415 protein-coding genes, 12 tRNA genes and 1 pseudogene (2 of these 428 cut by a window edge) are annotated in these 461,373 nt (G+C 65.4%); 218 read left to right on the top strand and 210 right to left on the bottom strand.

Annotation, left to right across the window (positions count from 1 at the left end; translation table 11 throughout):
- The 4 genes in view from AAIO73_RS03010 to AAIO73_RS02995 are tightly spaced (at most 54 nt apart) and all read left to right on the top strand, a layout consistent with a single transcriptional unit that may run on beyond the window.
- Positions 1 to 1,286, top strand: partial view of an alpha-amylase family glycosyl hydrolase gene (locus tag AAIO73_RS03010; protein ID WP_526023758.1) — the 3' portion only. The gene continues 277 nt to the left of window position 1, outside the view; only the last 1,286 of its 1,563 coding nucleotides appear in the window; its start codon lies beyond the left edge, outside the window; it ends in the stop codon at positions 1,284 to 1,286.
- Positions 1,286 to 2,296, top strand: coding sequence for a glycosyltransferase family 4 protein (locus AAIO73_RS03005; protein ID WP_345876137.1), 1,011 nt, complete (start codon positions 1,286 to 1,288; stop codon positions 2,294 to 2,296). The genes AAIO73_RS03010 and AAIO73_RS03005 overlap by 1 nt, the downstream gene beginning before the upstream one ends.
- A 54-nt stretch (positions 2,297 to 2,350) precedes the next feature.
- A complete protein-coding gene (locus AAIO73_RS03000; protein WP_345876135.1) occupies positions 2,351 to 2,644 on the top strand; it encodes a plasmid stabilization protein in 294 nt (97 codons plus the stop codon).
- On the top strand, positions 2,641 to 3,180 hold the full coding sequence (locus tag AAIO73_RS02995; RefSeq protein ID WP_345876134.1) for a CinA family protein: 540 nt from the start codon (positions 2,641 to 2,643) through the stop codon (positions 3,178 to 3,180). The genes AAIO73_RS03000 and AAIO73_RS02995 overlap by 4 nt, the downstream gene beginning before the upstream one ends.
- Here the strand turns inward: AAIO73_RS02995 and bioA are convergent.
- The 3 genes from bioA to bioF are packed head-to-tail and all read right to left on the bottom strand — an operon-like array spanning position 3,144 to position 6,153.
- Positions 3,144 to 4,391, bottom strand: coding sequence for an adenosylmethionine--8-amino-7-oxononanoate transaminase (gene bioA, locus AAIO73_RS02990; RefSeq protein WP_345876133.1), 1,248 nt, complete (start codon positions 4,389 to 4,391; stop codon positions 3,144 to 3,146). The two genes, AAIO73_RS02995 and bioA, sit on opposite strands and share 37 nt — an antisense overlap.
- Complete coding sequence (bioD, locus tag AAIO73_RS02985) at positions 4,388 to 5,017, bottom strand: dethiobiotin synthase (protein WP_526023757.1); 630 nt, start codon at positions 5,015 to 5,017, stop codon at positions 4,388 to 4,390. Before bioD ends, bioA begins: the two co-directional genes overlap by 4 nt.
- Positions 5,008 to 6,153 (bottom strand): 8-amino-7-oxononanoate synthase, encoded by a 1,146-nt coding sequence (gene bioF, locus AAIO73_RS02980; RefSeq protein ID WP_526023748.1) that lies wholly within the window; start codon positions 6,151 to 6,153, stop codon positions 5,008 to 5,010. Before bioF ends, bioD begins: the two co-directional genes overlap by 10 nt.
- A 144-nt stretch (positions 6,154 to 6,297) precedes the next feature.
- Here bioF and AAIO73_RS02975 point away from each other — a divergent pair, with 144 nt between their 5' ends.
- The 5 genes from AAIO73_RS02975 (at position 6,298) to AAIO73_RS02955 (ending at position 9,224) form a co-directional block, all read left to right on the top strand.
- Positions 6,298 to 7,551, top strand: a complete 1,254-nt coding sequence (locus AAIO73_RS02975; protein WP_345876130.1) for an AI-2E family transporter — start codon at positions 6,298 to 6,300, stop codon at positions 7,549 to 7,551.
- A 21-nt stretch (positions 7,552 to 7,572) separates the two neighbouring features.
- Positions 7,573 to 7,649: transfer RNA gene (locus AAIO73_RS02970), tRNA-Asp, on the top strand.
- 205 nt (positions 7,650 to 7,854) lie between these two features.
- A complete protein-coding gene (locus AAIO73_RS02965; RefSeq protein WP_345876129.1) occupies positions 7,855 to 8,295 on the top strand; it encodes a hypothetical protein in 441 nt (146 codons plus the stop codon).
- A gap of 21 nt (positions 8,296 to 8,316) precedes the next feature.
- Positions 8,317 to 9,069, top strand: coding sequence for a carbohydrate porin (locus tag AAIO73_RS02960; protein WP_345876337.1), 753 nt, complete (start codon positions 8,317 to 8,319; stop codon positions 9,067 to 9,069).
- A 78-nt stretch (positions 9,070 to 9,147) separates the two neighbouring features.
- Positions 9,148 to 9,224 (top strand) — tRNA-Asp (locus tag AAIO73_RS02955).
- 20 nt (positions 9,225 to 9,244) lie between these two features.
- Here the strand turns inward: AAIO73_RS02955 and AAIO73_RS02950 are convergent.
- The 4 genes from AAIO73_RS02950 to AAIO73_RS02935 form a co-directional block, all read right to left on the bottom strand.
- Positions 9,245 to 9,460 (bottom strand): DUF2842 domain-containing protein, encoded by a 216-nt coding sequence (locus AAIO73_RS02950; protein ID WP_345876128.1) that lies wholly within the window; start codon positions 9,458 to 9,460, stop codon positions 9,245 to 9,247.
- Positions 9,457 to 10,011, bottom strand: coding sequence for a 5-formyltetrahydrofolate cyclo-ligase (locus AAIO73_RS02945; RefSeq protein ID WP_345876127.1), 555 nt, complete (start codon positions 10,009 to 10,011; stop codon positions 9,457 to 9,459). The genes AAIO73_RS02950 and AAIO73_RS02945 overlap by 4 nt, the downstream gene beginning before the upstream one ends.
- Positions 10,012 to 10,195: 184 nt before the next feature.
- A complete protein-coding gene (locus AAIO73_RS02940; RefSeq protein ID WP_345876126.1) occupies positions 10,196 to 10,495 on the bottom strand; it encodes a cell division protein ZapA in 300 nt (99 codons plus the stop codon).
- Entirely contained in the window at positions 10,495 to 10,686 is a 192-nt protein-coding gene (locus AAIO73_RS02935; RefSeq protein WP_345876125.1) for a hypothetical protein, read from the bottom strand. Before AAIO73_RS02935 ends, AAIO73_RS02940 begins: the two co-directional genes overlap by 1 nt.
- Positions 10,687 to 10,808: 122 nt before the next feature.
- On the opposite strand from AAIO73_RS02935, the gene tkt reads away from it, so the two are divergent.
- From tkt to AAIO73_RS02775, 32 genes are all read left to right on the top strand, one after another.
- Entirely contained in the window at positions 10,809 to 12,788 is a 1,980-nt protein-coding gene (gene tkt, locus AAIO73_RS02930; RefSeq protein ID WP_345876124.1) for a transketolase, read from the top strand.
- 13 nt (positions 12,789 to 12,801) lie between these two features.
- Positions 12,802 to 13,809, top strand: a complete 1,008-nt coding sequence (gap, locus tag AAIO73_RS02925) for a type I glyceraldehyde-3-phosphate dehydrogenase (RefSeq protein WP_110152597.1) — start codon at positions 12,802 to 12,804, stop codon at positions 13,807 to 13,809.
- A 4-nt stretch (positions 13,810 to 13,813) separates the two neighbouring features.
- Positions 13,814 to 14,287, top strand: a complete 474-nt coding sequence (locus AAIO73_RS02920; RefSeq protein ID WP_345876122.1) for an MOSC domain-containing protein — start codon at positions 13,814 to 13,816, stop codon at positions 14,285 to 14,287.
- 103 nt (positions 14,288 to 14,390) lie between these two features.
- Complete coding sequence (locus tag AAIO73_RS02915) at positions 14,391 to 15,581, top strand: phosphoglycerate kinase (protein ID WP_345876121.1); 1,191 nt, start codon at positions 14,391 to 14,393, stop codon at positions 15,579 to 15,581.
- A gap of 373 nt (positions 15,582 to 15,954) precedes the next feature.
- Entirely contained in the window at positions 15,955 to 16,191 is a 237-nt protein-coding gene (locus AAIO73_RS02910) for a ribbon-helix-helix protein, CopG family (protein ID WP_345876120.1), read from the top strand.
- The gene (locus tag AAIO73_RS02905) at positions 16,182 to 16,514 is read left to right on the top strand and encodes a type II toxin-antitoxin system PemK/MazF family toxin (protein ID WP_345876119.1); all 333 of its coding nucleotides are present in this window, start codon (positions 16,182 to 16,184) and stop codon (positions 16,512 to 16,514) included. Before AAIO73_RS02910 ends, AAIO73_RS02905 begins: the two co-directional genes overlap by 10 nt.
- Before the next feature lie 29 nt (positions 16,515 to 16,543).
- The gene (locus AAIO73_RS02900) at positions 16,544 to 17,449 is read left to right on the top strand and encodes a fructose bisphosphate aldolase (protein ID WP_345876118.1); all 906 of its coding nucleotides are present in this window, start codon (positions 16,544 to 16,546) and stop codon (positions 17,447 to 17,449) included.
- Positions 17,450 to 17,679: 230 nt separating this feature from the next.
- Positions 17,680 to 18,363 (top strand): thiamine phosphate synthase, encoded by a 684-nt coding sequence (thiE, locus tag AAIO73_RS02895; protein ID WP_345876117.1) that lies wholly within the window; start codon positions 17,680 to 17,682, stop codon positions 18,361 to 18,363.
- Positions 18,364 to 18,421: 58 nt separating this feature from the next.
- Positions 18,422 to 19,417, top strand: coding sequence for a L,D-transpeptidase family protein (locus AAIO73_RS02890; protein ID WP_345876116.1), 996 nt, complete (start codon positions 18,422 to 18,424; stop codon positions 19,415 to 19,417).
- A gap of 10 nt (positions 19,418 to 19,427) precedes the next feature.
- Positions 19,428 to 20,012, top strand: a complete 585-nt coding sequence (locus AAIO73_RS02885) for a M23 family metallopeptidase (protein WP_345876115.1) — start codon at positions 19,428 to 19,430, stop codon at positions 20,010 to 20,012.
- A gap of 38 nt (positions 20,013 to 20,050) precedes the next feature.
- A complete protein-coding gene (efp, locus tag AAIO73_RS02880; RefSeq protein ID WP_066687286.1) occupies positions 20,051 to 20,614 on the top strand; it encodes an elongation factor P in 564 nt (187 codons plus the stop codon).
- A 132-nt stretch (positions 20,615 to 20,746) separates the two neighbouring features.
- Positions 20,747 to 21,562 carry an inositol monophosphatase family protein gene (locus tag AAIO73_RS02875; RefSeq protein ID WP_345876114.1) on the top strand — a complete coding sequence of 272 codons (816 nt, stop codon included), beginning with the start codon at positions 20,747 to 20,749 and terminating at the stop codon, positions 21,560 to 21,562.
- A gap of 206 nt (positions 21,563 to 21,768) precedes the next feature.
- Positions 21,769 to 22,143, top strand: a complete 375-nt coding sequence (locus AAIO73_RS02870) for an NADH-quinone oxidoreductase subunit A (RefSeq protein ID WP_056400661.1) — start codon at positions 21,769 to 21,771, stop codon at positions 22,141 to 22,143.
- Complete coding sequence (locus tag AAIO73_RS02865; RefSeq protein WP_055755898.1) at positions 22,134 to 22,703, top strand: NuoB/complex I 20 kDa subunit family protein; 570 nt, start codon at positions 22,134 to 22,136, stop codon at positions 22,701 to 22,703. The genes AAIO73_RS02870 and AAIO73_RS02865 overlap by 10 nt, the downstream gene beginning before the upstream one ends.
- Positions 22,700 to 23,557, top strand: coding sequence for an NADH-quinone oxidoreductase subunit C (locus tag AAIO73_RS02860; protein ID WP_345876112.1), 858 nt, complete (start codon positions 22,700 to 22,702; stop codon positions 23,555 to 23,557). The genes AAIO73_RS02865 and AAIO73_RS02860 overlap by 4 nt, the downstream gene beginning before the upstream one ends.
- On the top strand, positions 23,557 to 24,780 hold the full coding sequence (locus AAIO73_RS02855) for an NADH-quinone oxidoreductase subunit D (RefSeq protein ID WP_345876111.1): 1,224 nt from the start codon (positions 23,557 to 23,559) through the stop codon (positions 24,778 to 24,780). Before AAIO73_RS02860 ends, AAIO73_RS02855 begins: the two co-directional genes overlap by 1 nt.
- Before the next feature lie 23 nt (positions 24,781 to 24,803).
- Entirely contained in the window at positions 24,804 to 25,109 is a 306-nt protein-coding gene (locus AAIO73_RS02850) for a nuclear transport factor 2 family protein (protein WP_345876334.1), read from the top strand.
- Complete coding sequence (locus AAIO73_RS02845; protein WP_345876110.1) at positions 25,109 to 25,789, top strand: complex I 24 kDa subunit family protein; 681 nt, start codon at positions 25,109 to 25,111, stop codon at positions 25,787 to 25,789. The genes AAIO73_RS02850 and AAIO73_RS02845 overlap by 1 nt, the downstream gene beginning before the upstream one ends.
- Complete coding sequence (locus AAIO73_RS02840; protein ID WP_345876109.1) at positions 25,786 to 25,956, top strand: hypothetical protein; 171 nt, start codon at positions 25,786 to 25,788, stop codon at positions 25,954 to 25,956. The genes AAIO73_RS02845 and AAIO73_RS02840 overlap by 4 nt, the downstream gene beginning before the upstream one ends.
- A gap of 2 nt (positions 25,957 to 25,958) precedes the next feature.
- Entirely contained in the window at positions 25,959 to 27,263 is a 1,305-nt protein-coding gene (gene nuoF, locus AAIO73_RS02835; RefSeq protein ID WP_345876108.1) for an NADH-quinone oxidoreductase subunit NuoF, read from the top strand.
- Entirely contained in the window at positions 27,263 to 29,278 is a 2,016-nt protein-coding gene (gene nuoG, locus AAIO73_RS02830) for an NADH-quinone oxidoreductase subunit NuoG (RefSeq protein WP_345876107.1), read from the top strand. The genes nuoF and nuoG overlap by 1 nt, the downstream gene beginning before the upstream one ends.
- Positions 29,275 to 30,330, top strand: coding sequence for an NADH-quinone oxidoreductase subunit NuoH (gene nuoH, locus AAIO73_RS02825; protein ID WP_345876106.1), 1,056 nt, complete (start codon positions 29,275 to 29,277; stop codon positions 30,328 to 30,330). Before nuoG ends, nuoH begins: the two co-directional genes overlap by 4 nt.
- Entirely contained in the window at positions 30,327 to 30,812 is a 486-nt protein-coding gene (nuoI, locus tag AAIO73_RS02820; protein WP_056452175.1) for an NADH-quinone oxidoreductase subunit NuoI, read from the top strand. The genes nuoH and nuoI overlap by 4 nt, the downstream gene beginning before the upstream one ends.
- Before the next feature lie 112 nt (positions 30,813 to 30,924).
- Positions 30,925 to 31,536: an NADH-quinone oxidoreductase subunit J gene (locus AAIO73_RS02815; protein ID WP_242115673.1), complete on the top strand. Its 612-nt coding sequence runs from the start codon at positions 30,925 to 30,927 to the stop codon at positions 31,534 to 31,536.
- Positions 31,533 to 31,838 carry an NADH-quinone oxidoreductase subunit NuoK gene (gene nuoK / locus AAIO73_RS02810; RefSeq protein ID WP_055755914.1) on the top strand — a complete coding sequence of 102 codons (306 nt, stop codon included), beginning with the start codon at positions 31,533 to 31,535 and terminating at the stop codon, positions 31,836 to 31,838. Before AAIO73_RS02815 ends, nuoK begins: the two co-directional genes overlap by 4 nt.
- A 34-nt stretch (positions 31,839 to 31,872) precedes the next feature.
- Positions 31,873 to 33,969: an NADH-quinone oxidoreductase subunit L gene (gene nuoL, locus AAIO73_RS02805; RefSeq protein WP_345876095.1), complete on the top strand. Its 2,097-nt coding sequence runs from the start codon at positions 31,873 to 31,875 to the stop codon at positions 33,967 to 33,969.
- A gap of 37 nt (positions 33,970 to 34,006) precedes the next feature.
- A complete protein-coding gene (locus AAIO73_RS02800) occupies positions 34,007 to 35,575 on the top strand; it encodes an NADH-quinone oxidoreductase subunit M (protein ID WP_345876093.1) in 1,569 nt (522 codons plus the stop codon).
- A complete protein-coding gene (gene nuoN, locus AAIO73_RS02795) occupies positions 35,575 to 37,020 on the top strand; it encodes an NADH-quinone oxidoreductase subunit NuoN (protein WP_345876092.1) in 1,446 nt (481 codons plus the stop codon). Before AAIO73_RS02800 ends, nuoN begins: the two co-directional genes overlap by 1 nt.
- Positions 36,987 to 37,715, top strand: a complete 729-nt coding sequence (locus AAIO73_RS02790; RefSeq protein WP_345876090.1) for a biotin--[acetyl-CoA-carboxylase] ligase — start codon at positions 36,987 to 36,989, stop codon at positions 37,713 to 37,715. The genes nuoN and AAIO73_RS02790 overlap by 34 nt, the downstream gene beginning before the upstream one ends.
- Positions 37,716 to 37,813: 98 nt before the next feature.
- Entirely contained in the window at positions 37,814 to 38,605 is a 792-nt protein-coding gene (locus AAIO73_RS02785; RefSeq protein ID WP_345876088.1) for a type III pantothenate kinase, read from the top strand.
- A 45-nt stretch (positions 38,606 to 38,650) separates the two neighbouring features.
- Positions 38,651 to 40,291, top strand: coding sequence for a ribonuclease J (locus tag AAIO73_RS02780; RefSeq protein WP_345876086.1), 1,641 nt, complete (start codon positions 38,651 to 38,653; stop codon positions 40,289 to 40,291).
- 10 nt (positions 40,292 to 40,301) lie between these two features.
- Positions 40,302 to 40,562 (top strand): DUF1467 family protein, encoded by a 261-nt coding sequence (locus tag AAIO73_RS02775; protein WP_345876085.1) that lies wholly within the window; start codon positions 40,302 to 40,304, stop codon positions 40,560 to 40,562.
- Positions 40,563 to 40,569: 7 nt separating this feature from the next.
- Here the strand turns inward: AAIO73_RS02775 and AAIO73_RS02770 are convergent, their stop codons facing one another.
- The 3 genes from AAIO73_RS02770 to AAIO73_RS02760 all read right to left on the bottom strand — a co-directional run bounded on the left by AAIO73_RS02770 (position 40,570) and on the right by AAIO73_RS02760 (position 43,625).
- Positions 40,570 to 40,869, bottom strand: a complete 300-nt coding sequence (locus AAIO73_RS02770; protein ID WP_345876083.1) for an AAA family ATPase — start codon at positions 40,867 to 40,869, stop codon at positions 40,570 to 40,572.
- 168 nt (positions 40,870 to 41,037) lie between these two features.
- Positions 41,038 to 41,256 carry a hypothetical protein gene (locus AAIO73_RS02765; protein WP_345876081.1) on the bottom strand — a complete coding sequence of 73 codons (219 nt, stop codon included), beginning with the start codon at positions 41,254 to 41,256 and terminating at the stop codon, positions 41,038 to 41,040.
- Positions 41,257 to 41,351: 95 nt separating this feature from the next.
- Positions 41,352 to 43,625: a coiled-coil domain-containing protein gene (locus tag AAIO73_RS02760; protein WP_345876079.1), complete on the bottom strand. Its 2,274-nt coding sequence runs from the start codon at positions 43,623 to 43,625 to the stop codon at positions 41,352 to 41,354.
- Between the two features lie 96 nt (positions 43,626 to 43,721).
- Between AAIO73_RS02760 and AAIO73_RS02755 the strand changes: the two genes are divergently transcribed.
- Positions 43,722 to 44,012, top strand: coding sequence for an Hpt domain-containing protein (locus AAIO73_RS02755; protein ID WP_345876077.1), 291 nt, complete (start codon positions 43,722 to 43,724; stop codon positions 44,010 to 44,012).
- Positions 44,013 to 44,015: 3 nt separating this feature from the next.
- On the opposite strand, the gene AAIO73_RS02750 is transcribed toward AAIO73_RS02755, so the two are convergent.
- The 8 genes from AAIO73_RS02750 to AAIO73_RS02715 all read right to left on the bottom strand — a co-directional run bounded on the left by AAIO73_RS02750 (position 44,016) and on the right by AAIO73_RS02715 (position 53,462).
- Positions 44,016 to 45,194 carry a vWA domain-containing protein gene (locus tag AAIO73_RS02750; RefSeq protein WP_345876076.1) on the bottom strand — a complete coding sequence of 393 codons (1,179 nt, stop codon included), beginning with the start codon at positions 45,192 to 45,194 and terminating at the stop codon, positions 44,016 to 44,018.
- Positions 45,195 to 45,204: 10 nt separating this feature from the next.
- Positions 45,205 to 46,590, bottom strand: a complete 1,386-nt coding sequence (locus AAIO73_RS02745) for a glycosyltransferase family protein (RefSeq protein WP_345876075.1) — start codon at positions 46,588 to 46,590, stop codon at positions 45,205 to 45,207.
- Positions 46,590 to 47,132: a CHAP domain-containing protein gene (locus AAIO73_RS02740; protein ID WP_345876073.1), complete on the bottom strand. Its 543-nt coding sequence runs from the start codon at positions 47,130 to 47,132 to the stop codon at positions 46,590 to 46,592. The genes AAIO73_RS02745 and AAIO73_RS02740 overlap by 1 nt, the downstream gene beginning before the upstream one ends.
- Positions 47,133 to 47,217: 85 nt before the next feature.
- Positions 47,218 to 48,063, bottom strand: a complete 846-nt coding sequence (locus AAIO73_RS02735) for an AAA family ATPase (protein WP_345876332.1) — start codon at positions 48,061 to 48,063, stop codon at positions 47,218 to 47,220.
- 50 nt (positions 48,064 to 48,113) lie between these two features.
- Positions 48,114 to 48,773: a DUF6975 family protein gene (locus tag AAIO73_RS02730; RefSeq protein WP_345876071.1), complete on the bottom strand. Its 660-nt coding sequence runs from the start codon at positions 48,771 to 48,773 to the stop codon at positions 48,114 to 48,116.
- Between the two features lie 187 nt (positions 48,774 to 48,960).
- Complete coding sequence (rpoD, locus tag AAIO73_RS02725) at positions 48,961 to 51,000, bottom strand: RNA polymerase sigma factor RpoD (protein WP_345876069.1); 2,040 nt, start codon at positions 50,998 to 51,000, stop codon at positions 48,961 to 48,963.
- A 165-nt stretch (positions 51,001 to 51,165) separates the two neighbouring features.
- Entirely contained in the window at positions 51,166 to 52,971 is a 1,806-nt protein-coding gene (dnaG, locus tag AAIO73_RS02720; protein ID WP_345876067.1) for a DNA primase, read from the bottom strand.
- Positions 52,972 to 53,009: 38 nt separating this feature from the next.
- On the bottom strand, positions 53,010 to 53,462 hold the full coding sequence (locus AAIO73_RS02715; protein WP_345876066.1) for a GatB/YqeY domain-containing protein: 453 nt from the start codon (positions 53,460 to 53,462) through the stop codon (positions 53,010 to 53,012).
- Between the two features lie 145 nt (positions 53,463 to 53,607).
- Between AAIO73_RS02715 and carA the strand changes: the two genes are divergently transcribed.
- The 4 genes from carA to AAIO73_RS02695 all read left to right on the top strand — a co-directional run bounded on the left by carA (position 53,608) and on the right by AAIO73_RS02695 (position 59,657).
- On the top strand, positions 53,608 to 54,804 hold the full coding sequence (gene carA / locus AAIO73_RS02710) for a glutamine-hydrolyzing carbamoyl-phosphate synthase small subunit (protein ID WP_345876065.1): 1,197 nt from the start codon (positions 53,608 to 53,610) through the stop codon (positions 54,802 to 54,804).
- Between the two features lie 284 nt (positions 54,805 to 55,088).
- Positions 55,089 to 58,421 (top strand): carbamoyl-phosphate synthase large subunit, encoded by a 3,333-nt coding sequence (carB, locus tag AAIO73_RS02705; RefSeq protein ID WP_345876062.1) that lies wholly within the window; start codon positions 55,089 to 55,091, stop codon positions 58,419 to 58,421.
- Positions 58,422 to 58,505: 84 nt separating this feature from the next.
- On the top strand, positions 58,506 to 58,982 hold the full coding sequence (gene greA, locus AAIO73_RS02700) for a transcription elongation factor GreA (protein ID WP_242115654.1): 477 nt from the start codon (positions 58,506 to 58,508) through the stop codon (positions 58,980 to 58,982).
- Positions 58,983 to 58,988: 6 nt separating this feature from the next.
- A complete protein-coding gene (locus AAIO73_RS02695; protein ID WP_345876059.1) occupies positions 58,989 to 59,657 on the top strand; it encodes a rhomboid family intramembrane serine protease in 669 nt (222 codons plus the stop codon).
- A 149-nt stretch (positions 59,658 to 59,806) separates the two neighbouring features.
- Here the strand turns inward: AAIO73_RS02695 and AAIO73_RS02690 are convergent, their stop codons facing one another.
- From AAIO73_RS02690 to AAIO73_RS02670, 5 genes are all read right to left on the bottom strand, one after another.
- Positions 59,807 to 60,028 (bottom strand): DUF4170 domain-containing protein, encoded by a 222-nt coding sequence (locus AAIO73_RS02690; protein ID WP_066687371.1) that lies wholly within the window; start codon positions 60,026 to 60,028, stop codon positions 59,807 to 59,809.
- A 92-nt stretch (positions 60,029 to 60,120) separates the two neighbouring features.
- On the bottom strand, positions 60,121 to 60,567 hold the full coding sequence (locus tag AAIO73_RS02685; protein WP_345876054.1) for a hypothetical protein: 447 nt from the start codon (positions 60,565 to 60,567) through the stop codon (positions 60,121 to 60,123).
- 4 nt (positions 60,568 to 60,571) lie between these two features.
- Entirely contained in the window at positions 60,572 to 60,883 is a 312-nt protein-coding gene (locus tag AAIO73_RS02680; protein WP_345876053.1) for a hypothetical protein, read from the bottom strand.
- Positions 60,880 to 61,215, bottom strand: a complete 336-nt coding sequence (locus AAIO73_RS02675) for a phage holin family protein (protein ID WP_345876052.1) — start codon at positions 61,213 to 61,215, stop codon at positions 60,880 to 60,882. Before AAIO73_RS02675 ends, AAIO73_RS02680 begins: the two co-directional genes overlap by 4 nt.
- An 8-nt stretch (positions 61,216 to 61,223) precedes the next feature.
- Positions 61,224 to 61,757 carry a hypothetical protein gene (locus AAIO73_RS02670; protein WP_345876050.1) on the bottom strand — a complete coding sequence of 178 codons (534 nt, stop codon included), beginning with the start codon at positions 61,755 to 61,757 and terminating at the stop codon, positions 61,224 to 61,226.
- A 144-nt stretch (positions 61,758 to 61,901) separates the two neighbouring features.
- Between AAIO73_RS02670 and eno the strand changes: the two genes are divergently transcribed.
- Positions 61,902 to 63,176 carry a phosphopyruvate hydratase gene (gene eno, locus AAIO73_RS02665; RefSeq protein WP_345876049.1) on the top strand — a complete coding sequence of 425 codons (1,275 nt, stop codon included), beginning with the start codon at positions 61,902 to 61,904 and terminating at the stop codon, positions 63,174 to 63,176.
- A 139-nt stretch (positions 63,177 to 63,315) separates the two neighbouring features.
- Here the strand turns inward: eno and AAIO73_RS02660 are convergent, their stop codons facing one another.
- A complete protein-coding gene (locus AAIO73_RS02660; protein ID WP_345876048.1) occupies positions 63,316 to 63,981 on the bottom strand; it encodes a DsbA family oxidoreductase in 666 nt (221 codons plus the stop codon).
- A gap of 2 nt (positions 63,982 to 63,983) precedes the next feature.
- The gene (locus AAIO73_RS02655) at positions 63,984 to 64,628 is read right to left on the bottom strand and encodes an NAD(P)-dependent oxidoreductase (RefSeq protein ID WP_345876046.1); all 645 of its coding nucleotides are present in this window, start codon (positions 64,626 to 64,628) and stop codon (positions 63,984 to 63,986) included.
- Between the two features lie 120 nt (positions 64,629 to 64,748).
- Here AAIO73_RS02655 and AAIO73_RS02650 point away from each other — a divergent pair, with 120 nt between their 5' ends.
- A complete protein-coding gene (locus AAIO73_RS02650; RefSeq protein WP_345876044.1) occupies positions 64,749 to 65,123 on the top strand; it encodes a winged helix-turn-helix transcriptional regulator in 375 nt (124 codons plus the stop codon).
- A gap of 43 nt (positions 65,124 to 65,166) precedes the next feature.
- On the opposite strand, the gene AAIO73_RS02645 is transcribed toward AAIO73_RS02650, so the two are convergent.
- Entirely contained in the window at positions 65,167 to 67,554 is a 2,388-nt protein-coding gene (locus AAIO73_RS02645; protein WP_345876330.1) for a TonB-dependent receptor domain-containing protein, read from the bottom strand.
- A 222-nt stretch (positions 67,555 to 67,776) separates the two neighbouring features.
- Entirely contained in the window at positions 67,777 to 68,145 is a 369-nt protein-coding gene (locus AAIO73_RS02640) for a tRNA-binding protein (RefSeq protein WP_345876042.1), read from the bottom strand.
- 61 nt (positions 68,146 to 68,206) lie between these two features.
- Here AAIO73_RS02640 and AAIO73_RS02635 point away from each other — a divergent pair, with 61 nt between their 5' ends.
- The 3 genes from AAIO73_RS02635 to AAIO73_RS02625 all read left to right on the top strand — a co-directional run bounded on the left by AAIO73_RS02635 (position 68,207) and on the right by AAIO73_RS02625 (position 71,155).
- Positions 68,207 to 68,563, top strand: a complete 357-nt coding sequence (locus tag AAIO73_RS02635; RefSeq protein ID WP_242115641.1) for an FtsB family cell division protein — start codon at positions 68,207 to 68,209, stop codon at positions 68,561 to 68,563.
- 98 nt (positions 68,564 to 68,661) lie between these two features.
- Positions 68,662 to 69,711 carry a pyruvate dehydrogenase (acetyl-transferring) E1 component subunit alpha gene (gene pdhA, locus AAIO73_RS02630; RefSeq protein ID WP_242115640.1) on the top strand — a complete coding sequence of 350 codons (1,050 nt, stop codon included), beginning with the start codon at positions 68,662 to 68,664 and terminating at the stop codon, positions 69,709 to 69,711.
- Between the two features lies 1 nt (position 69,712).
- On the top strand, positions 69,713 to 71,155 hold the full coding sequence (locus AAIO73_RS02625; protein ID WP_345876039.1) for a pyruvate dehydrogenase complex E1 component subunit beta: 1,443 nt from the start codon (positions 69,713 to 69,715) through the stop codon (positions 71,153 to 71,155).
- 15 nt (positions 71,156 to 71,170) lie between these two features.
- On the opposite strand, the gene AAIO73_RS02620 is transcribed toward AAIO73_RS02625, so the two are convergent.
- From AAIO73_RS02620 to AAIO73_RS02610, 3 genes are read right to left on the bottom strand one after another with little or no spacing between them, the layout of a single operon-like run.
- Positions 71,171 to 71,902: a histidine kinase gene (locus tag AAIO73_RS02620; protein WP_345876037.1), complete on the bottom strand. Its 732-nt coding sequence runs from the start codon at positions 71,900 to 71,902 to the stop codon at positions 71,171 to 71,173.
- On the bottom strand, positions 71,899 to 72,492 hold the full coding sequence (locus tag AAIO73_RS02615) for a TadE/TadG family type IV pilus assembly protein (protein ID WP_345876035.1): 594 nt from the start codon (positions 72,490 to 72,492) through the stop codon (positions 71,899 to 71,901). Before AAIO73_RS02615 ends, AAIO73_RS02620 begins: the two co-directional genes overlap by 4 nt.
- Complete coding sequence (locus AAIO73_RS02610) at positions 72,489 to 74,399, bottom strand: TadE/TadG family type IV pilus assembly protein (RefSeq protein ID WP_345876033.1); 1,911 nt, start codon at positions 74,397 to 74,399, stop codon at positions 72,489 to 72,491. The genes AAIO73_RS02615 and AAIO73_RS02610 overlap by 4 nt, the downstream gene beginning before the upstream one ends.
- Before the next feature lie 97 nt (positions 74,400 to 74,496).
- On the opposite strand from AAIO73_RS02610, the gene AAIO73_RS02605 reads away from it, so the two are divergent.
- From AAIO73_RS02605 to AAIO73_RS02590, 4 genes are read left to right on the top strand one after another with little or no spacing between them, the layout of a single operon-like run.
- Positions 74,497 to 75,141: a squalene/phytoene synthase family protein gene (locus AAIO73_RS02605; RefSeq protein ID WP_345876031.1), complete on the top strand. Its 645-nt coding sequence runs from the start codon at positions 74,497 to 74,499 to the stop codon at positions 75,139 to 75,141.
- Between the two features lie 41 nt (positions 75,142 to 75,182).
- The gene (locus AAIO73_RS02600) at positions 75,183 to 75,644 is read left to right on the top strand and encodes an EF-hand domain-containing protein (RefSeq protein WP_345876030.1); all 462 of its coding nucleotides are present in this window, start codon (positions 75,183 to 75,185) and stop codon (positions 75,642 to 75,644) included.
- A gap of 32 nt (positions 75,645 to 75,676) precedes the next feature.
- On the top strand, positions 75,677 to 76,123 hold the full coding sequence (locus tag AAIO73_RS02595) for a MerR family transcriptional regulator (protein WP_345876029.1): 447 nt from the start codon (positions 75,677 to 75,679) through the stop codon (positions 76,121 to 76,123).
- Between the two features lie 4 nt (positions 76,124 to 76,127).
- The gene (locus AAIO73_RS02590) at positions 76,128 to 77,930 is read left to right on the top strand and encodes an acyl-CoA dehydrogenase C-terminal domain-containing protein (protein WP_345876028.1); all 1,803 of its coding nucleotides are present in this window, start codon (positions 76,128 to 76,130) and stop codon (positions 77,928 to 77,930) included.
- Positions 77,931 to 78,064: 134 nt separating this feature from the next.
- Here the strand turns inward: AAIO73_RS02590 and purC are convergent, their stop codons facing one another.
- Positions 78,065 to 78,844: a phosphoribosylaminoimidazolesuccinocarboxamide synthase gene (purC, locus tag AAIO73_RS02585; RefSeq protein WP_055755990.1), complete on the bottom strand. Its 780-nt coding sequence runs from the start codon at positions 78,842 to 78,844 to the stop codon at positions 78,065 to 78,067.
- A gap of 139 nt (positions 78,845 to 78,983) precedes the next feature.
- Entirely contained in the window at positions 78,984 to 79,805 is an 822-nt protein-coding gene (locus tag AAIO73_RS02580) for an alpha/beta hydrolase family protein (protein ID WP_345876025.1), read from the bottom strand.
- Positions 79,806 to 79,980: 175 nt separating this feature from the next.
- Here AAIO73_RS02580 and AAIO73_RS02575 point away from each other — a divergent pair, with 175 nt between their 5' ends.
- The 3 genes from AAIO73_RS02575 to AAIO73_RS02565 all read left to right on the top strand — a co-directional run bounded on the left by AAIO73_RS02575 (position 79,981) and on the right by AAIO73_RS02565 (position 84,733).
- Entirely contained in the window at positions 79,981 to 80,562 is a 582-nt protein-coding gene (locus AAIO73_RS02575) for a TetR/AcrR family transcriptional regulator (RefSeq protein ID WP_345876023.1), read from the top strand.
- A gap of 60 nt (positions 80,563 to 80,622) precedes the next feature.
- Complete coding sequence (gene parC, locus AAIO73_RS02570) at positions 80,623 to 82,875, top strand: DNA topoisomerase IV subunit A (protein ID WP_345876021.1); 2,253 nt, start codon at positions 80,623 to 80,625, stop codon at positions 82,873 to 82,875.
- Positions 82,876 to 82,999: 124 nt separating this feature from the next.
- The gene (locus AAIO73_RS02565) at positions 83,000 to 84,733 is read left to right on the top strand and encodes a putative bifunctional diguanylate cyclase/phosphodiesterase (RefSeq protein WP_345876019.1); all 1,734 of its coding nucleotides are present in this window, start codon (positions 83,000 to 83,002) and stop codon (positions 84,731 to 84,733) included.
- Here the strand turns inward: AAIO73_RS02565 and AAIO73_RS02560 are convergent.
- The 4 genes from AAIO73_RS02560 to AAIO73_RS02545 are packed head-to-tail and all read right to left on the bottom strand — an operon-like array spanning position 84,703 to position 87,588.
- Positions 84,703 to 85,908: a CCA tRNA nucleotidyltransferase gene (locus AAIO73_RS02560; RefSeq protein ID WP_345876017.1), complete on the bottom strand. Its 1,206-nt coding sequence runs from the start codon at positions 85,906 to 85,908 to the stop codon at positions 84,703 to 84,705. The two genes, AAIO73_RS02565 and AAIO73_RS02560, sit on opposite strands and share 31 nt — an antisense overlap.
- Positions 85,899 to 86,489, bottom strand: a complete 591-nt coding sequence (locus tag AAIO73_RS02555; RefSeq protein WP_345876016.1) for a CoA pyrophosphatase — start codon at positions 86,487 to 86,489, stop codon at positions 85,899 to 85,901. Before AAIO73_RS02555 ends, AAIO73_RS02560 begins: the two co-directional genes overlap by 10 nt.
- The gene (locus AAIO73_RS02550; protein ID WP_345876014.1) at positions 86,486 to 87,049 is read right to left on the bottom strand and encodes a DUF1285 domain-containing protein; all 564 of its coding nucleotides are present in this window, start codon (positions 87,047 to 87,049) and stop codon (positions 86,486 to 86,488) included. Before AAIO73_RS02550 ends, AAIO73_RS02555 begins: the two co-directional genes overlap by 4 nt.
- 41 nt (positions 87,050 to 87,090) lie before the next feature.
- Positions 87,091 to 87,588: a GNAT family N-acetyltransferase gene (locus AAIO73_RS02545; protein WP_345876013.1), complete on the bottom strand. Its 498-nt coding sequence runs from the start codon at positions 87,586 to 87,588 to the stop codon at positions 87,091 to 87,093.
- Positions 87,589 to 87,730: 142 nt separating this feature from the next.
- Here AAIO73_RS02545 and AAIO73_RS02540 point away from each other — a divergent pair, with 142 nt between their 5' ends.
- Both AAIO73_RS02540 and AAIO73_RS02535 read left to right on the top strand, forming a co-directional pair.
- Positions 87,731 to 88,102, top strand: a complete 372-nt coding sequence (locus AAIO73_RS02540) for a dihydroneopterin aldolase (RefSeq protein ID WP_345876012.1) — start codon at positions 87,731 to 87,733, stop codon at positions 88,100 to 88,102.
- Positions 88,099 to 88,842: an SDR family oxidoreductase gene (locus AAIO73_RS02535; RefSeq protein ID WP_345876010.1), complete on the top strand. Its 744-nt coding sequence runs from the start codon at positions 88,099 to 88,101 to the stop codon at positions 88,840 to 88,842. The genes AAIO73_RS02540 and AAIO73_RS02535 overlap by 4 nt, the downstream gene beginning before the upstream one ends.
- A gap of 4 nt (positions 88,843 to 88,846) precedes the next feature.
- Here the strand turns inward: AAIO73_RS02535 and AAIO73_RS02530 are convergent, their stop codons facing one another.
- The gene (locus AAIO73_RS02530; RefSeq protein WP_345876008.1) at positions 88,847 to 89,704 is read right to left on the bottom strand and encodes a hypothetical protein; all 858 of its coding nucleotides are present in this window, start codon (positions 89,702 to 89,704) and stop codon (positions 88,847 to 88,849) included.
- Positions 89,705 to 89,926: 222 nt separating this feature from the next.
- Between AAIO73_RS02530 and AAIO73_RS02525 the strand changes: the two genes are divergently transcribed.
- The 5 genes from AAIO73_RS02525 (at position 89,927) to AAIO73_RS02505 (ending at position 92,995) form a co-directional block, all read left to right on the top strand.
- Positions 89,927 to 90,619: an energy transducer TonB gene (locus AAIO73_RS02525; RefSeq protein WP_242115619.1), complete on the top strand. Its 693-nt coding sequence runs from the start codon at positions 89,927 to 89,929 to the stop codon at positions 90,617 to 90,619.
- Positions 90,620 to 90,705: 86 nt separating this feature from the next.
- Positions 90,706 to 91,497, top strand: coding sequence for a MotA/TolQ/ExbB proton channel family protein (locus AAIO73_RS02520; protein ID WP_345876007.1), 792 nt, complete (start codon positions 90,706 to 90,708; stop codon positions 91,495 to 91,497).
- Between the two features lie 73 nt (positions 91,498 to 91,570).
- On the top strand, positions 91,571 to 92,056 hold the full coding sequence (locus AAIO73_RS02515) for an ExbD/TolR family protein (protein WP_242115617.1): 486 nt from the start codon (positions 91,571 to 91,573) through the stop codon (positions 92,054 to 92,056).
- A 12-nt stretch (positions 92,057 to 92,068) separates the two neighbouring features.
- On the top strand, positions 92,069 to 92,497 hold the full coding sequence (locus AAIO73_RS02510; protein ID WP_242115616.1) for an ExbD/TolR family protein: 429 nt from the start codon (positions 92,069 to 92,071) through the stop codon (positions 92,495 to 92,497).
- A 126-nt stretch (positions 92,498 to 92,623) separates the two neighbouring features.
- Positions 92,624 to 92,995, top strand: a complete 372-nt coding sequence (locus AAIO73_RS02505) for a tetratricopeptide repeat protein (RefSeq protein WP_345876006.1) — start codon at positions 92,624 to 92,626, stop codon at positions 92,993 to 92,995.
- Between the two features lie 127 nt (positions 92,996 to 93,122).
- Here AAIO73_RS02505 and AAIO73_RS02500 read toward each other — a convergent pair whose 3' ends face one another.
- Positions 93,123 to 96,488: a TonB-dependent receptor gene (locus AAIO73_RS02500; RefSeq protein ID WP_345876005.1), complete on the bottom strand. Its 3,366-nt coding sequence runs from the start codon at positions 96,486 to 96,488 to the stop codon at positions 93,123 to 93,125.
- Positions 96,489 to 96,755: 267 nt separating this feature from the next.
- Here AAIO73_RS02500 and AAIO73_RS02495 point away from each other — a divergent pair, with 267 nt between their 5' ends.
- Positions 96,756 to 98,267 carry a tryptophan halogenase family protein gene (locus AAIO73_RS02495; RefSeq protein ID WP_345876003.1) on the top strand — a complete coding sequence of 504 codons (1,512 nt, stop codon included), beginning with the start codon at positions 96,756 to 96,758 and terminating at the stop codon, positions 98,265 to 98,267.
- Between the two features lie 37 nt (positions 98,268 to 98,304).
- Here the strand turns inward: AAIO73_RS02495 and AAIO73_RS02490 are convergent, their stop codons facing one another.
- Positions 98,305 to 100,599: a glycoside hydrolase family 3 protein gene (locus AAIO73_RS02490; protein ID WP_526023756.1), complete on the bottom strand. Its 2,295-nt coding sequence runs from the start codon at positions 100,597 to 100,599 to the stop codon at positions 98,305 to 98,307.
- 272 nt (positions 100,600 to 100,871) lie between these two features.
- Between AAIO73_RS02490 and AAIO73_RS02485 the strand changes: the two genes are divergently transcribed.
- The 6 genes from AAIO73_RS02485 (at position 100,872) to AAIO73_RS02460 (ending at position 108,183) form a co-directional block, all read left to right on the top strand.
- The gene (locus tag AAIO73_RS02485; protein ID WP_345875999.1) at positions 100,872 to 101,960 is read left to right on the top strand and encodes a LacI family DNA-binding transcriptional regulator; all 1,089 of its coding nucleotides are present in this window, start codon (positions 100,872 to 100,874) and stop codon (positions 101,958 to 101,960) included.
- 105 nt (positions 101,961 to 102,065) lie between these two features.
- Positions 102,066 to 103,472, top strand: coding sequence for a sugar porter family MFS transporter (locus tag AAIO73_RS02480; protein ID WP_345876329.1), 1,407 nt, complete (start codon positions 102,066 to 102,068; stop codon positions 103,470 to 103,472).
- Positions 103,473 to 103,542: 70 nt separating this feature from the next.
- Positions 103,543 to 105,324 (top strand): IlvD/Edd family dehydratase, encoded by a 1,782-nt coding sequence (locus tag AAIO73_RS02475; protein WP_345875997.1) that lies wholly within the window; start codon positions 103,543 to 103,545, stop codon positions 105,322 to 105,324.
- A gap of 10 nt (positions 105,325 to 105,334) precedes the next feature.
- Positions 105,335 to 106,474, top strand: a complete 1,140-nt coding sequence (locus AAIO73_RS02470) for a fumarylacetoacetate hydrolase family protein (protein WP_345875995.1) — start codon at positions 105,335 to 105,337, stop codon at positions 106,472 to 106,474.
- A gap of 22 nt (positions 106,475 to 106,496) precedes the next feature.
- The gene (gene xylB, locus AAIO73_RS02465) at positions 106,497 to 107,291 is read left to right on the top strand and encodes a D-xylose 1-dehydrogenase (RefSeq protein ID WP_345875993.1); all 795 of its coding nucleotides are present in this window, start codon (positions 106,497 to 106,499) and stop codon (positions 107,289 to 107,291) included.
- 1 nt (position 107,292) lies between these two features.
- A complete protein-coding gene (locus AAIO73_RS02460) occupies positions 107,293 to 108,183 on the top strand; it encodes an SMP-30/gluconolactonase/LRE family protein (RefSeq protein WP_345875991.1) in 891 nt (296 codons plus the stop codon).
- A 5-nt stretch (positions 108,184 to 108,188) separates the two neighbouring features.
- Here AAIO73_RS02460 and AAIO73_RS02455 read toward each other — a convergent pair whose 3' ends face one another.
- Positions 108,189 to 108,560 (bottom strand): MerC domain-containing protein, encoded by a 372-nt coding sequence (locus tag AAIO73_RS02455; protein ID WP_345875989.1) that lies wholly within the window; start codon positions 108,558 to 108,560, stop codon positions 108,189 to 108,191.
- 41 nt (positions 108,561 to 108,601) lie between these two features.
- Entirely contained in the window at positions 108,602 to 109,624 is a 1,023-nt protein-coding gene (locus AAIO73_RS02450) for a LacI family DNA-binding transcriptional regulator (protein WP_345875986.1), read from the bottom strand.
- A 200-nt stretch (positions 109,625 to 109,824) separates the two neighbouring features.
- Between AAIO73_RS02450 and AAIO73_RS02445 the strand changes: the two genes are divergently transcribed.
- The 6 genes from AAIO73_RS02445 to AAIO73_RS02420 all read left to right on the top strand — a co-directional run bounded on the left by AAIO73_RS02445 (position 109,825) and on the right by AAIO73_RS02420 (position 121,256).
- Positions 109,825 to 112,596 carry a TonB-dependent receptor gene (locus AAIO73_RS02445; RefSeq protein WP_345875985.1) on the top strand — a complete coding sequence of 924 codons (2,772 nt, stop codon included), beginning with the start codon at positions 109,825 to 109,827 and terminating at the stop codon, positions 112,594 to 112,596.
- 53 nt (positions 112,597 to 112,649) lie between these two features.
- Positions 112,650 to 114,164: a tryptophan halogenase family protein gene (locus AAIO73_RS02440; RefSeq protein ID WP_345875983.1), complete on the top strand. Its 1,515-nt coding sequence runs from the start codon at positions 112,650 to 112,652 to the stop codon at positions 114,162 to 114,164.
- Complete coding sequence (locus tag AAIO73_RS02435) at positions 114,161 to 115,945, top strand: alpha-amylase family glycosyl hydrolase (RefSeq protein ID WP_345875982.1); 1,785 nt, start codon at positions 114,161 to 114,163, stop codon at positions 115,943 to 115,945. The genes AAIO73_RS02440 and AAIO73_RS02435 overlap by 4 nt, the downstream gene beginning before the upstream one ends.
- Positions 115,945 to 117,549: an alpha-glucosidase family protein gene (locus AAIO73_RS02430; RefSeq protein ID WP_345875980.1), complete on the top strand. Its 1,605-nt coding sequence runs from the start codon at positions 115,945 to 115,947 to the stop codon at positions 117,547 to 117,549. Before AAIO73_RS02435 ends, AAIO73_RS02430 begins: the two co-directional genes overlap by 1 nt.
- Before the next feature lie 17 nt (positions 117,550 to 117,566).
- Positions 117,567 to 119,609: a glycoside hydrolase family 97 protein gene (locus AAIO73_RS02425; RefSeq protein WP_345876326.1), complete on the top strand. Its 2,043-nt coding sequence runs from the start codon at positions 117,567 to 117,569 to the stop codon at positions 119,607 to 119,609.
- Between the two features lie 147 nt (positions 119,610 to 119,756).
- Entirely contained in the window at positions 119,757 to 121,256 is a 1,500-nt protein-coding gene (locus tag AAIO73_RS02420; protein WP_345875978.1) for an MFS transporter, read from the top strand.
- Here AAIO73_RS02420 and glgX read toward each other — a convergent pair.
- From glgX to AAIO73_RS02360, 12 genes are all read right to left on the bottom strand, one after another.
- Positions 121,243 to 123,012 carry a glycogen debranching protein GlgX gene (glgX, locus tag AAIO73_RS02415; protein ID WP_345875976.1) on the bottom strand — a complete coding sequence of 590 codons (1,770 nt, stop codon included), beginning with the start codon at positions 123,010 to 123,012 and terminating at the stop codon, positions 121,243 to 121,245. The genes AAIO73_RS02420 and glgX overlap by 14 nt on opposite strands.
- A complete protein-coding gene (gene glgA, locus AAIO73_RS02410) occupies positions 123,009 to 124,424 on the bottom strand; it encodes a glycogen synthase GlgA (RefSeq protein ID WP_345875975.1) in 1,416 nt (471 codons plus the stop codon). The genes glgX and glgA overlap by 4 nt, the downstream gene beginning before the upstream one ends.
- Before the next feature lie 155 nt (positions 124,425 to 124,579).
- Complete coding sequence (gene glgC, locus AAIO73_RS02405) at positions 124,580 to 125,839, bottom strand: glucose-1-phosphate adenylyltransferase (protein ID WP_242115597.1); 1,260 nt, start codon at positions 125,837 to 125,839, stop codon at positions 124,580 to 124,582.
- Positions 125,840 to 125,854: 15 nt separating this feature from the next.
- Entirely contained in the window at positions 125,855 to 128,005 is a 2,151-nt protein-coding gene (glgB, locus tag AAIO73_RS02400) for a 1,4-alpha-glucan branching protein GlgB (RefSeq protein WP_345875972.1), read from the bottom strand.
- A complete protein-coding gene (locus tag AAIO73_RS02395; RefSeq protein ID WP_345875970.1) occupies positions 128,002 to 130,431 on the bottom strand; it encodes a glycogen/starch/alpha-glucan phosphorylase in 2,430 nt (809 codons plus the stop codon). Before AAIO73_RS02395 ends, glgB begins: the two co-directional genes overlap by 4 nt.
- Positions 130,432 to 130,615: 184 nt before the next feature.
- Positions 130,616 to 131,227 (bottom strand): LutC/YkgG family protein, encoded by a 612-nt coding sequence (locus AAIO73_RS02390; RefSeq protein WP_345875967.1) that lies wholly within the window; start codon positions 131,225 to 131,227, stop codon positions 130,616 to 130,618.
- Complete coding sequence (locus tag AAIO73_RS02385) at positions 131,224 to 132,618, bottom strand: lactate utilization protein B (RefSeq protein WP_345875966.1); 1,395 nt, start codon at positions 132,616 to 132,618, stop codon at positions 131,224 to 131,226. The genes AAIO73_RS02390 and AAIO73_RS02385 overlap by 4 nt, the downstream gene beginning before the upstream one ends.
- Complete coding sequence (locus AAIO73_RS02380; RefSeq protein WP_345875964.1) at positions 132,615 to 133,370, bottom strand: (Fe-S)-binding protein; 756 nt, start codon at positions 133,368 to 133,370, stop codon at positions 132,615 to 132,617. The genes AAIO73_RS02385 and AAIO73_RS02380 overlap by 4 nt, the downstream gene beginning before the upstream one ends.
- Complete coding sequence (locus AAIO73_RS02375) at positions 133,367 to 134,296, bottom strand: alpha/beta hydrolase (RefSeq protein ID WP_345875962.1); 930 nt, start codon at positions 134,294 to 134,296, stop codon at positions 133,367 to 133,369. The genes AAIO73_RS02380 and AAIO73_RS02375 overlap by 4 nt, the downstream gene beginning before the upstream one ends.
- A 122-nt stretch (positions 134,297 to 134,418) precedes the next feature.
- A complete protein-coding gene (locus tag AAIO73_RS02370; RefSeq protein WP_345875961.1) occupies positions 134,419 to 135,264 on the bottom strand; it encodes a rhamnogalacturonan acetylesterase in 846 nt (281 codons plus the stop codon).
- On the bottom strand, positions 135,261 to 136,025 hold the full coding sequence (lra1, locus tag AAIO73_RS02365; RefSeq protein WP_345875959.1) for an L-rhamnose 1-dehydrogenase Lra1: 765 nt from the start codon (positions 136,023 to 136,025) through the stop codon (positions 135,261 to 135,263). Before lra1 ends, AAIO73_RS02370 begins: the two co-directional genes overlap by 4 nt.
- Positions 136,026 to 136,035: 10 nt before the next feature.
- A complete protein-coding gene (locus AAIO73_RS02360; protein ID WP_345875957.1) occupies positions 136,036 to 136,884 on the bottom strand; it encodes an IclR family transcriptional regulator in 849 nt (282 codons plus the stop codon).
- Between the two features lie 199 nt (positions 136,885 to 137,083).
- Between AAIO73_RS02360 and rhmD the strand changes: the two genes are divergently transcribed.
- The 5 genes from rhmD to rhaT all read left to right on the top strand — a co-directional run bounded on the left by rhmD (position 137,084) and on the right by rhaT (position 141,977).
- Entirely contained in the window at positions 137,084 to 138,274 is a 1,191-nt protein-coding gene (gene rhmD / locus AAIO73_RS02355; protein ID WP_345875956.1) for an L-rhamnonate dehydratase, read from the top strand.
- Positions 138,275 to 138,285: 11 nt separating this feature from the next.
- A complete protein-coding gene (locus tag AAIO73_RS02350; protein ID WP_345875954.1) occupies positions 138,286 to 139,140 on the top strand; it encodes a 2,4-didehydro-3-deoxy-L-rhamnonate hydrolase in 855 nt (284 codons plus the stop codon).
- Positions 139,137 to 139,880, top strand: a complete 744-nt coding sequence (locus AAIO73_RS02345) for an SDR family NAD(P)-dependent oxidoreductase (protein ID WP_345875953.1) — start codon at positions 139,137 to 139,139, stop codon at positions 139,878 to 139,880. Before AAIO73_RS02350 ends, AAIO73_RS02345 begins: the two co-directional genes overlap by 4 nt.
- A gap of 142 nt (positions 139,881 to 140,022) precedes the next feature.
- Positions 140,023 to 140,922: an amidohydrolase family protein gene (locus AAIO73_RS02340; protein WP_345875951.1), complete on the top strand. Its 900-nt coding sequence runs from the start codon at positions 140,023 to 140,025 to the stop codon at positions 140,920 to 140,922.
- Entirely contained in the window at positions 140,919 to 141,977 is a 1,059-nt protein-coding gene (gene rhaT / locus AAIO73_RS02335; RefSeq protein ID WP_345875950.1) for an L-rhamnose/proton symporter RhaT, read from the top strand. The genes AAIO73_RS02340 and rhaT overlap by 4 nt, the downstream gene beginning before the upstream one ends.
- Positions 141,978 to 142,250: 273 nt before the next feature.
- Here rhaT and AAIO73_RS02330 read toward each other — a convergent pair whose 3' ends face one another.
- Positions 142,251 to 143,204: a glycoside hydrolase family protein gene (locus AAIO73_RS02330; RefSeq protein WP_345875949.1), complete on the bottom strand. Its 954-nt coding sequence runs from the start codon at positions 143,202 to 143,204 to the stop codon at positions 142,251 to 142,253.
- Positions 143,201 to 144,706 (bottom strand): MFS transporter, encoded by a 1,506-nt coding sequence (locus AAIO73_RS02325; RefSeq protein ID WP_345875947.1) that lies wholly within the window; start codon positions 144,704 to 144,706, stop codon positions 143,201 to 143,203. Before AAIO73_RS02325 ends, AAIO73_RS02330 begins: the two co-directional genes overlap by 4 nt.
- A 112-nt stretch (positions 144,707 to 144,818) precedes the next feature.
- Here AAIO73_RS02325 and AAIO73_RS02320 point away from each other — a divergent pair, with 112 nt between their 5' ends.
- Entirely contained in the window at positions 144,819 to 146,147 is a 1,329-nt protein-coding gene (locus tag AAIO73_RS02320) for an oligogalacturonate lyase family protein (RefSeq protein WP_345875946.1), read from the top strand.
- A 7-nt stretch (positions 146,148 to 146,154) separates the two neighbouring features.
- On the opposite strand, the gene paoC is transcribed toward AAIO73_RS02320, so the two are convergent.
- The 6 genes from paoC to AAIO73_RS02290 all read right to left on the bottom strand — a co-directional run bounded on the left by paoC (position 146,155) and on the right by AAIO73_RS02290 (position 153,918).
- Positions 146,155 to 148,371, bottom strand: coding sequence for an aldehyde oxidoreductase molybdenum-binding subunit PaoC (gene paoC / locus AAIO73_RS02315; RefSeq protein ID WP_345875944.1), 2,217 nt, complete (start codon positions 148,369 to 148,371; stop codon positions 146,155 to 146,157).
- A gap of 3 nt (positions 148,372 to 148,374) precedes the next feature.
- The gene (locus AAIO73_RS02310; protein WP_345875943.1) at positions 148,375 to 149,325 is read right to left on the bottom strand and encodes an FAD binding domain-containing protein; all 951 of its coding nucleotides are present in this window, start codon (positions 149,323 to 149,325) and stop codon (positions 148,375 to 148,377) included.
- On the bottom strand, positions 149,322 to 149,960 hold the full coding sequence (gene paoA, locus AAIO73_RS02305; protein ID WP_345875942.1) for an aldehyde dehydrogenase iron-sulfur subunit PaoA: 639 nt from the start codon (positions 149,958 to 149,960) through the stop codon (positions 149,322 to 149,324). Before paoA ends, AAIO73_RS02310 begins: the two co-directional genes overlap by 4 nt.
- Before the next feature lie 110 nt (positions 149,961 to 150,070).
- A complete protein-coding gene (locus tag AAIO73_RS02300; RefSeq protein WP_345875940.1) occupies positions 150,071 to 150,523 on the bottom strand; it encodes a tRNA (cytidine(34)-2'-O)-methyltransferase in 453 nt (150 codons plus the stop codon).
- A gap of 46 nt (positions 150,524 to 150,569) precedes the next feature.
- Positions 150,570 to 152,654 (bottom strand): putative bifunctional diguanylate cyclase/phosphodiesterase, encoded by a 2,085-nt coding sequence (locus AAIO73_RS02295; RefSeq protein WP_345875938.1) that lies wholly within the window; start codon positions 152,652 to 152,654, stop codon positions 150,570 to 150,572.
- 103 nt (positions 152,655 to 152,757) lie between these two features.
- The gene (locus tag AAIO73_RS02290; RefSeq protein WP_345875936.1) at positions 152,758 to 153,918 is read right to left on the bottom strand and encodes a cellulase family glycosylhydrolase; all 1,161 of its coding nucleotides are present in this window, start codon (positions 153,916 to 153,918) and stop codon (positions 152,758 to 152,760) included.
- Positions 153,919 to 154,099: 181 nt separating this feature from the next.
- Between AAIO73_RS02290 and AAIO73_RS02285 the strand changes: the two genes are divergently transcribed.
- Positions 154,100 to 156,934 (top strand): TonB-dependent receptor, encoded by a 2,835-nt coding sequence (locus AAIO73_RS02285; protein WP_345875934.1) that lies wholly within the window; start codon positions 154,100 to 154,102, stop codon positions 156,932 to 156,934.
- A gap of 297 nt (positions 156,935 to 157,231) precedes the next feature.
- A complete protein-coding gene (locus AAIO73_RS02280) occupies positions 157,232 to 158,194 on the top strand; it encodes a family 43 glycosylhydrolase (RefSeq protein WP_345875933.1) in 963 nt (320 codons plus the stop codon).
- Positions 158,195 to 158,398: 204 nt separating this feature from the next.
- Here AAIO73_RS02280 and AAIO73_RS02275 read toward each other — a convergent pair whose 3' ends face one another.
- Positions 158,399 to 158,959 carry an FKBP-type peptidyl-prolyl cis-trans isomerase gene (locus tag AAIO73_RS02275; RefSeq protein ID WP_345875931.1) on the bottom strand — a complete coding sequence of 187 codons (561 nt, stop codon included), beginning with the start codon at positions 158,957 to 158,959 and terminating at the stop codon, positions 158,399 to 158,401.
- 139 nt (positions 158,960 to 159,098) lie between these two features.
- On the opposite strand from AAIO73_RS02275, the gene asd reads away from it, so the two are divergent.
- Positions 159,099 to 159,950, top strand: coding sequence for an archaetidylserine decarboxylase (gene asd, locus AAIO73_RS02270; protein WP_345875930.1), 852 nt, complete (start codon positions 159,099 to 159,101; stop codon positions 159,948 to 159,950).
- Here the strand turns inward: asd and AAIO73_RS02265 are convergent.
- From AAIO73_RS02265 to AAIO73_RS02230, 8 genes and pseudogenes are all read right to left on the bottom strand, one after another.
- A pseudogene (locus tag AAIO73_RS02265) lies at positions 159,918 to 160,883 on the bottom strand (2-hydroxyacid dehydrogenase). The gene asd and the pseudogene AAIO73_RS02265 overlap by 33 nt on opposite strands.
- A 63-nt stretch (positions 160,884 to 160,946) precedes the next feature.
- Positions 160,947 to 161,022 (bottom strand) — tRNA-Lys (locus AAIO73_RS02260).
- A gap of 11 nt (positions 161,023 to 161,033) precedes the next feature.
- Positions 161,034 to 161,109 (bottom strand) — tRNA-Lys (locus AAIO73_RS02255).
- Positions 161,110 to 161,223: 114 nt separating this feature from the next.
- Entirely contained in the window at positions 161,224 to 162,360 is a 1,137-nt protein-coding gene (gene rodA / locus AAIO73_RS02250) for a rod shape-determining protein RodA (RefSeq protein ID WP_345875928.1), read from the bottom strand.
- The gene (mrdA, locus tag AAIO73_RS02245) at positions 162,357 to 164,393 is read right to left on the bottom strand and encodes a penicillin-binding protein 2 (RefSeq protein WP_345875926.1); all 2,037 of its coding nucleotides are present in this window, start codon (positions 164,391 to 164,393) and stop codon (positions 162,357 to 162,359) included. Before mrdA ends, rodA begins: the two co-directional genes overlap by 4 nt.
- Positions 164,390 to 164,890: a rod shape-determining protein MreD gene (gene mreD / locus AAIO73_RS02240; protein ID WP_345875924.1), complete on the bottom strand. Its 501-nt coding sequence runs from the start codon at positions 164,888 to 164,890 to the stop codon at positions 164,390 to 164,392. Before mreD ends, mrdA begins: the two co-directional genes overlap by 4 nt.
- Positions 164,887 to 165,786, bottom strand: a complete 900-nt coding sequence (mreC, locus tag AAIO73_RS02235) for a rod shape-determining protein MreC (protein ID WP_345875923.1) — start codon at positions 165,784 to 165,786, stop codon at positions 164,887 to 164,889. Before mreC ends, mreD begins: the two co-directional genes overlap by 4 nt.
- Positions 165,787 to 165,803: 17 nt before the next feature.
- Positions 165,804 to 166,844, bottom strand: a complete 1,041-nt coding sequence (locus AAIO73_RS02230) for a rod shape-determining protein (protein WP_056451917.1) — start codon at positions 166,842 to 166,844, stop codon at positions 165,804 to 165,806.
- 155 nt (positions 166,845 to 166,999) lie between these two features.
- Here AAIO73_RS02230 and mutL point away from each other — a divergent pair, with 155 nt between their 5' ends.
- From mutL to AAIO73_RS02215, 3 genes are all read left to right on the top strand, one after another.
- Positions 167,000 to 168,775: a DNA mismatch repair endonuclease MutL gene (mutL, locus tag AAIO73_RS02225; RefSeq protein ID WP_345875922.1), complete on the top strand. Its 1,776-nt coding sequence runs from the start codon at positions 167,000 to 167,002 to the stop codon at positions 168,773 to 168,775.
- A 10-nt stretch (positions 168,776 to 168,785) separates the two neighbouring features.
- Positions 168,786 to 170,954, top strand: coding sequence for a molybdopterin cofactor-binding domain-containing protein (locus AAIO73_RS02220; RefSeq protein WP_345875921.1), 2,169 nt, complete (start codon positions 168,786 to 168,788; stop codon positions 170,952 to 170,954).
- A 317-nt stretch (positions 170,955 to 171,271) separates the two neighbouring features.
- Positions 171,272 to 171,985: a hypothetical protein gene (locus AAIO73_RS02215; protein WP_345875920.1), complete on the top strand. Its 714-nt coding sequence runs from the start codon at positions 171,272 to 171,274 to the stop codon at positions 171,983 to 171,985.
- Positions 171,986 to 172,092: 107 nt separating this feature from the next.
- Here the strand turns inward: AAIO73_RS02215 and AAIO73_RS02210 are convergent, their stop codons facing one another.
- Genes AAIO73_RS02210 through AAIO73_RS02200 form a run of 3 tightly spaced genes read right to left on the bottom strand, consistent with a single transcriptional unit; the run spans position 172,093 to position 176,011 of the window.
- Positions 172,093 to 173,739, bottom strand: coding sequence for a sensor histidine kinase (locus AAIO73_RS02210; RefSeq protein WP_345875918.1), 1,647 nt, complete (start codon positions 173,737 to 173,739; stop codon positions 172,093 to 172,095).
- Positions 173,712 to 174,422 carry a response regulator transcription factor gene (locus tag AAIO73_RS02205; protein WP_345875917.1) on the bottom strand — a complete coding sequence of 237 codons (711 nt, stop codon included), beginning with the start codon at positions 174,420 to 174,422 and terminating at the stop codon, positions 173,712 to 173,714. Before AAIO73_RS02205 ends, AAIO73_RS02210 begins: the two co-directional genes overlap by 28 nt.
- A gap of 11 nt (positions 174,423 to 174,433) precedes the next feature.
- A complete protein-coding gene (locus tag AAIO73_RS02200; RefSeq protein ID WP_345875915.1) occupies positions 174,434 to 176,011 on the bottom strand; it encodes a DUF4153 domain-containing protein in 1,578 nt (525 codons plus the stop codon).
- 146 nt (positions 176,012 to 176,157) lie between these two features.
- Here AAIO73_RS02200 and AAIO73_RS02195 point away from each other — a divergent pair, with 146 nt between their 5' ends.
- Positions 176,158 to 176,718: a YkgJ family cysteine cluster protein gene (locus AAIO73_RS02195; RefSeq protein WP_345875914.1), complete on the top strand. Its 561-nt coding sequence runs from the start codon at positions 176,158 to 176,160 to the stop codon at positions 176,716 to 176,718.
- An 18-nt stretch (positions 176,719 to 176,736) separates the two neighbouring features.
- Here the strand turns inward: AAIO73_RS02195 and AAIO73_RS02190 are convergent, their stop codons facing one another.
- Positions 176,737 to 177,522, bottom strand: a complete 786-nt coding sequence (locus AAIO73_RS02190) for an NIPSNAP family protein (RefSeq protein WP_345875912.1) — start codon at positions 177,520 to 177,522, stop codon at positions 176,737 to 176,739.
- Positions 177,523 to 177,878: 356 nt separating this feature from the next.
- Between AAIO73_RS02190 and AAIO73_RS02185 the strand changes: the two genes are divergently transcribed.
- From AAIO73_RS02185 to AAIO73_RS02160, 6 genes are all read left to right on the top strand, one after another.
- Positions 177,879 to 178,931 carry a hypothetical protein gene (locus AAIO73_RS02185; protein WP_345875910.1) on the top strand — a complete coding sequence of 351 codons (1,053 nt, stop codon included), beginning with the start codon at positions 177,879 to 177,881 and terminating at the stop codon, positions 178,929 to 178,931.
- A 12-nt stretch (positions 178,932 to 178,943) separates the two neighbouring features.
- Positions 178,944 to 179,600 carry a DUF1326 domain-containing protein gene (locus AAIO73_RS02180; RefSeq protein WP_345875908.1) on the top strand — a complete coding sequence of 219 codons (657 nt, stop codon included), beginning with the start codon at positions 178,944 to 178,946 and terminating at the stop codon, positions 179,598 to 179,600.
- A 2-nt stretch (positions 179,601 to 179,602) separates the two neighbouring features.
- The gene (locus AAIO73_RS02175; protein ID WP_345875906.1) at positions 179,603 to 180,424 is read left to right on the top strand and encodes a DUF2182 domain-containing protein; all 822 of its coding nucleotides are present in this window, start codon (positions 179,603 to 179,605) and stop codon (positions 180,422 to 180,424) included.
- Between the two features lie 19 nt (positions 180,425 to 180,443).
- Positions 180,444 to 185,408, top strand: coding sequence for a hypothetical protein (locus AAIO73_RS02170; RefSeq protein ID WP_345875904.1), 4,965 nt, complete (start codon positions 180,444 to 180,446; stop codon positions 185,406 to 185,408).
- 575 nt (positions 185,409 to 185,983) lie between these two features.
- Positions 185,984 to 187,648: a carboxylesterase/lipase family protein gene (locus AAIO73_RS02165; protein WP_345875902.1), complete on the top strand. Its 1,665-nt coding sequence runs from the start codon at positions 185,984 to 185,986 to the stop codon at positions 187,646 to 187,648.
- 25 nt (positions 187,649 to 187,673) lie between these two features.
- Positions 187,674 to 190,022, top strand: a complete 2,349-nt coding sequence (locus tag AAIO73_RS02160) for a glycoside hydrolase family 3 N-terminal domain-containing protein (RefSeq protein WP_345875901.1) — start codon at positions 187,674 to 187,676, stop codon at positions 190,020 to 190,022.
- A gap of 18 nt (positions 190,023 to 190,040) precedes the next feature.
- Here the strand turns inward: AAIO73_RS02160 and AAIO73_RS02155 are convergent, their stop codons facing one another.
- Positions 190,041 to 190,604 (bottom strand): putative antibiotic biosynthesis monooxygenase, encoded by a 564-nt coding sequence (locus AAIO73_RS02155; RefSeq protein ID WP_345875900.1) that lies wholly within the window; start codon positions 190,602 to 190,604, stop codon positions 190,041 to 190,043.
- A 208-nt stretch (positions 190,605 to 190,812) separates the two neighbouring features.
- Complete coding sequence (locus AAIO73_RS02150) at positions 190,813 to 191,166, bottom strand: HIRAN domain-containing protein (RefSeq protein WP_345875899.1); 354 nt, start codon at positions 191,164 to 191,166, stop codon at positions 190,813 to 190,815.
- 77 nt (positions 191,167 to 191,243) lie between these two features.
- Here AAIO73_RS02150 and AAIO73_RS02145 point away from each other — a divergent pair, with 77 nt between their 5' ends.
- The 5 genes from AAIO73_RS02145 (at position 191,244) to AAIO73_RS02125 (ending at position 193,179) form a co-directional block, all read left to right on the top strand.
- Complete coding sequence (locus AAIO73_RS02145; protein WP_345875897.1) at positions 191,244 to 191,462, top strand: hypothetical protein; 219 nt, start codon at positions 191,244 to 191,246, stop codon at positions 191,460 to 191,462.
- The gene (locus AAIO73_RS02140; protein WP_345875895.1) at positions 191,459 to 191,629 is read left to right on the top strand and encodes a hypothetical protein; all 171 of its coding nucleotides are present in this window, start codon (positions 191,459 to 191,461) and stop codon (positions 191,627 to 191,629) included. The genes AAIO73_RS02145 and AAIO73_RS02140 overlap by 4 nt, the downstream gene beginning before the upstream one ends.
- The gene (locus AAIO73_RS02135) at positions 191,626 to 191,835 is read left to right on the top strand and encodes a hypothetical protein (protein WP_345875894.1); all 210 of its coding nucleotides are present in this window, start codon (positions 191,626 to 191,628) and stop codon (positions 191,833 to 191,835) included. The genes AAIO73_RS02140 and AAIO73_RS02135 overlap by 4 nt, the downstream gene beginning before the upstream one ends.
- A 278-nt stretch (positions 191,836 to 192,113) precedes the next feature.
- Positions 192,114 to 192,386, top strand: coding sequence for a hypothetical protein (locus tag AAIO73_RS02130; protein ID WP_345875892.1), 273 nt, complete (start codon positions 192,114 to 192,116; stop codon positions 192,384 to 192,386).
- A gap of 37 nt (positions 192,387 to 192,423) precedes the next feature.
- On the top strand, positions 192,424 to 193,179 hold the full coding sequence (locus AAIO73_RS02125) for a DUF1828 domain-containing protein (protein ID WP_345875890.1): 756 nt from the start codon (positions 192,424 to 192,426) through the stop codon (positions 193,177 to 193,179).
- 324 nt (positions 193,180 to 193,503) lie between these two features.
- On the opposite strand, the gene AAIO73_RS02120 is transcribed toward AAIO73_RS02125, so the two are convergent.
- Positions 193,504 to 194,268 (bottom strand): Mom family adenine methylcarbamoylation protein, encoded by a 765-nt coding sequence (locus tag AAIO73_RS02120; RefSeq protein WP_345875888.1) that lies wholly within the window; start codon positions 194,266 to 194,268, stop codon positions 193,504 to 193,506.
- A gap of 336 nt (positions 194,269 to 194,604) precedes the next feature.
- Here AAIO73_RS02120 and AAIO73_RS02115 point away from each other — a divergent pair, with 336 nt between their 5' ends.
- From AAIO73_RS02115 to AAIO73_RS02090, 6 genes are all read left to right on the top strand, one after another.
- Positions 194,605 to 194,793, top strand: a complete 189-nt coding sequence (locus AAIO73_RS02115; protein WP_345875887.1) for a type II toxin-antitoxin system HicA family toxin — start codon at positions 194,605 to 194,607, stop codon at positions 194,791 to 194,793.
- Positions 194,794 to 194,828: 35 nt separating this feature from the next.
- Positions 194,829 to 195,215, top strand: coding sequence for a type II toxin-antitoxin system HicB family antitoxin (locus tag AAIO73_RS02110; protein WP_345875886.1), 387 nt, complete (start codon positions 194,829 to 194,831; stop codon positions 195,213 to 195,215).
- A 207-nt stretch (positions 195,216 to 195,422) separates the two neighbouring features.
- Positions 195,423 to 197,384, top strand: coding sequence for an acyltransferase family protein (locus AAIO73_RS02105; RefSeq protein WP_345875885.1), 1,962 nt, complete (start codon positions 195,423 to 195,425; stop codon positions 197,382 to 197,384).
- A gap of 218 nt (positions 197,385 to 197,602) precedes the next feature.
- Positions 197,603 to 197,803, top strand: coding sequence for a hypothetical protein (locus AAIO73_RS02100; protein WP_345875883.1), 201 nt, complete (start codon positions 197,603 to 197,605; stop codon positions 197,801 to 197,803).
- Positions 197,804 to 197,840: 37 nt separating this feature from the next.
- On the top strand, positions 197,841 to 198,086 hold the full coding sequence (locus tag AAIO73_RS02095; RefSeq protein ID WP_345875881.1) for a hypothetical protein: 246 nt from the start codon (positions 197,841 to 197,843) through the stop codon (positions 198,084 to 198,086).
- 201 nt (positions 198,087 to 198,287) lie between these two features.
- Positions 198,288 to 199,424: a polysaccharide pyruvyl transferase family protein gene (locus AAIO73_RS02090; protein ID WP_345875879.1), complete on the top strand. Its 1,137-nt coding sequence runs from the start codon at positions 198,288 to 198,290 to the stop codon at positions 199,422 to 199,424.
- Here AAIO73_RS02090 and AAIO73_RS02085 read toward each other — a convergent pair.
- Positions 199,417 to 200,457 (bottom strand): nitroreductase family protein, encoded by a 1,041-nt coding sequence (locus AAIO73_RS02085; protein ID WP_345875877.1) that lies wholly within the window; start codon positions 200,455 to 200,457, stop codon positions 199,417 to 199,419. The genes AAIO73_RS02090 and AAIO73_RS02085 overlap by 8 nt on opposite strands.
- A 623-nt stretch (positions 200,458 to 201,080) precedes the next feature.
- On the opposite strand from AAIO73_RS02085, the gene AAIO73_RS02080 reads away from it, so the two are divergent.
- A complete protein-coding gene (locus AAIO73_RS02080; protein ID WP_345875875.1) occupies positions 201,081 to 201,254 on the top strand; it encodes a hypothetical protein in 174 nt (57 codons plus the stop codon).
- A 365-nt stretch (positions 201,255 to 201,619) separates the two neighbouring features.
- On the opposite strand, the gene AAIO73_RS02075 is transcribed toward AAIO73_RS02080, so the two are convergent.
- The 9 genes from AAIO73_RS02075 to AAIO73_RS02035 form a co-directional block, all read right to left on the bottom strand.
- A complete protein-coding gene (locus AAIO73_RS02075; RefSeq protein ID WP_345875873.1) occupies positions 201,620 to 202,021 on the bottom strand; it encodes a hypothetical protein in 402 nt (133 codons plus the stop codon).
- Positions 202,018 to 202,248 carry a hypothetical protein gene (locus AAIO73_RS02070; RefSeq protein ID WP_345875871.1) on the bottom strand — a complete coding sequence of 77 codons (231 nt, stop codon included), beginning with the start codon at positions 202,246 to 202,248 and terminating at the stop codon, positions 202,018 to 202,020. Before AAIO73_RS02070 ends, AAIO73_RS02075 begins: the two co-directional genes overlap by 4 nt.
- A complete protein-coding gene (locus AAIO73_RS02065; RefSeq protein WP_345875870.1) occupies positions 202,245 to 202,757 on the bottom strand; it encodes a TIGR02594 family protein in 513 nt (170 codons plus the stop codon). Before AAIO73_RS02065 ends, AAIO73_RS02070 begins: the two co-directional genes overlap by 4 nt.
- Positions 202,758 to 202,870: 113 nt before the next feature.
- Positions 202,871 to 203,311 (bottom strand): hypothetical protein, encoded by a 441-nt coding sequence (locus tag AAIO73_RS02060; protein ID WP_345875868.1) that lies wholly within the window; start codon positions 203,309 to 203,311, stop codon positions 202,871 to 202,873.
- The gene (locus AAIO73_RS02055) at positions 203,308 to 203,856 is read right to left on the bottom strand and encodes a hypothetical protein (protein WP_345875867.1); all 549 of its coding nucleotides are present in this window, start codon (positions 203,854 to 203,856) and stop codon (positions 203,308 to 203,310) included. Before AAIO73_RS02055 ends, AAIO73_RS02060 begins: the two co-directional genes overlap by 4 nt.
- A gap of 45 nt (positions 203,857 to 203,901) precedes the next feature.
- The gene (locus tag AAIO73_RS02050) at positions 203,902 to 204,186 is read right to left on the bottom strand and encodes a hypothetical protein (RefSeq protein WP_345875865.1); all 285 of its coding nucleotides are present in this window, start codon (positions 204,184 to 204,186) and stop codon (positions 203,902 to 203,904) included.
- The gene (locus AAIO73_RS02045; protein ID WP_345875863.1) at positions 204,170 to 204,745 is read right to left on the bottom strand and encodes a DUF4376 domain-containing protein; all 576 of its coding nucleotides are present in this window, start codon (positions 204,743 to 204,745) and stop codon (positions 204,170 to 204,172) included. The genes AAIO73_RS02050 and AAIO73_RS02045 overlap by 17 nt, the downstream gene beginning before the upstream one ends.
- A 3,316-nt stretch (positions 204,746 to 208,061) precedes the next feature.
- A complete protein-coding gene (locus tag AAIO73_RS02040) occupies positions 208,062 to 209,339 on the bottom strand; it encodes a phage portal protein (protein ID WP_345875861.1) in 1,278 nt (425 codons plus the stop codon).
- Positions 209,340 to 209,342: 3 nt separating this feature from the next.
- Positions 209,343 to 209,612 (bottom strand): hypothetical protein, encoded by a 270-nt coding sequence (locus AAIO73_RS02035; protein ID WP_345875859.1) that lies wholly within the window; start codon positions 209,610 to 209,612, stop codon positions 209,343 to 209,345.
- A 35-nt stretch (positions 209,613 to 209,647) separates the two neighbouring features.
- On the opposite strand from AAIO73_RS02035, the gene AAIO73_RS02030 reads away from it, so the two are divergent.
- Genes AAIO73_RS02030 through AAIO73_RS01970 form a run of 13 tightly spaced genes read left to right on the top strand, consistent with a single transcriptional unit; the run spans position 209,648 to position 214,832 of the window.
- Positions 209,648 to 210,208, top strand: coding sequence for a hypothetical protein (locus tag AAIO73_RS02030; protein ID WP_345875857.1), 561 nt, complete (start codon positions 209,648 to 209,650; stop codon positions 210,206 to 210,208).
- A gap of 3 nt (positions 210,209 to 210,211) precedes the next feature.
- The gene (locus AAIO73_RS02025; protein ID WP_345875855.1) at positions 210,212 to 210,985 is read left to right on the top strand and encodes a hypothetical protein; all 774 of its coding nucleotides are present in this window, start codon (positions 210,212 to 210,214) and stop codon (positions 210,983 to 210,985) included.
- Positions 210,982 to 211,503, top strand: a complete 522-nt coding sequence (locus AAIO73_RS02020) for a hypothetical protein (RefSeq protein ID WP_345875853.1) — start codon at positions 210,982 to 210,984, stop codon at positions 211,501 to 211,503. The genes AAIO73_RS02025 and AAIO73_RS02020 overlap by 4 nt, the downstream gene beginning before the upstream one ends.
- A gap of 25 nt (positions 211,504 to 211,528) precedes the next feature.
- A complete protein-coding gene (locus AAIO73_RS02015) occupies positions 211,529 to 212,476 on the top strand; it encodes a hypothetical protein (RefSeq protein WP_345875851.1) in 948 nt (315 codons plus the stop codon).
- Positions 212,473 to 212,769 carry a hypothetical protein gene (locus AAIO73_RS02010; protein ID WP_345875849.1) on the top strand — a complete coding sequence of 99 codons (297 nt, stop codon included), beginning with the start codon at positions 212,473 to 212,475 and terminating at the stop codon, positions 212,767 to 212,769. Before AAIO73_RS02015 ends, AAIO73_RS02010 begins: the two co-directional genes overlap by 4 nt.
- Positions 212,766 to 212,957: a hypothetical protein gene (locus AAIO73_RS02005; protein ID WP_345875847.1), complete on the top strand. Its 192-nt coding sequence runs from the start codon at positions 212,766 to 212,768 to the stop codon at positions 212,955 to 212,957. The genes AAIO73_RS02010 and AAIO73_RS02005 overlap by 4 nt, the downstream gene beginning before the upstream one ends.
- Positions 212,950 to 213,273: a hypothetical protein gene (locus tag AAIO73_RS02000; RefSeq protein WP_345875846.1), complete on the top strand. Its 324-nt coding sequence runs from the start codon at positions 212,950 to 212,952 to the stop codon at positions 213,271 to 213,273. The genes AAIO73_RS02005 and AAIO73_RS02000 overlap by 8 nt, the downstream gene beginning before the upstream one ends.
- A complete protein-coding gene (locus AAIO73_RS01995) occupies positions 213,270 to 213,533 on the top strand; it encodes a hypothetical protein (protein ID WP_345875843.1) in 264 nt (87 codons plus the stop codon). Before AAIO73_RS02000 ends, AAIO73_RS01995 begins: the two co-directional genes overlap by 4 nt.
- On the top strand, positions 213,526 to 213,708 hold the full coding sequence (locus AAIO73_RS01990) for a TraR/DksA C4-type zinc finger protein (protein WP_345875842.1): 183 nt from the start codon (positions 213,526 to 213,528) through the stop codon (positions 213,706 to 213,708). Before AAIO73_RS01995 ends, AAIO73_RS01990 begins: the two co-directional genes overlap by 8 nt.
- Positions 213,705 to 213,887 (top strand): hypothetical protein, encoded by a 183-nt coding sequence (locus tag AAIO73_RS01985; RefSeq protein ID WP_345875841.1) that lies wholly within the window; start codon positions 213,705 to 213,707, stop codon positions 213,885 to 213,887. Before AAIO73_RS01990 ends, AAIO73_RS01985 begins: the two co-directional genes overlap by 4 nt.
- Positions 213,884 to 214,264 (top strand): hypothetical protein, encoded by a 381-nt coding sequence (locus AAIO73_RS01980; RefSeq protein WP_345875840.1) that lies wholly within the window; start codon positions 213,884 to 213,886, stop codon positions 214,262 to 214,264. Before AAIO73_RS01985 ends, AAIO73_RS01980 begins: the two co-directional genes overlap by 4 nt.
- Positions 214,261 to 214,545, top strand: coding sequence for a helix-turn-helix transcriptional regulator (locus tag AAIO73_RS01975; RefSeq protein ID WP_345875838.1), 285 nt, complete (start codon positions 214,261 to 214,263; stop codon positions 214,543 to 214,545). The genes AAIO73_RS01980 and AAIO73_RS01975 overlap by 4 nt, the downstream gene beginning before the upstream one ends.
- An 8-nt stretch (positions 214,546 to 214,553) precedes the next feature.
- Entirely contained in the window at positions 214,554 to 214,832 is a 279-nt protein-coding gene (locus AAIO73_RS01970; RefSeq protein WP_345875836.1) for a hypothetical protein, read from the top strand.
- Here the strand turns inward: AAIO73_RS01970 and AAIO73_RS01965 are convergent.
- Both AAIO73_RS01965 and AAIO73_RS01960 read right to left on the bottom strand, forming a co-directional pair.
- Positions 214,829 to 216,160, bottom strand: a complete 1,332-nt coding sequence (locus AAIO73_RS01965; RefSeq protein ID WP_345875835.1) for a tyrosine-type recombinase/integrase — start codon at positions 216,158 to 216,160, stop codon at positions 214,829 to 214,831. The genes AAIO73_RS01970 and AAIO73_RS01965 overlap by 4 nt on opposite strands.
- Positions 216,161 to 216,325: 165 nt before the next feature.
- A tRNA-Ser gene (locus AAIO73_RS01960) sits at positions 216,326 to 216,415 on the bottom strand.
- Between the two features lie 113 nt (positions 216,416 to 216,528).
- On the opposite strand from AAIO73_RS01960, the gene AAIO73_RS01955 reads away from it, so the two are divergent.
- The 10 genes from AAIO73_RS01955 (at position 216,529) to mazG (ending at position 225,632) form a co-directional block, all read left to right on the top strand.
- Positions 216,529 to 217,551 (top strand): lytic murein transglycosylase, encoded by a 1,023-nt coding sequence (locus AAIO73_RS01955; protein ID WP_345875833.1) that lies wholly within the window; start codon positions 216,529 to 216,531, stop codon positions 217,549 to 217,551.
- Positions 217,548 to 218,324 (top strand): SPOR domain-containing protein, encoded by a 777-nt coding sequence (locus tag AAIO73_RS01950; RefSeq protein ID WP_345875831.1) that lies wholly within the window; start codon positions 217,548 to 217,550, stop codon positions 218,322 to 218,324. Before AAIO73_RS01955 ends, AAIO73_RS01950 begins: the two co-directional genes overlap by 4 nt.
- A gap of 17 nt (positions 218,325 to 218,341) precedes the next feature.
- Positions 218,342 to 219,508, top strand: a complete 1,167-nt coding sequence (locus AAIO73_RS01945) for a D-alanyl-D-alanine carboxypeptidase family protein (RefSeq protein WP_345875829.1) — start codon at positions 218,342 to 218,344, stop codon at positions 219,506 to 219,508.
- The gene (gene tmk, locus AAIO73_RS01940; RefSeq protein WP_345875827.1) at positions 219,505 to 220,131 is read left to right on the top strand and encodes a dTMP kinase; all 627 of its coding nucleotides are present in this window, start codon (positions 219,505 to 219,507) and stop codon (positions 220,129 to 220,131) included. Before AAIO73_RS01945 ends, tmk begins: the two co-directional genes overlap by 4 nt.
- On the top strand, positions 220,128 to 221,114 hold the full coding sequence (locus AAIO73_RS01935) for a DNA polymerase III delta subunit-related protein (protein WP_345875826.1): 987 nt from the start codon (positions 220,128 to 220,130) through the stop codon (positions 221,112 to 221,114). Before tmk ends, AAIO73_RS01935 begins: the two co-directional genes overlap by 4 nt.
- 11 nt (positions 221,115 to 221,125) lie before the next feature.
- On the top strand, positions 221,126 to 222,673 hold the full coding sequence (metG, locus tag AAIO73_RS01930; RefSeq protein WP_345875824.1) for a methionine--tRNA ligase: 1,548 nt from the start codon (positions 221,126 to 221,128) through the stop codon (positions 222,671 to 222,673).
- The gene (locus AAIO73_RS01925; protein ID WP_345875822.1) at positions 222,670 to 223,449 is read left to right on the top strand and encodes a TatD family hydrolase; all 780 of its coding nucleotides are present in this window, start codon (positions 222,670 to 222,672) and stop codon (positions 223,447 to 223,449) included. The genes metG and AAIO73_RS01925 overlap by 4 nt, the downstream gene beginning before the upstream one ends.
- Complete coding sequence (locus tag AAIO73_RS01920) at positions 223,446 to 224,210, top strand: MBL fold metallo-hydrolase (RefSeq protein ID WP_345875820.1); 765 nt, start codon at positions 223,446 to 223,448, stop codon at positions 224,208 to 224,210. Before AAIO73_RS01925 ends, AAIO73_RS01920 begins: the two co-directional genes overlap by 4 nt.
- Positions 224,207 to 224,812, top strand: coding sequence for a retropepsin-like aspartic protease family protein (locus AAIO73_RS01915; protein WP_345875818.1), 606 nt, complete (start codon positions 224,207 to 224,209; stop codon positions 224,810 to 224,812). Before AAIO73_RS01920 ends, AAIO73_RS01915 begins: the two co-directional genes overlap by 4 nt.
- A gap of 109 nt (positions 224,813 to 224,921) precedes the next feature.
- Positions 224,922 to 225,632: a nucleoside triphosphate pyrophosphohydrolase gene (gene mazG / locus AAIO73_RS01910; protein ID WP_526023747.1), complete on the top strand. Its 711-nt coding sequence runs from the start codon at positions 224,922 to 224,924 to the stop codon at positions 225,630 to 225,632.
- A 53-nt stretch (positions 225,633 to 225,685) separates the two neighbouring features.
- On the opposite strand, the gene hflX is transcribed toward mazG, so the two are convergent.
- The 7 genes from hflX to dusB form a co-directional block, all read right to left on the bottom strand.
- On the bottom strand, positions 225,686 to 226,972 hold the full coding sequence (gene hflX / locus AAIO73_RS01905; RefSeq protein ID WP_345875815.1) for a GTPase HflX: 1,287 nt from the start codon (positions 226,970 to 226,972) through the stop codon (positions 225,686 to 225,688).
- Entirely contained in the window at positions 226,969 to 227,490 is a 522-nt protein-coding gene (gene hfq, locus AAIO73_RS01900; RefSeq protein ID WP_345876323.1) for an RNA chaperone Hfq, read from the bottom strand. Before hfq ends, hflX begins: the two co-directional genes overlap by 4 nt.
- A 102-nt stretch (positions 227,491 to 227,592) precedes the next feature.
- Positions 227,593 to 228,975 (bottom strand): nitrogen assimilation response regulator NtrX, encoded by a 1,383-nt coding sequence (ntrX, locus tag AAIO73_RS01895; RefSeq protein ID WP_345875813.1) that lies wholly within the window; start codon positions 228,973 to 228,975, stop codon positions 227,593 to 227,595.
- Positions 228,972 to 231,239, bottom strand: coding sequence for a sensor histidine kinase (locus tag AAIO73_RS01890; RefSeq protein ID WP_526023746.1), 2,268 nt, complete (start codon positions 231,237 to 231,239; stop codon positions 228,972 to 228,974). The genes ntrX and AAIO73_RS01890 overlap by 4 nt, the downstream gene beginning before the upstream one ends.
- A gap of 67 nt (positions 231,240 to 231,306) precedes the next feature.
- A complete protein-coding gene (ntrC, locus tag AAIO73_RS01885) occupies positions 231,307 to 232,761 on the bottom strand; it encodes a nitrogen regulation protein NR(I) (protein ID WP_345875808.1) in 1,455 nt (484 codons plus the stop codon).
- Positions 232,758 to 233,825, bottom strand: coding sequence for a two-component system sensor histidine kinase NtrB (locus AAIO73_RS01880; protein ID WP_526023745.1), 1,068 nt, complete (start codon positions 233,823 to 233,825; stop codon positions 232,758 to 232,760). Before AAIO73_RS01880 ends, ntrC begins: the two co-directional genes overlap by 4 nt.
- Positions 233,801 to 234,796, bottom strand: a complete 996-nt coding sequence (dusB, locus tag AAIO73_RS01875; RefSeq protein ID WP_345875806.1) for a tRNA dihydrouridine synthase DusB — start codon at positions 234,794 to 234,796, stop codon at positions 233,801 to 233,803. The genes AAIO73_RS01880 and dusB overlap by 25 nt, the downstream gene beginning before the upstream one ends.
- Before the next feature lie 92 nt (positions 234,797 to 234,888).
- Here dusB and AAIO73_RS01870 point away from each other — a divergent pair, with 92 nt between their 5' ends.
- Genes AAIO73_RS01870 through AAIO73_RS01860 form a run of 3 tightly spaced genes read left to right on the top strand, consistent with a single transcriptional unit; the run spans position 234,889 to position 237,087 of the window.
- Positions 234,889 to 236,031, top strand: coding sequence for a bifunctional 2-C-methyl-D-erythritol 4-phosphate cytidylyltransferase/2-C-methyl-D-erythritol 2,4-cyclodiphosphate synthase (locus tag AAIO73_RS01870; RefSeq protein WP_345875804.1), 1,143 nt, complete (start codon positions 234,889 to 234,891; stop codon positions 236,029 to 236,031).
- Positions 236,028 to 236,543, top strand: a complete 516-nt coding sequence (locus tag AAIO73_RS01865; RefSeq protein WP_345875802.1) for a hypothetical protein — start codon at positions 236,028 to 236,030, stop codon at positions 236,541 to 236,543. Before AAIO73_RS01870 ends, AAIO73_RS01865 begins: the two co-directional genes overlap by 4 nt.
- Positions 236,544 to 236,547: 4 nt before the next feature.
- On the top strand, positions 236,548 to 237,087 hold the full coding sequence (locus AAIO73_RS01860; protein ID WP_345875801.1) for a CinA family protein: 540 nt from the start codon (positions 236,548 to 236,550) through the stop codon (positions 237,085 to 237,087).
- Here AAIO73_RS01860 and AAIO73_RS01855 read toward each other — a convergent pair.
- Both AAIO73_RS01855 and lipA read right to left on the bottom strand, forming a co-directional pair.
- Complete coding sequence (locus AAIO73_RS01855) at positions 237,009 to 237,509, bottom strand: type II toxin-antitoxin system RatA family toxin (protein WP_345875799.1); 501 nt, start codon at positions 237,507 to 237,509, stop codon at positions 237,009 to 237,011. The genes AAIO73_RS01860 and AAIO73_RS01855 overlap by 79 nt on opposite strands.
- Positions 237,509 to 238,435 (bottom strand): lipoyl synthase, encoded by a 927-nt coding sequence (gene lipA / locus AAIO73_RS01850; protein ID WP_345875798.1) that lies wholly within the window; start codon positions 238,433 to 238,435, stop codon positions 237,509 to 237,511. Before lipA ends, AAIO73_RS01855 begins: the two co-directional genes overlap by 1 nt.
- 107 nt (positions 238,436 to 238,542) lie before the next feature.
- On the opposite strand from lipA, the gene AAIO73_RS01845 reads away from it, so the two are divergent.
- The gene (locus tag AAIO73_RS01845) at positions 238,543 to 239,169 is read left to right on the top strand and encodes a carbonic anhydrase (RefSeq protein ID WP_345875796.1); all 627 of its coding nucleotides are present in this window, start codon (positions 238,543 to 238,545) and stop codon (positions 239,167 to 239,169) included.
- A 44-nt stretch (positions 239,170 to 239,213) separates the two neighbouring features.
- Here the strand turns inward: AAIO73_RS01845 and aspS are convergent, their stop codons facing one another.
- Positions 239,214 to 241,010 carry an aspartate--tRNA ligase gene (gene aspS / locus AAIO73_RS01840; protein ID WP_345875794.1) on the bottom strand — a complete coding sequence of 599 codons (1,797 nt, stop codon included), beginning with the start codon at positions 241,008 to 241,010 and terminating at the stop codon, positions 239,214 to 239,216.
- 108 nt (positions 241,011 to 241,118) lie between these two features.
- On the opposite strand from aspS, the gene rnd reads away from it, so the two are divergent.
- Both rnd and AAIO73_RS01830 read left to right on the top strand, forming a co-directional pair.
- Positions 241,119 to 242,294 carry a ribonuclease D gene (gene rnd / locus AAIO73_RS01835; RefSeq protein ID WP_345875793.1) on the top strand — a complete coding sequence of 392 codons (1,176 nt, stop codon included), beginning with the start codon at positions 241,119 to 241,121 and terminating at the stop codon, positions 242,292 to 242,294.
- Positions 242,291 to 242,623: an I78 family peptidase inhibitor gene (locus tag AAIO73_RS01830; protein WP_345875791.1), complete on the top strand. Its 333-nt coding sequence runs from the start codon at positions 242,291 to 242,293 to the stop codon at positions 242,621 to 242,623. The genes rnd and AAIO73_RS01830 overlap by 4 nt, the downstream gene beginning before the upstream one ends.
- A gap of 201 nt (positions 242,624 to 242,824) precedes the next feature.
- Here AAIO73_RS01830 and AAIO73_RS01825 read toward each other — a convergent pair whose 3' ends face one another.
- Genes AAIO73_RS01825 through AAIO73_RS01810 form a run of 4 tightly spaced genes read right to left on the bottom strand, consistent with a single transcriptional unit; the run spans position 242,825 to position 248,359 of the window.
- A complete protein-coding gene (locus AAIO73_RS01825; protein WP_345875789.1) occupies positions 242,825 to 244,315 on the bottom strand; it encodes a Ppx/GppA phosphatase family protein in 1,491 nt (496 codons plus the stop codon).
- On the bottom strand, positions 244,312 to 246,486 hold the full coding sequence (locus AAIO73_RS01820; RefSeq protein ID WP_345875788.1) for an RNA degradosome polyphosphate kinase: 2,175 nt from the start codon (positions 246,484 to 246,486) through the stop codon (positions 244,312 to 244,314). Before AAIO73_RS01820 ends, AAIO73_RS01825 begins: the two co-directional genes overlap by 4 nt.
- The gene (locus tag AAIO73_RS01815) at positions 246,483 to 247,121 is read right to left on the bottom strand and encodes a P-loop NTPase family protein (RefSeq protein WP_345875786.1); all 639 of its coding nucleotides are present in this window, start codon (positions 247,119 to 247,121) and stop codon (positions 246,483 to 246,485) included. The genes AAIO73_RS01820 and AAIO73_RS01815 overlap by 4 nt, the downstream gene beginning before the upstream one ends.
- Positions 247,118 to 248,359, bottom strand: coding sequence for a heavy-metal-associated domain-containing protein (locus AAIO73_RS01810; RefSeq protein ID WP_345875785.1), 1,242 nt, complete (start codon positions 248,357 to 248,359; stop codon positions 247,118 to 247,120). Before AAIO73_RS01810 ends, AAIO73_RS01815 begins: the two co-directional genes overlap by 4 nt.
- 59 nt (positions 248,360 to 248,418) lie before the next feature.
- Here AAIO73_RS01810 and purM point away from each other — a divergent pair, with 59 nt between their 5' ends.
- The 4 genes from purM (at position 248,419) to AAIO73_RS01790 (ending at position 251,054) form a co-directional block, all read left to right on the top strand.
- Positions 248,419 to 249,525 carry a phosphoribosylformylglycinamidine cyclo-ligase gene (purM, locus tag AAIO73_RS01805; protein WP_345875783.1) on the top strand — a complete coding sequence of 369 codons (1,107 nt, stop codon included), beginning with the start codon at positions 248,419 to 248,421 and terminating at the stop codon, positions 249,523 to 249,525.
- Positions 249,526 to 249,565: 40 nt separating this feature from the next.
- Positions 249,566 to 250,087: a phosphoribosylglycinamide formyltransferase gene (gene purN / locus AAIO73_RS01800; RefSeq protein WP_345876318.1), complete on the top strand. Its 522-nt coding sequence runs from the start codon at positions 249,566 to 249,568 to the stop codon at positions 250,085 to 250,087.
- Entirely contained in the window at positions 250,084 to 250,338 is a 255-nt protein-coding gene (locus AAIO73_RS01795; RefSeq protein WP_345875781.1) for a hypothetical protein, read from the top strand. The genes purN and AAIO73_RS01795 overlap by 4 nt, the downstream gene beginning before the upstream one ends.
- Before the next feature lie 104 nt (positions 250,339 to 250,442).
- On the top strand, positions 250,443 to 251,054 hold the full coding sequence (locus AAIO73_RS01790) for a hypothetical protein (RefSeq protein ID WP_345875779.1): 612 nt from the start codon (positions 250,443 to 250,445) through the stop codon (positions 251,052 to 251,054).
- Between the two features lie 372 nt (positions 251,055 to 251,426).
- Here the strand turns inward: AAIO73_RS01790 and ndk are convergent, their stop codons facing one another.
- From ndk to AAIO73_RS01775, 3 genes are all read right to left on the bottom strand, one after another.
- Complete coding sequence (gene ndk, locus AAIO73_RS01785) at positions 251,427 to 251,849, bottom strand: nucleoside-diphosphate kinase (protein ID WP_242115458.1); 423 nt, start codon at positions 251,847 to 251,849, stop codon at positions 251,427 to 251,429.
- Positions 251,850 to 251,923: 74 nt separating this feature from the next.
- Positions 251,924 to 252,361 carry a DNA polymerase III subunit chi gene (locus AAIO73_RS01780; RefSeq protein WP_345875777.1) on the bottom strand — a complete coding sequence of 146 codons (438 nt, stop codon included), beginning with the start codon at positions 252,359 to 252,361 and terminating at the stop codon, positions 251,924 to 251,926.
- 116 nt (positions 252,362 to 252,477) lie between these two features.
- Positions 252,478 to 253,947, bottom strand: coding sequence for a leucyl aminopeptidase (locus AAIO73_RS01775; protein WP_345876316.1), 1,470 nt, complete (start codon positions 253,945 to 253,947; stop codon positions 252,478 to 252,480).
- A 200-nt stretch (positions 253,948 to 254,147) separates the two neighbouring features.
- Here AAIO73_RS01775 and lptD point away from each other — a divergent pair, with 200 nt between their 5' ends.
- The 4 genes from lptD (at position 254,148) to rsmA (ending at position 259,672) form a co-directional block, all read left to right on the top strand.
- Complete coding sequence (gene lptD / locus AAIO73_RS01770) at positions 254,148 to 256,382, top strand: LPS-assembly protein LptD (RefSeq protein WP_345875776.1); 2,235 nt, start codon at positions 254,148 to 254,150, stop codon at positions 256,380 to 256,382.
- Between the two features lie 86 nt (positions 256,383 to 256,468).
- Positions 256,469 to 257,830, top strand: a complete 1,362-nt coding sequence (locus AAIO73_RS01765) for a peptidylprolyl isomerase (RefSeq protein ID WP_345875774.1) — start codon at positions 256,469 to 256,471, stop codon at positions 257,828 to 257,830.
- Positions 257,831 to 257,843: 13 nt separating this feature from the next.
- Positions 257,844 to 258,839, top strand: a complete 996-nt coding sequence (gene pdxA, locus AAIO73_RS01760) for a 4-hydroxythreonine-4-phosphate dehydrogenase PdxA (protein ID WP_345875772.1) — start codon at positions 257,844 to 257,846, stop codon at positions 258,837 to 258,839.
- The gene (gene rsmA, locus AAIO73_RS01755) at positions 258,836 to 259,672 is read left to right on the top strand and encodes a 16S rRNA (adenine(1518)-N(6)/adenine(1519)-N(6))-dimethyltransferase RsmA (protein WP_345875770.1); all 837 of its coding nucleotides are present in this window, start codon (positions 258,836 to 258,838) and stop codon (positions 259,670 to 259,672) included. The genes pdxA and rsmA overlap by 4 nt, the downstream gene beginning before the upstream one ends.
- Positions 259,673 to 259,678: 6 nt before the next feature.
- Here rsmA and AAIO73_RS01750 read toward each other — a convergent pair whose 3' ends face one another.
- The 5 genes from AAIO73_RS01750 to AAIO73_RS01730 all read right to left on the bottom strand — a co-directional run bounded on the left by AAIO73_RS01750 (position 259,679) and on the right by AAIO73_RS01730 (position 265,297).
- Complete coding sequence (locus AAIO73_RS01750) at positions 259,679 to 260,197, bottom strand: tetratricopeptide repeat protein (protein ID WP_345875768.1); 519 nt, start codon at positions 260,195 to 260,197, stop codon at positions 259,679 to 259,681.
- Positions 260,198 to 260,222: 25 nt separating this feature from the next.
- A complete protein-coding gene (locus AAIO73_RS01745) occupies positions 260,223 to 261,401 on the bottom strand; it encodes an RsmB/NOP family class I SAM-dependent RNA methyltransferase (protein WP_345875767.1) in 1,179 nt (392 codons plus the stop codon).
- 166 nt (positions 261,402 to 261,567) lie between these two features.
- Positions 261,568 to 263,025, bottom strand: a complete 1,458-nt coding sequence (gene guaB, locus AAIO73_RS01740; protein ID WP_345875765.1) for an IMP dehydrogenase — start codon at positions 263,023 to 263,025, stop codon at positions 261,568 to 261,570.
- An 18-nt stretch (positions 263,026 to 263,043) separates the two neighbouring features.
- Positions 263,044 to 264,468: a M20/M25/M40 family metallo-hydrolase gene (locus AAIO73_RS01735; protein ID WP_345875764.1), complete on the bottom strand. Its 1,425-nt coding sequence runs from the start codon at positions 264,466 to 264,468 to the stop codon at positions 263,044 to 263,046.
- Positions 264,469 to 264,505: 37 nt separating this feature from the next.
- The gene (locus AAIO73_RS01730; protein ID WP_345875762.1) at positions 264,506 to 265,297 is read right to left on the bottom strand and encodes an HpcH/HpaI aldolase/citrate lyase family protein; all 792 of its coding nucleotides are present in this window, start codon (positions 265,295 to 265,297) and stop codon (positions 264,506 to 264,508) included.
- Positions 265,298 to 265,346: 49 nt separating this feature from the next.
- On the opposite strand from AAIO73_RS01730, the gene AAIO73_RS01725 reads away from it, so the two are divergent.
- Genes AAIO73_RS01725 through AAIO73_RS01715 form a run of 3 tightly spaced genes read left to right on the top strand, consistent with a single transcriptional unit; the run spans position 265,347 to position 268,658 of the window.
- Positions 265,347 to 266,336: an SPFH domain-containing protein gene (locus AAIO73_RS01725; RefSeq protein ID WP_345875760.1), complete on the top strand. Its 990-nt coding sequence runs from the start codon at positions 265,347 to 265,349 to the stop codon at positions 266,334 to 266,336.
- Entirely contained in the window at positions 266,333 to 266,767 is a 435-nt protein-coding gene (locus tag AAIO73_RS01720; RefSeq protein ID WP_345875758.1) for an NfeD family protein, read from the top strand. The genes AAIO73_RS01725 and AAIO73_RS01720 overlap by 4 nt, the downstream gene beginning before the upstream one ends.
- Before the next feature lie 55 nt (positions 266,768 to 266,822).
- Positions 266,823 to 268,658, top strand: a complete 1,836-nt coding sequence (locus AAIO73_RS01715) for a DUF885 domain-containing protein (protein WP_345875756.1) — start codon at positions 266,823 to 266,825, stop codon at positions 268,656 to 268,658.
- A gap of 364 nt (positions 268,659 to 269,022) precedes the next feature.
- Here AAIO73_RS01715 and AAIO73_RS01710 read toward each other — a convergent pair whose 3' ends face one another.
- Entirely contained in the window at positions 269,023 to 270,111 is a 1,089-nt protein-coding gene (locus tag AAIO73_RS01710) for a mechanosensitive ion channel family protein (RefSeq protein ID WP_345875754.1), read from the bottom strand.
- A gap of 128 nt (positions 270,112 to 270,239) precedes the next feature.
- On the opposite strand from AAIO73_RS01710, the gene gyrA reads away from it, so the two are divergent.
- Positions 270,240 to 273,023 (top strand): DNA gyrase subunit A, encoded by a 2,784-nt coding sequence (gene gyrA, locus AAIO73_RS01705; RefSeq protein ID WP_345875753.1) that lies wholly within the window; start codon positions 270,240 to 270,242, stop codon positions 273,021 to 273,023.
- On the top strand, positions 273,020 to 273,364 hold the full coding sequence (locus AAIO73_RS01700; RefSeq protein WP_345875750.1) for a DUF952 domain-containing protein: 345 nt from the start codon (positions 273,020 to 273,022) through the stop codon (positions 273,362 to 273,364). Before gyrA ends, AAIO73_RS01700 begins: the two co-directional genes overlap by 4 nt.
- A gap of 260 nt (positions 273,365 to 273,624) precedes the next feature.
- Here the strand turns inward: AAIO73_RS01700 and AAIO73_RS01695 are convergent, their stop codons facing one another.
- Positions 273,625 to 274,056, bottom strand: a complete 432-nt coding sequence (locus AAIO73_RS01695) for a DUF488 domain-containing protein (RefSeq protein WP_345875748.1) — start codon at positions 274,054 to 274,056, stop codon at positions 273,625 to 273,627.
- A gap of 104 nt (positions 274,057 to 274,160) precedes the next feature.
- On the opposite strand from AAIO73_RS01695, the gene trmFO reads away from it, so the two are divergent.
- Complete coding sequence (gene trmFO, locus AAIO73_RS01690; RefSeq protein WP_345875747.1) at positions 274,161 to 275,486, top strand: methylenetetrahydrofolate--tRNA-(uracil(54)-C(5))-methyltransferase (FADH(2)-oxidizing) TrmFO; 1,326 nt, start codon at positions 274,161 to 274,163, stop codon at positions 275,484 to 275,486.
- On the opposite strand, the gene AAIO73_RS01685 is transcribed toward trmFO, so the two are convergent.
- Genes AAIO73_RS01685 through AAIO73_RS01670 form a run of 4 tightly spaced genes read right to left on the bottom strand, consistent with a single transcriptional unit; the run spans position 275,473 to position 279,846 of the window.
- Positions 275,473 to 275,724: a DUF3325 family protein gene (locus AAIO73_RS01685; protein WP_345875745.1), complete on the bottom strand. Its 252-nt coding sequence runs from the start codon at positions 275,722 to 275,724 to the stop codon at positions 275,473 to 275,475. The two genes, trmFO and AAIO73_RS01685, sit on opposite strands and share 14 nt — an antisense overlap.
- Complete coding sequence (locus tag AAIO73_RS01680; RefSeq protein WP_345875743.1) at positions 275,721 to 277,307, bottom strand: PepSY-associated TM helix domain-containing protein; 1,587 nt, start codon at positions 277,305 to 277,307, stop codon at positions 275,721 to 275,723. The genes AAIO73_RS01685 and AAIO73_RS01680 overlap by 4 nt, the downstream gene beginning before the upstream one ends.
- Entirely contained in the window at positions 277,304 to 277,612 is a 309-nt protein-coding gene (locus tag AAIO73_RS01675) for a hypothetical protein (RefSeq protein WP_345875741.1), read from the bottom strand. Before AAIO73_RS01675 ends, AAIO73_RS01680 begins: the two co-directional genes overlap by 4 nt.
- On the bottom strand, positions 277,609 to 279,846 hold the full coding sequence (locus AAIO73_RS01670) for a TonB-dependent siderophore receptor (RefSeq protein WP_345875740.1): 2,238 nt from the start codon (positions 279,844 to 279,846) through the stop codon (positions 277,609 to 277,611). Before AAIO73_RS01670 ends, AAIO73_RS01675 begins: the two co-directional genes overlap by 4 nt.
- A 137-nt stretch (positions 279,847 to 279,983) precedes the next feature.
- Between AAIO73_RS01670 and AAIO73_RS01665 the strand changes: the two genes are divergently transcribed.
- Entirely contained in the window at positions 279,984 to 280,610 is a 627-nt protein-coding gene (locus AAIO73_RS01665) for a DUF4198 domain-containing protein (protein WP_345875738.1), read from the top strand.
- A gap of 42 nt (positions 280,611 to 280,652) precedes the next feature.
- On the opposite strand, the gene AAIO73_RS01660 is transcribed toward AAIO73_RS01665, so the two are convergent.
- A complete protein-coding gene (locus tag AAIO73_RS01660; RefSeq protein WP_345875736.1) occupies positions 280,653 to 282,608 on the bottom strand; it encodes a sialate O-acetylesterase in 1,956 nt (651 codons plus the stop codon).
- 82 nt (positions 282,609 to 282,690) lie between these two features.
- Positions 282,691 to 283,446, bottom strand: coding sequence for a FadR/GntR family transcriptional regulator (locus tag AAIO73_RS01655; protein ID WP_345876314.1), 756 nt, complete (start codon positions 283,444 to 283,446; stop codon positions 282,691 to 282,693).
- Positions 283,447 to 283,772: 326 nt separating this feature from the next.
- Between AAIO73_RS01655 and AAIO73_RS01650 the strand changes: the two genes are divergently transcribed.
- From AAIO73_RS01650 to AAIO73_RS01635, 4 genes are read left to right on the top strand one after another with little or no spacing between them, the layout of a single operon-like run.
- Entirely contained in the window at positions 283,773 to 285,305 is a 1,533-nt protein-coding gene (locus tag AAIO73_RS01650; RefSeq protein WP_345875734.1) for a glycoside hydrolase family 43 protein, read from the top strand.
- Positions 285,302 to 287,188: an NPCBM/NEW2 domain-containing protein gene (locus tag AAIO73_RS01645; protein ID WP_345875732.1), complete on the top strand. Its 1,887-nt coding sequence runs from the start codon at positions 285,302 to 285,304 to the stop codon at positions 287,186 to 287,188. The genes AAIO73_RS01650 and AAIO73_RS01645 overlap by 4 nt, the downstream gene beginning before the upstream one ends.
- Before the next feature lie 15 nt (positions 287,189 to 287,203).
- Positions 287,204 to 288,547, top strand: coding sequence for a glycoside hydrolase family 27 protein (locus tag AAIO73_RS01640; RefSeq protein WP_526023744.1), 1,344 nt, complete (start codon positions 287,204 to 287,206; stop codon positions 288,545 to 288,547).
- Positions 288,548 to 288,575: 28 nt separating this feature from the next.
- Positions 288,576 to 290,216: a glycoside hydrolase family 43 protein gene (locus AAIO73_RS01635; RefSeq protein ID WP_345875731.1), complete on the top strand. Its 1,641-nt coding sequence runs from the start codon at positions 288,576 to 288,578 to the stop codon at positions 290,214 to 290,216.
- Between the two features lie 109 nt (positions 290,217 to 290,325).
- Here AAIO73_RS01635 and AAIO73_RS01630 read toward each other — a convergent pair.
- Together AAIO73_RS01630 and AAIO73_RS01625 are read right to left on the bottom strand one after the other, a co-directional pair.
- Positions 290,326 to 290,402: transfer RNA gene (locus tag AAIO73_RS01630), tRNA-Arg, on the bottom strand.
- A 158-nt stretch (positions 290,403 to 290,560) separates the two neighbouring features.
- Positions 290,561 to 290,637: transfer RNA gene (locus AAIO73_RS01625), tRNA-Arg, on the bottom strand.
- An 83-nt stretch (positions 290,638 to 290,720) separates the two neighbouring features.
- On the opposite strand from AAIO73_RS01625, the gene AAIO73_RS01620 reads away from it, so the two are divergent.
- On the top strand, positions 290,721 to 291,215 hold the full coding sequence (locus AAIO73_RS01620) for a hypothetical protein (protein WP_345875730.1): 495 nt from the start codon (positions 290,721 to 290,723) through the stop codon (positions 291,213 to 291,215).
- A gap of 17 nt (positions 291,216 to 291,232) precedes the next feature.
- On the opposite strand, the gene AAIO73_RS01615 is transcribed toward AAIO73_RS01620, so the two are convergent.
- The 3 genes from AAIO73_RS01615 to hemB are packed head-to-tail and all read right to left on the bottom strand — an operon-like array spanning position 291,233 to position 294,938.
- On the bottom strand, positions 291,233 to 293,428 hold the full coding sequence (locus AAIO73_RS01615; protein WP_345875728.1) for a spermidine synthase: 2,196 nt from the start codon (positions 293,426 to 293,428) through the stop codon (positions 291,233 to 291,235).
- A complete protein-coding gene (locus AAIO73_RS01610; protein ID WP_345875726.1) occupies positions 293,425 to 293,955 on the bottom strand; it encodes a GNAT family N-acetyltransferase in 531 nt (176 codons plus the stop codon). Before AAIO73_RS01610 ends, AAIO73_RS01615 begins: the two co-directional genes overlap by 4 nt.
- Positions 293,952 to 294,938 (bottom strand): porphobilinogen synthase, encoded by a 987-nt coding sequence (gene hemB, locus AAIO73_RS01605; protein WP_345875725.1) that lies wholly within the window; start codon positions 294,936 to 294,938, stop codon positions 293,952 to 293,954. The genes AAIO73_RS01610 and hemB overlap by 4 nt, the downstream gene beginning before the upstream one ends.
- Positions 294,939 to 295,021: 83 nt before the next feature.
- Between hemB and AAIO73_RS01600 the strand changes: the two genes are divergently transcribed.
- Positions 295,022 to 295,906, top strand: a complete 885-nt coding sequence (locus AAIO73_RS01600; RefSeq protein WP_345875724.1) for a diacylglycerol/lipid kinase family protein — start codon at positions 295,022 to 295,024, stop codon at positions 295,904 to 295,906.
- A 152-nt stretch (positions 295,907 to 296,058) separates the two neighbouring features.
- Here AAIO73_RS01600 and AAIO73_RS01595 read toward each other — a convergent pair whose 3' ends face one another.
- From AAIO73_RS01595 to AAIO73_RS01575, 5 genes are all read right to left on the bottom strand, one after another.
- The gene (locus tag AAIO73_RS01595) at positions 296,059 to 298,734 is read right to left on the bottom strand and encodes a valine--tRNA ligase (protein WP_345875723.1); all 2,676 of its coding nucleotides are present in this window, start codon (positions 298,732 to 298,734) and stop codon (positions 296,059 to 296,061) included.
- A 42-nt stretch (positions 298,735 to 298,776) separates the two neighbouring features.
- Positions 298,777 to 299,340, bottom strand: coding sequence for a DUF2497 domain-containing protein (locus tag AAIO73_RS01590; RefSeq protein WP_345875722.1), 564 nt, complete (start codon positions 299,338 to 299,340; stop codon positions 298,777 to 298,779).
- A gap of 20 nt (positions 299,341 to 299,360) precedes the next feature.
- On the bottom strand, positions 299,361 to 300,932 hold the full coding sequence (locus tag AAIO73_RS01585; RefSeq protein WP_345875721.1) for a TolC family outer membrane protein: 1,572 nt from the start codon (positions 300,930 to 300,932) through the stop codon (positions 299,361 to 299,363).
- 7 nt (positions 300,933 to 300,939) lie between these two features.
- Positions 300,940 to 301,611 carry a protein-L-isoaspartate O-methyltransferase family protein gene (locus AAIO73_RS01580; RefSeq protein WP_345875720.1) on the bottom strand — a complete coding sequence of 224 codons (672 nt, stop codon included), beginning with the start codon at positions 301,609 to 301,611 and terminating at the stop codon, positions 300,940 to 300,942.
- A 142-nt stretch (positions 301,612 to 301,753) separates the two neighbouring features.
- Complete coding sequence (locus AAIO73_RS01575; RefSeq protein WP_345875719.1) at positions 301,754 to 303,610, bottom strand: acyltransferase family protein; 1,857 nt, start codon at positions 303,608 to 303,610, stop codon at positions 301,754 to 301,756.
- Positions 303,611 to 303,896: 286 nt separating this feature from the next.
- On the opposite strand from AAIO73_RS01575, the gene AAIO73_RS01570 reads away from it, so the two are divergent.
- From AAIO73_RS01570 to purU, 7 genes are all read left to right on the top strand, one after another.
- A tRNA-Cys gene (locus AAIO73_RS01570) sits at positions 303,897 to 303,970 on the top strand.
- Positions 303,971 to 304,089: 119 nt separating this feature from the next.
- Entirely contained in the window at positions 304,090 to 304,356 is a 267-nt protein-coding gene (locus tag AAIO73_RS01565; protein ID WP_345875718.1) for a hypothetical protein, read from the top strand.
- Complete coding sequence (locus tag AAIO73_RS01560) at positions 304,353 to 304,796, top strand: periplasmic heavy metal sensor (RefSeq protein ID WP_345875717.1); 444 nt, start codon at positions 304,353 to 304,355, stop codon at positions 304,794 to 304,796. The genes AAIO73_RS01565 and AAIO73_RS01560 overlap by 4 nt, the downstream gene beginning before the upstream one ends.
- On the top strand, positions 304,793 to 305,359 hold the full coding sequence (locus AAIO73_RS01555) for an RNA polymerase sigma factor (protein WP_345875716.1): 567 nt from the start codon (positions 304,793 to 304,795) through the stop codon (positions 305,357 to 305,359). Before AAIO73_RS01560 ends, AAIO73_RS01555 begins: the two co-directional genes overlap by 4 nt.
- A gap of 51 nt (positions 305,360 to 305,410) precedes the next feature.
- Positions 305,411 to 307,219 (top strand): copper resistance system multicopper oxidase, encoded by a 1,809-nt coding sequence (locus AAIO73_RS01550; protein ID WP_345875715.1) that lies wholly within the window; start codon positions 305,411 to 305,413, stop codon positions 307,217 to 307,219.
- Positions 307,216 to 308,124 (top strand): copper resistance protein B, encoded by a 909-nt coding sequence (locus AAIO73_RS01545; RefSeq protein ID WP_345875714.1) that lies wholly within the window; start codon positions 307,216 to 307,218, stop codon positions 308,122 to 308,124. The genes AAIO73_RS01550 and AAIO73_RS01545 overlap by 4 nt, the downstream gene beginning before the upstream one ends.
- 48 nt (positions 308,125 to 308,172) lie before the next feature.
- Positions 308,173 to 309,054 (top strand): formyltetrahydrofolate deformylase, encoded by an 882-nt coding sequence (purU, locus tag AAIO73_RS01540; RefSeq protein WP_345875713.1) that lies wholly within the window; start codon positions 308,173 to 308,175, stop codon positions 309,052 to 309,054.
- Between the two features lie 155 nt (positions 309,055 to 309,209).
- Here the strand turns inward: purU and AAIO73_RS01535 are convergent, their stop codons facing one another.
- The 3 genes from AAIO73_RS01535 to AAIO73_RS01525 are packed head-to-tail and all read right to left on the bottom strand — an operon-like array spanning position 309,210 to position 311,768.
- Positions 309,210 to 309,980: an SDR family NAD(P)-dependent oxidoreductase gene (locus AAIO73_RS01535; RefSeq protein WP_345875712.1), complete on the bottom strand. Its 771-nt coding sequence runs from the start codon at positions 309,978 to 309,980 to the stop codon at positions 309,210 to 309,212.
- On the bottom strand, positions 309,980 to 311,182 hold the full coding sequence (locus AAIO73_RS01530; protein WP_345875711.1) for a zinc-dependent alcohol dehydrogenase: 1,203 nt from the start codon (positions 311,180 to 311,182) through the stop codon (positions 309,980 to 309,982). The genes AAIO73_RS01535 and AAIO73_RS01530 overlap by 1 nt, the downstream gene beginning before the upstream one ends.
- 13 nt (positions 311,183 to 311,195) lie before the next feature.
- Positions 311,196 to 311,768, bottom strand: coding sequence for an SRPBCC family protein (locus tag AAIO73_RS01525; RefSeq protein WP_345875710.1), 573 nt, complete (start codon positions 311,766 to 311,768; stop codon positions 311,196 to 311,198).
- Between the two features lie 191 nt (positions 311,769 to 311,959).
- Here AAIO73_RS01525 and cysS point away from each other — a divergent pair, with 191 nt between their 5' ends.
- The 6 genes from cysS (at position 311,960) to AAIO73_RS01495 (ending at position 319,080) form a co-directional block, all read left to right on the top strand.
- On the top strand, positions 311,960 to 313,399 hold the full coding sequence (gene cysS, locus AAIO73_RS01520; RefSeq protein ID WP_345875709.1) for a cysteine--tRNA ligase: 1,440 nt from the start codon (positions 311,960 to 311,962) through the stop codon (positions 313,397 to 313,399).
- Positions 313,400 to 313,470: 71 nt separating this feature from the next.
- Positions 313,471 to 313,911: a TM2 domain-containing protein gene (locus AAIO73_RS01515; RefSeq protein WP_345875708.1), complete on the top strand. Its 441-nt coding sequence runs from the start codon at positions 313,471 to 313,473 to the stop codon at positions 313,909 to 313,911.
- A gap of 98 nt (positions 313,912 to 314,009) precedes the next feature.
- Positions 314,010 to 315,383, top strand: a complete 1,374-nt coding sequence (locus tag AAIO73_RS01510) for a class II 3-deoxy-7-phosphoheptulonate synthase (protein ID WP_345875707.1) — start codon at positions 314,010 to 314,012, stop codon at positions 315,381 to 315,383.
- 291 nt (positions 315,384 to 315,674) lie between these two features.
- Entirely contained in the window at positions 315,675 to 316,697 is a 1,023-nt protein-coding gene (locus tag AAIO73_RS01505; protein ID WP_345875706.1) for a ferritin-like domain-containing protein, read from the top strand.
- 20 nt (positions 316,698 to 316,717) lie between these two features.
- The gene (locus AAIO73_RS01500) at positions 316,718 to 317,719 is read left to right on the top strand and encodes a ferritin-like domain-containing protein (RefSeq protein ID WP_345875705.1); all 1,002 of its coding nucleotides are present in this window, start codon (positions 316,718 to 316,720) and stop codon (positions 317,717 to 317,719) included.
- A gap of 26 nt (positions 317,720 to 317,745) precedes the next feature.
- Complete coding sequence (locus tag AAIO73_RS01495; RefSeq protein WP_345875704.1) at positions 317,746 to 319,080, top strand: Nramp family divalent metal transporter; 1,335 nt, start codon at positions 317,746 to 317,748, stop codon at positions 319,078 to 319,080.
- Positions 319,081 to 319,087: 7 nt separating this feature from the next.
- On the opposite strand, the gene AAIO73_RS01490 is transcribed toward AAIO73_RS01495, so the two are convergent.
- On the bottom strand, positions 319,088 to 319,639 hold the full coding sequence (locus AAIO73_RS01490) for a hypothetical protein (RefSeq protein ID WP_345875703.1): 552 nt from the start codon (positions 319,637 to 319,639) through the stop codon (positions 319,088 to 319,090).
- Positions 319,640 to 319,790: 151 nt separating this feature from the next.
- Here AAIO73_RS01490 and AAIO73_RS01485 point away from each other — a divergent pair, with 151 nt between their 5' ends.
- Positions 319,791 to 320,735, top strand: coding sequence for an NAD(P)H-dependent flavin oxidoreductase (locus tag AAIO73_RS01485; protein ID WP_345875702.1), 945 nt, complete (start codon positions 319,791 to 319,793; stop codon positions 320,733 to 320,735).
- Here the strand turns inward: AAIO73_RS01485 and AAIO73_RS01480 are convergent.
- Complete coding sequence (locus tag AAIO73_RS01480) at positions 320,730 to 321,188, bottom strand: DUF1465 family protein (RefSeq protein WP_345875701.1); 459 nt, start codon at positions 321,186 to 321,188, stop codon at positions 320,730 to 320,732. The two genes, AAIO73_RS01485 and AAIO73_RS01480, sit on opposite strands and share 6 nt — an antisense overlap.
- An 82-nt stretch (positions 321,189 to 321,270) precedes the next feature.
- Positions 321,271 to 321,468, bottom strand: a complete 198-nt coding sequence (locus tag AAIO73_RS01475) for a YdcH family protein (protein WP_345875700.1) — start codon at positions 321,466 to 321,468, stop codon at positions 321,271 to 321,273.
- 150 nt (positions 321,469 to 321,618) lie between these two features.
- Between AAIO73_RS01475 and AAIO73_RS01470 the strand changes: the two genes are divergently transcribed.
- A complete protein-coding gene (locus AAIO73_RS01470) occupies positions 321,619 to 321,774 on the top strand; it encodes a YdcH family protein (protein WP_242115403.1) in 156 nt (51 codons plus the stop codon).
- A gap of 45 nt (positions 321,775 to 321,819) precedes the next feature.
- On the opposite strand, the gene dksA is transcribed toward AAIO73_RS01470, so the two are convergent.
- The 3 genes from dksA to AAIO73_RS01455 form a co-directional block, all read right to left on the bottom strand.
- Positions 321,820 to 322,278 (bottom strand): RNA polymerase-binding protein DksA, encoded by a 459-nt coding sequence (gene dksA, locus AAIO73_RS01465; protein ID WP_242115402.1) that lies wholly within the window; start codon positions 322,276 to 322,278, stop codon positions 321,820 to 321,822.
- 321 nt (positions 322,279 to 322,599) lie between these two features.
- A complete protein-coding gene (locus AAIO73_RS01460) occupies positions 322,600 to 323,580 on the bottom strand; it encodes a hypothetical protein (protein ID WP_345875699.1) in 981 nt (326 codons plus the stop codon).
- Positions 323,581 to 323,648: 68 nt separating this feature from the next.
- The gene (locus tag AAIO73_RS01455) at positions 323,649 to 324,101 is read right to left on the bottom strand and encodes a host attachment family protein (RefSeq protein WP_242115400.1); all 453 of its coding nucleotides are present in this window, start codon (positions 324,099 to 324,101) and stop codon (positions 323,649 to 323,651) included.
- A gap of 95 nt (positions 324,102 to 324,196) precedes the next feature.
- On the opposite strand from AAIO73_RS01455, the gene serS reads away from it, so the two are divergent.
- The 6 genes from serS to AAIO73_RS01425 all read left to right on the top strand — a co-directional run bounded on the left by serS (position 324,197) and on the right by AAIO73_RS01425 (position 330,780).
- The gene (gene serS / locus AAIO73_RS01450; RefSeq protein WP_345875698.1) at positions 324,197 to 325,474 is read left to right on the top strand and encodes a serine--tRNA ligase; all 1,278 of its coding nucleotides are present in this window, start codon (positions 324,197 to 324,199) and stop codon (positions 325,472 to 325,474) included.
- 44 nt (positions 325,475 to 325,518) lie between these two features.
- Positions 325,519 to 326,565: a peptidoglycan DD-metalloendopeptidase family protein gene (locus AAIO73_RS01445; RefSeq protein ID WP_345875697.1), complete on the top strand. Its 1,047-nt coding sequence runs from the start codon at positions 325,519 to 325,521 to the stop codon at positions 326,563 to 326,565.
- Entirely contained in the window at positions 326,562 to 327,572 is a 1,011-nt protein-coding gene (locus AAIO73_RS01440) for a potassium channel family protein (RefSeq protein ID WP_345875696.1), read from the top strand. Before AAIO73_RS01445 ends, AAIO73_RS01440 begins: the two co-directional genes overlap by 4 nt.
- Entirely contained in the window at positions 327,572 to 327,916 is a 345-nt protein-coding gene (locus AAIO73_RS01435; RefSeq protein ID WP_056451668.1) for a DMT family protein, read from the top strand. The genes AAIO73_RS01440 and AAIO73_RS01435 overlap by 1 nt, the downstream gene beginning before the upstream one ends.
- A gap of 92 nt (positions 327,917 to 328,008) precedes the next feature.
- The gene (rimO, locus tag AAIO73_RS01430; protein WP_345875695.1) at positions 328,009 to 329,340 is read left to right on the top strand and encodes a 30S ribosomal protein S12 methylthiotransferase RimO; all 1,332 of its coding nucleotides are present in this window, start codon (positions 328,009 to 328,011) and stop codon (positions 329,338 to 329,340) included.
- 48 nt (positions 329,341 to 329,388) lie between these two features.
- Positions 329,389 to 330,780, top strand: coding sequence for a leucyl aminopeptidase family protein (locus AAIO73_RS01425; RefSeq protein ID WP_526023755.1), 1,392 nt, complete (start codon positions 329,389 to 329,391; stop codon positions 330,778 to 330,780).
- 29 nt (positions 330,781 to 330,809) lie between these two features.
- Here the strand turns inward: AAIO73_RS01425 and AAIO73_RS01420 are convergent, their stop codons facing one another.
- The gene (locus AAIO73_RS01420; RefSeq protein WP_345875693.1) at positions 330,810 to 332,261 is read right to left on the bottom strand and encodes a helicase HerA domain-containing protein; all 1,452 of its coding nucleotides are present in this window, start codon (positions 332,259 to 332,261) and stop codon (positions 330,810 to 330,812) included.
- A gap of 92 nt (positions 332,262 to 332,353) precedes the next feature.
- On the opposite strand from AAIO73_RS01420, the gene AAIO73_RS01415 reads away from it, so the two are divergent.
- Positions 332,354 to 332,779 carry a ribosomal maturation YjgA family protein gene (locus AAIO73_RS01415; RefSeq protein WP_345875692.1) on the top strand — a complete coding sequence of 142 codons (426 nt, stop codon included), beginning with the start codon at positions 332,354 to 332,356 and terminating at the stop codon, positions 332,777 to 332,779.
- On the opposite strand, the gene AAIO73_RS01410 is transcribed toward AAIO73_RS01415, so the two are convergent.
- From AAIO73_RS01410 to AAIO73_RS01400, 3 genes are read right to left on the bottom strand one after another with little or no spacing between them, the layout of a single operon-like run.
- Positions 332,704 to 333,030 (bottom strand): 2Fe-2S iron-sulfur cluster-binding protein, encoded by a 327-nt coding sequence (locus AAIO73_RS01410; protein WP_345875691.1) that lies wholly within the window; start codon positions 333,028 to 333,030, stop codon positions 332,704 to 332,706. The two genes, AAIO73_RS01415 and AAIO73_RS01410, sit on opposite strands and share 76 nt — an antisense overlap.
- Positions 333,027 to 334,133: a cysteine desulfurase family protein gene (locus AAIO73_RS01405; RefSeq protein WP_345875690.1), complete on the bottom strand. Its 1,107-nt coding sequence runs from the start codon at positions 334,131 to 334,133 to the stop codon at positions 333,027 to 333,029. The genes AAIO73_RS01410 and AAIO73_RS01405 overlap by 4 nt, the downstream gene beginning before the upstream one ends.
- Entirely contained in the window at positions 334,130 to 335,185 is a 1,056-nt protein-coding gene (locus AAIO73_RS01400; RefSeq protein ID WP_345875689.1) for a cysteine desulfurase family protein, read from the bottom strand. The genes AAIO73_RS01405 and AAIO73_RS01400 overlap by 4 nt, the downstream gene beginning before the upstream one ends.
- A gap of 86 nt (positions 335,186 to 335,271) precedes the next feature.
- On the opposite strand from AAIO73_RS01400, the gene AAIO73_RS01395 reads away from it, so the two are divergent.
- Both AAIO73_RS01395 and AAIO73_RS01390 read left to right on the top strand, forming a co-directional pair.
- Entirely contained in the window at positions 335,272 to 335,928 is a 657-nt protein-coding gene (locus AAIO73_RS01395; protein ID WP_345875688.1) for an alpha/beta hydrolase, read from the top strand.
- A gap of 140 nt (positions 335,929 to 336,068) precedes the next feature.
- Complete coding sequence (locus AAIO73_RS01390; protein ID WP_345875687.1) at positions 336,069 to 336,296, top strand: hypothetical protein; 228 nt, start codon at positions 336,069 to 336,071, stop codon at positions 336,294 to 336,296.
- Between the two features lie 3 nt (positions 336,297 to 336,299).
- Here the strand turns inward: AAIO73_RS01390 and AAIO73_RS01385 are convergent, their stop codons facing one another.
- A complete protein-coding gene (locus tag AAIO73_RS01385) occupies positions 336,300 to 336,467 on the bottom strand; it encodes a hypothetical protein (RefSeq protein ID WP_345875686.1) in 168 nt (55 codons plus the stop codon).
- Entirely contained in the window at positions 336,464 to 337,426 is a 963-nt protein-coding gene (locus tag AAIO73_RS01380; protein ID WP_345875685.1) for a threonine ammonia-lyase, read from the bottom strand. Before AAIO73_RS01380 ends, AAIO73_RS01385 begins: the two co-directional genes overlap by 4 nt.
- 140 nt (positions 337,427 to 337,566) lie before the next feature.
- Here AAIO73_RS01380 and AAIO73_RS01375 point away from each other — a divergent pair, with 140 nt between their 5' ends.
- Together AAIO73_RS01375 and AAIO73_RS01370 are read left to right on the top strand one after the other, a co-directional pair.
- Positions 337,567 to 338,808: a type III PLP-dependent enzyme gene (locus AAIO73_RS01375; RefSeq protein ID WP_345875684.1), complete on the top strand. Its 1,242-nt coding sequence runs from the start codon at positions 337,567 to 337,569 to the stop codon at positions 338,806 to 338,808.
- A gap of 186 nt (positions 338,809 to 338,994) precedes the next feature.
- Positions 338,995 to 340,047 (top strand): 1,9-bis(guanidino)-5-aza-nonane synthase, encoded by a 1,053-nt coding sequence (locus AAIO73_RS01370; protein ID WP_242115386.1) that lies wholly within the window; start codon positions 338,995 to 338,997, stop codon positions 340,045 to 340,047.
- Positions 340,048 to 340,252: 205 nt separating this feature from the next.
- Here AAIO73_RS01370 and AAIO73_RS01365 read toward each other — a convergent pair whose 3' ends face one another.
- From AAIO73_RS01365 to AAIO73_RS01310, 12 genes are all read right to left on the bottom strand, one after another.
- On the bottom strand, positions 340,253 to 342,139 hold the full coding sequence (locus AAIO73_RS01365) for an XrtA/PEP-CTERM system amidotransferase (RefSeq protein ID WP_345875683.1): 1,887 nt from the start codon (positions 342,137 to 342,139) through the stop codon (positions 340,253 to 340,255).
- Positions 342,140 to 342,141: 2 nt separating this feature from the next.
- Positions 342,142 to 343,662: an exosortase A gene (gene xrtA, locus AAIO73_RS01360; protein ID WP_345875682.1), complete on the bottom strand. Its 1,521-nt coding sequence runs from the start codon at positions 343,660 to 343,662 to the stop codon at positions 342,142 to 342,144.
- Positions 343,659 to 344,795: a TIGR03087 family PEP-CTERM/XrtA system glycosyltransferase gene (locus AAIO73_RS01355; RefSeq protein ID WP_345875681.1), complete on the bottom strand. Its 1,137-nt coding sequence runs from the start codon at positions 344,793 to 344,795 to the stop codon at positions 343,659 to 343,661. Before AAIO73_RS01355 ends, xrtA begins: the two co-directional genes overlap by 4 nt.
- Positions 344,792 to 345,805, bottom strand: coding sequence for a FemAB family XrtA/PEP-CTERM system-associated protein (locus AAIO73_RS01350; protein ID WP_345875680.1), 1,014 nt, complete (start codon positions 345,803 to 345,805; stop codon positions 344,792 to 344,794). The genes AAIO73_RS01355 and AAIO73_RS01350 overlap by 4 nt, the downstream gene beginning before the upstream one ends.
- Positions 345,806 to 345,837: 32 nt before the next feature.
- Complete coding sequence (locus AAIO73_RS01345) at positions 345,838 to 346,677, bottom strand: XrtA system polysaccharide deacetylase (protein WP_345875679.1); 840 nt, start codon at positions 346,675 to 346,677, stop codon at positions 345,838 to 345,840.
- Positions 346,678 to 346,686: 9 nt separating this feature from the next.
- Entirely contained in the window at positions 346,687 to 347,808 is a 1,122-nt protein-coding gene (locus AAIO73_RS01340; protein WP_345875678.1) for an ExeA family protein, read from the bottom strand.
- Between the two features lie 407 nt (positions 347,809 to 348,215).
- The gene (locus tag AAIO73_RS01335; protein ID WP_345875677.1) at positions 348,216 to 349,820 is read right to left on the bottom strand and encodes a hypothetical protein; all 1,605 of its coding nucleotides are present in this window, start codon (positions 349,818 to 349,820) and stop codon (positions 348,216 to 348,218) included.
- Positions 349,820 to 350,710: an AAA family ATPase gene (locus tag AAIO73_RS01330; protein ID WP_345875676.1), complete on the bottom strand. Its 891-nt coding sequence runs from the start codon at positions 350,708 to 350,710 to the stop codon at positions 349,820 to 349,822. Before AAIO73_RS01330 ends, AAIO73_RS01335 begins: the two co-directional genes overlap by 1 nt.
- A gap of 16 nt (positions 350,711 to 350,726) precedes the next feature.
- Positions 350,727 to 352,250, bottom strand: coding sequence for an XrtA system polysaccharide chain length determinant (locus AAIO73_RS01325; protein ID WP_345875675.1), 1,524 nt, complete (start codon positions 352,248 to 352,250; stop codon positions 350,727 to 350,729).
- Position 352,251: 1 nt separating this feature from the next.
- The gene (locus AAIO73_RS01320) at positions 352,252 to 352,884 is read right to left on the bottom strand and encodes an XrtA/PEP-CTERM system exopolysaccharide export protein (RefSeq protein ID WP_345875674.1); all 633 of its coding nucleotides are present in this window, start codon (positions 352,882 to 352,884) and stop codon (positions 352,252 to 352,254) included.
- A 136-nt stretch (positions 352,885 to 353,020) separates the two neighbouring features.
- Positions 353,021 to 354,253, bottom strand: a complete 1,233-nt coding sequence (locus AAIO73_RS01315) for a pyridoxal-dependent decarboxylase, exosortase A system-associated (RefSeq protein ID WP_345875673.1) — start codon at positions 354,251 to 354,253, stop codon at positions 353,021 to 353,023.
- Entirely contained in the window at positions 354,250 to 355,743 is a 1,494-nt protein-coding gene (locus tag AAIO73_RS01310) for an AMP-binding protein (protein WP_345875672.1), read from the bottom strand. Before AAIO73_RS01310 ends, AAIO73_RS01315 begins: the two co-directional genes overlap by 4 nt.
- 333 nt (positions 355,744 to 356,076) lie before the next feature.
- On the opposite strand from AAIO73_RS01310, the gene AAIO73_RS01305 reads away from it, so the two are divergent.
- The 3 genes from AAIO73_RS01305 to AAIO73_RS01295 are packed head-to-tail and all read left to right on the top strand — an operon-like array spanning position 356,077 to position 357,778.
- Positions 356,077 to 356,349 (top strand): acyl carrier protein, encoded by a 273-nt coding sequence (locus tag AAIO73_RS01305; RefSeq protein ID WP_345875671.1) that lies wholly within the window; start codon positions 356,077 to 356,079, stop codon positions 356,347 to 356,349.
- Positions 356,346 to 357,002, top strand: coding sequence for an alpha/beta hydrolase family protein (locus AAIO73_RS01300; protein ID WP_345875670.1), 657 nt, complete (start codon positions 356,346 to 356,348; stop codon positions 357,000 to 357,002). The genes AAIO73_RS01305 and AAIO73_RS01300 overlap by 4 nt, the downstream gene beginning before the upstream one ends.
- Positions 356,987 to 357,778 (top strand): hydrolase 1, exosortase A system-associated, encoded by a 792-nt coding sequence (locus tag AAIO73_RS01295; RefSeq protein WP_345875669.1) that lies wholly within the window; start codon positions 356,987 to 356,989, stop codon positions 357,776 to 357,778. The genes AAIO73_RS01300 and AAIO73_RS01295 overlap by 16 nt, the downstream gene beginning before the upstream one ends.
- On the opposite strand, the gene metH is transcribed toward AAIO73_RS01295, so the two are convergent.
- From metH to AAIO73_RS01275, 4 genes are all read right to left on the bottom strand, one after another.
- The gene (gene metH / locus AAIO73_RS01290) at positions 357,765 to 360,455 is read right to left on the bottom strand and encodes a methionine synthase (protein WP_345875668.1); all 2,691 of its coding nucleotides are present in this window, start codon (positions 360,453 to 360,455) and stop codon (positions 357,765 to 357,767) included. The two genes, AAIO73_RS01295 and metH, sit on opposite strands and share 14 nt — an antisense overlap.
- 174 nt (positions 360,456 to 360,629) lie before the next feature.
- Complete coding sequence (locus tag AAIO73_RS01285; protein WP_526023743.1) at positions 360,630 to 361,679, bottom strand: homocysteine S-methyltransferase family protein; 1,050 nt, start codon at positions 361,677 to 361,679, stop codon at positions 360,630 to 360,632.
- A gap of 25 nt (positions 361,680 to 361,704) precedes the next feature.
- The gene (metF, locus tag AAIO73_RS01280; protein ID WP_345875667.1) at positions 361,705 to 362,646 is read right to left on the bottom strand and encodes a methylenetetrahydrofolate reductase [NAD(P)H]; all 942 of its coding nucleotides are present in this window, start codon (positions 362,644 to 362,646) and stop codon (positions 361,705 to 361,707) included.
- Positions 362,643 to 363,596 (bottom strand): ArsR/SmtB family transcription factor, encoded by a 954-nt coding sequence (locus AAIO73_RS01275; protein ID WP_345875666.1) that lies wholly within the window; start codon positions 363,594 to 363,596, stop codon positions 362,643 to 362,645. Before AAIO73_RS01275 ends, metF begins: the two co-directional genes overlap by 4 nt.
- Positions 363,597 to 363,726: 130 nt before the next feature.
- On the opposite strand from AAIO73_RS01275, the gene AAIO73_RS01270 reads away from it, so the two are divergent.
- From AAIO73_RS01270 to AAIO73_RS01260, 3 genes are all read left to right on the top strand, one after another.
- A complete protein-coding gene (locus AAIO73_RS01270) occupies positions 363,727 to 364,068 on the top strand; it encodes a hypothetical protein (protein WP_345875665.1) in 342 nt (113 codons plus the stop codon).
- Positions 364,069 to 364,141: 73 nt separating this feature from the next.
- Complete coding sequence (locus AAIO73_RS01265) at positions 364,142 to 364,321, top strand: hypothetical protein (RefSeq protein ID WP_345875664.1); 180 nt, start codon at positions 364,142 to 364,144, stop codon at positions 364,319 to 364,321.
- Entirely contained in the window at positions 364,321 to 365,277 is a 957-nt protein-coding gene (locus AAIO73_RS01260; RefSeq protein WP_345875663.1) for an aldo/keto reductase, read from the top strand. Before AAIO73_RS01265 ends, AAIO73_RS01260 begins: the two co-directional genes overlap by 1 nt.
- A 39-nt stretch (positions 365,278 to 365,316) precedes the next feature.
- On the opposite strand, the gene trxB is transcribed toward AAIO73_RS01260, so the two are convergent.
- The 7 genes from trxB to AAIO73_RS01225 form a co-directional block, all read right to left on the bottom strand.
- Entirely contained in the window at positions 365,317 to 366,264 is a 948-nt protein-coding gene (gene trxB, locus AAIO73_RS01255) for a thioredoxin-disulfide reductase (RefSeq protein WP_345875662.1), read from the bottom strand.
- A gap of 397 nt (positions 366,265 to 366,661) precedes the next feature.
- A tRNA-Met gene (locus tag AAIO73_RS01250) sits at positions 366,662 to 366,738 on the bottom strand.
- 50 nt (positions 366,739 to 366,788) lie between these two features.
- Positions 366,789 to 367,307, bottom strand: a complete 519-nt coding sequence (locus AAIO73_RS01245; protein WP_345875661.1) for a 2'-5' RNA ligase family protein — start codon at positions 367,305 to 367,307, stop codon at positions 366,789 to 366,791.
- A complete protein-coding gene (locus tag AAIO73_RS01240; RefSeq protein WP_345876309.1) occupies positions 367,304 to 369,226 on the bottom strand; it encodes a potassium transporter Kup in 1,923 nt (640 codons plus the stop codon). The genes AAIO73_RS01245 and AAIO73_RS01240 overlap by 4 nt, the downstream gene beginning before the upstream one ends.
- Before the next feature lie 166 nt (positions 369,227 to 369,392).
- Entirely contained in the window at positions 369,393 to 372,074 is a 2,682-nt protein-coding gene (locus AAIO73_RS01235) for an exo-rhamnogalacturonan lyase family protein (RefSeq protein ID WP_345875660.1), read from the bottom strand.
- 17 nt (positions 372,075 to 372,091) lie between these two features.
- Positions 372,092 to 372,769: a DUF6250 domain-containing protein gene (locus tag AAIO73_RS01230; protein WP_345875659.1), complete on the bottom strand. Its 678-nt coding sequence runs from the start codon at positions 372,767 to 372,769 to the stop codon at positions 372,092 to 372,094.
- Entirely contained in the window at positions 372,766 to 375,969 is a 3,204-nt protein-coding gene (locus AAIO73_RS01225) for a TonB-dependent receptor (RefSeq protein ID WP_345875658.1), read from the bottom strand. The genes AAIO73_RS01230 and AAIO73_RS01225 overlap by 4 nt, the downstream gene beginning before the upstream one ends.
- A gap of 169 nt (positions 375,970 to 376,138) precedes the next feature.
- On the opposite strand from AAIO73_RS01225, the gene AAIO73_RS01220 reads away from it, so the two are divergent.
- From AAIO73_RS01220 to bglB, 6 genes are all read left to right on the top strand, one after another.
- Positions 376,139 to 378,022, top strand: coding sequence for a rhamnogalacturonan lyase (locus tag AAIO73_RS01220; RefSeq protein ID WP_526023742.1), 1,884 nt, complete (start codon positions 376,139 to 376,141; stop codon positions 378,020 to 378,022).
- A 2-nt stretch (positions 378,023 to 378,024) separates the two neighbouring features.
- Positions 378,025 to 379,218: a rhamnogalacturonan acetylesterase gene (locus tag AAIO73_RS01215; protein ID WP_526023754.1), complete on the top strand. Its 1,194-nt coding sequence runs from the start codon at positions 378,025 to 378,027 to the stop codon at positions 379,216 to 379,218.
- Positions 379,215 to 380,705, top strand: coding sequence for a rhamnogalacturonidase (locus AAIO73_RS01210; RefSeq protein ID WP_526023741.1), 1,491 nt, complete (start codon positions 379,215 to 379,217; stop codon positions 380,703 to 380,705). Before AAIO73_RS01215 ends, AAIO73_RS01210 begins: the two co-directional genes overlap by 4 nt.
- 66 nt (positions 380,706 to 380,771) lie before the next feature.
- Positions 380,772 to 381,086, top strand: a complete 315-nt coding sequence (locus AAIO73_RS01205) for an L-rhamnose mutarotase (RefSeq protein ID WP_345875656.1) — start codon at positions 380,772 to 380,774, stop codon at positions 381,084 to 381,086.
- A complete protein-coding gene (locus AAIO73_RS01200; RefSeq protein WP_526023740.1) occupies positions 381,083 to 384,079 on the top strand; it encodes a beta-galactosidase in 2,997 nt (998 codons plus the stop codon). The genes AAIO73_RS01205 and AAIO73_RS01200 overlap by 4 nt, the downstream gene beginning before the upstream one ends.
- 132 nt (positions 384,080 to 384,211) lie before the next feature.
- A complete protein-coding gene (bglB, locus tag AAIO73_RS01195) occupies positions 384,212 to 385,324 on the top strand; it encodes a beta-galactosidase BglB (RefSeq protein ID WP_345875655.1) in 1,113 nt (370 codons plus the stop codon).
- Positions 385,325 to 385,577: 253 nt separating this feature from the next.
- Here bglB and alaS read toward each other — a convergent pair whose 3' ends face one another.
- Positions 385,578 to 388,223 (bottom strand): alanine--tRNA ligase, encoded by a 2,646-nt coding sequence (gene alaS / locus AAIO73_RS01190; RefSeq protein WP_345875654.1) that lies wholly within the window; start codon positions 388,221 to 388,223, stop codon positions 385,578 to 385,580.
- 109 nt (positions 388,224 to 388,332) lie between these two features.
- Here alaS and AAIO73_RS01185 point away from each other — a divergent pair, with 109 nt between their 5' ends.
- From AAIO73_RS01185 to AAIO73_RS01170, 4 genes are read left to right on the top strand one after another with little or no spacing between them, the layout of a single operon-like run.
- Complete coding sequence (locus AAIO73_RS01185) at positions 388,333 to 389,667, top strand: dicarboxylate/amino acid:cation symporter (protein ID WP_345875653.1); 1,335 nt, start codon at positions 388,333 to 388,335, stop codon at positions 389,665 to 389,667.
- A complete protein-coding gene (locus AAIO73_RS01180) occupies positions 389,667 to 390,491 on the top strand; it encodes a tryptophan 2,3-dioxygenase (protein ID WP_345875652.1) in 825 nt (274 codons plus the stop codon). The genes AAIO73_RS01185 and AAIO73_RS01180 overlap by 1 nt, the downstream gene beginning before the upstream one ends.
- Positions 390,488 to 391,714 (top strand): kynureninase, encoded by a 1,227-nt coding sequence (gene kynU / locus AAIO73_RS01175; protein ID WP_345875651.1) that lies wholly within the window; start codon positions 390,488 to 390,490, stop codon positions 391,712 to 391,714. Before AAIO73_RS01180 ends, kynU begins: the two co-directional genes overlap by 4 nt.
- 48 nt (positions 391,715 to 391,762) lie before the next feature.
- Positions 391,763 to 391,984, top strand: coding sequence for a DUF3072 domain-containing protein (locus tag AAIO73_RS01170; RefSeq protein ID WP_345875650.1), 222 nt, complete (start codon positions 391,763 to 391,765; stop codon positions 391,982 to 391,984).
- Positions 391,985 to 392,125: 141 nt separating this feature from the next.
- Here AAIO73_RS01170 and AAIO73_RS01165 read toward each other — a convergent pair whose 3' ends face one another.
- From AAIO73_RS01165 to ccmC, 7 genes are read right to left on the bottom strand one after another with little or no spacing between them, the layout of a single operon-like run.
- Positions 392,126 to 392,773, bottom strand: coding sequence for a tetratricopeptide repeat protein (locus AAIO73_RS01165; protein WP_345875649.1), 648 nt, complete (start codon positions 392,771 to 392,773; stop codon positions 392,126 to 392,128).
- A complete protein-coding gene (locus tag AAIO73_RS01160; RefSeq protein ID WP_345876301.1) occupies positions 392,770 to 393,174 on the bottom strand; it encodes a cytochrome c-type biogenesis protein in 405 nt (134 codons plus the stop codon). The genes AAIO73_RS01165 and AAIO73_RS01160 overlap by 4 nt, the downstream gene beginning before the upstream one ends.
- Positions 393,174 to 393,698: a DsbE family thiol:disulfide interchange protein gene (locus tag AAIO73_RS01155; protein WP_345875648.1), complete on the bottom strand. Its 525-nt coding sequence runs from the start codon at positions 393,696 to 393,698 to the stop codon at positions 393,174 to 393,176. Before AAIO73_RS01155 ends, AAIO73_RS01160 begins: the two co-directional genes overlap by 1 nt.
- The gene (locus AAIO73_RS01150) at positions 393,695 to 395,611 is read right to left on the bottom strand and encodes a heme lyase CcmF/NrfE family subunit (protein ID WP_345875647.1); all 1,917 of its coding nucleotides are present in this window, start codon (positions 395,609 to 395,611) and stop codon (positions 393,695 to 393,697) included. The genes AAIO73_RS01155 and AAIO73_RS01150 overlap by 4 nt, the downstream gene beginning before the upstream one ends.
- Positions 395,608 to 396,036, bottom strand: coding sequence for a cytochrome c maturation protein CcmE (ccmE, locus tag AAIO73_RS01145; protein ID WP_345875646.1), 429 nt, complete (start codon positions 396,034 to 396,036; stop codon positions 395,608 to 395,610). The genes AAIO73_RS01150 and ccmE overlap by 4 nt, the downstream gene beginning before the upstream one ends.
- Positions 396,033 to 396,140, bottom strand: a complete 108-nt coding sequence (ccmD, locus tag AAIO73_RS01140; RefSeq protein ID WP_156359823.1) for a heme exporter protein CcmD — start codon at positions 396,138 to 396,140, stop codon at positions 396,033 to 396,035. Before ccmD ends, ccmE begins: the two co-directional genes overlap by 4 nt.
- Positions 396,137 to 396,862: a heme ABC transporter permease CcmC gene (ccmC, locus tag AAIO73_RS01135; protein WP_345875645.1), complete on the bottom strand. Its 726-nt coding sequence runs from the start codon at positions 396,860 to 396,862 to the stop codon at positions 396,137 to 396,139. Before ccmC ends, ccmD begins: the two co-directional genes overlap by 4 nt.
- Positions 396,863 to 397,003: 141 nt before the next feature.
- On the opposite strand from ccmC, the gene AAIO73_RS01130 reads away from it, so the two are divergent.
- Positions 397,004 to 397,771, top strand: coding sequence for a Crp/Fnr family transcriptional regulator (locus AAIO73_RS01130; protein WP_345875644.1), 768 nt, complete (start codon positions 397,004 to 397,006; stop codon positions 397,769 to 397,771).
- Positions 397,772 to 397,839: 68 nt separating this feature from the next.
- Here AAIO73_RS01130 and AAIO73_RS01125 read toward each other — a convergent pair whose 3' ends face one another.
- Both AAIO73_RS01125 and AAIO73_RS01120 read right to left on the bottom strand, forming a co-directional pair.
- Positions 397,840 to 398,853 (bottom strand): ferritin-like domain-containing protein, encoded by a 1,014-nt coding sequence (locus AAIO73_RS01125; RefSeq protein WP_345875643.1) that lies wholly within the window; start codon positions 398,851 to 398,853, stop codon positions 397,840 to 397,842.
- 17 nt (positions 398,854 to 398,870) lie between these two features.
- A complete protein-coding gene (locus AAIO73_RS01120) occupies positions 398,871 to 399,836 on the bottom strand; it encodes a ferritin-like domain-containing protein (RefSeq protein ID WP_345875642.1) in 966 nt (321 codons plus the stop codon).
- A gap of 141 nt (positions 399,837 to 399,977) precedes the next feature.
- Between AAIO73_RS01120 and AAIO73_RS01115 the strand changes: the two genes are divergently transcribed.
- Positions 399,978 to 400,718 (top strand): Crp/Fnr family transcriptional regulator, encoded by a 741-nt coding sequence (locus AAIO73_RS01115; protein ID WP_345875641.1) that lies wholly within the window; start codon positions 399,978 to 399,980, stop codon positions 400,716 to 400,718.
- 3 nt (positions 400,719 to 400,721) lie between these two features.
- Here the strand turns inward: AAIO73_RS01115 and AAIO73_RS01110 are convergent, their stop codons facing one another.
- Together AAIO73_RS01110 and AAIO73_RS01105 are read right to left on the bottom strand one after the other, a co-directional pair.
- Positions 400,722 to 402,032 carry a sigma-54-dependent transcriptional regulator gene (locus AAIO73_RS01110; protein WP_345875640.1) on the bottom strand — a complete coding sequence of 437 codons (1,311 nt, stop codon included), beginning with the start codon at positions 402,030 to 402,032 and terminating at the stop codon, positions 400,722 to 400,724.
- Positions 402,029 to 403,747 carry a sensor histidine kinase gene (locus tag AAIO73_RS01105; protein ID WP_345875639.1) on the bottom strand — a complete coding sequence of 573 codons (1,719 nt, stop codon included), beginning with the start codon at positions 403,745 to 403,747 and terminating at the stop codon, positions 402,029 to 402,031. The genes AAIO73_RS01110 and AAIO73_RS01105 overlap by 4 nt, the downstream gene beginning before the upstream one ends.
- 241 nt (positions 403,748 to 403,988) lie before the next feature.
- Here AAIO73_RS01105 and AAIO73_RS01100 point away from each other — a divergent pair, with 241 nt between their 5' ends.
- From AAIO73_RS01100 to AAIO73_RS01085, 4 genes are all read left to right on the top strand, one after another.
- The gene (locus AAIO73_RS01100) at positions 403,989 to 405,329 is read left to right on the top strand and encodes a dicarboxylate/amino acid:cation symporter (RefSeq protein ID WP_345875638.1); all 1,341 of its coding nucleotides are present in this window, start codon (positions 403,989 to 403,991) and stop codon (positions 405,327 to 405,329) included.
- A 90-nt stretch (positions 405,330 to 405,419) separates the two neighbouring features.
- Positions 405,420 to 406,919 (top strand): alginate export family protein, encoded by a 1,500-nt coding sequence (locus tag AAIO73_RS01095; RefSeq protein WP_526023753.1) that lies wholly within the window; start codon positions 405,420 to 405,422, stop codon positions 406,917 to 406,919.
- Between the two features lie 75 nt (positions 406,920 to 406,994).
- Positions 406,995 to 408,608 (top strand): NAD-dependent malic enzyme, encoded by a 1,614-nt coding sequence (maeA, locus tag AAIO73_RS01090; RefSeq protein ID WP_345875636.1) that lies wholly within the window; start codon positions 406,995 to 406,997, stop codon positions 408,606 to 408,608.
- 105 nt (positions 408,609 to 408,713) lie between these two features.
- Positions 408,714 to 409,106: a hypothetical protein gene (locus AAIO73_RS01085; RefSeq protein WP_345875635.1), complete on the top strand. Its 393-nt coding sequence runs from the start codon at positions 408,714 to 408,716 to the stop codon at positions 409,104 to 409,106.
- Positions 409,107 to 409,139: 33 nt separating this feature from the next.
- Here AAIO73_RS01085 and AAIO73_RS01080 read toward each other — a convergent pair whose 3' ends face one another.
- Both AAIO73_RS01080 and AAIO73_RS01075 read right to left on the bottom strand, forming a co-directional pair.
- The gene (locus tag AAIO73_RS01080) at positions 409,140 to 409,340 is read right to left on the bottom strand and encodes a hypothetical protein (RefSeq protein WP_345875634.1); all 201 of its coding nucleotides are present in this window, start codon (positions 409,338 to 409,340) and stop codon (positions 409,140 to 409,142) included.
- 39 nt (positions 409,341 to 409,379) lie between these two features.
- Positions 409,380 to 411,587 (bottom strand): TonB-dependent receptor, encoded by a 2,208-nt coding sequence (locus tag AAIO73_RS01075; protein ID WP_526023739.1) that lies wholly within the window; start codon positions 411,585 to 411,587, stop codon positions 409,380 to 409,382.
- A gap of 85 nt (positions 411,588 to 411,672) precedes the next feature.
- Here AAIO73_RS01075 and AAIO73_RS01070 point away from each other — a divergent pair, with 85 nt between their 5' ends.
- Positions 411,673 to 414,120 (top strand): PepSY domain-containing protein, encoded by a 2,448-nt coding sequence (locus tag AAIO73_RS01070; RefSeq protein ID WP_345875633.1) that lies wholly within the window; start codon positions 411,673 to 411,675, stop codon positions 414,118 to 414,120.
- A 7-nt stretch (positions 414,121 to 414,127) separates the two neighbouring features.
- Here the strand turns inward: AAIO73_RS01070 and hspQ are convergent, their stop codons facing one another.
- A complete protein-coding gene (gene hspQ, locus AAIO73_RS01065) occupies positions 414,128 to 414,502 on the bottom strand; it encodes a heat shock protein HspQ (protein WP_345875632.1) in 375 nt (124 codons plus the stop codon).
- Between the two features lie 132 nt (positions 414,503 to 414,634).
- Between hspQ and AAIO73_RS01060 the strand changes: the two genes are divergently transcribed.
- Positions 414,635 to 414,724, top strand: a tRNA-Ser gene (locus tag AAIO73_RS01060).
- Positions 414,725 to 414,895: 171 nt separating this feature from the next.
- The gene (locus AAIO73_RS01055; RefSeq protein WP_345875631.1) at positions 414,896 to 418,198 is read left to right on the top strand and encodes a trifunctional glycoside hydrolase family 18/polysaccharide deacetylase/glycosyltransferase family 2 protein; all 3,303 of its coding nucleotides are present in this window, start codon (positions 414,896 to 414,898) and stop codon (positions 418,196 to 418,198) included.
- 10 nt (positions 418,199 to 418,208) lie between these two features.
- Here AAIO73_RS01055 and AAIO73_RS01050 read toward each other — a convergent pair whose 3' ends face one another.
- The 3 genes from AAIO73_RS01050 to AAIO73_RS01040 form a co-directional block, all read right to left on the bottom strand.
- Positions 418,209 to 419,480: a sensor histidine kinase gene (locus AAIO73_RS01050; RefSeq protein WP_345875630.1), complete on the bottom strand. Its 1,272-nt coding sequence runs from the start codon at positions 419,478 to 419,480 to the stop codon at positions 418,209 to 418,211.
- A 71-nt stretch (positions 419,481 to 419,551) separates the two neighbouring features.
- Positions 419,552 to 420,235, bottom strand: coding sequence for a winged helix-turn-helix domain-containing protein (locus AAIO73_RS01045; RefSeq protein WP_345875629.1), 684 nt, complete (start codon positions 420,233 to 420,235; stop codon positions 419,552 to 419,554).
- On the bottom strand, positions 420,207 to 420,575 hold the full coding sequence (locus AAIO73_RS01040) for a hypothetical protein (RefSeq protein WP_345875628.1): 369 nt from the start codon (positions 420,573 to 420,575) through the stop codon (positions 420,207 to 420,209). Before AAIO73_RS01040 ends, AAIO73_RS01045 begins: the two co-directional genes overlap by 29 nt.
- Positions 420,576 to 420,593: 18 nt before the next feature.
- Between AAIO73_RS01040 and AAIO73_RS01035 the strand changes: the two genes are divergently transcribed.
- Positions 420,594 to 421,760, top strand: a complete 1,167-nt coding sequence (locus AAIO73_RS01035; RefSeq protein WP_345875627.1) for a LacI family DNA-binding transcriptional regulator — start codon at positions 420,594 to 420,596, stop codon at positions 421,758 to 421,760.
- Positions 421,761 to 421,919: 159 nt separating this feature from the next.
- Here the strand turns inward: AAIO73_RS01035 and AAIO73_RS01030 are convergent, their stop codons facing one another.
- Positions 421,920 to 425,018, bottom strand: a complete 3,099-nt coding sequence (locus tag AAIO73_RS01030; protein WP_345875626.1) for a hybrid sensor histidine kinase/response regulator — start codon at positions 425,016 to 425,018, stop codon at positions 421,920 to 421,922.
- Positions 425,019 to 425,067: 49 nt separating this feature from the next.
- Positions 425,068 to 428,439 (bottom strand): glycosyltransferase, encoded by a 3,372-nt coding sequence (locus AAIO73_RS01025; RefSeq protein WP_345875625.1) that lies wholly within the window; start codon positions 428,437 to 428,439, stop codon positions 425,068 to 425,070.
- Positions 428,440 to 428,759: 320 nt separating this feature from the next.
- On the opposite strand from AAIO73_RS01025, the gene AAIO73_RS01020 reads away from it, so the two are divergent.
- The gene (locus AAIO73_RS01020; RefSeq protein ID WP_345875624.1) at positions 428,760 to 431,051 is read left to right on the top strand and encodes a beta-glucosidase family protein; all 2,292 of its coding nucleotides are present in this window, start codon (positions 428,760 to 428,762) and stop codon (positions 431,049 to 431,051) included.
- Between the two features lie 148 nt (positions 431,052 to 431,199).
- Here the strand turns inward: AAIO73_RS01020 and rpmE are convergent, their stop codons facing one another.
- The 12 genes from rpmE to rpsB form a co-directional block, all read right to left on the bottom strand.
- Complete coding sequence (rpmE, locus tag AAIO73_RS01015; RefSeq protein WP_345875623.1) at positions 431,200 to 431,430, bottom strand: 50S ribosomal protein L31; 231 nt, start codon at positions 431,428 to 431,430, stop codon at positions 431,200 to 431,202.
- A gap of 96 nt (positions 431,431 to 431,526) precedes the next feature.
- Entirely contained in the window at positions 431,527 to 431,997 is a 471-nt protein-coding gene (gene fabZ / locus AAIO73_RS01010) for a 3-hydroxyacyl-ACP dehydratase FabZ (RefSeq protein ID WP_066689860.1), read from the bottom strand.
- A 2-nt stretch (positions 431,998 to 431,999) separates the two neighbouring features.
- The gene (locus AAIO73_RS01005) at positions 432,000 to 432,617 is read right to left on the bottom strand and encodes an OmpH/Skp family outer membrane protein (RefSeq protein ID WP_345875622.1); all 618 of its coding nucleotides are present in this window, start codon (positions 432,615 to 432,617) and stop codon (positions 432,000 to 432,002) included.
- On the bottom strand, positions 432,617 to 435,382 hold the full coding sequence (gene bamA, locus AAIO73_RS01000) for an outer membrane protein assembly factor BamA (RefSeq protein WP_345875621.1): 2,766 nt from the start codon (positions 435,380 to 435,382) through the stop codon (positions 432,617 to 432,619). Before bamA ends, AAIO73_RS01005 begins: the two co-directional genes overlap by 1 nt.
- 61 nt (positions 435,383 to 435,443) lie before the next feature.
- Positions 435,444 to 436,577: a M50 family metallopeptidase gene (locus AAIO73_RS00995; RefSeq protein ID WP_345875620.1), complete on the bottom strand. Its 1,134-nt coding sequence runs from the start codon at positions 436,575 to 436,577 to the stop codon at positions 435,444 to 435,446.
- A complete protein-coding gene (locus tag AAIO73_RS00990) occupies positions 436,574 to 437,731 on the bottom strand; it encodes a 1-deoxy-D-xylulose-5-phosphate reductoisomerase (protein WP_345875619.1) in 1,158 nt (385 codons plus the stop codon). The genes AAIO73_RS00995 and AAIO73_RS00990 overlap by 4 nt, the downstream gene beginning before the upstream one ends.
- Positions 437,728 to 438,531: a phosphatidate cytidylyltransferase gene (locus AAIO73_RS00985; protein ID WP_345875618.1), complete on the bottom strand. Its 804-nt coding sequence runs from the start codon at positions 438,529 to 438,531 to the stop codon at positions 437,728 to 437,730. Before AAIO73_RS00985 ends, AAIO73_RS00990 begins: the two co-directional genes overlap by 4 nt.
- Positions 438,528 to 439,247 carry an isoprenyl transferase gene (locus tag AAIO73_RS00980; RefSeq protein WP_345876297.1) on the bottom strand — a complete coding sequence of 240 codons (720 nt, stop codon included), beginning with the start codon at positions 439,245 to 439,247 and terminating at the stop codon, positions 438,528 to 438,530. The genes AAIO73_RS00985 and AAIO73_RS00980 overlap by 4 nt, the downstream gene beginning before the upstream one ends.
- A gap of 41 nt (positions 439,248 to 439,288) precedes the next feature.
- Positions 439,289 to 439,846 carry a ribosome recycling factor gene (gene frr / locus AAIO73_RS00975; RefSeq protein WP_345875617.1) on the bottom strand — a complete coding sequence of 186 codons (558 nt, stop codon included), beginning with the start codon at positions 439,844 to 439,846 and terminating at the stop codon, positions 439,289 to 439,291.
- Positions 439,847 to 439,864: 18 nt separating this feature from the next.
- Complete coding sequence (gene pyrH, locus AAIO73_RS00970) at positions 439,865 to 440,587, bottom strand: UMP kinase (RefSeq protein ID WP_345875616.1); 723 nt, start codon at positions 440,585 to 440,587, stop codon at positions 439,865 to 439,867.
- A gap of 145 nt (positions 440,588 to 440,732) precedes the next feature.
- A complete protein-coding gene (gene tsf, locus AAIO73_RS00965) occupies positions 440,733 to 441,662 on the bottom strand; it encodes a translation elongation factor Ts (protein ID WP_345875615.1) in 930 nt (309 codons plus the stop codon).
- 90 nt (positions 441,663 to 441,752) lie between these two features.
- Entirely contained in the window at positions 441,753 to 442,538 is a 786-nt protein-coding gene (gene rpsB, locus AAIO73_RS00960) for a 30S ribosomal protein S2 (RefSeq protein WP_345875614.1), read from the bottom strand.
- A 180-nt stretch (positions 442,539 to 442,718) separates the two neighbouring features.
- Between rpsB and AAIO73_RS00955 the strand changes: the two genes are divergently transcribed.
- Complete coding sequence (locus tag AAIO73_RS00955) at positions 442,719 to 443,018, top strand: hypothetical protein (protein ID WP_345875613.1); 300 nt, start codon at positions 442,719 to 442,721, stop codon at positions 443,016 to 443,018.
- On the opposite strand, the gene AAIO73_RS00950 is transcribed toward AAIO73_RS00955, so the two are convergent.
- Together AAIO73_RS00950 and AAIO73_RS00945 are read right to left on the bottom strand one after the other, a co-directional pair.
- Entirely contained in the window at positions 442,981 to 443,748 is a 768-nt protein-coding gene (locus tag AAIO73_RS00950) for a CDP-alcohol phosphatidyltransferase family protein (RefSeq protein WP_345875612.1), read from the bottom strand. The genes AAIO73_RS00955 and AAIO73_RS00950 overlap by 38 nt on opposite strands.
- Position 443,749: 1 nt before the next feature.
- Complete coding sequence (locus AAIO73_RS00945) at positions 443,750 to 444,481, bottom strand: phosphatidylserine decarboxylase (protein ID WP_345875611.1); 732 nt, start codon at positions 444,479 to 444,481, stop codon at positions 443,750 to 443,752.
- Positions 444,482 to 444,602: 121 nt separating this feature from the next.
- Here AAIO73_RS00945 and AAIO73_RS00940 point away from each other — a divergent pair, with 121 nt between their 5' ends.
- On the top strand, positions 444,603 to 445,823 hold the full coding sequence (locus AAIO73_RS00940; RefSeq protein ID WP_345875610.1) for an NADP-dependent isocitrate dehydrogenase: 1,221 nt from the start codon (positions 444,603 to 444,605) through the stop codon (positions 445,821 to 445,823).
- 107 nt (positions 445,824 to 445,930) lie between these two features.
- Positions 445,931 to 447,706: a cation:proton antiporter domain-containing protein gene (locus AAIO73_RS00935; RefSeq protein WP_345875609.1), complete on the top strand. Its 1,776-nt coding sequence runs from the start codon at positions 445,931 to 445,933 to the stop codon at positions 447,704 to 447,706.
- A gap of 4 nt (positions 447,707 to 447,710) precedes the next feature.
- On the opposite strand, the gene AAIO73_RS00930 is transcribed toward AAIO73_RS00935, so the two are convergent.
- Positions 447,711 to 448,760 carry a Glu/Leu/Phe/Val family dehydrogenase gene (locus tag AAIO73_RS00930; protein ID WP_345875608.1) on the bottom strand — a complete coding sequence of 350 codons (1,050 nt, stop codon included), beginning with the start codon at positions 448,758 to 448,760 and terminating at the stop codon, positions 447,711 to 447,713.
- A 26-nt stretch (positions 448,761 to 448,786) separates the two neighbouring features.
- Positions 448,787 to 448,863 (bottom strand) — tRNA-His (locus tag AAIO73_RS00925).
- An 81-nt stretch (positions 448,864 to 448,944) separates the two neighbouring features.
- Between AAIO73_RS00925 and AAIO73_RS00920 the strand changes: the two genes are divergently transcribed.
- Positions 448,945 to 449,622 carry a prolyl hydroxylase family protein gene (locus AAIO73_RS00920; protein ID WP_345875607.1) on the top strand — a complete coding sequence of 226 codons (678 nt, stop codon included), beginning with the start codon at positions 448,945 to 448,947 and terminating at the stop codon, positions 449,620 to 449,622.
- Positions 449,623 to 449,676: 54 nt separating this feature from the next.
- On the opposite strand, the gene AAIO73_RS00915 is transcribed toward AAIO73_RS00920, so the two are convergent.
- From AAIO73_RS00915 to lon, 5 genes are all read right to left on the bottom strand, one after another.
- A complete protein-coding gene (locus AAIO73_RS00915; RefSeq protein ID WP_345875606.1) occupies positions 449,677 to 452,493 on the bottom strand; it encodes a TonB-dependent receptor domain-containing protein in 2,817 nt (938 codons plus the stop codon).
- Between the two features lie 103 nt (positions 452,494 to 452,596).
- Complete coding sequence (locus tag AAIO73_RS00910) at positions 452,597 to 454,225, bottom strand: beta-helix domain-containing protein (RefSeq protein WP_345875605.1); 1,629 nt, start codon at positions 454,223 to 454,225, stop codon at positions 452,597 to 452,599.
- A gap of 268 nt (positions 454,226 to 454,493) precedes the next feature.
- Positions 454,494 to 454,568 (bottom strand) — tRNA-Val (locus AAIO73_RS00905).
- Between the two features lie 51 nt (positions 454,569 to 454,619).
- A complete protein-coding gene (locus AAIO73_RS00900) occupies positions 454,620 to 454,892 on the bottom strand; it encodes an HU family DNA-binding protein (protein ID WP_055756411.1) in 273 nt (90 codons plus the stop codon).
- A gap of 186 nt (positions 454,893 to 455,078) precedes the next feature.
- Positions 455,079 to 457,562, bottom strand: coding sequence for an endopeptidase La (gene lon / locus AAIO73_RS00895; RefSeq protein ID WP_345875604.1), 2,484 nt, complete (start codon positions 457,560 to 457,562; stop codon positions 455,079 to 455,081).
- A 94-nt stretch (positions 457,563 to 457,656) separates the two neighbouring features.
- Between lon and AAIO73_RS00890 the strand changes: the two genes are divergently transcribed.
- Both AAIO73_RS00890 and AAIO73_RS00885 read left to right on the top strand, forming a co-directional pair.
- A complete protein-coding gene (locus tag AAIO73_RS00890; RefSeq protein WP_345875603.1) occupies positions 457,657 to 459,357 on the top strand; it encodes a M1 family metallopeptidase in 1,701 nt (566 codons plus the stop codon).
- On the top strand, positions 459,354 to 459,590 hold the full coding sequence (locus AAIO73_RS00885) for a hypothetical protein (protein WP_345875602.1): 237 nt from the start codon (positions 459,354 to 459,356) through the stop codon (positions 459,588 to 459,590). Before AAIO73_RS00890 ends, AAIO73_RS00885 begins: the two co-directional genes overlap by 4 nt.
- Here the strand turns inward: AAIO73_RS00885 and AAIO73_RS00880 are convergent.
- Positions 459,574 to 460,743, bottom strand: a complete 1,170-nt coding sequence (locus tag AAIO73_RS00880) for a calcium:cation antiporter (RefSeq protein WP_345875601.1) — start codon at positions 460,741 to 460,743, stop codon at positions 459,574 to 459,576. The genes AAIO73_RS00885 and AAIO73_RS00880 overlap by 17 nt on opposite strands.
- Positions 460,744 to 460,817: 74 nt before the next feature.
- Positions 460,818 to 461,373, bottom strand: the 3' portion of a protein-coding gene (locus tag AAIO73_RS00875; RefSeq protein ID WP_345875600.1) for an HAD family hydrolase. 143 nt of this gene lie beyond the right edge of the window; only the last 556 of its 699 coding nucleotides appear in the window; its start codon lies off the right edge, out of view — the gene reads right to left on this strand; it ends in the stop codon at positions 460,818 to 460,820.

Raw genomic sequence — 461,373 nt, 5'->3', positions numbered from 1 at the left:
GGTTGGGTCTGCGCGTCCTGCTCGATTTCGTGCCGAACCACAGTTCCGACCAGCATCCCTGGTTCGTCGAAAGCCGGTCGTCGCGCGACAATCCCAAGCGCGACTGGTATATCTGGCACGATCCCGCTCCCGATGGCGGCCCGCCCAACAACTGGATCAGCGATTTCGGTGGTCCGGCCTGGACGCTCGATGTCGCGACCGGCCAATATTACTCGCGCGCCTTCCTGCCCGAACAGCCCGACCTGAATTGGCGCAATCCGGACGTGCGCGCGGCGATGCTGGATGCGATGCGCTTCTGGTTCGACCGCGGCGTCGACGGGTTCCGTATCGACGTGCTGTGGCACATGGTAAAGCATGCCGACTTCCCCGACAATCCCCTCAACCCCGACTATTGCGACGGCATGGGCGATATGCACCGCGTCCTCCAGCTGAACTCGACCGATCAGCCCGAAGTTCATGCCATCGCCGCCGACATGCGTGAACTGGCCGATCGCTACAACGCGGTCCTGGTCGGTGAAATCTATCTGCCCGTGCCCAAGCTGATGACCTACTACGGGTCGGCCGACGCGCCTGAAGTCCATCTGCCCTTCAACTTCCAATTGATCGAAGCCGGCTGGAACGCTGCCGAACTGGCCGACCGCATCACCGAATATGAAGCGGCACTGCCGGCAGACGGCTGGCCCAACTGGGTGCTCGGCAATCACGACCGCCCGCGCATCGCCACCCGCGTCGGTGCAGCGCAAGCTCGCGTGGCGGCGATACTATTGCTGACGTTGCGTGGTACGCCGACCCTGTATCAGGGCGACGAACTTGGGTTGCCCGATGCGCAGGTGCCTGCCGATAAGGTGCAGGACCCCCGCGAACTGCGCGAGCCGGGCCTCGGTCTCGGGCGCGATCCGGTCCGTACGCCGCTGCCATGGACCGGGGAGGACGGCTTCACCACCGGCGAGCCATGGCTGCCGATCGATCCGGCGCACCTGCCGCTGAACGTCTCGGCGCAGTCTGACGACCCGCAATCGATGCTGACCCTATACCGTCGCCTGCTGGCTCTGCGCCGCGCAACCCCGGCACTGGCCACCGGCACGATCGGTGACGTCCGTGCCGAGGGCGACGTCCTCACCTATGTCCGCAGCGACGGCACCGATCGCTACCGCATCGCGCTCAACCTCGGCCATGCGTCCGCCGCGATCGATCTCGAACCCGGCACGGTCCTGCTGTCGACGCACGACACCGCGACCGCCGCCACCCTTCGCCCCGACGAAGCCCTGATCCTGAAAGTCGACTGATGCGCATCGCCATGCTCGCCCCCATCGCGTGGCGCACGCCACCGCGGCATTACGGCCCGTGGGAACTGGTCACCAGCCTCTTGACCGAGGCGCTGGTCGCGCGCGGACTGGACGTAACGCTGTTCGCCACGCTCGACAGCCGGACATCGGGAACGCTCGCGGGCGTCGTGCCCGCACCCTATAGCGAAGACCCGTCGATCGATGCGAAGGTGTGGGAGTTCGCCCATCTCGCCCATGTCTTCGAACGCGCCGGTGAGTTCGACCTGATCCACAATCAGGCTGACTTCCCGGCGCATGCCTTTTCGGGGCTGGTCGACACGCCGATGGTCACCACCATACACGGCTTTTCCTCCGACCGCATCTTGCCGATGTACGCGCCCTATCAGGGCCGGGTGCACTATGTCGCGATCAGCGATGCCGACCGGCACCCGTCGCTACGCTATGCTGCGACGATCCATCACGGCATCCCGCTCGGCGACTTTCCCTTCGACCCGACCGGGAGCGAAGACCTGCTCTTCTTCGGCCGGATGCATCCCGACAAGGGCGCGGCGGAAGCGGTCACGGCGGCCCAGGCTAGCGACCGCCGACTGCACATGGCTGGCATCGTCCAAGACGACCGCTATTGGCGCGAACAGGTCGAACCGCATATCGATGGCGAACAGATCGTTTATCACGGCGCGGTCGGCGGCAAGGCGCGCACCGATCTGCTGGGCGGCGCCCGAGCGCTCCTGCATCTGATCGGTTTTGACGAACCCTTCGGCCTGTCGGTCGTCGAGGCGATGGCCTGCGGCACGCCGGTCATCGCCTATAACCGCGGATCGATGCCCGAATTGATCGAGGACGGCGTCAACGGCTTCTTGGTCGACAATCTCGACCAAGCTATCGCCGCGATCGACCGGGTAGGGGAGATCGACCGCGCCGCCTGTCGCGCACGCGTTGCCGACCGTTTCTCGGTCGAGGTGATGGCCGAACGCTATCATGCGTTATACACTTCGATCCTCGGCGGCTGAAACCGCGCCAAGTCGTTGAGAGTTCATCCTTTCGTAGAGCGAGAGGAACCCGTCATGCCGCGCGGCGACAAGAGCAGTTATACCACCAAGCAGAAGCGCAAGGCCGAACATATCGAGCAAGGCTATGAGGAACGCGGCGTTCCCGAAGCAGAAGCCGAGCGCCGTGCCTGGGCGACGGTGAACAAGGATTCGGGCGGCGGCAACAAATCCGGCTCGGGCCGCGGCAAGCCCGACAGCGACGGTTCCGCGCGTCGCGGCGGCCGTGCCGCTGCCGACCGGCCGGCGACCGACCGCTCCGCCGCTGCGAAGAAAGGGTGGGAAACCCGGCGAAAGAACGCGGCGAAATGACCGAGACGCTATCCCCCGTCCTTCCTGAACATATCGAACGCGCCGCCGCCGATCTGCTCGAAGCCGCGTGCAAGGCCGATCTCACGCTCGCCACGGCCGAAAGCTGCACCGGTGGCATGCTCGCCGCGCTGCTGACCGATGTCGAGGGCGCGTCGCATGCTTTCGACCGTGGCTTCGTCGTTTATAGCGAAAAGGCGAAGTGCGAACTGCTCGGCGTCGAGCGCGAAATGCTCGATGATTGCGGCGCGGTCAGCCGCGACGTCGCGCTTGCCATGGCGCGCGGCGCGCTGCGCGGGTCGGACGCCGATATCGCGTTGTCGGTGACCGGTTTTGCCGGGGCAGGGGCGCCGGGTGACGAAGCTGGCCTCGTCCATTTCGCCTGTGCCGTGCGCGACGGACCTGAAACGACCCGCGAATGCCATTTTGGCGATATTGGTCGCGGCGCGGTCCGTATCGCCGCGCTCGAACAGGGGCTGTCGATGATGACCGCCGCGATCGATCAGGCGTCGTCGCACGCTTCGCCAAGCGCCGCATAGACCGCGTCGAGATCGGCGTCATCGATGCAATAGGGCGGCATGACATAGAGCGTCGACCCGAGCGGCCGTAGCAACAGTCCATTCTCGCGAAACCGCGCCAGCAATTGCGGCGCGCGGTCGGAGAGATATCCTTCGTCGCCGTCCAGTTCGAACGCCGCGATCGTACCCAGTTGGCGAGCATTGGCGACGCGGGGATGGCCTGCCAGCATCGCCAGCCGCTCCGCCTGTCGGGCCGCCAGCGACGCGATCCGTTCCCCTACCGGCTCGTCGCGCCAGATCGCCAGATTGGCATTGGCGGCGGCACAGGCGATCGGGTTGGCGGTGTAGCTCGACGAATGAAAGAACATCGTCGCCCGGTCCGGTCCGTAATGCGCCTGATAGATCGCCTCGCTCGCCATTGTCACCGCCAACGGCATCGCACCACCAGTCAGCCCCTTCGACAGGCACAACAGATCGGGGACCACCCCCGCCTGTTCGCAAGCGGTCAGCGTGCCTGTGCGGCCCCAGCCGGTCATCACCTCATCGGCGATGAACAATACGCCATAAGTCGCACAGATACGGTACATTTCGGCGAGTGTCGCCGGCGAATACATGCGCATCCCGCCTGCGCCCAGCACCAGCGGCTCGACGATGAACGCCGCCGCGCCGGCTGCGCACGCCGCCGCCAGCGCGTCGAACGTCGCCTGTTCCCGTCCGGCATCGGGAAAGGGGATCGACCCGACGTCGAACAGCAGCGGGGCATAGGCCTGGTTGAACACTCCCCGCGCCCCGACCGACATCGCCCCGATCGTGTCGCCATGATAGCCATGGTCGAGCACGAGGATGCGGTGCCGATCCTCGCCCCGGTTGCGCCAATATCCGAGCGCCATCTTGAGTGCGACCTCGACGCTCGTCGAACCCGAATCGGAAAAGAACACGCGGGTCAACGCATCGGGCAGCATCGCGCGCAGCCCTGCCGCCAGTGTCTCCGCCGGTTCGTGCGTGTATCCCGCGAAAATGATCTGATCGAGCCGCCCGGCCTGTTCGGCGATGGCGGCCGTAATGCGCGGATGATTGTGGCCGTGCGTCGTCACCCACCATGACGAAATCGCATCGATGATCCGCCGCCCGTCCGCCGTCCACAGCGCCGCCCCGTCGCCGCGCACGATTTGCGGGATCGGCTCCTGCAGGCCATGCTGGGTGAAGGGGTGCCAGACGGGCGACGAACTCACCGAAAATCCTCCAGATCGAAATGGGTGGCGAACGCCTCCGCCAGTGTCGCCGGGTCGAGCGTTTCGAGCCGGGGCAGGCGACCCAGGCGCCGGGTATTGCCCAGCCGGACGATCGTATCCTCACTGTCGGGAACGCTGTCGCCGATGAAGGCGACGCCCAGCAACGGCACGCCGCGCGCGCGCAGCGCCTCGATCGACAACAGGCTGTGGTTGATCGTGCCGAGCGCCGTGCGCGCGACCAGCACCACGGGCCGCTGCCATCGCGCGAACAGATCGCCGAAGGTCGTCTGCCCGACGATCGGCACCAGCACGCCACCCGCACCCTCGACCACCAACCGTCCCTCGACCTGCGGCAAGACCAGCCGGTCGAGATCGATCATCACCCCGTCGATTTCCGCCGCGCGGTGCGGCGAACAGGGGGTGGCCAGCGCATATGCTTCGGGCAGGATTCGCTCGGGCGCGATGCCCGCCAGCCGCGCGACACGCTGGCGATCCGTGCCGTCATCGGTTCCGGCCTGCACCGGTTTCCAATAGCATGCCCCCAGCGCCCCGGTCAGCGCGGCGGCGAACACCGTCTTGCCGACATCGGTATCGGTCCCGGTAACGACGATCACGTTCACTGCAATTGCTCCAGTATGTCAGCCAACCCGTCGATCGCTGCTTCGTCGACGTTCAGCGTCAGCGAGATACGCAGCCGCGCGGTACCGGCGGGCACCGTCGGCGGTCGAATGCCCCGCACGTCGAACCCCGCCGCCTGCACCGCCGCCGCCAGCGCCATCGCCCTTCCATCGTCGCCGACGATCAGCGGCAGGATCTGCGACCCGCTGACCGTCGCGCCGACCCGCCCCAGTCTCTTGCCGGCGTGATCGCCCAGTGCCGTCAGCCGCGCCCTCCACGCCGGTTCGTCCTGCAACACGCGCAAGCCTGCCCGCACCGCTGCTGCCATGATGGGCGAGGGCGCCGTCGAAAAGATGAAGCCGCGCGCCCGGTTGACAAGGAAATCGCACACCAGTGCCGGCCCGCACACCAGCGCGCCCTCGCTGCCCAGCGCCTTGCCGCAGGTTCGCAGCGTCACGACATTCGGCCGCCCGTCATACGCCGCCGCCAGCCCACGTCCGTCCGGCCCGAAGACCCCGGTCGCATGCGCTTCGTCGATCAACAGCATCGCGTCGTTCCGATCGGCGACCGCGATCAGCTCGGCGAGTGGCGCTCGGTCGCCATCCATGCTGTACAGGCTCTCGACCGCGATCCACGGCGATCCGGTCCCGCCCTCGCGCCGCCAACGCGCAATCGCATCCTCGATCGCCTGCGGGTCGTTATGCCCCGCCGCCACCGAAGGCGCCCGCGCCAACCGAATCCCTTCATGCGCACTGGCATGGATCAGTTCATCATGAACGATCAGGTCGCCCCGCTGCGGCAAGGTAGCAAGTAGCGCCGCGTTGGCGGCGAATCCGCTACCGAACCACAAGGCCGCCTCGCTGCCGAAAAACGTCGCCGCCTCGCGCTCCAGCGCTTCATGTTCGGCATGATTGCCGCGCAGCAGCCGCGATCCGCCCGATCCGACCGGCACGCCGCGTGCGATCGCATCGGCCACCGCCTCGCGCAGTCGCGGCGATCCGCTCAGCCCCAGATAATCGTTCGACGAAAAGTCCCGGCCCACGATCGGGACCAGCCGCCGCCGCCGATCGATCGCCGACAACCGGTCGAGATCGGCCGCGATTGGACGCAGCGCGCGCGCGGTCATCCGGTCCTGATCGATCATCGCTGCTCCCTGCCGGCGCCATGCCGGGGCGCTGCCCATATCCGTGACATCATCATGGCGCAATTTGGCGCGTCGCGCGTTTAGGGCGGATGCGTCGGTCGTTGTCACCGGTACGGCACGCGACGGTGCAGGGGGGTAGGGCACATGGCAGAATCGTTCGAAGAATCCACGGGCGTCGATCGCGCCGGCGCGACCGGCACCGCCGCGACGCCGCCGTCCGATCCGGTCGACGCCGTCGTCGATGCTCCGACCGAGGAACTGCGCCGTGACCGGTTGCTGGCTGCGCTGACGCTGATCGCGGGGGTCGGTCTTGTGCTTGCCCTGCCATTCGCCTTGCAGGCTGGGGCGCGCTTCTTTTTGCCGCTGACCGCCGCAATCGTCATCGCCATTGCGCTCGTGCCGCTGCTGGAGTGGCAGGAGCGCCACCGGGTGCCGGCGCCGCTTGCCGCGCTGTTCTGCGTGCTGCTGTTCCTGATCGTCGCCAATGGCGCGCTGGCATCGATCGTCGTGCCGGCATGGGGATGGGCAGCGATCCTGCCCGATCGCATCGATCGGGTGCAGGAAAATGTCGCGCCGCTGATCGACTTCTACGCCAGCCTTGAAAAGTTCGTGAACGGCCTGATAACGAACGTCGCCAGCGCGCCGGCGCGGCAGACGACCAGCAGCGTCGCACCGCCGCAATCGCTGCTCGACGTCGTCACCACCTCGGCCCCCTCGGCCTTGCTGGAGATGTTTTTCGCGATCCTCGTCATCTATTTCTTTCTCGCCGGCTGGACCGACCTGCGTCGCGCCGCGATCACCGGGCGCAGCAGCTTTGGCGGCGCGATGGCGACCGCGCGCGTCATCCAGAACGTCGTCGACGATACCTCCGCCTATCTCGGCACCATCACCTTCATCAACCTGATGCTCGGCGTCATCGTCGCGCTGGCGCTATGGTATGTCGGCATGCCGACGCCGCTGATGTGGGGCGGAATCGTCGCGCTGCTCAACTATGTGCCCTATCTCGGCCCGATCTTCGCCGCGCTGCTCCTCGCGGTCGGCGGGTTGATGACCTTCACCGATATCTGGTGGGCGCTGCTTCCCGCCGCGATCATGATCGGCGCGCATCTGGTCGAAGCGAACGTCATCACCCCGCTCGTCGTCGGGCATCGGCTGACGATCAACCCGCTTATGATCCTGATAACGCTCAGCTTCTGGGGATGGGTCTGGGGCACGCCCGGCGCGCTGCTGGCGGTGCCGCTGCTCATCATTATCCAGACGGTGCTGAAAGGCGCCGGCAAACCCGACATCGCCGGCTTCCTGTTCGAACATGGCACGCTCGTGCAGGACGTGCCGCCCGCGCAACGAAATGCGCCAAATGGCAATGCAGGCGTTGACAGCCCCGGCACCGCTCCGTAAAGGCCGCCTCCTCGCTAGAGAGCGGGTGTAGCTCAGTTGGTTAGAGCGCCGGCCTGTCACGCCGGAGGTCGCGGGTTCGAGCCCCGTCACTCGCGCCATGGCGCATCGTCGGATGCGCCGGGCGCCTTGCCATCACGGCGTTATTTTCCAGATATCTTCGACGGATACGGCACATCGCGCCGAACCATGCTGGTCGATCGGCAGTTTTTTCGCGCCGGTCCCTTCATGATGCCGTCATCGAATCGGCGGGGTATGATGATCGGACGGCAAGGTAGGGCAGGAAGGAAGCGCCTAGCGCGGTGGTTGCTGGGGTTGTTTTGCCTCTCCATCCCCGCCGCGCATGCCCAGGTTGCCGCGCCCAGCGTCGAACGCGCACCGGGCGATATCGAACCGCCGACCGTCGAACGCAACGATCCGTTGTTGGTCCAGCTCGCCTATACCGGAGACCTTTTGACCTCCGTCGCGGGCGGGGCATCTCGGGGCAGTCGCTGGATTCACAATGCCAGTGCCATCGCGACTGCCGATCTCGAACAACTGGTCGGGCTGCAGCGCACCACCGCGCTGGTCCATGGCTTCTACAACAACGGCGCCAGCTTCAGCGGGAACGTCGTCGGCGACGCGCAGGTCGTGTCGAGTATCGAAACGGGCATGCCGCTCCTGCGGGTACTGGAGGCATGGGTCGAACATCGCGGCCCGGACGACCGCTGGTCGGCCAAGGCAGGGCTGTACGATATCAACAGCTAATTCGACGCGCTCGAAACCTCGCTGCTGTTCGTCAACAGCGCCTTCGGCATGGGTAGCGACCTCGGCACGAGCGGGCGGAATGGCCCGTCGACTTTTCCCAGCACCGGACTTGCGGTGCGTGGACAGGTGAAGATCGGTCAGGCGCTGACGATGCGCGCGGCGGTGGCGGATGGCGTGCCGAACGACCCGGCCTTTCCGCGCCGCCTGAACGTCGGGTTGCACAGCGGCGACGGCGCGCTGCTGATCGGGGAGGGCGATGTCGAACTCGGCAATCTACGCCTGCTCGCCGGCGCATGGGGATATACCGCGCGGATCGACGATCGGTTCGATGCGGGCATCGGCGCCACCACGGAGCGCCAGGTCGCCAGCAACGGCGTCTATTTGCGCGGCGAGGCGCAGTTGATCGGCGACCGCGATCGCGGCGTACGTGCCTTTGTCCGCTTGGGGTCGGCGAGTGGCCGGGCCAACATCTTCGATCGCTTCGTTTCGGGTGGCATCGTCGGTCACGGCCTCATCGGCGGCCGCCCTGCGGATGATAGCGGCATCGCCATTGCATGGGCGGGGGCGGGCAGCGCCAGCCGTGAACTGGCATCTGCCCGCTTCGGCGAGGCTCCCGACGCGGAGACCACGATCGAACTGACCCATCGTTTCGCGGTCACCGATTGGCTGGGCGTGCAGCCGCATGCCCAATATGTGCTCGATCCCGGCCTCGATCCGACGCTCGACGATGCACTGGTCCTGGGCGTCCGCGTGAGCGCGACCTTCGCCCACTGACCACAAAATCCGGTCGCGGCCAAATACCCGCTTTACAGCGACGATTCGCTACCCTACACGCCGCCTCCTCGCTAGAGAGCGGGTGTAGCTCAGTTGGTTAGAGCGCCGGCCTGTCACGCCGGAGGTCGCGGGTTCGAGCCCCGTCACTCGCGCCATCGCTTGCGAAGCGATGGCGCTACCGCCAGCGACCGGTCTCCATCCACCGCAACATCGCCCGCATCGGCAGCACCCATAGCCAGGCGATCCCGGCGATCAGGTAGAAGCCGAGCTGCAACAGCCAATGCCAGCCGCCGACCACGCCCGACAGCATCGCCACCCCGATCGCCCACAGGGTCAGCAGCGCCAGGATCGCCAGCACCCCCGCCGGCTTGCGCCATGTCGGTTCGTTCATTCGGCGGCTCCCGGTAGAATCAGTTCGGTTTCGGTGACAATCGCGTCGAGCGGCATGTCCCAAGGATCGCATGGCAGTTCGTCGACCTGCTGCACCGACCAGGCGATACCGATGCGCAGCGCTTCCGGCCATGTGGCAAAGGCGCGATCGTAATGGCCTGCACCCTGACCCAGTCGGTTGCAACGCGAATCGAACCCCAGCAACGGCGTCAGGATGATGTCGGGCACGACCGGCGCGCTATCGCCCGCCGGTTGTCGCAGCCCGAACGGACCTTCGACCATCTGCCCGCCCGGTGCGATGTGGAACTGGATGGGTGATTCGCGGTCGACGACCACCGGCCAGGCGAGCATCGCTCCGACACGGATTGCCGCCGCCTCGAAACGGGACGGATCGGCCTCGCTACCGACCGGGACATAGCTGGCGACGATCATCCCCTGGCGCAGGGCGTTCAGGAACAGCCCCGGCGGCATCAGCGGTGGCCGATCATGCGCAACGAAGCTCCGCCGCAAGCGGCGCAATTCACTACGCAGCGCGGGCTTGTCGACCGTCATACGCGAAACATGGGGTGGCGGGACCACCATGGGCCGTTTGCCGCGTTATCCACTGACGCACGGTACGTCAGGTGGGGATCATGTACGTCAGACCAGGATCTGCGCAGGGACAACCCCCATGGATGAAGAAATAGCCTCAGGGATTATGCATGGCTCGCACCGGGCAGTTCCCGCCGCCTACTATTTAGCGATCCTGCGGCACTTCCTCAAGGGTCGCTGCAACCGTTTCCAGCCGCTCGGCAATTTGCGTCAGCACCGCCACCGATAGCCCGGCCGCTGGATTTTCCTCGCGTTCGGCCAGTTCGTCGGCGACCATCAAGGCGATGTATAGCAGCGTGCGTTCGGCCGATCCGCCCGCCGCGCGCTGTGCGGCGGCGGCATGGCGTTCGAGCATCGCCCCCAGCGCGCGCAGCTTGGGCTCCTCGCCATCGCGGCAACCGACCTGATATTCGCGTCCGGCGACGCTCAGCGCAATCTGTCCCATCAGTCGGCATCCGCTTCGCGCGCGATCACTGAATCCAGCGCGCCGATCGCATCGCCGATCCGCGAACGCAGTGCGGCATGACGGGTGGCCAGCGTATGATTCTCGAACGCCCGGGATTGCGCCGCGCGTTCGATCCGCACCAGCGCACGTTCGATCCGGGCGATGGCGTCGGCATGGGGGGCGTCGTTCATCGGATAAATCTACGCTTGCTATACATGTTAAACAACCCTTCGTCTGGGCGGTTGACTGCGGCGCGCGACGGTTCCAAAGGCTCGCGCGAACCTTAGGACTCTGGCGCCCAACAGGAGTGCGCGTGACCATATCCCAGCTCGAACTCGCCAACGCCATCCGCGTTTTGTCGATGGACGCGGTCGAGGCCGCTAATTCCGGTCATCCGGGCATGCCGATGGGCATGGCCGATGTCGCCACCGTCCTGTGGTCGAACTATCTGAAATTCGATCCGACCGACCCGAACTGGGCCGATCGCGATCGCTTCGTGCTGTCGGCGGGGCATGGATCGATGCTGATCTATTCGCTGCTCCATCTGACTGGCTATGCCCGCCCGACGATCGACGACATCGCCGCCTTCCGCAAGCTGGGCAGCCCGTGCGCCGGCCATCCGGAGAATTTCGAGCTGCCCGGCATCGAATGCACCACCGGCCCGCTGGGGCAGGGTCTTGCGATGGCGGTCGGCATGGCGACGGCCGAACGGCACCTCAACACCGTGTTCGGCGACGATCTGGTCGATCACCGCACCTGGGTGATCGCCGGCGACGGCTGCCTGATGGAAGGGATCAACCACGAAGCGATCGGCCTTGCCGGGCATCTGAAGCTCGGCCGCCTGAACGTGCTGTGGGACGATAACCGCATCACCATCGACGGGTCGACCGACCTGTCGACCAGCGAGGACGTCGCCGCCCGCTATGCCGCGACCGGTTGGCACGTCGTTGCCTGCGACGGCCACGACTTCGCCGATATCGACCGTGCGCTCGCCGAAGCCGCCGCCGACCCGCGTCCGTCGCTGGTGCGCTGCCGCACCGTCATCGGCAAGGGCGCGCCGAACAAGGGCGGTAGCCACAAGGTCCATGGCTCGCCGCTCGGCGCCGAGGAAATCCTCGCCACCCGCGCCGCCTTGCTGTGGGAACATGACGCCTTCCACCTGCCCGAAGCATTGACCGATGCGTGGAAGGCCGTCGGAGCGAAGGGCGGTGCGGTTCGCGTCGAATGGCAGGATCGCCTGTCGGCCCATGCCGACCGCGCCGAATTCGAACGCCGCATGGCCAACAAGCTACCCGAAGGTTGGTCGCTCAAGGCCCATATCGACTCGCTGCTCGCCGAGCCGAAGAAGATCGCGACGCGCGTCGCATCGTCGCTGGCGCTCGAAGCGATCAACGCCTCGCTGCCCGAAACGATCGGCGGCTCGGCCGATCTGACCCCGTCGAACAACACCCAGACCAAGGCGCAGGTCGCGCTGACCGCCGACGACTATTCGGGCCGCTACATCCATTACGGCATCCGCGAATTCGGCATGTCGGCGGCGATGAACGGCATGGCGCTGCACGGCGGCGTGCTGGCCTATGGCGGTACCTTCCTCGTGTTCGCCGACTATGCCCGTCCGGCGATCCGCCTGTCGGCGCTGCAGAATGCCGGCGTCGTCTATGTCATGACGCATGACTCGATCGGTCTGGGCGAGGACGGCCCGACCCATCAGCCGATCGAGCATGTGATGAGCCTGCGGCTGATCCCCGGCCTCGACGTCTATCGTCCCGCCGATGCGGTCGAGACGGCGGAATGCTGGGAACTGGCGGTGCAGCGTCGCGACGGTCCGTCGCTACTCGCGTTGTCGCGGCAGAACCTGCCGCAGGTCCGCACCGACGCCAGCGAGAACCGCAGCGCCAAGGGTGCTTATCGCCTGAAGGGTGCTGAGGCCGACCGCCGCGTCATCCTTCTCGCCACCGGCTCGGAGGTCGAGATCGCACTCGGCGTCGCCGCCAAGCTGGAGGGGCAGGGGATCGGCGCCGATGTCGTATCGATGCCATGCTGGTCGCGCTTCGATGCGCAGGACGCCGCCTATCGCGAGGACGTCCTGCCGCACGCCCGCCCTGACGAAATCCTGCGCGTCTCGATCGAGGCCGGGACCACGATCGGCTGGGAACGCTATACGATGGTCGACGGCCTGCGCTTCGGCATCGACCGGTTCGGGGCCTCCGCCCCAGCCGACAAGCTCTACGAATATTTCGGCCTGACCACCGATGCCATCACCGCGAAGGTGCTGGCGCGGCTCGGACATTGAGGGAGACGCGGATATGACGAAAGTAGCGATCAACGGTTTCGGGCGCATCGGGCGCCTGGTGGCGCGCGCGATCCTCGAACGGCCCGACAGCGGCCTCGAACTGGTCACGATCAACGACCTCGCCGATGCCAAGTCGAACGCATGGCTGTTCAGCCGCGACTCGGTCCATGGCAAATATCCGGGCGACGTGTCGGCCGAGGGTGACGATCTGGTCATCGACGGCAAGCGCATCCGCGTTACCGCCGAGCGCGATCCGGCGAACCTGCCGCACAAGGAACTGGGCGTCGAGCTGGTCCTCGAATGCACCGGCTTCTTCACCGATCGTACCTCGTGCCAGAAGCATATCGATGCCGGTGCCAAGCGCGTGCTGATCTCGGCGCCCGGCAAGAATGTCGACCTGACCGTCGTCTACGGCGTCAACCATGACAAGCTGGAGGCCGGTCACACGATCGTGTCGAACGCGTCGTGCACCACCAACTGCCTGGCACCCGTCGCCAAGGTGCTGAACGATTCGATCGGCATCGAACGCGGCCTGATGACCACGATCCACGCCTATACCAACGACCAGAAGATCCTTGACCAGATCCACCCCGATCTGCGCCGCGCCCGTGCCGCTGCCATGTCGATGATCCCGACCACCACCGGCGCCGCCCGCGCGGTCGGTGAAGTGCTGCCCGAACTGAAGGGCAAGCTCGACGGTTCGGCGGTCCGCGTCCCCGTGCCGGACGGCAGCCTCGTCGACCTGACCTTCACGCCCAAGCGCGACACGACCAAGGACGAGGTGAACTCGATCCTGAAGGCGGCGTCGGAATCGGGCCCGCTGAAGGGCGTGCTGGTCTATTCGGAAGACCCGCTGGTCTCGATCGACATCGTTCACACCCCCGCTTCGTCGACCGTCGACAGCCTCGAGACCGCCGTGCTCGACGGCAAGCTGGTCCGCGTCGTGTCGTGGTACGATAACGAATGGGGTTTCTCGAACCGCATGGTCGACACCGCGACCGCGATGGCGAAGCTGGGCTGACCCGATGGCGGGCGGTATCCTGAAGGGCATCGCCCGCCACGCCTTTTCGCGCGGGCCGATCGAGCTGGTGCAGACGGTGCGCGTCACCGTCGAAACCGGCCTCGACGGCGATTTCCGCGGCGCGCTCAAACCCGGCCGCAACAACCGGCAGGTGTCGCTGATGGAAGTCGGCGACTGGGCGCAGGCGATGCGCGAGGTCGGTCACGACCTGCCATGGTGGGAACGTCGCGCGAACCTGCTGGTCGAGGATTTCGACCTGCCGCAAACGCGTGGCGCCCTTGTCCGCGTCGGGCCGGTGCTGCTCGAAATCACCAAGGAATGCGATCCGTGCAGCCGCATGGAAACCATCGTTGAGGGGCTGCGCGGCGCGCTGATCCCCGACTGGCGCGGCGGCGCGCTGGCGCGGGTGATCAAGGGCGGCCAGATCAGCGTCGGCGATACCATCCAAATTGAAACACCGGTCGTGCATCCTGAGTAGCCGCTGAGCTTGTCGAAGCGGCGTATCGAAGGATCGATGCTTCGATACGAGCCTTCGCCTTCGCTCAGTCTCTACTCAGCATGAACGGCGAAGGAGACAGAGAATGAGCCGTAATTTCAAGACGCTCGACGACATGGGCGACCTCACTGGCAAGCGCGTGCTGGTCCGCGAGGACTTGAACGTGCCGATGGCCGATGGCGCCGTCACTGACGACACCCGCCTGCGCGCGACGATCGGCACCGTCACCGACCTTTCCGATCGCGGCGCGATCGTCCTGATCCTCGCCCATTTCGGCCGTCCGAAGGGGCAACCGAACCCGACCATGTCGCTGGCCCCGGTCACCAAGCCGCTATCGGACGTGCTCGGCCGCGAAGTCCGGTTCGTCGACTGGACCGGCGCTGCCGAAACGGTGCGGATGATGCAGCCGGGCGATATCGCCGTGCTGGAAAACACGCGGTTTTTCGCAGGTGAAGAAAAGAACGACCCGCAACTCGTTGAAACCATGGCCGCGCTCGGCGACTATTATGTCAATGATGCCTTCTCCGCCGCGCATCGTGCCCATGCCTCGACCGAGGGGCTGGCGCACAAGCTGCCCGCTTTTGCCGGTCGGCAGATGGAGGCCGAACTCGACGCGCTCGACAAGGCGCTCGGCAACCCGCAGCATCCGGTGGCGGCGGTCGTCGGCGGGGCGAAGGTGTCGTCGAAGCTCGACGTGCTGAAGCATCTGGTCGGGCAGGTCGATCACCTCATCATCGGCGGCGGCATGGCCAACACCTTCCTCGCCGCGCGCGGCGTCAATGTCGGCAAGTCGCTGTGCGAGCATGAACTGACCGGCACGGCGGACGAAATCTTCGCGGCGGCGGAAAAGGCCGGCTGCACCATCCATCTGCCCTACGACGTCGTGGTCGCGACCGAGTTCAAGCCGAACCCGGCGACCCGCACCGTCAACGTCCACGAAGTCGCCGCCGACGAAATGATCCTCGACGTCGGCCCCGCCGCGACCGAGGCGCTGGGCGATGTGCTCAAGAACTGCCGGACTCTGGTGTGGAACGGCCCGATGGGCGCGTTCGAAACCTCGCCCTTCGACGTCGCCACCGTCGCGCTCGCCCGGACCGCGGCGGCACTGACCGCCGACGGATCGCTGGTATCGGTCGCCGGCGGCGGCGATACCGTCGCGGCGCTAAACCAAGCCGGCGTCGCCGACCAGTTCAGCTTTATCTCGACCGCCGGCGGTGCCTTCCTCGAATGGATGGAAGGCAAGGAACTGCCCGGCGTCGCCGCACTGGCGCGCTGATCCTGTCGGCAGCACGCCGCCCGGTATCGATGCCGGGCGACGTGCTGCTTCACGCGAAGGCGCGAAGGCGCAAAGAAGAAAAAGATAAGAGGTTTCGCGCAGAGGCGCGGAGGCGCAGAGAATGTCGTCCTTGCCGCGCCAGCGGCGCTCGATCCGCTCGCTTTCGAATGCATGAAGGTCTCGCTGACGCGCGACGGCGCTACAAACGCAACTTCTCCGCGCCTCTGCGCCTCTGCGCGAACCAATTCTTCTCTTTGCGCCTTCGCGTGAAACCGACTTCTTCTTCTGAAACACCCAACCGCAAAACAACCCGCTTGATCCTAACCCCAACCCAAGCTACCCGTTCAACACGTTAAACGGGAGGTGGCACCTGGTGCTAGGCGTACGACTCGATTCCGAGCTGGAGGAGCGACTGGCCAATGTCGCCCGCTCGCAGGGACGCTCGAAGAGCGACATCGCCCGCGATGCCGTGCGCCGCTATGTCGAACTCCACGACGAAGCCTTTCGCGCTGAAGCCCGCCGCCAGTCCGAACGCGCCGCCGCCCGCGACGACGGCGCCGACTGGGCCTTTTTCGATCGCGTCGAGGCGGAGGATGGCCGGTGGAGATAAGGCGCGGCATGATCGTGCTGGTCGAGGGACCCGAGGCACTGGCCAACAAGCGCCGGCCCTTTCTGGTCGTGCAATCCGATCTGTTCAACGAGGCGCACGCCTCGGTCACGCTGATCCCGATGACCAGCCTGACCGGTGGCGAGACCCTGTTCCGCGTACCCTTCGCCCCCTCCGACACGACCGGCATCTCGGTCGAAAGCGAGGCGCAGGTCGACAAGATCAAGACGCTCCGCCGCAGCCGCATCGTCCGCGTGCTCGGTCAAGCGACTGCAACATCGATGGAGCAGGTGGATCAGGCGCTGCGGCGCTGGCTCGCTCTCTGACATTTCTTACAGGACCCAAGGGGATCGACATGAACAACGCTGACATGACTGCGAAGATTGCCGACGGACAGGGTTTCATCGCCGCGCTCGACCAGAGCGGCGGGTCGACGCCGAAGGCGCTGAAGGGCTATGGGGTCGAGGACGGCGCGTGGTCGACCGACGAGGAAATGTTTGGCCTGATCCATGACATGCGCGCTCGGATCATCACCTCCGACGCATTCACCGGGGACAAGGTGATCGGCGCGATCCTGTTCGAACGCACGATGGACGGGCAGGCGGGTGGCAAGCCGGTGCCGCAGGCGCTGGCCGACAAGGGCGTCGTGCCATTCCTCAAGATCGACAAGGGTCTCGAGGACGAGGCGAACGGCGTGCAACTGATGAAGCCGAACCCCGGCCTCGACGAACTGCTCGCCCGAGCTGCCAAGCTTGGCATCTTCGGCACCAAGGAGCGTTCGGTCATCAACCTTGCGAATGCAACGGGCATTGCGGCGGTCGTGAAGCAGCAGTTCGAGGTTGCGCAGCAGGTCCTCGCCGCCGGGCTGATGCCGATCATCGAACCCGAAGTGAACATCAAGAGCGCGGAGCGGGCCGAAGCCGACCAGATCCTGCTCGACGAGACGCTGAAGGCGCTCGATGCGCTGCCGGGCGATGACAAGGTGATGCTGAAACTGTCGCTGCCGGCCAAGCCCGGCCTGTTCCAGCCGCTGGTCGATCACCCGCGCGTCCTGCGCGTCGTCGCGCTGTCGGGCGGGTTCGGCCGCACCGAAGCCTGCGCCGAACTGGCCAAGAACCCCGGCATCATCGCCAGCTTCAGCCGCGCGCTGCTGTCCGACCTGCGCCAGCAGATGACCGACGCCGAATTCGACAAGGCGCTGGGCGACGCGATCGACGAAATCCACGCCGCCTCGACGCAGAAGGCGCTGGTCGCGGCGTAACGCTTTCCTACCTGCTCCCGGGCATGGCAAAAGGGCATCGGGCGTTTGCGCGTCCGGTGCTCTTTGTCATTGGTGGGTGAAGCCGGCGGCAGAGGAGTTCGTCCTCCTCGGGTCGACGAGCTGCCAGTCACTCGCAACTGTGCGTGCGAAAACGCGGCAAGTGTGAACTTAGTGAACTTTGGGGTCCGCACACCCTTCCACCGACCGCTGCACTGGGGCAGGGAGGGGCCATGACCCTCGACGAAGATCCGCTCGGCCCGCTGTCCCCCGATTTCGCGAAGCAGTTCGTCCGCGACGTGCGCCGCCCGCCGTGCCAGCTCTATCTGATCTCGCCGCTCGACGTGACCGGCACCTTTCCCGATCGCCTCGCCCGCGCGCTCGATGCCGGCCCCGTCGCCGCTTTCCAGTTCCGGGTGAAGGACGTCGACCAGCACGCCGCCGCACGTCTGGCCGAACCGCTTCAGCGCATCTGCGCCGACCGCGACGTAGCCTTCCTCGTCAATGACAGCATCAGCCTCGCCAAGCGTCTGGGCGCCGATGGCGTTCATCTGGGACAGGATGACGGCGACCCGCGCGAGGCGCGCGACGTGCTCGGTCCGAACGCCCAGATCGGCGTTACCGCGCACGACAGCCGTCACCTTGCCATGGAAGCGGGGGAGGCCGGGGCCGACTATGTCGCCTTCGGTGCCTTCTATCCCACCACCACCAAGGAAGTGCGCTACGTTCCCGAACCAGTGATCCTGTCCTGGTGGTCTGCCGTGTTCGAACTGCCCTGCGTCGCGATCGGCGGCATCACGCCCGCCAATGCCGCGCCGCTGATCGCAGCCGGTGCCGACTTCCTCGCGGTATCGGGCGCGGTGTGGAACGGCGACGAAGCCGCCGCTGTCCGCGCCTTTGCCGAGGTGCTCGGATAATCGGAAACGTCTTTGCCGACCGTTCGTTATCCAGCCTCAACGAATTCGAGGAGGGGTCATGAAGCGACTGGCATGGGCGGCGATCCTGTTGGGCGGCGCGGCGATGGCACAGGCGCCCGCGCCCGCACCACAGGCGCTGCCGACGATCGACCGGAACGTCCTGCACGCGCAGGTGCTGCTCGATCGCCACGGCTTCACCGTCGGGGTGATTGACGGGCGGGACAGCCCCGCCTTCGCCAAGGCGTTGCGCGGGTTCCAGTCGGCGCGCGACCTGCCCGTCACCGGCAAGCTCGACCCGGCGACGGTCCGCGCGCTCAACCCCAATATGCGCCCGGCTACCGTGACGCTGGCCCTGTCCGACCGCGCGCTCGCTGGCCCCTATACCAATCCGATCCCGAAGGACTATGCCGATCAGGCGAAACTGACGGTGATCGGCTATCGCTCGCCGCTCGAAAAGCTGGCGGAGATGTTCCACACGACCCCCGCCACGCTGGTCGCGCTCAACAGCCGTGAGACGATGCTGAGCCCCGGCACCCGCGTCGTCTTCCCCAACGTCCTGCCCGCGTCGCGCAGCTATGCCGACACCTGGTCGCCCGAATATCGCCAGACGCTGGCCAATCTGAACGTCGACGCGAATCAGCAGCAGGCCGACCGGGTCGTGGTCGACAAGTCGGAGGGCTGGCTGCGCGCCTATGCCGGCGACCGCATCCTCGCCCAGTTCCCGGCGACGATGGGGTCGTCGCACGATCCGCTGCCGATCGGCAAATGGACGATCCAGGGCGTCGCCCCCAATCCCGACTGGCAGTATAATCCCGCGATCCTGCGCCATGCCGACAAGTCGGACAGCAAGGAGATCGTGCCGCCGGGTCCGAACAATCCGGTCGGCGTCGTCTGGATCGACCTGTCGAAGGAGCATTACGGCATCCACGGCACGCCCGAGCCGGAGAATATCGGCAAGACCGAGAGCAATGGCTGCATCCGCCTGACCAACTGGGACGCCGCCCGTCTGTCGCTGATGGTGAAGCCGGGTACGCCGGCGATCTTCCAGCCATAAGGGCAGGGCGATGAACCGGATCGGCTGGACCTTTCTCGGCCTGTTCGCAGTGATCGGCGTGCTGGCGGCCTTGCTGGTCGACTTCGGTGGATCGGCAGCACCGCGCCGGTCCGCGCAGCAGGCGCGCCCGGTCGGGAAGGTCGCGACGGGCGAACTGGTTATGCCGGTACAAGGCGCGCGCTGGTCGGATATCCGCGACAGCTGGGGCGACAGCCGCGGCGGTGGATCGCGCGGCCATACCGGTACCGACATCATGGCACCGGGCGGCACGCCGGTCGTCGCGGCGGCGGACGGAGTGGTCGAAAAACTGTTCTACAGCAACGGCGGCGGCGGGATCACGGCCTATGTCCGAGCGCCCGACCGCCGGCTGTCCTACTATTACGCCCACCTCGCCAGCTATGCTCCGGGCCTGCGCGAAGGGGCTTGGGTTCGGGCGGGCGATTCGATCGGCCGGGTCGGCGACACCGGCAATGCAGGCGCCGGCAACACCCATCTCCATTTCGGGATCGAACGGCTGCTACCCGACGAGGCATGGCATCAGGGGCGCGCGATCGATCCTTATCCGCTGCTTGCCCGCGGCCGGGCGGAGCGGTAAGGGCGCAGCTTCGCTCTTTCCAACAGGTATGGTTCGTCATGAAGATCAGCGGCGTCGACATTCGCCCCGGCAACATCATCGAATATGAAGGCGGCATCTGGCGCGCGGTCAAGATCCAGCATACGCAGCCGGGCAAGGGCGGCGCCTATATGCAGGTCGAGATGAAGAACCTGCGCGACGGCCGCAAGAACAATGTCCGCTTCCGCTCGGCCGAGACGGTCGAACGCATCCGGCTGGATACCAAGGACTTCCAGTTCCTGTATCCCGAAGGCGACATGCTGGTGTTCATGGACAAGGAAACCTACGATCAGGTTTCGTTGCCGCGCGACCTGCTGGGCGATGCCGCTGCCTTCCTGCAGGACGGCATGGACGTCGTCATGGAACTTTATGAGGACGAAGCGATCAGCGTCCAGCTGCCCGACACGATCGAGGCGACGATCGTCGAAGCCGATGCGGTGGTGAAGGGCCAGACGGCATCGTCTTCCTACAAGCCCGCCGTGCTCGACAACGGCGTCCGCGTGATGGTCCCGCCGCATATCGCTTCGGGGACCCGGATCGTCGTCGACGTGTATGAGCAGACCTACGTCCGACGGGCGGATTGAGGCGCAGCGGCCAGACGGAATAGCGCAAGCTATTTCGCAGGGCCGCAAGCCCGGCCGGCGCGCATAGCGCGACCGACGACGCGGGCTTTGCCCGCGTCCGCTGCCAGATAGATTTAAGCAGGAACCAGAACCATGTCCGCCCAGTCCGGCCTCATCACCGTCCTCGAACGCGCCGTCCGCAAGACCGGCCCGCGCCTGCGCCGCGACTTCGGCGAGGTCCAGCATCTCCAAGTCAGCCGCAAGGGGCCGGCGGACTTCGTGTCGATGGCCGACAAGCGCGCTGAGGAAACGCTGGTCGAGGAATTGCGCAAGGCGCGTCCCGACTGGGGCATGTTGCTCGAAGAGGGTGGCGAAATCGCCGGCGACCCGACCAAGCCGCGCTGGATCGTCGATCCGCTCGACGGCACGACCAACTTCCTCCACGGCATCCCGCATTTCTCGATCTCGGTCGCGGTCGAGGAACCGAACGGCGTCGGTGGCAAGCCGGAAATCACGACCGCGATGGTCTATAATCCGATCACCGACGAAGGCTTCTGGGCCGAAAAGGGCCGGGGGGCGTGGTTGCAGGGCCAGCGGCTGCGCGTGTCGTCGCGGCGCGATCTGTCGGAAGCGCTGATCGCGACCGGCATTCCGTTCCTCGGTCATGGCAACTTCAGCGAGTGGACCCGCATCTTCGGCGCGGTCGCGCCCGAGGTTGCCGGCATCCGCCGCTTCGGTTCGGCCGCCCTCGATCTCGCCTATGTCGCGGCAGGGCGGTTCGACGGCTTCTGGGAATCGGGCCTGAAGAAGTGGGATATCGCGGCGGGCATGCTGCTCGTGAAGGAAGCCGGCGGCTTCGTCACCGACTATCGTGGCGCCGACCGTGCCTATGAAAAGGGTGAGGTGCTGGCCAGCAATGAACAGATGCAGACCCGTCTGCACAAGCTGGTCGCCGGCGCGCTGCGCTGATCCGACAAGTATCGCGCCGGGCTGATCGGCTCGGCGAAAAGGAACATGGCATAGCCTCTGCGCGACGATCGTGCGGGGGTCCGCCGTCGCACGCGCCGGGCGCGGGCGGAATTGAGAGTGATTCTCATCCTGTTCCGCCCTTGATGCCCCCGCGGCATCGGCCTAAAGCCGGCTCCATTCATACCGCAACCGCGAGAGACCCTGCCTTGGTCGACCTGTCGCAATATCTGCCGATCCTGATGTTCCTGGGCATCGCCCTGGTGCTGTCGACGGCGTTCGTCGTGCTGCCGATGGTGGCATCGCGTTTCACCGGTTCGTACAAGCCGACGCCGGAAAAGCTGACCGAATATGAATGCGGTTTCCCTGCGTTCGAGGATTCGCGCAGTCAGTATGACGTGCGCTTCTATTTGGTCGCGATTCTGTTCATCATCTTCGATCTTGAAGCAGCGTTCCTATATCCTTGGGCAGTCTCGGTTTTTGACCTCGGCTGGACCGCGTGGGTGTCGATGATGGTGTTCATCGGCGAACTGGCGCTGGGTCTCGTATATGCTTGGAAGATGGGAGCTCTCGAATGGGAGTAGAACTCACGACGCCGCCGCACGGATTCGGCGCGGGTAACGCCGCCGGCGTGCCGGTACAGGCACCCGATCAGGGCTTCTTCAACGACCTGAACGGCGAACTGACCGATAAAGGTTTTCTGGTCACGTCGACCGAGGACCTGTTCCAATGGGCGCGGACTGGTTCGCTGTGGTGGATGACCTTCGGTCTTGCCTGCTGCGCGGTTGAAATGATCCACGTCAACATGCCGCGCTATGACATGGAGCGGTTCGGCGCTGCGCCGCGTGCTTCCCCGCGCCAGTCGGACGTGATGATCGTCGCCGGCACGTTGTGCAACAAGATGGCCCCGGCGCTGCGTCGCGTGTACGACCAGATGTCGGAACCGAAATACGTCATTTCGATGGGCAGCTGCGCCAACGGCGGCGGCTACTATCATTATAGCTACAGCGTCGTGCGCGGTTGCGATCGTGTGGTCCCGGTCGACATCTATGTCCCTGGCTGTCCGCCGACGGCCGAGGCGTTGCTCTATGGCGTGATGCAGTTGCAGCGGAAGATTCGCCGTTCGGGGAGCATCGAACGGTGAGGGCGCCTGCACCCCGTTACGCCACGAACGACGGCATCATCGACGCGGCGACCGCTGCGCTGGGCGACATGCTGCTCGATGCGCAGGACATGGTCGGCGAGGTTTCGCTGACCGTCGATCGCGACCGTCTGGTCATCGCGATGGAGACGCTGCGCGACACACCGGGCCTGAAGTACGAGATGCTGGCAGAGATCGCCGGTGTCGACTATCCCGAACGGCCCGAGCGGTTCGACGTCGTCTATCACCTGCTTTCGATGACGCGGAACCACCGCATCCGGGTGCGCGTGACGACCGATGAGGAACGGCCGGTGCCATCGGTGACCGGCATCTGGTACAATGCCGGTTGGCTCGAGCGCGAGGTGTACGACATGTACGGCGTGCTGTTCACCGGCAATGCCGACCTGCGTCGCATCCTGACCGACTACGGCTTCCGCGGCCATCCGCTGCGCAAGGACTTCCCGCTGACCGGCTATGTCGAGATGCGTTATTCGGAAGAAGCCAAGCGCGTCGTCTATGAGCCGGTGAAACTGGCGCAGGATTTCCGCACCTTCGACTTCATGAGTCCCTGGGAAGGCGCCGAGTACGTCCTGCCGGGTGACGAGAAGGCTGCTCAGCCGAAGCCCGCCGCGGGGCAGGCACCGGGTGCACAGTCGCCGGTGACCGCCGATCAGGTCACCCGTGCGCATGATTCGGAAAAGAAGGCCGAACCGAACGCGCCCGAGGTGAAGACGACCGAACACACGGGACAGACGGGCGCGGGCAAGCCGCACCCCGGCAACCTGTCGCATGAGAAGCCTGTTGATCCTGACGTGCCCTCGCCCGATGCGAAGGCTTCGTCGGCGGAGAACAAGTGATGGCCGATTACGATCCTCAGATCGACGCCGCGAACCCGACGCCTGGCGATGTCGAGATCCAGAACTATACGATCAATTTCGGCCCGCAACACCCGGCCGCGCACGGGGTGTTGCGTCTCGTCACCGAACTGGACGGCGAGATTATCGAGCGCATCGATCCGCACGTCGGCCTGCTGCATCGCGGCACCGAAAAGTTGATCGAGTACAAGACGTATGCGCAGGCGCTGCCGTACATGGATCGGCTCGATTACTGCTCGCCGATGTGCATGGAGCACAGCTACGTCCTTGCGGTCGAGAAGCTGCTCGATATCGAGGTGCCGCTGCGCGCCCAGTATCTGCGTGTGTTCTTCGCTGAACTGACCCGCATCATGAACCACATGCTGAACCTGGGTTCGCATGTCATGGACGTGGGCGCGATGACGCCGAACCTGTGGATGTTCGAGCTGCGCGAAGACACGATGAACTTCTACGAGCGGGCATCGGGCGCACGGATGCACGCAAATTTCCTGCGCGTGGGCGGCATCCGGCAGGACGTTCCACTGAAGCTGCTGACCGATATCGCCGAATGGCTCGACACGCGGCTGCCGCGCCTGTTCGGCGATGCGATCAGCCTCGTCGCCGAAAACCGCATCTTCAAGCAGCGCAACGTCGACATCGCGATCGTCAGCCGCGAAGATGCGGTACGTTGGGGCTTTTCGGGTCCGATGATCCGCGGCGCCGGCATTCCATGGGATATCCGCAAGGCGCAGCCTTACGACGCCTATGACCGGGTCGAGTTCGACGTGCCGGTCGGCACGCGCGGCGACTGCTATGACCGGTTCATGGTCCGCGTCGAGGAAGTCTGGCAGTCGGCCCGCATCATGAAGCAGTGCCTGGCGCAGATGCCCGAGGGTCCGATCTCGAGCGACGATCGCAAGGTCGTGCCGCCGAAGCGCGGCGAAATGAAGCAGTCGATGGAAGCGCTGATCCATCACTTCAAGCTGTATACCGAAGGCTATCATGTGCCCGCCGGCGAGGTCTATGTCGCGACCGAAAGCCCCAAGGGCGAATTCGGCATCTACATGGTGTCGGACGGCAGCAACAAGCCGTACCGCGTCAAGATCCGTCCAACCGCGTTCAGCCATCTCCAGGCGATGGACTTCATGTCGAAGGGGCACATGCTCGCCGACATCACCGCCATTCTCGGGGCGATGGATATCGTGTTCGGGGAGTGCGACCGGTGAGCCGTCTCGACACCGTGACGGCGATGATCGAACGTTACAATGCGCGCGACGCGGCGGGCTATGCCGCTTTCTTCGCCGATGACGGCTGCGAGGCGCAGTATCGCGGCGAAGTGGTGCGGGACGGACGTGCCGGCGTGGAAAGCGGGATGGCGGCGGTCTTCGCCGAATTCCCGCAGAATCATGCCGAAGTCCTGCAGTCGTTCGAGTTGGGCGAGCGTGTCGTGCTGCACGAAAGAGTCCAACGCTCGACCAACGCCGAACCGTTCGACGTAATGACCATCTATTCGTTCAGCGGCGACAAGGTCAGCCGCGTGGAGTTTATTCGCTGATGGCCGACGCCCCCAACATCCCCGACGAAGCGGAGGTCCGCGCGCGCTGGGGCAACTTCACCTGGAACCCCGCCAATGCTGAGAAGGCGCGCGAGATCGTCGCGCGCTATCCCGAAGGGCGGCAGCAGTCGTGCACTATCCCGTTCCTCGATCTCGCCCAGCGCCAGGTCGGGGCCGAAACGCACACCCAGGGCTGGTTACCGGTGCCAGTGATCGAGTTCATCGCCCGCGAACTCGGACTTCCCTATATGCGGGTGTACGAGGTCGCGACCTTCTACACGATGTTTAACCTCGCGCCGGTCGGCCGCTATCATGTGCAGGTGTGCGGCACGACGCCGTGTATGTTGCGCGGTTCGGATGATGTGTTCGCGGCGTGCAAGAACCGCGGGCTGGTGAAGGGCAAGACCACGCCCGACGGCCTGTTCACGCTGACCGAGGTCGAGTGCATGGGCAATTGCGCCTCGGCACCGATGGTCCAGATCAACGACGACAATTACGAAGATCTCGACTATGATCGCATGACTGTGATCCTCGAGGCGCTGGGCCGGGGCGAAACGCCGAAGGCCGGCACGCAGGAGCCGGGTCGGCACACGGTCGAGCCGGTCGGTGAGCCGACCAATCTGGTTGCGATGATGACCGAGAACCATGATTACCGGCCCGAATGGGGCACGGCATTGTGAGGGCGCTTGGCAGCCTGTTGATCGCGGTGCTGGTCGGCGTCGTCGTGTTGTGGATCGCGCTCGAATTGTTTGTCGGCGCGCTGAAGCTACTCGGCGTGGCCATCGGAGTCGCGGCAATGGTTGCCGTTTATTTTGTCGCCGAGAAGGCGATCGGGAAGGGACGATAAGGATGCTGGCCGACAAGGATCGCATCTTCACCAATGTGTACGGGTTCCAGCCGTGGAACCTCGACGCCGCCGTGATGCGCGGGGATTGGGACAATACCAAGGCGCTGTTGCAGCTTGGACCGGACACGATCATCGACCGGATAAAGGCATCGGGACTGCGAGGGCGCGGCGGGGCAGGCTTCCCGACCGGCACCAAATGGTCGTTCATGCCGAAGGCGCCCAAGCCCGACCGGCCGAACTTTCTCGTCATCAACGCCGACGAATCCGAACCTGGTTCGTGCAAGGATCGCGAGATCATCCGCCACGATCCGCACAAGCTGATCGAAGGCGCGCTGGTCGCAGGCTTCGCGATGCGGGCGCGCGCGGCCTATATCTACATTCGCGGCGAATATATTCGCGAAGCCGAAACGCTGTTCGCAGCGATCGCCGAAGCCTATGCCAAGGGACTGCTCGGCAAGAATGCGTGCGGGTCGGGCTATGACTTCGACGTGTTCGCCCATCGCGGCGCCGGCGCCTATATCTGCGGCGAAGAGACCGCGATGCTTGAAAGCCTCGAGGGGAAGAAGGGCCAGCCCCGGCTGAAGCCTCCTTTCCCGGCGGGCGCCGGTCTCTATGGCTGCCCGACGACGGTCAATAACGTCGAATCGATCGCGGTCGTCCCGACCATCCTCCGCCGCAGCCCCGAATGGTTCGCCAGCTTCGGAGCGGAAAATAATCGGGGCACGAAGCTGTTCCAGATCAGCGGCCATGTGAACCGGCCTTGCGTGGTCGAGGAAGCGATGAGCATCCCGTTCCGCGAGCTGATCGAAAAGCATTGCGGCGGCGTCCGGGGTGGGTGGGACAATCTGCTGTGCGTCATTCCCGGCGGATCGTCGGTGCCGCTAGTGAAGGCCGAGCACATTATCGACGCGCCGATGGATTTCGACGGGTTGAAGGCGGTCGGATCGGGCCTGGGCACCGCGGCGGTGATCGTCATGGACAAGTCGACCGATGTCGTCCGCGCGATCAGCCGACTGAGCTACTTCTACAAGCATGAGAGCTGTGGCCAGTGTACGCCGTGTCGCGAAGGCACGGGATGGATGTGGCGGGTTATGGAACGGCTGCGCACTGGCGACGCCGACATTTCCGAGATCGATATGCTGCAGCAGGTGACCAAGCAGGTCGAGGGCCATACGATCTGCGCACTCGGCGACGCGGCGGCATGGCCGATCCAGGGCCTCATCAAAAATTTCCGTCCGGAAATCGAACGGCGGATCAACGAGAAGCGCGGCGGCGGCATGTCGCCCATGATGGAAGCGGCCGAATAATGCCGAAGGTAAAAGTAGACGGGGTCGAAGTCGAAGTGCCACAGGGCGCGACGGTTCTTCAGGCTTGCGAAGCGGCGGGGAAGGAAATTCCGCGCTTCTGCTATCACGAACGGCTGTCGATCGCCGGCAATTGCCGGATGTGTCTGGTCGAGGTGAAGCCGGGGCCGCCCAAGCCACAAGCATCGTGCGCGCTGCCCGCCGCCGACAATCAGGAAATCCGCACCGACAGCGCGATGGTGAAGGCCGCGCGCGAAGGCGTAATGGAGTTCCTGCTCATCAATCACCCGCTAGACTGCCCGATCTGCGATCAGGGTGGCGAATGCGACCTGCAGGACCAGTCGGTCGCTTATGGTCGTGGCCATTCGCGCTATGACGAGAATAAGCGCGCGGTCACCGAGAAATATATGGGGCCGATCGTCAAGACGGTGATGACGCGCTGCATACAATGCACGCGCTGCATCCGTTTTGCCGAGGAAGTCGCCGGGGTCGAGGAAATCGGCGCGATCTATCGCGGCGAGAATATGCAGATCACAAGCTATCTCGAACAGGCCGTGTCGAGTGAGTTGTCGGGTAATATCGTCGATTTGTGTCCGGTGGGTGCGCTGACGTCGAAGCCTTATGCGTTCGAAGCGCGTCCGTGGGAGTTGAAGAAGACGCTCGCTATCGACGTGATGGACGCGGTTGGCACCAACATCCGCCTCGACAGCCGTGGCCGGCAGGTGCTGCGTTGCGTGCCGCGCATCAATGAAGACGTGAATGAGGAATGGGCGCACGACAAGACGCGCCATGCGGTCGACGGTCTGGTCCGTCGTCGCCTCGACAAGCCCTATGTCCGTCAGGACGGCAAGCTGGTCGCGGCCGAGTGGGATGACGCCTTCGCGGCGATTGCGGCAGTCAATGCGGGATCGTCGGTGGCGGCGATCGCGGGCGACCTGCTCGATTGCGAGACGATGTTCGCTGCCAAGGCGCTGGTGAACGCGCTCGGTTCGTCGCTGCTCGAAGGGCGTCAGACCGGCATGGACTATGACGTCACCAACCTTGGGGCGGTCGCGTTCAATTCGACGATCGCGGGTGTCGAGGATGCCGATGCGATCCTGCTGGTCGGCACCGACCTGCGCCACGAAGCGCCGCTCATCAACACCCGCGTCCGCAAGGCGATCAAAAAGGGCGCACGCGTCTTCGCGATCGGGCCGGAAGTCGATCTGACCTACAAGGCGGAATGGCTCGGCGACGATCTAGGCCTGCTCGGCGGTTTGCCCGATCGCGCGGCGGAAGCGATGGACGCGGCCAAGCGGCCGATGGTCATCGTCGGACCGGCGGCGCTGAAGAACGGCCATGGTGCCGCGCTGAAGCTGGCGCAAGACGGCAATCTGGTCCGCACGCTCGAGGACGGTACGGCTTGGAACGGCTTCAACGTCGTCCACTTGGCCGCCGCTCGCATGGGTGCATTGATGCTGGGGTATGCGCAGGCGGGCGGTATCTCCGATATCGTCGCAGCGAACCCGAAGCTGGTATTCTTCCTCGGTGCCGACGAAGTCGATTTCACCAAGTTCGCCGGTGCGACGAAGGTTTATATCGGCCATCACGGCGACAAGGGTGCTGCGGCGGCGGACATTGTTTTGCCGGGTGCGAGCTACGCCGAAAAGGCAGGCACTTATGTCAATATGGAAGGTCGCGTACAGCGCGGCGACCGTGCGGTATTCGCGCCGGGCGACGCCCGCGAGGATTGGACGATCTTCCGCGCGCTGGCCGAAGTGCTGGGCGTGACGTTGCCGTTCGACGATTTTGCCGGCCTGCGCGCGGCGATGGCGGCGGCGGTGCCAGCGCTTGGACGCGAAGGACTGGTACGGTTTGACTGGAACCCGCCGGCACTCGACGCTAAGGCGTCGGGCGCGGTGACCTACCCGGTGACCGACTTCTATCTGACCAACGCGATCTGCCGGGCCAGCCCGACGATGCAGCGCTGTTCGGCCGAACTTGTCCATGGCCAGGATTTCGCGGAGGCCGCCGAGTGACCTCGTTTTTCGAAACTACCATCGGCCTGCCCTATAGCTGGGCGTGGACGATTGCTACGCTGGTCGGCATTCTGGTCATCGCTCTGCCGCTGATGCTGGCGGTGGCGATGATCATCTATGCCGATCGCAAGATCTGGGCGGCGATGGCGCTGCGTCGCGGTCCGAACGTCGTTGGCCCGCTGGGTCTGCTGCAGTCGTTTGCCGACGGTCTGAAGGTGTTCCTGCAGGAAACGATCGTTCCGTCGTCGGCCAATCGTGGCCTGTTCCTGCTCGCACCGATCATCACCTTTACGGTTGCATTGATCGTGTGGGCGGTGATCCCGTTCGATGTCGGCGTGGTGGTGGCGGACATCAATGTCGGCCTGCTCTACATTCTCGCGGCATCGTCGTTGGGCGTCTATGGAGTCATCATTTCGGGCTGGGCGTCCAACTCGAAATACCCTTTCTATTCCGCGCTTCGCGCTGCCGCGCAGATGGTCAGCTATGAAGTCGCTATCGGCTTCGTTCTGATCGCGGTGGTATTGTGGGCCGGGTCGTTCAACCTGACGACGATCGTGCTTGAACAGCGGGCGCATATCTTCGGCTTCATCAACGGCTTCGGGTTCAACCCGCTGTTGTTTCCGATGGCGGTCGTGTTCCTGATTTCGTCGCTGGCAGAAACTGCGCGCGCGCCGTTCGATCTGACCGAGGCGGAATCAGAACTGGTCGCGGGCTACCAGACCGAATATTCGTCAATGGCGTTCGCGCTGTTTTGGTTGGGTGAATATGCCAACGTCATCCTGATGTGTGCGCTCAACGCGCTGCTGTTCTGGGGTGGCTGGTTGCCGCCGGTCGATTGGGCACCGCTCTATTTCGTACCGGGCATCATCTGGTTCTTGGCCAAGACCTTCTTCTTCTTCTTCGTGTTCAGCTGGATCAAGGCGACGGTGCCGCGGTACCGCTATGACCAGCTGATGCGGTTGGGTTGGAAGATATTCCTGCCGCTATCGCTGACCTTCGTTTTCCTCGTGTCGGGCTGGTTGATGATCCAGCGCGTAGGATTGCCAGCATGAGTATCGCCCAGACTATCCGATCCTTCACCCTATGGGAGTTCGTGAAGGCGCACGCGCTGACGTTGCGGTACTTCTTCAAGCCCAAAGCGACGATCAACTACCCGTATGAAAAGAACCCGATCTCGCCCCGGTTCCGTGGGGAGCACGCATTGCGTCGCTATCCCAATGGTGAAGAGCGGTGCATCGCGTGCAAGCTGTGCGAGGCGGTGTGTCCGGCGCTGGCGATCACGATCGAGGCCGAACCGCGTGCAGATGGCAGTCGCCGCACCACGCGCTACGACATTGATATGACCAAGTGCATCTATTGCGGTTTGTGTCAGGAAGCTTGCCCGGTGGATGCGATCGTTGAGGGGCCGAATTTTGAATTTGCCACTGAAACGCGCGAAGAGCTGATCTACCACAAGGACAAGCTGCTCGCGAATGGTGACCGCTGGGAACGCGCGATTGCCGCGAACCTTGCGAGTGACGCGCCCTATCGGTAATGGCGCGCATATTCCGTACCGGCGAGGACGAGAAACCTCGCTTCGCCGGCCAGTCGATTAAAGTTTCGTCCCGCAGCATTGCGCGGGGCGGGCAGGGGGAAGAGCAGCGCTCGTGATCCAGACACTCGCCTTCTATCTGTTCGCCACGATCGTGGTGGCATCGGCCGCGCTGACGATTACGTCGCGCAACCCGGTCCATTCGGTGCTGTGGCTGATCCTCGCCTTCTTCAACGCAGCGGGCTTGATGGTCCTGTGCGGTGCCGAGTTCATCGCGATGTTGCTCGTCATCGTGTATGTCGGCGCGGTTGCGGTGCTGTTCCTGTTCGTCGTGATGATGCTCGACATCGACTTCACCGAACTGCGCGCCGGTTTCGTCCGCTATCTTCCTGCAGGGCTTGCGCTCGCGGTGCTGCTCGCAGTCGAATTGGTGGTCGGCGCTTATGCCTGGACCGCGGCGCGTATCGATCTCGCCAAGCGGATCGCTCCGACCGACGTCGCAGTGCCGAATATCGAAGCGATCGGTCGGCTACTCTATTCGCGCTATCTCTACGTCTTCGAAGGCGTCGGGCTGGTGCTGCTGGTCGCGATGATCGGTGCGATCGTACTGACGCAGCGCAAGCGCGCGGACGCAAAGGCGCAGAACATCAACCGCCAGATCAACCGTCGCGCCAAGGATGCGATCCGTAACGTCAATCAGCCCATCGGGCAGGGGGTCGAGCTGTGATCGGTCTTACCCATTATCTGGTCGTTGCGGCGATTTTGTTCACGCTGGGGGTGCTCGGCATCTTCCTGAACCGCAAGAATTTGATCGTCATTCTGATGTCGATCGAACTGATCCTGCTGGCGGTGAACATTAATTTCGTCGCCTTCTCGGCGCAGTTGGGCGACCTTGTCGGCCAGATTTTCGCGATGTTCGTGCTGGCGGTCGCCGCAGGCGAAAGCGCGATCGGGCTGGCGATCATGGTCATCTATTTCCGTGGCCGCGGTTCCATCGCGGTCGACGACGTCAACCGGATGAAGGGGTGATGCCGGTGGCTTTTCGGGTTTCGGAGGTGCTCGCATGAGCGCCATCCATATCGTCGTGTTCCTGCCGCTGCTGGCGTCGATTGTCGCCGGGCTGTCGAACCGCGCCTTCGGCATCGCGGTGCCAAAGATCATCACGACGGCAGGTCTGTTCACCGCCGCAGCCTTGTCGTGGACGATCTTCATTCCGTTCCTTGCCGGCACCGCGCAGGCGGGGGTCGCGCCGGTGTCGACCTGGATCCTGTCGGGCGGAATGAACATCGCGTGGGAACTTCGCGTCGATGCACTGACTGCGGTAATGCTGGTCGTCATCACCAGCGTTTCGGCATTGGTCCACCTCTATAGCTGGGGCTATATGAGCGAGGACCCCGATCAGCCGCGCTTTTTCAGCTATCTGTCGCTGTTCACCTTCGCGATGCTGATGCTCGTGACCGCGAACAATCTGGTCCAGATGTTCTTCGGTTGGGAAGGCGTGGGTCTGGCGTCGTACCTGTTGATCGGTTTCTGGTTCAAGAAGCCGTCGGCCAATGCCGCCGCGATCAAGGCATTCGTCGTCAACCGCGTCGGTGATCTGGGCTTCATGCTCGGCATCTTCGGCACCTATTTGGTGTTCGGCACGATCTCGATCCCGGCGATCCTCGAGGCCGCGCCGTCGATGGCCGGTTCGACGATCGGTTTCCTGTGGTTCCGCGCCGATACGATGACCGTGTTGTGCCTGCTGCTGTTCGTAGGGGCCATGGGCAAGTCGGCGCAGCTCGGTCTCCACACTTGGCTGCCGGACGCGATGGAGGGCCCGACCCCCGTGTCGGCGCTGATCCACGCGGCGACGATGGTCACCGCGGGCGTGTTCATGGTGTGCCGCCTGTCGCCGATGTTCGAAACCTCGCCGACCGCGCTGGCGGTGGTGACGGCGGTCGGTGCCGCGACCTGCCTGTTCGCGGCGACGATCGGACTGGTGCAGACCGACATCAAGCGCGTCATCGCCTATTCGACCTGTTCGCAGCTCGGCTATATGTTCTTCGCGGCGGGCGTCGGTGCCTATGGCGCGGCGATGTTCCACCTGTTCACCCACGCCTTCTTCAAGGCGCTACTGTTCCTGGGTGCCGGCTCGGTCATCCATGCGATGCACCATGAGCAGGACATGCGCTACTATGGCGGCCTGCGTCGCCATATTCCGCTGACCTTCTGGGCGATGATGGCCGGGACGCTGGCGATCACCGGCGTCGGCATCTATGAAGTGGGCGGCTTTGCCGGCTATCACTCGAAGGATGCGATCCTTGAAGCGGCGTGGGCGGCGGGTCCGCGCGGCTATGGTGCCTTCTATGTCGGGACCTTCGCGGCGCTGCTGACCAGCTTCTATTCGTGGCGGCTGATGTTCTTGACCTTCTTCGGTACGCCGCGCTGGGCCGGATCGGAGCATATCCAGCACGCGGTGCATGACGCGCACGGCCATCATGGCCATGACGATCATACGCACGATGTCCATCATGACGCGCATCCGGCGGCGGAAGATGCTGGACACGCCCCGTCGACCCAAGACCCGCATGCAAGCGACGTCGTTGAAGGAACGGCGGGCTATCATCCGCATGAAAGCCCAATCGTCATGCTCATCCCGTTGATCGTGCTGACGGTCGGTGCGGTAGCCGCAGGCTATGTCTTCAACCACTGGTTCATCGGCGCCGATGGCGGCGAGACGTTCTGGAAGGGCAGCCTGTTCTTCAACGAACATCTGATGCACGAAATGCATGGCGTGCCGTTGCTGGTGAAGTTGGCAGCGACCATTGTGATGCTCATCGGGCTGGTAAGCGCACTCTACGTCTATATCCTGCGGCCGGGCACAGCGGCGGGGATCGCGGACACGTTCCGCGTGCTGCACCGCTTCCTGCTCAAGAAGTGGTATTTCGATGAGCTGTATCACCTGATTTTCGTCCGTCCGGCCTTCGCGCTCGGCCGCTTTTTCTGGAGGCGCGGCGACGAACAGACGATCAACCGGTTCGGCCCCGACGGGTCGGCGGCGCTGGTCGGCTTTTCGAGCCGCCTCGCAGTCAAGATGCAGACCGGCTATCTCTACACCTATGCCTTCGTCATGCTGATCGGCCTGACGGCGGCGGTTACCTGGGCGATCGCGTCGTGATGCGCGGTTTCAAGCAATTGGTTCGGGGGAATAACTCGTGAACGGCTTCCCGATCCTGTCGGTGATGCTGCTGGTACCGGCGGTCGCGGCGATGCTGTGCCTGTTCGTATCGGCGAATGCCGCGCGCTGGACGGCGCTGGCGGCGACGCTGGTCAATCTGGCACTGGGCATCCTGCTCTGGGCGAATTTCGATATTGGCGGCGCGCAGTGGCAGTTCGTCGAGGCGCCGCCGCTCGGCGACTTCGGCGTGTTCCGTTACGCAATGGGTATCGACGGCTTCGCCTTGATGCTCATCATGCTCAGCGTGTTCCTGATGCCGATCTGCATCGGTGCATCATGGAAGTCGGTGACCAACCGTGTCCCGGAATATATGGCGCTGTTCCTGACCGTCGAGATACTGATGATCGGTACTTTCGCGGCGCAGGACCTGTTGCTGTTCTACGTCTTCTTCGAAGCCGGTCTGATCCCGATGTACCTGATCATCGGCATATGGGGCGGGGCGAACCGCATCTACGCGTCGTACAAATTCTTCCTGTACACGCTGCTCGGCTCACTGCTGATGCTGATCGCGATGATCTACATGATCCGCACCGCGGGTACCTCGGACATCCCGACGCTGATGGGGTATGATTTCCCGGTGCAGGTGCAGACGTGGCTGTGGCTCGCCTTCTTCGCCTCGTTCGCGGTCAAGATGCCGATGTGGCCGGTCCACACCTGGTTGCCCGACGCGCACGTGCAGGCACCGACCGCTGGCTCGGTCATTCTGGCCGGCGTGTTGCTGAAGCTCGGCGGATATGGCTTCCTGCGCTTCTCGATCCCGATGTTCCCCGAAGCCTCGGGTGAGCTGACATGGCTGATCCTGACGCTGTCGGCGGTTGCAGTGGTCTACACCTCACTGGTCGCGCTGGTGCAGTCGGACATGAAGAAGCTGATCGCCTATTCGTCGGTCGCCCACATGGCGATCGTCACCATCGGCCTGTTCGCCTTCAACCAGCAGGGTATCGAAGGCGCGATGATCGTGATGCTCAGCCATGGGCTGGTGTCGGGCGCGCTATTCCTGTGCGTCGGCATCATCTACGACCGGCTGCATACCCGCGAGATCGCGCGCTATGGCGGTCTGGCGATCAACATGCCGCGCTATGCCGTCTTCTTCCTGCTGTTCACGATGGCGTCGATCGGTTTGCCGGGCACGTCGGGCTTCGTCGGCGAGTTTTTGAGCCTTGCCGGCACGTACCGCGTGTCGACCTGGGCGGCGCTGATCTGCACGACCGGCATCATTCTTGGCGCGGCCTATTCGCTGTACCTGTATCGCCGGATCGCGCTGGGCGACCTTGTCCATGACGATGTGAAGGCGATGCCCGACGTATCGATGCGCGAGCTGGCGATGCTGGCGCCGATCGCCGCGGTCGTGCTGTGGATGGGCGTCTATCCCGAAAGCTTCCTCGCGCCGATGCGCAAGGACGTCGGGCTGCTGCTCGCCCGGATCGAGCGTGCAGCACCGGCTTCGGACTCACGGCCGACCGCGGGCAATCCGGCGGCGGCAGCGGCGCACGCCGCGGAACATGGAACGGGCGGCGGTGAAGCGGCGCACGGGGAATCGCACTGATGAGCTACGCCGAACAACTTTCGATGACCCTGCCTGAGCTGGTGCTCGCGGTCGGGGCGATCGTCCTGATGCTGGTATCGGCTTGGGGCAAGCAGGGTGCAACGCGCGGCGTCAGCATCGCGGCGGTGTTCGTGCTGGCCGGGGCCGGCGTGGCGCTGATCGGTAACGGCTCGTCGGGCGGCACCGCCTTTGGCGGCATGTATCGCGCCGATGCCTTCGCTGCCTTTGCCAAAGTGCTGATTTATCTCGCGTCGGCCGTTGCGATCATCATCGCACCGCGCTTCTTCGAACGCACCAGCGGCGACGATCTGAAGCCCGAATATCCGGTGCTGATCCTGTTGTCGGCCTGCGGCATGGGCATGATGGTGTCGGCGTCCGACCTGTTGCTGCTCTATGTCGGTCTCGAACTGCAGAGCCTTGCCGCCTATGTCCTTGCCAGCTTCATGCGCCGCGATACGCGGTCGGCCGAGGCGGGGCTGAAGTATTTCGTGCTGGGCGCCCTGGCGTCGGGCATCCTGCTCTATGGCATCAGCCTGATGTACGGTTTTGCTGGCACGACGCTGTTCGCCGATATCGCGACGGCCTATGCGGGCCCACGCAACATGGGCCTGTTGTTCGGGCTGGTGTTCGTGTTCGCCGGGATCGCGTTCAAGCTGGCGGCGGTGCCGTTCCACATGTGGACGCCCGACGTGTATGAAGGTGCGCCGACGCCGGTGACCGCCTTCTTCGCCTCGGCGCCGAAGGTCGCGGCGATGGCGATGGCGCTGCGCGTCGCGGTCGAGGCGATGGGCCCGGCGGTCGACCAGTGGCGTCAGATCGTGATCTTCGCGGCGCTGGCCTCGATCGTGCTCGGTGCGGTCGGTGCGATCGGGCAGGCGAACATCAAGCGACTGCTGGCCTATTCGTCGATCAACAATGTCGGCTTCGCGCTGATCGGCCTCGCTGCCGGTTCGGCGCAGGGCGTGGCGGGCGTGCTGTTCTACCTTGCCGTCTACATCGTCATGACGCTCGGTTCGTTCCTGATCGTGCTGCAGATGCGTGGCAGCGACGGTCAGCCCGTGGAGACGCTGGCAAGTCTGTCGGGCCTGTCGCGGACGCGGCCGGCACTGGCGTTGGCGCTGGCGATCTTCATGTTCTCGCTGGCCGGCATTCCGCCGCTGTTCGGCTTCTGGGCCAAATATGCGGTGTTCGATGCCGCGGTACAGGCCGGGCTGTTCCCGCTGGCGGTGATCGGCATCGCCGCGTCGACGATCGGGGCATATTATTACCTGCGCGTCGTCAAGACGATGTACTTCGACGAACCTGCACCGGAGTTTCTGCGTGAACCGGCGCTGGTCGAAGGCGGGCTGACTTTTGCCGCGGCGGTAGTGATCTCGCCGGTGAGTCTGTTCCTGATCCCTGCGCTGTCGGCATGGTCGCTGACCGCGGCGCGGGCACTGTTCTGACGGTTCGCGTCGTCGGCAAGACGGGGTCGACCAACGCCGACCTGCTCGCCGCCGCCGCGACCGGGGCCGAGGAGGGTCTATGGTTGCGGGCGGAACGGCAATCGGCCGGGCGCGGGCGCTTGGGCAGAAGCTGGGCGGATGGCGCGGGCAATTTGTTCGCCAGCACGATCGTTCGGTTGCGGCCACACGACCCGGCCGCGCATACGCTGACGCTGGTTGCGGCGGTCGCCTTGGCAGACGCGATTGCGATGTCCGCACCGGGATTGGCGATGATCAAATGGCCGAACGACTTGATGATCGGGGAAGCGAAACTCTCGGGTATTTTGCTCGAACGATCGGGTGATGCGGTGGTCATCGGCTTCGGGGTCAATCTGGCCTCGCAGCCGGCGCTTCCCGATCGGTTGACGACGTCGCTGGCGGTGCTGGGCGTCGCGATGACACCGGAAGCGCTGCTCGCCGTTCTTTCCGAGCGGTTCGCGGCATGGTTAGCAATCTGGCGGCGGGGCGGTGGTTCGGTCGTTCGGACCGCATGGGAGGAACGGGCGCATCCGCGCGGGACACCGCTGCGCGTGCGACTGCCCGATGGCAGTGAGCGATCGGGAGTTTTCGACGGGCTCGATGCCGATGGCGCGTTGCGGCTGCTTGGCCCTGACGGACGGACGGCTCTTGTCCATGCCGGCGACGTTTCGGCATGAAGCGAACCGGCGGCGATTGTCGGGACCGCTTGTCGGGGAGCGCCGCACGCTCTAGCGGGAAAGGGAAGCGCGCCGGTCGGGCGTGACGGGGAAGTTCGATGCTGCTTGCGATCGATGCCGGCAATACCAACATCGTCTTCGCACTGGTCGATGGCGATACGATCGTCGCACGCTGGCGGATCGCGACCGATCCGCGCCGCACCGCAGACGAATATGCGGTGTGGCTGAGCCAGTTGCTGGCCCTGGGCGGCCGGGATCGATCGGTGGTCGAGGCGGTCATCATCGGCACGGTGGTGCCGCGTGCACTGCATAATTTGGAAGTATTGGCGAGCAAATATTTCGGTGTCGAAGCCTTGGTCGCAGGACGGGGGCAGGCAGAGTTCGGCATTGCGCTGGACGTCGAGGAACCGCATGCGGTCGGGGCCGATCGCGCGCTGAACGCGATTGCGGCGCACGCCGCGCATCCGGGCGACCTGATCGTCGTCGACTTCGGTACCGCCGCGACGTTCGACGTCGTCGACTATACCGGGGCGTATAAGGGCGGGATCATTGCGCCGGGGATCAATCTGTCGCTCGACGCGCTGGTGACGGCGGCGGCCAAGCTGCCACGGATCGCGATCGAGGCACCGGCGTCGAAGACCGTCATCGGCCGCAATACCGCCGACCAGATGCATATCGGCATCTATTGGGGCTATATTGCGATGATCGAGGGGTTGGTCGCACGGATGAAGGCGGAGATCGGCCGCCCCGTCCGCGTGATCGCGACCGGCGGTCTGGCGATCCTATTCGAGAAACATACGCAGGTCTTCGATTCGATCGAACAGGACCTGACGATCACGGGACTGGCGATGTTGTGGCGCCGCACCCATATTTCCACGGCAACCGAATGAATGAAACCGAACCCGCGAATGGGCGCGGGCATTGAAAGAAATTGAGTGACTCCAAAGAAAGAACTGTTGTTCGTCGCGCTTGGCGGGTCGGGCGAAATCGGCATGAACGTCAACCTGTACGGGACCGCCGGCAAATGGCTGATGGTCGATTGCGGTGTGACCTTTGCCGACCCGGCCTATCCGGGCATCGACGTCATGCTCCCCGACCTGCAATTTATCGAGGAACGCGGCGACCAGCTGCTCGGCATCGTCATCACCCACGGGCATGAAGACCATATCGGGGCGCTGCCCTATCTGGCCGCCGATCTGGGTGTGCCGATCTATGCGACGCCGTTCACCGCGGGTCTGATCCGCGGCAAGCTGGACGAAGAGGGCATTGCCGACCGGGTGAAGCTGAAGATCGTGCAACTGGGCGGTGACGTGAATGTCGGTCCGTTCGGCGTGCGCTTCGTGCCGATGGCGCATTCGATCCCCGAATCGACCTCGCTCGTCATTTCGACGCCGCATGGGAAGGTGTTCCATTCGGGCGACTGGAAGCTCGACGACCAGCCAATGGTCGCGACCCCCGCGAGCCCAGCGGAACTGACCGCGATCGGTGACCAGGGCATCCTCGCGTTGGTGTGCGATTCGACCAACGTCTTCAATACCGAGGCGTCGGGATCGGAAGCCGATGTGCGCAAGGGGCTGTTCGAACAGATCGCCTCTGCGGAGGGGCGGCGGGTGATGGTTACCAGCTTCGCGTCGAACGCGGCGCGGCTGCACACGCTGGGCGAGGTCGCGCGCAATACCAACCGCAAGGTTTGCGTCGCAGGCCGCTCGCTCGATCGCATTCTGAAGGTTGCGAAGGCGACCGGCTATCTGAAGGACTTTCCGCAGACCGTCGATTTCGACACGGCGATGCGCCTGCCGCGCGATCAGGTGCTCATCATCGCGACCGGTGGGCAGGGCGAACAGCGTGCGGCGCTGGCGCGGATCGCCAATCGTGAGCATCAGCTGAGCCTGCGATCCGGCGACCGCGTCATCTTCTCGTCGAAGCAGATCCCCGGCAACGAGGTCGCGATCGGTCGCATCCAGAACCAGCTCGCCGCGGCGGGTATCGAGATGGTGACCGACCGGCAGGCGCATGTGCATGTGTCCGGTCACCCGGGCCGGCCGGAACTGGCCAAGCTCTATGGCTGGCTGCGTCCAAAAATCTTGATGCCGGTGCATGGCGAGATGCGGCATCTGATGGAACATGCCCGCTTCGCCCTGTCGCAGGGGATCGATCAGACGCTGGTCCAGACCAATGGCGATATCGTGCGTCTGGCGCCGGGCAATCCGACCAAGGTCGGCCATGCCGTCGTCGGGCGGCTCGCGCTGGACGGTGACGTAATCCTGCCGGCCGACGGCACGACGATCAACGAGCGGCGCAAGCTGGCGGCGTTCGGGCATATGTCGGTGGCGGTCGCGATCGACCGGCGCGGACAGTTGATCGGCGAGCCGCAGATCCGGGTGCAGGGCGTGCCGGTCGAGGAAGACCGCGAACCCTTCCTCGAGGAAGCGGTCGATGCCGCGGCGGAAACGGTGGCGGCCAAGGGACGCGAGCGCTCCAAGCTGCCCGAGGCGATCCGTCTGGCGGTGCGCCGGGTGGCGACGCGCTGGACCGGCAAGAAGCCGGTCGTCGACGTCCTCATCATCCCGGCCTGACGCGCGGCACATGGCCTGGCAATCGGCACTCGCCATCTACCTGTTGTTCTGGGTGCTGGCGATGTTTCTGGTGTTGCCGTTCGGGGTTCGCACGACGCACGAAGCGGGCGAACCCCCGGTGCCGGGACAGGCCGACAGCGCACCGTCGGGCTTCCGGTTCGGGCGGATGGCGTGGCGGACGACGTTGGTATCGGCGGTGTTGTTCGGCGCCTTCTATCTCAACTATGTCTATGGCTGGGTAACCGCCGACATGCTGAACTTCTACGATTGAGCCGCGCTCAGTCGATCATGGTTTCGACCAGATCGTGCGGGTAGCGGGTGAAGTCGCGGTACAGGCGGAAAAGGCTGGTGTCCTCCAGCGTCGTCGGGCGGAGGCCGAACCGCTCGACCTGCCACAGATCGGCATCGGGCAGCGCCATCAGGATCGGCGAGTGCGTCGCCATGATGACCTGACAGGTGCCCGCCGGCTGCAGGTTGCGGAGCAGCTTCCGAAACTCGAACTGCTTGGTCGGCGACAGCGCCGACTCCGGTTCGTCGAGAATGAACAGCCCCTGTTCCGACAGCCGTTCTTCGAACAAATGCAGAAAGCCCTCTCCGTGCGAGGCCCGAAGATAGCCGGCGCGGTGCGATCCGGCTTCGTCAGAATAGCGGGCGACCGAAAAGAAGGTTTCCGCTCGGAAGAACCATCCCTGTCGTACCTGCGGCAGCCATGCCGCGCGGAGCAGATCGGTAAGCCGACCGGCGTCTTAGCCCGCGGCGAGAGACGAACCGACCGCAGCCATGCCCTGCGCACTGCCGCCTTCGCCGAGGCCGGCCATGGTCGCAACCGCTTCCAGTAGCGTCGACATTTCCGAACCATTTTCGCCGACAAGAATGGTAATCGGTTTTTCGAACGTAAGATCGAAGTTGTCGCCAAGCACGATCGGGAGCGAAAAGGGATAGCTGTTCTGGTCCTGCTGGGCCAACGCCCCGTCCGGCAGCCAGACACGTTTCAGAAAGGGCGGGGGAAGCGAGGTCGTTCGTGCGCGGCGTGCCGTTCCGTCCCCCGTTCAGTGACCGCTCAGTTGCGAAGCCGCTCGATCGCCTGCGCCAAGACGACGTACAGCTTGCCCATGTCCGACGACAGCAAGGTAACCCCCATCGGCGATCCGTCGCGCAGACCCAGAATCTGGCGCAGCATCGCTTCGAAATCATGAATGTAGCGGTTCACCTGATCGCGGAAGTCGGGATCGGCGTCGTACAGCGCCGCGATCTCGCGTGTCTGCGTACCGTCGACCAACCGCACCGCGCGGCGAGTAAAGACGCCGCGATCGCCCTTGAGATAGGCGGCCCATGCCGTATCGGACACATCGGTCGACAACGAACGGGCAATGTCGATCGCGGCCGAGTTCATCGCTTCGATCAACAACGATACGCGGCGCGAGAATTGGTCGCTGTCCGCCGCCTCGCGTTCGGCCTTGGCGATGGCGATCCGTTCGTCGAGTTGCTGGCTCGTCTCCGCGATGTCGAGCATCTGGCGTGCGAGCCGTTCCGATGCCTCGATCGCCGAGGCGACGGCGTGGTTGGCGATGGCGGACAGTTCGGCGACCTGCCCGGTCACCGCGCTATCTACGGCGTTGGCGAGCGCGCGGGCGCCCTTTGCCTCGAGATCGCGGGCGGCGTCGGGCAGGACCTTGGCCAGCGTCTCGCGTGCCTGTTCGCTGGCGGCCTCGGCGGTGTCGCGGATGCGGAGCATCGCTTCGGTCAGGCGCGGGGCGGCGTCTTCGGAGAAGTGGATCGTCGTGGCGATCGTCTCGTCGACGATGGTGCGGACGTTCTCGATCCGGTCGGCACCGCGATCAAGCGTGTCGAGCAGCGATTGCTGGACGGTCGACAACGTGTCGCGCTGCATCGCCACCACCCCGGCAATCGCCTCGATCGCCTCGTGCGTGCTCTCGGCGGCGGTCACTAGCGCGAGCAGTTCCGGCTTCGACTGGGCGACGACTGCCCGACTGGCGGCGATGCGGCTGTCGAGGCGGTCGAGCGCGCCGGGCAGCGTCTCGTCCATCTCGCGCGCGGCGGCATCGAGCGCGGTCAGTACTTCCTCGGCGCTGGCGATCACGCGGCGGGCGGTGACGTCGCCATTGGCGAGCGCTTCGGACAGGGCGTCAGCGACCTGGGTCAGCGCATCGACCGACCCGGCCACCGCCTGCGTCCGTTCGACACCGGTGATCCGCAGCCGTTCGAACCTTTCGTCGACCCCGGCGAGCCCATCGTCGAGCAGCGCCAGCAACGCCTCGCCATCGCGGCGACGATCGTTCAGCTGTCCGGCGAGCATCTGGATCGCCGCGTCGATCGCCGCCACGCGGCCGGCAAGCTGTTCGGCGCCCTCGCGACCGGCGCGTTCGATCGCCGATCCGTTCGCCTCGATCATGGCGATGGTCGCATCACCCTGTGCAGTAATCGCCTTGCGCGATTCATCGATCGCGGCGGCGGCGCGTTCGAGCACGGCGTCGATCGCTTCGGACATGGTGGCGATAACGGCTTCGAGGCGGGCGCCGGCGCTTTCGCTGGTCGCCTCCATCCGGTTCATAAGCGCAGCCAGCCGCTGTGCCGCGCCACCGGCCAGTTCGTCGGCTTCGCGCGAACGTTGCGCGACGACGTTCAGTTGCGCGTCGAGTGCAGCCACCCGTTCGCTGGCGGAGAGACCGGTCTTTTCGACCATCGCGGCCATCTCCGCCGCTTCGGCACGCGCGCGGGGCAGCGAGGACAGTACCGTCGACAGCCGCTGCTGCGTGGCATCGGCGACGCGGTCGAGCCGGCCGGCGGTCGTACCGATCGCCTCCACCTGTTCGCTCATGCCGGCGCTGACGCCGCGCAAGCGGTCGGTCGCATTGTCACCCAACGTCAGCAGCGACTGGGTCTGTTCGGCCAACTCCCTGCGCGATTCCGCCAGCGTTTGTCGTACACGCGCGATAACGGTGTCGAGTGCCTGCGCCTCGGCGCGCATCGCCTGTGCGGTGGCGGCGAAGCGGCGTGCCTCGGCGCGACTGTTCCGGCGCAGCAGCAACCAACCGACGCCCAGCAACATCGGCGGCACGCACAGCGCGGCGATGAACGATACCAGTCCGATCGGACCCAGTGCCGGCAGCGACGGGGCGCTCCATGCGAGCATGCCGCCGGTCCAGCCCGTCACGGCGACGGCGGCGAGGGTCGGCGCGATCCAGTTTCGCCCGATCGGTTCGGGATCTGCGGCCGCCTCCGCCAACCAGTGCTGCGCTTCCTCCTGTGCGACGTGGCCGTCGTCGGAATGCTGGTGCGGCTGTTCCAGCCCGCTGATCGAACCCCCATTCATGCGCCATCGTCTATCATGGACCTTTCCCCAACGACAGAGCGGTCGGACGATCAGCCGGCAACGCTTTATTAACCTTTGACCCCGTATCGTGCGGCCATGGTCTATGATCCCGGAGCAATCGATGCGGCGCTGGCGGCGGCGTTGGGCGACGAACCCCAACTGATCGCCGAGCTTCGCCGTGCCTTTGTCGACAGCGCCCAGAAGGCGCTTAGCATGCTGGAGGCGGCAGATGCGGAAGGCTGGCAGCCGGCCGCGTTCCGGCTGAAAGGGCTCGCCGCCAGCTTCGGCGCGGTCGACCTGATGGCGCTGTCCACCGCTGCGGCGGCGGCGCCGGCGGGTGATCCGGTCATGCTTGCCAAGCTGCACGAGGCAGTCGGCGACCTCTGAGCGCTATCGCTGGCGCGACAATTCGCGCATGGCGGCGTCCAGCCCATCTAGGGTCAGCGGATACATCCGGTCGGCGAACAGGTCGCGGACCAGCCTTGTCGAATGCGACCATTGCCAATGGTCCTCCGGCGCCGGATTGATCCATGCCGCCGAGCGCCAGTGCGCGGTCAGGCGTTGCAGCCAGACCGCACCAGCCTCCGCATTCATATGTTCGACCGATCCGCCGGGGTGCAGTATCTCATAGGGGCTCATCGCGGCATCGCCGACGACCACCAACCGATATTCGGGACCATAGGTCCGCAACAGTTCGGCAGTGGAGGTTTGTTCGGCCCAGCGGCGGCGATTGTCGCGCCAGACGCCTTCGTAGATGCAGTTGTGGAAGTAGAAGAAATCGAGATGACGAAACTCCGCCGTCGCGGCGGAAAACAGCTCCTCGACCTGTGTAACGAACGGGTCCATCGACCCTCCCACATCGAGGAACAGCAGCAGTTTGACGGTATTGCGCCGCTCGGGACGCATCGCGACGTCGAGAAAGCCGCGTCGTGCCGTTCCAGCAATCGTCGCGTCGAGATCGAGTTCGTCGGCGGCGCCTTCGCGAGCGAAGCGACGCAGGCGGCGTAGTGCGACCTTGAGGTTGCGCGTGCCGAGTTCGCGCTGATGGTCGAGATTGCGAAATTCCCGCTGTTCCCAGACCTTGACCGCACGGCGATGCCGGCTTTCGCCACCGATACGGACGCCCTCCGGGTTGTAGCCGCCATGGCCGAATGGGCTGGTGCCGCCCGTGCCGATCCATTTCGATCCGCCTTCATGTCGCTCCTGCTGCTCGGCAAGCCGCTGGCGCAGCAGGTTCATCAACGCGTCCCAGTCGCCGGTCGGAGCTATTTTCGCCATGTCCTCGGGCGAAAGATATCGCTCGGCAACGCGCCGAAGCCATTCGTCGGGCAGCAGGACGGGATCGACGCCGCCCGAATTCTGGATACCGGCAAAGACCTGTCCGAACACGCGGTCGAACCGGTCGATCAGTCCCTCATCCTTCACGAAGGTCGCGCGGGCAAGGTGGTAGAAGCTGTCGAGGTTGGAATCGATCACCCCGCGTTCGAGTGCGTCGAGCAGGACCAGATGCTCGCGGATACTGACGGCGATGCCGGCACTGCGTAGCGCGTCGACGAAGGAATGGAACATGGACGGGCATTTAGCGCGCCCGGGCGTATAAGCGCCAGTGGCTGCCCGACAGGCCGGTCGGGTCGCCGCGTGCGATCTCTCCATAACGTCGGCCGCAGCGGACGAGGGGGTCGGGGAAGGGGTTGTTGCCATCGCGTTCGATGAAGCGGAACCGTGCGCATGGGCTGTCGGCGATCGTCAGTGAGTAACGCTGCGATCGGGCGGCGGCTTTCAGGATGGCGGTCGAGCGCGACAATGCTACCGAGACGGCGGCACCATCCGGCGCGACGGCGGCCAGCGTTCGTACTGCGCGCGACGGGTCCCCGCGCAAATTCTCGACGAGCGCCACATCCCGTTCGATCGCCTTCCAGCAAAAAACGGCGCCGGCGACGAGGATGGGGAGACGCCAGACCTGTCGCTTAGTCCACAGCGCGGGCAGGCTGATCGACGCCAACAGCAGCAACGGCGGGACGGCGATAATGTAATAGCGGGCGGCGCCGCTGTTGGGCAGAGCGAGAAGGGCCACCGCCAAGGGCAACCCGATCGCGCTCAACAGGACGAGGCCGATGAAGCGATCGCGGACGATACCGGCGGAAAGGACGACGACCGGGGCGATGACCCAGAACCCGACGCTCCATGCCCATAATTGTTCGAGCGCAAGTAGCCACTTCGCCGCGTCATGCGGCTCGCGTGCGCCGAACTGGAACCCAGCCTGACTGGTCGCCGCCGCCGTCCAGGCGATCGCGATGAGCAACAGGACGGCGGTCGCGGCAGGCAGGAACAGGCGTAACGTCGCCTGCATCGCGCGCCGGAAACCGACGAGGCGCCACTGTTCGACCAAAACCCATATCCCGAGCGCGGTCAGACCGAATACCATGGTCGCCTGCGACAGGCACCCGAACACCGCGGCCAGCGCAATGGCGATCGCGGCAGGTGGCGCGGCAGGCTCGGCAAGCCAGCGGTCGGCCACGCCGATCGCGGCGACCCAGGCGAGCAGCATAGGCGCATAGCCGCGCGCTTCCGACCCCAAAGTCACCAGAAAGGGCGACAGGGCAAAGGCAATGGCGGCGAGGATCGCCGACGCTGGCCCGCGCCGCAACGCGATCGCCGCGGCGATCGGGATGGTCGCGGCGCTGGTGACGATCGACAGCGCACGCTGGAGCAGCGGCGGGGCGGTACTGCCGACCCATTGCAACCACAGGCTGTTGAGATGGTGGTTGTTGTCGTGATTGATCCGGACGAACACGCCGGCCGGAGTCCCGACATCCTGGGCGACCACTGCCGACCAGGCCTCATCGAGCCACAAGCCGCCGCGTGCGGCGAGGATGCGCAGGCCCAGTCCGGCAAGGGTAAGGAGCGCGATTGTCGTCCAGGTACCGCGCCGTTGCCGCGTCGTCTTCGGCAGCGGCGGGATCATCAACGCGCGTAGGCGTCGATCAGCGACCCGACATAATCCGGTGCCTTGCCGCTGAGTTCGGCAGCGGGGCGGGGACCGTAGATGAAGCCGTGGGTCGGATATTCCGACCCGCCCAGCCCCTGCGTATCGCGATACCAGACCTTCACCTTCGTCCAGTCGCCCCTGGTCGATACGTCGAATACGGTCACATCCTGTTCGACTCCACCGCGCACGCCATTGATCCGCGACCAGTTGGCATGGGTGACCATGGCGACGCGCGGTTCGACGACGCGGCTGATCACAAGGACATGGCCGAGCGGCAGGCGATCAGTCCTGGCGAAGGCGAGGACGGCGCCGACCTTCGGCTTATGCCCGCGCGGATAGCGACCCTCGGCCTGATCCCACCATGTCCAGGCGTCGCCATAGATCTCGACGCCCGACGCCGCACGGGCAAAGGGCACGCACTGCCCGACATAGTCTAGCAACGAACGCGCGCCGACCGGCACGCTGACGAGGGCGGCGAAGGCAAGGAGCAGGATGCCCCGGACAAGCGAACCGAACATGATGACGATCCTGCCGAACGATGGTCGCCAAGTGATTGCGGAACATGGTTAACAAATCGTCGACAGCGCGCAACCCCCGTTGCGATCAGCCGCCTTTGCGCCGGTGAAGGAAGGCCAGCCGTTCGAACAGCATCACATCCTGCTCGTTCTTGAGCAGCGCACCGTGCAGGGGCGGGATCGCCTTGGCCGGGTCGTGCGACGCCAGCACCTCCAGCGGCATGTCGTCGTGGAGCAGCAGCTTCAGCCAGTCGAGCAACTCGCTGGTCGACGGTTTTTTCTTCAGCCCCGGCGTCTCGCGCACTGCGAAGAACAGGTCGAGCGCGCGGTTGACCAACAGCGTCTGGATGCCCGGAAAATGCACGTCGATGATCGCCTGCATCGTCGCGCGGTCGGGGAAGCGGATATAGTGGAAGAAACAGCGGCGCAGGAACGCGTCGGGCAGTTCCTTTTCATTGTTCGACGTGATGACGACGATCGGGCGTTCGCGCGCGGTCACGCGCTCGCCGGTTTCGTACACGTCGAACGCCATGCGATCGAGTTCGTGCAGCAGGTCGTTCGGGAATTCGATATCGGCCTTGTCGACCTCGTCGATCAGCAGCACCGGCAGCGTCGGGCTGACGAACGCGTCCCACAATTTGCCGCGGCGGATATAGTTGGCGATGTCATGGACACGCGGATCGCCGAGCTGTCCGTCGCGCAGCCGCGCCACCGCGTCATATTCGTACAACCCCTGCTGCGCACGGGTCGTCGACTTGACGTTCCATTCGATCAGCGGGGCGCCGATCGCCCGTGCGATCTCCTGTGCCAGCACGGTCTTGCCGGTGCCGGGTTCGCCCTTCACCAGCAATGGCCTGCGCAGCGTCACCGCCGCATCGACCGCTACCTTCAGGTCGTCGGTCGCCACATAATTGCCGGTCCCTTCGAACCGCATCGCCCGTTTCTCGCCCATGGGCGAGCGATACGGGCAGATGGCGCTCGATGCTAGCCGCGGCTTTCGGCGCGTGCGGCGACCAAATCCCACAGACCGCGATGCTGGGCGACCAATTGCTGGATGCCGAAGGTCATCGCCCGCTCGACCGCCGCGTTGACGGCGATCGCCTCAATCAACTGGCGGGTGTCCGCGGGTGAGGGCAGGGTGCAGGGGATGATGTCGATGCCCATCCGGTCGGCCGCCGCATCGAGCGCGCGACGGATCACCGGCCAGTCGAGCGTGACCGCGATCGCGGCGCCCAGCGCGCAACCGGGGCGGATCGAGCGCGACAGCAGATCGATCGCGTTGCGCTGGGTGGCAAGGGCAGCTTCCGCCGCAGCCTGTCCGGGGGTTCCCGGCGGCGGCCCGGCAGCGGCGGCGACGCGGATCAGATAGGCGCGTTCCTCGACAAAGGCGGCGCTGGCATGCGCTAGCCAGTCATCGGCCGCAGCGTTGTTGGTGGCGCTGGTCGCCAGATCGACGACGCCCGGATGGCGTCCGTGCAGCGTGCACAGCTGATGCAATGCATCTGCTACATCGCGGATCGCCACGCCACCGCGCGACAACCGTTCGGGCGTGGAATGGGTGCCGCTTCCGTCGGCATGAACGATCTGCACCAGCCGGTCGGCGACGCCCCAATCATTCGTGTCGTTCGCTATCGCAACTGTCACCAATGGCTCCCAATTCCGTCCGGGCGGGCGATCCCCCGGTCGACTGATGGTATGCCTGCAAGAGATAACCCAAGCGCGTAGGAACAAGGTTTCCAGCGCTTTAACCGCGCTTAACGCGGGGATATGCGCTTCGGTCCGACGCCGAAACGAAACGCCCCGGCGCTGTGGAAGGGCCGGGGCGGGTCGGTTACTGGTCGAGGAAAGAGCGCATCTTGCGACTGCGGCTCGGGTGCTTGAGCTTGCGCAGCGCCTTCGCTTCGATCTGGCGGATGCGTTCGCGGGTCACGCTGAACTGCTGCCCGACTTCCTCGAGCGTGTGGTCGGTGTTCATGCCGATGCCGAAGCGCATGCGTAGCACGCGTTCCTCGCGCGGTGTCAGGCTGGCGAGGACGCGGGTGACCGTTTCCTTCAAATTCGCCTGGATCGCGGCATCGACCGGGATGATCGCGTTCTTGTCCTCGATGAAGTCGCCGAGGTGCGAATCCTCCTCGTCACCGATCGGCGTCTCGAGGCTGATCGGTTCCTTGGCGATCTTCATCACCTTGCGAACCTTCTCGAGCGGCATCGACAGCCGTTCGGCCATCTCCTCCGGCGTCGGTTCGCGGCCCTGTTCGTGCAGGAACTGGCGGCTGGTGCGGACAAGCTTGTTGATCGTCTCGATCATATGGACTGGAATGCGGATCGTCCGCGCCTGATCGGCGATCGAGCGGGTGATCGCCTGCCGGATCCACCACGTCGCATAGGTGCTGAACTTGTAGCCGCGGCGATATTCGAACTTATCGACCGCCTTCATCAGCCCGATATTCCCCTCCTGGATTAGGTCGAGGAATTGCAGCCCGCGATTGGTGTATTTCTTGGCGATGGAGATGACGAGGCGCAGGTTCGCCTCGACCATTTCCTTCTTGGCGATGCGCGCTTCGCGTTCGCCCTTTTGCACCATGTTGACGATGCGGCGGAATTCGCTGAGCGCCATGCCGGTCTGCTGCGCGATCTCGGCGATTTCGGTGCGGATGCGGTCTACGGCGCCGCCTTCGTTGCCGGCGAACGCCTTCCACTTCTTGTCGATCGTCGCGACCGAGGTCAGCCACTGTTCGTCGAGCTCGTGATCGACATAGCTGTCGAGGAACGCCTTGCGCGGCACCTTGTGCCTCTCCGCCAGCCGCAGCATCTGTCCACCCAGCGCGGTCAGGCGCCGGTTATAGGCATAGAGCTGATCGACGAGATATTCGATCTTCGCCTGGTGGAACTGGACGCTTTCAACCTCGGCGGTCAGCTCTTCACGCAGCTTCTGATATTTGCGTTCCTCGGCACCCGACAGACCGTCGCCCGTCGCCATCGCGTCCAAGCGCTGCGACTGCATCTTCGAGAATTTCTTGAAGATGGCGGTGATGTTGGCGAACTTCTCCAAAGCCTGCGGCTTGAGCTGTTCCTCCATCTGCGCGAGGCTGAGAGTGTTGTCCTCGTCGTCATCGTCGCTCGGACGCGGCGCACGGCGTTCGCCATCCTCGTCCTCGTCGGCCGACGCTTCCTCGGGCTCTTCCTCTTCCTTGAAGCTGGGGCCGGCATTCTTCGACGAAATCTCGCCATTGTCGTCGGCGTCCTCGTCGTCGGACAGCGATTCCGGCGCAGGATCCTTCGACAGCATCGCATCGAGATCGAGGATCTCGCGCAGCTGCATCGTGCCTTCGTTCAGCGCGGTCGACCAGCCGATAATCGCGTTGAAGGTGATCGGCGATTCGCACAGGCCGAAGATCATCGTGTCGCGACCGGCCTCGATCCGCTTGGCGATGGCGATCTCACCCTCGCGGCTGAGCAGTTCGACCGCGCCCATTTCGCGCAGGTACATGCGGACCGGATCGTCGGTCCGGTCGACGGTTTCCTTTTTCTTGACCGGTTCGAACGCCGCGGACGCATCGTCCTGGTCGGTCGACGCTTCGTCGTCGCCTTCCTCGTCCTGCTTGGCGCGTTCCTCGCTCTCGCCGTCCTCGCCCGCGTCTTCGTTCTCGACGACGTTGACGCCCATGTCGTTCAGCGCCGACATGATGTCCTCGATCTGCTCCGAGGTCATCTGATCCTGCGGCAGCATTTCGTTCAACTGGTCGACGGTGATGTAGCCGCGCTTCTTGGCACGCGCGACCAGCTTCTTGATCGATCCTTCGTTCAGGTCGATCAGCGGCGCGTCGCCGGTATCGATCGTGTCGTCGCCGCCACCATTCGCCTTGGCCATCAATAACCCTCAGAAATATATGCAGCGCGTTCGCCTCGCGCTATTTTACCGGTCGTCTTCGTCCGACACCGCCGGATTTGCAAGCCAAGAGCGTGCATTCGGGCGATCCGGTCGCGGATTTCCGGCAATTCTACGACGGCGATATGGGAAAGACGGGCGGGGGGATCAAGCCGCCTCGTCCAGTTCCTCCATCCAGCTGCGGATGCGCGCCTGAACCGCGGCATGGTCGGACCGCGCCTGTTGATAGTCGGCGAAGGTTCGCTCGGTCGTATCCTGCCGACAGCGTTCGGCGGCGGCATTCTCGGCGCGGCGGCACGCCTGTTCGTCGACGAGGATCTGGATCACGCGGAGCAGATCGGTCTCGGCCGTGCCGCGATCGGCCTCACGCAGCCAGAAGCTGAAGGCGAGGTCGGTTTCCTTGTTGCGCCGCGCCATGTCGACGAGTTGCCGGTCGCTGGCGATCGTGTCGCTCAACAGGCTTTCGCTCAGGTCGTTGCGGTAGATGGCGAGGTCGATCAGGTGGTTGCGCCAGCGTTGCAATTGCTGGTTCTTGATCGGCAGTTGCGCGATCAGTTCGCAGTGGCGGGTTAGAACGTCGACATGCTGCATCAGCCCCATCAACACCGCGCGCTGGAAGGCGAAGACCAGATCGACTTCCTTGACGTCCGCCGCCGCCGCCATGTCGTTGGCGACGATGCGTAGGCGGCGATCCTTGGCGCCGAACAGCGCGAAGAACTGGTCCTTGAAGGTGCGGAAATATTCGCGGCGGATGCCTTCATGGGTGATCGTGCCGGCAAGGCGGGCGAGTTCATGTTCGAACGCCGCCCGCTCGTCGGGGCCAGCACCGGGGGGAAGGGTTGCCAACTCCAGCCGCCACAGGAAGTCGGACAGCGATTCGCGGCGGGCGAGCAGGTCCTCGAATGCCTGCGGCCCTTCGGCACGGACCAGATCGTCGGGGTCCATGCCGTCGGGGATGGTGACGATCGAAATGCTCTTGCCCGGTTGCAGCAGCGGCAGCGCACGTTCGGCGGCGCGTCGTGCCGCCTTGATCCCGGCCGCGTCACCGTCGAAACACAGGATCGGACAGTCGGCCATGCGCCACAGCCGTTCAAGTTGATGTTCGGTCAGCGCGGTGCCGAGCGGGGCGACGACCTCATCGAAGCCGGCCTGCGCCAGCGCGATGACGTCCATATAGCCCTCGACCGCGATCACCCGCTTCGCCTTGCGCGCGGCGGCCTGTGCCCGGTCGATGTTGTAGAGGGTACGCCCCTTGTCGAAGAGCGGGGTTTCGGGCGAGTTCAGATATTTCGGCTCGCCATCGCCGAGAATGCGCCCGCCGAACGCGATCGTCCGCCCGCGCGCGTCGCGGATCGGGATCATCAGCCGTCCGCGGAACCGGTCATAGGGCTCCTTGCCCTCGACGGAGATCAGCATGCCTGATTCGACGAGCATCGGCTCGCCATACGACGCGAGCGCCGCCTTCAACCGGCCACGCGCATCGGGGGCAAAACCCATGCCGAAGGTGCGCGCGGTCTCAGGCTTGATGCCGCGTTTGGCGAGGGCGTCGCGGGCGATGCCGCCTTCGTCGCCCAGCCGGTCCGCAAACCATGTCTGCGCATCGGCCATCAGTTCGTGCAGGCCTTTGGCGCGCTCCGCCTGCCGGGCAGAGCGCGCGTCCTGCGCGGGCATTTCCATGCCGGCGGCGGCGGCCAGTTCCTTCACTGCATCGATGAAGGGCAGGCCCCGCTGATCGGTCATCCAGCGGATCGCATCGCCATGCGCCCCGCAGCCGAAGCAATGGTAAAAACCCTTGTCGTCATTGACCCAGAAGCTCGGCGTCTTCTCGGTATGGAAAGGGCAGCACGCCTTGTGCTCGTTGCCCGAGCGCTGGAGCTTCACCGATTTGCCGACCAGCGCCGACAGCGTCGTGCGGGTGCGCAACTCGTCGAGGAACTGGGGCGATAGGGTCATGGCTCTTTATGCCCCGAACGGAACGGGTACGGCAACGCTTAACTCAGCGCCGCCTTCACCGCTGCGCTGGCCTTGCTCATGTCGAGTTCGCTGCCGTGGCGGGACTTCAGCTCGGCCATGACGCGGCCCATGTCCTTCATGCCGGTCGCGCCAAGATCGGCCTTGATCGCCTCGATCGCCGCGGCGGTCTGTGCCTCATCCATCTGCTGCGGCAAAAAGCGTTCGATGACGGTCACTTCGCGCGCTTCACTGGCGGCCAACTCGGGGCGATTGCCTTTCTCGTACATCTCGATCGATTCGCGGCGCTGCTTGACCATTTTCTGCAGCACTTCGACAACCAGCGCGTCGTCGCTGTCGGGAGCCTTGCCGGTGCGTGCCTCGATGTCGCGGTTCTTGATAGACGACTGGATCAGGCGGATCGTGGCGGTCGTCTCCTTGTCGCCGCCCTTCATGGCGGTGACGAGGGCGTCCTTGATGGTGTCGCGAATCATGGCGGTTCCAGTGTCTCTCATTCGGATAAGCGATCACGCATAGCCGCAATCGATCCGCGATCACAGGATTGACGGCGCGGGACGTTGGGACTAGCCGCCACCGCTTAGCGACATCATCAGACAAACCCAGGAGTGCCCGCCTATCATGGCCGACGCCAAGCCATTTGCCATGCCCGAAGGAGCCACCGGGGTCCTTGTCCTTGCCAATGGCGACGTGCTGTGGGGCCGTGGCTTCGGGGCCGAGGGCGCAGCGGTCGGCGAGGTGTGCTTCCACACCGCGATGACCGGCTATCAGGAGATCATGACCGATCCGTCCTTCGCCGGGCAGATCATCACCTTCACCTTCCCGCACATCGGCAATGTCGGCACCAATGTCGACGACGTCGAGGCGAACGACCCGCACGCGCTGGGCATGATCGTCCGCGAAGATGTGACCGCGCCGTCGAATTTCCGGTCGAACGAGAATCTTGACGCGTGGATGGCCCGCCACAACCGGATCGGGCTGGCGGGGATCGACACCCGCGCGCTGACCCGCCGCATCCGGCAGGGCGGGGCGCCGAACGGCGTTATCGCGCACTCGGCAAGCGGCGAGTTCGACATTCCGGTGCTGCTAGCACAGGCGCAGGCTTGGCCGGGTCTGGAGGGTATGGACCTTGCCAAGACCGTGTCGTGCGAGACGCATTACGGCTGGGCCGGCGGGGCGTGGCATCTGGGCAAGGGCTATGACGACAGCACCCGACCGGAAGGTGACGAAGGTGCCACGCAAAGCATATCGCGTCCGCATGTCGTTGCCATCGATTATGGCAGTAAGCGTAATATCTTCCGCAACCTTGTTCACGCTGGTGCTGAAGTAACCGTGCTACCGGCCACCGCGACCTATGAAGAGGTGATGGCGGCGAACCCTGACGGCATCTTCCTGTCAAATGGTCCTGGCGATCCCGCCGCTACCGGTGAATATGCGGTGCCGGTGATCCGCAAGCTGCTCGACACTGGCAAGCCGCTGTTCGGCATCTGTCTGGGCCACCAGTTGCTCGGCCTAGCCGTCGGCGCGACTACGACCAAGATGCATCAGGGCCATCGCGGTGCGAACCACCCGGTCAAGCGTCTGTCGGACGGCGCGGTCGAGATCACCAGCATGAATCATGGCTTTGCGGTTGAGCGCGACAGCCTGCCGGAGGGCGTAGTCGAGACGCATGTGTCGCTGTTCGACGGGTCAAACGCCGGTATCGAAGTTGACGGCGGCCGCGCGTTTTCGGTTCAGTATCACCCCGAGGCGTCGCCCGGACCGCAGGACAGCTTCTATCTGTTCGAGCGGTTCGTGGGGATGATGAAGGACCGCTGATTGTTCGTGCTGACTTTCCTTCTTGCCGTTCAGGCTGGCGCATCGGTCGGGTCGACCGGTGCCGCCGCGGTGACGCAGGCGAAGCTCGATCGAATGACGCAGCGATGCAATGCTCCTCGAAATTGGTTGAAGCATCTGGGCGGTAACCAAGTTTACGTACGGCCTTCCCGTGGCGGGTCTTTCAAGAAGATCGATTGCATACTTAGCCAATTGAAAAACAGCGGACTCCCGATGGACCTTGGGTTCGTCGGTAACGAGGCCCCAGCAAACGGACTGGATCACTAATGCCAAATCGCACCGACATTTCGTCCATCCTCGTCATCGGCGCGGGGCCGATCGTCATCGGCCAGGCTTGCGAGTTCGATTATTCGGGCGTGCAGGCGATCAAGGCGTTGAAGGAGGAGGGCTATCGCATCGTCCTCGTCAATTCCAACCCCGCGACGATCATGACCGATCCGGAACTGGCCGACGCGACCTATGTCGAGCCGATCACCCCGGCGGTCGTCGCCAAGATCATCGAGAAGGAGCGCCCCGATGCGGTGCTGCCGACGATGGGCGGACAGACCGCGCTGAACACCGCGCTGGCGCTGGCGAATGACGGTACGCTTGAAAAGTTCGGCGTGCAGATGATCGGCGCCGATGCCGAGGCGATCGACAAGGCCGAGGACCGTCAGAAGTTCAAGGTCGCGATGGAGAAGATCGGCCTTGAATCCGCGCGCAGCCATATTGCCCATACCGAAGCGGAGGCGCTGGCCGGGCTGGAGCATGTCGGGCTGCCCGCGATCATCCGCCCGTCGTTCACGCTGGGCGGCACCGGCGGCGGCGTCGCCTATAATCGCGACGAGTTTCTGCGCATCGTCCGCGAAGGGTTGGACGCGTCGCCGACCACTGAGGTGCTGATCGAGGAATCGCTGCTCGGCTGGAAGGAATATGAGATGGAGGTCGTCCGCGATCGTGCGGACAATGCCATCATCGTGTGTTCGATCGAGAATATCGACCCCATGGGCGTCCATACCGGGGATTCGATCACCGTTGCCCCGGCGCTGACGCTGACCGATAAAGAGTACCAGATCATGCGCAATGCATCGATTGCGGTACTCCGGGAAATCGGCGTCGAAACAGGGGGTTCGAACGTACAGTTCGCGGTCAATCCGAAGGACGGCCGCCTGATCGTCATCGAGATGAACCCGCGCGTGTCGCGCTCGTCGGCGTTGGCGTCGAAGGCAACCGGCTTCCCGATCGCCAAGGTCGCGGCGAAGCTGGCGGTCGGCTATACGCTCGACGAGATCACCAACGACATTACCGGTGCGACGCCGGCATCGTTCGAACCGACGATCGATTATGTCGTCACCAAGATTCCGCGCTTCGCCTTTGAAAAGTTCAAGGGGTCGCAGGCGGTGCTGTCGACGGCGATGAAGTCGGTCGGCGAAGTCATGGCGATCGGCCGTAACATCCATGAATCGATGCAGAAGGCGCTGCGCGGTCTGGAAACCGGGCTGTCGGGCTTCAATACCGTCGAACGCCTTGCCGGTGCGCCGCGCGCGGAGATCGAGGCGGCCTTGGCCGTCGCGACGCCCGATCGGCTGCTGGTTGCGGCACAGGCGCTGCGCGAAGGCTTCAGCGTCGCCGAAGTCCATGCCATCGCAAAGTACGATCCGTGGTTCCTCGAACGCATGGCGGAAATCGTCGCGGCGGAAACCGAAGTTTGCACCAACGGGCTGCCGCAGGACGCGGCGGGGATGCGCCGGCTCAAATCAATGGGCTTCTCCGACAAGCGGCTGGCATGGCTGGCGCTGCAATCGGCCAATCTACGCGGCATGGAGCGCGGCATCGCGCGCGGATCGGGCCTGATCCACGAGGTCGTCAAGATGATGACCGGCGGCGTGACCGAGGACGAGGTGCGTCAACATCGGCACAAGCTGGGCGTGCGGCCGGTCTTCAAGCGCATCGACACCTGCGCCGCCGAGTTCGAGGCGAAGACGCCGTATATGTATTCGACCTACGAAGCGCCGACCTTTGGCGAGCCGGAGGATGAGAGCCAGCCGTCGGACCGCAAGAAAATCGTCATCCTCGGCGGCGGGCCGAACCGGATCGGGCAGGGGATCGAGTTCGACTATTGCTGCTGCCATGCGTGCTTCGCGCTGAGCGATGCCGGCTATGAAACGATCATGGTCAACTGCAACCCGGAGACGGTGTCGACCGATTACGACACGTCGGACCGGTTGTATTTCGAACCGCTGACCGCCGAGGACGTGCTGGAAATCCTGCATGTCGAGGCATCGAAGGGCGAGCTGGTCGGGGCGATCGTGCAGTTTGGCGGGCAGACGCCGCTGAACCTTGCCCGTGCGCTCGAGGCGGCCGGTATCCCGATCCTGGGCACCACGCCCGATTCGATCGATCTGGCGGAAGATCGCGAGCGGTTCGCCGATCTGGTCACCTCGCTGGGGCTGCTCCAGCCGGCCAACGGCCTGGCGCGCAGCCGCGACGAGGCAGCGGTGATCGCAGAGCGGATCGGCTATCCGGTGCTGATGCGGCCGAGCTATGTGCTGGGCGGGCGGGCGATGGAGATCGTCGATTCGCTGGGGCAGCTCGACGACTATATCCAGACCGCCGTGCAGGTGTCGGGGGACTCCCCCGTCCTGATCGACCAGTATCTGCGCGACGCGATCGAGGTCGATGTCGACGCGATCGCGGACGGGGACGACGTCGTCGTCGCGGGGGTGTTGCAGCATATCGAGGAAGCGGGCGTCCATTCGGGCGACAGTGCCTGTTCGATGCCGCCCTATTCGCTGACCGCCGACGTCATTGCCGAGATCGAGCGGCAGACCGTAGCGCTGGCCAAGGCATTGAACGTCAAGGGGCTGATGAACATCCAGTTCGCGGTCAAGGACGGAAAGGTCTATCTGATCGAGGTCAATCCGCGCGCCAGCCGCACGGTGCCGTTCGTCGCCAAGGCGATCGGGACGCCGGTCGCCAAGATCGCGGCGCGGGTAATGGCGGGCGAAAAGCTGGCCAATCTGCCGACCATCGACCGCGACATCGATCATGTCGCGGTCAAGGAAGCGGTATTCCCCTGGGGCCGCTTCCCCGGCGTCGATCCGGTGTTGTCGCCGGAAATGAAGTCGACCGGCGAAGTCATGGGGATCGATGGCGATTTCGCCACCGCCTTTGCCAAGGCGCAGATGGGCGCCAACATCGTCCTGCCCAAGAGCGGCACGGTGTTCGTGTCGGTCAAGTCGAGCGACAAGCCGGTGATCCTGCCGGGCGTGCAGTTGCTGGTCGAACTGGGCTTCCGGATCGTCGCGACCAGCGGCACCGCCGATTATCTTTCCGAGAACGGCGTACCGGTCGAACGGGTGAACAAGGTGGCACAGGGGCGTCCGCACATTGTCGACAAGATTTTCGACGGCGATATCGCGATGATCTTCAACACCACCGAAGGCTGGCAGTCGCTTAAGGACTCCGAATCGATCCGTGCTTCGGCGCAGTCGCAGAAGGTGCCCTACTTCACTACGGCGCCCGCCAGCGTCGCGGTGGCGCAGGCCATTCAGGCGCTGGGTGCCCGCTCCCTTGAAGTGCGGCCGTTGCAGTCCTATTATTCGCAATCGCACAACTGATCCCCATCAGCGGAATGTTGCGCGCGGACGGGCAGGGAGGCCCGTCCGTGTGTCGGGGGTAATGACAAAAGGGACGCGCGCGCGATGGCGACGGTCGAAAAGATGCCGATGTTGCAAGAGGGCTATGATCGCCTGACGGCGCACCTCAAGCAACTGAAGGTCGAACGGCCGCAGATCATCGACGCGATCGAGGAAGCGCGCGCCCATGGCGACCTGTCCGAAAACGCCGAATATCATGCGGCGAAGGAACGGCAGGGGCAGATCGAGGCGTCGATCGCCGATATCGAGGACAAGCTGAGCCGCGCGCAGGTCATCGATCCGAAGGACCTGTCGGGTGACAAGGTCGTGTTCGGCGCGACCGTGACGCTGCTCGACGAGGATGACAAGGCGGTCACCTACCAGATCGTCGGCCAGACGGAGGCGGACGCGAAGTCGGGCCGCATTTCGTACAACTCGCCGATGGGCCGTGCACTGATCGGCCGCAAGGTCGATGACGACGTCGAGGTGACGGTGCCGTCGGGCGACCGTTATTACCAGATCTCGAAGATCGAGTTCATCTAAACCCCTATGTTCGAACGGCGTCCTTCCCCGTCGATCCTCGCGATCGGCGGGTCGATCGCGTGCGTGAGCGCATGGCTGATCCTGACCGGCGGCGTGTGGAGCGCGGCGATCGCGGCGGGCTTCGTGCCGCTGCGCATGACCAGCCATGTCGCGTCGATCGAGGGGTTTGCGCCGTTCGTGCCGCTATGGCTGACGCCGATCACCGCCGCCTTCATTCATGATGGGTGGGTGCATCTGGCGTTCAATCTGCTGAGCCTTGCGATCGTCGGTACGCCGACGCAGCGGGCGGTGGGGCTTCGCGGGGTACTGGTGTTGCTGTTGGTCGGTGCCTATGCATCGGTCGCGGCGCAGTGGCTGGCGGGACCGCGCTCGCCCGCGCCGATGATCGGGGCAAGCGGAGCGATCTCGGCGCTGATCGGCGCCTATGCGCTGCTGTTCGGCGGTGGCAAGGCGAAGGCGATCGGGCCGGTGCCGGCGCATGTCGTGCATGCGGTGTGGCTGGGGGTGAGCTGGACGGTGCTCAACCTCGCCATCGGCTGGGCGAGCGCGGGGAGCGAGATGCCGATCGCCGGGGCCGCGCATGCCGGCGGGTTTATCGCGGGCATGGTATTGCTGCGGCCGTTGTTGCGGTGGCGTTGGGGTGCGCGGGTGCTGAAAACCGACACCCCGAATTAGCATACGGCCGTTCGTACTGAGTAGGGGCTGAGCGAAGTCGAAGACCCGTATCGAAGTACCTGCCACGGACGGTCGTTCGATACGCCGCTTGGACAGGCTCAGCGGCTACTCAGGACGAACGCATCATCCTGATTGAAAGGTCGAGGGCCTTACGCCGCCGGCAGTTCCGGTTCGAGCAGGCGGTGCAGATGCACCACCACATATTTCATTTCGGCATCGTCGACGGTCCGCTGCGCCGCGGCGCGCCATGCCTTTTCGGCGCTGGCATAGTCGCCGAAGATGCCGACGACGTCGATCGCCTTCAGATCGGCGAAGTCGAGCGTGCGCGGATCGGAGACGCGGCCGCCGAAGACGAGGTGAAGTTTGCTCATGGTCGTTCCCGCAGTGCAAAAAAAGATACGCCCAGCCCGCATAGCGGACCGGGCGTACCCTTCAACCCAGAATCTGGGATTTGCGCGACCGATCAGTTCTTGACCGCGGCCTTGCCGCTATCGGCGGCAGCCTGCACCACCGCGCTGAACGCCGAACGCAGCTGTTCCTTGGCGCCGTCCTTGCTCGGCAGCGCGGCGGTCAGCTGTTCCTTGCCGACGTCGCGCGCGGTTGCGGCAGCGGCGGTGGCGGCGGCCGCCAGCTTCTTGCCGAGCGGGGCGAGCGTCTTCGTCTCCTGCGCGGTACGCGGCAGCAGCGCGCCGACGACGGCACCGAGTGCGAGGCCGCCGGCCAGAACCGCAAGCGGATTGGTCTCGATCGTCTCCGACGCGCGCTGCGCCGCTTCATGGGCAGCGTCCGACGCGCGCTTGGCAGCGTCGTGCGCGGCGTCGCTGGTCGCATGGGCGGCAGTCGACGCCTTTTCCTTCAGCGTATCGATGGTGCCCGTGGTTTCGTGCGGGGCGGTCTTGAGTTCGCTCATGATGTCATTCCTTGTTCGGGACGGGCGGGGGCGGGGCGATGGGGGGCGGCGGGGGCGGTGGTGTCCTGCGGAACAGCCGGGCGATACGCTTGCGGGCAAGCAGCGCGATGACGCCGGTGGCGATGCCAGCCGCGACGCCGGGACGCTCCATAACGACCGCGACGCCGTCCTCCGCCTTGTCGCGCAGGTCGTCGGCGACGTTCGAGGCGATGGTCGATGGCGACAGGCGGTGCTTGGCTTCGGCAAGGCTAGCCTGCAACCGGGCGCGCTTGAGCAGCGCATCGGCGCGGGCGGCGGCAAGGGTTGGCGGCATCATCGGCCGTCTCCGAGAGGCGCGACGACGCGCTTGAAGCTCGCCAGCGCGATCTTGGCGAGAATGGCCGCGATCCCGAGCGCCACGACGACGACCAGCAACGTCGCCCAGCCCGGCCCCATGACCGGCCGCAGCGACAGGATCGCCCCGACCAGCAACGCGGTCACCGCCGACAGGGCAATGACTACCGCACCGACCGCGAGGCCGGCGGCGATGCCCGCCTGCGATCCGCGGGTGCTGGCGACCGTCTTCCACAGCGTGACTTCGGCACGGGCATAGGCCTTCGCATCCTCGACGACGCGACCGACGACCGTTCCCAGCCCCTCGTCCCCCATGATCGGGCTCAGCCCTTGACCACGGGGGTGTCGGCGTCGGTGCCCGCCTTGACGATGCGCGCCAGCACGAAGCCCAGCGCAGCGGCGGTGCCGATCGCGATCGCCGGGCTCTTGCGGACGAAATCGCTGGCATCGGCGATCAGGTCGTCGACTTCCTTGCCGCGCAGATTGTCCGAGAAGCCCGAAATCGCCTGCGCCGCCGAACGGGCATATTGGCCATATTGTTCGCCGAGCTTTTCATCGACGGTGCTGGCGGCATCTTCCATGAGCTTCGAGAATTCATCGAGTGCGCCGGTCGCACGCAGCTTGCCCTCATCGGCGAGGCCGCGTGCCTTTTCGGTGGCCTTGGCGCTCAGCTTCGACGCTTCGTCCTTGAGCGTCTGCTTGGCGCTGCCGGTCGAGGTCGCTTCCGAATCGAACGAGGTCGTGGCGGCCGGGGTGAATTCGACGGTGCCGCCCGTGGCGGGCGTGATGTCGGCATTAAAGTCGACGGCGGTGTCGCTGGTGGTCGGCGAGCCGCCGGTCCGATTGAAGTCGGTCATAACGAATCCTTTCTTCGTTTCGGGACGATAACCATGCGGCAATGCTCGGGTTCCGTTGCGCGCACAGGATTTGCGAGGCACGGGCCGAATGGATACAGGGACCGCGACCACGCCGTTCCGCACGGACATAAAGGGAGTCGTTACGTGACCGCAATCATTCAGGTGCATGGCCGCCAAATCCTCGACAGCCGCGGCAATCCGACCGTCGAGGTCGACGTGCTGCTGGAGGATGGCAGCTTCGGCCGCGCCGCGGTCCCGTCGGGCGCGTCGACCGGCGCGCACGAAGCGGTCGAGAAGCGCGACGGCGACAAGTCGGTCTATCTCGGCAAGGGCGTGCTGGCCGCCGTCGAGGCGGTGAACGGCGACATCGCCGAGGCGGTGCTGGGCATGGATGCCGAGGACCAGAGCGACATCGACAACGCGATGATCCAGCTCGACGGCACCGACAATAAGGGCCGGCTGGGCGCGAACGCGATCCTCGGTGTCAGCCTCGCGGTGGCGAAGGCGGCGGCGGATGCGCGCGGCCTGCCGCTGTACCGCTACGTCGGCGGCGTGTCGGCGCATCTGTTGCCAGTGCCGATGATGAACATCATCAATGGCGGCGAACATGCTGACAACCCGATCGATTTCCAGGAATTCATGGTGATGCCGGTCGGTGCCGACAGCATTGCCGAAGCCGTCCGGTGCGGTTCGGAAATCTTCCACACGCTGAAGAAGGGGCTGTCGGAGAAGGGCCTTGCCACCTCGGTCGGTGACGAAGGCGGTTTTGCGCCGGCGCTCAGCAGCACGATCGATGCACTCGACTTCATCATGCAGAGCATCGAGCGGGCGGGCTACAAGCCGGGCGACGACGTGATGCTCGCGCTAGATTGCGCCGCGACCGAATTCTTCAAGGGCGGGCGCTATGAGATGGTCGGCGAGGGTAAGTCGCTGTCGCCGGTCGAGATGGCCGATTACCTCGCCGATCTCGCCGCGCGCTATCCAATCCTGTCGATCGAGGACGGCATGTCGGAGGACGATTTCGAGGGTTGGAAGGCGCTGACCGACAAGATCGGCGACAAGGTCCAACTGGTCGGCGACGACCTGTTCGTGACCAATCCGAAGCGGCTGGCCATGGGTCTGAAGCAGGGCCTCGCCAACTCGCTGCTGGTGAAGGTCAACCAGATCGGCACGCTGACCGAGACGCTGGAGGCGGTGAACCTCGCCCAGCGCAACCGCTATACCGCCGTCATGTCGCACCGTTCGGGCGAGACCGAGGACGCGACGATCGCCGACCTCGCGGTCGCCACCAACTGCGGCCAGATCAAGACCGGGTCGTTGGCGCGATCGGACCGGCTTGCCAAGTACAACCAGCTGATCCGGATCGAGGAAGAGCTGGCCGGCGCGGCGCGCTATGCGGGGCGTTCGATCCTGCGTTGATCGCGGAATGAGGGAAGGGGGCGTCGGTGCGAGCCGGCGCCCCCTTTTTTTGCGTCCGTCCGTTGACGAAAGGCCGGCAAGCCTTTTCCCGCCGTGCGGCGACGTTCGCGTTTCACCGCTCCGGCAACGTGATCGAGTCCTATCCGGTTGCAGCGATGGCAGACGCCTGACGGATGGCGGCCGCAAGTTCGTCCTCGCTGCGGCCGCCGTTGATGGCGATGCGGTCGCCGAAGACGAAATGGGGCACCGACCGAACCCCCGCCGCCGCGGATTGTGCCGCTGCTACGTCCACCCGGCGATGTTGCGCAGGGTCGAGGACAATTGCGCGCGCTTCCTCGCCCTCGAACCCGTGCCGGGTCGCGATATCGGCGAGCACGTCGGCGTCCGATATATTCCGTGCATCGAGGAAATACGCCTTCGTGATAGCGACGGCGAGGGCATGTTGCGTCCCCCGTTCCCGGGCGGCGAGGATCAACCCATGCGCTGGCTGGGTTCGGTACATCCATGGCTGGCGGCTGAGATCGAGCGCGAGGCCCGATGCCCGTGCCTCCGCCTCGGGACGGGCGAACGCCGCCCGGACATCGGTCACGCCGTAGCGCGCGCGGAGCAGATCAGCGACATACAGGCCCTGCGGCGGGGCGTCGGGCAACAGCAGCACCGGATGCTGACGGACGTCCACCGAGAGGTCGGGAAACCGCTCCGCCAACACCTTGTCGAGACGGTGATGCCCGATGATGCACCACGGGCAGACAATATCGGTATAGAGATCGATCCGCAGCACGACAGCTTCCTTTCGTTCATCCATCTTCATCGGCGATCCGCGATCCCCGGTGCGGCGCGGAGATGGTCGGTGGCCGTCACCTGATCGACCAGAAATTTCGCAAGATTGCCCCGTGACAGCTTCATTCCGAGCTTCGTCCGGCCGTACCAGCCGATGGCGATCCGCCCCGTTGCGGCTCCGTCGTGCAGGTTCGGGATTCGCACCAGCGTCCAGTCGCGCGAGGAGCTTCGTACCAGTTCGGCGGTCGCGCGAATATCGTCCGAGGCGTTACGGGCGATCAGCCTGAACAGCAGCACGGAGGCGCGCGACGGCAGGTCGAATCCGTCCTTCGGATCACGACAGGCGGGTGTCGAGACCTGGATCAGGCGGCGGACGTGCAATTCCTCCATGACCGAAATGATCGTGGCGACGCCGCGCATGATCGGCCGTTTTTCGCGGGCGCTCAGGCTGTTGGGCCCGAGGGCGCTGATGACGGCATCGGCGCCCGTGATGCATGCCTTGATCGCGTCGCGATTGCTGAGGTCGCCGACCACGATCTCGACCCGGTCGGCGAAGGCGGCGAGCTTTGCCGGGTCGCGTGCGAAGACCGAAAGCGCATACCCCCGCGCCAGCGCCGTTTCGATGATGTGCCGTCCGGTCGGGCCCGTCCCGCCGAAGAGAGCGATCTTCATCGCATATCCTTCCGATCCACGGTTCCGCCACAGGAACAAGGTGGTAACAAATTGTTACCGACGCTATTAAAGTGACCGCACTGCCCCCTGCAAGAAGGCACGCCGATGAAACCAGGTCACATGGAATTTACCGCTCCGGGCCGTCACGACGACTGCGGCATGGTGCGCGAGATACTCGACCGCATCGGCGATAAATGGAGCCTCTACATCATCGCGACGTTGAAGGACGGGCCGGTGCGGTTCAACGCGTTGCGACGTCGGATCGACGGCATCTCGCAGCGCATGTTGACGATCACGCTACGCGGGCTGGAACGCGACGGTATGGTGCGCCGGACCTTGTTCCCCACCATCCCGCCGCGGGTCGAGTATGAACTGACGGATATTGGCAGGTCGCTGCTCGCGCCGGTCATGGCGCTAACGATGTGGGCCGATGCGAACCGGACGAATATTCGCGACGCTCGCCTGCGCTATGATGCGGGCGGGGATGGGGCGTAGCGAAGGGCGCCGGGCCACGCGGATACGCGGCCCGGCGATTGGCTCAGAACAGGATACGTGCCGTCATCGACGTCGTGCGGCCGTTGATCGAGCGCGCGCGGACGATGCCGTTGGCCGGGATCACTGCATCTTCCGCCTCGGTAAAGCCCTGTACGTCGAACAGATTGTTCGCGTTCAGCGACAGTAGCAGGCGGCTGGTCGGGCGATATTGGACGAAGGCGTTGGCGACGGTGTAGCCGGGCAGCTTCAACTGGTTGCTGTCCTGGGCATAGCTGCTGGTCGTACCGATGACATTGGCCCCGACCGTGAATCGGTCGATCTCCACCTGCGGCGTCGCCTGGAAGATCAGCCGCGCCTGACGACGCGGCGTGTTGCCGATGACGCCGGGGTTGAGCGCGTCGCTCACGATCTTCGCATCGGTCCAGGTAGCGCCGCCGTTGATGCCGAACACGCCGACCCGGTAACCGCCGTCGAATTCGAGGCCGACGGCACGATATTCGCGATCGATGAAGACCTGCCGCGTCGCTTCGTAATTCTGTTCCTCGGTCCGCGCCCAGAAGCCGGTCAGGTTCAGGACGAGTCCGTTGTGGCGGTACTTGGCGCCTGCCTCCGCCTGGCGGACGAAGTCGACGGCGGCGGACTTGCTGAGCAGCGAGCCGTCGGTCGTGCTGACCGCCGGACCGAACAACAGCCGGTCGGCATTGGCGCGGCCGCCCCGGCTGTAGCGGGCGAAGACTGCGAACGGCTCGGCGATGCGGAAGTTGATGCCCGCCGAATAGGACAGGTAGTTCCAGCCATAATCGACCGGTGCCGGCTGGCCGAGCGGAATGACCGCGACCCGCCGTTCCGCCGCGGAAAGAATGCCGTCGCCGTCGATGTCGCGCGCGACGACGCCGGTGCGTCCGCCGCCCAGGTCCGCGCCGTAGACCGATCCCGACGCGTCGCCGAAATCATAGCGGACGCTGGCGCCCAGCGCGACGCGGCCGACCTTGTAATTCAGCGAGGCGAACGGCGCGTTGACGTCATAGGCGACGCGGTAGCTGCGACGGCAACAGTCGCCGAAATAGCTGGCGCTGTACGCATAGAATCCGTTCTGCGTCACCGGCGTGCCGCCGGCCGACACCACATCGACTAGCGCGGCGCGACCATCGCCGCGCACGTCGAGCAGGGTCGACGTCCACAGCCAGTCGGTATCGATCGCCTGGCGCGACTTGTAGAAGCCCGCCGTCGTCGTCAGGTCGCCGCCGCCCAGCGTGAACACCCGGCTGGCCCGCACGTCGTTGGTGACGTTGTCGAGGCTGTTCAGCTTCACATCGAACACCACGATCTGCGCGAGCAGGCCGTTGCCGTTGAGCGCGGCGGGGTCGGTGATCGCCTGTCCGGCGGACGGGCCGCTGGCGAAGCGCAGCGTCGCGCCGGCATCACCGAGCGCGGTCGCGATGTCCGACGCGGCGGCGACGTTGGACGGGAAGTTCGACGAGAAGCCGCCGCTGATGTCGGCATAGCGGAACCGGTCGGTCACGGTCCATCCGGACAGGTCGATCTGCGTTTCCACGCCGAACGCTTTCACCACCGGATGCTGGCCGTCGCGAAGGTCGCGCGTGACGACATTGTTCTGGCCGTCGAGCGTCAGGTTGGTGGTGAAATTGCGCGACAGCAGCGCGTCGCGCGTGATCGAGAAGCCGGGCAGGCTGGTATAGCGCGGATCGGCATTGCTGCCGGTCACGCGGACCGGATTAGGCAGGTAGCCGACCGCGCGATCGTCGAGATACTTGCCGTAGAAGCGGATATAGCCGCCCGAGAAGGTCTTGGTCAGGTTCGCCTTGAACTGGCCGCCGCGATTGCCGTCATAGCCGATCCGGCGCGGTCCTTCGCCCTGTCGATAGAAGCCGCCGACATGATAGCGCAGGCTGCTGTCGATCTTGCCCCCATAGTCGAAATCGACGCGATATTCCTGATAATCGAGCCCCGCGCCGAATTGCAGCGCGCCCCCTTCCTGTTCGCCGGTCTTCGAGATCAGGTTGAGCACGCCGCCCGGCGAATTGGACGAGAAGGTGGAGGCCGACCCGCCCCGGATCGCCTCGACCGACGACAGGTTCAGGTCGGCGCGCAGGAAGATGTCGGCATTGCCGAAGGTGATGTCGCCGAATTCGAGGACGGGCAGGCCGTCCTCCTGCAGTTGCAAGAATTTCGCCCCGCCCGAGGCGATCGGAAGGCCGCGGATCGAGATGTTCGCATTGCCTTCGCCGCCCGAGCTTTCCGAACGGATGCCGGGTACGTTGCGGAAAATCTCGGCGGTGGAGCGCGGCGCGGCCTTCAGAATGTCGGCCTCACGCAACGAACTGGTCGAAATGGCGCTGTCGAGTCGGTCGCGCCCCCGCGCGACGGCGGTGACGATGATGTCGCCTGACGGCTTGGCGGCGTCCGTCATACGGTCGGCGGGCTTGTCGTTACCCGTCGTCGCCGACTGCGCATGCGCCGACGCCCCGGCGATAAGTGGCAGCACGCAGGCTGTGGTATAGAATAGGCGCAATTCCCTGATCCTCCCCGCAAATTGATCGGGGCTGCGCCTATTGCAATCGGTTTAAGAATGGGTTGACTTGCACGCGCGGCCGACACGGCTCGCAAAGAATGACCGATGGGTAGATCGGTTCTAGAACAGCCGCCCGCCATCCGGCACCCGCTGGTCGGGCGCGAACAGCACCACGGCGCCAGCCTCGTCGGGAAAGCCGAGCGTCAGGACTTCGGACACGAACTTGCCGATCTGCCGGGGCGGGAAGTTGACCACTGCCGCGACCTGCCGCCCGATCAATTCCTCGCAGTCATAGTGCTCCGTGATCTGCGCACTCGACCGCTTGCGACCGAGTACCTGGCCGAAATCGATGACCAGCTTGATCGCGGGCTTGCGTGCCTCCGGATAGGGTTCGGCGGCGACGATGGTCCCGACGCGGATGTCGACCCGCAGGAAGGCGTCGAAATCGATCGGGTCGGTGAGCGTCGCGGGGTCGTGCAGCAGGTGCATATCGGCTCCTTGGGGCGGCAGGTGGGTTGCGTGGGGGCGGGGTATAAACGACATACGCGCCATGTCGCGTTCCTCGCCCCTTCGTCAGATGCTGAGACGTGCCGGTTGGCCGGCGCTGGTGATCCTCGTCATCGGGTTCTTCGCCTATCACGCGGTACTGGGTCCGAACGGGGTGCTCGCCTATCGTGATTATCAACGCAAGCTGGCGGTGCGGAAAGCGCAATATGCCTGTCTGGAGAAGGTGCGCGCCGACCTGCGCAACCGGGTCGAACTGCTCGATCCGCGCCATGCCGATCCCGACATGGTCGACGAACTTGTCCGGCGGAAGCTGAACGTCGCCCACCCGGACGAATTCATCGTGCCGATCGGCGGCGAGGCGGCGGCGCGCACCCGCTGCGGAATCCGTATCGACGACTGAATCCGGACCGGAACGGGCTGGCTCGGTTGCGCAAGGGGATAATTCGCGCCATAGGCGGCGCTTCCTACCCATCCTTTCAGGAACGAGGCATCCGAACCGTGGCAAAAGCACCGGCGCAAGGCCGCACCAGCGAACCCGTCATTCCCAATCGCGAACGGCCGGGCGAGCCAAAGCGGTACGAGGCGTCGAAAGAGGAATTGCTCTCCTTCTACAAGGAGATGCTGCTGATCCGTCGTTTCGAGGAAAAGGCGGGGCAATTGTACGGCCTCGGCCTGATCGGTGGCTTCTGCCACCTGTATATCGGGCAGGAAGCGGTGGCCGTCGGGCTGCAGTCGGCGCTCGAATCCGGCAAGGATTCGGTCATCACCGGCTATCGCGACCATGGCCACATGCTTGCGTACGGCATCGATCCCAAGGTCATCATGGCCGAGCTGACCGGGCGCGAAGCCGGCATCAGCCGTGGCAAGGGCGGGTCGATGCACATGTTTTCGACCGAGCATAAATTCTATGGCGGTCACGGCATCGTCGGGGCGCAGGTGTCGCTGGGCGCGGGTCTCGCGTTCGGGCACAAGTACAGCAACGACGGCGGCGTCTGCATGGCCTATTTCGGCGACGGCGCCGCGAACCAGGGTCAGGTGTACGAATCGTTCAACATGGCCGAGCTGTGGAAGCTCCCGATCATCTTCGTGATCGAGAACAACCAATATGCCATGGGCACCAGCGTCAATCGCGCCTCGGCCGAAGACCAGCTGTACAAGCGCGGCGAGAGCTTCCGCATTCCGGGTATCCAGGTCGACGGCATGGACGTGCTGGCATGCCGCGGTGCTGCCGAGGAAGCGCTGGCGTGGGTGCGCGCGGGCAAGGGGCCGATCATTCTCGAGATGAAGACCTATCGCTATCGTGGTCACTCGATGTCCGACCCGGCAAAATATCGCAGCCGCGACGAAGTGCAGGCGATGCGCGACAATTCGGACCCGATCGAGGGGCTGAAGCGCGAGCTGAACGCCGCCGGGGTGCAGGAAGACGAGCTGAAGGCGATCGAGGCCGAGATCCGCAAGGTGGTCAACGCCGCCGCCGACTTCGCCGAAAGCGCGCCCGAACCGAACCCGGAAGAACTGTACACCGACGTGCTGGTGGAGACCTACTGAGATGCCGATCGAACTGAAGATGCCGGCGCTGTCGCCCACGATGGAAGAAGGCACGCTGGCCAAGTGGCTCGTCAAGGAAGGCGACACGGTTAAGTCGGGCGACATCATGGCCGAGATCGAGACCGACAAGGCGACGATGGAATTCGAAGCCGTCGACGAGGGCACGATCGCGCAAATCCTGATCGCCGAAGGCACCGATAACGTGAAGGTCGGCGCGGTCATCGCGGTCCTGGCGGGCGAAGGCGAAGACGTCGACGCCGCCAAGTCGGCACAGCCGACCGAGGCGCGTGCCGGCGATGCCGCCGCCGCGACGCCTAAGGCCGACGAAAAGAATGACGACAAGGCGCCGCCGACGCCCGAAGGCACGTCGCAGCAGCATGCCGAAACCGGCGCCCGCCAGCTGTTCGATGCCGCCGATCAGGAAGGCGAGACCAGCCCGGAAATCCCGGAAGGGACCGAGATGGTCAAGACCACGGTCCGCGACGCGCTGCGCGACGCGATGGCCGAGGAAATGCGCGCCGACGACCGTGTGTTCGTGATGGGCGAGGAAGTCGCCGAATATCAGGGCGCGTATAAGGTCACGCAGGGTCTGCTCGCGGAGTTCGGCGACCGTCGCGTCATCGACACGCCGATCACCGAATATGGCTTTGCCGGTATCGGTACCGGTGCGGCGATGGGCGGCTTGCGCCCGGTCATCGAGTTCATGACGTTCAACTTCGCCATGCAGGCGATCGACCACATCATCAATTCGGCCGCCAAGACCAATTACATGTCGGGCGGCCAGATGCGCTGTCCTATCGTGTTCCGTGGTCCCAACGGCGCGGCGAGCCGCGTCGGTGCGCAGCATTCGCAGAACTACGGCCCGTGGTATGCCAGCGTCCCCGGCCTGATCGTGATCGCACCCTATGACGCGGCCGATGCCAAGGGGCTGCTGAAGGCGGCGATCCGCTCGACCGACCCGGTCGTCTTTCTCGAAAACGAACTGATGTACGGCCGCTCGTTCGACGTGCCCAAGCTCGACGATTTTGTCCTGCCGATCGGCAAGGCGCGGATCATGAAGCCGGGCAAGGACGTGACGATCGTCAGCTATTCGATCGGCGTCGGCCTTGCGCTCGAAGCCGCCGAGAAGCTGGCCGGCGAGGGTATTGATGCCGAGGTGATCGATCTGCGCACGCTGCGCCCGCTCGATACCAAGACGGTGCTGAAGTCGCTGAAGAAGACCAACCGGCTGGTCGTGGTCGAGGAAGGTTGGCCGACCTGCTCGATCGCGTCGGAAATCGCCGCGGTGGTGATGGAAGAGGGCTTCGACGACCTCGACGCGCCCGTGCTGCGCGTCACCAACGAGGACGTGCCGCTGCCCTATGCCGCGAACCTCGAAAAGCTGGCGCTCATCACCAGCGACAAGGTCGTGGCGGCGGTGAAGAAGGTCACCTACAAGGCCTGATCCCGATCGACCCCGTCACGTTGCGCTATACGCATCGCAGTAATAGCGCGGCGCGGCGGGGTCCGGATTATAGATCTGATCGAAATTGCGCCGATCGCGCACGACGAACGCCGCCGTCGCATGGATGCGTGCCGACCCGCCAGGTAGCCACGCGGTACCGACGATCGGGCGATATTCGTAGTTCACTTCGATATACATTACCCCGGATCCGACCGGTGACTGGACCTTGGGATCCTGGTCGCCCATGCCGTTCGGCATTCGCACTCCGCCATTCCACCAGTTTGTGCCGATGCCGTCGTCACGGTCCATCGTTCCATGGGTGCGGTCGTAGTTCGAATCATAGTCCGAACCGCTTTTCAGGCCGATGCACCGTTGCCAGTGCAGATATTGTACCCCGTCCGAATTTTGTTCGAGGCTGGAGATGGTGATCCGACCGCGCGTCGTCAGTTCGATCCGGTCACCCTGCAGGCGGGTGGCGGTAAGCACGTCGTTGATATCGATCTCGCGCAACTGCCTGATGCTGTCGCTGTTCATGTCGCCGACGCGTGAGGCATTGTCGGCAAGGTTCTGGGCGATCTGGTTGATGCGCATCGTGGTCAGCGCGAGGTTGGCCGTTTCGGTGGCATAAAGGCCGACGCCCAGAAGCAATGGCAGGCCGAGCGCGAATTCCAGCATCGCGACGCCACGCCGGTCGCGAAGCAGGGCGCGGAAACCCAGTCGAGGTAGCGTTCGGGGTGGCGTGGTCATGGCAGGCACACGCGCGGTATCGATCGTACCGTCTGCCGGGCATAGGGCTGGTTCTTGAGCAACGTGGATGCCTCGATCGTCAGGGTCGGCGAGAAGCCGAGCAGTTCCGCGACCGGAAACGGGCGGGTATAGACGACGCGCATCGTGTAGCGGGTGACGTCATCGGCGCCCCCTTGGCCGGTGCGCGCCGGATTGGTGTCGTAGGTGCCGTTGCCGTTGATGTCGTCGAAGCATTCGCCTGAATCGAGCCGCCCGTTGCCATTGGCGTCCTGGATGGGTTCAGGCTTGATCAGCGCGAAGGCCGAATAGCTTTCGCGCGACGACGTGAACGTTGCGTCCTTGGCGATGCTGCCGACGGCGGCCTTTACCTGATCGTCGATCGCGCGCTGGTCCGACGCGTTTTCCTCCAGCGTCGAATCGCGTCCGGCCTTTTGCACGGCGCCGTCGAGGATGGCTTGGACATAGGGTTGGTAGAGCAGGTCGCCGAGCCCCATGAGCAACATCATCAGGACCGGTGCCAACAGCGCGAATTCGATCACGCTGACGCCGCGACGGTCACGATACAGGTGGCGAGGCGAACGCATCCTCATCGCGAAATCCGCAGCATGGCGACCGCCTTCGCGATCTTCTTGAACGCGTCGGACAGCCCTGTTCCCGACGTCGTGGCCAATGCCTGATCCGACGAGGAGGCACAGCTTTTCAGTTCGGCCGTGCTGCCCATGCTAAGGGCAACTGTCCATACGTCGATGCCCATCGCCCGTGCCTTGTCGCACAGGGCGAGGAAGCGGGCATTGTGATAGGATTTCAGGTCGCTGTCGCCATCGGCGATGCGACGATCCCAGAACTCCATGCCGTAGAGGCCGTAGGTCGTGTCATAGGGTTTCATTTCGCCGTCGGTGAGGAAGACGATGACTTGCTTGGCAGCCGGGCGACTGCCCTGTCCGCCATTGTCGCTGGCGAAGATCCCGTCGCGCGACAGCAAACGGAGTGCCCACAGCATGCCGGTATCGTGTTCGGTGCCCCCCAAAGGCGCGAAGTCGGCGGCGTTGATATAGGTCCGTACCTGGTCCCGGGACAGCGCTGACAACCGCTGCACGGGTTTGCCGCAACTGGTGAGGCCGGCCTTTGAATTGGGATCGGAGCCCAACCAGTATGTTTCGTTGATTTCGCCCCGGCCGTAGAGCGTGCCGCGGTACTTATCGTTGTTGTAGTAGCGATGATAGGCGACTTCCGGCCATAGTGGCTGCCACCGGTCCTGCCCCGACGGTTTCAGGCTAGGATCGAGATTGGGGGGGAGCCTGTTTGCATCGAACTGCCGCGAGCCGGTGGTGCTTCGGTCGGTTTCCTCGATACAGCCTAGCCATGCGTTATTGGTGGGCTTGATCCTGGTCGAATTGCGAGCCGAGGCGGCGGAAATATAGTCGCTGACATCGAGCGCATAAGGTTCGTATGCCCATATGGGTCCCAGCGAGGACCGCGTCTCGGTGCAGCGCTCGCGATCGCTGTCCCAGTCGCGCGTCGTGAGCGTGGCGTTGCCCTCTGAATCGAAGGTCAGCCGGGTCGCCGGATCCCGAACCGGCACGAATGCCTCGCAACTCTCCTGCGAAACTCTGACCCTGTCGGAGGAGGAGCGAACCCGATATTCGTCGACGATATGTCGGGTCTCATAGGTTGCGGTGTCGTTGTGCCCATTGCTGCCGACCAGATAGCTGGCGGACATCGCACGGATCGCGGCACCGGCATTTACCCCCGTCGCGTACGGTACGAAGCCATAGCGGATGCGCGTGTTCGCTTGCTTCGCGGCCTCCATCGTATCGTAGAAATCGACGACCGCGGTCCGCAATGCTGCAATCCGCGAACCCTTTTTCTCTTTCAGCGCATAGCCCGTGCTGCCGGCATAGCCGGGCGTCGTATCGGCCGTCGAACTGCTGGGACGGGTGTAGCTGGTTTGCTCGGGGTTGCTTTTCGCACAGTCCGCTTCGTTCTCGTTCGGTAGGCACGCCATCGACCCGGTGGTGTCGAGGACGAACATGACGTCGGTATCGGCAATGTCGAGACGGGCTTCGCATGCGACCGCCAGCGTCACGTCCGGCGCGCCGAACATTTTCATGATCGTCATCGGCACGACTACCTGCGCATCCCCGGCGACGCGGTTGTCGCCCGTGCGGCGCGGGGTGAACTTCGAGTCGTTGATGCCGAGCCAGCCATTGGCGACGTTGCTCAGGAAAAACGCGTTGGCCTGCTTGGTCGCCTTTTCGTCGAGCGTCGTGCCCTTGGTGTCGTCCATAAACTTGCGGCCGGCGAGGACGCCCGCGTCGCATGCCTGTTGCAAGCGGTTCTTGACCATATAGACCCGGGCGATATCGACGCCGGATCCACCGAGCGCGGTGATGGGGATGAGCGCGATCGCCATCATGGCCAGCGTGTTGCCGCGGCGGTCCCGCGCCAGTCGCGTCAGAACGCCATCTGGACACCGTCCAAGCCGTCGCCCGTTCATCCCGTACCCGTCCGTCCTGCCGACACCGTGAAACCCAAATCCCCTGATTTCCATCGCAGGTCGGGGTTGACGCCCGGTTAAGACACGGCTTGGGACGATGGCCATGGACACCGATCCCGAACGCCGTCTCGCCCTTGCCTACGCTCCGGATGACGGACGGCGGGCGGCGCTGTCGGCGCTGCTCGCGCTCGACGCCGCGCTGGCCGATGTCGTGCGTACCACGACCCAGCCTGCGATCGGACAGATCCGGCTGGCATGGTGGCGCGAGCAGCTGGCGAAGCTCGACCATGCCCCGCCACCGGCCATGCCGGTGCTGACCGCACTTGCCGAGAACGCGTTGCCGCGCGGCGTGACCGGTACGGCGCTGGCGAAAATAGTCGAGGGGTGGGAAGTGTTGATCGAGGAGGAAACGCTCGATCGCGACGCGCTGCACCGGTTCGGGGCGGAGCGGGGCGGGCAATTGTTCCGACAGGCGGCGGTGATCCTCGGCGGCGATGCCGGACGGGCGGCGACGCTGGGGCAGGGCTGGGCGCTTGCCGATCTGATGCAGCATCTCGACGACCGGAGCGTTGCGGAGGCGGCAGGCGCGCTCGCCCATACGGCACTGGCGACGCCGCTGCGTGGGGTTGCCCGGTCGCTCGGGCTGATGGCGCTGTCGGCCCGGCTCGATCTGGCACAGGTCACACCCGGTGGGCCGAAGCGCGCGGCGCGGCTGGCTTGGTTCGGACTTGCCGGGCGATAGGGGCTGTCCGATACAGGGAGCGGGCAGCAAAGGGGTGAGTAATGTGGCGGTTCCTGGCCGGGGTTGGGTCGGCATTGGCGCTGGTCGCGGCGGGACTGTTCCTGTTCCGGGGTGACGCCGCCACCGAGAAGCTGCCGCCACCGCCTGCGCCGCACGCTGCCGCCCAGACCGCCGAAACGGAAGTGCCCGACCCGCCCGCGGCAACGGCGCGTACGCGCGAACAGAAGCGGTTCGACCGCTATGACAAGGACCGCGACGGCCGCATCACCCGCGACGAGTATCTGGCGTCGCGGCGCAAGGCCTATGCGAAGCTCGACACCAATGGCGACGGGCGGCTGAGCTTCGACGAGTGGGCGGTCAAGACGACGACCAAATTCGCGGCCGCCGACAAGGGGCGTGACGGTGCGCTGGATGCCGCTGAATTCGCAACGACGGCGGTGAAGCGCAAGCCGGTCAAGCGGGCCGAATGTCCGCCGCCATCTCTCCCGGCCGACGAAAGTTGACGTTCACGTCAACGTAAACTAGTCTACCGGTCATGGTCGCTGCAACCGCCTTATCGTCCGAGTCGTCCGGCGAAGCCGATCGCTTCTCGATCACCGACCTGTGCGGTGAGTTCGGCGTGACCGCCCGCGCGCTGCGCTTTTATGAGGATGAGGGGCTGATCGCGCCCGAACGGCGTGGCCTTGCCCGCATCTATTCGCAGCGCGACCGGGCGCGGCTGGCATGGATCCTGCGCGGCAAGCGCGTCGGGTTCAGCCTCGCCGACATTCGCGAAATGATCGACCTGTACGATATCGGCGACGGGCGTGTCGTGCAGCGGCAGGTGACGGTTCAGAAATGCCGCGACCGGATCGCGCTGCTCGAAAACCAGCGGCGCGACATCGACGCCGCCATCGCCGAACTTAGCGACTTCGTGACCACGATCGAAGCGCTGCCGCACCAGACCGCCCCGTCAGAGGGCGCATCCCCGGAGAAGGATTGACCCGATGCCCAGCTATACCCCGCCGGTCCGCGACACCCGCTTCATCCTTGACCATGTACTCAAGATCGGCGATCACGCCGCGCTGCCCGGCTTCGCCAATGCCACGCCCGACACGGTCGAGGCGGTGCTGGAAGAGGGCGGCCGATTCGTTGCGGAGGTGCTGTTCCCGCTGAACGCTTCGGGAGACCAGCAGGGCTGCACCCGCCATGCCGATGGCAGCGTGACGACGCCCGAAGGGTTCAAGGACGCCTATCGCCAGTTCGTCGAGTCGGGCTGGGGCACGCTGTCGGCGCCGGAACAGTTCGGTGGGCAGGCGATGCCGCATGTCGTGGCGACGGCGTTCGAGGAGTATCTGATCTCCGCCAATATGGCCTTCGCCATGTATCCGGGGCTGACGCATGGTGCGATCGCCGCGTTGCTGGTGAAGGGTTCGCCCGAACAGCAGGCGATGTACGTGCCCAAAATGGTGTCGGGCGAGTGGGGCGGCACCATGAACCTGACCGAGCCGCAATGCGGCACCGACCTCGGCCTCATCAAGACGCGCGCGGTGCCGAACGACGACGGGTCGTGGGCGATCACCGGCACCAAGATATTCATCTCGTCGGGCGAGCATGATCTGACCGACAACATCATCCACCTCGTCCTGGCCAAGACGCCGGGCGCGCCGGAAAGCTCGAAGGGGATTTCGCTGTTCGTGGTGCCGAAGTTCCTGGTGAACGACGACGGTTCGCTGGGCGCGCGCAATCCGGTTACCTGTGGCTCGATCGAGCACAAGATGGGCATCCATGCCAATTCGACCTGCGTCATGAACTATGACGGGGCGAAGGGCTGGCTGGTCGGCGAGGAGATGAAGGGGCTCGCCGCGATGTTCATCATGATGAACGCGGCGCGTCTCGGCGTCGGCTTGCAGGGGCTGGGGGTTGCCGAGACCGCCTATCAGAACGCGGTGATCTATGCCGGCGACCGGCGGCAGGGGCGGGCGCTGACCGGCCCGGCGCAACCGGAGGAAAAGGCCGATACGCTGTTCGTCCATCCCGATGTCCGCCGCATGCTGATGGAGGGCAAGGCGCTGACCGAAGGCTTGCGCGCGCTATGCCTGTGGGGTGCGTTGCAGGTCGATCTGGCGCATATGAGCGAAGACGCGACGACCCGCGAATTGGCCGACGATCTCGTGTCGCTGCTGACCCCCGTCATCAAGGGCTATGGCACCGACAAGGGCTATGACGTCGCGACCAATGCGCAGCAGGTCTATGGCGGCCATGGCTACATCGCCGAATGGGGCATGGAGCAATATGTCCGCGATGCCCGGATCGCGATGATCTATGAAGGCACCAACGGCGTGCAGGCGATGGACCTGGTCGGGCGCAAGCTGGCGCAGAATGGCGGCCGGGCGATCCAGCATTTCTTCCGCATCGTCGGAGAGGAGATCGCGACCGCCAAGGGCTCGGACGCGACGCGCGACTTCGCCGAACGGCTGGAGCGGGGGCTGAAGGACCTGCAGGCGGCGACGATGTGGTTCATGGCCAACGGGATGCAGAACCCGAACCATGTCGGCGCGGGCGCGCATTCGTACATGCACATCATGGGCATCGTCGCGACGGGTCTGATGTGGCTGCGGATGCTGACCGCCGCCGAAGCGCTGGCCGCGTCGGGCGAGGGCGATCCGGCGTTCATCGAGGGAAAGCGGGTGACGGCGCGCTTCTATGCCGAGCGGATTATTCCCGATACCGGTGCGCTGCGGCGCAAGATCGAGGGCGGGGCGGATGCGGTCATGGCGCTCGACCCGGCGCTGTTCGCGCGGGGGTAACCGCAGAAAGACAACCGTCATCCCGGCGAAAGCCGGGATCCACGGACGGGGTGACCTCGATGCGGTGCGCTACCGTTCGCGTCGCGGGTCCATGGATCCCGGCTTTCGCCGGGATGACGGGCTGAGCGGTAGCCTTACTTCTCGCGCTTCTTGCGATGCGTTTCGAGGTCCAGCACTGCCGAGTCCGCACCCTCCGGCAACAGCCCCAGCCGCCGTGCGACCTCCTGATACGCCTCGACTTCGCCGCCCAGGTCGCGACGGAAGCGGTCCTTGTCGAGCTTCTCGTTGGTGGTCATGTCCCACAGGCGGCAGCCATCGGGGCTGATTTCGTCGGCAAGGATGATCCGGCTGAAGTCATTGTCCCAGATGCGGCCGAATTCGAGCTTGAAGTCGACGAGGCGGATATTGATCGCCGCGAACATGCCCGACAGGAAATCGTTCACCCGGATCGCCATGTCGGCCATCTCGTGCAGTTCGTCCTGCGCGGCCCAGCCGAAGCACAGGATATGCTCGTCCGACACCATCGGATCGCCGAGCGCATCGTCCTTGTAATAATATTCGATGATCGTGCGCGGGAGCTGTTGCCCCTCCTCGATCCCCAGCCGCTTGCTGATCGAACCGGCGGCGACGTTGCGCACGACGACCTCGATCGGCACGATCTCGACCTGCCGGATCAGCTGCTCGCGCATGTTCAGCCGGCGAATGAAGTGGGTCGGCACACCGATATTGCCGAGCAGCGTGAAGACATGCTCGGAAATCCGGTTGTTCAGCACGCCCTTGCCGTTGATCGTGCCCTTTTTCTGGGCGTTGAAGGCGGTGGCGTCGTCCTTGAAATACTGGATCAGCGTACCCGGTTCCGGACCCTCGTACAGGATCTTTGCCTTGCCTTCGTAGATCTGGCGGCGGCGAGCCATGCGATTCCCTTCGACGAAACTGCCCGGCCGCCGTTGTTTCGGCGGCCAGTGAATAAAGCCGCCGCATAGCGGAAGGGGACCGGGCGCGCAATCAGGCGGCGGGTGCGCGCAGTCGCGCGAACCGGGACCGGCGCGCGATCTAGGCGAACAACGCCGCGTCGATCGCGCCTTTGGCGGCGGCCCATGCCGGCGTTCCCGGTGCGATCAATTCGACATGACCGGTATCGTCGATGCGATGTTGCCCGACCCGATCGCCGGCCGCCCGGGCTGCCGCAGCGAAATCAGGGGCCATTCGTGCCGGAACGATGCGGTCCTGAGCGCCGTCGATCAGGTCGATCGGCACCCGCAACGGCAGGAGTTCGACGATCGAAGTATCGGCGAAGCGGTCCGGCCGGTCGCCGCCGACCAGTTGCGCGACGACGTCGGTCCCGCAACCATTGTCGGGACTGGCTTCGACCGCGGCTAGATCGGGCAGCCCGCCGAGGCTGACGACATGCGCGATCGGCAACGGATCACCGGCCGCGAGCGGGCTTTGCGCCGGGAGACGGTGGCGTGCCGCCAGCCAGAGCGCCAGATGCCCACCCGCCGAATGCCCGACCGCGACGATCCGCTCGACATCCAGCCGGCAGGCGTCGGCATGGTCACGCAACAGGTCGGCCGCCGCCGCCGCATCGCGAAACGTTCCCGGATAGCCGCCGCCATCGCGGTCAACCCCGCGATAGTCGATATTCCATACGGCAATGCCGGCAGCGCGCAGGTCCGCGGCGATCCAGTCCATCAGCCGTCGATCGGCGATCGCGCTCTGCCAGCAGCCGCCATGGACCATCAGCACCGTCGGCCAGCGTCCGGCGGGATCACCGCGTGGCAACCACAAATCCACCATTTGCAGTTGGTCCGTGCCATAACGAAACGATCGGTCAGGCGCGTCGCGCGGTCGTGCCGTCAGGTCCGGCCAGGTCATTGGAGTCCAGGTAGAGACGGGTTCATTCATTACGGGGTTTCCAGCGGTTGGAAGTCGCGAACGTACGAAACGGAAAAAATCGTATAATAAACGTCGCGCATGCGGATTAATTTGGTCTAAGGACGGAATGGGGAAGAGAATGGCGGGCATCTGCTTGCCGCAAAGGGGCGTTACCGTGGGTAGAACTCGTACTATCGAGCGTGACAAGCTGTTGGATGCCGCCGAGGCGGTGACGCTGGAGAAGGGGCCGGCCGGCCTGACCATCGCCGCCGTCGCTGAGCAGATGGGCATCACCAATGGCGGCGTGCAATATAGTTTCCGCAGCAAGGAATCGCTGATCGCGGCGATGTTCGAACGCTGGCAGGAGGAATATGCGGAGCGGATCGCCGAACTGGGTGCTAGCGATCCTACCGGCCCGTGCGCGGTGCGCAAGCATATCGATTATGCCGCCGACTATGCCGACCGGTCGCGACGCGGGGCGCCCAGCCTGCTGGTGACGTTGCTCAATTCGCCGCAGCATATGACGCTGGTCCGCAAATGGTATCGCGATCGTGTCGACATGATCGACGTCGCCGGCGAACGCGGCCGCCGCCTCCGGCTGGCGTTCCTCGCGATGGAAGGCGCGTTCCTGATGCGCCTGTTCGGCCTGATGGAAATGGGTGACGCCGAATGGCAGTCGATCGTCGCCGATGTCGTCGCGCTGGCCGATGGCGAGCCGGAACGGGACGGGGCGAAGGTGGGGCGCGAAGCCGCCTGATCCCGGTTCGTTCCATTTCGGCCCTCGCAGGAGCGCGGTTCGCCTGCTATCGCGGTCGCGATGGCAAGTGAACTGACCGATCCTTCGACGCCGATCGGCGTCTTCGACGCACCCTTCGACAGCGCGCTGTCCGAGCGTTATCTCGTCTATGCGCTGTCGACGATCACTGCCCGGTCGCTGCCCGATGTGCGCGACGGATTAAAGCCGGTGCATCGCCGGCTGCTTTGGGCGATGCGGCTGCTCAAGCTCGACCCGGCATCGGGCTACAAGAAGTGCGCGCGCGTCGTCGGTGACGTGATCGGCAAATATCATCCGCATGGCGACCAGTCGGTCTATGACGCGATGGTCCGCCTCGCGCAGGATTTTGCGCTACGCTATCCCCTCGTCGACGGGCAGGGCAATTTCGGCAATATCGATGGCGATAACGCCGCCGCCTATCGCTATACCGAGGCGCGGCTGACCCAGGTCGCGATCGACCTGATGGCCGGCCTCGACGAAGACGCGATCGATTTCCGCCCTACCTATAATGGCGAGGAGCAGGAGCCGGAGCTGTTCCCCGGCATGTTCCCCAACCTGCTGGCCAATGGCGCCAGCGGCATCGCGGTCGGCATGGCGACCAGCGTGCCACCGCACAACGCCGCCGAACTGTTCGAGGCAGCGATCATCCTGGTCGACCAGCCCGAAGCGGACGATGCGGCCGTGCTTGCCCATGTTCGCGGTCCCGACTTTCCGACCGGCGGTATCGTTGCCGATCCGCCCGCCGCGATCCGCGAGGCCTATGCCACGGGTCGGGGCGGCTTCCGGGTCCGTGCCCGTCACCTGATCGAGCGGGAGAAGGGCGGCGGCTGGCAGATCGTCGTGACCGAAATTCCGTACGGCGTGCAGAAGGGCAAGTTGATCGAACAGATCGCCGCGCTGATCAACGACAAGAAGCTGCCGATCCTGACCGACGTTCGCGACGAATCGGATGCCGAAATCCGCATCGTCCTCGAACCGCGCAGCCGCACCGTCGATCCACAGGTGCTGATGGACGGGTTGTTCCGGCTGACCGATCTCGAATCGCGCGTGTCGCTCAACCTCAACGTGCTCGACAAGGACCGCACCCCGCGCGTGATGTCGCTACGTGAGGCGTTGAAGGCATGGGTCGATCACCAGTTCGTCATCCTGCGTCGCCGCAGCGACCATCGGCTCGCCAAGATCGCCGACCGGATCGAGCTGCTCGACGGCTATCTCGCCGCCTATCTGAACCTCGACCGGGTGATCGCGATCATCCGTACCGAGGACGAGCCGAAGCCGGTGCTGATCGCCGAGTTCAGCCTGACCGACCGGCAGGCCGAAGCGATCCTGAACATGCGGCTGCGATCGTTGCGCAAGCTGGAGGAGATGGAAATCCGCGGCGAGCGCGCCAAGCTTGAGAAGGAGCAGGCCGAACTGACGCTGCTGCTGTCGAGCGAAGCCCGCCAGCGCACCCGGATGAAGCGCGACCTGTCGAAGATGCGCGACCGCTATGGCAGCGAGACCCTGCTGGGCAAGCGGCGCACCGCGATCGAGGAGGCCGCACCGGCGCGCGAAATCCCGGCCGAGGCGATGATCGAGCGCGAGCCGCTGACCGTGATCCTGTCGCAACGCGGCTGGGTCCGGGCGCTCAAGGGCCATGTCGACCTCGCCTCCGCCGATACCGCACGGTTCAAGGAGGGCGACGGCCCGGCCTTCGCCTTCCATGCGCACACCACCGACAAGCTGTTGCTGACCACCGATGGCGGGCGTTTCTACACGCTGGGTGCTGACAAGCTGCCCGGCGGGCGCGGCTTCGGTGAACCGGTGCGGGCAATGATCGACCTCGACGGCGATGCGCGGATCGTCGCTCTGTTGCGCGCGGCGACGTCGGACCGGCTGCTGCTGGCAGCGACCGACGGACGCGGCTTCGCGGTCAGGGTCGCCGATGTGCTCGCCGAAACGCGCAAGGGCAAGCAGGTGATGGCACCGCGGCCGGGCGCGAAGTTGAAGGTCGTGCGGCCGATCGCGCCCGAAGACGATTATGTCGCCGCGATCGGCGACAATCGCAAGCTGGTGCTGTTCCCGCTGTCCGAACTCGCCGAAATGGCGCGCGGGCAGGGGGTACAGTTGCAGCGGTTCCGGGATGGCGGTCTGTCGGACGCGCGGACGCTGCGCTTCGCCGATGGACTTAGCTGGACGATGGGCGGTGAAACGGGACGGGTCCGCACCGAAGCCGATCTGACGCCGTGGCGCGCGGCGCGTGGAGCCGCCGGGCGGATGCCCCCCAACGGCTTCCCACGCGACAACCGGTTCTGACCTGCCGGTCGGTTCGGCACGACCGGCAATTTCGGACAGGTTCTATCGAGTTCGCGCATCATCCTTTGGAATCGTTTGCCAGACTTCAGAAGCTTTTAACCACTGTCGCCCTATAGCGAGGCAAATGGCTTTCGGTCGGCAGTTCCTTTCAGCGTTCAAGGCGCATCCATTTCCGGACGGTCCGGCGGCTGCCCCGGGGGAACCTGCCCATGTGCCGCGCCCATCGGACGCGCCCGATCCGGGGGCGCTCGACCTGATCCCGGCACCGACCGCGATCGCGCAGCTGGTCGAGGGCCGGTTGGTGTTCAGCGCCAGCAACGTCGCCTTTCGTGCCGCCGGTTTCGTCGGCGCGGGGCAGGCGGCACTGTTGACTGGGATCGGCGAACAGATCGCGACCTTCCTGCAATCGACCGAAACCCGGTGCCGCCTGTCGCTGCAGGTCGGCGATTCGGTCGACAGCCGCTATTATGACGTGACTCTCGCCCGGCGTCCCGAAGCGGTCGCACGGCCCCGCTGCCTGATAACCCTGCTCGACCAGACTGCCGAACAGCGTACCGAGGCCAGTCTGCGGCGTGAGATGAACACCGATTCGCTGACCGGCCTCGCCAACCGCATGGGGTTCGGCGATCTGGTCGACGAAGGGATATCGGGCGGCAATCGTGCCCGCTATGCGGTACTGGCGATCGATCTCGACCGGTTCAGCCGCGTCAATGCCTGTATGGGGTCGCTGTCGGGCGACGAGCTGCTGATTTCGGTCGCGCGCCGGTTGAAGGGCGTGTTGCGCGGATGCGACGTGCTGGCGCGGACCGGCGGCGACGAATTTGCGGTGCTGCTGATGCTGCGCGAGGGGCCGGACGATGCGATGCTTGTCGCCGGGCGGCTGCAACAGGCGCTGGTCCAACCGTTTCAGCTGTCCGATTTCAGTATCCGGGTCGACTGTTCGATCGGCATCGCGCTGGGCGAGGATGCCGATGACGAGGCCGAAGATCTGATCCGCCATGCCCAGTTCGCGCTCAAGCGGTCGAAGCGTACCGGCCAGACCGAAATCTATCGCCCGCATCTGTTCGACATCGTCCGCAGCCAGTTTTCGATTGAAACCCGCCTGCGCAGCGCACTCGAGGAACGGCAGCTTCGGCTGGCGTTCCAGCCGATCTACGACCTGTCGAACGGCCGCATCAACAGCTTCGAGGCGCTAGCGCGGTGGCGGACGCCCGATGGACAGGATATTTCGCCGGTCGAATTTATTCCCGTGGCGGAGGAATCGGGCCTGATCGTGCCGCTCGGCCGCTGGGCAATGGATGAGGCGGCGCGGACGCTTGCCGCGTGGGACCAGCAGTGGGGCGGACAGTGCGACGCCAAGATGGCGGTGAACCTGTCGGCGGTGCAATTGCAACGCGACGATATCGCCGCGATGTTCGCCGATGTGCTGGCGCGACACGAGATGCCGGGCAGCCGGTTCACCATCGAATTGACCGAGAGCGCGTTCATCGTCGACCCCGACCGGACGTTGCAGACGATGCTGGCGCTGAAGGAAATGCACGCCACAATCGCCATGGACGATTTCGGTACCGGCTATTCGAACCTCGCCTATCTGCAGAAGCTGCCGATCGACAAGCTCAAGATCGACCGTAGTTTCGTCTCGGGTATGCTCGCCGATCGCGACAAGGTGGCGATCGTCCGCGCGATCCTGAGCCTGGCGCAAGCGCTGGGCATGCGGACCACGGCTGAGGGGATCGAGACGCAGGAACTGGAACAGACGCTCGTCGCGCTTGGCTGCGCCTTCGGGCAAGGCTATTTTTATTCGAAGCCGATCGAGGCCGATGCGGCCTATGCGATGCTGGTCGCGCGCAACGCCTGAGCGACCACCTCGTCGGCGATGGCGCAGGTGCGTACCGCGTCCGGGAAACCTTCCACGATCCAGCGATCCTCTACTGCCCGCAACGCCTTTGCCACATCGGGGCCGCGCGCTAGGCCGCGTTCGACAAGCGCCCCGCCCGACAGCGGCAGCGAAGGGCGGGTCCAGTCGACCAGATCCGCCGCTTCCTCGATCTCGCCCGACAGCAGCAACCGGTCGATCGCGCTTTCCACGCCCAGCCGATATCCCAGCGCCTGTGGCGGCTGTGCACCGTCCTGCCCCAATGCGGTCGCGATGCGCTTGCGATGCGCGTTTGACAATTTCAGCCGCGCGGTGACTGCTTCGGCATCGCCGATGCGAAGCAGCGCCGCAAGCCGACGGATCGGATCGGGCGCGATGGCGGCGGCTGCTTCACTGGCTGCCAGCGCGGCGAGACGCTCGACCGCGGCGGCATCGATCTCCGGCAGGACCGGCGTCCAGATGCCATGGTCGACCATCAACCGCATCACCGCGACGGCATCACGCGCGACCAGCAGCTTGAGCAGCTCATCGGCGATCCGTTCGCGCGACAGTGCCATCAGGTCATTGGCCCGGTCGATACATGCGGCCACACCTTCGGCATCGGGCGCATCGCCAAACCGTGCGAGGAAGCGAAAGAAGCGCAGGATGCGCAGATGATCCTCGGCGATACGCTGCAATGGATCGCCGATGAACCGCACCCGGCCGGCGCGCAGATCGGCGATGCCATCGAAATAATCGTGCAGCGCGTGAACCTGCATATCGGCATAAAGGGCGTTCATGGTGAAGTCGCGCCGCGCGGCATCGGCCTGCCAATCGTCGGTGAAGGCGACCTCGGCATGGCGGCCGTCGGTGGTCACGTCGCGACGCAGTGTCGTCACTTCCACGACCGTGCCATCGGCGACCGCGGTGATCGTCCCGTGGGCGATCCCGGTCGGCACCGCCTTGATCCCCGCCGCCTCCAGCCGGCGTACGACCTCCTGCGGCGGATGGATCGTCGCGACGTCGATGTCGGACACTGGAAGTCCCAGCAACGTGTCGCGCACCGCCCCGCCGACATAGCGCGCCGCGCCGTCGCCGGCGCCAAGCGCTTCGGCCAGCCGGTCGAGACCCGGACGTTGCATCCAGTCGGCATCGGGGAGCGTGTCGGTCAGGGCCATGTCAGTCTTCGCGCCAGATTGAGGATCATCGCCGCCGTCGCACCCCAAATGCGGCGCTCGCCGAAGATCAGTTCGTAATAGAATCGCTCGGTGCCCTCGTGCCAGCGACTGCCGACCGAGAAATTGTCGGCATCGAGCAACAGTCGCAACGGCACCTCGAAGATCGCCTCGACCTCCAGCGGCGCCGGGACCAGCGGCAGGTCGGCCGGCACCGTCGCCAGCACCGGTACGACCTCGAACCCGGTCACGGTATGATAACGGTCTAGCGTCGCCACCACCGTCGCTGCCGAGGTCGGCAATGCGATCTCCTCCGCCGCCTCGCGCAGCGCAGCCGCCACCGGGCCGCCGTCCGCCGGATCGATGCTGCCGCCGGGAAACGCTACCTGCCCGGCATGGGTGCGCAGGTCGCCGGTACGCTGAGTAAGCAATACGCCCGGTTCGTCGCGCTCGGTCACCGCGATCAGCACCGCCGCCGCCCGCCATCCGGTCGCGGGCATCGGCGCCGCGCCGTTCAGGTCGCCGGTCAGCAGCGGCGCGACCGGATCCGCCAGCCGCGCACGCAGCCGGTCGGCCAGCGTCATGCCGGTTCGAACGGAAAGAACGCGCCCTCGCTCCACAGCCCGCGTCGTCCGTCCGGTCCCGTCGCCAACCGCTCGACCAGTTCGTAGAAGACCGGTCGCGCAATCAGAGCATCCATGCCGCCACGCACGCGCAGATAGGGGCGCGGCGCCGCGTCGCTTCCCTCGATCCGGATCGGATGATCGGCGTCCGCCACCGCCAGTTCATCGGTATTCAACCGGAACGCGATCCGCCCCTGTTCGCCTTCGCCCGACAGCTTCGCCTCGACGGCGACGAACGGGGCGTCGTCGACCGCGATCGACAGTTTTTCGACCGGCGTCACCAGGACGTATGATCCGTCGTCCTCACGCCGCAGGATCGTCGAGAATAACCGCACCATCTCGCCGCGCGTGATCGCGCTGCCCTGATGATACCAGCTGCCGTCGGCGGCGATCCGCATCTCGCTGTCGCCGCAATGCGTCGGGTTCCAGCGTTCGACCGGCGGCAATTTGGCTTCGGCGGCAAGGCGGGCGACCTCGGCCAGCGAAAGCGAGGCGAAATCTGCGGGGGGCTGCATCGGCATGGCCGTCCGTTAGCTTGGACCGCGCGCCCGCGACAAGGGGTTCACGCCGCCAGCGTGACGCGCGGCCCCATCATCCCGCTGCATTCTGGCACCGCGCCACGCGCCAGCAAGCGCCGCTGCTCGTACGGCCCCGGCATCCGCCAGCCGCCGGTCCGCGCCGCATCGAAGCCGAAGCGGCCATAATATTCGGGATCGCCGATCAGCATCAGCGGCGCATCGTCGCCCGCTGCCGCGATCGATGCCGCCATAAGCTGTTGTCCGATGCCGGTCCCCTGCCGATCGGGCGCGACCGCGACCGGCCCGACCATCACCATCGGCACGGCGTGCCCGTCATCGCTGTTCAGCTGTACTGGCCAGCACTGGATACAGCCGGTCAGCCGATCGCCCTCGACCCAGGCGAGGCTGAGCGCTCCGATCGGTTGCAGCCCGACGCGCACCCGATAGGCGGTTCGCTGATGCCGGTCGGTCCCGAACGCCGCGTCGAGCAACGCTTCGACGTCGGCAAGGGCAATGGTGGCAAGCGGGCGCAATTCGGACAAATGCGGGGTCCAATCCTATCGGGATGCGCGCCTGTACCGCCACGACGGACAGGTACAAGGGGCAAGATTCGCGGCCGGCCTGCTTTCGCCGGCGACGGCGTCTGCTATCGCGCCAATATTCCCAGCTGATGACAGGTGCCGCTTGCGCGATTCGCTCCAACTCGAAGTCCACGATATCGAGGTGAATGTCCTGACCGGCATTTATTCGGAGGAGACCCACCTGCCGCAACCGCTGCGGATTTCGATGACGGTCGATCTCGACTGCCCTGAACGCTTCGCGCCGGACACGCCGCTGTCGGCATCGAAGAGCTATATGGACCTGAAGCACGCCGCGACCGACGCGTTGCCGCAGGGGGTACATTTTACCCTTATTGAGGGCGTGGCAGATCACATCGTCGACACGCTCTTCCTGTCCGATCCCCGGGTGCAGCGGGTAATGATTCGCATCGTGAAGCTGGCGATTGCCGAAGCCGGCGAATCGATTGGCGTGACCATGGTCCGGCACCGGCGGTGAGCCGCCCGCTGGCGCTGGTCACCGGCAGCTATCGTCGGCTTGGCGGCCATATTGCGGTCCGGCTGGCACAGGCCGGATATGACGTCGCGCTGCATGCTAGCGCTCCGCGCGAGCCCGATCCTGCGGTCGTCGCCGGGATCGGGTCGGCGCGACATGAATTGTTCGTTGCCGATCTCGCCGATGCGGCGGCGGTCGCATCGCTTGTCCCGCAGGTGGCGGATCGATTCGGCCGGCCGGTCGATCTGCTGGTCAACAATGCGTCCTGCTTTCGCGCCGATGACGACAGCTACCCTGCGGCCCAGTCGCTGACCGCGCATTTTGCCGTCAACGCCGCTGCGCCGTTCGTCCTCGCCACGGCATTGGCGGGGCAGGGCGGGTCGGCGGTCGTCAACATCCTCGATCAACGGATCGCCCATCCGCACCGCGACCAGCTGGCCTATACCCTGTCGAAACAGGCACTTGCCGAGGCGACACGGACGCTGGCGCTGGCGCTGGCGCCGTCGGTTCGCGTCAACGGCGTGGCGCCGGGACTGACCATCGCCACCGACGATTACGACGCCGACCAACTGGAACGTCTGGCGGCGATGATGCCGCTCGAACGCCTGCCGACCGCCGATCAGGTCGCCGATGCGGTGCTGTTCCTCGCCAACGCCACCGCCTCGACCGGGCAAGTGCTATTCGTGGATGGCGGGGCCGGGCTGGTGCGGTTCGAACGCGACTTCGTCCATCTCGGGCGCTGATCGATCAGCGGCCCCGGCCGTCGTCGCACCGGCCGAGCTGCTCCCGCACAAATGCATAGTCTTCGCGCGCGATCGTCGCATTTTCTTCGTCCTGCGACTGGAGGCTGGTGTCGGGCAGCGTCTCCGGCAGGCCGCACGCCAGCCGATACCATGCCAGCGTATCGCGCTGCGGGGCACCGCCGGCTTCGTCGATGATATCGCCTAGCGACAACGCCCAGCGTTTCTCCTCGCCCGGCCGCCGCAGAATCAGCAGCGACACCGGGTTGCCGTTCGCGGTCTTGAGAAAGATTTGCGTCTCACCCTCGCCGGGCAAGGTACCCGGAACATGGAAGGCATTGCCGATCCCGGTCACCGCCGGCGGGGCATCAGGGGCGATCACGTCGCGCACGACGCCGCGCACCCGCTGGTCGAGCGCGGGCGTCCAAGGAAATTGTGAGTCGGGGGTAAGCAATTGTACCTGATCGGGACGCCCGGCTACGGCGCGGGCGAAAGCGACGACCCGCTGCCGCTTGAGATTCGGTGCGCGACCGCGCGGATCGAACGGCACGTCGACCAGATACCCGACCCGCGCCGGCAGGGGGCCGTTCGCGCGGATCAGCGCGCCGACATCGGCTGTGACGTAGAACCGGACATGCCCCGGGGCGAGGCCGACCGCTTCCGCTGCCGGAATGAGCGCTGCGGAGCGAATCGTCGCGTCGAGTACGATATCGCCGTCGAGCGCCAGTCTGGCGAGCTGCGCATAGGGTGGGCCGGATGATTCGGTAGCGATAACATCGGCGGTGCCGTTCTGGCGCGCGATGACCGGGGCGCACCCGATCAAAAACAGCGACATAGCGGTCGCGACGGGGAAGGAGCGTTTCATCGACCCGATCATAATGCCCGCAAATGCGTGGTTACAGACTTATTTCGGTAATGGCACGATTGTACGATTGTTTCGTCCGACAAAGCGTTTGCGTCGTTTAAAAGGCCGCGATAGACAATCGCGTCCGGAATGCCGCGTAGCCCCGGACACGACGGTCGTTGCGTGCCGGTTTCGCCGGACGGACCGACCCAATGTACCGGGCTAGAGGAGTTTGGTTGCTGAATGGCTTACGCTGACCAAAAAGCAGGTAGTGGCCGGATCGTCGCTCTGATCATCGTGGGGATTCTCCACGTTGTGATCGGGTATGCGTTCATCTCCGGCCTTGCCTATAAATATGTGAAGAAGGTGACTGAGGATACCGAGACGTTCGACGTCGAGGAGCCGCCACCCCCGCCCGAGGAGATTCCTCCTCCCCCGCCGCCGCCTGATCAGCCGCAGCCGCAGTCGCCGCCGCCGGTCGTGACGCCGCCGCCGATCGTCCAGACGCAGGCACCGCCGCCGGTGGTGATGCAGACGGTGACGACGCCGCCGCCGACCTACGCGCCGATCCCGACCGCTGGTCCGCCTGCGCCGCCGGCACCGGTTGCGCCCCCTGCGCCGCCGGCTCCGGTGATCAGCAAGGCCGCTGGTGCGAAGGGCGACCCGTCGCAGTGGATCACGCAGGAAGACTATCCCGCTTCGGCGCTGAACAGCGGCGACGAAGGTGTGACCGCGATCTCGTGGGACATCAACGCCCAGGGTCGCGTCGAGAATTGCCGCGTGACGTCGTCGAGCGGTTCGGCCGCGTTGGATCGAGCCGCGTGCTCGGCCCTGCAACGCCGCGCCCGTTACTCGCCGGCGCTTGATCAGTCGGGTAACCCGATCCGTTCGAGTTCGTCGCGTCGCGTACGCTGGCAGTTGCCGGCCGACCGGTAAAACCGGGTGCCTCGTGGCAAATATGTCGCGAGGCGGTCCGGGGCATAATTCTTCAAGAACATAATCAGCTCTAAGGAAACTATCCGATGCTCACCATCCTTGCCGCCGGCGCGCCCGCCGGGGCTCCGAACTTCGGCTTCTGGGAAGCGCTTCAGCAGGGCGGCGCGATCGCGTTCGGCACGCTGGGCATCCTGGTCATCATGTCGGTCGGTTCGTTCTACATCCTCTTCACCAAGCTGTTCGAACAGCAGAAGATTATGAACCAGGCGAAGCGCGTCCGCGCCACCTTCTGGCAGTCGAACTCGCTGCGCGAAGGCGCCGCCAAGCTCGACAAGAACTCGGCCTATCGCCAGATCGTCGACGACGGCCTCGCGGCGCAGGACCAGCACGGCAAGCTGACCGATCCGGTCGAGGCGCATGACTGGCTGCACGGCTCGCTGGCCCGCTCGGAAGCGGCGATCAACTCGAAGCTCAACGGCGGCCTCGCCTTCCTCGCGACCGTCGGCGCGACGTCGCCGTTCGTCGGTCTGTTCGGTACCGTGGTCGGCATCTACCGCGCGCTCGTGAAGATCGGCGCCGCCGGTCAGGCCGCCATCGGCGACGTCGCCGGTCCGGTCGGTGAAGCGCTCATCATGACCGCCATCGGTCTGGTCGTCGCGGTTCCGGCCGTGCTCGCCTACAACTGGCTGCAGCGCCGCAACAAGTCGATCGCGGAAGACCTGTCGGCCTTCTCGAACGACGTGCTCGGCTATCTCGCTTCGAACGGTGCGGTTCGTCCGACCGTCGCCGCTCGCGGCCCGGCGCCCGTCGCCAAGCCGGCGACCGGCAGCACCACCGCCGGCCAGGCCGGTGGCGTGCCGACCGCGCCGCGCGTCTGATCCGACGCTGACACCGCCGGGGTCGTCTCCGGTCCCGGCGGTTCGATTGAGTATAAGTGGATAGGATAGCCTCATGGCGATGAGTGTTGGCGGCGGCGGCGATGAAGCCCCCCTCTCGGACATCAATACCACGCCGCTCGTGGACGTCATGCTCGTGCTGCTGATCATCTTCCTGATCGCGGTTCCGGTCGTGGTGCAGCAGGTGAGCGGCCTCAAGGTCCCGAAGGTCGTGTTCGAACCGACGACGACCAAGCCCGAAAACGTGTCGCTTTCGGTGCAGGGCCTCGACGGACAGTGCGCCGTCTATTGGGGTCTCACCCGCGTCAATGCGGACGAGCTGCGGACCCGCGCGGTCAAGAAGCTGGAAGACGAAGTCGCCCGTCAGGGTGGCGTCGGCAACCCGAACCTCGAACTGCCCGAAGTGCATATCCGCGGCGACGTGAATACGCCGTATCGCTGCATCGGCGGTACGATCTACACGATGCAATCGGCGGGGTTCACGAAGGTCGGGTTCATCTCCGAACCGGACCCCAATACCACGCCGCGCGCGCGTCAATAGGAGTAGCCTGACATGGCAATGAGTGGTGGCGGTCGCGCAGACGACGAACCGATGATGGACATGAACACGACGCCGTTGATCGACGTGCTGCTCGTGCTCCTGATCATGTTCATCATCACCATCCCGATCCAGAGCCACGCGGTGAAGGTCGATCTGCCGCAGCCGGACAACCGGCCGCGCGAGAATGTCGACCCGGTCAAGAACAAGATCGCGATCAACGCGCAGGGTCAGACCTTCTGGAACGGTACGCCGGTCGACGAGGTCACGCTGACCCAGTATCTCGACCAGACCGTGGCGATGAACCCGCAGCCCGAACTCCACTTCCAGCCTGACGCCACGGCGCGGTACGAAGTGGTCGACGGCGTGCTGGCGATCGTGAAGCGGGCGAACGTTACGAAGCTCGGCTTCGTCGGCAACGAACAGTATCGCGCCGACTTCTAAGTCGCGCATAACACTGTTTCGCAAAGGGGCGGCTTCGGCCGCCCCTTTTTTTATGCCCGTCTTGCGGAGCCGTCTTAAAAGTGAAACATTGATGTCATCACGATGTAACAAAGTGGAGATGATATCATGCGATTCGGAACGCTCGTACTGCTTGCCCCGGCGCTGGCGGCCATGGGGATCGCCGCCAGCGCGAACGCCCAGGATGCGCAATATGCGCACGCCGCCATTGCTGCCGGTAACCTCCCGGCCGCGGAACGCGCATTGGAGCGCGACGCCCGCGCGGGAAGTCGCGAACCGCAGGTGCTGCTGAACCTCGCCGCCGTCTATGCGATGACCGACCGTCCCGATGCGGCGCGTGTGCTGTACACGCGCGTGCTGGCCGGCGAAGATGCATCGCTGCTGATGCCATCGGATCAGGTCGCCAGCGCCCATGACGTGGCGCGCCGCGGACTGCGGATGCTCGACCGGTCGAACGCGGTGCTGCTGACGTCGCGCTGATCACTACGGTCGTACGGTCGGCGGCGGAGATCGCGGCGTCAGCCCTGACCCGGTCGCCCGAAACGAACGAACAAAAACGCCGCCGGGTTGCCCCGGCGGCGTTTTCGTTTTCACGTTCCGAACGACCTCAGAAATTCATGCGCGCGACGATCGAGTAGCGACGGTCATTCACATACCATTGCCGCGGCACGCGCCGGATCGCATCATTCTGGTCCGCCACGGCAGCTTCGGTGACCGTCATCGCATTGGTCAGGTTCACACCCTGGATACCGATACGGAATTGCGGCGTGACCTGCACGAACGCCGATGCGTCCATCTGACCATAAGCCCGCTGGAAGATTGGATCGAACGGGGTGATGACGTCGCGCAACGTCAGCAGATAGTCGGACCGCCAGTTATACGACGCCCGCAGCGACAATATCCCGATGTCGATGAACGGGGTGATGTTGAACTGGTGCTTTGACAGCCCCTGCAACGGGAAGTTGGTTCCGGTGATCGTCGGCTGCTGCCCGGCAGCGACCGCCGGGTCGGTCGCGGACAGTACCGCCTGCGGCACGCCCGAGCTGCTGATGAAGGTGTAGTTGGCCTGCAACCCCAGCCCCTTCAACGCGCCCGGCAGGAAGTCGTAGGTCTGTTGATAGCCGACCTCGACCCCGCGGATGTGACCGGTTGCGTCCGAATTGACCGGGGTGGTGACGATCGCCTCGAAACTCTCGCCATTGTTGGTGAAGGTCTGACGCTGGGTATCGTTGGTCAGCACCTTGCTCAGCCGCTTGTAGAAGCCCGACACGGTGATCGATCCGACGCGCGAGAAATACCATTCGCCGGTCAGGTCGAAGCTGTCGGCCTCGGTCGGCAGCAGATACGGGTTGCCGGCGTTGAACTGGCCGAACACCTGCACCTGGTTCGGGGGCAGGGTGCCGTCGGGATTGACGACGATCGGAACCTGCGCACCGGTGCTGTCGAGCTGCGACTGGGTGGTGAGACCCACGGTATAATAGTTGCGCACCAGACCCGGCGACGGCGGCGACACGCCCTTGCCATAAGCGGCACGGAATTGCAGGCCGTTGCCGACCTCGAGCCGGACGTTGAGGCTCGGCAGCCAATAGTCATAGGTCAGGTCGACATTGTTGGCGACGACGGCACCGTTCAGGAAATTCTGATAGCTTGTCTGCTGGGCGCTCGGCAATGCGCAGAAGGCGGGGACGGTCGCGCCGGTTTCGCCAGCGTTCACCTGACCGATCGCTTCCGAACACTGCGCCGCGGTCGGTAGCGACGTGACGGTCGGGAAGGACTGGAACCCCTGGCTGATCCGCTGCGTGCTGGTGTAGCGGACGCCGACATTGCCGTTCAGCTTCCACCCATTGCCGAATTCGGTGTCGAACCGCGCCATGACATAGGCGGCCTTGTTGCGCTCGGTCTGCGGATTGACCTCGCCGCGCAGATAGTCGGTGCCGGGCACCACGTCGCAGCGCTGGTTGAGCGGGTTCCACCCGGCGTTGATGGCGCGGCCATCGGCGCAGGTCGTGCCCGGTTGCCATTCGCGGCCGATCAGCAAGCCCAGCTCACGATATTGTTCGAGATTGCTGGCCGGACGCCCCGAATAGAACAGGCGGCCGGGGCCGGCGGGGCTGGGCGTGCGACCCTGCAGGAAGTTATTGTAGAAGAATGGCTGCGTCACGTTCAGCGGCGCGCCGCCGTCGGTGGTCGGATCGCCATCGACATTGTCGGTCAGCCAGACCGGGCCGTTATTGCCCCATTGTTCGGACAGCACGCCCCAATTGTAGGCCGAGAAACGCGACACCGTATCACGCTGTGCGAAGCGACCGCCGGCGCGGACCGCGCGGAGGAAGCCCGATTCGGGGAAGCTGTATTCTAGGTCGAGCCGCACCGCGTCCGAATTGCCGTCCGATTCCTCGGCATGGTCCATCGCCGATCGATAGAAGGTGTTGTACGGATCGATGAAGCTCTGGTGCGTGCCGCTGAAATAGGTCGGATAGACGTCGGTCCCCGGGGTGCCGACACAGGTCGTGTCGCAGGTCTGCGGTGCGATGAAGCTTACCTCCGGAATACCCTTTCCGTTCAGGCGGATCTGCGCGTCCTGATAGCTGGAAGTCCACAGACCGTTATCGACGGTGCGGTTGGCCGAGACGACGTGCTGGTAATCGAGGTTCAGGCCGAGCCGGCTGCTGACGTCCCATTTCAGATTGAAGGAATAGTCGGTGGTGACGTTCTTCGAAATCTGTTCGCGACCCTGGTTGTTCGACTGCAGCCCCGACGCCGGGGTACGCGGGTCGAGGCCCTGCTGGTCGGCGCGCCAGCCGGTCGGCGCGGTGATGATGCCGCTTTCGAACAGGCCGCTATCGTCGAAGTTCAGCGTCGTGCCGGCGCGGGCGCGCGAGTCGCCGTTGGTCGTGACGTTGTCGGTCGCGATCTCGATGGTGCGTTCGTTCCACGCCTGTCGCGCGTCGGAGCGCAGGAACTGCGCGGTCGCCTCGATCGAGCCATCGTTCGACCGCCACTGGGCGGCGGCGGAATAGCCATAGCGTTCGCGGTTGAAGTCCTGGCTGCCCATCACCGCCCCGCGCGGGAACAGTCCTTCGCCGGTCTGGGTCGCGCCGTCGAACGCGACGACGTCGTTGCGGGTGCCGTCTGAATAGATCGGGCGCACGCGGAACGACGAGATGCCGAGCCGGTCGGCGCGTGTGTAAAGCTGCGAATAGCTGATCGAGCCCAGCAGGCCGAATTCACCGATCCCGGTCTGCCAGCGGTTGCTGACCAGCGCCGACAGCGACGGTGCGCCCTTTCTCGCAAACTCCCCGTAATTCATCTCGGCATTGGCAGAGACGAGCAGGCCCTTCTGATCGAACGGCTTGCGCGTGCGCAGGTTGACGACGCCGGCGATGCCGCCCTCGATCCGGTCGGCCGAAGGTGATTTGAACACGTCGACCCCGCCGAGCAGTTCGGACGGCACGTCGGCAAAGCTCAGCCCGCCGCTGTTCCCGGCGGAGAAGGCGTCGCGGCCGTTAAATTCGGAGCGGACATAGGTGAGGCCGCGCACGACCACGCCCGACCCCTCAACCGAGAAATGGTCGGGGTCGACGCCGGCGGCAAAGCGGTTGATCGACACGCCGGGGATGCGTTGCAGCGTTTCGGTGACCGAACGGTCGGGCAGCGCGCCGATATCCTCGGCGGTGACCGAGTCGACGATCACATCCGAATTGCGCTTGATCCCCTGTGCGCTCGACAGCGACTGGCGAAAACCGGTGACAACGATGTCAGGTGCGGTGCCGTCGTCGGGGGCCTGGGTCGGTTCGGCCTGGTTGTCAGCGTTGTCGGTTCCCGGCGCGATCGAGCTTTGCGAGACGTCGCCAGCGGCGGTCTGGGCAAGCGTCGGTGCGGCAAGGCATAGCGCGACGAGCGACGCGCCGGCCTTCAGCGCGACGGCGAGCGACCGATCACCGTACGACGAATGGGTTGCGTGGAATGGCACGTAGAACTTCCTCCCCGGAATATGGTAGCGCTATCATTACGACGCGCATTTTTGGTTCGGGGTTTGGCTTAGGGGAGAAGCTTGTGATGGAGCAATAGCTTAGGAAGTGAGCTATATTGAATAAGTGCGTATGTGTTGCAAAAGTGTCGCCGACCGTGCGCCCGATGCCCGCTCCTGTGCAACCAACGAAACGGAATCCTAGAAAATGGAATGGCGTGAATGGGCGTTCGCAGACGCGATGCTGCCGACCCGCGGACGGACCGCAGCATGAGTGATGATCGTATCCGCCGGATCGTCATCGTCGGCGGCGGGACGGCGGGCTGGATGGCGGCTGCCACCTTCGCCAAGCTGCTGACCACCGACTATTGCGAGATCACGCTGGTCGAATCGGACGCGATCGGTACGGTCGGGGTGGGCGAGGCGACCATCCCGCAAATGGCGACCTTCAACCGGATGCTGGGCATCGACGAGGCCGAGTTCCTGCGCGAGACGCAGGGTAGTTTCAAGCTGGGCATCGAATTCGTCGACTGGACGCGGATCGGCCACCGCTATTTCCATCCGTTCGGCAGCTACGGCATCAACATGAACGGCATCTCGTTCCATGCCTATTGGCTGCGGTTGCACGCGCTGGGCGAGGCGCCGACGATCGAGCCATGGTCGCTGCAGGCGATGGCCAGTGAACGGGGCAAGTTCATGCGCCCGATCGATGCCGGCAATTCACCGCTCAGCGACATCGCCTATGCCTATCACTTCGATGCGGCGCTCTATGCCCGCTATCTGCGCCGCTATGCCGAGGCGCGCGGCGTCGTGCGGCAGGAAGGGCGGATCGAGCGCGTCGCGCTTCGCCCCGAGGACGGTTTCGTCGATGCGGTGGTGCTGGCGGACGGCCGGCGGATCGAGGGCGACCTGTTCATCGACTGTTCGGGGTTTCGTGGGCTGCTGATCGAACAGACGCTGGGCGCACGCTTCGTCGACTGGTCGCACTGGCTGCCCTGCGACCGCGCGGTGGCGGTGCCCTGCGCGGGGACCGAGGCGATGGCGCCGTTCACCCGCTCGACCGCACGGCGCGCCGGCTGGCAATGGCGCATCCCGTTGCAGCACCGCATCGGCAACGGCCATGTGTTCAGCAGCGCGCATATGAGCGACGACGAGGCGACGGCGATCCTGCTCGCCAATCTCGACGGCGAGCCGCTCGCCGAACCGCGTTTCGTGCCGTTCCGCGCTGGCCATCGCGATCAGATGTGGATCAAGAATTGTGTCGCGATCGGACTGTCGTCGGGGTTCCTCGAACCGCTCGAATCGACCAGCATCTGGCTGATCCAGTCGGGTCTGTCGCGGTTGATGGCGATGTTTCCCGACCGACGCTTCCGCAGCCCCGAGATCGAGCGCTACAACCGCATACTGTCGACCGAATATGCAGAGATCCGCGACTTCATCATCCTGCATTATCACGCGACCGAGCGCGACGATTCGGATTTCTGGCGGCATTGCCGGACGATGGCGGTGCCCGAGCGATTGGCGGAAAAGATGCGGGTGTTCCGCACCCATGGCCGTACCTTCCGCGAGAATGAGGAACTGTTCAACGATACCAGTTGGTTCGCGGTGATGAACGGGCAGGGGATGCGGCCGGACGGTTATGATCCGATCGCCGAAACGCTGTCGCTCGACGAGACGCGCGCGCGGTTGGCGCATATTCGCGACGCAATTCAGGCATCGGCGGACTATATGCCGACGCATCGGGCGTTCATCCGCGGCTATTGCGCGGCGGACGACCAGTAAGGCCCCTCCCCGGTAAGGGGAGGGGATACGCTATCGATTAGCGGACCGTCAGCGTCGCCGTCTTCAACGCGGTCGAGCTGTTGCCCGCGCTGATCGTGAAGGTGCCGGGTTCGACGACGCGGTGCATGTCGACATTCCAGAAGGCGAGGTCGGCGGGTTTCAGGTCGAAGATCACCGTCCGCTTTTCGCCCGGTTGCAGCGTCACCCGCTGAAAATGCTTGAGTTCGAGCACCGGACGGGTGACCGTCGCCTCATCGTCGCGAACATAGAGCTGCACGACCTCGTCCCCGGCACGGCGACCGGTGTTGGCGACGTCGACCGACACGCGCACCGTTTCGTCCCGGCCGATCGTCGCCTTGGCGAGCCGCGGCGCGCCGACGTCGAAGCTGGTATAGGACAGGCCATAGCCGAACGGATAGAGCGGGGCGGTGCTGTCGAACAAATAGCCGCGCCGTGACGTCGGCTTGTGATTGTAGAAGATCGGCAACTGCCCCTCGCTGCGCGGCACCGACACCGGCAGCTTGCCGCCGGGATTGGCGCGGCCGAGCACGACATCGGCGACGGCATTGCCGGTCTCCTGTCCCAGATACCAGCCCTCGACGATCGCCGGAGCATTGGCCTCCAGATAGGTCGCCGCCAGCGGCCCGCCGTTGAGCAGCACGACCACCACCGGCTTGCCGGTCGCGAACAACCGGCGCGCCAGTTCGTTCTGCTCGCCGATCAGGTCGAGCTTCTGCCGGTCGCCGAGATGCTGGTCGGCCCACGCCTCGCGGCTCAACTGCTCGTTCTGGCCCAGCACCAGCAGGATCGTGTCGGCCGATGCCGCCTTGCGCACCGCTTCCTCGATCAGCGGCGCGTTCTCGGCCGGCGGGACCAGATCGACCTTGTCGCCGGCCCATTGCCGGCTGCGGGTGAGGCGCACGCCCTCGGCATAGTCGACCGCGAAGCGGCCCTGTGCAGCCTGCTGCATCCCCTCCAGCACGCTGACGACATGGCGGGGCACGTCCGAATAGCCACCGATCGGGGTGTCGCGAGCATGCGTGCCGACGACCAGCATCTTGCCGACCTTGGCCGGGTCGAGCGGCAGCAAATCGTTCCGGTTCTTGAGCAGCACCATCGAGCGCACGGCGGCTTCGCGGGCCAGCGCGATCGCGTCGGGGGTCGCGGTCTTCGCTTCGGCGGTGCGGGCGTCGGCATAGGGGTTTTCGAACAGCCCCATCTGGAACTTCATGGTCAGGATGCGGCGGACGGCATTGTCGACCTGTTCCTGCGGCACCTGTCCCGACTTCACCATCGCGGCCAGCGTCGACCACCCATCGGCGTCGGGCAGCTCCATATCGACCCCGGCGTCGAGCGCGCGGCGGCCGGCGGCGGCGCTATCGGTGCCATACATCTTGTGGCGGGTATTGAGTTCCTTGATCGCGAAATAGTCGCTGACCACCGATCCCTTATAGCCCCATTCGCGACGCAGCACGTCGTCGAGCAGCCATTTGTTGGCATGGCTGGGGATGCCGTCGATCTCGTTGTACGACGCCATCACCGCCTGCACTGGCAGTTCCTTCACCGCGCGTTCGAACGGCGGAAAGAAATTCTCGCGTAGCGTGCGTTCGGAGATGTTGGCCGGGCCGACATTGGTGCCGTTCTCGGGCTGGCCATGGCCGGTCATGTGCTTGAGCGTGACCATGACCTTGTTGGGCGCCAGCGGCAGGGTGGTACCCTGGAACCCGCGAATCGCGGCAAGGCCCATCTCGCCGACCAGATGCGGATCCTCGCCATAGGTTTCCTCGATCCGGCCCCAGCGCGGATCGCGCGCGACGTCGACGACGGGGGCGAGCGCGAGATTGGCACCGCGTGCGCGCATCTCGCGCGCGGCCACGCCGAACACGCGCTCGACCAGCGCCGGGTCCCACGACGATGCCAGCGCGATCGACTGTGGGAAGCTGGTGGCACCGCGCGCGACATAACCGTGCAGCGCTTCCTCATGCATGATGAGCGGAATGCCGAGCCGGGTCTGCTCGACCGCCCAGCGCTGCGCGGCGTTGATATAGTCGGCGGTTTCCTGCGCGGTGCGGTTGACGGCATCGGCGGTCACGCCCGCCGCATTGTTGCCGGCGGTGACGCCGCGCTTGTCCGACGGGCGGGTAATTTGACCCAGGCCGTTGGGGAAGGCGCGCGCGGCCTTCGCCGCCGAGAAATTGCCCTTCGCGTCCTGGATGTCGCGCTTCTTTTCCCAGATGCCGATCATCTGCGCGACCTTTTCCTCCAGCGTCATGCGGCGCAGCAGGTCCTCAACGCGCGCGGCGACGGGTTGCGAGGCGTCCTTGTACAGCATGCGCTCGGCCGAAGCCGGTCGGTTGGGACGGGTCTGCGCGACGACGGTGCCGGTCGCGGCGGTCGCCAGCAGACAGGCGAGCGCGATGCGAACGGGCTTGGGCGCTAGGGTCACATTCTCTCTCCCGGGACATGCGGCATCCGGTTCACCCGCCGCCGCTATTTGGTAGCGCTATCAGCTATCTTTCCCGCCCCGGGCCGTCAACCGATCGCACGATTTGCATTCGCCCGTTTCGCGCCATAAGCATTGCGGCAAGGGAGCGGTTTTTATCCATGGAAAAGCCAAGTCGTCGCAGCGGTGGCAGCATTACCGTGCAGGACGTCGCGCGTTCGGCGGGCGTGTCGGCGATGACCGTGTCGCGCGTCGTCAATGGCGGTGCCAATGTTCGCCAGTCGACACGCGAGGCGGTTTTGGCGGCGATCGAGCAGCTGAATTATTGGCCCAACACCGCCGCCCGCAGTCTGGCGGCGGGGGAGGCGGCACAGATCGGGCTGCTCTACGCCAATCCATCGCTCGCCTATCTGTCGAACTTCCTGATCGGGGCGCTGGAGGGCGCGCGCAAGGTCGGCTGTCATCTCGTCCTCGAACCTTGCGAGGGCGACAGCGCCGAGGAACAGGCGGAGGGCGCGCGGCGCTTCGCATCGACGGCGGTACAGGGAGTGATCCTGCCGCCGCCGCTGTCGGATTCGATGCCGGTCCGCGACGAACTCGACGCCGCCGGCACGCCTTCGGTGGCGGTCGCGGTCGGAATGGCGCAGCCGGGACGCGCATCGGTGCGGATCGACGACTGCGCGGCGGCGCAGGCGATGACCCAGCATCTGATCGACCTCGGCCATCGCCGGATCGGCTTCGTGCGCGGCGATCCCAATAACGGGTCGAGCGCCGAGCGCTGGCGTGGCTTCGTTGCGGCGATCGAAGCGGCGGGACTCGATCTGGCCGACATGCCGGTTGAGCAGGGTTATTTCACCTTCCGATCGGGGATCGATGCCGGGGAGAAGCTGATCGACCGCGACGATCGCCCGACCGCGATCTTCGCCTGCAACGACGACATGGCGGCAGCGGCGATCAGCGTCGCGCATCGGCGCGGGCTGCATGTGCCAGAGGATTTGAGCATCGTCGGGTTCGATGATACCTCTCTTGCGACCACCACCTGGCCCGAGATCACCACGATCCGCCAGCCGATCGCGGCAATGGCCGAGGCGGCGGTCGAGATGCTGTTGGCCGAAATCCGCGATCGCCGCATGGGTCAGGATGGCGCGGGCGAGGATCGTGTGCTCGACCATGAACTGATCGTGCGCGAATCGTCGGGGCCGGTGCCCGCGAAGCGTCCGGGAATGGCACGGGGGCGTCCCGCCGCATAAAAGCCCTGGCCCCTTTGTTACGGACGCTTGCATTTGTCGTAATAATTCGCCACCGTTACCGCTAACACGCCGTTTCGAACGGCAGTGAACATGGAGTGGATGGGGATGGTAGAGGCGACGGGGGAGCGCGTGAACATCGCGCTCGTCATCGCGATCGTTGCAGTGGCAACGATCGGGGGGCTGTTGTTCGGATATGACAGCGGGGCGGTAAATGGCACGCAGGAAGGGCTGAAGAGCGCGTTCGGGCTGAGCGAGGCCGGACTAGGCTTCACGGTCGGATCGCTGTTGATTGGCTGTTTCGTCGGCGCGTTCCTCGCCGGCAAGCTGGCCGACGCGATGGGTCGCCGCAAGGTGATGATGCTCGCCGCCGTGCTGTTCCTGGTCGGCGCAATCATTCAGGGTTTCAGCCACGTCCAGGCGCTGTTCGTCATCGCCCGCTTCATGGGCGGCATGGCGGTCGGTGCGGCATCGGTGCTCTCGCCAGCCTATATCTCGGAGGTCGCGCCGGCGAACATCCGCGGGCGGATGACGACCGTGCAGCAGATCATGATCATCACCGGTCTGACCGTCGCGTTCGTCGTAAACTATTATCTGGCCGCTGCCGCTGGTAGCTCGACCGCCATCTGGTGGGGCGGTTACGAGGCATGGCGCTGGATGTATTGGATGCAGGCGATTCCCGCCGCCGTCTTCCTCGTCGCGTTGCTCTTCATTCCCGAAAGTCCGCGCTATCTGGTGCAGAAGGGCCGTCTGGACGAAGCGCGCATCGTGCTGACCCGCCTGTTCGGTCCGGCCGCCGCTGCCGTGAAGATCCGTGATATCGAGGCATCGTTCAGCAAGGATCACAAGCCCGCGCTGCGCGACATCATGGACCCCGTGAAGGGCGGCATCCGCCCGATCGTGTGGGCCGGCCTCGTGCTGGCGGTGTTCCAGCAGCTCGTCGGGATCAACGTGATCTTCTATTACGGCGCGACGCTGTGGCAGGCCGCGGGCTTCTCCGAAGCGGAAGCGTTGCAGCAGAACATCTTCTCGGGCGCGATCTCGATCGTCGCCTGCTTCCTCACGGTCGGGCTGGTCGACAAGATCGGGCGTAAGCCGCTACTGTTGATCGGTTCGGCGGGCATGGCGCTGACGCTGTTCGTCATGGTCTATGCCTTCTCGACCGGTACGGTGCAGGGTGCGACGCTGCTCCTTCCGGGCAATATGGGCCAGGTCGCCGTCGGCGCCGCGCTCGCCTATTCGGCATTCTTCAACATCAGCTGGGGCCCGGTCATGTGGGTCATGCTGGGCGAGATGTTCCCGAACCAGATGCGCGGTTCGGCGCTGGCGGTCTGCGGCTTTGCCCAGTGGTTCGCCAACTATGTCGTGACGCAGAGCTTCCCGGTAATGCTCGGCACCATCGGTCTGGCCGCCAGCTACAGCTTCTACGCGGTCTGCGCCGCGATCAGCTTCTTCCTCGTCCAGAAATTCATTCATGAAACCAAGGGCAAGGAACTGGAGGACATGCAGGGCTGAGAATCTGCGTTACGTGTAACCTTCGCCAACTTCGGCCCCGCGTTTCGCGGGGCCTTTCGACCGAGTAGCCATGATGACCCGTACCCCCGCCCGTCCGTTCCGATCGCGCGAATGGTTCGCCGCGCCCGGCCGTCTCGACATGGCCGCGCTGTATCTCGAACGGTTCATGAACTACGGCATCACGCCCAAGGAACTGACCAGCGGACGGCCGATCATCGGCATCGCCCAGTCGGGATCGGATCTGACGCCGTGCAACCGCATCCATCTGGAAACGGTCAAGCGGGTCAAGGCCGGGATCGAGGCGGCGGGCGGGATTCCGATGGAATTCCCGACCCATCCGATCTTCGAGAATTGCCGCCGCCCGACCGCGGCGATCGACCGCAACCTCGCCTATCTCGGGCTGGTCGAAATCCTGAACGGCTATCCGATCGACGCGGTGGTACTGACCACCGGCTGCGACAAGACGACGCCCTCGGCGATCATGGCGGCGTCGACGGTCGATATCCCGGCGATCGTCCTGTCGGGCGGGCCGATGCTCGATGGCTGGCACGACAACGAACTCGTCGGGTCGGGCACGGTCATCTGGCGCTCGCGCCGCAAGCTGGCGGCAGGCGAGATCACCGAGGAAGAGTTTCTCGAAGCCGCGACCGCTTCGGCGCCGTCGGCGGGCCATTGCAACACGATGGGTACCGCGTCGACAATGAACGCGATCGCCGAAGGGCTCGGCATGTCGCTGCCCGGCTGTGCGGCGATTCCGGCGCCCTATCGCGAGCGTGGCCAGATCGCCTACGAAACGGGCAAGCGCATCGTCGAGATGGCCTATGACGATCTGCGCCCGTCGAAGATCCTGACGCGCCAGTCGTTCCTGAACGCCATCGCGCTCATCACCGCGATCGGCGGATCGTCGAACGCGCATCCCCACCTCCATGCCATGGCGCGCCATGCCGATATCGAACTGCATCCGTCCGACTGGATGGAGTTCGGCTATGACCTGCCGCTGCTGGTCGATGTGCAGCCTGCCGGGCGCTTCCTCGGCGAACGCTTCCACCGGGCGGGCGGCGTGCCGGCGGTGCTCAGCGAACTGATCGCGGTGGGGAAGGTCGACGGCAATGTCGCGACCGTCACGGGCAAGACGCTGGGCGAGAATGTCGCCAACCGCGTCGCCACCGATCGCGAGGTCATCCGGCCCTACGACCAGCCGCTGAAGGAACAGGCCGGCTTCCTCGTCCTGTCGGGCAATCTGTTCTACGTCGCGATCATGAAGACCAGCGTGATCGGGCCCGATTTCCGCGCCCGCTATCTGTCACAGCCGGGCAACGAAGGCTGTTTCGAAGGCCGGGCGATCGTGTTCGACGGGTCCGACGATTATCACCACCGCATCGACGATCCGGCGCTCGACATCGACGAGAACTGCATTCTCGTTATCCGCGGTGCGGGCGTGATCGGTTGGCCCGGTTCGGCCGAGGTCACCAACATGCAGCCGCCCGCCGCGTTGCTCCAGAGGGGTATCCAGAGCCTGCCGACGATCGGCGACGGGCGGCAGTCGGGGACGTCGGACAGCCCGTCGATCCTCAACGCCTCACCCGAAAGCGCGGTCGGCGGCGGCCTTGCGTGGCTGCGCACCGGCGACACGATCCGCATCGACCTGAACCATGGCCGCTGCGACATGCTGGTCGACGATGTTGAGATCGCGCGGCGCAAGGGCGAGGGCATTCCGCCGGTCCCGGCCAGCCAGACGCCGTGGGAGGAAATCTACCGCGAAAAGGTCGGCCAGCTTGGCGAAGGCGGCGTGCTTGACCTTGCACTCAAATATCGCCGGACGTCGGAAACGACGCCGCGCCACAATCACTGAGGAAACGGACATGAAGAGCGAACATGCCGCGCGGATGCTGCCGGCCGATCATGACAAGGCGCTGCTGGTCGGGCGGATGCAACTGGCCGACGGCCCGACGCCGGTGGTGGTGAAGGGTGGCAAGGTCATCGATGTGTCGGCCCATGCCGCGACCGTCGCCGATTTGCTGGAGCGGAGCGATATCGCTTCGCTCGACGGTCCGGTGGTGTGCGACACCGCCGCGCTGGCCGATCCGGCGGGCGATCATCCGCCGATCCTGTCGCCGATCGATCTGCAATGCGTGAAGGCGGCGGGCGTGACCTTCGCCGTCTCGGCGCTGGAGCGGGTGATCGAGGAACGCGCACGCGGCGATGCCGATGCGGCGCAGGGCATTCGCGGCGATTTGGAAGCGCGCATCGGCGGCGGCATCCGTTCGGTGAAGCCGGGATCGAGCGAGGCAGGCGAACTGAAGGCCGCGCTGATCGAGGCGGGTATGTGGTCGCAATATCTGGAGGTCGCGATCGGCCCCGATGCGGAGGTGTTCACCAAGGCACCGGTGCTGTCGACCGTAGGCTGGGGCGCGGATGTCGGCATCCGCTCGGACTCGTCGTGGAATAACCCCGAGCCGGAAATCGTCGTCGTTGCGACCAGCGACGGCAAGGTCGTCGGCGCGACGCTCGGCAACGACGTCAACCTGCGCGATTTCGAAGGGCGCTCGGCACTGCTGCTCGGCAAGGCCAAGGACAATAACGCCTCGACCGGGATCGGCCCGTTCATCCGTCTGTTCGACGGCGACTTCACCATGGACACGGTCCGCGACGCGGTCGTCGACCTGCGTATCGACGGTCCCGAAGGCTATGTCCTGACCGGCACCAGTACCATGCGCGAAATCAGCCGCGATCCGGAGGATCTGGTACGGCAGGCGCTGTCGGAGCATCAATATCCCGACGGTTTCGTCCTGTTCCTCGGCACGTTGTTCGCGCCGGTGCAGGACCGCGACGAACCGGGCCGCGGCTTCACCCACAAGCCGGGGGATGTGGTGCGGATCTCGACCCCCTCGCTCGGCGAACTGGCGAACACCGTCACCACCTCCAAGGCTGCCGACCCGTGGAGTTTCGGCATTCGCGACCTGATGCGCAACCTTGCGCGCCGCGGCCTGATCGCCGCCTGACACCTCTTTGCTGGAAACACCCATGTCGCCTGACGATTTCGCCTACCCGATCGCGCCCGAAGCCCGCGCGTCCTATCCCTCGCTTGCCGGCAAGCGCGTGCTCATCACCGGCGGCGGGTCGGGGATCGGCGCGGGCGTGGTCGAAGGATTCGTCCGGCAAGGCGCGCACGTCACCTTCTTTGACATTGCCGAAGCGGATTCACTTAAGCTGATCGAGGAACTGGCTGGCGTCGGTCCGACGCCGGCGTTCCAGCGCGTCGACCTTACCGATATCGCTGCGCTGAAAGCCGCAATTGAACGGGCGATCGCGGAAGGGGGCGAGTTTGACGTGTTGGTCAACAACGCCGCCAGCGACGACCGCCATTCGATCGAGCAGGTCGACGAAGCCTATTGGGACAACCGGATGGGGGTGAACCTGCGCCATCTGTTCTTCGCCGCGCAGGCGGTGATCCCGGGCATGAAGGCCAAGGGCAAGGGCGTGATCGTCAACATGGGGTCGATCAGCTGGCACTTGGCGCTGGAGGAACTGACGCTCTACCAGACCGCGAAGGCGGCGATCGAGGGGCTGACCCGCAGCTTCGCGCGCGAACTGGGCGGCGACGGTATCCGCTCGGTCTGCGTCATCCCCGGCAATGTCCGCACCCCGCGCCAGCTGAAATGGTACACGCCCGAAGGGGAGGCGGAGATCGTCAAGGCGCAGTGCCTGAACGGACGGTTGGTCGCGGGCGACATCGCCGCGATGATCCTGTTCCTTGCCTCCGACGATGCGCGGCTGGTAACCGGGCACAGCTTCTTCGTGGATGCAGGGTGGCGGTAAAATGACGAAGGTACAGAAGTCCGAACCGGTCAGCGTCTGGGACCTGTCGGCACCGTTGCTGGAGGGACCCAACTGGGTCGACCGCGACAACGCGCTGTGGTTCGTCTGTATCAAGACGCCGCGCATCCACCGCTACGACCCGGCGAGCGGCGAGCGGCGCAGCTGGGCCGCGCCGGGCCAATGCGGTTTCGTCCTGCCCTCGGCCGATGGCAAGTTCATCGCCGGGCTGCAGAGCGGGTTGCACCGGTTCGATCCGACGACCGGCGCGTTCGCGCTGCTGGTCGATCCGGAGCCGAACCTGCCCGGCAACCGGCTGAACGACGCGACCGTCGCGCCGAACGGCCAGCTGTGGTTCGGGACGATGGACGATGGCGAGCGCGCGGCGACCGGCGCGATCTATCGCCTTGCCGCCGATGGCTCGGCCATCGCGTCAAGCCCGCAGGTCGCGATCACCAACGGACCGGCGGTTAGCCCCGATGGCCGGACGCTCTACCATGTCGATACGCTGGGCGGGTATATCTATGCGTGCACCATCGCCGCCGACGGATCGCTGACCGACCGCCGGCTGTTCGTGACGATCCCGAATGCCGAAGGCTTTCCCGACGGCCCGGCAGTCGATGCCGAGGGTTGCGTGTGGATCAGCCTTTATGCCGGCTGGAGCATCCGCCGCTATTCGCCCAAGGGCGAGTTGCTGGAGACGATCAAGATGCCGGTCGACGCGATCACCAAGATCGCGTTCGGCGGTCCCGATCGCAAGACGGTGTTCGCGACCACCGCGAACAAGCATCACGATGCCGATCAGGCCGCGGCGCAGCCGCTGGCGGGCAATCTGTTCCGCTTCGAGGTCGACGTGCCGGGCGTGGCCGGACCGGAAGTGTCGATCGGCATCTGACCGGATCAGGCGGTCCGCAGCCGTCGCCAGTTGCCGAGATGCGCCATGGCGAGCGCGAGGCTGCCGGCGACGGTCAGCGCGGTTTCCGCGCCGGGTACGCTGTCGAACGCCAGGCCCGCTGCCAGTCCGGACAGCCCCAGCGCGCCGAGCAGCATCGGCACGACCCGGCCATGCGCGCGCCATCCGCCGACCAGCGCCAGCGCGCTGACCGGTATCGCGGTCAGCAACAGCAGCAGATGCAGCCATTCCGACGACGGCAGGCCGATGCTCGCCAGCGCGGGCAGCAGCGCGAACAGGATCGGCAGCCCGATGCAATGGATCAGGCAAAGCAGCGACGCACCGATTGCGGCACCGTCGAGAAGGGTGGAACGTTGCATGGCCGTGCAGATGTGACTTTATATCATCTGACGCAAGGGGTTCAGCTCGATTTTCGGACGACCAGCTCGGGCGGTAGCAGCGTCGGTGCGGTTTCGCGCCGGTCGATCCGGCGGATGAGCATGTCGACCAGCAACTCGCCGGCCCGTGCATAATCCTGTCGGATGGTGGTGAGCGGCGGCTGCGCCAGCGAGGCGGCGGGAATATCGTCGAACCCGACCAGCGCGACGTCTTCGGGTACGCGCCGCCCCGCCTCGACCAATGCGCGCACCGCGCCCAGTGCGATCATGTCGGACGCCGCAAAGATCGCGTCGAAGGCGATCCCACGCGCGATCAGGCGACTGGCGGCGTCATAGCCCGATGCTTCGCTCGACAATGCGTCGACCTGCAACCCCGGATCGACCGGCAGCCCGTCCGCCTGCAACGCCGCCGCCAGCCCGCGATACCGGTCGCGCGATTCGGGATATTGGCTCGACGCGTCGCCGAGAAACGCGATCGCACGCCGACCGCGTCCGATCAGATGCCGCCCGGCGTCATGGCCGCCCGCAAAATTGTCGCAGCCGATGACCGTGCCCGGATGCGCCGGATCGGGCGATCCCCAGCGGACGAAATGCGTCCCCTGCGCCACCAGCTGGTCGAGCCGCCGCGAATAGGCGTCGAAATCGCCATAGCCGAGCAGAATCAGCCCGTCCGCCTTGCGGCTGTCCTCATAATCGACATGCCAGTCGGCGGAGAGCTGCTGGAACGAGGTCAGCAGGTCATAGCCGCGCGCGCCGCACGTGTGCAGGATCGACCCCAGCATCGACAGGAAGAACGGATTGATCCGCGAACCGTCGGGCGCGGGGTCTTCGAAGAACAGCAGCGCCAGTGTCGAGGTGCTGCCCCGGCGGAGCGCCGACGCGTTCTTGTCGACCTTGTAATTCAGTTGCGCGGCGATCGCCTCGATCCGCAGGCGCGTGGCGGCGCTGACCGTCCGGTCGCCGCGCAACGCCCGGCTGACGGTCGGTTGCGATACGCCGGCCAGCGCCGCGATATCGAAGGAGGTCGGCTTGTCGCCCGACGCCATGCCTGGTCCTTTATGGCCGCATTGGGCCTGATCCGTATCAGTGAACGGCCGGTGTAGCGGTCGCACCCGGTCACCGGCAAGCGCCGACTGAATACGTATGCTGTCCGCTTCTCAACCGGCCCGGATGGTTTCAATAGGAGGGTACGGACGAACCGGGCGAAAGAACCGGGGAATCAATCATTTCTGGGGAGGTTTGGGAAATGCGGTATTCATCGCAGGCGCGGTCGTGCGCCCGGCTGGCGCGCGGTGCCAGCATCACGGCATTGATCGCGGCCGGTGCACTGGCAGGAGCCGGCAGCGCGTTCGCACAGACGGCGACGACCACCCCGGAGCCGACCACGGCCCAGGCCGACGGCACCGACCCGACCGATCCCACCGCGAACGAAGACGTCGATATCGTCGTCACCGGCTTTCGCGCCAGCCTCGAAAACGCGGTCGCCGAAAAGAAGAACCGCGATCAGGTCGTCGAATCGATCAGCGCCGAGGATATCGGCAAGCTGCCCGACGCGTCGATCGCCGAGTCGATCGCCCGCCTGCCGGGTCTGACGTCGCAGCGCGTGTCGGGTCGGTCGAATTCGATCTCGATCCGTGGCTTCGCGCCCGATTTCTCGACCACGCTGCTCAACGGCCGCGAACAGACCTCGACCGGCGACAATCGCGCCGTCGAATATGATCAGTATCCGGCCGAAATCATGAGCCAGGTCGTGGTGTACAAGACCGGTCAGGCGAACCTGGTCGGGCAGGGCCTGTCGGGTACCGTCGACCTGCGCACCGTCCGTCCGCTCGAATATGGGCGGCAGGCGATCTCGATCGGCGCGCGCGGCACCTATGCCGATCTCGGCAAGCTCAACGCCGGGTCGCGCGACAAGGGCTACCGCGTCAGCGGCACCTATATCGACCAGTTCGCCGACGACACGATCGGCATCGCCCTGTCGGCCAACTATCTCGACGAACCCTATCAGATCCAGGAATTCAACGCCTGGGGCTATGCCGGCTTCAACGGGCAGGGGGTGATCGGCGGATCGAAATCCTATGTCACCTCGACCCGTCTGAAACGGCTCGGCCTGTCGGGCACGCTGCAGTACAAGCCGGTCGACAATCTGACGGTCACGGTCGACGGCTTCTATTCGGACTTCAACGACGATCAGCTGAAGCGCGGGATCGAATTGCCGCTGGGCTATGGACAGGACTTCAATCAGGCTGACAAGCCGAACGGCGTGAAGCTGACCGGTACGACCGCCAACAGTGATGGCTTCGTCACCTCGGGCACGTTCGGCAATGTCGAAGGCGTCGTCCGCAACGACGCGTTCGAGCGCAAGGCGAAGCTCTACGCCTTTGGCTACAATATGGCGTGGCGCGGCGACGATGGCTGGAACGCGACGCTCGACGCCAGCTATTCGCGCACCGACCGCGAGGAGATCATCCTCGAAAGCTATGCCGGTACCGGCTACGGCCAGAATGTCGGTGCGAAGGACACCATCGCCTTCACCAGCGGCAAGACCGGCACGCGCTTCAGCCCGACGCTGAACTATTCCGACCCGAACCTGATCCTGCTGACCGATCCACTAGGCTGGGGTAATACGAACCTGCAGGCCGGCTACTTCAATGACCGCAAGGTTCAGGACCGCATCGCGCAATATCGGTTCGAGGTCGAAAAGGAGTTGGACGGTTTCTTTGGCGCGGTAAAGGCAGGACTTAACTATACCGATCGCGATAAGTCGCTTGCCCCGGCCGAAGCGCTACTGGCGCTGAGCGGCGGGCTGCGCTCACTGCGCATTCCGGATCAATATGTGAAGGAGCCGACCAGCCTCGATTATCTCGGGCTAGGTCCGATGCTAAGCTACGATCCGCGCGATCTGCTAGCTGGTGGTGTCTACCAGCTGAACCCGAACACCAGTCCTGATGTGCCGGCTAAGGCATTCCGTATCGAAGAAGACTTGATGACGATGTATGTCCAGGCGGACATTCATCAGGACGTCGGCAGTTCGGTCCTGACCGGAAACGTCGGGGTTCAGGCAGTCGCGACCGAGCAGAAGTCGTCGGGGCTGATCGCCGCCAATCAGGTGCTTTCACCGGTGACACGAGGAGCGGATTACTGGGACCTGATGCCCAGCCTCAATCTGTCGTTGCGCATGCCGGGCGACTGGGTGATCCGTGCGGGCGCCGCGCGGCAGGTACAGCGACCGCGACTCGACGATATGCGTGTTGCTTTGGGCTTTGGCTACAATCCCCAGGAAGGATTGATAACCGGTGGCGGTGGTAACCCATCGCTCCGTCCGATCCGGTCAAACTCGTTCGATCTGACTTTGGAGAAATACTTCGGACGCGCGGGCTATATCGCAGCACAAGGCTTCTATAAGGATCTGAAGTCGTACGTATACAACCAGACGCTGCCGTTCGATTATTTCGCGTTCCCGACCCCGACCGGAACGCCTGCGGGCACGCCAACCTTGGGCCGCGTCGATCGGCCGATCAACGGAGAAGGTGGTAGCATCTACGGTGTAGAACTCGCTGCTACGCTGCCGCTGAATACCTTCGTGTCGTTCCTTGACGGGTTCGGATTAACCGGGGGCGGTTCGTGGACCAAGACCCAGATCAAACCCGATCCCAACTCGCCGCCGGAAAATATCCCGGGTTATTCGAAGTGGGTCGTCAACGGCACGGCCTATTTCGAAAAGTGGGGGTTCAGCGCGCGCGGTTCGGCGCGGTACCGCTCCACCTTCGTCGGCGAACTGTCGGGCTTCGGCGGCAATCGCCAGCGTCGCCGCGCGCTGGACGAAACGATCATCGATGCGCAGATCGGCTATGAATTCCCGAAGGGCACCACGCTCGAAGGACTGTCGCTGTTCGTACAGGGGCAGAATTTGACCGACGAACGCTTTGCGACCGTCGATCCGGCGTACGACCTCGCGGTGATCGACTATCAGAGCTATGGCCGGCGCTTCCTTGCTGGGGCATCGTTCCGGTTCTGATGCCACAAGCCGCCCGTCTCAAATTGGACGGGCGGCGGTGACGGGAGGCGTTGATGGCGATCGATCAGAAGCCCGTCCGCAGCGTCGCGATCGTCGGCGGCGGTTCCGCCGGCTGGATGACGGCGGCGGCGCTGGCCCGGTTCCTGCCGGGCGGTACGCAGGTTACGCTGATCGAATCCGATGCGATCGGAACGGTCGGCGTGGGCGAGGCGACGATCCCGCAACTGCGGCTGTTCAATCAGCATCTCGGCATCGACGAGGATGATTTCGTCGCGCGCACCAATGGCAGCTTCAAGCTCGGCATCGAATTCGCCGGCTGGAACGGGGTGGACAGCCGTTACATCCACGCATTCGGCACGATCGGCCGTTCGCTGGGGCTAGTGCCGTTCCAGCATTACTGGCTGGCGGCGGGCGGGGGCGACGCACCCGAATCCTTATGGTCCCACAGCGCTTGCGCCGGGGCGGCGACGGCGAACCGGTTCGATCGCGATCCGGGCAATCCGCAGGCACCGTCGGGGATCGCCTGGGCCTATCATTTCGACGCCGCGCGCTATGCCGCCTATCTGCGCGAACGGGCCGAGGCCGGTGGCGTCGAGCGGATCGAGGGGCGGGTGGTTGCGGTCGACCAGAACGATGCCGGGATCGCTGCGGTGACGCTCGACGATGGTCGCACGATCGCTGCCGATTTCTTCATCGACTGTTCGGGGTTCGCCGCACTGTTGATCGGCCGCATGCCGGGCGATCGCTGGGACGACTGGTCGACGCTGTTGCCGTGTGACCGAGCGCTGGCAGTACCCTGCGCGGCGACGCAGCCGATTACGCCATACACGCGGGCCACTGCGCGCGCCGCCGGATGGCAGTGGCGCATCCCGCTACAGGCGCGGACCGGCAACGGGCTGGTTTATTCGAGCGCACATCTGTCCGACGACCAAGCGGCGGCGACGTTGCTCGGCAATCTCGATGGGGCGGCGCTGGCTGATCCGAAGCTGCTGCGCTTCACCACCGGGCGTCGCCAAGCGCCTTGGATCGGTAATTGCGTCGCGCTCGGGCTGGCCGCCGGGTTTCTCGAGCCGCTGGAATCGACGTCGATCCATCTCGTCCAGTCGGGGATCGCGCGGCTGCTGTCGCTGTGGCCCGCAGCCCGACCGCGTCCGGCCGATATCGCCGAGTTCAACCGCCAATCCGAACGTGAATGGCTCGGCGTGCGCGACTTCCTGATCGCGCATTATGCACTGAATGGTCGCGACGAGCCCTTTTGGCAGGAACGCCGCGCGACGCCGCTGCCCGACAGCCTCGCCGAGCGTATCGCGCTGTTCCGCGAATCGGGCCGCATCGTCCGCGACGAGCATGAATTGTTCGCCGAGGTCGCGTGGCTGCAATTGCTGGTCGGGCAGGGGGTGCGGGCGGAAGGCTATCACCCGCTTGCCGACGCGCTGCCCGCCGACCGCCTCCACCAGTTTCTCGACATGCATTCTAAACATGTTGCCGCCACGGTCGCGCGGATGCCGACCCATGACCAGTTCCTGCGCGCCTATTGTCCGGCGCCCGATGCAAAGGTTGCCGCGTGATCCGATCCCTGCTTCTGGCCCTTACCCTCGGTTCCAGCATCCTGCCTGCCGCCGCGCAGGATTTTCGCGCCCGCGCGCCCGAAGACGAGGTGATCTATTTCGTCCTGCCCGACCGGTTCGAGAATGGCGACCGGTCGAACGATCGCGGTGGTCTTCGCGGCGACCGCATGGTCCATGGCTATGATCCGACCGCCAAGGGCTTTTACCATGGCGGCGACCTGAAGGGGCTGACCGCGCGGCTGCCTTATATCCAGTCGCTCGGTGCCACGGCGATCTGGGTCGGCCCGATCTTCAAGAACAAGCCGGTGCAGGGCGGTCCGGGGCAGGAATCGGCGGGCTATCACGGCTATTGGATCACCGACTTCACGCAGGTCGACCCGCATCTCGGCACCAATGCCGATTTCAAGGCGCTGGTCGATGCGGCGCATGCGCGGGGGATGAAGGTCTATATGGACATCATCGCCAACCACACCGCCGACGTGATCCAGTATCGCGAATGTGCCGGCAAGAGCGCCTGCGTCTATCGCAGCCGTGCCGACTATCCCTATGCGGCCAAGGGCAAGAACGCCGGTTTCGCCGGGGACAATGTGCAGACGGCGGAGAATTTCGCGAAGCTGACCGACCCATCCTTCGCCTACACGCCCTATGTCCCGGCACCCGAGAAGGCGGTGAAGGTGCCTGCATGGCTCAACGATCCGATCTATTATCATAATCGCGGCGACACGACCTTCACCAACGAAAGCTCGCAGATGGGCGATTTCGTCGGGCTGGACGATCTGATGACCGAGAATCCGCGCGTGGTCGCGGGCATGATCGATATCTTCGGCGGGTGGATCGACCAGTTCGGCATCGACGGCTATCGCATCGACACCGCGCGCCATGTGAACCCGGAGTTCTGGGCGGCATTCGTGCCGGCGATGCTGGAGCGCGCCAAGGCGAAGGGGATACCGAACTTCCACATCTTCGGCGAAGTCGCGCTGTCGTCGCTCGACGCGGGCGGCCTCGCCGCATGGACCAAGACCGGCAAATTGCCCGCCGTCCTCGACTTTTCGTTCCGGGAGGGCGTCGTGCAGACCGTCGCGGGCAAGAAGGGCACCGATGCCTTCGAAACCGTGTTCGACGGCGATGTGCTCTATGCGGGGGGCGAGGCGACGGCACGGCGATTGCCGACTTTCACCGGCAACCACGACAATGGCCGCTTCGCCTTCTACCTCCGGCAAGCCCGGCCCGAAGCGAGCGATGCCGAAATCCTGTCACGCGTCATGCTGTCGAACGCGATGCTGCTGACGCTGCGCGGTGTGCCGACCATCTATTCGGGCGACGAACAGGGATTTGCCGGCGACGGCAATGATCAGGACGCGCGCGAGGATATGTTCGCGTCGCAGGTCGCGTCGTACAACGACAACAAGCTGGTCGGCACGACGGCGACTACCGCGACTGCGAACTTTACGCCGACGCATCCGCTCTATCGCCAGATCGCCGAACTGGCGAAGCTGCGCACCACCACCCCGGCGCTGACCCGGGGGCGGCAGGTGTTGCGCGCGCGGGAGGAAACGCCCGGCCTGCTCGCGATCTCGCGTTTCGATCCGACCAGCAACGCCGAAGTGCTGTTGCTCTTCAACACCTCGACCGCGCCGATTACCCGCAATGTGCAGGTCGAGACCGCCTCGACCGGCTTCCGCGCACTCGCCGGAGGTTGCGGCAGCGTGACCGCGCCCGGCGCTGTGCGCGTCGACCTTCCCGCCCTTGGCTATGCGGTATGCGCAGCGGAGACCCGCTGATGACCGAGACTGCGAATACGCGCCGCTGGTGGCACGGCGCGACGATCTACCAGATCTACCCGCGCAGCTTTGCCGACAGCAATGGCGACGGAATCGGCGATTTGCCTGGCATCACCGCGCATCTCGATCATGTCGCGTCGCTCGGCGTCGATGCCATCTGGCTGTCGCCCTTCTTCACGTCGCCGATGAAGGACTTCGGCTATGACGTTGCGAATTATTGCGATGTCGACCCGATCTTCGGCACGCTCGCCGACTTCGACGCACTGATCGCCCGCGCCCATGCGTTGAACATCCGAATCATCATCGACCAGGTCTGGTCCCACACCAGCGACGAACATCCGTGGTTTGTCGAAAGTCGGTCGAGCCGCACCAATTCCAAGGCCGACTGGTATGTCTGGGCCGATGCCAAGCCAGATGGTTCGCCACCCAGCAACTGGCAGTCGGTGTTCGGCGGACCGGCATGGACGTGGGATGCGCGGCGCGGCCAATATTATCTGCACAATTTCCTGAAGGAGCAGCCGCAACTCCACGGCCATAATGCGGAGTTGCAGGAAGCGTTGCTCGATACCGCGCGCTTCTGGCTCGACCGTGGCGTCGACGGGTTCCGGTTGGACGCGATCAATTTCGCGATGCATGATCCCGAACTGCGCGACAATCCGCCGATGCCGCGCAACGGCAAGACGCGCACCCGCCCGTTCGATTTCCAGCGTAAGCTGTATAATCAAAGCCATCCCGATATTCCGGGATTCCTCGAACGCGTACGGCTGCTGCTCGACGGCTATGACGGCGATCGGTTCACCGTTGCCGAGATTGGCGGGGATGATGCCACGCGCGAGATGAAGCTGTTCTGCGGCGGCGGCAACCGGCTGAACACCGCCTATGGCTTCGACTTTCTCTACGCCCCCGAACTGTCGCCCCGCATTCTGCGCGACGCGATCGAGCCGTGGGACGAAGGCTCACCATGGCCGAGCTGGGCGTTCGAGAACCATGACGCGCCGCGCGCCGTATCGCGCTGGTTGCCCGAAGGCGCGGATACCGATGCGTTCGGTCGGGTCAAGATGCTGCTGCTGGCCTGTCTCCGCGGCAACATCTTCCTGTACAATGGTGAGGAACTGGGGCTGCCACAGGTCGACATCGCGTTCGAGGATCTTCAGGATCCGGAGGCGATTGCCAATTGGCCGCTGACGCTGTCGCGCGACGGTGCCCGCACGCCGATGCCGTGGGTCGCCGATGCCGAAAATCTCGGCTTCGGCGCGGGCAAGCCCTGGTTGCCTGCGGGCGCTACACATCGGCCGCTCGCCGTCGACCGACAGGAAGTCGACACGCATTCGCTGCTCAACTTCACTCGTCATGTCCTGCGCCTGCGCAACGCCCATCCGGCGCTGCGTTCGGGCAGCATGACGATCGTCGAGGCTTCCGACGCGATCCTCGCCTTCGAGCGTGAACTCGATGGGCAGCGCATGCTGTGCGTGTTCAATCTGTCGAATGCACCGGCGCAGTTTTCCACCGGCGCTGGCTGGCGCACAATCGAAACCATTGGCGACGTGGATGGGGACCGGTTCGGCCCGTTCGCGGCGTGCGTCGCAATCTGCTACGAAGCATAAGGAACAGAGTGTTGAGGATGATGAAACTGGCGCTGGCGCTTGCCGGCATGACCGCGATGGCGTCGCCCGCCTTTGCGGAGGTCGTCGCGCGTGCCGCCTCGCCCGACGGCAAGCTGACGCTTGCGGTCAGCCTCGATAACGAAGGCCGCCCGAGCTATTCGATCGCCAAGGATGGTAAGGCCGTGCTGAACGACAGCAAGCTCGGCTTCCTGTTCACCGACGCGCCGAAGATCGAGCGCGGGTTGACGCTGGCCGGGACGAAGCGCGACCGGTCGGACAGCAGCTGGACGCAGCCGTTCGGCGAATGGAAGACGATCCGCGACAACCATACCGAACTGACGGTCACCTTTCGCGAGGCGAAGAACCTGAAGCGCGAAATGGCGGTGACCTTTCGCCTGTTCGATGACGGGGTCGGTTTCCGCTACACGCTGCCGAAACAGCCGAACCTGACGACGGCCAACATCGCCGACGAACTGACCCAGTTCGCCTTTGCCGAACCCGGTACCGCATGGTGGAAGCCGGCGTTCGAATGGAACCGCGAGGAATATCTGTACAACAAGACGCCGCTCGACGCAGTCGGTACCGCGCAGACGGTAATGACGGTCAAGCTGGCCAGCGGTCGCCACGTCGCCATCCACGAAGCGGCGCTGACCGACTATTCCGCGATGAACCTCGCTCGTTCGGAGGGTACGACGTTCCGCGCGGTGCTGACGCCGGGATCGAACGGTCCGAAGGTGACTCGTGCCGCCGGTTTCTCGACGCCGTGGCGGACGATCGCGATCGCCGATGATGCCGCCGGCCTCTACAATGCCAGCCGGATCGGGCTGAACCTCAACGAACCCAACAAGCTGGGCGACACCACAAGCTGGATTCAGCCCGGCAAGTTCGTCGGCGTGTGGTGGAACATGATCAAGGGCGACTGGACCTGGGCGCGCGGGCCGAAACATGGCGCGACCACCGCCAATGTCCGCCGCTATATCGACTTCGCCGCCGCCAACGGCATTCAGGGCGTGCTGGTCGAGGGATGGAATGTCGGCTGGGACGGCGATTGGCTGGGCAACGGCAACGACATGAACTTCAGCGGGCCGACCGCGGATTTCGATGCGGCGGGACTGGCCGCTTATGCCAAAGCGAGGGGCGTTCGGTTGATCGGCCATCATGAAACCGGCGGTTCGGTCAGCCATTACGACGCGCAGCTCGACAGCGCGTTCAAATGGGCGGCCGACCATGGCGAGCGGGTGGTCAAGACCGGCTATGTCACCGACGCCGGCCAGATCGAGCGTGTCGATGCCGACGGGTCGAAGCATCGCGAATGGCATGAAGGGCAATGGATGGTGAACCACCACCAGCGTGTTCTGGACGCCGCCGCACGTTACAAGGTGTCGATCGACAGCCACGAACCGGTGAAGGACACCGGCCTGCGCCGCACCTATCCCAACTGGCTGAGCCGTGAAGGCGGGCGCGGCATGGAGTATAATGCGTGGGAGGGCGGCAAGAACCCGCCCGAGCATGAGGCGAACATGGTCTTTACCCAGTTTCTGGGCGGACCGATGGACTTCACGCCGGGCGTGCTCAGCCTGACCGGCAGCAATGGCAGCGCCATACAGTCGACCATCGCCAAGCAATTGGCGTTGTACGTCGTGCTGTATTCGCCGGTCGTGATGGCCGCCGATACGCCGGAAAACTATGCCCGCTACCCGCAAGCGTTCAAGTTCATCCGCGACGTGCCGACCGACTGGTCCGACACGCGCGTGCTGAATGGCGAGGTCGGCGACTATGCGACGATCGCGCGCAAGGCGGCTGGCAGCAACGACTGGTATCTTGGCGCGATCGGCGACGAAGAGGCGCGCAGTTCGACGGTGAAGCTCGACTTCCTTGACGCCGGCAAGACCTATACCGCCGAAATCTATCGCGACGGTCCGGGCGCCGACTACCGCACTGATGCGCGCCATTCGATCACGATCGAACAGCGGCAGGTGAAGAAGGGCGACACGATGACGATCGCGCTGGCACCCGGCGGTGGCGAAGCGATCCGTTTCGTGGCAGCGAAGAAACGATAACAAGCCTCCCCGCGCGCGGGGAGGGGGACCGCCGCCAAAGGCGGTGGTGGAGGGGGGAATAACCCCGATCGCAACGGTGGCATCTGGGGCACGCCCCCGCCACCGTTCCGCGGACGGTCCCCCTTCCCATGAATGGGGAGGATTTAGATGCAGACCCGCCCGACGCTTGGTTTCGCCCAGCTCTGGAACATCTCGTTCGGCTTTTTCGGCATCCAGATCGGCTTCGCGCTGCAGAATGCGAATGCCAGTCGCATCTTCCAGTCGCTCGGCACGCCGATCGACCAGTTGGGGCTGATGTGGATCGCAGCACCGTTGACCGGGTTGCTGGTCCAGCCGTTGATCGGCCATTATTCCGACAGGACCTGGGGGCGGCTGGGACGCCGGCGACCCTATTTCCTGATCGGCGCGATCCTCTGCACCTGCGCGCTGTTCTTCATGCCGAACTCGCCAAGTATCCTTGCTGCGGCGATGACGTTGTGGATTCTCGATGCGTCGCTGAACGTGTCGATGGAGCCGTTCCGTGCCTTTGTCGGCGACATGCTGGCACCCCGTCAGCGCCCGGCGGGCTATGCGTTCCAGACCTGGTTCATCGGTGCCGGCGCGGTCGTCGCCAGCGTCGCACCCTATGTCCTCGAACACGGCTTCGGCGTCAGCAACACCGCGACAGGAGACCAAGTGCCGGACGCAGTCCGCTACGGCTTCTACTTCGGCGGCACGATGTTGCTAGCCGCGGTGCTCTGGACGGTGCTGACCGTCCGCGAATACAGCCCCGCCGAGCTGGCGGCGTTCGGGGAAGAGGCGGTGGAAGCTGCCGACCGGCTACCCCCCGTCGTGCCGCAACGTGGTCCATTGTGGGTCGCCGGTGGCATCGTCGTCGCGCTGCTGATCGCCTGGGCCGAACGCAGTGGTGCGCTGGAGAGTGGGCGCGAGGCCTATTTCGTCGCGGCCGGCATCGCGCTCTACGGCGTGGCGCAACTCGTGTCGGGCGCACTGGTTCGTCGCGGCCGCGGCGACAATGTGCTCAGCCACATCATCGGTGATCTGGCGACCATGCCTGATACGATGCGGCGGCTGGCGCTGGTCCAGTTCTTTACCTGGGGAGCACTCATTATCATGTGGGTCTATACGACTCCGGTGATCGCACAGCAGGTTTGGGGCACGATCGATCCGATGTCGGACGGCTATAATCAGGCGGGTAGCTGGGTGGGCGTGCTGTTCGCCATCTATTCCGGTGTCGCGGCGGTGGCCGCATTCACCCTGCCGGTGCTGGCCCGCCGGATCGGCGCCGCGCGGACGCACCTCCTGTGCCTTGCCATCGGGGCGGTGGCCTATATCGGCATCTTCGTTACCCACGACCGGACGGCGATGATCCTGCCGATGATCGGGATCGGCATTGCGTGGGCATCGGTCTTGACCATGCCCTATGTCCTGCTCGCCAACGCTTTGCCGCAACGCAAGCTGGGCGTGTATATGGGCATCTTCAACTTCTTCATCGTCTTGCCGCAATTGATCGTCGCGACGGTGATGGGCGGGGTTATCAAGACGTGGTTTCCGACCAATCCGGCCTATACCATGCTGGTGGCGGCCACGGTGATGGCGCTGGCAGCCATCGCGATGCTGCGGGTGCGCGAGCCTATCGCAGCGTGACCGTCCGCCCGGCGCGATCGATGCGGATCGATGCGCCGGGCAGGCGGAGTTCGAAGCCGGGACAGTCGGCCGCTTCCCAGTGCGTGCGCGTCATCGCTTCTTCGTCGAGGGTTATCCACGACGCATGATCGGGCACGTTTCGATCGGACACTGCCGGCCGCGCCCGCCGCCATCGTGCGAGCTTGGCAACATAGTCTTCAAGCGTCGCGTCGCGCGCCGTCCAATCGATCCAAGTGATTGCATTGTCCTGCGCATAGGCATTGTTGTTGCCTTGCTGACTGCGGCCGAATTCGTCGCCTGCGGTCAACTGGATATGCCCTCGTGTCGCGAACAAAGTCGCCAGCAGCGCGCGCAGATCGGCCGTTCGTGCAGCTTCTATGGCGGGGTCGTCAGTCGGCCCTTCCACCCCATGGTTCCACGACAGATTGTCGCCATGGCCGTCGCGATTGTCCTCGCCATTGGCGTGATTATGGCGATCGACGTGCGAGACGAGGTCGGCGAGCGTGAAACCGTCATGTGCCGCGAGGAAGCTGACGCTGCGGGTCAGCGACCCGAAGATGTCGGAGGATCCCATGATCCGGGTCGCAAGAGGACCTACGCCGCCATCCCCTCGCCAGAACCGGCGGACGTCGTCGCGATACCGGTCGTTCCATTCCAGCCAGTCAGCCGGAAAATTTCCCAACTGATATCCGCCCGGGCCGATATCCCATGGCTCGGCGATCATGACCCGGTCGGCGAGCACCGGGTCGGCGGCGATCGCGGCGAAGATCGGGGCCTGCGCAACGAACCCCGGTGACCGTGCGATGACCGGCGCCAGATCAAAGCGGAACCCGTCGACGCCCAGCGATGCGAAGTGGCGAAGTGAGGCGAGGATCAGGTCGCGGACCCCGGCATCGCCGGCGTCCAGCGTGTTGCCGGTGCCGGTATCATTGATAAGGCCGCCATCGGGTGCATGAGCATAGCAGCGGTCGTCGAGACCGCGCAGCGACAGGATCGGCCCATGCACGTCGCTTTCACCACTGTGATTGAACACGACATCGAGGATCACGCCGATATCCGCCGCATGCAGCGCCGCGATCGTGTCGCGCAATTCGGCGACGCCGCCGGGTGCGAGGCCGGGATCGATCGCCATCATCGCGATCGGGTTATAGCCCCAAGCGTTGGAGAGGCCGAGCGGCGGCAGATGCCGTTCGTCGATCCACGCGACGATCGGCATCAATTCCACGGTACCGACCCCGATCTTGCGAAGATGCGCGATGACGGACGGGTGGGCGAGCGCGGCGATCGTCCCGCGCTGCGTCTCGGGAACGTCGGGATGCAGCATGGTGAAGCCGCGCACGTTCAGTTCGTAAATCGGTCGTGCAGGATCGATGCGCGGACGCTCGAACGCGACCGGCTGAACGAGCGCAGGCACGATCGCGCGCGGCACGATCGCGGCGGTGTCGATACCGAAGGTCGATAGCGTCGGATCATAGGCGAAGCGTCGATCGAGTTCGATCGCATAGGGATCGACCAGCAGCTTCGCCGGATCGAACCAGCGCCCGTGATCAGGGTCCCATTCGCCATCGGCGCGATAGCCGTAAAGCTGACCCGGACCAACGCCCGCGACCTCGGCAACGAACCAGTCGCCGTCGCGGGTCATCGCCACACGACGTTCGGCGTCGCCATCGAACAGGCACAGCCAGACCGTCGCCGCATCGCGCGCGCGCACGGCGAAGCGAGTGCCTCCCTCGAATGGACAGGCGCCGGGTGTCACTGCGCGATCAGGCCGCGATAGAGATCGGCATAGCGCGTGCCGCTGCGCGTCCACGAGAAGTCGGCGCGCATCCCCTGCTTCTGCATCGTCGTCCACAGATCGGGCCGGGCATGAAGCGCCATCGTCCGACGCAGCGCGTGGAGCAGAGCATCGGCGGTGACCGATCCGAACTGGATACCGGTCGCGACGCCCGCGGCCACCGCCGCCTCATTGGCGTCGATGACCGTGTCGGCCAGTCCGCCCGTCCGCGCAACCACCGGTACGCAGCCATAGGCCAGCCCGTAAAGCTGCGTCAGCCCGCAGGGTTCGAAGCGCGACGGGATAAGGATCGCGTCGCCGCCGCCCTGCAACAGATGCGACAGCGCCTCGTCATAGCCGATGCGCACGCCAATCTGTCCGGCGTGCCGGCTGCGCGCCGCCATGAACGCGCCTTCCAGCGCCGCGTCGCCTGAGCCAAGCAGGGCGAGGCGCCCGCCCATGCCGACCAATGCGTCGACGCAATCGGCAAGCACGTCCATACCCTTTTGCCAGGTCAGCCGGCTGACCACGATGAAGATCGGACCGTCGCCACGATCGAGGTCGAACGCCGCTTCTACAGCCCGTTTGTTGGTCCGGCGGCGCGACAGGTTGCGGGCGGTATAGCAGGCGGGCAGGGCGGTGTCGTTCTCAGGCGACCACACCGCCGGGTCGATGCCATTTACGATGCCGCTAACCCGGTCGCGCCTTGCCTCGATCAGCCCCTCCAGCCCCATGCCGAACTCGGCGCGGCGGATTTCCTCGGCATAGCTTGGCGACACGGTTGTGATCGCATCGGCCGAGGCAAGCCCAGCCTTCAGCAGTCCGACCCCGCCATAATATTCGACCCCATCCAACGCGAACGCCGCCTCGGGCAGGTCGAGACCTGCGAAAATGTCCGCGTCATATCGGCCTTGGAAGGCGATGTTGTGGATCGTCAGGACGCTCGGCACATGGGCGTTGTCATAGCGAAGATAGGCGGGCGCCATCGCCCCCTGCCAGTCATGCGCATGCAGCAGGTCGAAGCGTGGTGCCAGATCGGCGGCTGCCCGGCCCAGCGCGGCGAAACGCCGCCAATTGTCGCTCCAGTCGCGACCGGTCGCATCGGCATAGGGCCCTCCGTCACGCGCGAACAGTTCAGGGGCATCGAGGACCAGCAAAGGTTGGCCGTCGATCCTGCCCTCGATCAACGCAGCGGGTTTCCCGAGCAGGTCGCCCCAGCGATGGACCGGCTTGATCTTGCCCAAATGTTTCAGGACCGATGGATAGCCGGGCAACAGCGTCGAGGTCTCGACGCCATGCGGTGCCAGTGCGGCGGGCAGGGCGCCGACGACATCGGCAAGACCGCCGGTCTTGACCAGTGGATAGGCCTCGGAGGCAACCGAAAGAACGCGCACCTAGACCCTCCCCGCTACGCGGGTAGGGGGACCAGCCGTAGGCTGGTGAAGGGGCACCTCCGCACCCGCGCCGGCGCTATTCGAGGACACCCTCCTCCACCGTCCTGCGGACGGTCCCCCTCCCCGCGGGGCGGGGGGAATTTGAGAACGGCACATCACGCCTCCAACCGGTCGATCATTGGCTGGGTAATCAGGCAGATTCCCCGCTCCGTCCGGCGGAAGCGGTGGCCGTCGATCACCGGGTCCTCGCCAACGATCAGCCCGTCAGGAATGGTCACGCCGGCATCGACCACGCACCGCGTTAGCCGCGCACCGCGCCCGATATGCGTCATCGGCAGGATTACCGACTCATCGATGTTGCTGTAGCTGTGTGCGCGTACCCCGGTGCTGAGCAGGCTGCGATGGATGCTCGATCCAGAAACGATGCAGTCCCCCGACACCAGGCTCGACACCGCACACCCGCGCCGGCCATCGACGTCATGCACGAACTTCGCCGGCGGGGTAATTTCGGAATAGGTCCATAGCGGCCAGCTACGATCGTAGAGGTCGAGTTCGGGCACCACGTCGGTCAGATCGATATTCGCTTCCCAATAGGCATCGACCGTCCCGACGTCGCGCCAATAGGCGCGCGGCTCCTCCGGACTGCGCACGCAGGATGCGGAAAAGCGATGCGCCTGGGCATGGCCATGCTTAACCAGCCACGGAATCAGATCCTTGCCGAAATCACGGCTCGAATCCTTCGTATCGGCATCGCGACGCAGTTCCTCGAACAGCAATTTGGTGCGGAACACATAGATGCCGAGGCTGGCGAGCGCGCGGTCCGGCTGTCCGGGGATTGCCGGCGGATCCTTTGGCTTTTCGACGAAATCGATGATCCGGTCGGTCGCGTCGACGTGCATCACGCCGAACCCGACCGCCTCCATCCGCGGCACTTCCATGCAGGCCACGGTCACGTCGGCACCTGTGTCGACATGCTGCTGCAGCATCAGCTCATAGTCCATCTTGTAGATATGGTCGCCCGCCAGGATGACCATGTATTCGGGACTATAGCTCTGGATGATATCGATATTCTGGAACACCGCGTCGGCGGTCCCTTCATACCACTGAAACTCGCTGATCCGCTGACTGGCGGGCAGGATGTCGAAGCTTTCGTTGCGTTCGGGGCGCAGGAAGTTCCAGCCGCGCTGGAGGTGACGGATCAGGCTGTGCGCCTTGTACTGCGTCGCTACACCGATGCGGCGGATGCCCGAATTGATCGCGTTCGATAGCGCGAAATCGATGATCCGGCTCTTGCCGCCGAAATAGACGGCAGGCTTGGCGCGGGTGTCGGTCATCTCGAACAACCGGCTGCCGCGTCCGCCCGCCAGAACATAGGCCATAGCGTCGCGCGCCAATGGTTGTCCCCGCCGTTCCATGCATCTCTCCCCGTTTTACTTTTGGTATTCGAACCAGATCGTTGCCAGCGGTGGTAGCGTCAGGGCCAACGTCCCATCCTTACTGTCGACAACGCCGAGATTGCCAATTCCGCTTCCGCCATAATCGGCCGCGTTGCTGTTCAGCACCTCGCGCCAGCGACCCTCCTGCGATACCGGAACACGGTATCCGACACGCGGTACCGGGGTCAGGTTGCTGACGACCAGCACCGGTGGTTCGCTCGGTGCATGGCGTTCCCATGCGAATACCGAATTGGCCGCATCGTCGACGATCGCCCATCGGAATCCGTCACCTTCGCAATCGCGCGCGTGCAGTGCCGGCGTTTCGCGATACAGCCGGTTCAGGTCGCGGACCAGCATCGCCATGCCGCGATGCGCCGGGGCATCCATCAATTCCCAATCGAGCGCGCGCTCCTCGGACCATTCGCGCCGTTGCGCGAACTCTTGTCCCATGAACAGCAGCTTCTTGCCGGGATAACCCCACATCAGCGAATAATAGGCGCGGAGATTGGCAAATTTTTGCCAATCGTCTCCCGCCATCTTCGTCAGCAGCGATCCCTTGCCATGCACGACTTCGTCATGGCTCAGCGGCAGGACGAAATTTTCGCTGAACGCATAGGTCAGGCCGAAGGTGATTTCATTGTGGTGGTGCGACCGATGCACCGGCTCGCGCGCCATATACGCGAGCGTGTCGTGCATGAATCCCATATTCCATTTGAACCCGAAGCCAAGACCGCCTTCATGCGTCGGCTTCGACACGCCCGGCCACGACGTCGATTCCTCGGCGATAGTGAAGAAGCCCGGATGCTCGCGATAGACGGCACGGTTGGTGGCGCGCAGGAACTCGACCGCCTCCCAGTTCTCACGCCCGCCCGCTTCGTTGGGGATCCATTCGCCGTCCTTGCGCGAATAGTCGCGGTACAGCATCGACGCCACCGCATCGACGCGCAAGCCATCGACATGATAGCGCTCGGCCCAGAACAGCGCGTTGTTGACCAGGAATTGCGAAACTTCGCGCCGCCCAAAATTATAGATGGCGGTGTTCCAGTCGGGATGGAACCCGAGCCGCGGATCGTCATGCTCGTAAAGTGCGGTGCCGTCGAACCGCGCGAGACCATGCGCGTCGGTCGGGAAGTGGGCGGGTACCCAGTCGAGCAGCACGCCGATACCCGCCTTGTGCGCACCGTCGACGAAGCGCGCGAACCCGGCCGGATCGCCGAACCGCGCCGACGGGGCGTAGAGGCCGGTGGTCTGATACCCCCAGGACGGGTCATAGGGGTGCTCGCTGATCGGTAGAAGCTCGATATGGGTGAAGCCCATGTCGACGACATAGGGGATCAATCGGTCGGCCAGCTGGTCCCACGGCAGGAACCAGCCATCGTCCCCCCGCTGCCAACTGCCGGCATGGACTTCGTAGATCGAGATCGGCACGCGGCGCGGATCGACCGACGCCCAATGGTCGCGGTGTGCGGCGTCGCGCCAGTCATGGTCGTGCGGCGCGGCGGTGCGCGACGCGGTCGCCGGCCGCAATTCGCTGGCAAAGGCAAAGGGGTCGGCCTTGTGCGGTAGCCGTTCGCCGGTCGGCCCGATGATCGCGAACTTGTACGCCTGTCCCGGACCGACATCGGGCAGAAAAATCTCCCACACGCCGACGTCGCTGCGCCGCCGCATCGGATGGCGTTTGGCGTCCCAATGGTTCCAGTCGCCGACGACGCTGACGACCTGCGCATTGGGCGCCCAGACCGCGAAATGCATCCCCTCGGCGCCTTCATGCCGGATCGGGTGCGCACCAAGCTTGTCGTGCAGGCGCAGATGCGTACCCTCGGCGATCAGGAAATCGTCGGTCGGCCCGAGCACCGGCCCGAAGCTATACGGGTCCTTGACCCACCATTCGCCACCGCCGCCCCGCGCATAATAGAGCAACGGCCGGGGCGGGCCGTCAATCACGCCCTCGACGATGCCATCGCCGACCGGACGTAACTCGCCCAGCAGCTTGCCCGACAGGTCGTGCGCCAGCACCTTCTGCGCGTTGGGCAGCCACGCGCGGACGAACGTGCCTTCGGGACCATCATGTGGTCCCAAGAGCGCGAAAGGATCGGCATGACGCCCCGCGAGCAGCGCCGCGATGGCGTCGGCCGGCGGCCTCACATCACGTTCCAGATATCGCGGGCATATTCGCCGATGGTGCGATCGGACGAGAACCAGCCGACGCCGCCGACATTGCGGATCGCGCTGGCATTCCATCCCGCCCGGTCCGCCCAGCGCGCGTCAACGTCGCGCTGCGCCTGCGCATAGCTGTCGAAATCGGCGGCACACAGAAACCAGTCGCTATTCTCGATCCCGTCGATAAGGCCCGCATAGCGGCCCGGATCGTCATGGCTGAACACCCCGCCCTTGATCGCCGACAGCGCCTGCTGCAACTCGCGCGATGCAGCGATCGCCTCGCGCGGATCATAGCCATTGGCTCGCTTCTCGGCGACTTCGTCGGCGGTTAGGCCGAAGATGATGATGTCATCGGCGCCAACGTGATCGCGGATTTCGACATTGGCGCCGTCCAATGTGCCGATCGTCAGCGCTCCGTTCAGTGCCAGCTTCATGTTGCCGGTCCCCGATGCCTCCATGCCAGCGGTGCTGATCTGTTCGGACAGATCGGCGGCGGGCATGATGAGTTCGGCGAGCGAGACATTATAGTTCGGCACGAACGCCACGCGCAGCAACCCGCGCACCGCCGGATCGGCATTAACTCGCCGCGCGACGTCGTTCGCCAGTTTGATGATGAGCTTTGCGTTGTAATAGCTCGACGCGGCCTTGCCCGCGAACAGTTTCACGCGCGGCGTCCAGTCCTTATCGGGATGGCTGCGGATCTGGTCGTACAATGCGACCGTTTCGAGGATGTTGAGCAACTGGCGCTTATATTCGTGGATGCGCTTTACCTGCACGTCGAACATCGCATCCGGGTCCAGCCGGACACCCATCACCTCGCGCAGATGCTGCGACAGCCGCACCTTGTTGGCACGCTTCACCGCCTCGAACTTTTCGCGGAACGCGGCGTCGGCGGCGAAGGGCTTCAGGTCGGCCAGCTTGGTCGCGTCGTCGAGGAACGCATCGCCGATCGCATCGCGGATCAACGAGGTCAGCCCCGGATTGCTTTCGAACAGCCAGCGCCGGGGCGTGATGCCGTTGGTCTTGTTGTTGATCCGGTCGGGATAAAGGCGGTGGAGATCGGCGAACACCGTCTGTTTCATCAGATCAGTGTGCAGGGCCGCGACGCCGTTGACGCTGTGGCTGCCGGTGAACGCCAGGTTCGCCATGCGCACCCGCCGCTCGCCACCTTCGTCGATCAGGCTGATCGCGGCGATGGCGCGATCGTCCTGTCCTTGTGCCCGCGCCTCGCGCAGCACCTTCGCGTTGATCGCGTACACCAGTTGCATGTGACGCGGCAGCAACCGTTCGAACAGCGGCAGCGGCCAGCTTTCCAGCGCTTCGGGCAGCAGCGTATGGTTGGTATAGCCGAACGTCGCCTTAGTGATGTCCCATGCGCTTTCGAAATCGAGCGAATGATCGTCAATCAGGATGCGCATCAGTTCGGCAACCGACACCGCCGGGTGCGTGTCGTTCAGCTGGATCGCCGCCTTGTCGGGCAGGGTGCGGATATCGCCGAAATACTGGACGTGGCGGCGGACGATGTCCTGGATCGATGCCGAGGAGAAGAAATACTCCTGCCGCAGTCGCAATTCCTGTCCGGCTGGTGTCGAATCCGCCGGATAAAGGACGCGGACCAGCGTATCGGCGCGGACCGAAGCCGCCAGCGCGCCTTCATGATCCCCGGCGTTGAACCGGTCGAGCCGGATCGGATCGCGCGCCCGTGCCGTCCACAGCCGCAGCGTGTTGACCCGCGCGCCGCGCCAGCCGATCACTGGAGTATCGACCGCAACGGCCTCGACGCTTTCGCTCGGCATCCAGTGGCAATCGCCATTCTCGTCGCCGATCACCTCGCCACCGAAGCCGATGCGATAATTGCTTTCGCGCCGTTCGAACTCCCACGGATTGCCATGGCGTAGCCAGGTTTCCGGAAGCTCTACCTGCCAGCCATTGTCGATCCGCTGGCGGAACATGCCGTTCACATAGCGGATGCCATAGCCATAGGCCGGCAGGTCAAGGCTTGCGAGGCTTTCCATGAAACATGCCGCGAGCCGCCCGAGACCGCCATTGCCGAGCGCCGCATCGGGCTCTTCGCCCTCCAGATCGGCCAGCTTGACGCCCAGTGAGTCCAGCGCCTCGCGAACCTCGTCGGTTCGCGACAAATTGGCGATCGCGTCGCGCAGCAGCCGCCCGATCAGGAATTCCAGGCTGAGATAATAGACCTTCTTGGCACCGGCTGCATGGGCCTCTTTGCTCGACGCCATCCAGCGTTCGATGACGTCGTTGCGCACCGTCAGGATCGTCGCCGCCAACCAGTCATGGGGCAATGCGGCCTGCGCGTCCTTGCCGATCCGGTGCACCAGCGTTTCGAGGATCGCTTCGGCGAGGGGTGGGGACGGAGGGGAAACGGCGGTGAGGGCAGGCTGGGTCACGCAGGTTCCTCTGAACAGGGTCGGAACGACAGTATCGATTGTCGAACGCTTGTCACGCGCAATACGTATGCGTGCGATGCGTCGTTCCGGTTACCGTCGAGTTAGCAGGTCATTAATGTCGAACGACTTTGTTCGGCGACGCCACCCCTGCCGTCCAGAGCGAACGGAATGGGGAGAATGAACGCTACCCGACCATCACGACATGCAGATACCGCGGACCATGCGCACCGCGCACATATTGCCCCTCGATGTCAGTCGTGCCCGATACGCCGGTCACCCAGTAATGCGCGCGGCGTCCCGCGAGGTTGACGGGAATATCCTCCAGCGTATCGACCAGATCGACTGTCGCCAGCACCACGATATGATGTAGCGTCAGGAAATTCGGCAGCATCGGCGCCCGTGCACCGGTTTCGAACACCAGCGACCCGCTTTCGGCTACGCCGGCCTTTGCCACCGCCAGCGCCGCGACCTGATCGGCGACGACGGTTTCGTCGATCCGGAAGCCGCGCCAATCGAGCGACGTCAGGCGCGCATCGGGCGGCAGATACAATGCGGCGGGCAGGGCATGGTGCGCGAGGTAGCGCCGCACCGCATCGGGCAAGTCGCGCGCATCGTCGATCCGGTCCAATGTCGCCGACACGCTCGGACCCGCCAGCCGCGCGGCGAAGCGTTCGACCTGCGAGCCGGCCGGCTCGGGTGGGCGCTCGCTGCCTGCCACCAGCGCCGCCGCCTGCGCCGCGAGATCGAGCGGCACCGGCGCACGTAGCTTGCCTAGGATCGCATCACGCGCGTTCACCGCCGCCGCCCCTTCGCATATTGCGCCATGAACGTGCTGCCTTCGGGGGCCGGCATGTCGCGATATTTGGTCCATGCGGCGGCGAAGGGAAGCCGCGCGATCCAGCCCTGCCGCGCCAGCGCCCGCATCGCCCGCACCGCCGCGGCGCTTGCAAGGCGATAGAGGCGCGGCCGCAGCACCGCGCGGCGCCAGAGCCCAAGCCCCTGACGCATAGACACCGGCTCCAGCCCCTCGCGCCAGCTCTTCTCACGCCATCCGCGCAGCAGCGTCGGCAGCGGAATCTTGACCGGGCACACCTCCTGACACCGGCCGTTCATCGTGCAGGCATGGGCCAGATCGCGATTGGCCGACAGCCCGTCGAGCGCCGGGGTCAACACCGCGCCCATCGGCCCCGGATAGGTTCCGCCGTAGGCGTGGCCGCCGACTTGGCGGAATACCACGCAATGGTTCATACATGCACCACAGCGGATACAGCGCAGCATCTCCTTCAGCGCCGCATCGGCCGCCATCGCGCTGCGGCCATTGTCGACCAGTACGATGTGCATCTCCTCCGGCCCGTCGCGGTCGCCGTCGCGCTTCGGTCCGGTATAGAAGGTCGTATATTGGGTTAGCGCCGCGCCCGTCGCCGACCGCGCCAGCATCCGCAGCATATGGATCGCATGCGGCAGCGACGGCACAATCTTCTCGATCCCGGCCGTTACGATATGGACGCACGGCGGTACCACCGACAGTTCGGCATTGCCCTCGTTGGTGACGGTGCAGACGCTTCCCGTATCGGCGATCAGGAAGTTCGCGCCGGAAATGCCGACATCGGCGCCCAGCATCTGCGCACGCAGATGCCGCCGCGCGCTTTCCGCCATCGCCGCGATCGTTTCCTCGACATGCGGGTCGCGATGCTTCGCACGGAACAGGGCCGACACCTGCTCGCGGGTCTTGTGCATCGCCGGCCAGACGATGTGCGACGGCCGCTCGCCCGCCAGCTGGATGATATGTTCGGCAAGGTCGGTTTCGACCCGCTCGATCCCCGCCTCTGCCAAGGCGTGAGGCAGGCCGATTTCCTCCCCCAGCATCGATTTCGATCGCGCGACCGATTTCGCGCCGGCCTTGCGGCACAGATCGATCACGATCGTGGCGGCCTCGTCGGCGGTCTGCGCCCAATGAACCTGTGCGCCGGCGGCGATTGCATTCGCCTCGAACATCTCCAGATAATGGCCGAGATGCGCGATCACATGATCCTTGATCGCCGCGGCCCGCGTCCGGGCGTCCTCGAACGCCGGAAATGCCTCGACCGCCAGCGCGCGCTTGGCCTCGGCGGTGCCGGCCGTGCGCTCGACGGCGACCTTCAGCACCTTGTCGGCCAGCGCCAGATCGACGCGTTGCCCGAAGCTCATCGCGCTTCGCCGATCGCCGGACCGTCGCCCATGCCGGCGAGGATTTCGACGGTGTGGAAAGCGCGCACCACGCTGCCGCGCCGGTGCAGCTTGCCCGCCATGTTCATCAAGCATCCCAGATCGCCGGCCAGCAGCAGCGCCGCACTGCTATCCTCGATCGCCTGCGCCTTTTCCTCGACCACCGCGTTCGAGATGGCCGGATATTTGACGCAGAAGGTGCCGCCGAAGCCGCAACAGGTCTCCGCACCTTTCAGCGGTACCTGGTCGAGACCGGTAACCGCCGACAGCAGCGCGCGCGGCTGGCGCTTGATGCCCAGTTCGCGCAGGCCCGAGCAACTGTCGTGATACGCGGCGCTGGTCGGCAAGGCGACCCCGTCCGGCCGCCAGCCCTGCGCGTCGAGGAACGACAATATCTCGTGCGTCTTCGCGGCCAATGCCTTGGCGCGCGTCAGCCATGCGGGATCGTCGACGAAGAGTTCGGGATAATGGACCTTGATCGTGCCGCCGCACGACCCGCTGGGCACGACGATCGCGTCATAGGGTTCGAGGCACGCGATCGTCGCCCTGGCGATCGCCACCGCGCCGTCACGGTCGCCCGAATTGAGGGCCGGCTGTCCGCAACAGGTCTGGCCCGGCGGGACGATGACGTCGAAGCCGGCTTCTTCCAACACCTTCAGGCTGGCAAAGCCGATCGCCGGCCGCATCGCATCGACCAGGCAGGTGACGAACAATGCGACAGACGGCCGGCTCATAGCCCGTGCCGCTTGGCGAAGGCGAAGAACAGGTTCGTCCATGGCGCGGGCTGCCCGTCGAGCAGGACGCCGAATCCGTGGCCGCCAATCTCGGGGAAATAGGCTTCGGCCGGGCGCTTCGCCCGTCGCAGCGCCGCCAGCAGCGCAAGGCCGTTGTCGACACTAACCACCTTGTCGTCGATTGCATGCGCAATGAAGGTCGGCGGGCTGGCGGCACCGATCCGGGCATCGGTACGAGCACGCAGCGCCTGTTCCGGGGTCGGGTCCTTGCCGAGCAACTGATCCTGCGACCCTTTGTGCGTGCCGGGCGTACCCATCAGTGCGACCGGATAGAGGAGCCCTGCCGCACGAACGCCCAACGGCTGGGCATCGGCGGCATCGACCGGTTTGTAGGTCCCATCGGTTCGATAGGCCAGCATCGCGGCGAGGTGCCCGCCTGCCGAGAAGCCCATCACCCCGATCCGGTCGACCGCGACGCCGTTGGCCTTCGCCTCCGATTTGATGAGCCGCAGCGCGCGCTGGGCATCCTGCAACGGCGCATCCGGCCCCGCCGCCCATGGATCGCCGGGCAGCCGGTATTTGAGCAGATAGGCGTAATAGCCGCGATCAGCGAAGAATTGCAGCAGCGCCCGCCCGCCATTGCCGATCGCCAGGCGCAGATAGCCGCCACCGGGGATCAGCAGGATCGCTGCGCCATTGGGCCTCGCCGGGGCGACATGCGCGATCGTCGGCGTGCGGACGTGCAGGAAGGCGGTGTCGTCCTTTGGCCCGGTCGGCGAACGCAGGATTTCCTGTTCGGCGTCGGTGACTTTCTCGCCGCCCGGCGCCGCGCCCGGCCAGATCGGGCGGTAGGCGAGGGGGGCGGAGCCCGGTTGGGCAAAGGCGGGCAGGGTGGTGGCGATGCCGAGCGCGGCTCCAGCGTGCAAGAAGGCACGCCTCGCCACCCCATAACCGTATCCCCGTGCAGGGGGGGATCCAGAGTCCCGATCGCTACCGTCGGTTGGCCGCAACTCGGGCTCTCCGCATGCGCGATTATACGAACGGCCGGTCACCGACATCCCATCTTTCCCAGTGGCGTCGTCCGCGACAGGTCGGGGCGATCCTTCGCGACCTTCGCCGCGACCGGCAGTCCGGTCCGCGCCAGATCGGCCGCAATCAGATTGGCCACGCCCCGCGCACCCAATTCGCTGAAATGGGTGTCGTCGTCGATCCCGTCCTTGAACCCGGGATAGCGCCCGGCGGGATAATGGAGGAACAGGGGCTTCGACCCCTCGACCCCCTTGCCATCGACCCAGCTGCGCGACGACGATTCGAGGTCGATCAACTGCGTGCCGGTCGTCGCGGCGATATCGCGCATTACCGCCGACCAAGGCGCGAAATCGGCCTTGGTCTTGCCGTCCAGCCCGAACGAGCGGCGCGTGACCGGTGTGATCAGGATCGGCGTCGCGCCATGCCCCTTCGTCTCCCATACCATCCGCAGCAGATTGTCGCGGTACAGCGTCGCGGCGGGGGCGTAGCGTTCGGGCTTGTTTTGGCTGGCGTCGTTATGACCGAACTGGATCAGCACGACATCGCCGGGCTTCACATCGGCCATGATCCTGTCCCACCGACCTTCGGCGATGAAGCTCTTGGTCGAGCGCCCGCCCATCGCCCGGTTCTCGACCCTTGCGTCGCCAGTCAGGCCGCAGGGCAGCATCTGCCCCCAGCCGGTCTGCGGATAGCGATCTTCCTTGTACGTCTGCGCCGTCGAATCGCCGGCGATGAAGATCGTCTCGGCTGACAATTGCGCACCCATAAGTATCCCCGCGCAGGCGGGGATCCAGAGCCGCAGACGATAGCGCTTGCCGCCCTGGACTCTCGCCTTCGCGGGAGCACGGTTGGAGCCGTGGCTCATTGCAAATTCACGAACATGCCGCCATCGACCAGCAGCGCGGCGCCGGTCACATAGGCTGCCATGTCGGAGGCGAGGAAGACGATCGGCCCGACCATATCCTCGGGCTGACCTAGTCGGCCCAGCGGCACGCGCTGTTCCATGTACTTGCGCTTCGCTTCGTCGGCGAGATCGTCCTTGTTGATTTCGGTCAGGATAGTGCCCGGCAACACCGAATTGCAGCGTATGCCATGCCGGCCCAGTGCGATCGCGGTCGATTGCATGAGCGAATGCACGCCCGCCTTGGTCGGGGTGTAGTGCGTCTGATATTCGCCGCCGACCAGCGCCGAGATCGACGACACGGCGACGATCGCACCGCCGTCGCCCTGCTCGACCATCGCCTTCGCCGCCGCCTGACACATATAATAGGCGCCGTGCAGGTTGACGCGCAGCGTCCGCTCGAGCGTTTCCGCCGGCATGTCGAGGAAGCTGTGGAACGGGCAGATGCCCGCATTCGACACCATCACGTCGACCCGGCCGAACTCCGCGAGCGCCTTGCCCACGAAATCGGTCGCGGTGGCGGCTTCGGCGACATCGCCCTTGATCGCCAGCCCACCCTGTCCCGTCGCCTCGATCGCGGCGATGCAGGCTTCGGCATCGTCGTCGCGGCTGTGATAGTTGATGACGACGTTCGCACCATGCTGTGCCGCGCCGATCGCCGCCGCCCGACCGATGCCGGTCGATGCGCCGGTGATTAAAACCGTTTTGCCTTCCAACAGCTTCATGCCAATCCTCTCATCGTTTGCGACGCTTTTGCAGCGCCTGTGTATCGGGAGACCAGCCGAGATCGCGGCTGATCCGTTCAGCGGTGCCGCGCACGTCGACGCTCAGCGTCTGCATGCGGTCGTCGTCCATATATTGCGCCGCGCTCGACACGCTGATCGCGCCGACGATCTTCCCCGACGCATCGCGCACCGGGGCGGCGACGCAGCGGATCAAATCCTCGTTTTCCTCCAGGTCATAGGCATGGCCGCTGGCGACATAGCCTCGCATCCGTTCCATCCAGACGTCGAAGTCGGGTCGGCGCGTACCCGGCGGATGCTCCGCCTCGAAGATCGCGGTCCAGCGCGCTTCCGAATCGTCGAGCAGCAGGGCCTTGCCCAGACCGGTCGACGACAGCGGCTGGCGATCGCCGATCCGGCTGGAGATATCAACGCGGCGCCGTCCTGGGATCTTGTCGAGATAGAGGGCAAGGTCGCTGTCGAGGCGACCGAAATGGACCGTATCTTCGGTCTGGCTGGCCAGTTCCTCGATCCGCGGCCGGGCGATCTGGACGATGTCGGCCTGCCCTTGCGCGAGGAAGCCGAGTTGGAGCAACTTCGGCCCCAACAGATAGCCTTCGCGCGGCAGGAAGGTCAGAAAACCACGATCGATCAGCGCATTGGCCAACCGGTGCGTCGTCGATCGCGTCAGCCCCATGCGTTGCGACAGTTCGGCGAGCTTCACGGGTCCGTCGATCACCTGATCGAGCAGGTCCAGCCCGCGCACGAGCGTCTGGCTGCCCTGCGCCTTGCCCGCACCCTTCGGCTCGGCATCGGCCTCGGCTGCGATCGACGATTCTTCGTTTGACGGTTTCTGTCTCATCTAGTAGCATCCTATCCCATAAAGTGAGAAAGTAAACCAGTCGGAGCGGATGTTCGCGGGATTTCCCGCAGCGGGGTTTTCCAACATTTCAAACCGCATGGCGTCGGCTTCATACCACATGATGGTATTTGGCGCGTGCGGATTTCGGATCAGTCGGCGGCGGACCTTGGTGGCCGTTCGCCCAACGAAGGTGGTGGCAATGAAGGCGGCGCTTCCCAGGATCAAACATGTCCGCGCGTTCACCGTGCGCGGCGGCGGGGCGGATTATCACGACCAGCAGGGATATCACTGGATCGACGATCACATCGCGACGCCGATGAGCCGCTATCCCGAGTATCGCCAGTCGCGGCAGAGCTTCGGCATCAACGTGCTGGGTACGCTGATCGTCGAGATCGAGGCGGAGGACGGCACGATCGGTTTCGCGGTGACGACCGGCGGCGAACCCGCCTGCTTCATCGTCGAGAAGCATCTGGCCCGCTTCCTCGAAGGACGCTTGCCCACCGAATTTGAGAAGATCTGGGACCAGATGTATTTCTCGACCCAATATTATGGGCGCAAGGGGTTGGTGGTGAACGCCATTTCGGGCGTCGACCTCGCGCTATGGGATCTGCTCGGTAAGCTGCGCGACGAGCCGGTCTATCAGATGCTGGGCGGCGCGGTGCGCGACGAACTGCAATTCTATGCGACCGGCGCGCGCCCCGATCTTGCCAAGGAGATGGGCTTTATCGGCGGCAAGATGCCGCTGCACCACGGCCCGGCCGAGGGTGTCGAGGGATTGAAGAAGAACATCGCCGAACTGGCCGAGATGCGCTCGCGCGTCGGGCCGGATTTCTGGTTGATGTGGGATTGCTGGATGGCGTTGGACGTCGACTATGCGACGCGCCTCGCCCATGCCGCGCACGAACATGGCCTGAAATGGATCGAGGAGGCGATCAGCCCCGACGATTACTGGGGCTATGCCGAACTGAAGCGCAACGTGCCGCGCGGCATGCTGGTCACCACCGGCGAGCATGAGGCGACCCGCTGGGGCTTCCGCATGCTGATGGAGATGGACTGTTGCGATATCATCCAGCCCGATGTCGGCTGGTGCGGCGGCGTCACCGAACTCCTGAAGATTTCGGCGCTGGCCGATGCGCGCGGCAAGCTGGTCGTGCCGCACGGGTCGTCGGTCTACAGCTATCACTTCGTGGTCACCCGCCACAATTCGCCGTTCGCCGAATATCTGATGATGGCGCCCGAGGCTGATCATGTGCAGCCGATGTTCCATCCGCAGTTGATCGGCGAACCGATTCCGGAGAACGGACGGATGCGGACTTCGCGGCTCGATGCCCCTGGCTTCGGGGTCGAACTGAACCGCGACCTGACCATGCACCGTCCATTCGAACACTGAGAGAGCTACCCATGAAATTCTGCCGCTATGGAAATCAGGGCAATGAAAAGCCCGGCATCGTCGATGCGAACGGCCAGATCCGCGACCTGTCGGGCGTGGTTGACGACATCACCGTCGCCAGCATCGCCGGGCTGAACGTCGACGTCGACAGCTTGGCCGTCGTCGAGGGCGCGCCGCGCTACGGCGTCCCGGTCGCTGGCATCGGCAAGATCGTCGCGATCGGGCTGAACTATGCCGATCACGCCGCCGAATCGAACCTGCCGGTGCCGGCCGAGCCGATGATGTTCATGAAGGCGCTGTCGTCGCTGACCGGGCCGAACGATGAAGTGATGATCCCCAAGGGGTCGACCCACACCGACTGGGAAGTCGAACTGGCCGTCGTGATAGGCAAGACCGCGCGCTACGTGTCGAAGGAAGACGCGCTGTCGTACGTAGCCGGCTTCGCGGTGGCCAACGACGTGTCCGAACGCTTCAATCAGAAGCAGCGCGGCAGCCAATGGTCGAAGGGCAAGGGCCACGACACCTTCTGTCCGCTCGGTCCATGGCTGGTGACGCCGGACGAGGTTGGCGACCATCAGAATCTCGACATGTTCCTCGACGTGAACGGCGAACGGATGCAGACGGGGAACACGAAGACGATGATCTTCGACGTCGCCGAACTGATTTCGTACGTCAGCGAGTACATCACCCTCTATCCGGGCGACGTGACGATCACCGGTACCCCGCCGGGTGTGGGCGAGGGCAAGAAGCCGAACGCCATCTATCTGAAGGCCGGCGACACGATGAAGCTGGGCATCGCTGGTCTGGGCGAACAGAACCAGCGGGTCGTCGAATGGCGCAACCTCGGCGATGCGGTGCTCGGATGACGACCTATTCGGGGCGGTTCGCCGGACGAAACGCGATCATCACCGGCGGCGCATCGGGGCTTGGCCTCGCCGTTGCCGAGCGGATTGTCGCGGAAGGCGGTCGGGTGTCGGTGTGGGACATGAACCCTGCACTGAAGGAAAACTGCGAACGCGCTGGTCTGCACGGCGTCCGCCTCGATGTGTCCGACGCAGCGGCGGTCGCCGCCGCTGCCGAGGACAGCATGGCCGCACTGGGCAAGGTCGATATCCTGATCTGCTCGGCGGGCATCACCGGCGCGACGGTGCCGGTCCACGAATTTCCGATCGACAGTTGGCTGCAGGTCGTGAACGTCAACCTGAACGGCCTGTTCTACTGCAACCGCGCGGTCGTGCCGCATCTGCTGGCCAATGGCTATGGCCGGATCGTCAACGTCGCGTCGGTCGCGGGCAAGGAAGGTAACCCCAATGCCAGCGCCTATTCGGCGACGAAGGCGGGGGTGATCGGCTTCACCAAGTCGCTCGGCAAGGAACTGGCGGGCAAGGGCGTCATCGCCAACGCGCTGACCCCCGCGACGTTCGAGAGCCCGATCCTCGCCCAGTTGCCGCAGAGCCAGGTCGATTACATGCGCTCGAAGATCCCGATGGGGCGGCTGGGCGAAGTCGACGAAAGTGCGGCGATGGTGTGCTTCATGGCCAGCGAGGAGTGCAGCTTCACGACGGGGTCGGTGTTCGACACGTCGGGCGGGCGGACGACGTATTGAGTCCGCCAGTTCCCATCCAACCCGTTCGTCCTGAGTAGCCGTTGAGCTTGTCGAAATGGCGTATCGAAGGACTGTCGAGACGGATGCTTCGATACGGGTCTTCGACTTCGCTCAACCCATACTCAGCACGAACGGTGCGTTCATGAACAAGCTCCCCTTCGTCGACGCCCATGTCCATCTGTGGGACCTCGACCATATCCGCTACCCGTGGCTGACACCGCCCTTTGCCGATGACGGTCCCAACGGCTCGGTCGAACCGATCGCGAAGACCTATCTTCTGGACGACTACCGTGCCGATGCCGGGGATTGGGATGTCCGCGGCATCGTTCATGTCGATGCCGGCGCGGAGCCTGCTGCAGCGCTGGACGAAACCCGCTGGCTACAGGCGATGGCCGATCGCGAAGCCATGCCGAACGCGATCATCGCCTTCGCGGACCTCTCCGACCCGGATATCGATACACTGCTGGCCCGGCATGCCGCGCACCCAAAGGTCCGCGGCATCCGCCATATCGTCAACTGGCACCACGATCCGCGCCGCACCTACACGCCGCGCGACGTCACCCGGGACGAAGCATGGAGCCGGGGCTATGCCCGCCTCGCCGCGCATGGGCTGAGCTTCGATCTGCAAGCCTATCCCGGCCAGTTCCCCGGCCTAGTCCGTCTGATCGAACGCCATCCCGAAACATCGGTGATAATCAACCATATGGGCATGTGCGTGCCCGGTGAGGAACGCCAGTGGCGCGAGGGATTGGCCGCGCTTGCCCGCCTGCCGCACGTCGCCATCAAGCTGTCGGGCATCGGCTTCACCCACCGCCCCTGGACGCTCGAACAGGCGCGCGCGCTGGTGCTGACCGCGATCGACGTGTTCGGCACCGGCCGGGCCATGGTCGCCAGCGACTTTCCGACCGACAAGCTGTTCGGCAGCTTTGCGAAGACGCTCGGGGCCTATGCCACCATCACCGCTGACTTCACCGATGCCGAACGCCGCGCGCTGTTCGCCGGCAACGCCGACCGTCTCTATCGACTGGGCCTGACGATATGACCCCAAATCCCATGACCGGCGTGCTGTATCACTGGTTGGGCGGGTTCGCTTCGGCCAGCTTCTACGTGCCGTACCGCGGTGTCAGGCGCTGGTCATGGGAGATTTACTGGCTGACCGGCGGCATCTTCTCCTGGGTGCTGGCACCGTGGTTATTCGCGAGTATCCAGACCGAAGACTTGCTTGGCGTGCTCGCCGCGACCCCGGCGCCGACCCTGTTCTGGCCAATCTTCTTTGGCGTGTTGTGGGGCTTTGGCGGCCTCGGTTACGGGCTGGTGATGCGCTATCTCGGCCTTTCACTGGGAATGGCCGTCGTGTTAGGTCTCTGCACCGTGTTCGGCACGCTGATCCCGCCGCTGTTCTCCGGGGATTTTGCCGCGAAACTGCTCGATACGAGCTCGGGCAACGTCATCCTGCTCGGGCTTGTCCTGACGCTTGCCGGGATCATCGTCGTCGCCATAGCCGGCGCGAAGAAGGATCAGGCGCTCTCCCCCGAACAAAAGGCGGCGGCGGTCGCCGAGTTCGATTTCCGGAAGGGGATCGTCGTCGCGATCTTTGCCGGGATCATGTCGGCCTGCTTCGCCTTCGGCCTCGCGGCGGGCGAACCGATCAAGGCGCTGTCGGCGGCTGCCGGAACCGGACCGTTATGGACCGGGCTGCCGGTGCTGTGCCTCGTCATGTTCGGCGGGTTGCTCACCAACGCCGCGTGGTGCGCGATCCTCATCGTCCGCAACCGCAGCGCCGTCGAATGGTTCGGTGGCGGCAAGGCGGCTGGCGCGCCGATGCGCCGCAACTTCGCGCTGTGCGCGCTGGCCGGCACCGCATGGTATTTCCAATTCTTCTTCTACACCATGGGCGAAAGCCAGATGGGGCAGTTCGGTTTTTCGAGCTGGACGCTGCACATGGCGTCGATCATCATCTTCGGCACGCTGTGGGGCTTTGCGCTAAAAGAGTGGAAGGATGCCGCGCCCCGCACCCGCGCGATGGTTTGGGGCGGGGTGGCGTTACTGATCCTCGCGACCATCGTGATCGGGTACGGGAACATGATCGGCGGGTAGGAATGTTAGCCGACCTTGCTGCATCGTTGACACGTCGCGTCCATCGCTGCGGTTAGGGTATGATGACAATAACTAGAATCGTTCGTGCTGAGTAGGGGCTGAGCGTAGTTGAAGACCGGTATCGAAGCACTTTGGCAGGTCCTTCGATACGCCATTTCGACAAGCTCAATGGCTACTCAGGACGAACGGATTAGCCTCATGTCATCATGCTCCAGCATGCATCCATTCCCCCTGCGCGGGAATGACGGCCGTCCCCGGGCGGTAGCGCGGCGCCTATCGCAGCGGCCGCACCACCGGGGCTTCGCGGTCGACCGACAAGATACCATCGTTCTCGCGCAATTCCGCGATCTGCAACACAGTCCGCCGGTGCCAAAGCGGATCGCGTGCCGCTTCGGGCTCGCCCGACTGATGGACGAAATAGATGACCCAGGCCCGGTCGCCAATCACGACGATATCGGGATGCTGCCCTTTCGCGCGGTCGGTCGGCCGCTTGCCCGGCTCGGCCAACAGATAGCCCGGCTGCCGCGTCCAGCTTGCGGCGTCGTCCGAACGCTGGACCAGCAATCCCTTCCACGCATCGCTGACCAGCCACCAGGCGCCCCGCCACCGGAACGCTTTCGGCCCTTCGCCGGGCGTATCGGTGACGGTCCCCTTGACCGTCCAGTGTTTCAGGTCGCTGCTGTCGGCAAATTTGATCGACTTGCCACTGCGTTCGTCGTTGAACCAGAGGCGATATCGGTTCGGCCCCAGCACCGAGACGCTGGCATCGATCACCCGGTCCGACCCCAGATCAAGCCGCTCGCCGCAGTCCCAGCGCTTCAGGTCACGGCTGGTCAGATGCACGATGAAGCGCGGCGCGTTCCAGTCGCGAAACACGCCCGGTACGACGGTCAGCCACATATGCCAGCGTCCGCCGATCCGCTGTATTTCCGGCGCCCACAGCGTCTCACCGGTACAGGCCGTCGGGACCGCCGCCGTCCCGCCATAGCGCCAGCGAACGCCGTCGCTCGACCGGGCGATACCGATCGCGGTGCCATGGACCCACAACACATCGTTTTCGTCGTGAAGCGGCAAGTTTGCGCGGCGGTTGGTGTAGAACATCACCCATTCGCCCGTCGCCGGATCGCGCACGGTCGACGCATCGGCCGCCCCGTCATGTATCGGATCGCGCCACAGCGGGACGGGGGCGGTCATCGCCGCCTGCGCGAGCAGCGCCGCCCAGATCATGCCGGCTCTGCCGCAACCGGATTATTGCCCCAGAGCCGGTCGTGCGGCCATCCCGAGAGATCCTCGACCACCGCCTTGTGCTGCGGATCGGGCGGCGCGGTATCACCGGCGCGCAGCCGTTCGATCTCTTCCATCAGGATCGCATGCGTCTTCGGATCGAGCCGGAAGCGCAACGACACGAGGATGCCTGCCGCTAGCACGCCGAGCGTGCCCACCCCCAGCAGCAGCGCGATGGTATTGATGGCCTGCGGCGTCTGGGTCTGTGCGCCCGATACGAAGCCGCCTGCCTGGATGATGAGGCCGACGCCTGCCACCGCCGCTGCCTGGGTCGCTTTGCGCACAAAGGTCATGACCCCGGCGAAGCTGCCCTCGCGCCGCTGCCCAGTCACGATCTCGTCGACATCGGCCATATAGTTGTACGTCGCCCAAGGGATGTAGTTCAGCGCCCCGCGGCCCAGCCCGGCCAGACCGATCGCCAAATAGATGAGCGGGCTGGTCGCGGTCGTGCCGCCTGCCCAGAGCGACAGTAGCACGATTACGCCAAGGCCGAAGGTGAGTGCCGCCAGCCGATAGGCGAACGCGGGCGATGCGCGCAGCGCGAGGTTGATCGCGATCACCACCGCCACGAACTGGACGATATACATCGTACCCAGCAGCCCCGACGCCATCGCGGTCGTACCGGCCAGCGCGAAGATGACGAAGAAGGTGAAGGCGGCATTAAAGATGTCCTGGCTGATATAGCCGCCGAGATACATGCCGAGATGCAGCCGGAACGCCCGGATCCGCATCGTCGAGAACAGGTTGCGGTACAGCGCCTTGAACGCCGATCCGACGCCCGCGCTCTGCCGTCCGGCGGCCTGCGGGGGCAGGGGGCGTTCCCAACTGAACCGGTAGAGGAAGGCGGCGGTCGCCATGAACAGCGCCGCGAAGATCAGCCCCATGTAGAAGAAGGTCTGCGCGCTGTCCCGGCCGAGATAGTTGATGAGCCACAATGGCAGGAACCCGGCGAGGATCGCGGCGGTCTGTCCGAACAGGATGCGGAAACCGGCGAACTTCGCCTTGGTCTTGTAGTCGGTCGACATTTCCGCCGCGAGCGTTTCGTACGGGATGATGACCATCGCATAGACGAGCTCGAACCCGACATAGCTGACCAGATAATACCAGAAGGTCATGCCCGGCAGCCACATCAGCGCGAAGCTCGGCAATAGCGGGATGGCGGCAAGGATGAAGAAGCGCCGCCGCCCGAACCGGTGCCCCAGCGCGGTCGTGCCGAAATGGTCGGAGAGATAGCCGATCACCGGCGACGCGATCGCGTCAAGGATACGGGCGACCGCGAAGATTAGCGCCGCCTGTCCTGCGGTCAGTCCGCAGAACTGGGTATAGAAGATCAGCACCCAGCCGGAAATCACCGCCATCGAACCCGCGCCCAACACGTCGTTCGACCCGTAGGCGAGGTAGTTGATGAGCCGGACCGGACGCTTGGCAGGTGGGGCGGATATCACGCGCACTCTCTCCTTCGCATGGTCCGGGCTTGCGTCGCCCGCTTCATCATGCTCAACATATGAATAGCTATCATACTATGTGGAACTTTCACAAGCGCGTTTGGAGAGTGCGATGCGGACCCCGGTAATTCTCGGCTTTGCGGCGATGCTGATGAGCGCGGTGCCAGCGTTCGCCAGACCGGCGGCCGAATGGGTCGATCGCCTGACCGGCCACCGCGTCATCCGCATCAGCAGCGTGCCCGACAGCACCAGCCTGTATTTTCATCAGAACAGCTACACGCCGCAGGGCGACCGAATGGTCGTCAGCGTGCCCGACGGAATCGCGACCGTCGACCTCAAGACGTGGGAACTGAAGCCGCTGGTCCGCGAAAAGGGCGTGACGCTGCTGTTCACCGGCCGGCGGACGCGCACCGCTTATTATGCACGACAGCTCCGCAACGATGCCAGCGGCCCGTCCTCGATCTATGCGGTCGACATCGATACCGGCCGGAGCCGCAAGGTCGCCGACGTTCCCGGTGGTTCAATCGGCTCAATTAACGCTGACGAAACGCTGCTGCTGGGACAGGTCGCATTGGGCGAAGGCGCGCTACGCCCCGACGGCACCCGGCAGGACGATCGCCACGCGCCCGGACGCGTGGTGGGACCGGGCGAGGCCGACTATCGCGCCACCCGTGCCGACGGTACGCCCTACAGCTTCGCCGAGGCCAAGGAACGCCGTCTGAACGAACGGCTGGAGGCGGGCATCCCGATGGAGATCTTCACCATCGATCTGCGCACCGGACAGCGCCGCGTCGTCACCGCATCAACCGACTGGCTGAACCATATCCAGTTCTCGCCGACCGACCCGCAACAGATCATGTATTGCCACGAAGGGCCGTGGCACAAGGTCGACCGCATCTGGACGATCCGCGCCGACGGTACGGGCAAGACGCTGGTCCACAAGCGTACGATGAACATGGAGATCGCCGGCCATGAATTCTTTTCGGTCGACGGCAGGACGATCTGGTACGATCTGCAGACGCCGCGTGGGGAGGTGTTCTGGCTCGCCGGCTATGACCTGACCACCGGCAAACGGCACTGGTACAAGGTCGATCGCAACCAGTGGTCGGTCCATTACAACCAGATGCCGGGCGGCCGTCGCTTCTCAGGGGACGGTGGCGACGGCGAGATGGTCGCCCATGCCCCCGACGGTAAATATCTTTACCTATTCACGCCGCAGGCAATTCCCGATGTCGCCGACATCCACGCCGCTAATGCGGATGCTCTGATCGTCCCCGGCACGCTGGCGGTCGAGAAGCTGGTCGACATGCGCCAGCACGACTATCGGCTGGAGCCGAACATGACCTTCACCCCCGATGCGAAATGGGTCGTGTTCCGCGGCAATTTCGAAGGTGCAACGCATATCTATGCGGTGGAGGTGGCGAAGGCCGCCACCCCCTGACCCGCCGTCAGACGATCGGCGGCAACCGCTCCAGATGCTTTTCCAGAGTCAGCGGATAGTCGCGGATGCGCACGCCCGTCGCGTTGTAGACCGCGTTCGCGATCGCGCCGGCAACGCCGCACATGCCCAGTTCGCCGACGCCCTTCGCCTTCATCGGATTGGCCTTCTCATCGGCTTCGTCGAGGAACACGACCTCCTGATGCGGGATGTCGGCATGGACCGGTACCTCGTAGCTGGCGAGATCGTGGTTGACGAACATGCCGAAGCGCTTGTCGACCGCCAGTTCCTCCATCAGCGCCGATCCCGCGCCCATCGTCATCGCGCCGATCACCTGGCTGCGCGCCGATACGGGATTGATGATCCGCCCCGCCGCGCACACCGCCAGCATCCGGCGGATGCGGGTGATGCCGGTATAGGCATCGACCCCGACCTCGACGAAATGCGCGCCGAACGTCGCGAACTGATAGGTCTTGTCGAGCTTATCGAACTCGATCTTGTCCTCGCCGACCAGTTCGCCGCCCGCCGCCGCCGCGCGCAGGTCGCCGCTCTTCCCGCCGCCGCTGACCCGGCCATCGGCAAAGTCGGCGGTCGCGGGATCGATGCCCAGCCGCTGTGCCGCCTGTTCGCGCAACTTGACGCAGGCGGCATAGACGCCGGCGGTGGCATTGGCCGCGCCCCATTGCCCGCCTGATCCGGCCGACACGGGGAAGGCCGAACTGCCGAGCTTCACCACCACCGCCTCGGCCGGCACACCCAGCATTTCGCCCGCCGTCTGCGCGATGATCGTGTAGCTGCCGGTGCCGATATCGGTCATGTCGGTCTCGACCGTAACCACCCCGTCGCGTCCCAGCCGCACCCGCGCGCCCGACGTGCGGTTGACGTGATTCCGGAACGCGGCGGCGACGCCCATGCCGACCAGCCATTTGCAGTCGCGCACCTGTCCCGGCGTCGCATTGCGACGCGACCAACCGAAGCGCTGCGCACCCTCGGTCAGGCACCGCACCAGTTGCCGCTGCGAGAAGCGACGCTCGGGCTTTTCCGGATCGACCTGCGTATCGTTCTTGATGCGCAGCGCGACCGGATCCATCCTCAGCTTTTCGGCCAGCTCGTCCATTGCGATTTCGAGCGCCATCATCCCCGGCGCTTCGCCGGGTGCGCGCATCGCATTGCCCTCGGGCAGGTTGAGCACCGCCAGCCGCATCGACGTCAGCCGGTTCGCTCCCGCATAAAGCAACTTCGTCTGGTTGACCGCCGCTTCCGGGCCGCCATTCGGTTGATCGCCAGACCCGCTTTCATGCGCGATCGCGGTGATCGTGCCATCGGGCTGCGCGCCCAGCCGGATGCGCTGGCGCGTCGCCGGACGATGGGTCGCATTGTTGACCATCATCGGCCGCTGCATGGCAAGCTTGACCGGTCGCTTCGCCGCCTTCGCCCCCAGCGCCGCCAGCACCGCATCGGCGCGCAGGAACAGTTTGCCGCCGAAACCGCCGCCGACATAGGGCGACATCAACGTGATCTTCTCTTTCGGAATGCCGAGCGTCCTGGCCAGGTCGCCGCGTCCCCAGTCGATCATCTGGTTCGACGTCCACAGCGTCAGTTCGTCGCCATTCCACGCCGCGATCGACGCGAACGGCTCCATCATCGCATGGCTATGGTCGGGGGTCGTATATTCGGCATCGATCTTGACCGGCGCGGCGGCGAAGGCGTCCTCGAACTTGCCCGTCCGGTCGACGGGCGGCGCGCCGCTGCCCTCGCCGCTGTCGCCACCGGTCAGCGGTGCGGACTTGAGCGCCTCGTCCAGATCATAGCTGCCGGTTGCGCGCGTATAATCGACCCGCACCAGCGCGGCGGCGGCACGCGCCTGTTCGAACGTCTCGGCGACGATCAGTGCCACCGCCTGGTGATAATGATCGACCTGCGGCCCGGCGAGCAGCTTGACGGTGTTCATCTGCCCCTTGCCGAGCTTGCCCGCATTCTGGGCGGTGACGATCGTCAGCACGCCCGGCGCACTGCGCGCCTCGTCCAGACTGATCGAACGGATCGTGCCCTTGGCCACCGCCGACCCGACAATATAACCATAGGCGGCGTTCGAGATCGCGCGGTGTTCATAGGCATAGGGTGCCTGACCGGTCGTCTTGAGCGGACCGTCGATCCGCTCGTGCGGGCGGCCGACCACCTTCATCCGGTCGATGGGATTGGTCGTCGCGGGGGTATCGAACTGCATGGATTACGCCTTGGCTTGCGCGATGACCGATGCCAGCGCGCGGGTCGCGAGCGGCAGCTTGAACGCATTGTCCTTTGTCGGGGTCGCGCCCTGAAATGCGCGGGCGGTGACGGCGGCGGCCCCTTGCGGCAGTAATGCTTCGGCCGCCTCGACCCGCCATGGCCGAGGGGCTACCCCGCCGAACGCGACACGCCCGGTGCCGTCGCGCTGGATCACCGCCGCAACCGACACCAATGCATAGGCATAGGACGCCCGGTCGCGCACCTTCTCATAGAAATGCCGGCCGCCGATCGGGCGGGGCAGGGTGACGGCGGTTATCAACTCGCCGGGCTTCAATACCGTGTCGATCTCGGGCCGATCGCCCCATAGCCGGTGAAACTCGGCGATCGGAATGGTGCGCTTCTGCCCGCTGCCGTCGACCGTCTCGATCGTGGCATCCAGCACGCGCATCGCCACCGCCATGTCACCGGGGAAGGTCGCGATGCAGGCGTTGCTGACGCCGATCACCCCCAGTTGCCGCGAATAGCCGCCGATCGCCGCGCACCCCGACCCCGGCTTGCGCTTGTTGCACGCCATGTTGGTGTCGTAAAAATAGGGGCAACGCGTCCGTTGCAGCAAATTGCCGGCGGTCGACGCCTTGTTGCGCAACTGACCCGACGCACCGGCGACGATCGCTCGCGTCAGCACCCCGTAATCGCGCCGCACGCGCTCATCGGCGGCGAGATCGGTATTGGTGACCAGCGCACCGATCCGGAGACCCCCGTCACGGGTCTTCTCGATCTTGTCGAACCCGAGGTCCTGCACGTCGACCAGATGCGTCGGCGTCTCGATCTCCAGCTTCATCAGGTCGAGCAGGTTGGTACCGCCGGCGATGAATTTGGCATCGGGACGACCGGCGACGATCCGTGCGGCCTCAACCGCGTCCCTCGCCCGTTCATAGGTGAACGCTCTCATGCCTTTGCCCCCGCGACGTCGGCCATCGCCTCGGCGATGTTGGAATAGGCCCCGCAGCGGCAGATATTGCCGCTCATCCGTTCGCGCATTTCCATGTTGCTGGCGGCGGGACGTTTCGTCAGATCCACCTGCACATGGCTCGGCACGCCGCGCCGTATCTCGTCGAGCACGGCGACCGCCGAACAAATCTGACCGGGCGTACAATAGCCACACTGATATCCGTCATGCTTGACGAACGCCGCCTGCATCGGGTGCAGCTTGTCGGGCGTACCCAGCCCTTCGATCGTTACGATCTCGTCGCCTTCGTGCATTACTGCCAGCGTCAGGCAGGAATTGATCCGCTTGCCATCGACCAGCACCGTACAGGCACCGCATTGGCCATGGTCGCACCCCTTCTTGGTGCCGGTCAGGTGCAGATGTTCGCGCAACGCGTCGAGCAACGTGGTCCGGGTGTCGAGCGTAAGCTGCTGCGGCCTGCCATTGATCTTGAACCGGACCGGCATGGTCGGTGGTGCCTGTGGTTCGGGCGCGTTCTGCGCGACCGCTGCGCCCGGCGCCACGGCAATTGCAGCGCCCATCGCACCGCTCGCCAGTACGCCGCGACGCGTGATTTCCAGTTCAGGCCTGTCCGCCATTCGATCGATCATCCTTGTCGGGGGATATCCCGGAAACCGGGACAACGCACGAACGCGCCGATCGCCCCCGCGCGAATGACGAACGTACGCTATCGCGCGAACCGGTACGATCAGCCCGGCAGGCCGCCGGTCTGGCGCAGTGCCTCGCCCACCGCCAGCGCGGCGGCGGTGGCAAGGTTCATCGACCGCACCTCGGCCCGGATCGGCAGCCGTAGCCGCTCGTCGCATGTTTCGGCAATCGCCGCCGGAACCCCGGCGCTTTCCTTGCCGAACAACAGCACGTCGTCCGCCCGGAACGCGAAGTCATAGGCCGACCGGTCGCTCTTGGTCGTGAACAGCACCAGCCGGGGCGGGGCAACCGCCGAACGGAAGGCGTCGAAGCCGGCATGGCGGGTGACTGCTACATGGTCGATATAGTCCATCGCCGTCCGCCGGACCCGTCGGTCGTCCCATGCGAACCCTAGTGGCTCGATCAGGTCGACCGCGACGCCGAGGCAGGCGCCCAGCCGCAGTACGGCTCCGACATTGCCGGCGATTTCGGGTTCGTACAGGGCGATGCGCATCGCCGCTGCTTGGCGGGTGAACGGCCGGTGCGCAAGGCCGCGTCGGTCAGATCGCCAGTTCGGCGGGCGCCAGCAGATGATCGACGACCCGCATCGGCCGTCCGATATGATATCCCTGCAACTGGTCGCAGCCCCATTCGCGCAGCTGTGCCAGTTGCTCGGCGGTCTCGACCCCTTCGGCGACGATCGACATGCCCAGGCTCTTACCCAGGCCGATCGTCGCCTTGACGATCACCGCGGACGCATCGTCGGACAGCATCGTGGCCACGAAGCTGCGATCGATCTTCAGCTTGTCGAAGGTGAATTCCTTCAGGTTGCTGAGCGACGAATGGCCGGTGCCGAAATCGTCCATCGCCAGGATCGCGCCCGCCGCCTGCAACCGGCGCAGCGTCGTCTGCACGGCGTGGCGATGCTGGTCGAGCAGCGTCGCGCTCTCGGTCACTTCCAGTTCCAGCCGGTCGGTGGCGATGCCGTGCTTGGTGGCAAGATCGAGCAGGCTGCCGGCCAGTTCGGCATCGCGGAACTGGAGCGGGGACAGGTTCAGCGCAAGCTTGATCGTCGCGGGCCAGTGCGCGGCGGCGGCCATTGCCGTGTCGGCGACCCAATGCCCGATGCGCGCGATCTGCCCGGTCGCTTCGGCGATGGGAATGAAGATGTCGGGGCGGATGTCCCCCAGATCGATATGGGTCCAGCGCAACAGCGCCTCGAACCCGGTGATCCGCCCATCGGGAGTCGCGATCGGCTGATAGGCGAGATAGAGCTGGTTCGCATCGATCGCGCGTTCCAGATCGCGGCCCAGCCGGTTGCGCAGGCTGACTTCCTCCAGCAGCCCGGTATCGAAGAATCGCGCCGTGTTCCGCCCGTCCGACTTCGCCCGGTACAACGCCATGTCGGCAAGGTTGTGCAGATCGTCGCCGCCCTGATCGGGCGACGAGATCGCGACGCCGATGCTCATCTGGATCGGCACGTCGGCGCTCAGCGTCGCTTCGGTCGCCCGCGAGATCCGCCGCAACAGCGCCTCGGCGGCGGCGGGCTGCGCCGGCGCGACCTGGATGATGGCGAATTCGTCGCCGCCGATCCGCGCGACGAGATCGCTGGCGCGCACGCATCCCGACAACAGCTTCGCGGCACGTCGCAGTGCGTCGTCGCCGCCGGCATGGCCGCAGCGGTCGTTGATGCTTTTGAATTCGTCGAGATCGATCGCGAACAGCGTAACCTTCTCGCCGGTCCGGCGCGCGCGAATCAGTTCGTGCGCCAGCCGGTTCTCGAACAACAGCCGGTTGGGCAGGCCGGTCAGCGCGTCGTGATGGGCGAGGAAATCGACGCGGCGTTGCGCGCTGCGCTGGGCCTCCATCGCCTTATGATATTCGGAAACGCCCCGCGCCAGATCGCCGACCTCGTCGCGCCGGTCGAGGCACGGCACGCTCTGTCCGACCGGCCGATCCGCTCGGAACGCGCGCAGGATGCCGGCGATCGCGGTGAGCGGTTCGATCACGCGCAGGTGCAGCCACAGCGCCATGATCAGCAGCGTCAAGATCACCGCCCCCGCACTCAACAGCGCGCGGAACGTGCCGCGATGGTTGAGCGCGATGGCATCGTCGGCGGCATCGCCGATCGCGCGGCCCAGGACGTCGCGCGTCTTCGTCCGCTCGGCCTCCAGCCGCTTGAGCGCGTCGAGGAAACGCGGCATCGCCGGCTTGATGCCGTCGGGATCGCGGCGGGCGGTATCGATCAGCTCCTGTCCGATCGGCACGAACGTCAGCGACGCGCTGCGGGTCTGCGCCAGTGCCGTCCGCAACTCGCCGGGCAGGGCACGGTCCGGATCGGTCGCGGTGACGTTCGACAAGGTGCGGAACGCGCGCAACTCGGCGGACAGCCCGTGCCACTGCGCCTCGGGCACGGCGCCGTGCCGTTCGGCCAGCCGGGTCGCATCGCCGATCGACAGCCTCAGCGCGCGCTGCGCCGCGTCCTGCCGGTCCTGTCCGCGCAGCAATTCGGTCAGATGGCCGATATGTCCCGCCGCAGATCCGACCTCGGCGCCGATGTGCAGCCAGCTCGCCAGCAGCAACAGCGACGGCAACAGCACGGTCGCGCAGGCAACGGTTACCTTGGTCGAGATCGAGAGATGCACCGGCGACTCCCCGTGGAAGGCCACAGGATACGGTTAAAGAATTACCAAGAGGTTAGAAACGCTGCCCGCCGCCGTCACCGGATAGCGGCGGGCAGACCGGACGTCAGCGACGGCGGCGCGGCACCGGCGCTGTCGTCGGGGGTAGCGGCACCACGCCCTTGGGCGCCGTTGCCAGCCGGCGGATCAAATCGGTCTCGGCGGTACGATAGGGGGTGCCGTCGGCGCGGAACACCTCGTGGAACCAGATGGTTGGCTCGGCCATCACATAGGGTTTCTGCCAGCTGTCCCACGGCAGTCGCGTCTGCGTCCTGCCGTCGACGAACCCCCAGTTCATCATGCCGACATTGTAGCGTTTGGCGATCGGCAGCGACCCGTCGAAGGTCGATCCGTTCCCGCGGGCCATATATTCGGTGCAGATGATCGGTCGATTATACGGCAGCAACTGGCGGATGCGCCTCTCGAACGTCTCAGGCCAGCTATAGTCGTGGAAGGTGATGATGTCCGACTGCGCGAGTTGCAGCTTCGCCATCGCCGATGCCTTGCCCCCTGGCGTCCAGTCGTCGCCGATCCAAACGCCCGAGGTGATCGGCTGCATCGGATCGGCAGCGCGCGCCCAGTCGAACACCTGCGCCAGCAGCGCGCGGACCATCGGCTCTTTGCCCTCCTGACCCTTATACTGGTCGGCGCCATTGTCGGGTTCGTTCCACACGTCCCAGCCGAGCACGCGTTCGTCGCGCCCGAACGCGCCGATCACGCCCTGCACATAGGCCTTGTACGCCGGATAGCGGCTACGGTCGCGCAGGCCCGCCATGCCCGGCCCCTGCACCCAACCCGAATTATGGACGCCGGGGATCGGCGGATGCTGCGGCCCCAGCTTCGGGTTCGGGTCCCAGCAACTGTCGAACAGCACGAACAGCGGCTTGATCTTGTGCCGCTCGGCGATGCGCAGGAATTCGTCGATCCGCCGCTTGAACCCCTCCGCATCCTGCGTCCACAGCTGGTCGTGCAGGAACACGCGCATCGTATTCATGCCGATGCCCTGCGCAAGGTTCAGTTCGTAATCGATCCGCTGCGGATCCCAAGTCTCGGCCTGCCACATTTCGAGCTGGTTGATCGCGCTGGCGGGCGTGAAGTTCGCGCCTACCAGCCATGGCTGCTTCGAGTACCACGCACCGGCTTGCGTCTCGCTCCACCGGTCCCGCGCCTCGGCCGGCGCCATGGTCAGCATGGTCGCGCCCAGCAGCGCGACGACAAATCCCTTCATCCATTCTCTCCCGTTTTCCGCTTCCCCCGTGCGTCCGCGCGATGCGGCCGCCGAACGAAAACGCTTCTTTCGTAACCGTTTCCAATTATCACATATATTCGTATTGTGAACGTCTTCCGGCGCTGTTAGGTCGGACAAATCGGCGGCGACAGACCGCATCGCTTTGAACTGGGGAGGAAATATGCACTGCAAGCATTTCTGGCGCGCGTCCGCGTCGCTGCTGGCCGCCACCACCGGCACGCTGCCGCTGACCGCGCTCGCACAGACCGGCGCGCAGGAAACACCGAAGCCGACCACACCGTCCGACCAGTCGGTCAGCCCGACCGCACCCGCGGCCTATGAACAGGCCGGCGCGACCGACGATGGCGATATCGTCGTCACCGGCCTGCGCCGCAGCCTGCAATCGGCGCAGCAGCTGAAGCAGAATTCGGACGGCATCGTCGATGCGATCGTCGCCGAGGATATCGGCAAGCTCCCCGACACCTTCGCCTCCGCCGCCCTCGCGCGCGTGACCGGCGTACAGGTGACGCGCGGCGCGGGCGAAGCGGCGGGCGTCCAGATCCGCGGCCTGCCCGATATCAGCACCACCTATAATGGCCGCGAAATCTTCACCGCCGAAGGGCGGTTCGTCGCGATCCAGGATTTCCCGGCCGGCACCGTCGCCGCGCTCGAAGTCTACAAGTCGAGCACCGCGAATCTGATCGAGGGCGGCATCGGCGGACAGGTCAACGTTCGCGGCCGTCGGCCATTCGATTTCAAGGGCCTCGAAATCTCCGGCTCGCTCAACGGCGTCAACTGGGAGCAATCGGGCGGGCTGACGTGGAACGGCAACCTCCTGGTCAGCGGACGGTGGAACACCGGCATCGGTGAGATGGGGCTGCTGGTCAACGCCTCCTATGTCGGCCTCAATTATCTCGATGCGACGCGCGAACAGTCGCTGGTGATCGGCACCACCAGCGCCGCCAATGCCGGTACCGCCGGCGTCCGCTATCCCGATGCGCAGGGCCGCTTCACCAGCAACGGCAAACGCTGGCGGCCCTCCGCCAATGCCGCCTTCCAATGGCGGCCGAGCAGCGAACTCGAAATTTATGTCGACGGCCTGTATCAGGGCTATCGCGGCCATGATTCCAACCAGTGGATGTTCGTGCCGATCTTCGGCGGCGACGCGTTCCGGCTCAACAACCTGACCACCCGCGACGGCAACCCGACCATCGCCCAGAGCGCGACGGTGGTCGGCGCCAACACACCCGACGGCTATTTCACCTCCGCCAACGGCCGCACCGATACCTATCAGGTCGGCGGCGGCGCGACCTGGACCCGCGACCGGCTGCGCCTGTCGGCGGATGTCGCCTATACCGACAGCGCCTACACGTTTAACCTCAACAATATCGATTATCTCTTCGCCAGTTCGCCGACCCGCAACGTCGTGTTCGAAACGCCCAGCGGCAATTATGGCGGGCCGAGCTTTAACTTCGTCGATTTCGACGTAACCGACCCGGCGAACTTCCTGACGCGCGGCTTCTTTCAGGAATTCCTAAAGGTCGGCGGCAAGGACATTCAGACCCGTTTCGATGCACAATATGATCTGGGCGACGGCTTCCTGAAGGAATTCAAGGTCGGCTTCCGCTACAACGACCGCGACGCCAATCGCGATCGCGGCGCGCCTTATATCAACACGCTCAACGGCAGCGCGCTGACGGACCAGCGCATCCCGATCTCCGCGCTGCCGATCGAGATCGGCTCGACGCGCCCGGCGTTCAAGTTCGACAACGCCTTCCCGGTGAAGACCTTCGCGTCGATCACCGAACCCAGCATCCGCGCGAACATCGCCGAACTGCGCTCCTTCTTCGGCGCGCCCGCCGGCAACCCGGCCTACAACCCGACCGAGAATTTCCGCGCGAACGAGAAAGCGTTCGCGACCTATGCGCAGGTCAAATACGGCTTCGATCTCGGTTCGACGATGAGCGTCGACGGCCTGGTCGGCGTCCGCGCGGTCAAGACCAAGACGCGGATCGGCGGCTTCGCGCGGGACGAGACCGATCCGGCCAACCCGACCTTCAGCCCGGTTACCGCCGAAAACGAATATACCGATTACCTGCCCAACGTCAGCGCGCGGGTTCGCTTCAACGAAAAATTGCAGATGCGCCTCGCCTATACCCAGACGCGGACGCGGCCGAACTTCTTCGACCTGAACCCGACGCTCACCGTCGGGCCGCCGCCGGTCGTCGACCCCAACAACCCGCCCAATCCGAACGATCCGAACAGCAATTTGCGCAACATTTCGGGCGGCAATCCCGATCTGAACCCGTTGACTTCGGACAATTACGACATCAGCCTCGAATGGTATTTCTCGCGCACCGGGTCGCTGACCGGCGCGTTGTTCCGCCGCGATGCGCAGGGCTTCATTTCGCGCGTCGCCGTTGCTCCGGTCGATTTGGGCTATGGTCCGTCGCGCTTCGATCGGCCGGAAAATACCGGCAAGACCCGGTTCAACGGGGCGGAGGTCGCCTTCACCAGCTTCCTCGACTTCGACAGCCTGCCCGAATGGATGCGCGGCTTCGGCGTACAGGCCAACGCGACCTATATCGACGCGCGCGGCGACCTTGCCACCGGGCTCAGCGCCTCGCCCAACGTGGCGGGTACGCGCGTGCCGTTCACCGGCGTGTCGGAATGGTCGGGCAACCTTGTCGGCTTGTACGAACGCTCCTTCTTCTCGGCGCGGCTGGCCTATAACTATCGTTCGGACTTCGTCAGCTATTACAGCATCGAACCGCTCGACATCGGCGCGGACGGATCGCCACGCACCCGTGCGGTGATCGAAAAGGGCCGGGGACAGCTCGACTTCTCGACGACGCTGACGCCGGTACCGAACGTCACGCTGGCCTTCGACATCGTCAACCTGCTCGGCAACCCGATCAAGCGGACCCGCCAGTTCAACGATGCCGGCGACGTCTACACCCGCCAGGTCCAGTATCTCGAACGCGTCTACTCGCTCGGCGTCCGCTTCCGCTTCTGACGGGTCTCCTGTTCTCCTGACCGTGGGGGGCAGGGCGGGGACGGGTGGTCGGTGATCGAGCGTCACGGCCACCCGGACTTGCCAGCCCGCCCATTCGAGAACATTTTTGGCAAGATCGGTACTTAACCCGAAGCACCACGTACCCCGGCGAAGGCCGGGGTCCAGTTGGAAAGGCTTCTCGATAATAAGTCGACGTTCCCCGACTGGACCCCGGCCTCCGCCGGGGTACGGCCTGGAACGCCCCGCCAGCGACATAATCCGCGTCCGTTGACCCTCCGAACCCACGGAAACCTTCTCATGCGCAAACACCTGTTCCTGCCGCTGATCCTCCTCACCAGCGTCGCCGCCGCCCCGGCCGGCAACCCGCAGTTCGAGGGCGCCGATCCACACGCCATGTTCATCGGCAATGAACTCTGGGTCTTCCCGACCGGCGGGCCCGGCGGCAGCTGGGCCGCCGACCGCTTCGGCGCCTTCTCGACCCGCGACCTGAAGAACTGGCGCCCGCGCGGCGAACTGATCCGTCGCGATCAGATCGGCTGGATCAAGGATGACGGCGCACCCGAACATTTCCTGTGGGCGCCGGGCGTCGCGACGCGCAACGGCAAATATTATCTGTATTTTTCGGTCGGCCCGCAGAACCCGACGCCCAGCCGGATCGGCGTCGCCGTCGCGGACCGGCCGGAGGGGCCGTATCGCGACAGCGGCCGTCCGCTGGTGACCGGGGGGCAGGGGTTCGAGGCGATCGACCCGATGGTCTTTAACGATGCCCGCTCGGGGAAAAGCTATCTTTATGCGGGTGGCAGCGCCGGTTCGAAGCTGCGCGTCTGGGAACTCAAACCCGACATGGTGACGATCGCGCGCGAGGTGCTCGTCGCCAACCCGCCGCAATTTACCGAGGGCGCGTTCCTGCACGAACGCGGCGGCACCTATTATCTGTCGTACAGCCACGGCCGCTTCAACGGCCCCAGCTATTCGGTCCATTACGCCACCGCGCCGTCGCCGGTCGGCCCATGGAAATATCGCGGTGCGATCCTGACCAGCGACGCGACGCACAAGGGGCCGGGGCATCACAGCTTCGTCAAGGCGCCGAACGGTCAATGGCTGATCGTCTATCACCGTTGGGAAAATCCGCAGGGCGCCGAACCCTATCGCGGCGAACGGCAAGTGGCGGTGGATCGTGTCCAATACTCCCGCGACGGGCGCATCCTGCCGATCCGGATGACCGACGGGGCCGCCGCACCGACGCTGGCGGCCCGTTAGGGTAGGATGACAAAACCTGACCCGTTCGTGCTGAGTAGGGGCTGAGCCTGACGAAGACCCGTATCGAAGCACCTGCCCCAAACGGTCCTTCGATACGCCATTTCGATAAGCTCAATGCCTGCCCTGAGCGACTGCCGCAGGCAGGCAGTCGAAGGGGCTACTCAGGACGAACGGGTCAGGCGCATGTCATCAAACTCTCAGGCCTTACGGCTTGGCCGATGTGGCCGGCTGCGCTTCGGCCGGGGCAGGGGGATTGTTCATCGCCTGCACTTCGGCGGCGGTCTTGAAATCCAGCAGTTCGACCTGGAACACCAGATCGGAATTGGCCGGGATCGACCCGGCCTCGCGCGCTCCGTAACCCAGGGCGGCGGGAATGCAGAACCGCACCACCGCCGTGCGGTTCATCGTCTGCAACGCTTGCGAAAAGCCGGGAATGACCTGATCGATCGGCAGCGGCGACTGCATATTCTGGTCGAACACCGCGCCGGTTGCCGCCAGATAGCCGAGATAATTGACCAGCACGATGTCGTTGGCGGCGGGCTTCGCCCCGGTGCCGGGACGCAGCACGGTATAGCCCAGTCCCGACGCCGTCTTCGCCGAACACAGCCGCTGCGCGGCCGGGACGATCGGGTTGAGCGGCAGCGGGATGATGGCGTTGTTCGGCTTCACTGCCGCCGCAGCCGACTGGGTCTGGGCATGGGCGATGGGCGAAACCGCCAGCAGCGGAAGGGCGACGATGCGCGCGACGCGGGACAGGATGGTCATGGGGCGCGGCTATAGGGCGGAGCGTGCAGCGGCGCCACGCGTTTCCGCTGGACATCTCGCGCCGCCCGCCTAGCGTCGGGCGTCCTGCCAAAGCCGGTCGCGACGTCATCGCTATCCGCGCGTCGCTTCCCGAGGCCCCATGTCCGACCGTTTGAAGATCCTGGTCCAGCACCTCCTGCCCAAACGCCACCTGACCGGCTTGGCCGGCCGGGTGGCGCGTGCGGAATCGGCGCTGATGACTCCGCGCCTGATCCGCTGGTTCGCGCGGCGCTATGGTGTCGACATGACCGAGGCCGCCAACCCGGACCTCAGCAGCTACAAATCGTTCAACGAATTCTTCATCCGCCCCTTGCGCGACGGTGTCCGCCCGCTGGCCGGTGTCAACTTCGTGTGTCCGGTCGACGGCGCGATCAGCCAGTTCGGGCGCATCGACGACGGCCGCATCGTCCAGGCTAAGGGGCATTGTTTCAATACGGTCGAATTGATTGGAGGCGACCCAAGCCTCGCCGAACCCTTCCACCGTGGCAACTTCGCCAACTTATATCTCTCGCCCCGCGACTATCACCGCCTGCACATGCCCTGCGACGGCACGCTCTCGCGCATGATCTATGTCCCCGGCTCGCTCTATTCGGTGAACCCGGTCACTGCCCGCGGCGTGCCCAACCTCTTCGCCCGCAACGAACGCGTCGTCTGCTTCTTCGACTCACCGGAAAACGGTCGCTTCGTCATGGTGTTGGTCGGCGCGACGATCGTCGGCAGCATGGCCACCGTCTGGCACGGCGTCGTCAATCCGAAACGCTCGGGCCGGATCGCCGAATGGACCTACGCCCCCGGCGAAGTCACGCTGAAACAGGGCGAAGAAATGGGCCGTTTCCTGCTCGGCTCGACCATCGTGATGCTGTTCGAACCCGGCCGGATCGCCTTCAATCCCGACTGGACGCCGGAACGCCCGGTCCGCCTAGGCGAAGCGATGGGCACCCGCCCGGTTTAGCGTCCGGGTCTCCGGCACCGGCGTCAGCGCCGGACGACCGTCGAACCACGCTACCAGATTGTCGACCACCAACTGCCCCATCGCCGCCCGCGTCGCGATCGACGCCGATCCGATATGGGGCAGCAGCACGACGTTCGGCATCGCCAGCAACGCCGGCGGCACGTGCGGTTCGTCCTCGAACACGTCCAGCCCGGCGCCACCGATCGTGCCGGCCTGCAACGCCGCCACCAGCGCCGCTTCATCGACCACGCTGCCTCGAGCCACGTTGATCAGCACGCCCTGGGGCCCAAGCGCCGCAAGGACCGCCGCGTCGATCAAATGCCGGGTGCCGCTATTGCCTGGAACGATCGCGATGATCACGTCCGATGCCGCCGCCAAGGCAACGGGCGTCTCATAATATTAATAGGCGCCCCCGATTTGCCGCGACCGGCCGTGATAGGCGATCACCACGCCGAACGCCTCCAGCCGCCGTGCGATCGCCTTCCCGATCGCGCCCAGCCCGACGATCCCGACCCGCCGCCCGCGCAACGTCGGCGAAAGCGGGAAGGGGCCGGATGGCCACCGCCCCGCGCGGACAAAGGCGTCCGCCTGCGGAATGCGGCGCAGTGTGGCGATCAGCAACCCGACTGTCAGGTCGGCAACCTCGTCGTCGAGCACGCCCGGCGTGTTCGTGACAACGACGCCCCGGGCGGCGGCAGCCGTCGCATCGACATTATCGTAGCCGACGCCGAAGCTGGCGATGATCTCTAGCGCCGGCAGCCGGTCGAGCCACGTCGCATCGATCATGCCCGCCAGCGTCGTCGCGGCAAGCCCGACGATATTCGGCCCCACCTTCGCCAGAAGCGCATCGCGATCGTCCTCGTCCCACAACCGGTGCAACGTAAATCGTTCGTCGAGCGCCGCAACGACGCCATCGGACAGCGGCGCGGGCATCAATATCTGTGGTCTGGCCATAGGACAGTGTAGCATGGCGAAGGACGGTGCCGATGCGGAAACTGGTGGACGCACTTGGGCTCGAACCAAGGACCCGCTGATTAAGAGTCAGCTGCTCTACCAACTGAGCTATGCGTCCATTCGGACAGGTGGTGGACGCACTTGGGCTCGAACCAAGGACCCGCTGATTAAGAGTCAGCTGCTCTACCAACTGAGCTATGCGTCCGTCGCCTGCGCGATGGGGCGGGTCGGTTTGGAGCCGTTCCGCCGTTGGAGCGGCGCCTTTAGCGAACCTTGGCGACGAAGCAAACCCTATTTTTGCCCGAGCGAAAAATAAGCGTTAGAAGCGCACCCGCTCGCGGTTCTCGCGATCGATCGCCATCAGGATGCCGATACAACCGAGCACCGTCATCTGTGCCGACCCGCCATAGCTGACCAGCGGCAGCGGAATGCCGACCACCGGGGCCAGCCCCATGACCATCATCAGGTTAATCGCGACATAGAAGAAGATCGTCGTCGCCAACCCGCCCGCGACCAGCTTCGAAAACCGCCCCTCGGCCCGCACGCCGACGCCCACGCCCCAGCGGACCAGCAAGATGAAGGCGGTGATGAGCAGCACGCCGCCGACCAGCCCCCATTCCTCCGCCATCGTCGCGAACACGAAATCGGTATGGCCTTCGGGTAGATAGTCGAGATGGCTCTGCGTACCGTTCAGGAAGCCCTTGCCGAAGATCCCGCCTGATCCGATCGCGATCTTGGACTGGCTGATATGATAGCCGGTGCCGAGGGGGTCGCTCTCAGGGTTCAGGAAGATCAGCACCCGGTTGCGCTGATAATCGTGCAGCAGGAAATTGAAGGCTAGCGGCGCGGCGATCGCCACCGCCAGCGCCCCACCGGCGAACAACCGGATCGGCAGTCCGGCAAGGAACATGACGGTGAGGCCGCCGGCGGTAATCATCAGCGCGGTGCCGAGATCGGGCTGTAGCATCACCAACACTACCGGGACGCCCAGCATCGCCGCCGCCGGCCATACCGCACCGAACCGACGTATTTCGCCCGCCGGTAGCAGTTCGTAGAAGCGGGCTAGCGCCAGCACGATCGCCGGCTTCATGAATTCGGACGGCTGGACGCGGATGAAGCCGAGGTCGAGCCATCGCTGCGACCCGCCGCGCACGGCGCCGGCAAGCTCCACCAGAATAAGCATAATCGTGATGACCGCATAGGCGGGCAGCGCCAGATCGCGCCAGAAACTCAGTCGAATGCGCGAGATGCCGATTGCAGCGAGCAGAAAGATCGCGAAGGCGATGCCCTGCCGCGACGCCCATGGCTGAAGGCTGCCGCCTGCCGCCGAGAATAGCACGACCAACCCGAACCCGCCGATCGCCAGCAGCAGGAACAATACCCGCCATGGCAGTTGCGCGAGCGGGGCGGGGACGAAGCCTAGTCCGTGCGAGGTCGTCTGGTTGATGCGTTTCATTCGGTGCGCTGGGTTTCGTTCGATTGGGCGACGGCGGGGTCGGGTTCGATCTGGTTGGCGACGGCCGAGTCGACGACGTTCGTCGTCGCGCCCTCGACATCGGCGGGCGTGGCGGGCACGCTCAGCACCGGCGCCTGTTGCGCGGCCTGGAAGCTGCGCCACTGCGTGGCCATGCGGGTATTGATGTCGCCGCCCCATTCGCGTTCGAGCGGTTCGAGCCGCGCCATCGCCTTTTCGCGATCGAACAGCCACGACAATATGTCGCTGGCGATCGGCGCGGCGGTATAGATATGGCCCGAATGTTCGAGCACGACCGATACCGCATAGCGCGGCGCGGCGGCGGGAGCATAGCCGATGAACAGCGAATGATCGCGCATCTTGAACGGCAACGCGCCATCGCCCAGCACGCCGGTGCGGCGTTCGGCCATGGTGATGCGGCGAACCTGCGCCGTGCCGGTCTTTCCCGCTAGTTCGATCCCCGGAAGCCCCTGAAACCGCGAACGTCCGCCGGTACCGCCGCCGTTGATGACCGCCCAAGTCGCCTTGTGCACTGTGTCCAGCATCTCCGGATCGATGTTCATTGAGGGTGCAGGGCGGTGCGGCGTGTCGAGCAGCAGCCGGGGCACGACCCGTCGCCCTTGCGCGATCCGGGCCGCCATCACTGCCAGTTGCAGCGGATTGGTCAGCACATAGCCTTGTCCGATCGACGCGTTGACCGAATCCGCGACGGTCCACTTCTGCTTGTACTTGCGCAGCTTCCACGCGCTATCGGGTACCGTGCCGTAGCGTTGCGACTGGAAGGGAAGTTCATACTCCTGTCCCAGCCCCATCGCGCGGGCGACGGGGGCAAAGCGATCATAACCCAGTTCGCGTGCCATGGTGTAAAAGTAGATATCGCAGCTTTGCGCGACGGCACCGACCATATCGAGCGGACCATGGCCACCGCGCTTGTGGCAGTGAAAGCGACCGGTGCCGACTTGCAGCACCCCGGTGCAGTTGACGCGACGATGCGGGTCGATGCCGGCCTGCAGGATCGCGAGTGCATGCATCGGCTTCACCGTCGAACCCGGCGGATACAGGCCCTGCAGCGTCTTGTTCATCAACGGAATATGGTCGTCGTCCGACAGCATCTTCCATTCGAGCCGGCCGATGCCGTCGGAAAAGCTGTTGGGATCATAGGCCGGCATCGATACCATCGCCAGCACGTCGCCGGTTACCGCATCCATCACCACCGCCGACCCCGAATTGGGGCCGAGCCGCCGCGCGGCGAATTCCTGAAGGCCGAGGTCGATCGTCAGCCGAACGTTCTTGCCCTGCTTGTCGGGTCGGGTTTCGAGCTCGCGGACGATTTGCCCGCGCGCGGTTACCTCGACCCGCTTGGCACCCGCCGTGCCGCGCAGGTCGGATTCCAGCGTCTTTTCGAGACCGTCCTTGCCGAGCTTGAACCCCGGCGTCACCATCAACGGATCGCGGGTTTCCTTGAACTGCTCGGCGGTGGCAGCGCCGACATAGCCGGTCAGGTGCGCGACCGCCGCACCCGGCGGGTAGCTACGCGAAAAGCCGCGGGTCGGTTGCACGCCCGGCAGTTCGGGCAGGCGGACGCTGACCGCGGCAAAGCGTTCCCAGTCGAGATTTTCGGCCACCTGCACCGGCGTGAAATTGCCAGCACGCTTCAGGTCGGTCTGGATACGCGCCATGTCCTCGACGGTCAGCGCCAGCAATTGCTGCAACTCGCCGAGCACCCGCGCGCCTTCCTCCATCCGGTCGGGGATCAGGTCGACGCGGAAATCGGTGCGGTTGTTGGCGATCGGCGCGCCGTGCCGGTCGATGATCCACCCGCGACGCGGCGGGATCATGGTCAGGTTGACGCGGTTGCTTTCGGCGAGAAGATTATAGCGTTCGTTTTCGGCGACCGAGAGCCACGCCATGCGCGCGGCCAGCACCACGCCGACGGCCGCCTGCGCACCGCCGAGCACCATCGCCCGCCGGGAAAAGCTGAACGCCTGTGCGGCTTCGGTGACGATCCTGCTCATTCATCCTCACGGCCCGCAAGTGCCGTACATAGCCGCGTGGCCAGCGGAAACAACGCCACCGACACCACGATCTGCAATAGCAGCGCGGTATCGACATGTGCCGACAGGCTGCTCGCAAAGACCCGGCCCGCCGTCAGGCACAGCGCGATCGACCCTCCGGCTAGCAACCAGTCCTGCCAGAAATCGCGCGCGACCAGACGCGTGTCGACAAGATCGAGCATCAGGGAACATATTTGCCATAACAGCGCCGCGCTGCCCAGCGGTTGTCCACTCACCAGATCGTCGAACAGGCCGAGTGGTGCCGCTGCCCAGACCGGCAGCGCGCCGGGTTTGAATAGCCGCCAGCCGAGGAACATCAGCAACCCGAACGGCGGCAGGAACGGCACCGATGCGACCACCGGGATCAGCGTCATCAGCGATCCGGCCAGAATGCTGAGGACCGCCTTGCGTGTCAGGACGCGATCGTTGCGATCGTCGTCGGGCCCCAGCAGCTTCATTCGGCGGCGGGCTTGGGGCTGGGTGTGGCGGTCGGGGTCGGGCGGGGAACGGGTGGTTGCAGGAACGCCCGCTCGACCAGCGCGAAGTCCAGCGCGTCGGGTTCGGCAAAGACCCGCGCCGGTGCCACGTCGCGCTGGCTGCGCGACACGCGGGCGACCGGAATGCCGGGTGGGTAGATGCCGCCGGTGCCCGACGTGACGAAGACGTCGCCCGCCAGCAGCGGCGCATTGACCACGCCCGCCGTGCGGACCTCGACCTGTCCGTTGCCCAGTCCCGCGACGATCGCCGACAGTCCGTCGCGCGTGCGGCGGACCGGCACAATGCTTTCGGGGTCGAGGATCAGCAGGACGCTGGCGGTGTTCGGGCTGGTTTCGACCACGCGACCGATCAGGCCGTCGGGGCCGCGTACCGGCTGTCCGCGCAACACCCCCTGGGACGACCCGGCGTTGAGCGTCGCATAGCGGCGCGTGCTGCTGGCCGAACTGTTGACCAGCCGTGCCGCGACCACCGGCGATGCCGAACGGTCGCGCAGGGCGAGCAGCGTCCGCAGCCGCGCATTTTCGCGGTTGAGCGACCGCGCCTGCATCAGATAGCGGCGTGTCGCGGCCTCGCGTGCGCGCAAACGGCGGTTCTCATCGACCGCGCCGAAATAGTCGCCGATGCCGCGCGGCACGGCCGACACTCCGTCCCACGCCCAGTCGAGCCCGGCGGAGACCGGCGTCGTCGCCTCGCGCACCGCACCGCGGAACACGGCGAAGGCACGTGGATCGATAATGGAGATCAGCAACAGAATGGCACCGACGAGCGCGCCGCTGGCCGCCAGCACATAGCCGGCGAACACCGTATATTGCGCCCGCCGCGAAAAGCCCGGACGATGGTTGCGTGGCGGCGCCATGCCCCCGGACCCCTATGTCAGACGGCGAGCAACACGCCCTTGTAGATCGGATCCTCCAGCGCGCGACCGGTGCCGAGCGCGACGCAGGTGAGCGGATCTTCGGCCACCGTCACCGGAAGGCCGGTTTCGTCGCGCAGCACCTCGTCGATGCCCTGCAACAGTGCGCCGCCACCGGTCAGCACGATGCCCTGATCGACGATGTCGGCGGCGAGTTCGGGCGCGGTGTTTTCGAGCGCGATGCGCACGCCCTCGACGATCGCGGCGACCGGTTCGGACAGCGCCTCGGCGATCTGACCCTGATTGATCTGGATTTCCTTGGGCACGCCGTTCACCAGGTCGCGGCCCTTAATGTAGATGAGCGTGCCGATGCCGTCCGCCGGCGGCTTGGCGGTGCCGACTTCCTGCTTGATCCGCTCGGCGGTCGCTTCACCGATCAGCAGATTGTGGTTGCGTCGGACATAGCTGACGATCGCTTCGTCCATCTTGTCGCCGCCGACGCGGACCGACGTCGAATATGCAAGGCCGCGCAGCGACAGCACCGCGACTTCGGTCGTACCGCCACCGATATCGACGACCATCGATCCGATCGGTTCGGTCACAGGCATATCGGCGCCGATCGCGGCAGCCATCGGCTCCTCGATCAGCCAGACCTGCGACGCACCGGCGTTCGATGCGGCGTCGCGGATCGCGCGGCGTTCGACGCTGGTCGAGCCCGACGGGACGCAGATCACGATCTGCGGCCAGCGAATGAAGCGACGCTGGCCATGAACCTTTTGGATGAAGTGCTTAATCATCTGCTCGGCGACGTCGATGTCGGCGATCACACCGTCGCGAAGCGGGCGAATCGCCTCGATCGAACCCGGCGTCTTGCCCATCATCAGCTTGGCGTCGTCGCCGACCGCCTTGACGCGCTTGACCCCGTTCAGCGTCTCGACCGCCACCACCGACGGTTCGTTCAGCACGACACCACGACCGCGCAGATACACCACCGTGTTGGCGGTGCCGAGGTCGATCGCCATATCATGCGACATGAACTTGAAGAAACGCGAGAAGGCCATCGATACTTCCGTCCTTGTCCGCGTGTCCCGACGCGGCGGTTCGCAGCTTGTACCTCGACCCGTCCGTTCGGCCCCTTGTTGAGATGGTGGCCGATCGGTTGCCAAATGGCGGTTGCGGGTCGCGGGATGGCGCCGCTTGGGCTAGAGCGACCCCCATGTCAATACGCCGTCTCCCGGAGCATCTCGTCAACCGCATCGCTGCCGGGGAAGTGGTGGAACGCCCCGCTTCCGCGCTGAAAGAACTGGTCGAGAACGCGATCGATGCCGGGGCGACCCGCATCGGCGTCCGGATTGCTGCCGGTGGTATTGATTTGATTGAGGTTAGCGACGACGGCTGCGGCATGTCGCCGGCCGATATGGCGCTTTCGCTCGAGCGGCATGCGACCTCCAAGCTGCCTGACGACCGGATCGAGGCAGTGACCACGCTCGGCTTTCGCGGGGAAGCGCTGCCTTCGATCGCCAGCGTCGCGCGGCTGGCGATCGAAAGCCGCCCCGCCGGTGCCGAGGGTTGGCTGCGCACCGTCGATAATGGCGAAGTCGTCGAGGATCGACCTGCCGCCTTGCCGCCGGGCACGCGAATCCGGGTGGAAGGGCTATTCGCGCGCGTGCCGGCGCGGCGCAAATTCCTGCGGTCGGCACGGTCGGAATTCGCCGCTTGCGTCGATCAGGTCCGGCGACTGGCAATGGCGCAGCCCGACATCGCCTTCACCCTCGAACATGACGGGCGGCGCGTGTTGGGCGTGCAGGGGGGCGAGTCGCGCCCCGAACGGGTTGCGGCGCTGACCGATCGCGCGCTTGTGGCCAATTCGGTCGGGCTGGATTGGGAACGCGAGGGGATGCGGCTCGGCGGCGTGGCTGGCCTTCCGACCTTTCATCGCGGCATCGCCGATCACCAATATCTGTTCGTCAATGGCCGCCCGGTGAAGGACCGGCTGCTGTCGGGCGCGGTGCGCGGTGCCTATGCCGAGATGCTGGCGCGCGATCGCCACGCGGTGGTGGCGCTGTTCCTCGACGTCGATCCCGACCTGGTCGACGTGAACGTTCATCCGGCCAAGACCGAGGTGCGCTTCCGTGATCCGGCGGCGGCGCGCGGACTGATCGTCGGCGGGTTGCGCCGTGCGCTCGATGAGGCAGGATTTCGCGCGGTGCAGCGACCCGCCGAGGAAGCGATGGCGGCATGGACGTCGGAGCCGATCGCGCCGCCCACACCGTCCACACTAACGCTGCCCCCGCTGGCGGAGGCGACCGCGTCGTCGGGCTTCAGCTTCCACGAACGTCGCCCGACCTTCTTCGCGCCGCCGCCACAGGCGCGGGCCGAGGTCGCGGTCGAACCGCCGCCCGCCTCGACGCAATTCCCGCTCGGCGCGGCGCGCGGGCAGGTTGCGCGCACCTATATCGTTGCCGAGGCCGAGGACGGGCTGGTGCTGGTCGACCAGCACGCCGCGCATGAACGGCTCGTGCTCGAACGGATGCGCGCGGCAATGGCAAAAGGCGGCGTCGCGCGACAGGCGTTGCTGATCCCCGAGGTGGTCGAACTGGACGAAGTCGCCTGCGACTCGCTGGAGGACAAGGCCGAGGAACTGGCCGAATTCGGGTTGGAGCTCGAACGCTTCGGCCCGCGCGCGATGCTGGTGCGTGCCGTCCCGGCGGTGCTGGGACAGGGCGACGTCATCGGCCTCGTCACCGATCTCGCCGATGAGATTCGCGCGCACGATGCGGCGCTGTCGCTCAAGGAACGCATCGACCACGTCGCCGCGACCATGGCCTGTCACGGATCGGTTCGCGCCGGGCGGATATTGTCGGTGGCCGAGATGAACGCGCTGTTGCGCGAGATGGAAGTCACGCCACATTCGGGCCAGTGCAACCATGGCCGCCCGACCTGGATCAAGCTGGCCCATGGCGATATCGAAAAGCTGTTCGGCCGGAAATAGGAAGCAAGCCATGAAGTTCACCGAAGTCGCCGGACCCAACCCGACCGATGCGATGCGGATATTGGGTCGCCCGACCGAGAGGATCGAGGGGCCGCTGAAGGTGACCGGCCGTGCGACCTATGCCGCCGAATTCGCGGTGCCCGACATGGTCTATGGCATGATCGTCACAACGGTGATCGCAAGCGGCCGGATCGACGCGATCGACACCGCCGATGCGCTTGCCGCGCCAGGCGTGCTGACGGTGGTGACGCATGAGAATGCCGGACGCCTTGCGCTGGGCGACGATCACAAGCTGCCGATGCTTGCCGGTCCGCAGGTCGATCAGTTCGGGCAGGCGGCGGCGCTTGTCGTGGCCGACAGTTTCGAAGCCGCGCGCGCCGCCGCGCGACTGGTACGGATCGACTATGCCGCCGAGCATGGCGTCTTCGATCTGGCGGGCGCGAAGGATGCGGCAGAGCGCAATTCCTCCCACGTCCATGGCGATTTCGACCGGGCCTATGCCGACGCGGCCGTGCAGGTCGATGCGACCTATACCACCCCCGATCACGCCCATGCGATGATGGAGCCGCACGCGTCGATCGCATCGTGGGACGGCGACGAACTGACGCTGTGGACCGCGAACCAGATGGTCGACTGGGCCGCGCGCGACATGGCCAAGGTGCTGGGCATGCCGAAGGAAAAGATCCGGATCGTCGCCCACCATATCGGCGGAGGCTTTGGCGGCAAGCTGTGGGTGCGCGCCGATGCGGTACTGGCGGCGGTCGCGGCGCGGCAAGTGGGACGGCCTGTCAAGGTCGTGCTGAGCAGGCCGCAGGTCTTCAACAACACGCCGCATCGCTCGGCGACGATCCAGCGGCTGCGACTTGGCGCGACCCGAGAGGGCCGGCTGACCGCGATCGGTCACGAAAGCTGGTCGGGCGACGTGGCGGGCGGCAGTCCCGAAGGGTCGGGCGCGCAGACCCGACAGTTGTATGCCGCGCCCCATCGCCGCGTCAACGAATGGCTCGCGACGCTGAACCTGCCCGAATCCAACGCCATGCGCGCGCCGGGCGAAGCGGTCGGCATGATGGCGATCGAGGCGGCGATGGACGAACTGGCCGAACAGCTGGCGATCGATCCGGTCGAGCTGCGCATCCTCAACGATACGCAGGTCGATCCCGAAAAGCCTGAACGGCGCTTCTCGCACCGCGACCTTGTCGGCTGCCTGCGCGAAGGCGCCGAACGCTTCGGCTGGAACGCGCGGGCGGCGACGCCGGGCACGCGGCGCGATGGACGCTGGATGGTCGGCATGGGCATGGCGGCGGCCTATCGCGGCAACATCGTGCTGAAATCTGCGGCGCGTGTCGGGGTTGGCGGCGACGGCCGCGTCACCGTCACGACCGACATGACCGACATCGGCACGGGCAGCTACACGATCCTCGCCCAGACTGCCGCCGAGATGCTGGGCGTCGAACTGGAACAGGTAACCGTCCGCCTGGGCGAGTCCAGCTTCCCGATTTCGGCAGGGTCGGGCGGGCAGTTCGGGGCGAACAGTTCGACCGCCGGCGTCTATGCCGCCTGTGTCGGGCTGCGCGACAAGATCGCCGAGGCGGCCGGCTTCGAACCCGCCACCGCGCGTTTTGCCGAGGGTCGGGTTTGGTCGGGCAACAAATCGGTGGCCTTGGGCGACGCCGTGGGCGGACAGTGGATCGAGGTCGAGGACCGGATCGAGTTCGGAAACCTGACGAGGAAATACGTGCAAGCGACGTTCGGCGCGCATTTCGTCGAGATCGGCGTCGATGCCGACACCGCCGAGATCCGCGTGCGGCGGATGCTGGGCGTGTTCGGTGCCGGACGTATCCTCAATCCAAAATCGGCGCGTAACCAGATACTGGGCGCGATGACGATGGGTGTCGGCGCCGCACTGACCGAGGAACTGGTGATCGACCCGCGGCTCGGCGGGTTCATCAATCACGACATGGGCGAATATCATCTGCCGACCCATGCCGACATTCCGCATCAGGAGGTCGTCTTCCTCGACGAGGAAGACCCGTTCTCGTCGCCGATGAAGGCGAAGGGTGTCGGCGAGCTGGGTATTTGCGGCGTCGGTGCGGCAGTTGCCAACGCTGTCTATAATGCGTGCGGGGTCCGCGTGCGCGACTATCCGATCACCGTCGACAAGCTGCTGGCCGGAATGTAGCTTCGTTGGCGCAGCTTCGCACCGTCGCCAATCACGGATTTCGCAATCGCGCGACCGGCCAAGCTATCTTTCTCCGATATAGAATTATCCGGCCGACAACGCGGACGGCAGGGCGGTTTATCGTGCCGATCGCCCTCGCCAATTGGTGAAATTCCCGCCACCCCTTTCCTTAATATTTTACTAATATTTCGGTCCGCCGCAAAAATATTGTTTCGTTGGAACTGCTTGGCGGGTGCGCGGTTCTCCGCTTCGACCGTTCGGCCGGCCACACGGGAACCACCGGGGCACTGCCGAACCGCATTCGCAAGGGGGACATCATGCCAAGCAACAACACACTCATCACCACAGCTGCGTCTTCCGTTCTCGTATCGAACGGCACCAACGACGTTATCACCGGCTATGACATTGCCACCGCCTATGTCGTCAGCAACGGCGACATCGGTGACGACACGATCCTGACGTTCCGCAAGAACGATTCGCTTATCAACTATCACTCGATCGGCGAAAACGTTGATGCAGGCGAGAACGGGCTGATCGCGGTCGACGGTACCAGCGGGGGCGACCAGTTGACGCTGGTCGGCGCCGATGGCGGCGTCGTCAACCTGCGCTATCTGGGGTCGAAGGACGGCGGCCATGCCTATGCCGACGCGTCGGTGCGGCTGGAGGGTTTCACCGAGGGCAAGGTCAGCAACGACACGTTCGATGCATCGAAGGGCAGCTTCACCTTCTTCTACGACAATGCGCTCGGCCTGAACCTCGGCTTCGATACGATCAACGGCTTCGGTGCCGACGACCGCATCGTCACGACGCGCCAGATCCTCGACAATGACGATAACGCCACGATCGGTTTCGGCAGCAACCAGGTGCTCGACCTGTCGGGCGAGGGCGGTCCGAAGTCGAGTGACGCGTACCGGCATCCCGGTGGCCAGATCGACTTGAACGGCGTCGGTCACAACATTCTGTCGATCGATTTCCTGTACAAGGAAACGGTCAACGGCGTGACTTACTATCATTACGGCATCGACGGCTGATCCAACGCCGGCATCTTCCCGCTTTGCGCAGGGAATGCAGGCGTTACGTTCGCGCCGTCCGACAAGGTGGATATCCTTGTCGGACGGCGCATGCCGATTCAGCTATGTCATGATCTGAAAGGTTGATGGGTAGGGTTAGGTCCAGTTCCGTCTCCCGCCCTGCTTATCGGCAGGATCAGAAGGAAACGGGCGCCCTGTACCGCCTCGCCCAAGGTCAACGTCCCGCCATATGCCTCGACCAGCGACCGCGCGATCGGTAGGCCCAACCCGGTGCCGCCCACCTCGCGCTTGGTCGTGAAGAATGCCTCGAAGATGCGATCGCGGTCGGCGGGCGCAATGCCACTCCCGTTATCGACCAGTTCGAAGACCACATCGCCGTCGTCGACGCTCGCGGAGACGGTCACGGTCGAGGCCCCCGCTTGCCGCGCATTGTCGACCAGCGTCATCAGCACCGCCTCCAGCGTTCGCGCATCGATCGCCAGTCGCGGCAGCGGTTCGGGGAATGCAGTACGCATTGAAAAGCCATCGGCCCCCAAGCCATCGGCGACGATTGCCAACACCGGCGGCAACGCCGTGTCCGACGTCGATCCTGGCCGGTGAAGATCGGCCTTGGCCAGTTCCATCATTCGCCGGACCAACCGCGACAGCCGTTCGGCATCGGCCGCCATGTTGCCCAGGAACCGTCGGCGATCGGTGGGGCGCATCTCCGCCTCATGATCCTGCAACAGCTCGATCGCGCCGCTGATTCCGGCCAGCGGCGTCTTGAATTCGTGACTGACCGAGGACGCGAAGTCGCGCAGGTAACGCGACCGTTTGTCGATGCTGTCGGCCATTACCGCGAAGTCGCGAAACAGGTCGCGAATCTCGACGACCTGAAGCGAGGGCAGGTCGGTCGCCGCCGGACGCCCCGATGCCAGCGCACGCGTCGCGCGGCTCAACCGTTCGATCGGTCGGACGATCGCCCGCGACAGGATCGCCGTCAGCATAATCAGCGCGCCGAGGATTAGCACGATGCCGAGCATGATTTTGCCGCGATCCTCGTACATTCCCTTGAACAGCGGACGCGGCGAACGCGATACCAGCAACACGCCGCGCACCCGCCCGTCGACCATGATCGGCCGGGCATGATACAGCTGCAGGTTCGACGCACGGCTGAGCCATTCAAAGGGATAGCGCGAGACATAACTGCCATTTTCGCGCAGCACCGTCGCCGTCCGCCCGACCAGCGCCGACCGGATCTCGGGCAGCGCGCGCAGCGAACGTCCCGCCTCGCCGCCGCCCAGCAGCGTTCCGTTGCCGTCAAGCATCAGGATCGACGACAGCGTCGTCCGCTGCGTCTCTGCGATTGCGGGAAGCAGCCGCCGCGCGGTCGCGAGTGCATCGGGCTGCGGCCCGATCCGGGTCGCGCGCGCGGCGGGGCGGGGCGGCAGGATCGGTGAGGCGCGCAGGTCGACCTCACTTTGCAGATCATAGCGATCGGGCGGAGCGATGATGCGATGCGGCGCAAGGCGCCCGCCCGGCCAAAGCACTGCAGCGCTCGCCGCGAGCGCAACACTTTGCGCGACCAGTTCGCCTTCGGTGCGGCGGACCAGCGCATTTTCGTACACGCGCAGGAACAGAGCGCCGAACCCGGGCAGCGCGGCGACCAGCAACAGCGTGCTGAACAGGATCGTGCGCAACCGCAGCACCGGCCAGTGCCGCGCGATCGCCGCCTTCACCCGCGCGATCATGTCGCGGCGACCGGCTCCCGGCATCCGCCCAGCCGGTAGCCGACCCCGGCGCGGGTCTCGATCAGGTCGGCACAGCCTGCCTCGGCGAATTTGCGGCGCATGTTACGGACATGGCTGTCGATCGTGCGGTCGGTGATCGCAAAGCCCGGACCGTGCAGCCGGTCGATGATCTGGTCGCGCGAAAAGATGCGCGACGGCATCGATGCCAGCGTGCGCAGGATGGTGAATTCGGTCACGGTCAGCGCGATCTCCTCGCCCATCCAGTGCGCCGCCCAGCCTTCGCCGTCGATGCTGAGGCCACCATAGCGAAAGCTCGCGACGCTCTCAGCGCGTGGCGGGTGGGCGGCGGTGCGGCGGAGGATCGCCATCGTGCGCGCCACGACCTCGCGGGGGGAAAAGGGTTTTACGACATAGTCGTCGCCGCCCAGTTCGATGCCCAGCACACGGTCGATTTCGTCGTCACGCGACGACAGGAACAGGATCGGTAGGTCGCCTGCTGCGCGCAAACGGCGACAAACCTCCAGCCCGTCCATACGCGGCATGTTGATGTCGAGGACGATGAGGTCCGGCGGTTCGCGCTTCACGCTGGCCAGCGCCTCCTCGCCATCGCCCGCCTCGCGGGTGTTCAGCCCCGCCTTGCCGAAGGCGAAGACCAGCAGCTGGCGGATGTGGGGATCGTCGTCGACGATCAGGATCGAACGCGGCATGGGGCACAGGATCATGGCCGCGCCGCCACTGTCAACGGCGAGCTCTCCGGAGCGGGCGGGGCAGGGGGCGGTTTGAGGCGTCCGTCGCACATGCGGTCGCCAGCGGGCATTGGTAGTCTGGCCGGAAGATCGGGAAACTCCGCCCGCGCCGCCGCCAGCCGTCGCTCGCCGTGCCACGTCCATCCGCCATCGTGCATGCGCCGATCGAGCGTGAACAGCACAGCGTTACGGACGTAGCGGACCCGGTCGCGCAGTGCCGGCGCGATATCGGGCCGCTGCTCAAGTTCGATCAACGCAGGCAGCGACGAGTCGCCGAGCATGCGGAGATAACAGAGGTCGAGCGCCGCACCGCGGCCGCCGACATCGGCGGCATGACGTGCATTCCACGACGCGACGAACGCGGCGCTGTCGGTCAGCGCGAAGCTGCTGACCACCAGTCCGGCGGCGGCAAGGTTGGCATTGATGAGCCAACTCGCGCTTCGCCCGCCGCGCAATCGCCAAAGGATGAACACCAGCCCGCATCCGACCAGCGCCATCCATGCAAGCGCCGCCAGTCGCAACCCGGTCAGCGAATAGGCTTCGACGTAATCGATCGTCCGGAGCATTGACGACGCGACGAGGATCAGGTTCTGCCCGATCCACAGCCCGACCAGCCGGCGGATCGCGGGTATCGCGGCAGTATGCGATCCCGGTCGCAGCGTCACCAGCACGAATAGCGCGGCAAGCAACGCGGTCGCGATCAGCGGATAGGCGCCGCGATGCGCATAATCGGCGAGCGTGATCCCCGCCGGCATCGGCACGCTGCCGCTCAGATAAGCGATATCCAACCCGTTCTGGACCGCGAACAGCAGGTTGAACGCGATCAGCGACCGCCGCACCGACGCGACCGTCACGCCGGGCAGTGGCAACTCGCCGCTACCGTCGAACGTGCCCATGATCGGCTGGATCGGCCGTGGGTGGAGCAGGCTCCATGCCGCAACCAGTAGGACGATCCAGATCATGATGCGCACGGCATCAAGTTCCCAGAGGCCCGGTCCGGCCAGCCGGTCGACCCATTGCGCCAACACCGGATTGGCGGCGACGAACAGCAGCAGGATGACCCCGCTGCCGATGATGGGCAGGGCGACACCGCGCAGCCCGTCCGACAGGTTGAACCGCCACTGCGATCGCGCGCGCCGGACCCTGCGCCAGCGGACGAGGTCAAGGACCGGCGCGACGACCGAACGCAACGCATGCGCAAGCAGGCGCTGGAACCAGCGCCAGCCATCGTCGAACGTGCCCGTCGCAGGCAGCAGCACCGTCATGCCCGCCGCAACCCAGTAGAGCGTCCATGGTAACGGCCCGGGATCGCGCACCATCTGCAGGGCGAATGCGAACGCGGCGGCAGCCGCGACCCATGCCCGCCGGTCGCGCCAGATTGCCGGCCGACAGGCAATCGCGAGCAGCAACAGGGCCGCCAGCGCGAACCCGGTCTGCCCGCCATAGGCGCCGCGCTGGTAGAACAAGACGTCACCTGCCGCCACCGCGGTGATGGCGGCGGCGACGCTCCAGACGAAGCGTCGGCGTTTGCTGGCGAGGACGATATCCATGGCGGTCTCCGGTTGATCCGGGACGGAAATGCACCCCGCCGTTGCACGGCGTGCGGTCGCGGCGGTGCGGATACCGGCTTCAGTCGGTGCAGATTTCGTGAAGGGCGGCGGTTGCCTTTTCGCCTCCGTCTCGGCAACCGGGACCGATGCACGACGCCGCCGAACTGGAAACGAACATGCTCGGCCCGGTACTGGCCGATCGGTCGTGCGGCGATTGTACCGCCTGTTGTACGGTGTTGCAGGTTGCGTCGCCCGATTTCGCCAAGCCGGCGGGCGTGCCGTGCAGGCATCTGACCGCGGCGGGTTGCGGCATCCACGCGATCCGGCCGCATATCTGCCGCAGCTGGTTCTGCGTGTGGCGGCGCGAGGCGGACCTGCCCGAAGCCGCGCGCCCGGATCGCTCGGGATTGCTGGTTTCGATGAATTTCGTGCCCGAACCGCAAAATTGCTTCGAAGGGGTGTCGATCAACGTCCGCCTGCTGGCGGGCAGCGATGCGATCGCCAACGGCATGGCCGCGCGGGTCCTCGACGTGTTGTGCGAATATCTCATCCCCGTCTGGTTCAGCGACGGCGACGAAAAGATGCTGATGCACCCAAGCCCCGACGTCGCGCGGCTGGTCCTGTCGGGTACGCCGGCCCCGACAGCGTTGCACGACGAAGTCGCGGCGTGGCGCGAACAATATGGGATGTTCGCGCCACGCCGGTGACGGGGGTGACGGCGACCGTCAGATTTGCGAGTAGCGAGTGGGGCTCAGGATCTGGTTGTCGATGCCGCTGACGGTTTCCGTCAGCCCCGGCATCGCGATCAACCGCTGCCACGCCGGGTCCGCCCCGAACACCTTCCACGCACGGTCGCGCGCGGCAATATCTGCAAAGGTCAGCAGATAGGTCAGGCTGGGCAGCCGCGTGCCGGTCAGGTCCTGTGCGAAGAATACCGGGATCAGGCCGGTCCGGCGGAAAATCTCGATCTCGCCGCCGCCTTCGAACATGCCGATCTTGGTCGCGCCCGCTTGTTCGCTATGACTGTGATAGGTGCGCAGTTCGAAGATGCGGCCCTCCTTGCCGGCCGGCACCTCGACGCGCGGGAACTGGGCGAACGCACGCATCAGCTTTACGTCGAGCGCGACATAGGGCGGATCGGCGGGGGTCGCCGCGGCAAAGGCGGCGCCGGCCTGTCGGTATGTCGCATCGGCGGCGAGCTTGTCGGGCAGCGCCACCATGTCGGCGACCGACCGATGCGGGATCAGCAGTTGGACGCTGGGGTTCCCCGGACCGATCGCCACGCCGAACGCACCTACCGGGCCGGTGCCTGCACGGCGCGCGGCCGGGATGAAGGCCCGCTCGAGATAATCGTCGAGCCGTCGCCGCATCGGACCTTCCGTCAGATGGTAGGTGCGCAGTTCGTAGATTTCCGGCGCCGTCGTGGCACGCATCTGCGCACCGGCTTCACCGCTGGCCACCACCACCCCCGCGGTCGCCGCCCCCGCCAAAATCGCTCGTCGGTTCGTCATCAATGTCATCGTTTCCTCGCCTAAATACTTCAAATGCAAGGAAGTCGATGCAGCGACGCCCGTCAATCCATTTGATCGATCGCCCTGCAACGTCGATCACCCTGCCAACCGCCGGACCGTGCGGCTTTTCCGATACCGGACCCACGTTGTCAGCCAAACTCGTTTCCGCTGGACTATTTATCTGCAGAAGCGCAGTAAAACTACAACATCGATGACTCAAAAGTCTTCGATTCGGTTTGCAAAGGTAAGTTATACTCCATTTGAAGTAGTATATTTACTGCTTAGACTGTTCAGAATTGTGCGTCCGCAACTATCGCGGCGATGCGTCTGGTCGCATCGTCGGGGAGGGAGGCTCTATGACAACACGAAACCCCCACCGTCTGGCACAATCCGGGCCGATCGCTCCGGGAAGCGCGTTTCCCGAATGGTTCGAGGATGGAAACGGAATCCGGCTGGAACTGGTCACCCGGCCCGACCCGATGGCCCCCGCGATCGGCGAATTGCAGACGCCGGCAGCACCCGTCGCCTTCCCGCACAACTTCCCCGAGGAAGCGTTCTATTTCATGGCCGAGGCACGACTGGAGGTCGGTGGCCATGGCGAGGTCGGCCGCGCACGCGTCATCATGGCGTTGGAAGCGGCGTTCGGCGGCGATGGCGAGCAGGAGGCGGTCCCCGGTATCGCCAATCCTGCCGTCGTCTTCTCGCGCCTGCGCGTCCGGATCGACGATGTGGTCCCCGGCGCAACCTATGTCGTGCGCCATCCCTATGGCGAGACCAAGGAACTGGAGGCGGACGAGGGCGGCCGGGTATTCTATACCTGCGACCTCGGCATCTGCGAGCACGACCCGGCGCGGGTCCTGACCTCCGGGGAGATCGCGCCGTTCCTCATCTGGTCGGCCGCGCAGCCGCCGAACCATATCGGCGATGGCATTACCGAACATGCCGTCACCGGCGGCCCGTTCCGCAATCATGTCGAAATCGACGGTCCCGGCATCGAACAGGGCAGCGCCGACGCCGCCGGCCCCGATCGCGTCGCGAAGGCGCTGTTCACCGTACAGGGCCGCCGCGCCGGCACCGGCGACAGCTTGCCGCCGCCCCCGCCCGGCGGACCGGTCGCGTTCCAGATATTGGGGGCGGACTATCGTGCCTCGCGCGCGCAGTTCCGGGTGCGCGGACAGTTGTTACCGGTTTCAATTGCGGACGGTGCCGGCGGTTTCCAGTCGGATCGCGTCGACGTGACCTTCGCAGGGGAAGCGCTGGGCAGCGGCTTTCCCGACGCCACCGGCGCTTGGGAGGTCCGTAAGACGCTGATCGGTCCCGGCAAGTCGGTCCCGGGGCCGGCGTCGCGGCTGCAGATCACGACCGCGTCGGGCCGGACGGCCAATCCGCTGCTGCGCATCCGCAAATGAACGGGGGCCACCATGTCCTATAAGCTGACCGGCGATTTCGTCGAATGTTGCGACTGTTTCACCGTCTGCCCGTGCTGGGTCAACGACGTGCCCGACGAGGACCATTGCAGCGGTCTCTACCTCTGGTCCTTCGCCGCCGGCTCGCAGATCGACGACATTCCCGTCGGCGGAATGCACGTCGCGGCGGCGGCCTTTCACGCGGTCCGCAGCCGGGGGCAGGCGATCTTCTTCATCGACGCGCGCAAGAACGCGGCGGCGTTCGAAGCGCTGCGCACGGTGTTTTCGGGCTTGGACGCGCTGGGCAAGCTCCTCGGCGATATTCTCGACGTCCGGGAAGCGACGATCACCTCTACGTTCGATCAGAAGGACTTCGTTGTCGAGGTGACCGTCGAGAAGCGTCGGATCGCCAAGGCGGAAGGAGAGGACAAGAAGTTCGCGGAGGCAGCCGCACCGATGACGCTGCGCAACGCGGCGCTCACCGACGAACTGGGTATCGGCTCGGGCGAGGTGCGGGTTCAGACGATGGGCGACCTGACGGTGGACGTCGCAGCCCTGCCCGGAGGGCCACTCTATCTTCGCGGACGCTCGGGCATGCGCGGCAAATTCTGCTACGAGCTGGCGTCGTCCGACAGCAAGGACAAGCCGCAAGCCGTGCCGGCATCGGTCTGACGATGCTCGACACCGCCCGCGATCCGATCGGTTCGATCCGCCTCGCGCTGTCGGTGCTGGGCGCAGCAGTGCTCGCCTGGATCGGGGTCATCGCGCTGCACGCCGCACTAATGACCGCGCCGATCTCACCGACGCTGGCCGCGCTGCCGGTCGAACTGCGCGGGCTGGTGCGTTTTTGCGGCCACGCCCCCGATCTCGCCGGAACCGGCTTCCTCAACTGGATGCTCGGCTGGGTGCTGATGGTGATCGCGATGATGCTGCCGCCAGCCCTTCCGCTGCTGCGCGCAGGGTTGCGGTTGCTTGCAGGGCATGGCGATGCGCGCCAGGCGCTGCTGCTGATGCTCGGCGCCTTCGTCGCGATCTGGATCGCCGCGGGTGCAGTGCTGTTCGCCGGAGGGACGCTGCTGCGCACCGGGCTGCGGTTGCTCCCGATCGGGATGCAGCGCGCCGACCTTGCCAGTGGGCTGGCAGCGATCGCGGCGGGTCTGTTCCAATTCTCGTCGCTCAAGATGGCGTGCATGGACGCATGTCGCAGCCCGACCGCCCTCATGATGCTGCGCTGGCGGGATGCGCGTCCGCTCCGTTCGTCGCTCGATGTCGGTGCCCGCTACGGCGTCATCTGCGTGGGCTGTTGCTGGGCGACGATGCTGCTGGCGGTGCTGGTCGGGGCGCTGATGCTGCCGATCATGGTGGCGGCGGCGCTGTTCATGACGCTGGAGCGGTTGCTGCCGTCGACCCGGCGGCTGATCCCGATCCAGGCCGGCTTCGCCATCGCGATCGGCATGCTGCTGCTGACGGGGGCCGTTCCACCCGCCTTTTCCTGATGCTTTGAGGAGACCGATCATGGCGCGCACCTTCCGCATCGCCGCAATCTCCGTTCCGGTCGTCTATACGCCAGAAGGTGACCATGATCCCAACGGCATGGTCTTCATGCCGCAGGCGCTGGTGCCGCTGCTCAAATGGTGCCGCGACCTGTGGTATGACGGCAAGCCGGGCGCGGAAGAGGGGCCGGAGACGCTGCCGCGCCTGCATCACCGCCGCCAGCGGGCACGGCTGGTCATCGACCTGCTCGAACGCCTGAACCTTATGGTCGATCGGTTGCAAGTCGGTACGCCGGCGGATCAGGCGCTGCTCGCCCGGACCATCGCGCGCGAGCTTCTCGGGGAGGTTGATGCCGGCCACCATTATCTGAGCGATCCGCATCACGAACCCGACGACCAGCGCCGCTATCACGCCACCGATCGCGACCGCGCGGTCCGGATGAATTTCGAACGGACGCTGGCGGAACTCACCATCGCGCTCACCGACCTGCAACGTACCGGCGGGCTACCGCAATGGGACGCGATCGACGAGCGCTACGATCCCGTCGAACGGCGCGGCGTGCAAAGCGCGCTCGCCGATGCGGAGGAGCGGACCGTCCCCCGGCCGGTGCGCCTCGCCAGCCTGACCGCTCGACAACGCGAAGACCTTCGCGAACACTGGTTGGTGCAGGAAAAGATCATCGACGATGCGATCGATGCGTGGTTTGTCCGGAACGATACCTCGGCCGGCAGTCAGACGTTGCAGGACGCCGCCGCGAAGGGCGAGGTCGACCCGGTCTGGATTCCCCGGTTGATCTTCAACGACTATCTTTCCTCCGGACCGGGCAGGTCGGGTTCGTCGGCGGGCGCTGCTACACCGCCGCCAAATAAACCCTATGACCGCTTTAACCCGCTAAAACCGTTGCCAATGTTGCGTCCGCTCGTGTTGCGCGGCTGCGTCGACGAAAACATCGTCATCGAGCTTCACAACGAGCTGAGCTACCGCACCATCGACCTGTTCATACAGGGTCACGCCACCGGCCCAGCGATCGCCGGCCCGGGTCAGTCGGTTTCGATCGGGCTGAAGCTCGGCGCAGAAGGCGTATGGCCGATCAACGACATAGCCGATGTCCGCGGAAACGAAAACGGCACCAACGTCCATGGCCTGTTCGGCGCGCTGATCGCGGAACCGGCTGGCAGTCGTTGGCTCGATCCCGAATGGGACAAGGACATTACCGAGTGCGCATGGGCGCCGCTGCTCGACGTCGTGCTGAAGCCGGACGTGCCGAGCGACAACGTGCGCGACCACCCGTACATTGATTTCGGAACTGACCGAAAACACGGCGTGAGGCGCTGCTTCCGCGAGTTCTGCGTCTTCATTCACGACGAACCCGAAATCCATTCGGGCCTGCACACGGTCGGCGACCATTCGCTGATGCCGCTGTCCTACCGCGCTGTGCCTATGCACAATCGCCTGCCGCACCGGATGCGCGAACTGGTCCACCAGACGCCAGCCAAGCCAGACGAACACGGGCCGAAAATCGATCTCAGGGCATTCGGCTGGGAACTGTCCGAGGAACTGGACGAGGTGTTCCTGACCGCCCGCACGAAGGACGGCAAGTGGCTGGAAAAGATCGCGGGAGAGGAGCAGCATCATAGCAGCTGGCTGTTCGGCGACCCGGTTACCCATGTGCAGCGCGCCTATGCCGGCGACCCCTGCCGCGTCCGGCTGATCCATGCCGGCGTCAAGGAAACGCACGTCTATCACCTGCATGTGCATGAATGGCACGCCGTCGCTACCGACACCGCAACCCCATCGGTGCCTGTCGCCGACGCCTATGCGCCGGGCACGGGTGCGCCAACCGGCAAGGGTTCGCAACTGCTCGATTCGATCACGATCAGCCCGCAGACGGCGATGACGATCGACCCCCTGTTCGGCTCGGGCAGCCGCCAGCATGCGATCGGCGATATCGTCTGGCACTGCCACCTCTACCCGCATTTCCATCACGGCATGTGGGGCCTGTGGCGCAGCTACGACCGGTTCGTAGACGGCAACCGTGCCTATCCCGACGGCAGCTATTGCCCGCCGCTAGTCCCTTTGCCGGACCGCGATGCCCCGCCTGCCTCGACCGACGAACAACCCGGCTTCCCATGGTTCGTCGGCGGCACCTACCCGGCCAAGTCGCCGCCGCCGCCGGCTGCGATACCCAAACATCGCAACGGTCGCCGGGACTTGCTGGAGATGCCCGACGCCACCATTCTCGAGCGGGCTGCGATGGCCCCGAACTGTCGCGGTGGCGGTTCGCCCGGTGCGCTGTTCGTCGATCTGGACGCCCGCGCGCGCGAATGGAACGCGGCTGCCGGTCTGCCGCCACCGCGCAAGATTAGCTACGATATCGAGGTCCGCCACGACCCGATCGCCTACAACGTCGATGGCTGGTACGACCCGCGCGGGCATCATTACCGCCTGATAAAGGCGACGATCGAGGAGAAGGACAAGAACGGCAACACGGTCGTGCAAACGGAAACCTTCCCGCACGATCCCCAGGCCAATCCCGAACCCATATTCCCCCGCGCCAACCATGGCGATATCGTCGAATGGCGACAGCACAACGTCCTGCCCGCCTTCAACGCGGATCAATATGATTTCGCGCAACTGCCGGTCGAATGCGGCTTGCACGTCCACCTCGTGAAGTTCGACGTGCTGGCGGCGGACGGTTCCGCGACCGGCTGGAACTATCTGTCGGGCGCCAGCGCACCGCAGGCGGTCGGCGCCAATGGTCCGGACGAGATGCGCAACGTCGGCCTTCATCGCTGGGTGATGGACGAGGAATTCGGCCCCTGTTTCTTCCACGATCATCTGCTCGCCAATTTCCGGCAGCGGCGGGGGCTGTTCTCGGCGCTGATGGTGCAGCCGCACGGGTCAAAGTGGTGGCGTCACGACGACCGCAAAAAGATGGCATGGAGTGAGGCGCAGGCGGTCATCGAGCCGCCCGAAAAGAGCAACCTGCCGCCCTATCGCGAGGCCTGTCTGGCCGTCGCTGACTATGTCCCGTTGCTCAACCGCCATGGGAAGGCGCTGAACCCGCCGCCGATCCTGTCGGGAATGAGCGATCCGGGCGTCATGGGCGTCAATTATCGCTGCGCGCCGCTACGCTTTCGCGGCAACGACCCATCGGCGTGGTTCAGCTCCGCGGTGCGCGACAAGCAGAACTTCGCCGGCGCCGAGGGCGATCCCGACACCCCGATCATCCTCACCTATCCGGGCGAGCGGCTGCGTATCCGGTTGCTGCAGGGATCGCACGAGGAACAGCACAGCTTCACCGCGCATGGCCTGCGCTGGCGGCGCGACTGGGGCAATGGGAAGGCGCCGCTGGTCAACCAGCAGACGCTCGGCATTTCCGAGGCGTTCACCCTCGACATCAATCCGGCCGACGCGTCGCCCTATGGAATGGGGGATCATCTCTGGCATTTCGGCACGCTCGACGACCTCTGGCTCGGCAATTGGGGTCTTGTCCGCGTCCTGCCGCCGACCCCGACCAATCAAAAGGCCTTCGCGCCGCTGCACGTGCCCGAGGGCCGCGCGCCGATTGCGCAGGCGACGGCGCCGCTCGTTCCCGACCGCAATACCGAGCGCGTCTACGTCGTGGCGGCGCAGCGCCACGAGCATCGCTATGTCGGCGACGTCCTGACCGATCCATGGGGACTGATCTACCGCGCGATCCCGTGCAGCCGCACCGAGGTGGAGCAGGCGATCGAAGAGGAACTGAAGATCGAGCAGGACAGGGGAAGCAAGGCGGCTGTCCCTTCCGGTGACAGCGCCGCTCCCGCTCCCGCTCCAAAGGGTTTCGAGGCGTTGCTGGCGAAGCAGCCTGCGCCGACGACGACGGAGCCGCTGGTCCTGCGCGCGCTGGCCGGCGAATGGGTCCGCGTCATTCTGGTCAACGACATTCTCGAAGCGGACGACGACGATCGCAATCGTCGGCGGCGCGGTCAGCAGCCCTTCGGCTCCGAACCGTCGCCCGCGCGGGTGCCGGTCGAGCATCGCGACCGCTTCGGCCATCCCGACCGGCGGACGGTCAGCCCGCGTGCCTCGCTGCACGCCGCGCTCCTCCGGTACGACGTGACGGCCGATGACGGCAGCTATGTCGGGCGCAATCCCGATACCACCGTCGCGGCGCGGCGGCAGCGCGACGATGCGCACGGCATGCACGGGGGCAATCTCCAGCCGCCCGACGCCGACACCCTTGCGGTCGGCGGCGTCGTGACCCGTGCGGATCACACCGGGCGACGCAATTGGCGGGAATATTGGTGGTGGGCCGACGACAAGCTCGCGCCGGAGACGGCCACCGATCACGACCTCGGGCAAGTCTGCTATCTCCACGATATGGCCGACATTCGTCACCACCGCCATCACGGACTGATCGGCGCCCTTGTCGTGCTGCCCCCCGATCTACGTCCTTATGCACCGGGCTCGCAAAGTTCGGCGCCGGACGGCTGGACCAGCTTCGCGGCGGACCTCAAGAAGGGTGACAAGCTCTTCGCGCGCGAGACCTTCTGGTTCATGCAGGACGGATTGCGGTTCTTCGTCAACGGCAGCCACCATGCGCCGATGCCTGACGTCGAACCTGGGCTGGACCCCGTCGATTGCGGACAGAAAGCGATCAACTACCAGGCCTATCCGGTCCATTCGGGCAGGATTGCGCAATCGGGTCCGTTGGTGCCGCGCCCGATCCTCGAAGCCGATGCGGGCGACCGGGTCGTGCTGCGCGTCCTCGGCGCGAACGACAAACCGCGCCAGCATGGCATCGTCGTCCACGGCGCCAGGCTTGAACAGGCACCATGGGTGGTAAACAGTCCGCAAGTCGGCGCCCTGTCCGGCATCGCCCCCTGCCGCGCGGAGGATCTCATCTTCACCTTGGGACCCCCCGGCGACCACCCCGTCCGGCCCGGCAGTTTTCTGTGGGCGACCCAGCAGGGCATGTGGGCGCGCATCCGGTCGCGTTAACGCACGCTGCCCGATTGACGGTTATCCGCGCCCTTCATTTACTTTTCCCTCTCCCGGCGGGAGAGGGAGGGAGCGGCGCAGCCGCGGAAAAGTTAAGGCGATCCCAGCCGGTCGAGTTCGGCTTCAGACATTGTGGGAGGTCTTGGTTCCTAGATTGCCGCTCGAAATACATTCTTCTCATCATATGCTATGCCTGATAACTGCTGAACCGGACGGACCGGGCGCCACAGCGGCCGGCCCGATCGACAAGAGTCGACGAGCGGTCGGCCATCGTCACTGGGGAGGTTGCCGTGCCAGGTCATCGGACTCGTTCCGCGCGCGTCAGCCCCGCAGCACCGGCGCTTGCGCCACCCGTCCATCGCTCCATCGCCGGACACGATAAGGTAACCCGGACCGCGTCCGATATCGATCCGCCCCGGATGGCTGTGCGCGGAGTGCAGCGGCTTATGCCAGCGCCCTGGAACGGCCGGCGCCGTTCGCATCCTGGGCAAGAGTAAGCGTGCCGCCTTCTGTCCCGAACGTAACACAGCTTTACGCTGCTTCCCGCACTCCCATAGCTTGAGGAATTCGCACCGATGCACCGCGCCACCACCGCCTTCGTCATCGCCACCGCGCTGGCCGCCATTCCCGCTAGCGCCCAGCCCGCCGGCCCGACGATCCGCACCGATAACGGTGCCGTCCGTGGACAGATCGCCGATGGCGTCGAAAGCTGGAAGGGTATCCCCTTTGCCGCCCCGCCGGTCGGCCCGCTGCGCTGGCGCGCGCCGCAACCGGCGGCGAAATGGACCGGCGTGCGCGACGCCACGCAATATAGCTCGGACTGCATGCAGAAGCCGTTCCCCAGCGACGCCGCCCCGCTCGGCACGACGCCGGCCGAGGACTGTCTCTACGCCAATGTCTGGCGGCCGGCGGGCGCCAAGGGCAAGCTGCCGGTGCTGGTCTGGATCTATGGCGGCGGTTTCGTGAACGGTGGCGCGTCGCCGCCGACCTATGCCGGGGCGAACATGGCGAAGAAGGGCGTGGTGTTCGTCAGCTTCAACTACCGCGTCGGCCGTTTCGGCACCTTCGCGCTGCCGCAACTGACCGCGCAGAATGCCGATGGCGGGCGGCTCGGCAATTACGGGATCATGGACCAGGTCGCGGCGCTGCAATGGGTCAAGCGCAACATCGCGGCGTTCGGCGGCGATCCGGCGAACGTGACCATCTCGGGCGAGAGCGCCGGCGGCATCTCGGTCCATGCGCTGGTCACCTCGCCCGAAGCGAAGGGGTTGTTCAACAAGGCGGTGGTGATGTCGGGCGGCGATGCCAAGGCGTTCACCGGCAACACGCTGGCGGACGTGGAAAAGATCGGCGGCAACTTCGCCCGAACCAAGGGAATCGATCCCGCCGCGCCCGACGCGCTGCAACGCTTGCGCGCGCTATCGGCGGAAGACGTGCTCGACGGATTGAACATGGCGCAGATGTCCGGGCGTAACGGCGCACCGCCGACAAATTCGGGACCGTTCGTCGACGGCAAGGTCGTGGTCGACGTCCGCAAGGCGTATGAGCAGGACCGCTTCGCGCGGATGCCGATGATGATCGGGGCGACCAGCGCCGATATCGGCGGCAAGAGCGGCTTCATGATCGCCGGCGGACGCGAGGCATCGGCGATGATCGCCGACAAGGGCGTGCCGGTGTGGGGCTATCGCTTCTCCTATGTCGCCGATTCGATCGGGCAGGGCGGGGCGCAGCACGCGACCGATATCCCCTATTTCTTCGACAACACCGCCATCAAATATGGCGCGCAAACCACCGCGAAGGACGAAGCCATCGGCGAGGCGATGAGCAGCTATCTCGCCAATTTCGTGAAGCGCGGCGATCCGAATGGCGGCACGCTGCCCAACTGGCCGCGCTATACCCGCGCCAACGACACGCTCGCCGACTTCGCCGCCGATGGGAAGGTCGTGGTCGCGCGCGATCCGTGGGGAGCGGAGATCGACCGGCTGTCGCAGGCATTGGCAGCGGCCAAGGCATCGGGGCGCTATACCACGCTGACGACGCCGATCGGCGAACTGCTCGACAATCCCGCGACCCGTGCGGTGCTCGAACGGCATGTCCCAGCCTTCCTCAAGAACCCGCAGCTCGACATGGCACGCGGTACGACGCTGTACGGATTGCAGACCTATCTGCCCGACCAGTTCACCGACCAATTGCTGGCGACGATCGACCGCGACCTCGCTACCGTTCCGGTCAAGAAGTAACAGGGTGAACAGGAGGAGGATCGCAATGCGCAAGATGATGATGGCCGCCGGGGCATTGGCGCTGACGGCGGGGGTTGTGGCGGTCAGCGCCCCGCTTGGCGCGCGGCAGGCGGCGACGGCGGCGCAACCATGGATGAACGCGCGGCTGAACGCCGAACAACGCGCCGACCTGCTGCTCCGCGCGATGACGCTGGAGGAAAAGGCCGGGCAAGTCTCGCAGCAATTCATGTTCGGCGCGTTCGAACAGTTCGCGCCGATCGTGAAAAGCGGCAAGGTCGGGTCGATGCTGTTCGTCACCGATCCTGCGGTCATCAACCGGTTGCAACGCGTGGCCGTCGGGGAGACCCGGCTGAAGGTGCCGCTGCTCTTCGGCTATGACGTCATCCACGGGTTCCGCACGATCTTTCCCGTCCCGATCGCCAACGCCGCGTCATGGGATCCGGCGGGCGTCGAGCGGGCGCAGGCGGTCGCTGCGGCCGAGGCACGCGCGGTCGGCATCCACTGGGCGTTCGCGCCGATGGTCGATATCGCGCGCGATCCGCGCTGGGGCCGGATCGTTGAGGGGGCCGGCGAGGACCCGTTCCTCGGATCGGCGATGGCACGCGCGCAGGTAAAGGGGTTTCAGGGGCCGGCGATCGGCGCACCCGGCCATATCGTCTCCGGACCCAAGCACTTTGCCGGCTATGCCGCGGCGGAAGGCGGACGCGATTACGACAGCGTCTATCTCTCGGAATCGCAGCTCTACAACGTCATCCTGCCGCCCTTTGCCGCGGCGGTAGAGGCGGGTGCGGGCAACGTCATGAGCGCATATATGGACCTGAACGACGTGCCCGCCGTCGGCAACAAATGGCTGCTGACCGACGTGCTGCGCGACCAGATGGGCTTTAATGGCTGGGTCGTGTCCGACGCCAACGGTACCAAGAATCAGGTGATCCAGCATTTCGCTCGCGACGAGGCCGATGCGGCGGTGCGCAGCATTGATGCCGGCAACGACATGGAAATGTCGTTCGGTCCGGCCGCCTCCGCCGAAACGCTGGCGGCGTCGGTACGTGCGGGCAAGCTGAAGGAAGCGGTACTCGACCGCGCAGTCCGCCGTATCCTCATCGGCAAGTTCCGCATGGGGCTGTTCGAGCGCCCCTATGTCGACGAGGCGCAGGCCAAGGTAACGCTTGCCGACCCCGCCCATCGCAGCGAAGCGCAGTCTGCGGCTGAACGTTCATTCGTGCTGCTGAAGAACGAGGACAACGCCCTGCCGCTGGTGGCAGGCGCGCACAAACGGGTCGCGGTGATCGGCGCGATGGCCAATTCGAAGCGCGACATGCTCGGCCCCTGGGCATTCCAGTATGACCTGCCCGAAACGGTGACGGTATTCGAGGGCGTTCGCGACCGGCTGGGGGCTACCGCGACCGTCGAGACGGCGCCCGGCGTCCAGCTCAAGCGCAACGTGCCGTCGATGTTCGAGGCAATCACGATCCCGGGTGCCGCCAAACCCGAACCGCGCTGGGACGCAGCGCGTGCTTCCAGCGAGTTCGACCGCGCGGTGGCGCTGGCGAAGCGTTCCGACCTGATCGTCCTGACGCTGGGCGAGGCGGAGGATATGAGCGGCGAGGGTGCGTCGCGCTCCGACCTCAAACTCCCGGGCGACCAGTTGCGCCTGTTCGAGGCGATGCTGGCTACCGGCAAGCCGGTGCGGGTCGTGACGATGAGCGGCCGTCCGCTCGAACTGGGCGCGGTGCTCGATCGGGCACCGGCGATCCTCCACGCATGGTATGGGGGCACGCGTGGCGGCACCGCGATCGCGCGCACGCTGTTCGGCGACGTCAATCCGGGAGGCAAGCTGCCGGTCACCTGGCCGCGCACCGTCGGCCAAGTACCGATTTACTATGCCCACAACACTACCCATGCGCCGAAGGATCAGGGCAAGCGCTATTGGGACATCCCGTCGACGCCGCAATTCCCGTTCGGCTACGGTCTCAGCTACTCGACGTTCGAGATCGGCGCGCCGGTGCTCGATACTGCTACGATGGCCCCCGGGGGGCGCGTCATCGTGTCGGTGCCGGTGACCAATCGCGGCACCCGCCCGGGCGACGAGGTGGTGCAGCTCTATATCCACCAGCAATCGGGCCGGGCGTCGCGCCCCGTGCGCGAATTGAAAGGGTTCGAACGCGTGTCGCTGCGTCCCGGCGAGCAGCGGACGGTCCGCTTCGAACTGAACGAACGCAGCCTGCAATATTGGAGCGCCGCGGCGAAAGGCTGGGTGATCGATCCGGGCACGTTCGACCTGTGGGTCGGGTCGAGTTCCGAGGGCGGCAACCACGCCACCTTCAGCGTGGGCGGCGCACCACGCGCGGGCAAGGGCTTCCGGCCCGACTGACCCAACCTGACCCGCGGATCATTCGGCCGGAGACGTCTGCAGCCGGCCGGACCCGTCCTGCAGCAACCAGAAGCGGGTATAGCGCTGCAATCGTGGCAGGATGATCCATTGCAGCGTCGCCGTCAGGATCAACGACGACGGCAGGAGCTGCAAGGGCAGCGGCACGTCCGTCAGCACCATCCGCACGACGGTGCTGACCAGCAGCAGCAAGGGGAACACCGCCAGCCACGTCGTCACGAACCGTTTCCATTTGCTCGCGCTCGCATCGCTCGGCAGGTCGAAGACGACGCGGTTGCCGCTGTCGATCTGGCGCAGCGCGGTGGAGAAACCATCGGCGACCGCGGCATGCGCCATCACCGCGTCGCTGTGCTGCCACGCCTCGGCAGCGGCGACGTCGTCGAAGCGGAACAGCAAATGCTGAAATCCGGCGGTCTGTCCCAGCCGGATCGCCGCGCGATAGCCCGGCGCGGCGCTCGCCAGATCGTTCAGCCGCCCGACCCAGCGTTCGAAATCCTGCTCATGCCCGGCACGGATCGCGCGACTGGTGATGACGGTTGCGGTTGCGTCGGGATCGAGTGGCATGGCGGCCAGAACGTACGATCCCGCTGTCGCGTTGCGGACGACCGCCGTACCGCATGCCGTATTGGCGGAAGAGGTGGCCGGTGAATTGAGCACGTAACGTATTGCGATCGCGTCATATTTTTCGGGGCTTACGCCGAAATACCACGGATCATACCACGCAAATAATATTCACCCCGTCGGACTCGAATTAAGCATACCACACGCGGCCTCATGCGGAAGGCAATTCGGGTTCCTCACCGTCCATATTCAGGCGCATTACGAGGCCGAGCGGCGATCCGGGCAGGGCGGCACCCTTTACCCGCTCGACGATCGCGTTGACCGGCTGACCGCGATCCATCTTGCTCCCGATCCAGATCGCCCGGACCCGCGCCAGATAGCCGACGCGGATACCGCGGCTGGTAAAGATAGCGACCGCCATCGGGTCGTGCTCGTTCATCGGTTCGCGGATCAGGTGCAACTCGTCGCCGGGCGTCAGCAGCGCCAGTTCGGCTTGCCGGCTGGTGCCGTCCTCGTTGTCGTGCCGCTCCCCGCAGGCCGGCAACCGAAAGTCATTCCAACCCATACGCCCCCACTAGCTTTTAGAACATAGCGGGAACATAATCGGGGGCAGATGGCGATTCGGTCAAGCGGAGGAATGGTATGCAAACCGAAACGGATGCGTTTGGTACGTGGATGCTCAAGCAGCCCGATGCGCGCGGGGCGCTGGGCGAACTCATCGCAGCAGCGGCCAAGGACCGGGCGTTCCCGCGCAACGGCAGCGCTGACGACGTGCGGCGCTACCTGTCGGAGAGCATGGCCCCCGGGGAGATGATCGACGCAGTCGACGACGCCGAGGCCGACTGGCGGAACCTGCAGTGACCGCGTGGGATCAGGCGTTCGAACTGCTGTCGACAGCCTGCATGGGCAGGGCGGCGCAGATCGTCGCGGCCGGCGCGAACGCCGCCAAGGATCAGGGCGAGTTGGGCGAATGGCTTCGCCTTGCCGACTGCCTGAACGCCATTCACGAGAACAGGACGTTGCAATGACCGACGACACCAATGTCGCTGTGATGCCGATGCGCGGTTTCGTAATCGGCCGTCAGCATTGCCGCCAGCCGGGCGGCGACCTTCGCCTGATATGCCTGCTCGATCACGGACACGACGGCGAGCACAGGTTCGTGCCGTGGGAAGGGTGTTTGATCCGGGTGCCGTTTGGGGAGGGCACCGTGCCCTTTCATGGGTTCGCCGGCTGATAGCCGATCAAGTCGCGCCTGATTGCGCAACGATGTTATGATCCTCACCGACTCGGGGGGATTGGATGCGGATCAGGCATATAATCGGGGACAGGAAGCAGCTCGTATCCGAAACTGGGTGGTCGAAAGGGGACATGTCCCCACGCTTCTGCCCGATCTATGCCAAGTCTAGACCATCACGGAATGGCTGGCAGTGGAGGTCCGCCACTGCGCAGCTTGGCGAGGATGAGTTTATCATGGTTGCAATATGCAACCCTGCTCGGGGCAACTGGAAGTCGATGCTTATTGCCAAGGTCGGATCGGCATTCTCGGTGGTGGCTCGATTCGAGCATCATGAAAGCCATCCCGGGCTGCACGTCCATGCGCACTGCGACCGTGGTGCTATCGAGGTTGGCGCTTCGGGGCTCGACAATTTAATTCGCATCCCCGATGCAAAGCAGCGTCACCGACGGCAAGCTGCGTTGACGGAGACAACGTTTTGGCAGGCGTCGATGAAGTTTTTTCGGATAGAGGACAGCGTTGGCCCGCTGTTTGCTCATGCAGGCATCTAACCTCGAACATGCCCTTTGCAATGCGTTCTGCGGGAGCGTGCAAGTACGCCCCGTCGGGACCGGCTTCGCCGTAAGTTCGGCCTTCGAGGACGGGTCCGGCGATCGGATAACGTTCTACATTGCGGATGATATCGACGGCGTTCGATTGGAAGACGACGGCGATTATCTTGCCAACCTGATCGCGCGAGATATCCCGATCACGGAGGGGACACGCGGGCAGCTTCTTGATAGCATTCTCGATCAAGGTCGGGCGTTCTGGGATCGAGAAACGTTCGAGATAAAAACGCCAAGTTTCGAAGAGTCGGAATTGGCCGACCGGGCAATCCGGTTTTTGTCGTCCCTTATCCGCGTGCGCGACTTGGAACTAGTGACGCGCGAGGTTGTGCGATCTACATTCCGTGAAGACGTTATTTCGGCGATTACTAGCCGATTTAAGTCATCAGTGATTGTAAGCGACAACGGAGTCATCGCGAACGATTTCGCGGAGTTTCCCGCGGATTTAGTAGTTCGGCCTACTACCCCGAACAGCACTAAGGCTGCGGGAATTTATCTTGTAAACTCGGGTGACAAACTGAACGAAGCGTTGCTTGCGCACCAAGAAGCACAAATTGAAGGGCGGGACGATCTAGCGGTTATTGCCATGATTGAAGAACCCGACATGAAGGTCATCAGCCGCAAACGCTTCCAGCGGGCGCAGAACCGATCGTTGCCCATGCCTATTTTTCGTGGCGACGAGGACGCTGCAATGTCGTTGATCGCCCGGAAGTTACATTTGACCCAACGAGTTGCGTAAAAGCGACCATACCCGATACCACGAATGGAGCGGCCCGACGGGGTCGCACCGTCCTCGCACGCGGGGGAACCGCGCTCGTCCGATGGACGGGCCGCATAAACGCTGGTGAATCTCTTTGCTGGAAACTGCAAGCGGCATGGCCCATGATTGAACCATGCCGCGCATAATCACGCCGTTCGGGAACTTCGAGGTTAGCGCCCCGATCCAGTGCCAACTCGATCGAGCTGTGAGAGCGGGCGAGCGCAGCAGCATCGTAGTCGAGGTCGATGGGGTGTCCACCCATCTAACTGGCCACGTTCGACGGCACGAGCTTTGCCACTCAGACTACATCGTTGACTTTTCACCGGACGAATAATCCGGCTTCGGAAAGGGAAGTGGCGGATACCGGCACCCCTTCGCGAACCGGGGCTTGAGGAACCGCAGATAGCGGAACTGCCGCAGCAGATGCCGCGTAGCTCGACCCCGGTTCGCCAACAGGTGCGCCGCACGCGGACCTTCCGCGCGTCTTCCCTTCGCCGTCATCAGCGTGTTGTGGTACCAGTCGCCATCGAGTTCCCAGAAGATGCCGCGATGCTCGCCATGGTAGGTAAAGCCAGCCGCCTGATAAACGGTGCCGAATAGGCCGCACCGCTCGTCGGCGAACGACTGTATCCACCGCACGTCCGGTCGGACCCGGCGAATGAGCCGGATCGATGCCGCCAGCGCCCGGCTCTCGCTGTTGCGAGGTGCCGCGTCGTCGAGCCACATGCGGTTCAGTTCGAGATACTGGTTCATTTCGGTGCCGTCGACCACGCTCCCAGCCGAGGCCGGGTTCATTGCATAGCCGTACTGCAGGACACCGAGCATTCGCCCGCCGACCCATACCCCTAGGTGGAGGGTCGACCCGTTATAGACGCGCCGGCTGTAGTGATTGGCGACGATCGTCGCGTTCGCCACCTTCCGGCAAATCAACGCCACGTAGAAATCCGCCTCGCCGAACCCGATCGCAATGCGGCCGGGCTGGGCGGGGTCGAACAGATAACCGGCGCATTCGCCGGCAGCGCCGCCGCTGAACGCCAGCGGGGCGGTAACGATATGATTCGACTCCATTGTTCAAAATGCTCACAGGAGCCCCGCCCGTTGCGCGGGTGCGGGGCGATGCGGCTGGCCGGCCGCTAGTGACGGGGAGCTACCTGTTGCCCGTCGGTTGCCGTGCTCCAACACGGCACCCCCGCTCGGCCCGAAGGCTGGCGGACGTGTCTCTGACCCACTGATCCGAAATGTCGTAAACAGTGGTGGCGGCTACCTAAAACCGGCGCATTTCTGCGGGTTTCAGGGGGCGATTCGGTCACCCGCCAGCTGCGAATAAATTGTGTATCTTTTGTGTAGTAGCCTGTTGCGTTCCGCGCGGTTGTTGTGTAGACAATACACAACAGGGAGGCGCCGATGCGAAGTAGGGAAGTGATACGAAAGATTGAAGCCGACGGGTGGTACGAAGTCAGACAGTCAGGAAGCCACAGACACTTCCGCCACCCGACGAAACCCGGAACGGCTACCGTCCCCCATCCCAAGAGCGAGCTCCCAATCGGAACGCTCAAGAGCATATCAAAGCAAACCGGCGTACCCCTCCCATAGAGGAGGGGACGTCACTCCACCCAAGGAGCACCCCGATGGCAACTGTCTATTTCCCAGCGATCATTGAACGCGGTCCCGAAGGGTTCGGCGTCTTCTTTCCCGACCTGCCCGGCTGCGTTTCGGCTGGCGACACCGTCAACGAAGCGGCGATTAATGCCGAGGAGGCTTTAAACGGGCACCTCAGCGTTATGGCGGAATATGGCGACCCGATCCCGGACCCGTCCGAACTCAACGCCGTCGAGGTCAACGCGGACTGCGATGTCGTTGCCCGTATCCTTGTAAGGGGCGAACGTCCCGGCAAGGCGGTTCGTGTTCAGATCAGCCTCGAAGACGGACTGCTCGCGCGCATCGATCGCGTTGCCTCCAACCGGTCGCGGTTCCTCGCCGATGCGGCGCGGGCGAAGCTGGCGATGGCCGATTGACCGGCTTGTGTATCGTAAGACCGGTTGGATTGCCGTTCGAGGTAAGCACCGTTCCGTTCTACGGGCTCTCGAACGCCTAACAGGTAGCCCATTCTTCGCCATATCGACTGGATAGTCCCGCCGTAGGACCGCCCACTCGAATCGGTATAGGAATTTTATAGTAATATAGGTTACGTGCTTCCCGGCTGAACAGGGGCCGGGGGGCACATGATTAAGTATCGTTCCGACATTGACGGGCTGCGGGCAATTGCGGTCGGCGGCGTTGTGCTTTTCCACGCGCTGCCGTGGGCCCTTACCGGCGGCTTCGTAGGAGTGGACGTTTTCTTCGTCCTATCCGGCTTTCTGATTACCTCGATAATCTGTGGAGAAGCAGAGCGGGGTGAATTTTCGATAACCCGCTTCTACGAACGGCGTTTCCGCAGGATCATGCCGGCGCTCGTCCTGATGACAGTGGTGACGACGATTGCTTCGGTCGTAATCATATCCCCAATAGGACTGGAGGATTTCGGCAGAAGCCTGATAGGCGTCGCCACGTTCACGGCAAACGTCGTGTTCTGGGCCGACACCGGATACTTTGCTCCTGACGCTGCGGATATGCCGCTACTGCATACGTGGTCGCTTGCCGTCGAAGAGCAGTTTTACATCCTATGGCCATTTCTTACTGCATATCTTGCTCGTCGTGATAACAAGCGGCCGCTGCGGGTATTCGTCGTAGTGACAGTCTTGGCTTCGTTAGCCCTATCAACGGTAGGCGTGAAATATTACCGGGATCTGACGTTCTATATGCTTCCTACGCGAGCATGGGAACTTGGCCTTGGCGCCATGATCGCCGTTGGTGCGATCCCCAAGTTCCGATCGGCAGTTCAGCGCGAGGCAGCCGCCGCGATTGGCGTGTTGATGATCCTACTACCGATGGCCTTCTACACCGAAGGAGTGCCGTTTCCCGGACCTGCGGCGTTCCCACCTTGCCTTGGGGCTGTGCTCATTATCCATGCGGGTTCAGACTTCAAAACCCGGATCGGGCGTCTTCTGTCCGTTGGTCCACTTCTGTACGTCGGCTTAGTTTCGTACAGCTTCTACCTATGGCATTGGCCGGTGTTGGTGCTGCCGCGCTTGGCACTGAACAGACAGCTTACGATAGCTGAATCGCTCGTTGCGATTGCGTTCGCGTTTCTTTTAGCAGCGTTATCTACGAAGTATGTCGAATCCCGTTTCCGTAGCGGGAAAGGCTGGACAATATCTCGCGCCCAAGTGCTGGGTGCGAGCGTGGGTACGGCGACGGTTATTGCGGCAGTGGGTCTGGTGTTCGTTCAGACCAAGGGCTTTTTGCATTACACCAACGCCGATGTGCAGATCGCCATGCGAGCGTATGACGATATTAACCCTCGTCGTCGCTTTTGCCACTCTGGCCAAGCAGGACTTGGAGCAAACCTCGGGGATTTATCGCACTGCGTTTCGGGTAAGCCGGACGGCAAACCCGGTTACGATCTATTGGTTTGGGGCGACTCTCATGCCGATCACCTAATGCCTGGCATCGAGGACGTTGCTTCTCGATCGGGTTTAGAAGTGAGGCAGGCTACAATTTCCGGCTGTAGCCCACTCTCCGCGTATATCGCCTACGCGCCCAAAAACCCCGGCTGCGCCCGAATGTACGATACGGCTCTTAAGGAGGCGTCGGCACAAAGTGACCTTGATGCGATTATTGTTAGCTCAAGCTGGGCGTCAACATTGCCGGCGATATATGAGACCGTAGGCCACCACGACGAAGCCAAGACTGCCGAGGTCTTCACCGACGGTTTGCGTGCCGTCCTTGCTGAAATCCGAATAAGGGTGCCTCGAAAGCAGATCGTTCTGGTAGGTACGACGCCGATGTACGATCTTGCGCTGCCGCGATGCTTTGCTCGCGAAGCCAAGCTAGGAACGGCGGAAACCTGCGCCGAGCGCGTACCGACTGATGTCCGCTGGGGTCCAATAGCCGACCTGTTGATTTCGCGACTGGCAGGCAAAGGCGTTACCGTCGTTCTGCCGCGTCATGCATTCTGCCACGGGGCCCTATGTGAAACTCGTGCAAACGGCAAAATCTTATACTACGACGACGATCATCTTTCCGTAGCTGGATCGAGGATGGTTGGCCCGATGGTTATGGGAGTGCTCGGTCGGCACTCTTGAGATGGGCGGTAGCGTTTAAAGGCGTTGCTAGTGACAGCACGAGATGGAGAACCGAAGATGAGATGGCCATTTGTGAGCCGCCGCCGTTACGAGGACGCTCTACTCGATGCCGACCGAAAGGTTAATCAACTCGATCGAGCGGCAAGAACCTATCTAGCAGAACGCGATAACCTGCGAGCAGAAATTGCGAGCCTTACAAAGCCGGAACGAGAGGCAGGATGATGACATTCGTTTCCATAGCAATACTCGTAGGCAACATTTTAATCACTTTGGGGTTTTTGGTGCTCATGGGGCGTCCCGCGCTTGAATCCGCTGGCTCTCAACTGAACGATGAAAAGTTAGGACTGAAGGGAGTTCCGGTCATCATGCTGGGTATTGCTACGACCTGCTCACCCCTATTCTTCACCGCTAGCGTTTGAGGCGAAATTAAAATTACCGGATGCGAGGCGGACCCGGATGGCCAAAGTTTTCACTGACGACGATATCCGCGTGATCCTGAAGAAGGAGATGGTGAAGGCTGGCGGACTCATCAAATGGGCCAAGTTAAACGACATCCCAATAAGCCGGGTCAGCGAGTTCAATACTGGTCGGCGTCCGGCATCACCGACAATCTTGATAGCGCTCGGTTTTGCACGGGCAATAGTCCGCTGCCGCGATATGCCGGTGAAGCTTCCGCCCATTGAACCTGAAGAGGGTTCGTAGCCGACGCATGGTTCGATCTCGAATTGTGTCAGGCCGCGCTCACGTCGTATTCCAAGTAGCACGGTCCTGTGCGCCTGACCGATCCAAGCGTTCCAGTTACGAGCGAAGCGTGCCGCACCGCAGCAAAAATCATATAGGACTCATATAGTCGTTTCGGCTACAGCCCTGCGCGTAACGCATTGGGGGCGGCAGGAGGCCTATATGATCGTCGAAGTTTTGGGCATTTTCGAGCGGAATAAGGGCGCGGTTCTGATGCTTGAGGCGGTCAGGGCCGAGCTGAAGAAATCGTTCCCGAACGCGGAGTTGGCGGTGCCGACATGGATGTCGCGGGAAGCTCGGGATCAATTCGGCGTGCTTGGCGTAATTCCGCCAAATAACGGTATTCGTACGCTCGTGTACAATCTGCTACCGAGTTTCGTTCTACGTCGCCGTGGCTTGGTTAAGGCTTCGCAAGTCGACGTTGTCTTGGATGCTTCGGGCTTTTCCTATGGCGACTACTGGGGCACAGAAAAGCTTCGTCACCGGCTGCTTGAACGCCTGAAGGGCTGGAAGAATAAAAAGAACGTCGCTGTCCTGCTTCCCCAAGCTCTTGGCGCTTTCGAGAAGGATGGCATCGCTAAGGTATTCGGTGATTCACTCAAGTATCTCGATCGCGTCTTTGTTCGTGACAACGTTTCGGCGAAGTACGTAGCTGGCATTAGTGCCGATAGCAAAATCAAGAGATCTCCTGATTTTACGAACGTCCTGAAAGCCGATTTGCCGGCTGAATTTGCCGCTACGAAGGGCGCGGCGCTACTAATCCCGAACGAGAAAATGGCGACTGGTGATCGTGCGCATCAGCGGGACGCCTACGTTGCTTTCATGATCCAATCCGCGAAAGCGTTGCAGAAGTCCGGCCGGAATGTGTCGATCCTTCTGCACGAAGGTCGACGAGATCGTGTAATTGCTGATGCGATCAACGACGAGCTGGCAACCAAGCTACCGATCGTCAACGCGTCCAGCGCTCTCGACACGAAGGCAATCATTGCCAACGCCGACCTGATTGTGTCTTCCCGTTTCCACGGTCTGGTCAGTGCGCTTTCGAATGGGGTCCCATCGTTGGCCTGCGGCTGGTCGCACAAGTATCAGGAACTGATGGACGACTATGGGAACGGTCAACTTTTGGTTGACGTTGAGAAGCCCGAAACTTGGTCGGAAAAATTGAACGCGCTACTGGAGGTGGCGGATAGTCCGGCTGCGCGCGCTAGCATCCGTACGCGAGCAGACGCGCAGCGTAAGCTCACGGACGCAATGTGGCAGGACGTCCGTGAGCTTATTAAGAGCAAGCGTTTTAGTTAAAACGCCGTAATTCGGGGACAGGTCGCTTAGTGGAACGAGCTACCTGTCCCTCAGGATCGGGCCAGCCAAAACCGATCAGCATAACGACGCGTTCGTCCGCTTCCAGATTGAGTGCTGCACGCATCTGCGATTCTTGAGGTTCCTGATCCGGCCAGTTGATTGGGCACGATGACAAGCCCAAGGACTCAAGCGCATACATGAAGCTCATTGCCGCCAAAGAGCCGTCAATGTAGATCACATGCTTGTCACGCTCGAGCGGATACGCTCGTAGTTGACCCACAACGACAGCAACGGCGGGAAGGTTATCAGAGAAACCTTTGGTTCCCATAGGAATCGCCGCGACCTTCTTAACTAGGTCCTTTTGGTCGAATATCCGGAAGTGGAATGGCTGCCGATTGCAAGCCGAAGGCGACTGACCAGCGACCGCCAGCGCTTGATCGATCAGACCACGATCAACGGGCTTGTCGAGATACCAGCGTACCGAGCGTCGACGTTCGGCCAGTTCTTGCATCGCCTTGAAGTCGACAGGGGGTGGTCCGTCAAGATCACGCTGATATGGCGCCGATCGATAGTTGCGGGCTTGATGTGCAGACCGCTCAACTTCCTCGAATTTCGCATAGGCACGCGCAATTCGCGGCTCCTCGCGATCGACTGCAGCGAAATAGGCGTCGAGAACGTCATGCGCCCATACGACCTCAGGTGCTTGGTCACTATCTGGTTGCGCTGCAGCACGAGCGTAGACGCCAACGGTATCGTTGATGAAGTCTGCCGCAAACACCCGACGCCGCGGTCTCATAATAAGACCTTTCTCAAGGCGGTGTATATTCCGCCTAAGCATGTAATAGCTTGGCGCGTCCCCAGCGTGATCTTGGGCATATCGGACCTGTCCGGCGGCGACGGCCTTAATCTCACGCATATGCTGATGGTTGAAGAAGCCGTAATAGATCGAAGCGATCAAGTTATTGTCGACTGACTTCTTGATGGCGTAGCGCTGCGCCTTCCATGAAAGCCGGCTGTATAGCTGCTTGAGCATATGATTCTCCCTCGCGTAGGCGCTGAGTAATCGGCAGTTGAGGACGCCACAACCGATACCTTCCGAAGCCGGCTAGCGATAGGCCCGCCGATCCCGACCACCTGCGCCGGTCCCACTGTGGGGGCGCCTTGATTGGTAGGGATAACCTGCCGTCCGGTCGTTGCATTGAACCTCGTAATTGTAAAATCAAAACGGCTCTTCATACAATGCGGCAGGGCATGCGCTCGTTGGTGCTACCGCATTTCGCGATTGTGATAGGAAACAGTATGGTTGGAATGCCCGGAAAGGGCGGACGCGCCGGACGGTCCGGTTCCAAGCCCAAATTCGCTGGCGTGAGGTTGGTGCGCCATACCGTGCTGATACCACCCGCAACCAAAGATGCGATGCTAGCTGCGGGGCCGGATGAGGTCCGGCGCTTACTCATTGACGCTTTCTGCCATCCTGACGAGTAGCAGTGCCATTACGGGTAAGAAGTCCGTCAAATAGCTGCGTCATTGCGGTAAAGGCCGGCAGCGAAAAATCAGGCGCTCAGCCGACTCTGCATCGAAATCCTATAGGATTCCTATGCCAATTTGTTAACCCTACGCTCATCACCCCGGAGTCGGGGCGTTTGCGGAGGTCGAATGATGATCGTCACCGACGAACTGCTCGCTGCCGTCCGCGAAGCGCTACTGGCCAGCACGCCCGAGACCGAGCAGCAAATCTGGCATAAGTATTTCTTCGGCGCCACTGATGACGCTGGCGAAGCGTATCGCATCGACGAGCGTGAGCGGATGCGTGCGGCAGCGCTGATGTAGGGGAACAGCCGGTACGATGATTACCGAACGACCAGTCGAAGCCGCCTATTGGCAGGGTGTGGCCGCGTCTCGCGTTACCGGACCCGAAAGCCAAATGATCTACAACCCATATACTGACGATAGCGACGACGACCTTTACGACGCTTGGGAGAAGGGGGCGTCCGACGCCTCTGAACCCGGTTTTGTGTTCGACCTCGCCGCGATGCAACGGGCAGCGAAGCTACCTCGGACAATCGTTCCGTAACGGCTGGCCGGTCGACGCTAGGACCGCGCATTGTAGCCGGACGAGTTGGCCGCGGATGCCTCCCGCGACGTCCAGCACGTCAAGCTGTGAACCGAGCGCCGCCGCGCCGTCCTGCCCGCCGTCAGGGCTGCGGCGCGGCTGGGGCAGGATCGCCGGTCGCGCCAGCAGGTTGGCCGGTATCGTCGCCGTTGGCGATGGCGGTCGCGCGGTCGATGAGACGCACCCCGTCAGCATCAACGCAGACGTTGCGATACACAGGGCGCTCGGTGACGGTGTTCGTTTCACGATAGACCTTCCGGACCTTCTCTTGGCGATCGGTTTCCTTGGCCGCGCCCGCCGTGTCGCCAGCCGCGACGTTCGCCTCGCGCTTGTCGCGTTCGGCCTTCACCGCGCGCTCGACCGCCGCCTGCTTGCCGTCAGCGATAGCGCGCCCGTCGCGCCGGCCGGCGATGTAGGCGGTGGCGAGTAGCGCGACGGCCACGATCGCGCCGACTAGGGCGAGTAGGGGGCGGATCGTGCTCAAGCTGTTTCGCCATCGGCGAGTATTCGACCGGCATTGAAGTACGCAGGCTCTTCGCAGGCCATGCAGACCAACGATGACAGGACGATGCCCCGCGCGTCGTGCGCCACAACCGGATAGAACCCTGCTGGGTCGTCCGCCTGTGCTTGGCATGGACACAGCATGAAGATCTCTCCGCCGTGGGCCGCGCGCTTGGCAGCGAGGCGATCCATCAGAGATACGACGCTCAAGCCTCGTTCCTCGACAGCGGCACGCCCGCGCGCGCCGCCATTCGCACCGGCTTCCCGGCGAAGGGGACGCCGGTCGGCCAGCGAGCCGCCACGCAGCGCGTCTTCTCGATCCGCGCCATCGTCACGTTGTCGGACTGGTTGCCACCGAGGACGTGATAGGCGGTATCATCTTCACCGACGTAGAAGCCGACATGCCCGCCGCCCGGCCGCTGGAAGACGAGGATCGCGCCGGGTGCCGGGCGGTGGAAGGCTAGGGGATCGCCGTACTTCGCCCAGGCCGACGCCCGAACCGCGATCGGTGCCGTTGGCAAGCCGACTTCCTGCATACAGGCAGCGACGAAGACGCCGCACCATGGCACGCTGTCGGCGTTGTAGGCGATGCCGAGCGCCTTCGTTCCCAGCCGCTTCGCCCAACCCATAATCGTCGGATTGTTTGCCGGGCCGGGTGCCTCACGGGTGCCAAGTTTCGCGCGCGCAGCCTTCAGCCACGCCGGGTCTGCCGTCGTCATATCGCATTCCTTCGGTACGGTTGGTGTTCATCCGGGATACAGACCCAGCCGCTAGGCCGGTCCTGCGTTCTCCCAGGACGCCGTTGCCCCCTCGCTTCGGCGAGGGGGTGGCATCACTCGACCTTGTCGAGATCGTCTTTGAGGCGGTCGATCGCTTGCGCGTCGGTCTCGATCGGCGCGGCGCGCGCCATGCCCGTGAAGAACGAGTCGAGCCCGCCCCGCGCTGCTGCCATGAACTGGCTTTTGCCGATGCCGATCAGGCCGTACCCGATGCCAGCGATAGTCATGGCGCTCATCGCTGCCGCTAGCAGCCCGAGGGAATGCGCTTGGGTCCACAGCACCGCGACCACGCAGCACAGGAACGTTACCGCAATGTCGAGATAGATTTGCCGGCGGCTCCGCGTGTTCAGAAAGATGCAGAGCCGCGTGATGAGGACCATGGTTATGCTGACCACGAACGGGCCTGCTTCGAACCGATAGCCTAGACCGAACAGGTTCCAGACAACCGGCATGGGGATCGCCGCTGCCGCCCCCAGCGCCGACTGCAGTTTCACCGGAAGATCACCGCCGCGGCGGCTGCAATGAAGCTGAGAACGATGATGCCGGCCGCGCGCGCAAGGGTCGGCCAGCGCGACCACATATCAACCGGAAGCGGCGACTTCCGAAGCTGATGTTCGATACCCGGTTCACCCAGCATGACGATCCCCATCCACAATAATCCGGCCGCGACCGCGACGGGATCGATCCAGCGTTTCGCCATGGCGACGCGTGCGACGGTGACAGGGTCGGCCGGCGACCAGCCCCAAAGGTACATTGCCTCTGCTCCGCACCGTAGGGTCAGCCCGACACCCGCCAGCACGGTTATCGTTCGATAGAGGCTGACCGGGTCTAGCGGGTGATCGAACCGCCGCTGCGCCCATATCCGGCTAAGCTGCCGGCCGACCAGCATCGCGCCGAGAAACATGGCGGCGGTCATCAGGAAGAGGTTGAAGAGGAAAAGGCTCGCGCCATCGTTGAACGATGGCGGGGCCATGGTGGGCGGACCGTTCGCCACGGTCTGCGCGACGAGGCTGTTCTCGGCACTCACAGGGACGCGCACCAGCGCGCCCGGAAGGACGTGGTCATAACGGCAGTCCTCTTTGGGTCAGGGTTGCGGGGGCAGGCCCAAGAACGCGGTCTCAACGTTGCGGCGACAATGGCCCGGCGCTTCCCCCAACAGCACGAACAGTCCGTCGATCAGCGGCGCGACAATCGCGGCCCACCACGCCCGCCGGATCTGTGCCCGGCCGACATAGCTGCTAATCGTTTCGTCAGCGGACGGGCAGACGTTGGTCAGGTGCAAAAGGTAGGCAGCGCCAACGATCGCCACCTGCGCGAACTGGTCGATCGACACCAGCAATTGGCGGGCCACTTCAGTCAGTCGGCGCATCGGGCCAGTCTCCCTCGATATCGATCGCCGTCAGCGCCTCAATATTCTCGGCCGCCTCGATCGCCGATCGCTTCACCAGGGCGACGGCATGACAGGCGGCAACATGCTGACCGACCGCGACGCCGAGCATAATCATCGCTGCGGCGTCGTGCGTCACGCTGCTGTTGTCCTGCATGGTCCAATCGATCGAAAACGGAGCGCCGCCCGCCTGCGCGATCATTGCCAACTGCACCGCGCCAGCCACTTTCCGCTGACTGTCCGGGTCGCTGTCGGCGCGGCCGAGCGGCGTACTGCATCCCCACCACTCCGCCCGATCGCGCGCGACGCGCACAGCTTCCCATACGCCCGCGCGCTGCTCTTCGATCGTTGGCGCGGGCGGAATGATCCGGGCGAAACCGCCGGCCTCCCACGCCCATTCGCCCGGCACAATCTTCGGGTCGTCGCACGGTACTGCGTCGCACCCGTCAGGGCAGTTCATCATCAGCGTCTGCAAATCTTGCGCCGATACGATCCGACTGACGACCGCATCGGCGTGGCGAACTATCGCGTAGCGTTTCACTTCTTGAACTCCGAGACCGCAAGCTGCGCCCGGTCGATGAAGAATGTCCGATTGCCCGGCGTGCTGGTCGACAGGACGAGCTCATAGGTCACTGCGCCAGCGACGGGGTTGTCGACGAACCAGAAAGAGTAGGGTTCGTTGGAACCGTTCAGGCTTTGATTGATGGACCGACCGACGTTGACCTGCTGCCCGTTCTGTGTCCGGCGAAGCTGTAGAGAGCCGCTTCCCTGCGTTGCGCCAGCGCTTGCCCGAGCGTCGTACTGAATATCGACCCGCGCGAAACCGATACCGGACGCAACGTACGAGATCGACTGCACAACGACCGTGCTGCCGTTGCCAGCATTGCCATTGCCTCCCTCGACCGCAACGTTGCTTGTCACGGCCTGATTGGCGATCTTGATCGTCTCGACCTGAAGGTCGCCGATCTTCGCCGATACCACAGCAAGATTCGCGATCTTCGCCGAGCCGATCGCGGCGTCAGCGATGTAGGCGCTGTCGATAATCTCCAGCGCCGAAACGATGCCAAGGATCTGTTCCCATCCGCCGCCATTCCAGCGACGCCAGATGCGCGGCGGCGTTCGGGTTACCCAAGTGTCGTTGTATACGGGGTTCGACGGCTGCTCATCTTGATAATAGACGATCGTGTCGCGTCCCGGCGGTCCACCCGGACCTTGCGGCCCGCCCGGCCCTTGTGGTCCTTGCGGCCCTCCCGGACCTTGCGCGCCGTCGCGACCGTCAGTGCCGTTTTGTCCGTTAGCACCGTCGGCTCCTGCCTTCCCGGCAGCCAGGAAAGCAATGCTGTTCAAGCGTGTACCGGGAGGCCCGGCCAGTGCCGCGTCAAAATATAGCAGCTTATCGGCGGGGACGGCGACCGATCGGTAAGTTACGCCGTTGTAGAGATAGCGAACCGTGCGGTTGTCGTAGACGACCTGAAACGTGCCGAAGCCATAGCCCGAGATAAACCGCCCACAGTACGCGCCGTTCTCGTAGATATCCGCGCCGCCGTCGCCAGCCATGTACCAAGCATAGTCGATCGTCGCGTAGCTGTTGTCGGAAGATGGGTCGCTGTTCAGCCCCGCCATTACATCGGCGCCAGTTCCCTGACCGTTTATGAACGTACATTGCGCGCCGCCGGCATAGCCCTCGGTCGAATATCCCCCGCCGCTATCCCATCCGCCGCTGCCCTGCTTTACCAGTGCGTTGCCGGCGACGAACGTGTCGCCGCTGCCTGTCAGACCGAAGGCAGGCGGACCCTTGTACGAGGTCCATGCGTAGGAGTTGGGATCGGGGCTGTCGGCCGCCACGAAGTCGGTATAGGTGCCAATGTAGGCCCGGCCGCCGGGCGCATCGATCGTAAAGTTGACCTGTCCGTTCGGCGTGTCCGCGTAGGCATAGTGCGTGTAGCTGGTGCGACCATCGGCGCCGTTCCTACCGGGCACGCCGTCGACACCGTCCTTGCCCTTCGCACCGTCGCGCAGCCGGACAATCGAAACCTTGTCGCTGGCGTTTTCGCCGTTCAGCTGGACGCCGTATGTGATGCTCTCGCCGCCGTGCTCGGCAAGGATCGCATGGAAGCGATTGGCGTCGATCTCGATGTTGAGAAAATCGAGGTGACGACTGGCAGCGCCAACAGCGGCAAGGTCGGGCGCCGGCACGGCGTTGGTCAACGGTGTACCGTCTGCGCGGTACAGCGCCCACAGAACGCCGGTCGTGTTGTTCTGCGGCGTGGCCGTCAGACGGATCGTCTTCGAGCGCGGCGTCCCGTTCGTATCGAGCGAGAAGGACTGGTCAGTCGCCACTAATGTCAGCAGCGGCGGACTGGTACCGTCCGTACCCGCCTTCGATCGGGTCGCGGACAGCTGCTTGGCGATCGCCCGACCCTGAAACACGGCGATGATGAACGCGTAGCCGCTGTCGTTGCCAAGATATGTGGCGGAATAGTTGCCGGCGGCGTCGACCGTCAGGTCCAACCAAAACGGAATTTGCTTGGTGAACGTGCACAGCGCGGTAACATCGCGACTGCCGAGAAAGACCCGCATCTGCCCATTGCCGACACCGTTGGCAATCGCGGTCGGGTTGCCGGCAGCGTCGGTGGGATGCGAGAAGGTTTCGTTGGTCAGATAGGCCGAAAGCGCTTCCTGACCATCCTGCCCGCTGATCCGAAATGGTGCCGACCACGCACCGGCAAGGCTGCCGTCGGCGTTCCGCTTCGCCCGCGACATAAACAGCGGCGGCAGATTGTCGATCCGGTAATGGTAATCGATCTGGCCGAAGGCTTCTCCGGCGTTGATCTGCGCCCACGGCCGCATATAAGTCGCGTAGGACGGAACGACGATATAGCCATCGATCGCGTCAGCTTGGCCCGTAGGGATCGATCCGGCCGCGACCCATCCATAGGTGGACCCGTCGGCGGGATTGCCGGCGAAATTCAGACCCAGCGCACCGGCTGCGTTCGCCTGCGTCGCATTCACCCCACCGACGATCCGATAGACCTCGCCCGGCTGCACGCGGAGCCACTGATCGCCGCTGATGTAATCGTCGCGACTGGTCGACACCCGGCCAGCGATCTGCGTCAGGGTTGGCGCATCATACCATTCAACGGGCGACACGCCGACGGGCGTTGCGGGTACCGTCGAGCTATAGCGGAACCGACTGTCCTCATACCCGCCGTCGGCACCGCGCACGCCTTCCTCGCCAACGCCGAGGATTGCCGGCCCCCACGTCGCACCGCCGTCGTTGGACTGCCGATAGTAGCGGTCAGCTCCGAAGAAATTGTCGTGCCAGTTCGTCGCACCGTCGATCGACCATTGCGTGCGGACGAGCGGGGCGCTGTTGCCGTCTTTTCCGTCGGCTCCGGCCTTGCCGGCGGCGGCGAAGGTGATTGCGTCGAGCCGCGTTCCCGGCTCGCCCGCAAGCGCGGCGTCGAAATAGAAGAGCGCGTCCGCCGGCCCCGGCACGCTGCGGACCGTGACACCGTCCTTGATGTAGCGGACGAACGCTCCGTCATAGACGATCTGGAACACGTCGGTCGTCGCGTACCCGCCGATCGTAGCGATACCCGCTCCGCTCTCATAGATGCGGCAGACACCGTCGTCGGCGAGAAACCACGCGTAGTCGATCGTATTGAAGCTGTCGTTCGAGGCCGGGTCGGAGTTCAGCCCGGCCATGATGTTCGCTACGGACGTCTGCCCGCCCCGGAAGCTGCACTGTGCCCCGCCGCGCCAGCCTTCGGTGGAATAGCCGCCGCCGGTATCCCAGCCGCCGCTACCGCTCTTGATAAGCGCGTTACCGCTGACGTTCGTATCGCCGCTGCCGGTCAGCCCGAACGCCGCCGGCCCCTTATAGGCCGACCACATATAAGCGGCAGGATCGGGACTGTCGGCCGCGGTGAAGTCGGTATAGGTGCCCTGCCAGCCACGGCCGGCGGGCTCGCCGACCGAGAAGTTGACCGACCCGTCCGGGCTACCCAATCGATGCCCGCTTCCAGCGCGACGGAAAGGGTAACGTCCTGATCGACGCTCTCCAGTTCGTACCGGAGGAAGGATTTGACGAGATCGAGCGTCAGCGCGGTCACGGCGTAGTCACGCCGATGACGATACGGAAGGTCTCGCGCTCGTCCGGCGCTAGCTTGCCCGCAATAACCGGCTGCACAGTCTCGTCGGCCTTCTTCGTGTACGCGGTAGACCCGCGCGATCGCTTCGTTCGACAGCCCAAGAATGCTGGCCAACTCGGCGTCTTTGTTGCTGGAACCAAGCGGCGACGGCTTCAGACCATGCCCGAGAATGGGGGTCCCGCCGCTGTTCAGACCCTTCGCCTGCTCATCCCACGACGCCCGCAGCATTCGAACCTGATCGGCCGTAATGGACTGATCGGTCGTCAGCACAAACGACGGGCGCGACTGGTTAAGGAAGAAATTGACCTGATGCGACAGTGCGGCGTTGCCCGCTGCCATTTCAAGTGCCGCAGCGACCATGGGCGTTTCGCCCAGAAGCGGGTGGCGCGGGGTGTGCAGCTTGATATGCAGCACGTCGCGGGCCGGGACGACGATCTGGGGTCCAAAGCGGCGGTCGATGATTGGGTTACCGGCAAGGGCATAGAAAACCGAGCCGTCGACCGCAATCATGGCATGGCTCATGTCGCTGTTCATCAGATGCAGTTCGATCGGCTCGAACCGCGCGTTGCGGATGACCAGTGCGTATGCGTTGCCGTTATCGAGGAGATACCGGACGAGGTTTAGGAGGAAATCGCTGATCGTCTGGTAATCGTTCGGCTTCTTGATGATCCGGGCCAATGCCGAATTTGGGATGCGCACGCGGCCGGTTTCCGGCGCGTACTTCCAATGACTGCCGGGGCACATGGCGGTGGTCTGCGCGTAGGCCGAAACGCACGCCTCAACCATCGACGATCGCGAGGGGTCTGGCGGCGACATACCCATCTGCCACCAGTTCACCGGCAAATTCACAGGCGACCAGCCGCCGCCCATCGGGACGGTCACGGCGTCCGCGCGCGTTTCATCAACGAGTGCAAGCGACCGAGATGCGCTGCGACGCACCTCGGCCTCGGCTGCGCGAGCCGATAGCTTGTACCCGTTCATTCGTTATTCCGCCGTCTGCGTCTTGGCGCGGCCGGCCCGCGACGCGCGGGTGCGGTACTCGGCAGCGCCGTCGGCTTCGACCTGACGCTCTTCCGGCGCGCCGCGGTCTTCCTTGCTGTCGAGGGTTTCCAGCGTCGGCGTTGCCAGTTTGGCGGTGTCGACTTCCTCCTGCGTCGGCGTCGGCTGAACGTTGTCCGTCCGCTCCATCGCAGCCTTGTTCTGCGCTTCCAGTTCCTTGCGGTTCTGGGCGATGATTTCTTGTGGTGTCGGCATGTTCGCGATCCTTTCGCGCGGGGTGGCGTATCAACTTGGCGAAGGCTGACGGCGATCGGCTGAACGCAGCGTTAAAGGTGATGCCAGAAGGCGAGGGCCGGACCGCAGTCCACGACGCGGTCTGTGCCAACGACGATGAATATGCTGCGGCGATCGATGCGGCGCTCGGAATGCCGTCGCCGCACATGGGGGCGCTGCTGTGGAAGCTGCAGTACTTCCTTGAGATTGAGCCTGACGGATACACGGCATCGTGGCGCGCGGACGCTATCAAGCCGTTGTTCGACGACGTTGCCCGGTTCGCTTCAACCGAACGTTCGCCGACCCGTCTCGACAGCGAATGGGCGACCGCCCGCGCCACATATGTTGTTGCTCGCGAGGGTGAAGAAGCCGCGGGCGCGGTCAACGATGTGGCCGGCGAGGAGCGCTGGACGAAGCGCCGGTACGCAGCCGAAGACGCGCTGATGGCGATCCCGTCGCCGGACGCCAGCGCCTTCGCGTTCAAGTTCATGGTCGCCAAGGGAGGCGGGCGAGAAACCGACTGCTGGGACGCCATGCTTGAGCAGGAAGCCCTGCTCTTCGCCCAAGTGGAGGTTTGATCCATGGCACCCATCGCAAACGAACTTGTCGCCTTGCTTGCAGCGGCGCAGGCGGCTTCGGAAGCCGAAGCCCAGCATTATCGCGAGGTGCTCGAACCGCTCGAACTGGCGGCAGCGGGCGCAGCCAGCGACGGAGCGGCTGCCGATATTGACCCGGCCATCTACGAGCAGAACAACGCTCTTTGCGCCCAGAACTGCGAAACCGAAATTGCGGTCACGGACTTCCCCGTCACCAGTGCTGCGGACTTCAAAGCGAAGATCGCGTTCATGGCCGAACGCGAACTATTCCGCGGCATCGATCAGAGCGAAATGCTCCAAGCTGATGCCGATCGTTTGACGAGCTTGTCGGCGCCGACGTCGATCCAGACACTCGCGAAACTCCGCAGCGATATCTTGGACCGCCAAGAGGCGATTGATCTCGGTAAGAAGAACCTGACGCCCGACGGCGGCGACCGCACCAACGCGGAATGCGAAGACCGCCAGTGCAGCGACAACTTGGCCGATTTGCTGAACGTGATGCTGACGATGAACCCCGCCAGCCTCGCCGACATCCTGTCGCTTGCAGCGGCGATTGCCGAGATTTCGTCGCAGGCACTGGTGAGCGACGATCGCGACGTGAACGACGCAGGCCAGCGCATCCAGCACGCGGCAGAGGCGATGGTGGCGTTCCTCGGCCAGCAGGTCGAGACCCAGAACAAAACGGATGCATACGAAGTACGCCGCTGCACGCGCATCGTCGGCGTCAGGTTTCCAACCGCCAAGGAGGTCGCAGCATGACCGAAGCATTCGAAACCGCAACGGCGTTCCTGTCCATTGGCGGACGCCTCATGCTCAACACGGTTGGCGACTTGTCGACCGGCCTCGATGCCGCCGTCTTGTTCTCGCTCGACCTTCCGGACGAGGAAGCGGCGCGACGGATGACGATCGCCAAGGCGCTTGACGCCGAGATAGACCATGATCGCGAACCGTTCACGCATCTGGTCAACCGGCACGGTCGGGAAACCGATAACGGCTGGGTCGTGTGGGAGAACCTTCGCACCGGCTGGGATCGTGCCTACGGTGTCTATACCCGCGCCCGCGCCTATTCGGACGGTTTGCCCGATGGCGACCCAGCCGAGGACCGTGCCGTCGACAGCTATTGTGCCGCGATGGATCGCGTCATCGCTGCGCCCGCGCCCGATCTAGAAGCTCTGGCGGTGAAGATCGACTTCATGCGCGAGCGAGAATGCTACGCCGACGACTGGCTGGAAATTTTCGCCGCCGATGCCTGTCGGCTCCGTGCGGAGGGGCGCTGACATGGCTGAAGCCCTCAACTACACCGTGAAGGCGATCGAGGCGCTATCAGCGCTAGACGCGACCGCTGCGCCGTTGAGCCGGATCGGCATCCGTTACCTCGTCGAGAAAATGCGGCAGGCGCAAGTCTTTATCTTGCCTGACGCCGGGACGCTTCTCGACCGATCGAAGCCAGCGCCGGAAGTACCCGGCCTGACTTTCACCCCGACCTTTCCGGTTATGGCACTGGAATATGCCATGCCGCAGGACAAGTCCCGGCATACGCCGGGCTACACCGACGCACCCTCGTCGCGCCGGATCGCGCTGGCGTGGCGATGGACGAACGACCTGCCGACGGAATTGAGCCGCTGCGCGCCTCCGATCACGGGCGACGGTGTCGTCATCGCCTCGATTGCATATCTCGACGATCATAAAATGTGGATGCCGATGGCAACCGCTGCGCACCTGCCGTTCGATGACGAATGGATGGCGCCGACGATGACGCCGTTCAAGGCGGCGGCCTTGGCGGCCGGCCAGATGACGAAGGCGCAGGTCAACGCTCGTTCGCGCGCCTATGGCTATGTTCCCATTCTACCTGAAGCGCTCTTCGGCATCATCTCGACCGTCGGCGGTGCCGCGGCAACCGATCATCTGGCGGCGGATCTTATGGACGAGATCAACGCCTACATCGACCTGTGCTGCGCACTTTCGTGCAGGAACGTTGAATCGATCCGGCACCCCGCTGCGGAAAAGCTGAACCGTGCGCGTGCTCGGCAGGGCAAGATGCCGCTGAAGGACTTCCACGTTCTCAAGCTGGCCGGAACCGATGCAAGCGGCTCGTCGGCCGGGGGAGGGGGCGGGTCAGCCAGCCGCCGCGCGCACCTGCGGCGTGGTCATATCAGGCAGCTTCGCCATCTCGGTGAGGGCCGGCTGACGTGGGTCAATGCCACCATGGTCGGCGGCAAAGGCTTCATCGACAAGGCGTACCGGCTGTGAGCGCGGACGAACGCTGCGCCACCTGCGAATGGTGGCAGGCAGGCGCTCCTGCACGGGCATATGCTGAGACCTTACCGGGCAATCCAGAGATGTTCTTGGGCGTCTGCATCGTGAACCCGCCGATGATCGTCGGTAGCGATCCGCAGACCGCGACGCCGATGTTCCCGCGCACGCACCAGAACCGGCGCTGCGCGGCATGGGAGGAGCGGGAGGTCGGTGACCCGAATGACGGCGAACGGGCACCGACGGGCTTCGTCGTGAACCTCGCCGATCACAGGGGGAGGGCAGCATGACGTTCATCGAACGCCTGCGCGAGCGCTGGGGCGGCTGCCTTCGGCCAGAACTCCGCATCGATCGCGACAACACGACGGAGCGTTGGGATTTACGCGGCGAAGGCCGGGCATGGTGCATCTGCTTCGAGGGCTTCGGCCTGTCGTGGTCGCTGTTCATCGGTCCGACGCCGGACGTCCGCCATGACTGACCTGTTCGCTTACCCGCACCAGCCGGGCGCTCGCGATCGTGACACGTCGCGGGAAGCGGCGGAAACGGTCGCTGAGCAATCAATGATCCTTCGCGCTCGCGCGTTGGACGAGATCGAACGCAGCAACGGCCTGACCGCCGACGAAGTCGCCGGCCGGCTGGGAATGTCCATTCTCTCCATCCGCCCTCGCGTCACCGAACTCTCCCGGCTGGGCAAGGTCCGGGACAGCGGTGCCCGCCGCCGCAACGCCAGCGGTCGCCGCGCGATCGTCTGGGCCGCAATCAATCCCCGCCGTTTGAAAGGCAAAAAAGCATGACCGACAACAGCACCGCGCCTGCCGCAATCGACGGCGTCACGAAGTCATTCCGGGGCGGTTTTCTCCTGTACCGCAAGGCCGGCAACGGCGTCGTGAAACCGGGACACAAGAGCCAGGCGCGCAACCCGCGTTTCCGGCATCCGACCTTCGCCGCCGCCGAGGCTGAAGCGAACCGGCTGCTGCCCAACCACCCGGAAAGCACGTTCATCATCATGCAGGAGGTCGGTGCGGTGAAGGCCGGGATGCGCGGCGATGGCTGACGCGATCGATGACGCGAACGAGCTGGCCGAACAGCACCTCGCGCACAGCCTCGCGGCAGCGCGAGTGCCGGTCCCGGCTGGCGAACCCGGCGAATGCCAACAATGCGGCGAGGACAGCAAGCGGCTCATCGGCGGGCGATGCGCACCGTGTCGTGATGGAAGGAACCGGCGATGACGTTCGGCCGTGCCCTTGTCACCGCCTTGCTCGCTGGCGGGCTGGCTCACGCCCAGACTGGCGACGCCGCTTTGCAGATGGTCGCGGTGTGGTTCCTCGCTTGGCAGTTCACCAGCGACCCGCTGCCCGACGCGATCCGCAAGGGCCTCAACGACTTCGCGAAGGAGCATCGTCGATGACGCTGATACGGGAGAAGGCGTCTAGCCTGACTATCGGATATGGCGGCTGGACGAACCCCACGCCGACGTTCTTCAGGGTGTTTATGCCCTACGTCATTCAGCGTGTTCATACGCCCGGCCACAAACACGCCTTTCTGCCATTGAACAGGGATTACCTGCCGCTCGGTCTGCGACGAGATGGCAGCGTGACCTACGCCGATTACATGCCGACCCACGGCGTATTTTTCGCGCGTGATCCGGCGAAGTTCGCAGACGTGTTCTGGGAGCCGGAATCGGGCGACCAGCTATGGCTATACGACGACAGCCCGGCGAGCCGCGTCGACTATTTCGCGAGGCTGGAACGGCTCATGTCGCGACAGATGGATATGGTAAAATGACCAGCCGCACCGCTCGCCCCGCAACCGCCCCCCGGAAGCGGGCCACCGCCGCGCCACCACCCCCGGTAAAGCGCGAGGTCGACCACAGTCTCGCCGATCGGCTCTTGCCGCTTTCGGCCGTCATGGAACTGGCCGGCCTTAGAAAGACGATCATCTACAAGAAAATGAAGGCTGGCACGTTCCCGAAGTGCTGCAAGCCCGGTGGTGCGTCCAGCCGGTGGAGCGAGCGGGAGGTGATGGCATGGAAGGACGCGGTCATGGCCGCGCGCGGTGATGCATGACCCACTTCATGCCGACGCCAGCCGAGTACGAAGCCGTGCGGGTCGAGATATCGAACGGCATCCAGACACTGCCTGCCCGGCTGACCAATAAGCACGGGACGACGATCGACTTCACCGATTTCGGTCGGATGGTCTTCTGCGTCGAGATCATCGACACCAGCTGCGGCAGGGAGGTGTCGTATTATGGCGCTTCCTATGAAGATGCCATAATCGACGCCGAGGAATGCGCTCGCGAAAACGGCGTCGAGGTCCATGATCTTGTCGCGTCGAGCGGTGGCGGCGGCTAAGCCGCCTCCCGATCGGTATGCGCTGCCCAGCGGATCGGCTTGCCGAGGTGCTCTTCCGGGGCGACGAGATTCGCTGCGATGAGGTCGCCCCATGCCTGCGCCAGTTCGTGACGGCGAGGCATATACGCAGCTCGGTTATAAGCCCCCTCGACCTTGTCCTTCGGGATATGCGCGAGCATCAGGTCGATAACGGCTCGGTCGCCTTCTTGGCGGTCGGGCCGTTCGTTCATGATCGTTGAGAAGGCCGACCGGAAGCCGTGGGGGACGTGACGCTGATAGTAGCCGGCGCGGATGAGAAGGGCGCGCAACGTGTTCTCGCTGATCGGCCGATGCACATGCCGCTCGCTCGGGAACATTAACTGGTAGCCGCCGGTCAGCGGACGCAGCGCGTCGATCGCCGCCACGGCATAGGTCGACAGAGGAACGAGGTGATCGCCGCCGTCGTCGGCCTTGCGGTCCTGATCGCCCTTCATGCGCGCGGCCGGGATGCGCCATAGCGGGTTCGGCCCGTCCAAACCTTCGAGCTCGTCCCAACGGGCGTTCTGCACCTCGTTCGGCCGAACCGCGGTCAGCGCCAGCAGGCGTAGCGCCAGCTTGGTCGACGCGCGGCAGCGTTCCGCGTCACACTTCGCCAACATGGTACGGACCGCATCAACCTGGGCGTCATAGTCGCGCAGGCGATCGATCACCGACGGCTGCTTCTTCGCGCGCGGCTTCTTCCGCAACGCCTTGCCGAGGCTTGCGGCTGGGTCGGCGATAGCGAGACCACCAGCCGCGATGGCATAAACGAAGATGTCGGAGATGCGCTGCCGCAGGCGGTGCGCGGTCTCGACCGCGCCACGCTGCTCGACCACGTTCAAGAGGGCGAGGATCATCGGGCTGTCGATGGCGGACAGCGGGAGGGCGCCGATCGCGGGAAACACGTCGCGCTCGAGACTGCGCAGCACGTCGTCGGCGTGGACGGGCGACCAGATCGCCTTGCGCAGTTCGAACCATCGGCGCGCGACGATCTCGAACGTGTTGCTATGGTCGGCCGCGCGCGCCTCGATCGACACGCGCTTTTCGACTGCCGGGTCACGCCCGTCGCGCAGCAGCGCCTTGGCCGCGTCGCGCTTCTGCCGCGCTTCGACCAGCGTCACGCCGGGGTAGGGGCCGAAGGTCAACGTCTTCTGTGCCGGCTTGCCGGCCGCGTTCTTCCCGAACGTATAGTTCATTCGCCAGTGCTTGCCGCCAGCCGGGGTGACGTGAAGAAATAGCTGCGCCGAGTCGACCATCTTGTATGCGGTCTCGCGCGGCTTCGCGGCTTTGATCTTGGCGTCCGTCAGCATCCCATGCCTCCATACCATGTCCGCCGGTTTCCATACCATGCGGCGTACCATGCGGTTCGGTGGACGGATGAGAACAGCCGCGAACACCGTCCGCCACATCTGGGGGCAAGAACGGCGGTTTTGCAAGGGGCGGTGGACGGCTAGGGACGGCTGCGCATGGTATCTTGGCGGAAGAGGTGGGATTCGAACCCACGGAGAGCTTGCACCCTCGCCGGTTTTCAAGACCGGTTCCTTAAACCACTCGGACACTCTTCCTCGGCCGAATGCGCCTAATGCGGGTCGGCGTCGTTGTGCAAGCCTTTGTCGCAGGAGGGGGTTCATCCGCCATCCACGCTGTGCCAAAAGATCGGTCTAGCGGGAGGCTGTGTATGCGTATTGCGAAAGCGGGGTTGGCAGCGGTGCTTGCCCTGATGGCGGGAGGGTCGGCGGCGGCGCAGGATGCCGCCGGGTTCGACGCTTATATGCGCGAGGTCGCGCTGCGCGCCCGCGCACAGGGCGTGCGGCAGGAAACGATCGATTCCGTCGTGCCGACGCTCACCTATAATCCACGCGTCGTCGAGCTCGACCGGCAACAGCCCGGCGCGTCGACGACGACCACCGTATCGCGGTTCGCCCCGTACCGCATGCGCCACGTCGATGCCGCGCGGATCAATCGCGGCCGCTCCGCCTATCAGGCGCAGCGCGCGCGGCTGGCGGCGATCGAGCAGCAGACCGGCGTGCCGGAATCGGTGATGGTCGCGATCTGGGGCCACGAAACCAATTACGGCAGCTATACCGGCGATTTCGACCTGCCGCGTAGCCTCGCCACGCTCGCCTATGAAGGGCGCCGCCGCAGCCTCTTCGAACCCGAATTCATCGCCACGCTGAAGATGATCGATCGCGGCGTGCCGCGCGAACGGCTGAAGGGAAGCTGGGCCGGCGCATTCGGCTATCCGCAGTTCCTGCCGTCGATCTACCTCCGCCTCGCGCGCGATGGCGACGGCGACGGCGTCGCCAATATCTGGTCGAACCCGGCCGACACGCTGGCGTCGATCGCCAATTATTTCGTCGATGCCGGTTGGCGGGCCGGCCAGCCCTGGGGCTTTGCGGTGCAGGTTCCCGCCGGCTTCGACCGGTCGATCCTGACTCCGCGCACCCTGTCGCCGCGCTGCCCCCGGGTGTTCGAACGGCACAGCCAGTGGCGTACGCTCGCCGAATGGCAGGCGCTTGGCGTGGTGGCCAGCGACGGTCGCCGCCTCGACCCGACGATTCAGGCGACGCTGATCGAACCCGATGGTCCCGGTGCGACCGCCTATCTGCTGACGGGCAATTACCGGGTGATCCTCGACTATAACTGCTCCAATTATTACGCGTTGTCGGTTGGGCTGCTGGCGGACGCGGTCGCGCAATGAGCCTTGCGGCGCTGCTGCTGATGCTCGCCGGACAGGCCGTGCCGCCCGACGCACCGCCGGTGGTCCATGCGCAATTGCTCGACGAGGTCGGGGTGGCCGGGACCTTCGCAGCCCCGGCCATGAGCGTGCGGCACCGCAGCCTGGCGGACGGCAGCTATGCCGAAGTGACCAGGCTGGACGATGGCCGGACCATTGTGCTGCAGGTCGAACAGGATCCGTCGTTGCCGGCCGGCAACGTCGCCCTGCTGTCGAACGCCGCGACAAAGGCGCTGGGCGTCTTCGATCAGTCGGCGCCGACGATCCGCATTCGCCCCGCCGTGCCATCGCCTGCCGAACAGGCGGCGATCCGCGCCGGCACCGAAGTGTCGCGCCTCGCCGCGCCCCCGTCGTTGCTGGCGGCGCTACGGCGACGACTGCCGACGACGCAAACGCCCGCCATGCAGCCCGGTGCGCCGCCCCGCCCGGTTCCGTCCCGATCCACGCCGGAGCCAACCCCGGTCAGCACGCCCCCCAGATCAACGGCGCGCCCGACATCGCCCGTCGCCGCCGCCAAACCCGCCGCCACCGGCCAATGGTTTGTCCAGGTCGCCGCCCTGTCCGACGCCAACCGTGCCGCAACCCTCGCAAAATCCGTCGATGGCGTTGTACGTTCGGCGGGCAGGCTGTACCGGGTGCAGGCAGGCCCATTCACTACCCGTGCCGCCGCCGAAACCGCCCGTGCTGCCATCGCACGTCGCGGCTTCGCCGACGCCCGGATCATCGCCCAGGACTGAACGGAACCACGTGCCCCATGCGTAAGATCGCCCTTTCGAGCATCGCCGCCATCGCCATCGCCACCCCCGGCATCGCCGCCGCGCCGCCGTTCGACACGCCGGCCCCGGTCGCGTTCATGACCGACCTTTCGTCGGGCGCGACGCTTTATGCCAAGGACGCCGATCGCCGCATGCCGCCGGCATCGATGGCGAAGATGATGACAGCCTATGTCGCGTTCGACCTGATCAAGAAGGGCGATCTGAAGCTGAACGACATGGCGACCGTGTCGCCCGAAACATGGAAGAAGTGGCACGGCCCGCAGGCGGGATCGACCATGTTCCTGTCGGTGAATGAAAATGTCAGCGTCGAAAATCTGCTCTACGGCATCATCGTCCTATCGGGGAACGATGCCTGCGTCGTGCTCGCCGAAAAGATCGCCGGGTCGGAAGAAGCCTTCACCAATTTGATGAACCAGCGGGCCAAGGAGCTGGGCCTGACCAACAGCCATTTCGGCACGTCGAACGGCTGGCCCGACGAAGGGCGCACCTATGTGACCGCACGCGATCTGGCCAAGCTCGCCAGCGCGACGATCCAGAACCACCCGCAACTCTACAAGAAATTCTACTCGAAGACCGATTTCACCTGGGGCAAGACGCTGGGCGAGGGCGCTGCGATCACGCAGGCGAACCGTGATCCGCTGCTCGGCCGGGTGCGCGGCGCCGATGGCCTGAAGACCGGTCATACCGAAGAGGCCGGCTACGGCTTCACCGGCTCTGCCGAACAGGACGGCCGCCGTCTGGTGATGGTGCTGGCCGGCCTGACCAGCTCGAACCAGCGCATCGCCGAATCGGTCAAGTTCATGAACTGGGGCTTTGGCGCATGGCGCGCGCGCCCGATCGTCGCGGCGGGCAAGAAAGTCGAAACCGCCGAAGTGCAAATGGGCGATTCCTCGACCGTCGGCCTCGTCGCGCCCAAGGCGCTGACGGTCACGATGCCTGCCGGCACCAACAGCCCGATCACCGCCAAGGTCGTTTACAACGGCCCGATCAAGGCGCCGATCGCCAAGGGCCAGCATATCGCCGATCTGGTGATTTCGTCGCCCGACACCGGTGAACAGCGCATGCCGTTGGTCGCCGAAAAGGACGTGGCCGAGGCCGGCTTCTTCGGTCGCGTCTGGGCAAGCCTGACCTCGCTGTTCGCTTGAGCGCCGGGCGGTTCCTGACGCTGGAGGGCGGGGAAGGGGTCGGCAAATCGACCCAGGCCCGCGCGCTGGTTGCCGCGCTCGAAGCGCGCGGCATCCACGCCGTGCTGACCCGCGAACCCGGCGGCAGCGAAGGGGCGGAGGCGATCCGCGAACTGCTGATGCAGGGCGAGGTGCGGCGGTGGAGCGCGCATAGCGAGGCATTGCTGTTCGCCGCTGCCCGCGCCGATCATGTCGAAAAGCATATCAACCCGCTGGTCGCGGCGGGAAGCTGGGTGATCTGCGATCGCTTCATCGATAGCACCCGCGCCTATCAGGGGGCGCAGGGGATCGACGATGCCGCGATTCTCGCGCTCCACGCCTTCGGGTCGCGCGGGTTGTTGCCCGACCGGACGCTGCTGCTGACGCTGCCCGATGGGGAAGGGGATGCGCGTGCCCGCGCCCGCGACGGGGAAGCGGCCGACCGGTTCGCGGCGCGCGGCGATGAATTCCATCGCTCGGTCGCCGCGACCTTCGACCGGATCGCTGAAACGGAGGGTGACCGGGTCCGGCGCGTCGATGCGTCGGGCGAAGTATTGGCGGTCACGGCGCGCCTGATCGAAGCGATCGCCGACCTGCTGCCATGACTCCGATCGGCAATGATGCCGCGCGGCAGGCGTTCATCGCCGCTGTCGAGGGGGAATCACTGCACCATGCCTGGCTGCTGAGCGGCCCCGAAGGGGTAGGGAAGGGCAGCTTCGCCCGCGACATGGCGCTGCGCCTGCTCGCCACCGCACTCGACGGACGCAGCCGGATTCATGGGCAGATCGGCGACGACCACCGCGTCGCGTCGCTGATCGCCGCTGGCGCGCATCCCGACTATCGCGAACTGGTTCGCCTGCCCAAGGACCCGGACAAGCCCGATCAGGATATTGCCCGCAGCATCAAGATCGATCAGGTCCGCACCCTGCAACCGCTGTTCGCGACCAAGCCTGCGCTGTCGTCGCGGCGGGTGATCGTGATCGACGCGATCGACGACCTCGAACGTCCCGGTGCCAACGCGCTGCTGAAGAACCTCGAAGAGCCGCCGGTCGGCACGATCTTCCTGCTGGTCAGCCATTCGCCCGGGCGGCTGCTGCCGACGATCCGCTCGCGCTGCCGCCAGTTGCGCTTCGAACCGCTGACCGACGATCAGGTCGCGACGGTCGTTACCACGCAACTGCCCGACACTGAACCGGCCGAGGTCGCGGCGCTGGTTGCGGCCGCCGACGGCTCGCCCGGCCGCGCGCTTGCCTATGCTGGACTGTCGGTGGCGGCACTCGACCGCGACCTGTTGGAGATTGCCGAAACCGGCGACCCGGACAACCGCATTCGCTCGCGTCTCGCCAAGTCGCTGGCCGGCAAGACCGCGCAGCCGCGTTACGCCGTCTTCCTCGACCGCGCGCCCGCATTTATTGCCGCTACCGCCCGCGCGCGGACAGGACCGGCGCTGCGCGACGCGCTCGACACTTACGACAAGGCGCGCGCGCTGGCGTCGATGGCGCCGGCCCTGTCGCTGGTGGCGGAGACGACGGTGTTCGAAATGGCGGGCCTCGTTGCCCGACTGGCGCAGGGCCAACGTTTCGCCTAGAGCCTCGGACCATGTCCGATCCCTTCTACATCACCACCGCGATCCATTATCCGAACGGCCGGCCGCATATCGGCCATGCCTATGAAATGATCGCCGCCGACGCCATCGCCCGCTTCCAGCGACAGGCCGGGCGCGACGTATTCTTTCAGACCGGCACCGACGAACACGGGCTGAAAATGGTCAAGACCGCACGCGACCGCGGCGTTGAAGTGAGAGCGCTGGCCGATGAAATGTCGGGCTATTTTCACGACATGGCCGGCGAACTGAACATCTCGTACGACCGTTTCATCCGCACCGTCGAACCGCAGCATTATGCCGCGTCGCAGGCGATCTGGATCGCAATGCGCGATGCCGGCGACCTGTATCTCGACCGCTATGAAGGTTGGTATTCGGTCCGCGACGAAGCCTTTTACGAGGAAAAGGAACTGGTCGACGGCGAGGGCGGGGTGCGCCTGTCGCCGCAAGGGACGCCGGTCGAATGGACCGCCGAGGAAACGTGGTTCTTCCGCCTGTCCAAATATCAGGAGCCGTTGCTCGATTTCTACGCCGCCAATCCCGATTTCATCCAGCCCGAAAGCCGCCGCAACGAAGTACTGCGCTTCGTCGAGGGCGGATTGACCGACTTGTCGGTGTCGCGCACCAGCTTCGACTGGGGGGTGCCGGTGCCCGACAGCCCCGGCCACGTCATGTATGTCTGGGTTGACGCGCTCACCAACTATCTGACCGGCGCGGGCTATCCCGATACGCCGAACCATTATTGGCCGGCGGCGCTGCATTTGATCGGCAAGGACATTGTCCGCTTCCACGCGGTCTATTGGCCCGCCTTCCTGATGTCGGCGAAGTTGCCACTACCGAAAACCGTGTTCGGCCACGGCTTCCTGCTCAACCGCGGGGAGAAAATGTCCAAGTCGACCGGGAACGTGGTCGATCCGATGGCGCTCGCCAGCCTCTACGGCGTCGACCAGTTGCGCTACTTTCTGCTGCGCGATGTCAGCTTCGGTCAGGATGGCACCTTTTCCGACGAAGCGATCGTTACCCGCGCGAACAGCGACCTCGCCAACAGCTTCGGCAACCTCGCCCAGCGAACCCTTTCCTTTATCGCGAAAAATCTGGAAGGTGCGCTGCCCGAACCCGGCCGCGGCGACCCCGCCGACGCCGAACTCCTGTCCCAGATCGCCGACGCAACCAGTGCCTTCCGTGGCAACTTCGCCAACTTCCAGCTAAGTCAGGCACTTGAGGCATGGATGCGCGGCGTGTTCGCCTGCAACCAGTATATCGACGTGCAGGCACCCTGGTCGCTGCGCAAGACCGACCCGGAGCGCATGCACGCCGTCCTCGGCACATTGGTCCGCGCGATCCGCGACCTCGCGGTCACGATCGAGCCAGTCGTTCCAACCTCCGCCAACGCCTTGCTCAACCTGCTGAATCAGGCTGGGCAGGGGCATGATGCGCTCGGCGATCATGGCTGGTACGATGAAGCACGCAGCGCGGGCTTCCGCATCGCCCCGCCGACCCCCATCTTCCCCCGACTGACGATCGCGGAGACCGAACCGGCATGAAACTGGCCGACAGCCACTGCCACCTGAATTACAAGGGCGTAGCCGAAGTGCAGGGCGACGTTCTGGCCCGCGCACGCGACACCGGCGTCGTGGCTTTCTTGAACATCTCAACCCGCGAAAGCGAATGGGATGCAGTCGTAGCCACCGCCGAGCGCGAGCCGGATGTCTGGGCGACGGTGGGCATCCACCCGCACGAAGCCGACCAGCATCCCGACATCGATACCGCGCGGCTCGTCGCCCGCGCGGCCCATCCGCGCGTCGTCGGCATCGGCGAAAGCGGCCTTGATTATTATTACGACCACAGCGACCGCAAAGCGCAACAGGCCAGCTTTCGATCGCACCTTGCCGCCTGTCGTGAAACCGGCCTGCCGATCGTGGTACACACCCGCGATGCCGAAGAAGACACCGCCGCAATTCTGCGCGACGAACTTGGGAAGGGAGCTTTCCCCGGCGTTCTACACTGCTTCACCGGATCAGCCGAACTCGCGCAAATTGCGCTCAATCTTGGTTTCTATATTTCGATCTCGGGCATCGTGACCTTCAAGAGTGCGCAGGCGTTGCAGGCTGTTGCGAAGGATCTGCCGCAGGATCGGCTGTTGATCGAAACCGACGCGCCGTTCCTCGCCCCGGTTCCGCATCGCGGCAAGCAGGGCGAACCGGCCTTCGTCGCCGACACCTGCCGCTTCCTGGCGCAGTTGCGCGGCGAGGAACCCGAAACGCTGGCCGATGCGACCCGGACCAATTTTCACACGCTGTTCGCGAAAACTCGGGCGTGAAGATTCGAATCCTCGGCTCGGGCACGTCCTCCGGCGTGCCGCGGATCGGCAACGATTGGGGTGCCTGCGATCCGAACGATTCGCGCAACCGCCGTACCCGTGTATCGGCGCTGATCGAGCATGGCGGAACGCGCATCCTGATCGACACCGGTCCGGACATGCGCGAGCAACTGCTGGCGGCGAATGTCGCGTCCGTCGATGCGGTGCTCTGGACCCACGACCATGCCGATCACTGCCACGGCATCGATGATTTGCGGCAGCTGTTCCATAACCAACGCGCGACCGTCCGGGGTTTTGCGCGCGCCGATACCCTGACGAGCCTCAAGGCCCGGTTCGATTATGTCTTTGCCGGACGGCAGGGGTATCGCGCGACCGTGACGGCCGCTGTGCTGCCCGATCGAATGACGATCGGCCCGATCGCAATTGGCTGTACCGATCAGCCGCATGGGTCAATCGTTTCAGCTGGACTACGGTTCGACGCCGATGGCGCCGCGATAGGCTATGCGACCGATTTCAGCGCGGTAACGCCGGCGATGATCGAACTGTACCATGGGGTCGATATTCTGGTGGTCGACGCCCTGCGGGTCGCACCGCATCCGACGCATCCGTCGCTTGACGAGGCGTTGGCCTTCGCACGACAGTGCGATGCAAAGCGGACGGTCCTGATCCATATGGATCATTCGATGGATTACGTGACACTGTCGGGGAGCCTGCCGGTCGGGGTCGAGCCGGGCTATGACGGCCTCGAGCTGGTGCTGTGAGCGACGACCGCGGCATCTATGTCTTGCTCGGCCTGTTGGCCTTGACACTACCGCTGTCGTCTCTGCTCGTCCGGCGGCCGCCTGCACGCGCCGTGCTACGTGCCGTCATCGGCTGGGCCTGTATCGTGGCGATCCTGTATCTTGCCTTCAGCAACCGGTCGCGACTGTCGGAACTGGCGACCGGTCTCGGCAACCAGCTTGGCCTTACCGAACAGATGGTCGAAGGCGATACCGTCCGGATCAGGCAGGCGCAGGACGGGCATTTCTACGCAACCGCGCGCTTGAACGGCGTCGAGCGGCGCATGCTGATCGATAGCGGCGCGACGACGACCGCAATATCCGAAGCGACCGCGCGGGCCATTGGTGTCAAACCGCGACGCGTACCGCCGGTGATCATCACGACGGCGAACGGCATGGTGGAAGCAGCGCGTGGCCGGATCGAGACGGTCCGGATCGGTTCGTTGGAAACGCGCGATCTACCGGTGGTCGTCGCGCCCGCATTCGGGAACCTCGACGTCCTCGGGATGAACTTCCTGTCGCGCTTGGGGAGTTGGCGCGTGGAACGCGGTACCCTCATCCTCGAAGCTGGCGATTTTACATAATGTTTATTATCGGTTTTGTGACTGTTTGGTTTTGGAGGTAGGTTTGGAACCGTTCGATCCCGCTCCTGTGCAGCATCCAAACGATACCGTAGGGCGTATCGTCGCGATCATGGCGCGGCTTCGGGATCGCGAACGCGGCTGCGAATGGGATTGCGCGCAAACATTCGCGACCATTGCCCCCTACACGATTGAGGAAGCGTATGAAGTTGCCGACGCGATCGAGCGCGGCGATATCGACGACCTGAAGGACGAATTGGGCGATCTGCTGCTCCAGGTCGTCTTCCACAGCCGCATTGCCGAGGAAGCCGGCCAGTTCGCCTTGCGCGATGTCGTCGACGCGATCAGTGACAAGATGGAACGACGCCATCCGCATATCTTTGGCAACAGCGAAACCGGCGGACATTACCTCTGGGAACAGGTGAAGGCTGCGGAGCGCCTTCGGAAACCGGGACAGGATGGCGCGCTGGCCGGGGTCGCCTTGGGCCTGCCGGCCCTTGCTCGCGCGGAAAAGCTTCAAAAGCGTGCCGCCCGCGTCGGGTTCGACTGGCCGGATGCGAGCGGTCCACGCGCGAAGATCGACGAAGAATTGATCGAAGTCGAACAGGCTGCAACGATCGAAGCGCGGTTCGAGGAAATTGGCGACCTGCTATTCTCGGTCGTCAATTGGGCGCGGCATATGGGCGTCGATCCCGAAGCAGCGCTACGCGCCGCCAATGGAAAGTTCGAACGACGGTTCAAAGCGATGGAAGCCGAAGATCCCGGCTTCGCCGACCGCACCCTTTCCGAACAGGAAGCGGCGTGGCACCGCGCCAAACGCTGATCAATGGTGTACGAAGGTATCTGTAACCGAAGGTTAACGATACGGATCAACAATCAGCGGTTCAGGAACCGGTCGTAATCGGTCGGTGACATGCGGACATCGTACAAGGCGCGATCATCATCGATCCAATGGTCGGTGACCTCCCCATGCGCATGCAGCCAGGCGGCGCTGGCGCCGTCTTCCGGAGCCAGCGCGATGCGATAGCGGCGATGTCCCTGCGTCAACCGATCGCCGATGGTGCGAACGAGTCGATCTACCCCTTCCCCGGTCAGCGCCGAGAGGGCGACAACGTCGTCACGGTGCGACGCTTCGCCCAGCATCTCGGTACGGTCTTCTTCGCTTAGTAGATCGAGCTTGTTCCATGCCTCGATCCGGGGCGTGGTTTCGTCGACGCCGATCTCGGCCAGCACGGCTTCGACGTCGGTCGCCTGTGCTTCGGTATCGGGATGGGCAACGTCACGAACATGGACCAACAGGTCGGCCGATACGACCTCTTCAAGCGTGGCCTTGAAGGCAGCGACCAGTTGGGTCGGCAGTTCCGAAACGAATCCCACCGTGTCTGATAGGATCGCCTTGTCGATGCCGGGCAAGGAAACCTGTCGCAAAGTCGGGTCAAGAGTCGCGAAAAGCAGATTTTCCGCCATGACGTCGGCGCCGGTCAGGCGGTTGAACAGCGTCGACTTGCCGGCGTTGGTGTAGCCGACCAGCGCAACGACGGGCCACGGGGCACGCTGTCTCCGGTCGCGATGGAGCGTCCGGGTGCGCGATACGCCCTCCAGTTCACGCCGCAGCCGTGCCATCCGGTCGCGAATAAGACGACGGTCAGCCTCGATCTGGGTTTCACCAGGACCGCCGAGAAACCCGAACCCGCCGCGCTGGCGTTCAAGGTGTGTCCAGCTGCGCACCAGCCGACCAGCTTGGTAATCGAGGTGCGCCAGCTCAACCTGCAAACGTCCCTCGGCTGTCCGGGCGCGTTCACCGAAGATTTCAAGGATCAGTCCGGTTCGGTCGATGACCTTGCAACCCAGCGCCGTTTCCAAATTGCGCTGTTGCACCGGCGTCAATGCCGCATCGAACACCGCCAATTGTATATCCTCATCCCGGACGATCGCGGCCAGTTGATCGACCTGACCGCTGCCGAGCAGCGTCGCCGGCTTGGGCGCGCGGACGCGGAACGGCACGCGGTGGCGAACCTCCACGCCGATAGCTAGTGCCAGCCCGGCGGTTTCCTCAAGCCGAGCGTCGGCATCGCGCGCCGACCCGCCCATGTCGGGCAGGACGACGATTGCAGTTGCGCCGCGCGCGAACTCCTGCGCGTCGCGATCGAAACCGGTACTCAAGCCTCGTCCGCTCCCGACGCCTGTTCTTCCGCAAGATTCAGCGGATTGGCTGGCTGAATGGTCGAAACGGCATGCTTGTAGACAAGCTGCGACATGCCCTCGCGCTGGAGCAGCATGCAGAACAGGTCGAAGGCGGCGATCTGGCCCTGTAGCATGACCCCGTTCACTAGGAACATGGTGACGTTTTCCTGCGCCTTGCGAACCGCGTTCAGGAAGATTTCCTGTAACGGCGCATTCTTCGACGTGTTTTCAGATGCCGCCTGAATCACCGATGACAGGTCCGCCGGACCGGCAGGCATGATGGTGGAGATGGCGTGTTTGTAAATGAGCTGCGACTGTCCGTCGCGGCGCAGCAACACCGAGAAGTTGTCGAACCAAGTCACGATGCCCTGAAGCTTGACGCCTTTAACCAGAAACATGGTGACCGGCGTTTTCGACCGGCGGAGCGAGTTGAGAAACAGGTCCTGAAGCGACCCGTGCCTGTCGGCCATGGTTTGCCCTTGTTCTTGGCGGGGAATTTCCCGCGTGAGTGTCTTTGACCGGCACCCGGTTGCCGTGCCCCTGCGGCACGGACCTACAATTTAGGTCGCATCGGGCGCGCCCGCAATGGTCCGTTCCGGCTATTCGTCGCCGCGCGTCTCGGTGATCCCCAGCAGCTTCAGTTTGCGGTGCAGCGCAGAGCGCTCCATCCCGATAAAGGTCGCGGTACGCGAAATATTGCCGGAGAAACGCCGAATCTGCACCCGCAGATATTCGCGTTCGAACGATTCGCGAGCCTCGCGCAGCGGCGACCCCATGATCGCGCTGGCGGTGGCGCCGCCACCCCCCTCGCCCGCCGCGCCCAGTACCTCCGGCGGCAGCAGATCGATATCGATGCGGGCGATACGATTGCCGGGAGCGAGAATGACGGTGCGTTCGACGACGTTGCGCAACTGACGGACATTGCCCGGCCATTCATAGCTTTGCAGCGCGATCATCGCATCGGCAGCCACTTCGGGCGTCGGCACCCGACGCTCATTGGCATAGTGCGCGACGAAATGCTCGACGAGCGGCGGAATATCCTCGCGCCGTTCGGCCAGAGACGGAATTTGCACCGGAACGACGTTCAATCGGTAATACAGGTCCTCGCGGAAATTGCCGTCGAGGATCTCCTGTTGCAGGTCGCGCGCGGTTGCCGAGACGACACGCACATCGACCTTCACCACGCGGGTACCGCCGACACGGGTAAAGCTCTGATCGGTCAGCACGCGCAGGATGCGAGCCTGTGTCGCGATCGGCATGTCAGCGATCTCGTCGAGGAACAGCGTGCCCCCATGCGCCTGTTCGAGCAGTCCGGGGCGGACCAGATTACCGCTCTCTTCGACGCCGAACAGTTCTTCGTCGACGCGCTCGGGGGTCATGCGCGCCGCGCTGACGATGACGAACGGCGCCTGTGCGCGCTGGCTCCAGCCATGCAGTAGGCGGGCAGCGACTTCCTTGCCGACCCCTGCCCCGCCGGTGATGAGCACGCGGCTGCCGGTACCAGCGACGCGCTTCAGCGTCGCGCGAACGCTGTTGATCGCGGTCGAGCTGCCGGTCAGGTCGTCTTCGCGCCCCGCAGACACCCGCAGCGAGGCGACCTCGCGACGGAGCCGTTCGGTCTCGGTCGCGCGCTGGACCATGAACAGCAGTCGTTCCGCCTCGAACGGCTTCTCAATAAAGTCGACCGCACCGCGGCGGATCGCCGCGACGGCGGTGTCGATATTGCCATGGCCGGAGATGACCAGCACCGGCAGCGACGGATCGCGTGCCTTCAGTTCGTCGAGCAGATCTAGACCGTCGAGTCGCGACCCCTGCAACCACACGTCGAGCAGCACCAGCGATGGGCGACGTTGCGCCACCGCTTCTAACGCGGCATCGCTATCGGCGGCGCCACGGGTTTCATACCCTTCGTCCTCAAGGACGCCGGCGACCAGTTCTCGGATGTCGGTTTCGTCGTCGACGACAAGAATGTCGAGCTTCATGCGGAAGTTCCGGTCCGGGTAAGCATGGGATGGCGCGTCTCAACCTCCTGTAGTGCGTCGTCGTCCGAGGTTCCCGAGCCGGCAAGTGCGGCAAGGATCGCCGGATCGAACAGGATCGATACGATCGTCCCTCCTCCGGGACGGTCGGCGAACGATATGGTTCCGAAATGTTCCTCGACGATCTTGCGAACGATGGCGAGGCCGAGGCCCGTCCCACCCTTGCGTGTCGTCATATAGGGTTCGGCGATGCGGTCGCGTTCGACGGGCAGGCCGATGCCGTTGTCGCTAGTGTCGATATGCATGCGCCCCTGCGCGTCGTAGCGGACATCGATTTCGATCCGGCCGCGTTCGGCGCCGTCGGGTCGGGCGGCGACGGCTTCGGTCGCGTTCTTGACGATGTTAGTCAACGCCTGACCCAGCTGGCGACGGTCGCACACCAGCGGCGCGCGGCCGGCCGTTTCGAGGACGAAGTCGATATCGGGATGCGCGACCTCGTGCAGGAACAGGCTTTGCCGAGCCAGCTCGGCGAGCGATTCGTGGCGGAAAACCGGTTTCGGCATTCGGGCGAACGATGAGAATTCATCGACCATCCGGCGCAGGTCGCCCACCTGCCGCACGATCGTTTCGGTCAGGCGGCCGAACGTGCCGTCGTCCTCGGTCAGCTTGCTGCCATAGCGGCGTTGCAGCCGTTCGGCGGCGAGCTGGATCGGGGTCAGCGGGTTCTTGATCTCATGCGCGATGCGGCGCGCGACGTCGGACCATGCTGCTCGGCGCTGGTCGAGCAGCTGTTGCGTGATGTCGTCGAAGGTCAGGATATGCTGGCCATCGTCGCGGGTGATGCGCACCGCCAGCGTCTTTGCCTCGCCCCCCGCCGCAAGCTGAATGATCGCATCCTGCGTCTCTCCGCCGATCAACCCGTCGAGTTCGGGGGCGACCTCCGCCAGCGGACGACCGACCAGCGAGGTCGATCCAGTGCGAAGCAACGCGGTGGCCGAGCTGTTGGCGAGCCGGATGACACGGTCGGGTCCGACCGACATGACGCCGGCACTGACGCCCGACATCACCGCCTCTATCAGCGCGCGGCGGCTGTCGATTTGGGCGTTGGCGGCAACCAGTTCGCCGGTCTGTTCCTGCAACCGTTCGGTCATGCTGTTGAACGCACTGGCGAGGGTACCGATCTCGTCCTTAGTCCGGTTATGGGTCGGTTCGGGGACGCGCGCCGATAGATCGCCATCGGCGATACGCCGCGCGGCACCGACCAGCGCGCCCACCGGCCGGACCAGACGATCGGCGACGGCGAGCGCCACGAACACGGCCAGGCCGACGATCAGCAGTGAAACGATAAAGAGCGCCACGTTGAGCCGCAACTGCACGCTGCGGGATCGCGACAGCAAGGCGTCGTAATCGGACAGGATCTGGCGCGTCCGGTTCAAGCGATCCTGATAGGTCGCCAGATCGATCTCGCGCGCCGAGTACAGATAATAGGGCGTCCCCGCGACCCGAGTGACCGATTGCACCTGTCCGTCACGGACGCTGACATAGCTCGGCTTGCCGGCACGCAATGCGGCGATCGATCGCGGATCGATGCTCCAGCGCAAGGGACCTTCGAAGATGGAAGTCGACGCCAGCGATTTGGGACGCCCGTCCGACGGGATCTCGAACAGAACGGAGTCGGCAAGGCTGCGCATGATGATGCTGGACTGGTACAGCGCCTGGAACGGAGCGCTGTCGACCGGGTAGCGATTCACCAGCAACATCCGCTGGATATCCGTAGCGACGGCGACGTTCTGGCTATCCACCGCGCCTAAAAAGTCGTTGTAGGAGGACTGGGCAAGCGATTGCGCATTCTCGAAAATGCCGCGGGCGCGCGTCGACGACCAGAATTCAAGGCCGTATTGGAACAGGAACGACGCGATCACCGTCACCAGCAGCATGGGCACGCTGGCAAGGATCGAGAACAGCGCGACCAAGCGGACGTGCAGCGTACCAGTGCCACCGATTTCCGAACGAGCCGCGCGTCGCTTGGCGATACGGCGGCCGATCAGAACCAGCAGCGCCATCGCCGGGATGAGGTTGGCGACTAGCACGACGGCCATCAGCGACGGCGATGGCAATCGCCCGCGCGCCGCCTGACTGCCGTCGAACAGGAAATAGCTGCCAATGCCAACCGCGATCGCCACTAGCAGCACCGCGACCTCAATCGCCGGGAACCAGCGCGCCGGGATCGAAGTGGCCCGGGCCGGTTCCGTCAACGCTGCACCCATAGTTGCCGTTTTACAACATTCCACCGGCAACGCACGTCAAATCGCAACATGGTCAAAACCGAACCGATCAGCGTTCCTTGTCAGCATGATAGGGGCGCAGCGCCGGATCGATGCCAAGATCGTCGAGCCGCTTGCGGAGCGTGTTGCGGTTCAGCCCCATCGCCTTCGCCGCACGCAACTGGTTGTTGGCGTGGCGATCCAGCATCGCTTCGATCAGCGGTCGTTCTACGTCGGAGATCAGCCGATCGTAGAGCGTGCCGTTGTCGAGCGCGGCCGGTTCTTCGCGTGCGATCCGCCGAACCCAAGCGCGGACCGCTTCGTCGAGATCGGTATCGGGAAGCGCTGCGGGCCGACCGGTCGCCTCCCCGAGTCCGCCACGCAACTCGGCCGCCTCGATCACCGCGTCGCGGCCGAGGACGGCGACGCGGCGCATCAGATTTTCCAGTTCGCGGACGTTGCCGGGCCAGTCATGGCCTTCGAGCAGCGCCAGCGCCTCTGCGGTCAGCGACTTGCGCGGCAAACCGTCGCGGGCTGCCTGATCGAGAAAGTGGCGGGCGAGCAAAGATATGTCCTGCCGACGTTCGCGCAAAGGCGGCAGCGCAATCGGCACGACGTTCAGACGGTAGAACAGGTCTTCGCGAAACTGACCCGACTGGACCTGTGCCGCCAGCGTCTTGTTGGTCGCGGCAACGATGCGGACATCGGCACGGATCACGCGGGCACCGCCGACGCTGGTGAATTCGCCCGATTGTAGAACCCGCAGCAGGCGGGTTTGCGCCTCCATTGGCATGTCACCAATCTCGTCGAGGAACAGCGTGCCGCCAGCGGCCTGTTCGAACTTGCCGGCCGAGCGCTGCGCTGCGCCGGTGAAGGCACCACGTTCATGACCGAACAGTTCTGCCTCGATCAGTTCGCGCGGGATCGCCGCCATGTTGAGCGCGATGAAGGGCGCGCGGCGGCGGCGACCGAGATCGTGGATCGCGCGGGCGACCAGTTCCTTCCCAGTCCCTGATTCGCCGGTGACCAGAACGGTCAGGTCGGTGGCGACGACTCGGGCGATGATGCGGTACACGTCCTGCATCGCCGGCGAACGCCCGATAAGGGGCAGCGACGAATCGAGCGCCTCCACCGGTTGTTCGTCGGCCGCCCCCGCCCGCCTCGCCAGCGCGCCGCGGACCGCGAGGGCGAGGGTGTCGAGATCGAACGGCTTGGGCAAGTAATCGAACGCCCCCGCCTCGGTCGCGCGGACCGCGGTGGTCAGGGTATTGCGCGCCGACAGGACGATGATCGGCAGGTCGGGATATTCGGTGGCGAGCGATGCCGCCATCTCAAGGCCGTCGCCATCGGGCAAGACGACGTCGGTGACGAGCACTGCTGGCAGTCCGGCGCGCAGCTCGGCACGTAACTGACCCAAGGTGCCGACGCTCTGGACGTCATGGCCTTCGCGGCGCAGCGCCTGAGCAACGACGGTACGGATCGCGGCGTCGTCGTCGACGACCAGAATACGGGCCGCGCTGGTCATGCGCGCGGCAGGTGAATGCGGAACACGGTCATCGGCGGATATCCTTCACGGGCATAGCGGACCAGACCACCCATCTCGCCGACCAGCTTCTCGACCATCGGCAGGCCGAACCCCCGTCCCTCCCGCTTGCCAGATACGAAGGGTTCGAAAAGGTGGCCGGCGATATCGGCGGGTGCGCCAGGGCCATTGTCGGTGACGGTCAGTTCGATCGGTACGGCACGGCGCCCGCTGCCGATGGCATGCGACATGCCATGGCGATAGGCGGTGCCGAGAATGATGCGCGGCGCGTCGACCTTGTCGAGCGCTTCGGCCGCATTCTTTAGCAGGTTCACCATCACCTGCACGAACGCGTCGCGATCGATGCGGACCGGCGGCAGCGACGGATCGAAGCGTTCCTCGATCGTCACGCCGCGCGCGAAACCGGCGGACGCGAGCTGTACCGCATGCGCCAGCACCGGGTAGATATTCTGTGTGACTAGTTCGCGAGGCCGGTCGTCGGTGAAGTCCTGCATACGGTCGATCAGCGCGGCGATGCGGTCGACCTCGGCGATGATGAGGTCGGTCAGCACCGGGCGGTCGTCAACGTCGCCCGACAGGAGCTGCGCCGCACCGCGAATACCCGATAGCGGGTTCTTGATCTCATGGCCGAGCATCGCCGCCGCACCGATCGCCGCGCGTGCGCCCGCCGCCTGGGGCATGGCATGGCCGCCGCGCAGGCCGTACAGCATGACGATCCGCCACGCCGACCCGTGCGCGGCCGGGCTGTCGTGAAAGTCGACCCGCAGCCGCCCGCCGCGCTTCAGCTGCAGTTCGCAGTCATAGCTGGCGAACGCTCGCCCGTCGCGTTGGTCGGCATAGCCCGGCGGCAGCGAGATGATCTGTTCGAGCGACAGGCCGCGCATCGCCCGATCGGACAGGTTCAGCAGCAGTTCGGCCGCGCCGTTGGCATGGGTGACGCAGCCGGCTTCGTCTAGGACGAGCGCCGCGACCGGCAGGCCCGCGAACAGGTCCGCAAAGCCCGGCATCGCCGTCGCCGACGTCACGCCGCCGCGCGCGAGCACCAAGGCGCGTAGAACTCGTCGAGCATGGCGAGCACCGTCTTTGCGCTCGCTTCCTGATTGACCTTGTTACGGAAATCGGCCGAGCCGTGCAGCCCCTTCGTGTACCAGCCAATATGCTTGCGCATCATGTTGACGCCGGTTTCCGCACCATAATGGTCGAGCATCATATGATAATGTTTGAGGATAAGGCGATACTGCTCCTCGATCGAGGGATCGTCGGGTACGTGGCCGCCCGACAACGCCGCCATCACCTGCGCCAGCAACCACGGCCGACCATAGGCGCCGCGACCGATCATGACGCCATCCGCCCCGGACTGGTCGAGGGCGGTCTGCGCGTCGTCGACCGAACAAATATCGCCATTGACGATCACCGGCACCTTCACCGCGTCCTTGACCCGGCGGACGAACGCCCAGTCGGCATGATCGCGGTACATCTGGTTGCGCGTACGACCATGAACGGTGACCATCTGCGCGCCCAGATCCTCGGCGATATGCGCCAGTTCCGGCGCGTTCAGGCTGCTATGGTCCCACCCCATCCGCATCTTGACGGTGACCGGCACCTTTACCGCCTTTACCACCGCCGCGATCAAGTCGGCGGCGAGCGGCAGGTCGCGCATCAGCGCCGATCCGGCATCGCCGTTCGTCACCTTGCGCACCGGGCAGCCCATGTTGATGTCGACGATCGCCGCGCCCTTGTCCTCGGCCAGCTTCGCCGCCTCGCCCATTTCGACGGGCGTACAGCCGACGAGCTGCATCGATACCGGTTCCTCGACCGGGTCCCACATCGCCTTCTGGATCGATTGCCGGGTTTCACGGATCGCGGCCTGGCTGGCGATCATTTCGGTGACGTTCAGCCCCGACCCGTGCCGCCGCACCATCTTGCGGAACGGCAGGTCGGTGACGCCTGTCATCGGCGCGAGGATCACCGGCGTGTCGATGACGACGTCGCCGATACGAATGGGAGCTAGGGTCATAAATTGTGCCTGAAAATTGGGCAGCCCCTAGCGCAAAGCGCCGCGCAGGGCAAGGCTGGCGGGGGCGCGCGCCTTGCGCTAGGCGGACGGCCATGCAGACCGGACCAACAGTCGCGCTGATCGTCGCCGCCGGTAGCGGCACGCGGTCGGGCAGCGCCACCCCGAAGCAATTCGCGCATATCGTCGGACGACCGATGGTCGCTCATGCCTATGCTGCGCTTTCTGCCCATCCGGGGATCGACCGGGTCGTCGTAGTGATCGGTGTCGAGCAGGGCGATGCGCTGCGGTCCGCCATCGGTGACGTCGAGTACGTCATCGGCGGCGCGACCCGGCGCGAAAGCGTCGCCGCCGGCCTTGCCGCGATCGGCGATGCGGCGCGGGTGCTGATTCATGACGCCGCTCGCCCGTTCGTACCGGCTGAAACGATTGACCGCCTGCTTGCCGCACTCGCCCATGGGCCGGGCGCGGTGCCGGTGTTGCCGGTTGCCGATACGCTGGCGCAAGGCGGCGCAGCGCTGGGGGACGTCGTCCCACGCGCGTCGCTGGTTCGCGTTCAGACGCCACAAGCCTTTACCGTGTCGGCGATCCGCGACGCGCATGCCGCGTGGGACGCAAGCGCCGACGCGACCGACGACGCGCAGATGCTGCGCGCGATCGGCCTCGACGTGGCGATGGTCGAAGGAGACCCTATGCTCGACAAGATCACTTACCCGGCCGACTTCGCCTTGGCCGAGGCGCGTGCCCTGCCTGCACGCGTGTCGCGCAGCGCCACCGGATACGACGTCCATCGTCTCGAAGCCGGAGAGGAATTGTGGTTGGGCGGCGTGCTGATTCCGCATGATCGCGGCCTGTCGGGGCATAGTGACGCCGATGTCGCGCTGCATGCCATCACCGACGCGCTGCTGGGCACGATCGGCGCCGGCGATATCGGCACCCATTTCCCGCCGAGCGATCCGCAATGGCGCGGGGCTGAATCGGGGCAGTTCCTCGCCCACGCCGCCAAGCTAGTTCGTGCTGAAGGCGGCGTCATCGATTTCGTCGACCTGACGCTGATCTGCGAAGCGCCCAAGATCGGTCCGCACCGCGCGGCGATGCGCAGCCGGATCGCTGATATCCTGAGCATTGACGAGCGACAGGTCAGCATCAAGGCGACGACCAGCGAACGGCTGGGCTTTACCGGACGGCAGGAAGGGATCGCCGCGCAGGCGATCGCAACGATCCGGGTGCTGGCATGAAGCGCCTCGCCGCCCTCCTCGCGCTGTTCGCCTGCGGTTCGGCTTCGGCGCAGACGCCCCAATCCTGCGTAACGCCCGCCGAGGCCGAGGCGCTGGTGCTGTTCGTCGCGCCCGAGCTGATCCGACAGGCAGGGACACGTTGCGCCAATGCTTTGCCCGCGACCGCGCTGATCCGGCGGACCAGCGGTCCGTTCCTCGCCCGCTATGAAGCCGAGACCGACGCGGCATGGCCGCAGGCGAAGGCGGCGCTCAGCCGGCTGACCGCACCGCAGGCGATCCAGTTGCTCGATTCGTCGTTCGCCGCGCCGATCGTCGCCTCGCTGATCGCACCGATGGTCGTCGGCAATATCGATCCGGCCGATTGTCCGCGGATCGAGCGCGCAGCGAACCTTGTCCAGTCGTTGCCGCCGCGCAACGTCGCCGGACTGGTCGTGCTGTTCGCCCAGATCGATGCCGACCGCCCCAACCCCCAAATGCGCCTGCCGCTATGCGGACAGCGCGCCCGGAATTGATGTGATGGACTCTATCCTGCCCAACGAACTGGTCGAAGCCGCACGCAAGGTCGTCGAGGCAAACCGTGCCGCCGGCCGGCGCATCTCGCTCGCTGAAAGCTGCACCGGCGGGTTGGTATCGGCCGCGATTACCGAAATTCCGGGTTGTTCCGACGTCTTTAACGCCGGGTTCGTCACCTATTCGAACGATGCCAAAGTCGAACTGGTCCGCGTCAGTTCCGACGTGATCGAGACGTTCGGCGCGGTGTCGATCGCCACGGCGTGGAGCATGGCGCAGGGCGCGCTGGAAGTGACGCAGGCCGATGTCGCGGTTGCGATTACCGGCGTCGCAGGTCCGGGCGGCGGCTCCGAGAAGAAGCCGGTCGGAACGGTCGTGTTCGCCCGCGCCGAAAAGGGCGGCGATCCTGCGAAGGTCGTCGCCGACCTGCGACAGTTCGGCGACCTGGGCCGTGGTGGTATCCGGCTTCAGGCGGCGCTGTGCGCGCTCGAACTGCTGCTGCCGCCAGAAGTCGCGCCGGAGGAACCTGTCCCCGAGTCGCCGTAAAGGGCGGCGGCGCGATCCTCGAACGCGCCGATCATCTTGCGCAGTGCGCGGTCGAAGACCTGCCCCGCCAGCATTTCGAACATGCGACTCTTGAACTGAAAGTCGACGCAGAAATCGACGTAGCAGCCGCCCTGCCCGTCGGGGCGGAAGCGCCAGTCGTTGTTCAGATATTTGAGCGGCCCGTCGAGATAGTCGACGCGGATATGGTCCGGTCGCTCTTTCTGCACCTTCGAGGTGAAACTCTCGCGCAGCCCCTTGAACCCGACGATCATGTCCGCGACCATTTCCGTTTCGGTGCTCGACCGCACCCGGATCGCGCTGACCCATGGCAGGAATTCGCCATAGCGCCCTACGTCCGCGACCAGATCGAACATCTGTTCGGAGCTGTAGGGCAGATGGCGGGTTTCGCTATGCTTGGGCATCAGACGCGAACAACGCCCAGCTTAGCATCACGGTTCGCCCGCATCCGTTCGAAATCATCGCCCGCGTGATAGCTCGACCGGGTGAGCGGCGACGACGCGACCAGCAGGAAGCCCTTTGCCCGAGCAATGGCAGCAAAGCCGTCGAACGCCTTGGGCGTGACGAAATCGATGACCTTGGCATGCTTTGGTGTCGGCTGCAGATACTGGCCCATCGTCAGGAAATCGATGTCGGCCGAGCGCATGTCGTCCATAACCTGGTGCACTTCGAGCCGTTCTTCCCCAAGGCCCAACATGATGCCCGACTTGGTAAAGATCGACGGGTCGAGCTTCTTGACGCTCTCCAGCAGGCGTAGCGACGCGTAATAGCGCGCGCCTGGGCGGATCGTCGGGTAGAGGCGCGGCACGGTTTCGAGATTGTGGTTGTAGACGTCGGGGCGCGCCGCGACGATCATCTCCACCGCCGCCTCATGCTTATTGCGGAAATCGGGGGTCAGTATCTCGATCGTCGTCGTCGGGTTCGCCGCGCGGATCGCCTCGATCACCTTCACGAACTGCTTGGCACCGCCGTCGGGCAAATCGTCGCGATCGACCGAGGTGATGACGATATGGTTCAGCCCCATCGCCGCTGCGGCTTCGGCGACATGCTGCGGCTCCATCGGGTCGACCGCGCGCGGCATGCCGGTCTTGACGTTACAGAAGGCGCAGGCACGGGTGCAGGTGTCGCCGAGGATCATGACGGTCGCATGCTTCTTCGACCAGCATTCGCCGATATTAGGACAGGCCGCTTCCTCGCACACCGTCGTCAGGCTTTTCGAGCGCATCAGCGCACGGGTTTCCTGCACAACCTTGCCGGTCGGAGCCTTCACCCGAATCCAATCGGGCTTGCGGGTGCGCTCGGGGCGGGGCAGCGGCGTCATCTCGTTCATGGGCGTCAGATAGCGATGCGCGAGGAAACGAACAACCGCCTGCAACGTTCGGGGCGCCCATGCGTCTAGCGACCGAGGGAAGATTTATACCATCTGACGGAGAATATTTGATGCACTTCAGCGACCTCAAGGAAGGCTATTATCGCTTCCGCGGCACCGAGTGGCAGCAGGAACGCGAACGCTGGAGCGAACTGGCAACGGGCCAGAGCCCGAAGGTGATGGTAATCGCCTGTTCGGACAGCCGTGTCGACCCGGCGACCATCTTCGGCGCGCGCCCGGGCGAGATCTTCGTGGTGCGCAACGTCGCCAATCTGGTGCCGCCGTTCGAGGACGATGGCGGTCGCCACGGCGTGTCGGCGGCGCTGGAATTCGCGGTCACGAAGCTGGAGGTTGAGGAAGTTCTTGTGCTGGGCCACGGGGCGTGCGGCGGCGTGAATGCCTGCCTTACCCAGTCATTGGCCAATACCAAGCCGGGTGAAGGCGGCTTCGTCGCCCACTGGATCGATCTGCTCGACGAAGCGCGCGAGAAGGTCGTCGCGGAGCACGGTACCGGCCCGGAAGGCCAGAAGGCTCTGGAGCAGGAGGGCGTGAAGGTGTCGCTCCAGAACCTGATGACCTTCCCGTTCGTCAAGGAACGGGTCGAGGCGGGCAAGCTCAAGCTGCACGGCGCAGTGTTCGCGATCGAGGATGGCCGCCTGCGCGTGCTGGAAGGCGAGACGTTCGAAAACGCCTGAACGAGTTCGCGGGGCGGGGTTGATCCCCCGCCCCTCTAATTGCCTCAGCCTTCCTTCGGACCGTCCACGGTCACGCGGATATTGAGTTCGCGCAGCTGCTTGGGCGTCGCGTAGTTGGGCGCGCCCATCATCAGGTCTTCGGCTTTCTGCGTCATCGGGAAGGTGATGACCTCGCGGATGTTCGGCTCGTCGGCCAGCAGCATGACGATGCGATCGACGCCCGGTGCCGAGCCACCGTGCGGCGGGGCGCCGAACTTGAAGGCGTTGATCATGCCTGCGAAGTTCGTATCGACGTCGGCCTGTGAGTAGCCGGCGATCTCGAACGCCTTGTACATGATCTCCGGGCGATGGTTCCGGATCGCGCCCGACGACAGCTCCACGCCGTTGCAGACGATGTCGTACTGATAGGCGAGGATGTCGAGCGGGTTCATCGTCTCCAGCGCTTCCATCTCGCCCTGCGGCATCGAGAAGGGGTTGTGGCTGAAATCGACCTTCTTCGCATCCTCGTCATATTCGAACATCGGGAAGTCGACGATCCAACAGAATTCGAACCGCTTGTCGTCGATCAGGCCCAGCGTCTCGGCGACGCGGGTGCGGGCGAGGCCGGCGAGCTTGGCGGCCTGCGCTTCCTTGCCGGCGGCGAAGAACACGCCGTCATCGGGACCGAGGCCGAGCGCTTCGGCGATCTTCGCCATGCCTTCCTCGCCATGGTTCTTGGCGATGGGGCCGCCCCATTCGCCGCCCTTGCGGGTAGCGTAACCGAGGCCAGCGAACCCTTCGGACTGGGCCCAGGCGTTCATGTCGTCGAAGAATTTACGGCTCTTGTCGGCGGTCTTGGGTGCCGGCACCGCGCGCACCACGTCACCCGCCTCGACGATCGAAGCGAAGCGGCCGAAGCCGGAGCCGACGAACAGGTCGGACACATCGGTGATGAGCAGCGGGTTGCGCAGGTCGGGCTTGTCGTTGCCATATTTCAGCATCGATTCGCGGTAGGGAATGCGCTTGAACGGCAGCGGCGACACGGTGCGGCCCTTGCCCTGCCAGTCTGCATATTCCTCGAATACGCCGTGCAGCACGGGTTCGATCGCGGCGAACACGTCTTCCTGCGTGACGAAGCTCATTTCGAAATCGAGCTGGTAGAATTCGCCGGGGCTGCGGTCGGCGCGGGCGTCTTCGTCGCGGAAGCAGGGCGCGATCTGGAAATAGCGGTCGAAGCCGGCAACCATCAGCAGCTGCTTGAACATCTGCGGCGCCTGAGGCAACGCGTAGAACTTGCCAGGATGGACGCGGCTGGGGACCAGATAATCGCGCGCGCCTTCGGGCGACGACGCGGTCAGGATCGGCGTCTGGAACTCGGTGAACCCCTGATCGATCATCCGGCGGCGCAGCGACGCGATGACGTTCGAGCGCAACAGAATGTTCGCGTGCAGCCGTTCGCGACGCAGGTCGAGGAAGCGGTAGCGGAGACGAATGTCTTCCGGATATTCCGCCTCGCCGGCGACCGGCATGGGCAGTTCCTGCGCTGCCGACTGGAGCGTTGCGGCGCGGGCATAGATTTCGATCGCGCCGGTGGCGAGGTTCGGGTTCTTCGTCGCGTCGCTGCGCAGCTTCACGCTGCCATCGATGGTCAGCACCGACTCGGTACGCGCCGATTCGAGAAGGGCGAGCGCGGGCGAGTCGCTGTCGGCCACGATCTGGGTGATGCCGTAATGGTCGCGCAGGTCGATGAACAGCACGCCGCCATGGTCGCGCTTGCGATGCACCCAGCCCGACAGGCGGACGGTGTCGCCGTCGTTCGCGTCCGTGAGCTGGCCGCAGTTATGAGTGCGATAGGCGTGCATCGGTAAGACCTTTGGCGGTGTTTCACTAGAATAGTGATTTCTGGATGTGCGCCGCTTCCCTCCCCCACCCCCTTTTGTCAAGGCGCGGAACCTTGCTATGCGGGCGTGATGCATATCCATCCGTTGATCGAGGACAGCGCGACCCTCGCCGCCCTCTGTACCCGCCTCGCCACGTCCGACTTCGTAGCCGTCGACACCGAGTTCATGCGCGAGAACAGCTATTGGCCCGAACTGTGCCTGATCCAGATCGCCAATACCGAGGAAGCGGCGGCGATCGATCCAATGGCGCCGGGCATCGATCTGACCCCGCTGCTGAACCTGCTGACCGATAACGAGGACGTTCTGAAGGTCTTCCATGCGGGGGGGCAGGATATCGAGATCGTCTATAATCTGACCGGCAAGACGCCCTTCCCCATGTTCGACACGCAGGTGGCGGCGATGGCGCTCGGTCAGGGCGAGCAGGTCGGATACTCCAATCTGGTCGATGCCTATCTGGGGATCACGGTCGACAAGGGCGCGCGTTTCACCGACTGGTCGCGGCGGCCGCTCGACGATCGGCAGATCGACTATGCGATCGCCGACGTGACGCATCTGTCGGTGATCTTTCCCAAGATGCTGGCGAAGCTGCGCAAGACCGGGCGCGGGTTGTGGCTGGATGAAGAGATGGAGCGGATCGGCGATCCATCCAATTACTTCAACGATCCCGAAACGGTGTGGCAGCGCATCCGCGTCAACAGCCGCAAGCCCGAGGTGCTGGGCCGGCTGAAAACGCTGGGCAAGTGGCGCGAGTTGGAGGCGCAGGGCAAGGATTTGCCGCGCGGGCGGATCGTCAAGGACGAGACGATCGCCGATCTGGCCGGTAACCCGCCGCGCAAGCAGGCCGATCTTGCGAAGGTGCGCGGGCTGTCGGCGGCATGGGCGCATAACGATATCGGCGCGCGCATGATGACCGCGCTGGCCGAAGCGCGGCCGCTACCTTCCGACGAGATGCCGGGGCGCGACGAGCGTAAGCCGGCATTGGGCAAGGAAGGAGCATTGGTCGCCGACCTGCTGAAACTGCTGCTGAAAATCCGCGCGAACGAGATCAAGGTCGCCGCGCGGCTGCTGGCGCGGTCGGACGATCTGGAGGCGCTGGCCGCCGGACAGCGCGACGGGCTGTCGATCCTGAACGGGTGGCGGTTCGAGCAGTTCGGGCGCGACGCGCTGGCGCTGGTCGAGGGTCAGCTTGGGTTCACCGTGCTGGGTGGACGGTTGAAGATGACCCGAGCGGAGGTGGTGGAATGAAGCAGTTTGCGCTGATGGCAGTAGCGGTGGCCGGTTGTGCCGAACCGCAGACGCCGCCGCCGGTACGGACGTCGCCGCCGACGATGGGGTCGCGGCCGGTCGGGCCGGCCGGTGCGCCGCAGATCGACAGCTGCGGTCTTGGCTCGATCGCCGATCTGGTCGGCAAAGTGGTGACCGAAACCGTGCAAGAGGATGCGCGCAAACGGTCTGGTGCGCGGGCGGTGCGGGTGATCCGGCCGGGGACGATGGTGACGATGGACTTCCGGCCCGACCGGCTGAACATCGACGTCGACGACAAGGGGGTCGTGACCAATTTGCGCTGCGGTTAATGCTTGCGGAAGTTGACAAAGGTTACGGTACGTCGATCTTTCAAACCCTCTAAACGTCAGTGATTGCAATGGGTTGGGCCGCAGGATGGGCGCGGAAGTTGACACGTCGTCACTTTGACGTTCGCGAGGCGTGTTCCGTGATCCCGACGGTAAAAACAGCGGCCGGAGGATCGCAAATCGGGGGCGTGTAGGAAAGCGGCGTCAGGGTGTGACCAGCGCCGCTTCCATGCCGAGTGCGGCGGCAAGCGCCTTGTGCCGTTTCTGGACAGCCTCCCCATAGAGTGCGGTATCGCGGGCGGGGACTACGAGTTCGACTTGACCGCGACCACGGCGCAGGTGGGTGCGCTGAAGCGGAGCCGCGACACCGCCGCTGAGACGCTGGCCGAGCCGCATGGCAAGACCCCAGCGGTGCGCGGCGGAAAGCGCCGCTGCCGGGGCGAGGCGGGGTAGCGGATCGGGCGCAGCGTCACCACCGCCGCCGAGGCAGCTGTAGAGTGCCTGTGCGACGATCGCACGGCCGGCGGCATCGATCGCTACCCAGTTGCCGTGCAACGCGATCTCTACGCCGCGTTCGGCGCGGAATTCGGGATTGGCGTGCCAGCCGACATCCGCAAGCAGACAGGCAGCGTGACGCAGCCGGACCATCGCGGCATCGTCGTCCGGGAATAGCGGCGCGATCCATTTGTGCAGCAGGTCGCCATGTTCGGCGAAGCGGCCCTGCCGGGCCCCTTCGTCATGGGCGGCCATCAGCAACGGGTCCTGTGCGCGGACATCGGCGGGCAAGGCGGCGTAGAGCAGCCCTTCGCGCAGGCCATAGGCCGAGACCATCGTCGTGGCCGAACCGAGATGCTTGGTCATCGACGCCAGCACCGCCGTCGCATTGTCGAGCGTCGGCACGCGCCCGCCCGACAGGTTCGGCACGGCCTTCAGATCGGTGCGAGGAAGATCGGAAAGAACCTTTCGCAACGCATTGATTCGGTTGAGTGATATCTCATAGCCATGGGCGATCGGTAGCGGATAGCCGGTCAGATGCATGTCGAGCCGGGCCAGCGCGCGCCATGATCCGCCGACGAGGTAGAAGGGCAGTCCCCGCCCCTGCCCCGCCCAGCCCGCGTCGCGCACCATCCGCTGTACCGTGCGGTCGAGTTCGCCCGCGCGTCGTTCGCGGATCGCGCCGATGCGCAACACGCCAAGCGGGAAGGACACACGCTCGCCGAGCTTGCCGCCCTTCACCCGGACCAGTTCGAGACTGCCGCCGCCAAGGTCGCCGACGATGCCGTCGGCATCGGGGATCGCCGACAGCACGCCATGGCCGGCAGCCTGCGCCTCTTCCTCGCCCGACAGCGTTTCCACGCTCAGGCCGCAGCTTTCGGCGAGCGCGATCAGATCGCGGCCGTTGCTGGCGTCGCGCACGGCGGCGGTGGCGACGGTGCGGACGACATCGACCTGCATCTCGCGCGTCAGCCATGCGAACCGGGCAAGCGCGGCACCGGCGACGCGAAATGCCTCCGCGTCGATCGTCCCGGTCGCTGCCAGCGAGCGGCCGAGGCCGGCCAGAACCTTTTCGTTGAACAGTGTCGCCGGGATGCGATCCGGGCCGCCATAGACGACCAGACGGATCGAGTTCGATCCGATGTCGATGATCGCGCTATGGGCGATGGTGGCGGGACGGCTCCACGGCAATCGGATCACATCGTTCCTTCCCGTGCCGCCCGCCATGCGCGCAGCGACAATTTCTGCGGTACCGTTGCCGACCCGCTCTCGATCGCCGCACCGCGCCCGGACAGCGACGGGTTGGTCATGAAATAGCGGTGCAGGTTGAACGGCTTGTCACCCTTCCCCATCCGGCGATAGCTGCCATCGGGGCCGAGGTCCCAACTTTGTTCGGTGTCGAGCAGATTGGCGACCATGACCTGATCGAGCACCTGATCGTGAACGGTCGGGTTGGTGATGGGCAGCAGATATTCAACGCGGCGGTCGAAGTTGCGCGGCATCCAGTCGGCCGAGGATACATAGACCAGCGCGTCGTCATTGGGCAGCGCCTGTCCGTTGCCGAAGCAATAGATACGGCTGTGTTCGAGGAAACGGCCGACGACCGATTTGACGCGGATGTTGTCGGACATGCCCGGCACGCCCGGCCGCAGGCAGCAGATGCCGCGCACGATCAGGTCGACCTGCACGCCCGCCGCCGATGCTTCGTACAGCTTGTCGATCAGTGCCGGATCGACCAGCGAGTTCATCTTCAGCCAGATCGAGCCTTCGCCGCCGGCGCGGGCGGTCTGAATCTCGCCCTCGATCAGCGCCTCCAACCGGTCGCGCAGGTCGCGGGGGCTGATGGCAAGCTGTTGCAGCGCCTGCGGTTCGACATAGCCGGTGATGTAGTTGAACACCTGCGCCGCATCGCGCCCGATCACCGGATCGGCGGTGAAGAAGCTGAGGTCGGTGTAGATACGCGCGGTGATCGGGTGATAATTGCCGGTGCCGAAGTGACAATAGGTGCGATAGCCCTGTTCCTCGCGCCGGACGACCATCGAGATTTTGGCGTGGGTCTTCCACTCGATAAAGCCGTAGACGACCTGAACGCCGGCGCGTTCAAGGACCGAGGCGAGGTTGAGGTTTTGCTCCTCGTCGAAGCGGGCTTTCAGTTCGACGACGGCGGTCACCGACTTGCCGGCTTCGGCGGCGGCGACCAGAGCGGCGACGACGGCGGACTGCTTGCCGGCGCGGTAGAGCGTCTGCTTGATCGCGACGACGTCGGGATCGGCGGCGGCTTGCTTGAGGAAGGCAAGCACGACGTCGAAGGTTTCGTACGGGTGGTGGACGACGATATCCTTTGCCCGGATCGCCGCGAAACAGTCGCCGCCATATTCGCGGATGCGTTCGGGGAAACGCGGGGAAAAGGGCGGGAATTTGAGGTCCGGCCGGTCTTCGGCGACCAGCATCGACAGGTCGCCGATGCCGAGGAAGCCGCCGGTTTCGGTGATGAGGGCGTCGCTGCCGCCCATTTCGTCGCGCAGCAGCTGGACCAGTTCGTCGGAGATGCCCGATTCGATTTCGAGGCGGATGATCCGGCCACGACGACGGCGTTTGATCGCGGTGCGGAAATAGAGGACCAGATCCTCTGCCTCTTCCTCCAGTTCGATATCGCTGTCGCGGATGACGCGGAAGGCGGCGGAGGCGCGCACCGTATAGCCGGGGAAGAACAGGCCCGAGAAATGGCGCAGCACGGTTTCGATCGCGACATAGCGCGCCGACTTGCCCGGCAAACGCACGAAGCGCGGCATTGCCGAGGGGAGCAGCACGACCTCGCGCACCTCGACCTCATCCGAGCGGCGGATCAGGTCGAACAGCATCGCCGAGCCGAGATTCGGGATGAACGGGAACGGGTGCGCCGGGTCGAGTGCCTGCGGGGTGAGCACCGGGAACAACTGATCGCGGAAATAGCGGGCGAGCCATTCCTCGGTCTCGCCATGCAACGCGTCGGCGCCGAGCACGCTGATATCGGCCTCCGCCAGCTGCGCGGCGATATCGCGCCAGATCCGCTGCTGGCTGTCGACCAGCCCGGCGGCGTCGACGGTGATCGCGGCCAGTTGCTGCGACGGGGTCAGGCCGTCGACCGATTCATGGCCGACCTCCTGCATCTGCTGCCCCTTGAGACCCGCGACGCGGACCATGAAGAATTCGTCGATATTGGTCGCCGAGATCGACAGAAAGCGCAGGCGTTCGAGCAGCGGGTGATCGGGGTTGCACGCTTCGTCGAGCACGCGGCGGTTGAACGCCAGCCACGACAGTTCGCGGTTGAAGTAGCGCGCCTCGGGTGCGGCGGCGACGGTGGTGCGGGCGGAGGGGACCGGGTCGTTCACAGCAGGCGGTCCAGCAGTAACGGATTGCCGGCCAGCGCGGCGCGCGCGGCGGGAACGGTGAGACGGCGCGTCGAGCGCAACATGGCATCTTCCTCCAGAGCCTCGACGATGCGAAGCACCGCAAGGTGGCTCCGTTCGACGCGGCGGGCAAGCCAGCGCACCAGATCGGGCGCGGCGACGAGCTCCTTCCTGTCGAAGAGATATTGCAGCAGTGTTTCGATCAGCACATCGTCGGGCGCTTCGAGGCGCAGAACCGGCGTGGCGTTGATCCGCGAGCGCAGGTCGGGAAGGCCGATCCGCCAGATCGGCGGGGCAGCGTCCGCGACGATGAGCAGCGGACGGGCATCGGCCTGCGCCCGGTTCCATGCATGGAACAGTTCGGTCTCGCTCCAGCGATCGGCATCGTCGGCGATCGTCCCTCCGCTCTTCGCGGCGAACAGGCGGGCAAGCAGGGTGCGGCCCGATTTGCGCGGGCCGACCAGCAACGCCGCCTGGACGGGCCAGGTCGCGAAATGATCGAGATGATGGACGGCAGCTTCGTTCGACGGCCCGACAAGGAACAGGTCCTGCCGGGCGCCGGCGGGAAGTTCGAGAGGCAGGGTAAGCTGAACCGTAGCGCGAGGCGGGCTGGTCATTCCTGCGGGGCACTCGGCGGAGCGGTCGGGGTCGACGCCGCGCGCCTACGGATGCGGAGCGCGCCCTCGCCCTGCTGCACCTGCCAGCCGCGCGATTCGAGTGCGGCGGTGAGGATGGCGATATCTCCGTCGAACGTCACGCGCAGCACCGATACGCCGCCGAGCGCGAGGCTGGAAGTCGCCGCCGAGCGGACGCCGGGCACCGAGCGCAATGCGGCTTCGGTCGATTCGACCGCGGCCACAGTCGGGGTGTCGGCCTGGATCGACAGGGTGACGCTGTCGCCGGTCGGAACCGGGGTCGGGGTAGCGCCCGCGTCGATGCTGGTCGGGTCGACGATCTCTTCCTCGTCGGGGGGGATCACGCTGCCCGGTGGCGGGGCGGCGAGGACGAGGTCGGGGCGGAGCGCGCCGCTGCGCAGCCCCTGTTGATACAGCGCGTCGAGGCGGCGGACGCCTTCGTCTAGCAACGCCGGGACCGCATCCCCCTGATTGACGCGGAGCGAGAAGCTGCCGAGCAGGCGGTTGTCGGGACCGTAGCCGGCAGTGAAGGTGCCGATCACCGGGCCGCCGGGCCATTGGCGATACAGGCGGACCTGCGGGATGAGCACGTCGGACGCGCCATATTGGTTGAGCACGGTGCGCCACCAGCCACGCCCACGCCGCGTCACCTGTCCGGCGTTGAGCAGCAGGCCGTCGGCGCCGGTGCCGCTGGGCCGGACATAATCCATGACGCTGCCACCGGTGCGGAAGCGCGCCCATGCCGCCTGCCACGGGGTCGCGCGTTCGAATACCGTGCCGGTGCCGCCGTCCCAGATCAGCGGCACGACCAGCATGGCGGGCGAACGTTCGGATACGCCGGCGATGCCGAGGATCGAAGCGGCGCGGCCGCGATTGAACAGCACGCCCAGCCGGGCGATGTAGCGGTTCGGGCCGATCTGTTCGCTTTCCACCACGATGCTGGTCACCAGCGAATCGAGCGTGCCGTCCGGGAGCGAGCGGGCCTGTCCGGTCAGCCGCTGCGACAGCATCTGCCATCCCTTGCGCTGGGCGAGGCGCCATCCGGTGGTGCGCGCCGCCTCGGCCGTCGGGCCGGCGACGTCGACGCGCACGCCGTTCACCTCGAAGCTGCCCGATCCGTCGATCGGCGCGACTCCGCCCTGCTGTGCCACGACCGCCCCGGTCGCGACCACGCCCAATGCGAGGGCGGCAAGGATGCGGCGGGACTGAACCAAAATCATGCGCGCCTTTTGACGAAGCAGGCGTGGAAATCCAAGCGCGATGTGGCTAGTCGGGCCCAATGAGCAACGAAGCGGACCGCGGCGGCGGCTATACCTACGCACAGGCAGGCGTCTCGATCGCGGCGGGCAATGCCCTGGTCCGTGCCATCGGACCGCTGGCCAAGTCGACGCGGCGGCCGGGGGCGGATGCCGAACTGGGCGGGTTCGGCGGCGTGTTCGATCCGAAGGCGGCGGGGTTCAAGGACCCGTTGCTGGTCGCCGCCAATGACGGCGTCGGTACGAAGCTGAAGCTGGCGATCGAACACAATGCGCATGATGGGGTCGGTATCGATCTGGTCGCGATGTGCGCCAACGACCTAATCGTACAGGGTGCCGAGCCGCTGTTCTTCCTCGATTATTATGCGTCGGGTAAGCTGGTCGCGGACACTGCCGAGCGGGTCGTGGCCTCGATCGCCGAAGGATGCCGACAGGCCGGCTGCGCGCTGATCGGCGGCGAGACCGCCGAGATGCCCGGTATGTATGCCGATGGCGACTACGACCTTGCCGGCTTCTGCGTCGGCGCGGTCGAGCGCGAGCAACTGCTGACCGGGGACAAGGTCGCGGTCGGTGACGTCATCCTCGGGCTGGCGTCGTCGGGGGTGCATTCGAACGGGTTTTCCCTGGTACGGCGACTGGCGGCGGAGAAGGGGTGGAAGCTCGACCGCCCTGCCCTGTTCGATCAGGACGTGCTGTTGATCGATGCGCTGATGGCACCGACCAGAATCTACGTGAAGTCGCTGCTGCCGCTGCTGCGCGACGGGCGCATTCATGGGCTGGCGCATATCACTGGCGGCGGGTTGCTGGAGAATATCCCGCGCGTCCTTCCGCAAGGGGCGCATGCGACGGTCGACGCCGATGCGTGGGAACAGTCGCGGCTGATGGCGTTCCTGCAAGCGCAGGGCAATATTGAGCCGGAAGAGATGGCGCGGACCTTCAACTGCGGCATCGGCATGGCTGTGCTGGTCGCCCCTGAGGATGCCGCTTCGGTCGCCACGGCGCTGGAGCAAGCGGGCGAGACGGTCGTGCGGATCGGCACGGTCGATGCGGGCGACAAGGGCTGCACCGTCAAGGGCAGCGCGGGGACGTGGAGTGCCCGTGCCGACTGGAGCGCGACGCATCTTGGCTAAACACCGTGTCGGCGTCCTGATTTCGGGACGGGGATCGAACATGGCGGCGCTGATCGAAGCGGCCAAGGCGGCGGACTGCCCCTATGGAATCGTGCTGGTGGCATCGGACAAGCCCGATGCCGCCGGCCTGACCCATGCCGCCGAACAGGGCATCGCCACCTTCGCACAGTCGCCGCGCGGCATCGCAAAGGCGGAATATGAAGCGGCGATCAACGGGGCGCTGCGGGACGCGGGGGTCGAGACGATCGCGCTGGCCGGCTATATGCGCCTGCTATCGGACTGGTTCGTCGGGGAGTGGCGCGACCGGATCGTCAACATCCATCCGTCGTTGCTGCCGGCCTATAAGGGCTTGGATACGCATGCTCGGGCGATCGCAGCCGGCGATACCGAGGCGGGCTGTTCGGTGCATGTCGTCACCGAAGAACTCGACGCCGGGAGCGTATTGGCGCAGGCGCGCGTTCCGATCCTGCCCGACGATACGCCCGATACGCTGGCGGCGCGGGTGCTGGTGGAGGAACATCGCCTCTACCCGCGAACCCTGGCGGAGTTTGTGACGCGATGACCGAGACGCTCGACCGTATCCGTGAAGCAGTGAAGGTGTTGCCGGCGGTCGAGGAGCGACAGGAGCATGGCACGACCGTCTTTCTGGTCGAGGGGGAGGCTTTCGTGCGGGTCGACGGCGCAGCAGCGGTGCGCGGCGACGACGGCTGGGTCGCGTTGCCGTACGGCGACGGGACGGTGATCGACGATGCGGTCGCCCATGCGTGGGAACTGGCCGCACCGCGCGGACTGCTCGAAGCGGGCGGGCGTTAACCCCGTTTCGGTGCAGTAACGCTTCCCCGGCCCCTATCCAGCGACGTCGCGATCGGATACGATCCGGCCTGACTTCCCATGGGGGGGAAGTAGAGGGGAAGATCATGACGTTCGTGAAGATGCTTTGCGTCGCCGCTTTCGCTGGCGCGTCGATGACCGCTGCGGTCGCGCAGGACCAGTCGGCGCCGGTGACCGCTGTCGCGCGTGGGGGCGCCACCGCCAATGCGCAGCTGCCGGCGAACACCGAAGTGTTGTTGTCGATGAACGAGGACCTGACGACCAAGGGCGGTCGCATCGAGGTCGGCTACAAGTTCGGGCTGACCGTCGCTGCCGACGTGATGCTTGGTGACTATGTCGTAATTCCGAAGGGCACGCCCGCCGTGGGCGAAGTCACCTGGCTGACCGGCAAGGGTGCGTTCGGCAAGTCGGGCAAGATGGAAATCCAGGTCCGCTCGATCGACCTGAACGGTCGCCGCATCCCGGTGACCGGCAAATATCGCCAGGAAGGTGAAGGCAACACCGTCGCGACTGTGGCATCGGTCGCGCTACTGTGGCCGGCGGCGCCCTTCGTCACGGGCAAGAGCGCGCGCATTCCGGCCGGTCGCGAGCTGAAGGCGTTCACCGAGTCGGCGACGCCGGTTGCGGTGCCGGCGACGACCGCGGTGTCGGCAGGCACGCCGGTTGTGGCGGTCGCGGCAACTGCCGGGGTGAAGTAAGGGGGGGCTCTCCCCTCGGTCTCAATCCCATTGGAGGTTCGAGCCTATCGAGAACCGTCGTCGAGAAGGGGTGGCCCAATCAGCCCGTTCTCGACGGGCGCTTCTCGACTTCGCTCGAAGCTGCTCGAAGCGAACGGGATGGGAGAATGGGGTAGCTTTTTCCGCTTCCGTTCGTGCTGCGTAGGGGCTGAGCGCAGTCGAAGACCCGTATCGAAGCACCTGCCGCCAACGGTCCTTCGATACGCCGCTTCGACAGGCTCAGCGGCTACTCAGGACGAACGGTGAGGCAAGTTCGCACCCGACCAACGCAGAAACAAAAAGGCCCGCCTCCTCATCGGAAGCCGGCCCTTTTTCATTCCATCGACCGATCGATCAGCCGACAATCTCTTCCGGCTTGAAGAAAAAGTCGATCTCGATCTTCGCATTCTCTTCCGAATCCGAACCATGGACCGAGTTTGCTTCGATCGATTCGGCCAGTTCCTTACGGATCGTGCCCGGTTCGGCGTTCGCCGGGTTGGTCGCGCCCATGATGTCACGGTTCGCCTGGACGGCGTTTTCGCCTTCGAGCACCTGCACGACGACCGGGCCCGAGATCATGAACGACACGAGGTCGTTAAAGAACGGACGCTCGCGATGCACGCCGTAGAAGCCTTCGGCCTGTTCGCGGGTCATCTGGATGCGCTTCGAAGCGACGACGCGCAGGCCGGCTTCCTCCAGCATCTTGGTGACGGCGCCGGTCAGGTTGCGGCGGGTCGCGTCGGGCTTGATGATCGAAAAGGTACGGGTGGCGGCCATGGTGGTCGCAGCTCCTGCGTTGCTGGTTGGAAGTTGACGGTCCCCCTAATCGGGCGCCGCGTTACAGGCAAGCGTTACGCCGCCTGTTCCCAACCATTGTCGCCCTGTCGCCAATAGCGGCGCTCGACACCGTCGCGGTCGGCCAGCCCCTTCCACGCGGCGCGGGCAGCGGCGATATGGTCTTCGCCGAAGAAGTGGAAGGCGCGGTCGAAGGTCAGCGCCGCGTCGCGCCAGCGGCCGTCGACGATCGCGATGTTGCGCGCGGTGCTTGCGGGGGTGACGTCGGGAGCGATCAGTACCGCTTGCCGGCTGTCGTCCCCCGCCCCGGCCTGCGCGTGCGGCAGGAAGCTGTCGGGGGCGTAGGTCCAGAGCAGCATGTCGAGGTCGCGTCGCTGGTCGGCATCTTCGGACACCAGCAACAGCCGCTCGCCGTCACCGTGGAGACGTGCGGCGATGCGCGGGAGCACGCGGTCGAGCGGGCTGCGGGTCAGGTGGTAGAAGTCGACTTTCATAGGTTCGCTTCCGTCATTCCGGCGAAGGCCGGAATCCATGGATACAGGCGATATCGATCGGGTCGTGCACGCCCGTACCCATGGGTCCCGGCCTTCGCCGGGACGACGGTTTCGTCTTACCCCTCGAAATTGTCCGCGACGAACCGGTCGAGGAGGCGCACGCCGAAGCCGGTCGCGCCCTTGTCGTGGTGGTTGCCGGGCTTGTCAGCCCACACCATGCCGGCGATATCGAGATGCGCCCAGCGGACGCCTTCGTCGATATAGCGCTTCAGGAACTGGGCGGCGGTGATCGATCCGGCACCGCGCGGGCCGATATTCTTCATGTCGGCGATCGGGCTGTCGAGCAGCTTGTCATAGGCCGGCGACAGCGGGAAGCGCCACAACAGGTCCCCCGATTCGCGCGATGCCGCCAGCAACTGGTCGGCGAGCGAATCGTCATTGACGAACATGCCGCCATGTTCGCTGCCCAGAGAGATGATCATCGCGCCGGTCAGCGTGGCGAGATCGACGATGGTGCCCGGCTTGTGCGTCTTCTGGACCCAGGTCAGCACGTCGCACAGCACCAGACGTCCTTCGGCATCGGTGTTGAGCACCTCGATCGTCTGGCCCGACATGCTGGTGACGACGTCGCCGGGCCGCTGCGCCTTGCCATCGGGCATGTTCTCGACCAGCCCGACGACGCCAACGACGTTCGCCTTCGCCTTGCGCGACGCCAGCGCCTTCATCGCGCCGGCGACCGCGCCGGCGCCGCCCATATCCCACTTCATGTCTTCCATGCCGGGTCCGGGCTTCAGCGAAATGCCGCCGGTGTCGAAGGTCACGCCCTTGCCGACCAAGGCGAGGTCAACATCGCCCTCGCCCTTGCCGTTCCAGCGCATCGCGAGCAGCCGCGCTTCCTTTTCCGAACCGAGGCTGACACCGAGCAACGCGCCCATGCCAAGTTCGGCCATCTGCCGTTCGTCGAGGATGGTGAGTTCGATGCCGAGATCGGCCAGTTCGCGGCATTTCTCGACGAAACTGACCGGGTAAAGGATGTTCGGCGGATCGGTGACCAGCGTGCGGGTCAGATCCAGCCCCTGGGTGATCGCATCAGCGGCGACGAAGGCGTCGTCGATGCCATCGGGTGCGTTGGCGATGGTGATCGTTGTCAGCGTCGGCTTCGACTTTTCGGGCATCTTCGTCCGGTAGCCGTCCTGCCGCCAGGCGCGCTGCGCTGCGGTCGCCGCAAAGCGTGCGACCGATGGGGCCGAGACATCGGTGCCGGCGAAATCGACGGTCAGCCCAGTCAGGCCCGAAAGCAGGAACCGTCCGGTCAGCGCGCCGCCCGCCTTTTCCAGCGCCATGCCGTCGCCGGCACCAATGCCAAGCAAAATGACGCGGTTGGCACTGTCGCCGTCACCGGGCACGAAGATTTCGGCCATCGAACCTGCTTCGCCCTCGAACCGACCGGCACGCGCGGCGCCGGTGACCAGCGTCGCGGTGGCATCGTCGAGCCCGGCCGCGGCGATCCGGTCGAGCCCCCCGCTGGCGACGGGCAGGACAAGGGCGGTGGCGGTTCCCCGCTCGGGGGCGAACTGGATCGAGATCGACATGCACTTCCTTCTACGCTGGCGCACATGGGCGCTGCCGTCTTCTAGGCCCGCTGTTGCGGGCAGGTAAAGCGGGTGGACAGCGATTGCGGTTCCCGCTGCACGGTGCGATAGGCACTGGCGACAAAGTCGCCAGAGGGCGATAGGCAGACCACAAGGTCGCCAGCGGGCGGCGACAAGGGGAAGCGGAACTAGTGGTGCGTTCGATCGGGTCGCTTGCCCTTGGGTTGACATTGGCGTTCGGCGGGCCGGCCTGTGCGCAGGATTTGCAGGATCGGCCCACGTCGCCACCCGCGCCCGAACAGGCGCTGGCGACGCCGCCGACCAACGAGCAGATCGATTTCTCGTCCGACCTGCTCGAATATGACAGCAATGCCGATATCGTCACGGCCAGCGGTGAGGTGCGGCTACTGCGCGACGGCAACCGGCTGCGCGCCGATCGGGTGACGTGGAACCGTAAGACCGGACAGGTCGTCGCCGACGGTAATATCGCGGTAACCAACCCGCAGGGCGATATCGCCTATGGCGACCGGATCGAACTGACCGACACGCTGAAGGACGGCGTGGTCGACAATATGCTGGTGGTGCTCGACGAAGGCGGTCGGATCGCGGCAAAGCGCGGTACCCGTTCCGAAAATGGCGTCGTGACCGTCGAGAGTGCCGCCTACACGCCCTGTTCGGTGACCAATTCCGCAGGATGCCCGAAAGAGCCGTCGTGGAAGATCACCGCGATCAAGGTCCGCTACGACCCGATCCGCAAGCGCATCCGCTATACCGGCGCGGGACTGACCATCTTCGGCCTGCCGACGATCCCGCTGCCATCCTTCTCACATTCGATCGGTGATGGCAGCGATTCGGGGCTGTTGGCGCCGTCGATCCGGCTCGACCGGGTCAACGGGGTCGAGGTTGCCGTCCCCTATTATTTCAGTCTGGCGCCCAATCGCGACCTGACGATCACGCCGCACGTCTATACCGCGGTGCTGCCGATGCTGCAGGGCGATTACCGTGCGCTGACGTCGAAGGGCGCATATCGGGTACAGGGCTATGCGACGGTCAGCCGGCGGAGCGACGACCTCGTGCTCGGCATCGTGCCGACGGGCAGCGAACAGTCGTTCCGTGGCTATCTCGACGCGGTCGGCCGATTCCAGCTTGACCCGAACTGGGCGGTGTCGGGTTCGCTGCGCTATACCACCGACCAGACCTTCCTGCGCCGCTACGATATTTCGCGCGACGACCGGCTACGCAACAACGTTACGGTCGAGCGGATCGATCGCGATTCGATGCTGACGATCAGCGGGTGGGCGGTGCAGACGCTCAGGGTCGGCGACGATCAGGGGATGCAGCCGGTGGCGCTGCCCGAACTAGATTATCGCCGCCGTTTCAACGGCCTGTTGGGTGGCGTCGCGCAGGTGCAGTTGAACACGCTGGCGATCGGGCGGAGCGAAGGGCAGGATACGCAGCGCGCCTTTGCCGCCGCGCGCTGGGACCTGACGCGCTACACGCCGCTCGGGCAGGAGGTTACGTTCACAGCCTATGCGCGCGGCGACGTCTATAATGCGCGCGATACGATCGATACCGCGGTGCTCAGCTACCGCGGCGACGAAGGCTTCACCCCGCGCGGCATCGCCGCGGCGGCGGTCGATATCCGCTGGCCGTTCGTCGGCGCGATCGGCGGCGGCACGCAGCGGATCAGCCCGCGCGTGCAACTGGTCGCGTCGCCGAAGATCGCCAACCTGCAGGTCCCGAACGAGGATGCGCGTGCCGTCGACCTCGAGGATTCGAACCTGTTCGCGCTCAACCGCTTCGCGGGGTATGACCGGTTCGAGGATTCGTCGCGCATCACCTATGGCCTCGACTATGCGATCGATCTGCCGGGTGTGGCGGTGGCGGCGACGATCGGGCAGAGCTACCGAGCAAGCGAGCGCGCCAGCATCCTGCCGAGCGGCACCGGGCTGGACGACCGCTGGTCGGATTTCGTCGGGCGGACCGATATCCGGTTTCGCGAACTCGTGACGTTCACCCATCGCTACCGGCTCGACAAGGACGGGCTGAAGATTCGCCGGAATGAACTCGACGCGACGGTCGGAAGTCGCCGGACCTATCTGCAGGTCGGCTATCTGCGGCTGAACCGCGATATCGACGAGCTGGAGGATTTGCAGGACCGCGAGGAAATCCGCGTCGCGGGGCGGATCGCCTATGGTCCATTCTGGTCGGCGTTCGGTTCGGCGACGGTCGACCTGACCGACAAGTCGGAGGATTCGCTTTCGCTGTCCGACGGTTACGATCCGATCCGCCACCGGCTGGGTGTCCAGTATGAGGACGACTGCCTGCGGCTCGGCCTGACGTGGAAACGGGATTATCAGCGGATCGGCGACGCGCGCAGCGGCAGCAGCTATCTGGTAACGCTGGCATTGAAGAACCTGGGACGATAAGGCCCTGTTCAGGCGCGGCGGGTCATGAATTTGCCCGAATGGTGCGGCACCGCCCTGAATTCGCGCGCATGGGATAAGACGACCAAGTGACCAACAACATCGTGAATGTCGGCCGCATCGGCCGTTCGATCGCCGGTTTCGTCGCGATCGCCGCCGCCGCCTCGCTGGCGGCGCAGACCGTCAGCGACGGGCAGGACGTGCCCGGCGCCGATCTGAACCTGCCGGGTAACCCGACGATCTTCGGCAAGCTGGACCCCAATATCCGCAAACCGACGGCGATCGTGAACGACACGGTGCTGACCGGCACCGATGTCGACCAGCGCATGGCGTTGATCGTCGCGCTGAACGATTTCAAGCTGAGCGAACAGGATCGCGAGGTCCTGCGCCAGCAGGTCGTGCGCCAGTTGATCGACGAAACGTTGCAGATCCAGCAGGCCAAGGCGAAGGACATCACCGTCACGCCGGCCGAACTGGAGCAGAGCTTCAACCGGCTGGCCAAACAGCGCTTCAACCAGACGCCCGAACAGCTGCGCGCCTATCTGCGCACGGTCGGATCGTCGGACCGGTCGCTGCGGCGGCAGATCGAGGGCGAACTGGCATGGAGCCGGTTGCTGCGGCGGCAGGTCGAGCCGTTTGTCAATGTCGGTGAAGAAGAGGTCGCCGCGGTCATCAAGCGCATGGAAGAATCCAAGGGCGCCGAAGAATATAGCCTGCGCGAAATCTATATGAGCGCCACGCCCGACCGCGCCGCCGAGGTGCAGGGCGGCATGACCAAGATGATCGAACAGATCCGCCAGGGCGCTCCGTTCGAATATTTCGCGCGCAACTTTTCCGAGGCATCGACCCGTGCGGTCGGCGGGGATCTGGGCTTCGTGCGACTGAACATGTTGCCCGAGCCGTTACAGCGCGCCGCGCAACAGATGCAGGTCGGGCAGATCGCCGGACCGATCGAGGTGCCGGGCGGCTATTCGATCCTGTATCTGGCCGACAAACGGCAGGTGCTGACGGCCGATCCGCGCGACGCCAAGCTGGCGTTGCGGCAGCTCTTCCTGCCCTTCCCCGCCGGCACCACCGAGGCACAGGCGAGCGCGAAGGTCGCCGCCTTCACCGAAGCGACGCAGGCGATCCGCGGCTGCGGCGACGCGACCAAGGTCGCACAGACGCAGAAGGCCGAGATCGTCGACAATGACGCGGTCACCGTCCGCAGCCTGCCACCGGCATTGCAGGAGATCATCCTGAAGCTGAACGTCGGACAGGCCACCCCGCCCTTCGGTTCGCCCAAGGACGGCGTACGCGTGCTGGTGCTGTGCGGTCGCGAAGATCCGCGTAACGGTGCGCTGCCCAGCGCCGCGCAGATCCAGCAGGGGCTGGAGCAGGAACGCGTCAACCTGCGCGCGCAGCGGATGATGCGCGACCTGCGGCGTGACGCGGTGATCGAATATCGTTGAGGGAGCGGGTACGATGCCGGCGATCGCGCCGTTAGCGGTATCGATGGGCGATCCGGCGGGAATCGGTCCGGAAGTGATCGCCAAGGCATGGGAACGGCGCGACGCGGAACGCCTGCCCTGCTTCTTCGCAGTCGGCGACGTGGCGGCGGTGTCGGCGGTGTGGAACGGTCCGGTCGAACGGATCGACGATCCGCGCGACGCGGCGCTGGTTTGCAGCCGGGCATTGCCGGTCGTGTCGGTGGTCGATGGTGACGCGATCATTCCCGGACACCCCGATATCGGCGGCGCGCGCTGTGCGTTGCAGTCGCTGGAACTGGCGGCCGGTCTGGCGCGGTCCGATGCGGCATCGGGGCTGGTCACTGCACCGGTGTCGAAGGCTGAACTGTACCGGATCGGCTTCGATTATCCGGGGCAGACCGAATTCGTCGCCGAACGCTGTGGCGTCGCGCGCGAGAATGCGGTGATGATGCTGGCCGGTCCGACGCTGCGGGTCGTGCCGCTGACGATCCACGAACCACTGGCGGCGGTGCCGCATGTGCTGACCGTTGACCTGCTGGTAGCGCGCGCACGGGCGACGGCGCGGGGGCTGACCCGCGACTTCGGGATCGCGGCGCCGCGTCTCGCGCTCGCCGGGCTCAATCCCCATGCCGGCGAGGGTGGCGCGATCGGGCGCGAGGAGATCGAGGTGATGATCCCCGCCGTTGCGCTGTTGCGCGCCGAGGGGATTGATATCGTCGGGCCGCTGGCCGCCGACACGATGTTCCATCCTCGGGCCCGCGCGCGATACGATGCGGCGCTGTGCGCCTATCACGATCAGGCGCTGATCCCGATCAAGACGCTGCACTTCGACGACGGCGTCAACATCACCCTCGGCCTGCCGATCGTGCGAACCTCGCCCGATCACGGCACCGCCTTCGACATTGCCGGGCAGGACCGGGCAGAGCCGGGTGCGATGATCGCGGCGATCCGCATGGCGGGCGAAGCCGCCGCGCGCCGGGCCGCGGCATGAGCATCGCCCCGGTCGGCGACCTGCCGCCGCTGCGCGACGTCATCAAGCGCCACGACCTGTCGGCGAACAAGGCGCTGGGGCAGAATTTCCTGTTCGATCAGCAATTGCTGGACCGGATCGCGCGTGTTCCCGGCGATTTGCACGATCAGGAAGTGCTGGAGGTCGGTCCCGGTCCGGGCGGACTGACCCGTGCGCTGCTGCTGGCCGGGGCGAAGGTGACCGCGATCGAGCGCGACCGGCGCTGCATTCCAGCACTCGAAGAGCTAGGTGCGGCGTTTCCAGGACGGTTGCGCGTGATCGAGGGCGATGCGCTGGAGATCGACGCGCCGTCGCTGTTCGGGGGGCGGCCGCACATCGCGTCCAACCTGCCCTATAATGTCGGAACCGCGCTGTTCGTCGGCTGGCTGTCGAGCGATTGGCAGCCATGGTGGCGCAGCCTGACGCTGATGTTCCAGCGCGAGGTTGCCGACCGGATTGTCGCGGGCGCCAATGACCATGCTTATGGACGACTGGCCGTGCTGGCGCAGTGGCGCAGCGCCGCGCGGATTGCGATGCCGGTCCATCGCAGCGCCTTCACCCCGCCGCCCAAGGTGATGTCGGCGGTGGTGCATGTCGTGCCGACCGATGTGCCCGATGGCGTCGCGCTCAAGACGCTCGAACGCCTGACTGCCGCGGCGTTCGGACAACGGCGCAAGATGTTGCGGCAGAGTTTGAAGGCGGTCCCGGGCGCGATCGACGCGGCCGAAACGATCGGTATCGACCCGACCCGCCGGGCGGAGACTGTCAGCGTCGCAGAATTCGTGGCGCTTGCACGGCGCTTGGACGCTGGCTGACGCTGGTTACTGCTGGGTCGTGGTCGGCGTACCGGGTACGACGGGCGGGGTCTGTTGCGCGGTCGCGGTGACCGGTGGTCCCTTGGCGATGACGGCTGTCAGTTCGGTGGCGGCGGGGCAGGTCGCGCCGCAGACGGTCTTGAGCTTCGCCAGCGTTTCGCGCGCCCTGGTGACGGCGCCCTTCTGGACCAGCGCCTCGCCCTCACCCTTCAACGCGGCGACGTCATTGGGTTCGAGGCTCAACGCCTCGCGGTACAGGCGGATCGACTTGCCGGGCAGGCCCTGTCCGCGCGCGATATCGGCAAGTGCGATGTAAGCGGGACGGTTGCGCGGGTCGACGACGAGCGCGCTTTCGATCAGACCGACCGCACCCTCGATATTGCCGGCGGCCTGGGCGGCACGTCCCTGTTGCAGCAGCGCGGTCGAACGCGGGTCGATCTGATTATCGGGGCGCTGCCCGCTGAGCGAGGTGGACGCGCAGACCAGAGCGAGCGCGGTCGCGACCGAAACCGAAGTGAACCGCATCAATTTCTCCGATTTCGACACCGCCTTATGCCCGGCCGAGGCGTGCGACGAAAAAGCCGTCGGTTGAATCGGATGCCGGGGTCAGGCGCATTCCCGAACCGTGGACGTGCCCGCGCGGCAATGCAAGCGGCAGCGCGCGCCAATCGCGGTTGCGCGTCAGAAACGCATCGACCTGTCCCGCCCCTTCGGCATCGAGCAGCGAACAGACGACATAGGTGATGGTACCGGTCGGCGAGGTTAGTCCCGCGGCGACGTCGAGCAAGCGAGCCTGCGTCGCGACCACACGGTGGAGCCGGTCGGGGGTCAGCCGCCAGCGTGCCTCCGGATTGCGCCGCCACGTGCCGGTGCCCGAGCACGGTGCGTCGACGATCACCCAGTCGGCCTGTCCGGCGACATCGGCAAGCATCGCGGCTTCCTTGCCCGGATCGAGCAGACGCGGCTCGGCGATCGTCACTCCGGCGCGCACCGCACGCGGGGCGAGACGCGACAGGCGCGGGCGATCGGTGTCGGTGGCGAGAATGCGTCCCTCTCCCGCCATCTGCGCCGCAATAGCCAGCGTCTTGCCGCCACCACCGGCGCACAGATCGATGGCGAAGCCGCCCGGTTCGGCACAGGCGGCGAGCGATACGATCTGGCTGCCGAAATCCTGTACTTCGGCACGGCCGTCGCGCAATGCGTCGCTATCCGGCAGCGTATCGGCGGGCAGCCGGATCGCGTCGGGCAGGTCCGGGGCCGGTTCACCCTTCAGTTCGCCGAGCAGCGTGTCGCGGTCGGTACGGAGGCGGTTGACGCGAATGTCGAGCGGAGCCCGTTCGAGCAAGGCCGCGAGGTCGGTATCGTCGAGCCCGGCGTCGTGCAGTGCATCGACGAGCCATGCCGGTGCGTAGCTGGTTTCAGCGCGCGGTTCGTCCGGTGCGATCGGTGCCGGACCATAAGACGACCCATCAAACGTCGCCGCGAGATCGGCATCGTCATCCGCCAGCGCGACGATCGTGGCACGGGCGTTTACGGGGACCGCGCCGAAACGGCGGACCGCGTCATAAGCGAGGGTGCGGATCGCGCGGCGGTCCTTCGAACCCGCATAGCGCCGTGCGGCGAAAAACCGCTTGGCGACCTGATCGCCCGCCGCACCGCCAGTGCGCGCCGCATCGAGGATCGCGTCGACCAGATCGATCGTCGCCTGGGTCCGTGCCGCCGGAGTCACGCGTTACCGTCCTGAATCACCATGCCCGACACTAGCAACATAACCTACATCAATCTACCTTGCGGGGGCGCAGAGCGCGGTCCCGTACGGTTAACGCGCGGTGACGGAAAACGGGCGATCGAAGAAAACGGGCTGCGGGCCATGTGTGACCCGCAACCTGTTCGGTTCAGCGCGTCGGGTAGTTCGGCGCCTCGCGCGTGATCGTCACGTCATGGACATGGCTCTCCCGCAGGCCGGCATTGGTGATGCGGACGAAGCGTGCACGTTCCTGCAAATCGGTGATGGTGTGCGATCCGGTATAGCCCATCGCTGCCTTCACCCCGCCGACCAGCTGGTGGATGACGTCCTTAGCCGGCCCCTTGAACGCGACCTGCCCCTCGATTCCTTCGGGCACTAGTTTGAGCTGGTCCTTGATATCCTGCTGGAAATAGCGGTCGGCCGAGCCCTTGGCCATCGCCCCGACCGAACCCATGCCACGATAGCTCTTATAGGCGCGACCCTGGTACAGGAAGGTTTCGCCGGGCGCCTCCTCGGTACCGGCCAGCAGCGATCCGATCATCACCGCCGATGCGCCGGCGGCCAGCGCCTTGGCGACATCCCCAGACGTTCGGATGCCGCCGTCTGCAATAACCGGCACGCCGGTTCCCGCCGCTGCCTTGGCTGCGTCCATGACCGCGGTGAGCTGCGGCACGCCGACGCCGGCGACGACGCGGGTGGTGCAGATCGACCCCGGTCCGATGCCGACCTTGATGCCATCCGCGCCCGCATCGATTAGCGCCCGCGTTGCCTCGCCGGTCGCGACGTTGCCGGCGATAACCTGAACGTGCGGGGCGATGGCCTTCACACGCTTCACCGCCTCGGCGACCTGCCGGTTATGGCCATGCGCGGTGTCGATGACGATCAGGTCGCATTCGGCCTCGATCAGCGCCTCGGTGCGCTCATAGCCTTTTTCGCCGACGGTGGTCGCGGCGGCCACGCACAGACGGCCGGCGCCGTCCTTGGTGGCGTTGGGGTAGGTGACGGCCTTCTCGATATCCTTGACGGTGATCAGGCCGACGCAGTGATAGGAATCATCGACCACCAGCAGCTTTTCGATGCGGCGCTGGTGCAGCTGGCGACGGGCCTCCTCCTGCGAGACGCCGATGCTGACCGTCGCGAGGTTGTCGCGGGTCATCAGCTCGGCGACGGGCTGGTTCGGATTTTCGGCGAAGCGGACATCGCGGTTGGTCAGGATGCCGACCAGCTTGCCCGATGCCTCGACGACCGGAATGCCGCTGATCCGGTGTCGCTCCATCAGGGCGCGGGCGGCGGAGAGCGGCGCGTCAGCGGTGATGGTGATCGGGTTGACGACCATGCCGCTTTCGAAGCGCTTGACCGCCCGGACTGCCGCGCACTGTTCCTCGACGGTCAAGTTGCGGTGTAGCACGCCGATCCCGCCCAGCTGCGCCATGACGATGGCCATATCGGCCTCGGTGACGGTGTCCATCGCCGACGACAGGAACGGAATGTTGAGGGCAAGATTGCGGGCGACGCGGGTGCGCGGGTCGGCCTGGCTGGGCAGCACGTCCGATTCCTGCGGAACCAGCAGCACGTCGTCGAAGGTCAGGCCGAGGGTGATATCCATGGGAAGCGTCGTCTCGTATCAGTTGGCGGGGTAGCGGGCGGGATCGGCGAGCGCGCGGGCGAGCGCGACGTGCAGGTCGGCATCCTCGGCGGCACCCGACAGGTCGATATGCGCGAGGTCGTCATTCGGCTTGTGGTAAGGGCCGTCGAGATAGGCGAACAGCCGCTTCATGTCGCTGACCGATCCGGTCGCCATGACGGCGGGAATGCCGCGCTTGCCGAATGCCCAACCGTCCTGCCGCTGCACCATGATGTTCGCCTCGGTATCGGTGTCGACCTTGCGGCCGATCGCGCGGGCGGTGGCATCTACGATGGCGTCGATCTTCGGATGGTTGCCGCGCCCGACCATCGCCACCGGCATGCCGGTCGGGACGATCGCGGCAGTATCGATATTGAGGTTCGCGACGATCTTAAGCGGGGTTTCGGCAACCGCGGCGGCATAGGCATCGGCGCCGATCAGGCCCTTTTCTTCGGCGGTCGTCGCAACGAAATAGATACTGCGCTCTGGACGCGGTCCCTTGGCGAGAACCTTCGCGACTTCGATCAGGATGGCGGTGCCGCTGGCATTGTCGGCGGCACCGTTGCAGATGCGATCGGGCGCGCCTTCCGCCCGGCAGATGCCGATATGATCCCAGTGCGCCGACAACAGCACCGCTTCGTTCGGACGAGTGCGTCCGGGGATCATGCCGACAATGTTTGCAGTGGTGTAGCGGCGGCGGTTGGTCGTCGCCGTCAGGTCGAACGTGCCGTCGATGTCGACGGGGCGGAAATCCTTGGCGGTTCCTGCTTTCGCAAGAGCCCCGGCACGATCGCCGAGCAGCGCGGCCGCCTGCGCTTCGGATAGATAGGCGACCGGGATCGGCAGTGCTTCGCCGTCGCGGACGGTCGAGCGGCCGAAATTCTCGCGGACATCGGCTTCGGAAATCGTGACCGGCGTTAGATAGATTGCGGCGACGGCGCCGGCTTTCGCCAAGGCCCGCGCCTTTGCAGCGCGACCGGCACTAAGCGGCATTACCACGACCTTGCCGCGAACCGGCGCGGCGGCAATCGCATCGGCCTCGATCCCGCCGGCGTAGACGATGCCGGCATCGCCGACGCGCGTCTCGGGCTGAGCACCGATCGCAATTATGTTGGGCAACGGGGTGGTGCGTCCGCCGCGCGTCACCGAGGCAGTTGCCGACTTCCCCTCGATCGCGGTCAATGCCACGTCCTGCCGCCAGCGGCCATCGGGCGCGCCGGGCTTCAGGCCGGCATCGGCGAACGCCTGCAACACATAGGCTTCGGCGCGATCGCCGCCCGGCGTTCCGGGTTCGCGGCCCTCATAGGCATCGCCTGCGAGTATCGCGACATGGTCGCGCAGCATCTGCGGCGTGATGTGCTGGGCTTGGGCCGCCGAGGCGCTGCACAGCAGGGCGGCGAGTCCGAGGATCGGGCGGAGCGACATGCGCCCCACTATCGATCCGAAACGTGACGGGCAAGCGTCAACGCGCGCGTTCGAGCAACCTTTGCGCGGTTTCGACGTGCATCGCCTCGATCATCCGGTCGCGGAACCGCTCTGCCCCGCCGGTCGCAGCGGCGATCAGCGCGGCCGCATCTTCCAGTTCCGCGATGGTGGGCGAGAAGGCAGCGTTGGCGACGGCGATCTGGCCAGGATGGATCAGCGACTTGCCGTCGAAACCGAGCGCCCGTCCCTCGGCGCACTCGCGCGCCAGCCCGTCGGGATCGGCCAGCGCGTTGAACACGCCGTCGATCGCCCAGCCGCCCGCGGCGCGCGCTGCCAGCACGACGCTCTGCAACGCCAGCGTCAGCGCGCCCCGCCCTCCCCCGGGCGGCAGGCGAAGCTCGGCGGCGAGGTCGTTGGTCCCGACCATCAATCCGACCACGCCGGGTGCCGCCGCAATCTCCGCCGCTGCCAGCACCCCGCGCGGCGTTTCGATCATCGCCAGCGCCGTGCGCTCAGCCAAAGGCGCGAGGTCGGCGGCGCGCTCGACCTTGGGCACGACGACCAGCGGTACGTCGCCGATCGCCAGGAGGTCGGCGGCGAACTGATCGCTGTCGGGCGCATTGACGCGAACCGCACCACGTCTCCCAAGAAGATCGATCGCTGCCGGCAAGGCGGCGCGTGCGGTCGCCTTGTCCTCAGCACGAACCGAGTCCTCGAGATCGAGGACGATCAGATCGGCCGGGAGCCCGGCAGCTTTCGCGATCATGTTCGTCCGCGCGGCGGGCACGAACAAAAGGCTGCGCGGAGCAAGGCTTATGGTGGGTTCCATGCCGACGCTATGCTAGACCGGTCCCGGTCGAGGCAAGCGGGGATGAACGATGATCGTAGGCGTGATCGCGGCGCTGGTGCTGTTGGTGCTGCTCTACCTGTTCATGAGCGTCAAGATCGTGACCCAGGGGCATCAATATACGATCGAACATTTCGGTCGCTTCACCGCAGTTGCCCGGCCCGGGTTCAATTTCTACCCGGCCTTTTTCTATCGTGTCGGCCGGAAGGTTAATATGATGGAGCAGGTGATCGATATACCGGGACAGGAAATTATCACCCGCGACAATGCGATGGTTTCGACCGACGGAGTCGTGTTCTTTCAAGTGCTGGACCCGGCCAAGGCGGCTTATGAGGTGTCCGACCTGTATGTCGCGCTCCAGCAGATAACGACCACCAACCTGCGCACGGTGATGGGGTCGATGGACCTCGACGAGACGCTGTCGAAGCGCGACGAGATCAATGCCCGGCTGCTCGGCGTCGTCGACCATGCGACCAATCCGTGGGGCGTGAAGATCACCCGCGTCGAGATCAAGGACATCCGCCCGCCCGCCGATATCGTCAACGCGATGGGCCGGCAGATGAAGGCCGAGCGCGAGAAGCGCGCCAATATCCTCGAGGCCGAAGGCGCTCGCGCCTCCGAAATTCTGCGCGCCGAGGGTCAGAAACAGGCCCGCATCCTCGAAGCCGAAGGGCGCCGCGAATCGGCGTTCCGTGATTCCGAAGCCCGCGAACGTGCGGCGGAAGCGGAAGCCAAGGCGACGCAGGTCGTCAGCGACGCGATCGAAGCGGGTGGAACGCAGGCGATCAACTATTTCATCGCGCAGAAATATGTCGAGGCGGTCGGCAAGTTCGCGACCAGCCCCAATGCCAAGACGATCCTGTTCCCGGTCGAGGCGACGCAGTTGATCGGCACGCTGGGCGGGATCGGGCAGCTGGCGAAGGAAGCGCTGGGCGAGACCAAGGCCGCCGCGCCCGCCGCTGCCCCGACCCCGGCGGTGCGCGAACGGCCGATCGGTCCGTTCGAGCCGCCCGCGCGATGATCGATGGCGGCTATGGCTGGCTGTTGCTCGCGGCGGCGCTGGGCGCGGCCGAGCTGGCGGTGCCGGGCGTATTCCTGGTCTTCGTCGCGATCGCGGCGGCGATTACCGGCCTGTTGGCGCTGTTGTTTCCTGCGCTGACCCTGCCTGCCGAGCTGGCGCTGTTCGGGGCATGGAGCGTGGTGACCGTACTGATCGGGCGGCGCTGGTATGCCGACTATCCGGTCGACAGCGACGATCCGCTGCTCAACGACCGCGCGGCGCGGCTGATCGGGCAGGAAGTGGTGGTCGTCGAAGCGATCGTCGGCGGGATCGGACGGGTGCGGGTCGGCGATAGCGACTGGATCGCGCGCGGACCCGATCTGGACGCCGGTCGCCGCGTGCGGATCGTCGGGGTCAGCGGATCGACGCTGACCGTCGCGTCGGACGATTGACGACGGCCACGCGGCGCAGGACAAGGCGGCAACGCTTCGCTGACAAGGATTGCCGATGGAACTGACCCGCCGCGACTGGATCGCCGGTGCCGCCGCAACGACATTGGCCGCCGCCCTGCCCGCACGCGCGCAGAGCGCCGCTGCCCCGTTCGCCGCCAGTGCCGCCGACAAGGCCGCCGAAGCGACGCTGTCGAAGATTGCCGAGGCGATGCTGGTCGACGCACCGGAGGCGGCAAGCGGCCTGGGCATCGACACCGGCGCGCTAGCGGCGCTGAAGGCTCGGTTGGGCGATCGGTCGGCGGCGGGACAACGGGCGATCGCCGAGCATCTGCGCGCGCATGTCGCGACGTTGAAGGCGATCGACACCGCATCGCTGTCCCCGGCGACCCGGACCGATATCGATGTCGTCAGGACCGCGTTCGAAACCGCGCTCGACGGCTTCGCCCTGCCCTATGGCGACGTCGCGGTCGGCGGGTGGCGCAACACGCCCTATGTCGTGATCCAGAATGTCGGTGCCTATCTCGACATACCGCGTTTCCTCGACAGCGATCATAGCATCGCGACCAAGGCGGATGCCGATGCCTATCTGGCGCGGCTCGACAGCTATGCGACGCAACTGGATGCCGAAACGGCGCGGGTGCGCGCGGCATCGGCCCATGGGGTGGTGCCGCCCGACTTCCTGCTCGACAAGACGCTGAAGCAGATGACGCAGTCGCTTGCCGGCGATCCGTCGAGCTGGGACGTGGTGACGTCGCTGACCCGGCGGACCAAGGACATTCCCGGCGACTGGGGCGCGCAGGCGACCGCCATCGCCCGCGACCGGGTGAAGCCTGCACTCGAACGGCAATTGGCGGCGATGCAGGACGACCGGAAGAAGGCGACGTCGGACGCCGGTATGTGGGCGCGGCCCGATGGCGACACGTGGTATCGCTGGGCATTGCGGGCATCGACCACGACGACGATGACCCCGGATGAGGTCCATGCGATGGGCCGCGACGAACTGGCACGGCTGCAGTCGCAGATGGACGCGATCCTGAAGCCGCTCGGCTATACCAAGGGCAGCGTCGGCGAGCGGATGACCGCGCTCGGCAAGGACCCGCGCTTCACCTTTCAGGAGGGCGATGCCGGCCGCGCGCAGATCATGGAGCTGGTCCAGAACCGGTTGCGCGACATTCGCGCCCGGATGCCGCGCGCGTTCAACACGCTGGCGCCGGGCAATGTCGAGGTGAAGCGCATACCGGTGGTCGAGGAGGCCGGCGCGCCGGGTGCCTATGGCGGGCCGGGGTCGATCGACGGCAAGGTGCCGGGCAAGATGTGGATCAATCTGCGCAATACCGACATCTGGACCCGTTATTCGCTGCCGACGCTGACTTATCACGAAGCGATCCCCGGCCATGTCTGGCAGGGCGAATACAGCTTCCGTCTCCCGCTGATCCGGTCGTTGTTGCAGTTCAACGCCTTTTCGGAAGGCTGGGCGCTCTATGCCGAGCAGTTGGGTGACGAGCTGGGCGCGTATGAGGGCGATCCGGTCGGACGGCTCGGCTATCTCCAGTCGATCGCGTTCCGCGCGTGCCGGATGGTGGTCGATACCGGGCTGCATGCGAAACGCTGGACCCGACAGCAGGCTATCGACTGGTTCGCGAGCACCAACGGGTCGAGCGTCGACGAAGTGACCGGCGAGGTCGACCGCTATTGTTCGTGGCCGGGGCAGGCCTGCGGGTACAAGGTCGGCCATTCGGAGATCAACCGCCTGCGCGACCGGGCGAAGACGGCGCTGGGCGGGCGCTATGATTTCAAGGCGTTCAACGATGCGGTCGTGCAGGGCGGCGGGGTGCCGATGACGGTGCTGGGTCGCAATGTCGATGCGTTCGTGGCGGGGCGGAAGGGCTGAAGGCTACCGGCAACAACCGCCCGGCTGTCACGCCTGCGAGGGCGTGACGTCTGCGAAAGTCTCGCGCCCTGCCAGAAGCTACTCGTACCCCCGGCGGAGGCCGGGGCCCAGTTGGGAGACGGTCGTTAGATCCGGAAAGCTCTCCCCAACTGGGCCCCGGCCTTCGCCGGGGTACGTGAATAAACCCGGTACCTGTTCCGCCTGCTCCCCCGTACCCCCGCGGAGGCGGGGGTCCAGAGCCAAGCAAACCAACGCTTGCGCATATGGCCCTGTGTCCCCGCCTTCGCGGGGACACGGCGGAGCGGACTTTCGCAGAAGTCCCGCCTTCGCGGGAAGGTCGAAGCTTAAAGGTGGTTCGCAACCGTCAGGTCGGTTGACTGTGATTTGGTACCTTTACGTCGTCCACCGCCACCCGCCGCCGTGGCAGCGCCTCGGGCATTTCGTCGCGGATAAAGGCCAGCATCCCCTCACGCAGCGAGCAGCGCAGGTCGAAGGCGCGGGCGGCGTCGGACGCGGTGGCGAGGATACGGACCTCGATCGCGTCGGGCTTGGTGTCGGTCACCTGCAACACATAGGCGCGCCCGTCCCAGAGCGGATCGTCCTTCACCAACTCCTCGAACCTTGCGCGCAGGCGGGGGATGTTGGTTGTCGGGTCGAGCCAGAAAAACGCCGACCCTAGCAGTCCGCTGGTCGTGCGGGTCCAGTTCTGAAAGCTCGATTCGAGGAATTTCGACACCGGCACGACCAGCCGCCGTTCGTCCCACAGGCGGACGACGACATAGGTCAGGCGGATTTCTTCGATCCGGCCCCATTCATTCTCGATGATGACCACATCGTCGATCCGGATCGGTTCGGTGAAGGCCATTTGCACGCCGGCGATGATGTTCTTGAGTGCCGGCTGCGCCGCCGCACCGACCGCGAGGCCGGCGAGACCCGCCGACGCCATCAGCGTGACGCCGATCGAGCGGATGCTGGGGATCGACAACAGCATTAGGCAGACGGTGATGAAGCCGATGGCGATGATCGCGATGCGCCCCAAAATTGCACTGCGCGTCCGCCGCCGCCGGGCGCGCAGATTGTCGGCGACGGTGATGTCGGTTGCGACCTCGATCGCCTTTACCGACGCGCGGATCATCGCGATCGCGAACCAGCCCATCAGCAGCGGTACTACCAGCCCGGCGACCTGCGTCCACAGATCGTCCCAGCGTTCGGGAAGCCGCAGTGGCCTCCGGACGCTGGCCAATGCCATCGCCACCAGGATCCAGCGCATCGGCCGCCACGCATGGTCGACATAGACGTCGTCGACCGACCCCGGCGTGCGTGCCGCGAAGCGTTGCAGCAACCGGAACAGGACAGCGTGAAGAAGCAACGCCGCCACCACCGAAATCCCGACCGTGGCGAGATCGGCGGCGGCCGGGGGCAGCGTGTTCAGGAAACGTTGGATGTCGCGCATGGCTGAAGCAACTTTTTGCGCCGCAGCATGTTCCGGGCGCCGGGCAAACCGAGCCGCAACGCTTGGCTTTCGCGACCCGACCGGCTAGGTTGTCGCCCAACCGAAACATTCCCCGAAAGCACCGAACTTTGACAGACGCGACGCTGATCGCCGACCCATCCGATATCGCCCCCATCTCGATCGTGGACGAGATGCGGTCGAGCTATCTCGACTATGCGATGAGTGTGATCGTCGCCCGGGCGCTGCCCGACGTGCGCGACGGGTTGAAGCCGGTGCATCGCCGCATTCTGTTCTCGGCACAGGAAAGCGGCTTCGTCCCCGGCAAGGCGTATCGCAAGTCGGCGCGCATCGTCGGCGACGTAATGGGTAAATACCACCCGCACGGCGACACCGCGATCTACGACGCACTGGCGCGCATGGCGCAGCCATGGTCGATGCGGCTGCCGCTGATCGATGGTCAGGGCAATTTCGGATCGATGGACCCCGATCCGCCTGCCGCGATGCGCTATACCGAGGCGCGCCTCGCCAAATCGGCGATGGCGCTGCTCGACGATCTCGACAAGGATACGGTCGATTTCGTGCCGAATTACGACGGATCGGAGCGCGAGCCGGCGGTGTTGCCGGCACGCTTCCCGAACCTGCTGGTCAACGGCGCGGGCGGGATTGCGGTCGGCATGGCGACCAACGTGCCGCCGCACAATCTGGGCGAAGTGGTCGATGCCTGCCTCGCCACGATCGATCGCCGGGTCGAGGGCGGCGAGCCGCTGACGCATGACGAACTGTGCGAGATCGTGCCGGGGCCGGACTTTCCGACCGGAGCGCTGATGCTCGGCCGTGCCGGTGCGCGTGCGGCTTATGCCGGTGGGCGCGGGTCGATCATCCTGCGCTCGCGCCACACGGTCGAGGCACGCGGCGAGCGGCGCTCGATCGTGCTGACCGAAATCCCGTTCCAGGTCGGCAAGTCCGGGCTGGTCGAGAAGATCGCCGAGGCCGCCAAGGACAAGCGGATCGAGGGCGTCAGCGACATTCGCGACGAATCGAACCGCGAAGGCGTGCGCATCGTCATCGACCTGAAGCGTGACGCGACCCCCGACGTGGTGCTCAATCAGTTGTGGCGGCACACGCCGGCGCAGTCGAGCTTCGCCGCCAACATGCTGGCGATCCGGGGCGGGCGGCCCGAACTGCTCAACCTTGCGCAGATCATCGACGCGTTCGTCGGCTTCCGCGAGGAAGTCATCACCCGCCGGTCGAAGTATGAACTGGCCAAGGCGCGCGAGCGGGCGCATCTGTTGCTGGGGCTGGTGATTGCGGTCACCAATCTCGACGAGGTGGTGCGGATCATTCGCGGGTCGGAAAGCCCCGCCGCCGCGCGCGCCGCCTTAATGGCACGCGAATGGCCGGTGGCGGAGATCGCGCCGTATCTCAAACTGGTCGAGGCGGTTGAATCCGACACGACCGGCGACGTCTATCGCCTGTCCGACCTGCAGGTCCGCGCGATCCTCGACCTGCGCCTCCATCGCCTGACCGCGCTCGGCCGCGACGAGATCGGCGAGGAGCTGAAGACGCTCGCCGGGTCGATCAGCCATCTGCTCGAAATCCTCGGCAACCGCGCCAAGCTGTATGCGGTGATGCGGCAGGAACTGGTCGATGTCCGCGCCGAATTCGCGACGCCCAGGCGTACCGAGATCGCCGGGGCCGCCGACGGCATCGACGACGAGGATCTGATCGAGCGCGAGGAGATGGTCGTCACCGTCACGGTGCAGGGCTATATCAAGCGCACGCCGCTCGACGCCTTCCGCGCGCAGAAGCGTGGCGGCAAGGGCCGCGCCGGTATGGCGACCAAGGACGAGGATGCGATCACGAACCTGTTCGTGACCAGCACCCATACCCCGGTGCTGTTCTTCTCGACCGCCGGCAAGGTGTACCGCATGAAGGTGTGGCGCCTGCCCGAAGGGGGTCCGGCGACGCGCGGGCGGCCGATGGTCAATTTGCTGCCGCTGGCGGCCGGCGAGACGATCTCGACCGTGCTGCCGCTGCCCGAGGATGAGGAGCGGTGGAGCGACCTGCACGTCATGTTCGCGACCGCGAACGGTACGGTGCGGCGCAACTCGATGGATGCGTTCGCGAATATCCCGACCGCGGGCAAGATCGCGATGCGCTTCGACGACGATAGCGACGATCGCCTGATCGGCGTGGCGCTGCTGACCGAGACCGACGACGTGCTGCTGGCGACCAAGGCGGGCAAGGCGATCCGCTTTGCCGCGACCGATGTGCGCGAATTTCAGAGCCGTACCTCGACCGGCGTGCGCGGCATCTCGCTGGGCAAGGACGATGAGGTGATCTCGCTGTCGATCCTTGGCGGGTTCGAGGCAAGTGCCGAGGAACGCGAACAGTATTTGAAGGCGGCGCCGTGGAAGGAAGGTGAGCGCGAGGTCACTCTGTCGGCCGAGCGCATGGCCGAGTTCGAGGCGGCGGAGGAGTTCATCCTGACTGTCACCGCCAACGGCTTCGGCAAGCGCACGTCGGCCTATGAATATCGCCGCACCGGGCGCGGGGGTCAGGGAATCACCAACATCGTCACCTCCGACCGCAACGGGCCGGTCGTGGCGAGTTTCCCGGCGCATAATGGCGAGCAGCTGATGCTGGTGACCGATCAGGCGAAGCTGATCCGCACCACCGTCGGCGACATTCGCGTCGCGGGCCGCAATACGCAGGGGATCACGATCTTCCGCGTCGGCATGGGCGAACAGGTCGTGTCCGCCGCCAAAATCGACGAGGACGAGACTCCCGAGAACGAAGCGGAGGCGATCGTCGCCGAGGAACGCGCGGCGATGCCGCCGGTCGAGGGCGATATCGTGCTCGACGACGGGACCGGCCCCGATACGATCAGCGAGAAGGACATCGAGGAATGAAGCCCGCCACCGCCTTCAAGGTGCTGACCGCCGGGCAGATGGCGGCGCTGGAGGCGGGCAGCTTCGACGGGGCGCCGGTGGATCTGGCCGATGGCTATATCCACCTGTCGACCTTCGACCAGTTGACCGAGACCGTCGACAAGCATTTCGCCGGGCAGGACGACCTGCATGTGGCGGAGGTCGACCTCGATGCGTTGGGCGAGGCGGTGAAGTGGGAACCGTCGCGCGGCGGGCAGCTGTTTCCGCATCTGTACGGACCGCTGCCGCTGGAGGTGGTGGTGGCCTATGGACCGCTGCACCGGGATGACGCTGGCCAGGTCAAGCGGCCGATTACCGGCTGAGATCCCTTCCATTTTTGAGGGGAGCGCGATCGAGCCGTTTGAGGCAGCCGCCCCTCCACCACCGCTTCGCGGCGGTCCCCCCCGTGCCGGGGAGGATTTAGAGTGTGATGACGGCAGGTAGAACCGTTCGTGCTGAGTAGGGGCTGAGCGAAGTCGAAGACCCGTATCGAAGCACCTGCTACCAACGGTCCTTCGATACGCCATTTCGACAAGCTCAATGGCTACTCAGGACGAACTGGGCAGGCTCATGTCATCATGCTCTAGGCGTAGAGTTCGATTACCTCCGCCCCCTGCCCGACTGCTTCCAGCAACAATGTGCGGTGGCAATGTTCCGGGTGGCGTTCGAAGCATAGCAGCGCCGAGGGCATCTCCGCCGCCAGCCCGAGCATGATTGCCGCCTGCGCCTGCGCCTCCGGCAGTTCCAACTGCTCGTCGTAGACCGCGCGCAGCGTCGCCACGTCTCCCTTTTTCGCCGCATCGCGTCCGCGCTTGGGCGTACCAAGCGCCTTCAAATGCACATAGTCGATGTCGTGCGTCGCCAGTTCAGCCGCCAATGACGATTTTGAGAAGCCCGGTCGTCGCGACAGGGGCAGCGCGCGTACGTCGATGATCCGGCGAACGCCCGCCGCCTGCAACGCCGCGACGAATTCCGCCACGGTTACCGCCTCATAGCCGATGGTATAGATTTTCATGCGCCTTCCCTTCGTCGCATGCGACCAACGTATAACCCAATAAATCGGCAGTCCGTTTCGTACGTTCATTGCCGGTTTGGTTCGGCCGGCCTAGACGCCCGGACATGCAGTATGACGTTCATATCATCGGCGGCGGGCTCGCCGGGTCCGAGGCCGCGTGGCAACTGGCACAAGGCGGGGCGAAGGTCCGCCTGTCGGAAATGCGCGGCGGCGGCGACAGCACGCCTGCGCATCAGGGCGACGATCTGGCCGAACTGGTCTGTTCGAACAGCTTCCGCTCCGACGACGCCGAATCGAATGCGGTCGGCCTGCTGCATGCCGAGATGCGCGCGCTCGGGTCGCTCATCATGGCCAAGGGTGACGAACACAAGGTACCGGCGGGATCGGCGCTGGCGGTCGATCGCGACGGCTTTTCCGCCGCCGTCACCGCCGCGCTGGCATCGCATCCAAACATCACCATCGTCCGCGAACGGATCGACACTCTGCCCGACAGCGGCATGACGATCGTCGCCACCGGCCCGCTGACCGCGCCCGGCCTCGCCGGCGATATCGGCAGCGCGACCGGGGCGGAGGCACTCGCCTTTTTCGACGCGATCGCACCGATCGTCCATCGCGACTCGATCGACATGGAGCAGGCATGGTTTCAGAGCCGGTGGAACAAGGGCGACGGCAAGGATTACATCAACTGCGCGATGAACCGCGAGCAGTATGAAGCCTTCCATGCCGGACTGATGGCGGCGGAAAAGGCCGAGTTCCGCGAATGGGAAAACGTCCCCTATTTCGAAGGCTGCATGCCGATCGAGGTCATGGCCGAGCGCGGGCTGGATACGCTGCGCTTCGGGCCGATGAAGCCGGTTGGGCTTGACGATCCGCGCACCGGGCGCTGGCCGCATGCGGTGGTGCAGTTGCGGCAGGACAATGCCAGCGGCACGTTGTGGAACATCGTCGGGTTCCAGACCAAGCTGAAGCATGGCGAACAGGTGCGGCTGTTCCGTACCATTCCGGGTCTCGAGAATGCCGAGTTCGCGCGGCTGGGCGGCCTGCATCGCAATACCTTCATCCGCTCGCCCGAACTGCTCGACCCGACGCTGCGACTGAAGGCGCGGCCGCATCTGCGCTTCGCGGGGCAGATGACCGGGTGCGAGGGCTATGTCGAGAGCGCGGCGGTCGGGCTGCTTGCGGGACGGTTTGCTGCGGCCGAACTGGCCGGGCGCAGCGTCGCGCCTCCGCCGGTCGAGACGGCGATGGGCGCGCTGCTCCATCACATCACCGGGGCGGCGGTGGCCGAGACCTATCAGCCGATGAACGTCAATTTCGGGCTGATGCCGCCAATCCCCGGCCGTACCAAGAAAGCCGATCGCAAGAAGATGTACACGTCGCGCGCCCGCGACGCGTTCGAACCCTGGGCGAGCGCGCTTACGGCCGGGTGAGGTTGAGCGCGAGGAAACTCGCGCCCGCCCCCAGCATCAGCAAGCCGGTGCCGCCGATCGCGCCATAGACCGGGCCCCATGCCGCGAAGGCTGCGGCAAAGGTGGCGACGACGAGCGCCCAGCCGCCACGGCGTCGCCACCGGGGATCGATACCCTGCCACCGATCGCGATGGCGGTCGCTACCGAGCGCCAAGAGGGCGAAGGCGGCGAGCGCGAACAAGAGTGCGATCAGGATCATTCGGCCGGTGCCCAGTTTGCGGTGTCGATCGAGGAGGCGGCGCGGACGGCGCGCCGCCGTGCCTTCGGGCGGAAGCGATGCACGCGCCATGCAGCAAAGCCGAACCCGGTACCGAGTGCGAGAAAGGTCAGATCGGCCCCCGCCAGCACCCAGTCCCCGCGCGCGATCGTCGCTGCCAATCCGGTCGGCAGCGCGACCATATTATAGAGCGGCAACGCGATAAGCAGCATCGCCTGCAACGCCAGCAACTCGACCCATGCCCGCGCCGGTTTGCGTAGCAGGGCGTACAAGAACAGCGCACCCCAGCCGGCGAACATCACGTTGATCTCGCCATCGGCTCGCGCCGCCATGTCGACCGGCAGCAACCGGTTGGCCCAGAGATATAACGTCATCGCGATCGGGAAGCCGGCAATGAAACCGACATTCAGTCGCTCGACGACACGGAAGCCGAAATGCGGACGGGCCGGATCAGGCAACCGCTCGCGCCGCTTGACCGTCCACAGTACCAGCCCGCTCGCCACCATCAGCGATCCGGCGATGCCGCACAGGAAATACAGCCAGCGCATCGGATAATCGCCGAACCGACCGGCGTGCAGCCCGACCATCACCCCCTGCGTCTCGACCGCGCCACCGGGCGGCGGGGCGCGCCAGACCAGCCGCCCGGTCACGCCGTCATAGGCCAGCGCCGGGGTCCGCGCCGACAACATCGACGTCCCCGACTGGGTCAGGGTGATCCTCACCGCGGCGTCGCCGGGGTTGAACACGGTGATATAGCCGACCTGTCCACCGAGCCGCCGTTCGGCATCGCGCAGGACCGGACCGAGCGGGGTCAATGGCGCCGCGCGTTCGGTCCGCTCGACCGCTGGTGCCTCGGGAAAGACCGCGGCGTAGAGCTTGGCCGGATCCTCGTAATTGGCGACGATCGCCCAGGGCATCAGCATCGCAATCAGCGTGACCAGCCCGGTATAAGTAATCATCACGTGGAACGGCAGTGCGAGCACCGCCGTGGCATTATGGCCGTCGAGCCAGCTACGCTGCCCCTTGCCCCGGCGCAGCGTGAAGAAGTCGCGGAAGATTTTCTTGTGGGTAACGATGCCGGTGAAGATTGCGACTAGCATGAACATCGCGGCGATGCTCACCAGCCAACGCGCCCAGAACACGGGCATATAGTGCAGGTCGAAGTGGAAGCGATAGAAGAAGTCCCCGCCGCGGGTGTCGCGCGCAGTCCCCTCCTGCCCGTCGCTGCCGATAAAGGCCCGGGTATCGCGGCGTCCGCGACGGCGTTCCTCGCCGGGCTTGGCCTGCGGCACCCAGAAGACGTCGCCGCCGGCACTCTGAGCGCCTGGTACGGTGATGAACCAGCTCTGCGCATCCGGCGCGCGACGGTTGAGGAAGGCGACGGCCCCCTCGACCACCCGTTCGCGACTGGCGACCGGGGCCAGTTCGGGTCGCGTCCAACGGTTCAACGCCTCGCGCCAATAGGCCGAGGTGCCCGCCACGAAGATTGCGAACAGCAGCCAGCCGAGCAGCAGCCCCGACCAGGTGTGCAGAGTCGATTGCGACTGGCGAAATCCCTTACTCATATCCGCCCCCAGATGGCGACCGATCCCCAGGTGATCGCGCCGGCGACCGCGCCCGCCACGACCAGCGTCCACAGCGCCCGCCAGCCGCTGCGCGCGGCATAGGCCCACATCGCGGCGAGCGCGCATAGCAGCAGCGCGATCAGCGCCGCCGCCATCGTCGTCTGCACCGGATCGCCGGGCAGTATTCGCGCCAGCGCCATCGCCCACAGGCAGGCCACGGCATAGCCGACCGGCATCGCCGCGATCAGCCGCAGCGCATTATCGGCCAGCCGCCGCCACAGGATATGCCGCGGCTGCGCGATCACGGCAAATTGACCCGGACGCTGGCGAACACGGTGCGCGGCGCCCCATAATAATTGCCGCGCCCGGTCGAGGAGATGCGCGCGTAATAGGTGCGGTCGAACAGGTTGTTGACGTTCACCGCCAGCGACAGATTGTCGGTGATGCGATATCCGGCGCGCAGATCGGCGACCGCATAGCTGCCTTGCCGCACGATCGTTGACGGCGTCCGCAGCGTGCCGTTGGCGTTATAGACCGGCGGGTTGCCGCTCCATGTGCCGTCGAACCACGTCACCCCCGCCCCGACGCTGGCCCCGGCAAGCGGACCGTCGCCGGCTTCGTAATTGCTGAACAGCTTGACCATATGCTCGGGGATCACCGGCAACAGGCTCAATCCCTCCAGCACCGGATTGGCGTCCGCCAGATACTTTGTCCGGGTGAAGGTATAGCCGCCGTTGATTCGCCAGCCGGGCAGGATCTCGCCGCTTGCCTCCGCTTCGATCCCCCGCGCGCGTACCTTGCCGATCTGATAGGCGAGGGTCGGTTCGTTGGGGTCGTTGAACAGGCGGTTGGTCTGCGTGATCTGATAGAGTGCAGCCGACAACAGGAGCCGCTTGTCCATCAGCGACAGCTTGCTGCCGACCTCATATTGTTCGCCGATCAATGGCTCGACCGCGCCGCCGCCGGGCAGGCTGCGGCCGGCGGGCGGGGCCTGCGGCGTGAAGCTGTCGGCATAGCTGGCGTACAGGTTCAGGTCGCTGGTCACGTCCCACACGATCCCGGCATAGGGGGTGAAGCGTTCGTCGAAGCTGTAGCGGCCAGGCAACGGGATCGTCCCGGTCGCGACGCGGGTGGTCGTGATCGTGGTGTCCCACCACGTCATGCGCCCGCCGCCGACCAGCGTCAGCCCGGCCAGCGGGCTGAGCCGCATCTGGCCGTAGAGACCATATTGCTCGATCTCGGTCTGCGACCCGCCATAGACCTGCGTCACCGGACCGTTCGGTCCCTGAAACGCCGGCAGCGGACCATAGAGGTCGAGCGGCGGTTCGGCCGGGGAGACGGGGTCGAAGACGTTGATCCGCGCATAGTTGGACAGGCGGGTGAAATCGGACGTCGCCGAGCTCGCCTGATAATCGGCGCCGAGGATCAGCGTCTGGTCGCGGCCGAAGGCGGGGAAGCTGCCGACGCCGTTGAAATCGAACGACCGGCTCTGCATCGCGCTGTCGCCGCGATAGGCGATGTGGTTGGTCGTGCCGCCATTGGCGGGGGTCACCGGCTGGTTGCCGATATAGCTGTAGATGTCGACGCGATCGACGTTCGCCAGCAGGCCCGTCGCGCGCAGTGTCCAGCGATCGCTGACCCGGTGCGCCAACTCGACGAAGCCCGACCAGCTTTCCGAGCGGAACCGGTTCCAGTCGGCGCCGAGATAGGTCGAGCGATCGACGTCGAGCAGCCGCCCGTCGCTACCATCGGCACCGCCGACATATCCGGGCAGGCCCGATTGGATCGCGGGCTTGAACAGGTCGTAATTGCCGCCGACGGTCAAGGTCGTGCGATCGCCGATCTCGGTATCGGCCACGCCGAACGCGGCGAAGCGATAGCGGTGGGCAATGTCGAAGAACTGGTCCTGATCCTGCGCCATTGCGCCGAGCCGCAGGCCGGAGCGATCGTCGAGGGGTGTCGACACGTCGACTTCGCCGCGGATATTGTCGAAACTGCCATAGCCGGCGAGCGCGCTGACGGCAAAGGTGTCGAGCGGCCGCTTGCGCACCAGATTGATGCTGCCCGCCGGATTGCCGGCGCCACTGAACAGCCCCGCCGGGCCGCGCAGCACCTCGACCCGGTCGTACAGGAACAGGTCGGGCACGACGGCCGGAAAGCCGAAGGCGAGGGTCGGGACACCGTCGACCAGATAGTTGTTGATGGTGAAGCCGCGCGACAGATAGGACGGATCCTCGCTGCTGATCCCGGTCACGGTCACGCCGTTGGTGACGGTCAGGGCGTCTTCGAGGGTGAAGAGGTTGCGTTGCTGCAACTGCGCCTGATCGATCACGGTGATGGTGTTCGGCACGTCCTTCAGCGGGGTGACGGTCTTGCCGACCGCCTGCCCATAGCTTTTGCCGACGACGATAATCTCTTCCCCACGTTGCGCGTCCGCTTCCTCGTTCGTCGGAACGACCGGTTCGGCCAGTGCCGGAACCGCTGCCACCATCGAAAGCAGTCCCGACAGCGTCGTCGTGCGTACCAGACGCTTCATCATTCCCCCTTTGCGAGTCACTTTCAATATGCCTGGCACTAACGGCACGAAACGTACATTGCAACGCTATTGCGACCTACTATCATTATAACTATGCGTTGCGCATCGCGTTATCGGCGCTAACGAAACAGGAGAGATCGATGCGAACTTTGGCCTTCATTCTAGCGCTGGCGATGCCGGCGGTGGCCAATGCCCATGAGATCTGGGTCGAACGCGACGGGACCGGACCGGCGCGCATCTATCTGGGCGAACCGGCCGAGACGCTGCCGCCGGGCGGCGATCCCGAATTTAAGCGGCTGGTCGCGCCGCGTATCGTCGGACAGGCGGGCGCGAAACTGCAGCGCAAGGCCGGCTATCTCGAAGCGGCGCTACCGGCGGGCGATGTCCGCGTGACCGACGATTCGGTGTTCGCGCCATGGGGAGAGGCCGGCGCCAAGGAAGGCGTTGTCTACTACGCCCGCGCCGGTCGCGCCGATACCGCGACCGCCATGCCGTACGAGATCGCGCCACTGACCGCCGGCGGCAATCGCTTTGCGCTGATGCAGGGCGGCACGCCGCTGCCCGCTGCCAAGATTACGGTCATCACGCCCGATCGCAAGAGCGTCGAGCTGATCGCAGACGCGAATGGCGCGGTCACCGTGCCGGTCGCGGCGAAGGGGCGTTACCTGCTGACCACGGCGCAGGCCGAGACGGGCAAGCTGCGCGTCGCGGGCGGGCCGGTCGACAAGCTGCACCATATCGCGACGACCAGCTTCGTAGTCGGTTGATCGACTGGGCGGCGGGGTGCGCTCCCCGCCGCCCGACCGCGATCAGCGTAGCGGCAGTTCGAACGGTGCCGCCGGCAGGTCGGCACCGTCGAACAGGTTGACGAAGGGTGCATCCGCCCAAGCGTAGCGCACCGCCGTCACCTCCGGCCGATTGGTGCCGGGCAGGACGACCGTATCGCCCTCGACCCGCCCGTCGACGAAGCTGCATGTCGTACCCGCGCAGCGTTCGAAGCCGATCGCCCCTGCCCCGCCATAGCGTTGCAGGCCGCCGGTCACGTTGCGGAAACGGACGACGATATCGCTTCCCTGTCGCACCACCTCGGTCGCTTCGGGACCGCTCCGCAGCCCTGGCTGACCATAAGCGACGACCCGCGCCAGCCGGGCCAGCCGCTCCCCGATGACCGTCTTCTGCGCCGGGTGGATATCGAACCGGTCGCCGACGTCGATCGTGACGGCAAGGCCGGCATGCGCATCGGCCGCGACCGCCTGCGCCTGCGACTGGCGCAGTGCCGCCCACCCGGAGTCACGCGGCGCCGTGGCGGGCTTGCCATAGCTGGTCAGTTGCACGACGAAGAACGGCAGGTCGGGCGCGGCAAAGGCGCGCCGCCAATCGGCCATCAGCGTCGACATCAACCCGCGATAGGCCGCCGCCTGCCCCGTATTCGATTCGCCCTGATACCACGCCGCCAGCTTCAGGCCGTAGGGCGCGATCGGTGCGATCATCCCGTTGTACAGCGTGGTCAGGCTGTTCGGTACGTCCCAGGGGGCGGGGCCGACCGAGACGTCCTTGAGCGCCGACCCGATCCGGTAACGCCACGGCCCCGACAGCGGCACCGCGCCACCATCGGCCAGACCGATGGTGCGGATGCTCATGTCGGTGAAGCGCCCGTCCTGCTTTGGGCCGACGGTGCGGATCGCAATCACGTTGCGCCCGGAGCGCAGCATGCCGGTCGGGATGCCGTAATTGCGCCACGCCCAATCGACGCTGCCACCGCCGACGAAGCGTCCGTTGACATAGGTTTCGTCATAGCGCCCGATCGGTCCCAGCCGCAGTGTCTGCGCCGCCGCGACCTGCGCCGGCGTCAGGTCGACGGTGGTGCGCAGCCAGACGACGCCGCCCAGCCGGTCGCGATCGGCGGCGGGAATCTGCTCATATTGCGCAGGCACCGTCGCCCATTTGCGATCGTCATAATCCGCAGTCCGAAACGCACGCTCGGCCCTGGCGGCAGGGTCGATCGCCGCCCAAGCCGTTTCGCGGCGCACGCCGTCCGCCGCCGTCGCCGCCGCCGGATCGCGATCGAACAACGCGATCGCGTTCAGCCCGTCGGTGAAGCCCGGCTGCGTCGCCAGCGCGGGCGCGCTGATCCAGCTTTCGATGCGCGTCCCGCCCCATTCGGAGGCGATGATGCCCATCGGTACCTTTTCGGTCCCGCGCAGCGAGCGCGCCATGAAATAGCATACCGCCGATGCGTCGCCGACTGTCTCCGGCGTGACGCTGCGCCAGTCGACCCGCTTGGCGAGATCGGCGGCGGGCGCGGTCTTGCTGCTGTCGGCGATGGTCGTGAAGCGCAGCGACGCGTCGTTCGCCGAAGGGATCACTTCCAGTCCGGTGGCGTGCCTGACCTGAAACTCCATGTTCGACTGTCCGCCGCACAGGAACACGTCGCCGATCATGATGTCGGACAGGCGCTGGGCCGATGTCGCGCCGCTGCTGACCTCCAGCACATAGGGGCCACCCGCCGGCATCGCCGGCAGAGTCGCGCGCCACTTACCGTCGCTGCCCGTCTGCGCGCTGACGCTGCGATCGCTGAGTTTCACGGTGACCGGGGTGCCGGGTGCGGCACTGCCCCAGATCGCGATCGGGCGGTCGCGCTGCAGTACCGCATGGTCGGCGAAGATATTGGCGAGTACCGGCGCCGCCGATTGCGCATGGGCCGCCATCCCCCATAGCAGCGATGCCGACAGCGCACAGCCTGCCAAGGCCCGAATCGAACGCATAACCTCTCCCCGATTATTGTGAGCGCTACCATGCAACAGCCGCACGGGCGGCGCTACCATCGCGTTCGCACCATCGGGGACTTCACATCGCCGTGCGCGTATCCTCCAGCGCCAGCGACACGAGCGAGGTCATCGCCTCCTCGGCCGCCTTCGCATCCCCCGCCACCACGGCTTCGAACACGCGGGTATGATCGGGCACCGGATCACGGGGCAGCGCGCGCTGGCGCTGCTTGAACTGCGTGGTCCAGTTGACTGCCGCGCCGATGCTGGCGCTCAGCGCGACGAACGTCTCGTTATGCGTGGCGTAGATCAGCGCATCGTGGAAATCGCGGTCGGCGGCGCGCCCCGCCTCGGTCGCCAGCGTATGGCGACGCATCCCGCTGAGCGCCGCGCGCAACGCCTTTATATCGTCCTTGTCGCGCCGCTCCGCCGCCAACCGCGCCACCGCCGGCTCGACGACCGCGCGCAGTTCGAACAGCCCGCGGATGAACGCGATGTTCGGTTCCCCTTCGAACGCCCAGGCGAGGACCATCGGGTCGAGGAAGTTCCAGCGCCGCCGGGGCAGCACCCGCGTCCCGATCTTCGGACGGCTTTCGACCAGTCCCTTGGCGGTCAGCACCTGCACCGCCTCACGATAGGCGCTGCGCGACACGTCGAGCGCCTCGGCATTGGCGACTTCGCCGGTCAGCAACTCGCCCGGCGCGATGCGGCCCGATACGATGGCGGTGCCGAGATAATGGGCGACCGCCCCGCGCAGCCGGCGGCCGGACCCCTTGCGCGCCGGGGCGGCGGGTTCGTCCGACAGCGCGTCGGCGACGTCCTCGTCGATTTCGGCCATGTCGATCTCGTGCCCCTGTTTCGTGCTCACCCTGCTTCCCTCGCCATCAGCGTCGACGCGGCGGCCGCCAGCGCAATGTACAACTAATGGGCCGCAGTTCGATATCGGATCGATCGTTCGCGGCGATGCTACGGATGCGCACCCCCGGCGTCAAATCGAGCGAGATTTGCGGTGTTCGCCGGTGCAGCCCCGCCGACTGGTTGATGCGTTAACGCTACCACGAACAGCGTTGACGCATCGACGCCGGACGAATACCCAGACAATAAACGGCCGCAAGTCGCCGGAATGGGAGAGCGATTTTGGCTACCAAATCGATCCGGACAGGGATGTTCCTCGCCATGGCCGCGTTGGCCGGCAGCGCGCCGGCACAGGTGTGGCGCGCCGATCAGGGCGATGGCAGCTACCAAAACCCTATTCTCTACGCCGACTATCCCGATCCCGACATCATCCGCGTTGGCAGCGATTACTATTTCGTCACCACGACCTTTGCCAATGCGCCCGGCCTGACGCTGCTCCATTCGAAGGATCTGCTCAACTGGCAGATCATCGGCCATGTCGCGCCCCGGCTGGACGATCGGCCCGAATATAATCTGACCGATGGTAAGGACGCTTATCGTCGCGGCTTGTTCGCGGCCAGCCTGCGCCACCACGCCGGCACCTTCTACATCGTCGTGACCCCGGTCGGACAGAATACGCGCATTTATCGCACGCGCGATCCGCGCGGCGCGTGGACGATGAACGAGCTGGATCGCGCGGCGTTCGATCCCGGACTGTTCATCGAACCAGACGGCACCGGCTATATCGCGACGTCGATCGGATCGGACGGCACGACCCGCCTGCTCAAGCTCGACCGCGATTTTCGCAAGGTCGTCGACGATCGCAAGATCCATTACAATGCCGGGGCGGAAGGATCGAAGATCATCCGGCGCGGCGACCATTATTATATGTTCAATGCGATCCCCCGCCGGCTGGGTCTGACGGTATCGCGGGCGAAGAGCCTGTACGGACCATGGGAAACCAAGCCGCAGATCGACGATAAGAGTGGGGGTCATCAGGGGGCATTGGTCGATACGCCCGACGGCAACTGGGTCGGCTTCGTGATGATCGATTCCGGTTCGATCGGCCGGATGACGAATCTGAGCCCCGTTTTCTGGCGCGACGACTGGCCGGTCTGGGGGACGCCCGATGCGCCGGACCGTGTGCCTGAACGCGCCGCCAAACCGATCAAGGGCTTTCCCCTTGCCGAACCGGCGGCCTCCGATCTGTTTTCCGGGTCGAAGCTCGGCCTGCAATGGCAATGGAACCACAACCCTGTCGACGATCGCTGGTCGTTGACGCAGCGCCCCGGTTTCCTGCGTCTGCGCCCGACCAAAGCCGATGGTTTCTGGACCGCTCGCAACACGCTGGTGCAAAAGGCGCAAGGGCCGCGCAGCCGGGCGGAGGTGAAGCTCGACATCGCCAATATCCGCAGCGGCGACCGCTGCGGTTTCGGCACCTTCGGCCAATATAGCGCGACGCTGGCGGTGACCCGTGATGCCAAGGGCGCGCCGTCGCTGGCAATGGACGTGATCGAAAGCACCGATGCCGGCCCGAAGATCGACCGGCGCGTCGCGGCCCGGCCGATTGCCGGCCGCAATCTGTGGATGGCGATGGACCTCGACTTCAAAGCCGACCGAGGCAACCTGTCCTACAGCGTAGACGGCAAACGCTGGCAGCCGATCGGGGGCGAATTCCCGCTGGCCTTCGCCTGGCGGACCGGCACCTTCCAGGGCGAGCAGATGGCGATCTTCTGCTATAATCCCACACCCGGCACCGGTTTCCTCGACGTCGACAGCTTCACGCTGCAGGCGGCGAAGTGAAGCGCTGGCTGCTCGCCAGGATCGCCGCGCTGCTGCCGCTCGCCGCCGCCGCGCAGGATCTCCGCCCGACCGGCCGCTGGAGCGCGAATGTCGAAGGGCGCGCGCAATTGCCGCCGATGGGCTGGAATAGCTGGAACGCCTTCCAGACCGATATCGATGAGGAAAAGCTGCTCGCATCGGCGAAGATCATCATCGATACGGGTTTGGCGGAGAAGGGCTATCGCTACGTCAACATCGATGACGGCTGGTGGTTGCAACGGCGCCAGTCCGACGGGCGGGTGCTGATCCGCACCGATAATTTTCCGTCGGCGCGCACCGCCGACGGCAATACCAGTTTCCGCCCGCTGACCGATCGGTTGCACTCGATGGGGCTGAAGGCCGGCATCTATTCGGATATCGGCCGCAACTCCTGTGGACAGGTGTTCACGTCGAACATGCCGAACCAGCCACAAGGGTCGGTACTGGAAAGGGAAATCGGACTCTACGGTCACGTCGACGGCGACATACGGACCTATTTCGCCGAATGGGGATTCGACTATATCAAGGTCGATGGCTGCGGCATTCGCGGGCTCGGCCCCGACAGTCCGGCAGTGCGCGCCGGGCGGCACCGGGTGTTTCCGCCACTGGTCGATGTCGACTCGCTCGGCCGCACCGATATTCCCGCCACCCGCAAGCTGTACGAGGATGTCGCGGGCGCGCTGCGGCGGTACAATCCCGATGGCGATTACATCCTGTCGCTGTGCCTGTGGGGCGCGGCCGATATCCGGTCATGGGGCCGCAATATCGGGGGGACGTCGCGGACCAGTGAAGATATTTCAGCGAGTTGGAGCCGGATGCTCCATAATCTCGACAGCACCGCGCGGCGACCGCTCTACGCGCATCCGGGATCCTGGAACGATCCCGACATGCTGTTCGTCGGCACCGGCGAGTTCGACGCCAACCACCTGAACGAAGCCCGCTCGCACTTTACTTTGTGGGCGATGGTGAACGCGCCGTTGCTGATCGGCTACGACCTGCGCAAGGCGACGCCCGAACTGCTCGCGATCCTCGGCAACGAACGGATCATCGCGCTTAATCAGGATGCCGCCGGCAATCAGGCGGTGCTGGCGCATGACAGCGACGATGTGCAAATCTTCGTCAAGACGTTGGCCAGTGGCGACAAGGCGGTGGCGATCCTCAACCGGCTAAACCAGCCGGTCGAGGCGGTGCTGACCGCCGATCACCTCAAGCTGCTGAGCGATGCCGATATCGACCTGACCGACCTGTGGAGCGGCGCGACCATGCGCTTCCGGGACGAACGCAAGCTGCAACTGGTGGCGCACGAGACGCTGGCCTTCGTCGCGCGCGGCAAGCGGCGGCTGGCCGGCGGCCTCTATCTCTCGGAAATGCCCGGCCGCGTGAACCCGGCGGTCGATGGCGTCGTCGTCCCCGAGGTCGAGCCGCTGATCCATCGCGGGATGCTGCCGTGGCGAAGTTCGCGGGGCGATGGCGAACGGCCGCGCTATGGCGGATGGGGCGGCGCACAGGTCGACAGTACGCCCTATGGCGAGACGGCGGGCGTCGCTGGCCGCCGCTTCCACACCGCGATCGGGGTCCTTGCCAATTCCCGGATCGAGGTCCGCAACACGACGGCGCGGCGTCTCACCGCAACGGTCGGCGTGGACGACAGCGCACGCGATCGTCGCTACCCGGTGACTTTCCGCGTCTATGGCGATGGCAAGCTGCTCGCTTCGTCGAAGCCGTTGCGCTTCGGCGTTGCCGCCGCACCAATTGCCGCCGACGTAACCGGCGTAAAGCTGATCGAACTGGTCGCCGAGGGCGAGCGCGGCGCGCGGTTCAACGATCCGGTGGTATGGGGCGACGCCGCGCTGCTCGACAGATAAGCAAGGGAACGGGGCATGACGACAGACGGGATCACACGGCGCGGACTGATCGGCGCGGCAGGCGCGCTGCCGGTCGTTGCCGGCGCGGCGCGGGCGGCGCCCCGGACCAAGGCGAAGCTCGCCCCGACGCCGCCGATGGGCTGGAATAGCTGGAACAGCTTCGCCACCACGATCACCGAAGCGCAGGCGCTCGAAACCGCGCGGATCATGCGCGACAAGTTGCTGCCCGCCGGCTATTCGATCTTCACCATCGACATCCAGTGGTATGAGCCCGGAGCGACCGGCTACGAATATCGTGCCGATGCGGTGCCGGTGCTCGACGGCTATGGCCGGTTGCAGCCAGATCCGAAACGCTTCCCCTCCGCCGCCGATGGCCGTGGTTTTCGCGCCATCGCCGATCAGGTTCATGCGATGGGGCTGCAATTCGGCATCCACCTAATGCGCGGCATCCCGCGCGAAGCGGTGCGACGCAACCTGCCCATCCTCGGCACGCGATATCGCGCGCAGGACATTGCCGACCCGTCGAGCATCTGTTCGTGGAACGGTGACATGTACGGCGTCGACATGCGCCGTCCCGGTGCGCAGGCCTATTATGACAGCGTGTTCGCGCAATATGCCGAATGGGGCGTCGATCTGGTCAAGATGGACGATATGAGCCGCCCCTACGACGCGCACGCACCGGAGATCGAGGCAGCGAGCGCCGCGATCGGCCGGTCGGGCCGCCCGATCCTGCTGAGCCTTTCGCCCGGCGAAACGCCGGTCGCCAATGGCGACCATGTCCGCGCGCATGCACAGATGTGGCGGATTAGCGACGATTTCTGGGACGAATGGCGGATGCTCGACGCGCAGTTCGTCCGGCTCGAGAACTGGCAGCGCTTCGCCGGCCCCGGCGGCTGGCCCGATGCCGATATGCTTCCGCTCGGTCGACTGGCGCTGGGTCAACGCGAGACCAAATTCACCCCGGCCGAACAGCGCACGCTGATGACCCTGTGGTCGATCGCGCGCTCGCCGCTCATCATGGGCGGCGACCTGCGCCATCTCGACGCGGCTACGCTCGCGCTGCTGACCAACCCGGAAGTCATCGCCGTCAACCAGGCCAGCACCGCCAACCGCCCGCTGCATGTGCAGGACGGCATGCGCGCGTGGACCGCAAAGGCGGCAAATGGCGGCACGTACCTCGCGCTGTTCAATCCGGGCGACAAGCCACTGAAACCCGGCGTCGACCTGCGCTGGCTGAAGCTGAACGGCCCGGTGCGCGTCCGCGACCTGTGGGCACGCCGCGACCTCGGCACCGCCGCAATGCGGGTCGAGGCCGATCTGCCGCCGCACGGTGCCGCCCTCTACCGTCTCGACGCCTGACCCCATCCCTCTCCGACAGGAACGACTGATGCTCCGCACTTTGATGACCGGACTGGCACTCGCCGCCAGCACCACCGCGCTGGCCGAACCGGCGCGGTTCAGCCGCTTCACCTATGAGGGCCGCAGCGTCGAACGCGCGACGCCCGGTCCCGATCAATATCGCAACCCGATCCTGTCGGGCTATTATCCCGACCCGTCGGTAACCCGCGTCGGTGACGACTATTATCTCGTCCTGTCGTCCTTTGCCCATTATCCGGGGCTGCCGATCTTCCATTCGAAGGATCTGGTCAGCTGGACGCAGATCGCCAACGCGATCAGCCGGCCCGAACAACTTGACTTCACCGGCCGCCGCGTGTCGGAGGCGGTATTCGCGCCCGACATCTCCTATCACGACGGCACCTTCTACATCGTCAACACCTGCGTCGCGTGCAAAGGCAATTTCGTCATCACCGCCAAGGATCCGAAGGGGCCGTGGTCGGACCCGATCTGGCTGCCGTTCGAAGGCATCGACCCGTCCATCTATTGGGAGGGCGACCGAGCCTATATCGTCAACAACCGCGCCCCGAACGAACCGCCGCGCTATGATGGCCATCGTGCGATCTGGGTGCAGGAGTATGACTGGCGCGCCGGCAAGATGGTCGGGGAATCGACCCAGCTCATCAATGGCGGCGTCGACATCAGCAAGAAACCGGTATGGATCGAGGGGCCACATATCTTCCGGAAGGACGGTTGGTACTATCTGACCGCGGCCGAAGGCGGAACCAGCGTCAACCATTCGCAGGTCGCCTTCCGATCGAAGAGTCTGCGCGGGCCGTTCACCCCATGGAGCGGCAACCCGATCCTGACCCAGCGCGACTTACCTAATGACCGACCCGACGCGGTATCGGCGGCAGGCCATGCCAAGCTGGTGCAGACGCAGAATGGCGACTGGTGGGCGACCTTCCTCGCGGTGCGGCCGTACGGCGACGATTACTACAATATCGGGCGCGAGACGTTCCTGCTGCCGGTGACGTGGAAGGATGGATGGCCGACGATCCTGCCGGCCGGACAGCGCGTACCCTTCGTCGCGACCCGCCCCAAACTGCCGCGCCAGCCTGCCCCGAAGCTGCCGACCAGCGGCGATTTCGGCTATGTCGACGAATTCGACGGCAACGCGCTCGCCATGCAATGGATCGGCGTGCGCACGCCCAAGGCACCGGTCTATCGCGTGGCCGGCGGCGAGTTGCTGATCGATGGTGGCGCGCCGATCGGCGATCTGAACGGGGTACCGGGCTTTGTCGGCCGGCGGCAGCAGCACCATGTCGCGACGATGGGGACGACGGTCGTCTTCGCGCCGCAACGCGACGGTGACCGTGCCGGGCTGGCGGCGATGCAGAATGACGAAAACTATCTGTTCTTCGGCGTCACCCGGCTCGACGGCAAGCGCGTCGTCGCCCTCTACACCCGGAACAAGGGCGCAGAGGAACTGGTCGCAACCGCTCCGATCGCCGGCACTGCTCCGGTCACGCTGACCATCCGCGCCGATCGGGGCACGATGGCGTTCGACTTTGCCTCGGGTGGCGCTAGGCGGACGCTCAAGACCGACGTCGACGTCCGCTTCCTCAGCACGAAGGTTGCGGGCGGGTTTGTCGGCACCGTCGTCGGCCCCTATGTCTGGCAGGCGAAATAGTCTGGTTAGATGCGGGAGCGTCGCGACGGCGCTCCCGTTTTCGAACGGCCGGTTCGGTACCGAAGACAAAGAAAACCCCGCCGGACAAACAGTCTGGCGGGGTTTTCTTTGGCGCACCCGGAACGATTCGAACGTCCGACCCTCAGATTCGTAGTCTGATGCTCTATCCAGCTGAGCTACGGGTGCCCGGTGGAGGCAGCCTGTTAGACGCGGGTTTCTGGTCTGGCAAGCCCCTGCGCCAAATGTTCGCATCGGCCATCGAAGTTTGCGACACGATCACTGCCGTTCGCGACGCAACGGACAAAGAAAACCCCGCCGGACCAATGGTCAGGCGGGGTTTTCCATGGCGCACCCGGAACGATTCGAACGTCCGACCCTCAGATTCGTAGTCTGATGCTCTATCCAGCTGAGCTACGGGTGCCCGGTGGAGGCAGCCTGTTAGACGTGGCATTTTGGTCTGGCAAGCCTGTTGTGCGATTTTTTTTGGACGCATAACGAGGGCAGATGAAAGCCGCTCTGCTCCCGCCCGTCCTGTTCACCGCCCTGTTGTCGGCCTGTGCCGCGCCGCGTGGAGACTATCCGTCGTTGCTGCCGCGGCCGATCGAAAAGATCAGCCTTGCCGAACCGGTGCGGCCAGTGCAGGTCGCCACGCCCGACGCCGCGCTGGATGGAAAGATCGCCGCTGCGAACGGCGCGGTTGCGGCCGCGACCCGGGCGTTCGAGGCGGCGGTCGCCCGCGCCCGCCCGCTGGTCCGCGCCGCCGCGGGCAAGGCCGAGGGCAGCGAACCGTGGCTCAATGCGCAGGTGGCGCTGGCCGAACTCGACGTTGCGCGCACCACGATCGACACGCCGCTAGCCGATCTCGAACGGCTGGCGATCGACCACGCCGCCGCCGAAGCGCCGCCCTACCCCGCGCTCGACGCCGCGCTTGCGAAGGCGACCGATGCGGCCAATACGCAACGCACGACGATCGCGACGCTGGGCGAAAACTTGCGATAAGGGCGCTTCGAACGCCCTTATTGCAACGCGCGCAGCACCGGCAGGATCGATGCATAATCGTCGGTCCAGGGCGCGGTGTCGGTCACCGGCAGTGGCTCCCAATAGCCGCCACTCGCCAGCAATTCGCCGAGCACTTCGGGATCGCGGGTCAGCGCGATCCACACCGACCCGCTGTCCCCCGCCGCCCCGCCGACGGGCTGATAGGCCAGTTGCGCTGCCATCCATCCCGATGCCGTCCGCGCCACTACCGGGGCGAGATCGAGATAGCGGTTCGACACATGGACCAGCAACAACCCGCGTCGTCCCAGCACCCGGCCATAGGTGTCGAACGCCTCGCGCGTCATCAGGTGCATCGGCACCGCGTCCGATGAAAAGGCATCGAGCGCCAGCAGGTCGAGGCTCCCCGCCGCCGCCTGCGCGATGCTCAACCGCGCATCACCCAGCACGATCTGCGCATCGGGCGCACAACGGCGCAGGAAGGTAAAGGCCCCCGAATCGCGCGCGATCCGCACCACGACCGGATCGATCTCGTAGAAGCGCCATTGCTGCCCTGGCTTGGCGTAGCAGGCGAGCGTTCCGGTGCCGAGACCGACGATGCCGATCCGCGCATTGCGACCATACAGGGCAGGCGCGGCGCGCAGCGCCTCTCCCACCCCCGAATTGGGGACGTAATAGGTGGTCGGGGTCCGTTCGCGCTCGGGACTGCCGGTCAGCTGGATACCGTGCAGCGTCGTGCCATGCTGCAACTCGTTCACCCCCTCCCCGCGGGTGATCGTATACACGCCGAAATAGCTGCGCGTCCGGGCGCCCGGCTCCAGCGACAACTGGATCGCACGATAGCCGCCGAACAGGAACAGCGCGCCGGCCAGCGCAAAGACGTAGGGCACGCGCGATCCGATCGCGACGACGCCGACGATAGTGATGGCGAGGAACGCGATCGGTTCGGGTGCCGCACCCAGTACATCGCCAGGATTGGCCAGGCCCAGCACGATCAATCCGCTGATGACGACCAGCACCGCGAGGGTCAGCCGCACGCCGCCGGCGCGCCACAGCCGCTCGGTTACCGGTAACAGGAACGGCAGCGGCGCGAGGATGCCGGCTGCGAGGATCAGCAAGGGATATTCATAGGTCCAGTCGAACAGCACCGGCGCGACCAGTCCGGCGAACACCCCGCCCAGCGCGCCGCCGACCGACATCGCCAGATAGAAGCCGGTCAGCCGTGCGGGAGCCGGCCGCAGCGCGTACATCTTCGTATGCAGCGCCACCGATACGGCGAACAACAGCATCAACGCCGCCAGCGCGCTCAGCAGCGGCCAGTTATGATGCCCGCCGATCATCATCCCTCCGAACACCAGGATGGTGATCGGCGCGTAGCGGGTGATCGCCTCCGCCAGCCCGCGCCGATCGGCAAAGGCGACGGTGAAGCTGAGGAGATACAAACCCAACGGCAGCACCCATAGTAGCGGGACCGCGACGATATCGGTGGTCAGGAAGGTCGAGGTTGCCAGCATCAGCCCCGACGGAACCAGCGCCAGCAGGATCCAGTGCAACACCCGCCGCCGTGTCGGTGCCTCGCCCGGCTCGAGCTTCGCCGCCTGTTCGCGCCGGTGCGGCAGTAACCATCCGCAACCGATGACGAGAACGGTCAACAGCGCGTATCCCGCACTCCACCCCCAGCTTTGCGACCGCAGCGGCAGCAGCGGCTCGACGAGCAGCGGATAGGCGATCAGCCCGGCGAAACTGCCGACGTTCGAAGCGGCATAGAGCGCATAGGGATCCCGCCCCGGGCAAAGGAACGCGAACCAGCGTTGCAACAGCGGCGCCTGCGCCGACACCGCGAAGAACAGCGGCCCGATCGATGCCGTCAGCAGCCACGGCGCCCATAGCGCCGGTTCGACCCCAGTGGGCACCTGCGTCGCGTTGACTCCGATCGGCAACCACACCGCCGCACACAACAGCACCAGCAGATGCACCGCCGCCTGCGCCTTCGGCATCAGCTTGCCGAGCAGGTGCGCATAGGCATAGCCGCCGAGCAGCAGCGCCTGATAGACCAGCATCGCCGAGTTCCACACCGCCGGCGCCCCACCCAGTTGCGGCAGCGCCATGCGCGCGACCATCGGCTGGACGAGGAACAGCAGAAACGATCCGGTCAGGATCGTCGCGACGAAGATCCACCGGATCGGCCATCCGGCAGTCCGCACGGGTGCGCTCACGGGCGCTGCTTCCAATAGGTGATGTGGCGTTTGAGCGGACTGTCGTCGGGCACGGCGGGATGATCGAAATCCTGATCGAGCGCGCGGACCATGCCCAGCCGCTCCATCAACCCCCAGCTACGCGTATTGGCCGGACCGGTGATCGCGCCGATCCGATCGATCGGCAGGTTCGTGAAGCCCCAGTCGAGGCTGGCCTGTGCCGCTTCGCGCGCAAATCCCTTGCCCCAATGCTCCTTGCCAAAGCGCCAACCGATCTCGACCCCGCCCTCCAGCGGCGTACCCTCGGCGCCGGGCTTCAACCCGCAAAAGCCGAGCATCTGTCCGCTCGCCCTTTCCTCGACCACCCAGAAGCAATAGCCATGCTGGTCGGCGAACCCGTCCTGCCGGGCGATGGCCGCGTCGACCTCGTCGCGGGTCAGCAGCGCCGGAAAATACCGCATGACCTCCGGGTCGGAACAATGCGCGTAGAAGGTAACGCGGTCCCGCTCCTGCCAGCGCCGCAGCACCAGCCGCTTGGTATCGATCATGCCCCCAGCAACCGCGCCGCATGCGCCGCATGATAGGTCAGCACGCCCGAACACCCCGCCCGCTTGAACGCCAACAGCGTTTCGAGCACCAGCGCGTCGCGATTCGCCACGCCCGCCGCTACGCCGGCCTCGATCAGCGCATATTCGCCCGACACCTGATAGGCGAAGACCGGCACCTCGAATGCCGCCTTCACCCGCGTGATGATGTCGAGATAGGGCAGCCCCGGCTTGACCATTACGCTGTCGGCACCTTCGGCGATATCGAGTGCTACCTCGCGCAACGCTTCCTCGCTGTTCGCGGGGTCCATCTGATAGGTCTTCTTGTCGCCCTTCAGCAGGCCATGCGTGCCGACCGCATCGCGGAACGGTCCGTAGAAGGCACTCGCATATTTGGCGGCATAGGCCATGATCTGGACGTTGACGTGCCCCGCCCCCTCCAGCGCCTCGCGGATCGCGCCAACGCGACCGTCCATCATGTCCGACGGCGCGACGATATCGCTGCCCGCCTCCGCCTGCACGATCGCCTGCCGGACCAGCGCGTCGGACGTCACGTCGTTCAACACATAGCCGTTCGCATCGACGATCCCGTCATGCCCGTGCGAGGTATAGGGATCGAGCGCGACATCGGTCAGCACGCCGATCTCCGGCACCGCATCCTTGATCGCCCGGATCGCTCGGCACATCAGATTGTCCGGATTGAACGCCTCCGCCCCGTCCTCGCTGCGCAAATGGCGCGGCGTGTTTGGGAACAACGCGACTACCGGAATACCGAGGTCACGGGCCTCACGCGCACGATCGACAATTCCTGCCAAATTCCAGCGTGATACACCCGGCAGTGCCGCGATCTGCTCCCCCTCCCCCTCGGTCACGAACAGCGGCCAGATCAGGTCGGCGGGGGTCAGGACCGTCTCGGCATGGAGGCGGCGGCTCCAGCCGGAGGCGCGGGTGCGGCGCAGGCGCAGCGCGGGATAAGCAGCGGACATGGCGGGACTTGTGGGCCAGACCAGCGACGCGTTCAACCCAAAGTCGCGTGGCTCGATTTTCGTTACGGAGCGTTACCGACCGCATGACGCAGATCCGCTCCGCCGCCATGATCGTCAATGCCCGGTCGCGCAGCGGGCAGGACCAGTTTGCCCAGGCTTGCAGCGCGATGCAGGGCATGCCGTTCGAGGTCGACGCCCATGCCGTCGAAAACCCCGACGACCTCGTACCCACGCTGCGACGCGCGCTCGAACGCAAACCGGACCTCGTGATTCTGGGCGGCGGGGACGGGACGATCAGCAGCCTCGTCGACTATCTGCTGGGCCATGACGTGATTCTCGGCGTCCTGCCCTTCGGCACCGCCAACAGCTTCTGCCGTACGCTCGGCATCCCGCTCGACATTCCCGGCGCGGTAGAGGTGCTGAAGACCGGCCGTCCGCGTCGCATCGACCTTGGCATGATCGACGGCGACTATTTCGCAAATTGCGCTGCGATCGGTCTGTCGCCGCAAATCGCGCAGACCGTACCGCACGGCGTCAAGCGCCTGTTCGGCCGCGCCGGCTATCTCGCCTGGGCAACGCTGCAATTCGCCAAATTCCACCCCTTCCAGCTCATCGTGGGCGAAGGCCCGAACGCCAAACGGATGACCGCCACCGAAGTCCGAATCTCCAACGGCCGTTTTCATGGCGGCACCGAACTGGTTGAGGAAGCCCGCCTCGACAGCGGCGAAATCATCATTCAGGTGGTGTGCGGCAAGGGCAAGCGCAGCCTGGTCCGCAACTGGGCCGCGGGCTTCTTCCGTCTCGACTCCCGCCGGGTCGATACGGTGACTTTCCACGGCAAGTCGCTTCGCATCGAAACCGTCCCGCCGCTGCCGATCTCGATTGACGGCGAGGTACTGGCAAAGACCCCGGTCATGGCCAAGGTCGCGGCAGGCATCATCGAGGTGATGGCGCCGGCCGAACCGTAACGTCGCCCGGTGCTGCCGGAAGACGACGGACGAGACTGGAAAACTTCGTCGTTCCGGCGAAGGTCGGAATCCATTGTGTCGGGCGGTGTCGGCAAGGACGCCAATGTCACCCCGTCCATGGATTCCGGCTTCCGCCGGAATGACGGATGGAATTACCCCAGCCGCCCCAACGCCGCATGCAGCCGCGCCGCCTCGGCCATCTTGTCGGCATGGTCCGCCCGCGCCTTCTCGACCGCCTCCGGCTTGGCACGCTCGACGAAGCTCGCATTGCCGAGGCGCCCGCCCAACGCATCCCGCTCCTTCTCGGCCGCCGCGATCGCCTTGGTGAGACGGACGCGCTCCGCGTCGAGGTCGATGACGTCGCCCAGCGGCAGGACGAACGTCGCCTCATCGACCACGATCTGCAACGCCCCGCCCGTCGGCGGATCACCGGTCACCGCATCGACCCGCGCCAGCCGTGCCAGTACTGCGCCCTGCCGCGCCAGTCGCTCGGTGGTTTCCGCAGACGCATCACGGACATGTAGCGGCAGACGCGCCCCCGGTGGTACGTTCAGCTCGGTCCGCGCCGCGCGAATTTCGCTTACCAGCCGGATCAGCCAGTCGATCTCCGCCCGCGCCGACGGATCGATCGCACGCGCATCCGCCATCGGCCAGCGCGCCACGATCAGGTCGTTCGACCGCTCGCCAAGCGCATGCCACAGCTCCTCGGTGATGAACGGCATGAAGGGGTGCAGCATCACCAAAATCCGGTCGAGCACCCAGCCTGCAACCGCGCGCGTTTCGTCGCCACCCTCGGCCCCGCCCTGCAGCACCGGCTTGATCAGTTCGAGATACCAGTCGCAGAACCGGCTCCACGTGAACTGATAGATGGTGTTGGCCGCGCCATCGAAGCGCAGATCGGCCAGCGCGAGGTCCAATGCCTGCACCGTTTCGATCGTCTCGGCGATGATCCAGCGATTGACCGCCAGTTCGGCCCGGGGCGGTTCGATCGTAGCCGACGCGCCGATGCCGTTGGCCTGCGCGAACCGGGTGGCGTTCCACAGCTTGGTCGCGAAGTTGCGATAGCCCTCGACCCGCTTCTCATCCATCTTGATGTCGCGGCCCTGGCTTTCCATCGCCGCCATGAAGAAGCGCAACGCGTCGGCGCCATAACGATCGATCAGCCCGAGCGGATCGACGGTATTGCCCTTCGACTTCGACATCTTGGCGCCATCGGCAGCGCGGACGAGGCCATGGAGGTACAGCGTCTTGAACGGCACCTCCTTCATGAAGTGGATGCCCTGCATCAACATCCGCGCGTCCCAGAAGAACAGGATGTCGAAGCCCGAAATGAGCACGTCGTTGCTGTACCGCCCGCCAAGTGTCGGGTCGCTATTCTCGGGCCAGCCGAGCGTCGCGAACGGCCAAAGTGCCGAGGAGAACCAGGTGTCGAGAACGTCCTCGTCCTGCTTCAGCGCCACGCCCGCACCTGCTTCCGCCTGCGCCTCTTCATAGGTTTCGGCGACGAACACCCGGCCGTCGTCCGCAAACCATGCCGGGATGCGATGTCCCCACCACAGCTGGCGCGACACGCACCATGGCTGGATGTTCTCCATCCAGTTGAAATAGGTCTTTTCCCACGATTTCGGCACGATCTTGACCGCGCCCGACCGCACCGCCTCGATCGCCGGCTGGGCCAGCGTCTTGGCATCGACATACCATTGGTCGGTCAGCCACGGTTCGATGACCACACCCGACCGATCGCCATACGGCGTCTGGATCGTGCGCGGTTCGGCGTCATGCTCGGCGCCCTCCTTGTCGACATGCGGCATCAGGACGCCTTCGTCCTTCAACCGGGCAACGACTGCCTTGCGGGCGTCACCGCTCGACAGACCGAGGAACGCGTCGGGGATCAGCCCGTCCGCCGTCTGCACGATGCTCGCCTTTGCATCGAGCATGTTCAGCATGTCGCGCGCTTCGATGCCCGCCCGCCGACCGACCTCGAAATCGTTGAAGTCGTGGCCGGGCGTGATCTTGACCGCACCCGAACCCAATGCGGGGTCGGCATGCTCGTCGGCGACGATCGGGATCAGGCGACCTGTGATAGGCAGGCGCACCTGCTTGCCGATCAGCGCGATATAGCGCGCGTCGTCGGGATGCACCGCGACCGCCATGTCGGCCAGCATCGTTTCGGGCCGCGTCGTCGCGACCTCGATAAAGCCCGAGCCATCGGCCAGCGGGTAGCGCAGGCGCCAGAAGCTGCCCTTGACCTCGCGGGTCTCGACCTCGAGGTCGCTGATCGCGGTGCCGAGGCCGGGGTCCCAATTGACCAACCTTTTGTCGCGATAGAGCAGGCCTTGGCGATGCAGCTCGACGAAGACCTTGAGCACGGCCTTCGAAAAGCCGTCGTCCATCGTGAAGCGTTCGTTCGCCCAGTCCATCGAACAGCCGAGCCGCCGCAGCTGACCGGTGATCTGCCCGCCACTCTCGGCCTTCCATTTCCAGACCTTCGCGATGAAGTCGTCGCGCGAAAAATCGGTACGCTTCTGTCCGGCGGCATTCATTTGCCGTTCGACGACCATCTGCGTGGCGATGCCGGCATGGTCGGTACCCACAACCCAGCGCGCGTCCTTGCCCTGCAACCGGGCATGGCGGACCATAATGTCCTGCAGCGTGTTGTCGAGCGCGTGGCCGATATGCAGGCTGCCGGTCACATTGGGCGGCGGATTGACGATCGTCCACGGCGTCGCATTCGGACGCTCGGGCCGGAACAGGCCGTCCTGTTCCCAATGGGCATACCAGCGCGCCTCGATGGCGGCGGGGTCGAAAGTCTTGGGCAGTTCGCTCATCGCCGCCGCATGGCGCGGATGCGGCGGCGTTGCAAGAGAGCGTTACTCGCGGCCGCTGATCCGGGCGATCTCGCGCGCGACCATCGACTCGACGATGCCCGGCAGTTTCGCATCGAGCCATTCGCGCAGCATCGGACGCAGCATTTCACGGACCAGCCCTTCGAGCGAATCGGCGCCCGGCGTTTCGGGCTTCACCAGCATCCGCGACAACTGGTCCAGAGCACCGCGACTCGCCTCGGCGGCGCGGTCCGATACGATCGACGCATCGACCTTGCCCGGTGCGGGGGCGGCCAGCATCGGTTCCGGTTCGTCGTCCACGCGCGGCTCGGGCGGACGCGGGCGTTCGACCCGCGGCGCCTCTACGCGGGGCTGCTCGACCCGGGGCTGTTCCATGCGGGGCGGTGGCGGCGGCGCGGCAACACTTTGATTTAGCTCAAGAATTTCGTCGCGATCATCGACGTCACGTGGCTGCGCCGTCCGTATCGACTTGCGCCCGCGCAACGCTTGAGCCGATCCTTCGCCCTCTTCGGCGATGATCCGCTTGATCGAGGACAGGATGTCCTCCATCGACGTTTCGTTGCTGATATCGCCCATCGCAACCCTCATTCGTTCCGCCCCTTGAACGCCTAGCCTTCGGGGTTCGTCCGCGGCGTGTCAACGCCCTGCGTTGCGCGCGGTGCTCCACCCTGTCGATTTGGCGCGTCGATGCCCTGCGTCGGGGTATAGGGATTGGGGGTCCGCTGCAACGCGGGATCGAGTTCGCGGGTCACCACGGGCGTCTGTGCCGGGGTGTTGACCGTGCTCGGCGCGACCGGCACCGGCGCGGGATCGTCGCTCCAGTCCCAGATGCGGTTGCGAACCCGTTCGTAATTCGCGACCGGATCGTACAGCGCCCCGCCGTCCAGCCCCAAGTCGCGCGCTTCGGCCCGACCCATCGCCGCCAGCAGCGCGAAACCGGCGACATAGGCGTCGCGTCGTGCCGACACCAGTTGCACCTGCGAGTTGAGCAGTTCCTGTTCGGCGTTCAGGATGTCTAGGATCGTGCGCGTGCCGACGCTGTTCTCGGCGCGCACCCCTTCCAGCGACAGACGATTGGCCTGCACCTGCACTTCCGATGATTCGATCACCCGCAGCGCCGATTGCCAAGCCGCGAACGCAGAACGCGCGTCCGACACCACCGATCGCTCGACCTGGGTCACCTGCTCGATCGCGGCGCCTTCCAATGCCTGCGCCCGGCGGATCTGCGCGCTCGGACGACCGCTCTGGAACAGCGGCAGGCTGAACTGGAACCCGGCCTGCGCCTGTCCGCCATCCTGTTGCAGCACGATTCCGTTCACCGACTGCGCCGACCCTAGGAAGCTGGTATAGCCGCCGCCCGCCACCGCGCTGACCTGCGGGAGCCGGTTGGCGCGCGCGACGCGCACGTCGAATCCGGCCGCATCGCTGCTGCGCCGTGCCGCGATCAGCGCGGGGTTGTTCGACACCGCCACGCCCACCGCGCCGTTGGGATCGGCGGGCAGGTTCGGCAGCGCCGGCGGCGCGTCGAGCGTTCCCGCCGGCGCCCCCGTCGTCGCGACATAATTCTCGCGGCTGCGGATCAGCGATGCCTCGGCATTGCGCAACTGCGCCTGCGCCGATGCCAGCCGCGCCTCGGATTGGGCGACGTCGGTGCGGGTCAGGTCGCCGACCTGGAACCGGTCCTGCGACGCCTGCAGATTGACCTCGAGCACGCGGACATTCTGCTGGTTCAGCCGCACGATCGCCTCGTCGCGGATCACGTCGTTATAGGCGGCGACGACCAGCGTGAAGACGTTCGCTTCGGTGCTGCGCAGATTGGCGCGACCGGCATCGACCCGCGCGTCGGCCGCCCGCACCCCGTTGCGCACCGCTCCGCCGGCATAGAGCGACTGGCTGAGGTTCAGCTGCGCGCTGCCCGTACGGGGTGCCTGGGTGAAACCGCGACTGGCCGGGGTCAGGACGTTTTCGATCACCTGCCCCTGCGTGGTGATCTGCGGCAGCCCCTGCGACCGCGCGATCGGCACCGTTTCGTCGGTGGCGCGCTGGTTGGCGCGCGCCTGCGTCAGCTGCGGGTTGGTAGCATAAGCGCGTGCCAATGCCTCCCGCAACGTCTCCGCACTGGCAGGAGAGGCCAGCAACGCCAGCGCCGCGACCCCGCCGATAAACTTCCCCCCCCGCATGTTTTCCTTACCTTACAAACTGAAACGTCTTGGGCCGCGCAAATCCCGGTAGAACGACACATTCAAGATCCGCGAAATCCACCACCCCGAACCCACCTTCGCTACGCCGGCCGAGTGCCAGGCGCGTCACGCCGCGATCGACAAGTCCGGTCGCCAGCCGCCCGCCGGGGGCGAGCTGCTCGGCGACTGCGTCGGGCACTTCCTCGATCGCGCCGTCGATGATGATGACGTCATAGGGCGCGCTCTCGGCCCAGCCGGCCTTGAGCGGCCCTTCGACCACTGTCACCTTGGTATCGGCAATTGCATCGCGCGCCGCGCCGGCAAGATCGGCATCTTCCTCCAGCGCGACCACCGACCCCGCCAGCCGCGCCGCCACCGCCGCGGCATAGCCCATGGCCGCACCGATCAGCAGCACGCGGTCGGTCGGCCGGATGTCGGCGGCGACCAGCAGCCGGCCGGTGATCAGCGGCGGATTGATCGCCCGACCGCCCCCCAGCGGCAACGGCGCGTCGCGATAGGCCAACGCTGCCTGAGCCGAAGGCACGAACGCCTCGCGCGGCACGTCGCCCATCGCGTCGACGACGCGCGGATCGCTGACGGCGCTGGTGCGAAGCTGGCTGACGACCATCGCGTGGCGCATCGCTTCGAAATCGGGTCGGGTCTGGTTCGAGTCGGTCATGGTGCAATCCTGTCGCACAACTGTTTTAGCCACGCAATACACATAGCATCGCGACGCGCTGTCTATCGCGCCGTGCAGCCCGCGCCAAGGATGAAGCAGCGTATAATTTTGGACATTACCTGAACGCCGCCGATGCCTCGCATCACTGTTTATCGACGTCCGGCAAATGCTGTACGACATCGCGCGAGGCTGCGAAGGTCAGATGCCCATAGTCGAAATGATAGGGTCCGTGATCGATGTCGAACAGTCGGCACCTGCCCGCGGGGCACTCCACTTCGACCTCCGACACATATCTACCTCCCGCTCGCTCGATCAGCGGCCGCAACTTGCTATCGATGGCGATGCGTTGCGACGCCAATTGCCCGGCCATGGCCATCGTATCGCCGCTCAACATCGCGCGCGCCAGTATCCGCGGCATGTCAGCCTTGTACTCGACAGTCGGGCCAATGACGGTCACCGCCAGATTGCGTCGACGAAGCAGTTTGACGGTCTCAACCAGCGACGGGAGTTCGCGCTTTTTCCATCTCCCTGCGAGGACCACGCCCACGACGCCGGGGCGACGAACTACGTCGTTAAATACGGTTCGCATGACGGAAACGCACCGTTCCTGCCCGCTCAGTTCGATGATCGGACGGCAGCCGGACGCAGTCGCCTGCACTACATGGACGTTGGGAAAGCGCAACGCGATAGCTCGCCAATATTGCGCCGCATGACTGTCACCCATGACGATGACATTGGGCCGATCGGAGCGCAGAACCAAACAACGCCTGAAATCATAATGTTCACCCGCGCCGATAAAACAGCTACCGGGCCGGAACTGGTACCGATGTTGCGGCATCGCGCGATAGTCGAGATAGCTGCCGACACGGTCCACCTCGGCCGGATGCTGCACGATTGCTTCCGCCTGCGATGCCACCAGCAGGGACGCTCCAACCATTGCCGCGACAGCAACGCCGCCGGCAACCAGAACCGGAAGGTTCGCTGCCGTCCGGTACCGGCGCAGGAAGGGACGTTCGATCAGGAAATACGAAAAGAGCGCCGCTCCGAAGGTCATGGACAGTACGACGACCTTCCCGCCGGTCGTCAAGGACATGCCATTCTCAAGCCGGTAAAGAGTGATGATCGGCCAGTGCCAGAGATACAGCGAATAGGAAATCGTTCCGATGCCGCGCACCGGTGCCCACGAAAGGACGGTCGCGGTCATTGCATCACGACCGTAAGCAATGAGCAACCCAGCCCCCAGACACGGCAAAATTGCCCAAGGTGCCGGGAAGGCGAAATCTGACCGGATCTCTACGAAAGAGACAATCAGAAGTGCCACACCCGTCAAGGCGGCCACATTCTGCCCCCGTCTGGACGCGAGCCGCGGTACCGCGTTCAGCGCGACCAACGCGCCCATCCCCAATTCCCAGGCGCGTGTCGGTAGGAGATAGAAGGCTGTCGTCGGTTCGACCCTGCTGAAATAAAGGCATAGCGCAAACGATCCCAACGTCACGATCAGCACGGCGGCGGTCAGGAAGCGCGGCAGCCAACGCCGAATCAGCACCAGTAGGAATGGATAGAAAATATAGAACTGCTCTTCGACGCCCAACGACCAGGTATGCAGCAGTAGTTTTGTTTCCGACGATGCGTCGAAATAATCGGCAGAAAACCAGAAATTGATGTTGGCCACGAACGCGCCCGCGGCTGCTGCGCTTTTTCCAAGGTCGCGTAATTCAACGGCCAGTAGCCAAAATTTGCCGGCTATCAAAGTAGCTGCGAGCATGAATAGCAAGGCGGGTAGAATGCGGACGACGCGACGCCGATAAAATGCCGCGATGGAGAAGCGACCGCTATCAATCTCACGACAGACAATCGAAGTAATAAGGTAGCCAGAGATAACGAAGAAGACGTCGACGCCAACGAAGCCACCCGGTATTGTGTAGATGCCGAGGTGAAACAGCACGATGGGGACCACAGCGAGTGCGCGCAGGCCGTCGATATCGTTCCGATGTTGCACCGCGTCCCCGCTTCGATTGACGCCTTCTACCGTTGAAAGCGGGCGTCTTATAAGGCGCGGTTCGACTTTTGACAGTGATTATCCGTTTAACATCGTGGGATTTTCCACGTGGTCGACTGCACCAGCGTGGCTATCGCTCGACTGGACGTAACCCCTAGTGCCTGCGGCGTCGGTTCCGGAGACCGTCGTACGGGCCACGTCCGGCAGGGCTGAGCGATAGTATCGAGAGCGATGGGCTTGACGCCGCGCGCAAACCCACGCAAATGCCCGCCTCCCACCGTATCGAGGCGCGATGGCGGAGTGGTGACGCAGAGGACTGCAAATCCTTGCACCCGGGTTCGATTCCCGGTCGCGCCTCCAGGGGGCGGCAGTTGCCGCCCGAATCGGGTACGTCCCGAAATTCGGCATAATCCGCCGCCCGGTTGAGGGCTGACCCGACATGCTGCGTAGCATTCCCGTGTAACCATGGAATGGATGCCATGACCGACGATCTCGACCAATCGCTGCGCCGGCTGTCCGACGTCACCGACGATCCCCGGCTCGACGCGCTGGCGCCTGCGGTCTTCGCGCAGGTGCGGGCGGATGGTGCCGCGCGTGCCGCCGGAGTCCGGCTGGCAGGCCTCGCCGCGGTCGGCGCGGTCACCATGGGGCTGATCGCTGCCGACCCGATCCCGCGTCCGCAGCCGGCCGCGACCTTCACCGACGATCTGGCGCTCGCCCCCTCGACGCTGCTGGTCGGTCGATGAGCCGGACCCGCTGGACGATCCTCGTCGCCATCGTCGCCTTCGTCGCGGCATTTGGCGGGGTACTGGCCGGGCGGGCGATCGGCGGCGGCCACAGCGCCGGGCATGGCAGCGAACTGCACGCGCTGTTGCACGATCGCATGCAGTTGACGCCAGAACAGATGCGCCGCCTCGATGCGCTGGAGGCGGGCTATGCCACGCGGCGCGCTGCGCTGCAGGCGCGGATGCGCGCCGACAATGCCCGGTTGGCGCAAGCCATCGCCGCCGAGCAGGATGACGGTCCGCGCGTCGCCGCCGCCGTCGATGCCTCGCATCGGACGATGGGCGATCTGCAAAAAGCGACGCTGGCGCATGTCTTCGCGATGCGACGGCTGCTTCGACCCGATCAGACCCCGGCCTTCGACCGGGCGGTGGCACGCGCGCTCACCCACCCTGCCCAGTGACCCCCGCCGATCCCGGCTTTGACGACGGCGCGCTGGCGGCACAAACGCTTGCCGGGAGCGAAGCCGCTTTCGCCACGCTGATGCAGCGACACCGCAGTCGGGTCTATCGCCTGATCCTCAACAGCGTCGCCGATCCCGACGAAGCGCTGGATCTGGTGCAGGAGACGTTCCTGTCGGCCTATCGCGCGCTTGGCCGCTATGACGGGACGCGGCCGATGTCGGCGTGGCTGGCGACGATCGCCCTCAACAAATGCCGCGATCATGCGCGGCGGCGGGCGTTGCGGCGCTTCTTTTTCGGTGCGCGGACGATCGACGATGTCGCCGATACGCTCGCCGCTGGCGATCCGGATCAGGCGCGAGCGGCGGAGCACAGGCAGGAGGCCGCCCGGCTGCGGGCCGCGCTCTCGCTGCTGCCGGCGACGCTGCGCGAACCGCTGTTGCTCTGCACGGTCGAGGAGATGCGCCAGTCGGAAGCCGCCGCGTTGCTCGGGATCTCGACCAAGGCGGTCGAGACCCGCATCCGTCGTGCCCGCGCCAAACTCGCCGAATTGCTAGGCGGTTGAGGGGAGGCGCGATGCGCTGCGTATGACCGGACGGATGACAAGGATATGTGCATGACGACGATCGATCGCCGCCGGTTGCTCCAGGGCGCGGCGCTGGGGGGCGTGGCGCTCGGCGCATGGACGCCGCTGGGTGCGCGACAGGCGACGAACGGTCCGGTGGTGTCGGGCGAGCTGATCGAGTTGCGCATCGGCCGCATCAACCGCATGGTCGACGGCCGGCCGTCGCGGAGCATCGGCATCAACGGCATGTCGCCCGCCCCGCTGATCCGCCTGCGCGAGGGGCAGCGCGCGCGCATCCGCGTCGTCAATGAGCTCGACGTTGAAACGTCGCTGCACTGGCACGGGCTGCTCGTGCCGTTCCAGTATGACGGCGTACCCGGCATCTCCTTTCCCGGCATCCCGGCGGGGCAGAGCTTTCTCTACGACTTCCCGGTGCGGCAGAACGGCACCTATTGGTATCACAGCCATTCGGGCGGGCAGGAGCAGGAGGGACTGTACGGACCGATCGTGATCGATCCCGCCGCGCCCGATCTCGTCGCGTTCGATCGCGAGCATGTGATCGTCCTGTCCGATCACAGCCGCTCCAGTCCCGCGACGATCTTCCGCAAGATGAAGCTGCAGCCGGGCTATTATAACTTCCAGCGGCAGACGCTGGTCGGCCTGTTGTCCGGTCGCGATCAGAAGGCGAAGGACCGCGCCGAATGGGGCAAGATGCGGATGGACCCCGCCGACATTGCCGATGCGACCGGTGCGACCTATACATATCTGGTGAACGGGCATGGCCCGGTCGACAACTGGACCGGCGCGTTCACACCCGGCGAACGGGTGCGGCTGCGGATCGTCAATGCGTCGGCGATGACGACGTTCAACGTGCGTATCCCCGGACTGCCGCTGACGATCGTGCAAGCCGACGGGCTGAACGTAGCGCCGGTAACGGTCGACGAGTTCCAGATCGGCGTCGCCGAGACCTATGACGCGATCGTCACCCCCGGTGCCGCGGCCTATACACTGGTCGGCGAGAGCGTCGACCGGTCGGGCATGGCGCGCGCGACGCTATCGCCGCGCCCGGGCATGGCCGCCCCGGTCCCACCGCTTCGCCCGCGTCCGCTGGCGACGATGACCGACATGGGCATGGGCGGCATGGGCCATGAAAGCAAACCCGGCGGCCCCGATCCCACCGCCGAGCAGAATGGATCGCGCAAGCTCGCCACAACTGCGGCTACCCCGCCGCAACCGACGATGGACCATGGGGCGATGGGCCATGGCGACGCGATGGGCGGCATGGAGGGCATGGGCGACATGCAGCACGGCATGCGCGACTTCGCCAACGCGCCCGGCGTCGCGAGGACGCCCGGCGTCCAGACCATCTCCCCGATGGCCGCGGATCGCACCGACTATCCCGGTCAGGGGCTGGAGGATGTCGGCCACCGCGTGCTGACCTATCGCCAGCTCCGCGCGCTTGATCGCAACCCCGATGTCCGCGCGCCGGGACGGCAGATCGATATCCACCTGACCGGCAATATGGAACGCTTCATGTGGGGCTTCGACGGGAAGCGGATGGTCGACACCCACGAACCCTTCGCCTTTGCCGAAGGGGAGCGGGTCCGCATCAACCTGATCAACGACACGATGATGGCCCATCCGATCCATCTGCACGGCCATTTCTTCGAACTGGTCACCGGGCACGGCGACCATAGTCCCCGCAAGCACACCGTGCTGGTGCAGCCGGGGGGCATCGTCAGCCTCGACCTGACCGCCGATGCGGTCGGCGACTGGGCGTTCCACTGCCACATGCTGTACCATATGCTGTCGGGGATGATGCGCGTCGTTTCGGTCCGTCCGCAGGGAGGCGCCGCATGACCCGCACCCTCGCCGCCCTGCTCGCGCTGTCGATCGCCGCGCCCGGCGTCGCGCAGGACCATAGCCATATGGACCATGCGCAAATGGGCCATGCACCGCCGGCGCAACCCGCCGCGCCAACCGCGTCCCCACCCGCCGCCACCCCGGATCCGGCCGAGCCGACCGGCACCGATCAGTCGCCCGGCAGCGCCCCGCCGCCGCCGGTCCCGATGCCGCATTATGCCGACCGCGTCTGGGGCGGCGACGTCATGGCCCGGTCGCGCGACGCGATGATGGCGGAAGAAGGCGGCGGCCAGCGCTTCGCCCAGCTCCTGCTCGACCGCGTCGAGTGGAGGGATGGCGGCTATGCGTGGGAGGGCGAAGCCTGGGTTGGCGGCGACATCCACCGCCTCGTCGTCAAGAGCGAGGGCGAAGGCGGCGACCGCGTCGACGCCGCCGAGGTACAGGCACTCTATTCGCGGGCGATCGACCCCTATTTCAATTTACAGGCCGGCATTCGACAGGATATCCGCCCGACCCCGGCGCGTACCTATCTCACGGTCGGCGTCGAAGGGCTTGCCCCCTATTGGTTCGAACTCGACGCCGCCGCCTTCCTGTCGACCAGGGGCGAACTACTCGGCCGGATCGAGGGCTATTATGACCAGCGCATCACCCAGCGGCTGATCCTGCAACCGCGCGCCGAGCTGAACCTGTCAGCACAGGATATCCGCGAGACCGGCACCGGATCGGGGTTGACCAATGCCGAACTGGGCCTGCGCCTGCGCTACGAGATCGCGCGCGAATTCGCACCCTATGTCGGCGTCAACTGGGAACGGCGCTTCGGGGATACGCGCCGCTTCGGCCGGGCGGCAGGCGAGGATAGCGGCGGCATCGGTCTGGTCGCGGGTATTCGCGCATGGTTCTAAACGCGCGCGCTTGCCGCTAAGGCCGCCCCTTCAACAGGGGAAAAGTCGATGCCGATTACCGATGCCGCCGGGTCGCCCGCTTATGTGCTGACGCTGTCCTGCGCCGATCGCGTCGGGATCGTCGCGGCGGTCAGCGGGCATCTGGCGCGGATCGACGGCTTCATCCTCGACAGCCAGCAATATGCCGATCTGGAGGCAGGGCGCTTCTTCATGCGGGTCGAGTTCGCCGGCGCCGGACCCGCCTTCCCGGTGGATCACGATAGCTTGCATGCGGGTTTCGCCCCGATCGGCGACGCCTTCGCCCTTGACTGGTCGATCGTGCCGCGCGCCGAACGGATGCGGGTGCTGATCGCGGTGTCGAAGGGCAGCCATTGCCTCAACGACCTGCTTCATCGGTGGAAGACCGGCGACCTGCCGGTCGAAATTGTAGGCGTCGTATCCAACCATCAATCGCTGCGCGCGCTGACCGAATGGCACGGCGTGCCGTTCCATTATTTGCCGATCGTCGATGGCGACCGGTTGGGGCAGGAAGCCGCGATGCTGCGCGTGTTCCAACAATCCGATGCGGAATTGCTGGTGCTCGCGCGCTACATGCAGGTGCTCGGCAACGAGCTGTCGCAACGTCTGGCCGGGCGGTGTATCAACATCCACCACAGCTTCCTCCCGAGCTTCAAGGGTGCCCGCCCCTATGGCCGCGCGCATGATCGCGGCGTCAAGCTGATCGGCGCGACCGCGCATTACGTCACCGGCGATCTCGACGAAGGGCCGATCATCGAACAGGCGGTCGAGCGCGTCGACCACCGCGACACCGAAGCCGACCTGATCCGCATCGGCCGCGATGTCGAGGCACAGGTCCTCGCCCGCGCCGTCCGTTGGGCCGCCGAACGGCGAGTGTTCCTGAATGGACATCGCACGGTGGTGTTTCGGTAATTGGGTACTCGAAGCAAACCGTTCGTGCTGAGTAGGGGCTGAGCGAAGTCGAAGACCCGTATCGAAGCACCGGCCATAGACGGTCCTTCGATACGCCATTTCAACAAGCTCAATGGCTACTCAGGACGAACGGCGTGCCCCGTACTCCGTTCGGTTCACTCCCCGTCGGGCTTCGCCATATTCGTATGCATTTTGGCCAGCACGCTGTCGGGCGTAATGTGGCTGATCGCCGCCTGCAGCTTGTTCTTTGCCCCCGACACGACATGTGCGGAGCCAGCCATCACCGCATCCCAACCATTGCGCGCGGTCCTGGCCGGATCCTCCTTCGAATCATCCTTGCCGACCGGCGTATCCAGCATCCCGGCGCGTTCGAAGAACGGCGTATCGGTCGGCCCCGGCATCAGCACGGTGATCGTCACCCCGCTGTCTTTCAACTCCTCGCGCAGCGCATAGGCGAAGCTGTCGAGATACGCCTTGGTCGCATTGTACACCGCCTGATAGCTGCCGGGGATCAGCCCGGCGATCGATCCGGTGATGAGGATGCGCCCCTCGCCCCGCGCCGCCATGTCGCGAGCAACCTTCTGCAGCAGGTACGTCGTGCCGGTGACGTTGGTGTCGATCACCTTGCGCCACGCCGACACTTCCTGTTCGATAAATGCATGGCCGAGACCACGCCCGGCATTGGCGATCAGCAGGTCGATCGGCCGCCCGGTAACTTCGTCGAGCAGCCGGTCATTGCCCTCGAAGGTTGCCAGATCGGCCTCGACCGCGCGCACCGCAGCCGCGCCGAAGTCCTCGGCAGCCACCGCGATTTGCGGCTCGTCGGCGACGACAATTAGGTCATAACCCTCCGCCCCCGCGATCTTCGCCAGTTCGTACCCGATACCAGTCGACGCCCCGGTAATCACCGCCAGCTTGTTCGCCATCACGCTTCTCCCGTCGCGGTGGCCTTCGCCCAATCGGGCTTCAGCACGACCTTGGTGCAGACATTCTGTTCGTCGTGGAACTTCTTGTAGCCCTTGGGCGCATCCTCCAGCGCCATCCGGTCTGAAATCAGGAAGGTCGTATCGATCTTCTCCTCCATGATCGCCGCCAACAGGCCGGGGAGATAACGCTGGACATGCGTCTGCCCGGTCTTGAGAGTCAGCCCCTTTTCCATCAGCGCGCCGAATGGAAATTTGTCGATCATGCCGCCATACACGCCGGGGACCGACACACGGCCGCCCTTACGGCATGCTACGATCGCTTGGCGCAGCGCGTGCGGCCGGTCGGTGCCAAGAAAGGTCGACGCCTTGATTTGGTCGACGATGTTGTCGACGAACAGCCCATGGCTTTCGAGGCCGACGCTGTCGATCACCGCGTCGGGGCCGATGCCGCCGGTCATCGTCATCAGCGCGTCATAGATGTCGGTTTCCTCGAAATTCAGGACCTCCGCACCCAAGCCCTTGGCCAGCGCCAGCCGGTGCGGGAAATGGTCGATCGCGATCACCCGGTGTGCGCCCATCAGCAATGCCGACTGGATCGCGAACAGCCCGACCGGGCCACAGCCCCAGACGGCGACGATGTCGCCTTCCTCGATATCGGCATTCTCTGCCGCCATCCATCCGGTCGGCAGAATGTCCGACAGGAACAGCACCTTGTCGTCGTCGATCCCGTCGGGAATGACGATCGGTCCGACGTCGCTGAAGGGCACGCGGACATATTCGGCCTGACCGCCGGGATAGCCGCCGGTCATGTGGCTGTACCCGAACAGGCCGGGGGCGACCTGACCCCATAATTCCTGTGCGATGTCCTGATTGTCGGCGGGGTTGCCATTGTCGCACCCCGAATATTGCTGCTTCGAACAATGATAGCAGCTGCCACAGGCGATGACGAAGGGCACGACGACGCGCTGCCCCTTCTGCAACGTCGATTTGGGGCCGGTCTCGACCACCTCGCCCATGAATTCATGGCCGAGGATATCGCCCGCCTGCATCGTCGGGATATAGCCGTCATACAGATGCAGGTCGGACCCGCAGATCGCGGTCGACGTGATCTTGATGATCGCATCGCGCGGATTGATGATCTCGGGATCGGGAACGCTATCGACGCGGACGTCGTGCTTGCCGTGCCAGGTAAGTGCGCGCATCGCCGGCTCCTTCTTAAGACTTGGGTTCGCGGTTGGGCGGCGTGGTCGTTGCGATCTCGCCGGTTTCCATCAGTTGCTTGAAGCGCCGCAGGTCGCGCCGCGCCTGGATCGCCGGTTCGCGCTGCGTCACCTTGGCGACCAGCTTGCCGAGAATGCCGGCGGGCGGGGAATAGGCGATCATGGCGGTCACCACCGTCCCGCGTCCCGGCGCCGCTTCGTGGAACGATACCCAGCCGCTGTTCGGGACGTCACTGTTTTCGGCGCGCCAGCCGATATGCTCGCCTTCGACGTCTTCGGTAACGATCGCGTCCCATTCGTAGCTGCCGTTCGGTCCGCTGACGCTCCAGTGAGACCGCTCCCGATCGCGAACCTCGATCGCTTCGACGTTCAGCATGAAGGTCGCGAGGTTCCCGAAGTCGCGCCAATAGGCATAGAGTTCGCGGGCCGGCCGGTTGATCGTTACCGCGACCCCCGATACCGACGATTCGCCATTCGGAGCGGCCTCGCCGCGTTCGCTACTGTGCTTCGAAGTAAAGGCCGGCGCGTCGTCGCGCGCGATGTCGCCGGGGTGTCCGCTGTCGGCCATGGCCATGCTCTCCCTTACGCCGAACCCAAGGGGCCCGACCGATTGATCCATATTAAGATATTGATCGAACGATGTTTTTCGACCACGCGAACCCTAACCGCCGGCACGGCGGGCTGTTCCGGGAGTCGCACGCTTTTGCCGGTCAACGGTACGGATTTGCAGACGGGTCGCGCCGCGCTATGCGCTCGGCCATGCACGGTGCCCCGCTTACGCTTCACAATTCGCTGACCCGCAGCCCTCAGCGCTTCGAACCGCTCGATCCGGAAAAGGGGGTACGCGTCTATTCGTGCGGGCCGACGGTCTACAACTACGCGCATATCGGCAATCTGCGCGCCTATGTGTTCACCGACACGCTCAGCCGGGTGCTGCGGTGGAAGGGCTATGCCCTTACCCATGTCATCAACATCACCGATGTCGGCCATCTGACCTCCGACGCCGATGCCGGCGACGACAAGATGGAGGCGGCAGCCAAGGCGCGTGCCCAGTCGATCTGGGACATCGCTGCGCATTACACCGCGGCGTTCAAGGGCAATCTGCGCGACCTCAACATCGACGACCCCACCCGCTGGTCGGTCGCGACCGATCATATCGCCGAGATGATCGCCTTTGCCGAGCGGATCGCCCCCGACCATTGCTACGAACTCGACAGCGGTCTCTATTTCGACAGCAGCACCGTGCCGAATTATGGCGCGCTGGCAGGCGGACAGGACGATGCCGGCGAAGGCCGTATCGACCCGGTCGCGGGCAAGCGTAATCCGCAGGACTTCGCCATCTGGCGGAAGACCCCGCCGGGCGAGACGCGGCAGATGGAATGGGACTCGCCCTGGGGGAAGGGCGCGCCGGGCTGGCATCTCGAATGCTCGGTGATGAGCATCAAATATCTCGGCAGCCCGTTCGACATCCATACCGGCGGCATCGACCACCGCGAGATCCACCACCCGAACGAGATCGCGCAGAACCAGGCCTATTGCGGTTGCGCCGACAGCGGTGCCGCGTTCTGGATGCACAACAACTTCCTCGTCGAGCGTTCGGGCAAGATGTCGAAGTCGAAGGGTGTGTTCACTACGCTCCAGACGCTGATCGACGGCGGGGTGCATCCGCTCGCCTACCGCCTGATGTGCCTGTCGGCGCAATATCGTTCCGAACTGGAGTTTTCCGCCGCGAACCTGATCGCGGCGCTGACCCGGCTGAAGCGGCTGGCGATGACCGTCGTCGCTTTGCGCGCCCGTGCATCGGGCGAGGGCGACGCGGGCAAGGCAGCCGGCTACCTCGAACGCCTCGACGCGGCGGTGTCCGACGACCTGAACACTCCGCGCGCGCTGCCGGTGCTCGACGAACTGCTGGCCGACAAGAAGCTGACACCCGCCGACCGCCTCGCCGCGCTCGCCGATTTCGACGCGGTGCTGGGCCTCGGCCTCGCCACGATCGAGCGCACCGACCTGCGCGTTCGCCCCGCCGATGCGACGATCGACGCCGCCGTGATCGAGGCGCGGCTCGCCGATCGTAAGGAAGCCCGCGCCGCGAAGGATTTCGCCACAAGCGACGCGATCCGCAACGAACTGACCGCCGCCGGTGTCGAGGTCATGGACGGTGATCCGCTCGGCTGGGACTGGCGCCCGACGCTGGGATAGGTCGCGCTAACCCCTTGCTGCCGGCCCGCCTTCCCCGTCATACCCTTCCCCGCGAATCATCGGGGGACGATATGCGGGGACAGGTACTGGGCGTCGATCGGGACGGACGCGAGGGGCGGATCGCGGGCGACGACGGCCAGCGTTACTGGTTCCAGCCCGACGACTGGAGCGACCGTATCGGCCCGTCGGTCGGCGCGCAGGTCGATTTCGAAACATCGAACGGGCGCGCGCTGCGCATCTATCACGTCCCCGGCACCGTCGCCCCCCGCCCCGCGAATGACGACCGCCGCCCACGCGGACGCAAGGACAAGATCGCCGCCGTGCTGTTCGCCTTCTTCCTCGGCACGCTCGGCATCCATCGTTTTTATCTCGGCAAAACCGGATCGGGCATCGTCATGCTGCTGCTGACCTGTACGGTGGTCGGCCTGCTGGTCACGGGCGTCTGGGCGCTGATCGACGCGATCCGCTATCTCGTCATGGACAACGACGAATTCCATCATCGCTACGGCTGATCGAAGCAGTCGATCGGGTCGAACAACCTTTCCTTCATTGCGCCAACGACCGGTTTCGCGCATGGGAATTGCCCGAACCGACTGGATGGAATTCTCCCATGGCCGCCAACTGGGCCCCCGATAGCTGGACCACCGCCGAAGCGCGCCAGCTCCCCACCTACCCCGATCGCGCCGCGCTGGACGCGACCACGGCACAGCTTGCCAGCTATCCGCCGCTGGTCTTCGCCGGCGAAGCCCGCAGCCTGACCGCCGAACTCGCCGAAGTGGCCGAGGGTCGCGCATTCCTGCTCCAAGGCGGCGATTGTGCGGAAAGCTTTGCCGAATTCCATCCCAACTATATCCGCGACACCTTCCGCGTCATCCTGCAGATGGCGGTGGTACTGACCTTCGCGTCGAAGCTGCCGACGGTGAAGGTCGGCCGCATGGCCGGGCAATTCGCCAAGCCGCGCTCGGCCGATACCGAGGTCGTCGACGGCGTCGAACTACCCAGCTATCGCGGCGACAATATCAACGACATCGCCTTCACTGCCGAAGGCCGCATCCCCGATCCGCAGCGGATGATCCGCGCCTATTCGCAGGCGGCGGCGACCCTCAACCTGTTGCGCGCCTTCGCGACCGGCGGCTATGCGAACCTGCATCAGGTCCATCGCTGGACGCACGACTTCATGGGCCGGTCGCCCTGGGCCAAGAAATATGCCGACGTCGCCGACCGCATCGGCGAAGCGCTCGACTTCATGGCCGCCTGCGGCATCGACGCCGACAGCGTGCCGCAATTGAAGGCCACCAGCTTCTACACCAGCCACGAGGCGCTGCTGCTGCCGTACGAACAGGCGCTGACCCGGCAGGACTCGCTGACCGGCGACTGGTACGACACTTCGGCGCACTTCCTGTGGATCGGCGACCGCACCCGCTTCGACGGCTCGGCGCATGTCGAGTTCCTGCGCGGCATCGGCAACCCGATCGGCATCAAATGCGGCCCGACGCTCGAGCCGGACGCACTGCTGCGGATGCTCGACACGCTCAACCCGAACCGGGTTGCCGGACGCATGACACTCATCACCCGCTACGGCCACGACAAGATCGAGGCGGGCCTGCCCAAACTGATCCGCGCCGTCCAGCGCGAAGGGCATCCGGTGGTCTGGTCGTGCGATCCGATGCACGGCAACACCGTCAAGGCGACGACCGGCTACAAGACCCGGCCGTTCGACCGCATTCTCGCCGAAGTGCGCGGCTTCTTCGCCGTCCACCGGGCGGAGGGCAGCCATGCCGGCGGCATCCATGCGGAGATGACCGGGCAGAACGTCACCGAATGCACCGGCGGCGCGATCGCGGTCACCGAACAAAGCCTTGCTGACCGCTATCACACCCATTGCGACCCGCGCCTCAACGCCGGGCAGAGCCTCGAGCTGGCGTTCCTGCTGGCCGAGATGCTCAACGAGGAGATGGCCGAACGCCGCGCCGTCGCGGCCTGACGTCTATTGGCAGCACTTCCGTACCCCCGCGCAGGCGGGGGTCCAGGGTACCAAGCGCAAACCTTGGATCTGCTTGACTCTGGGCCCCCGCCTGCGTGGGGGTACGCACATCCGAAAGCCGAACGCGAACTACCGTCGGCGCAACAACCACCCCCTAGCCTCTTGCCCTCACACGCAATACAGCACACCGACATCGGGCACGCGCGCTACCACGGCGCGTACGTCAGACGACTGGCCCGGGTCGTCCCGCCATGCGCGGGGCGGGGCCGAACGCGTTAAGGGAACCGGTAGATGACCGACGAGACACAGATGGTTGAGGCGCTGGACGCACGGGCGCGTCGGCGTGAAGAACGCCGCGACTTCTTCCGCGCCTTCGGTGCGGCGGCGGCGATCGGTGGCGGTCTCGCGCTCACATCCTGCGGCGACGGCAATTCCTCGCCGACGCCGACCCCCACCGGCACTACGACCCCCACGCCTACCCCGACCCCGACCGCATCGGGCACCGCCGGGACGTCCGATGTCGACGTGCTGAACTTTGCGCTCAACCTCGAATATCTCGAAGCGCAATTCTATGCCTTCGCCGCCAACGGCACCGGCCTCGCCGCCGCGCTGCTGACCGGCCCCAGCGGCACCACCCCCGGCGCGGTGACCGGCGGGCGCAAGGCCACACTCAACGATCCGGTCGTCGCCAACTTCGCCCGCGAAATCGCGCAGGACGAGGTCGCGCACGTCGAATTCATCCGCAATGCGCTGGGCAGTTCGGCCATCGCCATGCCCGCGCTCGACATCAGCGCCACCGCGACCAGCGCCTTTTCGGTCGCTGCCCGCGCCGCCGGCCTGATCGGTGCCAACGACACCTTCGACCCCTATGCCAGCGACGACAACTTCCTCCTCGCCGCCTATCTGTTCGAGGATATCGGCGTCACCGCCTATCGCGGCGCGCTGCCCGGCATCGCCAACACACTCATCCGACAGGCAGCGGCCGGCATTCTCGCCGCCGAAGCCTATCATGCCTCGATGATCCGCTCGGCACTCTATGTCCGCGGCCTGTCGACCCCGTCGCTGATCGACGCGACCGAATCGATCTCGGCCGCGCGCGACAGCCTCGACGGCGGCACCGATCTCGATCAGGGCGTCCGCCCGAACGGCGACCAGTCGAACATCACGCCGTTCGATCCGAATACCGGCCTCCCCTATGGCCGCACCACCGGACAGGTGCTCAACATCGCCTATCTGAACCGCAATGCCGTCGCGACCGGCGGGTTCTTCCCAGCCGGCCTCAACGGCAACATCAAGACCAGCGCGGCGAACTGAGCCTTTCGGGAGCGAGACACATGACTAACGAATCGATCCTGCCCGTGCTGGACAAGAATGACAGCCGCCGCGACTTCCTGCGCGCCGCCGGGGGCGTGTCCGCCGCCGTCGCCGGTGCCGGACTGCTCGCCGCCTGCGGTGGCAACAACGCCAACCCCGCCCCTACTCCGACGCCGACCCCCACGCCGACCGCGTCGGGCACGCCGACCCCGGTGCCTAGCCCGGCAACCGACGCGGACATCCTCAACTTCACGCTGAATTTCGCCTATCTTGAGGCGCAATATTACAGCTATGCCACGACCGGCGCGGGCCTCGACGCCAGCCTGCTGGGCGGCAGCGGCACCCCCGGCGCCGCGACCGGCGCCCGCCAGCGGACGTTTGAGGACGCGACGATCGGCCGCTATGCCCGCGAACTCGCCGCCGACACCCGTGCGCATGTCGCCTATCTGCGCGGCGTGATCGGTTCGACGGTGATCGCACAGCCCGCGATCGACCTCGGTGTAACCGCCACCAGTGCCTTTTCGAACCTTGCCCGTACCGCGGCGCTTATCACCACCGCATCGGCGACGTTCGACGTGTATGACAGCGACGACCGCTTTCTGCTCGGCGCGTTCGTATTCGAGGATGTCGTCGTCACCGCATGGCGGGGAATCATCGCCTCGCTGGCGGGCGCAGCGTTCCTCGATGCCGCCGCGGGGATGCAGGGGGCAAAGGCTTATCATGCGGGTCTGATCCGGCAGGCGCTCTATCGGCGCGGCATCGCCACCCCGACGCTGATCGACGCGACCGAGGCATTGTCGACTGCGCGCGACAATTTCGACGGCGCGGCCGATATTGATCAGGGCGTGCGGCCGGCCAACAACGCGTCGAACATCGTGCCGACCGACGGCAGCGGCATCACCTATGCCCGCGCACCCGCGCAGGTTCTGAACGTCGCGTACCAGACGCGCAGTTCGGTTGCGCTCGGCGGGTTCTTTCCGGCAGGTGTCAACGGGCTGCTGAAGACCAGCGCCGCGATCTGACCTTTCTCCGGGGATAGCGACCGACCATGGCACCACCACCGTCTGCCGCCGACCTGTCCCCGGACCGTCGCCCCAGCCTTCCCGGATCGTTCCGCACCGTGCCCGTTCCGGCCGGTGCGGGGCAGTTCTGGCGCAAACTCGGCGCCTTTGCCGGCCCCGGCTATATGGTCGCGGTAGGCTATATGGATCCAGGCAACTGGGCGACCGACATCGCCGGTGGATCGGCGTTCGGCTATACGCTGTTGTCGGTCATTCTGTTGTCGAACGTCATGGCGATGGTGCTGCAATCGCTGTCGGCAAAGCTTGGCATCGTCACCGGCCTCGATCTGGCGCAGGCGTGCCGCGAATATTATCCCGCGCCGATCCGCTGGGTGCTGTGGGGCCTGTGCGAGCTGGCGATCATCGCCTGCGATCTGGCGGAGGTAATCGGCACCGCCATCGCGCTGCAATTGCTGTTCGGCATCCCGCTGGTCTGGGGCGTGTGTATCACCGCCGTCGACGTGATGCTGATCCTGCTGCTCCAGCAATATGGCTTCCGCAAACTCGAAGCGTTCATCGTCGCGCTGCTGATCGTGATCGCCGGCTGTTTCGCGGTAGAATTGTTCCTTGCCCAACCCTCGATCGCCGCGATCGCAGGCGGCCTGATACCGCGTGCGGAGATCATCACCAATCCCGCGATGCTCTACATCGCGATCGGCATCCTCGGCGCGACCGTCATGCCGCACAACCTTTATCTGCACAGTTCGATCGTGCAGACGCGCAGCTTCGACCGGTCGCCCGAGGGCCGGCGCGAGGCGGTCAAGCTCGCCACGCTCGACAGTTCGATCGCGTTGATGCTGGCGCTGTTCATCAACGGATCGATCCTGATCCTCGCCGCCGCCACCTTCCACACCGCCGGACGCACCGACGTGGCGGAGATACAAGACGCCTATCAGCTGCTGACGCCGATGCTCGGTGCGGGGGCTGCCAGCATCCTCTTCGCCGTCGCGCTGCTCGCCTCAGGGCAGAATTCGACAATCACCGGCACGCTAGCCGGGCAGATCGTAATGGAGGGGTTCCTCAATATCCGCCTCCCGTCATGGCTGCGGCGAATCGTCACCCGCTTGATCGCGATCGTACCAGCGGTCGTCGTCGCCGCCCTTTATGGCGAAAGCGGCACCGCGCAACTGCTGATCGCCAGTCAGGTGGTGCTCAGTCTCCAATTGCCCTTCGCCGTCTATCCGTTGGTGCGCTTCACTGGTGACCGCGGCAAGATGGGCGACTTCGCGAACCGACCGATCCTCGCCATCGCTGCGTGGACGATCTGCGCGGCAGTGATCGTGCTGAACTCGGTGCTGTTGTATCAGGTGGTCACGGGCTGATCCGCGCCTACGCCTGATCGCCCTGCGCCCGCACGAACTTGCCCAATACCCGCCCGCGCACCGCACAGGCGTCGCCGCCGTCGACACACAACAGCAGCAACGCATCGTCACCGACCCGGTACCAATACTCGTCGCCCTTCGCGCCGCCCAGCCCCAGATCGGTCAGTTGGGTCAGTCGATAGGCCGGTGTCACACATGCCACCGGCACCCGCACAACCGTCTGCCGCCCCACATAATCGCATCCGGCGGGCATCTGGAACGCGGCCGCCACGACCGGCTGGCTGGGATAGCGGTGCATGTCCAGCACTCCCTTCGCCGCCCCGCCGAACGCAAGCAACAGCAGCAGCGCCGCCGCACCGATTTCGAACAGCACCAGACTCCGCTTGCGCGCGACTTCGACCATCGATCCTTCCCCTTCCTGAACTGGCAAACGGTAGGACAGGAGGGTTAAGAAGGCGTTCGCCATTCCCGGCTGGCAGAACTTTCCTACAATGCCCGCCGATGCGACAAGGGCCATGTTCTTTGACAGCGCCGCTCCGATCTGCAGCCAGTGTCGCATTCGATGTCAACATCGACATCGGCAACACCACCTAACCAACTTAGATTACTATCTTTGTTGGAAGGATACCCCGTCCTGCGACACCAACTTCGTGTCAACTTCGTCAACTTCCGCCACTGGACAGCCATTACGGTTGCGCTATGAAACTCATATGGCGCTCCCTCCCCTGTTCGACACGCTTGCCCTTCCCGTGATCGGCTCGCCGCTCTTCATCATCTCCGGCCCCGACCTCGTCATCGCCCAGTGCAAGGCGGGCATCGTCGGCTCCTTCCCGGCGCTCAACGCCCGGCCGCAGGCGCAACTCGACGAATGGCTGCACCGCATCACGGAGGAACTGGCCGCACACGACCGCGCTCATCCCGACCGCCCCGCCGCCCCCTTCGCGGTGAACCAGATCGTCCACCGCTCGAACGACCGGCTCGAGGCCGATCTGACCACCTGCGCCAAATGGAAGGTGCCGATCGTCATCACCTCGCTCGGCGCACGTGAGGATCTGAACACCGCTGTCCATGGCTGGGGCGGCATCACCCTCCACGACGTCATCGACGACCGCTTCGCGCACAAGGCGGTCGAGAAAGGCGCCGATGGCCTGATCCTCGTCTGCACGGGCGCGGGCGGCCATGCCGGCCGGTTGAACCCCTTCGCCTTCACCCAGGAAGTCCGTCAGTGGTTCAACGGCCCGCTCGCTTTGTCCGGCGCGATCGCCAATGGCGGCGCGGTGCTGGCCGCACAGGCGGCGGGGGCCGATCTCGCCTATGTCGGCTCGCCCTTCATCGCGACGACCGAAGCCAATGCCGTACCCGCCTATAAACAGGCGGTCGTCGATGGCCGCGCCGACGATATCGTCTACAGCAACCTCTTCACCGGCGTACACGGCAACTACCTGCGAGCCTCGATCGTCGCCGCCGGCCTCGATCCCGACGCCCTGCCGCAAAGCGACAGTTCGGCGATGAATTTCGGTTCGGGTGCAAAGGCGTGGAAGGATATCTGGGGCGCGGGTCAGGGCATCGGCGCGGTCGACGCGGTCATCCCCGCTGCCGATCGCATTGCCCGCATGGCTGCGGAATATCAGGCCGCCCGCGCCCGCCTGCTATAGCCGCGTCGCCAGCCGCTCGAACATCGCCCGTGCGGGACTGGCCGCCGGGGGCGCGCTGCGCGACCGTTCGATCCGCTCGGCGCGGCGGTACAAATCCATGCTCGCTTGGATCAGTGCCTGCGTTCCCGCTGGCATCGTCGCCAGCGCGTCATCCTCGGTTTCCGGCCCCGCGGGCAATGCGCGCATCGGATCGTCGCCCATCTCTACCGTCATCTCGCCCGCATCGATCGCCTTCTGCGTCAACAGCCATGCGATGACATGCATCAGCCGAGTGGTGATTTTCAATGACTCGCAGGACAGCACGACCCGCGCCATCGGGTCGAGCATCGCGCGTTCGGCCAGCCCGCCCTGATCGAAATAGGCCCGGGCCTCGTCGGCCAGCACCATTGCCTCGACATACATCGAATCGATCAGTCGGCGATGCACCATCGCGCCGTTTGCCGGTACGTCCATCGCTATAGAATGCCACGCAGTCGCGACTCGCGAAAGGGGCGCTCGATCACGCCTCTGTGCCGACCGTCCCCGAACGCGACGATCAGGCGATAATGTCGGGGATCAATTGGTCCTCGATCGCCGCCATCTCGTCACGCAGGCGCAATTTGCGGCGCTTCAGCCGGGCCAGCTGCAACTGGTCGAGGTGAGTCGCCGATGCCAGCGCCGCGATCGCGTCGTCGAGGTCGCGGTGCTCGATCCGCAACAGGCCCAGCCGCTGTTCAAGGTCCGATTCGTCCATCGCCCGCCATTGTCACCTGCCGCTCGGGCGCTGGCAACGGTCCGTCAGCGATTTTGACACGTCATGTCGAAAATCCCATCCGACATGGCGACATTCGCCCGGTCCTGTGTTTTACTCAGTCCCCCAACAGCCAAGCAGGAGGATGCAACGATGCAGTCTGCCCACCTCACCGCACTCGAAGCGAAACATGCGACGCTCGACCGACAGATCGCGGTCGAAACCCAGCGGCCATCGCCGGACCAGTCGCTCTTGTCGTCGCTCAAGAAACGCAAGCTGCTGGTGAAGCAGGAGATCGCGTCGCTGTGACGCAGCGCGCGGGGTCGGTTACCGGCCCCGCGCTTCGCATCCGCGCTATTCCTCGCGCGAGACCTTTTCCTGCCGTTCGTGGCGGCTCTGCGCCTCGACGGTCATCGTCGCGATCGGACGCGCTTCCAGCCGTCCCAGCGCGATCGGTTCCCCGGTCACTTCGCAATAGCCATATTCGCCATCATCGATCCGGCGCAGCGCCGCCTCGATCTTCGAGATCAGCTTGCGCTGCCGGTCGCGGGTGCGCAATTCGATCGACCAGTCGGTCTCGCTCGATGCGCGGTCGGTCAAATCCGCCTCACGCAACGACTCATTCTGCAGATGCGCCAGCGTATCCTGCGACTCGCGCAGGATCGCATCCTTCCATGCCAGCAGCTTGGCCCGGAAATAGGCTTGTTGCCGCGGGTTCATGAACGGCTCGTCCGCATGGGGGCGATATCCGTCGTCGTTTGCCGGCGGCGGTATGTCGAGAGGTTGTGTCGTGTCGCTCAAAACCGTGGCCATCCCCAATCTCCGCCCCGGAGCTTCCCCCCGACCAAATCGGCAGGGCGCCCCCTCTCATTCGTCCGCGCGCCTATATCGGGCGGAGGGCGGCACCACAAGCGTTCAGGACCAACCGACGAAATGCCCGTTGTTCACAGGGTTAACCCGACAGGTTTCCTTATGGGCCTACGTCCCTTTACGGTACGTTAACCACCATCCGCTGCTGGCATGTCATCACGTTCCGAAATAAGGCTGGAATTTGAACCCGCGACGGTTGTGTTTTACACTTTGTTTTGCCTTGGTGGCGCAAGTCGATCCGATCACCGCGGTGATCGTTGATTCTTATGGAAGATGGTGTGGCATGTCGGTAAAGATGGCCCTTGCGAAACTGTGCGCATGTGCCTGCGGTGGCGCGGTCATCGGCGGTGGCGCGGTACACGTCGCTGAATCGGCCCAAAACCGGGAAATCACCAAACGCGCGATCACCAAGCGCGCCATCACCAAACGCGCCGCTCCGCGCCCGGCCCCGCGTCGGGTCGTTACCCGCGTCGTTACGCGGACCACCAATGTCTGCCCGCCAACGGTCGTGACCGTTGCCAGCCAGGGAGCCCCGGTTCCCCTGCCCCCCGCCTTCACCGGTGCGGAAATGCCGCCCATGACGGGCGGTGGCGGTTTCGGCGGTGGTCCGGTGCTGGTCGGTGGCACGGGTGGCGGCGGAATTGGTGGGGGCTTCTTTGCCGGCGGCTTCTTCGGCGGCGGGGGCTCGGGCGGCGGGTCGAGCGGGATCGTGGTCTCGTCGACGTCGAGCACCAGCGGTGGTTCGACATCGACTTCCTCCGGGGGGTCGGGCGGCTCGTCCTCTTCGACCTCGTCCGGCGCGACGTCGTCCTCGACGTCCTCGGGCGGATCGTCGACCAGCACCGGCGGCGTATCGAGCACCAGCAGCACCTCGTCCGCCTCGGGCGGCAGCAGCGGCAACGTCTCATCATCGTCCAGCGGAAACGTGTCGTCCTCGTCGAGCGGGAACGTCTCATCGTCCGCTTCGTCCAGCGGCGACGTGTCGTCGTCGACCTCCTCTTCGTCGAGCGGCAATGTCTCGACCAGCACCTCCTCCGCGTCGTCGGGATCGACCAGCAGCTCGACGTCGACCTCCTCCTCGTCGAACGGCTCGTCTAGCAAGGGCTGGAGCTCGAATGGCGGTTGGAGTTCGAACGGCAGCTCACATGGCAAACCGCCGCCCGGACCCGACGGTCCGACGCCGGTGCCGGCACCGCCAATGCTGCTGCTGTTCGGCGGTGCCGCCGCAGCGCTGGTCGTTCGCAAGCGCTTCGCCCGAAAAACCACCAACGCCGCATAGGGGACCGCGCAGCAGCGCGCGGTCCCTGCGCCGGTCAGGCGGCCGAAATCAGCTTTTCGATTTGATCGACCGGATGGCCGGTCAGGTCCTTGTCGAGTTCGCCGGTCAGCCGGTCGCTGACCGTCTTGTGATAATGTTTGCGCATCTCGCCCAAGGTCTTGGGCGGCGCGACGACGATCAGCGCTTCGAACTCGTTCGCCAGCGCGCGCTTGCGTAGCAGTTCGGCGGCATCGGCGGCGAAACGATCTTCGGCCTGCTGGTGATAATCGGTTTCGCCCATGCTGCCGCCGCCCTGTGCGAAATTGCCGCCGCGGATCGATTGCGCCTGTCCGGCGGCATCGGTCTTCTGATGCCGATCGGCAGGATTGGCCTGCATCGCCTGATCCTCGACGATCAGGTTGGGCGCATTCGCATCGCCTTCGTTGCGGAAGAACAGCATTTTGCGGCCATCGGCGACCAACACGCACGCGTCATGGGGTATCCGCATTCCATCTCTCCTCGGGTTTCGCTGCCGGCTGAACGCACCGGCATCGGCGGCGGTTGCGGCTTGCATGGCTGCGGATCGCTCGCCATAGCCCGGCCATGCACGATATCCGCCTGATCCGCGACGATCCCGCCGTCTTCGATGCCGCCCTTGCCCGCCGGGGCGTCGAGCCGCGATCGGCGGCTTTGGCCGATCTCGACGAACGCCGCCGCGCGCTGCTGACCGAAGTGCAGGTCGCACAGGCGCGCCGCAACGAAGCGTCGAAGGCGATCGGTGCAGCCAAGGCGAGACGCGACGAGGCCACCGCACAGGCGCTGATGGCCGAGGTCGCCGCGCTGAAGGAGCGGATGCCCGCGATCGAAGCGGAGGAAGCGGCCCTTGCTGAAGAACTGAATGCCAGCCTCGCCGCGATCCCCAATTTGCCGCTGGCGGACGTGCCGCAGGGCGCCGACGAAAACGACAATGTCGTCGAGAAGACGGTCGGCGATCCGACTGCCTTCGGATTCGAACCGCGCGAACATGACGCGATCGGCCCGGCCATCGGCCTCGATTTCGAAACCGGCGCCAAGCTGTCGGGTGCCCGCTTCACGCTGGTGCGGGGGGCTGCGGCGAAATTGCACCGCGCGCTCGGCCAGTTCATGCTCGACACGCTGACCGGCATCCATGGCTATGAAGAGGTCGTGCCGCCGGTGTTGGTGCGCGGCGACGCCCTGTTCGGCACCGGCCAGTTGCCCAAATTCGCCGAGGACCTGTTCCGCACCACCGATGATCGTTGGCTAATCCCGACCGCCGAGGTATCGCTGACCAATATCGTTGCCGGACAGATCCTCGCCGAGCGCGAACTGCCGCTCCGCTTTACCGCGCTTACCATGTGCTTTCGCTCGGAGGCGGGCGCTGCGGGGCGCGATACGCGCGGCTTCATCCGCCAGCATCAGTTCGAGAAGGCGGAGATGGTGTCGATCACCACTCCCGATCAGTCAGATGGCGAGCATGAGCGGATGACGCAGGCGGCGGAGGATATTCTCAACCGCCTCGCCCTGTCGTTCCGCCGGATGAAGCTGTGCACCGGCGATATGGGCTTCTCGGCGGCGCGGACCTACGACCTCGAAGTCTGGCTGCCGGGTCAGGGCCGTTATCGCGAGATTTCAAGCTGTTCGACCTGCACTGATTTCCAGGCGCGGCGGATGAACGCCCGCTACCGCCCGGAGGGGGAGAAGACGACGCGCTTCGTCCATACGCTCAACGGATCGGGTCTGGCGGTCGGCCGCACGCTCGTCGCGGTGCTGGAGAATTACCAGCAGGCCGACGGCTCGGTCCTCGTGCCCGAGGCACTACGCCGCTATATCGGACAGGACGTGTTGACCCCGGCGGGTTGAGCAGGGAACGGGGGGCGACGATGGGGTTCGCGACACGGGCTACGATGGCAGCGGCGCTGATGACTGGCGCGAGCGGCTGTATCCCGTCCAATCCAGGCCGCGTCGCGCAGGCGCAGGAATCGCCTCCGACGGTCGCGCCCGGCACGCCACCCGCCACCGAACCGCAAGGCGAAGGCGTCACGGCGCTGCCCTCGCCGCCGCCCGCATGGGAAGCGAAGCGGGTCGAGCCCAATGCCCGCAGCGTCGCAGCCAGCAGCTACGTCGTCCGCCCGGGCGATACGCTGCGCGGCATCGCGAACACTACCGGCGCCGGTAGTGAAGCGATCGCCCGCGCGAACAATCTGTCGCCGCCGTTCCTGATCCGCGCGGGGCAGCGGCTGACCATTCCCGGCGGTCGCTACCACATGGTCGGACGGGGCGAGACCGGCATCGCCATCGCCCGCGCCTACGGCGTCGACTGGTCGCGCATCGCCACCGCCAATGCACTCAGCGAACCGTTCATCCTGCGCGCCGGACAACGTATCCTGATCCCAGGAGACGCGACGCCACGCTCAGCCGCCGAACGCGCCGCCGCGTTCCAGCTCGACATCGACGACATTCTGACCGGTGGCGAACCGGCGATCGAGCCGAACGCCCGCCCCGCCCCCGCCGTCACCTCGCCGCGCCGGGTGCTACCGTCGACCGCCGCGGTCGCGCCGCCCAGCAGCAATCCTGGCACGCTGATCTGGCCGGTCGATGGCCGCGTGTTCAAACGCTTCGGCGCGGGCGACAGCGGCGAACGCAACAACGGCATCAAGATTGCGGTGCCGCTCGATACGCCAATTGCCGCTGCCGCCGCCGGCACCGTCGCTTATGTCGGCACCGGCGTGCCGGGTCTCGGCGGCGTGGTCATCATCCGCCACGGCAGCGGCCTGACCACCGTCTACGGCCATGCCAGCCAGTTGCTAGTCCAGCGTGGACAGGCGGTGAAGAAGGGACAGAAGATCGCATTATCGGGCGATACCGGCTATGCCGAGCGCCCGGCGGTCCATTTCGAAATCCGGTCGGGTCGCACCCCTATCGATCCACTGTCGCGGCTGCCCCGCCAGTGACGCCGCCCACCCGCCGCGCGATCCTGCGCCAATCGTCGCCGCTGCCGGTCTGGGCGTCGATCCTTTGGCGGGTGGTCGCGGTGCTGACGCTGGTCGGTATCGCCGTTGCGGTCCACTGGTTCGATCGGGAAGGACTGCGCGACAATTACGACGGGCGGGTGAGTTTCGCCGACGTCATCTACTTCACGATGATCTCGATCACCACGACCGGCTATGGCGATATCGCACCCGTCACCGAACGCGCGCGACTATTCGATGCGTTGATCGTTACACCGATCCGGGTGTTCGTCGTGCTGCTGTTCATCGGCACGACCTATCAGTTCGTCCTTCGGCGCAGTTGGGAGCGTTGGCGCATGGCGCTGTTGCAAGACAAGCTGACCGGGCACATCGTCGTGGCCGGTTTCGGCAAGACGGGATCGGAGGCGATCGACGAACTTATCGCGCGTGGCGAGGACCCGCGCCGAATCGTCGTCATCGAACCGGTCCAGGCGCAACTCGACGCCGCGCAGAAGCTCGGCTGCATCGTGCTTCAGGCGGACGCCACACGCGACGCCACGCTGAACGACGTCTGCATCGCCCGTGCCCGCGCGCTGATCGTCGCCACCGGTCGCGACGACACGTCGGTGTTGGTGACGCTCACTGCTCGCCACCTTGCCCCCGACCTGACGATCAGCGTGATCGTGAAGGCAGAGGATAATGAATTTCCCGCCCGTGCCGCCGGGGCGACGACCGTCATCAATCCGGTCAGCTTCGCCGGGCTGCTACTCGCCGGATCGTGCCGGGGACCGCATATCGCCGACTATATGCTCGACCTAGCCTCGATCGATGGCTCGGTCGCGCTATCCGAACGGCCGGTCGCCCCGCACGAGGTCGGTCAGCCGCTGTCGGCGATCACCACCGGCCTCGGCCTGCGCGTCTATCGGCAGGGTGGCAAGATCCGGTTCGACAGTCCCGAAGCCCGCAACCTGCAACCCGGCGACACGATCGTCGAAGTGGTGACCCGATAATGCCCGACGCTGCCCGTATCTGGCCGATCGTTCTGCTGATCGCCTCGAACATTTTCATGACCTTCGCATGGTACGGCCATCTGAAGCACAAGGGCGCGCCCCTGTTTTTCGTGATCGTCGTCAGCTGGGGCATCGCCTTTTTCGAATATTGCCTCGCCGTCCCCGCCAACCGGATCGGATCGCAGGTCTATTCGGCCGCACAGTTAAAGGGGATGCAGGAGGTCATCACCCTGACCATCTTCGCAATCTTTTCGGTCGCGTATCTGGGGCAGAAGATCACGGTCAACCACATGATCGGCTTCGCGCTGATCGCGGGGGGCGCCTTCTTCCTGTTCCGGCAATGATCTGACCCTGGCACCCGCCCGCGTGAGCGGAGCAAGGGGCGTTCCGCTGCCCCTATCATTTTTCGCCGAAATCGCTATGTGACGCGGCGATCATGGCAACTCGTCTTCCTTCGCCCCCCCGTGTCGGGATGGTTTCGCTCGGCTGTCCCAAGAACCTGGTCGACAGCGAACGCATCCTGACCAAGCTGCGCAGCGACGGCTATCAGATGTCGCCCGACTATGCCGGGGCTGACGTGGTGCTGGTCAACACCTGCGGCTTCCTCGATTCCGCAAAGGAAGAGTCGCTCGAAGCGATCGGTGAGGCAATCGCGGAGAATGGCCGGGTCATCGTCACCGGCTGCATGGGGCAGGAGGCGGAGACGATCCGCGCCCGCTTCCCGCAGGTGCTGGCGGTCACTGGCGCGCACCAATATGAACAGGTCGTCGACGCTGTCCACGAAGCGGCACCGCCAATCCCCTCGCCCTTCGTCGATCTGGTCCCCGAAAGCGGGCTGAAGCTGACGCCGCGCCACTACAGCTATTTGAAGATTTCGGAAGGCTGCAACCACCGCTGTTCGTTCTGCATCATCCCGTCGATCCGCGGCGACCTTGTCAGCCGTCGTCCCGACGCGATCCTGCGCGAAGCGGAAAAGCTGGTCGCCGCCGGCACCAAGGAACTGCTGGTTATCAGCCAGGACACTTCCGCCTACGGTATCGACATCCGTCGCGAATCACGTGCGTGGAAGGGACGCGAGGTCGTGCCGCATATGACCGATCTCGCGCGCGAACTGGGTCGGATCGCTCCATGGGTGCGGCTGCATTATGTCTACCCATATCCGAATGTCGACAGCATCATCCCGCTGATGGCCGAGGGGCTGGTCCTCCCCTATCTCGACATTCCGTTCCAGCATGCCTCGCCCAATGTGCTGAAGGCGATGAAACGCCCGGCCAACGACGCCAAGGTGCTGGAGCGACTTCGCGGCTGGCGGGAAGTCTGCCCGGATATCGCGATCCGCTCGTCCTTCGTCGTCGGCTTTCCGGGCGAGACCGAGGCAGATTTCCAGTATCTGCTCGACTGGCTCGACGAGGCGCAGCTCGACCGGGTCGGCGCGTTCCGCTTCGAACCCGTCGAGGGTGCCGCCGCCAACGCCCTGCCGGATCCGGTACCCGAAGCGGTCAAGGAAGAACGCTACGCCCGGATCATGGAAAAGACCGCCGCCATCTCCGCTGCGAAACTCGCCGCGAAGATCGGCCGCACCGTTGACGTCATTATCGATCAGGTCGGCGACGAAGGCGGCGCTACCGGCCGCAGCACTGCCGACGCGCCGGGCATCGACGGCGAGGTATTCCTGCGCGACGCCGGGCATCTGGCTCAGGGCGACATCGTGAAGGTCGAGGTCGAGGATGCCGACGAACACGACCTGTACGGCGTTCCGCTAAACTAAAACTCCCCGGCACGGGGAGGATTGCGTTTTGCGCGCGCCACCCCCACCATCACGGACATGACACCGACGATTGTCGCCGACCGTGGGCAGCCCGCCCGTACCATTCACCTGATCCCCGCCGACTTCTTCGACGCATGGCTCGCCGCACAGCCGCCGCGAGTCCGCGCTGCGGCCACCGCCCAGCGCTTGCTCGCAAAGGCCGGCAAGACTGCGACGCTGCCCGGCGAGCAGCCCGACGACTGGTCGGTCGCCACCGTCGTCACCGACCCGACGAAGCTTTTGGCCTGGGATCTGGCCCATCTGCCGGCCCTGCTCCCGCCCGGCAGCTATCGCCTCGCCGGCGGTACGCCCGGCCCGGCCAAGCTCGGCTGGGCGACCGCGCAGTATCGCTTTACCCGCTATCGCAAGGGCGAGGACGATGCCCCGCGCGTCCTGCTCTCCAACGAACCTGCCCGGATCGACGAGGCACTCCGCCAGGCCGCCGCCACTGCGCGCGTCCGCGATCTGGTCAACACCGCCGCTGCCGATCTTGGCCCGGCCGAACTCGCGACGGCCGTCCGCACTCTGGGTGACGCCCATGGCGCGACCGTCGCCGTCACCAGCGGTCGTGACCTCGAAACCGGCTATCCGATGATCCACGCCGTCGGCAAGGCCGCTGCCAAGGGCCGCGAACCGCGCCTGATCGAACTGGTCTGGGGCAACCCCGCCCATCCGCGCGTAGCGCTGGTCGGAAAGGGCGTGTGTTTCGACAGCGGCGGGCTCGATATCAAGCCGTCGTCGGGCATGCGGCTGATGAAGAAGGATATGGGCGGGGCGGCGCATGCGCTGGCGCTGGCAGGGCTGGTAATGGAAACCCATCTGCCCGTGCGGCTTCACCTGCTGATTCCGGCGGTCGAGAACAGCGTCTCGGCGGACAGCTTCCGCCCAGGGGACGTGCTCGCCACGCGCAAGGGGCTGACGGTCGAGAACACCAATACCGATGCCGAGGGCCGGCTGGTGCTGGGCGATGCCCTGACCAGAGCGTGCGAGGAACATCCCGAACTGCTGGTCGACTTTGCCACGCTGACCGGCGCAGCCCGCGTGGCACTCGGCCCCGATCTGCCCGCGACCTTCGCCAATGACGAAGCACTTGCCGCCGATCTGCTGGCGGCTGGAACCGCCGAGGACGATCCATTGTGGCGCATGCCGCTATGGGAGGGCTATGACGACATGCTGAAGTCCGACATTGCCGACATGGTGAATGCCCCCGAAGGCGGCATGGCCGGGGCAGTCACCGCTGCGCTGTTCCTGCGCCGCTTCGTGACGCCGGGTACCGCGTGGGCGCATCTCGACACCTTCGCATGGCGCGCCAGCGCCAAGCCGGGTCGCTCCAAGGGCGGCGAGGCATACGGCCTGCGCGCAACTTGGCGGCTACTAAAGGACCGCTACGCCCGCCCCTAACCCCTCCCCGCCCCGCGGGGAGGAACTGGCTACGCCGCCTCCGCCGCTTCGGTCGTCCACCCCAAATGCGGCAGCGCGATCGACCGCTTGCCTGCCAGGTCGATCCGGCACACCAGCAACTCGCGCCCCTCGATATACGCCAGCATCCGCTTCACCCGCCCGAGCGAACTGGTGCCATAGGTCCGCGCGATCTCGGCATCACTAGGGCACGGCCGCCCCTCGCGCGCCGCTCGTGCGATCAGCATGAACGCGCCGAGCATATCGTCGGGCAGCACGTCGGCGATCGCCAGCGCCTGCGCCCATTCGTCGTCGGGCGCTTCGAAAATGCCCGCCCGCGCGCACGCCAGCCGCCGGGTGAATGCCGGCAGGTCGAGCGGCGGACGCGGCAGACCGACCATGCGGCAGCGCACGTCGAAATCCTGATACAACACCGCCGCCGCGCGCGGCTGATCCCCCTCATCCTCGACCAGCGCCCGCAACACGTCGGCGACGATCGTGTCGGTCTCATCGGCCGACCGTTCGGGCAAATCCGGCGCCGCGCTGGATCGTACCGGCGCCGCAATCGCCGCCTCGACCGCTTCGGGCGGCGCGACGTGCCGAATCGGCGGACCCAGCGGCAGCATCGCTTCGACCGGGGCCAGCAACAGGTCCTTGATATCCGCCACCGGCGCGGTCGGCAGCGGCGTCAGCTTGGGACTGCCACTGCGGGCGGAGGTTTGCACCGGGCCGATCTTGATCGACAGCGGCCGCCGCGACACCGCCGGCCCGAGCGCCAGGAAATGCCCCCGTTGCAAATCGCGGATCGCCTCGGCCTGCCGCCGCTCCATGCCGAGTAGGTCGGCGGCGCGCGCCATGTCGATGTCTAGGAAGGTGCGCCCCATCAGGAAGTTCGATGCTTCGGCCGCGACGTTCTTGGCCAGCTTCGCCAGACGCTGCGTCGCGATGACGCCGGCAAGGCCGCGCTTTCGACCGCGACACATCAGATTGGTCATCGCCGACAGCGACGCGCGGCGCACTTCCTCGACCACCTCGCCCCCGCCTGCCGGCGCGAACAACTGCGCCTCATCTACGACGACCAGCGCGGGATACCAATGCTCGCGCGGCGCATCGAACAGCGCGTTGAGGAACGACGCGGCGCACTTCATCTGCCCCTCGGCCTCCAGCCCTTCGAGGCTCAGCACTACCGACGCGCGATGCTCACGTGCCCGCGTCGCGAATTTGGCGACTTCGCGTTCGCTATGGTCAGCCGCCTCGATGACGACATGGCCATAGGCGCCGGCCAGCGTCACGAAATCCCCCTCGGGATCGATCACTACCTGCTGGACATGGCCGGCGCTGCGTTCGAGCAGGCGGCGGAGAAGATGCGACTTTCCCGAACCCGAATTGCCCTGCACCAGCAATCGGGTCGCCAACAATTCTTCGAGATCAAGGGGAACGGTCTTGCCCGCCGGGTCCGTCCCCATATCGACGTTCACGGTCATCGCGGGTCTTTAGGCGGTGGTACCGCACCGGGGCAAGCGCTTGCGTCGGCGTCCGTCGCACGCCATGGCCGTCGCACTTCGGGGGAAGGTTCATGCGACTGCACAAGGGCTATGCCGCGCTGACCATCGCGTTGCTGGCGATCGAGCTGGCCATCGCGTTGTTCCTGAACGACCCGATCGTCCGTCCCTATGTAGGTGACGCGGTGGCGGTTGCGCTGGTCTATGTCGGCCTTCGCGCCTTGACGTGGGTGCCGGTGGCGCCAGCGACGCTGATCGCCTTCACCATCGCCGTGGTGATCGAGTTCAGCCAGTATTTTCGGCTGCTTGAGGCTATCGGCCTCGACCAAAACCGTTTTGCGCGTATGATTCTCGGCAACGGGTTCGATCCGAAGGATTTTCTCGCCTATGCGAGCGGCGCGGTCGCGGTTCTGCACATCGAGCGTTATCGCCGCGCATCGCGCGCCGAAGCCGGCATTCGCACCGTCAGGCCATCGAGCGACTCGTCCAGCATGATCTGACACGCCAAGCGGCTCGTCGCGACCGCCCCTTCGGCAAAATCGAGCATATCCTCCTCTTCCTCGCTAGGGACCGGCAGCCGCTGCGCATCGGCGGGATCGACGATGACGTGACAGGTCGAACAGGCCATCTGTCCACCGCACGTCCCCTCCAATGGCAGATCATAGGCCTGCGCCAGATCGAGCAACCGGTCGCCGGTCGCACCGCGCGCTTCCTCGACACTCCCGTCGGAGCGAACGAAGCGGACGATCATCGTTGCCCCCGCGCCGCGCGATCGATCGTCTGCACCGCCTGCACCAGTTTCTCGCTAGTCGTGTATCGTCCGAACCCGATACGGATCGCGTTCTTCGCCTGCGCATCGCTCAACCCGATCGCGCGCAGCACATGGCTGGTCCGCCCCGACCCGCTCGCGCAGGCCGAGCCGGCGGAAAAGGCAATATCGCGACACTCGCTCATCAACCGCGCCACATCCAACCCGTCCATCCGCACGTTCAGATTGCCGCGCCACCGCGCCCCGGCATCACCGTTCAACATCCAATCCGGCCCCGAAAGATTCTCGCGCGCGGTAACCCACAATGTCTCGATATGGGACGGATCATCCTGCGCCAGCAACGCTGCCGCTGCCCCGAAGCCGGCGCATAGGGCCGGGCTGAGCGTACCCGATCGCAACCCGCCCTCCTGCCCGCCACCGTGCAGGATCGCCGCCGGCTCCGACCCCGTCCGCACCCACAACGCCCCGATCCCCTTCGGCCCATAGACTTTGTGTGCCGACACCGCGATCAGGTCGCAGACCGCCACGGGAAGCGCGACCCGTCCCCAGCCCTGCACGGCATCGCAGATCATCACCGCACCGACCGACCGGGCCAGCTCGCCCAGCCAAGCGATGGGCTGCACCACCCCGATTTCGTTATTGACCAGCATCGCCGTGACCAGTGCCGTCCGCTCGTCGATCGCAGCCAGCGCCGCGCCGCGATCGACCAGCCCGTCCGCACCGACCGGCAACACCACCACCTCCGCCCCGCAGGCCGCCAGCGCCCGAACGGTATCGAGCACGCAGCTATGCTCGGTCGCGATCGTCACAACTTTGGGCCGGTCGGAACCCACGCGTTCGAAGGTGCCGGCAATCGCCCAGTTCGCGGCTTCGGTCGCGCCGCTGGTAAAGAACAGCCGTCCGTCCTCCTCCGGTGCCAACGCTGCCAGCAGCTGCGCCCGGGCGACCTCGACCGCCGCCTTCGCCCGCCGCCCCTCGCGATGGGGCGAGTGTGGATTGGCATGATAATCGCGCAGCCACGGCACCATCGCGTCGAACGCCTGCGGCGCGAGCGGCGTCGTCGCCTGATAATCCAGATAGGTCATCGCTGGGCCAGTCCGGCATAGGCATCGGCGAAACGGGCAAGTTCGTCTGCCGTCGTCGACCAACCGAGGCTGACCCGGATCGTCCGGTCCGCGACCTCGCCCGGTATGCCAAATGCCGCGAGAGCCCGGCTGCGTTTTAGAGTCCCCGACGAACAGGCGCTGCCCGCCGATACCGCAAAGCCCATCGCATCGAGCCGAATCAACTGCGCCGCCGCCGGCAGGGCCGCATGCGCGACCGCGAAGATGTGCGAACATTGCACGCCGGGCTGAATCACCTCGCCCGCCTCGTACAACCGGTCCTTGAAGCGGAAACGCTCCTCGACAGTCGTCGCCCAGCTATCCAGTCCTCCCGCCTCCAGCGCAGCGGCGAAGCCCAGCACTCCCGGCAGATTCTCGGTCCCGCCACGATAGCCCGACTCCTGCCCACCATCGGGCGCGACCATCGCATAGTCGTGGAGCAACAGCGCGCCGATCCCCGGCGGTCCGCCCAGCTTGTGCGCCGACACCACGATCATATCGGCATCGGCCAACCCATACTTCCCCGCTGCCTGCGACGCATCGACCAGCACCAGCCCGCCCGCATCCCGCACCATCGCAATCGCCGAATTGCGGGCGTGGGCCAGCAGCATCGTGCCGGTTTCCGAATTGATTGCCTGCACCGCGACGACCGGCGGCGGGCCGGCGGCTAGGTATTGGGCCAGCGCGTCCTCGTCCGGCTCCCCTTCGATGATCGGCAACACGTCCGCGCCCGGCGCCGCCCGAAACACCGCATCGTGCTCCACCGCCGACACCAGTCTTCGCGTCCGCTTTGCCCGGCCCAGCCCGATCGCCAGCGCCTCGCTCGCCCCGCTGGTCAGAATGACTTCGCCATCCCACCCCAGCGACTTCGCGATCCGGCCGCGCGCGTCCTCAAGCATTCGCCGCGCCACACGCCCCTCGGCATGGGGGCTCGACGGATTGGCCCAGCACGCCATGCCCTCGGCGACGGCGGCCGCCGCTTGTGGAAGGATCGGGGTCGTCGCGGCATGGTCGAGATAGATGCGGGTCGTCAAAACACTTCCGTTCCGAATGGGTACGCCTATATAGCCGCGATCCCATTCCGCGCCATCGCCGCGCCAATCTGTTAGCAGGACGTCCCATGCCCGAAGTCATCTTCCCCGGTCCCGAAGGTCGACTGGAGGGCCGTTTCGCCCCCGCTCCGCGTCCCCGCGCACCCGTGGCGATGATCCTGCACCCGCACCCGTCGTCGGGCGGCACGATGAACAACCGCATCGTCCAGGAGCTTTACAAGACGTTCCAGCGCCGCGGCTTCGCGACGCTGCGCTTCAACTTCCGCGGCGTCGGCAAGAGCCAGGGCACGTTCGACAATGGCGTCGGCGAATTGTCGGACGCCGCGTCGGCGCTCGACTGGGTGCAAAGCTTCCATCCCGAAGCGCAGACCACGTGGATCGCCGGGGTTAGTTTCGGTGCGTGGATCGGCATGCAGTTGCTAATGCGCCGCCCGGAAATTCGCGGCTTCATCTCGATCGCCCCCCCGGCGAACATGTACGACTTCACCTTCCTCGCGCCATGCCCGTCCTCGGGCATCATCATCCAGGGCGATGCCGACGAGGTCGTCACCCCCGCCGCGACGCAGAAGCTGGTCGACAAGCTGCGGACCCAGCGTCACATCACCATCCATCACGACGTGATTCCTGGCGCCAACCACTTCTTCCAGAACGAGATGCCCGAGCTGATGGGCAGCGTGGACAAGTATCTGGACATGCGGCTGGACCCGAACTCGACAATCAAGTGAGTCTCGCCCGGCGGCGAGCCCGGCCGGCGGCACTCAGCGCCGACCGACGACGCGGCTTCGCGGCGGCGGGCATTCATGCTTGCCATATTGCTTCAACACCATAGGATACTGGCAATACTCCGTTACAGGACTGCCAAACCATGTTGACCACGCTGCTGCTCGCCGCTGCGACCCAGATCGCGCCCGCTGCCGAAGCCCCGAAGCAAGAGAAGAAGATTTGCCGGCGCGAGGTGACGACCGGGTCGATCATGGCGCGTCCGGTCTGCCATACCAAGGCGGAATGGACGCAGATCGACACCCAGAACGCCGCCAATGCTGGCCAGGCGCTTGACCAGCGCAGCTACCGCATGTCGCCGCAGCGCGACTGACGGCTAAACCGTCCAGATCGCGACGTTCCCGACCATCACGACGGCGCATGCCAGCATCAGCCAACCATTGCGCCGCTCCCCCCGCGCGATCATCCTGACGCCGAACACGATCAGCAGGATCGCAACGAGCATCAGCACGGCAAGCAGCGTTCCCGCCGGGCCCTCCGTCACGCGGCGATTACCTTACCATAGGCGACGGGATCGACATTGCCGCCGGACACCAGCACCAGCGTGCCTGGTTCGATCGTCACCCGGCGCGACAGGATCGCCGCCAGCGCCACTGCGCCCCCCGGTTCGACCACGGCCCGCAAGTGTCGCGCGGCCCAGCGTTGCGCATCTGCGATTTCCGCTTCGCTGACCGCCACCCCGGTAGCGCCGCGTCGCGACAGCACGTCGAAGGTACGCTCCGCCACGCGCGTCGTCTGTAGCGCGTCACAGGCGGTAGGGGGCGGCCGATCGCCGACCGGTTCGATCCAACCAGCTTCGAGGCTACGGCGCATATCGTCCCATCCTTCGGGTTCGACCGTCACGATCTCGGCCTCGGTCAGCGCCAGCGCGATCCCCGCCGAAAGGCCGCCGCCGCCGCAGGGTACGATCGCGCGCGACGGCTGGGGCAATCCCGCGGCTACCATCTGCTCCGCCGCTTCGATCCCAGCCGATCCCTGCCCCTCGATCACCCACGCATCGTCGAAGCTCGGCACCAGCGTCGCACCGCGCGCATGGGCCAGATGGGCAGCGATCTTTTCGCGGCTCTCGGTCGCCCGGTCGTAGCGAACGACCTCCGCGCCCAGCGCCATCGTTGCCCGCAGCTTCGTCTCCGGAGCGTCGGAGGGCATAACGATCGTCGCCGGGATGCCCAGCCGTTTCGCCGCCCATGCGACGCCCTGCGCATGATTGCCCGACGAGAAGGCAACGACGCCACGCAGCCGCGATTCGTCGCTCAACGCGGTCAAACGATGCCATGCTCCGCGCAATTTGAACGCACCGATCGGTTGGAGTGACTCCATCTTCAAAGCTATCGGCAAGCCGCTGATTTCGCGTATCATTAATGGGGAATATGGCAGGATTTCCGTCATCTTCGCCGCCGCATCGCGGACGCCGGCACGGGTGGGTTGTCGCATAATCGTCATAAATTGCACTTTCCGCCGCACAAACACTTTACATCAAGGTTTGTGGGTCATAGATCGCGCCTCCGCTGCCCCATGGGACTTCCAACCGCAAGGCAGCTTTTTGTCACCGTATGCCGAAAGGCAATTGGAGGTCCCTTGAATTGGCCAAGCACCATAGCGCGCTGGGGCTAGCTGCCCCCTTTATCGCCCGTGACTCATCGTTCGAGCGCGGGATCGACATCGCAGAGCGCCGACCGGTCGAACCGGTAACGCTCGTTCGCCCGCACGCCGCCGCGCGCGCAGCCCGATTCTTCGTGGAGAAGTTTCCGGGGCGCTCGATGTATGCGGTAAAGGCGAATCCGTCGCCCGATCTGCTCGCTGTCCTGTGGGACAACGGCATCGTCCACTATGACACCGCGTCGATCGGCGAGGTTCGTCTGGTGAAGGCGACGCTGCCGGAAGCGACCTGCCATTTCATGCACCCGATCAAGGCGCCGGAAGCAATTGCCGAAGCCTATTTCGAGCATGGCGTGCGCACCTTCTCGCTCGACAGCATGGACGAACTGGAAAAGATCGTCGCCGCCACCGATGGCGCGACCGATCTGACCCTGTGCGTGCGGATGCGCGTGTCGTCGGAATATGCGAAGCTGTCGCTCGGCTCGAAGTTCGGCGTCGGTCCGGGTGAAGCCAAGCAATTGCTGATCGCCACGCGTCAGGTCGCCGATGCGCTGGGCATCTGCTTCCATGTCGGCAGCCAGACCATGTCGCCCGACGCGTACAGCAACGCGATGGAGCGGGTCCGTGGCGCGATCGTCGATGCGGGCGTCACCGTGGACGTCATCGACGTCGGTGGCGGCTTCCCGTCGCGCTATCCGGGCATGACCCCGCCGCCGCTGGAGCGCTTCTTCGAAACGATCCACCGCGCGTTCGAAAGCCTGCCGGTCAGCTATTCGGCCGAGCTGTGGGCCGAACCGGGCCGGTCGCTGTGCGCTGAATATGCGTCGGTCGTCGTCCGGGTCGAGCATCGCCGCGGGTCGGAGCTGTTCATCAACGACGGTGCCTATGGCTCGCTGTTCGACGCCGCGCATATCGGCTGGAAATATCCGGTGCAGCTGCTGCGGCAGCCGGAATCGGATGCGCGCGACATGGACTTCAGCTTCTGGGGTCCGACGTGCGACGATATCGACCAGATGCAGGGCCCGTTCCCGCTTCCGGCCGATACCCGCAGCGGCGATTATTTCGAGATCGGCATGCTCGGCGCCTATGGCTCGGCCATGCGCACCGCGTTCAACGGTTTCGGTAATGGCGAGACCGTCCTGACCGACGACGAGCCGATGGAATCGATGTATATCGAACTCGATCCCATGCCGGCGTTCGTTTCGAACAACGTCGTCAAGCTGTAACGACACCACCCTAATCGACCACCTCCCCCTTCCCGCTTGCGTAGCGGGAGGGGCCGGGGGTGGGCTTTGCATGGCTTTGCCGCTATGCGACCGCCATCGGCTCCTCCCGCGCTTTGTGGGCAGGAGGCCAACCGGGTTTCCGCGTCCCCATAACGACGACGGCTTATCGATGATGATGGGACCATCATGACCGACACGACGATCAACGACACCCGCAAGGCCGAACTGCTCTCGACCACCGTCGAGCATGTCGACATCACCAAGTTCGACGCCCGCCCGATCATCGACGCCATGGGCAAGATGAGCTTCACCAGCCGCGACCTTGCGCGCGCCACCCGCATCTACAACCAGATGCTGGAGGACAAGGACTGCTCGATCTTCCTCGTGATCGCCGGCTCGACCTCGGCCGGCGGCTGCATGGACCTCTATGCCGAACTGCTGCGCTCGAACATGATCGACGGCGTCGTCGCCACCGGCGCGTCGATCGTCGACATGGATTTCTTCGAAGGCCTCGGCCACAAGCATTATCAGGCGCTGGAAATCCCTGACGACAACACGCTGCGTTCGCTCTACATCGACCGCATCTACGACACCTATATCGACGAAGAGCAGCTGCAGGATTGCGACCATACGATCGGCAAGATCGCCGACTCGCTGGAGCCGAAGGCCTATTCGTCGCGCGCCTTTATCCGCGAGATGGGTAAGTATCTGTCGGAGCACGGCAAGAAGGAAAACAGCCTCGTCAAGCTCGCCTACGAGCATGACGTGCCGATCTTCTGCCCGGCCTTCGTCGACAGCTCGGCCGGCTTCGGTCTGGTCAAGCACCAGGTCGACCGTGCGAAGGAAGGCAAGCCGTACATGGTGCTCGACGCCATCGCCGACTTCCGTGAACTGACCGACATCAAGATCAAGGCGGGTACCACCGGCTTGCTGATGATCGGCGGCGGCGTGCCGAAGAACTTCATCCAGGATACCGTCGTCTGCGCCGAAATCCTGGGTCACGACGATGTCGAGATGCACAAGTACGCGGTGCAGATTACCGTCGCCGACGTCCGCGACGGCGCCTGCTCATCGTCGACGCTGAAGGAAGCGGCCAGTTGGGGCAAGGTTGATACCGCGCTCGAACAGATGGTGTTCGCCGAAGCCGGTTCGGTCATGCCGCTGCTGGCGTCGGACGCCTATCATCGCGGCGCGTGGAAGGACCGCGCGAAGCGCGCCTTTGGCAAGATGTTCGACTGAACGTCGGCGCATCGCTGCATATGGAAACGGCGGGGGAGCGATCCCCCGCCGTTTTACCTTGCGACGATATCGCTTTCCTACCCTCACCTGTTTCGCCATCGTCGCCGATCCCGACGCCCCGCGTCGCGCCGGACCATGACTACGCTTACGGCAATGACCGCGTAGCCGAAGATTGCGTGCGAGTGTGACTTTCGTGAACTTTGAGCTATCCGAACAGCCGCGTGGCGCTGCGCTCCAGCATCACCAACTGCCACAGGGTCCGGCCGTGCTCGGCCCGCCCGGACCGGTGGTCGGCGACGATCCGCTCGATCGCGTGCAGGTCGAACCAGCTCGCCAGCACCGGCGACCGCGCCAGCGCCGCCGCCTCATCGGCTAGTGCCCCGCGAAACCACGTGCTCACCGGGGTCACGAACCCCATCTTCGGGCGGTACAGAATGTCGCGCGGCAGCCATGGCTCCAGCGCCTTCTTCATCAGCCACTTGCCTTCGCCCCGCCGTAATCGCAGCGCGGACGGCAAGGTGGCGCAGAATTCGATCAGTCGGTGGTCGAGCAACGGCTCGCGCGCTTCCAGCCCGACGGCCATGCTGGTCCGGTCGACCTTGGTCAGGATATCGCCCGGCAGCCAGTACCGGAAATCGGCATATTGCGCCCGGTCCAGCGCATCGCGGGCCGGTGCCGCCCGCATCGCCGCGACATAGCGATCCTCGCCGCGATGCCCGCCCAGTTGCCGCACCATGTTCGGCGTATAAAGTGCGTGCCGTACGGCGGGCGTCGTCACTCCGACCGCCCCGGCATAGGCTTCGTCGCCATCCTGCGCCAGGGCGAGCAGCGTCGTCTTGGCGCGAAACGGGCGCGGTGCCCAATCCGCCTTTGGATAGACGTCGCCGAGCGCCCCGAACACCGGCTCGCGAAAGCTTGGGGGAAACAAGCCTCGTACCCGCTCTTCGGCGGCATGGAATTTATAGCGCCGATATCCCGCGAGCGCCTCATCGGCGCCGTCCCCCGACAGCGCCACCGTCACCCGTTCGCGCGCTAATGCGCAGACCCGATAGGTCGCCAGTGCCGACGCATCGGCAAAGGGTTCGTCGAACGCCGCGACCAGCGTGTCGATGAGCGCGAAATCGTCCGAGCGCACCGTCCGCACGGCATGATCGGTCGCGAAGCGCGCGGCGATCTCCCCCGCCGGGCCGCGTTCGTCATGCCCCGACTCGTCGAACCCGATCGTACAGGTCTGCACCGGCGCGCGACTCGCTTCCGCCATCAGCGCGACGACGGCGGACGAATCGACCCCGCCCGACAGGAACGCGCCGAGCGGCACATCAGCGACCATCCGCGACCGCACCCCCTCGCGCATCCGTTCGACCAGTTCGGTCTGCAGATCGCGGTTGCTTCCCTTTGCGCGCGTCGAAAAGTCGATGTCCCACCAACGCACCGGTGTCGGGACCGGCCGGCCGCGCTGCATCCACAGGAAGTGCCCGGCGGGCAGCTTGCGCACCCCCGCGACGATACAGGCGTCGTCGGGCACATAGCCGAGCGCCATATAGTCCTCGATAGCGGCCGGATCGGGCGTCCGCCGCACTAGCGGATGCGCCAGCAACCCCTTCAGTTCGGACGCGAACGCCACCGCACCATCGGCCAGCTCGACATAATGGAGCGGCTTCACCCCCATCCGGTCGCGCGCGACGAACAGCGATTGGCGATCGGCATCATATATCGCAAAGGCGAACATGCCGTTCAGCCGCGCGAGCATGTCCGGCCCCCATGCCGTCCATGCATGGAGCAGCACTTCGGTATCGCCCTGCGTCCGAAACACCGCGCCCCAGGCTGTCAGTTCGGCACGCAGTTCGGCGAAATTGTAGATTTCGCCGTTGTAGGTAACGACGTGTCCTTCGCCCGGCAGCGCCATCGGCTGCGGACTGCCTGCCACGTCGATGATCGACAGCCGCCGATGGCCCAGCCCGACGCCCAGCGCCGTCCATACCCCCGATCCGTCCGGACCACGATGCGCCTGCGCGTCGGTCATCGCAGCGATCCGCGCCGGATCGACCGGCTTGGGGCTGGCGGGATGGAAGAGGCCGGCGATGCCGCACATGGTCAGTTTGCTCCCGCCGCGCGATCGCCAATGGCGTCGACCGGTCCGGCGGCACGCAGGAAGTCGGTGATGGCGGCACGTGGATCGCCCACGCCCTTCTCTGCCGACAACAGCACCGCCACGCCCCGTTGCGGTCCGCCCAGCATCCGTGCCTTCAGCGTTTCCAGCTTCACCCGATCCTCGCTGCCGGTGGTGACCGATCCGATCCGATACCATGTCGCGACCTCGCGCTCGACGGGCCCAGGCGCCGCCATCCGCAGCGTCGCGCTGCCGGCAATTGGCGGGTTGTCGGCGATCCGCACCCAGCGGTCATTCTCGCGGATCGGCCCCTGCCCGAAGCCAACCAGCTCATGCCCTTCGCCCTGCGCCGCATAGACCGCAATCGCCATGTCGACGCTGCGCCCGCTCGCATCGCCGTACCGGCCGATCAGGAAATGATCGGCACCCGGATAATTCGGCACCCATGGCTCGCCGGTAATCGCGATCCGCTGCCACCCCGGCACGCTCGGCAATTCGATCCGCTCGGGCAGGCGATCGGCGCGGCTGTCGATCACCCATCCCCATGCGGCAAAGGCGACAGCGATGCCCAGCACAGCGCCCGCCGCCATCGACCAATCGGCGACGCCCATCGGCATCGCCTGCACTCGCGCGACGTCGAACCACGGCGCATCGGGATCGCGATCGAACCAGCGCCATCCGATCGCCAGCACGCCCGCCATGGTCAGTGCGAAGAAGACCCAGCCATAGACGATATGATCGAACCCCGTTGCTGCCGCGACCGAGGTCAGGTGCGCGGCATAGATCGTCCCCGCCGCGCGCACGCCATTGGCCAATACCGGTGCTACCAGCGCCAGCGCCATGAACCCCGCCCGCCGGCCCCATGCGACGTAACAGACATTGGCGACCAGCGCGCCGTAGGCGATCATCGCGATGACGAACTTCGCGCCCGAACATGCCTCGGCCACCTCGAAATAGCCGTTCGGAATGGTGATGAGCACCCCGTCCACGCTCGCTGGCACGCCCAGCACGTGCAGGATCGGCATCGTCAGCGCGACCGTCACCGATTGCAGCCACGGCTCCATGAAATCGCCGAACGGGACGAGGAAGAACATGTAGCCGAGCGGAAACAGCAGCCCGCGTGCAACCCGCGGTCCGAGCAGTGTGACCACCGCCCCCTGCAGCAGCATCACCAGCCCGACATGCCGGAACAGCGCCACCGCCGCCGCCTCGCCGACTAGCCAGGCAAACCCGCCCGCGACGACGATCGCCAGTCCCGGCCACCACGCCCCAGGCTGCAACGCCAGCACCTCGCGCCGCCGCTGCCACACCAGCCAGCCGATGATCGGCGGCACGAACAGGCAATGGCCATAGGTGGTCGAATTCCACCAGATCTCGACCACGTCGCCCACTTCGCGGCGAAAGATCAACAGCAGCGCCGCCCAGATTCCGCCAAGCGCGACCAGCGACCGCCGCCATTCGGGCGTCAGCGATTGCGCCGGACGATCGAGCGCAAGGCTGCTCACAGCCCCAGCAATCCAGCCAGCGGCGCCAGCCGCGCATCCCATCCATAACGCGCGATCGTCCGCGCCCGCGCCGCCTGCCCCAGCGCAGACGCCGTGGCAGGATCGTTCAGCAACCTGCTAATTTCGCCAACGAAATCTACGGCATCCGCCGCGACACGGATCGACCCGTCATGATCGATCCCCTCCGCCGCCACAATCGACGCGACGACCGGCCGCGCCATCGCCATCGCCTCCAGCACCTTGTTCTGCACACCGCGCGCCAGCAGCAGCGGCGCCACGACGACGTCCGCCGCCGCGATCCAGCCGCGCACATCGGCGACCTCTCCGGTCACGATGACCCGCTCGCCCGCCAGCGCCCGCACCGCCGCCGCGGGACTACGCCCGACGATCGCGAACCGCCCCGGCACCTTCGGCAGCACCTCGTTCACGAACCAGCGCACCGCATCGATGTTCGGCCGGTAATCCATCTGCCCGGTAAACACGATCAGCGGCCCCGCCTCCGCCACCGGCGCAACCGCCGCCGGATCGAAAAAACCGGTATCGATCCCGTTCTCGACCGCCTGCGCCTGCCCGCCGAACAACGCCGCCTCCGCCGCACTCACAAACAGCGTCGCCTCCGCCCGCGCCGCCACGACCCGCTCGAACGCCTCCAGCAGACGCGCCTCGCGCCGCATCATCCATCGCATCGGCCCGCGCGCATCCTCGGCATAGGCGGCGAACTTCGCCGAATCGAGGTCGACGAAATCCATCACGAAGCGCGTATCGGCCGGCAGATACTGCGCCATCTGCCCCGAATAGACATAGATCGCATCGTAACGCCGTTCGGCCAGCAACCGCGCCACCGCCGCCCGCATTGCGCTATGATCGAACGCGGTCAGCGACACCGGCCGTCCGCTCGCCAGCGCCTCGACCGCCGCGCGCGCATTGCCCTTGGTCCGAGGCACCACCACCGCGCTCGCGCACCATTGCTTCAGCGCGTCGTCATGGCCCAGATCGCGCGGATCGTCGGCAAACGCCGCGAGATGCACCCGCCCCCGCGTCGACAAATGCCGCATCACATGATGGCTGCGCACCTTGTCACCGCGATCGGGGGGATAGGGCACGCGGTGGGCAAGGAACAGGATGTCGCTCACCCCAGCCCCTTCGCGATCCAAGGCCCGACTCGGTTCGACACCGCCAGCGGCAGCTTCTGCCACGCCGCGATCTTCAGCCGGTATTTAGGGTTGAGCGGGCTGGCATCGCGCGGCGCGGCACCATCGGCGGTCCAGGTCGGATAGCCGAGCGGTTCGCCGACAAAGCCCCAATTCTTCTTGTATGCCGCCGGCCCGGTCCCGACCTTCGACCGCCCGAAATCGAACCGCTCGCACCCGCGCGCCCGCGCATGCCGCATCAGTTCGAAATACATCCGCTCGTTCGCGCGCAGTCCCCGCGCCTCGACCGTCCCGCCGCCCCAATAGGGATAGACCGTTCCCCGCCAATAGATCGACAGCACGCTCGCCACCGCCCGCCCCGCATGGCGGATGGTCAGCACATCCGCATCCTCTCCGAACGCCGCCACGACCTCGCGGAAAAGCGCCCTCGGAAACACTGGCGTCCCAAGATTGCGTACTGAGGTGCCATAGACCCGAAAATGCTCGGCCAACGCTGCTGGATCACGCCCGATCGCCACCTCGAACGGTGCGGCCAGCGCCTTGCGCACATCGGCGCGCTGCTTGCGTGGGATCGCCAGCAACTCCGCATCGTCGTCCGCCGCCAGGGGCCTTACGAAGCCCAGATAGCGCGTATCGTCGAACGTCCAGCCCGGCGCAGCGATCGCCGCCCCGCCGCGCATCTCGATCGTCGGACAGCCCAGTTCGCGCGCGACGCCGACCGCCGCCTCGGCCAGCATCCGCGCCGCCGCGCCATCGCCCAGCACCCCGCCACCGACCCCGAAGCCGGTCGATACCAGCGCCGCCCCGAACAACGGCGATCGCACATGGGTCAGCGGCACCAGACCGGCCAGCACCCCCGCCTCCTCGGCGAGCAACATGCGATACGCCTGCCCGCACCCCGCCGCCGTCGCCTCGCCCCACGCCGGCAGGTGAAAGGGGGTGGCCCCGGCCCGCGCCGCGACGAACGCCACGATCCGCGCCCGCTCGGCCACATCCCCCAAATCAGCCCGCCGGACGCGCAGGCTCACAGCGCGACCGCGCGCTCGGCGACGATCGCATCGGCCCGGCCCCAGTCATGCCGTGCCATCAGCCGTTCCAGCTTGCCCGCCATCGCCCCCAGCCGCGGATAATGGCGCAACTTCGACTTCAGCGGTGCATTGGCGACGCGCGGCTGGCCCGGGTCGATCTCCCACGGATGGAAATAGAACATCGCCGGATGCGCCTCCACCCGGTTGCTGCGTACCACCGCGTCCTCGACGACCTTGTTCGGCAGCAGCCGGAAAAAGCCGCCCCCCGCCGACACATCGCGCCCCAGTACCTTCGCCAGCGTGATCGGCCACTCGATCAGCGCGCTGCCCGCCACCGGCCGGTACAGTCCACGCGGTGCCCCCGCCCAGCCATAATGGTCGTGGGTCAGCGGCGCGACCGACGACGAATAGGCATAGCCGGCATCGGCCAGCACGCCATGCGCCCATGGCGTCCGCGCGTCGATCGAGAAACTCGGCGCGCGATAGCCGGTCACCGCCTGCCCGCCGGCATCCTCCAACGCCTTCCGCGCCCGCGCCAGATCGTCGCGAAACTGGTCCGCCGTCATCGTAAAGACGCGCTTATGATCCCAGCCATGGCTGGCCAGTTCATGCCCCCCGGCCACGATCCGCTGCATCAGCGCCGGAAACCGATCCGCCACCCAACCGAGCGTGAAGAAGGTCGCGGTGACTCCGGCAACGGCGAACAGGTCGAGCACCGCATCGGTATTCGCCTCGACCCGGTGTTCCAGCCCGTCCCAGTCGCGCCGGTCGATGACCGTTTCGAACGCGCCGACCTGAAACCAGTCCTCGACGTCGACCGACATCGCGTTGCGCATGGGGAAACCTCAGCCGGCGACGCGCACGGACGTCAGGTCGGGCCGGCGCTGCTCGCCCTCGACCCAGTCGACCAGCAGCGTCAGCACCCGGCGCAGCGCCAGATCTTGTTGCTCCAACCGCGCTTCGAGCGACTCGATCCGCGCCAGCAACGCCTCGGTCTCGGCGACCGGCGGTGCCGGCCGCTGCCCGGTCTCGACCACCGACAAATGGATCGGACGCGGCGGCATCGGCGGCGGCGCCGGCGTCATCGGCCGCGGTTCGGCATCGCCGAACGACGTCGGCTCGTCCGCCTCGGCATCGCCCGCCCGACTGCCCAGCCCGTCCTTGTCCAAATCGGCGATCACATTCTCGACGTCCAGCGCGCCGAACCGGTCGATCCCCTCGATCGCACCGAACAACAGCACCCGGCTGGCCAACTGGTTCAATCGCCGCGGGATCCCGCCCGACCAGCGATGCAGTGCTTCCAGCGCATCGGGCGAGAAACTGGGACTGCCGCTCCATCCGACCACGCGCAGCCGGTGTTCCAGATACGGTCCGACTTCCTCTACCTCCATCGGGTCGAGGTGATGCATCGCGATCACCCGCTGGCGCAGCTGCTCCAGCCGGTCCGATCCGTGTAGCCGCTGACGGAATTCGGGCTGGCCGAGCAGGAAAATCTGCAGCAGCGCGTATCCGCCCGCCTGAAAATTCGACAGCATCCGCAATTCTTCGATCGACCCGACCGGCAGCGACTGCGCCTCGTCGATCACCAGCAGCGTCCGCCGCCCCGACCGCGCGACATTGTGCAGCCCGCGTTCGATTCCGCTCAGCAACTGCGCCTTGGTCAGCCCGTCATGGTCGACGTCCAGCCCAGAGGCGACCAGCCGCAACAGGTCGTCGGCCTCGATCTGCGTCGTCACGATCCGGATGACGTTCAGCCGCGCGGCATCGATCGTTCGCATCAAATGGCCGAGCAGCGTCGTCTTGCCGGTGCCCGGATCGCCGGTGATGACGATGAAACCCTCGCCCTGGCTCAATCCATAGCCGAGATACGCCATCGCCTTGCGATGCGTCGCGGTATCGAACCAGAAGGCCGGATCGGGCGTCAGCTGGAACGGGCGACCGGTCAGGCCATAGTGATCGTCGTACATCAACATCTCCGTTGGGAGTTGTATAACCCCGATCGGTTTATTCTTCTTAAAATTTTGCGTCGGGGCGAATGTGTCCGCCGCAAATGCACCGCAAGCCGTTGAAGATCGCGGGATTTCGCTTTCGTCGCTCCCGCTGAGGCGGGCGTCCCTATAGGCAACGTAGCCGATTTTGCGCGATCGTCCGCGGATATGGATTCCCGCCTGCGCGGGAATAACGTGAGGTGCGCGGCGTTATCCCTTCACCTTGAAGCATGGTGACATAGCGCTAATCCGTTCGTGCTGAGTAGGGGCTGAGCGAAGTCGAAGACCCGTATCGAAGCACCCGCCCCGAACCGTCCTTCGATACGCTGTTTCGACAAGCTCAACAGCTACTCAGGACAAACGGATAGGGTTGATATCGTCAAGTTTCAGAACCGATACCCGACCCCCAGCAACGCCTGCGCGATCACATCGGACTCCGCGCCCTCGACGTCGAACCCATACAGCCCCGCCGTCAGACTGCCATAGGCACGCCCGAAGCGGCGATAATAGCCGCCCTGCGCTCCGGCACCCCATGCGTCCAGTCCGCCCTCGATCCCGCTGACGAAATAATTGCCATAAACGTCGACGCCGATCGAAGACCGGCCGTCGACCGCCCACTGTCCGAAACCCTGGACATAGTAACTCTCGTCGCGCGATCGATAGACGACCGCCCCCGGCACCGGCGGGAGGTAGAAGCGCCGGCTGGCATAGCCCGCACCCAGCCCGAGCCGGGTCGGCCCACGCGTGATCGAATAGACCGCATCGATTCCGCGCGCGCGGAAGGTCGCCGCGCTGATCGACTGGAAGACGGGGGTCAGGCATGCGCCAGCGTTCGACTGCCCCTCGGGCGTCACCCCGCCGCCGAACACGCATCCGCCATAGCGCGCGCCGAACGGGTCCTGCCCGTCGATATAGTTGATCGGCAGTTGCGCCAGCGATCCCGTCAGCTGCCGGCCGAAGGTGGTGACGCTGTCATACACGCCGACCTGCACCGCCGCGCCCGGACCCGTCTGCCATTGCAGCGACGCGGTATAGCTCATCGATCCATAGCGCCGGCCCAGCCGCGCCTCCAGCGCGGTACGCGGCGACGGCCGCCACAACACCCCCGCGTCCCAGATCAACCCGTCGGTATCATAAGCGATGCGCGGCGCCGACGCGGGATCGGTCACGAACCGCCCCGCGCCGTCGAGCACCGGCTGCCCCTGCGCATCGAGCAGCGGATCGCGCTGCGTCACCTCGATCTTTTCATAGCCGACGCCACCGACCACCGCGAACGTCCGGCTGAGCGGCAGCACCGCATCGACCCGGCCGTACGCGCCCTCGAATTTCTGGGCGAGTTGGCCTGCATCCTCGCGCAGCCACGCGCCCGACACGGTGAAGCCGATCGGCAGGATCGTGCCCGCGCGCGTGCCGGCGCTGCCCGTCACTAGATGGCTGGTCGCTTCGTCGAAATAATCGATCCGGCGCTGCCCCGGCGCGAGGTCGATCGCGCCCGGTGCCTCGGCCTTCACATAGCCGAACTGATAGGTGCCGTTGACCGCGAACGGCCCGACCCGCGTCGCAATCGTCGGTCCGGCATAAAGTCCGTACACCTGCGCGGTGTTGACGTTGCTGGCGTTGACGAACGGTCCGAACCCGCCGCCGCGCTGGTCGCCCCTCGCCCGCGTCGCGATCGCGCGACCCTCGAGGTTCAGCCAGCGCGTGATCGCGACATTGGCGCGCGCCAGCCCCGAATGGATCTCACCGCCGCCGAAATCGCTGCCCCAGTCGAAAATCCGCTGATACTGGTAATTGGCCTGCACCTGCACGCGCTGCGTCGTGACCTGTGCATCGATGCCGGCGGTCACCTGCGTATAGGTCACGACATCGCCGTCGGTCAGGTCGGCGGCAACCGCCTGTCCGACCTCGATATAGGGGCTGACATCGACGCGCTGCGCTTGTGCCGGCGCGGCGGCCGCGATCAACGCCGGCAGGACCGCCGCGCGAATCATCAATCCTGTTCCTGCCCGTAATAGCCGAAGCGCGGCCCCTCGGCGCGATAGGTCGTCGCGTTGAGCAGCAACTGGATTTCCTCGCACCCGTCGAGCAGCGCTACTGCTTCGCGTAGATCGGCTTCGCTGCTGCGATCGGCGCGTACCACCAGCACCGTCTGCCCGACCAGGGTCGCCAACACCGCTGCCGGCGACGCCGCCAGTGCCGGCGGCGAATCGAACAGGATGATGCGATCAGGGTCGGCGGCCAGCAGCGCGTCGAGCACCGCCCGTGCCCGGTCGCTGCGGAGCAATTCGGTATCGGCGTTGGTCCGCGTCCCCGCCGGCAGGATCGACAGTTGCGGCACGTCGGTCGCGATCACCAGCGTTTCGGGATCGATATTCGCATCGCCCAGCGCATCGAGCAGCCCGCGCTCCGCCTTCAGCCCCAGCCGGCCCAGAATGTCGGGCTTGTTGAAATCGGCATCGACCAGCAGGACGTTCAGGTCGCGCTCGGCCGCCAGCGACAGTGCGAGGTTGATCGCGCAAAAGGTCTTGCCATCGCCCGGCTGCGCCGAACATAGCAGGATCATCCGCGCGGCGTCCTCGTCGCGCTTGGCGATATCGGCCCCGGTCGCCAGCAACTGCCGCTTCACCAGCCGGAATTCCTCGGCCAGCGCGGTCACCGGCCCACCGGGGACCAGCATCCCGCCCTCGGCCAGCGCGTCGCGATCGATCTTCGCCGGATCGACCGGCCGGATGCGCGCAGCCGGCATCGGCTTTTTCGCGACCGGCGCGACGTCCGCGACCGGTTCCGCCGGGACCTCGGGAGCCGGCGCCATCTGCCAGCGCGCCGCCGCCCGTTCGAGCAGCGATTGGCTACGCAGGCCACGATGCGACTGATCGTTCACTTGGGCCGTCCTCCCTTCAGGCAACCAGCCCGCGCTGCGCGAACTCGACGCCGAGCAACAGCACGAACGCGGCGAGCAATGCCCCCGTGCCGCCCGCGAACAGCTTCAGCCGCCGCTGGCGTTCGGCGCGTACCGCATCGGTCACGACTTCACCGATCGCGCCCAGCACCGGCATGCCGCTGATCTTCTCCAGCCGCGCCGCCGTGGCAAAGCTTGTCTTCAGCCGGCTGAGCGCGAACGCCGCGCCGATCCCTGCGCCGAACCCGACGACCAGCACGCCCAGCAGCAAGAGCGGCCGGTTCGGTGCGGTGGGTGCGCGCGGCTGGGTCGGTGGATCGATCACGCTGAACTTCACCGCATCGGTATCGGTCTGTACGCTGCTCTGAATCCGCACCTGTTCGCGGTCCTGGAACAGCGAGTCATATTGCTGCTTTAGCGACGCGATATCGCGGTCGAGCTGCGACTGCTGCGCCGCCGCCTGCGGATCCTCGGCGATCTTCGCCTGCAATCCGTTCAGTTGGATTTCGATCTGCTGCTTGCGCTGCGTCAGTTCGGCGACCGTCGCCTGCCGATCGGCCTGCGTGGCGCGCAGCTGCAGGTAGAAGGGGTTGGGCGACGCCGCCGTGCCGCCGCTGACGCCACCGCCCTCGCCCCGCGCCGCCGCTCGAGCCGCTACCAGTTGCCGGTTCAGCGCCACCATGTCGGGATGGGCATCGGTCCACCCCCGGCTGCGTCCCTCGGCGATCTGCCCCTCGATCGCGTTCAACCGCGCACGTGCCGGCCCGACCGTTGCCGTGCCCGCCGTCCCCGGCAGCGTCGCCGCCGTGCCCGCCAGCTGCGCATTTGCCGCCGCGAGGCTCGACTGCGCCGCCGCGAGGTTGCCGTCGATCTGCGCCAGCTCGGCGCGCGCGTTCGACATGCGATCGTCGAGCGACCCCGTCCCGGGCAGCATCGCCATATATTGCGCCTGAAATGCCTGCCGCCGTGCCTCGGCATCGGCGAGCTGCTTCTGCCGCTGCGCCAGCTGCTGGTCGAGGAAGCGCAGCGACTGCACCGTCGCGTCGCGATCGCTCGCCAGATTATCTTCGACGAAGATGTCGATCATCTTCTGGACGATCTCGCGCGCCAGCTTCGGATTGCCCGCCGTCGCCGAAATCTCGAACAGATTGTCCTGCTGCGCGGTCAGCTTGATCGCGTTCTGCAGCGACGCCACCCGGTCCGCCACGTCGCGGTCGTTGGCGATCGTCTCTGCCATCGACGTGCCGCGCACGACCTTCTCGAGGTTCACCGCCGATGTCAGCGTCTGGCGAATGCGATCGATGTCCTTCGCCTGCGCATTCTGCGCCACCGCCGCCTCGGCCCCCGGCAGCACCTGCCGCATCTCGACCATCACCCGCGCGGTCGATTGATAGCTGTTGGGAATCTGGCTGACGACCAGCCATCCGGCCAGACACACCACCCATGCAATGCCCAGCGCGATCCAGCGCCGCTGCCAGATCGCGTGGAGGATCAGCTTCAGCTCGCCAACCAGCCCGTCCATCTTAGAACATGCTCTCGGGGATGATGATGACGTCGCCCGGCTGCAACTTCACGTTCGCGCTCGAGTCACCGTTCTTGAGCAGGCTGGAGATGCGCAGCGCGAACTCCTCCTGCTTGCCTGTCGCCCGGTCATAGCGCACCAGCCGCGCGCGATTGCCCGCCGCGTACTGGTTCAGCCCGCCCACCGCGATCATCGCATCAAGCAGCGTCATGTTCGCTCGGTACGGCAGCGACGCCGGCTTCTCGGTCGCGCCGACCACCCGCACCTGCTGGCTGAACGTACCCGAGAAATTCTCGACGATCACCGAAACCAGCGGGTCCTTCACATATTCGCCCAGCGCCAGCTTCAGATCGTCGGCCAGCATCGCCGGCGTCTTGCCGGTGGCGGGCATGTCGTTGATCAGCGGCGTGGTGATCCGCCCGTCGGGGCGCACCTGTACCTTCGCCGACAATTCGGGATTGCGCCAAACGAAGATGCTGAGCTGGTCGAGCGGCCCGATGACATAGGCTTCGCCCGGCGCTTCCTTCGCCTGCACGAACGGCGCGGGCGGCAGTTCGGGGCGCGTCGCGCCGCCGGCGCATCCGCCCAGCACCGCGCATAGCGCCACCCCGGCAACTCCACCCTTCAAACTCATATCACTTCCTCGTTCGAACGCGCACGGCCGACACGGACCGCGCAGGACTGTAGCCCGCTATGCCGGCCAAGGGGTAAATATCCGGTTGAGTACAGCGACAAACGCCGACCCTGTCCCATTTTGCGACAGTCGGTTGTTAACCCGCTGACCCGACCAGCAATTCGCGCGCCGGTGGATGCCCCAGAAACGCCGCCGGACTGGCCGTCGCGCCATAGGCACCCGCCTGGAACAACACGATCGTATCGCCGACCGCGACCTGTGGCAGCGCCACCCGATCCGCCAGCCGGTCGAGCGGGGTGCAAAGGCACCCGACCACCGACGCCGTCATCGTCGCCGCCGCATCCATCCGCTCGGCCACCGCCACCGGATAGTTGCGCCGCACCACGGTGCCAAAATTGCCGCTCGCCGCCAATTGATGATGCAGCCCGCCATCGACGACGACGAACGTCTCGCCGCCACTGTCTTTCACGTCGACGACGCGCGTGCAATAGACGCCCGCCTCCCCGACCAGCCAGCGCCCCAGTTCGACCGCGAACCCCGTCGCGCGCAACACGTCGCCCCGCACCGCCAGCCGCTCGCCCAGTGCCTCGCCGACGCGCTCGACATCGACCGGCACATCGCCCGCGAAATAGGGAATGCCAAACCCGCCGCCCAGATTGACGAACGCCGGCACCGCCCCCGCCTCCTCCGCCAGCCGCTCGGCCAGCGTCACCGTCGCCGCCTGCGCCTCGACGATCGCTGCGCTGTCGAGCGTCTGCGACCCTGCAAAGATATGAAAACCGTGCCAGTCCGCCCCGACCGCCACCAGCCGCTGGACAAGCGCCGGCACCCGCGCTGCATCGATCCCGAATGGCGAGGCACGCCCACCCATCCGCATCCCCGATCCGCGCAGTTCGAAATCGGGGTTCACCCGCACCGCGATGCGCGGGGCAAGTCCCAGCCGATCGCCGATCGCCAGCGCTCGATCGGCCTCGCCCTCCGACTCGACATGCAACGTCGCGCCTGCCCCAATCGCCGCCGCCAGTTCGTCGTCGCGCTTGCCCGGTCCCGCAAAGCTGATCGCCACCGCCGGCTTTTCGGTCAGCGCCAATGCCAGTTCGCCGCCAGACGCCACGTCCAGCCCGTCGACCAGTGGCCCGATCATCGCCAATAAGGCACGATGCGGATTGGCCTTGATCGCATAATGAACGCCGACTTTGTCCGGCAACGCCGCCCGCAAGCGCGCCACCCGCGCCGCGATCGCCGCGCCGTCATACAGGAAGGCCGGCGTATCCCCGGCACGAGCGAGCACCTCATCGAAGTCGATCCCGCCGACCATCAACCGCGACTGCCCGGCGAAGCCCGCCGGGATTGGCCCAACCGGCTTCATGCGACCATTCCTTCCGCCAACGCCCGCACCGCCACCCGGTCGAGCTTGCCATTGGCGTTGCGCGGCATCGCCTCGACCCAGACATAGTGGGCCGGCTGCTGAAAGCTCGGCAGGTCGCGGCGCAACCGGGCGCGCACCACCGCCTCCGCCCCCTCGATCGCCGCGCGCGCGACGACGACGATCGTCTGTCCCTGTCGTGGATCGGGCAGCCCGACCGCCACCGCCTCGGCGACCTCGCCGCCGGCCTCGACCGCTTCCTCGACCTCGGTCGGGCTGATCCGGTTTCCCGCCACCTTCATCATCTCGTCATCGCGTCCCACGAAGCGCAACAGCCCATCCGTCCCTTCGGCCACCGTATCGCCCGACCAGACCGCCATGCCGCCGCTCGCCATCCATGCCGGCGCCGGCCGAAACCGCAGCGCGGTCCGCTCGGCATCCTGCCAATATCCTTGCGCCACCAGCGGCCCGGCATGGACCAGTTCGCCGGGCTCGTCCGGCGCGGAACGGCTTCCGTCCGAACGCACCACCGCCACCTCGGCGAAGGGGATCGCCGTCCCCATCGTCTCCGGCTTCGCATCTATCAGAACGGGATCAAGAAACGTCGAGCGAAATGCCTCGGTCAGCCCGTACATCGCATACAGGTCCGCACCAACGAAGCGCTCGCGCAACCCCCGCACCATCCGCGGGGTCAGCGCCCCACCCGAATTGGTCAGCCGCCGCAGCCGCGCCGCCGTTTCCGCCGGCCACTCCGCCTCCAGCAACTGCGTCCATAGCGGCGGCACACCGGCCAGCGTCGTCGCCCCGAACCGCTCGACCGCCTTCACCACGTCGCGCGCGGTCAGATAGTCGAGCGGCACCACCGCGCCCCCCGCCGCCCACGTCGAGAACAACTGGTTCTGCCCATAATCGAAACTGAGCGGCAGCACAGCCAGCACCCGATCCTCAGGCACGATCCGCAGATAATGCGCGACCGAAATCGCCCCGAGCCACAAATTCGCGTGGCTCAGCATCACGCCCTTGGGCCGCCCGGTCGATCCGGAGGTATAGAGGATCGCCGCCAGCGCGTCCGGGTTGCCCTCGCTCGCTCCGACCGGGACACCATCGGGCGCATCGGTCGCGACCGCGCATCCTGCGGGCACATCCCCCGGTCCCAGCGCCGCGACCCGTGCGGCCTGCGTCACCAGCAGCGCTGCGCCGCTATCGGTCAGAATATGCGCCACCTGCGCCCGCTTCAGCGCCGGATTGACCGGCACATGCACCAGTCCGGCTCGCGCCGCAGCCAATGGCATGACGCAGGCCAGCCGCGTCTTGGGCAACCACGTCGCCACCCGCGCCCCCGCCGGCAGTCCCCGCAATCCCCCCGCCACCCGCGCAACCAGTGTTTCGAGTTCGGCAAAGGTCAGGATGCCCTCGCGGTCGACCAACGCCGCCGCATCGGGGTCTCCACGCAACGGCAAGCGGTCGATCGTCTGCGGAACCGGATCAAGCATCACCGCGCCTTAAACCAGTTGCGGGGCGGATTGAACCGGGGGCGGGGACGCCACTTGCTGGGACAGCGCACCCCAGCATGCCTTTTGCCCAAACTGCCGCTTCCCAACTGCCCGGCGTTCGTCCTGGGTAGCCATTGAGCATGTCGAAATGGCGTGTCGAAGGACCGCGTGGTTCAAGTGCTTCGATACGAACCTTCGGCTTCGCTCAGCCCCTACTCAGCACGAACGGTCATTTCCTGTTCTCTAGGCCCCCAACCCGCCACCTTGGCATCCAGCCGCCTTACCCCTAAACACCCGCGATCCGGCGACCCTATCGCCGACAGGGGAAATTGAGTGATCGCACAGGGTTCAGCGTCGACCGAGGAAACCGTCCGCGCCGTGTTGCGCGACGTGCTGGGCCTGTCCGCCGAACGTGCCGCCGCGTTCGACGATGCGACTCCGCTGTTCGGCGCACTGCCCGAACTCGATTCGATGGCGGTCGCGGGCGTCCTGACCGAGATGGAGGACCGGCTCGGCATCCTGATCGAGGACGACGATATCGACGGCGACACGATGGAGACCTTCGGCTCGCTCGTCCGCTTCGCGAGCGCCAAGGCGCCCGCTTGATCGACCGCTACGACTGGCCCGGCGGCAGCGAGGCGCTTTGGCGCTTCGGTCCCGCCACCGGACCGGTCGTGCTGTTGCTGCTGCCCCCGTTCGAGGAGGCGAACCGCACCCGCACCTTCGCGGTCGGCCTGCTCCGCGCGCTCGCCGCCCGCGATATCGGAGCGCTGTTGCCCGATCTGCCCGGACAGGGCGACAGCCTGCTGCCGACCGAAGCCGCTACCCTTGCCGACTGGCGCAGCGCCGTCGCCGCCCTTGCGGCCGAAAGCGATCGTCCGGTCATCACCGCTACGATCCGCGCAGGCGCGCTGCTCGACCATGATGCTGCTGTCGCCGGCCGTTGGCATCTCGCCCCGCAATCAGGCACGCGGCTGCTGCGCGAACTGACCCGCATCGGCATCGATCGCGGCGCGGACATTGCCGAAGTTGGCGGCAACCGTGTGTCGACGACGCTGCTCGCCGAACTGGAGACCGCAACGCCCGCAAGTAGGCAACCGCTGCGCACCGTCCGCCTCGGCACCGATCCCGGCCTGGCAGACCTGCGGATCGACGCCGCCCCGCTATGGCGCCGCAGCGAACCCAGCGACGACCGCGATCTCGCCGACACGCTCGCCGACGACCTTGCCGCATGGAGCCGCGCATGCGCCGGCTGGTGACGATCCCCTGCGCTGGGGAAACCATCGCCGCGACGCTTGATCCCGCCGAAGGTGACACTGCGCTGCTCATCGTCTCCGGTGGCAACGAACTGCGCATCGGCGCGCATCGCGGCATGGCGTTGCTGGCGGCGTCGGTCGCGGCGGCCGGCTATCCGGTGCTGCGCTACGACCGGCGCGGCATCGGCGATTCGACCGGGACCAATGCCGGATTTCTGTCGGCCGCACCGGAACTTGTCGCCGCCGCGACGTGGCTGCGCGCCGCCACCGGTGCGAAGCGGATCGTTGGCTTCGGCAATTGCGACGCCGCCACGACCCTTGCTCTGTTCCACGCACAGGCCGGCATCGACCGCCTGCTACTCGCCAACCCATGGGTGGTGGAGCCGACCAACGACCTGCCGCCCCCCGCTGCCATCCGCGCAACCTATGCGCAGCGGCTGGTTTCGCCCTCCGCGTGGCGGCGGCTACTGACCGGACGAGTTAACTTCCGCCGACTGACGCGCGGATTGGCCACCCTTGCCACCGCCCGCCGAGTTCCAACTGGCCTGACCAATCGCTTCTTCGAAGGACTAGGCTCCGGGGTACCCGCAGAAATCCTGCTGGCGCGAACCGACCACACCGCCCGCGCATTCTTCGCTGCGTGGCAACTTCGTCACCTTTCGCCGCTCCGCGCCCGTATCCCACTGCACCATCACGATTCCGCCAGCCACAGCTTTGCTCGCCCTGCCGACCGCGACTGGCTGCGCGCCCGGATACTGGCCGCGCTCAGTCGAGATTAGGCCGCAGCCACCGCTCCGCCTGCTCGACGCTGACCCCGCGCCGCGCCGCATAATCCTCCAGCTGGTCGCGCCCGATCCGTGCCACCCCAAAATAGGCGCTGTCCGGATGCCCGAAATAGAACCCCGACACCGCCGCCGTCGGCAGCATGGCAAAGCTGTCGGTCAGCGTGATTCCAGTGGCTTGCGTCGCCCCCAGCATCTCGAACAGGATCGGTTTCTGGCTATGGTCGGGACATGCAGGATAACCCGGCGCCGGGCGGATGCCACGATACTGCTCGCGGATCATCGCCTCGTTGGTCAGCTGCTCGTCGGGCGCATAGCCCCACAGTATCGTCCGCACATGATGGTGCAGCCGCTCGGCAAACGCCTCTGCCAACCGATCGGCCAGTGCCTTCAGCAATATATCCTGATAATCGTCATTCTCGGCCTTGAACCGCGCGATATGCGGGTCGATCCCATGGATGCCGACCGCGAACCCACCCATCCAGTCGCCGGCCGGATCGACGAAATCGGCCAGACACATATTCGCCCTCCCCTCGCGCTTCTGCACCTGCTGGCGGAGAAACGGCATGCGGATCGCATGGGTCGCATGGCTGTTCTGCAACGGCGTCGCGAAATCGTGCGGCACGCCCGACAGCGGCGACACCCGCCCCGCCTCCAGCGCCGGCTCGATCTGTTCGGCGGGCACGTCGACGATCACGTCGTCGCCCTGCGACCGGCAGTGCCAAAGTGCGGCAACCCCCTTTGCCGTCAGCCATTTTTCGGCGATGATCCGGTCGAGCATAGCCTGCGCATCTTCGTACAAGGACGAAGCGCTCTCGCCCACGACCTCGTCGGTCAGGATCGCGGGGAAGTTGCCGGCGAGCTCCCACGCCCGAAAGAACGGCGTCCAGTCGATATAATCGCGCAGGTCCGCCAGGTCCCAGTCGTCGAACACATGCCGCCCTGGCTGGGCCGGCGCGCCGGGTTTCTGGCCGAACTCGGTCTTGAATCCGTTAGCCCGCGCGTCAGCGATCGGGGTCAGTTCGCTCTGGCCCTTGCCCGCCCGCGCGATCCGCACCGCTTCGTAATCCGCTGCGACCTGCTCGACATAGGCGTCGCGCCCGGTCTCGCTGACCAGCGTCGTCGCCACCCCGACCGCACGGCTCGCGTCGAGCACATGGACGATCGGCCCGTCATAGGCCGGGGAAATGCGCAGCGCGGTATGGACCTTCGACGTCGTCGCCCCGCCGATCAGCAGCGGCATGGTCATCCCTGCGCGCTTCATCTCCTCGGCAACGGTGACCATCTCGTCCAACGACGGGGTAATGAGGCCCGACAGCCCGATCATGTCGGCATCATTCTCGTTGGCGGCCTCGAGAATCTTGGTCCACGGCACCATCACGCCCAGATCGACCACGTCGAAGCCGTTGCACTGAAGCACGACCCCGACGATATTCTTTCCGATGTCATGCACGTCGCCCTTGACGGTCGCCATGATGATTTTGCCCTTGCCCTTCGCACCAGGCTCCTTCGCCGCCTCGATGAAGGGCAACAGGTGAGCGACTGCCTTCTTCATGACGCGAGCGGACTTCACGACCTGCGGCAGAAACATCTTGCCCGATCCGAACAGGTCACCGACGACGTTCATCCCGTCCATCAGCGGCCCTTCGATCACCTCGATGGGCCTCGCGAATTGCTGGCGGCATTCCTCGGTATCGTCGACGACATGCGCGTCGATGCCCTTGACGAGCGCATATTCGAGCCGTTTGACCACCGGCAGCGAACGCCACTCCGCCGCCGCCTTTTCGGCAACGGCGTCGGTGCCCTTGTACTTTTCCGCCAGCGCGATCAGCCGGTCGGTCGCGCCCGGATCGCGGTTGAGGATCACATCCTCGCACGCGGTGCGCAGTTCCGGGTCGATCGTGTCGTACACGTCGAGCTGTCCGGCATTAACGATCCCCATGTCCATCCCCGCCGGAATCGCATGGTAGAGGAAGATCGAGTGCATCGCGCGCCGCACCGGCTCGTTGCCGCGAAAGCTGAACGACAGGTTCGATAGTCCGCCCGAGATATGGCAATGCGGGCAGCGCGCCTTGATCTCACGGCACGCCTCGATGAAGTCGACGCCGTAATTGTTATGTTCCTCGATCCCCGTCGCCACCGCGAAGATGTTCGGATCGAAGATGATGTCTTCCGGCGGAAAGCCGATGGTCATCAGCAGGTCGTAGGCGCGGGTGCAGATCTCGACCTTGCGTGCCTGCGTATCGGCCTGCCCGACCTCGTCGAACGCCATGACCACGACCGCCGCACCATAATTCATGCAGATGCGGGCATGGCGGAGGAACTGATCCTCGCCTTCCTTCATGCTGATTGAATTAACGATGGGCTTGCCGCTGACGCATTTCAGCCCCGCCTCGATCACGTCCCATTTCGAGCTGTCGACCATCACCGGAATGCGGGCGATGTCCGGCTCGGCCTGAATGAGCTTCAGGAAGGTCGTCATCGCATGATGCGCGTCGAGCAGCCCCTCGTCCATATTGACGTCGAGCACCTGCGCCCCGCTCTCGACCTGTTGCAGCGCGACCTGAACCGCCGCGGCATAGTCGCCGGCCATCACCAGTTTCTTGAAGCGCGCAGAACCGGTCACGTTGGTCCGTTCGCCGATATTGACGAAATTGGTCGAGGCGTTGGTCATAGAGGTTTCTCAAATCCTCCCCGCTCCGCGGGGAGGGGGACCATGCGATGCATGGTGGAGGGGGGCCTCCTCAAACGAAACGGTAGCAATGGCGGAGACCCCCCTCCACCATCCTGCAGATGGTCCCCCTCACCGTGCCCGCGAGGATCTGATGCCCTCTCCCGGAAACGGCCTCTACGCCGCCATGGTGAACGGCTCCAGCCCGGCAAGCCGCGTTTGCACCGGCACGTTCGGCACCTTGCGCGGGGCGACACCCTTCACCCGTTCGGCCATCGCCTTGATATGCGCGGGCGTCGATCCGCAGCAACCGCCCAGCACGTTGACCTGTCCATGATCGGCCCAGTCGCCAACCAGCGCCGCCGTCGTCGCTGGTGCCTCGTCATAGGCACCCAACTCGTTGGGCAGCCCGGCATTGGGATAGACCATGATCAGCGTGTCGCAGATATCCGACAGCGTCTTCACATGCGGGCGCAGCTGCTCCGCCCCGAACGAGCAATTCAGCCCGATCGTCACCGGCTTAGCATGTCGAATCGCGTGCCAGAACGCCTCGACCGTATGCCCCGACAGGTTGCGTCCCGACAGGTCGGTCAGCGTCATCGACAACATGATCGGCAGATCACGACCGAGCGCTTGCCCCGCCTCGATCGCCGCCATCACGCCCGCCTTGGCATTCAGCGTGTCGAACACCGTTTCGATCAGCACGAAATCAACGCCGCCGTCGACCAACGCGTCGATCTGTTCGCGATAGACGTTCTTCAGATAATCGAAATCGATTTCGCGATAGCCCGGATCGTTGACGTCGGGCGATAGCGACAGCGTCTTGTTGGTCGGTCCGATCGCCCCGGCGACGAAGCGCGGCCGCCCGTCACGCGCCGCGTAATCGTCGGCCAACGCCCGCGCGATCCGCGCACTCTGGACGTTGATGTCGGCGACCAGCGTTCCGGCGCCGTAATCGGCCTGACTGATCAGGTTGGCGCTGAAAGTATTGGTCGACACGATATCCGACCCGGCGTCCAGATAGGCGCGGGTGATCGTCTCCGGCACCTCGGGCTTGGTGATCGCCAGGATGTCGTTATTACCCTTCTGGTCATGGCCAAGCGACAGGCTGCCGGCATAATCGGCCTCCGACAATTTCCAGTTCTGGATTTCGGTGCCGAACGCGCCATCGGTGATGAGGACGCGCTTGGCAGCTTCGGCGTTCAGCCGTTCGCGGGCGGAAATCATGAGTCTTCCTTCGAACCTTCGGGGATCACGCCGCCGCCGCAACCGCCGTCGGCTTGGGTCGCAGCCCCAGCAGGTGGCAAATGGCGTAGGACAGTTCGGCGCGGTTGAGCGTATAGAAATGGAAATCGCGCACGCCGCCGGCATAGAGTTTGCGGCACATTTCCGCTGCGACGGTCGCCGCGACCAGTTGCCGCGCGCCGGGATGATCGTCGAGCCCCTCGAACAGTCGATCCATCCACGCTGGAATCGACGCGCCGCACAGCCCCGCGAACTTCCGCACCTGTCCGACATTCGACACCGGCAGGATGCCCGGCACCAGATCAGCGCTGATCCCCGCCGCCCCCGCCGCATCGCGAAAGCGGAAGAACGCTTCGGGCGTAAAGAAAAATTGCGTGATCGCGCGTGAAGCCCCGGCGTCGATCTTGCGCTTCAGATTGTCGAGATCGGCGGTCTGATGCGCCGAGTCCGGATGGCATTCCGGATAGGCGGCAACCGAAATCTCGAACGGGTGCAGCTTCTGCAAGCCCGCGACAAGATCGGCGGCATTGGCATAGCCATCGGGATGCGCGACGAACTTCTGGCCCATGGTCGGCGGATCGCCGCGCAGTGCGACGATATGGCGCACACCCGCCTGCCAATATTCCTCGGCCACCTGATCGATCTCGGCCTTGCTCGCCTCGACGCAGGTCAGATGGGCGGCGGCAGGCATCGCCGTCTCGCGCGCGATGCGGGCGACGGTGGCATGGGTCCGCTCGCGCGTCGATCCGCCCGCGCCATAGGTTACCGATACGAATTTCGGCGCCAGCGGTTCGAGCGCGCGCACCGTTTCCCACAAAGCCGCTTCCATCTTCTCGGTCTTGGGCGGGAAGAATTCGAAGCTGACCGCACAGTCGCCTGCCAAATCGGCGAACAACGGGGCATCGAGTGCGCGCCGCGCCTCTTCGAGATCGGAAATGGTAGGAGTCATGCCGCCTTCACCTCTCGCACGTCGAACGTCCGCCGTGCCATCCATAGTTTTACCGTCAATTCGCCGCCGCCCAGCGTCTGAGTCGATACCGGTGCCAGCCCTGCATCGGCGAACCATCCAAGCATCTGTTCGTCGGAAAAGCCGAGCCGCGCATGGGCGTCGCGCTGTCGCAATTCCTCGCGTGCATGGGGCGCGAAGTCGCAGATCAGCAACCGCCCGCCGGGCCGCAGGACGCGCGCCGCCTCTTCGATCGCGGCGCCGGGGTGCTGTACGAAATGCAGCACATGATGCAGCACCGCCGCATCGGCAACCGCTTCGGCCAGCGGCAGCGTGTGAATATCGGCCTGTCGCAATTCGGCATGGTCGAGCCCCTGTTCGGTCAGCTTCGCCCGCGCCAGTCGCAGCATCTCCGACGACCGGTCGATGCCGATCGCCTGCGTCGCCTGCGGAGCGAACAGTTCAAGCATCCGTCCGGTACCGGTCCCGATATCGACCAGCAGCCCGATCGGGTCGGCGCCAAGCGCCGCGGCCATCGCAGCCTCGACCTGTTCCTCGGCGATGTGCAGCGAGCGGATCGCATCCCATTCCCCGGCATGCGTCTCGAACCATGCCGCCGCCGCCGCCGTGCGGTCCGCCCGTACCGCCGCCAGTTGCGCCCGGTCCGCGACAGTCACCGCATCGTCCGCCGGCATCCAACCATCCAGCGCCACGAGCAGCGGGTCGACGAGCGCCGGCGCACCGAGCGCCACGAAGACCCAGCTGCCTTCCTTCCGCCGGACCGCCAGCCCGGCATCGCACAGGATCTTGACGTGACGGCTGACGCGAGGCTGACTCTGATCCAGAACCTGTGCCAATTCGCCGACCGACAATTCCATTGCCCGCAACAGCATTAGCACCCGCAACCGGGTAGCGTCGCTCGCTGCGCGCAGGATATCGAGGGCCGGAACCATGGGACGTCATATAAAGATATCTTTATATGACGTCAATCGATAGCGCACGGCGCTGCACTATCATGGTGCGAGGGAAACTGTGGGCAAGCTGGTGCGTTGGGCCGCCGATCATAACGGAAGGGTAACCGACATGAAGAAAATTCTCCTGCTGCCGCTCGCCGCTGCCGCCCTCTCGATCGGCGCATGTAGCCAGAAGGCACAGAACGAAACCGGCGAGGCAGCCGATGCCGTCGCGGCTGACGTAAACGCGACCATGGGCGAGGCCGTCGACGACGTACAGACCGCTGGCGAACGCGCACTGGGCGCCGCCGAGAACGCCACCGACCGTGCCGGCGACAAGATCGAGAACGCGACCGACCGCGCCGGTGCCGCCATCGATCGCGGCGCTGCCAAGGCCGATGCCGCCGCCGACAATGCGCAGCGGGAAGCAGGCCAGGAACTGGAAAAGGCTGGTCGCGACATGCAGCGCTGACCCCAACCGGCTAAAAGTGACAGGCCGCTCCCCGATGCAACGGGGGGCGGCCTTTTTCGTTGGGAGACGATCGATGCGCCAGTTTCTTGCCCTCGCCCCGCTGCTCCTTGCCGCCTGTAGCGGCAATGACGAACCATCCGGGCCGGGCGGCGTGACCCAGAGCGAAGCCGCAGCACTCAACGACGCCGCGGCAATGCTCGACGCGAACAGTGTCGATGGCAACGTGCTGGCACCCCAACAGAAAGAACCTTGATGACCGATTTTCCGCTGCACACGCTGGGTGCAACCGATCTCGCCACCCCGCCACTGATCCTCGGCGGCAACGTCTTCGGCTGGACGATCGATCGCGCGCAGAGCTTCCGCATCCTCGACGCCTTTATCGATATGGGCGGCACGATGGTCGACACCGCCGATGTCTATTCGGCATGGGTCGACGGCCATCACGGAGGCGAGTCGGAAACGATCATCGGCGAATGGCTGCGACACTCGGGCAAACGCGACCGCGTACTGATCGCGACGAAGGTCGGCATGCTGCCCGGCGAGGGCGGCGAGAAGCTGGCGCCGGCACGGATCGCGGCGGCGGCGGAAGCGTCGCTGGTGCGGCTCGGCACCGATCGCATCGACCTCTATTACGCGCATCAGGATGATGAGGACGTGCCGCAGGCCGAGTATCTTGCCGCGTTCGGACGGCTGATCGACGCGGGGAAGGTGCGTGTGCTCGGTGCCTCCAACTTCCGCGCGATGCGTCTGAAATCGGCGATCGATCTGGCCGTCGCCGAAGGGCTGCCGCGCTTCCACGTGCTACAACCCGAATATAACCTGGTTAGCCGCCGCCGATACGAAGGCGAACTGCAGAATCTTTGCGTCGAGCATAATATCGGCGTCGCGCCCTACTACGGGCTCGCTTCCGGCTTCCTGACCGGCAAATATCGCTCGACCGACGACCTGTCGCAGAGCGTGCGAGGGGCCGGCATGGCAGAATTGCTGGAGGGTAAGGGCGCTGCGGTGCTGGCGGCGATGGAAGCGGTCGCCGAGGAAACCGGTGCGACACTGGCGCAGCTGGCGCTGGCGTGGCTCGCCGCGCAGGAGGGCGTGACCGCACCAATCGCCAGCGCGACCAGCGTCGGACAACTGGAGGAACTGGTCGGGTCGTGGCGGGTCGAACTGTCTGCCGACCAGCTGGCCCGGCTAACCGACGCGGGCGTGTGATGCATAGTGCGGGGGTAACGAACCACCCCCGCTGGTGCGCTATTCCGCCGCTTCCGCCAGATCGTCGAACTCGGCGGCTTGCAGGAAGCGTTCGGCGTCGAGCGCGGCCATGCAGCCGGTGCCGGCCGCCGTCACCGCCTGCCGATAAACCTTGTCCATCACGTCGCCGCACGCGAATACGCCGGGCACGCTCGTGCGGGTCGATCCGGCCTCAACCGCGATATAGCCATCGTCGTCGAGCGCCAAATGGCCACGAAATAGCTCGGTCGCCGGGTGATGGCCGATCGCGACGAAGCCGCCGTCGACATTCAGCATCGAAATGTCGCCGGTAACAGTGTCCTTCAATTCGATACCGATAAGGCCGTGGGGATCGCCACCACCGACGAAACGCTCGACCTGCTTGTTCCACAGCACGCTGATCTTGTCCCTGGCGAACAGCCGCTGTTGCAGGATGCGTTCGGCGCGAAAGCTGTCGCGGCGGTGGATGATGGTCACGTCGTCGCTGTGATTGGTCAGGTACAGCGCCTCTTCGACAGCAGTGTTGCCGCCACCGATCACCGCTACCTTCTTGCCGCGATAGAAGAACCCGTCGCAGGTGGCGCAGGCCGACACGCCCTTGCCCTTCAGCAGCTCTTCGCTCTCCAGCCCGAGCCAGCGCGCCTGAGCGCCAGTGGCGATCACCAAGACTTCGCCTTCATACACGTCGCCGCTGTCACCGGTCAGCCGGAACGGACGACGTGTCAGGTCGACATCGATGATTGTGTCCCACATCATGCGCGTGCCCACATGCTCGGCCTGCGCCTGCATCTCGCCCATCAGCCAAGGGCCCTGCACTACATCGCGAAAGCCCGGATAGTTTTCGACGTCGGTCGTGGTCATCAATTGACCGCCGGGCTGAATGCCCTGCACGACGATCGGCTCCATGCCGGCCCGCGCGCCATAGATCGCGGCGGACAATCCCGCTGGTCCCGAGCCGAGGACAAGCATGCGGGTATGATGGGTCACAGACATTTCAATAGTTCCGTTCGAAGCCTTTGCGCCGTCTAATCAGACGCGCCGTTCGAACGCAACATGGGTCGTCCCGGAGCTACTGCAACCCACGCCGCCTACCGCCCTAAGGAACGACAGCCAGAACCACGCCCCAGAACGGCAACGCCAATAGCGTGCAAAGAATTAGACCGGTCATATTGCGTGGGCGATCGCGCGCGCCATCGAGCATCGGGCGACGCTGACTGATGGTAACCATGATCTGGGCCTCTCCAGTTTCGTTGTACAATCCCAACGAACGAAGGTGGCAACAGTTCGATTTTGGCACAGAAAAAGCCTCAACGATGCATATTATGGCATCGCAACGACTTGCGCTTTCCGATCCTCGACATTTCGGTGGTAGCGAAGGAGGGATTTGAACCCCCGACCCCAGGATTATGATTCCCGTGCTCTAACCAACTGAGCTACTTCGCCCCGCCACTTCCCGTCGGGAGGCGGCCCTATACGAACGGGAATCGCCCTGGTCAAGCGAACATGTGACGAGAAAATGCTTCCCACGGTCCGCCGCGATACCACCAGCTTGCCAAACCAGCGATTTTAACCGGTCGCGGTGAAAAACCGGCCGAAAGGGTCGCCAACAACGCCTTGGCCTCGGCCGGTTCGACCTTGTTCTGGACCGTGACGTGCGGACGCCACCCGCTCCGGTCTTGCGGTACCAGCATCGAAGCAAAGGCGTCGGCCAAGTCGGCACGAATTTCCTCAAGGTCGGGTGACTCGATCCGATAGGCGACGCCGCGCCCGAGGTTCATCAAACCTCCCACCCGGGCGTGCGGGGCCGGCAACCCGCGCGTCACCGCGTTCAACCGTTGCTTCAACTCGGCACCCAGTTCCGGTGCGAGATGGTGGAACATGGTACAATGCGCCGCCAACACATTGCGCTCGGGCGGAAAATAAGCGCGGCGCTGTCGGTCGAACCACACCTGATCCTCGTGCCCGAACAGGGCGGTCACGATGATCGGCGCAGGGCGCTGATGATCGGTCAAATCTCGACCTGACTGCCCAGTTCGACGACGCGGTTCGTCGGCAGGCGGAAAAACTCCATCGCGCTTTCCGAATTCTGCAGCATCCACGCGAACAGCTTCTCGCGCCAGATCATCATGCCCGGACGCGACGACGGCAACAGCGTCTGCCGCGCGAGGAAGAAGCTGGTGTCCATCATCCGGAAGTCACCGCCGCAGCAGCCGACCGCCTTCAGCGCCCCTGGTACGTCCGGATCCTGCATGAAGCCGAATTTCAGGATCATGCGGTGAAAGCCCTGCCCCAGATCCTCGGTCTTCGTTCGCACTTCCGGGTCCACATAGGGCGTATCGGCGATCTTGACGGTCAACAGGATGACGCGGTCGTGTAGCACCTTGTTGTGCTTTAGATTATGCAGCAGTGCGTGCGGCACGCCCTCCGGCGTCGAGGTCATGAACACCGCGGTACCCGGCACGCGGGTCGCCGAACTTGCCGCTGACTGGATGAACACCTTGATGGGCATCGCCGCCTCGCGCATCCGCTCGATCATCAGCTTGCGCCCCTTGGCCCAGGTCGTCAGCAGGACGAACACGACGATGCCGACCAGCAGCGGGAACCAACCGCCATCGGGAACCTTGGTCAGGTTGGACGCGAAATAGGCGCCGTCGATGCACAGGAAGATGGCCATGAAACCCGCGACCGCCGCTACCGGCCAGTTCCACACGCGCTTGATGAGCACCGCGATCATGCAGGTGCTGATGAACATCGTGCCGGTCACGGCGATCCCATAGGCAGCGGCGAGGTTCGACGATTCCTGAAACCCGAAGATCAGCAGCAGCACCATGATGAGGAGCGCCCAGTTCACGGCGGGAATATAGATTTGGCCGGCCGCATCCGCACTGGTATGTTCGATGCGCAGGCGCGGCATTAATCCGAGCTGCACGGCCTGTTGCACAACCGAAAACGCTCCGGTGATGACCGCCTGACTGGCGATGATCGTTGCGAGCGTCGCAAGGATGACTAGCGGTAGCCGGAAATCTTCTGAGGCCATGAAGAAAAACGGGTTTGAAGCCGCATGCGGGTTCTCGAGCAGCAATGCCCCTTGCCCGAGATAGTTCAGCATAAGCGCAGGAAACACGCAGTAGAGCCACGCAATGGAGATCGGCCGCCGTCCGAAATGCCCCATATCGGCGTAGAGCGCCTCCGCGCCGGTGACAGAAAGCACCACCGAGCCAAGCGCCAGAAAAGCGAGGATGCCGTCCTGTGCGAAGAATCGCACCGCCCAGATCGGGTTCAGCGCCTGAACGATCTCAGGTCGTTCGAGGATGTTTAGGATGCCTAGGCCGGTGAGTGTCACGAAATAGGCAATCATTATCGGCCCGAACAGCCGCCCGACTCCTGCCGTCCCGACCGCCTGCAACCAGAACAGCGCGATCATGATGACGACGGCAATCGGAATGACGAACGGGTCGAAGCCGGCATTGACCGTCGCCAGCCCCTCGACCGCCGACAACACCGACACCGCCGGCGTAATCATGCAGTCGCCGAAGAACAGCGCCGTTGCCAGCACCCCCAGAATGACGAGGCTGGACGTCCAGCGACCGCCGCCGGTCTTGCGCTGGATCAGGGCAAGCAACGCGAGGCTGCCGCCCTCTCCGTTATTGTCCGCTCGCATGATGATGAAGACGTATTTCAGCGTCACGATCAGCATCAGCGACCAGAAAACGAGGCTGACGACGCCGAAAATGTTGATCTGATCGACGGCTAGGCGATGGTGCCCGACGAACGTTTCCTTCATCGCGTAAAGCGGCGAGGTGCCGATATCGCCATAGACGATGCCGAGCGCACCAAGCGACAGCTTAGCGAGCGACTGTGCGGGGCCGTGATGGCCCGGCCCCTCCGCGGGAAGATCGGTGGCTTCGCCGGAAGCCTCTCTGGAGAACATCACGGGCGCGGGGACCGCGCCGAAGTGGCAACGAGGTTGGTCATGTCGACCGCGTCCCAATGGTTTGAGCGCGCGCCGTTAGCACGCGCACCATAGCCGCGCAACGTTCGGTGATGGGCCGATCCACCTGCACCTTCGATGAACGGCCCTTTGCAGCGATATCAGATCAGGAGCGCAGCCTGCCGCTATCGATCGCCGAGGGGATCAGCGCCAAATTCTCGATCGCCGCCAGCCCCCATTGCGATGCGGCATTGGTACTAATGCCGGGCCATTCGACGATGCCGCCGGGCAGCGTTCGTCGGGGATCGTCGATCCGAGTGCCCAGCCCCGCCCTGCCCGCAAAAAATTCGGCCGACGCCCGGTTGGCAAGAGTCGCATCGGCTTCGGCCCAAGCCGCGAACGCAGTCAGGCGGGAATGCGCCTCGGCAAGGTTTTCCGATCCCTTGCGCGGTCCGAACCGCGCTTCGAACACGGCACGGGGCACGTTATAGTAGCGGCAATAGTCGAGCCATGCCTGGCGGTAGCGCGGCACGTCGAGCAATTGCAGCAGTTCGGCGTTGATCTCGACCGCACCGAAAACCGCGTTCAGATGCGATATCGACACCGCGTCCCCCGGCCCGGCGAACCGCCCGCTTGCCAGATCATAGGGCGCACTGCCCGCAATCCATCCATTCGTCAGACGGCCGATACTGTCCATGCCCGCTATCAGGCGGTCGCGCCACCGCCGGTCGCCAGTGCGTTCCCACTCGGTCAGCCACGCGGCGGCGAGCGAACACCATACCGTCCCGAACGACATTTCGATCATGCCCGCCGGCAGGGTCGAACGCTCGCCCCCCGGCACCTTCCGGCCGATCTCGACCGTTTCCAACGTCCGATCCGATGTCAGCAGGTCGCGCATCAGGTCGCCAACCCGTTCGTCGGCGGTCAGATAATAATAGATTCGGCGGTAGGTGGCGTTGCTGATTCGGGGTTGTTTGGAACTGTCACTGAAGTGCTGCACGCCGTGGCGGGTGCCCATGCCGCGGAAACGGCCGAGATGGTACACGTCCACCTCCCCCGTATGGCGGGTCATCGCCTCCGCCAGACGATAGGCCTGACCGCCGCCGGTGCGCAGCGCCTGCATCCACAGCCACAAATCGGGCGATAGTTCGCTGTTGGCCCAGGCAAAGCCGCCGATATCGTAGCGCCACTGGTGGCGATCCGAATCATAGCTGTGCATGACGTCGCCATGGTTCCAGAAACCATACCAATGGCGCCGATCGACCTCCCCCGCGTAAAAGTCGACCAGATGCACCAACTGGTCCTCTATCGCGGTCCGGTTGGGCGTCGATCGGTCGGGCAGGCTCCAATGGCCGAACACCCTGGCGGCGTGCAGTCCGGCCGGATCGGCAACCAGTTGCGGCGCGTCGGCAGCAATCACGGCCAGCGCCTGCAACCGCTCCGTCGGCGGGGTCGAGTCGAACGCCCACAGCATCAGTTCGCTGGTGCGGGCGATCCCGGCGGAACTGTCCCAGCTCGGCTCGTAATCCTCGTAGGTTACCGCCAGCCCTTCATTCTGGGCGTCATATCCTTCCATCCCCATCACCCCGCGATAGGATCGCAGGTCCATCGCGCCGGCGCGCGGCGACCATAGCCACAGCGTCAGCCGGGCATCGTCCCCCGTCGCGTTCGTCACGGCGATCTCGCCGGGATGGCGTTGCCAGAACCAACGCGCGCCGATCGCGGCACCGCCCTGCGGCGAACCGACATAGGCGAAGCCGGGTGCGCGACCGCCCTCCCCCGCATCGACCCAGCCATGATCCGCCCCGGTCCGCTTGCGCAGCGTGAAACCCTGTGCCGAGAATTGTGCGAGCGAAAATTCTTCCCATGCCGGGATCCGCTGCAGCAGATCACCGACGGGTTTCCCCATCATCGACGGGGGCGGCGTCGCCCGGCCGTCGATTTGCGCCGCGCGAGTCGCCTCGCCCGGATCGCGCCGCAGCCCGGTCAGTGGTCGCACCGCCTCGACGAGCATCGCCCCGTCATCCAGCGCGATGCGCACATGCCGATCGTGCAGCGGCGCCACCATCGGCACGGCAGTGGTCAACCCGATCCCCGACACGAACCATCGCGCCGGATCGATGTCGTGGACGAAGCTGTGGACGATCCGCAGCCCGTGCGAACCCGCATAGGCATAGAGACGGACGACGAAGGGTAGCGCCCGCTGTTCGCCACCGACATGATAGCCCTCGACCTTCACGACGGCGCGCACCGGTCCGCGTTGCTCCACGGTCACGCGGTCGATACGTCCGTTCAGCGACAGGCGCGGGCCTTCGGGCGAACCCTGCCGCAGTTCGGCGACCAGCGCCGCGTCGCGCAGGACCATACGGTCGCCGCAGGTTGCGCGCCGGATTAGGGCATCGCCGCTGCGGCCGATTTCCCAACGCCGGTCGCCGGTCGCGATGACGATCAGGTCGCCCCGCTCCTCGACCCGCACCGGCGCATCGGGCAGCGATGCCCGACCCGGTCCGACCATGACCGCAGCGCCCGGTGCCATATCGGCCGGAAGCGCATGGGCCGTCCATTTCACGCTGCCATCGGGCCATGTCGCCGTCACCCAGCTCTGGGCGGGCAGCGGTCGGCCGGCATCGTCGCGCACTGCCCAGCGCTGCCGCGCCGGCACCCGTCCACGCGGCCATGCCATGCCGAACGTCTGCCCGGCATGCGCGGCCGGCGACCGGCCCTCGACCCAGTTCGCGCGCCCATCCACTATTCGCCCACGGTCGACGGGAGCGGCGAATGCCGGCAGGCTGCGTAGGCCGGCCGCTAACATGGTCGCACCCATCAGGCCGCGGCGGGTGATCGGCATGGTCGTGTCTCCGATAGTCAGAGCCGGGAAATCGTTACCCGGCGAATGCGCAAATGGCTCTGCGTCGTGCGCAACGCGAACCAGCCGCTGCGATAGGGGGCGGGGTCGGTCATCGCGAACAGCATGCGGCCGTCACGTTCCACTGCGATCCGGCCGCCATCGGCGATCAGCGCGACGCGGGTCCAGCGAGCGGGCTGCAACAATGCGGCCGGATCGGCCCGGTCATGTTCGGCCAGCAGCGGCCGGTCGCCCGGCCGGCCGGTATAGCGCCGCATCCGCGTCGTCGTGTTCCGGTTGCCGCCGATGCCGACGTAATAGGTAGTGAGCGTGTCATACGCCTCGAACCGGCCATTACGCGGTTGGGAGAAAACCGACCGATCGGGAGCCGCCGGGTCGGTCGCCATCCAGAAGGCGTTGAGATCGCTGACCCGATCGTTCGGCCCGCCCGCCGATACCGCCATCGCATCGAAGGCGATACGTACCGGCCCGTCGAGCCGATCGGGATACCACAGGGTAAGCCCGCGCGGCGTGTCGATGTCGATCACGCCGCCGGGAAGGTAACGGACCTGTGCTTGCGGTGATTCCGCCTCGATCGACCATGCGATCGCAGGTATCGGCGGATGAGCACAGCCGGTTAGCGCCACCAGCAACAGCCAGCCGCCCTGACGTACAAGGCGGCCGGCATGGTAGGTCACAGCTTGAACTGCGCACCGACGAAGATGCGGCGACCGTTGTCGGTGAATTCGACCACGCGCGCATCGTCGATATAGGCGCGGGACAGTTCGTTGGTGAGATTCAGCGCTTCGAAGAACAGGCTGTATTGCGGCGTGATACGGAACTGCACCTTCGCATCGACATAGGTTTCCCCGCGCCGGAAGATCGGATTGTTGCTGTTGGTCGCGTCGGCTGCAACGAGAAGATAGTCGCTGCGCTTGTTGTAACTGACGCGTGCGTTCAGCCAATCCTTGTCGTAGAAGACGCTGCCATTGTAAGTATATTTTGACAGGCCCGGGAAAGCGTCGAGCCGTTCCCCCGTTGCCACATTCGTCAACGCGCTATTGAGCGCACGGCTGTAAGTGAAATTGCCGTTCACGCCGAACCCGTCAAACGGTGCCGGCAGGAAGGTGAAGGCGGTCGAGGCGCTGACTTCAAACCCGTCCAGCTTCGCACCGAACCCGTTGGTCGGCTGACGCACGGTGTAGAGCACGCCGTCGCCAAACAGGTTGACTCCCGCACGGACCGATGCCGGCAAGACGAAGCTTTTGATGTCCTTGTAATAATAGCCGATGCTAACGATCGTATCGGCGTTCGGATACCAAGCGGCGTTCAGGTCGTACTGATCGGCGCGGTAGGGCTGCAGCGCTGGATTGCCTGCGGAGCAGGTATCTTCACCGGCGATGGTGTCGGCGACGTCAATGACGCAATTGACGGAAGGCGACAGGTCGCCCGGCCGGGGGCGCGCCAGATTCTTCGCATAGGTTGCCCGGACAAACAGGTTTCGCTGCACCTCCAGCGACAGGTTCACCGCCGGCAGCCAGTCGTGATAGTCGTTGGTCAGCGTGACTTCCTGCACGCCGACCGTTGCAACCTCGATGACCGCCGGAATGCCGGGGACGCCGGTGCCGGGACGGATGCGGCTTTCTCGCCGGGTGTTGCTGCTGGTCGAATCGTCGCGGGTATAGGTGTAGCGCATGCCGGCGTTACCGGTCAATGGCATACCGAAAATGTCGGTCCCGAAATTGAGCTTCAGGTAACCGGCAACGATCTTTTCGTTAATGACGTAGCCGGGAATCTGCGGCAGGCCGTCCGCGAAGCGGACCCGGCTCTGGTTGAAGCCGGACAGGTCATAATAGCGCGACAGGTTGGCGAAATCGAACAACGGCTGGGCAAGCCGGGTCGGGGCGCCCTCGACCGCCGGGATGCCGCCGAACAACGGGGCGCCCCCGGTGACGCCGCCATTGACCTGCAGGAACTGCTGATACTGGGCCGGCGTGAAATAGGTAACGCCCGCGACGGGACCGGTCGCCGGGGGCGAGCCTATGACCGTCGTCAGCGAAACGTTGTTGTTATACTGGAATACCGCCGGTCGGCCGACGATTCCGGCCGCCGGGACCGCAACGACCTGCGGCGAGAGTAGTCGCGCACCGCCAGCATTGTAGGCGACGAGGTCCTGGTTGCGATACTGGCCACCGAATTCGAGACTGCGCAGAAAACCCCAGTCGAGGTCGTAATCGACGTCGAGCTTAAGCTGATCCTCGGCCGAATCATTCTGGCTCGGGCGATATTGCACGCTCGGGCCGCTTTGAACCAGCAACTGTCCATTGGCACCGCGCCGCGTATTATCGCCATAAGCCGCGATGTTCGACGGATCGAAGGCACTGGGGAAACCCAGGATAGGCAGGCCGTCGGCGTTGCGGCGATCGATGCTGATGCCCGACACGCCCGTCGAAATCGCCACGAGGTTGGTTTCGTTGACCCGGTTCCCCTCCGAACGCGATGCGAGGAACGTCATCTTCATCCGGTCCAGTTCCCACTGGAACCCGGACTGATAATAGCGGGTGTTTTCGTCGTAGCTGAAATCGCGGCGCTGCACGCCGACGATGTTGCTGGCACCGCCCGAATTAGCGACGATGCCGTTGCCCGGCGGCGTCCCGGCGTTGAGCGCCGTCGTCCAGCTCGTCAGGATATGACCGTCGGTGGTGACGAACGACTGCGTCGGACGGGGGCGCGACGTGCCCCCCGCGGCGTTCGTCGCCAACGCCGCATCCAGATTGTAGCGGGTGATGTCGGGCGTGCTGTTGACGGTTCCGGCGCTGGTCAGGCCGCCGCCCATGTTGACGGCATAGTTGGTGTCGCGCAGATTCTGGTTGCGGTAGTTCAGCTGAACCTGACCCCAGACCGAGAAATTGTCGGCGAACCGATATTGCGCTTGCAGATCGAGCGATGTGCGGGCGTCGGTGCGCTCCTGATTCCGATAGCGGACCGAACCCGGCGACCAGTCGAAGAACTGGTCCTCGCACGCCAGTCGGTTGGCAGTCGCCGCAGCAGCGGTAGCGCCGGTCGTCCCCGCGCAGCTTTCATAGGTCCCGAAATTGGCATAGGCCGGGTTCGCGATCGTCTTTTCGGTCGAGCGATCGAAGTCGAGATAGCGCTGCCAATTGGTGTTGGCCACGGAATCGCCGCGCGTGTCGACGACACTGTGGGTCACGTTGAACAGCACGCCCAGCCGCCCGTCGAGCAGGTCGGACCGTCCGGCGGTCAGGTTGAAGCGCGGACGCCATTTCTGGGTAAGATTGAGGCGTTGTGCCTCACCCTTGATACTGAACAACGGCTTGGTCAGTTCGAGCGGGCGACGGGTTTCGATGCGGACCGTGCCGCCGATGCCGCCTTCGGTCAGGTCGACCGTATAGCCCTTGTAGACGTCGACCGACTTGACCAGTTCGACCGCCAGTTCGCGGAAATCACCGCTTCGCTCGCCGCCCGGCGACTGTTGGCTGACGCCGTTCACCTCCACACGGTTCAGGTCGGGTTCGACGCCGCGGATCGAGATTTTAGAGCCTTCGCCGAACTCGCGCTGCAACTGCACGCCGGTGACCCGCGCCAGCGCCTCGCCGACATTCTTGTCGGGGAAGCTGGCGATATCCTCCGCGACGATCGAGTCGACGACGGTATCGGCATTCTTCTTTCGGGCGATCGCGGATTGCAGCGACGCCCGGGTGCCGGTGACGAGGATTTCGGCTTCCTGATCGAGCGGATCGGTCGGCGACTGGTTCGCTTCGCCGCCCGATGCGACGACCTGCGCGAAGGCCGGCGCGCTACCCAGCGCGACGATCAGGGCCAAGCCCGACGCGGCGGCGCGCAGCCTGGCTCCACGGATATTGGCGAACGACGTCATGCAAACCCCTCCTCATTTCCGGGACGGCGCGTGGGTGTTCCCCGTCGCCGATCAAAATCGCTTTGCTCGACGTCGGGCCTACCGTGGAACGGACCGCTTGCAAAGCAGAATCTTCGCAATATGATATTTGTGTCCATATGGTGAAACAATATGGACGACAGGAGAGCGGATGATGCGCGGATTGATTCTGGGGATGCTGGCTGCGAGCGTGTCGGCAACCGCCTTCGCCGCACCGAATGCCGCGACGGACGGCCGGCAAGTCGAGCGACTCGATCGGGGACTGGTGGCGGTGCCGGCCAAGGACGGCGGCAATCACATTTCGTGGCGGCTGCTCGTGACCGACCGGCCTGGAACCACGTTCCGCCTGCTGCGCGACGGCAGGGTGATCGCCGCGCGGGTGTCCGGGGCGTCGAGCTTCCACGACCGGACCGGAGCCCCCGCGGCGCGCTATCGGCTCGAGACGATCGGAATACGGGAGCCGGCGGCCACGGCGGCGGTCTGGTCGAACGGATATTGGTCGATCCCGCTCGATCCGCCCGCCGAACGGGTGACGCCCACAGGGGAACGCTATGGCTACACCGCCAACGACGCGAGTGTCGGCGATCTGGATGGCGATGGCCGCTATGAGATCGTGCTGAAGTGGGACCCGACCATTTCGAAGGACAATGCGTTCGGCGGCTATAGCGGCGAAACATTGCTCGACGCCTATACGCTGGAGGGCAAACGGCTGTGGCGGATCGATCTGGGGCGCAACATCCGCTCGGGCGCGCATTATTCGCAATTCATGGTCTATGACTTCGACGGCGACGGGCGCGCGGAGATCATGGTGAAAACCGGTGACGGCACGATCGACGGTACCGGCCGCGTGCTGGGCGATGCCGACGCCGACTGGCGGGCGAAGGACGGCGAATTGCCGCAGGCCGATCGCACCGGTGCGACCACCCTGCCCGACGGGCGCAAGGTCGCACGGATCCAGGGGCGCATCCTGTCGGGGCCGGAATATCTGACCGTGTTCGAAGGAGCAACGGGGCGGGCGCTGGCGACGCAACCCTATGCGCCGCCGCGCGGCAGCGATACGCCGGAGGGGCTGCAGGCACTGTGGGGCGATGGCTATGGCAACCGGTCCGACCGGTTCCTTGCAGGGGTCGCCTTTCTAGACGGTGAGCGGCCGAGCGGGATTTTCGGGCGCGGCTATTATGCGCGGTCGACGGTCGCGGCATGGGACTGGCGCGACGGTAAACTAACGCAGCGTTGGCTGTTCGACAGTTCGGCGCCGGGCAATGCGAAATTCGCCGGACAGGGCAACCACAATCTGTCGGTCGCCGATGTCGATGGCGATGGCCGCGACGAGATAATCTACGGATCGATGGCGATCGACGACGACGGCAAAGGGCTGTGGAGCGCCGGCCTGGGGCATGGCGATACGATGCATCTGGGCGATCTCGACCCGACCCGGCCGGGGCTCGAAAAATTCGGCGTCCATGAAGAGGTACCGCGCAATGGCGGGATCGGATCGGCGATGCTCGACGCTCGGACCGGCGCGATCCTGTGGACGACGCCGGCGACCAAGGACACCGGTCGCGGCCTGTCGGCCGATATCGACCCGCGCTACCCGGGCGAGGAAAACTGGAATTCCAGTACGGCCAACCTCTACACGGCCAAGGGGCAAATCATTCCCGGACCCAAGCCCAAGGTCGCAAATTTCGCAATCTGGTGGGACGGCGATGCGCAGCGTGAGCTGCTCGACCGTAATCGCATCACCAAATGGGACTGGAAGGCGGGGAACGAGATCCCGTTGCTGGTCGCCGAGGGGGCGACGTCGAACAACGGCACCAAATCGACGCCTGCGCTGTCGGCCGATATCCTTGGCGACTGGCGCGAGGAGGTGATCCTGCGCAGCGAGGACAGTCGGGAGTTGCGGATTTATGCCACGCCCTTCCCGACCAAGATCCGGCGCGCGACCCTGATGCATGACCCGATCTATCGCTTGGGCGTCGCTTGGCAGAACACCGCGTATAATCAGCCGCCGCATCCGCTGGTCGCGCCGAAATGATCATGGCGCTGGCGATGCTGCTCGCCGGCCCGGCGACGCCGGTGACCTATCGGCTCGATGAGGCCCGGCCACGCGAGGGCGAGGTGCGGGTCGAGCGCGATCGGCCCTATCGCGACGGCTATGGTTACGAGCCGGGCGGCGGGCGGCGCTTTTCGGTGGCACTGCCCGAGGGCAACTGGCGGGTGACGGTAACACTGGGCGACCGGCGGGTGGCGACGACGACGGTCAAGGCCGAGGCGCGGCGGCTGATGCTCGACCGAGTCGTCACGCGCGCCGGACAACGAGTGACGCGCAGCTTCGTAGTCAATACACGGACGGCGATGCTGGCGCCCCCGCCCGCCAACGCGCCGGGCGGTACGATGGTCCGGCTGAAACCACGCGAGGCGGGCAGTCCGACCTGGGACGATCGCCTGACGCTCGAACTGCTCGGCGATGCGGCGGTAGACACGATCCGGATCGAGCCGGCCGACGTGCCGACCCTGTATCTGGTCGGGGATTCGACGGTTACCGACCAGCCGTCCGAACCGGCGGCGAGTTGGGGCCAGATGCTGCCGGCGTTTCTCGATGGGCAGGTCGCGGTCGCGAACCATGCGGAGTCGGGTGAAACGCTGAAGTCGTTCCTGACCGAATTGCGGCTCGACAAGGTGCTGTCGACGATCGGCAAGGGCGACTGGCTGTTGATCCAGTTCGGGCATAACGACCAGAAAGCGCAGTGGCCGCAAACCTATGTCGAGGCCGGGACGACCTATCGGGCCTATCTGAAGGCCTATATCGCCGAGGCGCGGCGGCGGGGGGCGACGCCGGTGCTGGTGACCAGTCCCGAGCGGCGCAATTTCGACCCAACCGGGCGGATTACGCCGACACTGGGGGACTATCCCGCCGCCGTCCGAGCAGTCGCGGCGGAGGAAGGTGTGGCGGTCATCGACCTGAATGCCGCCAGCATCGCCATCTATGAGGCACTGGGTCCGACGGTCAGTCCGCAGGCGTTCAACGATGGCGGCAAGGACCGGACCCACCACAACAATTATGGCGCGTGGCTGCTGGCGCGGGCGGTGGCGGAGGGTATCCGGACGCTGCCGGGCATGACGGCGCATGTGACCGCCGCGCGGTTCGATCCGGCACGGCCCCCCTTGCCGGCGGTGGTGGCGATCATGCCGAGTGCGGCGCGCAGCGACGTGCGGCCGGACGGCAATTGATCGACCGGCGCACCATGTTGCTGGGGATGCTGGCCCTGCCCTTTTCCGCCCATGCCGCGCGGCGGTTCGATGTGCGACGGTTCGGCGCGGTCGGCGATGGGCGGACGCTCGACACGGCGGCGGTGCAGCGCGCGATCGATGCGGCGCGGGGCGGCGGGACGGTCGTGGTGCCGAAGGGGCGTTATCGGTGCTTTACGTTGCGGCTGGCGAGCGACGTGACGCTGGTGCTGGAGCAGGGCGCGGTGATCGTCGCGGCCGATCCTGCGCGCGATGGCGGGCGATATGCGCTGCCCGAGGATCGCGGCGAGCAGCTATATCAGGATTTCGGGCATAGCCATTGGCATAACAGCCTAATCGTCGGGGACGGTGTGGCGCGGGTCGCGATCCTCGGGCCGGGGATGATCGATGGCGAGGGGCTGACCCGCGACGGGCCGGGGGCGCGGTGGCGCAAGCAGGCGGGGGAGCGGCCGCTGTCTATGCGGCAGATGACGGCGGCGGAGATCGCGGCGCTGGAGCCCGATGCGGCGCGGATGAACGGGCTGGGGAACAAGGCCGTGGCGCTGGTCGAGGCGCGGGATGTCCGGATCGAGGGGATCACGATCGCGCGGGGCGGGCATTTCGCGATCCTTGCGACGGGCTGCCGGGGCATGGTGCTGCGTGACCTGACCATCGATACCAATCGCGACGGGATCGACCTCGACGCCGTGCAGGACGTGTTGGTCGAGCGGTGCCGGGTGAATACGCCCAATGACGATGCCATTGTTTTGAAGAGCAGTTTTGCGCTCGGACGGGTACTGCCCTGTAGCGATGTGACGGTGCGCGACTGTGTCGTGTCGGGCTATGACCCGGATACGCTGATCGACGGGACGCGGGGGCAGACACAGCAACTGGCGCCCGACCGCGACCGGGTGACCGGGCGGATCAAGCTGGGCACCGAGAGCAATGGCGGGTTTCAGCGGATCCGGATCGAGCGGTGCCGGTTCGAGCGGTCGAGGGGACTGGCGCTGGAGACGGTCGACGGGGGAGTGATCGAGGACGTGGTGGTCCGCGACCTGACCATGGCCGAGGTGACCACCGCGCCGCTGTTCCTGCGGATCGGCGATCGGCGGCGGGGGCCGGCTGGGACCGGGGTGGGCGCAATCCGGGGGGTCGTGGTCGAAGGGCTGCAGGCGACGGGCATCGACCATCGGTTCGCGGCGACGCTGGCGGGGTTGCCGGGGCACCGGATCGAGGACGTAACCCTGCGCGATATAAGCCTTTCCTTCTCGGGCGGGGGCATGCCGATGGCGATGCCGCCGGAGCTGGCCGATGCCTATCCCGAGCCGAGCATGTTCGGGCCGACGCCGGCATGGGGGCTGTGGTGTCGGCATGTGCGGGGGCTGACGGTCGAGGGGCTGAACCTCAACACGAAGGGCGATGGCCGGGCGGCGATCCGTTTGGACGATGTCGCGGGAGCGAAGGTGACGAAGGTTACACGTAGCGATTGACCCACGGCCGCGACCATTCTATTATTTGAATATAACGTTCACATAGTGAACATACAGGAGGGGCAGATGACGCGGCAGGCGTTTCGGATGCAGTTGAAGCCGGGCATGGCCGCCGAATATCGTGCGCGTCACGACGCGATCTGGCCCGAATTGTCGGCGCTGCTGCGCGAGGCGGGGATTTCCGATTACTGGATCTTCCTCGACGAAGAGACGGGTGCGCTGTTCGCGACGCTGGAATTGGCCGAGCAGAATCAGCGCGATACCCTGCCCCAACATCCGGTCATGCAGCGCTGGTGGGAGTCGATGGCGCCACTGATGGAGACGCAGGCCGACCACCGGCCGCTCGAATGGCCGCTCACCCCCATGTTCCACATGGCATGACCCGGATGCTGCGTAGCCTGTTCCTGTGTGGCGTTGCCGCGTCGATGTTGACGCCGGCGGTCGCCCAGACCGCGAAACCGACCGCCAATCTGGCCGCGCCGGTCAAGAAATTCGGGCGTGTGTCGTATGATGCGCGCTCGCTGATGATCGATGGCAAGCGGCTCACCATCTGGTCGGCCGAGGTCCATGCGTTCCGCCTGCCCTCCCCCGATCTGTGGCGCGACGTGCTGCAGAAGATGAAGGCAAGCGGGTTCAACACCGTCGCCTTCTATTTCGACTGGGGGTTCCATAGCCCCAAACGCGGTGTGTATGATTTCAAGGGCATTCGCGACATCGACCGGCTGCTCGACATGGCGGCCGAAGAGGGCCTGTACGTCATCACACGCGCCGGGCCGTATGTGAATGCCGAGCTGACGCGCGGCGGCTTTCCGGGATGGTTGCAGAACCAGCGAGCGCGGGCGCGGACCGACGATCCCGACTATCTTGCCGCCGCCGACGAATGGCTCAGCCAGATCAACCCGATCATTGCCCGCCACCAGATCAACAACGGCAAGGGTACCGTGATCCTGCACCAGATCGAGAACGAACTGGCGCTGACCACCCCGGCACAGGGGCGGTATATGGACCACCTCTATGCCAAGGCGCGGGCGGACGGGATCACCGTGCCGCTGTTCCACAATGATCAGGGGCGCAACGGATATTGGGTGCCGCGCGGATCGAACGTGGCGAAGACGGTCGAGGGATCGCCCGACCTGTATGCGTTCGATGGTTATCCGGGCGGTACCTGCACGGTCGGCGGCAAGGTGACGCGCGGGAGCGCCGCGCCCGACTGGGGTTTTTATGGTCCCGGCGGGGCGAAGGGTGGTGCGTCGGCCAGCCCCAACACGCCGGGGTTTGCGGCGGAATTCGGCGGCGGCTGGTTCGATTATTGGGGATCGAACGGCGGGTATGAGTGCAATGCGCGTCAGCGCGGCAAGCGGTTCCAGCGAGTATTTTACGGCACCAACCTTGCCAACGGCATCGCCATCCAGAGCTTCTATATGGGGTTCGGTGGCACAAGCTGGGGGTGGCTGCCGGCGCCGGTGGTCTTCACCAGCTATGATTATGGCGCGGCGTTCAGCGAGACGCGCGAGGTGCGCGAGAAGGCCGAGGAGCTGAAGGCGCTGGCCGGCATGATCGCGGCCGTGCCCGACCTGGCGGGGATGGTGCCGGCGGGCCCGGTGACGATCTCTTCGCCGAACATCCAGGTCTATCACAACAAGTCGCCGGAGACCGACGCCCGCTTCCTGCTGGTCACGCACAATCCGTCGAACAAGGCGAGCGACGACCGCTTCACCATCACCGCCGACCTGCCCGACGGGCGCTATGCGTTCCCCGAGATGCGGCTGAACGGCTTCGATGCGAAGTGGTTGGTCGCCGGCGTCAATCTGGGCGGGCAGCGGCTGGTCTATGCGACGTCGGAATTGCAGTCACACCTGCGGATCGATGGCGGCGACGTGCTGCTGCTGTACGGGCGAGCGCAGGAAGCGGGGACGACGGTGCTGCGCTATGCCAGCGCGCCGACCGTGCGGGTGATCGCCGGGGAGGTGCAGTCGTCGTTCGATGCGGCAAAGGGCGATTTGCGGCTCGATTACACGCATGGCAGCCTAGCGCGGGTGCAGGTGTCGGACGGCGGACGGCCGCCGATGACGCTGCTGATCGGCGATGAGGCCGAGGTCGCGACATTCTGGAAAACCGGCGACGTGCTGGTGCGCGGGCCGGCGCTGGTGCGATCCGCCAAGGGCGGTTCGACGCTGGCGCTGACCGGCGATACCAAGGAGCCGACGCCGCTGGAGGTCTGGGCGCCGAAGCGGGTGCGGTCGGTGACGTGGAACGGCGCGCGGGTCGCGATCGGTTCGGGTAGCGCCGGCAGTCTGGTGGCGCGCGCAGCCCTGGCCGGCCCGGCGGCGGTGACCCTGCCGGTGCTGGCCGAATGGCGGATGGCGCCGGGATCGCCCGAGGCGGAGCCGGGGTTCGACGATGCGTCGTGGCAGGCGATCGACAATCGCGCCTATGCCAGTATCACCGCGCGGCCCGATGGGCAGCCGAACATGCTGATGGACGCGTACGGCTTTCACGATGGCGATGTGTGGTATCGCGGACGCTTCAACGGCACGGCGGATGCCGAGCGGCTGCGGCTCTACTACGGCGCCGGCGGGTCGGGGATGGTGCAGGTCTTTCTCGACGGGAAGTTGATCGGGCAGGACGAATTGCCCGCCGGACTGCCGCGGCCGATCACGACCGGCACGGCGACGATCGCGTTGCCGGACGCGGCGCGGAAGCCGGGCGAGCATGTGCTGTCGGTGATGCTGCGCAACAACGGGCATAATTGGGATCTCGACGCCGACGATTTCCACAAGGAAGCGCGCGGGATCGTGTCGGCTTCGGTCGAGAAGCAGGCGGGCCAGTCCTTCGCGGTGCCGGTCGCGTGGAAGATACAGGGGCGGCAGGGCGGCGAGGATATCGTCGATCCGGTCCGCGGGGTGGCCAACAATGGCGGGCAATATGGCGAGCGAATGGGCTGGCACCTGCCCGGCTTCGACGATGCGCGCTGGGCGAAGGTGTCGTTGCCGGCGACCTCCGCTCCGGCAGGGACCAGCTGGTATCGCACCAGCTTCGACCTGAACGTGCCCAAGGGGCAGGATGCGACGATCGGGGTGTCGTTCGGCGATGCCGCCGTACCGCGCTCGCCCGTCGATTACCGGGTGCTGGTGTTCGTCAATGGCTGGCATATGGGGCAATTCATCGCCCATGTCGGGCCGCAACGGACCTTCGTCGTGCCCGAAGGCATCTTGAACCATCGCGGGCGCAACGTGCTGTCGCTGGCGGTGACCAGCGATGGTGCGCCGGGTAATGCGCTGGAGGCCGTCAGGCTGGTGACGATGCGCAACGTTCGCGGCGGGGTGCCGGTGCGGATGGTCGATGCGCCGGCGGTGTTGGCGGCGGCGAAGTGACCGACGTCTTTCCTTCGTACCCCTGCGCAGGCGGGGGGCCAGAGCCGCAAGCGACACGCTTGTGGCCCTAGGCTCCCGCCTGCGCGGGAGCACAGCAAATTCTAGAATGAACAACCTTCACCCGGAGCAAATATGGCTGCGCTGACCCACGACATTCCCCGCCAACAGGTGACCGACGCCATCACGCTGCTGATGGACAATCTGGTCAATATCAAGGACGAGACGGGCGAGTTCCTGCTCCATCTCGACGACGGGCGGATCATCGACACCAAGGGCTGGGCCGGGTGGGAATGGACGCATGGGGTCGGCCTGTTCGGGATGTGGCGCTATTACGAGCAGACCGGCGACAAGGCCGCGCTGGCGATCATCAAGCAATGGTTCGAGGATCGCTTCGCGGAAGGGACCCCGACCAAGAACATCAACACCGTCGCGCCGTTCATCACGCTTGCCTATCTCTACGAGCATGAGCCGGACCCGCGCTATATCCCGTATCTGGATACATGGGCGGAATGGCTGATGGCGCCCGACGGCCTGCCCAAGACCGAGGAGGGCGGGTTCCAGCATATCGTCTATAACGATGAGAATCCGGGCGAGATGTGGGACGACACGCTGATGATGAGCGTGTTGCCGCTGGCCAAGATCGGTCTGTTGCTGAACCGCCCGCACTATGTCGAGGAGGCGAAGCGCCAGTTCCTTGTCCATATCAAATATCTGTTCGATAAGAAGACCGGGCTGTGGTTCCACGGCTGGGATTTCAACGGGCGGCATAACTTTGCCGAGGCGCTGTGGGCGCGTGGCAATTGCTGGGTCACGATCGCTATTCCGGAGATCATCGAAATTCTGGATTTGCCGCAGGGCGATGCGCTGCGCATGTTCCTGATCGATACGCTGGCGGCGCAGGTGAAAACGCTGGCGGAGACGCAGGACGAGAGCGGGTTGTGGCATACGCTGATCGTCGATCCGACCAGCTATCTGGAAGCGTCGGCGGCGGCGGGGTTTGCGTACGGCATCCTCAAGGCGGTGCGGAAGGGGTATCTGCCGCGTGCGTATGAGGCGGTCGGGATCAAGGCGGTGCGAGGCGTGCTGGCCAACATCGACGAGACCGGCGAACTAAAGCAGGTGAGTTTCGGGACTGCGATGGGGGATACGCAGCAATTCTATAAGGATATCGCGCTGACCTCGATGCCCTATGGGCAGAGCCTTGCGGTGTGTGCGCTCGCGGAGTTCTTGCGGACCTATATTTGAGGGTTGGCCGGGAACCCTACCCATTCCGTACCCCCGCGGAGGCGGGGGTCCAGGGTCACGGGCGGTGCGCTGTGTGGCTCTGGATCCCCGCCTTCGCGGGGATACGGTTTGAGCAGGTCACCCCTACCCCACACAAACGACGTACCCCGGCGGAGGCCGGGGTCCAGTTGGGAAGGCCTGCGCAAAATGCGGCCAGCGTCACCCAACTGGACCCCGGCCTTCGCCGGGGTACGGTCGTCTCAGAGGTTAGCGATCAGCCCGCCAGCAACGCCTTGATCGCGTCGATCGCCTCGGCACCCTTCGATCCGTCCGGGCCGCCGCCCTGCGCCATGTCGGGACGGCCGCCGCCGCCCTGCCCGCCCAGTGCCGCGACCGCCGCCTTGACGAGGTCGACGGCGCTTATCCGGCCGACAAGGTCGCTCGACACGCCGACGCCGACCGAGGCGCGGCCGTCATTGACCGCCACCAGCGCGACCACGCCCGAGGGAACGCGCGCACGGGCTTCGTCGATCGTGCCGCGTAGTGCCTTTGCCTCGAGGCCGTCGATAACCTGGCCGAGGAAAGCGATGTCGCCGACCTGTTCGGGACCGGCGGGCGCGGCACCGGCACCGCCACCCATGGCCAGCGCCTTCTTGGCCTCGGCCAGTTCGCGCTCGAGACGGCGGCGGTCCTCGACGAGCTGCGCGACGCGCGCGGGGACTTCGTCGGGGGTCGCCTTCAGCGCGGCGGCGGCTTCGCGGAGCTTCGCGTCGCGGTTGCCGAGCCATTGCCGTGCGGCCTCGCCGGTCAGCGCCTCGACGCGGCGGACGCCCGACGACACCGCGCCTTCGGACACGATCTTGAACAGGCCGATCTCGCCCAGCGCGCCAACATGGGTGCCGCCGCACAGTTCGATCGAATAGGTCCCCTCCGCATCCTGCCCCATCGACACGACGCGGACTTCGTCGCCATATTTCTCACCGAACAGCGCCATCGCGCCCATCGCGATCGCGTCGTCGGGGGTCATCAGCCGGGTGGTGACGACGCCGTTGCCACGGACCTGCGCGTTGACGTCGGCCTCGACCAGCGCCAGCGCATCCGCCGCGATCGGCGAGGGCTGCGAGAAGTCGAAGCGCAGGCGTTCGGGCGCGACCATCGATCCCTTCTGCGCGACATGGGTGCCGAGCCGTTCGCGCAGCGCCTCGTGCAACAGATGCGTCGCCGAATGGTTGGCGCGGATCTGGGCGCGGCGGGCGGTGTCGATGGTCAGCGCGACGCTGTCGCCGACCTTCAGGCTGCCGGCGTCGATCGTCGCGACATGGGCGTGGAGCTTGCCCAACTGCTTGGCGGTGTCGGTGACGGTCGCCTTGAACCCCGCATCGGTGGTCATGGTGCCGGCATCGCCGACCTGCCCGCCGCTTTCGGCGTAGAAGGGCGTCTGGTTGGTCAGGACCAGTACCTCGTCGCCGGCTTCCGCCGATTCGACGCGGGTGCCGTCCTTGACGATCGCGACGACCTGTCCCTCGCCCGCTTCGACCGAATAGCCGATGAACTCCGTCGGGCCAGCGGTTTCGAGGACGTCGAACCAGATGTCGTCCGACGCCTTGGCGCCCGAGCCCTTCCATGCGGCACGGGCGGCGCGCTTCTGTTCGGCCATCGCCGCGTCGAAGCCGGCGCGGTCGACGCCATAGCCTTGGGCGCGCAATGCGTCCTCGGTCAGGTCATAGGGGAAGCCATAGGTGTCGTAGAGCTTGAACGCGGTTTCGCCGGCGAGCGTCGCGCCGTCGGCGAACCCGGCAGTCGCTTCGTCGAGGAGCTTAAGCCCCTTGTCGAGCGTGCGGCGGAACTGGGTTTCTTCCTGCTGCAACGTCGCTTCGATCAGCGGCTGCGCGCGGACCAGTTCGGGGTACGCAGCGCCCATTTCGGACACGAGCGAACCGACCAGCCGGTGCATCAGCGGGTCCTTGGCACCCAGAAGATGCGCGTGGCGCATCGCGCGACGCATGATGCGGCGAAGCACATAGCCGCGCCCTTCATTGGCCGGCAGCACGCCGTCGGCGACGAGGAAGCCCGAGGCGCGCAGGTGATCGGCGATGACGCGGTGGCTGGCCTGGATCGGCCCTTCGGCGCGCGTCCCGGTCAGTTCGCACGACGCGGCGATTAGCGCCTTGAAGGTATCGGTGTCGTAATTGTCCGACACGCCCTGCATCACCGCAGCGATGCGTTCGAGCCCCATGCCGGTGTCGATCGACTTCTTGGGCAGTTCGCCGACGATCTCGTTCGCGTCCTGCTCGAACTGCATGAACACGAGGTTCCAAATCTCGACGAAGCGGTCACCGTCCTCGTCGGGCGAACCGGGAGGGCCGCCGGGGATATGGTCGCCATGATCGTAGAAGATTTCCGAGCACGGGCCGCACGGGCCGCTGTCGCCCATCGCCCAGAAATTGTCTTTGGTCGGGATGCGGATGATCTTGTGATCGGGCAGCCCGGCGATCTTCTTCCACAGGCCGAACGCTTCGTCGTCGGTGTGGTAGACGGTCGCGGTCAGCTTGTCCGCCGGCAGCCCCCAATCGCGGGTCAGCAGCGTCCAGGCGTTCAGAATCGCCTGTTCCTTGAAATAATCGCCGAACGAGAAATTGCCGAGCATTTCGAAGAAGGTGTGATGCCGCGCGGTGTAGCCGACATTGTCGAGGTCGTTATGCTTGCCGCCGGCGCGCACGCACTTCTGCGACGACGTCGCCGTCACATAAGGCCGCGTTTCGAGGCCGGTGAACACGTTCTTGAACGGCACCATGCCCGCATTGACGAACATCAGCGTCGGATCGTTCTGCGGAACGAGCGGGGCGGAGGCGACGCGGGCGTGGCCCGCCTTCTCGAAAAAGTCGAGGAACGAGCGGCGGACATCATTGGTCGAGGTCATTGCGGCTCGATACGCAGGCACGCGCGACTTGCCAAGCTGCGACAAGCACAGGGGTTGACCCGGACGAAACATTCCCGTCCTTTCCCGCGCAAACGATCAGGGACTACGCATGGCCAAGCGGCTTACGACTTTCATTCTCATCGCCCTTGTCGCGGGCCTCGTGCTTGGATGGGCGCTGAACGCTGGGCTGGACGATGGCGGCGGCGCCGGCAGCGCGACGTTGAAGAACATCGCCTATTACTTGTCCGCGGTGACGACCGTGTTCCTGCGGCTCATCAAGATGATCATCGCGCCGCTCGTCTTTTCGACGCTGGTCGTCGGTATCGCGCATATGGGCGACAGTTCGTCGCTGGGCCGGGTCGGGCTGCGGTCGTTCGGCTGGTTCGTGATGGCGAGCTTCATCTCGCTGATGCTGGGGCTGGTGCTGGTCAATCTGTTGCAGCCGGGCGTCGGCCTTGGCCTGCCGGTCCCGCCGGTCACCGCCGCGACCGGCGTCGACAAGCCGGCGTTCGATTTCGTCAAGTTCGTCGGCCATATCTTCCCGGCGTCGGGCATCGAGGCGATGGCGACCAACGAGATTTTGCAGATCGTCATCTTCTCGCTGTTCATCGGCGTCGCGCTGACGGCGGTCGGCGACAAGGGCAAGCCGCTGGTCCGCGCGCTCGAGGGGCTGGTTGCGGTGATGCTGCAGGTCACCGACTATGTCATGCGCTTCGCGCCGTTCGCGGTGTTCGCGGCGGTGACGGCGACGCTGGCCGAGCGCGGACCGGGGATCATCGGCGACCTCGCTTACTTCATGGGCAGCTTCTATCTGGGCCTCGCCACGCTGTGGACGGTGCTGATCGGCATCGCCTTTGCGATCATCGGCCCGCGCGTGAAGATGCTGCTGCGCTATCTACGCGATCCGATCCTGCTCGGCTTTTCGACCGCGTCGTCGGAAGCGGCCTACCCGCGAACATTGGAAGCGCTCGACCGGTTCGGGGTACCGCCGCGCATCGCCAGTTTCGTGCTGCCGCTCGGCTATTCGTTCAACCTCGACGGGTCGATGATGTACATGACGTTCGCGTCGATCTTCATCGCGCAGGCGTACGGCATCGACCTGAGCTGGGGACAGATGTTCCTGATGCTGCTGGTGCTGATGGTCACGTCGAAGGGGATTGCCGGCGTGCCGCGCGCCAGCCTGGTGGTGATCGCCGCCACGCTTGGCATGTTCAATATCCCGGAGGCAGGGCTGCTGCTGATCCTCGCCATCGATCACTTCCTCGACATGGGGCGTACCGCGACCAATGTCGTCGGCAACGCGATCGCAGCCAGCGTAATCGCCAAGTGGGAGGGCGGGTTCGACGCGCCCGAATCGCCGGTGATCGAGCCGCTGCCGACGCCGTCGGGGCATCCGCGTACCGACGTCCCCGACAGTTTCCGTGACATGGGCGAGCCGAAATAATGGAGAGCCGCGAGGCCGACCACCCCGCCCCGCCCGCCAGCGGCCCGACCTATGGCAGCTATCTCCGGCTCGACCGGCTGCTGACGTCGCAGGAGCCGCTGTCGGACACGCATGACGAATTGCTGTTCATCGTCATCCATCAGGCGTCCGAATTGTGGATCAAGCTTTGCCTGCACGAGCTGGAGGCGGCACGGCAGGCGCTGATCGCCGACCGGCCGGGCAGCGCGTTCAAGATGATGGCGCGCGTCGCCCGCGTGCAGCAACAGCTTATCCAGAGCTGGGAGGTGCTGGCGACGATCACCCCGGCCGATTACACGGCGATGCGCGGCAAGCTGGGCGGGAGTTCGGGGTTCCAGTCGGTCCAGTATCGGCTGCTCGAATATATGCTGGGTGCGAAGAAGTCGGGGATGCTGGTGGCGCATGACGGCGACGCCGATGCGCAAACGGCGCTGACCGAGGCGCTGTCGCGGACAAGCCTGTATGATGAAGCGCTGCGGATGCTGGCGCGGCGGGGGTTCGACATTCCGGCGGACCGGCTGGAACGCGATTTCTCGCAACCCTATGTGGCGTCGCCTGCGGTCGAGGCGGCGTGGCAGGCGGTGTATCGCGACCCCGATCGCTGGTGGGATTTGTACGAGCTGGCCGAAAAGCTGGTCGACCTCGAATATCGCGTCCAGTTGTGGCGGTTCGGGCATCTGAAGACGATCGAGCGGATCATCGGTTTCAAGCGCGGCACCGGCGGGACGGCGGGCGTCCCCTATCTGGCGAAGGTGATCGACGAAGTGTTCTTCCCCGAACTGCTGGCCGTGCGGGTGGCGTTGTGAAGTCGCTGGTCGAGGCCGAGGCGCTCGATGCCGCCGATCCGTTGCGCAGCTTTCGCGATCGGTTCGCGTTGCCGAAGGGGGTGATCTATCTCGACGGCAATTCGCTGGGTGCGCTGCCGAAATCGACGCCGACGCGGTTGCAGGCGGTGGCGGTCGAGGAATGGGGTCAGGGGCTGATCCGCAGTTGGAACTCGCATGACTGGGTCGGCGCGGGCCGGCGTGTTGGGGCGAAGATCGCACCGTTCATCGGGGCGGAGCCGCATGAGGTGGTGGTCGCCGATTCGACCTCTGCCAATCTTTACAAGCTGCTGATCGCGGCGGTGAAGGCGCAAGGGCAACGGCGGACGATCCTGTCGGAGCCGGGCAATTTTCCGACCGATTTGTATATGGCCGATGGCGCGGCGTGGAGCGTCGGCGATGCGCGCGTGAAGACCGTGCGGGTGGCGGACATCGTCGATGCGATCGACGACGATGTCGCGGTCGTGCTGCTCACCCATGTCCATTACAAGAGCGGAGCGATGCTCGACATGGCGGCGATCACCGCCGCCGCGCAGGCGAAGGGGGCGCTCGTGCTATGGGATTTGAGCCATAGCGTCGGGGCGGTGCCGGTCGACCTCAATGGCTGCAATGCCGATCTCGCGGTCGGGTGCGGCTATAAATATCTGAATGGTGGCCCCGGTGCGCCGGCATTCCTGTATGTCGCCGAGCGGCATCAGGCGGTGTTGCGATCGCCGCTGTCGGGATGGTTCGGCCATGCTGCGCCGTTCGATTTCGGCGACGATTATGCGCCGGCGGGCGATATCGGGCGGTTTCAGTGCGGGACGCCGCCGATCCTCGGCATCGCTGCGCTTGAGGAAGGGATCGCCCAGTTCGATGGCGTCAATCGTGCGGCGCTGTTTGCCAAGGGGCGGGCGCTAGGGGATGCGTGCATCGCGCTGATGGGCGAATATTGTCCCGAAATGGAACTGGTGTCGCCGCATGATGCTGGGTCGCGTGGCAGCCATGTCTCGTTCCGGCATCCACACGCCTATGCGATCTGTCAGGCGCTGATCGATCGCGGAGTGATCGGCGATTTTCGCGCGCCCGACGTGCTGCGACTGGGCTTCGCGCCGCTCTATGTCGGCTTTGCCGATCTGTGGCGGGCGGTGGAGGTGCTAACCGAACTGCTGCGCGACGGCAGTTGGGACGCTCCGCACTATCATGCGCGCAACGCGGTGACCTGACGGAACGAATTGAGAACGCGGCGGTTGGTGGCGGCGAAAGGAACTGCCATGACCGAACATGCCAATCCCAAGAGCGAACCCTTTTCGAATGCCGAGAAGGACCCGGACGACTGGACGACCGGCGACGAGAAAATGACCGGGGCGCAGGCGTCGTATCTGAAGACGCTGAGCGAGGAAGCGGGCGAGCCGTTCGACGACGGGCTGACGAAGGCTGAAGCGTCGAAGGCCATTGATGCGCTGCAGGAGAAGACCGGGCGCGGGTCTCACTGACTTGACATCCGTTCGTGCTGAGTTGGGGCTGAGCTTGTCGAAGACCCGTATCGAAGCACCTGACACAAGAGGTCCTTCGATCCGCCATTTCGACGAGCTCAATGGCTACTCGGGACGAGCGGATCGGGTAAAAATAGCAGTCTATCGCTGTGCTGGTTGGGCTGACCCCATCGCCATCAACCGATCGAGCAACACCAGCCGGGTGGCGAGATCGACACGGTAGGGCGCATTGGGCCGCGAACGCTTCAGCGCTTCCAGCCAAGCCCGCTTCGCACCGGGCAGGTCGCCGGTCTGGATCAGTGCCATGCCGTAATAGAAGTACGGTCCCGGATGGTCCGGCGCATTGGCGATGCCCTGTGCGAAGGCAAGTTTAGCGGCGGGGGACAGGACGCGGCCGCCATCATGCGCGAGGATTGCAGTGCCGAGCCGGGTCCAAAGCCGTGCGCTTTGCGGATTACCCTGTAGCCCGCCCAGTACAGCGTTCACCGCCGCCTGCGTCGCGCCGGCGCGGGCGAGGCCGTCGGCGGCGACGGCATAGGCATAGTCGTAGGTGAAGCGGCCCCAGATTGCGTCGCGCAGATCGTCGGCGGCGATATCGACCGGTTCGGTCTCGCGCTGCGCGGCGCGCGGCGTGCCGGGTAGCTCGGGGCTGCCCTGCCATGCATAGCCGGCTGCGCCCAGCATCAGTGCCGCGCCGACGAACCCCCAAAGCGGTTTCGAAACGCGCGCGACGACCAGCAGAGCGAAGGTGGCGACCAGTAGCGCCGTCAGGATCAGCCACCCGTTCATCGCCGTCTCCGCTTCAGGCTGCGCCGTGCTAGGACGACGCCGATGCCTAGCAGCAGCAGCGGCGTTGCCCAGAGCAGGATGCTGGCCGGCGAGAAGGGTGGGTCGTAGCTGACATAATCGCCATAGCGCTGGATCAGCCAGTCGCGGACCTGATCGGGGCGCTCTCCCGCCGCGATGCGTTGCCGAACCAGCGCGCGCATATCCGCCGCCATGTCGGCATCGCTGTCGGCGATCGACTGGCTCTGGCAGACGAGGCAGCGCAGCGTTTCCATCAGCGCCTTCGCCGATCGTTCCTGCGCGGGATCAGGGAGCTGCGTGTCGGCGAGTGCGGGCGGCGGCACGTTGGATTGCGCCGATGCGGGGCCGGCGAGCAGCAGCGCGACAGGGAGAAGGAGCTTCATCATGCGCCCTTCAGCTTGGCGAGCAGGACCGGCACATCCTCGTCGCGGATCGCGCCGATATGCTGGTGGGCGATGCGGCCCTGCCCGTCGATCACGAAGGTTTCGGGCACGCCTGACGATCCGAGTGCCAGTTGCACCGAGCTGTTCCGGTCGTCGCCGATCGCGGCATAGGGATCGCCATAGTCGTTCAGAAAGGCGGCGACCTTGTCGGGTGTGTCGCGGATCGCGATCGCATCGATCTTCGCGCCAGCCTTGGCCAGTTTGGCGAGTTGCGGGGCTTCGGCGGCGCAGGGGACGCACCAGCTACCGAAGACGTTGAGCAGGCGTGGCTGGCCGGTGCGGAAGGCGGCGGTGGTCAGGCCCGGCTTGGTCGGGACGGCGGGGGCGAGGGTGAAGGCCGGCAGCGGCTGGCCGATCAGGCGCGAGCGGACCTGCCGGTCGGGCTCTTGCGACAACATCCATGCGAACAGGGCCGCGACGGCGACGAACGCCAGCAGCGGCACCCAGAGCAGACGCCGCTTCACCGCGCCCTCCGCCGCCGGACGCGGCCGACCAGCGACACGAACCCGCCGAGCGCGATCAGCCCGCCCCCGGCCCAGATCAGCGTCACGAACGGTTTCCACCACAGCCGCAACTGCCGCCGCCCGCCATGATCGTCGCGGCCGAGCACGGCGTAGAGCTGTCCGTCCCAGAAGGTCGCGAGCGCGGCTTCGCTGGTTTCGGTCGGGGGGTTGGCGAAGAAGCGCTGTTCGGGGCGCAACAGGAACGACACGCCGCCGTCGCGGGTGACGATCAGCCGCCCCTGCACCGCCGACCAATTGTCGCCGACGACGGGCTTGATCCCTTCGAAGCGGATCGCGAACGGACCGACGCGGTTCACCTCTCCCGGTGCGGCGGCGACGAGGCGTTCGGCGGTGAAGGCGCTGTCGCTGGCCATGCCGGCGAGGCTGACGGCGATGCCGAGATGCGCGACGACCATGCCCCAGATCGGCAGCGGCGTGCGCCACGGACTGCGTCCGACCAGCGGCAGGACGCTGGCGACCGCCAGCCCGGCGGCGAGCGACAGGCCGAGGAGCGGCATCAACCCAGCATCGGTGAACAGCAGCGCGACGAAAACAATCAGCGTCACCGCCGCCGGCACCGCGATCCGCCGGGCGACCGCCCTGCCCCGATCACGCCGCCAGCGCAGCAACGGCCCGACCGCCATGCCGGCGACCAGCAGCAATGCGATCGGCCCGGCGGCACGGCTGAAGAAGGGCGGGCCGACCGACAATTGCACGCCGAACGCCTCGGCCAGCAGCGGATAGAGCGTGCCGATCAGGACGATGCCGAGAATGACCGACAGCAACAGGTTGTTGAGCACCAGCCCGCCTTCGCGGCTGACCGGTTCGAACAACGCCCCCTGCCGGACCGTGCCGACGCGGAAGGCGAACAGCGCGAGCGCTCCGCCGATATAGAGGATCAGCAGCGCGAGGATGAAGCTGCCGCGCGTCGGATCGACGGCGAAGGCATGGACGCTGGTCAGGATGCCCGAGCGGACTAGGAAAGTGCCGACCATCGACATCGAAAATGCAACGACCGACAGCATGATCGTCCACGCGCGGAGACCATCGCGGGTCGCCAGCACCGTCACCGAATGCAGCAGCGCGGTCGCCGCCAGCCACGGCATAATCGACGCGTTTTCGACCGGGTCCCAGAACCACCAGCCACCCCAGCCCAGTTCATAATAGGCCCAGTAACTGCCCGCAGTGATGCCGATCGTCAGGAAGATCCATGCGCCGAGCACCCATGGCCGCATCGCCCGCGCGAAGTCGCGACCGACATCGCGGGTGACCAATGCGCCGACGGCGAAGGAAAACGCCACCGACAGGCCGACATAACCGAGATACAGGGTGGGCGGATGGAAGGCGAGACCGGGGTCCTGCAACAGCGGGTTCAGACCGAGACCATCGAGCGGTACCGGCGACAAGCGGGCAAAGGGATTCGAGGCGAACAGCAGGAAAGCGTAGAACCCCGCCGCGATGGCAGCCTGCGCCGCCAGCGTCGCAACATGGGTGCGCGCAGCCAGCAGCCGTTCGAACAACGCGATCGCCCCGCCCGCCACCGCCAGCACGGTGACCCAGAGCAGCATCGACCCTTCGTGATTGCCCCACGTCGCCGCGACCTTGTACAGCATCGGCTTGGCACTGTGGCTGTTTTCGGCGACCAGCAGCACCGACAGGTCGGTCCGCGCGAACAAGGCAACCAGCGCGGCAAAGGCACCCAGCGCAAGCAGCCCCTGCGCCACCGCAACCGGCCGGACCGCGGCGAGCAGGTCGCGGACGATCTGCGGCGGTTCCGCCGCACGCGACGACAGCGCGATCGCCGCCATCGCCAGTTGCAGCAACGCCATTGCCGCCGCGAGCCACAGCGCCGCCAGACCGGCTTCGGCAATCACTGCGCGATGCTTTCGCTCTTGTGCATCTTTCCGGCGACCTGCGGCGGCATGTAGCGTTCGTCATGCTTGGCGAGCAGATTGTCGGCGACGAAGCCGCCGCCGGCCACGAACTTCCCTTCGGCGACAACGCCCGAATTTTCGCGGAACAGGTCGGGGACGATGCCGGAGAAACGGACCGGCACGGTCGCCTTGCCATCGGTAACGGTGAAGGCGATCGTCACACCATCGGACATGCGCTTCACCGAACCGGGCGCGACCATGCCACCCAGCCGCACCGGCTTGTCGACCGGGGCCGAGGCGGCATCGGCGGGTGCGTAGAAGAATGCCGCCTCGTCGCTCAGTGCCGACATCGCCAGCAGCACCGCGCCGACGATCGCGACCACCGCCAGCAATGCCAGCGTCATGCGTTGCCGTTTCGGACTCATCCCCGCTCCGCGCGGCGCATCGCCACCCATGCGAACAGGATCAGCGCGACGATCGCACCGATGGTCAGACCATAGGCGGCGAGGATGAACGGCCAATGGTTCATGTGGCGGCCCGGCGACGCATCCGCGCCTCCGCCTTGATCCGCGCGAGATCGGCGCGCATCCGCATCAGCACGATGCCGCCGAACAACAGGCTGGCACCGCCGGCGGTGAAACCCAGCGGCCACAGGATCGACGGATCGATAGTCGATTTGGTCAGCGTGATGCTCGGCCCCTGATGCAGCGTGTACCACCACAACACCGAATAGCGGATGACCGGCAGCAATGCAGTGCCGGCAATGCCGAACAATGCCGGAATCCGCCCGTCGCCGTCACGCTCGGCATCGGCGCGCGCCAGTGCCAGATAGGCGAGATAGACGAAGAACAGCAGCAGCATCGAGGTAAGCCGCCCGTCCCATTGCCACCATGTGCCCCAGGTCGGGCGACCCCAGATCGATCCGGTCGCAAGGCAGATGCCGGCGAAGACCGCACCGGGCAGCGCGATCGCCCGTGCTGCGACCGCCGCCAGCGGATGCCGCCATACCAGATAGACGATGCTGGCGACGGCAAGGCTCGACCAGCCCCCCATACCGAGCCAGGCGGCGGGGACATGGACGTAAAGGATGCGGACGCTCTCGCCCTGCAGATAGTCCGCCGGCGTCCGGGTCAGGCCAGCCCAGCAACCGAACAGGAACAGCGTGAGGCCGCCCCATACCAGCAACGGGGTAAGCGGTCGCGCGATCGACAGAAATCGACGGGGATTGGCAAGGGCATGGATGCTGGGCACGGTCGCGCCCTGTCTATGCAAGCCGGGCGCAAACGGCAATGCGCATCGACGTCGTATCGCCGTCCGCAACCGTAACGATAGATTACCGTTGGTACGCTAGGGACTTGGACCCATGACAGGCTGGTTTGTACGGGAGCAATCATGAGTTTGCAGCACGACCATACCGGATTTGCGAACCGGACCGCTACAGCACCCGCCGGCCGGCGCATGTCGGCCAATCTGTTTCTAGCCAATTTGAGCGATGCCGACTTCGCGTTGCTCTCGCCGCACTTCGAACGGGTGTCGATTGCGGTGGGCGAGGTCATCGTGCCGGCGGGCGGGCGGATCGACTATCTGACCTTCCTAGATTCGGGCATCGCCGCGCTGCTCGATACGATCGAGGGCGAGCGGCTGCATGCAGTCGGGCTGATCGGTAACGAGGGGTATCTGGGCTGGCCGGTGCTGCTGGGCGACGACCGGTCTCCCTATGCCACCATCCTGCGCGCCGAAGCCGGCACCGCACTGCGCATCCCGGTCGAGCGGGTGATCGCCGCGGCGGAACAGAGCGATACGTTGCGCCGCGCGCTGCTGCGCTTCATCGAGGTGTTCATGATCCAGGTGGGGCGGACCGTCGTATCGGCGCTTGGCCATTCGGTCGAGCGGCGGCTGGCGCGGTGGATATTGCTGTATCACGACCGCGTGCGCGGCGACGAGATCACCATGACGCACGAGGAATTTCGCATCATGCTGGGCGTGCGGCGCAGCAGCATCACCGACGCGCTGCACCGGCTGGAGGAACAGCACGCGATCCGGTCGGTTCGAGGGCGGGTGATCGTGCGCGAGCGGGAAAAGCTGCTGGCGCTGGCCGCTGATACCTATGGCTCCGCCGAAGCGGCCTATGAACGGCTGGTGCGCACCCTTCAGATCTGAGCGAGAAATGCGGCCAAAAAAAGGGCCGCCCCGAAACGGAGCGGCCCGAAAACCCCAGGGGGCTGGGATTAGCTAGACGCGCTCTGGCGGATTGTGCCGTTGACGCCGTTCGGGAAGAAGCCGCCGGCGGTTTGGGCGGTGTTATTCAGGTAGACGATGTTCAACACCTGACCCGGCGTGCGGCTGAAGGCGATGCCCATATTGTCGGCAGGGACGATGTTCGACACGAGGACAGAACCGCTGCTGGTGGCGCGAATGCCCTGGTCGAGATCGGTGCTGCCATCGAGACTGTCGCGCGCGTTCGAGATCGCATCCGCCGCATCGATCAGCGCCGGGGTGGCGACGCCCTTGCGATACAGAACCGTGCGGACCAGCCCGGCATGATAGGCTTCCGCCGCGTGGATGCCGGCTGCGGCTTCGAGGAACGTCTTGTTCGAGATGAAGCCGACCGCACCCTTGTACGCCGTCACGCCGACATCTTCGAAGATATAGGCGCCGAGCAGGAAATTCTCGTCGCTGGCATAGACGTCGAAGGCGGCACCGGCCCCGATCAATCCCGCCGCGCGCGCCGCGTTCGAGAAGGCGCTGGTCGCGGTCACGCCGATATCGATCGCCGGTTGCGCAACTGCCGCCGAACCAAGTGCGCGGCGCAGGAAGTTGACGTGCGCAATCTCGTCCGCGGCGATCTCACGGGCATAGCGGGCGACGAGCGGATCGGTGAAGGTCACCTGCCGGCCGCCGGTCACCGCGCCCTGATTACCGGTACCCGACAGGCTGCTGTTGGGCAGGCCGGTACCGAGCGCGGCGAAGGAGTAGAACTGCGCTTCGAGATATTCGAGGTTCAGCGCGAAGTTCAGCACGTCGGCGTCGCTGATCGCGCTGGTCGGAGTCGGGGTGGGCGTAGGCGTGGGCGTCGGAGTGCCACCGTTGATCGGGCCGCCGCCGCTGTCGCTGCACGCGGCGAGCAGCGAAGCACCGGCAGTCGCCATCGCGGCACCACCGGCATAGCGCATGAATTCGCGCCGGGCGTTGCGGCGTTCGTCGCAGGCTTCGAGCACCTGAAGAATCGGATCGTTGGTCATGATACTGTCTCCCTGGCTCAGTTCGCGCCGCTGACGCGGATGGTGCCGTTCACCCCATTGGGGAAGAAGCCGCCGCCGCTGACCTGGGTGTTGTTCAGGTACACGATGTTCAGCACCTGTCCGGTCGAACGGCTGAAGGCGATGCCGTCGCTGTCGAGGGGCACGATGTTGCTGGCGTTCGGATTGCTGGCGAGCGGCGTCAGCCCCTGATCGAGATCGGTCGTGCCGTCGAGGCTGTCGCGCGCATTCGAGATCGCGTCGCTGGCGGCGATCAGCTGCGACGAAGGCGTCTCTATCCCCTTGGCATAGAGCGTCGTCCGGACGATCGCGGCGTGATACGCCTCGACAGCGAGAATGCCGGCGGCAGCTTCGAGGAACACCTTGCTGGAGAGCAGCGGCGCTGCACCCTTATACGCGGTCACGCCGACATCCTCGAAGATGTACGCGCCGAGCAGGAAATTCTCGTCGCTGGCATAGGGATCGAAGCTCGCCCCCGCACCGATCAGCCCCGCAGCGCGCGCGGCGTTCGAAAAGGCGCCGGTCGCCGAGGCGCTGATGTCGATCGCCGGCTGGGCAACGGCGCTGGTGCCGAGGCCCGCGCGGAGGAATTCGACATGCGCGCGTTCGTCGGCGGCGATCTCCCGCGCATATTGCGCGACGACCGGGTCGGTGAAGGTCACCTGGCGTCCACCAGTCACCGCGCCCTGCGCACCAGTACCGGTCAGCAGCGAACTGGGCAGGCCGGTGCCGAACGCGGCGAAATAGTAGAATTGCGCTTCGAGATATTCGAGGTTCAGCGCGAAATTAAGCACGTCCGCGTCGCTCGGCGCCGACTGCGCGATCGCTTCGTTCGATTCCGAGGCGAAGATCACGGCACCGCCGATCGCGGCCGCTCCCCCCAGCATCCGAAAGAAGTCTCGCCGGTCCTCGCGGCGTTTGGCGCGTGCTTCGAACGCCTCCGTCAACAACGTCTGATCGGTCATGGCACCGTCTCCCTGCATCGTTCTTGCGATGGAACGACGCCGGTCCGACTAAAGATGCATGGCAAAACCGGACGTACGGTTCCGTACAAGGCAGGGCCGATGACTGGATTGCAAAAAATCTTGCAGGCAAAAGGTCGGCAAATGGCGTTCGTAGTGCAAACAGACATTTCGCCCGATAACGGCAGTTTTCTGCCGACGACGGACAACCGACTGATCGGGTCGCTACGCGCGGAAACGCGACGACGACTGGCGATGGCGGCGACCCGGATCGAATTGAATACGGGCGACGTGCTAACCCGGGCCGGCGAACCCATCGATCGACTGGTCTTTCCCGAAGGCGCGCCGGCGATGCTGTCGGTATCGACGGGCGGATCGTCGCAGGATGTCGGCATGATCGGCCGCGACGGTGTCGTCGGTTGGTCGCGCATGTTCAGCGATCAGCCGACGCCGTTCACCGCACGCGTCCATATCCAGGCGGGCAGCGCGATAGAAATCCCCGCTTCGGCCGTGGTCGACGCGGCCGATGAGGATCCGGCGCTTCTGAAGGCGGTGCTGACCTTTGCCCAGCGTTTCACGATGCAGATGGCGCGGACATTGGCATCGGCGCTGCGCGACGTGCCCGAACGACGCATTGCCCGGCTGCTGCTGATGATCGACGACCGAATCGACGGCGACACGATGTCGGTGACGCATGCATCGATCGCAGCAACGCTGAACCTGCGCCGGGCGACGGTCACCGACTGCCTCCATATCCTCGAAGGTGAGCATATGGTGCGGTGTTCGCGCGGGCGGATTACGATGCGCGACCGCGCGGCACTGGAAGCGCGCGCGGGTCTGGCCTATGTCGCCGGTGACGGACTGGCACTCGAAACGCCGCGCTGATCGTCAGGGCTGGCCGCGCACCGTCTTCAGATCGATGCCGAGCCGCTGCACCTTGTAATAGAAGGTTTTGCGCGGGATGCCGAGGCAATCGATCGCTGCGCCAATCTCGCCGCCGGTCGCGGCGATCGCCGCCAGGATCGCCTCGCGCTCGAACGCGGCGATGCGTTCGGGGAGCGGGCGGCTGGCATCGTCGGCCACCGCCATGCTGCCGCTGCCGTCGAGCCCGAGCACGAAGCGGTCGGCGAAATGCGCCAGTTCGCGGACATTGCCCGGCCAGTCGTGATGCGCGAGCAGGTCGCGCGCCTCGTGCGTCAGCGACGGCACCTCGCGCCGCAGTCGCGCCGCCGAGGCATCGACCAGATGCGCGAACAGCAGCGGCACGTCCTCGCGCCGTTCGCGCAGCGGCGGAATGCGCAGCCGCACCGCCGCCAGCCGGTACAGCAGCGCCGGGGCGATCGCGTCGGGGGCGCGCTGCGCTTCCTCTGCCGCGGTCGCGATGACGCGGATGTCGACCGGTACGGCGTCGCGCGGGCCGCGGATCGCGCGGTCCTCGATCACCTGGGTCAGCCGCCCCTGCAGCGCGCGAGGCGCCTGGTCGATATCGTCGAGGAACAGCGTGCCGCGCTGCGCCCCGACGATGCCGCGATCGCCGACCGTCGCGAACAATTCGTCCTCGATCGCCGGCCCGGGAAGCGCAGCACAGGCGACCGCGACGAAACGATGCCGGGCACGGCGGCCAGCACGGTGAATCGATCGTGCCAGCAATTCCTTGCCGGTGCCGGTCTCCCCCTCGATCAGCAGGTCGATATCGGTGTCGGCGAGCACCGGGATCATCTCGCGCAGGCGGAGGATCGCTGGCGAGCGGCCGATCAGCGCGACCTGTTCGCCGCCCGCCGCCTGCGCCCGCAGCCGCCGATTGTCGAGCGCCAGTGCGCGTGCGGCGACGGCACGGGTGACCGCCGCGACCAGCGCGTCGGGATCGAACGGCTTGGACAGGAAATCCCATGCGCCGGCCTTCAAGGCATCGACCGCCATCTCGACATCGGCATGGCCGGTGACCAGCACGACCGGCAGCGTCGGATCGCGTTCGCGTAAGGTTCGGAACAGTTCGATCCCCGAGATATGCGGCATGCGCACGTCGGTAACGACGATGCCGTCAAAATCGGCATCGATCGCCAGCAGCGCAGGCTGTGCCGCGACGAAGGGCACAACATCGAACCCCGCCAGCGTCAGCAATTGCTGGGTCGAGGCGCGCAGGTCGGGATCGTCCTCCACCAGCGCCACCCGCCCCCTGATCGCGCTCGCGTCGGTCATGACGCCCGCAACAGCTTCGCTTCGAAGCGCGCCCCGCGTTCCGAGGGCAGAAGGCGCAGCGTACCGCCGAGGTCGGTCATGATGTCCTGCGCGATCACCAGCCCGAGGCCGAGCCCGTTCGGACGGCTGGTGACGAACGGCGTGAACATGCGTTCGGCGACCGTCGGATCGATGCCCGGCCCGTTATCGGCGACCACCAGCGAGACGATGTCGCCATCGACGCGCACCTCGACCGCAATCGCCGGATCGGGGCGGCCGTCCAGCGCCTCCAGTGCGTTCTGCAGCAGATTGACCAGCACCTGTTCCAGCCGGACCCGTCCTGCGACAACCAACAGGTCGGGGGGAATGGGAGGTGCGGAGAAGTCGACCTCCGACAGCCGTTCCTTCAGGATAAGGCGCGCCCCATCGACGATATCGGCCAGCGGCACCGGACCGATCGTGCCGCTGCCCTTGCGCGCGAAACCGCGCAGCTCGGCGGTAACGAGGCCGATGCGGTCGGTCAGCCGGGCGATCGCGCCGAGATTGTCGTCGACCTGCCGCGTGTCGCCGCGCGCCAGCAACTGGCGGGCGGCGGCGACATAATTGCGGATGGCGGCGACCGGCTGCGCGGTTTCGTGCGCGACGCTGGCGGTGATCTGTCCGAGCGCGGCGAGGCGATTGGCCTGTCGCAACCCTTCGCGCAATTCGGCGGCGCGCGCCTCGGCAGCGGCGCGTTCCTCCATTTCGTCGCGCAGCAGGCGGGTACGATCGGCGACGGCGGCCTCGAGCTCGCTGGTCCGGATCGCCCGGCGGCGCGACCGTTCGCGCAGGCCCCACACCATGGCAAGCAGCGCAAGGGTCGCGATCGCGGCGGCGATCGCGCTGCCGCGCACGACGCCGCCGACCGCCGGTTGCAGCGGCATGGCGAGATGGACGCGCCAGCCGGCCGCATCGGGTTCGGTCTGGACATGCTGCAACAACCGCCGTTCGCCGTTCAACCGGATCGCATCGCCGACCATAGCGAACGGTCGCGGGCGTAGCGATGCGGCCCCGCTGTCGGCGCGCACGGCGGCGGCGATCGCCGGCGCGATCGGCAGCGTCGCTGCGAAGCGCCATTGCGGACGGCTGGAGATCAGCACCACCCCTGCCCGGTCGGTGACGAAGGTCAGTCCGCCCGCCGCGCGCCATTCCTGCTCGATCCCGTCAAATTCGAGCTTCACGATCAGCACGCCGCCCTCCGCCGTCCGGCGGCTGAGATACAGGCCGGGCCGGTGGCTGACGGTGCCGAGCGCGAACTGCATCCCCGATCCCGCCCGCATCGCGTCCCGGTAATAGCGACGGAACGTGTAATCCTTGCCCACGAAGCTTTGCCGATCGGCCCAGTTGCTTGCCGACACCGCCCGTCCGTCGCGCCCGATGACGTAGATGACCGACGCTCCGGTCGAGGTGGCGAGCGCGCTGAGCTTGACGTTCAGCGCCTGCGCCGCGCCGTCGACTCCGCGCACCGCGGCAACCACGTCGCGATCGTCGGCCAATGCCACTGGCAGCAGCCGGAACCGGGCGATCTCGCTGGCGAGCAATACCTGCCGCAGTCGGGCATCGGCCTCCAGCGACGCGACAAGGTCGGCACGGGCGCGGCGTTCGGCCACCCGGCCGACCAGAGCGGCGGCAAGGGCACTCAGGAGCAGCGCCCCGAACACCCACCGCAGCCATGTCGATCTGAGTCCCGCCCGCATCGGCAAGCAGCTTTACGAACCAGAAGGCTTTTGTGCAAGAAGTTGCACTTTCTAGCAGGACTGGTGGCGGAAAATGGCGCAAGTTGCTGCTCACTCTCCGCTTATGTCTTTGTATTTGCTACCATTACCAGTTTGGATTGCGTGAAAGACAACCTTGATTGCAATTCGCTAAACCATCCCGGTCGCGCCAACCGCCAGGGAAGAGCAGGGTCGGGCGCACCAGAGGATGAAAGGTCGTCACATGATAATCACTGGTCATTCCGCCCACCCGCCGGTTCCGCCGGCAGCCAAGCCGTGGTATGCGCATCTCTACGTACAGGTGCTGGTCGCCATCGTATGCGGCGTGCTGCTCGGCCATTTCTATCCGCAGACCGGCGAAGCGCTGAAACCGCTCGGCGACGCGTTCATCAAGCTCGTCAAGATGATCATCGCTCCGGTGATCTTTCTGACGATCGTGACCGGCATCGCGGGCATGCGCGACCTAGCCAGCGTCGGCCGCGTCGCGGGCAAGGCGTTCGCCTATTTCCTGTTTTTCTCGACCCTAGCGCTGATCGTCGGCCTGATCGTCGGCAACCTCGTGCAGCCGGGCGCCGGGCTGAACATCGATCCCTCGACGCTCGATACGTCGAAGGTCACCGAATATGCCGAAAAGGCGCACGATACGACCATCACCGGGTTCCTGATGGGGATCATTCCGGACACGTTCATCTCGGCGCTGACCGAGGGCAACATCCTCCAGACGCTGTTCGTCGCGATCCTGTTCGGCATCGGCCTCGCGATGATCGGCGACAAGGGCGAACGCGTCCTCGACGGGCTGAACGAAATCTCGATCGCCTTTTTCAAGGTCGTGGCGATCCTGATGAAGGCCGCCCCGATCGGTGCGTTCGGCGCGATGGCGTTCACCATCGGCAAATACGGCATCGGCACGCTGTTCAGCCTCGCGGCACTGGTCGGCACCTTCTATCTCACCGCGCTGATCTTCGTGATCGTCGTGCTGGGCGCAGTCGCACAGTTCTGCGGCTTCTCGATCTTCAAGCTGATCTCGTATCTTAAGGCCGAACTGCTGCTGGTGCTCGGCACCTCGTCGTCGGAAAGCGCCCTGCCCTCGCTGATCGAGAAGATGGAGCGCGCGGGCATCCCGAAGTCGATCGTCGGCCTCGTCGTCCCGACCGGCTATTCGTTCAACCTCGACGGTACCAACATCTACATGACCCTGGCGGCCCTGTTCATCGCGCAGGCCTGCAACGTCGACCTGACGATCGGCCAGCAGCTGCTGCTCCTCGCCGTCGCGATGCTGTCGTCGAAGGGCGCGGCGGGCGTCACCGGTGCGGGCTTCATTACCCTTGCCGCGACGCTGTCGATCGTGCCGACCGTCCCGGTCGCCGGCATGGCGCTGATCCTCGGCGTCGATCGCTTCATGAGCGAGTGCCGCAGCCTGACGAACTTCATCGGTAACGCGGTAGCAACCGTTGTCGTCGCAAAATGGGAAGGCAAGCTCAACAAGCATCAGTTCGACGAGGCATTGGCCGGTCGCAGCGTGCGGGTCGATGAGATGCCCGAAGGCGCCGTTCCCGCCGAATAATCGACCAAGGGGGATGCCGGTGCAGGGGTAACGACCCGCACCGGCATTCGGTTTTCTGCCCCGCGAGGCACCGGAGAGATTTTGATGAACATGTTCCTGCGGCTCTGCTGCACCACCGCCGCCCTGATGGTCCCCGCCGCTGCGTGGGCTGGCGAAGCCCCCGCCCCCGAACCGACCGTAACGGCCGCGGGTCAGGTCGCCGATCGCGGCAATGCACGCCCGGTCGCGCAGGAATATCCGACCGCCGGTGTCGGCGACGGCGTGACCGCCGGTGGCTACAACCAGTCGCGCTGGGCCGAGGACTGGACGAAGTTTCGCGATCCGAAGAAGCGCGACGACATTCTCGACAACCTGAAATACATCCCGATCGGCGGGGACGACGTCTATCTGACGCTGTCGGGCGAGTTCCGCGCCCGCGTCAACCTGACCACCAATCCGAATCTGCGCGATCGCGAAGCGCAGCGGCAGGATATTTTCCGCGTCGTCGGCGGTGCCGACCTGCATCTGGGCGAGCATGTCCGCCTGTATGGCGAACTGGCGCATGCCGGCATGTCGGGCCGCAACCTCGGCGCGAAGGCCGGACAGTTGCACAACGACCTGGTCGTGCAGCAGAGCTTCGCCGACGTGACCGGCACCATCGGCGGCGTCGATCTGGGGGTGCGCTATGGTCGGCAGACCTTTGCCGACGGCCCGAACCTGATGGTCGTGCCGCGCGACAACAATACGATCTTCTTCGTCTATAATGGCGTCCGCGCGTGGGCGAAGGGCGACGCGATCCGCGGCGACGTGTTCGATTTCAAGACGACGCGGCTTGGCGTCGGTGGCACGCGCGACGATATCGTCGACGACAATCGTCGTTTTTCGGGGGCGACCGTCGGCTTCGTGCTGCCCAAGACCTTCCTCGGCGGATCGAACCTGTATTTCGATCCGTTCGTCTGGCGGCTGCGCAACAGCAACGCGGTTTGGGGCGGTCGCACCGCGGAGGAAGTCCGCAAATTCTACGGCCTGCATCTCTATGGCGACACCGGGCCGGTCAATCTCGACTGGACGGTCAACTATCAGGGCGGCGAGTTCGACAATCGCCCGATCTCGGCCTGGCTGGTGCTGCTGCAACAGATGTACAAGGTCGGCAAGTCGAAGACCGCGCCGCGCGTCGGTTTCCACTTCGATTATGCCAGCGGCGGCGGCTCCTATGGCAACGGCACGCTCAAGACTTCGCTCGCGCCGTTCGGCAACAACATCTATTATAGCTATCAGCTGTATGCGACGCCGACCAACATGATCGCGTTCGCGCCCAGCGTGCAGTTGCAGCCGACGTCGAAACTGCGGGTCGCCGCCGAATATCAGCTGTCGTTGCGCGACAGCCTGAACGACGCGGTGTACCGCGCCAACGGACAGGCCTTTGCCGGCACGCAGCTGGGCAATTCGCGCAAGATAGCCGACACGATCCGCTTCCAGGCGATCTATCCGCTCAGCCCGCGGGTCAGCCTGACCGCGCGCTACGAGCATCTGATCGCCGGACCGGCGCTGACCGATGCGGGGTACCGGAGTTCGGACTTCGTGGCAGGCTGGATCAGCTTCCGCTTCTAGTTCCTTAAGCGAACTCGCGCCCCGACGGTCACCCGCCGGGGCGTTTCTTTGTTTCCGATTCCGAAGGGCTCGTCCATGTCCCCCGCCGCCCATGCCGCCGCTCGCGCGCTGCTCGCCGATCCGCTGACCAACAAGGGCACCGCCTTCACCGAAGCCGAGCGCGACCTGTTCGGGTTGCACGGGCTGTTGCCGCCGCATGTCGGCACGCTCGACAGCCAGATCGAGCGGCGGCGGCGGGCGCTGGCGGGTATGCCCGACGATTTTCACCGCTATTCCTTCCTGCGCGAATTGCAGGATTCGAACGAGATCCTGTTCCACGCGCTGGTCCAGCGCGATCTGCCGGCGATGCTCCCACTGGTCTACACGCCGACCGTCGGCGAGGGGTGTGAACGGTTCAGCGACATCTGGCGCCGGCCGCGCGGCCTGTTCCTGTCATGGCCGAACCGCCACCGCATCGCCGACATCCTCGCCGACCCGGCGCTCGACCGGGTGAAGGTGATCGTGGTCAGCGATGGCGAGCGCATCCTCGGTCTAGGCGATCAGGGCGCAGGCGGCATGGGCATCCCGATCGGCAAGCTGGCGCTCTACACGGCATGCGCCGGCATTCATCCGGCGGAAGTGCTGCCAATCCTGCTCGACGTCGGTACCGACAATGCCGCGCGGCGCGACGATCCGCTTTATGTAGGGTGGCGCAATCCGCGCATCCGCGGCGCGGAATATGATGCGTTCGTCGAGGATTTCGTGACCGCCGTCGCCGATCGCTTCCCCGGCGTGCTGCTGCAATGGGAGGATTTTGCCGGGCAGAACGCGTACAAGCTGCTCGAGCGCTATCGCGACCGGTTGCTCAGCTTCAACGACGATATTCAGGGCACCGCGGCGACCGCCGTCGGTACGCTGCTGTCGGCGATCGAGCGGACCGGCGTGGCCCTGACCGAGCAACGCATCCTGCTGTTCGGGGCCGGCGCGGCCGGGTGCGGCATCGCCGACATGCTGCTGCAGGCGTTGCAGGCCGAGGGGTTGGACGAAGCCGCCGCACGCAGCCGGATCTGGGCGGTCGATCGCGACGGGCTGATCCTGTCGGACATGGACGGATTGTCGCCGGCACAGGCCGAACTCGCGCGCGATCCCGACGACGTGGCGGCGTGGACGCGGACCGCACACGGGGCGATCGACCTGTTTGACACCGTCGCCAATGTCCATCCGACCGTGCTGATCGGCGCATCGGGCCAGCATGGTGCGTTCGGCGAAGCGGTAATCCGCACCATGGCACAGGCAGTCGAGCGGCCGGTCATCTTCCCGCTGTCCAACCCGGTGTCGCGGGCCGAGGCGCATCCCGACGATCTGCACCGCTGGAGCGCGGGTCGCGCGCTGATCGGCACTGGCAGCCCGTTCGGCGTGGCCGGCGTGACCCAGGTCAACAATGTCTATATCTTTCCGGGCGTCGGGTTGGGCGCATTGGCGGCGGGCGCGACGAAGATCACCGATGGCATGTTCATGGCCGCCGCACGGGCGCTGGGCGCCATGGGGGGCGAGGACATGCTGTTGCCGCCGATCGAACGACTGCGCGACGTAGCCCTCGACATCGCCGTGGTCGTGGCAGCGCAGGCGGTCGCGGACGGCGTCGCAGCGCCCGATGCGGTGACCGACCGGGAGGGCATCGCGACCCAGATGTGGACACCAACCTACTGACCACCGCGGAACCCTGCCGCTCCGATCGGCTTTCGCTTTGCTGTCGATGCCGTCCAGCGTCGGTTCACCCGGACCGGCGCAGGACAGGGACAGAGAGGAACCGATATGAAGCAGTTGATGCAGTTCTTTGCCGGGGTCGGCCTGACACTTGCCGGGTTGACCGCCGTTCCCGCCGTCGCGGATGCGCAGCCGCGTCATCACGCGCACCGGCATGACGATGGCCCGCGTGCGCGCGACCATGACCGCCGCCGCTGGGACGATCGCCGCCACTGGGACGACCGACGTGGATGGAACGACCGGCGCGGCTGGGACAATCGCCGGGCGTGGAACGACCGCCGGCGCGGGGACGATCGCCGCTGGGATGGCCGCCGCGATCGCTATGGGTATCGCGGCGAGCGGATCATCTATGGCGGGTCACGCGAAGCCGCGGCGATGGGCGTCCAATATCGTGGCCCGTGCCGCTACGTGATCCGCAACGGCCGCCGCGTCTGCGGTTGAGCTACCAGCCCCTCCTGGCAATGTCGGGAGGGGTTATTTCTTGGGCGTGACCCATACCGATACCGGAACCACTACCTTGCCCGGCGCGGGCTTGCCGACATCGACGCGGTCGGCGGTGACCAGTTCGCCGGTTTCAAGATTGAACGACGCCCATGGCTTGGGCATGCGGCCGAAGGTCATCTTCTGGATCGGCTGACCGGTGGTCGAATTCATGATCGTAGCAGTGATAGGCATGGCCAGGCGGGTAGCCGCCGCCCGGCCCGCCTGTCCAGTTCAGAAACGCACATCCCACCCCAGGGTGAACGTCCGTCCGCGCCCGGCGAAGAAGGCGAAATTGTCGGTCGGCAAGCGAGTGTCGCTGTTATAGTCGATATAGAAGCGGTCGAAGATATTCTGCGCACTGAGCGACAGTCCGCCGAATTTCGTCTGATAGCGAAGTTGCGCGTCGGTCACGTCGTAGCCGTTGAAATTATTTTCGGGATTGGGATTCGCCTTCCCCCGGAAATTGCGTGACAGGTAGAATTGCGTCTGCACCCGCGCGGTCAGCGGCCCGCGCGCGAAGTCGGCGGCGAGGTTCAGGCGGTCGGGCGAGATGTTGGTCCCGTCAAGATCGGTGTCGACCACGCCGTCACCTGGTGCACGATCGCTGTCGTAGCGGCCGAGGATATGGGCATAGCCGGTCGATACGCGCAGGCCGGGCAGCGGTGTCTGCACCGTCAGGCTGATCTCCAGCCCCTCGATCTCGACCCGCTGGCGCTGGACCTCGAAAATGCCGTTGCCCTGCGCGATCAGCAACTGGCCGCGGTCGCTCGACGACCAGAAATAGGTGGTGCTGGCGTCGACCGGTCCACGCTTCACCTCGACCCCGACCTCACGATTGTTCGACACGACCGGCTGGATATCGAGGAAGCCGTCGAGCCGGACATTGGGGGTGGCGATGGCGCGGGTGATGCGGCCGATATCGGCCATGGTGAACCCCTGAGCATAGCTGGCATAGGCGCGCACGCCAGCGACCGGCTCGACGATCGCGCCGCCGTTGAACAGCAGGTCGCTGAATTTCGGGGTGCCGCCGGTCACTGCAACGCCGCCATAGCTTGCCGCGTTGCGACCGTCATAGGTGTTGGAGGCGAGCGTGCGGAAATCGTCGATGCGGATCTGCACATTCTCCCAACGCGCGCCGCCGGCGAGGCGGACGACGCCATCGAACAGCTTCAGATTGGCCTGCGCGAACGGCGCCAGGCTGCGGAAGTCCGCCGGCGGTACCCAAATGCGGTCGGTTGCGATCAGCCGCTGTTCGGTCTTGTCGAACAGCGCATCGAACCCGATCGTCGCGACCAGTGCCTCTAACCCCGGCAGTGCACGTTCGTAGCTGGCCTTCGCCCCCAATTTGCGCGAGCGGTTTTCGGACTGGTCGAACAGCGTGCCGACCGGGGCCAGCGACGGGTCCTGAAAGGTCGGGACAATCGTCACCTCGCCGCCGAACGTATCGTGGGTGCGATTGAAGAAGAGCTGGGTGACGAGGTTGCCGCCGAACAGGTCGCTGTCGGTATAGGAAAGCGACAGTGCCTCGGCCCGGTTGGCGGCGGGCTTGCCCGGCGGGTCGCCACGCACCGCGCTGGTCGGCAGGCCGGTGCGACGGTTGCCGGCAGTCGCGACATAATCGCCGTCGCCGTTCAGTTCGTAGCGGTTGGCGATCAGGTCGAGCCGTCCGGTCGTGCCGACCTCCAGCCCCAGCCGCGCGAAGAAATCGGTGGCGCGGGAGTCCTGCGTCTCGCCCTGCGTCAGGTTGACCCCGATGCGACGGTCCTGCGCATCGTAGAACGCGCCACGCCGTTCGTAGCTGGCGCCGACCGTCGCATCGAACCGCCCGACCTTATACTGGACCAAGCCGGCCACCTTGCCGCCAAACCCGTCCTTCTCGAAGCCGTCGGCGCTTGTGCCCTGCGCCATTGCGCGGCCGCTGACGCCATCCTGTCGGGGCGCACCGACCGTCACTTGATTGACGATGCCGCCGGTCCCGCCGACGCCCTGCAAGGCGTTCGATCCGTAGATCAGTTCAACGCGGTCGATGAAGAAACCGTCGATGGTGAAACCGTCCCGGCTGCCGTCGCGCAGCGGCGTCGTCTGTGGAATGCCGTTGATCGCATAGAGCGGCGAACGGCCGCGCAACGTCTCGCCCGCCCCCGACAACTTGCCGCGGGTCGGAGAGAAGCTCGGCGTCAGCGTTGCGACGGCATCGGTGACGCTGCCGGAAATCGCGATCTGCTGGTCGAGCGCCTGCTTGTCGATCAGGTCAATGGTCAGCGGCAGGGCGTTGGGCGGCAGGATGGTGCGCGCGGCGGTGATGACGATGTCGTCGTCCGACGATTCGTCGCTGGCGGCGGGCACGTCCTGCTGCGCCAATGCCGCTTGCGGTACCAGCGCGACAACCGCCGTCCCGATCAACCAGTACGAACGTCCCAATCTCGACGTCATCATCATTCCCCCTGCGCAACGATTGACCTGTATCGCTGCGCCCGCTATCGCGATCAATTATCAATAGCAACCCCAGATATGCGAACCGTCGATGACCCGTACCGTGCTTTTCCAGCTTCACTGGTTCCTCGGCATCACCGCGGGGCTGGTGCTGGCGGTGATGGGGGTGACCGGGGCATCACTCAGTTTCGAACCGGAAATTCTTGCGGCGCTGAACCGCGACCAGCCGGTCGCGTCGGGTACGCGGCTGTCGGGACCGGTACTGATCGAGCGTTTTGCGGCGCAGAAGCCGGGTGCGGCGATCACCCGACTGACCGTGCCGGCCGATTCGAGCGAGCCGACGCTGGTCGGCTATACGCTGCCCGGATCGAAGGAACGCCATGTCGAACGGATCGACCCGGCGACCGGGCGACTGACGGGCGAATTGCGCGGCAGCGGCGTGTTCGAGGTGATGGAGGATCTGCACCGCTGGCTGGCGCTGCCCGATGGCGGCGACGGGTGGGGGCGGCAGATCACCGGCTTTTCGGCGATCGCGTTGATCTATTTCGCATTGTCAGGACTGTATCTACGCTGGCCGAAACGCCCGCTCGACTGGCGCAACTGGTTCGTACTCGACCTCAAGAAGACCGGACGCAACCTGTATCGCGCGCTGCATGCCGTGGTCGGCGGCTGGGTGCTCATCTTCTACCTTGTCAGCGGTCTGACCGGGCTGTGGTGGTCCTATGACTGGTATCGCGACGGGGTAAAGGCGATGCTGGTGGCCGAGGCACCCGCCGAGCGGACCGGTCCCGCAAAGGGGGCGAAGGCCGACCTGACATTGGCATGGCGCGGTTTCGAACGCGCGACCGAGGGTCGTCACTATGACCGTATTGTCGCCAGCGTCCGCGACGATCAGGTGCAGTTCCGCGCGAGGCTGCCCGATGCGCGCCATGACCGGGTCAGCGACGAACTCACCATCGACGGCATCAACGGCGCGGTGGTGTCCGCGACACCCTATGCGGCGCGAACGCTGGGCGAGGATATCGTCACCAGCGTGTATGAACTGCATCGTGGCGCTTATTTCGGGATCGCCGGTCGGATCGCGATCCTGCTGAGCAGTCTGACGATGCCGTTGTTCACCATTACCGGCTTGCTGCTGTATTTCGCACGGCGGCGGCGCAAGGCGGCGTTGGCGGAAGTCGTGACCGACACGCCCGAGGTGCCGGTGGCGCAGGCGACGACGTTGGTCGCCTATGCCAGCCAGACCGGATCGGCCGAGCGCATTGCGCGACTGACCGCCAAAGCCCTGCCTGCCGCCACCGCGCTGCCGATCGCCGCACTGGACGATGCCGCGCTGGCGCGGGTCGAGCGACTGTTCGTGGTTGCCAGCACCTATGGTGAGGGGGAGCCGCCCGACGCGGCACGCGCCTTTGCCCGGACGCTCGACGGAACGGCGCCGGACCTGTCGCACCTCGAATATGCGGTGATGGCGCTGGGCGACCGTGAATATGCCGATTTCTGCGCATTCGGCCACCGCCTCGACCGCTGGCTGCACGATAGCGGCGCCATCCGGCTTTTCGATGTGGTCGAGGCCGATGGCGAGGATGCCGACGCCCAGCGCCATTGGCAGCGGCAACTGGCGGGTCTGGGCGGGCGGACCGATCAACCCGACTGGGCACCGGCGGCGATGGGCGACTGGCGGCTGGTCGAACGACAGTTGCTCAATCCCGGCAGCAGCGGGGGAGAAGCATGGCATGTCGCGCTCGAACCGGTCGGCGCGAACGCCGACTGGATGCCGGGCGACATCGTCGAGATCCTGCCGCAGCAGGATGCCCGCCGCGTCGCTGCCTTCATCGCGGCAAACGGGATCGACGACACGGCGGAGACCCGGGCGTGGCTGATGACGCGCATCCTGCCCGAACAACCGGAAGCCGGGATCGCCGCGTTGATGCCGCCTGGCCACCGCGAATATTCGATCGCCTCGATTGCGGCTTCAGGCCGGGTCGAACTGATCGTGCGGCGGTGCCCGGCCGCCGACGGCTTCGACGGTCTGGGGTCGGGCTGGCTGTGCAACGGCGCGCCGGTCGGCGGGATCGTGCAGGCACGGGTGCGCGCCAATCCCGCCTTCCACCCGCCGCAGGACCCCGCCACGCCGCTGATCCTGATCGGGAATGGCACCGGGCTGGCCGGACTGCTCGCCCATCTCCGTCATCGCGCGGCCGGCGGCGGCGGGCCGGTAGCGCTCTATTGGGGCGAGCGACAGGCAGCGCACGACGACTTCCATGCAGCGGAACGGCGTGCGCTGATCGAGCGCGGAGTCCTGACCCGATCGGTCACCACCTGGTCACGCGATCCGGGCGGCCATCGCTATGTCCAGGACGCGGTCGCGGCGGATGCAGCGGCGATCGCGCAGGCGGTCGCGGGCGGGGCAGCGATCTATGTCTGCGGCAGCGTGCAGGGCATGGCGCCCGCCGTCCATGCGGCCCTCACGACGATCCTTGGCGATGCGACGGTCGAGGCGATGCTGGCCGACGGTCGGTACCGCCGCGATATCTATTGAGCGGCGATCAGTGGCGGTGCTCGCGCCGCAATCGGTAGCGCCCATCGGCATAATCGTCGAACAGACCGGTGATCGCCGGATGGTCGACCGGTTCCTCGCTGTCGTCGGCGATTAGATTCTGCTGGCTGACATAGGCGACGTAGCTCGCATCGGCATTTTCGGCGAGCAGGTGGTAGAAGGGCTGATCCTTGCGCGGGCGGGCCTCGGCCGGGATCGACTGATACCATTCCTCGCTATTGGCGAAGATCGGATCGATATCGAACACGACCCCGCGAAAGTCGAACAGGCGATGGCGCACCACGTCGCCGATCGAGAAACGGGCATGGGCGACCGGCGGCAACGGCGTGCCGCGGTCGAGCGGGGGGGAGGACGGGGCCTTCATACGAAATAATCTAGGTCCGATGTGCGATTGCAGCAAGGAGGCGCTTGCAACTCTCGAATCCTTGGGCTAACCGACCGCCCTCGCTGACCACCGTGCCGCGCTGACCTGCGGCATGGAGCGAGAAACCTCTGCGGAGAGGTGGCAGAGTGGTCGATTGTACCGCACTCGAAATGCGGCGTGCCTTTACGGGTACCGAGGGTTCGAATCCCTCCCTCTCCGCCACTTCCTCCCATCGCGATAGATGCAGTGCGTGACGCTTTCGCGGCAGGCCGTGCGTCCGCGCCTTGCGCCATGACCAAAAGTTCATCGCGCGCTCACCGCCCCGCCCGACCCGTTCGACTAGGCGGCGGTCGATGACCGTAGCGTTCGGTCGGTGCAGCCAGGGTCGACCGTGTGAGCAAGCCAATATTCTTCGATCCTACCGGCCGCCGGAGTATCTGGGCACGGCGCGGCGTCGCGTTGCTGATCCTCGCGGTGATCGCGGCGGCGATCGCCTTTGCGACGACGCTGGTCGCCACGCCGCGGACGCTCGGCATCCCCCTGCCCTTCGCCCGGCGGCACGGTGAGGCGTTTGCGCCGCGCGTCGACAAGACGGCGCGGCACGGCCGCTGGTTGCCGCGTACCAGTTCGCCCAAGGTCGGCGGCACGCCGCTGACGATCGGTTTCTATGCCCCGGATACGGCGGGCGGGATCGCATCGCTGCAACGCCATATCGATACGCTCGACTGGGTGGTTCCGGCGTTCGTCAGCGTCGTGGGGACGCAGATGCGGGCGACCGACGATCCGCGGCTGGAACAGGTGCTGGCCGGCGCGCGCCACGCGCCCAAGCTGCTGCCGATGGTGCAGAACCTGACCGATTCCGACTGGGACGGTGCCGGTGCGGCGAAGATGCTGGCCGATCCGGCGGCGCGCGCAGCGCTGATCGCGCAACTGGCGGGCTATGTCCGTGCGCGCCATGCCGCGGGGCTGGTGATGGACTATGAAAGCCTGCCAGCCGCCGCCGTCGCCCGCTATCCGGCGTTTCTGGCGCAGTTGAACGCGGCACTGCCAAAGGATGCGGTGCTGGCGGTGACGGCGCCGGCGGGCGATCCCGACTGGCGGCTGGCCGACCTGGCCCGCGCCACCGACCGCGTCATTCTGATGGCGTATGACGAACATTGGGAGAGCGGATCGGCCGGGCCGATCGCGTCGCAACCATGGTTCGTCGGGCAGGTCGAAAGCGCGCTGCGACAGGTCGGTCGTGACAAGCTGGTCGTTGCACTCGGCAGCTATGCCTATGACTGGCACGACGGCAGTGCCGACGCGCTGTCGATCGAGGAGGCGTGGCTGGCCGCGCATGATTCGGCGGCGGCGATCGGCTTCGACCGGGCGAGCGGCAATGCCGGTTTCGCCTATCAGGACGAGCGCGGCAGCCGGCATCAGGTGTGGATGCTGGATGCGGCGACGTGCTGGAACCAGATGGCGGCGCTCCGGCGGATGGGAGTCGATGCGGTCGCGATGTGGCGGCTGGGCAGCGAGGATGCCGGATTCTGGAACGACCTGACCGCCTATCGCACCGTCGATCGCGTGCCGCGCATCACCCGGTTGCAATCGGCGCTGAACGTCGATGTCGAGGGTAGCGGCGAGGTGCTGCGCATCACCGCACGGCCGACGCCGGGCGCGCGCAGCGTCAGCTTCGACCGTAACGGCATGATCGCCGACGAAGCCCATGTCGCGCTGCCGACACCTTATGTCGTGCAACGAACCGGGGCGGCCGATCCGAAGGCGATCGCGCTGACCTTCGACGACGGGCCGGACGCGACATGGACGCCGCCAATCCTCGACGCGCTGGAGGCGGCGCACGTCCCGGCGACCTTCTTCGTGGTCGGCGAGAATGCGATCGAACATCCCGGGCTGTTGCAGCGGATCATCCGCGACGGCGACGAGATCGGCAACCACAGCTATACCCACCCCAATCTGGCGACGACGGGCGAGCGGACGACGACGCTGGAACTGAACGCCACGCAGCGGCTGATCGAAGCCTATACCGGGCGGTCGACGACGCTGTTCCGTGCCCCCTATTTCGGGGATGCCGAACCGACGACGATGGACGAAATCGCGCCGGCGCTGCTGGCGCAGGATCTGGGCTATACGGTGGTCGGGCTGCACGTTGATCCCAATGACTGGCAGCGACCGGGCACCGACGCGATCGTGCGGCAGGTGGTCGAGCAGGTCGAGGGTGCCAGCGCCGACAGTTCGCGCAACGTCGTGCTGCTCCACGATGGCGGCGGCGACCGGGCGCAGACGGTGGCGGCGCTGCCGCAGATCATCTCTGCCCTGAAGGCGAAGGGCTATCATTTCGTCACCGCGTCCGCACTGGTCGGGGTACCGCGCGCGGTCGCGATGCCGGCGGTGACCGGGCGCGATCTGGCGGCGGTGCGGACCGACGTCGCGATCTTCATCGTCATCGCGGCGATCTCGGTAATGCTGGCATGGCTGTTCTACCTCGCCATCGCGCTCGGCATGGCGCGGGCGGTGCTGCTGGCCGCTTTGGCATGGTTCCAGTCGCGGCGCGAACGGCCGACGCCCCCGGTGTTCCAGCCGAGCGTCACAGTCATCATTCCCGCCTATAACGAGGAACGGGTGATCGCCGATTCGGTCGCGCGAGTCTTGGCGAGCGACTATCCGGGATTGCAGGTGATCGTCGCCGATGACGGGTCGAAGGACGGCACGAGCGCGGTGGTCCGCGCCCGGTTCGATGCCGACCCGCGCGTCACGCTGCTGACGCTGGTCAATGGCGGTAAGGCGGCGGCGCTCAACCGTGCGTTGCTGCAGGCCGATGGCGACATCATCATCGCCCTTGATGCCGATACCCAGTTCGAGCCGACGACGATCGCCCGGCTGGCGCGCTGGTTCGAAGACCCGGCGTTGGGTGCGGTGGCGGGCGATGCGCGGGTCGGCAACCGGGTGAACCTCGTCACCCGGTGGCAGGCGGTCGAATATATTACCGCGCAGAATCTCGAACGCCGCGCGCTGGCCGGGTTCGACGCCATGACGGTGGTGCCGGGCGCGGTCGGCGCATGGCGGCGCGCGGCGCTGGATGCGGTCGGCGGCTATCCGGAGGATACGCTGGCTGAGGATCAGGACCTGACCATTGCGATACAGCGGGCCGGGTGGCGCGTGACCTATGATCCGAATCCCATCGCGTGGACCGAAGCGCCGGAAACGTTCAAGGCTTTGGCCAAGCAGCGCTATCGCTGGGCGTTCGGGACGCTGCAATGCCTGTGGAAGCACCGCGCGATCCTGCGCAGCGGCAAGCCCGCGGGGCTGGCACGGATCGGGCTGCCGCAGGCGTGGCTGTTCCAGATCGCCTTTGCCGCCGCGTCGCCGCTGATCGACCTGGCGCTGCTGCTGTCGATCGTCGGTACGGCGGTGCGGGTGGCGCAGCATGGCTGGGCACAGACGAGCGGCGACGTGTCGCAAATGGGGCTGTACTGGCTGTGCTTCACCGCGATCGACGTGGCGTGCGGCTGGGTGGCGTATCGGCTCGACGGGAACAAGGCGCGCTATCCGGCGCACCTGCTGGTCGCGCAGCGGCTGGTCTATCGTCAGATCATGTATTGGGTCGTGCTGCGCGCAATCGCTTCGGCAATCGGCGGGTTCGTGGTCGGATGGGGCAAGCTGGAACGGACCGGCAGCGTGCAGGCAGCGGCCTGATGCCGGACGATCAGCGGGGAACGGTCAGTCGGACGATCAGTCCGGGATGATTGTCGGCGAGTTCTATCGTCCCGCCGTGCAGCCGGGCGACCGCAGCGACCAGCGACAGGCCGAGCCCCGCCCCGCTTTCGTGCCGCGACGGATCGAGCCGGCCGAAGCGTTGCAGCGCAGCCACCCGGCGATCCGCCGGAATACCGGGTCCGTCGTCGCGGACGATGATCGCGACGCCGCCGCCTTCGTCCTCTATCGACAGCCGGATGGTTCCTGCACCATATTTCAGCGCGTTATCGACCAGGTTTGACACCGCCTGTCCGATCATCTCGCGGTGGACGGTGGCGATTACCGCGGCGGACGGCGTGACCGCGATCGCCAGTCCGCGGTCCTCCGCCAGCGGTTCGAACAGGTCGGCGAGGTCGGCCAGCAATTCGGTCAGATCGGTCGAAGTGAAGGCGTCGCGACCGATTCCCGCCTCTGCCCGGGTGATGCGCAGCGCGGTATCGAGCATGCTCAGCAACCGCTCGCCTTCCTCCATTCCCCGTAGAACGGCGACCCTGGCATCCTCGCTATCCGCCGCCGCCAATGCGCGTTCCAGCGTCGCGCGCAAGCGGGTCAGCGGGGAGCGTAGGTCGTGCGCCAGCGCATCGGTCGCCATCTTCAATTCGCCGACCAGCGACGCGATCCGGTCGAGCATGGCATTCACCGATCGCCCGAGATCCTCGAACGCATCGCCACCGCCCTCCAGCGGGACGCGCCGGTCGAGATCGCCGCCGGCGACCGCCGCGACGGTATCGACCGTTCGTCGCAGCCGCCGCGCGATAATCTGGGCCGCGACCCACCCGGCCAGCCCCGCCAGCACCAGCGCGACCAGCATGGCGGCGACCATCGCCATCTCCATCGCGCCGACGAACGCGCGCTCGCCCTCGATCACGTGACCCGTCAACAGGCGGGTGCCGTCGGGCAGGACCGTACCGATCACGCGCATCGATTCAGGGCGGTCGCGGCGGATGCGGAACAGCTCGATCGTGGCCGGCGGGCCGGGCGTCACATTGGGGGGCCAGGCACCGACATTGCCGGCCAGCGTCACCCCGTCGCGCGCCGACACCAGCACCACCGATTGCGGCCGGTCGCTGCGATCGAGCCGCGCCTCGGCACCCTTGCGCAGACCCGCGACGCCCCCGGATGCCCATGCCTCCAGCAGCGTCGCGCGCAGCCGCTGAGCCTCATCGGTCGCACTGGCGGTCAATCGGGTTTCGGTCACGGTCCGGACGGTCAGCAACGTCACCGCCGCCCCCGCCAGCTGCAACGCGAAGACCAGCGCCGCGAAGCGCAGCGTCGCCGACCGGGTCAGCAGCTTCAGGACTCGACCCCCAGCTTATAGCCCGAGCCGCGTACCGTATGGAGCAGCCGGCGCTCCTCCCCATCGTCGATTTTGCGGCGCAGGCGGCTGATATGCACGTCGGTCACGTTGCTGCCGGGATCGAAATGATAATCCCATACCCCCTCCAGCAGCATCGTGCGGGTGACGACCTGTCCGGCGTGGCGCATCAAATATTCGAGCAGCCGGAACTCGCGCGGTTGCAGGTCGATGACCCGCGCGCCGCGCCGCACCCGACGCGCCAGCAGGTCCATCTCCAGATCGTCGCAGGTCAGCACCGTTTCCGCCGCCGGACCGCCGGCAGGGTGTCGCCGGGTCAGCAGTCGCACCCGCGCCAGCAATTCGGCAAAGACGAACGGCTTGGTCAGATAATCGTCGGCGCCCTGGGTCAGCCCCGCCACCCGGTCGTCGGGTGAACCCATCGCCGACAGGATCAGGACCGGCGTCGTCACCCCCGCCGCGCGCATCGCGGCGATCGTCGCCATGCCGTCCATCTGCGGAAGCATCCGGTCCATGACGATACAGTCGTAGCCGCCGTCGATGGCGTGGAACAGCCCGTCGCGGCCATTGGCGGCGCGATCGACGACGAAGCCCGCTTCGGTCAGCCCCTTGCCGATATAGGCTGCAGTTTCTTCATCGTCCTCGACGATCAGGATCTTCACGTGACGCCACCTCCGCCGCCCGCAATATCAGCGAGTGGGCACCGACGTCACCCCTTGCCGCCACATGCAGCAGCACGGGGCCGGTCGCATGGTCGGGAAAATCGGCGATGCCGGGCGCATGGTCGCCGACGGCGTCGATCACATCGCCGACGTGCAGGCCGGACCGGGCTGCCGCGCCATCGGTGCGCAGGCTGGTGACGACCCATCCGCCGGATGCGGCCTGCGGTGCCAGCGTCGCGCCAGCGGCAGCGACGCCCCCCGCATCGGCAAATGCCCCGCACCAACCCGCCGTCAGCAGCGCGACCGCCGCCGCGGCGCCCAGCACCAGGCCGCGGGCCAAACCTAAACGGGGTGCGTCGTGAACCGGCATCTGCGCCTCCTCGCGTTCCATCATGCCGGCGACGTGCCGACCGGACGATGGGCGACAGATGAAGACCCGGTCATGTTGCGATTGACATGGGCGCAGGGGCGTGGCGGTGATGCGAATATGCAACCACCCCGGTCGCGTCCGCCGCGGCGCATCACCATCGTCGACGTCGCACGCCATGCAGGCGTTTCGACCAAGACCGTCTCGCGCGTGTTGAACGGCGAGCCGCACGTCACCGATGCGGTGCGCGACCGAGTGCGCGAAGCGGTGCGCACGCTCGACTATCACCCCAATATCATGGCGCAGGGGCTGGCGCGGCAGCGCTCGCACCTGATCGGGCTGGTCTATGAAAACCCTTCGCCCAGCTATGTCGTCGACCTGCAGATGGGCGTGCTCGACCGGCTGCGCGGCGAACGCTACCGGCTGGTCGTGCTGCCGGTCCGATCGGTCATAGACCATGCCGACGAGGTGGTCGGGCTGCTGCGATCGGCGGCGGTCGACGGCGTCGTGCTGGCCCCGCCGGCATCGGACAGCCGCCGCATCCTCGACGAGCTGACCGCGATCGGCATGCCGTTCGCACGGATCGCGCCGACCCGCTGGCCCGAACTGACGCCGGGCGTGGTCGTCGACGATGTCGTCGCCGCGTGCGAAGTGGCCGCACTAGTGCTCAACCAGGGGCACCGGCGGATCGGCATCATCAAGGGCGACCCGACCCACGCCGCGGCCGAGGCGCGCATGACCGGCTATCAGCAGGCGTTCGCAGCGGTGGGGCAGCCGATCGACCCGGATCTGGTAATCGACGGCCTGTTCACATTCGACTCCGGCTTCGCGGCGGCGCAGACCTTGCTGGCGCGTCGCGACCGGCCGACCGCGATCCTCGCGCAGAATGACGACATGGCGGTCGGCGCGCTGATGGCAGCGCGCGAGGCGGGGATCGACGTGCCCGGCAAGCTGTCGATCGTCGGGTTCGACGATTCGGAGATCGCCCGCATTACCTGGCCCCGGATCACCACGATGCGGCAACCGGTGTTCGATATGGCGGTCAGCGCGACCACGCTGCTGCTCGACCAGCTCGCCGGCGCGCAGGTGCCGGCCAGCGTCGAACACGAACACCACCTTATCGAGCGCGACTCCGTGACGGTCGCACCGAACGCGTAGAACACGATGACAGCAGATAGAACCGTTTGTGCGGAGTAGGGGCTGAGCAAAGTCGAAGACCCGTATCGAAGCACCCGCCGCCAAGGGTCCTTCGATACGCCATTTCGACAGGCTCAATGGCTACTCAGGACGAACGGGTCGGCTTCACGTCATCCCGTTCTAGGCGTCCCGCTTCTCGATCGCGGCCCGCGCCACCTCGCGCTTGCGCACCGCCAACAGCAGCGCACCACGGGTATAGGGTTTGGCAAGGACGGTCGCATCAGCTTCGTCGGCGACCGCCCCGGGATCGCCGGTCGCGAATACGACCAGCGCGTCGGGGCGGAGAGTACGCGTACGCTGTGCCAGTTCGCGACCCGACGCGCCGGGCAGGTTGACGTCGGTGATGAGGATATCGACCGGCGCCGTCTGCAGCGCGGTAATCGCCTCCTCCGCGCTGGCCGCTTCCAGCACGACGAACCCGGCTTCCTCCAGCATTTCGGCGCTGTTGGTGCGGATCAGACCGTCATCCTCGACCAACAGGATCGTACGCCGCAGCGTTGCCGGCGTAGTGATCGCGGCCGGCCGGCTGTCGAGCGACTGCGACGTCGCAAGGTTGCGCTGCTGCTGGTTCGACAGGACATGGCGGATTTTCCGCGCCAGCGCCTCACGCGTATAGGGTTTGGACAGCAGCTCGACACCCTTGTCGAGCCGCCCGCCGTGGACGATTGAATTCTCGGTATAACCGCTGGTGAACAGGACCGCGATGCCGGGCAGCCGCTCGCGCGCCTTGCGGGCCATTTCGGGGCTTTTGAGCGTACCCGGCATGACGACATCTGTGAACAGCAGGTCGATCGGCACCCCGCTTTCGATCACCGCCAACCCGCTGGCGGCATCGGACGCCTTGAGGACGCGATAGCCAAGGTCGCGGAGCATCTCGACCACAGTCGCGCGGACTTCCTCGTCATCCTCGACGACAAGCACCGTCTCGCTCCCACCGCGTACCGGGCCGCTATCGACCTGCACCTCGATATCCTCGGACTGCATCGCACGCGGCAGGTACAGCTTGATCGACGTGCCGTGCCCGATCTCCGAATAGATTTTTACGTGGCCGCCCGACTGTTTGACGAAGCCATACACCATCGACAGCCCCAGCCCCGACCCCTTGCCCTCGGGCTTGGTCGAGAAGAACGGCTCGAACACGCGTTCGACCACGTCGGGCGCCATGCCGCTGCCGGTATCGGTCACCGCCAGCATCACATATTGCCCCGGCACCACTTCTTCGTGCGTACGGGCATAGGCGTCGTCGAGATGCGCGTTGGCCAGTTCGATGGTGAGCTTACCACGCCCGTCCATCGCATCACGGGCATTAATGGCGAGGTTCAGCAGCGCATTCTCGATCTGGCCGGGATCGATGAACGTATTCCAAAGGCCGCCGGCAAAGACGGTCTCGATCTCGATCGCTTCGCCGATCGCCCGGCGCAGCATGTCGTCCATGCCCTGCACGAAGCGGGTGACGTTGACCACCTTTGGCTCAAGCGCCTGTCGCCGCCCAAACGCGAGCAACTGACTGGCCAGCCGCGCGCCGCGCGAGACGCCAGCCATGGCATTTTCAACGCGGCGTTCGGCCTTTGCGTTGCCGACCACATCGCGAGCCAGCAATTGCAGATTGCCGCCGACCACCTGCAGCAGATTGTTGAAATCATGCGCGACCCCGCCGGTCAGCTTGCCGACGGTCTCCATCTTCTGCGCCTGTGCCAGTTGCGCCTCGGCCTGACGGCGTTCGGCGATTTCGGCGATGACCCGGCTTTCGAGCGTTTCGTTAAGGCTACGGAGCTGTTCCTCGGCGCGTTCGCGATGCCGGACCTGCTGGGCGAGATCGTCGGCCTGCTCGCGCAGCGCCGCCTCCGCCGCCCGACGGTGCGAGATGTCGGTATGGACCCCGACCCATTCGGTGATCTCGCCCGCGCCGTCGAGGATCGGCAGCGCACGGATGGCGAAGGTCCGCCATTCGCCGTCGCGCCGCCGGACGCGATGTTCGTGGACGAACATGCTTCGCGCGGCGACGGCTATGTTCCACGCATCGACCGACCCCCGCGCATCGTCGGGATGGACCGCCGATGCCCAGCCGAAATCCTGATATTCGTCGTACGACTGACCGGTCAGCGCCGCCCAGCCGGGCTGTTCGCCGACCATCCGGCCATCCGCGCTGTTGGTCCACAACACACCGTGCACGGCCTGCATCGCGGTGCGGAAGCGCGCATTGCTCGCCCTGATCGCGGCGGCGTCGCGGGCGCGTTCGGTGATGTCGATCCCGAGGATATAGGCGCCGACCGTCTCGCCGGTGTCATCCTGATGCGGGACGTACCGGATCTCCACCGCGCGGGGGCCGAGCGCCTGATGATGCAACACCGTTTCGCCGATTACCGGCTCGCCGGTCAACGCCCTGTCGATATCGGCCCGGCGGTCGCGATACATTTCCTCGCCGATCACGTCACAGATATGGCGGCCGACCATCGCATCCGGCTCGCCCCCGAACCAGCGTTCGTAATGCGCGTTCGTGAAGCGGTAGCGATGATCGGAGTCGATATAGGATACGAGCATCGGCACGGCGTCGGCGATGCGACGCAGTTCGGCTTCGCTCGCCGCCAGTCGCGATTCGATCGCCTTGCGTGCGCTATTGTCGACGACCGTGCAAAGTACCCCGCCGGCCACTCCGCGGCCGTCGACCACCGGCGTGTAATGAAGATCGAGCGTGAACGTTTCCGATCCGTTTGCGCGGGAAAAAACGGTCGTCCGATCGAGAAACGACTGGCTTCGCCCACGCAGTGCCGCCGGCAGGACGGTGCGATGATGCTCCCACTGGTCGGGGAATGCCTGCTCCACCGGGGTCGCGAACACTTGCGGATGGCGGTCGCCGACGATCGTGCGATAGGCGTCGTTGTAGAACAGGATGTGGTCCGATCCCCACATCAGCATCTTGGCGACCGGTGAATTGACGATGTTGGCGATCGTCGCGCGCATTTCGGGCGGCCAGTCGGCCGGCGTTCCGAGCGGGAAGTCGGCCCAGTTTCGCGTCCGGATCAGCGCGGCGCATTTCCCGTCCGCCGCCGGCCAGTCCTTGGCCAACACCCCGCGTCCCGCCACGCCGTTGCGCAACGCACGCAAACCGGCGCGGACGACCTCGCTGGCATTGGCATAGTCGCCGCCCGCCACCGCCTCGGCGATGAACCCCTTAAGTTCGGGCGTCAGCGATACGTTGCTGGTGTGTCGTCCGGTCATCGCGAACATCTCCTGCAACCCACATGCTGTGTCAACAAGTGCCACAGCGTCATGCGGCGGCCGCTATCTCGGCTGCGACCGGCCGAGCGGCATGCGCGCCAATCGGTGCCACTACCGAACCACCGTCGGGGGTCGTGACACTCCCGCTGCGCTCCAGCTTGCCCCAGCCCACCTTCGGCCCGGTCAGCGCCGCCGTCACAGCGCGCAGGACGACCGCATAGAGCAACTGTCGATAGCCGAAGCGCTGCGCCAGCATGCGAAGCACGGGCAGGCGTTCGTCCCGTCCTTCCAGACGATAGGCAACCCAGCTGCAGGCGAGATCGATGCCGGTGAACGCAGCCCAGTGCAGCGCGACCCAGCCGGCATCACCGCCCGCCGCATCCCAACCGCGATCGGCGATCCGCCAGGCGGTAGTAGCGATGCTGCCGAGCAAGGCGATATCGATCAGCGGCGCTGCAAGTGAGAACAGCAGCTGGAACATTAGCGCCTGCGGCAAACCCAGCATTGCCAGCCCACACGGCCGCCCCCGCCCGATGATCGCGCGATGCTTCCACAGGCATTGCAACGTGCCATAGGCCCAGCGATAGCGCTGGCGGAACAGCGCTCGCGCCGTCTCCGGCGCCTCGGTCCATGCGATCGCCTCCATGTCGCATGCGACCCGCCAGCCGGCGCGCTGGATGGCGATGGTCAGGTCCTGATCCTCGGCCAGCGTATCGTCGGGATAGCCGCCGACCGCGTCGAGCGCCGCGCGTCGCCACGCCCCGACCGCACCCGGCACCACCGTCACCGCGCCCAACGTATGCAACGCTCGCCGCTCGAGATTCTGGGCGGTGATATATTCGAGCGCCTGCCAGCGGGTGATGAGGTTCACGCGGTTACCGACCTTCGCATTGCCGGCGACGGCGCCGATCGCCGGATCGGCGAACCAGCGCAGCAGCCGGACGATGGTATCGGGTTCGAATTGGGTATCGGCGTCGAGGGCGACGACCACATCGCCCCTCGCGATCTGCAACCCGGCATTGAGCGCACGCGCCTTCCCGCCATTTGCCAGCGTCAGCAGCCGCACGCGCGGGTCGACGCCGAACGCGGCCGGCACGATGTCGGACGTGCCGTCGGACGATCCGTCGTCGATGACGATCACGTCGATCCGTACGCCGACGCTGCCAAGGATACGGCGCACCGACGCCTCGATCACCCGCGCTTCGTTGAACGCCGGGATCAGGACCGAAACCGAGGTCGGGATCAAATGCGGCGCGGCGGGCGGCGGACCGTCCCGGCGCGCGGCCAGCAGCGCCAGCGCGGCGAGCGTCACCGACCGCGCGATGCCGATCGCGATCACCAGCAGGAACGCGGTCATCAGCAGGTCGCGGGTCAGGCTGACCCCGCCGAACAGGCCGCGTGCGCTCGCCGCTTCACTCGCCTGCGCCCCCTTCAGCACCGGCATCACCTGATCGCGCGACAGTCCGGCCAGCCGCGACACGCCGACCAGTTCATAGCCCCGCGCCCGCAGACCGCGAATGATACCGGGCAGCGCCGCCAGCGTTCCGCTGCGGTCGCCGCCTGAATCGTGCAGCAGGACAATGCGGGTCGGGCGATCGGCGGTGCCGGCCTCGACCTGCTCGATCGTCCGCGCGACGATCTGCTCGGGCGACGGCGTTTGCCAGTCATGGGGATCGACGTTCAGGCCGACCGTCAGATAGCCGAGTTCCGCCCCGACCCGCGTCGCGTGCAGTTCGTCGCCGCGATCGGGATCGGCGTCGCCGAGGAACGGCGGACGGAACAGCCGCATCGCGCGGCCGGTATAGGCCTCGACCAGCCGTTCGGTCGCGGTCAGTTCCAGCCGGATCGCCTCCGGCGTGCGGTGCGACAGGTTGGCGTGCGACGTGCTGTGGTTGCCCAGTTCGCTCCCCTCGTCGACGATCCGGCGCAGGATCGGCCCCTGCCCCAGCGCATTGGCGCCGGTGACGAAGAAGGTGGCGGGGGCACCCTCACGCTTCAGCACGTCGAGGATCTTCGGCGTCCAGACCGGATCGGGCCCGTCGTCGAAGGTCAGCGCGACCATGCGCCGCTGCGCGCCGGTCCGCTGCACGATATCGGGTCCGGGCAGACGATCGACCTGCGCCGCGCGGACCATGCCGCTGGCGTCGTGGCGCAGCGAGCGTTGGCCGGCAGTCGCGCCGGCATCCAGTCGCAAGACTTCCCCCTGCCCGATCAGCGTCACCCCGGCGGGCTTTGGCAAGCTTTCGCTCCCGGCGGCGGAGCCGGTCCGCGCGACGGTCCAGAAATGCGGGTCCTCGCTGCCCATCCGCCACAACGCCACGGCCTGCGCACCCGCCGACGATGCGGCGCGAAGCTGGTTGGCGGCGGTCACCGCATCCAGCAGCCAGACCCGATGGTCGCGCCCCTTCTGGCGATAGGCGAAATGCCAGTTGCCGCTCGCCCGGTCGAATTGCGGGACGGTGCCGGCCTGCCGCGCCAGGTTCCACGCATCGCCAACGCTTAGCGGAACGGTCGTGCGGCCGGTCCAGTCATAGCCATAGTTGCCGAGCGCGACGATCGCGCCAGGGCCGGCGCTACGCAGGGCGTCGGCCACCACCTGCGCGAACCAGGGCTGCGACGCGATCGGTCCCGCCTCGCCCCCCATCCAATGTTCGTCATAGGCCATCAGCACCTGTCGATCGACGACTCTGGCGTAGCGGCCAAGGTCCCATTCCTCGTCGGCGACCGGCGCGGCGATCATCACCTGCCAATGGCGCCCGGCGAAGCGCGCACGCAGTTCGGACAGGAACCGCCGGTAATCGGCGTGCGCGGTCGCGGGCAGGCTTTCGAGGTCGAGCATGACGCCCGTGCCCCGCTCCGCCGCGACCATCGCCTCGATCTGCGCCGCGAACCGGCGACGCGCGGCGGCATCGGCCAGCAACGCAGCGGTGCCGGTTCCGTCCCAGCTGCCGTCCTCGCGCGCGTTCTGCACCATCGGGATCAGCGCGGGTGGGCGCTTGGCCCGTGCCAGCACACGGTGGAGATAGTCGTCGCTTTCATAGGCGAAGCGATGATCGCGCCCCGAAACCGATGCTAGGCCGGGCGCCAACCAGTCGATCTCGTCCACATGGGCGACCAGCGACTGCCGCGACGCCGCGTCCCACGGCATGTAGAAGCCGAGCACCGGCAGATGCCGTGCCGGGGCCGTCGCCTGTCCCGCCGGCAGCCACGGGCCGGGGGCGGTCTTCACCGGCGCGACGGCGATCGCGCGCGGACGTGCTGCATCCTCGGGCAGCGCCAGCGCCGCACGCTGCGGCATCCGCGTCAGCGCCGATACGACCAGCGCGATGACCCCCAATATCGCAACGGCCACCAAGGCCGTGCCCCAACGCACCCACCGGGCACGTCGCCCGCTGGCATCGTAGAAGATGGGATGTGTCACGCCGCCCCCTGAAAACTGGTAGGCTGCGCATAGGCATCGAAACCGAAAATGCGGTTAAATACCGAAATATTGCTCGCCGTCGCGGGCTTGCCTCGCTCGTCTAGGGACGGATTGATTTACCGGGTCTGACAACGCTATCACAGCGACCATCACGACGACGCCGACATGGCGCGCGGGGAGAGGGGAAAGGGTACGATATGCGCCGCATCGCGCCACGCCATCATGGTCCGCCCCGGCTTCGTTTTGCCGGACGACTTCCTATCGCGTTCGCCCCGTCCCGCTTGTTCGCCTCCTTGTCCCCTTCGCGAAAGACCCTGTCGATGTCCGCATCCCTCCGCCTCGCCGCCCTGCTCGGCAGCACGCTGCTCACCACCGCCCCCGCGTTGGCACAGACGACCAACAACGCGCCGCAGGCCGCGACCCGCCCGGCCGACGGCCCGCAGGCGCGGCCATGGATGAACCGCGCGCTCGACGCCGATGCCCGCACCGAATTGGTGCTGAAGGAGATGACGCTCGACGAAAAGCTGCAGCTCACCTTCGGCTATTTCTCGACCAAGGCCGATTGGCAGCGCACGCCGATCAAGAATTACGAAATGCCGAAGGATGGCCTGCCCGATTCGGCGGGCTATATTCCGGGCATTCCGCGGCTCGGCATTCCGGGTCAGTGGCAGACCGATGCTGGCATCGGCGTCGCGACCCAGCGGTCGCCGACGCCGCGCCTGCGCACCTCGCTGCCATCGGGTATCGCCACCGCCGCGACGTGGAACCCGGAGGTCGCGCAGGCCGGCGGCGCGATGATCGGACGAGAGGCGTTCCTCTCGGGCTTCAACGTGCAGCTGGCCGGCGGCATGAACCTGATGCGCGAACCGCGCAACGGCCGGAATTTCGAATATGGCGGCGAAGACCCGCTACTTGCCGGCATTATCACCGGTCATGAGATCAAGGGCATCCAGTCGCAGAACGTCGTCTCGACGATGAAGCATTATGCCTTTAACGGGCAGGAAACCAACCGCTTCAACATCGACCACCGCATCGACGAAGCAGCAGCGCGCCAGTCGGACCTGCTCGCGTTCGAGTTCGCGATCGAGGCAGGCGATCCCGGATCGGTGATGTGTTCCTACAACCGGGTCAACGGCTTCTATGCGTGCGAGAACGACTGGCTGCTCAACCGCACCCTGAAAAAGGACTGGGGGTATAAGGGCTATGTCATGTCCGATTGGGGCGCGACCCATTCGACGACGCAGGCTGCCAATGCCGGGCTGGACCAACAATCGGGCTGGGCGTTCGATCGCTCGCCCTATTTCGCCGACGCGCTGCGCGAGGCAGTGAATAACGGCTATGTACCGGAAGCGCGCGCGACCGACATGGCGCGGCGCATCCTGTGGGCGATGTTCAGGAACGGGCTGTTCGACACGCCGGTCGCGGGCGATCGCGCGACGACCATCGATTATGCCGCCCACGCCGCCGTCACCCGCGCCGATGCCGAGGAAGGCATCGTCCTGCTCAAGAACAGCGCCGGGCTGTTGCCGCTGGCGTCGACCGCGAAATCGATCCTGCTGATCGGTGCCCATGCCGATGTCGGCGTGCTGTCGGGCGGCGGGTCTAGCCAGGTCTATCCGCATGGCGGCCCGGTCAACGGGTTGGCCGTCGCCGATGAATTCCCCGGCGGCTTTCCGGGGCCGAAGCTTTATCACCCGTCCTCGCCCATGAAGGCATTGCAAGCGCGGACCAAGGCGCAGGTCACCTATCTCGACGGCAAGGACGTGAAGGCCGCCGCCGCTGCCGCGCGCAAGGCCGATGTCGTGATCGTATTCGGCGAACAGTGGACCGGCGAATCGATCGACGCGCCGAACCTCAACCTGCCAGACAATCAGGACGCGCTGATCGACGCGGTCGCGCGCGCCAATCGCAAGACGGTGGTCGTGCTCGAAACGGGCGGCCCGGTATTGATGCCGTGGCTCGGCCGGGTCGGTGCGGTATTGGAGGCATGGTATTCGGGCACGTCGGGCGGAGAGGCGATTGCGCGCGTGCTGACCGGCGAGGTCAATCCGTCGGGCCATTTGCCTGCGACCTTCCCGGCTTCGCTGACGCAACTGCCGCGTCCGGTGATCGAGGGCGATCCGAAGCTCGACCGCGATTCGCATCCGATGAGCAACTACAATATCGAAGGGGCTGCGGTCGGCTATAAGTGGTTCGACAAGACCGGGGCCAAGCCGCTATTCCCGTTCGGATACGGCCTGTCCTATACCAGCTTTACGCTCGGCGGCCTGACCGCCGCGCCGTCCGGAAAGAGCGTGCAGGCGCGCTTCACCATGACCAACACCGGCAAGGTGCGTGGCAAAGGACTGGCACAATTGTACGTCGCCGGCACCGGATGGGAAGCGCCCAAGCGGCTGGGCGGCTTCGCCAAGGTCGACCTGGCTCCCGGCGAAACGCGGACGATCGACATGACGGTCGATCCCCGTCTGCTGGCAACGTTCGACAGCCAGACGCGTGGCTGGAAAATTGCGGGCGGCAATTATCAGCTGCTGCTGGCCAACAGCGCGACCGACATCGTCGCGCGGACGAGCGTGCAGCTGACAGCGGCAACGCTCGACAATCACGGGCGCTAACGCCGCCGCCGGGGACCGACAAGTCCGCGGTCCCTGGTCAATTCAAAGCGGCATGGTAATTCCCGCAAACGACAAAAGGGCCGCGGTAGCAGACGCCACCGCGGCCCTTTCGTGAAGTGTTGTGCGCGACGGTAGTCGCGCCGCCCGCTTACTTCTTGCCGAGCGTGAGACCGCCGAAACGCTTGTTGAAGCGTGCGACCTGACCACCCGAATCCAGCATCTGGCCACGACCGCCGGTCCACGCCGGGTGCGCCAGCGGGTCGATGTCGAGCTGCATCGTGTCGCCTTCCTTGCCCCAGGTGGAGCGGGTTTCGAACACGGTGCCGTCGGTCATCTGGACCTTGATCATGTGATAGTCGGGGTGTGCGTCTTTCTTCATCGGTCTTCTCCACGAGCGGCTGGTTCCGACCAGCCTGGAAACAGGAAGGCGCGCCCGTACACGGAGGCGCCCCGAATAGCAATGATCGACGCCAGCTTACGCCTTCGGGGGATCGGCGATCATCGCGGTGAACTCACATTCGGCGGCCAGTTCGCCGTCGATGCGCGCCTTCCCCGCGAATTTGCAGACGCGCGCGCGCTTCTGCACGAATTCGGCCTCCAGCGTCAGCAACACGCCAGGTTCGACCGGCTTGCGGAACTTCACCCCGTCGATCGACATGAAATAGACCAGCTTGCCCGAACCGGCGAGGCCGAGGCTTTCGACCGCGAGGATGCCGGCAGCCTGCGCCAGCGCCTCGACGATCAACACGCCCGGCATGATCGGACGGCCGGGGAAATGTCCCTGGAAAAAGCCTTCGTTGATCGTCACCGCCTTGATCGCGGTGATCGACCGGTCGGGGATCAATTCCGCGACACGGTCGACCAGCAACATGGGATAGCGATGCGGGATCGCCGCCATCACGCGCGTGATGTCGAGCGGTCCGATCGAGGTCGCCTCCCCCTCCACGATCAGCGGCCTGCCGGTGCCGGACGCGTGCCGGCGGCAGGCGCCGCGGCGGCCGGAGCGGCCTGTGCTGGCGCGGTTACGCTGACGCTCGGCAGCTGGGTGTTGAGTGCCGCAAGCACCGCGTCCGTGATTTCGGTCGCCGGCGCGTTGTAGAAGCTGTTGCCCTTGTCCACCGCCAGCGTGGCGCCGCGCTGCTGCGCGATCTGGGTGATGATCGGGCCGAGGCGCGTACCGATCTGTTCACGGACATAGGAAATGTTACGCTGGACCTGCTGTTCCTGCTGGCCGATCTGCTGCTGCGCCTGCTGCTGACGCTGTTCGAAGGTGCGGATGCGCGTCTGGAGTGCGGCGTCGGGGTTGCCCTTGGCGGCATTGACGGCGGTCTGCAGCGACTGCGCTTCGGTCTGTAGCGGCTGACCGAGCGAGGTCGCCAGCGACTGCAACTGCTGACGCTGCGATTGGAGCTGCGTGGTCGCGGCCTTGCATGCGGTGCAGTCGCGGAAGATCCGCTCCGAATCGACGACGGCGATCTTCGCGTCGGGCAGCGCCTGCGCGAACGCCGGCGCGGTCGGAGCGGCAAAAACGAATGCGGCGATCGCCGCCTTGGTAAGGCTACGCATCAGAATTGAGTTCCTACGTTGAAAGTGATGAGTTTCTTGTCGTCGCCCGGCTGGCTCAGCAACGCCTTGGCCAGATCGATCCGCAGCGGGCCGAACGGCGAGTTCCAGTTCACGCCGATACCGATCGAGAGGCGCGGACGAGCCGAATCGCCGAGGAACTGTTCGAGGAAGGGCTGGGTCGTGTTGATGGCGACGGTGTTCGGCTCGCCGCCGACACAGGTGCCGCCGATCGTCGACGAATAGCCGACCGCGCAGGTCGTCTGCCGGATCGCCGGGGAGCCCGAACCATCGGTGAACTGGTTGTTATAGACCTGCAACCCGTCCGACGTCTTGATCGGCGAGCTGAACGGCAGCAACGACGGCGAACCGTCCTTGTTGAACTGCAACGTCCCGTCGGCATTGCGGGCCTGCTCGAACGCCAGCGTCGGGCGCGGCCGGGTGACGCCGAACAGCGCACCCGCCTGCACGAAGATCGACGGCCGCAGCCCGAGTTCGGCAATACCCGAACCCAACGGCGGTTCGAGTTCGATCTTGCCGAGATAATAGGCCTTGCCGCCCAACGGGTCGTTCAGCACCTGCTCGCGCGCCGTTACCAATGCCTGATCCCCGCCCGCGACCGATCCGGTATATTGCTGACGCTGGATACGCGGGCCGACGCCGCGGATGTCGAAGCCGCGGAACTGCGGTTCGCCAAGATAGAAGCGGTCGACGATGCGGACCGGATCGATCCCTTCGCCCGCGCTCTTCTGCAGCGAGTGTATATAGCCGCCCTCGATGCCGGCCGACAGGATGAAGCCCCCGACATTCCAGTATTTGTCGAAATCGCCACGGACGCGAGCGAAACGGACGTCACCGCCGAGACCGGCGAAATCGAGCCCGGTCACCAGCCGCTGCCCACGCGACGGGCGCAGGCGGTTGTTGAGATTGTCAAAGATCAGGTTCGCACCGACCATGCTGGTCAGCCGGTTGCCGATCGAGTCGCACAGATAGCGCCCGGCCTTCAGCGGATCGCAGACGCCATTGGTGAAATAGGTCGCCTCGTCCAGCCCGACATTGTCCTGGCTCAGCTGATAGCGGCCCGACAGCGTCCAGAATTCGGTCAGCGGCACGCTGGCGACGATCTGCCCGCCGGTCGAAATCTGCGAATAGAGCGAGTTGCGGCCGGTGCCGAGAAAGTTGAACGAATTGAAATCGCGACGGAACAGCGTGCCGCCCAGCGCAATATTCTTGTCGAATAGATAGGGTTCGGTGAAGCCCAGTTCGACCGACTTCTGATAGGTCGAATAGTTTACCGACGCTTGTAAATCCTGTCCCTTGCCACGGAAATTCCGTTGGCGGATCGACGCCTGGATGATGAAGCGTTCGAGGCTGGAGAAACCCGCCGACAGCGTCAGTTCGCCGGTCGACTTTTCCTCGACATTGGCACCGAGCACGATTCGGTCGGGGGCCGACCCTTCGGTGCGCTCGATCTCGAACTTGTCCTGGAAATAGCCGAGCGAGTTGATGCGGTCCTGCGAACGCTTGATGAGGAAGGCGTTGAACGCATCGCCCTCCGCCACGCGGAATTCGCGGCGGATAACCCGGTCCTGCGTCTGGGTGTTGCCGGTGATGTTGATCTTTTCGACATAGGTGCGGTTCGCTTCGTTCAGGACGAAGGTGATCGACATCGTATGTTTTTCACGATCCGGCACATAGTCCGGGCGAACGTCGGTGAATGCATAGCCGAACAGGCCGGCATATTCGCTCAGCTGGTCGATCGTGTCCTCGACCTGCTTGGCGTTGTACCAATCGCCCTTCTTCATCGGCAGGGTCTTGGTCAGCGCGGCATTGTCGAAGTCGCGGATCGCGCTCTCGACCTTCACCTCATCGAACTTATAACGCGGACCTTCCTCCACCACATAGGTGATGATGAAGTCTTCCTTGTCCGGCGTCAGTTCGGCGACCGCCGAGATAACACGGAAATCGGCATAGCCTTCGGTCAGATAGAATTGGCGCAGCTTCTGCTGGTCATAGGCCAATCGGTCCTGGTCGTAGCTCGTATTCGAGCTGAAGATACGCCACGGCCGCGATTCCTTGGTCGCCATCTCGCCGCGCAACTGGCTGTCGCTGAACACCTCGTTGCCGAGGATATTGATCTGGCGAACCTTCGACTTCGCCCCTTCGCTGATCTCGAAGATCACGTCGACGCGGTTCTGGTCGAGCATGACCATCTTCGGCTCGACATTCGCGGCGAAGCGGCCCTGCCGGCGATACAGTTCGATGATGCGCGCGACGTCGGCGCGAACGGCGGTACGGGTAAAGATCTGCCGGGGAGCGAGCTTGATCTCCTTGGTAATCTTGTCGTCCTTGAGCCGCTTATTGCCCTCCAGCACCACGCGATTGATGATCGGGTTCTCGCGGACCCGGACGACGATATCACCGGTGTCGACACCCTCGATCTCGACATTGGCCAGCAGATCGGACGCGTAGAGGTCCTTGATCGCCTGATCGAGCGTTTCGGCGGTATAGGGGATGCCGACGCGCAGCTTGGTATAGGACAGCACCGTGTCGGGTTCGATGCGCTGCGATCCTTCGACACGGAGCGAGCGGATGGCGCGGACCCGCGCGGTCGGAGCGGCCGGAACCTGTACGGCGGGGGGGCGCACTGCCGGCGCGGCAGCGGCGGGCGCGCGCTGCGCCTGCGCAAAAGCCGTGCTCGAGAGCATCGTGCCCGCGAGCAGCGCGACACCGCGCACGCCGTGAATCGAAAACTTGCTTAGCGTCACCAAACCCACCCCAACCGGAGGAACTTTTACCACAGGACGTTCGCGCCCTGCCCTAACCACGTCAGCCGATCAAGCCGGCCAGCCCCTGCCACACGCCGAACGCCCCCAGATCGTTCACCGTGACGAAGATCATCAATGCCAGCAACAGGGCCAATCCACCGCGAAACGCCCATTCCATCGTTTGCGGACGAACCGGCCCCCGCTTCACCGCCTCGATCGCGTAAAATAACAGGTGCCCGCCATCCAGCATCGGAACTGGCAACAAGTTGATGAATCCAAGATTAATCGAAACGAACGCCACGAACGTCACCAGCGCCGGCCAACCGAGCGAGAATTGCTCGCCCGATGCCTTGGCGATGCGCAACGGTCCGCCCATTTCCTCGACCGACCGCCGGCCGGTGATAATCTGAACCAGCCCGTCGACCGTCCCGCGCAGGATGCTGCCGACCATGCGTACGCCTTCGCCCGGTGCCTGCCAGACTGGGACCGACACGAAGACCGGGTCGCCCCGTTCGATGCCGAAGCGGCCGATCTGCGCCTCATTGCCGAAGCGGTCGCGCTGGCGCATGGCGCCGATCGTCGCCTCGGTCTCGCGCGCAGCGTCGCCGCGCAGATAATCGACGCGGACGCGCTCGTTGGGGCGCATGACGGTGTAGAAGGAGAGGTCGGAAAAGGTGTCGATCGACCGGCCGCCCATTGCGGTGATACGGTCGCCCGCCTGCAAACCCGCGCGCTCAGCCGCGCTGCCCTCGACAACGCGCCCGATCGTGGCCGGGGTCCGGTCGACGCCGTACGCCGCCGCAAAGCCGCCGAGGATCGCGACAGCGAGCAACAGATTCACCGCCGGCCCCGCTGCGACGATGATCGCGCGTTGCCACACGGGCTTAGCCTGAAACGTTCGCGCGCGCTCGGCAGCAGGTAGTTGCAGCCATTCGGCATCGGGTTGCGACGCGGGGTTCATATCGCCGGCAAAACGGACATAGCCACCCAACGGCAGCCAACCGAACTTCCACCGCGTACCCTGCCGATCGGTAAAGCCGGCAATTTCCTTGCCGAAGCCGACTGCGAACGCATCGACCTTCACGCCGAACCAGCGCCCCGCCGCGTAATGACCCAGTTCGTGCACGAACACGAGCGGCCCCAGCACCAGCAGGAACGCGACGACGGTAATCAGCAACCCCGGGGATTCGATCAAGCCGCGCAATCCTTCACACGCTCCCGTGCCAATGCACGCGCTTCGGCATCGATCGCCAGCACGGCGTCGAGCGTCTGCGGCCCTGCCGGGTCGAAGCGCTGCAAGACATCACCGACGATTGCGGCAATTTCGAGGAAGCCGACCCGCCGGTCGAGAAACGCCGCTACCGCGACCTCGTTGGCGGCGTTCAAGATCGCCGGACGTCCGCCGCCCGCCGACAATGCGGCACGCGCCAGCGCCAGCGCCGGAAAGCGCTCCATGTCGGGCGCTTCGAAATCGAGCCGGCCGATGCGCGCCAGATCAAGACGTTCGCAGGGCGTCGCCATCCGGTCGGGCCATGCCAGCGCGTGCGCGATCGGCACGCGCATGTCAGGCGATCCAAGTTGGGCGAGTGTCGACCCGTCGACATATTCGACCATCGAATGGATGACCGACTGGCGATGGACCAGCACGTCCAGCTGGTCGGGCGTTACCGGAAACAGGTGATAGGCCTCGATCAGTTCGAGCCCCTTGTTCATCATCGTCGCCGAATCGACCGAAATCTTGGCGCCCATCGACCAGTTGGGATGCGCCACCGCCTGTTCGGGGGTGATGCCCTGCATCTCCGCTAGCGAGCGTTCGCGGAACGGCCCACCGCTAGCGGTCAGGATGATGCGGCGGATGCGTTCGGGCGGACAATCGTCGAGGCATTGGAACACGGCGTTGTGTTCGCTGTCGACCGGCAGCAGCGTGGTACTGGCGCGGGTTGCCGCCGCCATCATCACCTCGCCAGCCGAAACCAGCGCTTCCTTGTTGGCGAGCGCGACTGCGCCACCACGTGCGAGCGCCGCCATCACCGGCTTCAGCCCTGCAGTGCCGACGATCGCCGCCATGGTCCAGTCGACAGCACGTGCCGCGGCATCGATCACCGCCTGCTCACCACCGGCCGCTTCGATGCCGCTGTCGCCAAGTGCGTCGCGAAGGGCCGGCAGGCAGGCCTCGTCGCCGACCACAGCCAGCTTCGCGCCGACCCGCCGCGCTGCCGCCGCCAGCTTGGCAACGTCGCGATGCGCGGTCAGCGCTTCGACTGCGAACTCGTCCGGCGTGCGCTCGATCAGGTCGAGCGTCGACGTGCCGACCGATCCGGTCGCACCCAATATGCTTACGCGCTTCATGCCAGATACAGTCCTGCCAACAGCATCAGCGCCGCTGCCGGTGCGACCGGCACCAGCCCGTCGAGGCGGTCCATCACCCCGCCATGACCGGGCAGCACGTTGCCCGAATCCTTGACCCCGGCGGCACGTTTCAACTGGCTTTCATAAAGATCGCCCGCCTGTGCCAGCACCGCCAGCAACGGTGTCGCCAGCACCAGGTGCAGCGGCAGACCAGCATATTGCAGTCCGCCGCCCAGCACCGACGCGGCGATGACCCCGCCGATCAGCCCGGCCCAGGTCTTGTTCGGACTGATCGTCGGCGCCAGCTTCGGCCCACCGATCGTCCGCCCGGCGAAATAGGCGCCGATGTCGCATGCCCAGACCAGCGCCATTGCCCAGAAGGCGAGGAGCAACCCGTCCGGCCGATCGCGCAGGAACACGACCGCCAGCGCCGGAAAACCGCAATAGACGATCCCTCGGGCAAGCCTGGACAGGCCGGTGGTGATGACGATGAAGAACGCCGCCCCGATGATCAGCCCGAACGCGAGGAACCCGGCTCCCGCCGCCAGCGGCGACAGGATCGCCAGCGGCACGGTCAAGGCTAGCTGCGCCAGACGCTTATGCTCGCGCGATACTTTGTGGAGATCGGCCCATTCGGCCATCATGAACAAGGTCCCGAGCGCGACCAGCAGCCAGAAGGCGAAGCCGCCGAGCCATAATGCCGTCGCGGCGACGGCAATCATGCCGACGCTGGCGAACGTGCGGGTGGCGAGGTCGGACTTGCGGCGCGCTACGGGATCGGTGACGGGTTCGGGCGTCACAAGCCCCCGAACCGGCGCTGCCGCCGGCCATAGGCAGCGATCGCCTCCGCCAGCGCCGCGCCGTCGAAATCAGGCCACAGCGTGTCGACGAACAGCAATTCGGCATAGGCTGCCTGCCACAGCAGAAAGTTCGACAGCCTTTGTTCGCCCGAGGTGCGGATCATCAGGTCGAGCGGCGGCAGGTCGTGGGTATCGAGTTCGCGGTCGATCGCCGCTTCGTCGATCGCCGATACCGGCATCCCCGCCGCGACCCGCTCCGCCAGACGACGGGCCGCCGCGACCAGTTCGGCCTGCGCACCATAGTTCAGCGCGATTGCTAGGATCGGGCCGGTATTAGTCGCGGTGCGTCCGACGGCATTTTCGATCAGCTTGACCAGATCAGGCTGCAGCGCCTGATAATTTCCGAGGATTCTAAGCCGCACGCCTTCGCGATGCAGTTCGTCGATCTCGCTTTTCAGGAAATGGCGCAGCAATCCCATCAGGTCGCCGATTTCCTGCTCGGGACGCCGCCAATTCTCCGATGAAAAGGCGTAGAGCGTCAACGCCTCGACGCCCTGTTCGCGTGCCGCCCGAGCGATGCGCCGCACCGCCTCGACGCCTTGCCGATGGCCCGCGATCCGCGGCAAGCGCCGGGCCTTGGCCCAGCGGCCATTGCCGTCCATGATAATCGCGACATGGCGCGGGATCGGCGTGGAATGGGGCAGCCCCGGCGCCACGCGATCGTCCGCCGGAACCGAAGCGCGAGCGGCGAACGACGTCACTTGCCGAGGATTTCCTTTTCCTTGGCGCTGGCCGCAGCATCGAGTTCGGCGATGGTCGCGTCGGTGAGCTTCTGCACCTCGGTTTCGTGGCGCTTGCGCTCGTCTTCCGAATAGACACCCTTCTTCTCGTCGGTCTTTAGGCTTTCCATGCCGTCGCGCCGTACGTTGCGCACCGCGATGCGTGCCGACTCCGCATATTTGCCGGCGAGCTTCGCCAGTTCCTTGCGGCGTTCCTCGGTCAGGTCGGGGATCGGCAGGCGCAGCGTCTGACCATCGACGATCGGATTGAGGCCGAGGCCCGCCGAACGGATCGCCTTGTCGGTCGGGCCGACATTCGACTTGTCCCACACCTGTACCGACAACATGCGCGGCTCGGGGGCCGAAACGGTCGCGACCTGGTTGAGCGGCATGTGCGCGCCATAGACTTCGACCATGACCGGATCGAGCAGCGACACCGCCGCGCGTCCGGTGCGAAGACCGCCCAGATCGCCCTTCAGCGATTCGACCGCGCCGGCCATGCGACGTTCCAGATCGGCCTTGTTATATGCGGCCATAACCGACTTCCTTCTAATTCAAGCGTTGTTCTGGACGATCGTCGACACACCCTCGCCCGCCAGCACGGCGGCGAGATTGCCTTCGTCACGGATGTTGAAGACGACGATCGGGATATTGTTGTCGCGACACAGCGCCACCGCCGATGCGTCCATGACCTTCAGGTCGTCGGCCAGCACGCGGCCGAAGCCGAGCGTGTCGTAGCGCTTCGCGGTCGGCACCTTCTTGGGGTCGGCATCGTAGACACCATCGACGCTGGTGCCCTTAAACAGCGCCTCGCAGCCCATTTCGGCGGCGCGCAGCGCTGCGGTGGTGTCGGTGGTGAAGAACGGACTGCCGGTGCCGGCAGCGAAGATCACGACGCGACCCTTCTCCATATGCCGCACCGCGCGGCGGCGGATATAGGGTTCGCACACCGATGCCATCGGGATCGCCGACTGCACGCGGGTCTCGACGCCCATCTGTTCGAGCGCGTTCTGCATCGCCAGCGCGTTCATGACGGTGGCCAGCATGCCCATATAGTCGGCGCTGGCGCGTTCGAAGCCCTTGGCCGCACCCGCCACGCCGCGGAAGATATTGCCGCCGCCGACGACGATGCAGACCTCGTGTCCCACTTCCCGCGCGGCCTTGATCTCGCGCGCGACGCGTTCGCACATCGCCGGATCGATGCCGAACTGTCCCGATCCCATCAGGACCTCGCCCGAGAGTTTCAGGAGGACACGGTTGAAGCGAGGACGGGTCATGACACCTGCGAAAATGGTCTATCGGGAGCGCGGCGGACCCTAGACGCGCCCGCCCGCAAAGCCAAGCGACGTTATGCCCATACCAAAACGGGCCGCGTGGGCAGAGTGCCCGCGCGGCCCGCAAAGTTGGCAAAGGTTGCGCGTTTTAGCGCGCGAGACCCGCCGTGGCGGCGACTTCTGCGGCGAAGTCGCTCTCTTCCTTCTCGATGCCCTCGCCGAGCTGGAAGCGGACATAGTCCTTCAACACGATCGCAGTACCGGCATCCTTCGCCGCCTTGGCGACAACGTCGGCGACCGGGGTCTTGCCGTCCATGACGATCGGCTGGCTGAGCAGCGCATTTTCCTTGGCGAACTTCTTCACCGAACCTTCGACCATTTTGGCGATGATGTCCGCCGGCTTGCCCGAATCGGCGGCCTTTTCGGTCGCGATCTGGCGTTCACGCTCGAGAATGTCCTGATCGAGACCGCTCTCGTCCAGCGCCAGCGGAAAAGCAGCGGCGATGTGCATCGCGATCTGCTTGCCCAGCGGCTCGAGCACGTCGACACCGGCGTCCGATTCCAGCGCGACCAGCACGCCGATCTTGCCGAGGCCCGGGCCGGCCGAGTTATGGACGTAGGGGATCACCGCGCCCTTGGCGACTTCGACGGCCTTCGCGCGACGCAGCACCTGGTTCTCGCCGATGGTCGAGATGTTGGCGACCAGCGCGTCTTCGACGGTGCCGCCGTTCGGCATCGTCTGGCCCTTCAGCGCCTCGACATCGTCACCCGACTCCAGCGCGATCGCGACGACGTCGCGCACGAAGCTCTGGAACTGGTCGTTCTTCGCGACGAAGTCGGTCTGGCTGTTGACTTCGATCGCAACGCCCTTGGTGCCGGCGACGGCAACGCCGACCAGACCTTCTGCAGCCGTGCGGCTCGACTTCTTGGCGACGGCGGCGAGACCCTTGGTCCGCAGCCAGTCGACGGCGGCTTCCATGTCGCCATTGTTCTCGGACAGCGCCTTCTTGCAGTCCATCATGCCGGCGCCCGAGCGCTCACGCAGTTCCTTGACGGCGGCGGCGGTAACTTCTGCCATGATCAGGCTCCTGTTTGGTGTTCGATATGCTTGCGGGCGAGGCAGCGCGGTTTTCGCCCTGCCCCGCCCGCACGTCAGTTCCGTGACAGCTTACGCTTCGACCGAAGCTTCCGGCTGCGGCTCGACGCTCAGCGCTTCTTCGGCCGGCGGTTCATCCATGGCGCCGAGGTCGCGGCCCGAATATGCAGCGGCCTGCTGACCACCACGGGTCGCGGCGATCGCGATCGCTTCGCAGTACAGACGGATCGCACGGCTCGCGTCATCGTTCGCGGGAACCGGGAAGGCGATGCCGTCGGGCGAGACGTTCGAATCGAGGATCGCGACGACCGGGATACCCAGCGTGTTGGCTTCCTTGATCGCCAGCTCTTCCTTGTTCGCGTCGATCACGAACATGATGTCGGGAATGCCGCCCAGATCGCGGATACCGCCGAGCGACAGCTCCAGCTTGTCCTTCTCGCGGGTCAGGTTCAGCACTTCCTTCTTGGTCAGGCCGTGCGTGTCGCCCGACAGCTGCTCTTCGAGCGCCTTCAGACGCTTGATCGAGTTGCTGATCGTCTTCCAGTTGGTGAGCATGCCGCCCAGCCAGCGATGGTTAACGAAGTGCTGACCCGACTTGCGAGCGGCCTCGGCGATCGGCTCCTGCGCCTGACGCTTCGTGCCGACGAAGAGGACCTTGCCACCCGACGCGACGGTCGACGAAACGAATTCCAGTGCCCGCGCGAACAGCGGCACGGTCTGCGACAGGTCGAGGATGTGAACGCCGTTACGATCGCCAAAGATGTACGGCTTCATCTTCGGGTTCCAGCGATGGGTCTGGTGGCCGAAGTGCGCGCCCGATTCGAGCAGGGCCTGCATGGTGACGACAGGTGCCGCCATAGGATAATTCCTTCCGGTTGATCCTCTGGGAAGCAGGAACCCTGTCGAGCCAAAGGCTCGGGCACCGGTATATGCGCTTCCCATGTGGGGTTGAGACCGGCGCCGTTAGCGCAAAACGTACCAACGATCAAGCCTTGACGTTGGAACGATATGAGAACATTAAGGGTTCAGAAACGGACCATGGAACCGTGGTTCGGCGAAGATGTTGCACCTTTTGCGGTTTTTTTGAAATCGCATGTCCCGGGGAGTTTCGAGATGGCCCTGTTCGCTTACACTTTGTTCGCCGCCGCGTTCATGATTGCCGTTGGAACGATCGTCGCCACGATTTTGCCGGCGAGCAGCCGCATCCTGCGCTTGCTGCGTCAGGGGCCGGAATGGACGATCGATCCGCTGCCGCCGGTCCGCCTGACGTCTCGCCGCGGCGTGATCCGGCAGCGTGCCGTTACTGCCGCGCCGCAGCCGCTTCGCGTTGCCGCTTGATCCGACCGTAGCTTCGGATGCTAAAGGGTAGCGTCGCCAGATAGGCGACGCAGACCACCGTCAGCGTCTGCCACGGCGCCGAAACCAGTGCCGCCGCGACTACCACCAACGCAACGATCGCTTCGAACCGAATGTTACGGCGCAGCTTGAGCGACGACCAACTGAACGTCGCCAGGCTGGATACCATCAGGAACGCGACGAACGCGACCCATGGCGCGACGATCCAGGGCGAGCGGAAGATCGCCTCACCACTCCAGATCCAGGCATAGAGCGGCAGCATGGCCAGCCCCGCACCGGCCGGGGCGGGAATGCCGGTAAGAAAGCCCGCGGATTTGTGCGGCTGATCGACGACGTCGATCCGCGCGTTGAAGCGCGCGAGCCGAAGCGCAGTGAACACAGCATAGATCAGCGACACGATCCAGCCGACCCGCGGTTCGTTGAGCAACGCCCACAGATACATGATGAGAGCCGGCGAAACGCCGAACGAAATCGCGTCCGACAGGGAGTCCAGTTCCGCACCGAACCGGCTCTCTCCGCGCAGCATCCGCGCGACGCGACCGTCGATGCCGTCCAGCACCCCGGCGAGCAACACCATGAGAACGGCACGTTCCCATTCGCCGCCGATCGCGAAGCGAATGCCGGTCAGGCCGGAACACAGTGCCAGCGCGGTGACCGCGTTGGGGGCGAGAGCGCGCAGCGGGATGCCGCGGACGGGCAAAGGACGCCGCATGTTACTGCGCGATCCCGGTCGGTGCGGGCAGACCTGGTCGGCCCAGCACGGTTTCCCCGGCGACGCTGCGCTGGCCCAGCACGACCTGCGGCTCGATCCCATCGGGCAGGAACACGTCAACCCGGCTGCCGAACCGGATCAATCCGACCCGTTGTCCGGCGGCGACGATATCGCCCGGCTTCACGAAGCCGACGATCCGGCGCGCGACCAGCCCCGCGATCTGCGTGAAGCCGACACGCTGTCCGTCAAGACTTTCGACGACGACGTGCTGCCGCTCATTCTCGTCGCTCGCCTTGTCGAGATCGGCGTTCAGGAACTTGCCCGAGATATAGACCACCTGCCGGATCGTCCCCGCAATCGGGGTGCGGTTAATATGGACGTCGAACACCGACATGAAGATCGAGACGCGCACCAGCGGTTGATCGCCAAGGCCGTTGGGTCCGCGCAGTTCGGGCGGCAGATCGACGCGCTGGATCATTGTCACCAATCCGTCGGCGGGCGCGACGATCAGCCCGTCGCCCTGCGGCGTGGTCCGGATCGGATCGCGAAAGAACGAGGCGACCCACAACGTCACCAGCCCCATCGGCCATGCCAGCGTCTCCCACGCCATGAAGGCGAAGAAGGCGGTGATGGCGGCGGCGATGAGGACGTATTTGCGCCCTTCGGGATGTACCGAGGGCCAGCGCCACTTGACGGTCGTGGTGCCGACCGCGGGCTTTTCGAGCGATGCCATGAAGCGTGGTGTACCCAAGGCGGGCCGTGCTGACAACCGCCGCGCAACCGCGACGCGGTTGATCCTTGCCGACCGACCCCGTAAGGCCGCGCCAATCGCAACAGAAATCGAGAGCAGGCGCATGGCGAAGATCAAGGTCAAAACCCCGGTCGTGGAGATCGACGGCGATGAAATGACCCGCATCATCTGGGCATGGATTCGCGAGCGGCTGATCCAGCCCTATCTCGAAATCGACCTCGATTATTACGACCTCGGCATCGAGAAGCGCGACGAGACCGACGACAAGATCACCGTCGACAGCGCCAAGGCGATCCAGAAGTACGGCGTCGGCGTGAAGTGCGCGACGATCACCCCCGACGAGCAGCGCGTCGAGGAATTCGGCCTGAAGAAGATGTGGCGCTCGCCCAACGGCACGATCCGCAACATTCTGGGCGGCGTCGTCTTCCGCGAACCGATCGTCATCTCGAACGTGCCCCGCCTGATCCCGGGCTGGACCAAGCCGATCGTCGTCGGCCGTCACGCCTTTGGCGACCAGTATAAGGCGACCGACTTCAAGGTGCCGGGCGCGGGCAAGCTGACCATGAAGTGGGAAGGCACCGACGGCCAGGTGATCGAGGAGGAAGTGTTCGACTTCCCCGCCGCCGGCGTCGCCATGGGTATGTACAATCTCGACGAATCGATCCGCGATTTCGCGCGCGCGTCGATGAACTACGGCCTCGGCCGCGGTTGGCCGGTCTATCTGTCGACCAAGAACACGATCCTGAAGGCCTATGACGGCCGCTTCAAAGATATCTTCGAGGAGGTGTTCGCGACCGAGTTCAAGGACCAGTTCCAGGCGGCAGGTATCGAATATCAGCACCGCCTGATCGACGACATGGTCGCCAGCGCGCTCAAGTGGCATGGCGAATTCGTCTGGGCGTGCAAGAACTATGACGGCGACGTGCAGTCGGATCAGGTCGCGCAAGGGTTCGGTTCGCTCGGGCTGATGACCTCGGTGCTGATGTCGCCGGACGGCAAGACGATCGAAGCCGAAGCGGCGCACGGCACCGTCACTCGCCACTATCGCCAGCATCAGCAGGGCAAGGCAACCTCGACCAACCCGATCGCGTCGATCTTCGCATGGACCGGCGGCCTGAAGTATCGCGGCAAATTCGACGATACGCCGGAAGTCACCAAGTTCGCCGAAACGCTGGAGCGCGTCTGCATCGAGACCGTCGAAGCGGGCCACATGACCAAGGATCTGGCGATCCTGATCGGCCCGAACCAACCGTGGATGACCACCGAACAGTTCTTCGAGCAGGTTCGCGTCAACCTCGAAGCGGCGATGGGCTCGCAGGGCTAAAACGCTCCTGCCCTCGCAGCCAGTCGGACGGCGTCCATCCCAACGGATGGGCGCCGTTCGTGCGTTAGCGGTTGCCGCCACCGTGTCGCATCCGCAACAATGGCCATATGCCGTTGCCGATAGATTCCACGCCGTTCAGTGATTCGCTGGTCATTTTGGGGGCCGCCGGCCTCGTCATTCCTGCCTTTGCCCGTTTCCGCGTCAACCCGGTGATCGGGTTCATCCTTGTCGGCGTGCTGGTCGGCCCTTACGGCCTCGGCGCCTTGGTCGACCGGGTGCCATGGCTGTTCCACATCACCATCACCGATCGCCATTCGATCGAACCCTTTGCCGAATTCGGCATCATTCTGCTTCTATTCTCGATCGGCCTCGAACTGTCGTTCAAACGGCTGTGGGCGATGCGGCGGCAGGTGTTCGGGCTGGGCGCGGCCGAGCTGCTCGGATCGGGGCTCCTGATCGGCCTTGCCCTGATGGTGATGGGACAGGCGAGTGCTGGCGCGATCGGCCTCGGCCTTGCGCTGGCGCTGTCGTCGACCGCGCTGGTGCTGCCGATGGCAGGTACGACCGGACCGGTCGGGCGCACCGCCTTTGCCATGTTGTTATTCGAGGATCTGGCACTGGTCCCGATCATCTTCGCGCTGGGCGCGCTGGCACCGACTGCGAGCGACGATGGCTGGGCGGGCCTCGCCAACACCGCGCTATGGGGCGGGGTCAGCGTCGCCGCGCTATATCTGGCCGGGCGGTTCATCCTGCCGAAGCTGTTCGCACAGGCGGCGCGGACCAAGAGCCCCGAACTGTTCCTGTCGGCCAGCCTGCTGGTCGTGATCGTCGCCAGCCTCGTCACCACCGCTGCCGGGCTGTCGCCGATCGTCGGTGCGCTGCTCGCCGGCCTGCTGATCGCCGAAACCGAATATCATAGCGAGGTCGAGGTCATCACCGCGCCGTTCAAGGGGCTGGCGTTGGGGGTCTTCCTCATCACCATCGGCATGAGCCTCGATATCGCGACGATCATCGAGAATTGGCCGGAACTGCTCGGCGCGATCGCCGGTGTTGTCGTCCTGAAGGCGGTGGTGACCAGCGCGCTGCTCTGGGTCAACGGGGTGCGTCCCGGCACCGCGACCGAAACCGGACTGCTAATGGCCAGTCCATCCGAGACCACGTTGATCGTGCTTGGCGCAGCGACCCAGGCGCAGTTGATTCAGGCATCGACCGCCGCCTTCTGGCAGACGGTGACCGCTATCGGCCTGACGATCACGCCGCTGCTCGCGATGCTCGGCAAGCGCGCATCGCGGCGGATCGAGCGGCGGACCGGGACCGAGGAGGCCCCGCCGGTAGACCCTACCGGATCGGGCGTGGTCATCATCGGCTTCGGCCGGGTCGGGCGGCTGGTTGCCGAAATGCTGAAAACGCATGGCAAGCGCTACATCGCCGTCGATTCGGACATCGACAATGTCGCAGCGGCGCGGGCGGAGGGGCATCCGATCCTGTTCGGCGACGTCGCGCGATCCGAACTGGTCGACCGGCTCAATCTGGGGCGGGCGACCGCCCTCGTGCTGACGATGGACGACCCGGTACTGACGGTGCGGCTGACGCGACGGGTGCGCGGATGGGTGCCGAACCTGACGATCCTCGCCCGCGCGCGCGATGCGGCCCACGCCGCCGAACTTTACGCGGCCGGGGTCAGCGATGCTGTTCCGGAAACGCTCGAAAGCTCGCTGCAATTGTCCGAAGCGGTGCTGGTCGATCTTGGCGTGGCGATGGGGCCGGTGATCGCCTCGATCCACGAAAAGCGCGACGAACTGCGTCAGTCGATCCGCGAACAGGCCAGCATCGAACGCGAACCGCGCATCCGCCGCTTGCGCCGGGTCGACGACCCGGCGTGACAGCTCAGCCGCGGCCGATCAGGCGGCGAGCGATGGCGTCGGCGACTTCGGAGTGCGGACGACCGCTGGCGTCGCTTTCGTCCCACACTTCGACCAGTCGGTCGGGGATGCGGGCGATGCGGCTCTCGACCTCGGCACGGTCGCCCTGCCCCAGATATTCGAGCGCGACGTTGATGATGCCGCCGGCGTTGATGACGTAATCGGGCGCGTAGAGGATGCCGCGCTCCTGAAGGCGCTTGCCGTCCCCTGCCGTCGCCAACTGGTTATTGGCGCCGCCGGCCACCGCCTTGCACTTGAGGGCTGCGATCGTTGCCGCGTCAAGCACAGCGCCTAGCGCATTGGGGCTGACAATATCCGCCTCCAGCGTCAGCACCGACGCCGGATCGGCGGTGGTCGCCCCCAGTTCGCTGGCGAGCGCTTCAGCCCGCGCTTCGTTGACGTCGGCAAGCGTCAGTACCGCGCCGTCCTTCGCCAACAGGCGCGCAAGCCCACCGCCGACCGAACCGACGCCCTGCACCGCGACGCGAACGCCGCGCATATCATCGCTACCCAGCGCCCGCTTCACCGCCGCGCGGACGCCCAAATAGACGCCCAATGCGGTAAACGGCCCCGGATCGCCGCCGGCATTGCCGGCCGCAACCGGCAGGCCCGACACATATTTGGTCGCGCCGGAAATGGTGATCATGTCGGCTTCGGACATGCCGACGTCCTCGGCCGTCACATAGCGCCCGCCGAGCGATTCGACCGCGCGACCGAATGCTCCCAGCAGTTCGGGCGTCTTGGCGCCGCCCTCGGGTGCCAGCACCACGCCCTTGCCGCCGCCCATCGGCAGTCCGGCCATCGCGTTCTTGAAGCTCATGCCGCGCGACAGGCGCAGCGCGTCGGTCACCGCCGCGTCGCTGCTCGCATAGCGCCAGAACCGCACCCCGCCCGCCGCCGGTCCGAGCGCGGTCGAGTGCACCGCGATGACACAGCGCAGGCCGGTCTTGTGATCTGAGAACAGGTGGATGCCTTCGTGATCGTCGAAGTCGGGATAGCCCCAATCGGTGTGCACGGTGGCGGCTCCAGCGCTGTAAGGGATGGGGCGACCGACGGGACTTGAACCCGCAACTTCCGGCATCACAAGCCGGCGCTCTAACCAATTGAACTACGGTCGCCGTGGAAGGGCGCGCTTAGCCGGACCGTACGCATCGGTCAAGCAGTGGCATGCAGACAATCGTTCTGGCAGGAAAAAGACGATGGAAACGGCCCCGCCCCCTGCCCCCGCCCGCCCGAATCTCGGTTCCGGCTTTCCCAGCGAACCGGTCGTCGACCACATCATGACCCAACCGGGCGTGCAGCGGGTCCCGAGCGCCAAGCTGTCATTGTTCATCCGCCGTGGCCTGATTCCGGCTGATCTCTGCGCCGCGTTGATCGAGCGGATCGACGCGAAACGTCGCCCGTCGACCATCGCCGATGCCAATGGCGACCCGACCTTCCGCACCAGCGAGACCTGCGACCTCGATTCGAGCGATCCGGTCGTCGCTGCCGCCGAAGCGCTGATCTTCGATTTCTGCGGCCTTGACCCGGCGCACGGCGAACCATTGCAGGGACAGCGCTATGCCGTCCGGCAGGAGTTCAAGGCACATACCGACTATTTCGATCCGCAGGGCGGCGACTTCGCGCGCTTTTGCTCTGTCGCGGGCAATCGGACATGGACGGTGATGCTGTACCTGAACAAACCGGGCGCGGGCGGCGCGACGCGTTTCAAGGTGATCGACAAGATCGTTCAGCCCGAAACCGGCAAATTGCTGGCCTGGAACAATTTGCGCTCCGATGGCAGCCCCAATCCGGCGACATTGCACCATGGGATGAAGGTGCGCGACGGCACCAAATATGTGCTGACCAAATGGTTTCGCGAACGCCCCTGGGGATGAGCAAACGGGCCGCCGGCATCGCTGCCGACGGCCCGTCCCTACCCTGTCGCTCGATCAGAACTGAGCGGTGATGCCGAGCGAAAACACCCGGCCCAGATCGTAGCGGTTGATATAGACCTGATTGCCGCCAAAATTCTGGCTTTCGCTGTAGCGTGTACCGGTCAGGTTGCGCGCTTCGGCCTTCACTTCGAGCTGCGCACCGGCAACTTCGAAGCCCTGCCGTCCGACCAGATCGAGGCGGATGCCCGGACGCTCGACGATATCAGGCTGGAACCCGGCACCCGACAGGTTCGACGGACCGCGATTGGTTACGCGATCGCTGGCATAGTTGAACAATAGCGTCAGCTGCGACAGCGCGGCGGTATCCTCGACACCGATCTGGACATTGACCAGATGGTCCGACTGTCCGGTCAGGGGCGCGCCGTCGCGGAACAGCGCGTTCGCACGGCCGAAACCGGCCTGACACCCACCGATACCCGGCGAGCCGAGCGCCGCTGCCGGATTGGGCACGCAGGTGCCGTCGGCGGTGATCTGCGACTGGGTATAGGTATAGTTGGCGAGCAGCAGCAGACGGCGCGTAGCGAAGAAATTGCCGAGACCGCTCAGCGGTACGTACTTCTGCGCCTCAACCTCGGCACCATATAGCGTTGCCTTGGGCAGATAGGTGAAGCCGGTCTGCAACGTCGCGTCTGGGCTGGGATAAAAGCCCGCCTGTTCGATCGGGTTGTCGATCCGCTTGTAGAAGCCTGCGGCGGTGATGCGCTGATCGCGACCGAAGAAATATTCGTAGCGACCTTCGAGGTTCCATAGCTCGGAATCGCGCAGGTTCGGGTTACCGAAGAACAGGCGGTCCGAGTCGGGGTCGCGGAACTGCTGCGGGGCCAGTTCGCGGAACTGCGGACGTGAGATCGTCTTCGCACCGCTGACCCGCAACTGCATGTCCGACGCGAAATTCCACGTCAGCGTGCCCGCTGGCAACCAATAGGCGTTCTTGAGGATCGTCGGCGTCAGGTTGATCGGCGTGACCTGTTCGTTCGCGGTTTCATAGCGAACGCCCGCGACCGCACGCAGGCCGTCCGACACTTCGGCTTCCGCCTGGACATAGCCGGCATGGATTTCGAGGCTGGCATCGTAGGCATAGGCACCGGCCTGGGTATTGAACTGCAATTCGATCGTGCAGGCACCGGTGCCGCGCTGCGGACACGCGTTGAACAGCGAATCGGGCGACAGCAGATAGTCGGGCCGCAACAGATTGTTGGGGAAGCCCGGCGCAGTGCCGGCGCCGTCGCTGGTCTGGTAATTGAATTGCAGACGACGCGACGAACGGTCGGTGTTCGAATAGAAATAGCCCGTCGATACGGTCATCGGGCGATCGGTGGGCAGCTTGTAGGCGAGGTCCGCCTGCCCAGTGTACAGGTCTTCGTTCAGCTCGCTGAACACGACGCTGGCGAAGGGCGAGAAGCGCTGCGTCACCTGATAGGCGCCGTTGCAGTTGAAGCCACGCGACACCGGGGCGTCGGTTACCGTGACCGGATAGCCGTTGGTGGTCCGGTTCGAGCATAGATAGTCGAACTGGCGCTCATAGGGCGCATTGCGCTTCGAATTGGCGAAGGCGCCGCGGGCGTCGAATTTTAACGCGTCGGTCAACTTAAATTCGCCGACCAGCTGGCTCTCGATCAACTGGCGTTCGAACCAGTTGGTGTTCTGCTGCACGCGCAGGCCGCTGAAATTGTTGTAATTGTCCGAGGCAGCCAGACGCCCCTGCTTCAAGGTGTCGTGGATGTAGACGTTGGTCCAGCGCAGCGTGTTGTCGTTGAACTCATAGCCCAATCCGACCAGCCCGTTGGCAACGATCCGGTTGTCGGTCAGCACGGTGCGGAAGTCGTTGCGGACGGTGCCGTTCTCGCTGACGCTGTCCTGTTGGGTCGCATCGCGCGTGCGGAAGGTGTTGGACAGGCCGAGCGAGGCGATGACCCCCAACCGGTCGCTGCCGATATCGAACACCGACCCGCCCGCGATCTCGCCCGACAGGTTGGCGGGCAGCTGGTTGTTGACCTGCAACAGCGAGGTGCGGGCATTGTCGAGCTGTGCGACCTGCGCGACCGGGATCAGACCCGATCCCTTGTCGGCATTGCGGATGAACGACGGCACGCCGCGCGTTCCGTCGTCATAGCCGATCCAGTCGCTCTTGCCGCCGGCATAGACATAGCCGAGTTCGCTGGTCGTGACGGTATCGGCGGCGATCGACCCGCCGATCGACAGGAAGTTCTTCTTGGGGATCGCCTTCGACGTCAGGTTGATGACACCGCCGCCGAATTCGCCCGGGAAGTTGACCGAATAGGTCTTCTGGACCAACGCCGATCCGACGATCGAGGTCGGGAAGATGTCAAGCGGGACCGAACGACGCAACGGCTCGGGGCTGGGCAGCGGTGAACCGTTGAGCAGCGACGACGAATAGCGATCGCCGAGACCGCGCACATAGACGAAGCCGCCGCCGACGACCGACAGGCCGGTCACGCGGGTCAGCGCGCCGGCAATATCGCCGTCGCCGGTGCGGGCGATGTCGGCTTCGGACAGGACCGACACGATCTGCGGCGTGGCGCGGACCACGTTCGGGATGTTGCGACCGACGACGACGATTTCCTCACCGGCGGCTTCATCGAAGCCGGGCGACGAAACTTCGGCCGGGGCGTCGCTCGTCGTGCCGTCCTGCGTAGTGGAAGTCGGGTTATCGGGCTCGGTTCCCGTCTGGACGACCGGCGGCGTCGCGGCGGCGGGGGCGGCGGGCGTGGTCGACTGTGCCAGCACGGCCGGCGCAACCATTTGCGACGTCAGGAGAAGGAGTGTTGCGTAAGCGCGGCGGTGCTGCATGACCGTTGATCCACCTTGAATATCTGAAAGAGCGAATGCCGGGACGGGCGTATCGGCCCGCCCCGGCATCGGCGTGTCATCGCGGGCTACGCGACAGGTCGGATCAGCGGCCCTGGCAGGCGAAGTAGACCGACGAGAATACCGGCGGGCCGGCATCCTGCTTGGTGGTGTCCGCCGCACGGATGGTCGAGCGATCCGACGCGCTGGTTTCGCCGGCGATCAGGTTGACGCAGGCGACGTTGCCGACCGACTTCACCACGCCATTGACGTAGCGCATGTCCGAACCGCCGCGCTGACGGATTGCCGCCGGGGCGAGCGCGGTCTGGATGAAGGTGAAGTTGGCGTAGGTGCTGTACGTGCGCGGCAGCAGGTCTTCGCCGTTGTTCGAGTCGATCTCGGTCGAGAACGAGTCGGCGGTCGCGCCGACCAGACGCTGCGCAGCGATCATGAACTGCATGAAGCCGCGATAGCCGTTGTCGATGTCGAAGCCGTCATCGTCCGCGCCGGTGATGGCGATGTACTTCAGGTTGGTGGTGCCACCGAAGATTTCGATGCCGTCGTCAGCCGAGTTGTGGCTCTGGATATGATCCAGCACGGTGCCGCTACCGGTACCGCCCAGCGTCAGGCCCTGCAGTTCGTTACCGTCGCTGATCGCGATGCCCGAATAGCGAATCTGGACATAGGACATCTGGCCCGAATTATCGGCGGCGTTCGGCCCGCCATAGAAGCGGCCGGTGACGCCCTCAATCGCCTGCTGGCAGGTGGTCGACGAACCGTCGGCGTTGTTCGGTCCGGTACCGGTGGCGCAGACCGCGGTCGGCGCACGGCCGAGCAGGATGATGCCGCCCCACTGACCCTGCGACGCGTCCGACACGCCGTTGTTCACCAGATTCTGCTGCGAAGTGAAGATGATCGGCGCGTCGCGGGTGCCGATCGCGGAGATCTTCGAACCACGGTTAACCAGCAGCAGGTCGTTGGTGTTTTCCGACGAGTCGGCCGCGATCACCGAACCGGCGGCGATGGTCAGCGTCACGCCTGCGGGACCGGTGCTGCCGAGATCGGTACCGACTTCGGTCTGGCCGCGCAGGCGATAGACGACGCCAGCGATCTTCGGCAGCGACAGGTCGGTCGTGATGTTCTGCGGCAGGCGGCAGTAGCGGAAAGACGGGTTCGACGAGCTGTTCGTACCGTCGTCGATCGTGCCGGTCGGGCAGACCGAGGTCGCGGCGGCATAGGTGCCGATCAACGGCACCGCGGTGCAGCGCGCGCCCGAACCGCCGAATTCAGCCGAGGTCGAGTTGCAGGTCCATCCCTGGAAGGCGGTATCGGTCGGGCCGTTCAGTGCGCCGACATAGTTGGTGCTGGTGAAGAAGCTGTTGATCGTCGACGGATCGGTCGCGGTCGTCAGCGATGCGGCGCCGACCGGATACACGCCGTTCAGCACCGAACCGACGCCGTTGACGTTGTTGTTGGTGCCGGCGTTGACGATCGCCAGCTGTTCGTCCGACGTGATCGTGATGCCATTGACCGTCGTCTGCGCGGCGAACTGCGCCGCGGTGATCGCGCTCGGCGCGGTCGAGGTGGGGGTCGGCGTGGGGGTGGGCGCCGGTACGGTCACGTTGATGCTGCCCGCACCCGGCGAGGCGACGCCATCGGCGCCGCTGCACCCGGCGAGCGCTGCACAGGCCGTGGTCGCCATGAGAATAAAGCCGAAGCGCTTGCTGCTGGCCATCACCGATGAAACTCCCGAAAACTTGGTTGGTCGTTATGCGGGCGCGAGGCCCGGCGATCGTCCAAGGCTCCCCCTTCGGCCGACCCACGGCCGCCGCGTTAGGGATGCTGCATGACGGGAACATGCGATTCCGGTGAAGTTTCGGAGACGTTATGGTTTCGGTTTTATGACAGCGCCTTACGAACGGATGGCATAGCCCGGAATCAGAAACGGCCGCCCGGCCCGTCGCCTCTCAACAGAGGTCTGACGCGCCGGACGGCCGTTAATCTGGTGGGCGCGACAGGGATTGAACCTGTGACCCCACCCGTGTGAAGGGTGTGCTCTACCGCTGAGCTACGCGCCCGGAAACCCGGAGGCCGGCTCCCTAAAGGGGTCCGGCCATGGTGTCCAGAACTTAATTCACCGAATCCTTCAGGCCCTTGCCGGCCTTGAACTTCGGCTGCGACGACGCCTTGATCGTCATCGGCTCGCCGGTACGCGGATTACGGCCGGTCGATGCCTTGCGCTTCGATACCGAAAACGTCCCGAACCCGACGAGACGCACTTCGTCGCCCTTCTTGAGCGCCGCCGAGATGACGTCGAATACCGCTTCGACCGCCTTCATCGCATCGCCGCGGGTGAGCCCCGAATGGTCGGCGACCTGCCCGATCAGCTCCTGCTTGTTCATCCCGTGGAACCCCCTTCGTCTCTGAAAAAATATGACCAGACTCGAACGCGGCAATAAGGCCGCTCCGTCGAACGCTGTCAAAGCAAATTGGCATTGTTAGCGCAATCCAATGGATTGCGTAGCGTCGCCGGCGTACGTCGGTTCGACGAGGCCGGCGGGACGTCGTACCCGTCCCGCCGGCTCCGATCAATGCGGTCGCGATTCGGCGATACCGGGTACCGGCACCGGCGGTTGCGCGGCCAAATCGTCCGCTTCGGTCCAGTCGATCGCGGTCAACGGCTCGGTAAGCGCGAGTCGCAGCACCTCGTCGACATGCGACACCGGGATGATCTCCAGCCCGCTGCGGATGTTCGCGGGGATTTCCGCCAGATCCTTCTCATTCTCGACCGGGATCAGCACGGTGGTGATCCCGCCGCGCAACGCCGCCAGCAGCTTTTCCTTTAGCCCTCCGATCGGCAACACCCGACCGCGCAGCGTGACTTCTCCGGTCATCGCCACCTCGCGCCGCACGGGCACGCCGGTTAACGTGGATACGATCGACGTAACCAGCCCGATGCCCGCCGACGGACCGTCCTTCGGCACCGCCCCTTCGGGCAGGTGGATATGCACGTCCTTGCGGTGGAACAGGCTCGGCTTGATGCCATAGCCGGGCGAGCGAGCCTTGACGTAGCTCCACGCCGCCTCGACCGATTCCTTCATCACGTCGCCGAGCTTGCCGGTAGTCTTGACCGACCCCTTGCCGGGCACGGTGACGCTTTCGATCGTCAGCAACTCCCCGCCGACCTCGGTCCAGGCAAGGCCGGTGACCGCACCGATCTGATGCTCCTCCTCGCCCACGCCGAAGCGATATTTGCGGACGCCTGCGAACTCCGCGAGGTTATCGGGCGTAACGGTAACCGAAGTCGCCTTGCCCTCGAGGATCCGTCGCAACGCCTTGCGCGCCAGCTTAGCGATTTCACGTTCCAGCGTCCGTACCCCGGCCTCGCGGGTGTAATAGCGGATCAGGTCGCGCAGGCCCGCCTGGGTCAGTTCGAACTCGCCGGACTTCAGCCCATGCGCGTCGACCTGCTTGGCGACCAGATGCCGTTCGGCGATCTCGACCTTCTCGTCCTCGGTATAGCCCTCCAGCCGGATGATCTCCATCCGGTCGAGCAGCGGCTGCGGCAGGTTCAGCGTGTTCGCGGTGCACACGAACATCACGTCCGACAGATCGATATCGATCTCCAGATAGTGATCGTTGAACTTCGCATTCTGTTCGGGATCGAGCACCTCGAGCAGTGCCGATGCCGGATCGCCGCGGAAATCCTGGCCCAGCTTGTCGATCTCGTCGAGCAGGAACAGCGGGTTCGACGCGCCAGCCTTGCGCAGATTCGTTACGATCTTCCCCGGCAGCGACCCGATATAGGTCCGGCGGTGCCCACGAATCTCGGCCTCGTCACGCACCCCGCCCAGCGACTGGCGGATGAACTCGCGGCCGGTCGCCTTGGCGATCGACTTGCCGAGGCTGGTCTTGCCGACGCCCGGCGGACCGACAAGGCACAGGATCGGACCTTTCAGCTTGTTGGTCCGCGCCTGCACCGCCAGATATTCGACGATCCGGTCCTTGACCTTCTCCAGCGCGTAATGGTCCTCGTCGAGCACCGTCTGCGCAACGGCAATGTCCTTCTTGAGCTTCGACTTCTTGCCCCATGGCAGGCCGAGCAACACGTCAAGGTAATTGCGTACGACCGTCGCTTCGGCGCTCATCGGCGCCATCGTCTTCAGCTTCTTGAGCTCCGACGTCGCCTTGGTCCGTGCTTCCTTGCTCAGCTTCAGCGTGGCGATCTTCTGAGTCAGCTCGGCGATCTCGTCGCCATCGCCATCCTCTCCCTCGTTGCCGAGTTCGCGCTGGATCGCTTTCAACTGTTCGTTGAGATAATATTCGCGCTGGGTCTTCTCCATCTGCCGCTTCACGCGGCTGCGGATCTTCTTCTCGACCTGCAACACGCCCAGCTCACCTTCCATGAAGGCGAAGACCATCTCCAGCCGCTTGTGCGGATCGGCCTCGACCAGCAGCGCCTGCTTGTCAGCGACCTTGACCGCGATATTGCCCGCGACCGCGTCGGCCAAGCGCGAGGCGTCGTCCAGCTCGGACAGCTGGACCGCGGTTTCCGCCGGCAGCTTCTTGTTGAGCTTGGCATAATTTTCGAACTGGTCGACGACCGACCGCATCAGCGCCTTCAGCTCGGCGCTCGGCTGCGCGACGGCCTCGGCGACGCGTTCGTCCATGCCTTCATCGGCATCTTCCAGCGTCGTGCCGCCGGCATCGGCCGGCGTAACGGTCGCCACCAGATAATTGTCGACCGTCTCCAGTTCGGTCAGAGTCGCGCGCGCCTTGCCCGACACCAGCACCCGGACGGTGCCGTCGGGAAGCTTCAGCATCTGCATGACTTCGGCCGAGACGCCGACGTCGTAGAGGTCGTCGCGGGCCGGATCGTCCTCGCCCGGATCGAGCTGCGCCACGAGAAAGATTTCCTTCGATCCCGCCATCGCCGCTTCCAGCGCGGCTACCGACTTGTCGCGCCCGACGAACAGCGGCACGATCATGTGCGGAAAAACAACGATATCGCGCAGCGGCAGCACCGGCAGCTTCAGCGGCTCGGACGAAACGGAATTGGTATTCTCGGACATGGACACTCCACGACCCGGCCGAACTGCCGGACCCACACACCTATATGGTGGTGATTACCGCCCCATCAATCTCCGGTCGATGGGAAGCTGAATCGTGACAATCGCATTGGCGTTGCTATTGGCCGGCGCGGGGGCGCAGGCCCCCGCCCCCAAACTGCCCCCCGTCCCGCCGGTCCACCCAATGACGCTGCGCTCGGGGGGCGAGGTTGCGCCCGAACGCGCGGCGTTACGACTGTCACATGTCGATCTGGCGATCGAGGCGCTACCCGAACGCCGCGCGCTGTCTGGTCGGGCAGTGCTTACGATCGACGCACAGGCGGCGACGCCACGGATCGTCATCGATCTCGACGATGCCTTCACGGTTTCGGCGGTCGCGATTGGCGGAACCGTCCTTCCCGAGGCCCAGTGGCGGCAGGCTGGTGGTCAGATCGCGATTAACCGCCCGCTGACCGCCGGGCAGCGGGCGACGGTGGAGATCCGCTATGCCGGGCAGCCGCGCGTCGCCAAGCGCGCGCCATGGGACGACGGCTTCGTATGGAGCGAATGGCAGGGCAAGCCATGGTTCGGAACGACCGCGCAGCTCACGGGCTGCGATTTGTGGTGGCCCTGTCTCGATTTTCCGGCGGGTGAGCCGGGGGCGGCCGATCTGCACTTCACCGTGCCCGCCGGTCTGTCGGCCCCCGCCAATGGCGTGTTGCGCGGCATCGACCGGCTGCCCGACGGGCGGACGACATGGAACTGGCATTCCGGATCGGTGAACCCCTATGCGCTGGCGATCAGCGTTGGCCCCTATAGCGAGATCAAAGGCGAGTACCGCAGCCGCTACGGCAATATCATCCCGCTACAGCTCTGGCACCTGACGGGCAAAGAAACGCAAGCGGCGCAGTTGTTCGCCGAATTCGCGCCGACGCTCGACTTCTTCGAACGGGTCATTGGCCCCTATCCCTTTGCCGATCAAAAGGTGGGCGTGGTCGAGACGCCCTATCTCGGCATGGAACATCAGACGATCAACGCCTATGGCAACGGCTACAAGCCGGCGTCCGAAGGGTTCGACTGGCTGTTCCAGCACGAATTCAGCCATGAATGGTTCGGCAACCAAATGACGGCGGCCGACTGGGACGATTTCTGGCTCCATGAATCGTTCGCCGCCTATATGCAGCCGCTCTACGCCAAGTGGCGCGAGGGCGACGCCCGCTACATTGCGATGATGCTGATTCAGCGCGACCGGATCGCTGCCAAGGTGCCGATCGTGTCCGGCGTGCCTCGCACCGCGCGCGCGATGGAGGGGAAGGCAGGACCCAGCACCGATGTCTATTTCAAGGGCGCATGGATGTTGCACAGCCTGCGGCACCTAATCGGCGACCGGGCCTTTTTCGCCGCGACCCGACGACTGGTCTATGGCCGTCCCGATCCGAAGCCGGGCAATTTCCGCCCGCGCCTCGCCACCACCCGCGATTTCGAAACCGCCGTGGCACAGGAAAGCGGGCGAGATCTGCGCTGGTTTTTCGACGCCTATCTCCGGCGCGGCACCCTGCCAGATCTGATCGAGACCCGCGACGGCGATACGCTGACGCTGCGGTGGAAGGTGCCCGGCGACGGCCCCTTCCCCCTGCCGGTCGAAGTGGAGGTCGACGGCGTCGTGCAGACGCTGCCGATGGCGGATGGTAGCGGGACGATCGCCCTGCCCGCCGATGCCCATGTCATCGTCGATCCGATGGCGCGGTTGCTGCGCCGGTCGATCGCGGTCGAACGGATGCAGGCACCGATTGCGAAGCCGAACGTTGCAACCTCATGAAACAGCTTGGAAAACGATCGGCCGAAATGGCGGCAACCTTCATGATTGGCGACGGAATGCTCGGCCTGTTGCAGCCGCGCCGCCATGTCGAACTGTGGCAGGAGCAGGCGGGCGGCGCCGAAAGGCTGGTCCGACCCTTTGTCGGCCATCCCGGCCGTCGCCGTGCCTATGCGCTGTTGCAGATCGCCGCGGGACTGGCGCTCGCCGCCCGGCAGATCAGGGCACGACCGTGACGAAGATATAAGCGGCGAAGATCGTCAGGTGGACGATGCCCGCCAACACCGTGGTCCGCCCGTTGCCCAGCGTCAGCGTTGACACCAGCAGCGACAGTGCGAACAACACCGTCGACTTTCCGTCGATCCCCAGCGACAGCGGCCAGCCCATGACCAGCGACACGATCGCGACGCTGGGAATGGTCAGCCCGATCGTCGCCAGCGCGGATCCCATGGCGAGGTTCAGACTGGTCTGGAGTCGATCCTTGCGCGCCGCCTTCACTGCCGCGAGGCTTTCGGGGGCCAGCACCAGTGCGGCGATCAGAATACCGACCACCGCCAACGGCAGTCCCGCGCCCAGCACCGCCGCCTCGATCGTCGGCGACAGGTCCTTGGCGAGCAGTACTACACCGACCAGTGCAACCAAAAGCACGGCAAAGGCGATCCACGCGGTGCCGGCACTAGGCGGCTCGGCATGCGCGTCCTTCGGGAGCGACCCGTCGGTCGCCGGCAGGAAATAATCGCGGTGCCGCACCGTCTGCACCATCACGAACGTCGCATACAGAATGACCGACACGACGGCGACGAACGCCAGTTGCGACGCCGACAGCGTCGGCCCCGGCACCGTCGAGGTATAGTTGGGCAGCACCAGCGACATCACCGCCATCGCCGCCAGTACCGACAAAGCGGCGCTTACCCCACGCAGGACGAAGCGTTGCTCATGGTGTCGGATACCGCCGACCAGGACGCAAATACCCACGATGAAGTTCAGGATGATCATGATCGCTGCGAACACCGTATCGCGCGCCAGCGTCGCGACGTCGCCGGACCCCGACAGCATCAGCGACACGATCAGCGACACTTCGATCACCGTCACCGCCACGGCCAGCACCAGCGTCCCGAACGGCTCGCCGACCTTGTGCGCCACGACTTCGGCATGGTGGACCGCGGCAATCACGCAGCCGATCATCACGACCGCTGCCAGTACGGCCCCGGTTCCGCCGGCCTTGGCAAGGTCGATGAGGATCGCGATCAGGCCGAGCATTGGAATGAGCAAAGACCACCATGGCAAGGCCGTCCGGTCGAGCAACGCCCGCTTCGTCGCGGGCGGAACGACCGCTTCCGAATGCTCCACCGCCATCATCGCATCGTGATCGTTTGCTGCCGACATCATGCCTCCATGTTCGTTACGGTAAAGCAACCCATGGTCGGACCGATGTTTCCCTGTCGATCGGTTTATCCCGTCCGTTAGCGACCGATCGTATCGATCCAGTCCGGCAGTTCGGCCAGCGACGCCAACTGCCGGAAACGGTCGTGCTCGGCCGGTGGCGGCGCGGCCTCATGCGACCATGCCAAAGCTTGTGGCACGAACGCCGCCCATGCCCCCGCGGCAAGCGCGGGCAACACGTCCGACCGCATCGAATCGCCGGCCATCATCGCCCGTTCGGCGGCAACGCCATAGCGTTCGAACAAGCGAGTGAAGGTTTCGGTCGTCTTGTCGCTGACGATCTCGATGCCCGAAAAGCGATCGCCGAGGCCCGAAGCCGCCAGCTTCGCCTCCTGATGCAGCAGGTCGCCCTTGGTAACCAACACCAGCCGGCCGCGTTCGGCCAGCGCATCCAGCGTCGCTTCGATATCGTGCAGCAGTTCGACCGGATGCGCCAACAGCCGCCGCCCGGCCGCCAGCAGATCGGCGATCACCCCACTCGGCAGCCGCTCGCCGCCCAATTCGAGCGCGGTTTCGATCATCGAAAGGGTGAACCCCTTGGCGCCATAGCCATAGAGTTTCAAATTGCGCGCCTCG

It is taken from the genome of Sphingomonas epibiotica, assembly GCF_039615155.1.
GTDB lineage: Bacteria > Pseudomonadota > Alphaproteobacteria > Sphingomonadales > Sphingomonadaceae > Sphingomonas.
This window is presented reverse-complemented; position numbering and strand designations above follow the sequence as displayed.

Coding starts and splice junctions, on each gene's coding strand:
- AAIO73_RS03005 (WP_345876137.1), top strand. CDS start 1,286: ATGCGCATCGCCATGCTCGCCCCCATCGCGTGGCGCACGCCACCGCGG.
- AAIO73_RS03000 (WP_345876135.1), top strand. CDS start 2,351: ATGCCGCGCGGCGACAAGAGCAGTTATACCACCAAGCAGAAGCGCAAG.
- AAIO73_RS02995 (WP_345876134.1), top strand. CDS start 2,641: ATGACCGAGACGCTATCCCCCGTCCTTCCTGAACATATCGAACGCGCC.
- bioF (WP_526023748.1), bottom strand. CDS start 6,153: ATGATCGATCAGGACCGGATGACCGCGCGCGCGCTGCGTCCAATCGCG.
- AAIO73_RS02975 (WP_345876130.1), top strand. CDS start 6,298: ATGGCAGAATCGTTCGAAGAATCCACGGGCGTCGATCGCGCCGGCGCG.
- AAIO73_RS02950 (WP_345876128.1), bottom strand. CDS start 9,460: ATGAACGAACCGACATGGCGCAAGCCGGCGGGGGTGCTGGCGATCCTG.
- AAIO73_RS02945 (WP_345876127.1), bottom strand. CDS start 10,011: ATGACGGTCGACAAGCCCGCGCTGCGTAGTGAATTGCGCCGCTTGCGG.
- AAIO73_RS02940 (WP_345876126.1), bottom strand. CDS start 10,495: ATGGGACAGATTGCGCTGAGCGTCGCCGGACGCGAATATCAGGTCGGT.
- AAIO73_RS02935 (WP_345876125.1), bottom strand. CDS start 10,686: ATGAACGACGCCCCCCATGCCGACGCCATCGCCCGGATCGAACGTGCG.
- gap (WP_110152597.1), top strand. CDS start 12,802: ATGACGAAAGTAGCGATCAACGGTTTCGGGCGCATCGGGCGCCTGGTG.
- AAIO73_RS02920 (WP_345876122.1), top strand. CDS start 13,814: ATGGCGGGCGGTATCCTGAAGGGCATCGCCCGCCACGCCTTTTCGCGC.
- AAIO73_RS02915 (WP_345876121.1), top strand. CDS start 14,391: ATGAGCCGTAATTTCAAGACGCTCGACGACATGGGCGACCTCACTGGC.
- AAIO73_RS02900 (WP_345876118.1), top strand. CDS start 16,544: ATGAACAACGCTGACATGACTGCGAAGATTGCCGACGGACAGGGTTTC.
- thiE (WP_345876117.1), top strand. CDS start 17,680: ATGACCCTCGACGAAGATCCGCTCGGCCCGCTGTCCCCCGATTTCGCG.
- AAIO73_RS02890 (WP_345876116.1), top strand. CDS start 18,422: ATGAAGCGACTGGCATGGGCGGCGATCCTGTTGGGCGGCGCGGCGATG.
- AAIO73_RS02885 (WP_345876115.1), top strand. CDS start 19,428: ATGAACCGGATCGGCTGGACCTTTCTCGGCCTGTTCGCAGTGATCGGC.
- efp (WP_066687286.1), top strand. CDS start 20,051: ATGAAGATCAGCGGCGTCGACATTCGCCCCGGCAACATCATCGAATAT.
- AAIO73_RS02875 (WP_345876114.1), top strand. CDS start 20,747: ATGTCCGCCCAGTCCGGCCTCATCACCGTCCTCGAACGCGCCGTCCGC.
- AAIO73_RS02865 (WP_055755898.1), top strand. CDS start 22,134: ATGGGAGTAGAACTCACGACGCCGCCGCACGGATTCGGCGCGGGTAAC.
- AAIO73_RS02855 (WP_345876111.1), top strand. CDS start 23,557: ATGGCCGATTACGATCCTCAGATCGACGCCGCGAACCCGACGCCTGGC.
- AAIO73_RS02850 (WP_345876334.1), top strand. CDS start 24,804: ATGATCGAACGTTACAATGCGCGCGACGCGGCGGGCTATGCCGCTTTC.
- AAIO73_RS02845 (WP_345876110.1), top strand. CDS start 25,109: ATGGCCGACGCCCCCAACATCCCCGACGAAGCGGAGGTCCGCGCGCGC.
- nuoF (WP_345876108.1), top strand. CDS start 25,959: ATGCTGGCCGACAAGGATCGCATCTTCACCAATGTGTACGGGTTCCAG.
- nuoG (WP_345876107.1), top strand. CDS start 27,263: ATGCCGAAGGTAAAAGTAGACGGGGTCGAAGTCGAAGTGCCACAGGGC.
- nuoI (WP_056452175.1), top strand. CDS start 30,327: ATGAGTATCGCCCAGACTATCCGATCCTTCACCCTATGGGAGTTCGTG.
- nuoL (WP_345876095.1), top strand. CDS start 31,873: ATGAGCGCCATCCATATCGTCGTGTTCCTGCCGCTGCTGGCGTCGATT.
- nuoN (WP_345876092.1), top strand. CDS start 35,575: ATGAGCTACGCCGAACAACTTTCGATGACCCTGCCTGAGCTGGTGCTC.
- AAIO73_RS02790 (WP_345876090.1), top strand. CDS start 36,987: ATGGTCGCTGACCGCGGCGCGGGCACTGTTCTGACGGTTCGCGTCGTC.
- AAIO73_RS02785 (WP_345876088.1), top strand. CDS start 37,814: ATGCTGCTTGCGATCGATGCCGGCAATACCAACATCGTCTTCGCACTG.
- AAIO73_RS02775 (WP_345876085.1), top strand. CDS start 40,302: ATGGCCTGGCAATCGGCACTCGCCATCTACCTGTTGTTCTGGGTGCTG.
- AAIO73_RS02760 (WP_345876079.1), bottom strand. CDS start 43,625: ATGAATGGGGGTTCGATCAGCGGGCTGGAACAGCCGCACCAGCATTCC.
- AAIO73_RS02755 (WP_345876077.1), top strand. CDS start 43,722: ATGGTCTATGATCCCGGAGCAATCGATGCGGCGCTGGCGGCGGCGTTG.
- AAIO73_RS02750 (WP_345876076.1), bottom strand. CDS start 45,194: ATGTTCCATTCCTTCGTCGACGCGCTACGCAGTGCCGGCATCGCCGTC.
- AAIO73_RS02745 (WP_345876075.1), bottom strand. CDS start 46,590: ATGATCCCGCCGCTGCCGAAGACGACGCGGCAACGGCGCGGTACCTGG.
- AAIO73_RS02740 (WP_345876073.1), bottom strand. CDS start 47,132: ATGTTCGGTTCGCTTGTCCGGGGCATCCTGCTCCTTGCCTTCGCCGCC.
- AAIO73_RS02735 (WP_345876332.1), bottom strand. CDS start 48,063: ATGCGGTTCGAAGGGACCGGCAATTATGTGGCGACCGACGACCTGAAG.
- rpoD (WP_345876069.1), bottom strand. CDS start 51,000: ATGGCCAAGGCGAATGGTGGCGGCGACGACACGATCGATACCGGCGAC.
- dnaG (WP_345876067.1), bottom strand. CDS start 52,971: ATGACCCTATCGCCCCAGTTCCTCGACGAGTTGCGCACCCGCACGACG.
- AAIO73_RS02715 (WP_345876066.1), bottom strand. CDS start 53,462: ATGATTCGCGACACCATCAAGGACGCCCTCGTCACCGCCATGAAGGGC.
- carA (WP_345876065.1), top strand. CDS start 53,608: ATGGCCGACGCCAAGCCATTTGCCATGCCCGAAGGAGCCACCGGGGTC.
- carB (WP_345876062.1), top strand. CDS start 55,089: ATGCCAAATCGCACCGACATTTCGTCCATCCTCGTCATCGGCGCGGGG.
- greA (WP_242115654.1), top strand. CDS start 58,506: ATGGCGACGGTCGAAAAGATGCCGATGTTGCAAGAGGGCTATGATCGC.
- AAIO73_RS02695 (WP_345876059.1), top strand. CDS start 58,989: ATGTTCGAACGGCGTCCTTCCCCGTCGATCCTCGCGATCGGCGGGTCG.
- AAIO73_RS02690 (WP_066687371.1), bottom strand. CDS start 60,028: ATGAGCAAACTTCACCTCGTCTTCGGCGGCCGCGTCTCCGATCCGCGC.
- AAIO73_RS02685 (WP_345876054.1), bottom strand. CDS start 60,567: ATGAGCGAACTCAAGACCGCCCCGCACGAAACCACGGGCACCATCGAT.
- AAIO73_RS02680 (WP_345876053.1), bottom strand. CDS start 60,883: ATGATGCCGCCAACCCTTGCCGCCGCCCGCGCCGATGCGCTGCTCAAG.
- AAIO73_RS02675 (WP_345876052.1), bottom strand. CDS start 61,215: ATGGGGGACGAGGGGCTGGGAACGGTCGTCGGTCGCGTCGTCGAGGAT.
- AAIO73_RS02670 (WP_345876050.1), bottom strand. CDS start 61,757: ATGACCGACTTCAATCGGACCGGCGGCTCGCCGACCACCAGCGACACC.
- AAIO73_RS02660 (WP_345876048.1), bottom strand. CDS start 63,981: ATGGATGAACGAAAGGAAGCTGTCGTGCTGCGGATCGATCTCTATACC.
- AAIO73_RS02655 (WP_345876046.1), bottom strand. CDS start 64,628: ATGAAGATCGCTCTCTTCGGCGGGACGGGCCCGACCGGACGGCACATC.
- AAIO73_RS02650 (WP_345876044.1), top strand. CDS start 64,749: ATGGAATTTACCGCTCCGGGCCGTCACGACGACTGCGGCATGGTGCGC.
- AAIO73_RS02645 (WP_345876330.1), bottom strand. CDS start 67,554: ATGACGGACGCCGCCAAGCCGTCAGGCGACATCATCGTCACCGCCGTC.
- AAIO73_RS02640 (WP_345876042.1), bottom strand. CDS start 68,145: ATGCACCTGCTGCACGACCCCGCGACGCTCACCGACCCGATCGATTTC.
- AAIO73_RS02635 (WP_242115641.1), top strand. CDS start 68,207: ATGTCGCGTTCCTCGCCCCTTCGTCAGATGCTGAGACGTGCCGGTTGG.
- AAIO73_RS02625 (WP_345876039.1), top strand. CDS start 69,713: ATGCCGATCGAACTGAAGATGCCGGCGCTGTCGCCCACGATGGAAGAA.
- AAIO73_RS02620 (WP_345876037.1), bottom strand. CDS start 71,902: ATGACCACGCCACCCCGAACGCTACCTCGACTGGGTTTCCGCGCCCTG.
- AAIO73_RS02615 (WP_345876035.1), bottom strand. CDS start 72,492: ATGAGGATGCGTTCGCCTCGCCACCTGTATCGTGACCGTCGCGGCGTC.
- AAIO73_RS02610 (WP_345876033.1), bottom strand. CDS start 74,399: ATGAACGGGCGACGGCTTGGACGGTGTCCAGATGGCGTTCTGACGCGA.
- AAIO73_RS02605 (WP_345876031.1), top strand. CDS start 74,497: ATGGCCATGGACACCGATCCCGAACGCCGTCTCGCCCTTGCCTACGCT.
- AAIO73_RS02600 (WP_345876030.1), top strand. CDS start 75,183: ATGTGGCGGTTCCTGGCCGGGGTTGGGTCGGCATTGGCGCTGGTCGCG.
- AAIO73_RS02595 (WP_345876029.1), top strand. CDS start 75,677: ATGGTCGCTGCAACCGCCTTATCGTCCGAGTCGTCCGGCGAAGCCGAT.
- AAIO73_RS02590 (WP_345876028.1), top strand. CDS start 76,128: ATGCCCAGCTATACCCCGCCGGTCCGCGACACCCGCTTCATCCTTGAC.
- purC (WP_055755990.1), bottom strand. CDS start 78,844: ATGGCTCGCCGCCGCCAGATCTACGAAGGCAAGGCAAAGATCCTGTAC.
- AAIO73_RS02580 (WP_345876025.1), bottom strand. CDS start 79,805: ATGACCTGGCCGGACCTGACGGCACGACCGCGCGACGCGCCTGACCGA.
- parC (WP_345876021.1), top strand. CDS start 80,623: ATGGCAAGTGAACTGACCGATCCTTCGACGCCGATCGGCGTCTTCGAC.
- AAIO73_RS02565 (WP_345876019.1), top strand. CDS start 83,000: ATGGCTTTCGGTCGGCAGTTCCTTTCAGCGTTCAAGGCGCATCCATTT.
- AAIO73_RS02560 (WP_345876017.1), bottom strand. CDS start 85,908: ATGGCCCTGACCGACACGCTCCCCGATGCCGACTGGATGCAACGTCCG.
- AAIO73_RS02555 (WP_345876016.1), bottom strand. CDS start 86,489: ATGACGCTGGCCGACCGGCTGCGTGCGCGGCTGGCGGATCCGGTCGCG.
- AAIO73_RS02550 (WP_345876014.1), bottom strand. CDS start 87,049: ATGCCGATGCAGCCCCCCGCAGATTTCGCCTCGCTTTCGCTGGCCGAG.
- AAIO73_RS02530 (WP_345876008.1), bottom strand. CDS start 89,704: ATGAAACGCTCCTTCCCCGTCGCGACCGCTATGTCGCTGTTTTTGATC.
- AAIO73_RS02525 (WP_242115619.1), top strand. CDS start 89,927: ATGGCTTACGCTGACCAAAAAGCAGGTAGTGGCCGGATCGTCGCTCTG.
- AAIO73_RS02520 (WP_345876007.1), top strand. CDS start 90,706: ATGCTCACCATCCTTGCCGCCGGCGCGCCCGCCGGGGCTCCGAACTTC.
- AAIO73_RS02515 (WP_242115617.1), top strand. CDS start 91,571: ATGGCGATGAGTGTTGGCGGCGGCGGCGATGAAGCCCCCCTCTCGGAC.
- AAIO73_RS02510 (WP_242115616.1), top strand. CDS start 92,069: ATGGCAATGAGTGGTGGCGGTCGCGCAGACGACGAACCGATGATGGAC.
- AAIO73_RS02505 (WP_345876006.1), top strand. CDS start 92,624: ATGCGATTCGGAACGCTCGTACTGCTTGCCCCGGCGCTGGCGGCCATG.
- AAIO73_RS02495 (WP_345876003.1), top strand. CDS start 96,756: ATGAGTGATGATCGTATCCGCCGGATCGTCATCGTCGGCGGCGGGACG.
- AAIO73_RS02490 (WP_526023756.1), bottom strand. CDS start 100,599: ATGCTGTACAAGGACGCCTCGCAACCCGTCGCCGCGCGCGTTGAGGAC.
- AAIO73_RS02485 (WP_345875999.1), top strand. CDS start 100,872: ATGGAAAAGCCAAGTCGTCGCAGCGGTGGCAGCATTACCGTGCAGGAC.
- AAIO73_RS02480 (WP_345876329.1), top strand. CDS start 102,066: ATGGTAGAGGCGACGGGGGAGCGCGTGAACATCGCGCTCGTCATCGCG.
- AAIO73_RS02475 (WP_345875997.1), top strand. CDS start 103,543: ATGATGACCCGTACCCCCGCCCGTCCGTTCCGATCGCGCGAATGGTTC.
- AAIO73_RS02470 (WP_345875995.1), top strand. CDS start 105,335: ATGAAGAGCGAACATGCCGCGCGGATGCTGCCGGCCGATCATGACAAG.
- xylB (WP_345875993.1), top strand. CDS start 106,497: ATGTCGCCTGACGATTTCGCCTACCCGATCGCGCCCGAAGCCCGCGCG.
- AAIO73_RS02460 (WP_345875991.1), top strand. CDS start 107,293: ATGACGAAGGTACAGAAGTCCGAACCGGTCAGCGTCTGGGACCTGTCG.
- AAIO73_RS02455 (WP_345875989.1), bottom strand. CDS start 108,560: ATGCAACGTTCCACCCTTCTCGACGGTGCCGCAATCGGTGCGTCGCTG.
- AAIO73_RS02450 (WP_345875986.1), bottom strand. CDS start 109,624: ATGGCGTCGGGCGACAAGCCGACCTCCTTCGATATCGCGGCGCTGGCC.
- AAIO73_RS02445 (WP_345875985.1), top strand. CDS start 109,825: ATGCGGTATTCATCGCAGGCGCGGTCGTGCGCCCGGCTGGCGCGCGGT.
- AAIO73_RS02440 (WP_345875983.1), top strand. CDS start 112,650: ATGGCGATCGATCAGAAGCCCGTCCGCAGCGTCGCGATCGTCGGCGGC.
- AAIO73_RS02430 (WP_345875980.1), top strand. CDS start 115,945: ATGACCGAGACTGCGAATACGCGCCGCTGGTGGCACGGCGCGACGATC.
- AAIO73_RS02425 (WP_345876326.1), top strand. CDS start 117,567: ATGATGAAACTGGCGCTGGCGCTTGCCGGCATGACCGCGATGGCGTCG.
- AAIO73_RS02420 (WP_345875978.1), top strand. CDS start 119,757: ATGCAGACCCGCCCGACGCTTGGTTTCGCCCAGCTCTGGAACATCTCG.
- glgC (WP_242115597.1), bottom strand. CDS start 125,839: ATGGAACGGCGGGGACAACCATTGGCGCGCGACGCTATGGCCTATGTT.
- AAIO73_RS02385 (WP_345875966.1), bottom strand. CDS start 132,618: ATGAGCTTCGGGCAACGCGTCGATCTGGCGCTGGCCGACAAGGTGCTG.
- AAIO73_RS02380 (WP_345875964.1), bottom strand. CDS start 133,370: ATGAGCCGGCCGTCTGTCGCATTGTTCGTCACCTGCCTGGTCGATGCG.
- AAIO73_RS02370 (WP_345875961.1), bottom strand. CDS start 135,264: ATGAGCCACGGCTCCAACCGTGCTCCCGCGAAGGCGAGAGTCCAGGGC.
- lra1 (WP_345875959.1), bottom strand. CDS start 136,025: ATGAAGCTGTTGGAAGGCAAAACGGTTTTAATCACCGGCGCATCGACC.
- AAIO73_RS02360 (WP_345875957.1), bottom strand. CDS start 136,884: ATGAGACAGAAACCGTCAAACGAAGAATCGTCGATCGCAGCCGAGGCC.
- rhmD (WP_345875956.1), top strand. CDS start 137,084: ATGAAGGCGGCGCTTCCCAGGATCAAACATGTCCGCGCGTTCACCGTG.
- AAIO73_RS02350 (WP_345875954.1), top strand. CDS start 138,286: ATGAAATTCTGCCGCTATGGAAATCAGGGCAATGAAAAGCCCGGCATC.
- AAIO73_RS02345 (WP_345875953.1), top strand. CDS start 139,137: ATGACGACCTATTCGGGGCGGTTCGCCGGACGAAACGCGATCATCACC.
- AAIO73_RS02340 (WP_345875951.1), top strand. CDS start 140,023: ATGAACAAGCTCCCCTTCGTCGACGCCCATGTCCATCTGTGGGACCTC.
- rhaT (WP_345875950.1), top strand. CDS start 140,919: ATGACCCCAAATCCCATGACCGGCGTGCTGTATCACTGGTTGGGCGGG.
- AAIO73_RS02330 (WP_345875949.1), bottom strand. CDS start 143,204: ATGATCTGGGCGGCGCTGCTCGCGCAGGCGGCGATGACCGCCCCCGTC.
- AAIO73_RS02320 (WP_345875946.1), top strand. CDS start 144,819: ATGCGGACCCCGGTAATTCTCGGCTTTGCGGCGATGCTGATGAGCGCG.
- paoC (WP_345875944.1), bottom strand. CDS start 148,371: ATGCAGTTCGATACCCCCGCGACGACCAATCCCATCGACCGGATGAAG.
- AAIO73_RS02310 (WP_345875943.1), bottom strand. CDS start 149,325: ATGAGAGCGTTCACCTATGAACGGGCGAGGGACGCGGTTGAGGCCGCA.
- paoA (WP_345875942.1), bottom strand. CDS start 149,960: ATGGCGGACAGGCCTGAACTGGAAATCACGCGTCGCGGCGTACTGGCG.
- AAIO73_RS02300 (WP_345875940.1), bottom strand. CDS start 150,523: ATGCGCATCGCCCTGTACGAACCCGAAATCGCCGGCAATGTCGGAGCC.
- AAIO73_RS02290 (WP_345875936.1), bottom strand. CDS start 153,918: ATGAAGGGATTTGTCGTCGCGCTGCTGGGCGCGACCATGCTGACCATG.
- AAIO73_RS02285 (WP_345875934.1), top strand. CDS start 154,100: ATGCACTGCAAGCATTTCTGGCGCGCGTCCGCGTCGCTGCTGGCCGCC.
- AAIO73_RS02280 (WP_345875933.1), top strand. CDS start 157,232: ATGCGCAAACACCTGTTCCTGCCGCTGATCCTCCTCACCAGCGTCGCC.
- AAIO73_RS02275 (WP_345875931.1), bottom strand. CDS start 158,959: ATGACCATCCTGTCCCGCGTCGCGCGCATCGTCGCCCTTCCGCTGCTG.
- asd (WP_345875930.1), top strand. CDS start 159,099: ATGTCCGACCGTTTGAAGATCCTGGTCCAGCACCTCCTGCCCAAACGC.
- rodA (WP_345875928.1), bottom strand. CDS start 162,360: ATGAAACGCATCAACCAGACGACCTCGCACGGACTAGGCTTCGTCCCC.
- mrdA (WP_345875926.1), bottom strand. CDS start 164,393: ATGAGCAGGATCGTCACCGAAGCCGCACAGGCGTTCAGCTTTTCCCGG.
- mreD (WP_345875924.1), bottom strand. CDS start 164,890: ATGAAGCTGCTGGGGCCCGACGACGATCGCAACGATCGCGTCCTGACA.
- mreC (WP_345875923.1), bottom strand. CDS start 165,786: ATGGCGCCGCCACGCAACCATCGTCCGGGCTTTTCGCGGCGGGCGCAA.
- AAIO73_RS02230 (WP_056451917.1), bottom strand. CDS start 166,844: ATGGCCTTCTCGCGTTTCTTCAAGTTCATGTCGCATGATATGGCGATC.
- mutL (WP_345875922.1), top strand. CDS start 167,000: ATGTCAATACGCCGTCTCCCGGAGCATCTCGTCAACCGCATCGCTGCC.
- AAIO73_RS02220 (WP_345875921.1), top strand. CDS start 168,786: ATGAAGTTCACCGAAGTCGCCGGACCCAACCCGACCGATGCGATGCGG.
- AAIO73_RS02215 (WP_345875920.1), top strand. CDS start 171,272: ATGCCAAGCAACAACACACTCATCACCACAGCTGCGTCTTCCGTTCTC.
- AAIO73_RS02210 (WP_345875918.1), bottom strand. CDS start 173,739: ATGCCGGGAGCCGGTCGCCGCGACATGATCGCGCGGGTGAAGGCGGCG.
- AAIO73_RS02205 (WP_345875917.1), bottom strand. CDS start 174,422: ATGCCGCGTTCGATCCTGATCGTCGACGACGATCCCCACATCCGCCAG.
- AAIO73_RS02200 (WP_345875915.1), bottom strand. CDS start 176,011: ATGGATATCGTCCTCGCCAGCAAACGCCGACGCTTCGTCTGGAGCGTC.
- AAIO73_RS02195 (WP_345875914.1), top strand. CDS start 176,158: ATGCACGACGCCGCCGAACTGGAAACGAACATGCTCGGCCCGGTACTG.
- AAIO73_RS02190 (WP_345875912.1), bottom strand. CDS start 177,522: ATGACGAACCGACGAGCGATTTTGGCGGGGGCGGCGACCGCGGGGGTG.
- AAIO73_RS02185 (WP_345875910.1), top strand. CDS start 177,879: ATGACAACACGAAACCCCCACCGTCTGGCACAATCCGGGCCGATCGCT.
- AAIO73_RS02180 (WP_345875908.1), top strand. CDS start 178,944: ATGTCCTATAAGCTGACCGGCGATTTCGTCGAATGTTGCGACTGTTTC.
- AAIO73_RS02175 (WP_345875906.1), top strand. CDS start 179,603: ATGCTCGACACCGCCCGCGATCCGATCGGTTCGATCCGCCTCGCGCTG.
- AAIO73_RS02170 (WP_345875904.1), top strand. CDS start 180,444: ATGGCGCGCACCTTCCGCATCGCCGCAATCTCCGTTCCGGTCGTCTAT.
- AAIO73_RS02165 (WP_345875902.1), top strand. CDS start 185,984: ATGCACCGCGCCACCACCGCCTTCGTCATCGCCACCGCGCTGGCCGCC.
- AAIO73_RS02160 (WP_345875901.1), top strand. CDS start 187,674: ATGCGCAAGATGATGATGGCCGCCGGGGCATTGGCGCTGACGGCGGGG.
- AAIO73_RS02155 (WP_345875900.1), bottom strand. CDS start 190,604: ATGCCACTCGATCCCGACGCAACCGCAACCGTCATCACCAGTCGCGCG.
- AAIO73_RS02150 (WP_345875899.1), bottom strand. CDS start 191,166: ATGGGTTGGAATGACTTTCGGTTGCCGGCCTGCGGGGAGCGGCACGAC.
- AAIO73_RS02145 (WP_345875897.1), top strand. CDS start 191,244: ATGCAAACCGAAACGGATGCGTTTGGTACGTGGATGCTCAAGCAGCCC.
- AAIO73_RS02135 (WP_345875894.1), top strand. CDS start 191,626: ATGACCGACGACACCAATGTCGCTGTGATGCCGATGCGCGGTTTCGTA.
- AAIO73_RS02130 (WP_345875892.1), top strand. CDS start 192,114: ATGCTTATTGCCAAGGTCGGATCGGCATTCTCGGTGGTGGCTCGATTC.
- AAIO73_RS02120 (WP_345875888.1), bottom strand. CDS start 194,268: ATGGAGTCGAATCATATCGTTACCGCCCCGCTGGCGTTCAGCGGCGGC.
- AAIO73_RS02115 (WP_345875887.1), top strand. CDS start 194,605: ATGCGAAGTAGGGAAGTGATACGAAAGATTGAAGCCGACGGGTGGTAC.
- AAIO73_RS02110 (WP_345875886.1), top strand. CDS start 194,829: ATGGCAACTGTCTATTTCCCAGCGATCATTGAACGCGGTCCCGAAGGG.
- AAIO73_RS02105 (WP_345875885.1), top strand. CDS start 195,423: ATGATTAAGTATCGTTCCGACATTGACGGGCTGCGGGCAATTGCGGTC.
- AAIO73_RS02100 (WP_345875883.1), top strand. CDS start 197,603: ATGATGACATTCGTTTCCATAGCAATACTCGTAGGCAACATTTTAATC.
- AAIO73_RS02095 (WP_345875881.1), top strand. CDS start 197,841: ATGGCCAAAGTTTTCACTGACGACGATATCCGCGTGATCCTGAAGAAG.
- AAIO73_RS02090 (WP_345875879.1), top strand. CDS start 198,288: ATGATCGTCGAAGTTTTGGGCATTTTCGAGCGGAATAAGGGCGCGGTT.
- AAIO73_RS02085 (WP_345875877.1), bottom strand. CDS start 200,457: ATGCTCAAGCAGCTATACAGCCGGCTTTCATGGAAGGCGCAGCGCTAC.
- AAIO73_RS02080 (WP_345875875.1), top strand. CDS start 201,081: ATGATGATCGTCACCGACGAACTGCTCGCTGCCGTCCGCGAAGCGCTA.
- AAIO73_RS02065 (WP_345875870.1), bottom strand. CDS start 202,757: ATGACGACGGCAGACCCGGCGTGGCTGAAGGCTGCGCGCGCGAAACTT.
- AAIO73_RS02050 (WP_345875865.1), bottom strand. CDS start 204,186: ATGCGCCGACTGACTGAAGTGGCCCGCCAATTGCTGGTGTCGATCGAC.
- AAIO73_RS02040 (WP_345875861.1), bottom strand. CDS start 209,339: ATGAACGGGTACAAGCTATCGGCTCGCGCAGCCGAGGCCGAGGTGCGT.
- AAIO73_RS02035 (WP_345875859.1), bottom strand. CDS start 209,612: ATGCCGACACCACAAGAAATCATCGCCCAGAACCGCAAGGAACTGGAA.
- AAIO73_RS02025 (WP_345875855.1), top strand. CDS start 210,212: ATGGCACCCATCGCAAACGAACTTGTCGCCTTGCTTGCAGCGGCGCAG.
- AAIO73_RS02020 (WP_345875853.1), top strand. CDS start 210,982: ATGACCGAAGCATTCGAAACCGCAACGGCGTTCCTGTCCATTGGCGGA.
- AAIO73_RS02005 (WP_345875847.1), top strand. CDS start 212,766: ATGACGTTCATCGAACGCCTGCGCGAGCGCTGGGGCGGCTGCCTTCGG.
- AAIO73_RS02000 (WP_345875846.1), top strand. CDS start 212,950: ATGACTGACCTGTTCGCTTACCCGCACCAGCCGGGCGCTCGCGATCGT.
- AAIO73_RS01995 (WP_345875843.1), top strand. CDS start 213,270: ATGACCGACAACAGCACCGCGCCTGCCGCAATCGACGGCGTCACGAAG.
- AAIO73_RS01990 (WP_345875842.1), top strand. CDS start 213,526: ATGGCTGACGCGATCGATGACGCGAACGAGCTGGCCGAACAGCACCTC.
- AAIO73_RS01985 (WP_345875841.1), top strand. CDS start 213,705: ATGACGTTCGGCCGTGCCCTTGTCACCGCCTTGCTCGCTGGCGGGCTG.
- AAIO73_RS01980 (WP_345875840.1), top strand. CDS start 213,884: ATGACGCTGATACGGGAGAAGGCGTCTAGCCTGACTATCGGATATGGC.
- AAIO73_RS01975 (WP_345875838.1), top strand. CDS start 214,261: ATGACCAGCCGCACCGCTCGCCCCGCAACCGCCCCCCGGAAGCGGGCC.
- AAIO73_RS01970 (WP_345875836.1), top strand. CDS start 214,554: ATGCCGACGCCAGCCGAGTACGAAGCCGTGCGGGTCGAGATATCGAAC.
- AAIO73_RS01965 (WP_345875835.1), bottom strand. CDS start 216,160: ATGCTGACGGACGCCAAGATCAAAGCCGCGAAGCCGCGCGAGACCGCA.
- AAIO73_RS01955 (WP_345875833.1), top strand. CDS start 216,529: ATGCGTATTGCGAAAGCGGGGTTGGCAGCGGTGCTTGCCCTGATGGCG.
- AAIO73_RS01950 (WP_345875831.1), top strand. CDS start 217,548: ATGAGCCTTGCGGCGCTGCTGCTGATGCTCGCCGGACAGGCCGTGCCG.
- AAIO73_RS01945 (WP_345875829.1), top strand. CDS start 218,342: ATGCGTAAGATCGCCCTTTCGAGCATCGCCGCCATCGCCATCGCCACC.
- AAIO73_RS01935 (WP_345875826.1), top strand. CDS start 220,128: ATGACTCCGATCGGCAATGATGCCGCGCGGCAGGCGTTCATCGCCGCT.
- metG (WP_345875824.1), top strand. CDS start 221,126: ATGTCCGATCCCTTCTACATCACCACCGCGATCCATTATCCGAACGGC.
- AAIO73_RS01925 (WP_345875822.1), top strand. CDS start 222,670: ATGAAACTGGCCGACAGCCACTGCCACCTGAATTACAAGGGCGTAGCC.
- mazG (WP_526023747.1), top strand. CDS start 224,922: ATGGCGCGGCTTCGGGATCGCGAACGCGGCTGCGAATGGGATTGCGCG.
- ntrX (WP_345875813.1), bottom strand. CDS start 228,975: ATGAAGCTCGACATTCTTGTCGTCGACGACGAAACCGACATCCGAGAA.
- AAIO73_RS01890 (WP_526023746.1), bottom strand. CDS start 231,239: ATGGGTGCAGCGTTGACGGAACCGGCCCGGGCCACTTCGATCCCGGCG.
- ntrC (WP_345875808.1), bottom strand. CDS start 232,761: ATGACCAGCGCGGCCCGTATTCTGGTCGTCGACGACGACGCCGCGATC.
- dusB (WP_345875806.1), bottom strand. CDS start 234,796: ATGACCCTAGCTCCCATTCGTATCGGCGACGTCGTCATCGACACGCCG.
- AAIO73_RS01870 (WP_345875804.1), top strand. CDS start 234,889: ATGCAGACCGGACCAACAGTCGCGCTGATCGTCGCCGCCGGTAGCGGC.
- AAIO73_RS01865 (WP_345875802.1), top strand. CDS start 236,028: ATGAAGCGCCTCGCCGCCCTCCTCGCGCTGTTCGCCTGCGGTTCGGCT.
- AAIO73_RS01860 (WP_345875801.1), top strand. CDS start 236,548: ATGGACTCTATCCTGCCCAACGAACTGGTCGAAGCCGCACGCAAGGTC.
- AAIO73_RS01855 (WP_345875799.1), bottom strand. CDS start 237,509: ATGCCCAAGCATAGCGAAACCCGCCATCTGCCCTACAGCTCCGAACAG.
- lipA (WP_345875798.1), bottom strand. CDS start 238,435: ATGAACGAGATGACGCCGCTGCCCCGCCCCGAGCGCACCCGCAAGCCC.
- aspS (WP_345875794.1), bottom strand. CDS start 241,010: ATGCACGCCTATCGCACTCATAACTGCGGCCAGCTCACGGACGCGAAC.
- rnd (WP_345875793.1), top strand. CDS start 241,119: ATGCATATCCATCCGTTGATCGAGGACAGCGCGACCCTCGCCGCCCTC.
- AAIO73_RS01830 (WP_345875791.1), top strand. CDS start 242,291: ATGAAGCAGTTTGCGCTGATGGCAGTAGCGGTGGCCGGTTGTGCCGAA.
- AAIO73_RS01815 (WP_345875786.1), bottom strand. CDS start 247,121: ATGACCAGCCCGCCTCGCGCTACGGTTCAGCTTACCCTGCCTCTCGAA.
- AAIO73_RS01810 (WP_345875785.1), bottom strand. CDS start 248,359: ATGATTTTGGTTCAGTCCCGCCGCATCCTTGCCGCCCTCGCATTGGGC.
- purM (WP_345875783.1), top strand. CDS start 248,419: ATGAGCAACGAAGCGGACCGCGGCGGCGGCTATACCTACGCACAGGCA.
- purN (WP_345876318.1), top strand. CDS start 249,566: ATGGCGGCGCTGATCGAAGCGGCCAAGGCGGCGGACTGCCCCTATGGA.
- AAIO73_RS01795 (WP_345875781.1), top strand. CDS start 250,084: ATGACCGAGACGCTCGACCGTATCCGTGAAGCAGTGAAGGTGTTGCCG.
- AAIO73_RS01790 (WP_345875779.1), top strand. CDS start 250,443: ATGACGTTCGTGAAGATGCTTTGCGTCGCCGCTTTCGCTGGCGCGTCG.
- ndk (WP_242115458.1), bottom strand. CDS start 251,849: ATGGCCGCCACCCGTACCTTTTCGATCATCAAGCCCGACGCGACCCGC.
- AAIO73_RS01780 (WP_345875777.1), bottom strand. CDS start 252,361: ATGAAAGTCGACTTCTACCACCTGACCCGCAGCCCGCTCGACCGCGTG.
- pdxA (WP_345875772.1), top strand. CDS start 257,844: ATGCCGGCGATCGCGCCGTTAGCGGTATCGATGGGCGATCCGGCGGGA.
- rsmA (WP_345875770.1), top strand. CDS start 258,836: ATGAGCATCGCCCCGGTCGGCGACCTGCCGCCGCTGCGCGACGTCATC.
- AAIO73_RS01750 (WP_345875768.1), bottom strand. CDS start 260,197: ATGCGGTTCACTTCGGTTTCGGTCGCGACCGCGCTCGCTCTGGTCTGC.
- guaB (WP_345875765.1), bottom strand. CDS start 263,025: ATGGATATCACCCTCGGCCTGACCTTCGACGACGTGCTGCTGGTTCCG.
- AAIO73_RS01735 (WP_345875764.1), bottom strand. CDS start 264,468: ATGTCGCTCCGCCCGATCCTCGGACTCGCCGCCCTGCTGTGCAGCGCC.
- AAIO73_RS01730 (WP_345875762.1), bottom strand. CDS start 265,297: ATGGAACCCACCATAAGCCTTGCTCCGCGCAGCCTTTTGTTCGTGCCC.
- AAIO73_RS01725 (WP_345875760.1), top strand. CDS start 265,347: ATGATCGTAGGCGTGATCGCGGCGCTGGTGCTGTTGGTGCTGCTCTAC.
- AAIO73_RS01720 (WP_345875758.1), top strand. CDS start 266,333: ATGATCGATGGCGGCTATGGCTGGCTGTTGCTCGCGGCGGCGCTGGGC.
- AAIO73_RS01715 (WP_345875756.1), top strand. CDS start 266,823: ATGGAACTGACCCGCCGCGACTGGATCGCCGGTGCCGCCGCAACGACA.
- AAIO73_RS01710 (WP_345875754.1), bottom strand. CDS start 270,111: ATGCGCGACATCCAACGTTTCCTGAACACGCTGCCCCCGGCCGCCGCC.
- AAIO73_RS01700 (WP_345875750.1), top strand. CDS start 273,020: ATGAAGCCCGCCACCGCCTTCAAGGTGCTGACCGCCGGGCAGATGGCG.
- AAIO73_RS01695 (WP_345875748.1), bottom strand. CDS start 274,056: ATGAAAATCTATACCATCGGCTATGAGGCGGTAACCGTGGCGGAATTC.
- trmFO (WP_345875747.1), top strand. CDS start 274,161: ATGCAGTATGACGTTCATATCATCGGCGGCGGGCTCGCCGGGTCCGAG.
- AAIO73_RS01685 (WP_345875745.1), bottom strand. CDS start 275,724: ATGATCCTGATCGCACTCTTGTTCGCGCTCGCCGCCTTCGCCCTCTTG.
- AAIO73_RS01680 (WP_345875743.1), bottom strand. CDS start 277,307: ATGAGTAAGGGATTTCGCCAGTCGCAATCGACTCTGCACACCTGGTCG.
- AAIO73_RS01670 (WP_345875740.1), bottom strand. CDS start 279,846: ATGATGAAGCGTCTGGTACGCACGACGACGCTGTCGGGACTGCTTTCG.
- AAIO73_RS01665 (WP_345875738.1), top strand. CDS start 279,984: ATGCGAACTTTGGCCTTCATTCTAGCGCTGGCGATGCCGGCGGTGGCC.
- AAIO73_RS01660 (WP_345875736.1), bottom strand. CDS start 282,608: ATGCGTTCGATTCGGGCCTTGGCAGGCTGTGCGCTGTCGGCATCGCTG.
- AAIO73_RS01655 (WP_345876314.1), bottom strand. CDS start 283,446: ATGGCCGAAATCGACGAGGACGTCGCCGACGCGCTGTCGGACGAACCC.
- AAIO73_RS01650 (WP_345875734.1), top strand. CDS start 283,773: ATGTTCCTCGCCATGGCCGCGTTGGCCGGCAGCGCGCCGGCACAGGTG.
- AAIO73_RS01640 (WP_526023744.1), top strand. CDS start 287,204: ATGACGACAGACGGGATCACACGGCGCGGACTGATCGGCGCGGCAGGC.
- AAIO73_RS01635 (WP_345875731.1), top strand. CDS start 288,576: ATGCTCCGCACTTTGATGACCGGACTGGCACTCGCCGCCAGCACCACC.
- AAIO73_RS01620 (WP_345875730.1), top strand. CDS start 290,721: ATGAAAGCCGCTCTGCTCCCGCCCGTCCTGTTCACCGCCCTGTTGTCG.
- AAIO73_RS01610 (WP_345875726.1), bottom strand. CDS start 293,955: ATGATCGATACCAAGCGGCTGGTGCTGCGGCGCTGGCAGGAGCGGGAC.
- hemB (WP_345875725.1), bottom strand. CDS start 294,938: ATGTCCGCTGCTTATCCCGCGCTGCGCCTGCGCCGCACCCGCGCCTCC.
- AAIO73_RS01600 (WP_345875724.1), top strand. CDS start 295,022: ATGACGCAGATCCGCTCCGCCGCCATGATCGTCAATGCCCGGTCGCGC.
- AAIO73_RS01595 (WP_345875723.1), bottom strand. CDS start 298,734: ATGAGCGAACTGCCCAAGACTTTCGACCCCGCCGCCATCGAGGCGCGC.
- AAIO73_RS01590 (WP_345875722.1), bottom strand. CDS start 299,340: ATGAGGGTTGCGATGGGCGATATCAGCAACGAAACGTCGATGGAGGAC.
- AAIO73_RS01585 (WP_345875721.1), bottom strand. CDS start 300,932: ATGCGGGGGGGGAAGTTTATCGGCGGGGTCGCGGCGCTGGCGTTGCTG.
- AAIO73_RS01580 (WP_345875720.1), bottom strand. CDS start 301,611: ATGACCGACTCGAACCAGACCCGACCCGATTTCGAAGCGATGCGCCAC.
- AAIO73_RS01565 (WP_345875718.1), top strand. CDS start 304,090: ATGACCGACGATCTCGACCAATCGCTGCGCCGGCTGTCCGACGTCACC.
- AAIO73_RS01560 (WP_345875717.1), top strand. CDS start 304,353: ATGAGCCGGACCCGCTGGACGATCCTCGTCGCCATCGTCGCCTTCGTC.
- AAIO73_RS01550 (WP_345875715.1), top strand. CDS start 305,411: ATGACGACGATCGATCGCCGCCGGTTGCTCCAGGGCGCGGCGCTGGGG.
- AAIO73_RS01545 (WP_345875714.1), top strand. CDS start 307,216: ATGACCCGCACCCTCGCCGCCCTGCTCGCGCTGTCGATCGCCGCGCCC.
- purU (WP_345875713.1), top strand. CDS start 308,173: ATGCCGATTACCGATGCCGCCGGGTCGCCCGCTTATGTGCTGACGCTG.
- AAIO73_RS01535 (WP_345875712.1), bottom strand. CDS start 309,980: ATGGCGAACAAGCTGGCGGTGATTACCGGGGCGTCGACTGGTATCGGG.
- AAIO73_RS01530 (WP_345875711.1), bottom strand. CDS start 311,182: ATGCGCGCACTTACCTGGCACGGCAAGCACGACGTCCGCGTCGATAGC.
- AAIO73_RS01525 (WP_345875710.1), bottom strand. CDS start 311,768: ATGGCCGACAGCGGACACCCCGGCGACATCGCGCGCGACGACGCGCCG.
- cysS (WP_345875709.1), top strand. CDS start 311,960: ATGCACGGTGCCCCGCTTACGCTTCACAATTCGCTGACCCGCAGCCCT.
- AAIO73_RS01515 (WP_345875708.1), top strand. CDS start 313,471: ATGCGGGGACAGGTACTGGGCGTCGATCGGGACGGACGCGAGGGGCGG.
- AAIO73_RS01510 (WP_345875707.1), top strand. CDS start 314,010: ATGGCCGCCAACTGGGCCCCCGATAGCTGGACCACCGCCGAAGCGCGC.
- AAIO73_RS01505 (WP_345875706.1), top strand. CDS start 315,675: ATGACCGACGAGACACAGATGGTTGAGGCGCTGGACGCACGGGCGCGT.
- AAIO73_RS01500 (WP_345875705.1), top strand. CDS start 316,718: ATGACTAACGAATCGATCCTGCCCGTGCTGGACAAGAATGACAGCCGC.
- AAIO73_RS01495 (WP_345875704.1), top strand. CDS start 317,746: ATGGCACCACCACCGTCTGCCGCCGACCTGTCCCCGGACCGTCGCCCC.
- AAIO73_RS01490 (WP_345875703.1), bottom strand. CDS start 319,639: ATGCGACACTGGCTGCAGATCGGAGCGGCGCTGTCAAAGAACATGGCC.
- AAIO73_RS01485 (WP_345875702.1), top strand. CDS start 319,791: ATGGCGCTCCCTCCCCTGTTCGACACGCTTGCCCTTCCCGTGATCGGC.
- AAIO73_RS01480 (WP_345875701.1), bottom strand. CDS start 321,188: ATGGACGTACCGGCAAACGGCGCGATGGTGCATCGCCGACTGATCGAT.
- AAIO73_RS01475 (WP_345875700.1), bottom strand. CDS start 321,468: ATGGACGAATCGGACCTTGAACAGCGGCTGGGCCTGTTGCGGATCGAG.
- AAIO73_RS01470 (WP_242115403.1), top strand. CDS start 321,619: ATGCAGTCTGCCCACCTCACCGCACTCGAAGCGAAACATGCGACGCTC.
- dksA (WP_242115402.1), bottom strand. CDS start 322,278: ATGGCCACGGTTTTGAGCGACACGACACAACCTCTCGACATACCGCCG.
- AAIO73_RS01455 (WP_242115400.1), bottom strand. CDS start 324,101: ATGCGGATACCCCATGACGCGTGCGTGTTGGTCGCCGATGGCCGCAAA.
- serS (WP_345875698.1), top strand. CDS start 324,197: ATGCACGATATCCGCCTGATCCGCGACGATCCCGCCGTCTTCGATGCC.
- AAIO73_RS01445 (WP_345875697.1), top strand. CDS start 325,519: ATGGCAGCGGCGCTGATGACTGGCGCGAGCGGCTGTATCCCGTCCAAT.
- AAIO73_RS01435 (WP_056451668.1), top strand. CDS start 327,572: ATGCCCGACGCTGCCCGTATCTGGCCGATCGTTCTGCTGATCGCCTCG.
- rimO (WP_345875695.1), top strand. CDS start 328,009: ATGGCAACTCGTCTTCCTTCGCCCCCCCGTGTCGGGATGGTTTCGCTC.
- AAIO73_RS01420 (WP_345875693.1), bottom strand. CDS start 332,261: ATGACCGTGAACGTCGATATGGGGACGGACCCGGCGGGCAAGACCGTT.
- AAIO73_RS01415 (WP_345875692.1), top strand. CDS start 332,354: ATGCGACTGCACAAGGGCTATGCCGCGCTGACCATCGCGTTGCTGGCG.
- AAIO73_RS01410 (WP_345875691.1), bottom strand. CDS start 333,030: ATGATCGTCCGCTTCGTTCGCTCCGACGGGAGTGTCGAGGAAGCGCGC.
- AAIO73_RS01405 (WP_345875690.1), bottom strand. CDS start 334,133: ATGACCTATCTGGATTATCAGGCGACGACGCCGCTCGCGCCGCAGGCG.
- AAIO73_RS01395 (WP_345875688.1), top strand. CDS start 335,272: ATGCCCGAAGTCATCTTCCCCGGTCCCGAAGGTCGACTGGAGGGCCGT.
- AAIO73_RS01390 (WP_345875687.1), top strand. CDS start 336,069: ATGTTGACCACGCTGCTGCTCGCCGCTGCGACCCAGATCGCGCCCGCT.
- AAIO73_RS01380 (WP_345875685.1), bottom strand. CDS start 337,426: ATGACGATTATGCGACAACCCACCCGTGCCGGCGTCCGCGATGCGGCG.
- AAIO73_RS01370 (WP_242115386.1), top strand. CDS start 338,995: ATGACCGACACGACGATCAACGACACCCGCAAGGCCGAACTGCTCTCG.
- AAIO73_RS01365 (WP_345875683.1), bottom strand. CDS start 342,139: ATGTGCGGCATCGCCGGCCTCTTCCATCCCGCCAGCCCCAAGCCGGTC.
- AAIO73_RS01345 (WP_345875679.1), bottom strand. CDS start 346,677: ATGCGCAACGCGATGTCGGTCGACGTCGAGGACTGGTTTCAGGTCGGC.
- AAIO73_RS01340 (WP_345875678.1), bottom strand. CDS start 347,808: ATGTACGACGATCACTATGGCCTGACCGGTCGCCCGTTCCAGCTGACG.
- AAIO73_RS01335 (WP_345875677.1), bottom strand. CDS start 349,820: ATGATTCGCGCGGCGGTCCTGCCGGCGTTGATCGCGGCCGCCGCGCCG.
- AAIO73_RS01325 (WP_345875675.1), bottom strand. CDS start 352,250: ATGGACGGGCTGGTTGGCGAGCTGAAGCTGATCCTCCACGCGATCTGG.
- AAIO73_RS01320 (WP_345875674.1), bottom strand. CDS start 352,884: ATGAGTTTGAAGGGTGGAGTTGCCGGGGTGGCGCTATGCGCGGTGCTG.
- AAIO73_RS01315 (WP_345875673.1), bottom strand. CDS start 354,253: ATGAAGCCGGTTGGGCCAATCCCGGCGGGCTTCGCCGGGCAGTCGCGG.
- AAIO73_RS01310 (WP_345875672.1), bottom strand. CDS start 355,743: ATGCTTGATCCGGTTCCGCAGACGATCGACCGCTTGCCGTTGCGTGGA.
- AAIO73_RS01295 (WP_345875669.1), top strand. CDS start 356,987: ATGCGCCGGCTGGTGACGATCCCCTGCGCTGGGGAAACCATCGCCGCG.
- metH (WP_345875668.1), bottom strand. CDS start 360,455: ATGACCAACGCCTCGACCAATTTCGTCAATATCGGCGAACGGACCAAC.
- AAIO73_RS01285 (WP_526023743.1), bottom strand. CDS start 361,679: ATGATTTCCGCCCGCGAACGGCTGAACGCCGAAGCTGCCAAGCGCGTC.
- metF (WP_345875667.1), bottom strand. CDS start 362,646: ATGACTCCTACCATTTCCGATCTCGAAGAGGCGCGGCGCGCACTCGAT.
- AAIO73_RS01275 (WP_345875666.1), bottom strand. CDS start 363,596: ATGGTTCCGGCCCTCGATATCCTGCGCGCAGCGAGCGACGCTACCCGG.
- AAIO73_RS01270 (WP_345875665.1), top strand. CDS start 363,727: ATGAAGAAAATTCTCCTGCTGCCGCTCGCCGCTGCCGCCCTCTCGATC.
- AAIO73_RS01265 (WP_345875664.1), top strand. CDS start 364,142: ATGCGCCAGTTTCTTGCCCTCGCCCCGCTGCTCCTTGCCGCCTGTAGC.
- AAIO73_RS01260 (WP_345875663.1), top strand. CDS start 364,321: ATGACCGATTTTCCGCTGCACACGCTGGGTGCAACCGATCTCGCCACC.
- trxB (WP_345875662.1), bottom strand. CDS start 366,264: ATGCTTGTCCTCGGCTCGGGACCAGCGGGATTGTCCGCCGCGATCTAT.
- AAIO73_RS01240 (WP_345876309.1), bottom strand. CDS start 369,226: ATGTTCTCCAGAGAGGCTTCCGGCGAAGCCACCGATCTTCCCGCGGAG.
- AAIO73_RS01235 (WP_345875660.1), bottom strand. CDS start 372,074: ATGCCGATCACCCGCCGCGGCCTGATGGGTGCGACCATGTTAGCGGCC.
- AAIO73_RS01225 (WP_345875658.1), bottom strand. CDS start 375,969: ATGACGTCGTTCGCCAATATCCGTGGAGCCAGGCTGCGCGCCGCCGCG.
- AAIO73_RS01220 (WP_526023742.1), top strand. CDS start 376,139: ATGATGCGCGGATTGATTCTGGGGATGCTGGCTGCGAGCGTGTCGGCA.
- AAIO73_RS01215 (WP_526023754.1), top strand. CDS start 378,025: ATGGCGCTGGCGATGCTGCTCGCCGGCCCGGCGACGCCGGTGACCTAT.
- AAIO73_RS01205 (WP_345875656.1), top strand. CDS start 380,772: ATGACGCGGCAGGCGTTTCGGATGCAGTTGAAGCCGGGCATGGCCGCC.
- AAIO73_RS01200 (WP_526023740.1), top strand. CDS start 381,083: ATGACCCGGATGCTGCGTAGCCTGTTCCTGTGTGGCGTTGCCGCGTCG.
- bglB (WP_345875655.1), top strand. CDS start 384,212: ATGGCTGCGCTGACCCACGACATTCCCCGCCAACAGGTGACCGACGCC.
- alaS (WP_345875654.1), bottom strand. CDS start 388,223: ATGACCTCGACCAATGATGTCCGCCGCTCGTTCCTCGACTTTTTCGAG.
- AAIO73_RS01185 (WP_345875653.1), top strand. CDS start 388,333: ATGGCCAAGCGGCTTACGACTTTCATTCTCATCGCCCTTGTCGCGGGC.
- AAIO73_RS01180 (WP_345875652.1), top strand. CDS start 389,667: ATGGAGAGCCGCGAGGCCGACCACCCCGCCCCGCCCGCCAGCGGCCCG.
- AAIO73_RS01170 (WP_345875650.1), top strand. CDS start 391,763: ATGACCGAACATGCCAATCCCAAGAGCGAACCCTTTTCGAATGCCGAG.
- AAIO73_RS01165 (WP_345875649.1), bottom strand. CDS start 392,773: ATGAACGGGTGGCTGATCCTGACGGCGCTACTGGTCGCCACCTTCGCT.
- AAIO73_RS01160 (WP_345876301.1), bottom strand. CDS start 393,174: ATGAAGCTCCTTCTCCCTGTCGCGCTGCTGCTCGCCGGCCCCGCATCG.
- ccmE (WP_345875646.1), bottom strand. CDS start 396,036: ATGAGTCCGAAACGGCAACGCATGACGCTGGCATTGCTGGCGGTGGTC.
- ccmD (WP_156359823.1), bottom strand. CDS start 396,140: ATGAACCATTGGCCGTTCATCCTCGCCGCCTATGGTCTGACCATCGGT.
- AAIO73_RS01130 (WP_345875644.1), top strand. CDS start 397,004: ATGAGTTTGCAGCACGACCATACCGGATTTGCGAACCGGACCGCTACA.
- AAIO73_RS01125 (WP_345875643.1), bottom strand. CDS start 398,853: ATGACCAACGATCCGATTCTTCAGGTGCTCGAAGCCTGCGACGAACGC.
- AAIO73_RS01120 (WP_345875642.1), bottom strand. CDS start 399,836: ATGACCGATCAGACGTTGTTGACGGAGGCGTTCGAAGCACGCGCCAAA.
- AAIO73_RS01115 (WP_345875641.1), top strand. CDS start 399,978: ATGGCGTTCGTAGTGCAAACAGACATTTCGCCCGATAACGGCAGTTTT.
- AAIO73_RS01110 (WP_345875640.1), bottom strand. CDS start 402,032: ATGACCGACGCGAGCGCGATCAGGGGGCGGGTGGCGCTGGTGGAGGAC.
- AAIO73_RS01105 (WP_345875639.1), bottom strand. CDS start 403,747: ATGCGGGCGGGACTCAGATCGACATGGCTGCGGTGGGTGTTCGGGGCG.
- AAIO73_RS01100 (WP_345875638.1), top strand. CDS start 403,989: ATGATAATCACTGGTCATTCCGCCCACCCGCCGGTTCCGCCGGCAGCC.
- AAIO73_RS01095 (WP_526023753.1), top strand. CDS start 405,420: ATGTTCCTGCGGCTCTGCTGCACCACCGCCGCCCTGATGGTCCCCGCC.
- maeA (WP_345875636.1), top strand. CDS start 406,995: ATGTCCCCCGCCGCCCATGCCGCCGCTCGCGCGCTGCTCGCCGATCCG.
- AAIO73_RS01085 (WP_345875635.1), top strand. CDS start 408,714: ATGAAGCAGTTGATGCAGTTCTTTGCCGGGGTCGGCCTGACACTTGCC.
- AAIO73_RS01080 (WP_345875634.1), bottom strand. CDS start 409,340: ATGCCTATCACTGCTACGATCATGAATTCGACCACCGGTCAGCCGATC.
- AAIO73_RS01075 (WP_526023739.1), bottom strand. CDS start 411,587: ATGATGATGACGTCGAGATTGGGACGTTCGTACTGGTTGATCGGGACG.
- AAIO73_RS01070 (WP_345875633.1), top strand. CDS start 411,673: ATGACCCGTACCGTGCTTTTCCAGCTTCACTGGTTCCTCGGCATCACC.
- hspQ (WP_345875632.1), bottom strand. CDS start 414,502: ATGAAGGCCCCGTCCTCCCCCCCGCTCGACCGCGGCACGCCGTTGCCG.
- AAIO73_RS01030 (WP_345875626.1), bottom strand. CDS start 425,018: ATGACCGGACGACACACCAGCAACGTATCGCTGACGCCCGAACTTAAG.
- AAIO73_RS01020 (WP_345875624.1), top strand. CDS start 428,760: ATGTCCGCATCCCTCCGCCTCGCCGCCCTGCTCGGCAGCACGCTGCTC.
- rpmE (WP_345875623.1), bottom strand. CDS start 431,430: ATGAAGAAAGACGCACACCCCGACTATCACATGATCAAGGTCCAGATG.
- AAIO73_RS01005 (WP_345875622.1), bottom strand. CDS start 432,617: ATGCGTAGCCTTACCAAGGCGGCGATCGCCGCATTCGTTTTTGCCGCT.
- AAIO73_RS00990 (WP_345875619.1), bottom strand. CDS start 437,731: ATGAAGCGCGTAAGCATATTGGGTGCGACCGGATCGGTCGGCACGTCG.
- frr (WP_345875617.1), bottom strand. CDS start 439,846: ATGGCCGCATATAACAAGGCCGATCTGGAACGTCGCATGGCCGGCGCG.
- pyrH (WP_345875616.1), bottom strand. CDS start 440,587: ATGACCCGTCCTCGCTTCAACCGTGTCCTCCTGAAACTCTCGGGCGAG.
- tsf (WP_345875615.1), bottom strand. CDS start 441,662: ATGGCAGAAGTTACCGCCGCCGCCGTCAAGGAACTGCGTGAGCGCTCG.
- rpsB (WP_345875614.1), bottom strand. CDS start 442,538: ATGGCGGCACCTGTCGTCACCATGCAGGCCCTGCTCGAATCGGGCGCG.
- AAIO73_RS00955 (WP_345875613.1), top strand. CDS start 442,719: ATGGAACCGTGGTTCGGCGAAGATGTTGCACCTTTTGCGGTTTTTTTG.
- AAIO73_RS00950 (WP_345875612.1), bottom strand. CDS start 443,748: ATGCGGCGTCCTTTGCCCGTCCGCGGCATCCCGCTGCGCGCTCTCGCC.
- AAIO73_RS00945 (WP_345875611.1), bottom strand. CDS start 444,481: ATGGCATCGCTCGAAAAGCCCGCGGTCGGCACCACGACCGTCAAGTGG.
- AAIO73_RS00940 (WP_345875610.1), top strand. CDS start 444,603: ATGGCGAAGATCAAGGTCAAAACCCCGGTCGTGGAGATCGACGGCGAT.
- AAIO73_RS00935 (WP_345875609.1), top strand. CDS start 445,931: ATGCCGTTGCCGATAGATTCCACGCCGTTCAGTGATTCGCTGGTCATT.
- AAIO73_RS00920 (WP_345875607.1), top strand. CDS start 448,945: ATGGAAACGGCCCCGCCCCCTGCCCCCGCCCGCCCGAATCTCGGTTCC.
- AAIO73_RS00915 (WP_345875606.1), bottom strand. CDS start 452,493: ATGCAGCACCGCCGCGCTTACGCAACACTCCTTCTCCTGACGTCGCAA.
- AAIO73_RS00910 (WP_345875605.1), bottom strand. CDS start 454,225: ATGGCCAGCAGCAAGCGCTTCGGCTTTATTCTCATGGCGACCACGGCC.
- AAIO73_RS00900 (WP_055756411.1), bottom strand. CDS start 454,892: ATGAACAAGCAGGAGCTGATCGGGCAGGTCGCCGACCATTCGGGGCTC.
- lon (WP_345875604.1), bottom strand. CDS start 457,562: ATGTCCGAGAATACCAATTCCGTTTCGTCCGAGCCGCTGAAGCTGCCG.
- AAIO73_RS00885 (WP_345875602.1), top strand. CDS start 459,354: ATGAAACAGCTTGGAAAACGATCGGCCGAAATGGCGGCAACCTTCATG.
- AAIO73_RS00880 (WP_345875601.1), bottom strand. CDS start 460,743: ATGATGTCGGCAGCAAACGATCACGATGCGATGATGGCGGTGGAGCAT.